Raw genomic sequence first — 353,204 nt, 5'->3', positions numbered from 1 at the left:
TGGCGTCCCCTAGGGGACTCGAACCCCTGTTACCGCCGTGAAAGGGCGGTGTCCTAGGCCACTAGACGAAGGGGACAAAACCTTCTGTACAGCTGACCAGCGCTGAGAGCTGATCGATTCAAGGACGGTGTGGCCAGACCTTGAACCTGTAGATTGGTGGAGCTAAACGGGATCGAACCGTTGACCTCTTGCATGCCATGCAAGCGCTCTCCCAGCTGAGCTATAGCCCCTCATCGGTGAGGACGGGGCGAATCTTAATGGCGGTTTGGAAAGGTGTCAAATTTATTTTCAACATTTTCCAAAATTTTTTGCCGGGATAACAATCACTTACCGACGAAACCCCGGAAAACCTGGGTTTCGTCGCTGCAACGGACTGCTTAAGCGATAGCGCCCAACAGCTTTTCCCACTCTTTGTTTTCTTTCTTCGATACACCACCAAGCAAATCAAGGGCTTGGCGCAGGCGGAAACGGGTCAGGTCCGGGCCGAGAATTTCCATCGCATCCAGCACCGACACCGAACTGGCCTGCCCGGTGATCGCGGCAAACATCAGCGGCATGGCATCGCGCAATTTCAACTCCAGGGATTCCACCACCGCCTGGATCGTCGCAGTGATCGCGTCCTTCTCCCACTGGCGCAGGCTTTCCAGCTTCCACAGGATCAGTTGCATCAACTGGCGAACCTGGTCACCAGAGAGTTTCTTCGATTCGAACAACTTGGCATCCGGGTTAACGCCACCGGCAAAGAAGAAGCTGGCCAACGGTGCGACCTGGCTGAACGTCTCCACCCTGCCCTGCACCAGCGGCGCGATCTTCATCATGTATTCAGGGTTCAGCGCCCATTGCTGCACGCGGCTGGCGAATTCTTCCACCGGCAGATCACGCAGCCACTGGCCATTGAGCCACGAGAGTTTCTCGATATCGAAGATCGGCCCGCCCAGGGACACGCGGGACAGGTCGAAGTTATCGACCATTTCCTGCAGGGAGAACTTCTCGCGCTCGTCCGGCATCGACCAGCCCATGCGCCCCAGGTAGTTGAGCATCGCTTCGGGCATGAAGCCCATGCGCTCGTAGAACGTCACCGAGGTCGGGTTCTTGCGCTTGGACAGCTTGCTCTTGTCCGGGTTACGCAGCAGCGGCATGTAGCACAACTGCGGCTGTTCCCAGCCGAAGTATTCGTAAAGCAGGATCAGCTTCGGCGCCGATGGCAGCCATTCTTCACCGCGCAGTACGTGGGTGATGCCCATCAGGTGGTCGTCGACCACGTTGGCCAGGAAGTACGTCGGCAGGCCGTCGGTCTTCATCAACACCTGCATGTCCATGCGGTCCCACGGGATCTCGACGTCACCGCGCAGCATGTCCGGCACCACGCACACGCCTTCGCTCGGCACCTTCATGCGGATAACGTGAGGTTCACCGGCGGCCAGGCGGGCAGCCACTTCCTCTTTCGACAGCAGCAATGCGCGGCCATCGTAGCGCGGGGTTTCGCCACGGGCCTGTTGCTCGGCGCGCATCTGGTCGAGTTCTTCAGCGGTGCAGAAACATGGGAACGCATGACCCATGTCCACCAATTGCTGGGTGTACTGCTTGTAGATGTCGCTGCGCTCGCTCTGGCGATACGGACCGTGCGGGCCGCCGACGTCCGGGCCTTCGGCCCAGGTAATGCCCAACCAGCGCAGGGCATCGAAAATCTGCTGTTCCGACTCGCGGGTGGAGCGCAGTTGGTCGGTGTCTTCGATCCGCAGGATGAATTCACCGCCGTGCTGCTTGGCAAAGCAGTAGTTGAACAAGGCGATGTAGGCAGTGCCGACGTGGGGATCCCCAGTAGGCGATGGCGCGATGCGCGTGCGGACGGTGGTCATGGCAGGTCTCGAATGGGCGATATAACTGAAATTGAAACAAGGGGCGAATGGTAACAGCCTGGGTGATTTCTGGAAAACCGAGGCGCAGCCATCGGGGGCAAGCCCCCGATGAGGCCGGTCAAGTCACCACCAATCAAACCGCCAGCAGGCGCTCGCGCAACTTGCCAATTTCATCGCGGGTCTGCGCCGCGGCCTCGAACTCCAGGTCCCGCGCCAACTGGTACATTTTCTCTTCCAACTGGCGAATCCGCTTGGTGATCTCACTCGGCGAGCGCAGTTCGTTTTCGTACTTGGCGCTTTCCTCGGCGGCCTTGGCCATGCCCTTGCGCTTCTTGCTGCGCGAGCCCGGCACGGTGGCGCCTTCCATGATGTCGGCAACGTCCTTGAACACGCCCTTGGGCGTAATGCCGTTTTCCAGGTTGAAGGCTATTTGCTTGTCACGACGGCGTTGCGTCTCGCCAATCGCCCGCTCCATGGAACCGGTGATGCGGTCCGCGTAGAGAATCGCCCGGCCATTGAGGTTACGCGCCGCGCGACCGATGGTCTGGATCAGCGAGCGTTCGGAACGCAGGAAGCCCTCCTTGTCTGCATCGAGGATCGCCACCAGCGACACTTCCGGCATGTCCAGGCCTTCGCGCAGCAGGTTGATGCCCACCAGCACATCAAAGGTGCCCAGGCGCAGGTCGCGGATGATTTCCACGCGCTCCACGGTGTCGATGTCCGAGTGCAGGTAACGCACGCGCACACCGTGGTCGGCGAGGTAGTCGGTCAAGTCTTCGGACATGCGCTTGGTCAGCGTGGTGACCAGCACACGCTCCTCCAGCGCCACGCGCTTGGTGATTTCCGAGAGCAAGTCGTCGACCTGGGTCAGCGCCGGGCGGATTTCGATCTCCGGGTCGACCAGGCCGGTGGGACGCACCAGTTGCTCGATCACACGGCCGGCATGCTCGGCCTCGTAGTTGCCCGGCGTGGCCGACACAAAGATGGTCTGCGGGCTGATGGCTTCCCACTCGTCAAAGCGCATCGGCCGGTTATCCAGTGCCGACGGCAGACGGAAGCCGTACTCCACCAGGGTTTCCTTGCGCGAACGGTCGCCCTTATACATGGCGCCCACTTGCGGCACGCTGACGTGGGATTCGTCGATCACCAGCAGTGCGTCGTCGGGCAGGTAGTCGTAAAGGGTCGGCGGCGGCGCGCCGGACTCACGGCCCGAGAGGTAGCGCGAGTAGTTTTCGATGCCGTTGCAGTAGCCCAGCTCGAGGATCATCTCCAGGTCAAAGCGCGTGCGCTGCTCCAAACGCTGGGCTTCCACCAACTTGTTGTTGGCGCGCAGGTACTCCAGGCGCTCGGCCAGCTCGACCTTGATGCCCTCGATGGCGCCCATCAGGGTTTCGCGCGGGGTCACGTAGTGGCTTTTCGGATAGAAGGTGAAGCGCGGCAGCTTGCGGATCACCTCGCCGGTCAGCGGGTCGAAGGCCGACAGGCTCTCGACTTCATCGTCAAACAGCTCGATGCGGATCGCCTCCAGGTCGGATTCGGCCGGGTAGATGTCGATCACATCGCCACGCACGCGGAAGGTGGCGCGGGCAAAATCCATGTCGTTGCGGGTGTACTGCAGGCTGGTCAGGCGGCGCAGCAGCTCGCGCTGGTCGAGTTTGTCGCCGCGGTCGACGTGCAGCACCATCTTCAAATAGGTTTCCGGGCTGCCCAGGCCATAGATGCACGACACCGTGGTGACGATGATCGCGTCCTTGCGCTCCAGCAGCGCCTTGGTCGCCGACAGCCGCATCTGCTCGATATGGTCGTTGATCGACGCATCCTTCTCGATAAAGGTATCGGAGGACGGTACATACGCTTCGGGCTGGTAGTAGTCGTAGTAGGAAACGAAGTATTCCACCGCGTTGTTCGGGAAGAACGCCTTGAACTCGCCGTACAACTGCGCGGCCAGGGTCTTGTTCGGAGCCAACACCAGCGTGGGGCGGTTGATCTGCGCAATCACGTTGGCGATGCTGAAGGTCTTGCCCGAACCGGTCACTCCGAGCAGCGTCTGGTGCGCCAGGCCGGCCTCGATGCCTTCGACCATCTGGCGAATGGCCTCGGGCTGGTCGCCGGCAGGTTCAAAGCGGGTGACTAGTTGGAAATCCGACATAACGTACCTCTTGAAGTCACCCCAGACTGTAAACCCGTCGGGGACGAAAAAGACCACAACCCGCGAAGTTTCAGAGCAGGTCGTAGGAAAAAACCATGATAGCTGTAGAAGTGGTGGCGAATGTGACGGGTTTCAAGGCAATCGTCCTGTCTGCCGTGGTTGATCAATGTTGCAATAAGACTAACGGTCGGCAAATAAACCGAAAAACTTGGCCGAAAAGCCGTTTCGGTTGTCGCCCTCAGCGGTGATGGCCTCTATACTAGCTCCCCGTTTGTGCACCGCTCTAGTGCATTCGGCTGGAGCGCGACACGTCCCTCCCTTCCCCCATAGAGCTGCCGCAAAATGAGCCTGTTCTCCGCTGTCGAAATGGCACCACGCGATCCAATCCTGGGCCTCAACGAAGCATTCAACGCCGATACACGAACCACCAAGGTCAACCTTGGCGTGGGCGTTTACTGCAACGAGGAGGGGAAGATTCCACTCTTGCGTGCCGTTGCCGAAGCGGAAGCCATTCGCGTGGCGCAACACGCCGCCCGTGGCTACTTGCCGATCGACGGCATCGCCGCCTACGACAAGGCCGTGCAGACCCTGCTGTTCGGCGCTGAATCGCCACTGCTGAACGCTGGCCGCGTCACCACCGTACAAGCGGTAGGCGGCACCGGCGCCCTGAAGCTGGGTGCAGACTTCCTCAAGCAATTGCTGCCAGGCGCTGTCGTTGCGATCAGCGACCCGAGCTGGGAAAACCACCGCGCCCTGTTCGAAACCGCCGGCTTCCCGGTGCAGAACTACCGCTACTACGACGCCGCCACCCACGACGTGAACCGTGCCGGCCTGCTCGAAGACCTCAACGCCCTGCCGCCCCAGTCCATCGTGGTGCTGCACGCCTGCTGCCATAACCCGACCGGCGTCGACCTGAGCCCGGCCGACTGGCAGAACGTGCTGGACGTGGTCAAGGCCCGGAACCTGGTGCCGTTCCTCGACATGGCCTACCAGGGCTTTGGCGACGGCATCCACGAAGACGCCGCCGCCGTGCGCCTGTTCGCCGAGTCAGGCCTGACCTTCTTTGTCTCCAGCTCGTTCTCCAAGTCGTTCTCCCTGTACGGCGAGCGTGTGGGCGCGCTGTCCATCGTCGGCGACTCCAAGGAAGAAAGCGCGCGCATCCTGTCCCAGGTCAAGCGCGTGATCCGCACCAACTACTCCAACCCGCCAACCCATGGCGCAGCGATTGTTGCCGCGGTGCTCAACAACCCTGAGCTGCGCGCCCAGTGGGAAGCCGAACTGGCCGAGATGCGCCTGCGCATCCGTGGCATGCGTGAGCAGATGGTTGCCGAGCTGGCCAAGGCTGCGCCGGGCCACGACTTCAGCTTCGTCGGTCGCCAGCGCGGGATGTTCTCCTACTCCGGCCTGACCGTTGAGCAAGTCACCCGCCTGCGCAGCGAGTTTGGTATCTACGCGCTGGATACCGGGCGTATCTGCGTGGCGGCGTTGAACCAGTCGAACATTGCTGCGGTAACAAAGGCGATTGTTCAGGTTCTATAAGCCTGACGGCGTCATACGAAGGGGGAAGCCGATGGCTTCCCCCTTTTTATTGGCGAACCCACTAGACTGAACCCTGATTGCCCCTTTGCTGTGAGAGCCCTATGAGAAACGACGACCTGGACCTGCGCGCCGACCGCGACGAACTGCACGACTACACCCCGCGCGCGCCCCAAGCCAAGCGCCAGAAAAGCCTGGTGTTGCAGGTGGCGCTCGGGGTGTTCCTGGGTGGATTGGCGTTGTGGCTGGTGCAATTGGGCGCGACGGCAATCATGGCCAAGCTGGCCATGGGCACCTTCCAGTTCGGCGGCTAGGCCGACGCCACACCCTGCTCTTCCAGCAACTTCACAAAACTGTTCAAACTCTGCGACACGGTGCCCCGGCGCCAGATCAGCCAGGTATGCAGGGTGCGAAAACTGTCCGTCAGCGGCCACACGCTCACCGTGGTAAACCCCGGCATGCTTTCCAGCATGCTGCGTGGCATCAGCGCCAGGCCGGCCCCGGCGCTGACACAGGCGAGCATGCCGTGGTAGGACTCCATCTCGAAGATCCTCCCCGGCACCGCGCCGTCCTGTGCGAACCAGCGCTCGAAATGGTGCCGGTAGGAACAGTTGGAGCGAAAGGTGTAGATGCTCTCCCCGTTCACATCCTGCCCTCGCGTGATCGGCGCGTGGTGCAGCGGCGCAATCACCACCATCTCCTCCTCGAACACCGCCACGCCTTCCAGGGTGGCATGCAATACCGGCCCATCGACGAACGCCGCCGCCAGCCGTCCCGACAATACGCCCTCGATCATCGTGCCTGAAGGCCCGGTGCTCAGGTCCAATTCAACCTTGGCGTGCTTCTGGTTGTAGGCCGCGAGCAGCGCCGGGATGCGCACCGCCGCCGTGCTTTCCAGGGAGCCGAGGGCAAATGCGCCCTGGGGCTCCTCCCCCGCCACCGTCGCGCGGGCTTCCTGCACCAGGTCGAGAATACGCCGCGCATAACCGAGGAAATTCCATCCGGCGGGCGACAGGCGCAGGCGACTCTTCTCGCGGATAAACAACTCCACGCCCAAATCCTGCTCCAGTTGCTTGATGCGCGTGGTCAGGTTCGACGGCACCCGATGAATCAACTGTGCGGCGGCGCTGATGCTGCCTTGCTCGGCAACGGCCTTGAAGATTTCCAGCTGCACCAAGTCCAAGTCATTCTCCAATCGTGAATGTATTACTTAATATTATTCAGTTTCCAGAAAACATGCATCCCCGTAGGCTGAACCCATTCCACTCTTTCAGCCGGACGGTGCCATGAACGCTATTTCCCACCAGACCCACGCCCTGTCGATCAACCCCGCCACCGGCGAAACCGTCGGCAGCTATCCCTACGAAAACGCCGCGCAACTGGACGCAGCCCTCGACCGCGCCACCGCAGCCTTCCGCACCTGGCGCCGCGAGCCGGTCAACCAGCGCGCCGAACTGCTGCTGGCCCTGGCCGGCGCACTGCGCGATCAAGCCGAAGAAATGGCGCAGATGATCACCCTGGAAATGGGCAAGCCCATCACCCAGGCCCGCGCCGAAATCGAAAAATGCGCCCAGCTCAGCGAGTGGTATGCCGCCCACGGCCCGGCCATGCTGGCCCCGGAACCCACCCTGGTGGACAACGGCAGCGCCCGGATCGAATACCGCCCGCTGGGCCCGATCCTCGCCGTGATGCCGTGGAACTTCCCGGTATGGCAAGTGCTGCGCGGCGCCGTGCCGACCCTGCTCGCCGGCAATACCTACGTGCTCAAACACGCGCCGAACGTGATGGGCAGCGCCTACCTGATGAAAGCAGCGTTGCAGAAAGCCGGTTTCGCCGAAGGCCTGTTCGAAGTGATCAACGTGACCCAGGACGGCGTCTCCACCGCCATCGCCGACCCGCGCATCGCCGCCGTCACCCTCACCGGCAGCGTACGCGCCGGCATGGCCATCGGCTCCCAGGCCGGCGCCGCGCTGAAGAAATGCGTGCTGGAACTGGGCGGCTCCGACCCGTTCATCGTGCTTAACGACGCCGACCTCGACGCCGCCGTGCAGGCCGCCGTGATCGGCCGCTTCCAGAACAGCGGCCAGGTCTGCGCCGCCGCCAAGCGCCTGATCATCGAAGCCGGCGTGGTGGACGCCTTCACCGCCAAGTTCGTCGAAGCCAGCCGCGCGCTGGTGATGGGCGACCCGACCTCGGCCAGCACCTACGTCGGCCCGATGGCGCGCTTCGACCTGCGCGACGAGCTGCACGGCCAGGTCCAGGCCACCCTGGAAGAAGGCGCCACCCTGCTGCTGGGCGGCCACAAAGTCGCCGGTGCCGCCAACTACTATGAGCCGACCGTACTGGCCGACGTCACCGACCAGATGACCTCGTTCAAGCAGGAACTGTTTGGCCCCGTGGCCTCGATCATCACCGCCCGCGATGTCGACCACGCCGTGGCCCTGGCCAATGACAGCGAGTTCGGCCTCACCGCCAGCCTCTTCACCACCGACCCGGCCAAGGCCCGCGACATCGCCAACCAGCTGGAAACCGGCGGGATCTTCGTCAATGCCTTCAGCGTGTCCGACCCTCGGGTGGCGTTTGGCGGCGTGAAGAAGAGCGGGTTCGGGCGCGAGTTGTCGCATTTTGGCCTGCGCGAATTCTGCAATGCGCAGACCGTATGGCTGGATCGCAAGTAGCAGCAGTGAACAAATGGCGTTAGCATTCTGTCCACTCGGCTTAACAGCATGTTTTTAGGGTCAGGATCGCACTGTGGAAAAGCTAAATCGCCTTCAAAGCGGAATCGAAGGGCTGGACGCTCTGCTCAAGGGAGGGCTGGTGTCTGGGGCGTCCTACATCATTCAGGGCCGCCCCGGCTCAGGTAAAACCATCCTTGCCAACCAGCTGGGGTTTCATCACGCGCGTAATGGCGGCCGAGTCCTGGTTGCCACGCTGTTGGCGGAATCCCACGACCGCCTTTTCCAGTTCCTCTCTACCCTGAGCTTTTTTGACGCCTCCCGTGTCGGCGCCGAAATCCAGTTTGTCAGCGCCTTCGACACCCTGGAAAACGAAGGCCTCGACGAAGTGGTCAAGCTGCTCAGGCGTGAGATCAGCAGGCAGAGGGCCACCGTCATGGTGGTGGACGGCTTGTTGAACGCGCGTTCCAAGGCCGACTCGCCGATCGACACGAAAAAATTCATTTCCGAACTGCAAGGGCATGCCGCCTTCGCCGGTTGCACGGTGTTGTTCCTCACCAGCTCACGCCTGGATGACGGCAGCCCCGAGCACACCATGGTCGATGGCGTGATCGAAATGGGCGAGGAACTGTTCGGCACCCGTTCCGTGCGCCGTATCCAGTTACGCAAGACCCGCGGCAGCGGCGCGCTCACCGGCCTGCACGAGTGTGAAATCAACGACGACGGCCTGGTGGTGTACCCGCGCCTGGAAAGCCTCTATGGCCGGCCGTCCGCGCCCGACAGCGCCGACCTGACGCGCATCGCCAGCGGTATCGACTCGTTGGACGGCATCCTCGGCGGCGGGCTGCACAGTTCCAGCGTGACCCTGGTCATGGGGCCGTCGGGCATCGGCAAGACCACCCTGGGCCTCAAGTTCCTCTCGGAATCGACGGTAGACGCCCCCGGCCTGCACTTCGGCTTCTACGAAAGCCCTCAGCGCCTGCGGCTCAAAGGCCAATCCCTGGGCATCGATATCCAGAAGATGGAAGACAGCGGCGCACTGACCATCGCCTGGCAGCCCACCACCGAAGGCCTGCTGGACGGGCTGGGGGCGCGATTGCTGCGCCTGGTCGAGGAAAAGGGCATCAAGCGCCTGTTCATCGACAGCTTGAGCGGCATGACCCGCGTCTCCAACAACCCGGCACGTATCACCGATTTCTACAGCGCACTGATGAACGAACTGCGCGCCAGGGGCGTCACGGTCTTCGCCACGTGGGAGATGCATGATCTGTTCGGCGCGGAGGTCACTTCCCCCGCGTCTGAACTGTCGAGCATTGCCGACAACCTCATGCTTATGCGTTTCTTCGAGATTCAGTCTGAACTTAGAAGGACGCTTTCCATTCTTAAGGTCAGAGACAGCTTTTATGACCCCTCATTATTGGAGGTGGTGATCCGTGACCAAGCCGTTGACTTAAGAAAGGTTTCAACAAATGCCCCCTCAGTTGCATCCAATTCAGCGCTGCCTGGTTCAGCTTTTTAAGTCTTTGGGTAGGTTGAATTGACATGGCCACTATCCTGGTCGTCGATGACGAGTACTTGATCGCCGATATCCTTGCCTACGCACTGGAAGATGAGGGGTTCATGGTCGTCACAGCTGGCAATGGGAAAAAGGCGCTGGAGGTGCTGGAGCGAGAACGGCCGTCGCTGATCATCACCGATTTCATGATGCCGGTGATGGACGGTGAGGAGTTCGCCGAAGCGGTGCGCGCACTGCCGGCCGTCAAGCACCTGCCGATTATCCTGATCAGCGGCGCGCAGGCCCATATCGGCATGCAGCGCTCGGACCTGTTCGATGCGGTGCTGGACAAGCCGTTCGACATCAACAAGCTCATTACCAAGGTGAAGGAACTGCTGGGGTGACCTCAACTGCGGATATGCCGGCGCACACACTGCACCAGCCCATCCAGCGCCTGCGACTTCACCGGCGCGAGCACGCACACCGTATGTTCCTGCTGGCCTTCCTTCACGGTCAGGGTGTAGTGCACCTGGCCCGGATTTCCGGGCTCTGGCGTGGTGCTCTGCGGCAACTGAAAGAAGTTTGAAGCCTCGATCAGTTGCCGCAACTCTTGCTGGTCCGGCTCGGGCAACGTGTTCAACTCCACCGTACGAGGCTTGGTCAAACCCGGAAAAAACGCCGGCCCGCCGTTTTCCTTGATCGAAATTTGCATGGCTGTTCCTCACGTCAGACGTTAATGCCAACCGCTTTCCAGCCCTCCTTGACCGCCTTGTGCTCATCCTTGTTCGCGCCGTAGAGACGACCGGCGATATCGTAGGTTATACGCGCAAAACGTAAAAACCCCGAGTTAGGCCGCAACCGCGCATCGCGCAGCGCGTCATACCAGATACGTCCTGCGCGCTCCCAGGCAAACCCGCCAATCCGGGTCGCCACCTGATAGAACGCATGGTTGGGAATGCCGGAATTGATATGCACCCCACCATTGTCCTCGTAGGTCTGGACAAAATCATCCATATGCCCTGGTTGGGGGTCCTTGCCCAGCAGCTTGTCATCGAACGCGGTGCCGGGGGCCTTCATCGAACGCAGGGCCACGCCTTTGATCTTCTTGGTGAACAACCCTTTGCCGATCAGCCAATCGGCGTCTTCGGCGGTTTGCTTCAACGCATACTGCTTGATCAGTGAGCCGAACACGTCCGAGAGCGACTCGTTCAGCGCGCCGGACTGATTGAAATACATCAGCTTGGCCTCGTCCTCGGTGACGCCGTGGGCCAATTCATGGCCAATCACATCGAGGGCCACCGTGAAGCGGTTGAACAACTGCCCATCGCCGTCGCCAAACACCATCTGGGTCGAGTTCCAGAACGCATTGTTATAGTTCTGGCCAAAGTGCACGGTGGCATCCAGCGCCATGCCGGCATCGTCGATGGAGTTGCGGTCGAACACCTCTTCGAAAAAATCGAACGTGGCACCCAAGCCGTCATAGGCTTCGTCCACGGCGGCGTCGCCACTGGCGGGCTGGCCTTCACCGCGGACCAGCTTGCCCGGCAGGCTGTCGGTGCCTTCGGCGCTGTAGATCGAGCGCCGTTTGCCGGCGCCCATGACCAGGGCCATGTGGGCCGGCCCCTTGGCGGGCACTGCGACCATGCGCAGCGAACGGAACGTGCTGTCCTTGGCGCGGGTGCGCAGCGCGATGTCGCGCTGGGCCTTATCACCGTGACGCGCGATCTGGTCGAGCATATACGGTGGGATCAGGCAGAAAATCGGGTTGCGGTGGTGGCGATCACACATTAGCTGGCTCCCTGTTGGCATATGGTGTAGCTCCGGTAACCGTTTGAGGATAGCCCCCCAGGGTTAACCCGTGTCATCAATTGTCATCAATCTATGTTGCAGTCGTGTTTATCCAAGGAGGACTTACCCATGCCAGCCCGCAAAGCCAAAATCGATCTTGCGCACCGCCCACGACTCACCGATCTGCGCCCGTTGATCGCGACCAATCCCACCCTGATGGAAGCCCGGGCGGCGACGCCCCGTGTCACCGCGGCCAAGGATCTACAGGACCGACAGGGCTACGCCGAGGACTTTCTCAGCAGCTTCGCAGTGCCCTGGCCCACCGCCGCTGAGGCATTGGCGGACGACGTCCAACCGCTGCGCCTGGACTACACGCATTTCTCGGTGACGATGTCCCGTTCCCGACGACTGGCGCTCTACGTGGGCGTCAATATCGATGGCGGGCAGCATGTGGAGATAGTCCGCAGCAACGACACCTGGGCCTACGATGGGCGCCTGCCGATCAGCGCCCAGGTGGGCGAAGAGCTCTATGCCAGCAATGGCCTGGATCGCGGCCACCTGGTACGGCGCCAGGATCCCAACTGGGGCGACGCGGCAAACACCGCCAACCTCGACACCTTCCACTTCACCAACTGCTCGCCGCAGATGAGCGGGTTCAACCAGAAGACCTGGCTGGAACTGGAGGACTACATCCTCAATAACACGCAGCGTTGGAAAGCCCGGGCAACGGTGTTCAGCGGCCCGGTGTTCGCCGACGACGACCGCCTTTACCGTGGCATCAGAATCCCCAAGGCGTTCTGGAAAGTGGTGGCCTACCTCAGCGATGACGGCAAGCCCTCCGCCAGCGCCTATATGATCGACCAAAGCCGCGAGCTGGGTCAGCTCGACCTGATGTTCGGCCAGGTCAGGACCTACCAGCGCAGCGTGATCCAGATCGAACAATTGACCGGCATCCGCTTCGCCAACCTGGCGGACTACGACGGCTTCAGCAACGAAGAGCGCGCCACGGGCACGCGAATTGAAGCGCTGATCCGAGGCCCCGAGGATATTCGTCTCTGACCGGGCCCCCTTCGGGCTGTATCGCCTGGCCCTAATCAACTACCATACCGCGCCGGTTCCCGAACGGGACTAATAGGGAATCCGAAGCGCGGTACACCGCGTCAATCGGAACTGCCCCCGCAACTGTAGGTGCCGAGCCTGCTCCCCACTGCCACTGGACCGCGTCCGGGAAGGCCGGAGCGTGGCGACGACGCATCAGTCAGGAGACCTGCCGGCCCAGTAATCACTAACCGGCGGGGTGTCCGGGAAGGGCATCCTTGCCTGCCCGTTCGGCAGCGGTCGAGGGCGTATTTCCGAACCGTACCTGCCCTGTTTCCACGTACGGTCCACACGGAGATCGCCTCATGCTGCCACGCGTTACCGCCCTGATCAGCGGCCTGGGTTTCTGCGCCCTGGCCCACGCCGCGCCAACTCAGTACCCGCTTACCCTGGAAAACTGCGGCAGCACCCTCACCTTCCCGCAGGCGCCCGCGCGCAGCGTGACCATCGGCCAGGCCGCCACCGAAATGCTCTATGCCCTCGGCGTGGCTGACCGCGTGGTGGGCACCTCGCTGTGGTTCAACAGCGTGTTGCCGCAGTTCAAGGCGCAGAACGACGGCATCGAGCGCCTGGCCAACAACGAGCCCAGCTTTGAAGCGGTGATCGCCAAGCGCCCGCAACTGGTGGCCGCCGAGCTGGAATGGGTGGTGGGCCCGCAAGGCGTGGTCGGCACTCGCGAGCAGTTTCACGACCTGAAGATCCCCACCTACCTGCTGCCCTCCGACTGCGAAGGCAAGGACAACCTGGTGGGCGCCGACGGCACGCGGCTGGAGCCGTTCCGTATCGAGACGATCTACAAGAGCATCCGCCAGCTGGCGCAGATTTTCGATGTACAGGATCGCGGCCAACAGTTGAACGATGAGCTCCAGGCGCGCCTGGCCCAATCCGTGGCCACCGTGCAGAGCAAAGGCCTCAAGCAGGCCAGCGCGCTGGTGTGGTTCTCCAGCGCCGAACTGGCCAGCGACCCCTACGTGGCCGGCCACAAGGGCATTCCGGAGTTCATGCTCGAAACCCTCGGTTTGCACAACGTGGTGCAATCCGATGAAGAATGGCCCGCCGTCGGCTGGGAAACCCTCGCCAAGGCCAACCCGACCTTCCTGGTAATCGCCCGCATGGACCGCCGCCGCTACCCCGCCGACGACCATGAAAAGAAACTCGCCTTCCTGCGCAGCGACCCGGTCACGCGCAACATGGACGCGGTGAAAAACAACCGCATCATCATCCTCGACGCTCTCGCGCTGCAGGCCAGCATCCGCATGTTCGACGGCCTTGAACACCTGGCCACGGCCATCGACGGCTACGACCTGCCGCAATGATCCGGACCTTACTCGCCCTGGCGCTATTGCTGATCGCCGTGCTCGCCGGCGTGGCCATCGGCGAAACCGCCATCTCGCCCCAGGTGGTGCTGCAGGTGCTCGCCAACAAACTGTGGGCGGCCGGTTACGTGCTGGACCCCATCGATGAAGGCGTGGTGTGGAACTACCGCCTCACCCGTGCCCTGGTGGCCGCCGCCTGCGGTGCGGGGCTGGCCACCTGCGGGGTGATTTTGCAGTCGTTGCTGCGCAACCCGTTGGCCGATCCGTACCTGCTGGGCATCAGCGCCGGGGCTTCGACCGGCGCGGTGCTGGTGGCGCTGATGGGCGTGGGCGGCGGGCTGATTTCACTGTCGGCCGGCGCCTTTGTCGGCGCGATGGCGGCGTTTGCCCTGGTGATCCTGCTGGCGCGGGCCAGCGGTTCGTCCAGCGGCACCGGGCAGATCATCCTCGCCGGCATCGCCGGCTCGCAGCTGTTCAATGCACTTACCGCGTTCCTGATCACCAAGTCCGCCAGCTCTGAACAGGCGCGCGGCATCATGTTCTGGCTGCTGGGCAACCTCAGCGGCGTGCGCTGGCCGTCGGTGTGGCTGGCGGTGCCGGTGGCGGTCACCGGCCTGGTGGTGTGCCTGTGGCATCGTCGCGCGTTGGATGCGTTCACCTTCGGCACGGATTCGGCCGCGTCCCTGGGCATCCCGGTACGCCGCGTGCAGGTGGTGCTGGTGGGGTGCGCGGCGCTGGTGACGGCGGTGATGGTGTCGATTGTCGGCTCCATCGGCTTTGTCGGCCTGGTGATCCCCCACGCGGTGCGCCTGCTGCTCGGCACCGGGCATTCGCGCCTGCTGCCCGCCAGTGCGCTGGGCGGCGCGTTATTTTTGATTGCGGCCGATGTGTTGTCGCGCACCTTGATCAAAGGCCAGGTGATCCCGGTCGGCGTGGTGACGGCGCTGGTGGGCGCGCCGGTGTTTGCGCTGATCCTGATTGGCCGGAGGAATGCGCGATGAGCGTACTGAGTTGCACCGGCCTGGGCTTCAAGGTGCGTGAGGCGGAATTGCTGCGCGATATCCACCTGGAGGTGCAACTGGGGGAAACCCTGGGGATTGTCGGGCCCAACGGCTCCGGCAAATCCACCCTGCTCAAACTGCTTGCCGGCCTGCGCACACCGGCCAGCGGCGACGTGCGCCTGGGCGGCCAGCGCCTGAGCGACCTGTCCCGCCGCGCCATCGCCCAACAGCTGGCGGTGGTAGAGCAACAGGCCGACACCGACGACGCCATCCGCGTGTTCGACGCCGTGGCGCTGGGCCGTACACCGTGGCTGTCGGCGCTGAGCCCGTGGTCCGGCGACGACGACGCCATCGTGCGCCAGGCCCTGCATGATGTGGACGCCACCCACCTGAGCCACCGCGCCTGGCGCAGCCTCTCCGGCGGCGAGCGCCAACGCGTGCACATCGCCCGCGCCCTGGCGCAACGGCCGCAGATCCTGTTGCTGGACGAGCCGACCAACCACCTGGATATCCAGCATCAACTGGCGATTTTGAAAGGCGTGCAAGGCTTGCCGGTGACCACCCTCATCGCCCTGCATGACCTGAACCAGGCGCTGACCTGCGATCGCCTGGCCGTGCTGGACCGTGGGCGCCTGGTCGCGCTGGGCAAGCCGCTGGAGGTGCTGACGCCACAGCGACTACAGGAGACATTCGGGGTGCAGGCGCATTACCTGACGGACCCGTTTGATGGGGCGCAAATACTGCGGTTGCGGTCTAACTGAACAGGACATGTCCACTACACCGGATCCTAATGTGGGAGGGGGCTTGCCCCCTCCCACATTAGGATCTACAGAGGCCTGCGCATATGGGCCGTCTGCCGGCTTAAGCCGGTACCCGATCTATCCGCCCTGAATAACACCCTTGCCTGGCGTTATGCACATGAATGTAGCTGACCTCGGGATTGGCCAACATCCGCTCAATCAAGGGCTCAATCACCAGCCCTTCCACGACATCTGCATCCACCATCATGCCTTCCTCGGAAAATGCCCGCAGGGACAGCAGCCGGATTCGCATCACCTCCGGCACCTGATTAACCGCGTCAAAAGCCTGCGTCGCCCCCTCGCGGATGAAAATCGCGTGCGACGCACGGTACGGCGAATGCGCCGGCTGGCTGACGTGATTGAGCAACAGCACGCTCTGCCCAACCTGCACGTCTTTCATCTCTATGCGGTCGGGAAAACCGGGGTGACGGTCGACTCGGTAACGCTTGATCCCTCGCGCGGCAAGCTCATCGTCGGGCAAACCAAACACACTGAGAAATGGATCGGGAGCAAGGCCCGTAATGCGGAAGTTCATGGTGGGCGCCTCTTAGGGTGAGCCCTATGAGACGAGCACCTGGACAGCGGGGGCTATCCGATTCTTGCGGTGATATTCACGGGCGGCTGGCTCGCTCGTAGCAAAGGTAGTCGTTCGAATCTGTGCCCACACAGACAAACCCGGCGCGCTCATACATCAGCCGGGCAGGGTTATCGGAACGTACGCTCAATCGCAACTTCAAGAAGTCATTCTGCCCAGCCGCCGCCACGTAAGCGTCCAGCAACGTCCGACCGATCCCCTGGCGTCGGTAAGCGTCACTGACGTTGATCGTACACAGCTCCGCAACCCCCTCCTCTGCCGTCCACAGCGAATAACCGGCGAACTGCCCGCCCACCATCGCGATCGTCAAGCGTTCGAAGTTATCGACCCAGCGCGTAAGGTGGCGCTCCAACTGGATCCGCCAGGCGGCTTCGTGGTCGGGCTCCCAGCGGCGGATGTAGTCCTGCTCTCCCCGATAGATCGACGTCAGATCAGTCACCGTCGCCGGCCTCAACGTCAGCGCGTTCACTCACGCAACTCACACACAGCGCTGCCCTTCATACCGGAGGCATGTACGCTCACGTGGCGCACGGAAAAACCGGGCTTGTCCACGAGCTTCCTCTCTTCCCAGGCCCCACCGCTGGCGACCTGATAACCAATGGCGCCGTCCGCCTGCCAGGTCAGGCGCAACGTATACACACCGCGTTGGTCGGGGGCCCGATGGAAGAAGGTGTCGATGACCGGCTTGGCTTTGTTGAAGGTGCGCAGTTGGAACAAGCGCTGGTCGCTGTCGGTGGGCGTGTAGCTGGAAAGAAACAGGGTGTCGTCCTCGGCAGCGTCCTCGGCCGCCGCAAGAATCACCGACGGCACCCACTTTTCGCCGCGGTCCTGGTTGTCGGTAGTGACCTTGCAGGTCAACTGGCCTGTTCCGGTGACGTTCTGGCGCAGAACGGTTTCATACATCCCATAGGGCACATCGAACGTCAGTGTTTTTTCGGTGACCTGGCCACAGCCTGCCAGCAGATACAGCGCCGATAGACCGATGGCTCCTTGGAGAATCTTCACGTGCTTTCCTTTGCTTGGGGGGAATGTTTGGAGAAAAGAGGGTACCCGGCCTGCTGATAAAAGATAAGGCGGTTGTGGTGAATCGGTCCTTTCTGTGGGAAGCGGGCTTACTCTGCACTGGCTGGTTTTGGGGCTGCTTCGCAGCCCAACGCGAGCAAGCTCGCTCACCACAGAGGAATGGGTGATCCTTAAAGAGGCGCCTATACAGTTATGCCTGTTCGCCATCAATGCACTGAGTGATCCACTGCCGGCTATAGGCCAACACCCCATCCGCCATCGCCACCGGAAAATGAATAAACCCATGGGCCGACTCCGGCAGCAGTTGTGCTTCAGCACTGGGCCACCGCTCGGCAATCAGCAGCGTGTCATCCTTAAGCGGGTCCAATTCCCCGACAAACATCAACGCCGGGGGCAGCCCTTCAAAATCGCCATACAACGGCGACAACGGCGGCTGTCGGCGCTCATCATCACTCAGCCCCGGCGTGAGCATCCGCAACGCCGCCACCATCCCCGGCCCGTCCAGCAGCAACGTTTCAGGCCCGGCCGCGCGTACGCTCGGTGTACCGGCCAGGTCATAAACGCCGTAGTACAGCACCGCGCCGCTTATGCGCTTGAGCAGTTCCGGCCATTGCTTGAGCGCCAGCAATGTCGCCGCCGCCAGATGCCCACCGGCCGATTCACCGACGACGATCACCGGCAGCCCGGCAAACTCATCATCCGTGAGCAACCAACGTGCGGCGTTCAGGCAGTCTTCCATCAAGCCTTCAACCGGCGTATCCACCGCCAACCGATAATCCACCGACACCACCGCCACGTCGCACGCCTGCAGCATGCCCAGGTTGAGGTCGTCATCCATCTGCGCATTGCCGATCACCCAGCCGCCGCCGTGGATATCCAGCACCACGCCCTTGGGCTTGCCGCTCGGCCGCAGGATGCGCACCGGGACGTGGTCGACAATCCGGCTTTCAGCCGGTATGGCACGCTTGAGCGTTTGACTGACGCGCAACAGCGCCTGGATCAAACGCGGCGTAACGCGATTGCGGATCTTGAAGCGCGGCAGCCAGGCGAGCTTCTGATTGAAGCGGCGCATCTGCGCCAGTTCCGCCTCGCTGACGGGCCACGGTTGGCGAGCCATCAGCGGTTATTACGCAGGATCGAGAAATTCAGCGCCGCCGCCACGCACAGCCACGCCAGGTACGGGAACAGGATCAACCCGGTGATCAGGTCCAGGCGCACGGCCAGTACCACCATCGCCGCCACGGTGATCCACACCAGCACGATGATCACCATCCCGGCCAGCAGGCGATGCGCGCCGAAAAACACCGGTGTCCACAAGGTATTCAGCGCAATTTGCGCGGCCCACAGCGCCAGCACCATTTGACTGCCGGGGATCAGGCTCAAGCGATAGCCGGCCCAGGCCAGCAGCAGGTAGATGATCGTCCAGGCCACCGGGAACAGCCAATTGGGTGGGGTGAAGCTGGGTTTGACGAGGGATTCATACCAGGCGCCGGGTTTGAAAATGACGCCGGTACTGGCGGCGGCGGCGCAGGCAAGCAGGAAGATAAAGAAGGTCATCGTCTGTCCTTGGCGGGAGTGATTTGAAGCTTGGACGTGCGACACCTACCTAAAAGTTCAGCGCCAATTCATTCCGGTATCTCCAACCCGACAATCCTCAGCCAGGGCCACCGCGCCTGATAACTGCGCGCCTTCTGCTCAAACAACGCCTGCTCCGGATGCAGTGGATTAATCCGCAAAATCCCCAGTTCCACATCCTCCAACCCATACGGCGCATACACCTGGCCCGTGGCAATCTCCAAGCCGATGCACGTACCGGCCACCAGATAACGGTCGACCCCGTCGCGCGCCGACTGCAACTGCGGGTAAGGCCGACCAAAGCGCTGAGCGTACCAAAGGTGCACCCGCGCCTGGTTCTTGACCTCGACATTCACGCCAAGGTCTTTGAACAGCTCATCCGCCGCACGAATTACCGCATCCTCCGCCTCGTAGGACAGGTCGGTGTCGAAGTAAAAAACGTCGTAATCCTTCACGCCCTGATCAGCCGGCAGATTCGCCTGATGATTCCACACCGCCTGGAACAGGCAGCCCGCCGTGAGCATGCACTGGTCCACACCAAGGTCAGGCAGGCGCGCAGTGATTTCGGCGTTGATGGGGTTGGCCATGGCCAGTTCGAGCAGGGTGTCGACGGTCAATGTCATGGGGGCTCCTTCATCATCGGTACGGTCCTGGGGAGCAACGGTACAACATTGAGCGCTGGCGCCGCTTCTTCACGTCATCAAAATTCGCTAAGGTGCCGCGATGCCCTGCCCTCACCGAGACCGCCCGCCTTGGCTGACTCCCCTGCAGATCGACGCGAAAGCCCCTGGTCAGTGTTCCTGATTTTCCTGCGCCTGGGCCTTACCTCCTTTGGCGGCCCGATTGCGCACCTGGGTTATTTCCGGGACGCGTTCGTGACCCGGCGACGCTGGCTGAGCGAGCGCAGTTACGCGGATTTGGTCGCACTGTGCCAATTCCTGCCCGGCCCCGCCAGCAGCCAGGTCGGCATCGCCCTCGGCCTGTCGCGCGCGGGGTACGGCGGCGCATTGGCGGCGTGGCTCGGGTTTACCTTGCCGTCCGCCGTGGTGCTGATCCTGTTGGCCTTGGGCATCACCCGGCACAGCACCGCCATCCCTCCCGGCGCGTTGCATGGCCTTAAAGTGGTGGCCGTCGCCGTGGTCGCCCAGGCCGTGTGGGGCATGGCGCGCAACCTGTGCACCAACGCCCCGCGCGTGGCCGTGATGCTGCTCGCCGCTTGCGTGGCCCTGCTGCAAACATCGGCGTGGGGCCAGGTCGGCGTGATCCTCATCGCGGGCATGGCCGGCCTGCTGCTGTTCAAGCCCGCACCGCCCACCGCACACGACGCCCTGCCCGTGACCATCAGCCGTCGCGCCGGGGCGCTATGGCTGTCGCTGTTTGGGCTGTTGCTGGCCAGTCTGCCGATTCTCGCCCAGTGGCTGCCCACCCCAACCCTGGCCGTGACCGACGCCTTCTACCGCACCGGCGCGCTGGTATTCGGCGGCGGCCACGTGGTGCTGCCCTTGCTGCAAGCCGAAGTCGTGCCCCGCCACTGGGAGAGCAACGATGTGTTCCTCGCCGGCTACGGCGCCGTCCAAGCCATGCCCGGCCCGTTGTTCACCTTCGCCGCCTTCCTCGGCGCCTCGATGACCCAAGCGCCGAACGGCTGGCTCGGTGGCCTGCTCTGCCTGCTGGCGATCTTCACACCGTCGTTTTTACTGGTGCTGGGCGCGCTGCCCTTCTGGGAAAGCCTGCGCCGCAGCCCGCGCACCCAAGCCGCGCTGGCGGGCGTGAACGCGGCGGTGGTCGGCCTGTTGCTGGCGGCGCTGTACCAGCCGGTGTGGACCAGCGCCATCTTCACCGCCCAGGACGTCGCCCTGGCGCTGATTGGCCTGGTGTCGCTGATGGTGTGGAAACTGCCACCGTGGCTGGTGGTTGTAGGAAGCGGCGCGGCGGGATGGTTATTAAGTCTTACGGTGTGAGCCGCCCAGCCACCGCGCCTTGCTCCCTTGCCTACGCTTGCGTCAGAATCCGCCGGCTTGTGCGCTGAGGTGGCCGTCTCTAAGGTGGCTCGGTCGCTGAATCTCTCGGTGATCGGGTTTAGTAGCCCACGGTTTAACCTAACAAGTGCACAAGCTTCATCTGTCAGACGTGCCTGTCTGTGCTCGATGGTGGCTGTGCGTAGGGCGCCCTCGGGCGCGCCGGTTTTGTTAGGTTCCACCGGTCTACTAACCTGCGTACAGCTACCGCCTTATCGTTTAGTAGCGATCAGGTAGTGGCCCAAGCAAGGAACTTAACAATGGCTACAGATTCAAGCGCTCTCTTCAGCGTCGCTCCCGACGCCAGCAACGAAACCCTCATCACCAACAGCTACGAAACCTTCGCCTCAGTCAGCACGCTGCTGCTCGACTTGTCCGAAGACCTATGCGGCAAACACCGCGACATCGCCCTCGCTATCCACCAACTGAGCGAGCTGGGCGTACTCCTCACGGCCAAATTGCTCGACCGCGAAGCGCCCTGCTCCGGTTAATGCCTAGCCCTTCAATTCACTAGAACGATTACTCGCCGCGTCGTCATAGGCCACATACAACGACTCGGCGATTTGGCTCTTGATGGCTTTGGTGGATTCAAGACCGAGCACAAAACCTTCAGCCTTGCCGCCAGCGCGGTTGAGTTCTTCATGGGTGGCGGCGCCGGTGATGGCGTCGAGGAGCTTGGCGGCGTGAGGGCCTACGCCTTTGGGGAGGGAGATTTGGTCGATGGACATTGCGATACCTTTAAAAGTTGAGTCGGTAGCGCGTGCAACCACTGCCGGGGGTGGCATGGTAGACCGGTTGGCTTAGAAAGGGGGGGCTTTCGACCAGAAGCGGATGCTCCCGAGAGCAACGGTCGCTAACCGGCCCAGAGTGTGTAAAAACACTCTGGGCTAAGTTGTCACTCGACGCGACTCGATAATTCGCACCCGACGGTGCATCATCGCGCTCGCCATGTTCCCGTTACGGTATAGAAGCCAACGGCGCAAAACCTACCCGCTCGCAAAAACGAGCCTTTTGAAATGGAAGTCATCCCATGTTCGAACGTAACAAACTGGTACCGGAGTTAATGGTCACCAACCTGGACAGCAGCTTGGCTTTTTGGGTTTCTCGTCTGGGCTTCAAAGTAGCTTATCAACGCCTGGAAGATGGATTTGCATACCTTGATTTGAAGGGTGCTCAAGTCATGCTTGAGCAGGTTGATTCAGGTGCGGGTCAATGGCTGACTGCGCCGTTGACCAAGCCGTAAGCTATCCTGCGCTGCGACATGCACCGCCTGTCACAGACTTTCGAGCAACCTTAAAAACGGCGCACCAGGAGAGCTGCATGTTGATAGGCCATCGCTTCGAGCGCACCGCCCAGGGTGACCTGCACATCCACTCGCGCAATCGGGTGCAAAGCGCATTCGTGCTGCTGACCGGCGCAATGGCCTTCATCCTGCCGCTGGCCTTCGTCGTGTTGGGGTTCAGCGCTGAAAATGCGTCGATGGCGGACCTGGACCCACTGTCCTCGCTGCTGATCGTGCTCGGCCTGCTGCTGATTCCTGCCCTTGGCCTGCTGCTGATGGTGTACACCGGCACCCGCGAAACCTTGCTGTTATCGCGGCACAACGGTGAAGGCACGCGCCGCACCCGTAACTTTTTCGGCGGCCGCGAACGGGTGCAGTCGGTGTTCAGCATCAATGCCCCCCATGCCCTCGAACTTCGCCGCCGCCCACAGGCCGAGCCGGTCTATACCCAGCTGTGGCTGGTGATGCGCGATGGCAGCGAGCAGCGTTTGACCACCGACAACGTGCCGGTGGTGCCGGGCAGTCAACGCACCGACAGGTGGCTGCGTGAGCTGGCCGGCTACCTGAACCTGCCGGTACCCACCGAGGTGGTGGTCGATCCGGCGGCCAGGGCGACCGCCTATAGGCCCGCCCCCGCCCACGACAGAGCGGCAAAGGGGATCAAGCTGAAGGGGAAAGAGCTCACCTCTTCACACGAATCGAGCGAGAAACTCGGCCTTCCCGCCCGCGCCCTGCTCACCCTGCTGGGAGCGTTCCTGGCGGTGCTGGAGTTGACTCACGTGATCGCATTGATGCGTGCGCTGTTGACCGGACGGCTGCGGGTCAGCGGGCTTCGAACGGGGTCGACAAGTTTTTACTGGGCTGAGCAACCGATGGTTTTTTCATTCAACCTGCTTGTCGGCATCACCGAGGTGCTGATTATCGGGTTGATCGCCTGGGGTTGCCTGCGCACGGCGATACTGGGCCGACTTAAAGCCAATCCCTGAGCGCCGCCCTACGACACAAGATCGCTCTTTTATGGTTTTGACTGCGGTTGCGCCATCTGCCGACCTGTCAACATTCACAGTATCCGCCACGGCTGTCAGCGTTCAGAGTAAAGACTACTCAGCCGAGGAGTTCGCCATGCACATCTCCAGCTCGAACCTGGTGTCCATCCGCGCAGCATCGATGATTTTGCTGTGGCCTGCGGTACTGTTCAACCTTGCAGCCTGTACATCGAGTTCCAATACCAACACGGCCGGCAGTATGTGCCCGGGTATCGGGAACATCCACCAGACCAAAGAGTTAAAAGGCTATAGTTACACCGCACTTTCACCCGGCAGCGGATGGAAAGGTGAGAACCCCTATGCACAAGAGCACTACCTCAAGGGAATGAAGTTTGAATCGGCCGCTATTCGCACTGCGCAGCAACGCGAAGGCCAGCCCGAATATTATTTCGTAGCCTGTGACTACGAGGGGCCGGAGCAGTTGGCGTTTTTGAGAATGTCCCAGCGTTTCCCTGTACGACCTCGCGCGGTCGGCCCAAATTGGACGGCAGACGACTTCTGCCGGGCTGGTTCGGTGGACGGTTGCCAATTCACGATATTCACCGAAGTGCCGTGATAGATCTTCGCCGTAAGCTGATGCCCTAAAGCATGCACGCTGCTAATCTCAGGCATTTGGCCCCTGCAGACTCTCCATGCCCCTGACCCATCGCGAAACCGCCCGCCTCGACCGCTGCCTCATCGCCGCCCTCACCGACGCCTGCGAAACCGCCAAGACTGAAATCCCCGGCTTCGATTGGCTGACCCACACCGTCGACTACAACGCCTTCCCCCAAAGCCTGCGGGTGATCTGGGTGTTCGACAGCCGCGCCAGCAAGGAGCACGCCCTCTCGACCGGGGCAGACACACGCATGCGAGAGCTGACTGCCGCCGCACTCAACGATGCGGACGTGCGCGGCGCGCCCATGGAGCGCTGCGTACACTTCGACTCCGAGGAAGAATGCCGCCTGCGCCATGACGGCGATTGGCGCGTGCGCCTGGCCAAGGTGCATACGGCCAAGGTGTGAGTGCGCGTCTTCCTGGCGCCGGTTGTACCAGTGGGCATGGCATCTGCGGGCTTTCGCGATGGTTGCTGCACGGCTGCATTTTTACCCCACCAGGCAGGTCACGCCTGCGTACTGAACCGCTGCACTCCACGCCGCTCATACATCGCCGCTTCCGTCGCTTGCGTCGCCCGCTCGCCTTTGTATTGCAGTTGTTGGATAAAAGTCCGGTCCTTGGCCCCCTTGATGTCCGACGGGTCGTGATCCGTGAGTAGAGGCGCCAGATCAAGGGTCTTGGCGAAGTTTTCGTTAGTCAGGCTGTAAAACCCCAGGCCCGACCAGACGGAATCGGCGTCCACCGTGTCGATGGCGGCATTCCGGTAGGCAATGGCTGCGCTTTTCAGGCCCAGGGATCGGTTGAGCAAATCCGTCAGCCGCTGGGTATCCGAGCGGCTGAGCTGGCTGGCCGAATCCAGCACTTTCAGACGGCCATCGGCTTCGACGGTGAAGCCGTATTTTTTGCCGGCCAAGTCGGGAGCGGTGGCCGACAGCGCTGACTCGAATGACTTGAAGGAAGCCTTCAGCGTACTGAACGCCCCGTTGAAGATTTCAGCGCGGCGAGGAAAGTCTCGCGACTGGGTACGACCGACCCAGGTGTCGACCACCTCCAGCGGTTCCAAGGGGGGGCTGGCTGATCCACTGGGATGGTAGACGGCTGCCGGGGCGGCGTTGGCCAACGCGTCTTTCGCGGCGTCCGTCAGGGGCTGGGCCGCGAGTTTCTGCTCGGAAGGTGCGAGGCTGACATTGGCCGGCGGGAGATAGGCAGCGCTGACGGAAAGAGCCATTTAATCGGTCCATGATTGGCGGGTTCATACAGGTTATCGACGGTAAAGGGTCGAGCTTTAGGCGGCCAACCTGCAGGATCGTACAAGCCAGGCGCTCCGCGGCCTCGATAGTCTGGCCGTCTTACCTACCAGAGGATGGATCATGGCTACGTCACAGCACTCGGCACAACCGGTAAACCTCGCGCAAAAGGCATCGCTCATCGACGCGCAGTGGAGCCCCAGGGTCGTCGCCGAAATGAACGACTACCAGTTCAAGGTGGTGCGCATCGAAGGGGAGTTCATCTGGCACTCGCACCCGGAAACCGACGAAGCGTTCCTGGTGCTCGAAGGGACGCTGCGTATCGATCTGCCGGAAGGCCCGGTGTACGTGGCGGCGGGCGAGCTGTATGTGGTCCCGCGTGGCGTTGAACATCGGACTGCCGCCGAGGGTGAGGCGAAGCTGATGATGATTGAGCCTCGAGGCATCTTGAATACCGGCCACGAAGGCGGCGAACGTACTGCAACAAACGATCTTTGGATCTGAAAAAATCGCGCGCCTCATGGGGCTCGATCATTGAGTCGAGCCTTTAGCGGGTAATTTCTGGATAATGCCCAGCTCCCGCCCCCGATACGGACATCCCGCTCGATGAAGTTGCCCACCGCCGCCGCCCTCCTCCTCGCCTCTGCGCTGCTGCCTTCCATCGCCCACGCCGACGACGCCGCGCTGACCGACACGCTCAAGGCCTTCACCCGCTGCGACGCGACGTTCTTCAGCCGCCTGAACAGCCACCGCGACGCCTGGCAGGCCTACGCACCGCTCAAGCAGGACAAAGACTTCGCGTGGATCGCGGTGGTCAACCGCGCGGACCGCAAGGCTAACGCGGTGCCGGTCAGCACGCCGCCCATCGCCGGCTTGAAGCTGTTGTCGTACGCCGACGAGGCCACCGACCTCGGCAACCTGGGGCTCTACTATTACTGGGGTTTTGTTGTGCAAGGCAACATCGACGAGGTTGCCCAACGCCTTGCCCCGCTGCTCGACCAACCGGCTCGCCTGCAAAAAGGCGACGGCGCCTACATCCGTAGCGAGCTCAAGGTCGGCGACCGCTGGCAGGCCATCAAGCCACGGCCCGGCACCGCGCCAGGCACCCGCGAAGTCGAGCGCGTACTGCTGGTAGAGCCCGAGGGCAGCGACGGCACGCAATCGCGCATCAGTTGTTCGTTGCAGGGTGGTGTCGATGCGGCGCTGCTGGCCTGGTCGCGTCCGGACATCCAACCGGTGGACTACCCGCGCACTATCGTGGAACCAAGCATCAACGACGTCGCCGTCCCCGCCAGCGTGCTCCAGCGCCTCGACTCGGCCCTGCTGCAGCCGAAGTTCAAGACGTTGAGCTACACGTACCTGTCGAAAAAAAGCGATGGCAGCAACGACAGCCCCACCTCGGTGACCTTTACGGCGGTGGGTGGCTTGCTGAACAAGAATGAGATCTACAGCGACACCTTCCATGTCGAGCGCCTGGTACAGGCGGACCTGATCCAGTTGAAGTCGAAGATGAACGGCGTGGGCGACGGCCAGGTGCTGCTGACCCGCGAAGCCGAGCTGAGTATTCCGAGCAGTTGGACACCTGGCCAGACGCTGAGCGCCAACCTGCACATGGCGAACGTGCCCGGCAAACCGACCGATACCCCACTCGATACCTTTGTGAGCTGCAAGGTCGGCCAGCGCTTCCCGGCCCGACAGGTGTTTGCCTCGTTGACCGGCGACGCCATCAAGCTGGAGTGCGAGCAAGGCGACTACAAGACCTCGCGCGCGTTTATCGAAGACCTGGGCATTGCCCTGACGCTGGCAACGACCTCGAGCAAAATGCGCTCGGCGTATGAATACACGGCGTTCGAGGTGGTGCGTTGATCGAAGGGACGTTTGCCAAGCAAACATCCCGCTGATTCAGGGCACTCTACGTTGCCGCAGCAGTCTGTTCCTACACACCCCATGCCCCGCGGAGTTCCCATGATCATTGTCCATCACCTCAACAACTCACGTTCGCAGCGCATTCTGTGGCTGCTGGAAGAGCTTGGCCTGCCGTACGAGATCAAGCGCTACCAGCGCGACCCGAAAACCAACCTTGCGCCGCCGGAACTCAAGGCGATCAATGCGCTGGGTAAATCCCCGGTGATCGAAGACGGCGCCAACGTGGTGATCGAGTCCGGCGCCATCGTCGACTACCTGATCCGCCGACATGGCGATGGCCGCCTGCAGCCGGACCCGGCCACGGCCGCCTACGACCAGTATGTGCAATGGCTGCACTTCGCCGAAGGCTCGGCCATGCTGCCGCTGATGCTTAACCTGTATGTGGGCCGCCTGGGTGAAGCCGGTGCGCCGCTGCACCCGCGGATCGAATCGGAAGTGGCCAATTACCTCGGTTACCTCAACGAGGCGCTGGCACACACGCCGTATCTGCTGGGGGATGACGTGAGCGGCGCGGACATCCAGATGAGCTTTATCGGCGAAATCGCCAAGGCCCAGGGCAAGCTGGCGGCGTACCCGCACCTGGCGGCGTGGGTACAGCGGTTCCAGGCACGCCCGGCTTATCGCCAGGCGCTGGAACAGGGTGGGGAGTATGCGTTTGCCAAGTGAGTAGCTTGCCCTCGACTGCGTGACAGAGGCTAAGGCGCCGCCATCTGCCACAGCGAAGCGCCCACGCCGGTGATGCTCTCTCCCGCAATCAACCCCGCCGCTGCGGTAATCGCAAACCGCTCGGTGAGGCTCGGCCAGCGGCAGCTCACCAGCCAGGTGAGCACCGCACCCAGGGCCATCATCAGCGACACCGAAGCTGGCAGCACAAACGCCAGCCCCAACGCGGCAGCACTGGGCAGGTAGCGGGCGCGATGGGCGGGTAACAGGCTGTCGAGTACGCCCAGCAACACCCCGGCCAGCCCTGCGATACCGATCGCCCAGCGAATGCTCGCCGACAATGAATCCAGCCCATGGGTGAGGGTTTGCGCCACGGCTTTCCAGGTCGCGACCGCCGGCGCCGGCCATTCCTCGGTGAGCAACATCGAATGCGGATCAGGAATCAGCGCCAGGTACGCGAACACCCCGACGATGCTGCCAATGAAAATCCCCAGGATCTGCGCGATCACTTGCTTGTGAGGCGTGGCACCAATGGCCTTGCCGACCTTGAAGTCGTTCATCAGGTCGGTGCACTGCCCGGCCGAGCCGCCAGCGGTGTTGGCGCTCATCAGGTTGATCGGCACCTGCCCCGGCGCGACGATACCGAAGCTCAGCTGGGACAACTGCCCGATGGCGCCAATCGGCGGAATACCGGTGGCGCCCACCACACGGGCAGCGACGGCCGCCAGGCAGATCGCCAGGGGGATGGTCAGCAACGCCATCCACAGGTTGATGCCGAACAACAGTGCCTGCAGGCTCACCACCAATACGATCGACAGCACAAAACCGGCGGCCGGCCCGGGTTTGGGTACGCTCCAGGCTTGCCCGCCGGCCGACTTGGTCGAGGTGTATAACGCCCACAGACGAATCGTCAGCGACGCCAAGGTCGAGCACACCATAAGGCTCACTCCCGGCCACAGCAACCACTCCACCAACGCCGCAAATTGCGGGCCGCTGCTGCCGGCCGGCAAGCTCACCAGGCCTTGCGCCAGCAACCACGGGCCCAGGCCGCCCCAAGCGAGCAAGGCGCCGAGCAGCAGGGTCAGGCCGACGCGAATGCCGATAATGCCGCCAAACCCCAGCAGCAACAGCGAGGGGTCGGCAGTGAAGGTCAGGCGCTCCAACTGGGCGGTTGGCGACCAACGCGGGAAGGCCCACACAAAGGTGTCCACCCACTTCATCAGCCCGGACAGCAACGCCGCACTGAGCAGCACCTTCAAGCGCGTCGCCGCTTCGCGCCCATGGTTGTAGATATGCAGCAGGGTTTCCAGGGTGGCCATGCCTTCGGGAAACTTCAGCGCCTTGTCATTGAGCAACGAAGGCCGCAGGTACCAGGCGATCCAGATGCCCAGGAAACTCACCGAGAACACCCAGGCGATCATCGGCAGCGCATCCAGCTGGTTGCCGGTCAGCAGGGTATAGGCCGGGATCGGCGCCACCAGCCCACCGGAAATGATCGAAGCAGCGGCCGAGGCGACGGTCTGGTTGATATTGCTCTCATGCAGCGTCCACGGCAGCTGCTCCGACGACCGCCTCGCCAGGCCCTGCCAGATCGCATACCCCACCAGCAGGGCAATGATCGACATGTTGAACGACCAACCGATCTTCAACCCGGCGTACACATTCGAAGGGGTCAGCAGGATACCGAGCAACGTGCCGGTGATGACCGCGCGCAGGCTCAGTTCGCGTTCGACGGGGGGATGAAGGGGGACCGTTGATGAGGTGGCATGCATGCGGATTCCTTTCGGCAGGGGAACAGGGCGACATAACAAGTGAGCCCCTCAAGGCCTGAAGGTTCCTACGCGGCAAGCGGGCACCGTTTTTTGATGAGCGGGCTTCAACCACTGCGCCATCAATTACTCAATCAGAGCCATGCAGCATCCCATAACGAATAATCCCCTACCTGCTCCACCAACCCGGCCCGCAAAGGGTTGGCAATGATGTAGCGAGCCATCTTGCGAACATCATCCTCCGCACGGACAGCCCTATCGTGATAACCGGGTTGCCAGACACGCTCCTTGCTTTGACGACGCCGGTTGATGGTCAGCGTGCTACGCGACTTCATACGCCGCACCACGTCGGGCAAGGTCTTCCGCTTCAGCTCAAACAACCAGTGAATATGGTCAGGCATGATGACCCAGGCCAGAGAGTCGACCAATCCCAGCTCATGAACCTGCCGGAATTCGGCCACCAACAGACGACCCAGATAAAGGTCGGTGAATAGCCGCTGACGGTGATGCACGACAATGGTAATGAGGTAACTGCGTCCGTATTCAGAGTAACGACCGTGACGCAGGCGATGGGATTGGGGTGTGGGGCGCATTCCGATGCTCCTGGGGACCGTCCTGAAAAGCATTAACACTAGCGCGCCGTAGCTGGCGAGCCAGTGTCATCGGGTGACTGAATGTATCCGCCCGGAGTGACCTGGCTTTTTTGTGGTGAGCGGGCTTGCCCCGCGCCGGGCTGCGAAGCGGCCCCAAAAGCTGTTATCCGGATTCACCTGGAAAAACGCAGTGTTCTTGATGGGGCCGCTTCGCGGCCCAGCGCGGGGCAAGCCCGCTCACCACAGAAGCCCGCTCATCACAAAAAAGCCCGCTCACCACAGAAGCCCGCTCACCACAAAAAGTCCGTTCACCACTACGCGGGCGTACAACCCGTTCCCCCGGCCACCTCGCCATCGGCTTGTGCCTTGTCCAACAGTTGCTGCACCCACGGCCCGTTCCGGGGATTGACCACGCCATAGCGGTCCGGGGGGAAAAACGCCCAATGATGGGCGATTGCAGTAAGGCGCTTGAGCTCATCGGCCGCCAGCCAATACCCGGTGTCCAGCAAGGGCAGCGGTTCGCCGTCGAAACGTCGCCCCAGCATCAGGTTGGTGCCGGGGGCGAAGGTAAAGGCCAGGTCCTGGCAGGGTTGCAGTTGTTTGTCCGGTGCAGGCATGCGGCCGACTCGGTTGTACGTGAAGTCACCGGGGTATTCGTCCTTGAATACCAGCCAGTGGCCCGCCGTGGTCTTGGCGACGATCCACTGCGACACCCCGCTGCTCTGGGTGCGTTCGAGCTGGCCGTTTTTCCATTGCATCAGGGCGTTGCAGTCGGGATCGTAGTCCGAGGCCCACAGGCTGGTGCCCGACACCAGCCTGTGGCGCTCCAGCTCGACCACGCCCTGGTCCGGCATGGCCTGCCAGTAGCGCTTGATGGGATCGCGGGTATCACGCAGGTAGTTGCGCAGCCCCCAGGCCGCCGTAAAGACCACCGCCGCCAATACCTGCCAGGCAAACGTGTCGCCGATGACACGGTCCACGTCCAGCCCTGGCGCGAACGCGGCCCCGTACAGCCACACGCCCAGCATGAACACCAGGCTGGGCAGGAACACACCAAAGCACAGCGGCGGCAGCAGCACTTCGATCCAACTGAAGTGATGCCCGGCTGCATGCTCCCGTGCCCAGGCCTGCTCCTGGGCGAGCATCGGTGCCTGTTCGCGCGGGCCGATGCCGGGATCGGGGGCCTTGAAGCGCCAGTAAAGTGCGATGGGATCGTTATGCATGCCGCGCATCATGCCCTTGGCGCGGGCAGAGATACAGCGCCCCGACCGCCGATAAAACAATCATTGCCGAGATCCGCCCACAGTCATACGATGACTGATCACACCCATAACAATAAAGGATCACCTGTGAACAAACCCCTGCTCCTGGCCGCCGCTGTGGTCTGCGGCCTCAGTGCCCACGCCCACGCCGCCACGTTTGCGTACATCTCCAGCCCGGTTGACGGGCTGATTTCCCAGTACCGCCTCGACGAAAGTAACGGCGCCCTGAGCCTGGTCGAGCAAGTGACGGCCGGCGACCAGGTCAACCCCATGGCCCTCAGCCCCGACGGCAAGACCTTGTTCGCGGCGTTACGGGTCAAGCCGTTTCAGGTCCAGGGCTTCAGCATCGACCCGACAACCGGCCGCCTGACGCCGCAGTCCAAGGCGCCGCTGGCCGAAAGCATGGCGTACCTGGCCACCGACCGCGCCGGGCGCTATTTGCTCGCGGCGTCCTACGGTGCCGATACCCTCAGCGTCCAGCCCATCGACAAGCCTGAACCTATCCACACCTACAAGACCGGCCTGCATGCCCACTCGCTGCGCACCGACCCCAGCAATCGCTTTGCCTACGCCGGCAATCTGGGCACGGACCATGTGCTGCAATACCGCTTCGATGCCAACACCGGCGCACTCACCCCGATCGGAAGCGGCTTCGTGAGCGTGCCGGCCAATACCGGGCCTCGGCACCTGGCGTTTTCGGCCAACGGCAAGTACCTGTATGTGGTCGGTGAAATGAGCGGCACTGTCACCGCGTTTGCCATCGATGACAGTACCGGCGCGCTGACCCAGATTGGCGTGGCCAATGGCATTCCCGAGCGTTTGAAACTGGCCCATGGTGAAGTGCGTGACGCGCGCAACAATGACCTGAAAGACGACCCGACGCCGCGCATCTGGGCGGCCGACCTGCGCCTGTCGCCGGACGGCAAGCTGTTGCTGATGAGCGAGCGCACCAGCAGTTCGGTGTCGGCGTTTGCGGTGGATACCGCCACCGGCGGCCTGCGCTATGTCGACAACTACCCGGTCGAGGAGAAGCAGCCGCGCAATATCGCGTTCTCCCCCAACGGGCATTGGCTGCTGGTGACCGGCGAGAAAAGCGACAAGGTCGGCACCTATGCAGTCAGCGCCAGCGGTGCGTTGAAGCGGGTGGGGGAAGCGGCGTCGGGCAAGGGGGCGCTGTGGATTGAGGTGCTGCATACCTCGGCCAACTGACCTGAACCTGTGGGAGGGGACTTGCCCCCACCACAGGGTTGGATCTTGAGGGTTTACAGGCCTCAGCTCAGGCGAAAGCGTGCGGTGTTATCACTCAACGCCTGGCTGCCCTTGCTCAAGGTGTCCGCCGCACGGTTTACCGCGCGGGCACCGTCCAGCAGGCGCCCGGCGGCCTGGTCGACTTGCTGGATATTGCCGCTCACTTCATCCGCCGTCGCTGCCTGCTCCTCCACGGCCGTGGCGATTTGCGCCAGGGTGTCGGTGACGTTCTGCACCGCGCCGGCAATCTCGCCCAGGCGCGTGCCCAGGCCGGTGACGGACTCGGCATCGGTCAAGGCCTGCTCGCACGCGGCGCCCATCAGCGTCACCGCCTGGCTCACGGTGGCGCGCAGGCTGTCGACGGTGCCGGCGATCTGCGCCGTCGAGGCCTGGGTGCGTTGCGACAGGCTGCGCACCTCATCGGCGACCACCGCAAAGCCCCGGCCCTGCTCGCCTGCGCGTGCAGCTTCAATGGCGGCGTTAAGCGCCAGCAGGTTGGTCTGCTCGGCGATGCCACGAATGGTGTCGACCACCGATTGAATCTGCTGGCCTTGCTGGCTGACCTGCTGCAAGGCGTCCGAGGTGTCGGTCAGGCGCTGGTTGAGCTGCTGGATGCTGGCGGTGGTACGCTGGCTGTCGCGGCTGCTGTCTTCGGCGATGCGCCGGGTCTGCTGGGCACTGCCCGAGGCCTGTTCGCAGCTGCGCGCGACGCCCATGGACGTGGCGGCCAACTGCGTGGCAGCGGCGGCGATCTGGCTGATCTGGTGCTGCTGGTCTTCGACTTCGCTGAGGGTGCTGCCCGATTGCGAGTTCAGGGTAAGCACCGCCGAGCCAAGCTGCTGGGTTTCGTGATTGACGCCGAGCAGGCTGGTGCGCAATTGCACCACCGCGACGTTCAGCGCGGTGCTGATCGCCGCGAGTTCGTCGCGCCCTTCTACCGTCACGGCCACGCACAGGTTGCCGTCGCGCAGGGACTCGGCCAGCGTAGTGATGCCGCTGGCGCTTCGACGGATGGACGCTTGCAGGCACATGAACAGGTACAGCGCCGCCAACGCCAACAGGCTGAACGTTGCCGCCATCGGTATGAATTGCGTGTTCGCGTGCTCGTGGTAGTAGTCCAGGCGCGCATCCATCGACGTCAGCGACTGAACACGCAACGCGCCAAGCGAGGTAAGCATGGCGTCGATACTGCGCTCGAAACCGGCCGTATCCAGCTTGATGCTGCCGCCGAACACGCCGTCGTCGAGCACTTTGAGTTCGTTATCCAACAACTGCAGGCTGGTGTCGTATTGCGCTGTCCACGGTTCCATCCCGGCGTATTGCTTGGCCTTGAGCGAAGCCGCAGCCTTGACCAGTTGATCCCGCGCATCGCCGATGCGGCTGCGCAAGTCGCGCATCTGCAAACGGCTCTGCAAGGTGAACTGCCCCGAGGAAATCGAGGACTGCCCGACACTGGCCATCCGCCCGATACGCTCGATCAGGTCGGGCGTTTGCTGGGTGCCCATCTGCATGAGCATGTAGGTTTCCAACCAGGGATCGAGGATCAGGCCGGCGTCGAGGGTGATCTGTTCGCGCAGGGCCTGCATCGCCGTCAGCGCGGCGGTGAAGCGGTCGTAGCCATCCGGCCACCAACCCACGGTGCGCAGGGACGCCGAGTCCATGCCCTTGACCGTGGCCTGCAAAGCCTCGAAGCGGGCCAGGACGTCAGCGCCGGCGTTCTGGGTTTTCAGGGCATCACCGAGGGCCTGCAGGCTTTGCAGGATCAGCGGGAAATTGGCATCCACCTTATCCATCGCCGCCTTCGCCGCTGGCGTCGGGGCATGCAGGATGTCCGCCGCTTTCCAGCGCGCAGCCAGGTTACGTTGGACGGTCAATTGGCCATCCAGCGCGTCCAGGGCCAACAGTTGACGAAGGCCGGACTGCTCAGCGGAAATCACGCCTAACTTGTCGCGATAGTCCTGGCCGATCATCCACAGGCTGCCCGCCAGGGGCAGCATGAACAGGAAGAACAGGATCTGGAACTTACGCGCGAAGCCGAAACGTCCGAGCAGGCGGATACCGGGTGATAAAAGGCTGTGCATGTCCACTCCCAAAAACAACCCACGCGTTAGACGGCAGGCGAAGCCTTGAAATGACTAACGGCAAAATGCCATGTCATTGATTAGGTTGGCACTAGCAAGATACGGGCCGCTGCTGCACAGCCCTGAAACAGGGCACGCCACGCGCCAATACGGCCCGAGGCGTGCTCGAAAATGGGGCGAAAGCACCCAGTTGCGACACAGGCATCGTCACCTGCGGAGACGACCACCCGAGGCGCGCACTGAAACGCCCTCAATCACCACAGCCTATCGGCCGCCCATGGGGAGAACTTGAAGGGAGTCCAGCGGCCTATTTACGCCAGCAGTCGGGTAATCCACTGGACCTGCTGGGCGATGGCTTGCGCCTTCGCGTGCGGCACCCGCTGCCGAGCCTGTTCAAAGCCCGCCAGGGTGCGTTTTTTCAGGCGCAACGCACGCTGCCACTTGGCGAGGAACGCCGGGCTGCGGGCCTGCAGGTGCATGGGGCCGAAGTACAGCTCCTCAGCGCTGTACACCACGGGTTCGGCGCGCTCGGCCATGATGATTTCATAGTAGAAGCGGTTTTCGTGCAGCAGCTCCTCACTGAGGATGCGGTAGCCGTTGCTCATCAACCAGTGGCGCAACGGCTGTTCGCCGCCGTTGGGTTGCAGGATCAGACGTTCGCGGCCGCTGAGGTGGGCCTTGCCACTGTCGAGGATGTCGCGGATCGTCTCGCCGCCCATGCCGCACACGCTGATCGCGGTGATCGCGTCCGCCGGCTCTATCGCCGCCAACCCATCGGCCAGGCGCACCGTGACGTGCTGCTCCAGGCCATTGTCGCGCACGGTGCGCTGCGCCGCGTGGAACGGCGTGCTCGCCACCTCGCCCGCCACCGCCGCCTCAATCACGCCACGGCGCATCAAGGCCACCGGCAGGTAGGCGTGGTCCGAGCCGATATCGGCCAGCCGCGCGCCCCTCGGCACCTGCGCGGCCACACGCTCCAGGCGCATGGACAAGGTGTGTTCGTTCAACCTGCGTTCCTTTTTATTCGCCGGAAAATCGATCCCGGCTGTTGGTCAGATGCAACACCATCGCCGCCCTTGCGGCATCCGGGTCCTGGCGCTTGATCGCGTTGAAGATCGCCTCATGCTCCAGGTTCGCCAGTTGCCCGAGCTTGGCAAAGTCCGCCCCGCCGCGCTCGGCGCCCTTCACCTGGGTACGCGGAATCATCGCATTGCCCAGGTGCTGCATGATCTCGGTGAAGAACGTGTTGCCGGTGGCTTCGGCGATCAACTGGTGAAAACGCCTGTCCTCTTCCACGCAGCTGTCGTTGTTGGCCAGCGAGGCCTGGTAGTCGTCGAGAGCGGCGCGCATGTGGGCCAGCTGCGCGTCGGACCTGCGCACGGCGGCCAGCGCCACCGCCTGCACTTCCAGGCCCAGGCGCAGCTCGAGCATGTTGCGCACGCTGGCGACGGTGTCCACATGCAGGCGCAAGCCTTGCTGGGCCTGTTGCGCCAGCACAAAGGTGCCGATGCCATGGCGCGTCTCCACCAGCCCCGAGGCTTGCAGCTTGGACAGGGCCTCGCGCACCACGGTCCGGCTCACCCCATGCTCGAGCACGATGGTGGATTCGGACGGCAGCTTTTCACCGGGCTTCAACTGCCCAAGCAGGATGCGCTGGGTCAGGGCGTCGAGCACGCCTTGGGCCAGGTTGTTGGAGCGTCTACGGACGGGAGGTCCACTATCAATGGGCATCGTTGCGGGTCCACGGGGTTGGGCTGGAGGGAGCTTAACATCCCGATCGGGCACGAGGCGGTGTTGATTCAAAAGCCAGTCAACTTGTATGACAACCAATCTGATGCCTGCCTTACCTCAATCATCGTCACCGTGAAGAACTCGCGACAACCAACCTTCTTTACCCCGCCAAAAACCCCAATAAACATTAATCAAATAACCAAAATACCCGATAACCGTACGGTCTTATAAGAACAAATCACTCACGACCGCATTGCGAATCTCAGAAGCTCACTTGTATGATGTCCATCAACAAAACACGCAAACCCGCATAAAAACAATCAGGGGGAGTTTTGAATTGTGAACAATTCAAGCCATGCATCTGCCGCACCAGAAAGTGATCCGGTCCTCGCGCGCGCCGTGAGCAAAGTGAAGGGCCATGTGCTCCCACTGTTCGTGATCATGTTCATCCTCAACTACATCGACCGGGTCAATATCGGCTTTGTGCGCACGCACATGGAACATGACCTGGGCATCGGCGCTGCCGCCTATGGCTTCGGTGCCGGGCTGTTCTTCATCGGCTACGCGCTCTTTGAAGTGCCCTCCAACATGCTGCTGCAAAAGGTCGGCGCGCGCATCTGGCTGACCCGCATCATGTTCACCTGGGGCATCGTCGCCACGCTGATGGCGTTCATCCAGAACGAAACCCACTTCTACATCCTGCGCTTCCTGCTGGGCGTGGCCGAAGCCGGGTTCTTCCCTGGGGTGATCTACTACTTCACGCGCTGGCTGCCGGGGGTTGAGCGCGGCAAGGCCATTGCGATTTTCCTCAGCGGCTCGGCGGTGGCCTCGTTGATCTCCGGCCCGCTGTCAGGCGCGCTGCTGCAGATCGAAGGGTTCGGCTTCCACGGCTGGCAATGGATGTTCGCCATCGAAGGCCTGGCCTCGGTGGTGATCGGTTTCTTTGTGTGGTTCTGGCTCGATTCCAAGCCCCACGACGCCAAATGGATGACCCGCGAAGAACAGGATGCGCTGGTCAACGCCATCGACCAGGAACAGCGCGAGCGTGAAGCCCTGACCAGCGTCAAGCCGACCCTCGGCAAGCTGCTCAGGGACCGCCAGATCCTGCTGTTCTGCGCCCTGTACTTCTGCATTCAACTGACGATCTACGCGGCGACGTTCTGGCTGCCGAGCATCATCAAGAAGATGGGTGACCTGAGCGATGTGCAGGTGGGTTTCTTCAACTCGATCCCGTGGCTGATCTCGATCATCGCCATGTACGCCTTCGCGACGCTGTCGGGCAAATTCAAGTTCCAGCAGGCCTGGGTTGCGGCTGCGCTGTTGATTGCCGCAGCAGGCATGTTCATGTCCACCACCGGCGGGCCGATCTTCGCGTTCGTGGCGATCTGCTTTGCGGCCATTGGGTTCAAGTCGGCGTCTTCGCTGTTCTGGCCCATCCCACAGGGCTACCTGGACGTGCGCATCGCCGCAGCCGTGATTGCCTTGATCAACTCCATCGGCAACCTGGGTGGCTTCGTTGCGCCGACCACCTTCGGCTTCCTGGAGCAGACCACCGGCTCGATCCAGGGCGGTCTCTACGGCCTGGCCGGCACCTCGGTGCTCGCCGCAATCCTGGTGTTCTTCGCCAAGACCTCGCCCGCTGCCGCATCGGCCTCGCCGGGCGCCGTGCCCACCGGCGCTGCCATCAGCAAATCTCTCTGAGCCTCTTTAGGAATTAGCCATGAATACTCCCGTCATCACCCACTTCCAAGTCATCCCGGTGGCCGGTCACGACAGCATGCTGCTCAACCTCAGCGGCGCCCACGGACCGTTTTTTACCCGCAACATCGTGATTCTCAAGGACAGCAGCGGCAACACCGGCGTCGGTGAAGTCCCCGGCGGCGAACGCATCCGCGAAACCCTGGAAGACGCGCGCAGCCTGGTGATCGGCCAACCCATCGGCCAGTACCAGCGCGTCCTCAACCAGATGCGCAGCACCTTTGCCTCACGGGATTCGGCGGGCCGTGGCCTGCAAACCTTTGACCTGCGCATCACCATCCATGCCGTCACCGCCATGGAAGCCGCCCTGCTCGACCTGCTGGGCCAGTTCCTCGAAGTGCCGGTGGCTGCCCTGCTCGGCGAAGGCCAGCAGCGTGATGCGGTGAAAATGCTCGGCTACCTGTTCTATGTCGGCGACCGCAGCGCCACCGACCTGGCTTACCGCAACGAGGCCGACAGCGACGATGCGTGGTTCCGCCTGCGCCATGAAACCGCCCTGACCAGCGAGGCCGTGGTGCGCCTGGCCGAAGCCGCCAACGCCAAATACGGCTTCAACGACTTCAAGCTCAAGGGCGGCGTATTGAGTGGCGACGCAGAGATCGAAGCCGTCACCGCCCTGGCTGAACGCTTCCCCGATGCGCGCATCACCCTCGACCCCAACGGCGCCTGGTCACTGAAAGAAGCCATCCGCCTGTGCCGCGACCAGCACCACGTGCTCGCCTATGCCGAAGACCCGTGCGGCGCCGAAAACGGTTACTCGGGGCGCGAAGTCATGGCCGAATTCCGCCGCGCCACCGGCCTGAAAACCGCCACCAACATGATCGCCACCGACTGGCGCGAAATGGGCCACGCGATCCAACTGCAATCGGTGGACATCCCCTTGGCCGACCCGCACTTCTGGACCCTGCAAGGCTCGGTGCGCGTGGCGCAGATGTGCCATGAGTGGGGCCTGACCTGGGGCTCGCACTCCAACAACCACTTCGATATTTCCCTGGCCATGTTCACCCAAGTGGCCGCCGCCGCCCCGGGCGACATCACCGCCATCGACACCCACTGGATCTGGCAGGACGGCCAACGCCTGACCCGCGAACCGCTGAAAATCGAAGGCGGCTATGTGAAAGTGCCGGCCAAGCCCGGCCTGGGCGTGGACATCGACATGGACGCCGTGGCCAAGGCCCACGAACTGTACAAAGGCATGGGCCTCGGCGCACGGGATGACAGCGTGGCGATGCAGTTCCTGATTCCGGGGTGGCGTTATAACAACAAGCAGCCTTGCCTGGTGCGCTGAAGCGCTGGGTTCTGGGGGCGGCTCGGTCTCCATAACACCATCAATCCCATGTGGGAGGGGGCTTGCTCCCGATGGCGGAGTGTCAGTCGATACATGGCTGGCTGACACACCGCAATCGGGAGCAAGCCCCCTCCCACATGGGTCCTCGGTGTTTTACAAGGGTTGTGGTCGCTCGCTAAACCGCGCGTCAGGGTTTACCGGCCAAAGCCCGCTTTGCTCTTGCAGCTTTCTTGACTGCCACCGCCGCAATCGGCTGCACCGTCAGTTCCACGCCTAACGCCAGCATCAACTTCTGAATCGTCTCATAGCGCGTTTTAGAACCGCCTTTCAGCGTCTTATACAGGCTCTCGCGATTAACCCCCGCAGACTCCGCCACCTTGTTCACGCCCTGGGCCTTGGCGACCTCGGCAAGCGCTTTCATGAGCACCTGCGGGTCTTGAGATTTCATGCTCTGCGCCAGATAAGCGCTGATGGTTTCCGGGCTATCGAGGAAGCGCGACGCTTCATAGACGCTGGTACCGAAGGTATCAAGATCGAGGATCGGCATGTCCTCTGGTTTGAATTTCGATTCGCTCATTTCATCTACCTCTCAGGGCATCAAGGATCTCTTTTGCCCGTTTGATTCCTCTGTTCTGGTCGGTTTTATCACTGCCCCAGAGCATCAGGTAAGCAGTGATGCCCGTACGCACAAAGTAAATTCTGTAGCCGGGCCCGACAAACACACGCATTTCACTCACCCCATCGCCTACGGGTGCACAATCGCCGAAATTGTTTTCCTCGGCTCGGTCTAACCGTGTGAGAACAGCGGTTTTTCCATAAATATCGCTCATGCCGTCGAGCCATGTATCGAACTCCGGCGTCCTGCCGATCAGATGGGTCACAGAGTTATTTGTAGCCTACTGGCTACTCCTTGTCGATGCCAGTGAATTTTGAGTCCGGAATACTCCGGAAGAAAAATCCTAGTCCAGCGCTCGCATAAGCAGCCGATCGATACTATTAGCGCCTGTGTCTAACCTTCACCACGCCTCAGCACCTGCGCATTCTCCCGCTATCACGGTGGCTGACACTCCGCCATCGGCGGCAAACTGAGGCGGCAGACGATAGAGATGAAGCCCAAAGAAAACGTCCTGCACAGCCGCTTCACTTTGCGTAAAATGCGAGCCGTTCTCGATCAGGAAAACTCAACCCAGGAAGGGTAACTCGATGCTTGCCTTGAAGTATTCCGAGACGCAGGAAGGCGTTTACTGCCCCAAGAAACGTATGTTCACCCCATTCCATCGGTGCGATTCAGAGCGGATCACGCTCGCCACACTGGATGGAGGCACACGCTTCACAGGCCCCTATTTCAAGCTGAAAGCGCTGTCAGCCATGCAACTTGCTGACGCGCCCGAAGCGCAAGAAACCGACCTCACGCCACCAACGGTGCACGTCTGATCAATTTCGCGGGTTCCTGCCTTGGTATTGGAACGCCCCACTGAGTCCGTGAGGCCGTCGCGCCGCCACTGCGGGCCTCAAACGCAAGGAAACCAGGGCATGGCAACAGCAAAAACCAAAAAGGCGTTTGTGTATTCGGCATGGGGGCTACTGTTTTTGAGCCTGGTCGGGGTTTTAGTCATACAGGCCTTCCAGGAACCCCCCCAGCCCAGTAAAACCACTTTCCTCAGCGACCTCATCATCGTGACCGCACGAACGACGCCCGGGAATCGAAAGATCGACGAGCATCTAACCTTCGTTCGCGCGGAAGCGGCCAACAGTCACGCCCTCAAGTTCTATTACACGTTGGTCGATTACGATACCCATCCCGAGGACGTTGACTTGGGCGTGATGAAATCCAGCATCACCCAGGCTGTCTGCGCCGCGCAAATGCCAAGGGACCAGTCCATCATTTCATTGGGTGGCACCTTCATTTACATATTCGGCAGCAAAAACGTAAAAGAGGTTGGACGGTTCGAAATCAACAAGCAGAGCTGTAATGGCTAATGAGCTGGCCCCCCTTCAACCGACTCGCTCAAACCGCCGCCGCTTCAGGAACAACCCCACCCCCAACGCCACCGCAAAGATCGACAGCAACCCCAGGTCAGCCCCCCATGGACGGACCTGGCTCGCCGCCACGCAGCCGACCGCCCCCGCCACCACCAGCAGCCCCCCCAGCCACGTGCGAAGCAGGTACGGTTTGACAAACCGATCGAGCAGAAAAAACAGCACCAGGGCCAGGACCAACTGGGTAATGTCAGACATGTGCTTCTCCCGTCAGGTCTTGATGATCAGTGTCGAGGCGCTGCGTTGCGGGCCGATGCCGCCGTTGACCTGCGCTTCGATGCTGACCAGTACGTCGCCGGCATGATAGGTGGGCAGGATTTCATTGGCATACATGCGCACACCCGCGCCAACAGGAACACCCACGTAAGGGGAAGCCACAGCAGAAGTGGCGCCAGCGAAGGCACTGGCGGCCAGGTTGGCGATCCTGGTGCGCTGGGCATTGAGGGTGTCGCCCTGTTGCCGCGTCAGTGGCTTGGAGATGCCGATCATCATCATGCACGGCAGGCTCTTGGCCAACATCTTGTCGTACACCTCGACGACCTTGCTGTTGACCTCGTAATGGGCGCTTTTCGCCTCGCCAAAATGCAGCTCGCGCAGGCGTCCGCGCTCGCTGTCGGTGAGGGTGATCTGCGAAACGTTGAACACGATCCCGTGATTGCCCATGTATTGGAACGTCCCTTCGAACTTCATCGCACGCATCCTTTCGAGCCAAAGGCGGGGATTCTCTAGAAGGCGGGCAGTGGATTCAAGGCAAAAGAAACGAAATGAGGAAATGGGGGGCAGGCCGACCTCCCCTGTCGCGACCTTTCCCCCGCCGCTACTCACACTCACGCCCGCTTGGGCAGCTTCCAGTTCGGCCGGATGAAGTGGCAGGTATAGCCGTTGGGTATCCGCTCCAGATAATCCTGATGCTCCGGCTCCGCCTGCCAAAACTCCCTGGCGGGTTCAATTTCCGTGACCACAGGCCCCGGCCACAGGTTGGAGGCATCCACGTCAGCCGCGGTATCTTCGGCAATCTCCCGTTGCTGCTCGCTCAGGTAGTAAATCGCCGAACGATAGCTTGGCCCCAGATCATTGCCCTGCCGATTCGGCGTGCTGGGGTCATGGATCTGGAAAAAGAACTCAAGGATCTGCCGGTAGGAAATCACCGCCGGGTCAAACACGATCTCAATCGCTTCAGCATGGTTACCATGGTTGCGGTAGGTGGCATTCGGCACATCGCCACCGGTATAGCCGACGCGCGTCTGCAGCACGCCGGGGTAGCGTCGCAACAGGTCCTGCATGCCCCAGAAGCAGCCGCCGGCGAGGATGGCGGTTTCGGTTGGGTTGGTCATGGTCTGTCCTTGCGGTTAATGGAGACAGGGATAGTTATGGGGCAATGCTGGGCAATACCAAGTTCAATCAAAGAAAACTGCCCGCCCCTATCGACTCAAGGTTTATTCCTGGAACGAAACGCCGCCACCTTCATCCGGTTGCCGCAGGTCGCCATGCTGCACCAGCGGCGGCGGTGTGATTTGCTCAGGTCATGGAACAACAGCACGCAATCGTGGGCCTCGCACTGCCGGACAAATTCAAACTTATCGTTCGTGGCCAAGCCCACCAGCGACTCGGCCACCGGCCCAAGCAGGCTGGCCGAGCGTCCCTCGACAACAACCTCCAGTGATCAACGCAACCCAATGTAGGAGCGAGCTTGCTCGCGAAAAACGTCAACGATAACGCAGCGACTCTGGTTTCACGCGGCGCTCCAAGATTCTTCGCACGCCAGCTCGCGCCTACCTTGTAGACATGTCCTACAGCAAGCTGCAGCGCCTTGCCCCGTTGCCTACAGTTGCGTCAGAATCCGCCGGCTTGTGCGCTTGAGTGGGCGTCTCTAAGGTGGCCCGGTCGCTGACAACTCAGTGATCGGGTTTAGTAGCCCGAGTGACAACATAAAGTGCATGAGCCTCATCGATCAGATGTTCTTGTCTGTACTTGATGGTGGCTGTGCGCAGGGCGCCCTCGGGCGCGCCGGCTTTGTGTGTTTCCCCGGTCTACTAACCTGCGTACAGCCGCCACCCTCTCGTTTAGTAGCGAAAAGGTGTTGGCCCTAAAACAGGTACAACACACATGTACAAAGTCACGCCTAACCCTCCGAACGGTCCCGACCTGAAACTGAATCAGGCAGCGCATCGTGCGATTGATCACTACCTCAACGCGGGCGCCGAACCGCCAGGGCCGCCTCCTTCACCTTCGACTACGCTGTTCACCGTTGCGGACGATGTCAGCAGTGAAGTGCTGATTGCCAATAGCTATGAGACTTTTTCTTCGGTGACTGCGTTGTTGCTGGACCTGTCGGATGAGCTGACGGGGAAGCAGCGGGATGTGGCGTTGGCGATTCATCAACTGAGTGAGTTGGGGGTTTTGTTGGTGGATAAGTTAATGGAGCGGGAGGCGCTCATTCGCTGACGGTTGTAATCCACAGCTCCTCGATATCATCGAGTCGTCGTAGCTCACCTATAACGACTCGTCTATCCTTCCAAAATACAAACCACAGGGCATTTTCTGGATGATTTTCAGCATAAGCGAAAAAATCTCCAAGTATTCAGGCATTATTTATTGCGTGGAATCGACCCGATGGCGTGTATCAGGGCAGGAGGGGGATGCTCCGATCGGGCCTGATCAAACACTACCGGAGAAAATATTAAAGATAATCGGCGACTACAGGGTCATATGCATAGCCCTCAGCTCGAAACTGAATCGGTCTGTCACGAAATTTTAGTCTCTACGAATACCAAACTGACATCCGTACTCCGTAATGGCTCGCTAACGCGACACAAGTAACTCCTAAAGAATGTTTAAAGCATCAGCCCGACATGATATCATTAAGCCACCAAAAACCCGGCCTAATTGATCCGCGCCTTCTACTGGAGATCACATGGAAGCGACGTTAAAAGCTCTAAAAGAATACACAGTTTGGAAAAATGGTCTAAAAAAGGTTTTGGATAAAAATCTAGACGAAATGATTGATTTAATAGTGGATGCTGGAGGATACAACACATTAATCCCTTTAAGCACTGCCGCCAAAAATGATTACCCCTCCCCCATATTTCCTCCTCTATCAAACCAATTTCTATCAAGCAGTTATCCTCCAATAGAGATTCTCAAACAAATCAGGCAAGGAGTAGTAATAAACGCTCTTCCCAACTCAGCTAAAAAGCTCTTATGGTATCTAGATCACCAGCGCTTTTTTTTAATCAACCCAGATAGTAGTACACCACTAAATATATCTCCAACCTACACCTCCCCTCCAGGCTACGCGCATGTATTTACAAACGGGCAATTTGTCTCATGCACGGATAACCAAATAGCTTTTTTATTATCACTAATGGATTGGCTGCCCGAACTCCAAACAATTTTGATGAAGAGAATGAACTCAATTAACCCAGAGGATATTGCCTCAAAAATTAAGTGCTTTTCTGCTGCCATAAAAGCTAATACAATCAATTTTAATAAAGCACATACGGAGTAGCAGTATTGACTTCAGACCACATCACGGTTATCGGCACCGTAGTTACTCTATTTGGAATGCTCATAACGATTTGGCAAGCTTCCCAAGCGCGAAGCTATAAAGATCAAATAAAATTCGATATTCGCAAAATTAACCTATCAAATGTAATCGACGGTTTGAAACGCGCACAGGACGAAATAAGACGTCTTCCAACATCGGTACAGTCGGTGACCCGAGGAGTAAAGCCCATCGAGCTAATTCATAAAGCACGTGAACAATTCGATATAGCACTCGGAACCTTAGACTCTGTGGGCCCTGACGCAGGCGTACGCACAATGCTCGTTGAAGCACAAGCCAAACTAAACGCATACGAAATTTCTTGGAATGCCGGCAATCCAAACCCTCAGAATGCACATGAGCTTCAGGCAAAGATGCAAGACGCCATATCTATTTTGAGCTCGACAATTTATCAGATGGAAGGAAAAGCATGAATCTTGAAGAACTGACAGAAAGTCTTGAAAAGCTAAAGTACCAAGTACACATACTAGGAAATACTATTGACTACCAGTCCTACCCAGTAGAATCATTAATTTTATCTATGGACTGGGGGGAGCAAGACATTAACCGAGCTCATGACATATTCGAAAAATACGACGACAAACTAATCGCAAAAGAAAAGGTAAACTGGGGAGAATTTGAGAGCGAACTTAAAACTGAATTCAACATTCATTATCAAACGGTCAAATCTATTATCCTAGCCTTCTACAAAAACCATCAATGGACAAATGTTTGCTATGGATACGCTATGAGTTTCGAACCATCTACACCTATCGAGTTTCACCAAATCACTCGTAGAAACAATCCGACGTAACAACCTAAATTAGGGTGAAAACGGAGGAAATCGAGGTGAGACCACAATTGAATTAATGGTGATCTCACCCCGATTACGTTTTTTACCCAAAACTACCTGAGCATTTTTCCTTTACTTGTAGCTACATCAATAGATCTAGATTGACTCATCCCGATTTTCACAGAAGCCGCTAATCTCTGCTTATCCTTGTCCTTAGTGTGAAACATATGTAGATGATAGAACACCAAGCTCTGCAATATCATAAAAGCGAAGTTATTCGAAATGGTATCTTTTGCGAGCTTTTCGATCGCCTCGAAAGGGATGTGTCCTGGATGAACTAAGCAAGACGCGATCTCTATCAAACGGTATGCATTACTTGATTTTGCACTTACAAGAGAGCTTATATCCTCGCGAATTTTTTCCGAACTTACTACTTGACCTACTCGAGATACGAACCCCGTACAGATCATCCCAAGAACTTGAAACGCCATCTTTTTTGCCGTTTCCTTAGACTCGCTGGCTGTTAAATCAGGCTTCCGCTCTTTTAACATCCTTTCAAGTTCAGAAACAAATGCGTCAGGCTGGTCAACGATTTCTTCAAAAATAGCTTTTAAGCTACGTAATGATCCATCAAAAATCTGCTCTAAATAACTGGCCTTACGAGAGCGTTCCAACGACCCATAATAATTTTTAGTTATATGGCCCAATATTTCTGACGTTTTTATCATTAAGTTAATATTAGAGCTAAAGCTAAGCACTGAGTCAGCCTCTCCAGAAGACAGAGTGCTCGACCTTAAAGGTTCTGGATCCTCTCTAGACTCCGATACATCAGCGGCTCGTCGAGAGTTTAGCTGATTTCGCTCAACATCTCGGTCATTAATGTCTTCAATAACTATTTGGGCAGTAGTATTGACCAATGCGCTTATAGAAGCGATATCACCATTAAACTCTATGGGTTTGTGGTGAAAAAAGCATCCATTAAGAACCTCAGATATTTGATCGATCACCCATGGATTATTACCATGATGGGTGAGAAACATAACGCAATTCGCATTTTCCTTGCGATATAGCTCTTTACAGTAACCACCAACTAGCTCTTTAATTGAATCTTTATACAAGTTAGCCGCAAGATATTTACCTACAAACAAAAAGTAAACATATGGATAACTAAAACTAAACAAATCGTCGTCTTGTTTCAGGATTTTTGCGCGCTGCAACAAAAGCAACCTAGAATCAAATTCAACAGTTGCGTACTCCTCACAAAACTTTTTGTTAAACTCTCGAATACTTTCCCGCCCAAGCTCAGTTGCATTTCTACCCTTAAAAAACCAAGCAAGATTGGATAAATAGTTGAACATTTCATTTAAATGATCCATCCTAAAGTCAGCTTCTTTCAAGCTTTTAACTATTAAATATTCATAATATTGAGAGAAACTACTATTCTGAAGTTCTGCTTGCTGCTCATGCGCGCAACTTTGCAGCAATATCAGTAAATATATAGGCTTTGAAGGAACAAGATTTTTCCCTAAAATCACCCCCAAAATTCTTTCAACATCATGCACCTTCTTGTCTAGCTCTGACTTAGTATTTAACCCTCCAAGCAGACACCATTTCCTTATTAAGTTATGTCGCATCAAATGTCCAAACGGACGTATTTTTAAATTATCAAAATCTGACAAAGCCTCAGATGCAGACGAGTCGATGTACTCATTAAGCTGATACCTTGAACTAGCAGTAATTATAACCGCCCCAAAAATCTCAATCAGATATTCTATTAATTTTGCCTGATTTTTTGACCCACCACTTACCCGATCAAGATCATCAACTAATGCAACTTTTTTAATCCGATCCGAATAAATTACCTCACTACCGTTTTCGTACTGACTATTTGCAATCTGTACAATCTTCCGGTCAAGTTCTCTTGTCCCAACTGAACTAAGCTCAGAAGCCTTAATATAAATCGGCAGACCACCTTGCGAATGTATATCAAAAAATGCCCGCTTCAATAAAAATGTTTTTCCGGACTCTTCATCGCCTAAAACAAGAGCTTTACCAAGAGCCTCCCAGTTATTTATCAACTGGTCGGCGTAAATGTATTTTTTATCCGGCTCTGCATTTACATCTTCTAATTCCGGGTAAAGAAATACATCTTCAGCAACGATTTTCTCCTTACTTTCATGAGTAAAATTCCCGCCAGCATCAGATAAAAACTCGATAAAAGCATGGGATATTTTTTGGCTATTCCTTGCGCATCCTCCCGATTTTTTTAGTGCATGTTGCAGTTCTTCAATTTCAATAGGATTAGTACTGCCAGCTTTAAATCTTTTCTCAAAAACTATATTCTCATCAGTGTCAAACAACAAACAACTAAATCTGGGATCAAAATCACTACCGTGCGGTTGAAGGGCCGCCCCTTCAAAAATCAGTACATTGCCAATCGATGTATCCACGACTTCTTCAGACGCTGATGAGTGCTCGTGACCAGAGAGAATCGCATTGCAATGGGTTCTTAAAGCTTTTTTTAGAGGGTGATAACTTGACTGGCAATACCAATTTAATGGGTGGTGAATTAGTGACACCCTTAGATTGCAGGGAGACTCAAGTAACTCGTAATAATTTCCAATAGGAAAAACCAATTGCCCTTGCGGCTCAGGAAGTCTTGACATCCAAGCGGCATTTAATGAAGACACTCGCACAACCGAACCACTTACATTTAGTTCGTATTCATTCCAAAGCTTGTCAGAATACACAGGAGCTAAAGTTGATATACGATCTTGAAATTTAAAAAACTCATTTTGCACCGAAGTACAGTCATCAACTAAACTCTTACTATTTGCCTTTGTTGGATCCTTTACGATCTGCTCGATTATAATTGTACGACCTTCGTTTTCAGGTTTTAGAGCGCAGTCATGGTTGCCCGGAGCTAGAAACACATCTATTTCTCGTCCGATCTCAGCCTCAATTTCTTTTTTTATTTTTCCAAAAAAATTCTCTGCCAGGGTGTATTCTTCTTTTCTGCAACTAAAAGCAATATCGCCTGTAACCATAATTACAAATGAATCACTTTGATGCGCCGTTGCATAGCACGCTTTTGCAATTGAAGATCCGACATTTAATACCTTGTCGGTTGAGTTTTTTATGTGAATGTCGCTTATGTGCAGTACGCCTAACTTCATTATGAACCTCTGCTAATCCCTGCAGTTCTTATCATATGGTTAAGAGAGCACCGGATGCTCTATAACTCGGCCAAGTACAGAACTATTTTTAGGACGATTTCAAGAAAATATAACATCATTTTGATATCACGCCTTCCGACTTTACGCAATCCAAATTTCGGCGCACGAAATAAATGAGCACACGGAGCCTATCCCTCAGTCAGGGGCACTCAGAACCTTATATTCCAGTGACGTCTCGCCATGAAGAACTCTTCGAGTCGCGTGCTGACGAGAGTAATCGTCCGCTTGTGTCCGGAAACCGTCTTACCAGTCAAAGCGAACTCTCACTGCACGTTCTATTAAATTGCACTCCTCCATTGACGGCAGCACCCAACCACCCGCGTCCATCCGTCGCATCCCCCACCCTCCCCCTCCAGCCCCCACCCAACCTGCCGATAACCCTACTAATCACATGCCTACCCCCGCATCCCCACTCGACCGAGCCCACCCCATGAATCCACTCTCCCTCCTGAAAAAATCCCGGCCCGCTCGCCAAGGCACCACCACCCTCACCAGCACCGCCAACAACCTGGACGCCGCACTCACGGCCCTGCGTATCACCCCCACCCTGATCACCGGTTTCATCTCCCCCCACCTGGACATCGACGCCATCGCCGCCAAGCTCAAGCGTCGTTTCCCCCAGTCCACCCTCAGCCTGTGCACCACCTCCGGCGAGCTGTGCAATGCGCCCGGTTCGCTGTATTGCGCCACCGGCGAGCGCTGGGACCGGGTGGTGTTGCAGTTGTTCGACGACAGTCTGATCGCCTCGGCCGAGGTGGTGATGGTGCCGCTGGAGTGTGAGGACATTCGCGGTGGCGGCACTCGCCTGGGGATGCAGGAGCGGATTGCCAAGTTGGTGGCGAATATCAAGCGGGTGCAGGTACGTACGTCGATCGATCATCGCGATACCTTGGCGTATGTGGTGTTCGATGGGTTGTCGGCGTCGGAGTCGTTTTTCATGGAGGCGCTGTATGAGTCGGGGCGGTTTCCGTGTTTGTTTGTAGGGGGATCGGCCGGGGGTAAGTCGGATTTCCAGAAGACGCTGATTCATGACGGCCAGCGCAGTTATCAGAACCATGCGCAGATTGTGTTCCTGAAGACGGCGGCCCATGTGCGGTTTGGGGTGTTCAAGAGCCAGAACTTTAAACCGGCGGATTTGACCTTCAGTGTGCTGACGGCGTCGGTGGAGGACCGCACGATTGACCAGGTGATCGACAGCAGCGGCAATATCAAGAGCATGGTGCAGGCGCTGTGTGATGCGTTCAGTTGCGCGCCCCAGGCGTTGGAGTCGAAGCTGGCGGATTATTCGTTTGCGATTCGGGTGGGCAGTGAGTTGTTTGTGCGGTCCATCGCGCGCATCGATTATGAGCAGCAGATCGTGCAGTTGTTTTGCGACGTGGCGCCGGGCGAGGAGTTGGTGATGGTGCGGCGGACGCCATTGCGGGAGGCGACGCGCCTGGATTATGAGCAGTTCCTGCGCGGCAAGGGTGGCCAGCCGGTGGCGGGGATTTTGAATGACTGCATTCTGCGCCGGCTGAATAACGGCGCCGAGCTGGGCAGCATGGCCGGCATTTTTGGGGATGTGCCGTTGGCGGGGTTTTCGACCTTCGGGGAGATTCTGGGCCTGAACCTGAACCAGACGCTGACGGCGATTTTCTTCTTTCGGGTGGCCAAGGGTGCGAGTTTCAGTGATGAGTACGTGGACAATTTCATCGCCCATTACGGCGAGTTCAAGGCGTTTTTCCTACGGCGTCAGGTGAAGAAGCTGGCGGGGTTGAACCATGTGGTGGTCAAGCAGATTACCGCATTCAAGAACAATGACTTCACCGACACCCTGAATACCCGAGGCCTGGACCGCAATATCCTGCCAGTCTTCGAGGGCCTGGCCGACTTGGGCCTGGTGTTGGCCCAGGCCGAGCGTCAGCAGGAGGACATCGCTTCGCAGCTCAAGCATTACTCCGGCGAGTTGCACGCCTCGATGGATGAACTGGTGGGCACGATTGGCCAGCAGAACAGCGTGTCTGCCCAGGCCGGGGCCACGGTCGAGGGGCTGTCGAGCCAGGCGGATGTCGCGGTGCAGGGGGCGCGCACGCTGGCGGGGTCGAGTTTGCGTATCCAGTCGATTGTGCAGGTGATCCAGCAGATCGCCGGGCAGACCAACTTGCTGGCGCTCAACGCCGCCATTGAAGCGGCGCGCGCGGGCGACCTGGGCCGGGGCTTTGCGGTGGTGGCGGACGAGGTGCGCAAGCTGGCGGAAATCACGCGCAAGAATGCGGCGGAAATTGGTGTGGATATCGACTTGTTGTCGAGTGAGATCCAGCGGGTGGCCCAGCAGATTGAAGACCAGTCCACCGGGGTGGGTGCGCTGCGGGAGATGCTGGATGTGCTGGAGGCGTCGAGCCGGGCGACGGAGGGTACGGCGCAACGGACCAAGACCATTGCGGATACGTTGACGGGGTTGACCCATGGGTAGGCGTTAACGGCAGGTAAAAATGGCGCGGGGCTCATGGCACTGAACGGGGGATTCAGTGCATGATGCGTCGCTCATATCAAGGACGATAACAACCGTGAAAAACGCCCTCGCCGCCCTGCTATTGCTGTGCCTGACCGCTCCTGCCTTCGCCGCCGAAAACCCCGTCGGGTTCAAGACCGTCACCCTGCCCGATGCGCAAGACAACCGACCACTCGAACTGGTCGTCTGGTACCCCGCCACCACCACCGCCAAACCCACCCTGATCGCCGACAACGCGGTGTTCATCGGTGCCCTCGCCGTACCCGACGCCCCGCCGGCTGCCGGTGAGCATCCGCTGGTGGTGCTCTCCCACGGTTATGGCGGTAACTGGGGCAAGCAGGTGTGGCTGGCCAGTGCGCTGGCGCATCAGGGCTACATCGTCGCGGCGGTCAACCACCCCGGCACCACCACCCAGGATCGCAACCCGCAAACCGCCGCGCAGTTATGGCTACGCCCGGCCGACCTGAGCCGCGTGATCGATGCGGTATTGGCCCAGCCAAAGCCATTTGGCGCGGTCGCGAAAGGCCAGATCGCCGCCGTGGGCCATTCCCTGGGCGGCTGGACCGTGCTGGAACTCGCCGGGGCGCGCTTCGATCCCGAGCTGTTCAGCCGCGACTGCAGCGTCCACCCCAAGCTCGGCGGTTGCATCGGCTACCAGGAGATGAACCCCGCCGGCACGCCAGAAGGTAAAGCGCGCTTGGCGGCGGATTTGAGCGACAAGCGCGTCACCGCCATCGTGTCCCTGGACCTGGGCCTGTCCCGCGGCTTCACCGACGCCAGCCTGGCTGCATTGCCGGTACCGGCGCTGGTGATTGCGGGGGGCGTGCCGTCGGAGGATATGGACCCGCAGCTGGAGTCCGCCGACATGGTCAAGCGGCTGCCTGAAGCAACGACGAAGTACGTGGAGATCGCCGACGCTACGCACTTCAGCTTTATGTCGATCTGCAAGCCGGGGGGCATGGCGCTGATCGAGGAGAGTTCACCGGGCGACGGCATGATTTGCCGCGATGGTGAGGGGGCTCGGCCACGGGCGGTGATTCAGCAGCAGGTGGTGGGGCTGATCAGTGAGTTTTTGGGGCGCAAAGCGCCTAACTAAAGAAAAGGCTATTCAAGAAAAAACGAATCAAATACGATGCATAAGTGTATTAACCCTCACAAATGCATTGTATAGGATGCAAACACTGTGGACGATTTAGGTTTCCTGATCAAAAACCTGCGAAAGGCGGCTGGCCTTTCCCAAAGCCAGCTCGCACTTCGGCACGGTATGAGTCGTGCAACCATCTCCGGAATCGAGAACAACACCATCCCCGAAGTGGGAATTCGCAAGGTGGCTGCGATCCTTGAAGGGTTAGGGTACGAGTTAACCGCGACACCTAAGCGTCGACGCAAAACGCTGGATGAACTGAAAGCAGAAAACGTCCATGACTAGACAAAGCGATCGGCTGCACATCGGCGCCAGCGGCGTGTATGCCGGAATACTCGGGCGCAGTGAAGAAAACCAGCGCGATTCGGTGTTTTCATATAACCAGGCAGTCACCGAAAAGAACGCGGTTTCGCTGACCATGCCCGTGCGCCTGGAGAGCTACATCTGGGCGTATGGCATCCATCCCCTGTTTGAGATGCATCTCCCCGAAGGCCACCTGAAAGCGGAGCTTGTGAGACGTTTCAGCAAGTCCGTGCGAGGTTTTGATGACTTCGCATTGCTGGGTATCGTCGGCCCCCATCAGTTGGGCCGAATCAGCGTCGCCCGAGCCACTGCGGATGAGTTACTACCTGAAATAAAACTCTCCGAGCTGCTCGTGTATGACGGGGCGAAAGATCTGTTCGACGACCTGATGAAAACCTACGCAGCCTACTCAGGCGTTTCTGGCGTTCAGCCGAAGGTACTGGTGCGCGACGCTGACGATACGAATCCTGACGTTGCGCGTCTCACCCATCGTGGCGCTACGCACTTGGTGAAGGCCTTCAATGATTCAGACTTCGCGCAACTGGCGGCCAATGAGTTTTTCTGCATGCGCGCGGCACTTCATACAGGCCTTGAAGTGCCTGAATGCCAGTTGAGTCAGCAGGGTAAGTTTCTGGTGGTCAAACGGTTCGATATCGGTGACAGCGCCTACCTTGGTTTTGAGGATATGTGCGTCTTATCCGGATGGGGGACAGATAAAAAGTACGACGGCAGCTACCAGGGCTGCGCGAAGTTGATCAAGACTTACGTCTCTCCTTCTCTTGTGACTAAGGCACTTGAGGACTTCTTTATGATGGTGGCGCTCTGCGCTGGCATACAAAATGGAGACGGGCACTTGAAAAACTTTGGCCTGCTCTATGAGAACTGCGCAGAAGATGCCGATATTTGGCTCGCGCCGGCTTACGACCTTGTGACGACCACGGTGTACCAAGTCAACGATATTATGGGTCTGTTGCTCGGTGGCTCAAAGGCTTGGCCAAAACGTAAGATGCTGGTCCAGTTCGGGCGCAGTTCGTGCAATTTGACAGAGGCTCGTTGCAATGAATTGCTCGCCAGAGTCCACAGCGGCATGAGCCGTGCAATGGTGGAGCTTTCGGACTATCGAAGCACCCACCCGGAATTTGATGTTGTTGGGGAAAAGATGACCGCTGCATGGGCGACAGGGCTGGCGAGGAGTATTGAGCCGCCGTGATTTTGCTTGCCTGGTATATGTCGTTCTTCAAGCCGGGGGGCATGGCCGAGGCCGGTGATTCAGCAGCACGGCTGACTATTTATCGTTTTAACGCTATTGAACTGCGGAGCGAACATGCAAGAAAGTAAACACCCGAAGGGACTTGGCGGTTGGTTGATCGTGGTTGGCTTGGGCCTGTTTATAGCCTTGGCGCGCCTGGGTTATGCCCTTATCGCGGTGTATTACCCAATATTCGCAGATGGCTCGTTCAGCATCCTCACCTCATCCGGCACGACGATGACTAACGCCCTGTGGGGCGCGATCCTGATTTCAGAAACCCTCGTCAATGCAGTCTTTATCGCGGCCTTTGGTTATTTGGTTTACCTGTTCTTCTGCGAACATTATTTATTCCCCAAGGTTTATATCGTCACGCTCATCGCCTCGGCTGTTTACGTTCCACTTGATGCATGGTTCAGCTCGCTTGTTCTGGTGGATGAACCCATATTCGACTACAACACGACCAAGGAAACCGTCCGCGGATTGGTGTCCACCTCGATCTGGGTCCCCTACATACTGTTCTCCAAAAGGGTCAAGGCAACGTTTGTCCAACACCGGCCGGTTGCGGCGCAAGCGCCGGGCATCGTCAGCCCTTGACGCGGTGAGCATCGAGCGCCTGCCGGATGACTGGCAGGCTGCCAAGGCGATGCCGCTGAACTACGCAGCCCCCTCACATCGATAGCACTGATGATTACTATCGAACCGCTCGCCTATAGGGTGGCCAGGCCCGATTCCTATAATCGCCTCCCAATTCTTCCCCTTCGCCTGGCCTCAGGCGACATCCCCCTTGGAACCCAGCATCATGCCAAGTGCCCTCCAGGCCCCCAGCGGCCGTCCCGAACATAATCAGCAAAGCGTCAAACAGCAGTGGCTGGCAATCCTCTCGGTCGCGGTGGGCGCTTTCGCCCTGGTGACCAGTGAATTCCTGCCGGTAGGTGTGCTCAACGACGTCGCCAGCGACCTCGGTATCAGCGCCGGCCACGCCGGACTGATGGTGACGTTGCCCGGCATCATGGCCGCCCTCGCTGCGCCGTTCCTGTCGGTGAGCATTGGCGCGATGGACCGGCGTTACCTGCTGATCGGCCTGACGTTGATCATGATCATCGCCAACTCGGTGGTGGCCTTTGCCAGTGACTTCAGCCTGCTGCTGTTCGGCCGTGTCTTGCTGGGCATCAGCATCGGCGGGTTCTGGGCCACGGCCATTGCCCTCAGTGGGCGCCTGGCGCCCAGGGGTGTGGACGTGGCGAAGGCCACCTCGATCATCATGATGGGCGTGACCCTGGCCACCGTGCTCGGCGTGCCGGTCGGCACCTGGCTCAGCGGCCTGATGGGCTGGCGCATGACGTTCCTGGTCACCGCACTGCTGGGCGTGCCGGTGCTGTTGGCGCAGGTGTTCCTGCTGCCGCGGCTCACCCCGGAGAAGGCCATTCGCGTCAGCGACCTGCCGGCGTTGTTTATCAACCCACAGGCGCGGATCGGGTTGATCGCGGTGCTGTTGATCGGCCTGGCGCACTTTGCGGCCTACACCTATGTCGCGCCGTTCTTCAAATACAGTTCCGGCTTCGACGGGCCGACGATTGGTTCGCTGTTGCTGCTCTTCGGCGTGGCCGGGGTGTTCGGCAATATCTTTGCCGGTTTCGCCGCCAACCGCAGCGTGCGTCACACCCTGTTGCTGGTGGCGCTGATGATCGGCACCAGCACCGCGCTGTTCCCCCACTTCGCCACCGGCATGACCGGCGCAGCGATGCTGATCGGGCTGTGGGGCTTCGCCTTCGGCGCCTTCCCGGCCTGTGCCAGTATCTGGATGTTTGTGGTGGCGCCCAAGGATGTCGAACGCGGCATGCCGCTGTTCGTGGCCTTGTTCCAGGTGATCATTGCCTTGGGTTCGTTCTTCGGCGGGCGCATCGTCGACCAACTGGGCAGCTCGGTGCTGTTGAGCCTGGCCACGGCACTGGTGGGCTGCGGTTTTGTTACAGTGCTGGTGCTGGGGCGCAACATCAGTAATAGCCTGGCGGCCCAGCCTGGCTAAACCGAGGGTCCATGGATACCGCCAACGACGCTTCTTTCGCCTATCAGGCGGTGTACCGCTACCTTGTCGAGTTGATCGAGGCGAGCCCTTCGGCAGGCGAACGCCAACTGCCGTCCCTGCGCCAGTTGGCCCGGCGCCTGGGCGTGTCGGTATCGACCACCAAGTACGCCTATGCGCTGCTGGAGGATGAGGGGCGTGTCCAGGCCAGGCCCAAGCGCGGCTATTTCACCCGGGCCGTGCCGGCGCCGCTGTTGAGCGAAGGTTCGCCTGATTTGCTCGACCAGGTATTCGCCAACGCCCGCCAGCCGGGCATGCTGGCCCTGAGCAGCGACGCCCCGGCGATGCTGCTGTCGTTGGAAAACCCCTTGTTGATGATGGAGCGCGAACTGGCCCGCCAGTACCCGCGCGCCCTCACGCCGCTGTACCTGCCATTCGGCGAGCCCGAGTTGCGTGCGGCACTGGCCGCGCGCTACACCCAATCCACCCAGCGCTATTGGCAGGCCGAACAGGTGTATATCGGTTCGGACCTGCACAGCGTGCTGGACCTGTCGCTCAGCGCCCTGGCGTTGCGTGGCACGCTGGCGCTGGTGGAGTCGCCGTGTTCGTGGGCGGTGCTGCGTCAGTTGCAGGCGGCGAATATCCGCGTGATTGAAATGCCCCTCGGCGCGGACGGGCGCTTCGACCTGCCCGCCTTCCAGGCACTGCTCGAGCGGGAGCCGATCCGCCTGGCGGTGCTGTCATCCAGCGTGAACGTGCCCCAGGGCGGCGTGATGCCGGCGCAGGATAAACAGCAGATCTGCCGCTGGCTGGCAGAGCGGGACATCTGGCTGTTCGAAAACGACACCTACGGCGAGCTGTATTTCGAGCCGCCCACCGCCCGCTATCGCGACTTTGCCGACCCACAGAAACTGCTGGTGTTCTCGACCTTCGACAAGGTGATCGGCGCGGAGGCACCCTACGCTTATGTGCTGTGTCGCGGGCAAGGGCCGCAGTTGCAGCGGGTGTTCCTGGAGCGGGGATTTCGCCTGTCGCCGACCCGTCAGAAAGCGATCGCGAAGCTGTTCACCTCCGGGCGCATCGATCAGCACCTGTTGATGCTGCGCGCGGCCTTGCGGGAACGGATGACGCGCATGAAAGCCCTGCTGGAAACGCACGGCGAGTGGCACGTGGTCGAACCCCATGGCGGCGCGAGTTTCTGGCTGGAGGCCAGGCGCCCGGTCGACATGGGGCACGTGTTCGAACGCCTGCTGGCCCAGCGCGTCGTGATCGCTCCGGGGCAGTTGTTCAGCCTGCACGGCAGCTGGGCGCAGCATGTGCGCCTGAGCTACACCCTCGACTGGAGCAAGGACATCACCCAGGCCGTGCAGCTGTTGGCCCAGGCGATCCGTCAAAGCCCGTAGCAGTGTTGCGCTTGGGGGAAGCGGCCCTGGCGCACGTCGTCGGCAAACCGCTCGCACGCATCGCGAATCACCGCGCCGACATCGGCGTACTGCTTGACGAAGCGCGGCAGATGCTCGCCGCCCAGGCCCAACAGGTCTTCGGTGACCAGCACCTGGCCGTCGCAGGCCGGTGAGGCGCCGATGCCGATGGTGGGCCTGTTCGAGTCCTGGGTAATCTGCCGCGCCACGCCTTCGGCCACACCCTCGAGCAGCAGGCTGAAGGCGCCCGCCTCCAGATTGGCGCGGGCGTCTTCGGTAATCACGGCGCCGGTTTCAGCCGTGAGGCCCTGGGCCTTGAACCCACCCATCACGTTGACGAACTGCGGCATCAGCCCCACGTGCGCCATCACCGGAATACCACGCGCCACCAGGAACGCCACGGTGCCCGCCAGCGCCTGGTTGGCTTCCAGCTTGACCGCGTCGCAGCCGGTGCGCGCCAACACCTGGGCGCAATTGCGGAACGCCTGTTCATGGGATTCCTGATAGCTGCCAAATGGCATGTCGGCAATCACACAGGCCAGGCGCGTACTGTCGACCACGGCGCGGGTGTGGCCGATGATTTCTTCGAGCTGCATGCTCAAGGTCGACGCCCGGCCATAGCCGACCATGGCCGTGGAGTCACCGACCAGAATGAAGTCCACCAGCGGATCGATCAGCCTGGCGATGGAACTGGTGTACGCCGTGAGGGAGACGATTTTCTGCTGGCCTTTCATGGCGACCAGTTGGGGCACGGTCATGCGTTTGGTGCGGGTGTGCAGGCTCATGGTGTGTTCCTTATCGCGTTCAATACTCGGGGAATGCGGGGCCCGAGTATTGGCGAAAGGCGCGGCGATTCAATGCACAGATCGGCGCTAAAAAGCGACCCAGGCAGACGTCGCGGTTTTTTAAGCTGGTATCATCCGCGCACGTACACGCCAGGTAACAACCCATGAATCGCCAGAAAAAACTGCAACAGCTGTTCAAGGCCAAAGCCAAAAAGGCCAGCGCCAAATTGGCACCGAAATCCAAGGACAAGTACATCAGCAAGGCCGAGCGGGAAAAGCTGGCGGCTGAGGCCGCCCAGGCGCCAGACATTTCCCCCGAGGATTAACTCAGCAACCGCTCAGCGCTTCGGGCCGGCGCTCACCGGCAAAGAAAAACGGCCGCAGGCGCACGCCCACGCCGTTGCCGATAAACGCCGCCACCAGCCACACCCAGCCATGCAGGCTGCCCGAGGCGATGCCGCTGAAGTACGCGCCGATGTTGCAGCCATAGGCCAGGCGCGAGCCGTAGCCGAGCAGCAGGCCGCCGATCACCGCGGCCAGCAGCGAGCGGGCCGGGATCTTCAGGCTGGGGGCAAAGCGCCCGGCCAGGCCGGCGGCCAACAGCGCACCGAGGACGATGCCGATGTCCATGACGCTGGTGATGTCTTCCCACACCGGCGCAGCCAGGGCCTTGGCGTTGCCCGGCAGTTGCCAGAACGCCCAGCTGGCCACGTCCACACCCAACCCGTTTGCCACCTTGGCGCCCCACAGCGCGAAGGCCGAGGTAATCCCCCACGGCCGCCCGGCCAGCGCCAGGGTGGCGTAGTTGAGCAACGCCAAACCCATCGCGCCCCATACCAACGGCCATGGCCCACGCAGGAAGCGGCGCAGGCCTTGGTGTTCGCTGGTCACGCCGGCTTCAAGCTGGCCGTGGCGGCGCTTTTCCAGGCGCACGGTGACGGCCGCGATGAGCGCAAACATGGTCAGGCTGGCGAGCAACGCCGGCACCACGCCGAAGCTCTTGACGATGGACACCGCCGGGAACGCCGGCAACGCAAACCACCAGTCCACATGGTGGGTGGCGATCAGCGAGCCGCAGATAAAGAACAACAGCGTCACCAGCATGCGCGCATTACCGCCGCCCACCGTGAACAGCGTGCCCGAGGCACACCCGCCGCCCAACTGCATGCCGATGCCGAAAATAAACGCACCGAACACCACCGACACCCCGGCCGGCGCCACCAGCCCGACCACCGGTTGCCCGAACAACGTGCCCGCCCCCAGCGCCGGAAAAAACAGCAGCACCGCCAGCGCGAGCATCACCATCTGCGCCCGCAGGCCAGCGCCACGGCGATCATTGATAAACACGCGCCAGGCGGAGGTGAAGCCGAATGCAGCGTGGTAAAGGGTCAAGCCCAGTGCGGCGCCGACCACCAGCAACAGCACCTGGCGCGAACCGACGCTGTTTTGCAGGAACAAGACGCCCAGCACCAGGATGACAAAGGCCACCAGCGGCGCGACAGGCTTGCGCGCAGGGGTGAGGGAAAGAGAGGTGCTCATGGAGATCTCGGTTTGATTTGAAGGGGTGATTGCGAAGGGGCGAGTATAACCTGTGGGCGTTGTCGATCTTCAGCGAGGCTGCGATAGCGGTGTGTCAGGCAACGTAGATGCAAGCGATGCCACCGCCAACGCAGCCTCGCCAGGGCTCGATAACTCTTATCAAATCAAAATAACCAATTGATTTTAAAGGGTTAAAATTTCGCCCTGAAGTCTTGAGTCTTACATAAGCAATTTCAGGCGACCGAATTCCTGTGGTGAGCGGGCTTGTCCCGCGCTGGGGTGCGAAGCGCCCCTGATCAAGATGAATGCGGTGTATCAGGTACTCCTCTGCGCCTGGTTTTGGGGCTGCTGCGCAGCCCAACGCGGGCGGTGCGACGATTCGACAAGCCCGCTCACCAAAGGGGTCCCAGCTGGCTACACAACAGCCTCTCGCTGCGGCCACCTTGTATAGGGGGGTGGGGTATGACACACTCCGCCGCAGTATAGGTAGGGGGGGTATACCGTGGGCCATATCGCAGCCAACAAAGACAGCCTGATAAAACGGGTCAAGCGCATCGCCGGGCAGATTCAGGCGGTGGAAAAAGCCCTGGCGTCGGACGCCGACTGCGCCAAGACCCTGCACCTGGTGGCCGCTACGCGCGGCGCCATCAACGGCTTGATGGAAGAAATCATCGAAGAACACGCCAGGGCGCACGTGGCCGATCCTTCCCTCAGCGAGGAGGAACGCAGCAAGGGCGTCGAAGAACTGCTCGAAGCCATCCGGCGCTACGCCAAATGACGCTCATGCCCCACCACGCCCACGACCATGTGTTCCTCGGCGCCGCCCACGACGAGAACGCCAGGCGCACCCTGTGGGTGGTGATGCTGACGGTGGTGATGATGGTGGCGGAAATTGCCGCCGGCTACCTCACCGGCTCCATGGCCCTGCTGGCCGACGGTTTTCATATGGCGACCCATGCCGGTGCCTTGGGCATTGCCGCCGCAGCCTATGCCTATGCCAAACGCCACGCGCGCAGCCCGCGCTACAGCTTCGGCACCGGCAAGGTGGGCGACCTCGGTGGCTTCGCCTCGGCGCTGATCCTGGCGCTGGTGGCCCTGGGCATTGGCGTCGAGTCGGTGGTCCGCCTGCTGGAACCCACCGAGGTGCAGTTCGGTACCGCCACCCTGATTGCCATCGTGGGCCTGGTGGTGAATATCGTCAGTGCGCTGTTGCTGGGCCACGGTCACAGCCATGAGCACGATCACGAGCACCACCACGGCAGCGACAACAACCTCAAATCCGCCTATGTGCATGTGCTCGCCGATGCGCTGACCTCGGTCCTCGCCATCACCGCCTTGCTGGCCGGGCGTTACCTGGGCTGGGTGTGGCTGGACCCGGTGATGGGTATCGTCGGTGCCATCGTGATCGCGCGCTGGGCCTGGAGCCTGATGGGGGTGACCGCCGGTGTGCTCTTGGATCAAACCGATGAGCACGTCGCCGCCGAGATCCGCGCGTTGGTCGAGCAACCCGGCGACGCCAGGATTACCGACCTGCACGTGTGGCGCGTGGGCCCCGACGCCCACGCAGCGATCGTGAGTGTGCTCGGCCAGGCGACCACGGATGCCGACACCCTTCGCGAGCGTCTCAAGGCGGTGCATGAAGTGAGCCACCTCACCATTGAGTTTCGTTCGGCGTAAGCCTTTACCCCCACCCAGGTGAACCCTTGGCTAAAGACATCGAAAACCCCTGCGTCTCCACCTGCCAGCTCAGCGGCGACCTGTGCGTCAGCTGTGGCCGCAGCAAGGACGAGATCCGCAAGTGGAAACGCATGAAGCGCCCCGAGAAAATGGCCGCCGTGCAACGTGCAACCCAACGCTTGAAAGCGTTGAAAAAAGCCAGGTAAGCCGCTTGATCAGGAGCGCCCCACCGACCCGGATACCGGAAGGTTACCCAGCAATTTGAGCCCGGTGCTTTTCACGAAGGTGTCGTAGTCCATCGGCTTCTGAATGCGCGTTTCGGCGTTGGGCAGCACGTAGGCCCAGGCGCGCTGGCTGGAGGCGTCGTACACCAGCTTGAACAGGCGCGTCGGCACCCACACCTTGTTGTCGCCGATGGTGCTGTAGCCCGGATCGAACAGCGGCCCGGTAAACACATACACGTCACCGCCCGCGCGCACCGCGAACTTGCGTACGTCGGCCTCGACCTTGCTCCAGATCTTGCGGTTGTTGGTGGGGTCCTGGGGGACCATGTTCGACAGCGCAAACGACTGGGCCATGGCCTTGGCATCGGGGGCATCGGCGGCCGGGGATTGATGGCCGCGATCCATGGCCGGTTGCTGGCCATGGTAATCGCTCAACTCGGCCCGCGCGCCCTTGGGAATGCGCGGGTCCGCGTAGAAATGGTTGGTCCGTTCCTCGCCTTTGGCGTCCTTGAGCTGGCGGGCGTTGAGGCGCTCGACCACCACCAGCGGCGTCTTGCTGGTTTGCGAATACAGCACGGCGAAATGGTCGGAGCACAGCGCCAGGGGTTTCATGCTGGCGGGGATGGTTGCGGTTTTGATCGGCGTCGCGCCAGGGAATACATCGGCACAGCTGTCGAACGACAACTGCCGTTCCTGAGTGGAATAAAGGTCTATCGCACCACGGGCATGCGCCCCGGCCGAAAACAGGATAAAGGCCGATAGCCCAACTGCAATGTTGCGTAGGTGCATGGATTGAATCTTCGATGGAAAATGAAGCGGCAGGCTCCGCGTACGGAGCCAAGTGAATGATATTTCGAGGATTATGGACTAGCAGATGTCAAATTAGTGCCCGAGCGACGCCGGTTTTCCCGCACCCCGCACGCCCGGCTTGAAGCCATGGGCGCTGGCCACCCAGGCAATGGCAAACGCCACGGCCACCAACAGCAGCATCGCCCACGCAAATGCGCCCACGCCCCAGGTGTCCAGCAGCACGCCACCGACCACGCCGCTGCCGGCAATCGCGCTGTTCCACGCCACCACGTTCAGCGACAGCGCCACATCCGCGCCCTCTCCCGCCGCATCCGCCAGGGCGGTTTGCAGCAAGGTCGCGGCGCCGCCGAAGCTCAGGCCCCAGACCGCCACGCCGAGGTAAATCACCTGCGGCATCGTTCCCAGTAAGCCGAACACCAGGCTGATGAGCGCAAAGCTCGCCAGGCTTGCCAGCACGGTGTTGCGCAATAACGGCTCAACCAGCCTGGCCGTGAGCCAAATCCCCGCCAACGCAGCGATCCCGAAGACCAGCAACACCAGGTCCACGCGCTCGGCCAAACCGGCCGGCGCCACGAACGGTGCGATGTAGGTGTACAGAATGTTGTGGGCCAGCATCCAACTGATCACCACCGCCAGCACAGGGCGCACCCCCGGCGTGGTCAGCACCTTGCCCAACGACAGGCGTTGATGGGCGGGCTGCGGCGCGTAGTCCGGGACTTTCACCAGCACCCAGGCGATCAGTATCAGGCTCACGGCCGACATCAGGCCGAAGGTGGTGCGCCAGCCCACCAGGCCACCGAGCCAGGTGCCCAGCGGCACCCCCAACGACAGCGCAATCGGCGTGCCGACCATCGCCAGCGCCAGTGCCTTGCCCTGTTGGTGGGGCGCAACCATGCGCCGGGCGTAACCGGCCAGCAGGCTCCAGGCCAACCCCGCCGCCACCCCGGCAAAGAAGCGCGCCACCAGCGTCACGCCATAGTGGGACGACAACGCAGTGATCGAGTTGAACAGCAGGAAACCGACGATGGTCAGCAGCAGCACATTGCGCCGACGCCAGCCGCGGGTGGCGATGGTCATGGGGATCACCGCCAGCACCGAGCCCAGCGCATACGCGGTGACCATCTGCCCGGCCATCGACGGCGAAATCGCCAGGCCATCGCTGATCAACGGCAACAGGCCGGCGGGCAGGGTTTCGGTGACGATACAGATGAAGCCAGTCATCGCCAGGGCGAGCAAGGCACCGATGGGCAGGCGCTCGGATGAGGCCGATAAGCTGAGTGAGGGGGTCACGGGAAACTCCTTGGGCAAGACTTAGATACTGATCGATATAAATGTTGCGGGCGACCACCCCGCGTTGTCAACGACTTATGTATCGACTAGTATTTATCTCGCTTTCCCACCGGAGACCTGACATGGCACAAATGGGCCGCCCCCGCACCTTCGACCGCGAACGCGCCGTGGAACAGGCCATGCACCTGTTCTGGCAGCATGGCTACGACGCCACCTCCCTGGCCCAGCTCAAGGCGGGTTTGGGCGGCGGGATCTCCGCGCCGAGTTTCTACGCGGCGTTCGGTTCCAAGGAGGCGTTGTTCGACGAGTGCGTAAAGCGCTACCTGGCGACCTACGCCCAGGTCACCGAATGCCTGTGGGACGAAACCCTGCCCCCGCGCCAGGCCGTCGAAACCGCGCTGCGCCAGTCGGCGCGCATGCAATGCGAAGACGGGCACCCCAAGGGCTGCATGGTGGCGCTGGGCGTGATGAGTGCGCCCAGCCCTGAGAATGCGCGGGTGGCCGACGGGTTGACCCAGTCGCGCCTGCGTACGCGGGCGGGGATTGTGGCGTGCGTGGAGCGCGCGGTTCGGTTGGGCCAGTTGCCGCAACAGACCCAGCCCGCCGTGATGGCGAGTGTGTTTGATAGTTTTTTGCAGGGGGTGTCGATCCTGGCGCGGGACAACGTGCCCCATGCCACCCTCGACGCGGCGATCAGCCAGTTGCTGGTGAGCTGGGATGTTGCCGCGTCTATCGCACCGCCCAGTCCTCACAGCCCTGCAGCAAAAAAACCATAACCTACGAGCCGACTAGAACAGCAACCGCGAAAAATCGCAGCACGCCTGCGCCATCCGCCCCACGTCCTGGTTCAGGCCGAATTGCCGGTCCAGCCGGTGCAATGCCACATACTGGATACTTGGCAACTGCGGCTGTGTAATCAGCGCACGCAACGCCCCCTGCTCGATCAAGTGCGACAGACACGCCTTGGGCAAATAACTCACGCCGATCCCCGACAGCGCCAACCCCACCTGCACCAGCAGGTTATGGCTGGTGAGGGTGCGCGGCATCTGCACATTGTGCGCGGCCAGCCAACGCTCGTAGATCAGGCCGGTGCCCGACTGCGAACCCTGGGTCAGCACGGTGTAATCGGCCAGCACTTCCAGGCTGACGGGGTCGGGGTGCGGGATCAGGCCAGGCGCGCAGATCCAGGCGTTTTCCACGCTTTGCAGGACGGTGCTGTGGAAGCGCGGGTCGCTGTAGACGTCCGGCACAATCACCAGGTCGAGTTGGTCGCTTTCCAGCTTGCGAAACAGTTCGCTGCTCAGTTCCACTGACGGTTCGATCTGCACCTTGGGGTAGGCCTGGCGCAACGCTTCCACCAGCGCCGGCAGCCAGGTCAAGGCGGTGAGTTCGGTGACGCCGAGGCGAAAACGGCGCACCAGCACCTCGCGGGCGCTGACCCGTTCGAGCAGTTGGTCGCGGCTGTTGAGCAGGTCGCGGGCATAGTCGAGCAGCTCACCGCCCTTCTCCGTCAGCCGGGCGTTGCGCTTGCTGCGGTCGAAAATCTCGACGTCGAAGGTGTCTTCCAGCTCCTGGATGCGCTTGGAGATGGCCGACTGAGACATGTTCAGCTTGTTTGCCGCCGCTTCGAAGCTGCCGAGTTCGGCGATCCAGTACAGCGCATCGATTTGCTTGAAGGTGATCATGGCGACCAACTCATGAGAAAAAGCGATGCTATCACATCATAAAATATCGCTAAAACTCTCGCGTCATCACTCCTAAGATCCGGCCATAGCCCATCGCTATCCAACAATTCTGGAGATTTGCCATGTCCTTGCCCGGTTCACGCATCCTTCCCAACGCGCCCATGGCGCCGGCCGAACTGGTCGAGGCGTTTGCCCATGTCGTCACCCCGCATATCAGCGACAACCTCGGCCGCCATATCGGCGCCCGTGGCCTGACCCGCTACAACCGCAGCGGCAAGCTGGTGGGCACGGCGATCACGGTCAAGACCCGCCCCGGTGACAACCTGCTGATCTACAAGGCCATGAGCCTGCTGCAACCCGGCCATGTGCTGGTGGTGGACGGCCAGGGCGACACCAACAACGCGGTGATCGGCGAGTTGATCAAGCTGTATGCCCAACAGCGCGGTTGCGTGGGGTTTGTGATCGACGGCGCGATTCGCGATGTCGCCAGCTTCGAGGACACCCCCTGCTACGCCCGCGCCGTGGTGCATACCGGCCCGTACAAGACCGGCCCCGGCGAAGTGAACGTGCCGGTGTCCATCGGCGGCATGGTGGTCAACCCCGGCGACCTGCTGGTGGGTGATGAAGACGGCCTGGTCGCGTTCTCCCAGGCCGACGCCGCCGAAGTGCTGCGCCGTGCCGCGCAACATGCCGAGCATGAAGAAGCGGTCAAGGCAGAGATCGCCAGCGGTGCGGTGCGCCAGAGCTGGATCGACAAGGCCCTTAGCAACGCCGGCCTGGCGTGAAGGAGTCCCAGATGAGCACTGCATTTTTGTCGGACCGCGTCCTGGGCATCGCCCCCTCCCCCAGCATCGCCGCCAACGCCCTGGTCACCGAGTTGCGCGCCCAGGGCCGCGACATCGTCAACTTCACCGTTGGCGAGCCGGACTTCGACACCCCGGCGCACATTCTCGAGGCCGCCAGCCTGGCGATGCACAGCGGTGACACCCATTACACCGCCACCACCGGCACCCTCGCGCTGCGCCAGGCCGTCTGCCTGAAACTGCAGCGCGACAATGATCTGGTGTATGGCCTGGACGAAGTCGTCGCCGGCTGCGGCGGCAAGCACATCATTTATCACGCCCTGGCCGCCACCTTGAATCGCGGCGATGAAGTCATCGTGCACACACCGTATTGGGTGTCGTACCCGGACATCGCACGGCTCAACGACGCCACGCCGGTGATCATTGCCGGCGATGAAAGCCTGGGTTTCAAGCTGTCGCCCGCCGCCCTCGAAGAGGCGATCACCCCACGCACCAAATGGGTGATCCTCAACAGCCCGAACAACCCCAGCGGCGCGGTGTACAGTGAAGCCGAACTCTTGGCCCTGGCGCAGGTGCTGCGCCGCCATCCCCATGTGCTGATCATGGCCGATGAGATCTACGAGCACTTCGTCTACGGCGACGCCCGGCATGTGCCGTTGACACGCCTGGCGCCCGACCTCAAGCCACGCACGCTGATCGTCAACGGCGCGTCCAAGGGCTATGCGATGACCGGTTGGCGCCTGGGTTTTGGTGCGGGGCCGGCGTGGCTGATCGCGGCCATCGCCAAGCTGCTGTCGCAGACCACCACCTGCCCCAGCTCAGTGAGCCAGGCCGCCGCCGTGGCTGCATTTGCCGGTGACCAGGCGCCTATTGCCGCGATGCGCGAAGAATACCGGCAGCGTCGTGCCCTGATGCTGGAGCGACTGGCGGGTATTCCCGGCCTGGGCCTCATCCCGCCCGATGGCGCGTTCTATGTGTTCGCCAACGTCAGCGGCCTGATGGGCAAGCTCACCCCCCAAGGTGATCGCCTCGACAGCGACACCCAACTGGTGGACTACCTGCTGCGCGACTACGGCCTGGCCACGGTCAGCGGCGCGGCCTACGGCATGTCGCCGTATGTGCGCCTGTCGTTCGCAAGCGCCCTGGACGTGATCGAAGAAGGGTGCCGTCGCCTCAAAGACGCATGCCACGACCTGCGCTGACGGCCACCCGCAACACCCGGCGACCAGCGGACGGTCGCCTTTTGACTGCCTAGAACAACAACTTAAAAATCATTGATCAAATGAGGCATTCCCATGCACACGCCCCGTATCGCGCTGGTCTGGCAAATCATGATCGGCTTGCTCGCCGGTATCGCCATTGGTGCCCTGCTGCACCGCTTTCCCGAGTCCCGGCCGTGGCTGGTGGACAATCTCCTGCAACCGGCGGGCGATATCTTTATCAAGCTGATGAAGATGATCGTGGTGCCTATCGTGTTTGCCTGCATGGTGGTGGGCATTGCCGGCCACGGTGACGGCAAATCCCTGGGCCGTATCGGGGTCAAATCCCTTAGCTATTTCTTCTGCATCACCACCCTGGCGATCATCATCGGCCTGGTCATGGGCAACCTGCTCAAGCCCGGTGCCGGCACTGAACTGTCCAGCCTGCATGCGGCGAATATCACCCTGCCCACCAGCAACGGCGCCGGTCATAGCCTGGGGCAGATCATCGTCGGCATCATCCCCGACAACGTGGTCAACGCCATGGCCCAGGGCAGCCTGTTGTCGGTGCTGTTTTTTGCGGTGATGTTCGGCCTGGGCGTGGCGCGCCTGCCCGCCGAACGCAAGGACCCGGTCATCGCACTGTTGCGCGGCGTCAGCGATGCCATGTTCAAGGTCACCTCGATGATCATGGCCTACTCGCCCATCGGCGTGTTCGGCATGATCGCCGTGACCGTGGCCAACTTCGGCTTCAGCTCATTGCTGCCTCTGGCCAAGCTGATCATGGTCAGCTATGTGGCCATCGCGTTCTTTGTGCTGGTGGTGCTCAACCTGGTGGCGCGCGTGTGCGGGATCAACCTGTTCGCGCTGATGCGCCATATCAAGGATGAGTTGGTGCTGGCCTTCTCCACCGCCAGCTCGGCGGCGGTGATGCCGCAACTGATGAAAAAACTCGAAACCTACGGCGTGCCTCCTTCGCTGGTGAGCTTTGTGGTGCCGGTGGGTTACTCGTTCAACCTCGACGGCGCTTCCCTGTTCCTCGGCATCGGCACCCTGTTCGTCGCGCAGTTGTACGGCATCGACCTGAGCCTGGGCGATCAGGCGTTGCTGGTGGTGACCATGGTGCTCACCTCCAAGGGGGCTGCCGGAGTACCGGGATTCATGTTCGTGATCCTATCGGCCACCCTGGCCAGCGCGGGTTTGCCGCTGGAAGGCATCGCGTTTATCGCCGGGGTGTATCGCTTGATGGAGATGCCGACCACAGCGCTGAATGTGCTGGGCAATGCCTTGGCGCCGTTGGTGATTGCCAAGTGGGAGAGGCGTGAGGGGCGGGCGGGGCATGAGTCGGGCGGCGACACTATTCCTTTGCACTGAAGAGAGGCCCAGTCGTTTCCTGATGATGTGTAGGATCTGCCTGATTCCCCCAATCCGGTTGGAACCAGCAGTATTTTTCCGCTAAATTCCCCCCAACGCATATGGGAAACCATGTGCCCACCTTCCGAGGCCCGTTGCGAGAAATCGCGCGGGCTTTCGTGTTTTTCACGGCTGGGGAAATCACATTTGGTGCAATACATTGCTTATCTGGATGAGTTTGGCCATGTAGGCCAGTACGTCTCACGAAAACACTCAATGTACAAAACCAGCCCTGTATTCGGGCTTGGCGGTATGCTGCTTCCCGCCAATGAAGTGCGTGAGTTCGCAATCTATTTCTACAAACTCAAATGTCAGTTACTTGCTTGGGATCTGGAGCACAAAAACCCTGAACACTTACCCGCCTATCATTGGGAAAAGAAAGGTTCTGCGCTTTTTACAGTGGCCAATGTAAGCATTACAGTGGCCAATGTAAGCAAATATAGGGAGCTGAGAAGGTCTTCGTTCCGTTTACTGAACCATATTCAGAAAATCGGTGGGTACGTTTTTTACACGGGAGAACACAAACCTACTGAGCACACGAAACACAACTCGACCGAAACATTCCAGCGGGTGTTGGTACAGTCCATCCGCAAGATTGATCGCTTCTGCACTTTAAACAACGCCTCTTTCATCGTTCTGCTGGATGAACAAAAAGCAGGAAATGAATGGCGTGAAAGAAACGTTGAAGCGTGCACGCTGGCAATGTTTGAAGACGCTTCGGAGAAATGCCGCACATTAATTGAGCCGCCGCTTCAAGGTGAAAGCTATCTTTTTCAAACGTTACAGTGCGCTGACTGGCTGTGTGGACTGATTGGTCGGTTGACGACCTATGCCGTCGCGCCAGAAGAGTTCGACGACTGGGAGCTATTTGACACCTATTTCGCAACGCGCATCGCCAACGTTGCCCTACCTTGCAGCGGTTTGGATCATAAGAAAGCAGCAAAGGTTACAAAAGTAGTCGCTCAGTTATCAGCAAATGACTGTTAATCATTGGGTCCAATAAAGGCGCTCCGAAGAGCGCCTTTATTCATTCCAGCCTTACTGCTCGCTGATGGATTTCACCTCGGCCTTGGCAGCACCGCCAATCGCAATGCGCTTAGGCTTGGCTTCCTCCGGTACCACCCTGAGCAGGTCGATGCTCAGCAACCCGTTGGCGAGTTGTGCGCCCTGCACTTCAATGTGGTCGACCAGGCGGAACGACAAACGGAACGCGCGCTGGGCGATGCCCTGGTGCAGGTAGGTGATGCCCTCATCGTGTTCGCGCTTGCCGCCGGCGACGGTCAACACGCCTTTTTCCACCTGGATCTCCAGATCATCCTCCACCAGGCCTGCCGCCGCGATGACGATCCGGTAGTGATCTTCACCGTGCTTTTCGACGTTGTGAGGTGGGTAGGTGGTACCGGCCTCGCTGCGAAGCGCCGATTCAAAAAGGTCGTTGAAGCGGTCAAAGCCGACGGAATGACGGAACAGTGGGGCCAACGAAAGAGTAGTAGCCATTGCAAAATCTCCTGAGTTTTCTCCAAGTGATTTGACACGCGACCCGTATTCGGCATCGCGTAAAACCTAAGTAGGTTCAGGGGAAAAAATTTCAAGCAGCGCCAGCAAAAAAATTTATCCGCTGCTGTGATTGCGTGCAGACAGGCTGACGCAATGAGCCTTCCCCTAGGTCGAACAACCACTCAACGCCACATAGCAAAACGACAATTGTTGACTAGACTCATGGGCGCACTGCACTGGCAATGGGAATCGCTGCATGAGTGAAACAAACGCGCGGGCAGGGATGTTTTCCAGCCCGTGGCGACACAGGGAGTTGTTGTTTTCCATGGTCCAGCGGGAAGTGATTGGGCGTTATCGAGGCTCCATCATGGGGCTGTTGTGGTCGTTCCTTAACCCGCTATTCATGTTGCTGGTCTACACCTTCGTGTTCAGCGTGATGTTCAAGCTGCGCTGGCCCGCGGGCGACGGTTCGCGCACCGAGTTCGCGCTGCTGGTGTTTGCCGGCCTGCTGGTGTTCAACGTGTTCGCCGAATGCGTGGGACGTGCGCCAGGCCTGATCATCGCCAATGCCAACTACGTCAAGAAAGTCGTGTTCCCCCTCGAGATCCTGCCGTGGGTGGTGCTGGGCGCCGTGTTGTTCCACACCCTGGCCAGCCTGGTGATCTGGCTGGTCTTCCACCTGGTGTTTTTCGGCTGGCCGCCCCTGACCAGTGTGTTGCTGCCCCTGGTGTTATTGCCGCTGGCGCTCTTCACACTGGGAGTCACCTGGCTATTGGCAGCGCTGGGGGTTTACCTGCGTGATGTCGGCCAGGTGGTGGGCGTGCTGACCACGGCATTGATGTTTGTCTCGGCGATTTTTTACCCGACCAGCGCATTTCCGCCAGCCTACCAGGGCATCCTTCACCTCAACCCGCTCACCCTGGTGGTCGAACAGGCCCGTGACCTGCTGTTCTGGGGGGTGGTACCAGACCCTTTCACCTGGGCCTGCGGCCTGCTGGTGGCTGGTGGTATCGCCTGGCTGGGGTTCACCTGGTTCCAGAAAACCCGCAAAGGATTTGCCGATGTGCTCTGACATCGCCGTACAAACGGCCCACCTGAGTAAGAGCTATCACATCTACGACACGCCCAGGGATCGCCTGTGGCAGCTGTTGTCGCGCGGGCAAAAGCAGTTCTATCGAGAATTCTGGGCACTGCGGGACGTGTCGCTGCAACTGTGCAAAGGTGAAACGGTAGGGATCATTGGCCGCAACGGCAGCGGCAAATCGACGCTGCTGCAACTGATCTGCGGCACCCTCAGTGCCACCTCCGGCAGCATTGAGAGCCATGGCCGCGTGGCGGCGTTGCTGGAGCTGGGCTCGGGGTTCAATCACGATTTCACCGGGCGTGAAAACGTCTATATGAACGGTGCCGTATTGGGGCTCAGCCGCGCGGAAATCGATGCCCGTTTTGCCCAGATCACTGACTTCGCCACTATCGGCGAGTTTATCGACCAGCCCACCAAGACCTACTCGAGCGGGATGCTGGTACGCCTGGCCTTTGCCGTCGCGGTGTGCGTGGACCCCGACATCCTGATCGTCGATGAAGCCCTGGCAGTGGGCGACGCGTCCTTCCAGTTCAAGTGCCTCAATCGGCTGGAAGCGCTCACCCAGCAAGGCACGACGCTGCTGTTCGTGTCCCATGACATGGCCATGGTCAAGCGCTTTTGCAATCGGGTGATTTACCTGCGCGAAGGCCAGGTGCGTGCCAGTGGCTCTCCCGAAGAAATGGCCGAACTCTACCTGCTGGAGATGCGTGACGAACAGCGTCGCTGGGCCAGCGGCGGCGCGGTGGCGGTCGCCCCCAAGGCGTTTCTTGCCCAACAGGCTGGCATCGCCTTTGGCACCGATGAGGGGCATATCGTTGCGGCCTGCTTTACCAACACGGACAGCCTGTATTCAAGCTTTGTGTATGGCGAGACCATCGAACTGCGCATCGAAACCCGGGTACGCGAAAGTATCGAGCTGCCGACCCTCAGCGTGACGATCCAGGAGGCCCGCTTGCTGGTGATCGGCGGTGCCAACCTGCCGCTGCACCTGGAGGCAGCGCACAACGGCTGGCGCAAGGCGACGCTCAACGTCCGCTTCCCCGCCAACCTTGCGGCGGGCAAGTACCACATCACGCTGAAACTGATGAACGGCCACCTCGAAGAAACCGCGCAGCTCATCGAGAAGCAGGTCGCGCTGCTGGCGTTCGACACCTTGCCGGGTACCCGGGAATTCCTTGGTTTCGTCGATCTGGGAATAGAGGCCGGTCCTGCCCCTCACACGAATGAACCGGGGGTGCTGCAATGAGCCGAGAGTGGCAGGTCGGGATCTTCGGCACATTCGATGTCGCCAATTATGGCGACTTGCTGTTTCCCATTCTCGCCGAGGCGGAATTGACCCGGCGCCTGGGCGCGATAACGCTGCACCGGTTTTCCTATCACGGGAAAACACCGCCCGAGTGGCCGTACGAGGTCACCTCGCTGACTCGTTTGCCGGACATCGCCGGTCAGTTGGATGGAGTATTGATCGGCGGTGGTTTCATTGTGCGTTTCGACAAGCTGGTGGCCAGCGGTTATTACCCCCCGGATGCCACCATTCACCACCCCACCGGCTACTGGCTGACGCCCGCGCTGATCGCGCTGCAACATGGCATCCCGTTGATCTGGAATGCGCCGGGCATGCATTGCAACGACATCCCGCCGTGGGCCGCGCCACTGGTGCAATTGACCCTCGAACACAGCCCGCACATCAGGGTACGCGATGCGCTGTCCCAAGCGGCCCTGGCCCAGCTGTCGCCGACGGCCCAGGTCGAGGTGCTTCCCGACACGGCCTTTGGCCTGCCACGGGTGCTCGACCCTCATGCGCCGTCTACCCGGTTCCTGGCGCTGCGCAGCAGCGCCGACCTGACCCTCCCTTATCTGGTGGTGCATGCGATAGGAGGCTTGGACAGCTTCCTGCAGCTGTGGCAAACCCATGCCGGGCAGTTCGAGGACGTGCAACTGCTGCTGCTGCCCATAGGGCCGGTACTGGGTGATCATGAATCCGTACTGGGCGACGGCCTTGCGCGCGCGCGGTGCCTGCCCTTCTGGCCGGAGCCCCTGCTGTTGGCAGAGCTGATCGCCCATGCCGAAGGGGTGATCGGGCACAGCTACCACCTGGCGATCAGTGCACTGGCCTTTGGTGTGCCGGTCTTCTGCTCGGCGGACCTGGGCACCGGCAAATACACTGCGCTGCCGAGCCATGGACGAATATTCCAATTACGCCGGGACCAGCCGATTGATCCGCAGTGGTTTCGCGCACAGCTGGGCAAGCAACCGGTGTCCCAGGTGACCGCCGACGCGATGGTACGGATCGACGCACATTGGGACCGCGTGGCCGAGTTGATCCGCGAAGGTCCCAGGCCCACGCAGCCCGCGCTCAACCGCTACTGGCAAGCCTTGCCCGGCGTTCTCGAAGACCTGCACTCACACCTCGAAAGCCAGGCCGCCGAGCGACAACACGAACACGAGCAACATCAACAGGCACTGGAAACGCTGTACCGCTCCAACTCGTTCAAGCTGACGGCGCCGTTGCGCCATCTGCGCCGAACCCTGAACAAATGGCTGGGAGCCCTTCGACATGATTGACCTGAGCAAACTGACGGCCCACCGCCTGCAGACCGTGCCTTTTTCCTGGGCGCAAATCGGTGCGCTCTACACCCCCGGCGATGCCAAGGTGCTGGCCGAAACCTACCCGCACGACCACTTCAAGACGGTCTCCGGCTACGGCGGGGCCAAGGACTACGAATACGAGGCGCGGCAATTGATCGCCATGGGCAGCCACAAAGTGGTCAATCCACAAGCCTTGAGCCCGCAATGGCTGGCACTGGCCCACAGCCTCTGTTCACCGCAGTACCGCCAGGCCCTCTCCGCGCTGACCGGGGTGGACGTGACCGACGTCCCCATGGAAGCCAATCTGTTCCACTACGGCCCCGGGGCCAACCTCGGGCCGCACCCGGACCTGGAAGACAAACTGGTCACGCACGTTTTGTACTTCAATCAGACCTGGGACCCCGCCGACGGCGGCTGCCTGCAGATCCTCGGCTCTGCCAGGCCCACCGATATCGTCGCGCAAGTGACGCCCGAGGTCGGCAACTCGGCGATTCTCGTGCGCGCCGACAACTCCTGGCACGCGGTTTCACGGGTGGTCGAGGGTTGTCGTTCTTCCAGGCGCAGCGTGACGGTGACGTTTTACCGCCCCGGCTCTACCAGCTCGATGTGGCCGGACAACGACCCGACACCTCTGCACGCTTACGGCGAACAGCACAACACAAGGTTTTCGTGAAGGACGGCACCATGGACAGGCACACGGACGACACGCGCAACTACCTGCGCTACCCGGGCTTCGCCGCCGCAAATAACCAGGGGCTGCGCCTGCAGTCCTTCAGGGTACTGCAGACGTTGTTCCACATCGAAGACGGGCCGGTCGAGTCGGGCACGTTGAAAAGCGACTTGCTTTGTGGTGGTCGCCGCATCGCCGAAAACGTCCGGATGAGGTCGTCCCGCCCATGATGATCGAGCGACGCCCATCTGGCCGGCAGCGCTGGCGCGCGGTGTATCACCGGCTGCCGTTGCCGGCCAGCGCGAAAAAACTCCTGGCAGTCATCTACCGACGTGCACTGCTGCCCGCTGTGCGCGTACTGCGCGGCGTACTGCAACCGATGAAAACCTTAGCCGACCCAGCGCCGGCGCCTCAGCCTGCGCCCCAGCCACAACAGGCCGGGCTGGCGGATTACATTATCTGGGGCGCTATCGACTGGGACTTGCGCCACCAGCGCCCGCAGCAACTGGCCCAGGTGCTGGCCGCCACCGGCCGGCGGGTCATCTACGTGTCGGCCTCATTGATACATGCGCCCCAAGCCGGCTTTGAACTCGACTCGCTGGACCAGACGCAGCGGTTGTTCCAGGTCAAGCTGTTCGCCCGTGGTGCACCGCTGATCTACACCGCAGCGCCTGACGCCGCGCAGGTTCGACAGTTGTGCTGCAGTATTGGCGAGGTACTCCTCTGGGCCGGCTCAGCCCGGGTCATTTCACTGGTGCAGCACCCTTTCTGGTGCGACATCGCCGGTGAATTACCCAACAGCCGATTGATCTACGATTGCATGGACCATCATCAAGGCTTCGGCGACAACGGCCCGAGCATCCTGCAGCTGGAGCAACGGCTGGTGCGCAACGCGGACGTTCGGCTGTTCACCTCCGACTGGTTGGCCGAGCAATGGCCGGCCCAGGCCAATGAAACTCGCGCCATCCTGCGCAATGCCGCCGACTTCACCCGGTTCTGCACCCCACCTGCCTCGATCTACCGGGATCGCTTGCAACGTAAGGTGATTGGCTACTACGGTGCCATTGCACACTGGTTCGACCAGGCGCTCGTCGCCCGCATCGCCGAGGCGTTTCCACAGCATGTGGTGCTGCTGATCGGCGCCGATACGGTGGGCGCGCGGGCGCAATTGAGTGGCTATGCGAACGTAGAATTCACCGGCGAAGTGCCCTATGCCACCCTGCCCTACTACCTGCATGGCTTCGATGTGGGCATCGTGCCGTTTCACATCACGGCCCTGACGCTCGCTACCAACCCGGTCAAGGTCTACGAGTACCTGAGTGCCGGGAAACCGGTGGTCTCGGTCGACCTGCCAGAAATGCAACAATTCGGCTCCCTGGTGCAGGTCGGCCGGGACGGCCCGGCGTTCATTACCGCGATCACGCGGGCATTGCTGCCAGCGACGACCGAACAGATTGCCCAGCGCCAGGCGTTCGCTGCCCGACAAACCTGGACACACCGCGCCGATGCGCTCATCACCCTGGCCGAGCGCCGCGACCACGCGGCACGCATCAGCGTGATCATCGTGACCTACAACAACCTGGCGCTGACGCGGGCGTGCCTGGACAGCCTCGAGCACGACAGCGAGGGGCCTGAACTGGAAATCATCGTGGTGGACAACGCGTCCAGTGACGGCACCGCTGAATTTCTCTCGCAATGGGCGGCCGACAGAGGCCAGACGATCGTACTCAACACCGACAACCGCGGTTTCGCCGCCGCGAACAACCAGGGCCTGGCGATCGCCAACGGTGAGTACCTGGTGCTGCTCAATAACGACACGCAGGTTACCAGCGGCTGGGCGAGTACCTTGCGCCGCCATTTACAACGCAATCCCGAGCTTGGCCTGATTGGCCCGGTGACCAACAACATCGGTAACCAGGCCAGGATCGACATCGGCTACACCGACCTCGCAGACATGCCACAAGCGGCTCGGCGCTTTACCTGCCGCCACCTTGGCGAGGTGGTCCGGCTGCCGACCCTGGCGTTCTTCTGCGTGATGATGCCGCGCAGTACCTACACGCGAATCGGCCCGCTCGACGAAGTCTATGGCCGTGGATTCTTCGAGGATGACGACTACTGCCGACGTGTCGAACATGCCGGCCTGGTGAATGCCTGCGCCCGCGATGTGTTTATCCATCACCAGCTTTCGGCATCGTTCGCGCTCATGAACCAGGATGAACGCCAAGCCCTGTTCGAGCGCAACAAGGCGATCTATGAAGCCAAGTGGGGCCCGTGGGTGCCCCATGAATATGAGTAACTAACGCAGGTCGTCCTGTGACAATAAAAATCCCCTGGGCGCGAAGCCAAGATCCCGGGCAGCCTCGGTATGCTCGAACACCAGGTCCTGGTTCATGCGCTGCGCCATCGCCGCCGACCAATGGCGGTAGCGTGGCAGTACTCGCAACAGCCACAACGTCATCCGGAACAGCCAGAGCGGCACCGTGAGAAAACGCGGGCGGCGCTTCTGCGCGGTGAACACGCGGGAGACCATCTCCCGATAGGGCAACGCTTCTGCGCCGCTGAGGTTGTAGGCATGGCGGCACACCTGGGGTGCCTGCAACGCACGCACACAGGCGCTCGCCACATCCTCGGCATGCACGGGTTGACGCAGCCCCATCGCGCCACCCAACAGCGGGAAAAAGCCGAAGCGCCGAATAAAGCGTGCGATCTCGGTGATGTTTTTGTCGCGGCCCTGGCCGTAGATCAAGGTCGGACGCAGGATGCCCCAGTGCACCCCGTGGTCCTGCGCCCACTGCTCAACACGCGCCTCGGCATCGCCCAACAGGTTGGCGAGGCGCCGCTCTGCGGAGTCGACGGAGTGGCTTTTGCTAAAGCGACTGGTGGAAGACAGGGCCACGACCTTGCGCGCTCCGCAGGCCTGCAGCAGCGCAAAATGCTGCGGCAGCGTCCAAATCGGTGCCACGCAGATCCAGTAGGGAATCGGCGCGGCATACGCGCTTACACCCGCCTCAGGAAGCCGTTGCCAACTGACCGTATCGCTGCCGTGCCGGGGCTGGCGGGAAAAAGCGACGACCTTGAACTGTTCGCGCACTAGCAACACAAGCAGGCATCGGCCTACCAGGCTACTGGCCCCCAGCACACCGACCGTGACCTCAGGCATGCCCACTCCGGGATCGTCCCAGCAACCAATTGAATCCATGGTAGAGGCAGACCAAACCGAAGCGCAGCCACACCCCCAGGACCACCCACCACCACAATCCCTTGGGGTAGTTGGCCCTGAAGAACTTTGCGTAGAACCGCACCATCCCTCGGTGTTTGTGCCACTCGACAAAAAACCGTCGATTCCGGCTACAGGCGCCCCGCCAGTGCATGACGCGCGCCTGTGGCACAAACACGACGCGCCACTGTTTGAGCTTGAAGCGCATGCACCAGTCCAGATCCTCGCAATGCAGAAAATAGCCTTCATCCCAGAGGCCCACAGACTTCAACGCTTCACGCTTGACCAGCATGCAGGCACCGGAAATGGCTTCCACCGCGGCGGGCTCGGTGGGCAGCGGCTCACGATGCAACAGGAAGTCGGCGCACAGCGTGGGAAACACTCCATCCAGGCGCGATAAGCCAAAAGCCCGGACGAATGCTCTCCTGGGGGTCGGAAACACCCGGCGCCCGCCCGGCTGTTCGGACCCATCGGGGTTGCATAGAAAGCCCCCCACCATGCCCGTGGCGGCATCCGCGTGCAGCGCTTCCATCATGCCCTGCAATGAGCCCGGCAGCAGGACACAATCCGGGTTCAGGAACAACAATGCGCCGGCACTCGACACCCCCACACCGGTATTACAGGCCGAGGCAAAGCCCATATTCCGCTGATTCCGGATGATGCTCAGGCCCGTATAGGCCGGGCACTCATCCAGGTACGCCAGGCTGCCGTCAGTCGAAGCGTTGTCCACCACAATCACCCGCCGCGCGCCTTCCCTGAAGGCCGACGCCACGCATTCGCCGAGCAGCGTGCCGACGTTGTAGTTGACGACGATCACGTCGCAGTCATGGATGAAGCGTGGCGGCATCAAAACGCGCTTCCCATGAGTGTTGTCGTGCAAATGCACGGGCTTCGTCCGCATTGCGCTCACACTCCAAGGCGGCCTCGGCCAGCCCGGCAATATCGCTGTGCGAGTGACTGATAAAAACACCCGGCAGCCCTGAACGGCCATGCATCTCGCCGAAGTCAGTCGAGATCACCGGCAATGCCAGGCCGCGGTATTCGTAGTACTTGATCGGATCGACCGACGCGGTGAGCAGGGTCTTTTTGAAAGGAATCAAGCCCACGTCGAACTCGGCCATGGCGGCCAACGCCGCGCCATGATTATCGGCAGGCAACACCGCTACGTTGCTCGGCAAATGCGCGGGCGCGGCGCCGAAGATCGGCCCCATCAAACGAATTTCATCGTTGGGCCTGGCTTCGGCCAAAGCCGCCACCCAGGCCCAGTCAAACCAGGTCGCCAGGGTGCCCACGTAGCCAAAAACCTTTCGACTCGATGACATCGGCGCCCGCTTTACGGCAGAGATCGCCGCCAAGTCCAGGCCGTTCAGCACCAGGCACACCTCGTTGCGATAACGCCGCCACTGTGCGTCGAGCACGGAACTCGACGTCCAGATGACGTCCACGTGCTGGGCGATCAGCCGCTCACGGCGCGCCAGGGCCGATCGCGAGAGGCCGGTATAAAACGCCGGGAAATCGTCCATTGCGTCATACAAGGACGCGCAGTGACGAAGCCGCTGCAACAACAGATGTGCCAGGACCGAGGGCTTGCCGACCACGAGCAAGGCTGGGGAGGCGTGGGTGAATTGATCGATCCTGCTCAATGCATGCCGCCAGCAAAAGCGGTTCACCCAGCCCGAGCACGGTAGAGGTTCTATCGGTAGACCGCCAGGCTTGATCAGCGTGAGCCATGGCGGCGTGCCACTGGATGGACTGGTTTGCGCGCAGGGCGCAGCCGCCTTGAGATCGCTCCACCTGGGCAGCCGCGTGGGATAAGGATCGACCCACAGCACCGACGCCCCTGTGCGGCTGTGCACCCAATCGACAAACTTGTGCGGCCGCTGGGCGAAGCTGTGCCAGGGCAACGGCGAGAGAAATACCAGGCGCTTCAAGAAAAGTGCTCGCGCAGGACCTTCACGATACGCCCGGCAGCCTGCCCATCGCCGTAGGGCGAAACACCTCGCACCATGCCACGGTAGGCCGATTCATCGTCAAGCAGGCGCTGCGCCTGCTCGATGATACGTTCATAGTTGGCCCCCACCAGCTTGACGCTGCCCTGCTCCACCGCTTCCGGGCGCTCGGTTTCATCCCGCATGACCAGCACCGGCTTACCCAGCGCCGGCGCCTCTTCCTGGACGCCTCCCGAGTCGGTCAGGATGAAATACGCCGCTTTCATGGCGGCGATGAACGCCGCGTAACCCAGCGGCGCGCACAGCCTGAAGTTCGGCATGCCTGCCAGGCACGCCTGGGCGACGTCCTGGATATTCGGGTTCGGGTGCACAGGGTAGAGAAACTGAACCCCAGGGTTGTTCTCGGCAAGGGTGCGCAGCGCTCGGCAGATGTCGAGAAACGGCGCGCCAAAATGCTCCCTGCGATGGGCCGTCACCAGCACCAGGCGCTTGCTCGGATCAAGATCAAGGCCGATCTCCACCTCACTGGCCGCGGTCATGATCAGGGCATCAATCACCGTGTTGCCCGTGACGAAAATGTCCCCACTGGCTACGCCTTCTTTCAGCAGGTTTTGCCGGGTGCCTTGCGTTGCCGCGAAGTGCCAGTGCGCTAATTTACCGGCAATGACCCGGTTGGCTTCCTCGGGGAACGGATGCTGCAGATCCCAGGTGCGTAGGCCGGCCTCAATATGCCCCACCGGTATGCGCCGATAAAAACAGGCCAGGGCACAGGCCATCACCGTGGTGGTATCGCCTTGCACCAGCACCGCATCGGGCCGTTCTTCGAGCAGGACAACATCCAGCTTGAGCAATAACTGCCCGGTCAGGGTGGCCAAGGTTTGATTGGGTCGCATGACGTCCAAGTCGATATCGGGCTCGATGCCGAAAAACGCCAGGACCTGATCCAGCATGTCGCGATGCTGTGCCGTGGCGACCACACGCACATCGACCCAGCCCTGCTGCTTCAAGGCCAGAATGACCGGGGTCATTTTGATCGCTTCGGGACGCGTTCCGACCACACAAAGAATTTTTTTTACCGACACATCAAGCCTATTTCCCTATTCGATAAGTGGCTGAATCGCTCAGGCGTTCAAGCTCATGCTCACGCACATTCCGCTGTGCTGTTTTGATGCTGTGATGGTGAAAATCCGGACTGCGGACAGCGAGAGTGCGGCGTCGAGACAGGTTCGTAGCGGGTCTCGACACCCATACTGCAGCATAGACACAGACTGCAATACCTGCACGGTGGATGGACTAAAGGACGGTCTGGTCCCGAGGAGTTCCCGCAAATCTACGCCAGGGAATGAGCGCACCGGTTCATGCCTGATGCGGTTGCCCTGGAAATGACGTGACCGACCTGTCGTTCGAGCCTGAAGACCGGCCAGATACAGTGCATAGCAGGCCAGCGCGGCTATCGTTTTTTTTGGGCCGCGTCTGTGAAAACGTCTGCTCAGGCCTGGCTGATATCCAGCAATCGAGGCATGGCGATCGCCAGATAGTCCTGCGTATCGAGCACCATCGACGCATCCAGCCGCCCCGCGTTAAAGGCTATTTCGGCGTAGCCTGTGGTCAAGGCCGGATCGACGATCAATTGAATCCGCTCATCGAAAACAAACGGAGGGATGGCGCCGATCCGGCACCCGGTCAGCTCCATGGCGGTTTCGGCCTTCACCAGCTCGGCTTTTTTCCCGCCCAGGGCCGCTCCGACTTTCTTCATGTCCAGCTTCTGGTCGCCCGGCAGTATCACCAGCGCATAGGGGCCGGCCTGGCCCTTGAGGGCGCAAAGCATGGCCTTCGCGCCTTGGCCGGGCTCGGTGCCACGGATTTCGGCGACGCGCGCCGACTGGCCCTCGGCATCGTGCATCAACACCCGGTAAGAGGCTGAGCGGGCATCGAGTAATGCCACGAGGCGATCGAACATGGGATGCATGGAGTTTTCCTCTGGTTTACAGGAACAGGTCGTAGGACAGCTTGCTGATCAGAATCACCAGTAACACCAGGAATAGAGCCCGGACAAAGGGCACGCCTTTATGAACCGCCAGCCAGGTGCCGGTGAGCGCGCCCAGGATGTTGAATGCCGCCATGGGGATTGCGATCAGGTAGAGCACGTTACCCGTCGGAATGAAGAATATCAGTGCCGCTACGTTGGTCGCGATGTTGACTAGCTTGGCCGATGCAGAGGCATGGAGAAAGTCGAAGGCGAAGCAGCGGATAAACAGGAAGATCAGGAAGCTGCCAGTGCCGGGACCGAACAGACCGTCGTAGAAACCGATGGCGCCGCCGATGACGATCGCCAGCAGTTTTTCCTTGGTACCGATGCGCATGGGTTTGTGCAGGGCGCCGAAATCTTTTTTCCAGAAGGTGTAGATCGCCATCAGCACAATCAACACCAGCACCGCCGGCCGGATCATCGACTGGGGTACGAACGACACCGTGGCGGCTCCGAAGAAGGCCATGACAAAGGCCGCGCAGGCGGCGGGGATCACAAGCCCCCAGTCGATCACCACCTTGCGCACGAAGGACCGGGCCGCGAATGCGGTGCCGCAGGCGGCCGCGACCTTATTGGTACCCAGCAGCGCCGCCGGTTGAGCGGTGGGTAGCACGTTGAATAGCGCGGGAATCTGGATCAGTCCGCCGCCGCCCACCGCCGCATCGATCAGGCCGGCGGCGAAGGCGAACACGCAAAGGATGACAATATCGACCATGAAATCAGGCTCTGACTATATAGGGTTGATGAGGGTCCAGCGGTACCACGCGTGCCGGATCATTGACCCCGAAGACACGCAACATCCAGCGATCACGGCCGTCGTAGCGGGGGGTAAAACCATCCCGGGCATGCAGGGTTTGCTGGTTCTTGAAGATCAGCATGTCCCCCGGTTGCAGCATGATGTGGTGCACGACATCGGGATGATTGGCGGCGGCGGCAAACAGCTGGAGAGCAAACTGCGCAGGGGCGCAGGTCGCTTCGACACTCGCTTTGTTGTAGCGGCAATACAGGCCATCGGTTGCGCTTCTGTAGAGCAAGGGGACGTTTTCCAGCACATTCCCCTGTTTGCCGAAGGAGGCTGGTCGGCGAACGGTGAAGTTCGGTCGTGACAGTTCTTCTTCGACGTAGGCCGGCAGAATGGCCAGCACCTCGTCAATGGCGACGATGCGCGTCGGCACGTCGAGCTCGCAGCGCAGGCCGGTCAGGGACAGGTACTCCGGACAGGCCGACAACTGCGAGATAGGTTCGCAGGTCAAAGGCAGGTGAGGGTTGTCGACATGCATGTCCAGATCCGCCCGCGAGCCATAGGAGCTCTTTTCGGTCTCCCGCTTGCGCTTGGGCGATACGTGACGGAACACGGAGTCGGTGCTTTCACCCTCGTACGCCAGCGGACGGGTTTGCAGAGTGTGCAGCACGGACAAAATAGCCCCGGCCAGAATCGACAGGTTCTCGATACCTGGCTCCAGGTCATAGGGCGTGGCGGGCAGTTGCGGGTCCAGCGGCAGCCCCCTGACGATCATCGCCACGTCACGGGCCTGTGGAAAATTGCGCAGCTGTTGGATTTTCTCGGTGCCCAGGACACTTTCCAGCAACCGCCCCAGGACCGGCATCTGGCGGATCCCCGAGGCGCTATCGGTCACGTCCAGCGATGCCAGCCCGGCCTGAAGTGTGCGTTGTTCTTCCAGCGACAGATGAATTTGCGGTATCTCCCGTCGGGTCAAAGTCACTGATTTTTTTTCCAGCCTTTCATGAATGACTTCATCAATACACGCTGCGGCTTTCCCGATTACTTCATCCAGCTTCGACACGTCCTTGCGCTCCTGTTTGCACCATCCTTGTGGGTTGAACGGGAAGGTTAACGGAAGGGCCTTTTTTGTGTTGCAATGCCGCGTTGTGAAAAATGCAATGAGGTGGAAAGTGGCACTGAATATGTTGGGGGAACTTGAAGCCTTCGCGACCGTGGCTCGCAAGCGCAGCTTCGTCGCCGCGGCACGGACGCTGGGGCGCTCCCCCAGCGCACTGACCCGTGCCGTTCAAGCCCTGGAGGAAAGTGTGGGGCTCAAGTTGTTCAATCGCTCGTCCAATGCCGTGAGCTTGACCGAAGCGGGCGAATGCTTATTGCCCCACGCGTACAAAATGCTCGATCTGCAACGTGAGGTGGATGAAGACCTGGCCGGCCTCAGCGGCCTGGCCTCCGGCTGGATCCGTTTTTCCGCCCCCGAGGTTCTCGGACACGGGGTATTGCCCCGGTTGATCGCGCAATACTGCGAGCGTTATCCAGACGTTAACATCGATGTGATTTTCACCGATGAGATCATCGACCCGGCCAAGAGCAAGCTGGACTTCTCGATTCGCGGTGCGTTTCCACAATCCAGCGACTTGATCGGCTTTGCGCTGTGGAGTTACTCACGTTACCTGTATGCCAGCCCCGGCTACCTGGAGCGCAACGGCATGCCCGACTCCATCGAGGCACTGGAGGCGCATTCGCTGATCCTGCATACGGCGCCGCGGATTCTCAAGGAGTGGAATTTTCGCAGTGAGGAGCAGGCCATCAGCTTTCGGGTTCATCCAAAATTTCGGTTCAGCTCCGGCCTGGCGGTATTCCAGGCAGCCCTGGCGGGCGTCGGGATCGCCCGCCTGGCGGATTGGATGGCGGAACCCGAAGTGGAAACGGGGCGCCTGCTCCGGGTGTGTCCTGAATACAAGCTCACCTCCAGCAGCGGTGAGAGCCCACAGATGCACGCGGTATACCCGGCCGGAAACTTGCCACTGCGGGTGAAGGCATTGATGGAGATGATCCGTGGCTTAGGTGAAAGCCTCGAATGTAAACGCGGCTCAGCACCTCTATGAAGACGGCCCTCACGTCGCTGTGAGGGGGATTCATTCAAGCATTCTGAATCGCCCCGGCACCGTAGACATCTCCAGCCTGCCAGGCTACGTTCATTAATGAGGCGTCATGGGAGGAAGGTAAAGGGTGTAGGCGCTGACCTTAGACTCCTTGTTCGAACGCTATATTGGGCTCCACTCTAAGTGCTCCCGCGGTCAAGCAAAGCGTGTGTTACTCGGCGATTCAGCCATCCAATTTGGTCATGCAAAATCACAATGGAAGTCACGGAGCAACTGAGTGACTGGCTCTCCCATCAAGCTCACACCAATGCAGTTGCAATCTTTCTGGAACGCCAGGCAAATCCCAGCACCATCAGCAGCCCTAGCCCCGCCACTGCCGCTCCAGCCAGGGAAATCGCCGGATAACCTAGCCCTGCATTGATCACCGCACCGCCCAGTGCCGCACCAATCGCATTGCCGAAGTTAAACGCACCGATGTTCACCGCCGAGGCCAGATTGGGCGCGTCCTTGGCAGCTTCCATGACGCGCATCTGTAGCGGCGGCACCAAGGCGAAACTGGCGATACCCCATATCAGGATGGCAACGGCCGCCGGCAGCGGCCAACGCATCAGTACCGTAAACGCCAGCAACACGAGAATCAGCACGCTCAGCGAAACGATCAGTGTGCGATCTATCGAGCGGTCGGCGGCCTTGCCGCCCCACATGTTGCCCAGTGTCAGGCCCACACCGAACAGAACCAGCATGGCGGTTATGTAGGCGGTGGACGCGTGAGTCTCGCTGCTAAGGATCGGCGCGATGTAGGTGAAGACGGTAAACATTGCGCCCGAACCGACTACCGTGAGGGCCAACGCGCCCAGCACCGGGCCACGGCCCAGTACCCGAATTTCGGCCATTACACCGACGCCTGGCGGCGCCTTCAGGTTGGGCAGGGCGAACCATAACGCGGCCATGGCGACCACGCCGAGGCCGGTAATGCCCCAGAATGCAGTGCGCCAACCGAACATTTCGCCAAACCAGGCGGCCAGCGGCACACCGCCAATGGTCGCCAGGGTGAGGCCCATAAACATTGCCGCGACCGCTCCGGCACGTTTCTCAGGGGCGACCACGCTGGCAGCAACGATAGAGCCAACGCCAAAGAACGCACCGTGGTTCAGTGAGGTCACCACCCTGGCGATCATGAGGCTGTAGTAATCGGTCGCCAGGGCTGACATCAGATTACCCAGGGTGAAAATCGCCATGAGTCCGATCAGTAGATAGCGCCGGGGGATCCTGCCGGTAGTCAGGGTCATCAGCGGCGCGCCGAGCAGTACACCCAGGGCGTAAGCACTGACCAACAGGCCCGCGGCGGGAATAGAAACGCCGAGATCCGCAGCGATGCCCGGCAACATGCCCATGGGGGCGAACTCGGTAACACCGATGCCAAAGGCACCTATGGCAAGTGCGACAAGTGGTGGATTGATACGCATGGAAGGCTCCTTATCTATGCCGCCAATGCTACGATCCAGCGTTTTAAGGCGGTAGATAGCATTTCTGGCAATCACCTATGCGTAAGGGGCACAAATGGACTTCAACGGCAGATCCGGTGACATGCTCGTGTTCGCCACCGTGGCGCAGGAAGGCAGCCTATCGGCTGCCGCGCGTGCATTAGGGCTCACACCCTCGGCGGTCAGTCGGATCATCGCGCGTACCGAACAGCGCCTTGGCACCCGGTTGCTGTTGCGCACCACCCGAGCGATCAGCTTCACTGCCGAGGGCGAGGCTTTCCTGCGCGGCGCCCGGCGTATCCTGGCCGACATGGCCGAGGTGGAAGAAGCCATCGCCGACCAGGGCGTACCCAGGGGCCGATTGCGGGTCAGTGCCGCCCTTGGCCACGGGCGGCTGGCCATCGTCCCCCTGGTGGCGGCATTCAGCGCCCGCCATCCGAACATCTTGGTCGACCTCACCCTCGGCGACGAAGTGGTCGATATTCTCGGCGGCCAGGCCGATGTGGCGGTACGTTTTGGCCATCTGCCCGACAGCCCGCTGACCGCGCGCAGGATCGGCGACACCGGCCAGGTAGTGGTGGCATCGCCCGAGTATCTGCAACGCCACGGCATCCCTCGCGAACCGGAAGACCTGCTACGGCATAACTGCCTGCGCTTCAACTTCCGGCGTGCCGAACCCAACTGGCCGTTCATCCGCGACGCAAGAGAGTTCTCCCTGAAGGTCTGCGGCAACATCGAATGCAGCAGTGGTGAAGCGCTGGCACAACTTGCGCGAGTAGGTGCGGGCATTGCGCGTATCGGCGAGTTCAGCGTGAGCGAGGATCTGCAGCGCGGTGACCTGATACCGCTGCTGGAAGCCTGGAACCCCGGCGACCGGGAACCGATTCATGCGGTGTTCGTAGGCGGCTCGGCAATGCCGGCGCGGGTGCGATTGTTCGTAGACTTCTTGCTGGAGCATCACCGGATGTAAGCGGTGGCGTCAGCTGATTGAACGGATCATTGGAATGGATCAGTGAGAGATTAGGAATGCAGGTGCGTGAAATGACCTGGTCGGCCCGGGTCTCGTTGTTCGCGATCAGTTGATAGGTTCCACCGGGCGCCTCGTGCGATAGCGCATAGAACGACGACAGCGACGGCTGATTAAAAGTCATTTGCTAGCTGTTAGTCGCAACGGTGCCACGGAAGAGCGTGGTGGAGAGATAGGGTTGCTGCATAGCGTGCGCTATATGAGCTCAGCACGCCACGAAAGTTAGTCGTGTTGGATTGGGTGGTTGTCAAAGCGTGGTAAAGCAATGACTTGTAGGAAAAGGAGGCGGCAGCAGTCAGCTACCGGGCTATCTTCAATGCGTGTCTGAGCGGTTCGACTTCCAGATGGCGTTACTTCAAAGTTGTGGCAATTCGTAGCTACAGCACTAAAGGACAGACTACATTTAAAATTACTAAACCACCAAAGAATGGAATCGTGAGCTGACCTCGTTTGCTGACGCCCTATCCAGCAGCCTTCCCTACCTACAATGACAGAAGAAAGTCCTTCCAACCGCGTAAAGCCCGTTCGAAGTCATCCAAACTTATAGTTATTGAGAAGTCCTCATCATAAAGTGAATAAATTTTAACTCCACTTTTCGAAATATGGGTTGCCCAGGCATCGCGGGCCCATTCAGTGGTGACCTCGTCCTCTCGCCTCACGGCTATCAATCTATTCAGACCCTCGTCTAGCCAAGGAATAGTTTCGACAAAAGGTCCCCCTCCATCGTCGATCAATAGGCAAGCAAGAATATCTAAATCATCAGGCCCCAACCCATCCGTGCTACACCAAGGTATTGCTACCCCAGTTGACTCTTCCAAAAAAAAACAAATATTCCCCTTACCTCGTACGGGCATACGGTCCACTTCGAGATCCCCCCACCTCATCTTGATTTCACTAAAACCGGCTATAACTCAAAAATCCATGATCATTTCCTTGAACTTTAATCACAGTAGGCCGCGTACCAGCTGCATACTGAAAGTAAATCTGCTTTCCTTAGCAAGTTTTTCAAAGCTCGTACTTACATATCAACTTTTGTAGATCACCAGCTCTTTCAGGGTATTTATTCCCAAGAGCAAGCATAGATTCCTTCATGGCCTCCTTAACAGCCTGAACACTATAAACACGAGAATCAGGAAAAATACCGCTCATGTTCTGATCAGCTGAGAAAACATAGTGCCCAGAACAGGCATCCGGTTCGTATTCAAACTCCCAACCCGGGTCACCAGAAAGCCCTTCGCAACGTATAAACATCCTCTGCAAAAGCCCTTCTAAGTCACCCTCTGAAAACGCACCGATAGCAAACCAAAGAATCCAATATAACAGATTCTCACTATTTCCGGACAACTCACCCCACTTCATTTATCAACTCCAATTGGAAATACAGTTGAAACATATATCCCAACATTTTTTATATTAATCGGGACCTGAAACCTCTACTTACCAACAACAACTTCCTGCAGTCTCTCACCCGTCGCCTGATACTGAATGAGCGCTCTACGCAAGAAAATAGAGGTCAGACCAACATTCTTATTTTTAAAGAGCAATTTTTCTGGTCTTTATAAAAACATGGTCTGACCCCGATTTCTATGGGCTCGCGAGCAGGCAAATCGTTTGGATCCTCTTCAGCAGGAACTGGGCGAGGTCACCGAGCTTGCGGTTGAGCTGGAGAGTTGGTTCAGCGAGTCAAGCTTTGGGCGTAAGGAAAAGGATTGGTGGGGATGAAGCACCATTCGAAGACATCTACCCCCAAGCCCTCCACCGTAGCAAAGCGAAACCAAAAGCCGTCCACACACATACAAGCACTACTTTCAAGCGGTGCTTACCCAACTAGGAGCAGCCGACCTCTCATATAAGAAAACATCGTTCACATCACACTCCGGGTACACCCATTTACTCCAGTTATCAATCAGCCACCTTGTCGAAATCCCGTGACCAGGAGCACGACTTTCGATAGGGAGCTGAATGAGCATCAACCCTGACTTATTTCCAGACGCAACGACCAAAGAGTGCCCAAATTTCTCATCCGGGAGATCAACAACCATGAAATCCACAACACTTTCATATGGCCAACTTGCTGGCAGTCTAAATATATAGCCGCGCGAAATCAGCTCACCTGCATACTCAACCAGCTTAACACATGCCATTACTTAACCCTCAGATCATGACCACCAGAAGAGTCTTTTGAGTTTTCTACAGGACTAAGATCGAAGTTAACCTCTCCCATATGCGCCCCGCCCCTACCATTTAACTGCTCGAATCTACCATGAAGGGTATCAACCGAGTAAATAAAACCATCACCACCGACATAACGTCTCGCGAATTCATACTACTGAGACGGCTATCTTCCTTCCACCCAAGCGAATCAGAAGAAAATAGAGGTCAGACCAACATTCCCATTTTTAAAGAGTAATTCTGCTGGGATTTATAAAAAAGTGGTCTGACCCCGATTTCTTGAGTTCCATCATCAACGGCTGATGATGCCTCATATATTGCTTCGGTCGCTGCCATAAGCGAATCCTCTCCACCAGCTAAGGACAGCGCCGATACAGCGCGAGCTTGGCTAAACAGCTGAAGGTCTTCTACATTTAAGCTTTGCTCTTCGTCCAGGCTGCCTTGCAAGTCAAAATACTTCTCATCTAACTGTGCAGCTGAAGCATCTAGCCCAAATACCTGATCAGTCGTGAGTTTATTACCAGATTGTAGACACCTAAGAGACTCGGCAAAATTAAAAACTTCTACTGGACAGTCCTGAAATCAAGTTCGCAAGCCAATTTTACAGCACCTCTTCGTTATTCCTCACTGACTACCTTAAGTTTTTCTACAAAGCTTTTCTCAACCTTTTCTAAACGCATAATTATTATTTAGTCTCTGGCAGTGGTTTTAATGGCGCGGACACATCCTGTGCGCTCTTTAAACTACGACTGCCAAAATGTCAGACAGACGCCATATTCATCGAGAAGATCGTCAGCAATTTCAAACTGAAATACCTTCTCTGGAAAGGCATCGGATAAAGCGCGCTTCCAATATCTAGTGATCTGTTCAGCAAATAAATGACAAAGACGATAATCTTCTTCCGACAGACCCACTTTAAATACGGGTCTGCCCGGTGCATCCTCCCACTTTGAAAAGAACTGATTTATTGAAAAAATATTTCTGTATCGTTCAACGTCTCTACGCGATGTACTTTGTTCCAACACACTAGATTCGGTTTCAACCAGCCCGTTCAAATGAAATTTTTGTGGATCGTATTGCTGAGCGTTAGGCAGCCAGAAAATGTGACCCTTGGCCTCAATAAATCAGGAGAGAGCAAACCCAGAACAGAAATTGCCTGTTCTAATGAAACCAAGTGCCCTACATATGAAAAAAACTCTCCGGAGCCAATATCTGAAACAAACAGACTCAACGACTCTTTAGAAATATCACCCTGATAAAACTTCATCATTTCAACCCCAAGCTATCAAGAACCGACTGAGGAACATTTCCCTCAAAAAATTTTTGTGTCACTTCCCTTCTTGGGGAAATATGTTCCATTCGGAGCTTGGTTCCATTCGACCACCTTAATCCGAGAGCTAGACACATCATATAGTGCACGCCCCTCAGGACCGTAGACAACAACATGCCCATTTCCAAGATTCGCATAAGAATCGGGAGTTTACCCTTGCAACGGATACTGAACACCACCACGCGTTCCCGTGACCGTCACATTCGTTTGCCTGAGCCCCTTGGTATAATCTAAATCAATAGAGGAAAATAGGGGTCAGACCACTATTCTCATTTTTTAAAGAGCAATTTTTCTGGCCTTTATAAAAACGTGGTCTGCCCCCGATTTCTGCAAATAAACAACGGTGGGTTTCCCACCAGAACTAGCTAATTCTCCTGTCGCTTTTGCACCAACTAATTACGGCGAAATCAAAACCACTGGAAAATTTAAAACTCTTCCTTCAACATAATCCCAAGATAGGGCATGCAACTTCTTTGACACGCGCGAATCTATTGGCATAAGTAACATCAAGAAAGTCTCCAGTTCGTCACTATACTCTATTCCTTTTATACCTAAATTATCGTGCAGCCTTCCAGAATACTCACTTTCAATTCCATCATTCGAAAAGACATAAATTATCTCAGAGGTAATATCTGAGTAAACAATTGACTGAACAAAAACCTTACTGTTTATAGACGGAATGACCATTCCACACATCCTTAAACTCTTCAACGCCCATTTTGTACTGCGTACCATTAAAAGGATCTTTAATCAACACCCTGCCAACGTCATCCACTCCATCAACCACGACCCAGTGCCCCACTTTATTTCCAGAATCCCACATCATTGCACTCCAAGAGCCAGTTTTATTGAGTGCATTGAAGCTAGATACATCGACTGCATTCCCAACCAAACCAGAATCAACTGTATTCAATTTTCTCGCCAAGGAGTTCATGGAAGTAAGCTCGGTTCCAAGGTCAACCTGAGAAGTAAGAACACCTCGATCCTTCAACAGCATCTCACCACAGGCAGCACCGCAAGCTGCAAAACAATGACGTATAGGAAAAGGAGGCAGCGGCAGTCAGCTACCGGTTCATCTCCGATACGTATCGAACGGGGTCCACTTCTAGATGGAGTACTCAAGATTGTGGCAATTCGTAGGGACAGCACTAAGGGACAGACCATATTCAAAATTACTAACTAAACCACCAAAGAATAGAATGGTGGGCTGCCCCTAAGGAATCCCCACAAAACTTCCTTGCAGGTCAGTGAGATAGCTTGAAGTGCCGTGCATGAGTCGGGCAGTTTGGTAGTCGCCAAACAAACCAATATCTGAGACTCATGCAGGCCGTACGATTCTTACACAAGGCATTTTCCCAAGCACTCCCACTCTGTACCGCAAGCGCCTGAGCGCCCTGATGAGTCGCGTCAGCGCCTTGCTGTACGGGCACCGTCTGACGCCGACCGATCTGGGCAAATCTATGCCCAGCAGAGCTTACGCCAAGCATTCGATCAAACGTGTGAATTGCCTGCTCGGTAACGTTCAGCTGCAACCTGAACGTCCGCTGTTTTACTGGAAAATGCTCACGGCACTGATTGGCTCCTTGCGCCATCCCTTGATTTTGGTGCATTGGTCGCCTGATCAATGCCGCTTCTGATCTTTACCTGCTGCGGGCGTCAATTCCGCTGGCTGGCCGAGCGTTCCCTATTTACGAGAGTGTGCATGATCGTGAAGGTTGCCCCAGGCAGCAGCGGCGGTTGCTCGATGCGCTTGAACTTATGCTTCCCGAGCAGTGCGTACCGATCCTGCTGACGGATGCCGGGTTTCGTCGTCCCTGGTTCCAGGCCGTCGAAGCCAAAGGCGGGTATTACGTGGGACGTGTGCGCGATCGTGATCTCTATCGTAACGAGCAAGGTCAATGGCGACCGATAAAGCAGCTCTATCGGCAGACAACATCGACCGCACGTTCGCTTGCACAAATTGAGATGACACGTAGCGCACCGTACCGCGTTGCGCTGTACGGCATTCACCAACCGCCCAAGGGGAGAAAACATCGGCGAGTGACGGGTAACATCGCGCGCAGCAAACTCAGCCGACAGAACGCTCGCCGTGAACAAGAACCCTGGCTGCTCGCCTGCAATTTGCCGCAACCGCAATGGATGGCTCGGAAAATTTTCGGTATCTACCGCAAGCGGATGCAGATTGAGGAAGGTTTTCGGGACATGAAGAGTCTGCGTTTCGGCTTTACCTTTGACCTGCATCGAACGCGCAGCCCACGGCGTATCGAGATCCTGCTGCTGATCGCCGCGTTGGCCTGTTATGCACTGCATCTGGCCGGTCTTCAGGCTCGAACGACAGGTCGGTCACGTCACTTCCAGAGCAACAGCATCAGGGATAAATCGGTGCTCTCACTCTGGCGTCTCGGCCTCGAATACTTCGAGATGCTCCACCACCGGTTTGTCCTGCTCGAAATTGGCGGATATGGAACTATTGCTGCGCGATGAAGTGCACCGGCAAGCTCAGAGACTGGAGTAGATTTGTGGGGACTCCTCAGGGTCTGCCCCCGTTTCCCACTCGCCTGAAGAAATCAAACTAGATCCAGCCAGTCTCCGGAGAAACTATTGCCCCCATTAAGAATATAAGCACCATACTTTCGCTTGCAAAGCTCTATATTTTTAGAATCTATATCAATAGAAATAAATCCAGTGGGCTTTTCATACACACACAAAGACTCTATCTCAATGGTAGAATCTTCTACGCTAACAAAACGCCCAATAGCTTCCACTCTATGAAACACAAAGCTCTTCCCCCCACCAAGAGGATAAATACGATCTCTCACAGCATAAACAATATCAGAGTTTAATATCCTGACTTTCTTACTAATCTCATAGGGGTCGGCATAGCTCTCTTCCAAAATAAAAAACTCATTACCAATGATAACTAACCACCCGGAGAGACTATAAACGGCGCCACCCTCAACAAGCTCAGAAAGATGATCGCCTTCGAAAAGCAGCCCTACGTCCATAATCACCTCCCCACAATAATTGTGTTAGCGCCACTCGATATTGCTCTATCTACAAATAATTGCATTACTCCACGAGGCCCCGCAAGTGGATCTCGAGTCATATAATATCCAACCCCATCTACAACTTTAACACTATCCACTATAATAAAACGATATCCATTACCACCAACAGGAACTTGTAGAATCACATTCCTACCGCCTTGCAATACTTGATTAAGTTCGCTCGGCAGCATCGTAGCTTTCACGGTGTTATATACACCTGCATTTGATAAAACCTCCGATAACTCCAGTGTATTCACACCTGACGATCTAATGCCGTTCGCAAACCCGCCAATTGCATCAACCAAACTAAGAGAGCGCCCCGTATTACCTGTTATTGTCATTGCCGCACATGCCGAACCGCACACAGGCGCATCTCCTTGCAAGACAACTGAGCCAGGAGGATCATATGAGATGGATGGTTTAAGACTACCACCAGCCCCCATCTTTAATAACGTTTTCACCGGCGACACTGCCAACCGCTGCCTTCAGCCCCACTATATTCAGAAGCGCTTGCGCAAACCAACCAATACGCTCGCCAGTGGTCGCCTTCGTCTCTGTAATCGGGTTGGTGGCTCCAAACCCCATCGAAAGCTTGCATACGATACCGATTCCTAGCGACCCACCGCAGCCTTCATTGAATGAATCAGCAGCAATCTGCTTAAGCGACGCTATCGTATCGCTCGTCATCTTCTCCTGATTCGCTCGTCCTTCCAATGCCTGTTCGACAGTCACCGGCTTCAGATACCACTCGTCACCGTCAGCGGTTTTCACAGATTGATCTGTAACGACACAGAACGAGGTATAAGATGTATGGCACATGACGATGTCGCAAGGCTTGTGATCCAACTTGGACGCCTGTGTTGCATCAAATCGGCCAAAAGCGGACCGCCGGCGCAGTTCTGGTTCAGACCGATAGTCGAGGCTCACAGCATGCGACTGCATATCTAAAGTCATTCTGGCTTATTGCTTACACCCATATCCCTATTGGCTCCCTCTCGCCGTCCAGTTTACTGGGGGGATTGAAGACCCTCTAAGCTCAGCGGGAGCATGCTCCCGCCACAGGGGAACATTAAAGTCATAAGACTTGTATTGGCCACTGGGTAATTGGCATAGTGCTGCCACTCCCCAACTGACCCGGCGCCAAGGACTAAATCAGCCAGAAGCTGACGGAAGTTCAGGGCCTTGCCAGGTTGCTTGTTCCAAGGATCTGGACATTTACCCCATGAAAACATACGCAGCGCTGGCCCTTGCGCTCACCACTCTGTGCAGCACCGTCCACGCGGCGAGCTGGCAGATTTGCCGGTTGGACGTACAGATCGTCAACGTATTGAAACAACCGTACCCACAACTGCATGGGCGGATCCTCAAGGCCGCCCCGATCTCCACCACCACGCAATGTCCCCAGCAAGGCTCGATGGTCACCTTCACCCCGGAAACCACCGATTACCAGAACACCCTTCCGCGTCGGCAATGGCCTCGAAAAGGCCAGTCGGTGCAGATTGACTACCGGTATCTGGATGGCATTTGCAAGGGCGACGGCCACCCGCATCCGTGTCGCATCGACCACTATCCACTCATGGGACGCTAATCGGGCGTCACTCGCTCACGCAACTTTCGCAGCAACCCATCGCATGGATATGCCCAGCACTCCTTCGCGCGAAATGCGTGGCGCTGTAGCATCATGAATTCTGCCAGCAATCCAGCCCTAAGGACGATTGATGGCTATTAACTTTGAACCCAAGATAGGCAGATCTTGGAGCGTAATTATGGCGGCTACCAGTACGATGAGAACGCCATGGCTATCATTAGAGGGACTCAAGCGCACTAGCTGCCTATCAGCCATTCCAGCTCGGCCTTTCCAATTAGAAAGTCAGTTATCGGCCAAAAGGGGCCTTTGATAGACAGTAGTTGATGACGAAATTATCACTGTGGCTCTAATTCTGACCATAAACCTTTGCAGCCCATGCCGGCCATTAATGTCCCGAAGTCTTCAAAGTTGCAGACATTCACCTCAATCTGGCTCGCCCACGTTGCCTCACACTCGTCGCACACCCACAGTAAAAGTTGTGTAGAGCAGACCCGCATTGCTCGAACGTCACCTTGACCGCATCTTTGGCATTTAATCAGCATGAAAATAATCTCTGACAGGACCCCGGCGTAGTCTAATCAGATCGGTCGACTGTCGTCCGCGGCGACAGGCAGAGGTTGTCCAAAAGCAGAAATCTAAAGTGTCCCCACTAGAGTGGGGACTATTCAGTTGAGTGCCTGATGGTCGGCACGCTCTCAATCACCTTGGCGTCGTTCCGAGCGCGTACGCCGGCACTCTGGTCTCGGTGCTATTGCACACCTCGGCGAAAGCCGTGAATATCTTGAGGGGCGTCGTGACAAGCCTGTGGCTGTTGAGCTGCGCTGCCTTCGACTCATGGTGGAAATAAAAAATAGAGCAATCAGGGAATGGAATATCCTTCATTTGAAAACGAGCCAAAGAAAAAAGCTTTCTGGGCGGCGACGTGCCTGATTTTGGTAGTGGGCTGGATTGTTTATATGCTTTGGGCTAGTCGCATTGGGACTCGAATCGTTTTAATGGCGTCGATTTCTGAGTGGACCACCTATATAGTCGTTGGCTGTTTGGTTGGACTCGTTTTTACCGGACGAGCAATTTACTATCGCCCTGACGGAAGAGACTTGAAGCGAGTTGCCGACTCTTTTGTGGGGGGCGTTTGTCTGGGTCTTGTATTGTCTTTAAATTGTTATAAGGTTTTTACTTATCTATTGCCTGGCGAGATTATTCATTATGAATCAGCTTATGAGCTACATATTCCGGGACCTTCCTTTGCAAGGTCTGGCCGGTGTGAGGCGGGCTTGCGGTTTAAGGATTTGAATACTGAGCGCTGGATTGAGCTGTGCACCACTGAGTTGGAGTTCAACGAGCGAAGGAAAAAAGGCATGGATTTCGTTTTGGTGACTGCACACTCCAATAAGATAGGCTCTTATATTGTTGGTTATCAGTTCATTTATAAATAAATTATAGTGGAGTCGCTTCCATAGACCTCAGCGCTTAATCAGCCTGTAAGAAACTCTGGCAGCACTTTGATGTAGCCTAGTACCGTCGTCCGCATCATCGCCGTTTCCTGTCATAGACGACAGGCAGAATCGACTCAAAAGCGGCTTCCGACACCGACAAAAATCCACAACTACAGATGCCACCAACGGCCGTAGCATCCGGGCGCCGAAAACAGATTTTCTAGAAGGCTAAAGGTCTATTTTCCTTCGGGTTGTGAGTCCAGGCGCCCAAGGCCGTAGTAATTCATGAATTCGCGCATAGTCGGTGAAAGCGTCTCTTGTGAAGCAATCTGCCAGAATTTTCTTTCCCCAAGAACCGGCTGTAACCGCTTGATGAGTTCCTGCGCCGTATTGTGATGGCCAGCACGCAGCCAATGCCTGAACATGTATTCGTTTTCTTGCCTCGGTAGCTGTGCTGCTTGGAGCAGTCTGAGTGAATACCGGAAGTTCAGTGGCCAAAGTTGCTTTAAAAAATCGAGCCTCTCAGCGATTGGAAGGCCCACTAACCATTGCCTCACATCTTTATCCACCTGAGCATTACCAGATCGCGACGCCATCTGCTGCGGGGTGAAACGAGAGTCGTCCATGAAGTGCAAGGCCTAAGAGTAAAAGGGAAGGTCACATTCTGTCGTATGCATAGGAATAACGGGCAGCTTATTTTTTGCCCTTTGCCTGCTATTGGCCGTTTTCTGCCTGTCCCGACCGACAGAAAACGACCCATTGCAGCCCATCGCGATCAGCGGCAGTTGGTCAGAACCAGCTGTTGACTGACTCTGCGACTCGACATCACGAGTCGAACGGTGAAGCTGAATAACGCTATTTTTTTTACAACCGGCCGAGTTGCCCGCTTGAAGTAATCAAAGCTCTGGGCCGCTGAATTTTCCTGATGCAATACATTCTAAAAAAATTCTTTGTTCTGGTTTAAGAAGTTTGCGTGGCGTATAGCCGTGCTCATCAGGCTCCTTTAGCCACCTCGCCAAAGCTCGGCTCGCGGATTCCTTGAGAGCTTGACGCTCTGCGTCAGTGAAATTATGTTCCATCTCATGAGACATAGACTCAATTTCTTTTACTACCCAATCTTCGTCAAACCCTAAATCATCGCTTGAAAAATTCAGCGTCCAAAGATAGTTCAAAGCTATGTCCGCGAGATTATTCATAAACGTTCCTAATGGTCTATTCAGGGGACAATTTTGGCCGACCCGGATGAGCTACGCGAACAATTTTAAGCAGCTGTGTAGGTAGCCTCGCTGACTCGACCAAATGCGCAAAAAAATTCGCGGGTACATTACTCGATTCGCACGAAACGTGTCGATGGGAGAGGGTTGAAGGCTCGTCTCCAACACTTTCGTCATACGGTAGACTCTATTTCATTGATGCTGACCAGCATTTACTTTTGGCCGACCTCTGCCGGATGCGAAGGGCTGCAATGGGTCGATTCTGTTGAAAAAGCCGGCTTCGAATTCCGCGCCAGAAAAGTACGCGCCTGAGATTGAAATCTGAATTTTTGGCAGAAGGTTCAGCACTCGGATTTCGCGTAGCCGCGTGCAACTGAGGTGTTTTCATCCCTCAATATTCGAGTGTTTCGGGAAAGCCGACTTTTTCAACACAATCGGTCGATTTCTGCCGGCGGCGACAGATAGAAAACGAGCCATTGCGGTCAATCGATCTGAGACGATGAGTTGGATGGCGTATACCAGTGAACTCTGGAGGCGACATAAACGTGTTTTTGCGTCTGAGGCGTGAAGGTGGTGTCGAGTGTGCCCAGTGCTATCGAAACCCAATCGGAAAATTCACCTTGAGAACGTGACCAGAACAAAGTCGAACCACACTGAGCACAGAATTCACGTTGCACAGATTCTGAAGAAGAATACTTAGTGATATACCTGGCGCCGTTGAGTATTCGTAACGCGCTTCGGGGCACGCTACCATACGAAGCGAATGCTGCACCGTGACCTTTACGGCATTGACTACAGTGACAATGACTCACTGTTTTTGGCGTAGTCAGTAGCTCATACCTGATTGCTGAGCATAGGCAGCTTCCCTTGTAGATCTCTGTCATGCCTTCGTCCCTGTCGCTGGAAGAGGCGCCAGCTTACTCACTTGAATCTGATCAGTCGAACGTCTGCTTCTGGCCGATTGTGTTGAAAAAGTCGGTTTTCTCAAACGGCCGAAAAATTGATCGGTGAAAGCGCCTTTTAGCACGCTGCTACGTGAAATCTCAGTCCGAATGCCTCTGAGAGAATTCTGGATTTCAATCTCAGGCGCTTACTTTTTGCCAAGGAAACTAAGGCCGACTTTTTCAACAGAATCGGCCGAAAGCAGGCGCTCGCGTGAGGCTGTTATCCGCCCCGCTTAAGAGTGAGTGATCTCACCGCACTGCAGACCGACGGTGCTGACTAGCAATTTAGCTTTTGCCCGACTACCACTCAGCTTTCGTCTCCCATGACGCTAGAAAGTCACCTCAACTGCACAATTTGAGAACCCCACTCAGGCTCTGGAGCCCCTCGTGCCCTCAATTCAGCGAAGACTTGCGCAGAACACTCACCGTAACCCGAATAGCCGAGTTTGATAGCAGACATACCATCTTCCTCCCGAACGTAGGTAGCGTCCGCTCCTGCTTGCAGAAGCAACATAGCGATCTCACTTCCCTTTTTCTTTCCGGCACTGCACGCGTGGAGCAAGGGCGTCAGCCCGTAGCGATCGACCTGGTCAATGGGTGCGCCGACCTCGATAAGAAATTTCACGAAGGCAATACGAAGCTTGTCCACTGCCGCCTCCATAGCGCCGTCCAGACTTGCGCCTGCATCCGCTAGCAACTTGGCTGCAGCAATCGTCCCGTTGTACACCGCCGATATCATTGCTGTACGGCCGAACTTATCTTTCAGGTCGACCTCTGCTCCGCGTTTGAGCAGCAACTTCGCAAGCTTTAAGTCACCCCTTCCGCAGACCGACGCCAGCGGCGTTGAGAGTTCACCCGTACCATTGGGGTTTCCTCCATGGTCGAGCGCATGCAGGAGTATTTCCTCCCTGCCGTAATAGGCGGCTTTGTCGAGCACGCTGTGGGGATCAGCTTCAAAGTCATATTCATGCCCAATGAAATCCAGAAGCTGCTGCAGGTCACAATCACGCATGAGGTTGCTGAGATCGTTTCTAAAACTCAATTCGCTCATTCAGACAAGTCCATTTGTTAGAGGTGAGTTTACGGGTGTTCAATGGATGGCAAAATAGTGGCAGACGATCTTGAGATATCGCTGAGTACGCACGCTCTCGATCAAAAAAATTGAAGGCTTGCATCAAGTAGGAGGGCTTGTTAACCCCATAGATTAAAGTTTACTGGGTTTTTATTGGCTTGCGCACCTAGTTCGGTAGACACCCGAAGGCCGCTTTTGGCCGGTTAGCGACGTTCTGATTTCGACCGTCACTATAAATGGTCAAACCTCAGTCTGTTCCGCCATCTCCAGGGCGTCATCGACCTCAATCCCCAGGTAAACAGTGCTCTCCAGCTTCGTATGGCCGAGCAGCAACTGAACCGCCCGCAGGTTCTTCGTCCTGCGATAGATCAGTGATGCCTTCGTACGTCTCATTGAGTGGGTACCATACATGGCTGGATCAGGGCCCACGGCTTTCACCCAGCCTTTGCGACAGCATGGACATCTCCGAATCCATTGACGTGCGCGACGCCTCCACACCCAGCGCCATCATTCCGATGGGCGCCGAACCTCAATCTCGACAATGTGGCGAGGACTCAGTCCACGCCGGGCATCGCCGTTGGCGATGGCGACTATAGCCGCGATGACCTTGGGCCAATCCTCATCCCGCAACTGACCGCGCATCAAATTCGCCAGGTTGAGCTCGCCCAGGATGGCAATCAAACGAAACATCAGGGCGTGAGCCGGCATCTCCTGGCTGTAGATCTGGACCGTGTTGGTTGGCTTCTGTTGAAGTGCCGCATCCACGACACTAAGTGCCAGGCTGGTTTTCCCCATAGAAGGACGCGCCGCAAGGACGATCAAGTCGGCATCTTGAAAACCACCCGTGACTTGGTCCATAGCATCCAAACCACTGGGAATGCCGGTAACGCTGTCGCCCTCATTGAAGTGGTAGTCGATCCTTTCAACCACCTCCATCAGTGTCTGCCTCACATCTACGAAATCACTCCGACTTCTATCCTGCCCCAGCAAGAAAAGTTTCTGTTCGATAAGGTCTTGGACCTCGGCGCTCTTGGCCTGGCTTGAAGAGGCCTCCCGACTGCACTCATAACCGAGCATCACCAAACGACGAAGGTGGGAGCGCTCACGGACGATCGCGGCGTAGGTCGAAATGTTGGCAACGGAGGGCGTGTTCTTTGCCAGCTCCGCCAGATAACTCAAGCCTCCAACTTCATCAGGTTCCTCGAGGGACTCAAGGACAGTGACAACGTCGATAGGTGAACAACGTGAAGCGAGCTGCTCAATTGCCTGGTAAATCAGGCGGTGATCACGTCTGAAGAAATCGTCCGCAGAGAGGACGTCCGCGATGAGGTCCCATGTGGAATTGTCGAGCATCAGGCCGCCGATTACGCCTTGCTCGGCCTCAACCGAATGAGGTGGGGCTAGATCAAGAAGACTCATACCGCAGCTCTCCCCAAGGCCACCCTATTCGATAACAACGATATGTTCTGACTCAGCCGCTCTTCGTTCAGCGCTTCAAATTTCGAGCGCCATTCGGGAAATAGCTCGATTGAGAGGTCTTTGATGACTTTGAATGCTGTGGGTGAACGGCGATGAGTCGGGAGGCGATACTCCAGGCGGTGCGCAGGAATGCCTTCTGTGGCAGCCCGACGAAAGCTCACTGCGGCCGGGATCGTGGTCTGGATCATCTGAACCTTCGGATGATCAGCAAAGGTTTCGGTCAGCGTGTGATAGATCAGGTTTGCATCATTGGTTGCATCAAGCTTGTTGATCACGACATTCAACATTGGCGTCTCTGCGCCCAACGCTGCCAACGGCTCAAGATCTCGATAGAGCTGGAGCATTCCACGCTGAAACTCTCGTGCTGTCAGCATATCCGGGGTGATGGGCGAAATAGCCATGTGTGCCCCAAGCAAGGCCATCTCCAGCACAATGGAGCGAGCGCCTTGGGTATCGATCAGAATCAGATCAAAGTCCTGCTCGAATGCCGGCAACAGATTCTTGAGACGAAGGCGCCCGTCAGCAGCATGGAGCAACAAATTTCCCAGCTGATTGAACGGATCATTGGAATGGATCAGTGAGAGATTAGGAATGCAGGTGCGTGAAATGACTTGGTCGGCCCGGGTCTCGTTGTTCGCGATCAGTTGATAGGTTCCACCGGGCGCCTCGTGCGATAGCGCATAGAACGACGACAGCGACGGTTGATTATCCAGATCGATGAGCAGGGTACGGATCCCTGCATCGGCGCAGAACGCGCCCAGATTGACGCCAACCGTGGTTTTACCCGGCCCGCCTTTGGTTGAAACGACCGCAGTGACTTTCATGATATTGACCTCGGAATCGTAGGATTTGAGATGCTTTCATGCAGGTCACGCTATGCGCTTTGATCACCCCGGAAAATCCAAGGCAAAAAAAAGCCTGCATCGCTGCAGGCTTTTCCCTATCTGGCTCCACGACCTGGACTCGAACCAGGGACCCAATGATTAACAGTCATTTGCTCTACCAACTGAGCTATCGCGGAATGCGCCGTATGTTACTGATTGAAAAGGAGAAGTCAAGCTTTCCCTGACGGCCTGGACGATTAATCCGGATGACCGGCTGAAAGCTGCTGCTCCTTGGCCAGGTCCAGCCAGGCGCGCACGGCGGGTGGCAGGTGGGCGCTGGCGCGCCAGGCCAGGGCGATGTGCCAGTCGGTGTGGGGTTCGTCGAGGGGGATCAGGGCGATGCCTGCGTGTTGATGCTTGTGCGCCAGCATGCGGGGCAGGAAGGCGACGCCGAGGCCGGCGGCGACCAGGTCGACGATGAAGTCGATCTGACCGCTGCGCGCCGCCACGCGGGGTATCACGCCTTTGCGCTCGCAGGCGGCGAGGATCTTGGCGTTCAGGGCGAAGCCGGCTTCGAACAGGATGAATGGCGAATCCGCCAGGTCGGCGAAGTCGATGCGTTGACGCTGGGCCAGGGCGTGGCTCCTGGGCAGTACGGCCATCAGCGGTTCGTTGCGCACGGGCTGATAATCGAAGCCCGCATCCACCGGCAGCAGCAACGCAGCGAGGTCGACCTCCCCCGCTTCCAGGCACTCGCGCAATCTCTTGCTGCCGTATTCGGTGAGTTCGATGTCGATGTCCGGGTAACGGCTGCGATAGGTGGCAAACATCGTCGCAAACAGCACCCCACACCCCACCGGTGGCAGGCCGATGCGCAACACGCCGCGCTTGAGGCCGCGCAGGTCGTTGATCTCGGCGACCAGGTCATGGTGTTCGGCGAGCAGTACCAGGGCGCGGCGGTAGGCGATCTCACCCGCGGCGGTGAGTTCGTTGCGGTGGCCGAGGCGGTCGAGCAGCGGCATGCCGAGTTCTTCCTCCAGGGTCTTGACCGCCTTGCTCACCGTGGATTGGGTCAAGGCCACCACGTCGGCGGCCTGGGAAAATCCGCCCTGGCGCACCACTTCGACGAACGTGCGCAACGTTCTCAAGTTCATGGGTATTCCTTTAGCGACTGGTATCTAGCGATAAAAGTTGTTTTTATCATGACAGATATTTGCCTATCCTGACCCGCCCAGCCTTGTGGAGACACGCTTAATGATCATCTCGTCCGCCTCCGACTACCGCGCAGCGGCCAAACGCAAGCTGCCGCGCTTCCTGTTCGACTACATCGACGGCGGTGCCTACGCCGAGCACACGATGCGCGCGAACAGTTCGGACCTGGCCGAGATCAGCCTGCGCCAACGGGTGCTGCGTAATGTCGACAACCTCAGCCTCAAGACCACGCTGTTCGGCCAGACCCTGGACATGCCGGTCATCCTCAGCCCTGTCGGCTTGACCGGCATGTATGCGCGGCGCGGCGAAGTGCAGGCGGCAAAGGCGGCGGCGAACAAGGGCATCCCCTTCTGCCTGTCGACGGTGTCGGTGTGTTCGATTGAAGAAGTGGCCTCGCAGAGCCCGCAGTCAATCTGGTTCCAGCTGTATGTGCTCAAGGACCGGGGCTTTATGCGCAATGCCCTGGAGCGGGCCCAGGCGGCGGGGGTCACCACCCTGGTGTTCACCGTGGACATGCCCACACCGGGCGCGCGCTACCGAGATGCCCACTCGGGCATGTCCGGGCCGTTCGCGACGCAGCGGCGCATGTTGCAGGCCGTCACCAAGCCGCAATGGGCGTTCGACGTAGGGCTCATGGGCCGCCCCCACGACCTGGGCAATATCTCCAGGTACCTCGGCAAACCCACTCACCTGGAAGATTACATCGGCTGGCTGGCCAATAACTTCGACCCTTCCATCAGTTGGAAAGACCTGGAGTGGATCCGCGACTTCTGGAAAGGCCCGATGATCATCAAGGGCATCCTCGACCCTCAGGACGCCAGGGACGCAGTCAGTTTCGGCGCCGATGGCATCGTGGTTTCCAACCATGGCGGCCGTCAACTGGACGGTGTGCTGTCCACCGCCAAGGCTCTGCCACCGATTGCGGATGTCGTGGGCGATGACCTGACGGTGCTGGTGGACTCCGGCATCCGTTCCGGGCTGGACGTGGTGCGCATGCTCGCCCTCGGCGCCAAGGCGTGCCTGCTCGGACGCGCCACCGCCTATGCACTGGCCGCCGACGGGCAGCACGGGGTAGAGAACCTGCTGGACATCTTCGCCAAGGAAATGCGTGTGGCCATGACGTTGACCGGTGTCACGTCCATCGACCAGATTGACCACAACACGCTGGTGCAATCAGCCAAATAACTGACGTCAGTGCTGAACGACCGTTTTTTTACTGTAAAAACGGTCTTTGATTTGTAAGGTTTTTTATTTATTTAAACGAAATGGCACGAATCTCGCTCTAACACCTTCCAAGCAGGTCAAGCGATGACAAGACGTGCGGCAGTGCCCAGGGGTTATAACCCCTGGTAAAGCGGTCTAAACTGTTTCCAATGTTTTACGGAACTGAAGGAACAGTAAGACGCCTGGCATTTGCCACTCTCATCCAGCCTGTAAGACAGCTAAGTGCTTAGAGGCCGTTTGCTTATGAAAACCCCCACCCAGACCAACGCAATTGACTTCGACAGTGCAAAATTGCAACGCCTGGGCTTTGGCCAACCCGCCCTCCTGCCACGTCGCCCCACCACCCTTGTCCAAACTCGCCAGCAACTGGGCATGCAACTGCAGACCAGCCTGGAACCGCAGCGCATCCTTGCCGTGTTCTTCCGTGAGGTCCAGCATCTGGTGCCCCTGGACGCCCTGCAGTACCGCCACGACGCCAGTGACCTGCGCCTGGAGTTCGGCCAACGTGGCCACCACTCGGTGAGCTACAGCCTGAGCCACGAAGGCGAGCACCTCGGCGAGCTGGTCTTTCGCCGCAACCAGCGTCTGCTGGAAGAGGAACTCGGCCAGCTCGAATCACTGCTGTCGACCCTGCTCTACCCGATGCGCAACGCCCTGCTCTACCGCGCCGCCACCCGCAGCGCCCTGCGCGACCCATTGACAGAAACGGGCAACCGCATTGCCATGGACCAGACCCTGCAACGGGAAATCGACATGGCGCGCCGGCACCTGAACCCGCTGTCCCTGCTGATGCTGGACATCGACCATTTCAAGACCATCAACGACACCCACGGCCATGCGGCCGGCGATAACGTATTGCGCGCCGTCGCCGGGGCAATCAAGAGCCAGTTGCGGAACGTGGACATGGTGTTTCGGTTTGGCGGGGAAGAGTTTCTGATCCTGCTGTCCAACACCGGCCGGGATGCGGCGGCCATGGTCGGTGAACGCCTGCGCCAGGCGGCACAGGCCCAGGACTATTGGGCGGATGGCACACGGATCGAATTGACGGTGAGCCTCGGTTGTTCGACCTTGCTGGCCGCCGAGTCGGCCGAAAGCCTGTTGCGTCGCGCCGACAGCGCCTTGTACGTGGCCAAGCGCGAAGGCCGCAATCGCCTGGCAATGGCGGGGTAAAACCCCGCCATCCCCGTTACATCACGCTTCGCTGGCGACCCGCAGCGGGCGCTCACGCACGGCAGCGCTCGCCGGTTTTTCTTTCTCCAGGCGCATGCAACTTTCCAGGAACAGATACATGTAGTCGTAGCTCTTGCATACGGCCTGGCGCAGCTCTGCCTGCAGTGCCCTGGTCGGGTTCATCCCGGCCAGGGTGCAGATGATTTCCAGGGCTTCCCAAGGATGGGCATCGTCGTACTGGGCGTGCATCTTCAACCACTTCATCGCACGCTTGCGGTCTTCCTCGGGAAAGGCTGCCGCATACACGCCGGTGGAGCACACCACCGCCGACCATTCCCCCGTCGCCCCCTCGATCGCATAGTTGGTCGCGGCAATGGCCACGATCAACGAATCGGCCGAGCTGGTGTGCCAGCACCAGTGGCTCAGCGCATGCAACTCCGGCGGCACGTCCTGGGCCTGCAGTTCTTCGAGGCTGACGCCATGGGCACGCGCCCAATGCACCCAATAGTCCGCGTGGTTCAGCTCCACGCGGATATTGCGCATCAACCAACGGCGCGCCATGTCTTCCCCCGGATGGCGGGCAAACTTGGTTTTGGTGAGGTTCTGTGCCATGTACAAGGCAAACTGTTCCACCACGGGCCAGCCACCGATCAGGTAGTGACGCATGGTCTTGGCGCTGAGCGTGTTGTCACGCATGCGTTGGTACAGTTCGTGTTCGACAACCCGGCGCTTGCTCTCGCTGCAGTCCTGGATCAATTGCTGAGCCCAGGCGGGGTAGCTTGAGGCTTCCATAAGCGGGCCGGTTCTGCTGAATGTGTCGATCACTATTAAGGCTCCTTTTTAAGTGTGATTTACAGACCGGCGAATGTTTCAGCGGAATGTGCCGGGCGCCCTGAATAACAGAGGCTGCGGCCGCACGGGTCGACACTGCAAGCTATCGAAGGTAAACAATTGCGGTCGTTCAATCAGGTAGCCCTGAGCGTAATCCACACCAATATCGAGCAGGGCCTGTTCGATTTGCGGTGTTTCAACAAACTCGGCAATTGTGCGCTTACCCATGACATGGCCGATGTGATTGATCACTTCAACCATCGCGCGGTTAATCGGGTCGTCCAGCATATCCTTTACGAAACTTCCATCGATCTTCAGGAAGTCTACAGGTAAATGTTTGAGATAAGCGAATGAGGACATTCCGGCGCAAAAGTCATCCAGCGAAAAATGGCAACCTAAGGCCTTGAGTTCATTAATAAAGCGGATGGCACTGCCCAAGTTCGCAATGGCGCTGGTTTCGGTAATTTCAAAACAGATCATGCCGGGCGGAATAGCGTAGGTATGAAATTTCTCTCGCAGGAATCCGAGAAAGTCATCATCGCCAATCGTTATACCTGACAGATTGATCGCACACAGGGCCATGGGACGGCCCGGACGCTCTTTAATGCAACGGGCAATAATCTCAAATACATTCTCCACCACCCAACGGTCCAGGGACGTCATCAAACCATAGCGTTCGGCGGCCGGGATAAAGCTGTCCGGCAGGATTACACGCCCTGCCTCATCGTGCAGACGCAGCAGTATTTCGATATGCCCATTGCCGCCGTCGGTATGCCCGAGGGGGGAAATTTCCTGGGAGTACAGGCAAAAGCGGTTCTCCTCAAGCGCCATGTGCAGGCGCTGCACCCAGGCCATCTCGCCAAAGCGCAGGGACAGTTCGGAGTCGTCGGCGTGGTACACCTGCACGCGGTTGCGGCCTTTTTCCTTGGCCATGTAGCACGCCATGTCGGCGGCACGCAGCGAGGCTTCCAGGGTGGTCGGGGTGCTGGCAATGTGTACCAGGCCGATACTCACGGTGGTCATGAACGGCCGCCCCTTCCATACGAAATGCAGACTCTGCACGGTATGGCGCAGGCTTTCGGCGATTTTTTCCGCCACCGCCACCGGGCAGTTCTCCAGCAGGATGCCGAATTCATCGCCGCCCAGGCGCGCCAGGGTGTCACCTTCGCGCAGGTCCGATTGCAACAGCGCGCAGATGTGCCGCAACAGTTCGTCGCCTGCCGCATGGCCGCAGGTGTCGTTGACCAGCTTGAACTGGTCCAGGTCCAGGAACATCAACGCATGCCGCCCGGCCTGCGCCTGCCCTGCCGGGTGCAGCACCTGCTCCAGGCGATACTCGAATTCGCGGCGGTTGGCCAGGCCGGTCAGCGCATCGTGGGTCGCCTGCCATGACAGATTGGCGATGTACTGGCGCTCCTGGGTCATGTCATGCAGCACCAGCACCGCGCCCGAGACCTTGCCGGCGCTGCGGATCGGCGCGCCCACCAGGGTGACCGAGACCGTGCTGCCATCCAGGCGCTGGATCGTCTTCGAATGCTCGCTGCCGCCGCTGAGCTGGCCCTTGACGATGTGTTCGATCAGGGTGAAGCCATCCGGCTGTGCGTGGTCTTCCAGCAACTTGAACAACGCTGCCAGGGGCTGGCCCTGGGCCTGCGCCGAGTGCCAGTGAGTCAGCGCCTCGGCCGCCGGGTTCATATAGGTAATGGCACCGTCGACGTCGGTGGTGATCACCCCGTCGCCAATCGACTCCAGGGTGATCTGCGCCCGCTCCTTTTCTTCCTGCAAGGCATCGGCGAAGGCATGGCGCTGGGCCAGCAGCTTATGGGTGCGCAACAGTGCCAATACGATCAGGCCCAGGGCCGTCGCCAGGTTCGTGATGACCAGCAGCCGCAGAATCATGCGCGAACCTTCGCCGAGAGCATCGCTGAAGGCCTTGGCGGCGGGTGTCACGCCTTCGTTGATGGCGATGATATGCGCCTTCCACTGGCGCACATCGTTGGCGCCGATCTGGTCGTGAATGATCGCCTGGTGCATCTCGCGGGCCAGGTCATCCAGTTGAAGCAGGTAACCATCGCCTACGGTCCACAGTTGGATGGCTTTTTCCAGGTAGCTGAAATGGCGAAAGTTGAGGTACAGCCAGATCAGGCTGGAGACATCATCCGGGTGGTTGCCCCCCTTGAGGATACCCAGGCGGGCTGCGGCAAGGTCGGGCACGGGACGGTCAAGGGCAATGCGCAGTTCGTGCCCGCCCTGGGGCACGGCAATGGCCTGCTGGTACTTGAGGTACGTGCCGGCGTCGTGATTATCGGCGTAGAGCGTCAGGTAATAGATGGCGTCCTTCTGGCCCTTGGACCACAGGCTCTCGCCGGCCACGTAACCACGCACGGCCGAAAGCACGTAGAGACTGACACAGCCCAATAATGCCTGGAACAGCACCACGGCGATAAATGGCCAGACAATGCCCAACAACCGGGGCGTTCCTAAAGTCCGCTTTTGCTTCATGAAGTCCCTTGCACATGCACTGCTGGATACGCACGCGAAAACCCGCTTCCGATAGCTCAGCCTAGGCTAAATCAACGTACCTGTTGCAAGTGTCCATACAGTTTGGCGTACAGCCCGCCATCGGCAATCAGCTGCTGATGGTCACCATCCTCGGCAATGTGACCGCCGTCGAACACCAAGACTCGATCCGCCTGCTTAACAGCCGACAGACGGTGGGCGATGATCAGTGTAGTACGCCCGCTGAGGAACCGTGCCAGCGCCTGGTGCAGGTTGTACTCGGTGGCGGCGTCCAGGGCTGAGGTTGCTTCGTCGAGTATCACCACCTTGGGTTCGGCCAGGACCATGCGCGCAATTGCCAGGCGCTGGCGCTGCCCACCGGAAAAACGCACCCCGGAACGCCCCACCACGCTGTCCAGGCCCAAGGGCAGTGCCTTGACGGTAGCATCCAACTGGGCGATTTCCAGTGCCTGCCAACAGGCCTGGTCGCTGCGCTCCCGGCCCATGGTCAAGTTGGCGCGCACGGTATCGTTGAACAGCGCCGGGTGTTGCAGCACCACCGCAACGTGCTCGCGAAGGGTCTCCAGGCCAATCTCCTGCTGGGTGGCACCGCCAAACCGGATACTGCCCGCCTGGGGTGTGTAGAGCCCGAGCAACAATTGCACCAGGGTGCTTTTGCCACCGCCACTGGCACCGACGATCGCCACCTTCTCACCGGGCGCGATGGCCAGGTTCAACTGGTCGAGTACCAGCTCTTCGCCGTAGCCGAAGTCCAGGCCGCGCACTTCGATGCCCACGGTGTCGTGCCCGGTGAACGGATCAGCACCACCGGCATATTGCGGCTCATCGGCACGCGCCAGCAGTTCGTTGATCCGCGTCAGCGCCCCGCCTGCCGCGTAGTAGGCGTATTGCAGGTTGAGCAGTTGCTCCACCGGGCCGATCATGAACCAGAGGTAGCTGAACACCGCGAGCATCTGGCCGATGGACAGGTCGGAAAACAGCACGGTAAGCATCGCCGCCGCACGGAAGATGTCGATACCGAACTGGAACAGCAACCCACTGGCGCGGCTCGAAGCGTCGGTTTTCCATTGCGAATGAATGGCGTAGTCACGCACTTCCTGGGCCCGCTGGCCGAGGCGCCCGAGGAAAAAGCCCTGGCGGTTGCCGGCGCGCACTTCCTGGATGGCATCCAGGGTTTCGGTCAGGGCCTGGGTAAAGCGCGAGGTGCTGTCGTTTTCCAGCTTCTTCAGGTGCTTGACGCGCTTGCCCAACTGCACCGTGGCGTAGATCACCAACGGGTTGAACAGCAGGATCAGCAGCGCCAGTTGCCAATGCATCCACACCAGGATCGCCGAGGTACCCACCAGGGTCAGCATGGCCACCAGGAAACGGCTGAGGGTTTCACCGACAAACTTGTCCAGCGTATCCAGGTCGGTGACCAGGTGGGTGGTGACGGTCCCGCTGCCCAGGCTTTCGTACTCGCCCAGGGAGATGCGCTTGAGCCGCTCGATCAGGCGCACGCGGATGCGGTACACGATGTCCTTGGCCAAGCGCGCAAACAACCGCGCCTGCACCACGTTGAACAGCAGCGCGCCACAACGCAGAAACAGCGTCACCAGCAGCATCAGGCCGATATAGCCGGCCGCCTTCTGCCAACCCAGGGGCAGTGCGTGGTTCATCACCTTGAGCGCGGCATCGCCGTGTCCCAACAGCACTTCATCCACCAGCAACGGCAACAGCAAGGGAATCGGCACGCTGCACAGGGTCGCCAGCACGGCGACGCCATTGGCGATCCACAGGGACTTCTTGTGCCGCAGGGCCAGGCGGCGAATTTCCGCCCAGGTCAGTCGGTCGGTACGGGGTGACTGATCATGCACAGGTCGCTCGCTCCAGCCATCGCCCCAACAACGGTGACAGCTCGGACAGCGGCTGGTAGCCGTTGGTCAGCAACGCCAACTGGCCATTACGCTCGGCAAGCAAGGTCGGAAACCCGGCGATCCCCAGGTCCTGGACCCAGGTGAAGTCAGCGGCGGTCGCGGCATGCTGCTCGGCACGGTCGAATGCGCCGGCAAACTCGATGCGCGGGATGCCTGCCTTTTCAGCCAGTTCCACCAGCACGCTGGCGAGGGTCACGTCGCGGCCCTCGACATAAAACGCGCGCTGAATCAGCCCCAACAGTGTCCAGGCGCAATCCGGCGCCAGGCTGCGCGCGGTGACGATGGCACGGCAGGCAGGCTCGGTGTCATAGACAAAGCCGTCGGGCAACGCGCCATCGCGCTTGAACGGCTGGCCGGTGGCGTCGGTGACCGCCTGCCAGTGCTCGAGGATGTAGCGCCGCGTGGTCGGTTCCAGTGCCGCGCCGCTGCCGGTGCGCAAGCCGCCCACCACCAGGTGCACGTCCACGCCGGCCGCCTGGGCCTGCTCGACCAGCGCCTGCGCCACCGGGGCAAAGCCCCAGCACCAGGAACACATCGGGTCCATCACATAGAGCAGGCGCGCGGGCATGGGTCAGGCCTCGGAAGGGGTTTGCTTGTAGTTGAAGCCAATCGGGTGCGGCATATTGCGGGCCTTGGCCAGCTCAATCTGCTTTTGCCGGTCGATCGCGCTGCGACGGGTTTTCTCCGGCAGCTTATCCCAGCAATGGGGGCAACTGATGCCAGCCACATAGTGTTCGGATGCGCGGTCGGAGGCGCTCACCGGTGTGCGGCAGGCATGACATTGATCGTAGTCGCCTTCGCTCAGGTCGTGGCGCACAGTGACGCGATTGTCGAACACAAAGCAGTCGCCCTGCCATTTGGTTTCTGCCTGCGGCACCTCTTCGAGGTACTTCAGGATGCCGCCCTTGAGGTGGTAGACCTCATCGAAACCTTCGCTGAGCATGTAGCTCGACGCCTTCTCGCAACGAATGCCGCCGGTGCAGAACATGGCGACCTTCTTGTGCCTGGCCGGGTCGAAGTTGGCTTTGATATAGGCGGGAAATTCGCGAAAACTGGTGGTTTTCGGGTCGATTGCGCCTTCGAAGGTGCCGATCGACACTTCGTAGTCGTTGCGGGTGTCGATCAACAGCACCTCGGGGTCGCTGATCAGCGCGTTCCAGTCCTGCGGGTCGACATAGGTGCCGACTTTCTTGTTCGGGTCGACGCCTTCGACGCCCAGGGTCACGATCTCTTTCTTGAGCTTGACCTTGGTGCGGTAGAACGGCTGCTCATCGCAGTACGACTCTTTATGGTCGATATCGTCCATGCGCGGGTCGTTCTTCAGCCAGGCCATCAGGCCATCAATGCCTTCGCGGCTGCCGGAAACGGTGCCGTTGATACCTTCTTCGGCGATCAGCAAGGTGCCTTTGATGCCGTTGTCGACCATCGCCTGCAGCAGTGGCTCGCGCAGGGCGACGTAATCTTCGAGGGTGACGAACTTATACAGTGCCGCCACGACAATCGGTTGAGTCATGGGTGTTCTCTCCAGGTGGCTACCCTCGTAAGGGGTGAACCGGATGCAAAAAAAACGCGCCGGCTGAGCGGCGCGCTGCGGATTCTAGCAAATGCGGGGTGTCAGAGACACCCGCGTATCAGCCATGCCCGCCGGCGCAGGTCGGCGAGGCCGGGGCTGCGTCGATTTTCGCCCATTCTTCGGGCGTGTAGGTATGCAGCGCCAGCGCATGAAATTCGCTCATCAGGTCACCCAGGGTGGCGTAGACCTTCTGGTGGCGCTTGACGCGGTTAAGCCCCTCGAACTGCTGGCTGACCAGCACGGCCTTGAAGTGGGTCTGCAACCCACGGCTGTGCATATGGCTTTCATCCAGCACGCTCAAATGCTCCGGGGCCAGGGCGGCGAGCGCCGTTTCGATACGCTGTTGCATGGTCATTCCTGCTTACTTCTTCTTCGCCGGTGCGGCAGCTTTTGGCGTCAGCTCGTTGGTCATGTCTTCCAACAGCTTGTTGACTACCGGCACGGCGCTTTCCAGCTTGGCCTGGGTCATCTGGGCCGATTGCTGGGTCAGTTGCGGCATTTTTTCCAGGACTTTCTTGCCCAGTGGCGACTGGTAGAAGGCAACCAGGTCCTTGAGCTCGGATTCGCTGAAGTTGGTGGTGTAGAGCTTGACCATGTCCGGCTTCAGCTTCGGCCAGCCGATGGCCTGGTCCAGGGCGGCGTTGGCCTTGGCCTGGTAGCTGTCCAGTACGGACTGCTTGGCGGCAGGCGCCTTGGTCTGTTCGAAACGCTGGGCGAACATTTGCTGCACTTGCATGTACACCGGGGTACCCAGCTTGTCGGCATGGGCCAGGGTAAGGAAGGCTTCGGCACTGGCGTTGTGGCTGGCGGTATCGGCAAAAACCTGGCCGCTGGCGCAAACCAGAGCAACCGCGGTACAGATGGCACGAAGACGAGTCATCGAGTTTCCTTTTCTAGCAGGCGAGGTAAGACCCCAAGGGCGCCCATTCTGCGCCTAAAAAACGCTGCGGCTCAACCCCGGGCCTTACCGGGCGCGGATTGCAGTGAATGAATCCGATGAAAAGTCTTTTAGGGAACCCCCCAGGCCGATCAGGGCCTAAACTGCGCAAACGAACCTGAAGGAGAGTGCCCGATGAGCCGTATCGAAACCGACAGCCTGGGAGACGTGGAAGTCCCGGATGACGCTTACTGGGGCGCCCAGACCCAACGTTCGCTGGTGAATTTCGCCATCGGCGAGCAGCGCATGCCCCTCGCGGTACTGCACGCACTGGCCCTGATCAAGAAGGCCGCCGCCCGGGTCAACGACCGCAACGGCGACCTGCCCGCCGACATCGCCCGCCTGATCGAACAGGCCGCCGACGAAGTGCTCGATGGCCAACATGATGACCAGTTCCCACTGGTCGTCTGGCAAACCGGCAGCGGCACCCAGAGCAACATGAACGCCAACGAGGTCATCGCCGGCCGCGCCAACGAGCTGTCGGGCAAGCCCCGTGGCGGCAAGAGCCCGGTACACCCCAACGATCATGTGAACCGCTCCCAAAGCTCCAACGACTGCTTCCCTACGGCCATGAGCATTGCGGCGGTGCAAGCGGTGCACCAGCAATTGTTGCCGGCGATCAATACGCTGTCCGGCGGCCTCGCGGAGTTGTCGGCGCGGCATGCAAAGCTGGTGAAGACGGGCCGCACCCACATGATGGACGCCACGCCGATCACCTTCGGCCAGGAACTCTCGGCGTTTATCGCCCAGCTCGACTACGCCGAACGGGCGATCCGCAGCGCCCTGCCCCAGGTATGCGAGCTGGCCCAAGGTGGCACGGCGGTGGGCACCGGGCTCAATGCCCCCCATGGCTTCAGCGAGGCGATTGCTTCGGAATTGGCCGCCTTGTCCGGCCTGCCCTTCGTCACCGCGCCGAACAAATTCGCCGCACTGGCCGGCCATGAACCGATCGTGACCCTGCACGGCGCCCTGAAAACCCTGGCCGTGGCCCTGATGAAAATCGCCAACGACCTGCGCCTGCTGGGCTCCGGCCCGCGTGCCGGCCTTGCCGAGGTGAAACTGCCGGCCAACGAGCCCGGCAGCTCGATCATGCCCGGCAAGGTCAACCCGACCCAGTGCGAGGCGCTGTCGATGCTGGCCTGCCAGGTGCTGGGCAATGACGTGACCATCGGCATCGCGGCGAGCCAGGGGCATTTGCAGTTGAACGTGTACAAGCCGGTGATCATCCACAACCTGCTGGAATCGATCCGCCTGCTGGCCGATGGCTGCAATAACTTCCAGGAGCACTGCATTGCCGGCCTCGAACCCGACGCCGGGAAAATGGCCGAGCACCTGGAGCGCGGGCTGATGCTGGTCACCGCGCTCAACCCGCACATCGGCTATGACAAGTCGGCAGAGATCGCCAAGAAGGCCTACGCCGAAGGCTTGACCCTTCGGGAAGCGGCGCTGGACCTGGGCTACCTCACCGACGCAGAGTTCGACCAGTGGGTACGCCCGGAAAACATGCTGGGTGCCTAGGACGCCATGCGTAGCCGCCGGGCCTTGAGCCCGGCGAGCAACGACGGCGCCAGCGCCACCGCCGCCGACCCCAGCACCACCACCAACGCGCCGAAATAGCCCAGGGCATTGATCTCTTCGGCCTGTACATAGTCCGGCCACAGTCATGCCGCCAACGCCACCGCGACAAAGGTCACCAATGGCGTCAGGGCCAGGGTCGCGCTCACCCGCGAGGCTTCCCAGTGGGCCAGGGCCTCGGCGAATGCACCATAAGCCACCAGTGTGTTCATGCAGCACGCCAGCAACAGCCAGCCTTGCAGCGGGCTCAGTTGCAGGGCCTCCAGCGGATGGGCCCACGGCGTCAGCAGCACGGCGCACGACAGGTAGATCACCATCATCACTTGCAGCGAATTCCACACGGTCAGCAACTGCTTCTGTCCCAGGGCATAGAACACCCAGACCGAAGTCGCCAGCAGGATAGTCAGCACGCCGGCGGTGTAGGCGCCAAGGGACGTCAGCAACTCTTCCAGGCGTTGGTTGAAGAACAGCCCGAAGCCGATGATCAGCACCACCAGGCCCACGCTCTGCCCGACGCTGAAACGTTCCTTGAACACAAACACGCTGGCGATCATCAGGAAGATCGGGCCCATCTGCACCACCAGTTGCGCGGTGCCGGGGCTGAGCAGTTTCAGGCCCACCAGGTACAACACGTAGTTACCCACCAGGCCGCACACCGCCATCGCCACCAGCCAGCCGCCCCTGGGGCCGAGTACTTTACGACTGGGCAGGCGCCTGGTCGCGGCGAGGTACACGAACAGGCAACTGCCGGCCACCACCAGGCGAAACCAGGTGACCGTGATCGGGTCCATGACCTGCAACACTTGCTTGAGCTTGATCGGCAGAATGCCCCAGAGCAGCGCGGTCAGCAGGGTCAGGAGAAAACCGTAGACCCAGCGGCCGGAAGAGATGTGCATGAGTGCCCCAGAAGCCAGAGGAAGTGGAGCGGGCATTCTAGGGGGAAGTGAGCGAATTGGGATACGCCGCCGTTCAAATGTGGGAGGGGCAAGTCGAATCGTCGCACTGCCCCTCCCACACTTATCAGCGCACGGCTTCGAACAGCCCCGTGGCGCCCATGCCGCCGCCCACGCACATGGTGACGATGCCATAACGCACATTGCGCCGTTGCAGCTCACGCACCAGGTGCCCCACCTGCCGCGAGCCGGTCATGCCGAACGGGTGGCCGATGGAAATCGAGCCGCCGTTGACGTTGTACCTGGCGTTATCGATGCCCAGGCGATTGCGCGCATACAGGCACTGCGACGCAAAGGCCTCGTTGAGTTCCCACAGGTCGATGTCCGCCACCTGCAAGCCCCGCGCCTTGAGCAGCTTGGGCACCGAGAACACCGGGCCGATGCCCATCTCATCCGGCTCGCAACCGGCCACGGTGAAACCGCGGAAAAACGCCTTGGGCTTGAGCCCCAGTGCCAGGGCTTTTTCCAGGCTCATCACCAGAGTCATCGAGGCACCGTCGGAGAGCTGCGAGGAGTTACCCGCCGTCACCGAGCCGTCTTCGGCAAATACGGGCTTCAACCCAGACAGGCTGGCCAACGTAGTGTCCGGACGGTTGCAGTCATCGCGATCAACCACGCCGTCGAGGATCTGCACGGCACCGGTGTTCTTGTCCTCGACCTTGTACTTGACCGCCATCGGCACGATTTCATCATCAAACAAGCCCTCCGCCTGGGCCTGGGCGGTGCGTTGCTGGCTTTGCAGGGCGTAGAGGTCCTGTTCTTCGCGGCTGACGTCATAGCGGCGGGCGACGATTTCCGCGGTCTGGCCCATGGGGAAGTAAATGCCCGGCACCTGCTCCTTGAGCAGCGGGTTGATCAGGTTATCGGTGTTGACGCTTTTCATGGTCAGGCTGATGGACTCGACGCCCCCGGCAACGATGATGTCGCTGCAACCCGACGCGATCTGGTTGGCCGCAATCGCAATCGCCTGCAAGCCCGACGAGCAGAACCGGTTGAGGGTCATGCCCGCCGTACCGGTGCCCAATTGCGACAGCACGGCCACGTTGCGCCCGATGTTGTAGCCCTGGGCGCCTTCGTTGGAACCCGCGCCGACGATGCAATCCTCGACGCTGGCCGGGTCGATGCCGTTGCGGGTCAGCAGTGCGTTGACGCAATGGGCCGCCATGTCATCCGGGCGGGTCTGGTTGAACTTGCCGCGAAAGGATTTGGCCAAGCCGGTTCGCACGCTGTCGACGATCACTACTTCACGCATGGGCTACCTCGATCTTGTCGTTGTGGGGAGATGGATCGAGGATAGATCCAGGCCTGCCCCACCGCGACGATCATTCACCCGGCGTATACAAAAGCATGGTGACGGACATAAACCTGTTGCGGGGCGGGCCTGTTGTGGCAAGCGGGCCGGTTGTGGTGAGCAGGCTTGTTGTAGTCAGCAGGCCTGTTGTGGTGAGGGGGCCTGTTGTGGTGAGCGGGCTTGTTGTGGTGAGCGGGCTTGCCCCGCGCTGGGCTGCGAAGCGGCCCTGACCAAGGCGCCGCGTTATTTCAGGCAGACCTTATTGGCTGGTTTTGGGGCCGCTTCGCGCTCCAGCGCGGGGCAAGCCCGCTCACCACAACAAGCCCCCTCACCACAACAAGCCCGTTTGCCACAACAGGCCTGCTCACCACCACAGCCCCGCTCGCCACAGAGGGCGGCACCCTGAACAACACCAGGCCAGTGGTTATTTCTTTTTCTTCTTGTCGTGCTTGTCGGACTTGGCGAACGCTTCCTCCAGGGCAAGGTTGATGGTGCGCAACACCTTGACCCGCGCCCAGCGCTTGTCGTTAGCCTCCACCAGCGTCCACGGCGAGACCTCGGTGCTGGTGCGGTCGACCATATCGCCCACGGCGGCGCGGTAGTCGTCCCATTTTTCGCGGTTGCGCCAGTCGTCTTCGGTGATCTTGAAGCGCTTGAAGGGGATTTCCTCGCGGGCCTGGAAGCGTTCCAGTTGGGTCTGCTTGTCGATGGCCAGCCAGAACTTGACCACGATCACACCGGCGTCGCGCAGTTGCTCTTCGAAGTCATTGATCTCGCCATAGGCGCGCATCCAGTCGGCCGTGGTACAGAAGCCCTCGATACGCTCCACCAGCACGCGGCCGTACCACGAGCGGTCGAACACGGTGAACTTGCCCCGCGCCGGGATCTTCTGCCAGAACCGCCACAGGTACGGCTGGGCGCGTTCATCCTCGGTGGGCGCGGCAATCGGCACGATGTGGTACTGGCGCGGGTCGAGCGCGGCCGCCACCCGACGGATCGCCCCGCCCTTGCCCGCCGCGTCGTTACCTTCGAAGACCGTCACCAGCGCGTGCTTGCGCATGCGCTTGTCGCGCATCAGGCCGGAGAAGCGCGCCTGCTCGGTAATCAGCTGTTCTTCGTAATCGTCCTTGTCCAGGCTCAAGGTCATGTCGAGGCTGTTGAGCAGGCTCATCTGGTCGACGGCCGAGGGCAAGGGTGCCGGGTTCATGCCGCTGGCCTTGCCCTTGGGCAGCTTCAGGGCGTTCTGCAGGCCTTCGAGCAGGATCTTGCCCACGGTGAGGCTGCGGTAGTTGGCGTCGACGCCTTCAATCACATGCCAGGGCGCGTAATCGCGGCTGGTACGGCGCAGGATGCGCTCGCCGAAATGCACGAACTTGTCGTAGGTCTCGGATTGCTGCCAGTCCAGCGGGCTGATGCGCCAACTGTGCAACGGGTCGTCGGCCAGGGCCTTGAGCCGTGCCTTCATTTGCTTCTTGGACAGGTGGAACCAGAACTTGAAGATCAGCGCGCCTTCATCGCAGAGCATCTTCTCCAGGCGCTCGGCGCCGGCGATGGCCTGGTCGAGCCGCGCATCCTTGATCTCGCCGTGCACCCGGCCTTGCAGCATCTGGCTGTACCAGTTGCCGAAAAAAATGCCCATGCGGCCTTTGGCGGGCAGTTGGCGCCAGTAGCGCCAGGCCGGGGGGCGGGCCAGTTCTTCGTCGGTCTGCTGGTCGAAGGTGCGCACCTCGATCAGGCGCGGGTCCATCCATTCATTCAGCAGTTTGACCGTCTCACCTTTACCGGCGCCTTCGATGCCGTTGATCAGGATGATCACCGGGAAGCGCTTTTGCTGTTGCAACTCGTACTGCACCTCCAGCAAAGCCTCGCGCAGGGCGGGCACTTCGGCCTCAAAGGTGTCTTTGTCGATGGCGTGACCGATTTCGGCAGATTCGAACATGGGCGGCTCCGTTCCAGAAGTGAGCAAGACTAGCGGATTGGGCAACAACGCGCGGGAGGAAATTCCACCTGGGCTTGCCGTGGGTCAATTCAAAGCCTGTTGATCGGCTAGAATGGCCGCCTTGCCTTTACCGAGCCGCCCATGAACCCCGTAACCCACGCCCAGCTCGACTGGGATGATCAAGGTCGCCCGCACTCGCGGGTGTTCGACGACGTGTATTTCTCCGACCAATCGGGCCTGGACGAAACCCGCTATGTGTTCCTGCAACAGAACCGCTTGCAGGAGCGCTTCGCCGCACTGCCGGCGGGCGGGCGGTTGGTGATTGGCGAAACCGGCTTCGGCACCGGCCTGAATTTCCTCTGCGCCTGGCAGTTGTTCGAGCAACACGCCGTAGCCGGTGCACGCCTGCATTTTGTCAGCGTGGAAAAATACCCCCTGAGCCACGCCGACCTGCAACGCGCCCTCGCCCTCTGGCCCGAGCTCGCGCCGTTCGCCGAGCAATTGCTGGCGCACTACATCGCCATTCACCAAGGCTTCCAGCGCCTGGTGCTGGATAACGGCCGCGTCACCCTCACGCTGCTGATCGGCGATGCCCTGGAACAGTTGCCGCAACTGGATGCGCAGATCGACGCGTGGTTTCTCGACGGCTTCGCCCCGGCAAAAAACCCCGAGATGTGGAGCGCCGAACTGTTTGCCGAGCTGGCACGCCTGGCGGCCCCGGGTTCGACCATCAGCACCTTCACCAGCACCGGCTGGGTGCGCCGGCTGATCAACGCCGCCGGTTTCAAGATGAAGCGTACGCCGGGCATCGGCCACAAGTGGGAAATCCTGCGCGGGGAGTTTCTCGGCTGGCCGGCCGAGACCCCGGCACCGGCCGCCGCCAAGCCCTGGTTCGCCCGCCCCTCCATGCCCAATGGCGAGCGCCGTGCCCTGGTGATCGGCGGCGGCCTGGCCGGCTGCGCCAGCGCGGCCAGCCTGGCGGCGCGGGGTTGGCAGGTCAGCCTGTTGGAGCGCCATGGCGGTCTCGCCCAGGAGGCCTCCGGCAATCCGCAAGGGGTGCTTTATCTCAAGCTGTCGGCACACGGCACGGCGTTGTCGCAGATGATCGTCAGCGGGTTCGGGTACACCCGGCGCCTGCTGGAGCACCTGCAACGCGGCGTGGAGTGGGACGGCTGCGGCGTGCTGCAACTGGCCTTCAATGCCAAGGAGGCCGAACGCCAGGCGCAACTGGCCCAGGCATTCGCCCCGCAGCTGCTGCATCTGCTGGATAAGGCTCAAGCCCAGGCTCGCGCCGGGGTGGGCCTGGAACAGGGCGGGCTGTTTTTCCCCGAAGGCGGCTGGGTGCATCCCCCCGCGCTGTGCCAATGGCAGGCGCGCCAGCCAGGTATCGGGGTGCTGGCCCATCATGAGGTGCTGGACCTGCGCAAAGTCGACGGCCACTGGCAGGCCTGGGACGGCGATCGGCTGCTGGCCAGCGCCCCCGTGGTGGTGCTGGCCGGGGCGGCTGAGGTCAAACGGTTTGCCGCCAGCGCCGAGTTGCCCCTCAAGCGGATTCGCGGGCAGATCACCCGCCTGCCCCAGACCACCGCCAGCCAGGCCCTGGCCACGGTGGTGTGTGCCGAGGGCTACGTGGCGCCGGCTCGCCTGGGCGAACACACCCTGGGGGCCAGCTTTGATTTCAACAACGATGACCTCACCCCTACCGCCGCCGAGCACGCCGGTAACCTTGAGCTGCTGCAAGAGATTTCCCCGGACCTGGCCCAGCGCCTGCACGCCGCCGACCTTGCCGCAGAGACCCTGGAAGGCCGCGCCGCCTTCCGCTGCACCAGCCCGGACTACTTGCCGATTGTCGGGCCCCTGGCCGACAGCCTGGCGTTCGCCCAGGCCTACGACGCGCTGCGCAAAGACGCCCGCTACACACCGCAGGCTGCCTGCCCGTGGCTGGACGGCCTGTACATCAACAGCGGCCACGGCTCCCGGGGCCTGATCACCGCGCCGCTGTCCGGCGAGTTGCTGGCGGCATGGCTGGACAACGAACCGCTGCCCCTGCCCCGCAGCGTGGCCGAGGCCTGTCACCCGAATCGCTTTGCAGTGCGCGGGTTGATTCGCAGCAACGCTGCAAAAACGACCCCGTAGGCCGCGCTTCAACCTGCCGGTGGCAATTGGCAGGTGCCCAGCTCATCGAGCCTCAACGCCTCCTGGGTCAGGCGTTTGAGCTCGACGAGTTCGGCGCTTTCCCGCGCGCTCTGGATCGCGCCCATCTGGGTGTGATAGTCAGCGTCACCCAAGGTTTCCCTTTGCGCCCACACCGCTTCCATGCGATCGCCAAAAGGCTGGGTCAGGGTGTCGAACGAACCGCCATGGGTGCGCCTCAGGTAACTGCTCCAGAATGGCAGCTTCACCATATAGTTCAGCAGTTGCGGGGAAAGCTCGGCCTCCTTCAACTGCGCTTCGGCAACCTCCAGCATGTGCTCGGTCACCCCGGCCAGGCTGGCAAAGCGCATATGCCGGGGCTGCCCGGGCAAATGAAAGCGCTCCACCAGCCCGGTGCGATAAGCCAGGCTGACCTCCAGCGGGTCGAGCATCGGATGCTCGGCGCTGTGTCGGCTGGCCATGGACTCCAGGCGGTCGAGACGAAACAAGCCCCTGGCCAACCTGAGCAGCGGCTTGGCCGTGACCCTGCCGCCCTCCACCCGCTGCGAGGCCTCGTGGATTTCAACCAGCACCTCCAGGTCGCTGAAGCTCACGGCAGCGGCGTCATCACAGTTCAACGGCGTGGCCGCGCGCTCGAAAATCTCGGCCCGCAGCCGGGTATCGGCAGCGGCCGCCTCCAACACGCGCCAGATGCGGCGGTTCATGTCCTCGCGCACGTGGCTGGTGTCGGCGGCGCCACCCAGGCCGGCCAGCAATTTGAACAGGCCGTCGGAGCCGGGCTCATCCTTAAGCCCCAGCCAGGTCTCGGCCTTTTCGGCGAAGTGTGTCGCGTATTCATCGCCCAGCCACAGCTCCCGGGCGGTCTGCTCGTTGAGTCGCGCAATGTCATCCTCAACGAAGCCCATGCCCACGCCGATGGTGTCCCGGTAACGGTTCAAGGCCTGACGAGTGCTGGCGTCCAGAGGGTTATGCCGCACGTTGATGACTTCGGTGTGCTCACGCGGCGCATTGAACAACCATGCCGGCAAACTGGCGATGTCATTGTCCCGCAGGTCGAGTTGCTCCAGGTACGGAACGCGGGTAAAGCCGGTGGGCAGACTGGTCAGCCGGCAGTTGCGCAGCATCAGGTTGCGCAATTCGAACATCTTGTTGACGACGGGCGGGTCCACCAGGGGATTGTTGCTCAGGTCGAGCACGACCAGGCTCTTCAGGTCCGCGAGTTTGGTGCGGGTGTACTCGGTCAGTTGCAGGTGGTTATCGGCCATGTACAGCTGCCTGAGCCACGGCATGTGCTGGAGCACTTCCGGCAGCCGCGTCAGCCGATTGCCGTTCAACGCCAGGCTGCGCAGCCCCTTGAAGTGCTTGAGGAAATACGCAACGTCATCGTTGAGCCCCATGCGTTTCAATGACAATTGCCGGACATGCTCGAACTGCACGTGCGCCGGCAAGGTCGGCAACGCCCCGATGGCCATGCCGTCCAGGGACAGGCTCGGCACGTTCTGATGGTGTTCATCCGGCGCCAGCGACGCATATTGCCAACAACGCTCGATGGCCCGAGCGGCCTGGTGTCGCGCCAGGCGGTAGTCTTGCAGCGCAATGTCCGAGTAGGGCTGCGCCGGTTTGTCCTTGGCCCACAGCCTCAACGCCCGCTGCAGTGCCTCATAGTGCTGCTCAAGGGTGCGCACGGCTTTGGCCCGGGACAGGTGATCGGTGCCCAAGTCCTGCAGGAAGGTCGACAGGCGCCGGTCATCGAATAACGGGAAGAGTTTGCGAGCCTTGCGCGTCAAGCCCGCAGGCTGTGGAGGCGGCGCAGGCGGCGAGCCTTGCACGCACGACAGGGCCGGCTCCTCGGGTACCGCGCGCTCGGGCCATAAGTAACGGCCGATGCGATTGCGTTCATCCTGCGCCTTGCCAATCAATGCATGCCGCAGCTGGCTGGCCCTGCCGCTCGCGGTCAGGCGCAGCGCGTCGCGTTGGGCGGCAGGCAAACTGTTGAGCAACGCCTCGTAGAAACCTTCCGACCCGCCGGCCAACGCGCCCAAGGCCTTACCTTGCCCATCGTGGGCGCGAAAGCCCTTGGCCGACTGCACCACGATGCGCCTCATATCAGCGTCTGCGTGGCCCACCTGGCCCAGGACAGTGCCCTGTACGCTTTCGCGGCGTACCTGCAAGAACAGATCCCCGGGCCAGCCTGGAACCCGTTGCAGCAACCCGGTGGCCACGCGCCGTGTCGCATCGGTGGCCAGCTCCGGCAAGTACAGGCCGGCCAGGGCGGCGTCTTCCTCCAGCGCTTCCAGGGCTTCCCGGGCCCATTGGCTGACCCGCAGCGGCACACGCCCGGTATGACGCAAGTGCCAGCGCTCCGCCGTGGAGGCCTGGGTCATGACCTCCCAGGCCACCCGGATCGGCAATTGCGGCAAGCGCTGCTTGAGCTGGCCGTGATCGGTCTGATCGATGAAATCGGCATCCATGCGCAGCCGCTCATAGACCGCCTGATGCGTGGTCTTGAGCGAGGCGGTGAGACGCCGCGCCAGGGCCGCTTGCGCTTCGTCGGCGTGGAAGGTGCCCCCGAGCAATTGCGCGGTTTCCTCGGGGTCGAGGGCGGCCAGCAAGGTGGGCAGGATCTGTCCGTTCCGCAGTTGTTGCGTGGTGAGGTGGATGCTCAAGTCCTCGTAATCGAACGGCGCGGTATCTGGATGGCGCTCAAGCAGGTAGCCCTCGTCGTCGAGCAGTTCGAAAAAACGCCCACGGGGCCACCCGTCCATCAGCGGCAGGGCCAGCATCTGTACACGGGTGGTGGCCGCATTAAGCGGGGCTTGATGCTCCATTTGCCAGATCAGGTCGCGAACCCCCTGGTTCAGCTTGAACCGCAGCGCACAATCGCGCAGCCGCTCCGGCAGCGGCAGGTTCTGCCTGGCCAGTTGCTGCAAACGCGGCAAGGTCGAGCCGGTGATAGCGGCGATATCCTTCAGGTGTCCGGCCGGGAAAACGCTGAGACTGGGGTCCAGCCGCCCCAGGATATAGTCAGGGCTGCGCCATTCATCCGCCTGCTCGAACGAGAACTGCCAGCCGCCCTGGTAGTTGTGGGTCAAGGGCGGCCGATAGGCCGAATCCCGCTGCGGATGCCGGGCTCGCCAGCGCCCGGTCCGGGCGTCAAAGACAATCGAATACAGCGCCCCGTCGACATTCACATAGGACTGGCCATTGAGCTGGTAGACCCCACGGGGGCTGGCCACTGTGCCTTCGAGCGAGACGGTGTGGCGATACGGCTCGGTACGACTGCGCCATAAGCGCGTGGACTTGTCGGGCAGCCGCACGGCTTCGAGGCTGTCGTAGAACCCCGCCGCCGACGGTGTGGTTCGCCACAGCCGGCCCACGACTTTTGTACCCGCGGCGAACAACGCCATGGCAGCGAGGTTTTCCGCGATGTTCGTCAGGTGCCTGAGGGCGCCGAGCTTGTCATGGTGCAGCCAGTCATCCACCCCCTCGAACACCTCGCCAAGCAACTGCCCAACGGCCACGCCGGTCATCAGTTGGCCCACCACCGGTACCACGAACCCGGCGACGTTGAGCACCGTCAAGCCGACATCCAGGTAATCCTGGATACGCTTGCGACGCGCGTCGTCATCGGCCTGGGCATTGGGAACCGCCAATACCTGCGCATCCAGCTGGATCTTGCCAACGCAGGCATTGAAAAAGAATGTCGACAACTTGCCTGTGACCGGGAGCGGCGTCACCCGCACGACGATTGCCTCCTGGTCAAAACGCTCGAAAAAACCGAAACGCTCGGACTCGTCCAGGTAACCCTTGAAGAAATCACGATAGGTACTGACGTGAAGCTTGAGGGTGAGGTAGAGCTTGAAATGCTCCAGTGATTCATAGCGGTACCACGGCCGCACGGGCTCGTTGGGCATATACACCACGATCGGGCCGCTGGAGAACCCTTCGGCCGATGCACTGGAAAACACCAATACCCCCCACAGGCAGGCGCCGTCGATGTTCAGGCCTTGCCAGGTCAGCGGCTGCTGGTTGAACCACAGTTGCCGGATGTCCCTGGCGGGCATATCCGCCTTGACCAGACCCAGCAGCAACGCGCGGGTCGGTGCATCGATATCGCCCTTGGCATGGGCCAGATGCAGGTCGATCTGCATGTCCACGCAGCGGGATTGGCCGACCTGCGCCACCGAAGGATTGAAGTCCTGGTCGGGTGCCACCAGGTTGAACACTTCGCGCACATGGGTCTGATAGGCCTCTCCCAGGTTCAGCTCGCGGCAGTAGCCGATAAAGGCCTGGGCGCTGAGGGTTTGCGCAACTTGGCGCATGGGGCCGATGCGCACCACGGCAGTGGTCGGCGAGCCGCCTGGCTCGGCAGCCGCCTGGGAGAAATTCTGCATGGCCGCTTGCAGCAGGCTGTGCTTCTCCAGATTGACGGTCTCAATCATCTGGCCGCCCAGGTCCTGGCTGACACCGCTGAACGAGCGCCGGGGGATTTCCAGGGTGTCGTTTTCGATGTCCAGGCCCCCATGCCCCTTGTCGTCCAGGAATGCCCTGAGCCGTCCGGCACAGAATTTATCCAGCGGTTGCAGACGGTTCAGCAATCGGTGCAGGGTTTCACGCGGGCGCTCGCTGTCGGCATACGCCTGCTCGATGGCCTGCAGTACATGGGAGTCGGCCTTGACCAACCAGGCCGGCAGCGTGTCGTGCAAGACCTGCGCTTTATCCAGGTCGCCGGTGATATTCAGCAGGGCCGCCATCAATTGGTCGTGGGGCACCGGCTCGAGCGCCTGGGTCAAATCAGTGGTTTGCGTCATTCGCAATGTTCCTTTATCGCGTTGAACAATGACGCCAGACGATAAGCGCTGCGATCGCGCAAAAGGGTTCAAATAGCTGCAGGATCAGCCCTCGTAACCGTCGATTTTTTGCATCTCACCTCGACTTAAGTACCGCCCCTTTCACTGACGCCGCACAGGCTGCTGGGGTGTTCCGAATGGGGGGCGGCGGTTTGCCATATAACTTATTGATCTAAAACTCCGCGTATAGCCTCGGGTCAGTCCCTAGGTACCCGCCCTTTTGGTGCGGGTCTTTCTATCCCTCCCCAACGGAAAAACCGGTAAGGAACCTATGTGCGGATTAGCTGGCGAGTTACGTTTCGATCACCAACCTGCGGACCTCGCAGCGGTGGAGCGAATTACCCATCATTTGGCCCCACGTGGCCCTGACGCGTGGGGCTTCCATGCCCAAGGGCCGATTGCCCTGGGTCATCGGCGCCTGAAAATCATGGACCTGTCGGACGGCTCCGCCCAACCGATGGTCGACGCCCAACTGGGCCTGTCCCTGGCGTTCAACGGCGCGATCTATAACTTTCCGGAATTGCGCCAGGAGCTTGAAGCCCTCGGCTACGCGTTCTATTCCGGCGGCGACACCGAAGTGCTGCTCAAGGGCTACCACGCCTGGGGCGAAGCGCTGCTGCCCAAGCTCAACGGCATGTTTGCCTTTGCCGTCTGGGAGCGCGATGCCCAGCGCCTGTTCATCGCCCGTGACCGTCTCGGCGTGAAGCCGTTGTACCTGTCGCGCACCGGCCAGCGCCTGCGCTTTGCCTCGGCCTTGCCGGCGCTGCTCAAGGGCGGTGATATCAACCCGATCCTAGATCCGGTGGCGCTCAATCACTACTTGAATTTCCATGCCGTCGTGCCTGCTCCGCGCACCTTGCTGGCGGGCATTGAAAAACTGCCGCCGGCCTCCTGGATGCGCATCGATGCCGAAGGCAACACCGAGCAGAAAACCTGGTGGACCCTGCCCTACGGCCCCCATGAAGATGAAAAAAACCTGAGCCTGGAAGACTGGACCGACCGCGTGTTGGACAGCACCCGCGAAGCCGTGGCCATCCGTCAACGGGCCGCAGTGGATGTCGGCGTACTGCTTTCCGGCGGCGTCGACTCGAGCATGCTCGTCGGCCTGCTGCGTGAAGTGGGCGTGCAGGATCTGTCGACCTTCTCCATCGGTTTTGAAGACGCCGGCGGCGAGCGTGGCGACGAGTTCCAGTATTCGGACCTGATCGCCAAGCACTACGGCACCCGTCATCACCAACTGCGCATTGCCGAACGCGAGATCATCGAACAACTGCCGGCGGCGTTCCGCGCCATGAGCGAGCCGATGGTCAGCCATGACTGCATCGCCTTCTACCTGCTGTCGCGGGAAGTGGCCAAGCATTGCAAGGTGGTGCAGAGCGGCCAGGGCGCCGATGAGCTGTTTGCCGGTTACCACTGGTACCCGCAGGTGGATGGCGCAAGCGACCCATATGCGGCTTATCGCGAGGCGTTCTTCGACCGCAGCTACGATGACTACGCCGCCACCGTCGCACCGAAATGGCTGACCGCCAACGACGCCGCCGGCGACTTCGTGCGCGAGCATTTCGCCATGCCCGGCGCGGACGCCGCCGTGGACAAGGCCCTGCGCCTGGACAGCACGGTGATGCTGGTGGATGACCCGGTCAAACGCGTCGACAACATGACCATGGCCTGGGGCCTGGAAGCGCGCACGCCCTTCCTCGACTACCGCCTGGTGGAACTGTCGGCCCGTGTACCGGGTAAATTCAAATTGCCCGACGGTGGCAAGCAGGTGTTGAAAGAGGCCGCGCGCCGGGTGATTCCGAGCGAAGTCATCGACCGCAAGAAAGGCTACTTCCCGGTGCCGGGCCTCAAGCATTTGCAGGGCGACACCCTGAATTGGGTGCGCGAACTGCTGCTGGACCCAAGCCAGGATCGCGGCCTGTTCAACCCGGCCATGCTCGACCGCCTGCTCACCGACCCGCAGGGTCAATTGACCCCGTTGCGCGGCTCGAAGCTGTGGCAACTGGCCGCGCTGAACCTGTGGCTCAGCGAACAAGGAATCTGATTGATGAAACCCCATGCAGCGGCTTACAGCCAACGCTTGTTGAAGGGCCAGGCGCCGACCTACGAGCGCCTGCAAGCGCGCCTGGCCGAAGATGGCAGCCCATTGGCCGCCGAGCCGATCGCCGTGCATTGCGGCTGGGGCCGGTTGTTGATCGGCCATACCTTCCCGGACCCGGCGAGCCTGGCCCAGGAACTGCTCAACGAACAGCCCGGCGAGCGCGATATCGCGCTGTATGTGGCCGCGCCCCAGCAGATCCTCGGCATAGATCCGCAGCAGTTGTTCCTCGACCCATCCGACACCCTGCGCCTGTGGTTCAGCGACTACCGCCCGGCCACCCGTGTGTTTCGCGGCTTTCGGATTCGCCGGGTGCAGAGCGAGGCCGATTGGCTGGCGGTCAACCAGTTGTATCAAGGCCGCGGCATGCTGCCGGTCGACGCCGAACGCCTGACACCGCGCCATGAAGGCGGCCCGGTGTACTGGCTGGCCGAGGACGAAGACAGTGGCGCGGTGATCGGCAGCGTGATGGGCCTCAATCACCAGAAAGCCTTCCACGACCCGGAAAACGGTTGCAGCCTGTGGTGCCTGGCGGTCGACCCGCTGTGCACACGCCCCGGTGTGGGCGAAGTGCTGGTGCGCCACCTGGTGGAGCACTTTATGAGCCGTGGCCTGAGCTATCTCGACCTGTCGGTGCTGCACGATAATCGCCAGGCCAAGAACCTCTACGCCAAGCTCGGCTTCCGTGCCCTGACCACCTTTGCGATCAAGCGCAAGAACGGTATCAACCAGCCGCTGTTCCTCGGCCCCGGACCCCAGGCGGGGTTCAACCCGTATGCGCGGATCATTGTCGAAGAGGCCCATCGACGCGGCATCGATGTGCAGGTGGATGACGCCGATGCCGGTTTGTTCACCCTCAGCCATGGTGGCCGCCGCGTGCGCTGCCGCGAGTCGCTGAGCGACCTGACCAGCGCGATCAGCATGACCCTGTGCCAGGACAAGAGCCTCACCCACAAGGTGTTGAAAGCCGCGGGTTTGAAACTGCCTGCGCAACAACTGGCGGGCAGCGCCGATGACAACCTGGAGTTCCTCGACGAACACCAGCGCGTCGTGGTCAAGCCGCTCGATGGCGAGCAAGGCCAGGGCGTGGCGGTGGATCTGCAGAGCATTGAAGAGGTGCAGCAGGCAATCGAAGCCGCGCGCCAGTTCGACAGCCGCGTGTTGCTGGAGAGCTTCCACCAAGGCCTGGACCTGCGCATCCTGGTGATCGGCTTCGAGGTGGTCGCCGCTGCGATTCGCCGCCCTGCCGAAGTGACCGGTGACGGCCAGCATTCCATTGGTGCGCTGATCGAGGCCCAGAGCCGACGCCGGCAGGCGGCCACCGACGGCGAAAGCAAAATCCCCGTGGATGCAGAAACCGAACGCACCCTGCACGCCGCCGGCTACGACTACAGCAGCATCCTGCCCCGTGGCCAGACCCTGGCCGTGCGCCGCACCGCCAACCTGCACACCGGCGGCTGCCTGGAGGACGTCACCGCGATCCTCCATCCGACCCTGGTGGACGCCGCCGTGCGCGCCGCCCGCGCCCTGGATATCCCCATGGTGGGCCTGGACCTGATGGTGGCTGCGGCCGATCAACCCGAGTACGTCTTTATCGAAGCCAACGAACGGGCCGGCCTGGCCAACCATGAACCGCAGCCGACGGCGGAGAAGTTTGTGGACCTGCTATTCCCCCATAGCCAGCCGACAGCTCAATAACCCTGTGGTGAGCGGGCTTGCCACAACAAGCCCCTTGGCCACAACAGCCCCACTGGCCAAAGAATTTCACTTATTTCATCAGGAGTCTTCATGAGCCGAACCATCCCCGAACCGGACCTCAACTACCTGCAAAAAGTCCTGCTGGAAATGCTCGCCATTCCCAGCCCCACCGGGTTTACCGACACCATCGTGCGCTACGTCGCCGAACGCCTGGAAGAGCTGGGCATCCCGTTTGAAATGACCCGGCGCGGGACCATTCGCGCCACCCTCAAGGGCCAGAAAAACAGCCCCGACCGTGCGGTGTCCGCGCACCTGGACACCATCGGCGCCGCCGTGCGCGCGATCAAGGACAACGGCCGCCTGACCCTCGCGCCCGTCGGCTGCTGGTCGAGCCGCTTTGCCGAGGGCAGCCGCGTCAGCCTGTTTACCGACAACGGTGTGATCCGTGGCAGCGTGTTGCCGTTGATGGCCTCCGGGCACGCGTTCAACACCGCCGTGGATGAAATGCCGGTGAGCTGGGACCATGTGGAATTGCGCCTGGATGCCTACTGCGCCACCCGCGCCGATTGCGATTCCCTGGGGATCGGCATCGGTGACTACGTGGCGTTCGACCCCTTGCCCGAGTTCACCGAGAGCGGGCATATCAGTGCCCGCCACCTGGACGATAAAGCTGGCGTCGCCGCGCTGTTGGCTGCGCTCAAGGCCATCGTCGACAGCGGCGAACCGTTGTTGATCGACTGCCACCCGCTGTTCACCATCACCGAGGAAACCGGCAGCGGCGCCGCGGCGGCTTTGCCCTGGGATGTGAGTGAGTTTGTCGGTATCGATATCGCCCCGGTCGCCCCCGGCCAGCACTCCAGCGAGCACGCGGTCAGTGTGGCCATGCAGGATTCCGGCGGGCCGTATGACTATCACCTCTCCCGCCACCTGCTGCGCCTGGCCTCGGATAACGACTTGCCCGTGCGCCGCGACCTGTTCCGCTATTACTTCAGCGATGCCCATTCGGCGGTGACGGCCGGCCACGACATCCGCACCGCGCTGCTGGCGTTCGGTTGCGATGCGACCCATGGTTATGAGCGCACCCATATCGACAGCCTGGCGGCGCTGAGCCGGCTGTTGGGCGCGTATATCCTCAGCCCGCCGGTGTTCGCCAGTGACGCACAACCGGCCCAGGGCTCACTGGACCGGTTCAGCCATCAGATCGAGCACGAAACGCAGATGGAGAGCGACACGCGCGTGCCATCGGTGGACAGCCTGGTCGGCCAGAAGTCCTGACGCTGGCAAGTGCGGTCCCGGCGCAGTAGGATCGCCGGGATCCATCATCTGAGGCTTGTATGCTGATTCCCTACGATGCACTTGAAGTCGACACCCTGACCCGCCTTATCGAAGACTTCGTGACCCGCGACGGCACCGACAATGGTGACGACACGCCCCTGGAAACCCGCGTGCTGCGGGTGCGCCAGGCGCTGACCAAGGGCCAGGCGCTGATTGTGTTCGACCCGGACAGCGAGCAGTGCCAGTTGATGCTCAAGCACGATGTGCCCAAGCATCTGTTCGACTGACTCAGGGGTTGATGGCGGTTTGGGATTGCGGGGTTTGACGCTTGAGGATCTTTTGGTGGACCTCGGCACGATGGACATGCACCCCGACGGGCGCAACAACACCAAATTTCACCTGATTACCATTCAGCTCGAGAATGCGCACGGTGATGTCATCACCGATAGCGATGATTTCGCCTACGGCGCGGCTTAAGACCAGCATGGCGGTTGTCCTTATTGAATGACAGGACCCCGACCATGCGCGCTGGGTGTGGGCGCAGCAATGCCTCGCGGCAAAATCAGGCAACGCCTACACATGCAGGTAAATTGCCTGACAGACTACCGCCTGATCAGCCTTTAACAGCCTGTGCCTTGGCGCGCATCCTGTCGGCCATGGTGGTCATTTCGTCATAGAGCAACTGCGGGTTCTTCTGCTTTAAGGCCCACGCCATCCGCCCCTGCTCATGGGGCAGGATCATGAATTCGCCCTGCGCCACACGCTGGTAGATGTAGTCGGCAATGTCCGCCGCCGAGATCGGCGAACTCTCCAACAACTTGCCTACCTGCGCCTTCATCGCCGGTGTGGGCCCACGGAAAGAATCCAACAGGTTGGTCTGGAAGAACGACGGGCACACCACGTGCACGCCGACTTCCTGCTGCTTGAGCTCCACCAGCAAACTCTCCGACAGCGCCACCACACCGGCCTTGGCCACGTTGTAGTTGCTCATGGCCGGCCCCTGCATCAGGGCCGCCATCGAGGCGATGTTGATGATGCGGCCCTTGCTCTTTTCCAGCAGCGGCAGGAACGCCTTGCAGCCCTTGACCACGCCCATCAGGTTGATTGCAATCTGCCAGTCCCAGTCCTCCAGCGACAACTCGGCAAAGAAGCCGCCCGAGGCCACGCCGGCGTTGTTGACGATCACATCGATGCCGCCCAGCTTCACTTCGCAGGCCTGGGCAAACGCCGTGAGCTGGCTGTAGTCGCGCACGTCGCAGCGCTGGATAAAGCCATCGCCACCGGCTTCACGCACGCGCTTCAGGGTGTCCTGCAAGCCTGGCTCGCTGACGTCCGACAAGGCCAACTGCCAACCCTCGCGGGCCCAGCGCAGAGCGATTTCACGACCCAGGCCGGACCCGGCGCCAGTGATCATCATGCGATTTTGCATAGGAAGTAGCCTTGTGGTTCACAGAAGAAGTGATCGGCAGTGTAGCGAAGGTTTTTCCTGCACCCACGCACCATCAGAGTGATGAATGCCCCAGGCAAACCGTGGGCCGGGTCGGATACCTGCCGTCCGCCTAAGTTCAATGTTTTTCAACTAATAAGTGCTGGATGAGCGCGAATTAAAAGAAATAAGCGACTGACCGAAATGCTTTAAAAAAACATGGAATTTTCTGCGAAGCACCAGAGTCGGAGTAGTTAAGGCGTCTGTAATTAACTCTGCAGGCCTATCGTTAAACAACCGGTCTTTGCAGAAAGACAATAAGGAAAAAACCATGAGCCTCATTCTGATCATTATCTTGATCCTCCTGCTGGTCGGCGGCCTGCCGGTATTCCCGCACTCGCGTAATTGGGGTTATGGCCCGTCGGGTATCCTCGGTGTGGTGCTGGTGGTGCTGCTGGTCCTGTTGTTACTGGGCCGGATATAACCGCTCCGCGGTAATAACGAAGCAAAAAAAAGAGGCCTTGAAAAAGGCCTCTTTTTTATTGCCGGTTAATTAGTCCGGCTTACCGTTTACAACGCCTGCGGTGTTATCCAGCAAACTCTTGGTCGCGGTTTGCAGGAACGCTTCGAGTTTCTGCTTGAGTGCAGCCTCGTCCGGCGATTCGGCAATCACTTTACCGCTCGGGTTGGCGCCCAGTTCGTATTGCCACAGCTTCGGTGGCATTTCCTTGGGCAGTACCAGAATGCGGTCTGCGGTGACCAGGGCCACGGTCTGGTCGCTGCCCGATGGCTTGATCACGCCAAAGCCCTTGTCGCCTTCCGGCAGGTTCAGCAAGTCGCGGCCCCAGCATTGGTGCAGGGTGTCACCACCCAGGCGGCCCATGATGGTCGGCACGATGTCGATCTGGGTGCCCACGGTGTGGTCACGCTCGCCGAACTTCTCCTGCACGCCCGGTGCAATCATCAGCATCGGTACGTTGAAGCGACCCAGGTCCATCTCGGTGATCTGCTGTTCGTTGCCGAAGCCATGGTCGCCCACGATCACGAACAGGGTTTCCTTGAAGTACGGCTCCTTGCGGGCCTTCTCAAAGAACTGGCCCAGGGCCCAGTCGGAGTAACGCATGGCCGTCAAATGCTCGTTGAGGCTGCCACGGTCGGTGACTTTCTCCACCGGCAATGGCGTCGGCAACGCGTACGGCGTGTGGTTGGACAGGGTTTGCAGGAGTGCGTAGAACGGCTTGCCGCCTTCACGGGCCTTCAACTCTTTCAGGCCACGGTTGAACATGTCCTGGTCGGACACGCCCCAGGTCGGGTCGGAGAACACCGGGTCGACGAAGTCGTTGCGGCCGATGAAGTTGGTCATGCCCTGGTTGCTGAAGAAGCCCGACTGGTTGTCCCAGGCGAAGTCGCCGTTGTAGACATACACGTCGTTGAAATCACGGGCGCTGAGCAACTGTGGCAGGCCCGACAGCTTATGGCTGCCTTCCGGGGTCTGCATCAGGTATTCAAAGCCTGGCAGGTTCGGGAAGCAGGCCATGGTGGCGAACATACCCTGGTGGGTATGGGTGCCGTTGGAGAAGAAACGGTCGAACAGCAGGCCTTCCTTGGACAGTTTGTCGAAGGATGGCGTGATGTTGCCGGGACGCCCCAAGGCGCCGACCGAGTGACCGGCGAAGCTTTCCATCAGGATCACGACCACGTTCTTGATCGGCAGGGTCTTCTCGGCCGGCGGCGTGTAGTCGCGGCGTACGGCGGCGATGTCGGTATCGACCAGTTTTTCCTGTGGCAGCACCAACATGTCACGCACGGTCTGGGTGGCCAGCGGCTGGTCCAGGGTCGCCTTCCAGATGTTGGAGCGGTCCTCACCGAACCGGGCCTTGGCCGCCGCGATCAGCGACAAGGTGCCATTGAGGCCCAACTGGTTGGCGAAGTTCGAATCGGTGGTGTACACATCGCCCCAACGCAGCGGCGGGCCCTGGCGCAGGGTGCCACGGGCGGCAACCACCGCGATCAGCAGGCACACGACGAACACCGCGATGCGGCTGTACCACGGCGCCACCTGGCGCGTGCCGATGCTGCCACCACTGAACGGGCCACGTGGGCGCGTGGCGCGGTCGGCGCCTTTGAACGCGATGCTCAGGATCAGCGTGCCCACGGCCCAGGCCAGCAGGTAGCGCACCACCGGGAAACCGTACCAGAGCATGCTCATCACGGTTTTCGGGTCTTCCTTCACATACTGGAAGACCAGGCCGTTGAGGCGCTGGTGGAACTCGCGGTAGAAGTCCATCTCCATCAAGCCCAGGAACAGGGCGATGCTGGACGCAAGGGTCAGCCAGAAGCGGAATAACCCACGCGCGGCCATGGCCCGTACGCTGAACAGTGCCAGCAGCAGCGGGATCAGCAGGTAGACCACCAGGCGGATGTCAAAACGCAGGCCGTTGGCGAACGCTTCAAGGAAGGTCGAGGCCGGCGTGTCGAGGATCATCTCGCGGTTGTAGACCAGCAGCGCCAGGCGCAGCAGGGAGAACATCACCATCATGACCAGTGCGCAGAGCAGCGTGTACGCCAGATGGGATTTGACGGTCGGTTGCAGCAGGCGATTAGAAGCTCGCTGCTGACTCAGGGCGTCCGGGTTTGCCATGTCGTTTCAGGACCCATTGGAAGTTTAAGTGACGAAGTAATGCAGTGGCGCGAATGGTGCCCGATCAATGCCATCAAGGCTATTAATTACTGAACGAGCACCGCTGCGCCGCCTTTAAAAGCACCTGAGGCAGGGCCTTGGCAGGGAGAGATAGAGCCGGCGGATTGTCTTGGATAAGATGTGAAAATTGTGTGCAGCGAATATTTCGATACACAAAATACAGCGAAGATACGAGCAAGTACCGTAGCAGCTGCCGAGCCTCGGCGAGGCAGCTGCTACAAGGAGGGAGCAGGGATCAGATCCGCACGTTACCGCGCGGCCCGGCGATAGCCCAGATGATCAGGCCCAGTACCGGCAGCAGCAGGATCAACAGGATCCACAACACCTTGGCCCCGGTGCTTGCGCCGCTTTTGAACACATTGATGATCGCCCAGATATCCAGCGCCAGGATGATCAAGCCGATCAGGCTGTTAAAAGTGGAACCCATGGTGTCGCTCCTAAGTGAGGGCATGCCCTTGTAGGATAGCCAGCCCTGGCCGGGGTTCCGTTTTATTTCAGACGTGCACGGCGACCTTCAGCGCTTCCAGGGATGGCTCGGCCTGGATGCCGACTTCGGCACACAACGCCAGCACGCGCGGCAGGTCATTGCCGAACACCAGCACCGCCTGGATCTCGTCGTCCAGCAACTGGCTGAAGTTGAGCAGCACATAACCGCCGTCTTCCGGGCTCAGGGCGCTCATCTGGATCTGGATACGGTTCAGGGCGGTGAGGCCGTCAGTCTTGGCCAGTTGCTTGGGTTTGAGGTTGAACGCCACACCCGGTCCGAACGACGCGACGATCTGCGCAAACAGGTCGCCATAGGTATCGGCCTGGAACAGCACGGTATCCGGCAGGCTGCCGACTACCACCCACTCCCCCAGCGGGATCGGAAAGCTGTCGTCGTAGTTGATATCCGGGTTGGCGGCCAGGAAGGCCGCCGGGTCGGCGTAGGCCTGGGCGGCCTCTTCGGCGATGCGCGCCACCTCGTCCGCGCCCATGACCCCGGCGCTGATTTTGCTGATAAGTTCGACGAGGGCGGTTTTCATGGGGTGATCCTGTAGCGGGCTGGTTTTTGAGGGCGCACAGCCTACACCAGTTTCTCCAACTGCGCCGCCGTGTCCTTCGCCCCCATGGTCTGCGCCGCCGCCAGCGCAGTCGCGCCCTGGGCATCGGTGGCCTTGGGGTTGGCGCCTTGGCTGAGCAGGTAGTCGACCATGTCGACGCGGTTGAACATGGCGGCCATCATCAACGCAGTACGCCCGTCGGACGAGGCGGCCTCGATCGGCGTGCCCCCTTCAATCAGCGCCTTGACCACCGGCAAGTGGCCCTTGAACGCCGCGCCGGCGATGGGCAACTGGTTCTTGTCATTGGCGATCAGCGGGTCGGCCTTGAACTCCAGCAGCACTTTTACCGCTTCGGCATGGCCGTGGTAGGCAGACAGCATCAGCAAGGTATCGCCGTTGTGGTTGCGAAAGTTGGCCGGCAAGCCTTTGGCCAGGAGCGCGGCGAGCATGGCGGCGTCGCCTTTGCGGGCGACGTCGAAGACCTGCTCGGCAAATTCGGCGGCTTCGTCTTCAGTCATTTGTTTGGCGTGGTCTGACATGTGGGGGCTCCTTGTCTGGTGCTTTATAGGCCGCCAGTGTCGCGAGGGAGTTCCCCACTGTCATGCCCTTTTTAGCAAAAGCGGCCATAGACAGAATCAATAGCGGAACTGGCCGCCCTGGATCTGCGCCAACAGTTGCCCGGTGACCGGCACATAGCAGTCCGACCCCGGCAACCAGGCATACACCGGGTCATTGCCGGCCTTGTCCGGATCAAAGGCTTCTTCCTTGAGCTTGACCTTCTGGTACTTGAAGGTACCGGTGGTTTCCATCTTGACCTTGATCCGCAGGAAGAGCGGCACCGCATAGTGGGGCAACTGGCCGTGGGCGAATTTCAGCAGCTCGCGCATGTCCAGCGAGGCCAGGGATTCACTCGGGGTGATGGCGACCATGCCCGCGCGGCCATTGGTGTTTTCGATCTCGACGCCATAAGCCACCACTTCGGCGATCTGCGGGTGTTGCAGCAGGACGTTCTCGACCTCGGTGGTGGACACGTTTTCACCTTTCCAGCGATAGGTGTCCCCCAGGCGATCCACAAATTGCGCATGGCCAAAGCCGATGCTGCGCAACAAATCGCCGGTATTGAAGTAGCGGTCACCTTTTTCAAACACGTCGGTGAGTACCACCCTGCGATTCTTTTCCGGGTCGGTGTAGCCGTCGAAGGGGGATTTTTCATCGATCCTCGCCAACAACAGGCCCTGCCCGCCCGTGGGGACTTTACGCATAAAGCCATCGCTGCCACGCAGCGGCTCGCCGCTGTCATGGGCGTAGTCCACCAGCGCCCAGTGCTGCAGGCAGAAACCGATGGTGTTGTCGAAATTCAGCACGTTGGTAAAACCGATATTGCCGTCACTGGCCGCGTACAGCTCGCAGATATGCTCCACGCCATAGCGTGCCTTGAACTGCGCCCACACACCGGGGCGCAAGCCATTGCCAACCATCTTGGTCACGCAGTTGTCACGGTCGTTTTCGCTGGGTGGCTGGTCGAGCAGGTAACGACACAACTCACCGACGTAGCCGAGGGTGGTCGCCTTGAATCGGCGCGCATCGTCCCAGAACTGGCTGGCGCTGAACTTGCGGCGAATGGCGAAGCCCGAGGCCCCGACAATCGCCGAGCCCCAACACACGCAAAGGCCGGTGGCGTGGTACAGCGGCAAGGTGCAATACAGGACGTCGTCAGGGCCCATGTCCAGCGCGATGCTGCCGAAGCTGACGGCAGTCTTGGTCCAGCGGCCGTGTTTCATGATGCCGGCCTTGGGCAGGCCGGTGGTGCCGGAGGTGTAGATATAGAAGCAAGGGTCGTTGAAGAAGATCTGCGCAGTGCTGGCCGGGTTGTCCACCGGGCACGCGGCGCTCGCCGCCAACAGGTCGATATACCCCTGCGGCACCAGGCTGGACGGCTGATCGGCGACGAACCAGGTTCGATCAGCCGCGATGGCCACCTGATCGCGCACCGCGTCATAGGGGGCCACCAGTTCCGCGCCGACAATAATGGCTGCCGGGCTCACCAGATTCAGGCTGTGCACCAGCGCCGCCTGGGTTTGCGCGGTATTGAGCATCGCGCAGATGCCACCCAGCTTGGCCACGGCCAGCACGTTCAAGAGCAATTCGGGGCGGTTTTCGATAAACAGCGCCACCACGTCCCCCTTGCCGATGCCCTCGACTTGCAGGTGGTGGGCAATACGGTTGGCGCGCTGGTTGGCGTCGGTGTAGCTGAGCACACGGTCGCCGTACAGCAATGCGTTGCCGTCGGGGTTGCGCAGGGTGGCTTGCTCAAAGTGCCAGCCCAGCCCGCAAGGCTGCGCGGGGTCGGTGACATTGGCGGCACGCATGCCGCGCACTACGCGCGGCAGGGCGCGAACGATGGCCGGCACCTTACTCAGCAGCTTGCCCCAGGTGATCATGTCGTTGTGCGGGTGGCTCATGGAGAAACGTCCTTTTTCTTATTCTTCGTCTGATCCCGAAGCACCGACACCTCCGTAAGAGGAAGGCCGAATGCATGGCAGGAAAATACGTCAGCCGTTCTTCGGCTGTACACGCGGGATTTGAAAAGTTTTGTATCCCGTCGGGTGGGTGCTCAAAAAAGGAATTTAGCTGCCCGCGAGTAGTCTTTATCCGTACAGGGGCGCAAACCCCATCCTATCGAGTAACGCAAAATGCAGGATGCATGATGGCCATTCATGCAAATTGCACGAAAGCGAAAATCTACTGTATTTTCAAGCCATTGATTTATAAGGATATTTTTTAAATCATAAGCTGGCACAATCACTGCACCTATCACTCCATGCTTGCCAACTTGAGCCAACGGAGCTGATAGACATGAGCCTGATCCAAGATAAATTCGCTTCAGTATTCTCCAACTACGACGTCACCACCCAGCCTCGTCCCGACGGCGGCATTCTGTTGACCCTGCGCAACAGTGACGGCAAGCAGGTCAAGCGTTCGATCTCTTACCAGCAGTTGCACACCGCCGATCAATTGACCTGGGTGATCAGCGCGATTCGTCGCGACCTGGCCGAACAAGCCAGTGAACTGCCGCAAATTTCGATGTTGCAAAGCCAGAACCGCTTTGCCCTGCCGACCTACCATTCGGCGTAAATACCGCAGTCATAACAAGGCCGCGACGCTCTTGAGCGTCGCGGCCTTTTTTGTTTGACGATGACTCCAGCCCGGCACTTCGCTGAACTGCGCCTGAGCCCGATACAGCTGTTTATACGCGAGTTCAACATCTGCCGGTGCCGTCTCGTCTTATAGAGTCGGCACCGGGGTGCCGCCGTTCAAGGCTGGAATCTTTGAAAACACCTCAGCCATGAAATCCATGAACACGATAGCCCGCGTGGGGAGCAATCTATTGGCGACATAAACCATCTGCACGGGGACAGGTGGAGCCCCATGGTTGGTGAGAATGAACTGTAATCTCCCGCTGTTCAGCCCGCCCTCAAACAGCCACGCGGGTCCATGCGCCACACCCAGGCCCGCCACGACCGCCGCACTCACAGCGTCGGGCGAGTTGACCCTGAGCCTGCCGGTAATCGGAATCTCCGCGTCCCGGAATCGCCAGGTCGCCCCGGACGACAGTAAGGTGTAGATGATGCAATCGTGGTCGCGTAGATCCTCCGGGGTCTGCGGAACGCCGCGTTTAGCCAAGTAGTCCGTGCTGGCGACGAAGACCCGGTCGTACCATCCAAGAGGCCGGGCGCGCAAGGTGCTGTCCTCCAGCAGTCCTATGCGAATGGCGAGTTCGGTGCCTTCATTGACCAGGTCTACGTATCGATCGTTGAGTTGGAGATCCAAGATCAATTGAGGGTAGCGCTCCAGAAAGGCCGGCACATGCGGCAGCACAAACGCGTGTGCGAGAGCTGTCGGACAGGCTACGCGCAAGAGTCCCGATGGATCGACGTTGTTTCTGAAGGACGATTCGGATTCATCCACCGCATCCAGGATGCGCCGGATGTCCGCATAGTAGCGTTCGCCCTCCGGTGTCAACGACAGCTTGCGCGTAGACCGGTGGAGCAAACGCGTCTGCAAATGATCCTCCAGAGCCGCTACATAGCGGCTTACATTCGGTTGCCCCAGCCCTAGATCACGCCCTGCCGCCGAAAAGCTCCCGGTTTCTACAGCACGCGCGAAGCACGTCATCAACAGAAATCGGTCCACTTCTCCACCTCAATTCATGCTCAATTTGCATGAATTATATGCGAATAAGCAGTCTTATATACCATGGGGCATGAGCGCATATTTCTCCCTGTCGACCGCGGTGGTCGTCATTCACCGGAGAATTCAAATGTCGCGCTTGCAAGGTAAACGTACGCTCATTACTGGCGGCACCAGTGGCATCGGGCTGGAAACGGCAAAGCAGTTCCTGGCGGAGGGTGCTCGCGTGATCGTAACGGGGGTCAACCCCGATTCGATTGCAAAGGCCCAGGCCGAATTAGGCCCGGAAGTGCCGGTGCTGCGCGCCGACTCGGCCAGCGTTGCGGCACAAAAGGAGCTGGCACACGTCATCAAGGAACACTACGGCCAACTCGACGTTGCCTTCCTCAATGCCGGCGTATCCGTCTGGCAGCCCATTGAGGAATGGACGGAAGATATGTTTGACCGCTCTTTCGACATCAACGTCAAAGGGCCGTACTTCCTGATGCAGGCGCTGTTGCCGGTCTTCGCCAATCCTGCTTCGGTCGTGTTGACGACTTCCGTAAGCGCCCATGCAGGCGCAGATCGCTCGTCCGTGTATGCCGCAACGAAAGCCGCATTGCTGAACATGTCGAAGACGCTCTCGACCGAATTGCTGGGCCGTGGCATCCGTGTCAACGCAGTGAGCCCTGGCCCCGTCGAGACGCCGCTTTACGACAAGCTGGGTATTCCGCAAGCTTATCGCGCGCAGCTTAACAAAGAGATCGCGGCAACCATTCCGCTTGGGCGCTTCGGTACCTCCGACGAGGTGGCCAAGGCAGTGCTGTATCTGGCATCCGACGAGTCGCGCTGGACGGTCGGCTCTGAAATCGTCCTTGACGGCGGCCGCCTGCTGAATGGCTAAGCGCGCAGCTCAAGAATTACGCGAATGCCACATCGCCCGGGCTGAGTTAATCAGGTACTGAACGCCGGCCCCAGCACTCAGGGACGAAACAGTCCAATCCAGACTGCGCACACAGCGGTACGCGGGAAACCTCTGCCGCTGTTTGCGCTTGATAAACCATCCAGGGCCACTAAAAGCAATGAACGCTCTTACGCTGATAAGCCACCCACTATGCCCATTCGTACAGCGCGCCGCGATTGTGCTGCTTGAAAAGGGTATCCAATTCGATCGGATAAATGTCGATTTATCAGCCAAGCCAGACTGGTTCCTGGCAGTTTCGCCAACCGGCAAGGTCCCGGTGCTCAAGGTGCGCCGGGACAATGCGGAAGACGCGATCCTATTCGAAAGCATGGTCATCTGCGAGTACCTCGACGAAACCCAAGGCGGCGCGCCGATGTACCCCGTCGATGCGTTAGCTCGCGCACGGAATCGCGCGTGGATCGAGTTCGCGTCGCAGGCGCAGGCTGAAGCCTGGCAGTTTCTCCACGCTCGTGACTCTGCGACCGCAGATGCCAAGCGCACCGCATTTCGCGAACGACTCGGCAAACTGGAGTCAGAAATAGGCGTGGGGCCGTTCTTCAATGGCTCCGCCTTTGGAATGGTTGATGCGGTTTATGCCCCGCTTTTCCGTTACTTCGAGAGTATCGACGCAACTGTCGCACACCAGACTTTCGACGGCCTTCCGCGCATTTCGGCTTGGCGTGAGGCGCTTGTGACACGCTCCAGCGTAAGGGATGCCGTTGTCGAAGACTATGCCGATCGTTTCCAGACGCATCTGCGCCAACGAGGAGCGCTGATCGCTGCCGCTTAGCCGACGCGATCAATCAAAAGACTGACGTCGAGCCTAGCGCCACCAATGCGACGTTAGGCATCGAGCCCCCCGAATGTGGGCGACACGATGAGGTCAATTAGGTGCAAGGTCGAGCTCATGGCATTACCGTTATTCCGCGTCAGGTACCGCCTCCGCTACGCCCGTTCATTGACACCCTCCGGAACTGGAGCCGAGTCGGTCGCCGAGGACATTCTGAAGGGGCATCCACGTAAGCACGACTTCGTTATGGCTGGACGATGACGCTTCAAACCGATTGCTTCGGTGGCCGAAAGCTGGGGTCAGCATAAACCTTGGCGTGCCGCCTCATTCATCGCCTGTACTCGGTTGGTCACGCCAAATTTGCCGTAGATATTGCGCAGGTGGAATTTCACCGTGGCTTCGGACGTGGCGCGAATCTGGCTGATCTCCCAGACGGTCTTGCCTTCGGAGGCCCAACGCAGGATTTCCAGTTCCGTAGGGGTCAGTGGTTTTCCGGACAAGCTCAAACGCCTCCTGGCGGCGTTGGGCACCGAATGTGGCACTGGAGACAATTCCCTGGGGCCTCTCATTAGTTTCACTCCCTTTTGCTGGCTATCGCCCTATCACCTTCGGATTCCTCCTATTGACAGGTGATATAAACGTTGTTGCCGCAAAGAGTTACATAACCAATGGCACTAAGGCGCAGGCCCCGCGATAAACAGCCGGGCCTTACAAGAATAAGAGTTTATTCCCACAACAACTTCCAACATGCGGGGGTTGAAGTTTTCGATATGTCGTAATCAGTCATCCAGCCCGGGAAAGCGTCGGGCGATATCGTCGCCCGTCAACTCCGGCACCGGGTTTTGCGCCTGATTGAAGAGTCGCAGCGTTATACAGTGGGGGTTCTCCCCCATATCAAACCAATGCGGCATACCGGCGGGTACCACCAGCAGATCGTTTTTTTCACAACGCACGGCATACACGTAGTCGCCAACATGCAGGTTGAACAAGCCCTGGCCGGCGATGAAAAAATGCACTTCGTCTTCGCTGCAGCGGCGTTCATCCAGGAACCGGGCACGCCATTCGGCTTTTTGCGGGTGGTCGCTGGTGACACTGAGCACCGCCACCGCACCGTAGCCGAGGGCATCGATCTGCGGCTGATAGGCGGCAATCATCTCAGCGTCGCTGGCGCCCCTCTCGATCAGGGCAGGCTGCCAGCGCTCGAACCGCACACCGTGCTCGGCCAGGGTAGCGGCGATGTCGTCGACATGGGTCAGGACCTTGTTCGGGGTATCCGGTGAAGCGACGGGGTAGACGGCGACATAACTCATTGAAGGGTTCCTTGGTTCTGCTCTTGCAATCGAAAACCGATGATAGCGGCGGCGGCCAGGGCGGCGACGCTGGCAATACTAAAGGTGAAGGTCGGCCCCAGCAGGTTCCAGCTGTAGCCGGAATACAGCGCACCCAGCGCACCGCCGGTGCCGGCCAGGGCGGCGTACAGCGCCTGGCCCTGGCCTTGTTGCTTATCGCCAAAGCTGCGCTGCACAAAGGCAATCGCTGCGGCGTGAAAACTGCCGAACGTGGCAGCGTGCATGACCTGCGCCAGCAACAGCACCCACAGCAGTTCGGCAAACGAGCCCAGCAACAGCCAGCGCAGGGCCGCCAGCAGGAAACTGGCCAGCAGCACCCGGCGTACCGAAAAACGTGTGAGGATGCGGCTCATGCCCAGGAACATCAGCACTTCCGCCAGCACCCCCAGGGCCCACAGCATGCCGATCATGCCACGGCTGTAGCCAAGGTGTTCCAGGTGCAGGGTCAGGAAGGTGTAATACGGGCCATGGCTCATTTGCATCAGCGCCACGCAGGCGTAAAACGCCAGTACGCCGGGACTGCGCAGCTGCTTGAGGAAACCATCAGCGGCCAGACGATTGCCGTGGCTGGCGGGCTGCGCATTCGGGACCCACAGGCTGGCACCGATGATGCCGGCCATGATCACCACGACCACCACCGGGTAGATATCCAGGCTCAGCCAGTCGAACAGGCGGCCCATGATCACCACGGTGAGGATAAAACCGATGGAGCCCCACAGGCGCACCTGGCTATAGCGCGCGGTCTGTTTTTGCAGGTGGGCCAGGGTGATCACTTCAAACTGCGGCAGCACCGCGTGCCAGAAGAACGCATGCAGGGCCATCACCAGGGCCAGCCAGGCGTAGGAGTGGCTGACGAAGATCAGGGAAAAACTCAGCAGGGTGCACACCGCGCCGAAGCGCACGATGGCCAGGCGTCGGCCGCTGTAGTCGCCCAGCCAGCCCCACAGGTTGGGGGCCACGCAGCGCATCAGCATGGGGATGGCCACCAGCTCGCCGATGCGCGCGCTGGAGAACCCCAGGTGGTCGAAGTACAGCGCCAGGAACGGCGCCGTCGCCCCAAGCAGAGCGAAGTAGAACAGGTAGAAGCTGGAGAGGCGCCAGTACGGGAGGGCTGTCACCGCCGCGCCGTCACAGCTGGCCCAGCACCGGGGTACTCACGCGCACATCGGCATTTTGCCCGCGATTGCGCAGCAGGTGGTCCATCAACACGATGGCCATCATCGCTTCGGCAATCGGCGTGGCCCGGATGCCCACGCACGGGTCGTGACGGCCCTTGGTGATCACGTCCACCGGGTTGCCGTGCACATCGATCGAACGGCCCGGGGTGGTGATGCTCGAGGTGGCCTTGAGTGCCAGGTGCGCAACAATCGGCTGGCCGGAGGAAATACCGCCGAGGATGCCGCCCGCGTTGTTGCTGAGGAAGCCTTCCGGCGTCAGTTCATCGCGGTGCTCGGTGCCACGCTGGGACACGCAGGCGAAACCGGCGCCAATCTCCACGCCTTTCACGGCATTGATGCTCATCAGCGCGTGGGCCAGTTCGGCGTCGAGGCGATCGAAAATCGGCTCGCCCAGGCCCGGCTTGACGCCTTCGGCGACCACGGTGATCTTGGCGCCGACCGAATCCTGGTCGCGGCGCAGCTGGTCCATGTAGGCTTCCAGCTCCGGTACTTTGTCCGGGTCAGGGCAGAAAAAGGCGTTGTCTTCCACACTGTCCCAGGTCTTGAACGGGATTTCAATCGGGCCCAACTGGCTCATGTAGCCACGGATGACGATGCCCTGGGTCGCCAGGTATTTCTTGGCGATGGCGCCGGCTGCCACCCTCATCGCGGTTTCACGGGCCGAGCTGCGACCGCCGCCACGGTAGTCGCGTTCGCCGTATTTATGGTGGTAGGTGTAGTCGGCATGGGCCGGGCGGAACAGATCCTTGATCGCCGAGTAGTCCTTGGACTTCTGGTCGGTATTGCGAATCAGCAGGCCGATGGCGCACCCGGTGGTACGACCTTCGAACACCCCGGAGAGGATCTCGACTTCGTCGGGCTCCTGGCGCTGGGTGGTGTGGCGGCTGGTGCCGGGCTTGCGACGGTCGAGGTCACGCTGCAGGTCTTCTAGGGACAGCTCGAGGCCGGGCGGGCAGCCGTCGACAATGGCGACCAACGCCGGGCCATGGCTTTCGCCCGCGGTGGTGACAGTGAACAGCTTGCCGAAGGTATTGCCGGACATGCAGGGCGCTCCGTGAAATCAGTTGAATCAAGTCAACCGTAATAACTTAAGGCGGCCAGTATACGCAGGCTAACCGACTAGTTCATCCTCGAAACCTTACCGGTAGACCTTGGTCCAACCGGCACCTTCCTCATGATGGCGCGATGATGCTGCGAGTTCTTCTGTTTACCCTGACCCTGTTTACCGCCGTGGCCCACGCCGCCTCCCCTGTCGTACTGCAACGCCCGATCAGCCTGGACACCGGCAGTGGCGAACTGTTTGGCTCGCTGCTGCTGCCCCAGTCCGACAAACCGGTACCGGTGGTGTTGATCATCGCCGGCTCCGGCCCCACCGACCGCAACGGCAACAGCGCCGACGGCGCACGCAATGACAGCCTCAAGCGCCTGGCCTGGGTGCTGGCCCGGCATAACATCGCCAGCGTGCGCTACGACAAGCGCGGTGTGGCCGCCAGCCTCGCCGCCACGCCCGACGAACGCAACCTGACCCTCGATGCCTACGTGGCCGACGCGGTGGCCTGGGGTAAATTGCTCAAGGCCGACACACGCATGGGCCCGCTGATTGTGCTGGGCCACAGCGAAGGCGCGCTGGTTGCCGCCCTCGCCGCCCCCCAACTCGACCCGGCTGGAGTCATTTCCCTGTCCGGCAGCGCCCGCCCGGTCGACCAGGTGATCCGCCAGCAACTGGCCGATCACCTGCCCCCTGCCCTGCTGCTGCGCAGCAATGAAATCCTTGATCACCTCAAGGCCGGTCAGGTGGACGCCGATGTGCCTGGCCCGTTGCAGGGCATTTTCCGACCCAGCGTGCAGCCTTATCTGATCAGCCTGTTTCGCGCCGACCCTTCAGCGGCCTTTGCGAAACTGCGCATGCCGGCGTTGATCATCCAGGGCAGCAACGATATTCAGGTCGGTGTGGGCGACGCCGAGCAACTCAAAAGGGCCAAGCCCGATGCCGAACTGGCGGTGATCGAAGGCATGAACCACGTGATGCGCATCGTGCCCAACGACGTAAAGCAACAATTGGCCTCCTACAATGACCCGCAATTGCCGCTCGCCGCTGAACTGGGCACCCGCTTGGCAGGCTTTATCGACGGACTTCAACCCCGTTAACCGACAATTTGCCTCCAGTCCTGCAAAAAGCGGCCGATAAGCCCAGAGTCGACAGCAAAAAGACTGTCGACTGGCAGGGCTTGGACAGGATCGCACCGCATGACAACCACTGAAGCAACACCGGAACCGACCGCCGACACCCCGGCTGAAAAAACCGAGGCCATCGACACGGCGGCTCCCCTGCCGTGGGCGGATGTTCAGGCCGAGCATTTCAAGATGCTGCGCCTGGCCCCGCTGGCCACCGACCGCGCCACCGGCCTGCGGCCGCTGCGGTTCGTACAGTTCGGCTATGCCGAGCGCCATGACAAACACCACAGCCTGTTGCGCATGGTGATCCAATTGCCGGGGCAGCGGGTGCGCCGTGAGCAGAACCATCTGGATATCTGGGTGGATCACGATAAACACCGCGTGCACTTCGGCCCGGGCAACAGCCTGGAAATCGAACCGGCCAACCGCGGCATCGGCCGCTTCCTGGTGGCCCAGGGCGCCGCGTGGGCGAAGAAAAAATGGTCAAGCTACCGCGTCGACGGCGTGGACCTGGCCAACAAGGACGCACTCAACGAAGCCACACGCCTGCGCCGCGATCACTTCCTGCGCGTCCAGGGTTTCGATGTGGCCTACGCCGATGTGCAGCACCTCAAAGGCAACGTGCAGCCGGGCAAGGTCAGCGACGTACTGGACAGTTGGAACACCGAGAAGGTGCAGTTCGTGGAGATCCTTGAAGCCGCGCAGATGCTGCAACAGGCCGAGCACAACCTGCTGGAGCAGGAAGTGAAGCTGCGCAAGGAAGAAGAAAAGGTCACCAAGTTCAAGCGTGAGGACAGCGGGTTGCGCTTTACCATCACCTGCCTGGTGGCATTTACCGTGTTTCAGGCGGGGCTGTTGATCTGGATTGCCACGCACCGATAGCCGGCTGGAAAGCCATCGAAAGGTGGGAGGGGGCGTGGCCCCTCCTACATTTCCTACCCTAAGGTTGGTTAAACCCGAGCGGCGAAGATTGCCTGGTGCTCTCGGCACTGTTCGGCCGTGAGCATGAACACCCCATGCCCACCCCGCTGGAAATCCAGCCAGGCGAAGTCCACTTCCGGGTACAGCGCGTCAACATGCACCTGGCTGTTGCCCACCTCGACAATCAGCAAACCCTTCTCGGTCAGGTGGTCCGCCGCCTCGGCCAGCATGCGCCGCACCAGGTTCAGGCCATCGTCGCCGCAGGCCAGGCCCAGCTCCGGCTCGTGCTGGTATTCGTCCGGCATGTCGGCAAAGTCTTCGGCATCCACATACGGCGGGTTCGACACTATCAGGTCAAAGCGCTGGCCCGGCAGGCCGTCGAAGCCGTCGCCCTGCACGGTGTACACACGCTCGTCGACACCATGGCGCTCGATATTCTGATTGGCCACTTCCAGGGCTTCGAAGGACAGGTCACCGAGTACCACTTCGGCGTCCTGGAACTCGTAGGCGCAGGCAATGCCGATGCAGCCGGAGCCGGTGCACAGGTCGAGGATGCGCGTCGGTGGTTGGGCCAGCCAAGGTTCGAAGCGGTTTTCGATCAACTCGCCGATAGGTGAGCGCGGGATCAGCACGCGCTCGTCAACGATAAACGACATGCCGCAGAACCACGCCTCTTTCAACAGGTAGGCCGTGGGCACCCGCTCATGGATACGGCGATGCAACAAACGCTGTACGTGAGAGATTTCCTCTTCTTCCAGGTTGCAATCGAGGTAGCTGTCGGCAATTTCCCATGGCAGGTGCAAGGCACCGAGCACCAACTGCCGGGCTTCGTCCCAGGCATTGTCGGTGCCATGGCCAAAAAACAGGTCTTCCCCATGGAAACGGCTGACGGCCCAACGGATGTGGTCGCGCAAGGTGCGCAGGCGGGATGTGATCACGGGGGGCAGACTCCTGGAAAAAACGACTGGCGATTCTAACAGTCTTCGCCTGTATCGACGATGTACGAAAACCTGTTGCCGTACGTCGGATTTCATCCAAATCGCCATCATTCGGTTAAACATCGCCACCACTTGACATGGCTGCACGCCAGCAACGGCGTACCTTACGATAGTAGCGATTCACAGAACCGCTCAGCCAGTGGACAATGACGCAAAAGCCCCCCTCACAGGAGCCCCAGAATGTCCGTTCCAAAGACGATGTTTCAACTCAGCGGTCGTGGTTACGCAGCTGCCAACCTTGCCCATGCGACCCTCGTGATCATCGACGCTCAAAAGGAATACCTCAGTGGCCCGCTCGCCCTCTCCGGCATGGACGCGGCGGTCGGCAATATCAAGCAACTGGTCGCCGCCGCGCGCAACGCCGGGCGCCCGATCGTGCACGTGCGCCACCTGGGTACCGTGGGCGGCCTGTTTGACCCCCAGGGCGAACGCGGTGAGTTCATCCCCGGCCTCGAACCTCAAGGTGACGAAACCATCATCGGCAAGCTGCTGCCCAGCGCCTTCCACGGCACCGGCCTGGAAAAACACCTGCAGGACCTCGGTTCCCTGGACCTGATCGTCTGCGGCTTCATGAGCCACTCCAGCGTCAGCACCACCGTGCGTGCCGCGAAGAACCTGGGGTTTCGCTGCACCCTGGTGGAAGACGCCTGTGCCACCCGCGACCTGCCTTACAAAGGTGGCATCCTGAGCGCCGAGCATGTGCAGCAGACCGAGATGGCCATCATGGCTGACAATTTTGCCACTCTCGCACTGACTAAAGACCTGATCTGATCGCCCTTCGGGTGAGCGGCGCGGCCTGTTGCAGGTCCCGCTCATCCGCAAAGCCCTCTCATTTGGCGCATTTACCTCGGGTACAGGAACAACCTGTGTATCTTCCGGTCGAAGGGCCGATACCCTGGAGGAAAGGTCGGAATGAAGATATCCGATGGTTTTGACGCTCGTCGCTTGCGCCCCAAGGGCCCGAGCAACTGGCGTCTGCGCCTGGTGGCCGGCATTGCCGCGCTGCTGGCGGTCGTAGGTTTGCTGTTGACCGGCGCTGGTGGCGCCGGTTTGTTTGGCCACTCGCCGGCCCTTGGCGAACTGAATGCCAGCCCTGGCGGCTCGGCGATTCTGCTGGGGATCGGGCTGCTGGTGCTGTGGCTGGGCGTGTGGCTGTGGCGCCGCAGCCGTCGGAAGATGCGCCAGCCGTTGTCACTGAACATCGCCTCGCACCTGATGAAAAAGCACGACTGATGGCGCTTGGATAGCGTTTCCTGCGCCCCGGCCGCCGCGATTTAGGTAAACTGCCCGCCCTTCGCGGAGGCTGACATGCAAGACGACGATTTTTCCCTGTTCAAAAACGAGCTGCGCGGCGTCAAGCCGATCAAGCACGACCGCGCCGACACCGGCAAACCCAAGGCCGACCGCGCACAGATCGCCAAGCTGCGCCAGGCTGCTACCGTACGCACCGATGCCACCACCGTGGATGGCCTGTCAGACCAGTTCGTGATCGATGTCGGCCCCGAAGACGAGCTGATGTGGGCCCGCGACGGCGTACAGGAAAGCCAGATGCGCAAGCTCAAGGCCGGTCAGATCCCGTTCGAAGGCAGCCTCGACCTGCACGGCATGAACGTGGAGAAAGCCCGGGAAACCCTGTGGGCCTTCCTCGCCGAAGCCACCAAGTTCGAAATCCGCTGCGTGCGCGTCACCCATGGCAAGGCGGTGCGCTTGGACGGCAAGCGGCCGATGATCAAGAGCCACGTCAACACCTGGCTGCGCCAGCATGCCCAGGTGCTCGGCTTTACCTCGTGCCAGGCCCGTCATGGGGGCGCGGGTGCGGTGTATGTGATGCTCAAGCGCACGATGATGGAAGGGCGCGACGAGTAACAAGTGCCATCGTCAGGCTTGCAGCGATGTGTCGGCCACCGTAACCTTGCGCTTTGCGAAAATCCCACAGGTAGTTTCATGTCCCTGGAACAGAATTACACCGCGATCCTCGGCCAACTCGGCGAGGACGTCTCCCGCGAGGGCCTGCTCGACACGCCCAAGCGTGCCGCCAAGGCGATGCAGTACCTTTGCCGCGGCTATGAACAGACACTCGAAGAAGTCACCAACGGTGCCTTGTTCAGCTCCGACAACAGCGAAATGGTGCTGGTCAAGGACATCGAGTTGTACTCGCTGTGCGAACACCACCTGCTGCCGTTTATCGGCAAGGCGCATGTGGCGTATATCCCGAGCGGCAAGGTGCTGGGCCTGTCGAAGGTCGCGCGGATTGTCGACATGTATGCGCGCCGCCTGCAGATCCAGGAAAACCTCAGCCGCCAGATCGCCGATGCGGTGATGCAAGTGACCGGTGCCCTGGGCGTGGCCGTGGTGATCGAAGCCAAGCACATGTGCATGATGATGCGCGGTGTGGAGAAACAGAATTCGTCGATGATCACCTCGGTGATGCTGGGTGAGTTCCGCGAAAACGCGGCCACCCGCAGTGAATTCCTCAGCCTGATCAAGTAACAGGCCGGGTAGGGAAAAACCGGCGTTCATCGCCGGTTTTTTTTCGCCTGCAAAATTGAGGTAAGCTGCGGCCCCTTCTTCATGGGCAAGAGGTTTCAGCCATGTTCGTCAAAGCACTTCGAGTGGGCCTCGGCCACGTCATCATCGCCGGCGACTTCCTTACCCGCCCGCGCAAAAAGCAGCGCCCTGCCGAACAACAGGCGCAGGTGAACGCAGCGGCCAAGGACCTGACCCTGTATCAATTCCACGCCTGCCCGTTCTGCGTGAAGACCCGCCGCACCCTGCACCGCCTGAATGTGCCGGTGGCGCTGAAGGATGCGAAGAACAACGAGCAGGACCGCCAGACCCTGCTGGAGCAAGGCGGCAAGATCAAGGTGCCGTGCCTGCGTATCGAAGAGAATGGCCAGACCACCTGGATGTATGACTCCAAGGTGATCATCGATTACCTGGACAAGCGTTTCGCCGCGATCTGACAGACCTGGGCAGATTCACTGTGGGAGGGGGCAAGTCCCTCCCAGAGTTAGTCCAGTAGTGCCAAATCGAGATCGAGCAGCGCCGAGCCGAGGCACTTGCCATGGGCATCCAGCGCCAGCGAGCGGGTTACGCCGCCGCGCAATATACCCGGCAGTACGAAGTTCAGCGCCTGCACATTCGGCAGTTCATAGCGCCGCACCGGGGCCGCGTCCGGCTCCAGCAGGCCGGCAAAAAAGTCGGCCACGCGCTCGGCGGTAAGCTGTTCACACAACAGCAGATAATCCTCGGCCCGGTAAGCAATGATCGAAATGTTCGAGGTATCGCCCTTGTCGCCGGTACGGGAATGGGCCAGCGTGTGCAGTTTCATGCTTCGATCCTCGGGTTGACCGCGTCACGGGGCAGCAGCAATGACGCCACCGCCACCACCTGCCGTACGCTCTTGCTGGCACCGCCGCCGCCGGACGGGCCGTTGGTGTAGAGGGTTTCCACTTCATTGCCGACCCGCACCGCTTCGCTGCGTTCTTCACAGCGGGCCGCCACGCGCAGGCGCACTTCCCAGGGCTCTACGCTGCTGCGCGGACCGTGCAGCGAGTCCATGCCGATCAGTTCGGCGCGTACGTCCTGCATCTTCACACCCATCAGTTGCAAACGCTTGAGTACGACATCCCGCGCCAGCTGCGCCCGTGCGACCGCGCCGGGACCGCCGTAGGACATTTGCCCTTCGCCAATCCAGCCATCCAGGTAACCGACGCTCACCTTCAACTGCTCGGGCCGTGCGCGGCCAGCAGCACCGTGGGCACGTACCCGATCAACGCCCTCCTCATCAAACCCCACCTGGGAAAAATCGGCAGTCACGTCCGGGGTGAGATACGCCGCAGGATCATGCACTTCGTAGATCAACTGCTCGGTGCAGGTGGCACGACTGACCCGCCCACCGGAGCCTGCCACCTTAGTGATCACGGCCTCACCCTCGGCATCGATTTCAGCCAACGGAAAGCCCAGGCGTGCGAGGTCATCCACATCCTTGAAACCGGGATCGGCAAAATAGCCGCCGCTGACCTGCCCGGCACACTCCAGCAGATGCCCGACCAACGTGCCGCGCCCCAGGCGCTGCCAATCATCCGCTGCCCAGCCGAACGCAAACATCTGCGGCGCCAGGAACAGCGACGGGTCGGCCACCCGCCCGGTGATCACCACATCGGCGTCGGCGCGCAGGGCCTGCAAAATGCCGTCGACGCCCAGGTAGGCATTCGCGGAAATCAGTCGCTTGCCGAGTGAACCCACGGTCCGGCCGTTATCCAGTACTTGCTCGGGGCGCAAGACGTCCAGCACGTCATCGCCGACCACCGCCACCACCTTGAGGGCCAGGCCCAGCTCATGGGCAATCCGCCGCACTTCAAGCGCCGCCGACACCGGGTTGGCCGCGCCCATATTGGTGATCACCCGCAGGCGGCGGCGCCCTTCATGGCGGCCGACGTAAGGCAACACACGCTGCATGCGCTCACTGAGCAGCGGGTCATACCCCCCCTGCGGGTCACTGATTCGCGCCTGTTGCGCCAAGGCGATGGTGCGCTCGGCCAGGCACTCGAACACCAGGTAATCCAGGTCGCCCAGCTCGGCCAGTTCCACGGCAGGTTCGATGCGGTCGCCGGAGTAGCCGGCGCCGGAACCGATGCGCAAGGTTTTCATTTCAAATCACTCCCAGGAGCAACGCCGTCAGGGTCATCAACACCGACGCGGCAAACAGAAAAGGGATGGTGAAGCGCTGGTGATCGGCCAATTCGATCTTGCACAGGCCCACCAACAGGAAGGTCGCCGGGGTCAGCGGACTGACCGGAAAACCGGTGGTGTGTACGCCCAGCAACGACGCCTGGGCCACTTGCAGTGGGTCGACGCCCAGGGCCTTGCCGACTTCGGCAATCACCGGCATCACGCCGAAATAGTAGGAGTCGGGGTCGAACAGCATGCTCAGCGGCATGGACATAAAGCCCACCACGGCCGGAATCAGCTTGCCGTGGCCGGCCGGAATCTGCGCTACCGCCACTTCGGCGATGGCCTTGAGCATGCCGGTGCCTTGCATGATGCCGGTGAACACCCCGGCGGCGAGCAGGATACTGGCCATGGTCAGGGCGGTTTTCGCATGGGCATCGATGCGGGCGCGTTGGGCGTCCACGTTCGGGTAGTTGATGCACAGCGCTACCACGGTGCCGAGCATGAACATCACCACCGGGTCGACCCAGCCGGCGATCATCACCACCATGACCAGCACGGTCAGGATCAGGTTGACCCAGAACAGGCGGGGGCGGCGCAGCTTGATGTCGTCGTCGCTGAGCACCCGTTGCGGCACGGCGTCCACGCTGGAGCCGGCGCCCAGGCCCAGGCGTTTTTCTTCTCGCCGGCCGAGCCACCAGGCGCAGGCGAAGACGAAGATCAGGCCGACGATCTGCACCGGGATCAGCGGCTGGAACAGGTCCGCCACCGGCACGTGCAAGGCCGCCGAAGAGCGCAGCACCGGGCCGGTCCACGGCAGGAAATTGACCCCGGCGGCCATCGCGCAGACACAGGCGAGGATGCGTTTATCGATGCCCAGCCGCGTATACAACGGCAGCATCGCCGGCACCGTCACCAGAAAGGTCACGGCACCGGAACCGTCCAGGTGCACCAACAGGGCCAGGGTCGCAGTCCCAACGACAATCCGTGTAGGACGTGTCCCTACCGTGCGCAGGATGCGATCAATGATGGGATCGAGCATACCGGCATCGGTCATGATCCCGAAAAACAGGATCGCGAACACGAACATGCCCACCACGGGGGCGACGTTCTTGATGCCGGTAATGATGAAGGCATTGGTTTGCAGGCCGAACCCACCGAGCAGCGCGGCGATGATCGGCAAGGCGATCAGGGCCACCAGTGGCGAAAGGCGTTTGCTCATGACGGCAGCGAGCAGGCACAGGATGGTAATGACACCCAGGGTTGCGAGCATGGGTTACTCCAGAGCGGCCTTGGTGGCCGGTTATTGTTTTCCCTGGAGTATTGGAAGCGCGTTACTCTTTGTAAATTGGAATGTTCAGCCAGTCATATTCGTAAAAACAAAACGCTCGAGAACAACAACAATGAAAAATTCGATCCAGCACATTCAGGCGTTCCTTGCGGTGGCCCGCACCGGCAGCTTTATCAAGGCCGCCCATGAGCTGCATCTTTCGCCTTCGGCACTCACCGTGCAGGTGCAACAACTGGAAGACTGGCTCGGCGTCGCCCTGCTCGACCGCAGCCCCCGGCATGTGAGCATCACCGCTGCCGGCCAGGACGCGCGCGGGCCGATGGAAAAACTGCTGCTGGACCTGGACAACATCGTCACCGGCTCCCGCGACCTCGCGGCCTTGCGCCGTGGCGTGGTCACCCTCGCGGCCCTGCCGTCGGTCTGCGCCGGCGCCCTGCCCCCGGCCCTGCGTCTGTTTCGCGAGCGTTTTGCCGGGATCGAAGTACGCCTGCAGGACCTGGTGGCCCATCGCATTCATGCCCAGGTGCGCGCAGGCGAAGTGGATTTCGGTATTGGCGTACGGGCGCGGCTAAGCCATGGCCTGGAGTTCACCCCGGTGCTGAATGATCGATTGTGTGCGTTCGTACCGCTGGATCACCCCCTCGCCCACCATCGCCAATTGACCCTGGAGCAACTGGCGGACCAGCCGATCATCCTTACCGGCCGCGACAGCAGCGTACGCGAGCAAGTGGATGGGCTGTTCGATGAGACGCGGTTGACGATGAACGCCGGGATGGAGGCCAACTACATGTCGACGGTGCTGGCGCTGGTGCGTCAGGGGCTGGGGATCAGCGTACTGCCGGAGTCGGCGGCGGACAGCCTGGAGGGGTTGAAGCGCATCCATATCGATCATCCCGGGGTGAACCGCGAGATCGGCTTGATCAGTCGTAGCGGGATGGGATTGAGCCCGGCGGCGCAGCGCTGTTTCGACCTGCTGAACGATGAATTATCTGGCACGGCATCGAGCTGAATGTGGGAGGGGCAAGTCGAATCGTCGCACCGCCCTCCCACCGTTTTTGACCGTGGTGATCAGTCGAGCATGGCCACATGCCTGGGATGGCTGGCCACGCGCTTCAACCAGGCCTGCACCGCCGGGTAAGGCGTCAGGTCAAACCCACCTTCATGGGCTACATGGGTGTAGGCATACAGCGCAATATCGGCAATCGAATACTGCTCGCCCACCAGGTATGGCGTGGTTTGCAGCTGACGCTCCATGACCTTCAGAGCCTTGTAACCGCGCTTGTGGGTGGTCTTGTATTCCTCCAGGCGATCTTCCGGCATGTTCAGGTAGAACTGGATAAACCGCGCCACCGCAATGTACGGCTCATGGCTGTACTGCTCGAAGAACTGCCATTGCAGCACTTGCGTGCGCAGACGCGGTTCGGTGGGCAGGAATTCGCTGCCATCGGCAAGGAAGTTGAGGATCGCGTTGGACTCCCACAGGCAGGTGCCATCTTCCAGCTCCAGCACCGGGATCTTGCCGTTGGGGTTCTTGGCCAGGAATTCAGGAGTCTCGGTATCGCCGTTGAGGATGTCGATATCCACCCATTGATACGGGATGCCCAGCAGGTTGAGCATCAATTTGACCTTGTAGCAGTTGCCCGACTTGTAATCGCCATAAACCTTGTACATGGGGCTCCCCTTATGCCGCTTGCGCGTGCTGTGCTTGACGGACCACCGCGGCCAGGCGTTTGAGCCCTTCGTCCAGGCGGGCCGGGTCGATATGGCTGAAATTGAGTCGCAGTGAGCCTAAATGCTGGTCCGGCTCGGAAAAGAACGGTTCACCGGGCATGAACGCGACGTCCTGATCGAGCGCAGGTGCCAACAAAGTGCGGGTATCGAGCGGCTGTTTCAAGGTCAGCCAGAAGAATAATCCGCCCTGGGGCACTTGCCAGTCGGCCAGTTCGCTGAAGTGGCGTTGTAATGCAGCCTGGAATGCGTCGCGGCGCTCACGGTAGAAACTGCGCAGCTCCACCAGGTGCTGCTGGTATTTCTGCGTGCCGATCCACTGCATGGCCTGCCACTGGCCGACGCGATTGGTGTGCAGGTCCGCCGATTGCTTGAGCTTGAGCAGGTGCGGGAACAGGTCCGGGCTGGCGATCAGGTACCCCACGCGCAGGCCGGGCAGCAAGGTCTTGGAGACCGTGCCGGTGTAGATCCAGCTGGCTTTTTTCAAGCGGCCGACGATGGGCTGCGCACTGCCGCCGTCGAAGGTCAGCTCGCGATAGGGTTCGTCTTCGATCAGGGTCACGCCGAACTCATCGAGCAAAGCGGCGACGGCCTCGCGCTTGGCTTCGCTGTAGCGCACGGCCGAAGGGTTCTGGAACGTCGGGATCAGGTAGATGAACGCCGGGCGATGGCGTTCGAGATTGGCGCGCAGGCTGGCCAGGTCGGGACCATCGGCTTCCAGTTGCACGCTGAGGCAATCGGCGCCGAACAGCTGGAAGATCTGCAGGGCGGCCAGGTAGGTGGGGCCTTCCAGCAGGATCCTGGTGCCTTTGTCGATATACAGCTTGGCCGCCAGGTCCAGGGTTTGCTGGGAACCGCTGACCACCAGCACCTGGCTGGCCTGGCACGGCACACCCAACCCACGCGCTTCGGCGGCGAGCAGTTCACGTAACTGCGGCTCGCCTTCGCTCATGCCGTATTGGCCGATGTTCAGCGGCATATCATCCCAGTCCAGCGCCGGCAGCATGGCTTCGGCCGGCAGGCCACCGGCGAACGACATCACTTCCGGGCGCTGGGCGGCCGCGAGGATTTCACGGATCAAGGAGCTTTTGAGGCGCGTAACACGTTCAGAGAAGGCCATAAGGTCACCGCTAGCGAAGCCTGTGGGAAATACGTCAAACTGGTTGACCGAAATTACGACAGCTTGAATGGATACGTCAACATGCTTGACCTTAAAAACCAAAGCAGCCAGCAACAAGCTATGGAAGCGTTCTTCTTCGGTTACCAGGCGTTCACTGCCAAGGCCGATGAAATGCTTGAACGCCGTGGCCTGAGCCGCGTGCACCAGCGCATCGTGTTTTTTATCGCGCGCTACCCGGCGCTGAGCGTCAAGCAACTGCTGGAACTGCTCGGAGTGAGCAAGCAGGCGCTGAACATGCCCCTGCGCCAATTGCAGGAAATGCACCTGGTGGACAGCGTTGCGTCGGAGACCGACAAGCGCAAACGCCTGCTGGAATTGACCGAGGAAGGCCTGCGTTTCGAGCAATCGCTGCGCCGTGAACAGGTGAAGCTGTTGCAGCGCGCCTTCGCCGAAGCGGGCGAAGAAGCGGTAAACGGTTGGCTCGCAGTCAACCAGGCACTTGCAGGCCAGCCTTGATCCTCGGTGGCGCCCTGGCTTTGCCTTTCATCCTTTTCATGCAGAAAATAGAAAACATTATTTGCTTTATTTGTATACAAAAGCATAATTCGCTTCGTGCGAGTTCCTGACCTATTGGTCAACAAAACCCGCCGGTACCTCACAGCGCCCCGCGCTGGACATAACAATAAAATGCTTGAGGAGTACTCGCTGTGGATAGCCGCAAATCCGAAGCCTCGCCGCTGGACCTTGCCCCCTCACAGAACGGCTGGCTCGAACGCCTGTTCAAACTGCGCCTGCATGGCACCACAGTGAAGACCGAGCTGATCGCCGGGCTCACCACCTTCATCACCATGGCCTACATCATCTTCGTCAACCCCAACATCATGGCCGATGCCGGCATCGATCACGGCGCTGCGTTCGTCGCCACCTGCATCGCCGCCGCGCTGGGTTGCCTGCTGATGGGCCTGTACGCCAACTGGCCGGTGGGCCTGGCGCCGGGCATGGGCCTGAATGCGTTTTTCACCTACACCGTGGTCGGCACCATGGGTTACCACTGGGAAACCGCGCTGGGTGCGGTGTTTATTTCCGGGGTGCTGTTCATGGGCCTGACCCTTTCCCGGGTGCGTGAATGGCTGCTCAACAGCATTCCGGTGAGCCTGCGCCACGCCATGGGTGCTGGTGTCGGGCTGTTCCTCGGGGTGATCGGCCTGAAAACCGCGGGCATCATCGTCGACAGCCCGGCCACCCTGATCAAGCTCGGTTCGCTGCACGAGCCGGCGCCGCTGCTGGCGGCGGTGTGTTTCCTGCTGATCGCGATCCTCAGCTACCACCGGGTGTTCGGCGCGATCCTCATCAGCATCATCGCCGTGACCCTGGCCGGCTGGGGCCTGGACCTGGTGCACTACAACGGCATTCTCTCCACGCCTCCGAGCCTGGCGCCGACCTGGATGGCCATGGACATAAAAGGTGTATTCAATGTCAGCATGATCAGCGTGGTATTTGCCTTCCTTTTTGTGCACATGTTTGACACTGCAGGTACACTGATGGGCGTTGCGCAACGCGCCGGGCTGGTCAACGCCGACGGCAGGATCGATAACCTGTCCCGCGCCCTCAAGGCCGACAGCGCTTCGAGTGTGTTCGGTGCCATGGTGGGGGTGCCGCCGGTGACCAGCTACGTGGAAAGCGCCGCCGGGGTGGCCGCAGGTGGCCGTACCGGGTTGACGGCGGTGACGGTCGGCGTGTTGTTTGTGGCGGCCATGTTCTTCGCACCGCTGGCGGGCATGATCCCGGCCTATGCCACCGCCGGTGCGCTGATCTACGTGGCGATGCTGATGATGGCGAGCATGGCCCACATCAATTGGGATGAGGCCACCGACAGCATCCCGGCCATCGTGACTGCGATCATGATGCCCCTGACCTTCTCGGTCGCCGACGGTATCGCCCTGGGCTTTATCACCTATGTGGCGCTCAAGGCGGGCACCGGCAAGTACCGCGAGATTTCCGTAAGCCTGTGGGTGTTGTGCGCGATCTTTATCGCCAAGTTCGTCTTTCTATAGAAAAGGAGCATGCAATGAGTCTGGAAACCTGGCTGCTGTTCAGCGGCGCTGCGCTGGTGGTGATCCTGATCCCGGGGCCGCTGTCGTTGCTGATGATCAGCAACAGCCTGAACTACGGCCTGCGCCGCTCGTACCCGGCATTTCTCGGTGGGGTGATTGCCTCGATCTGCCTGTTGAGCGCGTCGGCCCTGGGCCTGGGCGCCTTGCTGCTGGCTTCGGAACAACTCTTCAGCGCGTTGAAGATCGTCGGCGCGCTCTACCTGTTCTACCTCGCCTGGCAGAGCTGGCAGCAATCGCGCCAGCCGTCCCACGGCGCGACCGTCCCGGAGGCGGCGCCGGTGCCGCGTTTTCGCGCGCTGTTCGGCCGCGCCTTTGTGCTGGGGGCCAGCAACCCCAAGGACATCCTGTTTTTCGCCGCCTTCCTGCCGCAGTTCCTCAGCAGCCAGCAGCCGTTCCTGCCGCAATTACTGATCATGATCGCCACCTGGACGCTCCTCGACCTGCTGTGCAAACTCGCCTACGGCCTCGGCGCCCATGGTGCTGCGCGCTACCTGCGCAGCGGCAGCGGCCAACACTGGTTCAACCGCGTCAGCGCCGCGCTGTTCGGCTGCGCCGGCGTTGCCTCGCTGCTCAAGGCACGGGTGGGCTCAGTTTGACGAAGTAAACGCTGGGCGCCAGGTTCCCCAGCACCGGCCACTGGATGCCTGCGACGATCCGAACCAGGCGCTGTTCCTCCATCGCCCCGCTGACCGTGGCGGCGAGGACGGAATCCCGGTGCGAACGGATGGCTGCCTGGAGCCAGCGGTCAGTGAGCCGCTTGTTCAACGCCACCGAACCGCGTTCGAACCACTGATAGGTCACGTAGTACAGGTTGTTCGAATGGGGATGGGTGGCAACCAGCTCAGGCACGAGGATTTTGCCGCGCCGCACACGCCATTCGTGAAGGCGGAAGCCCTGCTGCTCCAGTACAGCCCTGACGGCCTCCCGCTGCAGGGTTTTGCGTGCTTCGGAGACCTGCGCACCACCGGCCTTGAGTCGCGGCGCCACGGCGACCGGCGAACTGAAATCGACACGGGTGAAACCCGGCGCCTTGCCTTCGTAGCCAATGAACAGATTGGCGCCCCGCGTTGGCGTGGGCCGCAGCAGGTTGAGCAAATCATCGGTCTGGCCCAACTTCACAGGGTTGGGGGTCAACCAGTTGTCCAGGGTGGCCCGCAGGTTGAGCAAATGGCTGGCCGTGACCGAGCGCGAGGAATCGGCCAACTCAATCACCCTGGCAATCGCAGACGCCTGGCTTTGCCGCGTAATGCCCGGGAACGCCCTGCCCACCTGTGGCTCCAGCGGCCCGTCGAACAACGGCGCGTGCAATTGCCACTCCCCCGATGGCAGGCGCGACACCGGAATCGGCTGCTCCTGCAGCGCGCCGCCGGTCCAGCGCTCGATATCCACCTGGGCCTTTGAAACCAGCGGCTCGTTCCTGGCAATAAACCCGAGTGTGCTTAACGGTGCGTGATCACCCTGGTGAAGCAACCGGTAATAACCAACGCCCGATTGCGTCGCGGTGTCATACCTGGAGCCGATGTAAATAGCGTCGTAGGGAAAACCGGGCGGTTCCAGATGCACGTGAAACACCCCGGAAGCCGGTGTACTCGTCGCCTGGGCTTCAGGCACCCGGGTACGCCAACTGAACCAGTAGTCCGCCGGCGCGGAGGACTGAAGAATACGGTTGTGGGTGGCCATCGGTGCCGTGGGCGGTCGCCAGCCTGGTGCTCGGGCAGGTGCCGGCCACGGGGTGAGCGTGGCCGAACTCGGCCCGGCCACGGGTGCATCCGCCCCCAGCAGCCATTCCCGGGGCTCATGGACCGTCAGGATCAACTCATCGGTGCCCGGCGCCTGCCGGTTCTTCAGGCGGAAATACGCTTCGTCGCCACGTCGGTAAACCGGGTAGTGGTGCGTGTCGTCCACCATGAAGTACTCGCCGTGTTTGACGTAGATGCCTTTTTCGCCCGGCCCCTTCAACGCCACGGCCTCCTGCGGCGCACCCTGGGTTTTGAAACGTTCCAGGGAATTGAAGCGCGCGCCCCTCGATGGCGACGGCTCCAATGGGGCGACCCGGCCCAACGTCGAGACGCTCGCGCGGTGGATACGATTCAAGCCGGCGCCCATGGAACGGACCGCCGGGTTCGCCACAGTGCCCGGCTTCAGCTTGGGGCCGGGGAAAAACGTCAGTAACAGGTCTATCGTCAAAAACACCGTGCCAAACGCCACATCCACCGCATCGCGCCCATCACCATAGCGGTGATAACGCCGCGAGGTGAGCAGCAACTCGTACAGCTGGTTACCCAAGCTGAAAAACGGCACCACCACCGACAGCAACGCCCGCCGACGCGTGTCACGTTGCGCCTCCAGGCGCTGTTCGCGGTAGCGCTGCAGCGCCTGGCCGGACTGACTGTGCGCCTGGGCCTGGCGGTGCAACTCAAGCACCCGCGCCCGGTACAACAGGGCCTGGGCATCGGCGTGGGACGTCGGGACCCAGGCCAGCCAGTTCAGCGGGTCACTGGCGATTTGCTCAAGCAGTTGCTGTTCAATCTCCTCGACACGCGCCGCGGGCACCAGGTGCTTGATATTGAATGAGCGAACGAAATCAGCCGCGCGCCAGAGCCCCTGCAGCATGATCGCGCCCGGCAGCAGATTACTCGGCTGAAAAAAGCCGGCTTGCGCGTGCACCGGGCCCGGGTGATGGGCGATGGCTTCAAACGCCCAGCCCGGCGCAACATGCCGGGCCAGGGCGCTGACGTAATCGGGCAACGCCCCGACACGATTGAAGTGCTCATGGGCCTCTTGCAGGCTGGCGTACTCATGAATGTGCCGCGCATCCGGCGCACTGGGCCAATAGACCACGCAGCGTTGCGACAACAGGTCGTGAATCAGCAGGATGCCGGCGATATAGCGATCGTGCTGCAGGGTATGGCCCACCAGATGCGCCACGTGCAGTTGCAACTGATCGCCGTGTGCAAGCAAATCCGCGGGCATACGGGCCGCCATTGCCGTGTTGAAAAAACGTTGGGCACTCGGGGTCAGCCCCTGCTGAATCGCCGAATGGAGATCCGCCTCGATACCCGCCTGCAAGGCCCGTCTGAGCAGCTCCGGGACACGTGCGTCGCTCAGCCGGTGCGCAGCGGCATCGGGGGGATAAAACGCACGATTGATCAAGGCTTCGTAGCGCCCGCCAATATCCAGCGAGGACACCATGCCGATCAGGTAACGCGGGCTCAGTTGCTGCCGCCAGGCCGGTTGCAGGTACTGGGCATAACGGAAGCGCCACCAGGTGGACATCATCTGCGGGTCGAGGTTGTGCAGTGCCAGTTGCAGCAGGCTCAAGCGCGAACGCTCAGTACTGGGCGCGAGGACTTCCTTGCGATCGCCGACCGTACAGCCGCTTTCCCAACCGCAGAAGCGGCCATCGACCCGGTCGGGCATTTCGATAAACGGAGTGTCGATGTCCAGTTGCGGCGGCAGGCCGTCCTCACGCAAGCGCGCAATCAAAAGGCGGCGGGCGAAGCTGTGCAGATCCGGCAAACGCTGCCCGAGGCGCTCTTCATAGGCTAGGACGCTGCCCAGGTAGCGGCTCTGCAGGTACTTGAAACGGTTGCGTTGCGCCACCGTCGCCTCGGCCAGCCAACTCGGCAATCTGTGTTTGGCACTCGCCGCCTTGCGCACCAGATCGACCTGGGCCCGTGCTTGAATAAGGGCATCGCTGACCGGCGCGTCGAGGTGCTTCTCCAACTCGACGGCCAACAGCGAGCGAGTCAATTGGACATCCCGGGTTTCACTGAAAATATTCGCGCTGCCATCAAACCCGCGCTGCTGGCGCAGGTACCCCTTCATCAGCCTTTTGAGCGCAAGCAACACAGGATTACCCTCGCTGACCTCATAGCGCACCGCCAGGGTTTGATTGGCCACCTGTTCACGTATGGCGTTGCGCTGCGGCCGCTCGATGTAGCGCCACAACACAGACCCATCACGGCTGTCGAGGCTGGCCTCGATGCCCAGGGACAAGGCTTCGAGGCTGGCAAACGTCGCCACGCCACCCTCGCGCCCCAACGCGCACAGCATCACCGGCACCCGTCGTTGCGGATCGTTGAGCGCCGTGGTGCGGGTCACCGCAAATACGCTGTGCAGAGGCTCAAAGGCGTCGGCGCTGCCCACCAGCACGGACAGCACGCGGGTATCGCTGCCGGCGCGCTTGCTGGCCAGCGGCGTATCCAGCACATCCACCAGCAGGTCGCGATGGACTGCGCGGATCAATTGCAGCCGATGCAGCAAGAGGATGTCGGCACGCAGCACAGCAGTCCACCCGTCGATGAGCGCGTTCAGGCGCCTGGCTTGACCGACGGGGCGCGCCTTCCAGAAGGCGGGGTCGAACAGCTGCAATTGCGCGCCGTGCAGCAGCGTGTGCAGGGTGCCCGCGTGCACCTTGCGCCGCTGCTCCAACACGACGAAATCGTCAAAGGCCTGGGTATCCGCCCCGACGTCCTGCGGGTCGAGCAATGCCATCAGGCCTTTTTCATACCGTTTGAGCTGTTGCAGCGCCGTGTTCACGGGCAGGTGCGCGGCGGTGCTGGCGAACAGGATGTCCTTGCGCCGCCGATGCTGATCCCAGTCCTGCAACGTCCGGCGAAGGCTGCCCAGGCGTGCCTTGCCCACCCAGTGTCGGCGCGCGCGTTCGATATAGGCGAGCAGTCGCGCGGCATTCATCTCCAGCGGCTCGCGCCTGGCGGAAAATACCTGCGCAAGGTTGATCGACATCCCACAGGCCAACTCGTTTTCCCATTGCCCCTCCAGCACCGCCTGCGCGCTGTATGCCAGCGCATCGCCCCTCAATGCCACACCGCGTCCGGGCGCCGCCGCCGCGTCTTCGGGCCGGCACACCTCATGCCGGCGCCGCAGCGGCAGGCACTGCCAGAGGTCGTCGAACGAGGCGCCATTGATCAGTGCCACCAGGCCACACCGCAAGTGGGCGAACGACGGATATTCGTAGTAGTTGCGGCGGGCACCCGGCAGGTACATCACGTGCGGCCGGCCCGCCGGGTCGCCCTCGCGATAAATATGCAGGGCGCCGGGGATCGGCATCAGCCGCGGCCCCACGCCCGGCCACATCAACTCACTGGCCTGGACGCTGGCCCATGGCTCACCGGCGCGTCGGCGCGCCTCGGCCGTCGGAGCGTCCGCCAGCGCCTGGACCATGCCCATCGCCCCCTCCGACAGCTCGTCCAACTGCCGCGCCACAAAGGCCTGGTCGGCGAACTGCTGCTTGTGCAAAGCCGCCCAGCGCTCCTGGCGCGTCAGCCAGGAACCCGGCACCAGCGCCTGCCAATAGGCGCTGTGCACCTGGGCAAGTCGAGCCGAAAGGTTGAGCGCAATCACCCGGCGCAACGCCTCCAGCGGCGTAAACGGCAGCCGGCGTGCCGGTTCGGTCTTGAGGCTGACAGCCGTGAACTGATTGAGGTTGATCGGCACCGCAGGCAGCACCATCAGCCGTAGCGCGCGGTCGGTCAGACTGTCGACCTGCTGCGCGGCTGCCGGCGGCTTGGGTTCGGTGAAGAGCAGGCCGTCCGGGTCCAGGTCAAAGGCCTTGCGCAGCTCGGCGCGAATCACCCGCAGCACCTTGGGCGCATGCAGGATCAGGCGGGACTGGTGTTTGGCCGACTGGGCGCAGCGCAGGTCGGCAATGGCCAGCCAATTGATCAACAGGCTGGGATGGGGGCTGCGGTTGATGGACCGGGTCAGTTGGCGACGTATGGCCTGCAACGCATCGTCGTCAGCCATATCGGGATCGGTAGGTGAAGTCACGGCGGTATCTTCGTCGAGGAAAACCCTAGCCTATGCAGCGCAAACGCCCAAGGGGCGCTAGATAATTGACGGGTGCCGCGCACAAAAAAAGCCCGCAGTGTGGGCGGGCGAAAAACCAACGAAGAGCTTGGGGGTGTAACCAGGTGACGACTCAGCTACCGCGATAGGTGGAGTAGCTGTAGGGCGAAATCAGCAGGGGCACATGGTAGTGATCCTGTTCGGCGCTGATGCCGAAGCGCAATACCACCACATCCAGGAAGGCCGGCTCCGGTAATTGCACACCGCGGGCGCGGTAGTAATCGCCGGCGCTGAATTGCAATTGGTAGACACCGCTGCGGTAGTCATCACCTTGCAGTAACGGCGCGTCGCAGCGGCCATCGCTGTTGGTCAGCGCAGTGGCGACCAGTTCCAGCTGCGTGCCGTCGACGCGGTACAGCTCAACCTGGATGGCGCTGCCGGGGCAGCCGTGGGCTGCGTCGAGTACGTGTGTCGTCAGTCGTCCCATGGGGCGGGCTCCCTTGCATGAAGTGAAATAGGCTGCACCTTTACGGGGCATCAAAAAGCCGCTGATGGGCCGATTAAGACACTTTTAATAAAAATTGTACACAATAAAAATTACAAAGTTTCGTACTTGCTCCGATGCCTCGATCCTCGGCGGGAATTCCCAGCAAGCCTTGCTTTTAAAAGACCTTTTGTCCCTTTACTGACCAATCGGGCAAGTTTCTTGCAGTGCTGAACGGCGGCAACTCCACGGAAAAAATGCGGAAATACAGGCTTACAAAGTGACCATTAAGTTGTATACAATCAGCCCATCGCTGTGACGCCACCCAGTCTTTCCGCTGGCCGCCACACACTTGCTACCACGAACAAGAAGGAAGACTGCAGTGAGCGCTGACTACCCACGCGACCTGATCGGTTACGGCAGTAACCCTCCTCACCCCCACTGGCCGGGCAAGGCACGCATCGCCTTGTCGTTCGTACTCAACTACGAAGAAGGCGGCGAGCGCAACATTCTGCATGGTGACAAAGAGTCCGAAGCCTTCCTTTCGGAAATGGTCTCGGCCCAGCCGCTGCAGGGCGAGCGCAACATGAGCATGGAGTCGCTGTACGAATACGGCAGCCGGGCCGGCGTGTGGCGCATCCTCAAGTTGTTCAAGGAATTCGACATTCCTCTGACCATCTTCGCCGTGGCCATGGCTGCCCAGCGTCACCCGGATGTGATCCGCGCCATGGTCGACGCCGGCCACGAGATCTGCAGCCACGGCTACCGCTGGATCGACTACCAATACATGGACGAGGCCCAGGAGCGCGAGCATATGCTCGAAGCCATCCGCATCCTCACCGAACTCACCGGCGAACGCCCGTTGGGCTGGTACACCGGGCGCACCGGCCCGAACACGCGGCGGCTGGTGATGGAGGAAGGCGGCTTCCTGTACGACTGCGACACCTACGACGACGACCTGCCCTACTGGGAACCCAACACCCCCACCGGCAAGCCGCACCTGGTGATCCCCTACACCCTGGACACCAACGATATGCGCTTCACCCAGGTGCAGGGTTTCAACAAGGGCGATGACTTTTTCGAGTACCTGAAAGACGCGTTCGACGTGCTGTATGCCGAAGGCGCCGAGGCACCGAAGATGCTGTCCATCGGCCTGCATTGCCGCCTGATCGGCCGCCCGGCGCGCCTGGCCTCGTTGAAGCGTTTTATCGAATACGCCAAGGGCCATGACCAGGTGTGGTTCACCCGCCGCGTCGACATCGCCCGCCACTGGCATGACGTACACCCGTTCCAGGGAGCGGCCAAATGAGCGCCTTCCAGACCTTGAAACCCTCGACCTTGAGCCGTGACGCCTTCGTCCAGGCCTTCGCCGACATCTACGAACACTCGCCATGGGTGGCCGAAAAGGCCTTCGACCTGGGCCAGGACGCCTCGATCGACCAGATCGAAACCCTGCACCAGCGCATGAGCGACATCCTGTTGAGCGCCGATCACGCCAGTCAGCTGGCGTTGATCAACGCTCACCCGGACCTGGCCGGCAAAGCGGCCGTCCAGGGCCAACTCACCCAAGCCAGCACCGATGAGCAAGCTGGCGCGGGGATTCACCACTGCACGGCCGAAGAGTTCTCACGCTTCACCGAGCTGAACGATGCCTACAAGGCCAAGTTCAAGTTTCCCTTCATCATGGCGGTAAAAGGCAGCAACCGGCACCAGATTCTCGCCGCGTTCGAAACCCGCATTCACAACTCGGTGGATGCCGAGTTCAAGTGCGCGCTGGACGAGATCAACAAGATCGCGTTGTTCCGTTTACTGACCCTCTAAACGACCATCCCCAGCCACTCAATTTAAGGCAGACAAGAAGAATGAAAGCTTACGCCGTACCTTTCGAAAAGTTCGTCAACCTGGCCGACGCCCGCCTGGGCACCAAGATCATCTCCGTGACAGATGACTGGTTCGCCGACGCCAACCGCCTGTTCCAGCCGACCCCGGCCGTGTGGAAGGAGGGCGTTTTCGATGACAACGGCAAGTGGATGGACGGCTGGGAGTCACGCCGCAAGCGCTTCGAAGGCTACGACAGCGCAGTGATCCGCCTGGGCGTACCGGGCTCGATCAAGGGCGTGGACATCGACACGTCATTCTTCACCGGCAACTACCCGCCGTCGGCCTCCCTGGAAGCCTGCTTCCTGGCCTCGGGCGAGCCTGACGACAACACCCAGTGGGTAGAAGTCCTGTCGGCCGTCGAGCTGCAAGGCAACAGCCACCACTACCACGAGATCAGCAACGACCAGGCGTTCAGCCACCTGCGTTTCAACATCTACCCGGATGGCGGCGTGGCCCGTCTGCGTGTGTACGGCGTGCCGTTCCGCGACTGGTCGGCAGTGGGCGACAACGAACAGATCGACCTGGCTGCCGCATTGAACGGTGGTCGCGCACTGGCGTGTTCCGATGAACACTTCGGGCGCATGAGCAACATTCTCAACCCAGGCCGTGGCGTCAACATGGGCGATGGCTGGGAAACTGCCCGTCGTCGCACGCCAGGCAATGACTGGGTGATCGTCGCCCTGGGCCACCCCGGCGAAATCGAGAAGATCATCGTCGACACCCTGCACTTCAAGGGCAACTACCCGGACACCTGCTCGATCCAGGGCGCCTTCGTGAAGGGCGGCACCGACAGCCAGATCGAAACCCAGTCGCTGTTCTGGCGCGAACTGCTGCCGGCGCAGAAACTGGAAATGCACGCCGAACACACCTTCGCCGAGCAGATCAAGGCGCTGGGGCCGATCACCCATATCCGCCTGAACGTGTTCCCGGATGGCGGTGTGAGTCGCCTGCGTGTGCTGGGTAAAGTCTCCAGGTAAACGCTGAATCCTGTGGCAAAAGAGCTTGTTGTGGTGAGCGGGCTTGTCGAATCGTCGCACCGCCCGCGTTGGGGCGCGAAGCGACCCTGGAAGCAGACACCGCGTTTTCACAGAAGAAACGCAATGATCTTGTTGGGGCCGCTTCGCAGCCCAGCGCGGGCAAGCCCGCTCACCACATAAGCTCATTGCCACACACAAAATAGTTTTAACAACACAGAACTCGGATAAGAAGACAGCCATGCGCACACTGATGATCGAACCCCTGACCAAAGAAGCCTTCGCCCCTTTCGGAGACGTTATCGAAACCGACGGCAGCGATCACTTCATGATCAACAACGGGTCGACCATGCGCTTTCACAAGCTGGCAACGGTAGAAACCGCACAGCCTGAAGACAACGCGATCATCAGCATCTTCCGCGCCGACGCGCTGGATATGCCGTTGACCGTGTGCATGCTGGAGAGACACCCGCTGGGCAGCCAGGCCTTCATTCCGCTGCTCGGCAACCCCTTTCTGATCGTGGTCGCGCCACTTGGCGATGCACCTGTATCAGGCTTGGTCCGCGCCTTCGTCACCAACGGCAGGCAGGGCATCAATTACCATCGCGGCGTCTGGCACCACCCGGTGCTGACGATCGAAAAGCGGGATGACTTCCTGGTGGTTGATCGCAGTGGCACAGGCAATAACTGCGATGAGCATTTTTTCAAAGAGGATGAGCGGTTGATCCTCGCCCCCCACCAATAAGAGAAGGCCGGATCACCCGACAACAAGGGTGACAGGCGAGAGGTAAAGACTGTGGAAGCACATCTGTTGGAATGGCTGAACCTCAGCGTGCGCTGGGTTCACATGATCACTGGCGTCGCCTGGATCGGCGCTTCGTTCTACTTCGTCTGGCTGGAAAACAACCTCAACCGCGTCAACCCCAAGGACGGCCTGTCCGGTGACTTGTGGGCGATCCACGGTGGCGGTATCTACCACCTGGAAAAATACAAACTGGCCCCGCCGACCATGCCGGACAACCTGCACTGGTTCAAATGGGAAGCCTATTTCACCTGGATGTCGGGCGTCGCGCTGCTGTGCGTGGTGTTCTACCTCAACCCGACGCTCTACCTGCTCGCCCCCGGCAGCAGCCTCAGTGGCGGCGAAGGCGTCTTGCTGGGCATCGGCTCACTGTTCGCCGGCTGGTTCATCTACTCCTTCCTCTGCGACTCGGCCCTGGGCAAACGCCCTGCCCTGCTCGGCTTGATCCTGTTCGTGCTGTTGATTGCCGCCGCGTACGGCTTCAGCAAAGTGTTCAGCGGCCGTGGTGCGTACCTGCACGTGGGCGCGGTGATCGGCACCATCATGGTCGGTAACGTGTTCCGCATCATCATGCCGGCGCAGCGCGCGTTGGTGGCGGCGATCGCCGAGCACCGCACGCCCGATCCGGCCCTGCCGGCCAAGGGTCTGCTGCGCTCACGGCACAACAACTACTTCACCCTGCCGGTGCTGTTCATCATGATCAGCAACCACTTCCCGAGCACCTACGGCAGCCAATACAACTGGCTGATCCTGGCCGGGATCGCGGTGGCGGCGGTGCTGGTGCGGCACTACTTCAACACGCGGCATAACAGCCAGAAGTATGCGTGGACCTTGCCCGTGGGTGCGTTGGCCATGATTTGCCTGGCGTATGTGACCGGGCCCAAGCCGGTGGCGGAAGTCGCCAAGGCACCGGCGGCCATTGAGTACCAACCGTTGCCGGAAACCGCATTGGGCGGTGGCTTGAAACCCGCCGCGCCGGCAGCTCCGGCCGCCGCACCTGCGCCTGCCCAGGCGACGATTGATTTCGACAAGGTCCACGGGGTGATCCAGGAGCGTTGCGCCGTGTGCCATTCGGCCAAACCCACCAGCCCGCTGTTCAGCACCGCCCCGGCCGGCGTGATGTTCGATACACCGGCGCAGATCCAGCAACAGGCGGCACGTATCCAGGCGCAGGCCGTGGCAAGCCAGATCATGCCGTTGGGCAACATCACCCAGATGACCCAGCAGGAGAGGGATTTGATTGGCACGTGGATCAATCAGGGGGCGCGTACCAACTAACAGATTCACATAGTTCCAATGTGGGAGGGGCTTGCCCCCTCCCACATTTGGACCTGCAGTGTTTTGAAGATTGCGTTCCACACAACACAAAAATAAAAAAGATCCGAGGTGTTGCATGACCGAGTTAGTCGAACCGCAGATTCCTGCCGCACCCGCCATGGTGCGGCTGCCCCTCTTGCAACTGATTCTGGTAGGCCTGCAACACGTCTTGCTGATGTACGGCGGCGCCGTCGCCGTCCCCCTGATCATTGGCCAGGCCGCCGGCCTGAGCCGTGAAGAAATCGCCTTTCTGATCAACGCCGACCTGCTGGTAGCCGGCATCGCCACCCTGGTGCAGTCATTCGGCATCGGCCCGGTGGGCATCCGTATGCCGGTGATGATGGGCGCCAGTTTCGCCGCTGTGGGCAGCATGGTCGCCATGGCCGGCATGCCCGGTATCGGCTTGCAGGGCATCTTCGGCGCTACCATCGCCGCCGGGTTCTTCGGCATGCTGATCGCACCGTTCATGTCCAAGGTCGTACGCTTTTTTCCGCCGCTGGTGACCGGCACCGTGATCACGGCCATCGGCCTGTCGCTGTTCCCCGTGGCCGTGAACTGGGCCGGTGGCGGCAGCGCAGCGGCCACCTTCGGCTCACCGATTTACCTGGCGATTGCCGCCCTGGTACTGGCGACCATCCTGCTGATCAACCGCTTCATGCGCGGCTTCTGGGTGAATATCTCGGTGCTGATCGGCATGGGCCTGGGTTACGCCCTGTGCGGGGCCATCGGCATGGTTGACCTCAGCGGCCTGGCCCAGGCGCCGTGGGTGCAAGTGGTGACGCCGCTGCACTTCGGCATGCCCAGGTTCGAACTGGCGCCGATCCTGTCGATGTGCCTGGTGGTGGTGATCATCTTCGTCGAATCCACCGGAATGTTCCTGGCGCTGGGCAAGATCACCGGCCAGGACGTCACGCCGAAAATGCTGCGCCGTGGCTTGCTGTGTGATGCCGGTGCGTCGTTCTTCGCCGGTTTCTTCAACACCTTCACCCATTCCTCCTTCGCGCAGAACATCGGCCTGGTGCAGATGACCGGCGTGCGTTGCCGCTCGGTGACGATCATGGCCGGTGCCTTCCTGATTGTGCTCAGCCTGTTGCCCAAGGCCGCGTACCTGGTGGCGTCGATTCCCCCGGCGGTACTCGGTGGGGCGGCGATCGCCATGTTCGGCATGGTGGCGGCCACCGGCATCAAGATCCTCCAGGAGGCCGATATCGCCGACCGTCGCAACCAGTTGCTGGTGGCGGTGAGCATCGGCATGGGCCTGATCCCCGTGGTGCGCCCGGAGTTCTTCGCACAGTTGCCCGTGTGGATGAGCCCGATCACCCACAGCGGCATCGCCATGGCCACCCTCAGCGCACTGTCGCTGAATATCCTGTTCAACATTCTCGGCGGGGCCGAACGCCCCGTAGTCGACCCCGCCCATACCTGACACGTGCCCCATTGTCGCCCTGTGCGCGCTGTAACGGCGCACTTGAGCCCTGACGTGGGAGCCAGTATTCTCCGCGCCCGCTTGAATCGACGGTTGTTTACCGCCTTGGCGCGGGTCTTGCTGTAGTAATAAAGCTGACCATTCAGACCACTTTTGTAACCACTAAAGGCGCCGCACCAGAGCGCTTGTGTAGAAGAAAAACCATAAAACTTTAACTCGGGAGCAACCGAATGAAACCTCTGTTCAAAGGCCTGATGCTGGCGGGATCCCTGCTGGCCGGCGGCCAGGCCGTGGCCGGTGACTTGTTGCAGTGGCAGAACAACAGCCTGACGTATCTGTGGGGCAAGAGCTTTACCGTCAACCCGCAGATCCAGCAAACCGTCACGTTCGAACATGCCGATGCCTGGAAGTACGGCGACAACTTCGTCTTCGTCGACCGCATCTTTTACAACGGCAAGGAAGACGGCAACGTCGGCCCAAGCACGTATTACGGTGAGATCAGCCCGCGACTGTCGTTCGGCAAGATTTTCGACCAGGACCTGTCCTTCGGCCCGATCAAGGATGTGTTGCTGGCCTTCACGTATGAGTTCGGCGAAGGCGACAACGAGTCGTACCTGCTCGGCCCTGGCTTCGACCTGAACATCCCGGGCTTCGACTACTTCCAGCTGAACTTCTACCAGCGCCAGACCGAAGGCAATCGCCCAGGCGACGGTGTATGGCAGATCACCCCGGTATGGTCGTACACCCTGCCGGTGGGCAACTCGAATATCCTGATCGACGGCTTCATGGATTGGGTGGTGGACAACGACAAGAACGCCCGTGGCACTTACCACGCCAACCTGCACTTCAACCCGCAGGTCAAATACGACTTGGGCAAGGCGCTGCATTGGGGCGACAAGCAGTTGTACGTGGGCTTTGAATACGACTACTGGAAGAACAAGTACGGGATCGAGGATTCCGGCGCGTTCAAGACGACCCAGGACACGGCGAGCTTCCTGGTCAAGTATCACTTCTAAAAGCTACTGCAAGACACATGTGGGAGGGACTTGCTCCCTCCCACATTCAGATAGGCGGCAGGCCCAGGAACCGCATGATCTCTTCACGCTTGGCCAGCGCATCCTTCCTGCCCAACTCAATCAACTCGCTGCAATACCCCGCCTCGAACAGCAAGTAACTCAGCACCCCTGCCCCGCTCGTCTTGGTCGCCCCCGGCCCACGCAGGAACAGACGCAATGCCGCCGGCAATTCCTGCCGATGCCTTGCGGCGATTTCGTCGATCGGCTGGCTTGGCGCAATGACCAGCACTTCCACCGGTGCCAGGCCACGGGCCGCGCTGTCGGCTGGCTGGTGATGGCTGAACTGGTTCAGACGCTCCAGCAGTTCGATATCGCTTTCCAGGCTGTCAATGAACGTGCTGTTGAGCATATGCCCGCCGATCTGGGCCAACGTCGGCTCCTGGCCGGTATAGGTGCGTTGCGCCATCGGTTCATTGCCCCGCGGGTTACCGCTGACACCCACCACCAGCACCCGGGTCGCCCCCAGGTGCAGCGCCGGGCTGATGGGGGCGGATTGGCGCACCGCGCCGTCACCGAAGTATTCCTGGTCGAGTTTCACCGGGGCAAACAGCAAGGGGATCGCCGAACTGGCCAGCAGGTGTTCAACGGTCAGTTGCGTCGGCACTCCGATACGCCGATGGCGCAACCAGGCGTCGATGGTGCCGCCGCCCTGATAGAAGGTCACCGCCTGCCCGGATTCATAGCCGAAGGCCGTGACGGCGACCGCATGCAGGTGCTGTTGGCGGATGGCCTCGTCGATACCTGCCAAATGCAGTTTGTCCTGCAACAAGTCCCGCAGCGGCGAGCTGTTGAGCAGCGCCACCGGCAACTGCCGGCCCAGCCCCAGCAAGCTGTGGGTAAAGAAGCGACTCGCCTGGCGCACCACCCCCGGCCAATCGCTGCGCAATACCAGGTGGCTGCGAAACCCCTGCCAGAACGCAGTCAGGCGCTGGATCGCCGCCGTGAAGTCCATCGCACCGCTGGCCAGGCTCACCGCATTGATCGCACCGGCCGACGTGCCGACGATCACCGGAAAAGGGTTGGGAGCCCCCGGCGGCAACAGCTCGGCAATCGCCGCCAATACCCCCACCTGATACGCCGCTCGCGCCCCGCCGCCGGAAAGAATCAAGCCTGTAACCGGTTCAGCTGCGCGCATTGCATCACTCCATGTGGGGGAAATTCGGTCTTAGCGACGGCGTTTTTCGTACAGCTTGGGTTCGCCCGGTGGCCGACTCTTGAAGCGGCGGTGGGTCCACAGGTATTGCTCGGGACATTCACGCACCGAGGCTTCCACCCACTGGTTGATGCGCAGGCAGTCGACTTCATCGCTTTCGCCGGGGAAGTCGGTCAACGGCGGGTGGATCACCAGGCGGTAACCGCTGCCGTCCGCCAGGCGCTGCTGGGTGAACGGCACCACCAGCGCCTTGCCCAGCTTGGCGAACTTGCTGGTGGCAGGCACGGTGGCGGCCTGGATGCCGAACAGCGGCACGAAGATACTTTGCTTGGCGCCGTAGTCCTGGTCCGGTGCATACCAGATGGCGCGGCCGGCACGCAGCAGCTTGAGCATGCCGCGCACGTCTTCGCGCTCGACCGCCAGGGAGTCGAGGTTATGCCGCTCGCGGCCACGGCGCTGGATATAGTCGAACAGCGGGTTGCCGTGCTCGCGGTACATGCCGTCGATGGTGTGCTTCTGCCCCAGCAGGGCCGCGCCGATTTCCAGGGTGGTGAAGTGCAGGGCCATGAGGATCACGCCCTTGCCATCCAGTTGGGCCTGCTTGAGGTGTTCCAGGCCTTCGACATGGGCCAGGCGCGCCAGGCGCTGGCGCGACCACCACCAGCTCATGGCCATTTCGAAGAAGGCAATGCCGGTGGAGGCGAAGTTTTCCTTGAGCAGCTTCTTGCGCTCTGCGGGGGATTTTTCCGGGAAACACAGTTCCAGGTTGCGTGCGGCGATGCGGCGACGTTCGCCGGCCACACGGTACATGCCTGCACCCAGCAGGCGACCAATGGTCAGCAGCGCACGGTACGGCAGTTGGGTCACCAGCCACAGCAGGCCGAGTCCCAGCCATAACAGCCAAAAGCGCGGGTGAAAAAATACAGCTCGAAAACGCGGGCGATCCATTACAGATTCCGGGAAAGACAGGGCCGCGCATTCTACAACGGTTCGACTCGGCTTGCGGCCAGTGAGTGTTCTCGTTATAAGTCTCGACACTTTTCGTGACAAGCCGCTTTTTGCCGACCATGAGCCAAACCGAACCGCTAGACCAAGATCCCGTGTTCCAGCTGAAAGGCAGCATGCTCGCCATCACCGTGCTGGAACTGGCCCGCAACGACCTCGACGCCCTGGACCGCCAGCTCGCCGCCAAGGTCGCCCTGGCGCCGAACTTCTTCAACAACGCCCCGCTGGTACTGGCCCTGGACAAACTGCCGGCCGGCCAGGGCAGCATCGACCTGCCCGGCCTGATGCGCGTGTGCCGCTCCCACGGCCTGCGAACCCTGGCGATTCGTGCCAGCCGCATCGAAGACATTGCCGCCGCCATCGCCATTGAACTGCCAGTACTGCCACCCTCCGGCGCGCGTGAGCGTCCACTGGAACCTTTGGTCGGCGAAGTGCAGAAAAAACCGGAAAAACCAGCGGAACCGACGATCAAGCCTACAAAGATAATCACCACGCCCGTACGCGGCGGACAGCAGATTTACGCCCAGGGCGGCGACCTGGTGGTGATCTCGTCGGTCAGTCCCGGCGCGGAACTTCTCGCCGATGGCAATATCCATGTATACGGCCCGATGCGCGGACGTGCCCTCGCCGGCATCAAGGGGGATACCAAGGCGCGCATTTTTTGCCAGCAATTGACCGCTGAGCTGGTGTCCATCGCGGGCCAGTACAAGGTTTCGGAAGATTTGCGCCGCGATCCGCTGTGGGGAGCCGCGGTGCAGGTCAGCCTGTCGGGCGATGTGTTGAACATCATCCGTCTTTAACGGATACTGCCGCATTTTCCAAGCATCTCTAGACTCTGATAGCACAGCGAAACTGGCATTACTTGCGTAGGAACATTTGAAGGTTGGCGTTTTTCCTGCGAAAACCCGTCTTTTTTCCTACAAAGGCTGTCCGCCTGCGGCGAGTTCCAAGAGATGTTTTTCAGGGGCTGAAAAGTCCTTTTTCCTTAGGGGTGAAACACCTTGGCCAAGATTCTCGTGGTTACATCCGGCAAGGGTGGTGTGGGTAAGACCACCACCAGCGCCGCTATCGGTACCGGCCTCGCTCTGCGCGGCCACAAGACAGTCATCGTCGACTTCGACGTCGGTTTGCGTAACCTCGACCTGATCATGGGCTGCGAACGCCGCGTGGTGTACGACTTCGTCAACGTGGTGAACGGCGAAGCCAACCTGCAACAGGCCCTGATCAAGGACAAGCGCCTTGAGAACCTGTATGTACTGGCCGCCAGCCAGACCCGCGACAAAGATGCGCTGACCAAGGAAGGCGTAGGCAAGGTCCTCGCTGAACTGAAGGAAACCTTCGAGTACGTGGTCTGCGACTCCCCGGCCGGTATCGAAACCGGTGCTCACCTGGCGATGTACTTCGCCGATGAAGCCATCGTGGTGACCAACCCGGAAGTGTCTTCGGTACGTGACTCGGACCGCATGCTCGGCCTGTTGGCCAGCAAGTCCAAGCGCGCCGAGGAAGGCCAGGACCCGATCAAGGAACACCTGCTGCTCACCCGCTACAACCCTGAGCGCGTCAGCAACGGCGAAATGCTCGGTGTTGAGGACGTCAAGGAAATCCTCGCCGTGACCCTGCTGGGTGTGATCCCGGAATCCCAGGCGGTGCTGAAGGCGTCCAACCAGGGCGTCCCGGTGATTCTCGACGACCAGAGCGACGCCGGCCAGGCGTACAGCGATGCGGTTGATCGCTTGCTGGGCAAGACCGTGGAACATCGCTTCCTCGATGTTAAGAAGAAGGGATTCTTCGAGCGTATCTTTGGAGGCAACTAAACAATGAAATTTCTCGACTTCTTTCGCGCCAACAAAAAGCCAAGCACCGCGTCGGTCGCGAAAGAGCGTCTACAGATCATCGTGGCGCACGAACGCGGCCAACGCAGTACCCCGGATTACCTGCCAGCCTTGCAGAAGGAGCTGGTGGAGGTGATCCGCAAGTACGTCAATATCGGCAACGATGACGTGCATGTCGCCCTGGAAAATGACGGCAGCTGCTCGATTCTGGAACTCAATATCACCCTGCCTGATCGTTGATCGAACAGGCGGCCGCCACGGCGGCTCGGTCACCTTGATCCCTTTGCGGGAACCGGGTGGTCGAGCCGCCGTTGGCGTTTGTTACGAGGCTGTTTAATGCCGCTGTCCACTATTCATATCCTGCATCAGGACGACGCTGTCCTGGTGGTGAACAAGCCGACCCTGTTGCTCTCGGTGCCCGGCCGCGCCGATGACAACAAGGACTGCCTGATCACCCGCCTGCAGGAAAACGGCTACCCCGAAGCCCGCATCGTCCATCGCCTGGACTGGGAAACCTCGGGGATCATCCTGCTGGCCCGGGACGCCGATACCCATCGCGAACTGTCCCGCCAGTTTCACGACCGCGAAACCGAAAAGGCCTACACCGCGTTGGCCTGGGGCCAGCCGGAACTGGACAGCGGCAGCATCGACCTGCCCCTGCGCTACGACCCGCCGACCAAACCCCGCCATGTGGTGGACCACGAGTTCGGCAAGCATGCGCTGACCTTCTGGAAAGTGCTGGAACGCTGTGGCGACTGGTGCCGCGTCGAGCTGACGCCGATTACCGGAAGGTCGCACCAGTTGCGCGTGCACATGCTGTCCATCGGGCATCCGTTGCTCGGTGACGGCCTGTATGCCCATGAACAGGCCCTGGCTGCCTGGCCGCGCCTGTGCCTGCACGCGAGCATGCTGAGCTTCACTCACCCGCAAAGCGGTGAGCGCTTGCGCTTTGAGTGCCCGGCGCCCTTCTAAAGCTTTAAATACAGTACATGTAGGAGGGGCGGTGCGACTTGCCCCCTCCCACATTTGTTCTGTGCACTTCTCGCCCTCGAACGGTAAACTCCGCGCATTGCTGTCTGGAGCTATTTATGCGCGAAGCGTTGAATCAAGGCCTGATCGACTTCCTCAAGGCCTCCCCTACTCCTTTTCATGCCACCGCCGCCCTGGCCCAGCGCCTGGAAGCGGCCGGTTTCCAGCGCCTCGACGAGCGCGAGACTTGGGCCACCGAAGCCAACGGTCGCTACTACGTGACCCGCAACGATTCCTCGATCATCGCCTTCAAGCTCGGCCGCCATTCGCCGTTGCAAGGCGGGATTCGCCTGGTCGGCGCCCATACCGACAGCCCGTGCCTGCGGGTCAAGCCCCAGCCTGAGCTGCAACGCCAGGGCTTCTGGCAACTCGGCGTGGAAGTCTACGGCGGCGCGCTGCTGGCGCCGTGGTTCGACCGCGACCTGTCCCTGGCCGGCCGCGTCACCTTCCGTCGCGACGGCAAGGTCGAAAGCCAGCTGATCGACTTCAAGCTGCCCATCGCTATCATCCCCAACCTGGCCATTCACCTGAACCGTGAAGCCAACCAGGGCTGGGCGATCAATGCCCAGACCGAATTGCCGCCGATCCTCGCGCAATTTGCCGGTGATGAACGCGTGGACTTCCGTGCCGTGCTCACCGAGCAGTTGGCACGGGAGCATGGACTGAACGCCGATGTGGTACTCGACTACGAGTTGAGCTTCTACGACACCCAGAGCGCCGCCGTCATCGGCCTGAACGGCGACTTCATCGCCGGCGCACGCCTCGACAACCTGCTGTCGTGCTACGCCGGCCTGCAAGCCTTGCTCACCAGCGAGAGCGACGAAACCTGCGTGCTGGTGTGCAACGACCACGAGGAAGTCGGTTCCTGCTCGGCCTGCGGTGCCGACGGCCCGATGCTGGAACAGACCCTGCGTCGCCTGTTGCCTGAAGGTGATGAATTCGTACGCACCATTCAGAAATCCCTGCTGGTGTCGGCCGACAATGCCCACGGCGTACACCCCAACTACGCCGATAAGCACGACGCCAACCACGGCCCCAAGCTCAATGCCGGCCCGGTGATCAAGGTCAACAGCAACCAGCGCTACGCCACCAACAGCGAAACCGCCGGGTTCTTCCGTCATCTGTGCATGGCCCAGGAAGTGCCGGTGCAGAGCTTCGTGGTGCGCAGCGACATGGGCTGCGGCTCGACCATCGGCCCGATCACCGCCAGCCACCTGGGTGTGCGTACGGTGGATATCGGTTTGCCGACGTTTGCCATGCACTCCATTCGTGAACTGTGCGGCAGCCATGACCTGGCGCATCTGGTGAAGGTGTTGGGCGCGTTCTACGCCAGCCACGACCTGCCCTAAGACCAGGACTGGATGTCGTCAACATGTGGGAGGGGCGGTGCGACGATTCGCACTTGCCCCCCACATTTGGTTTACGTCCACCTGATCTGCATCACCTGCATTTCCTGCAATCCGACCTAGACTTGTCAGTATTCCCACTCCGACAAGGCCGTCGCCCCATGATCTCCATGTCCTCCTTCCACGCCATGCTTATCCCTATCCTGATCGGCATGATCATGCTCGCCGTTGGCTTCAACTTCCGCGACAAGCCCCTCGGCGTGTTCGGCATGTGGGTCGGCATGCTGCTGATCCTGGGCACCGTGGTGTACAAGATCCTCGCCAAACTGGCCGAATGACGCTTGCACTCGTACACTCGCTCAACCCGTCGTTTCCAAGGTTGACCGCCTCGTGCTTTCCCGTCTGTTTGCCCTGCCCTGCTGTTTCCTGATCGCCCTGCTCACGCTGCTGCCGCTCTCGTCCGCCCAAGCGGTGGGCCTGCCCGGGCTGCTCGGCACCACCAAGGCCCAACCCCAGGCCGAAGTGCCGTTGGGGCAGTCGCTGGACGAGGTGATCAAGACCCTGGAAAACGACCAGCAACGCACCCAGTTACTGAGCGACTTGAAGAAGCTGCGCGCCGCTACCCAGAAGGCCCAGCCCGCCGCCGAGCAAGGCGTGCTCGGGCTGATCGGCAGTACGCTGTCGGGCCTGGAGCAGCAGTTCTCCGGCGCCGACAGCCCGCTGGGGCGCTGGTCGAATGAAATCGACCTGGCCAAGGACGAACTCAGCGCCCTGATGCTGCCGGCCAGCGAATGGCTGCCGATCATTTTCGGCTTTGCAGTGATTCTCGCGGTATGGAGCCTGCTGGCAGCCGCGTTGATCTGGCTGAGCCACCGGGTACGCGAGCGCTTCGGCCTGCCCGAGGAGCTGCCGCAACACCCGCGTACCTGGGACATGCTGCGCTTCGCCCTGCGCAAGCTGGGGCCCTGGCTGATCGCACTGGTGATCACCGTGTACCTGAGCTACGCCCTGCCCTCGTCCCTGGGCAAATCCCTGGCGATGGTGCTGGCGTATGCGCTGGTGGTCGGCACCTGTTTCTCGGCGATCTGCGTGATTGCCTTCTCCCTGCTCGACGGCCCGCACCGCCACCGCGCGCTGTATATCCTGCGCCACCAGGCGTTCCGCCCGCTGTGGTGGATCGGCAGCTTTGCCGCCTTCGGTGAAGCCTTGAGCGACCCGCGGCTGGTGGCTGCGCTCGGCCAGCACCTGGCCCACACGGCGGCCACGGTCGCCAATGTGATGGCCGCGCTGTCCACCGGCGTGTTCATCCTGCGTTTCCGACGGCCGATCGCCCACCTGATCCGCAACCAGCCCCTGTCGCGCCGCCTGACCCGCCGCGCCCTCAGCGACACCATCGAGATCGTCGGCACCTTCTGGTACATCCCCGCCTTGCTGTTGGTGGGCATCTCGCTGTTCGCCACCTTCGTCTCCGCCGGCGACACCAGCACCGCCCTGCGCCAGTCGCTGTTGTGCACGGTGTTGCTGGTGTTGTGCATGGTGATCAACGGCCTGGTGCGGCGCCACGCACTCAAGCCGCAACGGGGGCACAAGCGCCATGCGCTGTACTCCGAACGCCTGAAAAGCTTCGTCTACACCCTCGCCCACCTGGTGGTGTGGCTGGTGTTTATCGAACTCGGGCTGCGGGTCTGGGGCCTGTCGCTGATCCGCTTTACCGAAGGCGACGGCCATGAAATCAGCGTCAAGCTGTTCGGCCTGGGCGGCACGCTGCTATTTGCCTGGTTGATCTGGATCCTCAGCGACACCGCCATCCATCACGCCCTCACCCGCTCGCGCAAAGGCCTGGCCAATGCCCGCGCGCAGACCATGATGCCGCTGATCCGCAACGTGCTGTTCGTGACCATCTTCATCATCGCCGCCATCGTCGCCCTGGCGAACATGGGCATGAACGTCACGCCACTGCTGGCCGGTGCCGGTGTGATCGGCCTGGCCATCGGTTTTGGTGCGCAGTCACTGGTGGCCGACTTGATCACCGGCCTGTTCATCATCATCGAAGACTCCCTGGCCATCGATGACTACGTGGACGTCGGCGGCCACCTCGGCACCGTCGAAGGCCTGACCATCCGTACCGTGCGCCTGCGCGACATTGACGGCATCGTGCACACCATCCCGTTCAGCGAGATCAAGAGCATCAAGAACTACTCGCGGGAGTTCGGCTATGCGATCTTCCGGGTGGCGATCCCGTACAACATGGAAATCGACGATGCGATCAAGCTGATGCGCGATGTCGGCCAGAAAATGCGCAACGATCCGCTGCAACGCCGCAATATCTGGTCGCCGCTGGAGATCCAGGGGGTGGAAAGCTTCGAGTCAGGCAGTGCGATCCTGCGCGCGCGCTTCAAGACGGCGCCGATCAAGCAGTGGGAAGTGTCGCGGGCGTTCAACCTGTCGCTGAAGCGGCATCTGGATGAAGCCGGTCTGGACCTGGCCACGCCGCGCTTGAGTGTGCAGGTGGTGACGGGGGCTGCGGGGGGGTTGGAGAAGGACAAGAACGCGTAAGGTCAGGGCGAATGTGATGAGCTTATTGTGGTTTGTGGTGAACTTATTGTGGTGAGCTTTTTGTGGTGAGCGGGCTTGCCCCGCGCTGGGCTGCGAAGCAGCCCCAAAACCAGCCGCTGAGTTATGCCTGATACACCGAGTGCTTCTTGAGTGGGGCTGCTTCGCAGCCCAGCGCGGGGCAAGCCCGCTCACCACAACAAGCCCGCTTGCCACAAAAAGCCTGCTTGCCACAACAGGCCCGCCCACCATAACAGGCCGGCCTACTGAAGGTTTTGCGTCAGGCCAGCGTTGCGCCGTCCATCTTCTGGCGCAGGCTCAACGGACGCATATCGGTCCAGGTTTCTTCGATGTAGGCCAGGCACTCTTTCTTCAGGCCGCTCTTGCCCACGGTGCGCCAGCCTTCCGGCACGGCCTTGTAGTCGGGCCAGATGGAATACTGTTCTTCATGGTTGACCACTACCTGAAACAGGATGTCGTCGCGGTCAAATACTGAGGTCATTGCTGTTCTCCATCGCTCAAAGGCTGGCTGCGCACCACGCGCAGCGCTGATATCTGTAGAAACGTACCAACACGCCAAAAAATTAGAGGCTGGCGACGGCTGCCGCCAGGGCGCGCCCGAAGATCTCGGCCACGCGGTCGATCTCGGCGGCGCTGATCACCAGTGGCGGCAGGAAGCGCACCACGCTGCCATGCCGGCCGCCCAGCTCGAGGATCAGGCCGCGCTTGAGGCATTCGCGCTGTACCAGCGGTGCCAGCTGGCGATGCACCGGCGGGTGGCCCTGGATATCCAGGGTGCCGTCCGGGTCCACCAGTTCCACGCCGAGCATCAGCCCGCGCCCGCGAATATCCCCCAGGTGCGGGTAGTCACGCTGCAGGATGCGCAGGTGTTCGCCCAGGCGCTCGCCCATGGCGGTCGCGTGGCGGGCCAGGTCGTGCTCCTTGAGGTAGCGCATCACCGCCGAACCGGCCGCCATGGCCATCTGATTGCCACGGAATGTCCCGGCATGGGCGCCCGGCAGCCAGGTGTCGAGCCAGTCGCGATACACCACCACCGCCAACGGCAGGCTGCCGCCGATGGCCTTGGACATCACCACCACATCCGGAATGATGCCGGCGTGCTCGAAGGCAAACATCTTGCCGGTACGGCCGAAACCGCTCTGAATCTCATCGACAATCAACGCCACGCCGGCCTGTTCGGTGATGCGCCGCAGGCCGCGCAGCCAGTCGAGATCGGCCGGGATCACCCCGCCCTCGCCCTGCACCACTTCGACAATCACCGCCGCCGGCAGCAACACCCCGGCTTCAGGATCGTTGAGCAGGTTTTCCAGGTAATGCAGGTTGACCCGCACGCCTTCTGCGCCGCCGAGACCGAACGGGCAACGGTAGTCGTAAGGGAATGGCAAAAACTGCACGCCATTGCCGAGCAAGGCACCCAAGGGTTTTTTCGGCCCCAGGCTGCCCATCAGGCTCAACGCGCCCTGGCTCATGCCGTGATAACCGCCCTGGAACGACAGCACCGTGCTGCGCCCCGTGGCAGTGCGCACCAATTTCAACGCCGCTTCCACGGCATCGGTACCGGTGGGGCCGCAGAACTGGATCTTGGCTTCCCGCGCCAACTCCGCCGGCAGCAGGCCGAACAGGTCCTGCACGAACTGGTCCTTGACCGGCGTGGTCAGGTCCAGGGTGTGCAACGGCAGTTCGTCGCTCAGCACTTGCTGGATGGCCTGGATCACCACCGGGTGGTTGTGACCCAACGCCAGGGTGCCGGCGCCGGCCAGGCAGTCGATGAAACTGCGACCCTCCACGTCTTCCACGTAGATCCCCTTGGCGCGCTTGAGCGCCAGGGGAATGCGCCGTGGGTAACTGCGGGCGTTGGATTCCTGCTGGCGCTGGCGGGCCAGCAGCGGGCTTTCGTCGAACTGATAAAGCGTTTCATGCACCTGGGTATCTTCGATACGGCTGGTAGCGACTGACATCTCTCGATCCCTCAATACGCGGATGATGGTGACCAAACTGCCGATCCGTTGGCGTCTGGCCCAAGGGCATGCGCACGGATTTCCTGTTCTGGAGACGCACCAGCGAGAAAAGGATTTAGGGGACAGTGATGGTTGACTGATGGATGAGATCAAAGTCCGCGGTATTTTTCGTTCAAGGCATACAGGATCGCGCAGGTCTCGGCATCCAACACACCACCATAATCCCGCGCCCGAAAGTGCATCTGAAACGCCCGGGTGCGCTGCTCGAACGCCTGGCGATTCTGCGCCGGCTTATAGCCATAGCGCTGAAATGCCCGCTCCACCTCCACTTCAGGCGGCAGCCCGACACAAAACCGGCGCTGGTACATGGCCCGCGTCGACTCGTCGAACCACGCCCCGACTCCCGCCTCGAACAAACCGCGCCACGGCAGGCGCGGTCCCGGATCGCTCTTGCGCCAGTACGCCACGTCCGAATGCCCAAGAATGTCGGCCAGTCCGATCTGCGGGTAACGCCCAAGGATGTCGCGAAGCAATGCGATCAACACCGCCACCTGCTCCTGGCCGTACGCGGGAAAGGTGAATACGCCGCCGTCATCCCGGGCCAGGTTGACGATTTCGATGCCGATCGCCCGACTGTTGAGGTTATCGCGCCCACCCCAGTGGCTCGCCCCGGCATGCCAGGCGCGCTGGTTTTCGTGCACCAGGCGAAACACGCGCAACTCGTCATACCCGGCGGCGCGGTAGCCGGGCTCATGGGGATCCGGCAGCAGGTAATGCGCGCTGACCCCGTTACGGGTGAGGGTGCGCAAGGAGGAGGCGAACGGGGCCGCGGTGTAATGCAGGATCACCTGCCGCACGGGTTCGCCGTGACGTTCGTTGAAATCCCTGGCGGGGAAACTGGTATCGATGACCAACATAAGAACCGTCCTTTTCAATACAGGCCGAGTCTTTCGGCCCGTTCAAGCGCAAAAAAATTACCGCCATCCTGAAGGCTTGCACCTCAAGCGGGCGGTAACTATTTGGCACGTGAAAGAACGCGGTCAGCGCCGCAACGGCATGCCCAGGTCAACGCGCAGGCCATCCACCTGGCTGTCGAACTTCAATGAGCAGGAACAGCGCTGCACGATCGCCTGCACGATCGCCAGGCCCAGGCCACAGCCCTCGCTGTTGCCATTGCGCCAGAAGCGTTGGGTGAGGTATTGCAGGTCTTCGGGGGAGATCTGCTTGCCGTGGTCGCGCACGCGGAAGATCACGTGGTCGGCGGCGGTGAACACGCTGAGCTCCACCCGTGTGTCTGCGGGTGTATGGCGCAGGGCGTTGTCCAGCAGGTTGCGCAGGGCGGCGACTGCCAGGCCCACCGGCATGTCCACCGGGGTTTCGCTGAGGTTATCCGCCAGGTTCAGGTCGATACGCCCATTATCGCCGGCATTCGCATCCTGGATCGCCAGCCGTGCGACTTCCTCGGCGCTGGACTGCACGCCATCGTCGAATGACAGGCTGCCTTCCACCCGCGCCAACAGCAGCAATTGCTCCAGGGTGCGATGCAAGCGGTCGGCGCCCTCCTCGGCATGGGCCAGGGACTGGTCGCGGGCCGCGCCTTCGGTCATGCGCGCCACTTGCAGGTGGGTCTTGATCGCCGTCAGCGGGCTGCGCAGCTCGTGGGCGGCGTCGCCGGTGAGGCGGCGTTCGCGCTCGATGGTCTTGGCGATGCGTTGCAGCAGTTGGTTCTGGGTGTCGAGCAGCGGCTTGAGCTCGCTGGGCAGCGGGTGGATCTGCAACGGCTCGAGGGAATCGGCACTGCGGCGCATCAGCGCGTCACGCATGCGGTTGAGCGGCAGCAGGCTCTGGCCGATACCCAGCCACAACAGGCACAGGCAACCGAGCATCGCCACGCCCACCGGCACCGAGGCGGCTAGCAGGATCGACAGGTTCAGCGCCTCGCGCTCCACCTGGCGGTCGGCGGTGGTGATCAACAGGTCGCCACGGGACAGGGTAAAACTGCGCCAGCCCACGCCATCGATGACCTGGTCACGAAAGCCGCTCTTGCGCGACTCCAGGCCCTCATCCGGCGTGGTATGGCTGCGGGCGAGGATTTCCCCGCGCAAGGAGCTGACCTGGCACGCCATGCCCCCCGGCACATTCAGTTGCTCGGCGCTGAAATGCGCGCCGCCGCTGACACTGGCCAGGCCCGGCATCTGCTCGGTCAGGCCCGCCACCATGCGCGCCGACGCCACCAGGCGCTGGTCGAGGGAGAACATCATCTGGTTGCGCAGGTCGTTGAGCATCCAGGCCGCCGCCAGTGCCCAGATCAGCACAAACGCGGCGCCGAGCTTGAACGTCAGGCGCAGGCGCAGGCTTTTCACGAAACGTTCTCGCCATCGTCTGCCGGGCCGAGGCGATAACCCAGGCCGCGTACGGTCTCGACGATGCCATTGCCCAACTTGCGCCGCAGGTGATGGATATGCACGTTGAGGGCGTTGCTTTCCAGTTCATCGTTGAAGCCGTAGACGCTGTCCTTGAGTTGCTCGCTGGACAGCACCCGGCCTTTGTTGTGCAGCAGCGCCTGCAAGAGCGCCTGTTCACGTCGGGACAGGTCCACCGGCTGGCCGCCCAACAGGGTTTCGCGGCTGCTCGGGTCGTAGGTCAGTCGGCCGTGCTCGATCAGGTTGACGCTGCGCCCCGCCATCCGGCGCAGCAGGGTTTGCAGGCGTGCGGCCAATTCGCGCAGGTCGAAGGGTTTGAGCAGGTAGTCATCGGCACCGGCTTGCAGGCCGTCGACACGGTTGGTCACCGAATCCCGCGCGGTGAGGATCAGCACCGGAATCTCCAGGCCCTGGCTGCGCAGCTGTTGCAGCAGCTTGAGGCCGTCTTCGTCGGGCAGGCCGAGGTCAAGCACCATGATGTCGAAGGTCGCCGCCTTGAGCATCGCGCGCGCAGCGGCGGCCGTGGCCACGCGCTCGACTGTAAAGCCCTGGGCTCCGAGGCCGGCCACGATGCCGCTGGCGATCAGTTCGTCGTCTTCACAGACCAGTACGTGCATGCTGAACCCTTCATGAAAGATGGGGGGATTAAAAGTGCAGCGGATTAAGCGCAGATTATGCCGTGAAAAGATGCAAGCTCAGATAATCCCTACACTTTAGAATAGCGCCCGGTTAATCATCGGTTAATCAACGCCACACATTGTGTGCCTCACTTGCATCGAACTAAGGCTTGACCATGCGGCATCTGTTTACCTTTCTGCTGGTGTTATTCGCGGGGTTCGCCCAGGCCGCGCCGGGCAATCCGTTTGAGACCAAACCTGATTTCCTCCCGGTGGGCAAGGCTTTCACCTTTACCTCCGAACGTCTTGAAAGTGGCGAGACCCAGCTGTATTGGCAGATTGCCGACGGTTATTACCTGTACAAGCAGCGCATGAAGTTCGATGGCCTGGCCGAAAAGCCCGTGTTGCCACAAGGCGAAGCCCATAGCGACGAGTTCTTTGGCGAGCAGGAAGTGTATCGCCAGGGCCTGGAGGTGAAGATTCCCGCCGGTGTCACCGGCCAGGTCAAGCTCGGCTGGCAGGGCTGCGCCGACGCAGGGCTGTGCTATCCGCCGCAGTCGATCAGCGTGGACCTGGGCGGCAACCCCGCCGTTGCGGCCACTGCCGAAGCCCAGGACCAGAGCCTGGCCAGCGGCCTGCAACAACGCAGCCTGGGCTGGAGCCTGCTGGTGTTCTTCGGCCTGGGCCTGCTGCTGGCGTTTGCCCCGTGTTCGTTGCCGATGCTGCCGATCCTCGCCGGCCTGGTGGTGGGCAGTGGCGCCAGCCCGCGTCGCGGCTTTGCCCTGGCCGGCAGCTACGTGGTGTGCATGGCGCTGGTGTACGCGGCGCTCGGCGTGCTCGCCGCCCTGCTCGGCGCCAACCTCGCCGCGCTGTTGCAAACCCCGTGGATCCTCGGCAGCTTCGCCGCCTTGTTCGTGATCCTCGCCCTGCCGATGTTCGGCTTCTTCGAACTGCAACTGCCCGTGGCCTTGCGCGATCGCCTGGATAACGTCAGCCGCAACCAGAGCGGCGGCAGCCTGGTCGGCGCCGGGGTGCTCGGCGCGCTGTCCGGCCTGCTGGTGGGGCCGTGCATGACCGCGCCCCTGGCCGGTGCATTGCTGTACATCGCCCAGAGCGGCAATGCCCTGCATGGCGGCCTGATCCTGTTCGCCATGGGCATCGGCATTGGCGTGCCGTTGCTGTTGCTGGTGACCGTGGGCAACCGTTTCCTGCCCAAGCCGGGCACCTGGATGAATGTGCTCAAGGGCATCTTCGGCTTCCTGTTCCTGGCCACCGCCGTGCTGATGATTCGCCCGGTGATCGACGAAAGCCTGTGGCTCGGCCTGTGGGGCGTGCTGGCCATGTCCATGGCCTACTGCGGCTGGCGCCTGGCCCAGGATTTCGGGCGGGTCGCCATGCTGTTCGGCGCCGGTTCCGTGGTCGTGGGGGTGTGGGGCGGCCTGCTGCTGGTGGGTGCTGCGGGTGGCAGCGATGACCTGTGGCAACCGTTGAAGGTCTACAGCGGCTCGCGGTCCACTGCCGCACCCAGCGCCCACGAAGCCTTCATGACCATCAATGACCCCGCTGTGCTGCAAGGCCAGCTCGACAGCGCCAAGGCCCAGGGCCAATGGGTGCTGGTGGACTACTACGCCGACTGGTGCGTGTCGTGCAAGATCATGGAAAAACAGGTGTTCGGCAAACCCGAAGTGCTCGATGCGCTGAAGGACGTACGTCTGCTGCGCCTTGACGTCACCGCCGACAATGCCGCCAGCCGCGCACTGCTGGGCCGCTACAAGGTACCGGGGCCGCCCAGCTTCGTGTGGATCGGCCCTGACGGTGAGGAACGCCGCGCCCAGCGCATCACCGGCGAAGTGGATGCCGCCGCCTTCCTGCAACGCTGGACTCACGCCCGGGACGCCCTCTGATGCTGACCCTGACCATCGGCACCTTCGCCATCGCCCTGAATCACATCCTGCTGATCAGCGCGTTGATTCTCGCCACCCTGGTGGGTTGGCGCGTGGCCAAGCGTGGCGGTGAAAATCCGGAATCGGTGCTGTTCAGCCTGTTCCTGCTGGGCATGCTGGCGGCCCGCGTCAGCTTCGTGCTGATGTACTGGAGTTACTACAGCAACGACTGGCTGCAGATGGTCGACCTGCGCGACGGCGGTTTTCTCGCCTGGCCCGGTATCGTCGCCCTGATCCTCGGTGCACTGCTCTATGGCTGGCGTCGCCCGGCGCTGCGCAAGCCCCTGAGCGCCGGGGTCATCACCGGGCTGGTGTTCTGGGGCATGACCAGCCTGTCCTTGAGCGTGTATGAAAAAGGCACACGCCTGCCGGACATCACCTTGCGCAACGCCAATGGCGAAGTGGTGCAACTGGCCGATTACCAGGGCGGTCCGCTGGTGATCAACCTGTGGGCCACCTGGTGCCCGCCGTGCCGCCGCGAAATGCCGGTGCTGGAAAACGCCCAGCGCATGCGCCCCGACGTGACCTTTCTGTTCGTCAACCAGGCCGAAAGCATGCAAAGCGTCAGCACCTTCCTCGCCACCCAGGGCCTGACCCTCGACAACGTGTTGTTCGACGCCAGCGGCCGCCTCGGCCAGGCCGTGGGCTCCATGGCCCTGCCCACCACGCTGTTCTACCAAGCCGACGGGCGCCTGATCAACAGCCACCTGGGCGAGTTGTCCCAGGCCAGCCTGGCCCGTGCCATGGAACCCTTCGACACCGCCCCTGCCGCCACAAGGAAACCGACATGCCTCGCCTACGCCACCTGCTGACCCTGCTGCCGCTGACGCTGGCGGCCACCCTGGCCCAGGCCGAAGACTGGCCGGCACCGATCAAACAGATCGAAGCCAAAGGCGCCAAAATCCTCGGCAAGTTCGACGCCCCCAGCGGCCTCACCGGCTACGCCGCGCAATACCAGAACCGCGGTATGGCGCTGTACCTGACCGCCGACGGCAAGAGCGTGATCGCCGGCAACCTGTACGACGCCCAGGGCAATGACCTGAGCAGCGCGCCCCTGGAAAAACTGGTGTACGCGCCGATGGCCAAGGAAGTCTGGGCCAAAATGGAAAAAAGCAGCTGGATCCAGGACGGCGACAAAAACGCCCCGCGCATCGTCTACCTGTTCAGCGACCCCAACTGCCCGTACTGCAACATGTTCTGGGAACAGGCGCGGCCATGGGTAAAAGCCGGCAAGGTCCAACTGCGCCACATCATGGTCGGCATCATCCGCGAAGACAGCGCCGCCAAGTCGGCCGCCCTGTTCGCCGCCAAGGACCCGCAAAAGGCCCTGGAAGAACATGAAGCCGCCGGCAAGGGCAGCAAATTGCAGGCGCTGGCCAAGATCCCGGCGGACATCGAAGCCAGGCTCGATGCCAATATGAAGTTGATGGACGAGCTGGAACTCTCGGCGACGCCGGCGATTTTCTACCTGGATGACAAGGGCGGCTTGCAGCAACAGCAAGGGGCGCCGTCGCCGGAGAAGTTGGCGAAGATTATGGGGCCGAAGTAAGCGGCGCCTGGTCTGACGCCATCGGGGGCAAGCCCCCGATGGCGTCCTGACAGACAGCGAAGATCAGAGCCCCTCCAACTCCGCCATCAAATCACTCAACCGATCCACCTTCTCCGCACTGATCTCATTGGCCGCCAGCCCCTCGATGTACTCGGCCAACTCCGCCACCGTACTGCATTCGAACATCGCCCGCAGCGGCACATCCCGCTGCAGGGTCTTCTGCACGCGCGAGGCAATCTGCGTGGCCAGCAACGAGTGGCCGCCCAGTTCGAAGAAGTTGTCCTGCACGCCGACCCTGTCGACTTTCAGCACCTCGGCCCAGATCGCGGCCAAGGTGTTTTCCAGTTCGTTGCGTGGCGCCAGGTAGTCCTGGCTGTGCAACTGGCCGATCTCCAGTTCCGGCAGGGCCTTGCGGTCGAGTTTGCCGTTGGCGTTGAGCGGCAGGCGCTCGAGCCATAGCCAGTGCAGCGGCACCATATACTCCGGCAGTTCGGCGCGCAGGCGTTGCTTGATGCGGTCCAGGCGTTCGCCCGGATTCAGCCTCTCATCGGCGGCCACCAGGTAACCCACCAGATGCTTGCCGTTGACGCCTTCCTGCACGCCCACTGCCGCGTCGCGCACTAGCGGTTGTTCGTGCAGGCGAGCTTCGATTTCACCCAGCTCGATGCGGTAACCGCGAATCTTCACCTGATGGTCGATACGCCCGACGTACTCCAGCACGCCATCGCTGCGCCGCCGTGCCAGGTCGCCGGTGCGGTACAGGCGCTCGCCCGGTGCACCGAACGGGTTCGGCACAAACACCTGGGCGGTGCGCAGCGGATCGCTGACATACCCGCGGCCCACCCCGGTGCCGGCCACGCACAGCTCACCGACCGCCCCTTGGGGCACCAATTCCAGCGCACCATCCACCACGTACAAACGGTTATTGTCCGTCGGCGTACCAATCGGCAGGTAAGTGCCACGGGTGGACGCCAGGTCGACGCGGAAGAACGCCACATCGTCCGAACATTCCGCCGGGCCGTAGGCGTTGACCAGGCCGATCTCCGGGTAACGCAACAACCACTGGTGCGCCAGCTCCGGCGGCATCGCTTCACCGGTCGGCAGCATCCAGCGCAAACCGTCCAGGCTGATGCGATCCTGGGCCAGCATGCCCTGGATCAGCGACGGCACGCTTTCCAACACGGTGATGCCGTGTGCCTGCACATGGGCCAGCAAGCCCTGCGGATCGTGGGCGATGCTGTTCGGCACGATATCCACCCGTGCACCGAACAGCGGCGCGGCGAGGAATTGCCATACGGAAATATCGAAGCTTTGCGAGGCGGTCTGGGCGATCACATCCGCTGGCGTCAGGTCCATATACGGCACCTTGCTCAATTGGTTATTGAGCATGCCGCGCTGTTCGACCATCACGCCTTTGGGCAAGCCGGTGGAGCCCGAGGTGTAGATCACGTAGGCAAGGTTATCCGGGCCGCTGTAGATGCCCGGATTTTCCCCACGGGCAGGCACGTCCTCCCACACCAGCAACTGGCAGTCGACGCCGTCCAGCAGCTCGATGGCCTGCTCGCGGCACGCTTCGGTGCAGACCAGCAACGGTGTGCGACTCAGGTCGATGATGCGACTCAGGCGCTGGCTCGGCAGGCCCGGGTCCAACGGCAGGTAACCGGCACCGGCCTTGAAGCTGCCGATGATCATGCCCAGCAGGTCGAGGTTACGCTCGGCCAGCAACGCCACCGGTTGGTCCAGGCCGACGCCCGCCGCAATCAGTGCATGACCCAGGCCGTTACTGCGCCGGTTCAGCTCGTCATAGGTCCATTGCCGGTCCAGGCAACGGGCGGCGATGCGCTGCGGATGCGCGCTCACCTGGGCTTCGAACAGCTCGATATAGCTGCGTTCCAGCGGGTAGGCGTGTTCGCTCTGGTTGCAGCCGTCCAACAGGAACGCGCGCTCCTGTTCGCCCATCAGTGGCAGGTCGGCCATGTCGCCATGGAAGCCCTGCACCAGCGCCAGCAGCAGGCGCTTGAACTCGCCGAGCATGCCTTGCACGGTGGTTTCGTCGAAGTAACGCTGGTCGTAGGACAGGTGCAGGCCGAGGTCATCCCCCGGGTAGCACACGGCGGTCAGCGGGAAATTGGTGTGGGTGCGGCCGGAGTCCGAGGTGGCATTCAGGCTGTGGGCGCGGTCCAGCACCGAGACTTCCACCGGGGCGTTTTCGAACACGAACAGGCTGTCGAACAGCGGCTGGCCCTTGGGCAGTTCGCTGTGTTCCTGGATCGTCACCAGCGGCAGGTATTCGTACTCGCGCAGTTGCATATTGCTGTCGAGCAACGCGTTCAACCACTGGCGTACGCTGCAACGCTGGTCGTCCTCGGGCAGCTTCACCCGCAGCGCAATGCTGTTGATAAACAGGCCGACGGTGCGTTGCATCTCGGGCATTTCCACCGGGCGCCCGGCCACGGTGACGCCGAACAGTACGTCACGCTCGCCGCTCAAGCGTCGCAGCACCAAGGCCCAGGCCGCCTGGGCAAAGGTGTTGACGGTAAGTTGATGGGCCTGGGCCAGTTCGCGCAGTTGCGCACCGTCACGGGGGTCGAGGCGGGTGTAGCAGTCACCCACCACCATGCCGCCACTGTGGCCGGCATGTTCGCGCAGGAACGGCCGGTCGCTCGGGATCGGCGTGGTGCGCTCGAACCCTTGCAGGTTCTGCTGCCACCACTGGCGTGCTTCGGCCAGGTTCTGGCGTTGCAGCCAGGCGATGTAGTCGCGGTAGCGCGGCGGCGTGGCCAGCTGCGCTTCACGACCTTCGCCGAGGGCCATGTAGATATCGAAGAAGTCATTCATCAACAGCGAGCGGCACCAGGCATCGATCAGGATGTGGTGGTTGCTCATCATGAACCAGTAGCGCGCTTCACCGACGCGGATCAGGCGCAGGTGGAACGGCGCCTGGTTGAGCAGATCGAAACCGGCTTCGCGCTCGGCCTTGAGCAGCGCTTGCAGGCGCGGTTCCTGTTCACTTTCCTGGTCGGCACTCCAATCCAGGTACTCGATCGGCGTGCTGCCCGGCTTGTGGATCACTTGCAGCATGTCTTCGCCGACGTTCCAGCAGAACGAGGCGCGCAAGGCTTCGTGGCGGGCGATCACCGCTTGCCAGGCCTGGGCGAAACGCTCGGGGTCCAGAGCGCTGTTGATGCGGTAGCGGTCCTGCATGTAGTAGAGGCCGGTGCCCGGCTCGAGCAGGGTGTGCAGCAGCAGGCCCTCTTGCATCGGGGTCAGCGGGTACACGTCTTCGATGGCGCCGGCCGGTACCGGCAAGCTGTCGAGTTGCGACTGGCTCAAGTGCGCCAGGGGGAAGTCGGACGGCGTGAGGCCGCCGGCGTTGTCCTCCAGGCAATGGGCGACCAACGCTTGCAGTTCGGCCAGGTAGGCCTGCGCCAGGTCCTGGATGGCCTGTGGGTCGTGGCGTTCGCGGCTGAAGGTCCAGCGCAGCACCAGTTCGCCGCCGTACACCTGGCTGTCCACACTCAGTTCGTTGGGCAGCGGCGCATCCGGGTCATGGGCCAGGCCCGCCGATTCGTCCAATGGGTGGAACAGTGCATCGGCGCCGAAGCTTTGGTCGAACTGGCCAAGGTAGTTAAAGGTGATCTGCGCACTCGGCAAGGCGGCCATGCTCTGTTTGCACAGGTCATCGGCGAGGTAACGCAGCACGCCATAGCCCAACCCTTTATGGGGCACCGCACGCAGCTGTTCCTTGATCGCCTTGATCGAGTCGCCCTGCCCGGTTTGCGGGGTCAGGCGCAGTGGATAAGCGCTGGTGAACCAGCCGACGCTGCGGGTCAGGTCGATGTCGTCGAACAGGCTTTCGCGGCCATGGCCTTCGAGCTGGATCAGCGCCGACCCGTGCCCGCTCCAGCGGCACAGCACACGGGCCAGGGCGGTCAGCAGCAGGTCGTTGACCTGGGTGCGGTAGGCGCTCGGCGCCTGTTGCAGCAACTGGCGCGTGTGTTCGGCATCCAGGCGCACGCTGACGGTGTCGGCATCGCGGTTGCGCCGCGAACCGTGCGGGTGGGCCACAGGCAATACCGCGTCAGGGCCGGCCAATCGGTCCTGCCACAGGCTCAGCTCTTCACGCAGGGATTCGCTGCCGGCATACGCCTGCAAGCGCGCGGCCCAATCGCGCAGGGCGCTGGTCTTGGCCGGCAGGCTGACGGACTGGCCGTCGCTGAGCTGGCGGTAAACGTTTTGCAGGTCTTCGAGCAACACGCGCCACGACACACCGTCCACCACCAGGTGATGGATCGCGATCAGCAAGCGTTGCTGGCCTTGAGGGCCATCCACCAGCAAGGCGCGCACCAGCGGGCCGTGCTCCAGGTCGAGGCTGCGCTGGGTGTCGGTGAACAGCGCGGTGCACTGTTGCATGTCGCGCACTTGCGCCTGCATCAGCACGCCGCCTTTCGGCACGGCCAAGTGTTCGGCATGCCATTGCGCATCGCGCCGGGTGAAACTCAGGCGCAGGGCGTCGTGGTGCTCGAGTACCGCCAGCAACGCTTGCTCCAGTCGATGAGGCTCGAGCAGTTGCAGCGGCTTGAGCACCAACGCCTGATTCCAGTGCTGGCGCGCGGGAATATCGGTGTCGAAGAACCAGTGCTGGATCGGTGTAAGGCCCGAAGCGCCGGTGAGCACGCCTTGCTCGGCGCTGACCTGCTCGGAGCGCGTGGCCACCCCGGCCAGGGTTTGCACGGTCTGGTGCTGGAACAGGTCGCGGGGGCTGAAGTGAATCCCCGCCTGACGCGCGCGACTGACCACCTGGATCGACAGGATCGAATCGCCGCCCAGTTCAAAGAAGTTATCGTCGAGGCCGACCTGCTGCACGTTCAACACCGCGCACCAGATCGCCGCCAAGGTGCTTTCCAGCTCGTTGCGCGGCGCCACGTACTGTTGCCGATTGGCCTCGGGATCGGGTTGCGGCAGGGCGCGGCGGTCGAGCTTGCCGTTGGCGGTCAGCGGCATGCTGTCGAGTACGATCAGGTGCGCGGGTACCATGTAGTCCGGCAGTTGCGCCTTGAGATGGGCCTTGAGCGCCTCACGCAAGGTGCCGTGGTCGGCGTCGCTGACCAGGTACGCCACCAGTTGCCTGCCACTCGGCGAATCCAGCGCCAGCACCACCGCTTCGCGCACAGCTGCGTGTTCCAGCAGGCGGGTTTCGATCTCGCCCAGTTCGATCCGGAAACCGCGAATCTTCACCTGGTGGTCGATACGCCCCAGGTATTCCACCAGGCCATCGGCACGCTGGCGCACCAGGTCGCCGGTGCGATACAGGCGACCGCCCTGGCGGGCAAACGGGTCGGCGACAAACCGTTCGGCCGTCATCCCCGGACGTTCGTGGTAACCCTGGGCCAGACCGGCGGCGCCCACATACAACTCGCCGGTCGCGCCTTGCGGTACCAACGCCAGGTCGGCGTCGAGAATATAAGCCACGCGGTCGCCGATGATGCTACCGATCGGCACGCTGGCGGCGCCCTCTTCCAACTGCTGCGGCGCCAGGCTGGCCAGGGGCATCACCACGGTTTCGGTGGGCCCATAGGCATTGAAAAACACCTCGGGCTGGAACGCCGCACGGATACGCTGCAGGTGTTCGCCGGTCAGCGCTTCGCCGCCGGTGATGCACATGCGCACCGGCAAGGTCTGGTGCTGGGTTGCCAGCCACTGCGCCAACTGGCTGCCGTAGCTCGGGGTAAAACCGAGGATGTTGATGCGATGGGTACGGATCAGCCCGCAGATTTCCTCGGCATCCCACTGGCCCTGGGCGCGCAGGACCACCTGGGCACCGCTGAGCAGCGGCACCAGCAGACGCTCGGTGGCGGCGTCGAAGTTGATCGAATAGAAATGCAGCTCGCAATCGTCCGGGCGCATGCCGAAGCGCTCGATCACGGCCTGGCAATGCATGGCGATTTCACCGTGGGACACCACCACGCCCTTGGGTTTACCGGTGGAGCCGGAGGTGTAGATCAGGTAGGCCTGATGTTGCGGCAAACTGATAAACGGCAGCTCGCCGGCCGGGTAATTGGCCAGCACCGGCAAGTCATCTTCCAGGCACCAGCAGGCCACGCTCGCCGGCAATTCGCCGAGGGCGTCGAACATCGCCGCATCGCTGAGCAGCAGGCCGATGCCGCTGTCTTCGATCATGTAGTGCAGGCGGTCCAGCGGGTATTCCGGGTCCAGCGGCACATAGGCGCCACCGGCCTTGAGGATCGCCAGCAGGCCGATGACCATTTCCAGCGAGCGCGGCAGCGCCAGGCCGACCCGCACCTGCGGGCCGACGCCGCGCTCGCGCAGCATCCAGGCCAGGCGGTTGGCGCGGGCGTCGAGTTCAGCGTAGGTGAGGGTCACACCGGCAAAGGTCAGCGCCGGGGCATCGCCACGCTTGAGCGCCTGCTGGCTGAACAGTTGCTGGAGGCACTGGTCGAGGCGATGCTCGCCCGCCTCCACGCCCAGGCTGTCCTGCAACGCGCGTTGCTCGGTGGCGCTCAGCAATGGCAATTCGCTGAGGCGTTGTTGCGGGTTGGCGATCAACGCTTCGAGCAGGTTGCGCCAATGCTCGGCCATGCGCGCGATGCGCGGTTCATCGAACAAATCGGTGCTGTAGGTCAGGCAGCAACCCAGGCGGTGGTCGAGGTCGGTGACTTCCAGGTTGAGGTCGAACTTGGTCGCGCGGGCATCGTTGGCCAGGTATTCGACGGTCATGCCGGCCAGTTGGCGGCTCTGCTGGAATTCCCAGCGCTGCACGTTGCACATCACCTGGAACAACGGGTTGTACGCCGCGCTGCGCGGCGGTTGCAGGGCTTCCACCAGGTGGTCGAACGGCAGGTCCTGATGGGACTGGCCTTCGATCACCGTGTGACGGACCTGCTCGAACAGCCCGGCGACACTCATCTGCCCCGTGAGCTGGCAACGCAGCACCTGGGTGTTGAGGAACGCGCCGATCAGCCCTTCGCTTTCCGGGCGAATGCGGTTGGCCACCGGCGCGCCGATACGCAGGTCGGTCTGGCCGCTGTAGCGATAGAGCAACACGGCCAGGGTGGCGGTCATGGTCATGAACAGGGTCAGGCCACGTTCGGCGTTGAAGGCACGCACACGGGCGGCCAGATCGTCGCTGAGGTCGAAGCGGTACAGCTCGCCCCGGTGACTTTGCACCGGTGGCCGTGGGCGGTCGCCGGGCAATTCGAGCAGTGGGTGTTCGTTGCCCAGTTGCGCGGTCCAGTAGTCCAATTGGCGTTGGCGTTCGCCGGACTCCAGCCACTGACGTTGCCACACGCTGTAGTCCAGGTACTGCACCGGCAACGGTGCCAGCGGCGACAGGCGCTCATCGATAAAGGCTTCGTACAGCGCGCTGAGTTCACGGGCAAAGATGTCCATGGCCCAGCCTTCGGTGACGATATGGTGCAGGGTCAGCACCAGGTAGTGCTCCCGCTCACCGGCCTTGACCAGGCACGCACGCAGCAGCGGCCCGGTTTCCAGGTTGAACGGGGTGTGCGCCTCGTGGTCGGCCAGTCGCTGCAAACGCTGCTCGCGCTCGCCTTCGTTCAACGCCGACATATCCTGCCAGTCCATGCGCAGGCCGGTCTGCGCCGACACCTTTTGATAGGCCACGCCGTCGACGCTCGGGAAGGTGGTGCGCAGGGTTTCGTGGCGCATGACCAAGGCCTGCAACGCCGCCTCGAAACGCCCCACATCCAGCACGCCACGCAGGCGTGCCATGCCGCCGACGTTGTAGGCCGGGCTGTCCGGTTCCATCTGCCAGAGGAACCACATGCGCTGCTGGGAATACGACAACGGCACCGGCAGGCTGCGGTCGACGGTGGCGATTGCGGTTTGCTGGTTGCGTTGGCCGCTGGCCTGGATCAGGCCGACTTGCTCGGCAAACGCCCCCAGCTCGCTGGCCTCGAACAAGGTGCGCAACGGCAACTCGACGTCGCACGCCTGGCGGGTGCGGGAGATGATTTGCGTGGCCAGCAGCGAGTGGCCGCCGAGGGCGAAAAAGTCATCGCGCAGGCCGATTGCTGCCAAGCCGAGCACTTCGCGCCAGATCGCTGCAATCTGCTGCTGCAAGGGTGTTTCGGGCTCGATGTGTTCGCGGGTTTGCCACACCGGCGCCGGTAATGCGCGACGGTCGAGCTTGCCGCTGGGGCTCAGGGGCATCGCGTCCAGGCGCATCAGTTGCGCGGGCACCATGTACTCCGGCAGCTCGGCGGCCAGGGCGGCTTTGACGTCCTGTTCGTCCAAGGCGGCATGGGCGGTGTAGTAACCGATCAACTGCGCATCGCGCACCAGCACCACGGCCTGGGCGACACCGTCCAGGGCCAGCAGGCGCGCTTCGATTTCTTCCGGTTCCACCCGGAAACCGCGCAGCTTGACCTGCTGGTCGAGACGGCCGAGGTATTCGAGCACGCCATCCGCACTCCAGCGTGCACGGTCACCGCTGCGATACAGGCGCGCGCCCGCCTCGCCCAGCGGGTCGGCGACAAAGCGCTCGGCGGTCAAGCCGGCACGCCCAAGGTAACCACGGGCCAGGCCGATACCGCCGATGCACAGTTCACCCGGCACACCGGCCGGCAACGGGTTGAGCTGCTCGTCCAGCACGCGGCAGATCACATTGCCCAGTGGTCGGCCAATCGGCGAACGCTCGCCATCGTCAGCAGTGCAATGCCAGTGGGTGACGTTGATCGCGGTCTCGGTCGGGCCATAGCGGTTGTGCAATTGCACCGCCGGCAACTGCGCCAATACGCGATTGCGCAACTCGGCAGGCAAGGCTTCGCCACCGGAGAACAGGCGACGCAGGCTGGTGCACTCGGGCACCAACGGTTCGTCGATAAACAGCTGCAACAGCGGCGGGACGAAGTGCAGCGTGGTCACGCCATACGCCTGCACCAACTGCGCGATGCGGTGCGGATCGCGGTGCTCGCCAGGACCGGCCAGCACCAGGCGGCAGCCGGTGATCAGCGGCCAGAAGCATTCCCACACCGACACGTCGAAACTGATCGGCGCCTTTTGCATCAGCACGTCGCTGTCATTGAGTTGATAGGTGGCCTGCATCCACTGCAAGCGCTCGGCCAGGGCCGCATGGGTATTGCCCACGCCCTTGGGCTGGCCGGTGGAGCCGGAGGTGTAGATCACATAGGCGAGGTTGTCGCCATCGAGGTGCAGGCCGGGCGGCTGGGTCGGCCAGCTGTCGAGGTGCAGGCTGTCCATGGCAATCACGCACACGCCTTCGGCACTCGGCACACGGTCCAGCAATGCGGTCTGGGTCAACAGCAGGTGCACGCCGCTGTCCTTGAGCATGTAGGCCAGGCGCTCGGCGGGGTAATCCGGGTCCAGCGGCACATAGGCGCCACCGGCCTTGATGATCGCCAGCAGGCCCACCAGCAACTGCGGCGAACGTTCGGCGGCGATGGCTACGCACACGTCCGGGCCGACGCCTTTGTCGCGCAGGTAATGGGCCAGGCGGTTGGCCTGGGTGTGCAGTTGGGCGAAGGTCAGGCTGCCGTCCTGCCAGACCAGCGCGGTGTTGTCCGAGGTGTGTTGATTGAGCAGTTCGGGCAACCATTGTTGAGCCGGTGCGCACGGCGCCTGGCTCCACGCTTGCTGTTCGTCCTGCGGCATCAGCTGGAGGTCACCGATGGCCTGTTGCGGCTGTTCGCACACGGCCTGCAGCAGGTGGATGAAGTGCGCGGCCAGGCGCTGGATGGTCGCGCTGTCGAACAGTTCGTCGGCGTAGTCGAAGGACAGGCTCAGGCGCCCGTTGCGGTCTTCTTCGCTGTGCAGCTGCAGGTCGAACTTGGCTTCGCGGCTGTGCCAGGGCAGCTCATCGGCGAGCATCCCCGGCAGGCGGCGCAAGGCGCTGAGGTCGCGCTGCTGGTGGTTGAACATGACCTGGAACAGGCCCTGTTCGCGGGCTTGCGGGAAGGCTTCCAACAGTTGCTCGAACGGCAGGTCCTGATGGGCCTGGGCGCCCAACGCAGTGTGGCGGGTGGCGGCCAGCAGCTCATTGAAAGGCCGGCGCCCGTCCAGCTCGGCACGCAGCACCAGGGTGTTGATAAAGAAGCCGATCAGGCCTTGGGTTTCCTGGCGCGGGCGGTTGGCGTTGGGCACGCCGATGCGGATATCGCGCTGGCCGCTGTAGCGGTAGAGCAAGGTCTGGAACGCCGCCAGCAACAGCATGAACGGCGTTGACTCGTGGGCCTGGGCGGTCTGGCGAATCGCCTCGCTGAGGCTGACACTCAGGCGCACACTATGGCGCGATGCGCTGTGGCGTTGCCGGGCCGCACGCGGGTGGTCGGTGGCCAGGCTCAGGGTCGGGTGCTCGTCGCCCAACTGCGCTTTCCAGTACGCCAGTTGGCGCTGGCCTTCACCGTCGGCCAGCCATTGGCGCTGCCAGCTGCCGTAGTCGGCGTACTGCAAGGCCAGTGGCGGCAACGCCAGGGCCTGGCCCTGGCTTGCGGCGGCGTACAGGCGCGAGAACTCGTCGATGAGGATATTCAACGACCAGCCATCGGCGATGATGTGATGCAGGGTCACCAGCAACTGGTGATCGTCCTCGTCCAGGCGCACCAGGGTCACCCACAGCAGCGGGCCTTGTTCCAGGTCGAACAGGGTTCGGGCTTCGTCCTCACGGATCTGTTGCGTGCGGGCTTCACGCTCGGCGACGGGCAAGTCGCTGAGATCGATGACCTGCAGGTCGAAATCACTGTTGGCCTCCACACGCTGGAAGCCCTGCCCATCGCGCTCATAGAAGCGGGTGCGCAGGGCTTCGTGGCGCTGGATCAGGTACTGGAAGCTCGAGCGCAGCGCGTCTTCATCCAGTTCGCCACGCAAACGCAAGGCGCCAGGGATGGTGTAGGCGCTGCTTTGCGGGTCCAGTTGCCAGGTGATCCACAGGCGGTTCTGGGCCAGGGATTGGGGCAGTTCGTCCTGGCGCGACAACGGGCGGATCGCACCTTGGGCAATGCCGCCGTCCTGTTGCAGTTGCGCCACGCCGGCGGCGAACCCGGACAACGTCGGCGCCTCGAACAGCAGGCGCAGGTTCAGCTCCAGGCCGAGGGTTTCCCGCAGGCGCGCCACCACCTGGGTGGCGGTGATGGAGTTGCCGCCGAGCAGGAAGAAGTGGTCGTCGGCCGCCACCGTGGCGACCTGCAACTGCTCGCGCCAGATAGCGGCGATCCGGCTTTGCAATTCGGATTCCAGTGCAACAGTGCTCGCCTGGGCATGCAGATCGGGGAACTGCGCGTAGCAGTCGAGGCTGCCGTCGGCCTGCCGAAGCGCGCACGCCGCACGCTGCACCTTGCCGCTGGAGGTCTTGGGCAAGCCGCCGGGGTTGAGTAATACCACCGCGCACGGCGCCTCTTGGTAGGCCTCGGCCACGGCTTGGCGGATGGCTTTGATCAGCGCTTCAGGCGGCAGGATCTTCTGCACGCTGCGGCTGATCTCTGCGGCGATGCCGATGCCTTCCAGGCCGTTGTCATTCACCGCAAACGCCGCGACCCGGCCCTTGCGCACCACTTCCACTTCGCGCTCGATGGTCTGTTCGATGTCCTGGGGGTAGAGGTTATGGCCGCGCACGATCAGCAGGTCTTTCAGGCGACCGGTGATGTACACCTCGCCCTCGCGGATAAAGCCCAGGTCACCGGTGCGCAGCCAGGTACGGCCGGCATGCTGCACGAAGGTCTTGGCGCTGGCCTCCGGGTTGCGCCAGTAGCCGTGGGCGATGCTCGGGCCGCTGGCCCAGAGTTCGCCGACGCAGTTGTCGGCCAGCTCGCTCAGTGTGTGCGGGTCGGCGATCAGCACCGCGTGTTCCGGCTGGGAGGTGCCGCAACTCATGATCGCACTGCCCTGCCCCGGCTCGGCGCGGTTGGCGGCCAGGGCCTGCTCGTCGACACGCAGTGCCGGGATGCCGTGGCCACGCCGGCCGCCGGCGACAAACAGGGTGGCTTCGGCCAGGCCGTAGGAGGCGAAGAAATTATTCGCGGTAAACCCGCAGGCAGCGAACTTCTCGGCGAAGCGCTCGAGGGTGTCGAGGCGGATCGGTTCGGAGCCGGAATAGGCCACGCGCCAGTTGCTCAAGTCCAGGCGCTCCAGGGCCGTCTCACTGACCCGCTCGCTGCACAGGCGGTAGGCGAAATCCGGTCCGCCGCTGATGGTGCCACGGTATTCGCTGATCGCTTCGAGCCAGCGCAACGGCCGGCCGAGGAAGTAGGCCGGCGACATCAACACGCACGGCACGCCGCTGAAGATCGGTTGCAGCAGGCCGCCGATCAGGCCCATGTCGTGGTACAGCGGCAGCCAGCTGACGATCACGTCGTCGGGGTTCAGGTCGATGCCAAAGCCGCGTCGGATCAGCACTTCGTTGGCCACCAGGTTGCCGTGGCTGACTTGCACGCCCTTGGGCAGCGCGGTGGAGCCGGAGGTGTATTGCAGGAAGGCAATGTCGTCGGGTTGCAGGTCGGGGGCGCTCCAGGCGCTGTCGATCTGCGCGTCGAGGGTGTCGACACTCAGCACCGGCGGCGCGTTTTCGATCTGCGCGAGGCCCTCGGCCAGGCTGGCGATGGTCAGCAACAGGCGCGGTTCGGCGTCACCGATAATCGACAGCAAGCGCTCCTGGTGATGACGGCGGGTGGACTCCGGCGGGTAGGCCGGCACCGCGATCACCCCGGCGTACAGGCAGCCGAAGAACGCCGCGACGTAGTCCGGGCCACTGGGGAACAGCAGCACCGCACGGTCGCCCTGTGCCGCATTGGCCTGGAGGGCGGCGGCGATGGTGCGGGCGCGTTGGTCCAGGTCACGGTAACTGAGTACCACGTTGTGCTCGGCCGACTCGGCGAGGAAGCGCAGGGCGACCTGGTCCGGGGCCTGGGCGGCGCGACGTTGAAGGGACTCGACCAGGGTGCGGGGAAGTTCGAAGGCGTCCATCATGGGGTTCCTGCCTGAAATCGGCTTGCGGGAAATTCGGGAATGGGAGAGCGATCAGCCGGCGGCCAGTTGCCGCGCCGCGCCATTGCGCCAGCGGGCCAGGTGTTCGTCGGCATAGCGCCGCACGCAGCGCAATACGGCGCTTTCGTGCTGGATAAGGAAGAAGTGGTGGCCGTCGAACATGTCCAGGGAAAAACCGCTGGCGGCATCGAGCTGCCAGTCGAGCAACTGGTCGGCGCGCACGCTGTCCTGCTTGCCGCCGAACACATGGATCGGCAGGTCCAGCGGCTTGCGCTCGCCGTAGGTGAAGCTGCCGCACAGCAGGAAGTCGGCGCGCAGGATCGGCAGCATCAACTGCATCAGCTCGGGATTGGCCAGGGCTTCTTCGGCAGTGCCTTGCAGTTCGCGCAGGCGGGCGATCAGTTGCGCGTCGGTCTTTTCGATGGCGTATTCGCTGACATCGCGGCGGGCCGGGCCGGCCGTGCCGGAGGCGAACAGCGCCAGCGGCGCAGGGACATTCCGTGCGTTTAACGCGTGGGCCAATTCAAAGGCCAGCAGGCCGCCGAGGCTATGCCCGAACAACGCATAAGGGCCGCTCAAGTCGCGACTGATTTCCTCCGCGAGCTGCGCCGCCAAGGCCTTGATATCGCGCTGCAGGGGCTCGTCCATGCGCATGCCCCGCCCAGGCAATTCCAGCGGGCACACCTGCAGCCACTCCGGCAACGTGCGGCGCCAACGCGCGTAAACCATGGCGCTGGCGCCCGAATAGGGCAGGCAGAACAGGCGCAGTCGAGTCGGCGTAGTCATCCCGCGGCGACTCCAAACTGAAACACGCTGTGTGCACGATAAAAACCCATGTCGTCCTCCTGCGGGTGCTGATCCTTGGCCGCTTGACTAACGGCCCTGTCACCCAGAAGAACGGACGGCACCGGCAAATAATTAGTCGCCGGGTACCTGCGAGACGTGGTTCACACCTAACAAGAAAGCATAAGATTAGTTCGCCTTCTCATTTGACAATCATTATCATTCAGCATAATTTGTTGCCCGATGTGTAGGAGGCCTCAGCAAGGACGCCCTCCCCTAACCTCTTTTGCGACAAGGTGATTTCCATGACGGAACAAGTATCCACAGGCAGGTGCGACTCACCGCTTCTCCAGGCATTTGTCGACAATCGACTGATTCTGGTGAAGATTGCGGCACGTATTACCGGGTGCCGCTCCCGTGCCGAAGATGTAGTGCAGGACGCCTACTTCCGCCTGCAATCGGCGCCGACGATCACGTCATCGTTCAAGGCCCAACTGAGTTATCTGTTCCAGATCGTGCGCAACCTGGCGATCGATCACTACCGCAAGCAGGCCCTGGAACTCAAATATTCCGGGACGGAAGAGGAAGGCTTGAATGTGGTCATTCACGGCGCTTCACCGGAAACCTCCCACATCAATTTCAACACCCTGGAAAACATCGCCGACGCCCTGACGGAGTTGCCCCAGCGCACCCGCTACGCGTTCGAGATGTACCGCCTGCACGGTGTGCCGCAAAAGGACATTGCCAAGGAACTCGGGGTTTCACCGACGTTGGTGAACTTCATGATTCGCGATGCGCTGGTGCACTGCCGCAAGGTGTCCGGCAACCATAGCGATACGTTTGCACGGCGCGTGTGACCTCAGGGTACCGCCATCACATCGATGCGGTACGGCTCGAAAATCTTCAGCATCTCGCCGCTGTCGCGCAAGCGCTTGAGCAACGCCGAAAACGCCTCGCCCGTGATCGGCGCCTTGGGCCGCAGCAACGCGTAGTGGTGATAGACCTGGTCGATGCGCTCCGAGACCAGGAACTGCCCGGCCATATCCGCATTGCGCACCATGAAGTCACTCAAGTACGAACGGGTTACCAAGGCGATGTCCGCACGCCCGCGCGCAACCATCAGCAGGTTGCTGTCATGGGAATAGGTCAAGGTGGCGTTGAAGTGCTCGGCCAAGTACTTGGGGTCGGGGTTGAAGTTGGCAAAGGCGTAGTGATAGCCGCTGAACACGGCCAGGCGTTTTCCGGCAAGGTCGGCGAAATAGTCCTGGCCTCGACCGGGCTCACGCTGGGCGACGAAGATTTCCGCATCTTCCAGGCCCATGTCGATGCTGGTGTGGGCAACCTTCTGCCAGCCCCAATCGGGATTTTCGAAGATGGCCATGTCGATACGGCCTTGTTCGAAATCACGAAAACGCCGAGGGATGGAGGTCGGTACCAGCACAAACTGGTAGTCGGTTTGCGAGGCGTTCAGGGCCTCCACCAATTGAGGCAACAGACCGGTGTCGGCGCCTTGCTCCGGGCGCACGGTGTAGGGCGGAAAATGCGCCGCGCCGATACGCACCAGTTGCGCAGCCGAAGCCGGCAACCACGCTGCGGTGCCGAGTGCCCATAAAGTAAGTCCTGCAGCCAACCGCCATGGCGATAACATCAAGGCACACACCGTTCAATACATCGATGTCGATAAGCTAGGCGTTTTTGTCCAGCTAGACAACTTTCCACCGGAAAATTAATAGCTTGCGCCTCAATCGGCCTTCAAAACCATCAACAAGGCTTCTTCGGCCAATTGCTCCAGGGTCAGGTTGCCCTCGGCGCGAAACCAGGTGGTGGTCCAGGACAAGGCTCCGGTGAGGAAGCGTCGCGCAATAAACACATCGCCCTTGATGTAACCCGCCGCCTTGGCCTCGCCCAACACCTGCAGCCAAATGTCTTCGTACACATCGCGCAGCGCCAGCACCTGGGCCTGGGCGTCGGTCGACAGCGAACGCCATTCATACACCAGCACCGCCATGGCCTCGCCGCTGCCACCCATGATCGACTGCAATTCGCAGCGAATCAGCGCCAGCACACGTTCGCGTACGGTGCTCGCCTCCTCGAGCGAGGCACGCATCAAGGCGGTGTTGTAGTGGATGGTTTCCTCCATCACCGCGCGCAGGATCTCGTCCTTGCTCTTGAAGTGATGAAAGATACTGCCGGACTGGATGCCCACGGCACTGGCCAGGTCGCGCACGGTGGTGCGTTCAAAGCCCTTGTTGCGAAACAGGTGCGCCGCGGTTTGCAGCAACTTGCCCCGGGCACTGTCGGGGTCGGTCAATTGGCCGCCGTCGACCATGGTGCGCATCACCCGCAGGGCTTTGTGCTCATCCATGCTGCTCTCCTCTACTTCTACTGACGTCTTGGCCGGCAATTTAGGCCGTGCCAGTCACCCAAGCAAGCGCTTGGGCAAAACTTGTGACCGGAGTTTACAAACCAAGCGCTTGCTTGGTAGTCTCGTTACCAGCCATTCGAGGAAGGATTTCTCATGAGCAAGACGGTTCGTATCGGCTGCGCCAGCGCCTTCTGGGGTGACACCTGCAGCGCGGCCGCGCAGTTGGTGCACGGCGGCAAGCTGGACTACCTGGTGTTCGACTACCTGGCGGAAGTCACGATGTCGATCCTCGCCGGTGCACGGATGAAAGATCCCCAGGCCGGCTACGCCACGGATTTCGTCGAGGTGCTCACACCGCTGCTGGCCGAGATCCAGCGCCAGGGCATCCGCGTGATCAGCAATGCCGGCGGCATCCACCCCCAGGCCTGCGCCGCCGCCCTGCAAGCTGCCTGCGATACAGCCCAGGTGCCGTTGAAAATCGCCGTGCTGCTGGGCGATGACCTGCAACCCCGGCTCAAGCACCTGCACGGCATCACCGACATGTTCAACGGCGCGCCTCTGCCGCCCCTGTGCGTATCGGCCAATGCCTACCTCGGCGCACCGGGCATTGCCCAGGCGCTGCAGTTGGGCGCGGACATCGTCATCACCGGCCGGGTGGTCGACAGCGCGGTGGTCAGCGCGGCACTGGTGCATGAATTCGGTTGGTCGTGGCAGGACTACGACCGCCTGGCCCAGGCCGCGTTGGCCGGGCATATCATCGAATGCGGCGCACAGTGTACCGGCGGCAACTTCACCGACTGGCGCGACGTGCCCGACTACGAGCACATCGGCTTTCCCATCGTCGAAGTCAATGCCGATGGCCAGTTCACGGTCAATAAAGTCGAGGGCAGCGGTGGCCTGATCAGCGAACTGAGCGTGGCCGAACAACTGCTGTATGAAATCGGCGACCCACACGCGTATCTGCTGCCCGATGTGATCTGCGATTTCAGCCAGGTGAAGTTGCAGCAGCAAGGCAAAAACTGCGTACGCCTGCACGGCGCCAAGGGGTTGCCGCCAACGCACCAGTACAAGGTCAGCGCCACGTACCCGGAAGGCTTTCGCTGCACCGCCAGTTGCCTGATCGCCGGGATAGACGCGGTGGCCAAGGCCGAGCGGGTCAGCCAGGCGATCATCAACAAGACCTCGGAACTGTTCAGCCAGCGCGGCTGGGCGCCCTACACCGACGTGAATATCGAACTGCTGGGCAGCGAAGCGACGTATGGCCCCCGCGCCCTGCGCCACGACTGCCGCGAGGTGGTGGTCAAGCTGGCGGTGCGCCACCCGAGCAAACCGGCCCTGGTGCTGTTCGCCCGCGAGATCGCCCAGGCGGCCACGGGCATGGCGCCGGGGCTGACCGGGATTGTCGGCGGGCGGCCGACGGTGTACCCGCTGATCCGCTTGTTCTCGTTCCTGATCGATAAGGCCGCCTGTGAGGTGGTAGTCGACTTCCAGGGCCAACGCCACGTCTGCACGCTGCCCATCGCCGACGCGCCGATCCTGCCTGCCGCGCCGATGGATCCGCCCCAGCCCCAAGGCCGCGCCGACGCCAGCGTGGCGTTGGTGAAACTCGCCGTGGCACGCTCCGGCGACAAGGGCAACCACAGCAATATCGGGGTCATCGCCCGCGCCCCCGAGTACCTGCCGTGGATTGCCGAAGCGCTGACGCCAGAGGTGCTCGTCGACTGGATGGGTCATGTGCTCGACCCCGTGCACGGCCGCGTTGAACGCTGGTATTTGCCCGGCAGCCACAGCCTCAATTTCCTGCTGGAAAACGCCCTGGGCGGCGGCGGTATCGCCAGCCTGCGCATCGACCCCCAGGGCAAGGCCTTCGCCCAGCAGCTGTTGGAAATCCCCATCGCTGTGCCGCAACACATTGCCGATCAACTCACGTAAAGGAGCATTGCCGTGGCCTTCGACTCGATCTTCAAAGCCCGCCTGTTCCAGGGCTACACCGTGATCGTCAGCGGCCGCGACACAAGGCGGAGCAATAAACCATGCCGCTGATTGACAGCCTGATCGATCCCCACAGCCCGCAGTTCGCCCAGAACCGCGCCGCCATGCTGGAAGGCATCCAACACCTGCGCCAGTTGGAACAGACCCTGCTGGGCAAGGCCGAGGAGGCCAGGCCCAAGTTCGAAAAACGCGGCCAACTGCTGCCCCGCGAGCGCCTCAACCTGCTGCTGGACCCGGGCGCGCCGTTCCTGGAACTGGCGAGCCTGGCCGGCTACAAGCTGCATGATGACAAGGACGGCAGCGCCGCCGGCGGGGGGTTGATCGCCGGCATCGGCTACGTCAGCGGCGTGCGCATGCTGGTGGTGGCCAATAACAGCGCGATCAAGGGCGGCACCGTTTCGCCCTCCGGCCTGAAAAAATCCCTGCGCCTGCAACAGATCGCCATGGACAACAAACTACCGGTGGTGACCCTCGCCGAAAGCGGCGGCGCCAACCTCAACTATGCCGCGGAGATTTTCATCGAAGGCGCGCGCAGCTTTGCCAACCAGGCGCGCATGTCGGCCATGGGCTTGCCGCAGATCACCGTGGTGCACGGCTCGGCCACGGCGGGGGGCGCGTACCAGCCAGGGCTGTCGGATTACGTGGTGGTGGTGCGCGGCAAGGCCAAGCTGTTCCTTGCCGGCCCGCCGCTGCTCAAGGCGGCGACCGGTGAAGTCGCCACCGATGAAGAATTGGGCGGCGCCGAAATGCATGCACAGATCGCCGGCACTGCTGAATACCTGGCGGAAAACGACGCCGATGGAGTGCGCATCGTCCGTGAAATCGTCAGCCTGTTGCCCTGGGATGAGCGCCTGCCGTTGGCGCCCAAACGCACTTACGCCGAGCCGCTGTACCCCATCGACGACCTGCTGGGGCTGATCCCCGCTGACCCGAAAAAGCCCTACGACGTGCGCGAGATCCTCGCGCGCCTGGCCGACGGTTCGCAGTTCCTCGAGTTCAAGGCAGCGTTCGACGCCCATACCGTCTGCGGCCATCTGCACATCCAGGGCCGCGCGGTCGGCGTGATCGGCAACAACGGCCCGATCACGCCCAAGGGCGCGAGCAAGGCGGCGCAGTTTATCCAGCTGTGTGACCAGAGCCGCACACCGCTGCTGTTCCTGCACAACACCACCGGCTTCATGGTGGGTACCGAAGCGGAGCAGCAAGGGGTGATCAAGCATGGCGCGAAGATGATCCAGGCGGTGGCCAACGCACGGGTGCCTAAACTCACGGTGGTGGTCGGTGGCTCCTACGGCGCCGGCAACTATGCAATGTGCGGTCGCGGCCTGGACCCACGTTTTATCTTCGCCTGGCCCAACAGCCGCACGGCGGTGATGGGCGGTGCCCAGGCGGGCAAGGTGCTGCGGATCGTCACCGAGGCCAAGCAGTTGAAAGACGGCCTGGTGCCGGATCCCAAGGTGCTGGACATGCTCGAACAGGTCACCGCGCAAAAACTCGACAGTCAGTCCACTGCCCTCTATGGCAGCGCGAACCTGTGGGATGACGGGCTGATAGACCCACGGGATACCCGTACCTTACTCGGCTTTCTGCTGGATATCTGTCACGAGGCCGACGTCCGCGAGTTGCAGCCCAACAGCTTCGGCATCGCGCGCTTCTAACCGGAGAACAAGAACAATGATCTTCACCCAGGAACATCAGGAACTGCGCCGCACCGTCCGTGCCTTCGTCGACCGCGATATCAACCCCCATGTGGACGCATGGGAAAAAGCCGGGCGCTTCCCCATCCACGACATCTTCCGCAAGGCCGGCGACCTCGGCTTGCTGGGGATCTCCAAACCGGAACAATTCGGCGGCATGGGCCTGGACTACAGCTACTCGATCGTCGCCGCCGAAGAGTTCGGCACCATCCGCTGCGGCGGCATCCCCATGTCCATCGGCGTGCAGACCGATATGTGCACCCCCGCCCTCGCCCGCTTCGGTTCCGATGAATTGCGCGACGAATTCCTGCGCCCGGCTATCAGCGGCGAGCAGGTCGGTTGCATCGGCGTCTCGGAAACCGGCGCCGGCTCCGATGTGGCCGGGTTGAAAACCCATGCGCGCAAGGACGGCAGCGACTATGTGATCAACGGCAGCAAAATGTGGATCACCAACTCGCCCAGCGCCGACTTTATCTGCCTGTTGGCCAACACCTCCGACGACAAGCCGCATATCAACAAGTCGCTGATCATGGTGCCGATGAACACCCCAGGGATCAGCGTCAGCCCGCCCCTGGAAAAACTCGGCATGCACAGCTCCGAGACCGCCCAGGTGTTCTTCGACGGCGTGCGCGTGCCCCAGCGCAATCGCATCGGCCATGAAGGCGCGGGTTTCATGATGCAGATGCTGCAGTTCCAGGAAGAACGCCTGTTTGGCGCGGCCAATATGATCAAGGGCCTGGAGTACTGCATCGACAGCACCGTCGAGTACTGCAAGGAGCGCCAGACCTTCGGCAAGGCGCTGATCGACAACCAGGTGATTCACTTCCGCCTGGCCGAACTGGCCACCGAAATCGAATGCCTGCGCGCACTGGTCTACCAGGCCACCGAGCAGTACATCAAGGGCCAGGACGTGACTCGCCTGGCCTCCATGGCCAAGCTCAAGGCCGGGCGCCTCGGCCGCGAAGTCAGCGACAGTTGCCTGCAATACTGGGGCGGCATGGGCTTCATGTGGGACAACCCGGTGGCCCGCGCCTATCGCGACGTGCGCCTGGTGTCGATTGGCGGCGGTGCCGATGAAATCATGCTGGGCATCATCTGCAAGTTGATGGGCACTTTGCCGGGGAAAAAGCCATGAATACCCTGCTGCTCGAACCCCACAACGGCGTGTTGCACATCACCCTCAACCGGCCCGAATGCCGCAATGCCATGAGCCTGGAAATGGTCAACGAACTGCGCGCGGTGCTGGCCGGGTTGGACAGCCAGGTGCGCGCCGTGGTGATCAGCGGCGCAGGCGGGCATTTTTGCGCCGGTGCCGATGTGAAGGACCTGGTCAGCGCCGGCGATCAATTGCAGGCCCTGAACCGGGCCTTCGGCACGTTGCTGCAAGCGGTGGAAGCCGTGTCGCCAGTGGTCATCGTGGTGCTGCAAGGCGCGGTGCTGGGCGGCGGGTTTGGCCTGGCCTGCGTGAGTGACATCGCGATTGCCGATCACAAGGCGCAGTTCGGTTTACCGGAGACCAGCCTGGGGTTGCTGCCGGCACAGATCGCACCGTTTGTGGTCAAGCGTATCGGCCTGACCCAGGCGCGGCGACTGGCGCTGACGGCGGCGCGGTTCGATGGGTTGGAAGCTCAACGGCTGGGGCTGGTGCACTTCACCGAGACCGATCCGCAGGCGTTGGCGGAGCGTCTGGATGAGGTGCTGGGGCAGGTGCTGCGCTGCGCCCCCGGCGCCAATGCGCGTACCAAGGCGCTGTTGCTGGCCAGCGTGGAGCAGCCCGTGGGGCCGCTGCTGGACCAGGCGGCGCAGTGGTTTGCCGAGGCGGTGACCAGCGCGGAAGGGATCGAGGGGACGCAGGCGTTTGTGCAGAAGCGCAAGCCTGGGTGGTGCAAATGACGCCCGCTGAGCATGGGTATCTACACAATTTTCTGTGGTCTGTGGCGAGGGCGCTTGCTGCCGTGGCGGCCTTCGGGCCGACCATGTCGTTGGGTTTGACCGAGTACATATCCGTTGCTGCGGTAACGGCTGCCTATGGTTCCGCTCTTACAGCGGGTCACTTTGGAAAAGCCCCAAAGTAACCAAAGGGCTCTTGCCCCACCACTCGGTACCTCGCCTAGGCTCGGTATGCCCGAACGCAGGCTTGAATCCGTGGGCCGCCGTCATGGGCCATCCCTGGCCCAGGACGGCTAACCCGGCGTCCTGCCGGGTTACCCACGGATTCAAGCCTGCGTTCGGCCAGCGTGGTTAACGGGGCGCCTAAGATCAAAATCAAAAGCAGATCAAGAGCCAGAGCAGATCAAAAGATTGCTGACTTCGTCAGCGGTTAAGGAAGTAGAAGCCACACCGCGTACGCTTCAAAGATCAGGTCGGCTTTAAGGCCGCCTCGCTTTGTTTTTGATGTGGGATCGCCCCGTCAAACACGCTGGCCGAACGCAGGCTTTGGAGCGTGGGTAACCCGGCAGGACGCCGGATTAGCCGCACTGGGCCAGGGATGGCCCATTGCGGCGGCCCACGCTCCAAAGCCGGAGTGAGGGCACACCGAGCCTAGGCGAGGTGCCGAGTGTTGGGGCGAGGACCTTTTGGTTACTTTTGGGTCCTTCCAAAAGTGACCCGCTGTAAGAGCGGAACCCTAAGTGGCCGTTACCTAAATAACGGATATACACACGGAGCAAAAAATGCCGCAGTTCACAAAAATCCTGATCGCCAACCGCGGCGAAATCGCCTGCCGCATCCAGCGCACGGCCCAGGCATTGGGCTACCGCACCGTCGCCGTCTACAGCGACGCCGACGCCCAAGCCCGGCACATACAAATGGCCGACGAAGCCGTCCACATCGGCCCCGCCCCGGTACAGCAGTCGTACCTGAACATAGAAGCCATCCTCAATGCAGCCAAACTGACCGGCGCCGACGCCATCCACCCCGGCTACGGCTTCCTCTCGGAAAACCCCGGTTTCGCCCGCGCGTGCCAGGACGCCGGCCTGACCTTCATCGGCCCCAGCGCCGAGGCCATCGAATTGATGGGCAGCAAGCGCCGGTCCAAACTCGCCATGCTCGAGGCCGGCGTGCCTTGCATCGCCGGCTACCAGGGCAGCGCCCAGGATGACACCTGCCTGCAACGTGAAGCCGAGCGCATCGGCTACCCGCTGATGATAAAGGCCAGCGCCGGCGGCGGTGGCCGTGGCATGCGTCTGGTCCACCAGCCGGAGGCGCTGCTGGAAAGCCTGCACAGCGCCCGCTCGGAGGCCAGGCATGCGTTCGGCAGTGACGAACTGATCCTCGAACAGGCGCTGATCGAGCCGCGCCACGTCGAGATCCAACTGTTCGGCGACCGCCACGGCAACCTGATTTACCTCGGCGAACGCGACTGCTCGATCCAGCGCCGCCATCAAAAAGTCATCGAGGAAGCGCCCTGCCCGGTGATGACGCCCGAACTGCGCCAGGCCATGGGCGAGGCCGCGCTCAAGGCCGGGCGCGCAGTGAATTACCTCGGCGCCGGTACCGTGGAATTCCTGCTCGACCGCAACGGCCGGTTCTACTTCCTGGAAATGAACACCCGCCTGCAAGTGGAGCACCCGATCACCGAGCTGATCACCGGCCTCGACCTGGTGGCCTGGCAACTGCAGATCGCCGCCGGCCAGCCGCTGCCGCTCGAGCAGGCGCAGGTGAGCCTGAGCGGCCACGCCATGGAAGTGCGCCTCTATGCTGAGGACCCGGCCCAGGGCTTCCTGCCGCAAACCGGTGAGGTGCTGCGCTGGGAACCGGCCGTGGGCGTACGGGTTGACCATGGGCTGTGCGAAGGCGAAACCATCAGCCCGTTCTATGACCCGATGCTCGGCAAGCTCATCGCCCATGGCGCCACCCGCGAAGAAGCCCGGCGCAAACTGCTGCGGGCGGTGGAAGACACGTTGTTGCTGGGGGTGACGACCAATCAGCGCTTGTTGGCTGAACTGCTCAAGCACCCAGGGTTTATCGAGGGTGATTTCAGCACCGGGTTTATCGCCGAGCACTTCAGCGAAATACCGCGCCCGGCCGCGACAAGTGATCAACTCGCCCTGGCCGCCGCGCTGTTTTACCAACACAGCGCCGACCAGCATCCCCACGGCCTCGCGGGATGGCGCAACAACGCGCGGGTTCCCTGCACCTTTCGCCTGGAGGTCGACGGCGAAACCCACACCGTCACCGCCGCCCCCCTGCCACTCAGCACCGATGGCCGTCACGCCACCGTGGTGCTCAACGGCATTCGCCGGCGTATCGCCTATCACCTGGAGGGCTCTCGGCTGTGGTTGCCAGGCCTTATCGTCACCAACCGCACCCAGCAGGTTGCCGGGCGCCAGGCCGACGCAGGCAGCGGCACGGTCAAGGCACCGATGGACGGTGCCATCGTCGACGTCCGCGTCAGCACCGGTGAACAGGTGACTAAAGGCCAACTGCTGCTGGTGCTCGAAGCCATGAAAATGGAGCATCCACTCAAGGCCGACAGGGACGGCGTGGTCAAGGCCGTGCAGGTGATGGCGGGCGATCAGGTACGCAATCGCCAGGTTCTGCTGGAGATCGAATAACCCCCTAGTCGGAACTACAAGGCCGGTCTACGCTCTATCCCCAACAGGAAAGGACGAGTACGGGAACCTGCGCGATGCCTCATTGGCTGATTATTGACCTTGAAGCCACAACGGATGAAGGCGGCTGGCCCGTGACGGAGATGGAAGTCATCGAGATCGGCGCTAGCCTGGTAAACCGCCAGGGCCGCGAGCTGGACCACTTCCAGCGCTTTGTGCGGCCGCTGCGCCGCCCCTTGCTCACGCCCTTTTGTCGCCAGCTGACCCATATCACCCAGGCAAATATCGACGGCGCTGCACCGTTCATCGAGGTGTGGCCGCTGTTCGAGCGCTGGCTGGGCCAGCATCAGGCGCGCCTGGAAGGCTGGGCCAGTTGGGGTGACTACGACCGCGTGCAGCTGGAGCTCGAATGGCAGCGCCATGGCCTGGCCAGCGCCATGGCCCCCACGCCCCATGTCAACCTCAAGCAACGCTTCGCCAAGGCCCGGCGCCTGGACAAGCCCCTGGGGCTCAATGGCGCCCTGCAATTGGCGGGGATGCAGTTCCAGGGCCAGCAACATCGCGCGCTGGAAGATGCACGCAACACCGCGCGCCTGCTGCCGCTGATTTTGCCGGTCTAGGCAGCTTCCCTGGCCTTGGGCATACTGGCCGACCTTTCCAGACCCTTTTTCCGAGGATTCGCCCATGTTCAAAGTCAACGAGTACTTCGACGGCACCGTCAAGTCGATCGCTTTCGGCACCGCAGAAGGTCCGGCGACCATCGGCGTGATGGCCCCGGGTGAATACGAATTCGGCACCGCCCAGCGCGAAATCATGCACGTGGTGTCCGGCGCCCTGAGCGTCAAGCTGCCCGACGCCAATGACTGGGAAACCTTCGCCGCCGGCAGCCAGTTCAACGTACCGGCCAACAGCAAGTTCCAGCTGAAGGTCGCGGTAGACACCGCTTACCTGTGCGAATACCGCGGCTGATCGCTGCGCCGCAAAAAAAATGCCCGTCTCCCAGGAGACTGGCATTTTTTATGGGCCCATGGCTTATTCGAGGATGATCACCGGCATGCCCACTTCCAGGCGGCCCACGCCATCGTTGACCAGGTTCTGGCCAAAAATCGCGCCGTCCTCGGTCTTGCGGTAGGCCTCCAGCGTCACAAAAGGCTCACGGTCGGGACTGCGCTCGCCGGTGTGCGGATCGATGGTGGTGAGAATGCAGCGTGAGCAGGGCTTGACTGCACGAAACTCCACATCCCCGATGCGCAGGCGCTTCCAGCCATCCTCGGCGAAGGCGTCGCTGCCTTCGATCACCAGGTTGGGGCGAAAGCGCAGCATGTCCATGGGACGGCCGACTTTTTGCGAGAGGTCGTCGAGGGACGCTTGCCCGATCACCAGTAACGGATAACCGTCGGCGAACGCGACCTGGTCATCATCGCGGCCGTAACCTGCCTGGGTAGTGCGCGCCCGCTCCAGAGGAATCTGCACCAGCCGTGTCGGTTTGCCGATAAAGGCGCTGACCCAGGCGGCGGCTTCGTCGCCGGCGTCCGGCACACGCAAGGTGTCGCGCCAGATGGTCACGCCACGTAACTCAGCCGCGCTGCCGGGCAACGCCACGTCCAGCGGCGCGTAGCCAGGCGAACTCAGGGTCAGGCCGCCGCTGCTGTTCCACAGCGCCGACAGTTGGCTCATCTTCGCCACGGCGCGCTGGGTGAGGAAACGCCCGCTGGCCTCATCCACCAGCATCCAGCGTCGATCGCCGTCCAACCCCAGTTTATCCAGGCCGATCTGTTGCAGGGTTTCGGCCTTGCCGGACTTCAAGGGGTAACGGTACAACGCGCTGAGACGAAGCATGGGCCAACATTCCTGAGGGGCAAAGCCGTCACCCTAAGGTCAAGCGGACGCTTCGTCCAGCATCAGGCGCTGACGCACCACATCCACCAGCTTGTCCGGCTGGAACTTGGACAGGAAGTTGTCGCAGCCGACCTTCTTCACCATCGAGTCGTTGAAACTGCCCGACAGCGAGGTGTGCAGCACCACGTAGAGCTTGCGCAGTCGTGGGTCGTTGCGGATTTCGGTGGTGAGGCGGTAGCCGTCCATCTCGGGCATTTCTGCGTCGGTGAAGATCATCAGCAGCTTGTCGGTCATCACATGGCCGGCGTCGGCCCAGGCCTTGAGCATGTTCAGCGCCTTGAGACCGTCGCTGGCGATGTGCATCTTCACGCCCAGTTGGCCGAGGGTGTCGCGCAATTGCGACAGGGCCACGTTGGAGTCGTCCACCAGCAGCACTTCGCGGCCACGGGCGCGTTCCAGCACCGGGTCGTCGAGTTTTTCGCGGGAGACCTTGGCGTTGTACGGCACGATCTCGGCGAGGACTTTTTCCACGTCGATGATCTCCACCAACTGGTCGTCGACCTTGCTGATGGCGGTGAGGTAATGCTGGCGCCCGGCGCTGGTCGGCGGCGGCAGGATGGCCTCCCAGTTCATGTTGACGATGCGGTCCACGCCACCCACCAGGAACGCCTGCACCGAGCGGTTGTACTCGGTGACGATGATGGTGCTGTTGGGGCCCGGCACCAGCGGACGCATGCCGATGGCCTGGGACAAGTCGATCACCGGCAGGGTCTGGCCCCGCAGGTTGACCACGCCGCACACGAAGGGGTGGCGCTGGGGCATCAGGGTCAGCTTGGGCAGTTGCAGGACTTCCTGCACCTTGAACACGTTGATGGCGAACAGCTGCCGCCCGGCCAGGCGGAACATGAGGATCTCCAGGCGATTCTCACCCACCAGTTGCGTGCGTTGGTCTACCGTGTCGAGAATGCCGGCCATTAAGAGCTCCTGGTGTGCGCTGGAAAGTAATGCGCGAAGTGTTTGTGCAGTTAGCTTGTTATCGGCGGCAAACGCCGGACCTTGACCCCGGTAAAATGCCACGTAAATTCATTGATGTCACACTGACATCATGCTTTACTGCTGAGGCCTGTTCATATGGCGGTGCAGCGACGTTGCGCGACATTCAAATCGACGCAAGGTTCCGCCATGTAAGGGATTCCCCTATACACAATCAGGCCCAACCTGATGTTCGCAATATCTAATAGCCATTAATGTGATGCCATTCTCATTGCATGAATGGAGTCAGGCTTTTGTTTGCCATCCCCAGCCCTCGTCTTATGGGTTTTCCAGACGCTCACGTCGCGGCAACTGAAGGTGTGCAATCGAGCCCGCTCACGGGGGCCACGCACAGCCTTCGCCGTCATTCAAATAAACGTCCTACTGAAAACTCAGAAGCAACCTACAGATTCCCGTTCTCTTTCAGCGGTAGTTTTACGCCATTCACCCGGTGCGACCTCTCATCACCCGACCTTATGTTGTGGAGACTTGCATGATGAACGACGGTAACGAGTGGCAACTTGCACTTCCTGAGTTCCTGCGCGAGGCTGAAAAGCTGCTGACCAAGTCGGAAGAATGCCTGAGCCACCTGCATTTGATCCGCAACGACAGTGACGCCATCGACTGCATGAAAATCAGCCTGATCAAGCTCGCCGAAAAGGCCGATTGCCTGGCCCTGCAAGCGATCAGCGAGTTCTCGCGGCATATCCAGGACGTGATCGCCAACGCCGAAAACCCGTTGCAGTTACATGATCAAGCCCTGGACGCCCTGCATGACTGCCTGACATTGCTGGCCTGGCAGTTGGAATTGATCGATGCAAAAACAGGCCAACTGCCCCTGGATGAAGAAGAACAGACCAAGTTGATTGACACGGTCACCCTGCACATTCCGCAAAAGGGTTTCAGTTACAATCCGCAACAACGTATGCACCATTTGTCTTGAAGCGTTATCAGGTCGCATTCAAGCACGGGGTTATCTAAAAACGACGACTCCAACTAATCTGCTGGAGAAAAATGGCTATTCAATATCAATTAGCCATTAACGATACAAACCCTTTGAAATAATACAACCTCACTTCATTAACTCTGGGATTATCATTCCTCGAGTTGTTGCGCGTTTAAATAGGCCCGCCAGGCACGGCACCTGGCGACCAACGGTAAGAGTGGTGGTACTATGCACCCGCTTGAAGTGACTCAACTTCAGCCTGCTTGAGAACGATTCAAGAACGTATTCCAAACAGAGCCCGGTCAGCCGCGACCGGTCTTCCCGCAGCGAACCTTCATTGGCTCCATCCGCTATGCATGCCAGCCTCAAGACATTCATCGCAAGGTCCGCGTCCCGCAGTAACGCACGCCGTTTGATCCTCGCCCTGTGCCTCGGCTCGCTGCTGCTGAGCCTGTGGGCCTACAGCCGCTCCGCGCCGCTGCCACTGCTGGTGCTGCTGCTCAACCTGGCCATCTTGGTGGTGGTTGGCCTGCAACAGTGGCGCTCGCGTAAATCCATCAAGTTCCAGCCCCAGGAGTTGGCCGATCGCCTGTTGCAAGTGCAGGAAAACGAACGTCATCGCCTCAGCCGTGAACTGCATGACGATATCGGCCAGTTGCTGACCGCCGCCAAGCTGCAAAGCGAATGGCTCAAGCGCCGCCTGCCGGAGGAGCTGCAAAGCCAGTGCACCGTGCTGTGCAACACCTTGAACGAGACCCTGGCCAAGGTGCGCGACGTGTCCGCCATCCTCAACCCCCGGCAGCTCGCCAGCCTGGGCCTGGAAGCCAGCCTGCGCGCGCACCTGCTCAAGACCCTGGAAAACACCCCGGTGCACTGGAGCCTCGAATGCCAGCAACGACTGACCGGCATCCCTGAAGAAATGGCCGTGGCGGCCTTTCGCATTACCCAGGAAGCCGTGACCAACATGCTGCGCCACGCCCAGGCGCGCAATCTGCTGGTGCGCCTGCAACGCTTGCCCGAGGGCCTGTCGTTGACCATCTGTGATGACGGCCAGGGCTTTTCGCCCGCCATCAACCCCGGCCTGGAAGGTCAACGGGGCATGGCTGGCATGTCCGAGCGCATTGACCAGCTTGGCGGTTCATTGTCCGTCAGCAGCCAACCAGGCCACGGCACACGGATCGACGCGCTTTTCCCCTGGGCGCCTCGCTCCCTCGAACGGGCCAGCGCCCCTAAGGTTATCGAGTGACCTGCACATTACTCCTGGTGGATGACCATGCACTGATCAGGGCCGGCGTACGTGCGCTGGTACAGGATATTCCCGGCTACACGGTGACCGGCGAAGCCAGCGATGGCGCACAATTGCTGGAGCAGTTCAATACCCTGCTGCCGGATATCGTGCTGTTGGACTTGTCCATGAAACACACCACTGGCCTCGACGCGCTGCAGCAACTCAAGCGTGTGCACCCCAGGAGCAAGGTGCTGATCCTGTCGATGCACACCGATCCGGAGCTGATCATGTGCGCGCTGGAAGCGGGCGCCCACGGCTACCTGCTCAAGGACACCACTGCCAACGAGCTGGAACACGCGTTGCTGGCCTTGCGCAACAACGAGCGCTACCTGAGCCCGGCGATCGCCCATACCGTGATCAACCAGGCGCTGGTGCGCAGCCAGGGGCCGGCCACGCCCGCCAGCCACAGCCATAACCTCACGGCCCGCCAACTGGAAATCCTGCGCCTGATCGTGCGCGGCAAATCCACCCGCGAGATCGCCCACGGCCTGGGCCTGAGCATCAAGACCGTAGAAGCCCACCGCTCGCAAATCATGAAGCGCCTGCAGATATTCGATGTGGCGGGCCTGGTGTTATTTGCCGTGCGCGAGCAGATCATCAGCCTGGACGACTAGGGGCGAACCCACCGGCAGATGCACGCGCAGGGCCTTGGGCAAGGCCTCGAAGTGCAGGTCGTCACCTTCCAGCGGCTCGCCATCGAGGTTGATGTACAAGCCCTGTGCGACCTTGATGTTGACCCACGGCAGGCGTGCCCGCACGAACATCGCGTCCAGCTCCCAACCGTTACCCATCAGCTCGCGCAAGGTGCCGACCACTTCCTGGGGCGCCGGCAGGATACTGATGTCGAGCAAGCCATCGTCGGCCAATGCGCCAGGGCACAGCACATGCCCACCGCCCGCCTGGCGACCGTTGCCGATGCCCAGCGCGAGCAGCTCGCCCTTCCAGTGGAAATCCGGCCCGTCCAGCTCCGCATAGGCGGCCTTCAACTCGCTGAAGCGCGTCAGGCCGGTGAACAGGTAGGCGGCGCCACCCAGGACTTTCTTCAGGTCTTCGGAGGTATTGGCGGTGACCTGGCTGCCGAAGCCGCCGGTGGCCATATTCAGGAAGATTTGCCCGCCGACCTGGCCGAGGTCGATCGCACGGGGCGGCACATCCAGCAACGCCAGGGCCCGGGCGGGCTCCAAGGGCACGCCGGCAGCCTTGGCGAAATCGTTGGCGGTCCCCAAGGGCATCAGCACCAGGCTGGCCTCACCCTTGGCCTGCGCCATGGCCTCGGCCACATCGCGCAAGGTGCCATCGCCGCCGCCGGCAATGATGTGGGTATAGCCGCCCTCCAGTGCCTCCTTGACCAGGCGCTTTGCGTCACCACCCTCCCAGGTCACCCGTACCGCCAGCTCCCAACCCTGCTCGCGCCGGGCCAGCACGGCGCTGCGCACGTCCTCGTTGAGGGCCTGCTTGCCGTGGAGGATCAACAGTGCCTTGGGGGTGGTCATGGGTGGCTTACTCCTGGATTCAAAGGTGCTTGAAGGATGTGGACCCTGGGCGACCGAAAAAAAGCCATGGGCGTTGAAAATTAATCCCGCGACTCACTAGAAGTTATCCATCGCGTTGCACATCGACAGCTTGCCCTTGGGCACAGGCTCCACAGCGACCCATTGCTTGGCGCCCGCCGGCAGTTCATGCAACTGGATCGAACAATTGGCATACATGGACGCCTGCACCATGTAATCCACCCCGGGCCGAGGCACGAAGGCCATGCTGGCGGAGCATTGCCGGGAATACTGCAATTGCCCCAAGTAATGAAAGGCGATCGGCGTGTTCGCCGGCACCACCAATTCCGACGACACCGCAGCCGCCCACGAATAAATAGGCCCAGGCATGCCCAGGCTTTCACCGTTGTGATCGGGGAAGCCCGCTTTCGTCGACGCCATCACCCCGGCGCCCGGCACGTTCCAGTCCAGGCAATCACGCCCCGGCACCGCGCGCACCAGACCATCGGTGATCAACCGCACGCGGGCGGTCTCGCCGGTCTGCGGTGCAACGTAGCCGGTGGACAGGGAGCGGATGTTCGCCACTTGGCCGCAGCCGGTCAGCAGCACCAGCAACGCCACGGGAACCACACGTAAAAGGCTCATCAGCAGTCAACTCGCAGAGGAATAAAGGGCCGCTTACGGCTGACGGCAATTCTGCTTGACCGACAGCTCTGGCGCCGGTTCGTACTTCACCTGCTGCAAGCCATCAGCGCCCTGGAAGATGAAGTACTTGATCCGGCAGTCCTTGAACATCGGCGAATAACCCTCAGCCCGGAAGCCTTGGCCATCGACCTGCTTGGTCACAGCGTTGTTTCGGCTGACCACCGCGAGCACCTGGGCGTAACTCTGGCCCATCTTCACCCCCGGCTCGCCGGTGACCGTCATCGACGAGGCGCAACCGCCCAGCCCTGCCACCGCCAATGCCAGCGCGACGCCGTACAGTCCATTGCGTAGATCGTTCATTCCTTGCTTCCTTTTAGTGATGGATCAGCGGCGGCCATCGCACACTGGAGATTCGCCAACGCGGCCAAGCTTGCACAGGTCCAGATTATCCTTGCGGGTAAAGCCAGCGTCCTTCATGCAATAGAAGTGCTTCAGTCTCTCATCGATTGAGCCGCCGCCCGTGCCCGCCACATTCTCGTACCCGCACGCGAGCATGCTGCTCTTGACGCCCTCTACAGAGACCCCGCTCTTTTGCCAATCGGTAAAATCCGGCGGCGGCGGTTGGAAGCCCCTGCCCGTGCACCCAATCAATAACACCGCGTAAACACTCAACAGCAGCCCGCTCCTCAACATCGCGTTCCTCCTCATGGTTTGCGTAGACCGCTCACCCGCCAACGCGTCCCTGGCATGGCCCGTGGCTCAACGTGAGGTCAATGCCGCTGGCACCGATGCAACGTCCCTGCAACGGATCATCGACAGGGTTGACTGGACATCTTCAGCCTGATCGCCACTGAGCACGACGCGGTCGATCTTGAAGCACGGCATTTGATTGCGCGGTAAGCGCGGAGGTGGCAACCCAAGACGGCAGCCAAACAGAGGGTTTTGCTCGAGAGGGGATCAACAGGCATTTCGCATCCTTGTGAGTGAAACGTCCTACATGCGTAGCTTGGTCATCACAAACAAGTAAAAGTGCCACGGAAAAACATGGCACGGTGACGCATCCGACACAATCAGCCGCAGGCGGCATTCAAGGCATAGCGAGAAGCGCACGGTATACACGGCACAATCAGCTTTTGTGTAATTTACTCATCAACTGCGCCTCAGCCTGGGTCAAGCCACACGACTGGGTCAGTTCATCCACGGTAGCGCCCATGCCCACCAGCTTCGCCGCCTGGGCAAATGACAGGCTGGAAGGGTCACGCTGCTCGATCTGCGCCAGCTTGTCCGGCAGCGGCGCGAGAATGGCGCGCAGTTCATGCACCTCGTCCCCGACCCTCACCGCACTCTGCTGGAAGTGATCAACCCGCTTGACCAGCTCCAGCACCCGTCGATCACGCACCGCATCGCGCTCGGCCTGCTGCATCGCCAACTCGCGCTGCTGGCGTATGTAGCGCAGCAGAAAACCCAAGGTCCCGACCCACAACAGGGCCAGGACAATCACCGCGACCTCAAGGAACAATCAGATGCTCTCCAGTTCCGACCATTCTTCTTCGCTCATCATTTTGTCCAGCTCAACCAGAATCAACAGTTCGTTGTTCTTGTTGCATACGCCCTGGATGAACTTGGCCGATTCCTCGTTGCCCACGTTCGGCGCGGTTTCCACTTCCGATTGGCGCAGGTAGACCACTTCCGCGACGCTGTCGACCATGATCCCGACCACTTGCTTGTCGGCCTCGATGATGACGATACGCGTGTTATCGCTGACTTCGACCGTGTCCAGGCCAAAACGCTGGCGGGTGTCGATCACCGTCACCACGTTGCCGCGCAGGTTGATGATGCCCAGCACATAGCTTGGCGCACCGGGAACCGGAGCGATCTCGGTGTAGCGCAGCACTTCCTGCACGCGCATCACGTTGATACCGTAGGTTTCGTTGTCCAGTTTGAAGGTAACCCATTGCAGGATCGGATCATCCAAACCTTGTGCGGACGCTGACTTGTTCATATCTCTGACCCCTTCAAATGCCGATGTAGGCGGCGTGTGTACTTCTTTTGGCCGCACGTTCGCGCGGCCCTTGTTGTCCCATCAACTGCGTTTGTTCACCGGCATCGCCTTAACCGCACCGCTGGCGATCAACTCGGCCAGTTCGGCAACGTCCAGCAACGCGCACATGTGTTCGATCACGGTGCCTGCCAGCCAGGGCCGCTGGCCCCGATGGCTGCGCCATTTGATTTCATTCGGGTCCAGGCGCAGCGAGCGGCTGACTTGATGCACCGCCAGCCCCCATTCGTAGCCCTGCACCGAGATCACGTATTGCAAGCCTTGGCGGAAGTCATCGCGGTAGCGGTCGGGCATCACCCAGCGTGCGGTGTCCAGCACCTTGAGGTTACCGGCCTGGCTCGGCAGGATGCCCAGGAACCACTCCGGCTGCCCGAACAACGGCGTCAGTTCCTGGCCCTCCAACGAGTAGATCGAGCCCAGGCACACCAACGGCACCGCCAGGGTCAACCCGGCGACGTCGAACAGCAGACATTCAAATGGCTCGGCCGCCCAGGCCGGCCGATCATCGCCACTCACCGGCGGTGGCGTGATGCTCGGTGGCAGGTGCACTTCCACGACCGGCTCGACCACCGCAGGTACGACGGGCGCGACCACCGGGACGCTGACCGGGACGACGAGTGCATCGCGGGCCTGCTCTTCCAATACAGCCAACTGGAACTCGTCCAGGCTGCTCGAGGACGGCACTTCGACCGCCGGCTCCAGCACCAGGATAGGCTCCTGTAATTCTTCTGCGGTCGCGTCCTGCAGCAAGGCATCCAGGTAGGATTCCAGTGCCAGTTGCGGCCGGGTCTTGACCTTGAGTTCGACGGGACGGTTCATCATCAGGCCACCTGCGCCACAAGCTGCTGGGACAGCAGGTGCTTGAGCAACGCCCGGTAGGCCAGCACACCGCGGCTTTTGCCGTCGAACTGCGACGGCGTGAGCCCGGCACGGCTGGCATCACGCAGGCGGGTGTCCACCGGAATGTAGCCGTTCCAGATAGTCTCCGGGTAGGCATCGCGCAGGACGCGCAAGGTGCCCAGGGACGCCTGGGTGCGGCGGTCGAACAGGGTGGGCACGATGCTGTAGGGCAACGCCTGTTTGCGCGAACGGTTGATCATCGCCAGGGTGCTGACCATGCGCTCCAGGCCCTTGACCGCCAGGTGCTCGGTCTGCACCGGGATCACCAGTTGCTGGCTGGCCGCCAAAGCGTTGACCATCAGCACCCCGAGCAACGGCGGGCTGTCGATGATCGCGTAGTCGAAGTCCTGCCACAGTTGCGCCAGGGTCTTGGCGATCACCAGGCCCAGGCCGCTCTGCCCCGGCGACTGGCGCTCCAGGGTGGCCAGCGCGGTACTCGACGGCAGCAGGAAAATGCTTTCGTTACTGGTGGGCAGCAGCAATTGCCCGGGCAGGTCGGCCGGTACGTTGCCTTTGTGCAGGAACAGGTCGTAGTTGCTGTGCTCCAGCGCATCCGGGTCGTAGCCGAAATAGCTGGTCATCGAGCCGTGGGGGTCGAGGTCGACCACGACCACACGCTTGCCCGCCTCGGCCAGCAAGCCGGCTAAAGCGATGGAGGTGGTGGTCTTGCCGACTCCACCTTTTTGATTGGCAACTGCCCAGACTCTCATTCGGATGGTTCCTCCCGGTGGGCACACGCGCGACCGAGACATTGCATAAGGTTATTGAGCCGGCGACGGAGAATTGACGGCACTCTGCTGAACCGGCGGCTTTGCAGGGGCCGGTGCAGTTTGTGTGCCAGCGCGCTTCAAGGCCGCATCCGGTGTTGCATTGGCGGTACCAGTGCCGGTCAGGCTACGGCGCACCTCCAGGTTTCGGGACACCACCAGCACCACCCGACGGTTGCGTGCGCGGCCTTCGAGCGTGGCGTTATTGGCCACCGGCTGGAACTCGCCATACCCCACCGACGCCAGGCGTCCAGGGTTCACGCCCTGCATCGCGAGCATGCGCACGATGCTTGCGGCACGGGCCGATGACAGCTCCCAGTTGGTCGGGTACTGCGCGGTACTGATCGGCACATTGTCGGTAAAGCCTTCAACGTGGATCGGGTTTTCAAACGGTTTGAGGATCGCCGCCACCTTGTCGATGATGGTGAACGCCTGGTCGCTGGGCAATGCATCGGCACTGGCGAACAGCAGGCTGGAATTGAGCTCGATCTCCACCCACAACTCATTGCCGCGCACGGTCATCTGGTTGGAGCTGATCAGGTCGCCAAACGCGGCACTGATGTCGTCGGCGATGCTTTTCAGCGGATCACTGGTGCCGCCCACGCCGGCAGCGGTTTCGTCGCTGTCGTTGACCAGCGGCTTGGCCGGGGTCACGGTCCTGGGCCGCTCTTCGCCAATCGGGATCGGCTTGAGCGAACGGTCGGCGTCGTTGAACACACCGATCAACGCCTGGGAAATGACCTTGTACTTGCCTTCGTTGATCGACGAGATGGAGTACATCACCACGAAAAAGGCGAACAGCAAGGTGATGAAGTCCGCATAGGACACCAGCCACCGCTCGTGGTTGACGTGTTCTTCAGGCTCGCGACGGCGACGGCTCATTGGCAATACTCCCCATCAATCCATGAAGCCCTGGAGCTTCAATTCGATGGAGCGCGGGTTCTCGCCCTCGGCAATCGACAGGATGCCTTCGAGCAGCATCTCGCGATAGCGCGACTGGCGCATGGCAATCGACTTGAGCTTGCTGGCCACCGGCAACAGCACCAGGTTGGCACTGGCCACCCCGTAGATGGTGGCAACGAACGCCACGGCAATGCCGCTGCCCAACTGCGACGGATCGGCCAGGTTGCCCATCACGTGGATCAGGCCCATCACCGCGCCGATGATGCCGATGGTCGGCGCGTAGCCGCCCATGCTTTCAAACACTTTGGCGGCGTTGATGTCGCGGCTTTCCTGGGTGTAGAAATCCACCTCGAGGATGCTGCGGATCGCTTCCGGCTCGGCGCCGTCCACCAGCAATTGCAGGCCTTTGCGCGAATAGCTGTCGGGTTCGGCATCGGCCACGCCTTCGAGGCCCAGCAGGCCTTCCTTGCGTGCGGTGAGGCTCCAGTTGACCACACGATCGATGCCACCGGCCAGGTCGACACGCGGCGGAAAAATGATCCAGATGAGGATCTGCATCGCGCGCTTGAACGAACTCATCGGTGACTGCAGCAACGCGGCGCCCACCGTGCCGCCAATCACGATCAGCGCCGCCGGGCCGTTGGCCAGGGCGCCCAGGTGACCGCCTTCGAGGTAGTTGCCGCCAATAATGGCGACAAACGCCAGGATGATGCCGATCAGGCTCAATACATCCATCAGAGGCAGGCCTCCACCAGATGCCTGCCGATGTCGTCCAGGCTGTAGACGGCGTCGGCCAGGTCAGCCTTGACGATGGCCATGGGCATGCCATAGATCACGCAGCTGGCTTCGTCCTGGGCCCAGATCGCACTGCCGCCCTGCTTGAGCAGGCGCGCGCCTTCACGGCCGTCGGCGCCCATGCCGGTGAGCACCACCGCCAGAACTTTGTCGCCGTAGGACTTGGCCGCCGAACCGAAGGTGATGTCCACGCACGGCTTGTAGTTGAGGCGCTCATCGCCCGGCAGGATTTTGATCGCGCCACGGCCGTCGACCATCATCTGCTTGCCGCCCGGGGCCAGCAACGCCAGGCCAGGACGCAGGATGTCGCCATCCTCGGCTTCCTTGACGCTGATGCGGCACAGCTTGTCCAGGCGCTCGGCGAAGGCCTTGGTGAACGCGGCGGGCATATGCTGGATCAACACGATCGGCGCCGGGAAGTTGGCCGGCAATTGGGTCAACACGCGCTGCAAGGCGACCGGGCCGCCGGTGGAGGTGCCGATGGCGACCAGCTTATAGGCCTTGCGCTTGGGCGCAGGCGAATGGGCCGCCGCCGGTGCCGACGTTCGTACCGGCGGCGCGGCAGGCCGTGCAACCGGCGCAGGTGCCGGGCGGCCAAACGTGGAACCGGCAGGCGCCGCCGGCGCAGCAACCGGTACCGGCGCAGGGGCTGGCGCGCTGAACAGGCTGCGGCGGTTGCTGCGGGAAATACTGTGGACTTTCTCGCACAGCAGTTGCTTGACCTTCTCGGGGTTGCGCGAGATGTCTTCGAAATTCTTCGGCAGGAAGTCCACCGCCCCCGCATCCAACGCATCGAGGGTCACTCGGGCGCCTTCGTGGGTCAGCGAGGAGAACATCAATACCGGGGTCGGGCAGCGTTGCATGATGTGCCGGACTGCCGTGATGCCATCCATCATCGGCATCTCGTAGTCCATGGTGATCACGTCCGGCTTCAACGCAATGGCTTGATCAATCGCCTCTTTGCCGTTGGTGGCCGTGCCGACCACCTGGATGCTTGGATCGGCGGAAAGAATTTCCGAGACGCGGCGGCGGAAGAAACCCGAATCGTCCACCACCAGGACCTTGACTGCCATAAACACTCCGTTAGGTGGGGCGGGCAATACCGCCCTGCCCCACCAGAATCAAATACGCCGAGCGGCGTAACGCTTGAGCATGCTCGGAACATCGAGAATCAGCGCGATCCGACCGTCACCGGTGATGGTCGCGCCCGACATGCCCGGGGTTCCCTGCAGCATTTTGCCCAAAGGCTTGATGACCACTTCTTCCTGGCCAACCAGTTGATCGACGACAAAGCCGATACGCTGGGTGCCCACGGAGAGGATCACCACGTGGCCTTCGCGCTGCTCTTCATGGGCGGCCGATGCAACCAGCCAGCGCTTGAGGTAGAACAGGGGCAACGCCTTGTCCCGCACGATCACCACTTCCTGGCCGTCGACCACGTTGGTGCGCGACAGGTCGAGGTGGAAGATCTCGTTGACGTTGACCAGCGGGAAGGCGAACGCCTGGTTGCCCAGCATCACCATCAGGGTCGGCATGATCGCCAGGGTCAACGGCACCTTGATGACGATCTTGGAGCCCTGGCCCTTGGTCGAGTAGATGTTGATCGAGCCGTTGAGCTGGCTGATCTTGGTCTTCACCACGTCCATGCCCACGCCACGGCCCGACACGTCGGAAATCTCGGTCTTGGTCGAGAAGCCGGGGGCGAAGATCAGGTTGTAGCACTCGGTGTCGGTCAGGCGGTCGGCGGCGTCCTTGTCCATCACGCCACGCTTGACCGCGATATTGCGCAGGATGGTCGGGTCCATGCCCTTGCCGTCATCGGTGATCGACAGCAGGATGTGGTCGCCTTCCTGCTCCGCCGCCAGGATCACCTTGCCGCCACGGGACTTGCCCGAGGCTTCGCGTTCTTCCGGGGTTTCGACACCGTGGTCGACAGCGTTGCGCACCAAGTGGACCAGCGGGTCGGCCAGGGCCTCGACAAGGTTCTTGTCGAGGTCGGTTTCTTCACCCACCAGTTCCAGGTTGATCTCTTTCTTCAGCTGGCGCGCGAGGTCGCGGACCAGGCGCGGGAAGCGGCCGAAGACTTTCTTGATCGGCTGCATGCGCGTTTTCATCACGGCGGTCTGCAGGTCGGCGGTGACCACGTCGAGGTTCGACACGGCCTTCTGCATGGCTTCATCGCCACTGCTCAAGCCCAGGCGCACCAGGCGGTTACGCACCAGTACCAGCTCGCCGACCATGTTCATGATGTCGTCCAGCCGTGCGGTATCGACCCGCACGGTGGTTTCGGCTTCACTGGCCGGTTTTTCCGCGACCGGTGCCGCAGCGGCACGCGCTGGCGCCGGGGCAGCAGCCGGCGCAGGCGCAGGCTTGGCGGCGGGCGCGGCGGCTTTGGCGGCAACCGGTGCCGCCGTGGCTGCAGCAGCGGCCGGGGCGACTTCGGTGAACTTGCCCTTGCCGTGCAGATCGTCCAGCAGTGCTTCGAACTCGTGATCGGAGATCAACCCATCGTCCGCAGGCTTGGCGCCTGCAGCGGGTGCTGCCGGGGCCGCGGCCGTAGCGGCGACTGCCGGCAAGGCATCGGCCGCGAAGGTGCCCTTGCCATGCAACTGGTCGAGCAACGCTTCGAATTCATCGTCAGTGATGTCGGTGCTGGCAGAAGCGGCGGGCACCTCCGCAGCACCGGCGGCGGCACCGGCAGGCGCCACGGCGTCGGCAGCGAACTGGCCCTTGCCGTGCAATTGATCGAGCAGGGACTCGAACTCAGCGTCGGTAATGTCCTCGCTGGTCGGCGCGGCAGCCGGGGCAGCCGGGGCAACCGCAGCCGGCGCTTCGGCTTCGGCCTTGACGGCACTGAGGGAACTGAGCAGTTGCTCGAACTCGCTGTCCGTCACATCCGCTTCAGGCTCCGCCACTGGTTCCGGTACGACTTCGACCACCGGCGCTGCCGTGGTGTCGGCCGGCTCGGCATAGCGCGCCAGGGCGGCCAGCAGTTCCGGAGTGGCTGCGGTGATCGGGGCACGCTCGCGCACTTCGCTGAACATGCCGTTGACCGCATCCAGTGCTTCGAGAATCACGTCCATCAACTCCGAATCAACGTGACGCTCACCCTTGCGCAGGATGTCGAACACGTTCTCGGCGATGTGGCAGCACTCCACCAGCTCATGGAGCTGGAGGAAGCCGGCGCCCCCTTTTACAGTATGAAAACCGCGAAAAATTGCATTGAGCAGGTTCGCATCATCCGGGCGGCTTTCCAGCTCGACCAGTTGTTCGGACAGTTGCTCTAAAATTTCGCCGGCCTCTACAAGGAAATCCTGAAGGATCTCTTCATCGGCGCCGAAGCTCATGTGGGTGCTCCTTAGAAGCCTAAACTGGATAACAGGTCATCTACGTCATCCTGACCTGACACAACGTCTTCACGTTTATCGGCATGAATCTGCGGACCTTCACCCTTGGCGAGATGTTTTTGTGGATCTTTTTCAGAGAGGATCGCTTCGCGGTCATGTTCGATGCCGGCAAAACGGTCGACCTGGCCGGCCATGAGTACCAATTTGAGCAGGTTGCTTTCCACTTCGGTGACCAACTGGGTCACACGCTTGATCACCTGACCGGTCAGGTCCTGGTAATCCTGGGCGAGCAGAATGTCATTGAGGTTGCTGGAAACCATGCGGTTTTCCTGCTCGCTGCGTGACAAAAACCCTTCGACCCGACGGGCCAGCTCACGAAACTCTTCCGCACCGACTTCACGGCGCATGAAGCGGCCCCAGTCAACGCTCAGGGCGTGGGCTTCCGTGGCCATGCCGTTGACCAGGGGCGTGGCGTTTTCCACCAGGTCCATGGTGCGGTTGGCCGCCGCCTCGGTCAGCCTGACCACATAGGACAGGCGTTCGGTGGCGTCGGTGATCTGCGAAATCTCTTCGGCCTGGGGCATGTGCGGGTCAATCTGGAAATTGACGATCGCGCTGTGCAGCTCGCGTGTGAGCTTGCCCACTTCCTGGTACAGGCCTCGGTCACGGGTCTGGTTGAGCTCATGGATCAACTGCACCGCATCGCCGAACTGGCCTTTTTCAAGGCTGTCAACCAACTGGTGAGCATGCTTTTTCAGGGTCGACTCAAAGTCTCCCTGTGACGTTTCTTTATGCTCCATAGCTCCCCCGCGATGGCATCAGCCGTGGATGCGTTCGAAGATCTTTTCGATCTTCTCTTTCAAGGCCTGTGCAGTGAATGGTTTGACCACGTAACCGTTGACCCCGGCCTGGGCGGCTTCGATGATCTGTTCACGCTTGGCTTCGGCGGTCACCATCAACACGGGAAGGCTGCGCAATTTTTCGTCGGCACGCACGTGGCGCAACAAGTCGATACCGGTCATCCCCGGCATGTTCCAGTCCGTTACCAGAAAGTCGATGCTCCCGCTGTTGAGGATCGGAATCGCCGTCAGGCCGTCATCCGCCTCGACCGTGTTTGTGAACCCAAGGTCACGCAACAGGTTTTTTATGATCCGCCGCATCGTTGAGAAGTCATCAACGATGAGGATTTTCATGTTCTTGTCCAATTCGACCTCCAAGCAGTCTTAAACGCGCCCAGCACCTGGACGCGCCATTTCAATCAACAGGCATTACACAAAAAGGACTGCCAAGGGCACCACGGCCCGAGCCCGCGAAGGCCTATCACCTTCGCGGTATCGCTTTGCAATGCTCCCCACACTGCCTGTCAGCGCGCTCGCCACTCTCCCAGACGCCCCCGCAAGCGGGCCGCGCACTGGCTATGCAACTGGCTGACACGGGATTCGCTGACCCCCAGGACCTCACCGATTTCCTTGAGGTTCAGCTCTTCGTCGTAGTACAGCGCCAATACCAACCGCTCACGCTCCGGCAAGTTGGCAATGGCGTCCGCCAACGCACCCTGGAAACGCTCATCTTCCAGGTCACGGGACGGCTCCATATGCGCGCTCGCGCCGTCCTCGTGCAGCCCTTCGTGTTCGCCGTCCTGCAACAGGTCGTCGAAACTGAACAGGCGGCTGCCCAAGGTATCGTTCAAAATCCCGTAATAATCGTCGAGACTCAATTGGAGTTCGGCCGCAACTTCGTGATCTTTAGCGTCGCGACCGGTTTTTGCTTCAATTGCACGAATTGCGTCACTGACCATGCGTGTATTGCGGTGCACCGAACGCGGCGCCCAGTCACCCTTGCGCACTTCGTCGAGCATCGCGCCACGGATGCGGATCCCCGCATACGTCTCGAAGCTCGCGCCCTTGCTCGCGTCGTACTTGGTCGACACTTCGAGCAGGCCGATCATGCCCGCCTGGATCAGGTCTTCGACCTGGACGCTGGCGGGCAGGCGTGCCAGCAGGTGATAGGCGATGCGCTTGACCAGTGGCGCATAGCGCTCGATCAACTCGCCCTGGCTGTCACGGGCAGATTTCTTGTAAGCGTTATAGCCGTTCGCTGTCATAGCACCGGTCCTGCACTCGTCTGATGCACCAATCGCTCGACGAAAAACTCCAGATGCCCCCGAGGGTTGGCAGGCAACGGCCAGGTATCGACCTTCTGGGCAATAGCCTTGAACGCCAATGCGCACTTGGAACGAGGGAATGCTTCGTAGACTGCACGCTGCTTTTGCACAGCCTTGCGCACACACTCGTCATAGGGAACTGCACCGACGTATTGTAAGGCGACATCGAGAAAGCGATCCGTGACCTTGGTCAACTTGGCGAACAGGTTGCGGCCTTCCTGCGGGCTCTGGGCCATGTTGGCCAGGACGCGGAAGCGGTTCATGCCGTAGTCACGGTTAAGCAGTTTGATCAGGGCGTAGGCGTCGGTGATCGAGGTGGGTTCATCGCAGACCACCAGCAAGACTTCCTGCGCCGCGCGCACGAAGCTGACCACGGACTCGCCGATTCCGGCGGCGGTGTCGATCACCAGCACGTCGAGGTTGTCGCCGATGTCACTGAATGCCTGGATCAGGCCGGCATGCTGCGCCGGGCTCAGGTGCACCATGCTCTGGGTACCGGAGGCGGCCGGCACGATGCGGATCCCGCCAGGGCCCTGGAGCAGCACGTCGCGCAGCTCACAGCGCCCCTCGATCACATCGGCCAGGGTATGTTTGGGCGTCAGTCCCAGCAGAACGTCGACGTTCGCCAGCCCCAGGTCAGCATCCAGCAGCATGACGCGACGGCCAAGCTCTGCCAGGGCCAGGGACAAATTCACTGACACGTTAGTTTTCCCGACGCCACCTTTGCCGCCGGTCACCGCGATCACCTGTACGGGATGCATGCTGCCCATTTTATTTCTTTACCTTGTCTTGCTTAGACGCAGGCTACATGGCTTGGCCGCGTGAGTCGCTTGCAGACCATCGATGTAGGTACATTTCACGGTGTTCATCGCACCTCAACCCACCCGTTTTGCAGGCTTGTGGTAAAGGTCGGCGAACATATCGGCCATCGCTTCCTCGCTAGGCTCTTCTTGCATTTGCACGCTGACGGCGCGGCTGACCAGTTGATGACGGCGCGGCAGATGCAAATCATCCGGGATCCGCGGCCCGTCGGTCAGGTAGGCAACCGGTAGTTCATGGCTGATAGCCAGGCTCAACACTTCGCCCAGGCTGGCGGTTTCATCCAGTTTAGTCAGGATGCAGCCGGCCAGACCGCAACGCTTGTAGCTATGGTACGCAGCGGTAAGAACCTGTTTCTGGCTGGTGGTTGCAAGCACCAGGTAATTTTTCGACTTGATGCCACGCCCCGCCAGGCTTTCCAGTTGCAGGCGCAACGCCGGATCGCTGGCCTGCAGGCCGGCGGTGTCGATCAGCACCACGCGCTTGCGCAGCAATGGATCGAGCGCGTTGGCCAGGGACTGGCCCGGGTCGACGTGGGTGACCGGTACATTGAGGATACGGCCCAGGGTCTTGAGCTGTTCCTGGGCGCCGATGCGATAGCTGTCCATGCTCACCAGCGCGATGTTGTTCGCGCCGTACTTGAGCACATAGCGCGCCGCCAGCTTGGCCAGGGTGGTGGTCTTGCCCATGCCGGCAGGGCCGACCATGGCGATCACACCGCCCTCTTCCAGGGGTTCGATTTCCGGGGTGGCGATCATCCGCGCCAGGTGGGCCAGCAACATGCGCCAGGCCTGGCGAGGCTCTTCGATTTCGGTGGTCAGGGCCAGCAGGTCGCGGGACAACGGGCCGGACAGGCCGATGCGTTGCAGGCGGCGCCACAGGTTGGCCTGGTGCGGTTTGCTGCCTTGCAGTTGGGTCCAGGCCAGCGAACCCAGTTGCACTTCCAGCAATTCGCGCAGGCCGTTGAGTTCAAAACGCATCGAGTCGAAGACGCGCTGGTCGACTGCGGCGGCCGGGGCTGGCGCGGCAGGACGCGGCGGTTCGATGAATGTTGGCTCAACCAGCGGCTCGGCGGCGGTCAGCGGCAGGCCGGCGAACAACTGGCGATTGGTGGAGGCATCGCTGTCGCCACGCATGCTCAGCTCAGCCTGGGCCGAGACGATGCGCGAAGCGGTCTTGCGCAGCTCGTCTTCGAGTTCCATGTTCGGCACACGCGGCGCCAATGCCGAGGGGGTGTAGTCCAGGGCAGCCGTCAGCTCGACACCGCCGGCAATACGACGATTACCGATAATCGCGGCATCGGCGCCCAGCTCATCGCGGACCAGTTTCATGGCCTGACGCATATCGGCGGCGAAAAAACGCTTAACTTGCATAACCCACTACCCTCAGCCGTTGGGCCCTACTGTCGCGACGATAGTCACTTGCTTGTTGTCAGGAATTTCCTGATAAGCCAAAACGTGCAAATTCGGTACTGCCAGACGTCCAAACCGCGACAACATCGCCCGGACCGGACCCGCCACCAGCAGAATCACCGGTTGGCCCTGCATTTCCTGGCGCTGTGCGGCGTCGATCAACGAACGCTGCAGTTTCTCAGCCATGCTTGGCTCCAGCAGAACGCCCTCTTCCTGGCCTTGTCCTGCCTTCTGAATACTATTGAGCAATATCTGTTCCAACCTTGGCTCCAAGGTGATCACAGGCAGCTCGGAGTCAAGCCCTACAATGCTTTGCACGATTGCGCGGGACAATCCGACACGCACCGCCGCCACCAGCGCGGCGGTATCTTGACTCTTGGCGGCATTGTTGGCGATAGCCTCGGCAATGCTGCGAATGTCGCGTACCGGCACCTGTTCGGCCAGCAGCGCCTGCAGCACCTTGAGCAGTTGCGACAACGACAGCACGCCCGGCACCAGCTCTTCTGCCAGTTTTGGCGAGGCCTTGCCCAGCAAGCCCATCAATTGCTGGACTTCTTCGTGGCCGATCAGCTCGTGGGAGTGCTTGTACAGGATCTGGTTGAGGTGGGTGGCGACCACGGTGCTGGCGTCCACCACGGTGTAGCCCAGGGACTGCGCCTGGCTGCGCTGGCTGATTTCGATCCACACCGCCTCCAGGCCAAAAGCCGGATCTTTGGCGGTAATGCCGTTGAGGCTGCCGAATACCTGGCCGGGGTTGATTGCCAGCTCGCGGTCCGGGTAGATCTCGGCTTCAGCCAGAATCACGCCCATCAGGGTCAGGCGGTAGGCACTCGGGGCCAGGTCGAGGTTGTCGCGGATATGCACGGTGGGCATCAGGAAGCCCAGGTCCTGGGACAGCTTCTTGCGCACGCCCTTGATCCGCGCGAGCAACTGGCCGCCCTGGTTGCGGTCCACCAGCGGAATCAAGCGGTAGCCGACTTCCAGGCCGATCATGTCGATCGGGGTCACGTCGTCCCAGCCCAACTCCTTGGTTTCCTGGGCGCGGGCCGGGGACGGCAGCAGTTCCTGCTGGCGGGCGATCTCTTGCTGGGCCTGGACCTTGACCGCATTCTGCTTTTTCCAGAACAGGTAGGCCGCGCCGCCGGCCAGGGCCGCCATGCTCAGGAACGACACATGGGGCATGCCCGGCACGATCCCCATGATCGCCATGATGCCGGCCGCCACGGCCAGGGCCTTGGGCGAGGCAAACATCTGGCGGCTGATCTGCTTGCCCATGTCTTCGGAGCCCGAAGCACGGGTCACCATGATGGCGGCAGCTGTAGATAACAACAGTGATGGCAATTGCGCCACTAAACCGTCACCGATGGTCAGCAGGGCGTACACCTTGCCCGCATCGCCGAAGGTCATGCCGTGCTGGAAGATCCCGACCGCCATGCCGCCGATCAGGTTGATGAACAGGATCAGCAGGCCGGCGATGGCGTCACCGCGCACGAATTTGCTGGCACCGTCCATGGAACCGTAGAACTCGGCTTCCTGGGCGACTTCCAAGCGGCGGGTCTTGGCCTGGTTCTGGTCGATCAGGCCGGCGTTGAGGTCGGCGTCGATGGCCATCTGCTTGCCGGGCATGGCGTCGAGGGTAAAGCGTGCGCTCACCTCGGAAATCCGTCCGGCACCCTTGGTCACCACCACGAAGTTGATGATCATGAGGATCGCGAACACCACGATACCGACCACGTAGTTACCGCCGATCACCACCTCACCGAAGGCCTGGATCACCTTACCGGCAGCGGCGTGGCCGTCCTGGCCGTGGAGCATGACCACACGGGTGGACGCCACGTTCAGCGCCAGGCGCAACAGGGTTGCCACCAGCAGGATCGTCGGGAACACCGCGAAATCCAGCGGCCGCAAGGCGTAGACGCACACCAGCAGGACGACGACGGACAGGGCGATGTTGAAGGTGAAGAACACGTCCAGCAGGAACGGCGGCATCGGCAACATCATCATTGCCAGCATGACCAGCAGCAACAACGGCACACCCAGATTGCCCCGCGAGAGGTCAGTCAGGGTGCCACGGGCCGTGCTGAACATTTGAGAGCGATCCACCACCGGTATTCCTCGTTTCCTTGAAGCAAACTTTTGACGCCGGGAGGCGTCCTGGAGGCGGTATTGCAAGAAGCCTTCCAACTTTGCTTTTGAGGAGGTGGATCGCTACAGGCGCCCGAGTTCTATCGGATGTAAACACTCCAACTGTGGGAGGGGACAAGTCCCCTCCCACAGTCGACTCTTTTTGTACATCCATTGCCGACAGCGAAACTAGCGCCCGCGGGCTAGCTCACAGTTTTAACTTCAGTTGCCTGCAGCCCCTTGGGACCGTTGGCAAGCACGTATTCGACCTTTTGGTTTTCATCCAGGCTTTTGAAACCGCCGGAAACGATCCCCGAGTAATGCACAAATACATCTTCAGAACCATCGTCCGGCTTGATGAAACCAAACCCCTTTTCTGCGTTGAACCACTTTACGATGCCGGTTGCCATTAACCTTCTCCACCCTGCTTGTTTTAAGACCTGAGCCTTATCAAACGCGCTGGAAATAAGATTGACTACTGTCAAAGTTGACAGGTAGACGGCAGTTAGTGACGAGTGGTAGGAGGTCAAGAATCGCGACGCAACTCCGGTGGAATCGGCAGATCCTTGAGCGGATCCGGGCGCTTGCCCTTGCCCGCGCGGTATTGGCGAATCTGATAGACATACGCCAACACCTGGGCCACGGCCAGGTACAACCCCGCCGGGATTTCCTGGTCAAGGTCGGTGGAGTAGAAGATCGACCGCGCCAGCTCCGGCGACTCCAGCAGCAGGATGTCGTGGGCCACGGCGATTTCGCGGATTTTCAACGCGGTAAAGTCGCTGCCCTTGGCCAGCAGCATCGGCGCGCCGCCCTTCTCCGGGTCGTACTTGAGGGCCACGGCGTAGTGGGTCGGGTTGGTGATGACCACGTCGGCGTCGGGCACCGAGGCCATCATCTTGCGCTGGGACATTTCCCGCTGCAGCTGGCGGATGCGTTGCTTGACCTCGGGGCGGCCTTCCTGGTCCTTGTGCTCGTCGCGCACTTCCTGCTTGGTCATCAGCAGTTTCTTGTGGCTTTCCCACAACTGGATCGGCGCATCCACCGCCGCGATGATGATCAGCCCGGCAGCCATCCACAGCGCACTCCAGCCCACCACCTGCACGCTGTGGATGATCGCCGACTCCAGCGGCTCATGGGCGATGCGCAGCAGGTCATCGATGTCGGACGACAACACCATCAGCGCCACGAACAGAATCAGGATGAACTTGGCCAGGGCCTTGAGCAGCTCCACCAGGGCCTTGGCGGAAAACATGCGCTTGAGACCGGCCGCAGGGTTCATGCGACTGAACTTGGGCGCCATGCTGCCGGCGGCGAACAGCCAGCCACCGAGGGCGACCGGGCCGATCAGTGCGGCCAGCAGCAAGGTGATCAGGATCGGCTGCACCGCCAATATCGCGATCTTGCCCGAGTGCAGCAGGTATTGGCCCATGGAGCCGGGGTTGAGCAGCACATCGCGGGGCAAGGTGAAGTTGTGCTTCATCAGCTCCATCAGGTCCAGCGCCAGGCCGCCGCCATAGATCAGCAAGGCACCGGCTCCGGCCATCATGGTCGCAACGGTATTGAGTTCCTTGGAACGGGCAATCTCGCCCTTTTCCCTGGAGTCCTTTTTACGTTTCTCCGTGGGGTCTTCTGTCTTGTCCTGACCACTCTCGCTCTCGGCCATGGCTCAGCGCGCCCGTGCCAGATCACGTAGGAACTGCAAGGCGTCGGTCGCCAGCGGTTGATACTGATTGAGAATGTCAGCCAGGCCGACCCAGAAAATCCCCATGCCCAGCACCAGGGTCAAGGGGAAACCAATGGAGAAAATGTTCAGCTGTGGCGCCGCGCGGGTCATGACGCCAAACGCGATGTTGACCACCAGCAAGGCCGTGATCGCCGGCAGTACCAGCAACAGCGAGGCACCGAGCACCCAACTGAGACGCCCCACCAGCTCCCAGAAGTGATTGACCACCAACCCGGAGCCTACCGGCAAGGTGGTGAAGCTTTCGGTCAACACCTCGAACACCACCAGGTGGCCGTTCATGGCCAGGAACAACAAGGTCACCAGCATGGTCAGGAACTGCCCGATCACCGCCGCCGATACGCCGTTGGTGGGGTCGACCATGGACGCGAAGCCCATGCCCATCTGGATCGAGATGATCTGCCCGGCGATCACGAACGCCTGGAAGAACAGTTGCAGCGAAAAGCCCAGCAGCGAGCCGATCAGGATCTGCTCGGCAATCAGCATCAAGGCACTGAGGTCGAGTGCGTTGACCGGGGGCATCGGCGGCAGGCCCGGCACCAGCACCACGGTGATCGCCACGGCGAAATACAGGCGGATGCGGCGCGGCACCAGGGTAGTACCGAACACCGGCATGCTCATCAGCACCGCCGTCACCCGGAACAACGGCAGGATGAACGAGGCCACCCACGTGCTGATCTGGGTGTCGGTCAATGCCAGCAAGGACTGCATCGGGTCAGCCGATCAACTGCGGAATACTGCCGTACAGCTGCAGGATGTATTCCATGAAGGTTTGCACCAGCCACGGGCCGGCGACAATCAGGGTGATCAGCATCACCAGCAGGCGCGGCAGGAAACTCAAGGTCTGTTCGTTGATCTGGGTCGCGGCCTGGAACATCGCCACCAGCAGGCCCACCAACAGGCTCGGCACCACCAGCACAGCAACCATCACGGTGGTCAGCCACAGCGCTTCACGGAACAGGTCGACGGCGACTTCTGGGGTCATGCTGATTCACCTAACACATCACACCCCTCCGAAACTGCCGGCCAACGTGCCGATAATCAGCGCCCAGCCGTCCACCAGCACAAACAGCATGATCTTGAACGGCAATGAAATAATCAGCGGCGACAGCATCATCATCCCCATGGCCATCAGCACGCTCGCCACCACCAGGTCGATGATCAGGAACGGGATAAAGATCATGAAGCCGATCTGGAACGCGGTCTTCAGTTCCGAGGTGACGAACGCCGGCACCAGGATGGTCAGCGGCGCCTGGTCCGGGGTCGCGATGTCGGTACGCTTGGACAGGCGCATGAACAACTCAAGGTCGCTGGAACGGGTCTGCGACAGCATGAAATCCTTGATCGGGCCCTGGGCCTTGTCGATCGCATCCTGGGCAGTCATTTTTTCGGCCAGGTACGGCTGCAGGGCTTGCTGGTTCACCTTGTCGAACACCGGCGCCATGATGAACATCGTCAAGAACAACGCCATGCCGGTGAGGATCTGGTTCGACGGCGTCTGCTGCAGGCCCAGGGCCTGACGCAGGATCGAGAACACAATGATGATCCGCGTAAAGCTGGTCATCAGCATGACAAACGCCGGGATAAAGCTCAGCGCAGTCATGATCAGCAGGATCTGCAGGCTGACCGAATACTCCTGGGCCCCCGCCGCGTTGGTACCCAGCGTAATCGCCGGGATCGACAACGGGTCGGCGGCCAGCGCCAATGGCGTGGCCAGCAACAGCATGAGCGTCAATAAAACGCGCATTACTTCTTATCCTTCTGATCCTTGCCCAGCAATTCCATCAGGCGCTGGGCGAATTCTGGCGTGGCGGGCTGGGATTGGGTGGTTGGCACCGGGGTCTTGAGCACATGCAGCGGCGTGATTCGGCCGGGGGTAATGCCCAGCAGGATCTGTTCCTCGCCCACTTGCACCAGCACCAGCCGGTCACGCGGACCGAGGGAGCGCGAGCCGATCATTTCGATGACCTGGGCATTGCCCGGACCGATGCTCTGCACGCGCCGCATCAGCCAGGCCAACACGAAGATCAAGCCGACCACCAGCAACAGGCCCAGCACCAACTGCGTCAGTTGCCCGCCAACGCTGCCGCCGACGGGCGCAGCGGCAACCTGGGCTACCGGCTCCGCCGCCCACGCCGCCAATGGCAGCGCGGCGAACAGTCCCACCATCAGCCGTTTCATATCAGCGCAACTTCTTGATGCGTTCGCTTGGGCTGATCACGTCGGTCAGGCGGATGCCGAACTTTTCGTTGACCACCACCACTTCGCCGTGGGCGATCAGGGTGCCGTTGACCAGCACGTCCAGCGGCTCACCGGCCAGGCGATCCAGCTCGATCACCGAGCCCTGGTTGAGTTGCAGCAGGTTGCGGATGTTGATGTCGGTGCTGCCCACTTCCATGGAGATCGACACCGGGATGTCGAGGATCACGTCCAGGTTCGGCCCATCGAGGGTCACCGGGTCGTTGTTCTTCGGCACGCTGCCGAACTCTTCCATGGGCAGGCGATTACCCGCTGGTGCTGTGGCGGCATCAGCGGCCAGCAGTGCGTCGATATCGTCCTGGCCGACATCGCCGGTTTCTTCCAGGGCCGCAGCCCACTCGTCAGCCAGGGCCTGGTCTTCGGCGGAAGTGTTTTCGTGTTCGGTAGCCATTACATGTCCTCGGCGGAGCAAACATTCATAAATAGGGATCAGCGACGGTTGATCGGCTCAACCACTTGCAAAGCGAGGTTGCCCTTGTGGGACCCCAGCTTGACCTTGAACGACGGCACGCCGTTGGCGCGCATGATCATTTCGTCCGGCAATTCGACCGGGATAATGTCCCCCGGCTGCATGTGCAAAATATCCCGCAGGCGCAACTGGCGCCGGGCCACGGTAGCGCTCAGCGGCACGTCGACATCCAGCAGGTCTTCGCGCAGGGCCTTGACCCAGCGTTCGTCCTGGTCGTCCAGGTCGGACTGGAAGCCGGCGTCGAGCATTTCGCGCACCGGCTCGATCATCGAATACGGCATGGTCACGTGCAGGTCGCCGCCACCGCCATCGAGCTCGATGTGGAACGTGGACACCACAATGGCCTCGCTCGGCCCGACGATGTTGGCCATGGCCGGGTTCACTTCCGAGTTGATGTACTCGAAATTGACTTCCATGATCGCCTGCCAGGCTTCCTTCAAGTCAATGAAGGCCTGCTCCAGCACCATGCGCACCACGCGCAATTCGGTAGGGGTGAATTCACGGCCTTCGATCTTGGCGTGACGGCCGTCACCGCCGAAGAAGTTGTCCACCAGCTTGAACACCAGCTTGGCGTCGAGGATGAACAGCGCGGTACCGCGCAATGGCTTGATCTTGACCAGGTTGAGGCTGGTGGGCACGTACAGCGAGTGCACGTACTCGCCGAACTTCATCACTTGCACGCCGCCCACCGCCACGTCCGCCGAGCGGCGCAGCATGTTGAACATGCTGATCCGGGTGTAACGGGCGAAACGTTCGTTGATCATCTCAAGGGTCGGCATGCGTCCACGGACGATGCGATCCTGGCTGGTCAGGTCATAACTTTTGACGCTGCCGGGCTCGGCAGCCATTTCAGTCTGTACCAGACCGTCGTCGACGCCATGCAACAGCGCGTCGATTTCATCCTGGGACAGCAGGTCCTGCACGGCCATGGGGTGATCCTACTGCAATACGAAATTAGTGAAGAGCGCCTGCTCGATCACGACTTTGCCGAGCTCCTTCTGGGCCACTTCCTGCACGCTGGCAGTGACCTTCTGGCGCAGCATTTCCTGGCCCACCGGGGTGGCCAGGGTGTCGAAACTCTGCCCGGAGAACAGCATCACCAGGTTGTTGCGGATCACCGGCATATGCACCTTGAGGGCATCCAGGTCCGACTGGTTACGCGCCAGCAAAGTGATGCTCACCTGCAGGTAGCGTTGACGACCGTTCTGGTTGAAGTTGGCGACAAAGGCCGGAAGCATCGGCTCGAAGATTGCCGGTTGCTTGGCGTTAGTGGCGGTTTCGGCGGCAGGTGCCGGCTTGCTGGCACTGCTGTGCATGATGTACCAGGTGCCGCCCACCGAGGCGCCGATGGCCAGGAGCAGGCCCACGACAATCATCAGGATAAGCTTGAGCTTGCCTTTGCCTGCGGGTGCTTTTGCTGCGTCGTCGCTCTTCGCCATGCCAATAATCCGTCACTATTCGGGGATTCATAGATCTACGGAAAGGCAAGAGCAAGTGTTATGCCAGAGTTGTCTGGCTGAACGCAGACAGAGGAACGCCATAAAAAAATGTGGAAAGGGGGGGCTGTGGTGGGTGGGCTTGTTCACCGACAATGGGACTGCTGCGCAGTCCAGCGCGGGGCAAGCCCGCTCACCACAGCAAGCCCGCTCACCACAGCAAGCCAGCTCACCACAGCAAGCCTACCCACCACAGCAAGTCCGCTCCCACATTTTGTCCTATGCCAGACTCACATCAGGCGTAGTAGTCGACGGCGCTGGAGCCGATCACCGTCGAAGTCACGGGCGCCACGGCTTCGGCCACTTCAATGTGGCTGCCGCTGTCGCCGCTGTCGCCACCCCGCCCGCTGCGACTAACGCCCCCCGTCTGCGCCTGCTGTTGCTGCTGCTCCTGGCCACGGGACTGGTCGGACACGTTCACATCCACCTGGCCCATGCCCTGCTGGGCGAACATCTCGCGCAAGCGACCGGACTGGCTTTCCAGGGCTTCACGCACCACCGGGTGGGCGCTCATGAAGTTGACCTGGGCCTGCTGGTCGGCGGTCATGTTGACCTTGATGTCCAGGCGCCCGAGCTCAGCCGGTTGCAACTGGATCTCCGCCGACTTGAGGTTGGCGCTGGAGAGGTACATCACACGGTTGACGATCTCGTCGGTCCAGCCGCTCTGGTGCATGGCCAGCGGCGCATTCGTCACCGGCGGCAAGGCATTCGCGGTTTTCGGCGTGGCCGCCTGGGTCAATGCGGCCAGGCGGTTGGCGAAGTCATCGACGCGGGTGTCGCTGCTGGCCTCTTTCAAGTCCTTGAGGCCGCCTTCGATCAAGCCGCTGAAGGCCTTGTCGCCACCCTGGTCCGTACTGTCCTTGGTGGCTTGCTGGTCGACCATAGTGGCCAGGCCGGCGGCAAAGTTCTGGGCGGCGGTTGGCTGGTCCTGGGTGGTCGTCGGGGCGGTTTTGGCCGGTGCCTGGCTGCTGGCCGACACGTGCCCGCCCTGCTCCATTGCCAGGCGTACGGCCGGCATGGCGTCCAGGGGATCGGCCTCAGGGTCGAAGGCCGGCGTGGCGTCCTCGGTCGCTGCGATTGGCGCCGCAACCACGGGTGCGGCCTTGTCATCCTTGGCAGCGGCTGCGGGGACCGGGGTTTCCACCGGCACCGGCACCACCACTGGGGTGACCGTGGCAATCAATGCCGGGTCGACCACCGGGTCCACGGGAGGCTGCTGCGCCAGGGCCGGATCCACAGGTGCAGCGTCATCCTTGCTGGCAGTGTCGTCGGACGATGCCGCAGGCTTGGCAGGCAAGGTATTGCCGCTATCGGCAACCGCTGGCGTGGCGGCGGCAGGTTTGTCGTTGCCCGCCGCAGGCTTGGCGCTGGCATCGACAGGCTTGTCCCGCGTGGGCTTGGCCGAGTTGTCATCAGCCTTGACCGTGGGTTTGGAACCCTGGCTGGCGAACACCTGAGCGAAGCCTGGGCCCTTGTCCCGTGGGTCCGCAGCCACTGCCGGTGGATTGACGGCAGGCGCTTGAGGCTTGGCCGCAGGGGCAGCCTGGAGAAGCGAATTCGGGGCGACTGGCATAGGTAAAGGTCTCCACTGCATGGGGATCGGGGATGCAGTATCAGGAGGTAGAGCAAGAGTCGGGCCAGGTTTTCACACGGATGGAATCAAATCTGGAACCGCTGCCGCTCCGACTCATACATCGGCTTCACCAAGGCAAACTCATGATCGATCTGGTCCACCAGCGCCCCCAGGTCCGCCGCGGCCTCAGCGGACTCCGCCTCCAAGCGCTGGCACAGGTGCGCCAACCGCACTGCCCCGAGGTTGCCACTGCTGCCTTTGAAGCTATGGGCGATACGCCCCAGTGCCTTGGCGTCGTCCCGCGCCTTGCGCAACGCTTCGACGCGTTTCTGGGAGTCATCGAGGAAGGTATCGAGCAGCTTGGGATACTCGCCTTCCATGACCTCCTGCAAACCCGACAACACGTCCGTGTCCATATGAATCTCAGCCACTTGCTCGCTCCTTGATCAAGAATCGGCGGATTATGCCAGAACCCCCCAGCAAAACTCTACGCAGACACTGCGTCCGCCGTCGGACCAGCGCACCTGGCTGCTGAGTTGACGCACCAGGCTCAGGCCTCGACCGGACAGGCCGTCGATGTCCAGCGGCCGGGCCAGCACCTGCTCCACGTCAAACCCTGGCCCACTGTCTTCAAGGCGCAGGGTCATCTTGCCGCCCGCCTCGGTGGGCACCACCTGCACATGCACGCGCACATAGCCACTGCTCAACTGCGCCAGGCGGTCATTGCGCTGGCGGTAATACTCGGCAAAACCCTGGGCATCGCGCTTGAGCCGCGAGTCCAGGCCCAGCACGCCATGTTCCAGCGCATTGGAATACAACTCGGCCATGACGCTGTAGAGCGCCCCGCTCTGCTCGCGCAGCCCCTGGATCTCCAGCAGCAGTTGCAGCAGGTAGGGCAAGGGGTTGTAACGCTTGAGGGTTTCGGCCCGAAATTCGAAACTCACCGACCAATCGAGCGGGCATGTCTGGCCGCTGTCGGCATACAGCAGCCCGGTCGCACGCAGCGGCTGCCCGGGTTGCAGGATGATTTCCACCAGACTGACATCGTCCCGCGCCTCCCCGCGAAAAGCCGCCAGGGCGCGCTCGATGTCGTCGAAGAGCCGGTCGGGCTCACGGTTGGCGGCAAACACCTGCTGCAAGCGCTCGACGCCAAACAGCTGGTCATTGGCGTCGGCGGTGTCCAGCACACCATCGGAGAGCAGGAACACGCGGTCACCCAGCGCCATGGGCCAGACCTCGGTGCGATCATCAAACGCCTCCGCCGACAGCACCCCCAACGGCAAATGCCGCGGCTGCAGCGGCGTGCGCCTGCCGCTGGCGACTTCATGCACATAGCCTTCGGGCATGCCGCCGTTCCACACCTCCACCACCCGCCGCTGCGTGCTCAGGCACAGCAGGGTGGCGCAGCAGAACATGTCCACCGGCAGGATGCGCTTGAGCTTGGCATTCATCTCCCGCAGGATCTGCGCCAGGCCGTAGCCCTTGGCAGTCATGCCGTAGAACACTTCCGCCAGGGGCATGGCGCCCACCGCCGCCGGCAGGCCATGGCCGGTGAAATCGCCGAGCAGCACGTGCATGTCGCCCGACGGCGTATACGCCGCCAGCAGCAGGTCGCCGTTGAACAGCGCATAGGGCGATTGCAGGTAGCGGATATTCGGCGCCGCGTTAATGCAGCCGGAATGGGCGACTTTATCGAACACCGCCTTGGCCACCCGCTGCTCATGCAGCAAGTGGTCATGGTGCCGGGCGATCTGGTCGCGCTGCTGCAGCATCGTCGCCTGCAGCCGGCGCAGGCGGTCCATGGCGTTGATCTTGGCCGCCAGGATCAACTGGTTATAGGGCTTGGGCAGGAAATCATCGCCGCCGGCATCCAGGCACTCGGCCAGGGCGGCACTCTCGCGCAGGGACGTGAGGAAGATGATCGGCACCAGCTCCTCCCCCGCCAACTGCTTGATCCACCGCGCGGCGGTCAGGCCATCCATCACGGGCATGATCGCGTCCATCAACACCAGTTGCGGACGCTCGCGCGCGAATAGCTCAACGGCCTCCTCGCCATTGGTTGCAGTGAGCACCTGGTGCCCCTGGCGTCGCACAATGGTCGACAGCAACAGCAGGTCGGCGGCACTGTCTTCGGCGATCAGGATCGTCAGCGGCTCAACCGCGGGGGCCAGGGCGCTCAATTGATGTCGAACAATTTGTCGAAGTTGGAGATGGCGAGGATCTTGCGCACATCGGAGTTGGTGTTGATCACCTGGACCTCCGACTCCTCGCCGCCGGCATGGTCCCTCAACAGCAGGAGCATGCCCAGGGCCGAACTGTCCATGTAAGTGGTTTCCTTCAGGTCGACCACATACGACTCAGGCACCTTGTAGAAACGCTCGTAAGCCTCACGAAACGCCTGGTGGCTGCTGAAATCGAACCGACCCTTGATTGCGATCGTCAACTTCTTCCCGTCCAGGGATACTTCTGACTCAATTGACATGCGACTGCTTCCTTGTCATAGGCATAGACACAAGGTGTAGCAGGCGAATGGGATACCAGCAACACAGCAGATCAAATGTGGCAGGCGGGCAACCGTCAGTATTGTGATTGGCGCGGCAGGCGCTGGGACAATTCGTCGAGCAATTTCTGCTCGCGCTTGTCTTCCAATGCCCGCGCTTCGTCGATGTAGCGCTGCACCAGTTTGCGCAGGCCCTCGACGCGGGCGAAGGCTTGCTGCCAGCTCTCGCGGGCCTTGTCGAGGTTGTTCTGGTGCCAGGCCAGGCTTTGGCGCTGCTGGCCGACGGCCGTCTCGAGCTGATTGAGAAAGCCCTGGTAACCCATCAGCCATTGCCCCGACACACCTTGGGTGCCGCGTTCGATCCATTGCTGCTGGTACTCGCCACGAAAACGCTCCAGGTCGCCCAGCTTGCTTTCCGCCAAGCGCACCTGGCCCTGGAAATACCCCAGGCGCTGGACCGCGGTTTTCTCGGCCTTTTCGGCCATGTCGACCACCGGGGCCAGGCGCGCAGCGCGGCTGTTGGCCATGGCTTAGCCGCCCGGCGCAGGAGCGAAGATCGAACCCAGGTGCGCTTCGCTTTCACCCATGCTGATCTTGTCGTTGAGGCCCTGGCGCAAGTAGGTCACCAACTGCGGTTGCAGGGCGATCGCCAGGTCGGTGTCGCGGTCGCCGCCGGCCACGTAGGCACCGACGCTGATCAAGTCGCGGCTCTGTTGATAACGCGACCACAGCTGCTTGAACTGCTGCGCGCGGGCCATATGCTCCGGCGTGACCACCGCCGGCATGACCCGGCTGATGGACGCTTCGATGTCGATGGCCGGGTAGTGCCCCTCCTCCGCCAGACGCCGCGACAGCACGATGTGGCCGTCGAGCACACCCCGCGCCGAGTCGGCGATGGGATCCTGCTGGTCATCGCCTTCGGACAATACGGTGTAGAACGCGGTGATCGAGCCGCCACCGGCCTCGGCATTACCGGCGCGCTCCACCAGTTTGGGCAGCTTGGCGAACACCGACGGCGGATAGCCCTTGGTGGCCGGGGGCTCGCCGATGGCCAGGGCGATTTCCCGCTGGGCCTGGGCGAAACGGGTGAGCGAGTCCATCAGCAACAGGACGTTCTTGCCCTTGTCGCGAAAATATTCGGCGATGCGTGTGCAGTACATGGCCGCGCGCAGACGCATCAGCGGTGCATCGTCCGCCGGCGACGCAACGACGACCGAACGCTTGAGGCCTTCTTCGCCGAGGCTGTGTTCGATGAACTCCTTCACCTCGCGGCCCCGCTCGCCGATCAGGCCCACCACGATGATGTCGGCCTCGGTAAAGCGCGTCATCATGCCGAGCAACACCGACTTACCCACCCCCGTACCCGCGAACAGGCCCAGACGCTGGCCGCGGCCGACCGTCAATAAACCGTTGATGCTGCGAATCCCCACGTCCAGCGGCACACTGATGGGGTTGCGGTTGAGCGGGTTGATGGTGGGGCCGTCCATCGGCACCCAGTCTTCGGCTTTCATGCCGCCCTTGCCGTCCAGTGCGCGACCGGCGCCGTCCAGCACCCGGCCGAGCATGCTCATGCCCATGGGCAGGCGGCCGGTGTCGGCCAGGGGCACCACACGGGCGCCGGGGGCGATGCCGGCCAGGCTGCCGACGGGCATGAGGAAAATCTTGTTGCCGGAAAAACCCATCACTTCGGCTTCGACCTGCACCGGATGGTAGCTGTCGTCGTTGATCACCATGCAGCGGCTGCCCATGGCGGCCCGCAGGCCCTCGGCTTCGAGGGTCAGGCCGACCATGCGCAACAGGCGCCCTTCGAGGATTGGCTGGCCGGGCAATTCGGTGGCCTCGGCATAGCCGCCCAGGCGCTTGGCGAAGCTGGTGCGATCAAGGCGCATCGGGGGCGTCCAGGTCCACGCTCAGGTCCGGTTCGGCCGGGTTCAGCGCCTGCTCGTGTTGTTGATCAAGCAGCTTGGCCATGATCTGGCTGATGCGGGTTTCCACCGTGGCATCGATGCGGCTGTGCTCGGTCTCGACCCGGCAACCGCCGGGCTGCAGCGCCGCATCTTCGACGATGCGCCAGGTTTCTTCATGGCGCTCGCGCATCGCTTTGACCTGTTCGAAGTCCTGCGGGTTGATGTACAGCCGCACATTACCGACGCCCAGGGGCAGCAACTTGAGGGCTTCGCGCATCACGCTTTCGATCTGGCTGGAATCCAGCACCAGTTCGCGCTGGATCACCTGGCGGGTGATGTGCTGTACCAGGCCGACCATGGATTTTTCGATCTGCGAATCCTGCTCGGCGATGGGCGCGAACAGGTTGCCCATCAGGCGCTCCAGGCTGGCCAGCTTGACGCTCAGCGCCGCCTCGGCCTCCTGGCGCACCTTGAGGGTAGTGCTGCGAAAACCGTCTTTCTCGCCAGCGGCGAAGCCTTCGTTGTAGGCCTCCTGACGGATGCTTTCCAACTCTTCCAGGGTCAGTGGCTGGACTTCCTCCAGCGGCACTTCTTCCATTTCCACCGGCGGCTCTTCGACCGGTTCCGGCTCGGGCTCGGGCACATGCGGATCGAAGCTGGGCAACGACCAGATGTCGAACCCACCGACGTCCCGTGCGCGAATCAGATCGCTGGGCGCCTCATCTTTGTTCGACATGGGGAGCGCCTTAGATCATTTCTTCGCCGCCCTTCCCACCGAGAACGATTTCTCCGGCTTCGGCCATACGGCGGGCAATGGTGAGGATTTCTTTCTGCGCGGTTTCCACGTCGCTGACGCGCACCGGACCCTTGGCTTCCAGGTCGTCGCGCAACAGCTCGGAGGCACGCTTGGACATGTTCTTGAAGATCTTCTCCTTGACGCCTTCGTCCGAGCCCTTGAGGGCCAGTACCAGCACGTCGGAGGACACTTCGCGCAGCAACGCCTGGATGCCACGGTCGTCGACATCGGAGAGGTTGTTGAACACGAACATGAGGTCTTCGATCTGGCCGGACAGGGTGTCGTCGATCTCGCGGATCGAGTCCATCAACTGGCCTTCGACCGAGCTGTCGAGGAAGTTCATGATGTCGGCCGCGCGCTTGATACCACCCAGGGTGGTGCGCGAGGCGTTCGAGTTGCCCGAGAACTGTTTCTCGAGAATCGTGTTGAGTTCCTTCAGGGCCGCCGGCTGCACGGTGTTCAGCGACGACACGCGCAGGATGATGTCCAGGCGCACCTTATGGTCGAAGTGGCCGAGGACTTCACCGGCCTGGTCCGGGTCGAGGTAGGCCACCACGATTGCCTGGATCTGCGGGTGCTCGTAGCGGATCACGTCGGCGACCGCGCGCGGTTCCATCCACTTGAGGCTGTCCAGGCCACTGGTGTTGCCGCCCAGCAGGATGCGGTCGATCAGGCCGTTGGCCTTGTCTTCGCCCAGGGCCGAGGTGAGCATCTTGCGGATGTAGCTGTCGGAGCCGACGCCCAGGCTGGTCTGGTCGCCGACGATCTCGACGAACTCGCTCATCACCTGTTCGACTTGCTCGCGGTGCACATTGCGCATTTGCGCCATGGCCACGCCCACCCGCTGGACCTCTTTGGGGCCCATGTGGCGCAGCACTTGGGCGGCGTCGGTTTCCCCCAGGGACAGCAGCAGGACTGCGGCTTTGTCGACCCGGGAGAGCTTGGCAACAGCGGCTCGATCACTCATCTGCGTTAATCCACTCTTTCACGACCTGGGCCACACGGCCCGGGTCTTCTGCTACCAGACTTTTGATTGCGTTCAACTGCGCGTCATAGCCTTCGCTCGGGCTCGGCAACAGGATGCTTTGCGGGCCGCCGAGGCTGACGCGGTCGTTGGCCAGTTCGCCGTCCAGGCCGCCCATTCCACCCAACTCGACATCGCTGCCACCGAAGGCCGCCAGTTGTTTCTTGCCGTTGCCGGTGATGTTGTTGAGCACCGGGCGCAGCACGCCGAACACCAGCACCAGGATGAACAACACACCCAGCACTTGCTTGACGATGTCCCAGAACCACGGCTGGGTGTAGAACGCCGCTTCGGCGATCACTTCGCCACGCTCGGCGGAGAACGGCATGTTGATCACGCTGACGCTGTCACCCCGACTGGCGTCAAAACCAACGGCGTCCTGCACCAGGCGTGTGAAGCGCGCCAATTCGTCGGCGCTCCACGGTGCACGCGTTACAGCACCGTCAGCGGCGTTGACCTTGACCTGGTCATCCACCACCACCGACACCGACAGGCGATTGACGCGACCCTGCTGCTGCTTGGTGTGGCTGATGGAACGGTCGAGTTCGAAGTTCTTGGTGGACTGGTTACGCTTGTCCGCCGGGTACGGCGCGAGCATCGGCTGGCCGGTGGCCGGGTCCATGATCTGCTGGCCGTTGGCATCCAACAATGGCTGGCCAGGCTGGATCGCGCCCGCGGTGGCTGCGGCGCCACCGGTGGTTTGCGGCGCCGAAGCCGGGGCCGGCGGCTGGTTGCTCAGGGCACCGGGCACACCTTGCGGGCCATTGCTGGCGGTACGTTGTTCGCTGGTCGATTGCTCACTGCGCAGGGCCGGCTGGTCCGGGTTGAACTGCTCGGAGGTCGACTCGACGGCGCTGAAGTCCACGTCGGCAGACACTTCCGCCTTGTAGCGGTCATTGCCCAGCACCGGTTGCAGGATGTTGTGCACACGCTGGGTGAGCATGCTTTCCATGCGGCGGCTGTAGTCGAACTGCTTGCCGGCCTGGGTCAGCGCGGAGTTTTCGGCCATGTCGGAGAGCAGGTTGCCCTTCTGGTCGACCACGGTGATCTGCGACTTGCTCAGTTCGGGAACGCTGGTGGCCACCAGGTTGATGATCGCCATGACCTGGCCAGGCTCCAGGGAGCGGCCGGAAAACAGTTCGACCAATACCGACGCACTTGGCTTGCGCTCATCGCGCACAAACACCGAGCTTTTCGGAATCGCCAGGTGCACGCGGGCACCCTTGACGTTGTTCAGGCTGGAAATGGTGCGCGCCAGCTCGCCTTCAAGGCCACGACGGTAGCGGGTGGCTTCCATGAACTGGCTGGTCCCCAGGCCCTGGTCCTTGTCGAGGATCTCGAAACCGATATTGCTGTCGGACGGGGTCACGCCGGCGGCAGCCAGCTTCATGCGCGCACGGGCCACATCGTCGGCCTTGACCAGCAGGGCGCCGGAGTTGGGCTCCACGGTGTAGGCAATGTCGGCGGCGGCGAGGGTTTCCATGATCTGCTTGGAATCCATGCCCGCCAGGCTGCCGTACAACGGCCGGTAATCGGGTTGCTGCGACCACAACACCACGGCGAAACCAATCGCCACGCTGGCAGCCAGGCCGACCATCAGGCCCACCTGACGCAGCATGGTCATTTCCGAGAGGTTTTCCAGGAACGACAGGCCAAACAGCGGCGGCTTGCCGTCTGTCTTGGCGGGTACGTTGTCGGAGACTGCTTCTGCCATGACTTAAATCTCGCCCTTAAACCGGCATCTGCATGATGTCTTGATAGGCCTGAACCAGCTTGTTACGCACTTGGGTCAGGGCCTGGAAGGAAACGCTGGCCTTTTGCGAGGCGACCATCACATCGGTGAGGTCCACGCCGCTTTTGCCGATCTCGAACGCATTGGCCAACTGGCTGGAAGCTTGCTGGGTATCACTGACTTTGTTGATGGCCTGGCCGAGCATGTCGGCAAAGCTGCTTTGGCCCAATTCCGGCGCTGGCGCGACGGATTTCGGTTGAGCCATGGCATCCATCTGCATGGCGCGCATATCCAACATCAACCGATTGAACTCAATACCCTGGCTCATGACCTTCTCTCTCCAACCTGCAATTTTTTGACACTACGCAGCGATTACTAGGGGAGGTAGCAACAAGGGTGCCAGATCCGCATCAGCTCGTAAGAAAAGGCGACAAACATTGTCGACCTTCTTACCGGTTACGTGGCGAATAGATACGCTTCCACATCCATTCCGGCGTCACGCATCTGCGCCAGCTTGTAGCGCAGGGTGCGCGGGCTGATGCCCAGGCGCTCGGCGGCCTCTTTGCGCCGACCGCGCTCGGCGCGCAGGGTGTCGATGATCATCTGGAATTCGCGGCGACGCAGGTCGTCGCCCAGGGCACCGGCAGACTCAGCCTCTGCAACCACCGGCGCGGGCGCCAACGAGGGCAATGGCGCCGCACCAGTGCCCATGGCCAGGCAGAAATCCTGGGGCTGGATCAGGCCGCCCTGCTGCAGGATCAGCGCGCGCTGGATGGCGTTATCCAATTCCCGCACGTTGCCGGGCCATGGATAACTGATCAGGCAGGCCTGGGCTTGCGCCGACAGCCGCGCCTGGGCGTGCTTCATTTTTTTGACGTGGTTGTTCAGCAGGCGCTCGGCCAGCGGAATGATATCTGCCGGGCGTTCACGCAGCGGGCGCCAGGCCAGGGGGAACACCGAAAGCCGATAGAACAGGTCTTCCCGGAAGCGCCCCGCCGCCACTTCGCCGGCGAGGTCACGATTGGTGGTGGCGACCACACGGATGTCCAACTGGATCGGCTTGCGCGCACCCACCCGCTCCACTTCGCGCTCTTGCAGCACCCGCAGCAACTTGGCTTGCAGGCCCAGGGGCATTTCCGAGATCTCATCCAGCAAAATCGTGCCGCCATCGGCCTGTTCGAACTTGCCCGCCTGGGCCGCGATGGCCCCGGTGAACGAACCTTTTTCATGACCGAACAGGGTGGCTTCAAGCATGTTGTCGGGGATCGCCGCGCAGTTGATGGCGATAAACGGTTGCTGGGCGCGGGTCGACTGCTGGTGGATATAACGGGCCAGCACCTCTTTACCGGTGCCGGACTCGCCGGAGATCAGCACGGTGGAGTCACTGCGCGCCACACGGGCTGCCAACTCGAGCAATTGTGCACTGGCCGGCTCGAAGGCGATCGGGCCCTCGCCTTCGTTGGCCGGGATTACCCCCAGGGCGTGACGGGCCACCAGTTCGATCAGGGCTTTAGGCTCGAAGGGCTTGACCAGGTAATCCGCGGCGCCCTGACGCATCGCGTCCACGGCACGTTCCACCGCACCGTGGGCGGTCATCAGCAACACCGGCAGCTGCGGCTGGCGCGCACGCAGCAGGCCGAGCAACTGGTGGCCGTCCATGCCGGGCATGTTCACGTCGCTGACCACCAGGCTGAAGGCTTCCTGCTCCACCGCGTCCAAGGCGTCCTCGGCAGAACCGACCGCCCGGTAGTCATGGCCCGCCAACAACAGCGTGTCAGCCAATGCTTCACGCAGGGCGCGATCGTCTTCCACCAACAGAACCTTGATAGCCATATCCTTACTCCGCGCTTGCCGCGCATGAAAACAGCGGCAAGGTCATCAATGCACAGGTGCCACGCCCAACGCGGGAATGCAGCTGCAATTCTCCCTGATGGGCACGCGCCACCGCCTTGACCACGGTCAGGCCCAGGCCCGTACCGTTGGCCTTGGTGGTGAAAAAGGGTTCACCCAGGCGCTTGAGCACCACCGGGTCGATGCCGCTGCCGCTGTCGCTGATGCACAGGCGCAGGGTTTGTCCGCGGTTGTACAGGTGCACCTTGAGCCGCGCGCCGGGGCCGCTGGCCTGGGTGGCGTTTTCGATCAGGTTGAGCAGCGAGCCCACCAGGGTATCGCGGTTGCAGAGCAGCTCGCCGAGGTGACTGTCGCACTGCCAGCGCACGTGCACGTCCTGGATATGGGCAGCGGCCGCCGCTTGCAGGGCCTGCATCAGCTGGGCCGGCGTCACGCGGTCGGTCAGCGGCAATTCGCCGCGGGCAAATACCAGCATGTCGCGGACCTGGTGCTCCAATTCATGCAGGCGCTCCTTCAGGCGCCCGGCAAAGCGCTGGTGCGTGGCGGCGGGCAATTGCTCATCAGTCAAATGACTGGCGTAGATCAACGCAGCCGACAACGGCGTACGGATCTGATGCGCCAACGAAGCGACCATCCGCCCCAACGAGGACAAACGCTCATGGCGCGCCAACTGGTCTTGCAGATGACGGGTTTCAGTCAGGTCGTTAAGCAGCACCAACTGGCCCGGCTCCGCATCCAGGGAACGGGTGGCGATGGACAGGCGGCGCCCGTCCTTCAGGGAGATTTCGTGGCCATCGTCCTCACGCGGCGCAAAGCAGCGGGTGATGACATGGCGCCACAGCTCGCCTTCCAGCGGCAGACCGAGCATGTCGCAGGCCGCCGGGTTGGCTTCACGCACGCGGCCTTCTTCATCGATGACGATCACGCCACCGGGCAACAGCGACAACAGGTTTTGCAGACGATTGGCCAGGCGCTCTTTCTCGGCCAACTCTTCCATGCGCTGGGCGCTGACCACGGCCAGTTCGCCTTTCAGCTCGGAGACCCGGGCTTCCAGCAGGCTGTAGGAGTCGGTCAGCTGGCTCGACATCTGGCTGAACTGCGAGAACGCCTGTTCAAGACCCTCGCGGGTCGGCGGCTCGACAGGCGGAACCAGCCCCTGGATGGCAGGGGCCGAAGATAGTTGGGCGGCGTGGGGCATGATGCTCTCTCGCTTGGCTGACCGTCAGTTAAACGGAACGTTGCGAGGGCTGTAGCAATAGTTGTGCCGAAAAAAAACCGCTGAAATATCAGCGGTTTGGAAAACAGGCGTCAATCATCTGCCTGTTCATCACCTTCTTTGCGGCTCATTCCGTACTTGCGCATCTTCTCCACCAGGGTGGTTCGACGGATGCGCAGGCGCTCGGCGGCACGGGCGACGATGCCGTTGGCGTCGTCCAAGGCCTGCTGGATCAACCCCTGCTCGAGGTTGCCGAGGTAGTCTTTCAAGTCCAGGCCTTCGGGCGGCAGCATGGCGGTGGAGCCGAAGTCCGGGGTGTGGCCGTTGATGGCAACCCGTTCTTCCATGTCGCTGCGCAGGCTGTCGACCAGTTGCTCATCTTCGTCGTCGACGTAGCGGAATTTCTTCGGCAGCTCGACCACGCCGATCACACCGTAGGGATGCATGATCGCCATGCGCTCCACCAGGTTGGCCAGCTCCCGGACGTTGCCCGGCCAGCCATGGCGGCACAGGGACATGATCGCGGCCGAGTTGAAGCGGATCGAACCGCGCTTTTCGTGCTCCATGCGCGAGATCAGTTCGTTCATCAGCAGCGGGATATCTTCCACGCGCTCACGCAGCGGGGCCATCTCGATCGGGAATACGTTGAGGCGGTAGTACAGGTCTTCGCGGAAGCTGCCGACCTCGATCATGCTTTCGAGGTTCTTGTGGGTCGCGGCGATGATGCGCACGTCGACGCTCTGGGTCTTGTTACTGCCCACGCGCTCGAAGGTGCGCTCCTGCAAGACGCGCAGCAGCTTGACCTGCATCGGCAACGGCATGTCGCCGATTTCGTCGAGGAACAGGGTGCCGCCGTTGGCCAGCTCGAAACGCCCGGCACGGCTGGTGATCGCCCCGGTAAAGGCGCCCTTCTCGTGGCCGAACAATTCGCTTTCGAGCAGCTCTGCCGGGATCGCTCCGCAGTTGACCGGCACAAAAGGCCCGTCGCGGCGCTTGGAGTGGTAGTGCAGGTTGCGCGCGACCACTTCCTTGCCGGTGCCCGACTCGCCGAGGATCAGCACGCTGGCGTCGGTATCGGCCACCTGCTGCATCATCTGGCGCACGTGCTGGATGGCACGGCTGGTGCCGACCAGGCTGCGGAACAGGTTGGGTTCGCGGTGGCGACCGCGCTCGCGGGCCTGGTCGTACATCTCGCGATAGACCTGGGCACGGTGCAGGGAATCGAGCAGTTTGCTGTAGCTGGGGGGCATTTCCAGGGTGGAAAGCACACGACGGCGCTGGTCTTCGGGCAGGTCGACAGAAGAAATATCGCCTATTAGCAACACCGGAAGGAACTCATCCCAGGTTGACAGTGTCTTTAACAAGCCCAAAACAGCGCCAGGAGCGTTTACCGTCCCGATCAGCACACAGATGACTTCACGGCTCGATGACAATGAGCTGACTACCTGCTGCCAGTCATGGCTGCCGCAGGGCAGATTTTCTTCGCCAAGAAAATTCAAAATCACCGCTAAATCGCGGCGGCGGACGCTATCGTCATCGATCAGCAGAATTTTGGTTTCACGCCACATGCAATAGCAACTTCCCTAGTAAAACGCTCTGCCCAGTGTAGGGGCAATCGAGACGGCCGTAAGACTTCTTACTTTATAGACGTCTGAAATCTGAAAACAGCACTAGTTAAGTCAAAAAAGCTGGCACGGTCAAATTTATGACGCGCCGTTCGGATTAACTGCGCCTGTTCAGCCGAACAAATGGTAAACCTTTGACGCGTTCTTCGCTTGGTTGATCTGCGACATCTCTTCAAAAATCGCCTGGCGCTCGCCCGTCGTCACCTCAAGCAACTGCTGGTATACCGCCAACAGGCTCTCAAGCTTTTCACGCAACGCATCCTCATCCACCGGCGCTTCGCTGAGCACCTCGTCGATCACGTTGCGACAGCCCATGTCCAGCTCGCCAATGGCGTCCCAGTTACGGTCTGCCAGCGCGCCGATCAGCGCTTCACGGGTTTCATCAATGCGTTGCAATGCTTGGCTCATGACGTATTCCTCAAGGCCCTCAGGCCCTTCTCTGCTGCGCCTTACTCGGTTGCAGCCTGTGGCACAGCGATGGCATCCCAGCCTTCTTTCACGGTAATCAGCAAACGGGCGACTTCGTCGATCATGTCGGCATCGTTATGCAGGTTCGCTTCCATCAGACGGTTGGTCATGTACGCATACAGACTTTCCAACTGCTGGACGTAAGCCGGGTTGTCACTCTTTTCAGCATTCAGGCCGTCGCGCAGGCCGATCACGATATCGATGGCCTTGCCCAGCATCAGGCCCTTCTGGGCGATGTCGCCACGCGCCAGCGCCCCCTTGGCCTGGGCCATACGGTCCAGCCCGCCTTCCATCAGCATCTGCACCAGGCGATGTGGGCTGGCTTCGGAGATCTGAGCATGGGAATTGACCTTCTGGTATTGGCGAAGGGCTCTCATGGGATTCATGTTTCTACCTCGTGACAGGCGACAGCGAAAAGGATTCTAGTAACCAATATGTCGACTGACCCGCAAAAAGCTTTAGGGCCAGTCGTACCCCGATAAAAAAAGCCAGGCAGTTTGCCTGGCCTTTTTGCATCAGCAGGGGATCAAGAATTGGTTTTGACGTTGTTCAACGCATTGAGTGTGGTCATGACACTGGTGCTTTGCTGACGCAATTGGGCGACCAGGGTGTCCATGGCGTTGTATTTGGCCGACAGGCTGCTGGTGAGCAGGGTCATGCGCTCGTCGAGCGTGGCTTGATCCTTGGTCAGATCCTTCAACGTGTTCGACAAGGAGGTAGAGCGCGTCGCCAGGATCCCGGTGCTTGCCTTGGCAAAGTCATCCGTGGCGCTTTTCATCCGCGCCAGCATGCCGTCTTTGCCACTGAACATACTGTTGATGTCGGCCCCGTTGGTTTTAACCGCCGCGTCCCACTTTTTGTCATCAATCGCCAGCAGACCAGTGGTCGAACTGGTGGTCACGCCGAACTGAGCCAGGGACTTGAAGGCCCCGTTGCCCGACAGCGCGTTGAACTCATTGCGGATCGTGCTCTGCAACGAACGCATGGTCGAGTCACCCGTCAACGCTGCCGCAGTGGTGCTGCCGTCCAGGTTCGTGGTGACCTTGGTTTCGGCGTTCATCGCTGTGATCAGGGCGTTGTAGGTGTCAATGAACCCCTTGACCCCGGACTTGAGCGCGGTGTTGTTGGTGCTGACGGTGATGAGCGTGGCGTTCTTTTCACCCTCACTGCCCGTTTTGTAAGTCGACGTAGCTACCAGCTTGATATCCACGCCACTAAGAGCACCAGTGATGGTGTTGGACTTGGACACAGACGCAACCCCATCAATGCTGTATTGCGCATCCTTGGGAGGATCAACGACCGTGGCGCCCACATCCAGCCCCGAGGTGCCAGACAGCGTGAGGTCCGAGCCCGTCCCCATATTGGTAGAGGTCAGGATCAATCGAGAACCGTTGGAATCGGTCTGGATGTTGGCACTCAGCCCCGACGTGCCAAACTGCGTATTGATCGAGTCACGTACCTGCTGCAGGGTCGCGCCGGCTGGAACGCTGAGGTCGTAAGCCTTGCCGGACTGACTGATGGTCAACGTGGTCGGCTTATCCGTCGCGTTGACAACCGTCGAAGTGCCACCGCTGAAGATCTTGCTCGACAGCTTGGACGCCTGGGCCAACTGGTCGACGATCAACCGGAAGCTGCCGTTCGAGGCCGTATTGCTGGCCGTCATGGTCGCGGTCTTTTCATCCGACGACGAACCGCTCAAACCGGTGAAGCTGCTGTCCTTGGACATGGTGTCCAGGGCGTTACGAAACGCATCCAGCGCTGCCTGAACCTTGCCGATCGAAGACAGCGTGGTGGTCGCTTTCGCGGACGCGGTATTGATCTGCGTCTGCTTGGGCACCTTTTCGGCGTTAACCAAGGATGTCACGATCGCTTGCGTATCGATATTCGAACCGATACCACTTACCGTTGAACCCGCCATCATCTATCTCCTGTTCGGTGGCTGCCGTTATCTTGACTTATTACGCCTCAAGCCACGACAGCAACAAGTTTCATGCCAGCTCAGACTTTGTCGTCAAACAACAGGTTGCTTGCGCTGGAAAGGTTCTGTGCCAGCTTCAATGCCGTTTCCGACGGGATCTGGCGAATCACTTCACCACTGTCGGTGGCGATGACCTTGACCACCACACGGTGGGTGGAGTCATCAATGGAAAAGTCCAGTTTGCGCTGGGCCGCTTGTACGAATTCGCGAATATCAGTGACTGCTTTTTCCAGGTCGGCACGCTCAGGCTCTTTGCCTGTGGCCGGTGTTTCCTGGACTTTGGTGACGCTTTTGTCAGTTGCTGCTATCGGTGCAGGCGCGCTTTTAGGTGCAACCGGCGGATAAGACTGGTTCAGCTTTACACTCATGTCCATGTCCAATCTCCTCTAAACCGAAAAAACGGAAGGGCACGTAGACGCGCCCTTCCGTTAGTTACCAAGCGCTGGAATTACTGAAGCAGCTTCAGTACAGCGGATGGCAGCTGGTTAGCCTGCGACAGGATCGCGGTGGAGGCCGATTGCAGGGTTTGTTGCTTGGTCAGTTCGGCGGTTTCGGAAGCGAAGTCGACGTCCTGAACGGTGGAACGTGCAGCGGTGGAGTTCTTCTGAATGTTCTGCAGGTTGTCTGCAGTGGTAGTCAGACGGTTCTGAGTAGCACCCAGGCCCGAACGAACGCCGTCAATGGTGCCGATGGCCTTGTCGATAACAGCCAGCGCGTTTTGAGCGTTGGTAGCATCGGTCACGTCGGTGTTAGAGATAGTGGTCTTGGTCGACGAAACGGTAGCAGCCGAGAACAAGTCCGATACACCAGTACCAGCGTCGCTCAGGGAGTAGCCTTTAGCCGAATCCAGGGAAACCTGACCGGTCACAACGATTGCAGCAGCACCCAGAGCAGCCGGGGTGGCGAATGCGCCAGCGCCGTCTTTAGCGCCAACCAGGATGTTGGTCTGGGCGTTGGCATCAGCACCCGAGAACGACAGGTTTTCGCCGGAGTCCGACTTAACCGACAGGGTTTTGTTGGATTCGTCGTAGTTAACGCTGATGCCCAGTTTGGCAGCGTTCGATTTCAGCTGGTCAGCCAGGCCGGCCAGGTCCTTCACGCCGACGAAATCAACAGCATTACCGCTACCTACAGCCAGTTTGAAGTTCGACGGAGTGGCAGCGCCTACTTCCAGTTTGACTTCAGTGCTGGCGGTAGCGGTCAGGCCACCGATCGAACCGTTCAGGCCCGCAGCGATGTCTTTAGCCGAAGCGCCTGCAGCGTAAGTTACGGTTTTGGTCTGACCGTTGCCGGTAACAGTGATGTCGCCGCCAGCCAGGCCAGTTGCGCTAGGCACGATGGCCTTGGTTTTGATCTGCTGCGAACCAATGTTGTTGGCTGCAACGTTTTCCAGGCTCAGGTTGATGGTTTCGTTAGCGTTAGCGCCAACCTGGATGGCTTTGGTACCGTACGAACCGTCCAGCAGCTTCTGGCCACCGAAAGTAGTGGTTTGCGAGATACGGGTCAGTTCCGAAGTCAGGGCCTGGTATTCGTCGTTGTTCGACTTACGGTCGTCAGCGCTGAGGGAGCCAGTCGCGGAAGACAGAGCCAGGGTACGCATTTTTTGCAGGATGTCGGTCGAAGCCTGCATCGCGCCTTCAGCGGTCTGAGCGATGGAGATACCGTCGTTCACGTTTTTTACTGCTTGGCCCAGGCCGTTGATTTGGCTGGTCAGGCGGTTAGCGATCTGCAGGCCGGCTGCGTCGTCTTTAGCGCTGTTGATACGCAGGCCGGAAGACAGGCGCTGCATGGAGGTGGCCAGGGCGCCGCCGGCTTTGTTCAGGTTGCCCTGAGTAGTGATCGAAGCAATGTTGGTGTTTACTGTTAAAGCCATGACGAAATCCTCGTTGGATGGATACTGCGGCTTCCGGCCCTGGCAACCGCCGGGTGTGGCCTGAGAACCTACGTAATAGTTATCGTCGTGGTAGCCGGTTGCTTGAGGATTTTTTTTGATTTTTTTAATGGCGCCGTGCCACCCCTTGTAATTCAAGGGCTTACGACGGCCAAAAACCCATATTTCATTGGGTTTTCTGGCGCCAAATAAAAAACGCCGATGCTCTTTCGAGCATCGGCGTTTGCTTTTACGCAGAAAGCAGTCTATCGAAGCGTCACGGACGATAGAGAATCGCCGACCCCCACGACAGGCCCACGCCAAAACCGCTGATTGCTACGCGCTTCCAGGTGGCGTCCATCACATGCTTTTCCAGCAGCAACGGAATGCTCGAAGACACGGTGTTGCCGGTCTCGACCATGTCCTTGATGAACTTCTCCACCGGCGCATCTTCGAAACGCCGGGCCACGGCGTCGACAATCGCCGCACTGCCCTGGTGAATGCAGAACGCATCTATGTCATCGGCCGCAAGGTCCGACTCGTCGAGCAGCTCGTGCAAATGCGCGGGCACCTTGAGCAAGGCGAAGTTGAACACCTGGCGACCGTTCATGAAGAACACGCCATCGCTGACCTTGAGATGCGGTGCGCCGGAACCGTCGGTGCCGAACTTGGACTTGCCCAGCAACCACGGCGCGTCTTCGCCCATCCAGGTGGCGGTGGCGGCATCGCCGAACAGCATGGTGGTGTTGCGGTCTTCCGGGTCGACGATCTTCGAATACGGGTCGGCGGTGACCAACAGGCCGTTTTTCAGGCCGGTGGCTTCCATGAAGCCCTTCATCGCGTAGATGCCGTAGACGTAGCCGGAGCAGCCCAGGGAAATATCAAACGCCGCCACGTGGGTGGGCAGGCCGAGTTTGTCCTGGACGATCGCGGCCGTGTGGGGCAAACCCTCTTCATCGCCGTTCTGGGTGACGACGATCAGGGCATCGATGGACTCGCGCTTCAAATCCGGGTTGTTGGCAAACAAAGCGTTGACCGCCTCGACACACAGGTCGGAGGTTTCCTGCGCGACTTCCTTGCGCGGCAGGAACGCCGAACCGATCTTGCCGATGATGAATTCTTCATCCTTGGCGAACTTGGCACCCTGGGCGTAGTTATCGATCCCGTCTGCCGGCACGTAACTGGCGATGCTTTTTATGCCAATCATTGTGGCTTCCCAATACTAAATAGCTGGAGAACACCCCAGACGTGGCCTGGAGTGCTGACAATAAAGGGGATAACCCCATAAAAATCTCGCTGAAAGCCGCCCCGCAAGGACCCTGTGACGACTTATCCTTTTCACACGATACAGTGAAGATGCGCTTTATGACTCACAGGTCACTCAATTGTGTGTGCTTTGTGCAAAACCTTCAAACAATTAAGTCCCAGAAACGGCAGCGGCCCGCCCTGTTTCCAGAGCGGGCCGCTTGACTTGACGCCACTTACATCTTGTTGAACAGGCTCAACTGCGAGACTTTCACGAAAGCCAGCTGCGAGGCCTCCAGCATGGTTTGCTGCAGGGTCAGGTTGATCGCTGCCTCGCCCATGTCAATGTTGGCCAGGTCACTCATCGTGGTCTTGTTGGCCAGGCCGACACTGGTGTTTTCACTGGACTGCACCGTGAGTGCATTCTGTCGCGCACCGATGGAGCCACGCACGTTGTCCACCTGGTCGGCCGAGTTGGTCAGGTTACTGACCGCGGCGTTCAGGGCGTCCTGAAGCTTGACCCGCGCACCGGGAATACCATCCGCCGGCTGTTCCAGGGCCTGGCGCAGCTGGCTCAGGGTGTCGAGGGCATTCTGGGTTTTCTGGGTGGTGTTGCCGACCGAAAACTGATCGCCGGTGTTCGGCGTACCGCTCAACTCGAAGGTGACACCCGCGGCGGTGATCGTGTCCTTGGCTGGCGGCGTACCGCTGACGATCACGCCATTATCGACAATCGGCTTGCTGTCGGGGGTATACGGCTGGGCATACACCTTATAAGCAGTCGGGTCGACATCGTCGAACTTGATCAGTACGCCGCTGTTGGGAAACGTACTGGAGTAGTCGGCTGCACTGCTGACGCGGGCATTGGTCAGTTGCGCCGCCGAAGTGTTGCTTGCGGTGCGAGAGACATTGAACGCGTCCGGCTTGGCGGCCAGGGTGAACTCACGCCCTGCGACCAACGCATCGGCATCCGGCCCGGTGGCCACGCCGGTGAGGTCCGCGGTGATATCGAATTTGACCCCGCGCACATTGATACTGGCGCTGCCTTCCTTGGTGGAGTCGAACGTACCATTACCTGGAAGCTGCGAAGTAATGTCGTTGTTGTCCTTGTCGGTCACAACGTACTGCGTGCTACTGGTAAAGGTCACCTTATAGGGCTGGCCGTCGGCAAACTGCTTGGTGTAATCGATGCCCGACGTTACCAGGCCTGCCGAGATCGCGACCTTGTGGTCATCCACCGTTGCAGGCGTCGTGTAGGTGGCTTGGGTGCGGCTGGTGTTGACCGCGCCTTCCAGGATGGTCTTGCCCGTATCGCTGGTGCGCACCTTCAGCGTCTCGGAAACCTGCAGGCTCAGCTCGTTTTCGTCGCCTTGATAGCTATAAGTACCATCATTGTTGCGCGAATACGGCGGCGTATCGGTCTTGGAACCGGAGAACAGATAGTTGCCCGCCGCATCCTTGCTGTTAAGCAAACCCAACAGCTGATTTTCAAGCGCGCCCACCTCGACCGAGATGGACTTGCGGTCAGCATCACTGGTCACGCCACCCGCACGCAGCGCCAACTGGCTGCCGGCCTGGATCGTTGTATTGATCGCCTCCAGCACGCTTTCTTCGTTCGTCAGGGTATTTTGAATGCTGGTGATATTGCCGCTGTACTGGGCGAGCATGTCTTTTTGCTGTTGCAGCATCAGCAAGCGCTGGGCGGCAACCGGATCATCCGAAGCGGTCTGTACACGCACGCCGGAGCTCGCCTGTTCCTGGGCCTTCACAACGCTGGAATAGTTGTTCTGATACTTGACGGCACTGGTGTCGTAATACTGCTGTGTAGAAATGCGCATCGTCCCAGACTCCCTTAAAGACTATTGATCAGCGTGCTGAAGGTTTCTTGCGCAGCCTTGATGATCTGCGACGACGCCGTGTAGTACTGCTGGAACTTGATCATGTCGCCCGCCTCCTCATCCAGGTTCACCTGGGATACGGAGTTGCGCGCGTTCTTGTTGGCGGCCAGCAGCGCACCGGTAGCGGTGTTGTCAGTGCCGGCCGAAGCGGCCTTGGCGCCGACGGTGGAGACCAGCTTGCTGTTGGCGCCCACCAGGCTGGTGCCGCCGCTGCCATCGGCCGCCAGGCCCACGGTTGCCTTGGTCTGCAGGTCGAGCAGTGCCTGGGCGTTGCGATTGTCGGACTTGCCGGTGGCATTGAACGAGAACGAGGTGCCGTCGCCGTTGGCCGGCGAACCGCCCACCGTGGTGTCGAAACTGAAGCTCTTGGCTGGCGACACCAAGGCACCGCTGGCATCACGCATCGGCACGCTGATGCTGATCTTATTGGCCTGTCCCGGAATGATGGTGCCGGAACCGATGGGATCGCCCTGGGCGTTACTCAGCGTATAAGGCTGGGTGCCATCGGCCGCCGGTTTACCGAAAACCATCTTCACCGGCATCGAGTATTCGATGCCGGTACGCAGTTGTGCCGTATCGGCACCACCCTGTATGTCCAGGGGCACGGTGAGCGTCGGCGGCGTGAAGGTGCCGGTGCCCTGGTTGGTCTTGCTGGCCTCGCCCTGCAACGGCGCGGCAAAGGCAATCTTGCTGGGGTCGCTGAGGACCGTGCCGATTTCCTTGGCGCCGTTGGCGGTGGGGCTGACCTTGAAGCTGTCACCGGCCTGCACCGTACCGCTCTTGACCGCCAGGGTGAACCCATCGATGACCGGAGGCGGCGTGGCACTGAGGTCATAGGTGCCCATGGCCTTGCCGTCGGAACGCAGTACCGTGATCTTGTTGAGGTCGGTGCCGTCGTTGAAGCTGACCTTGTAATCGAAGTTGGTCAGCTGAGTGGTGTCCTTGATCGTCACGCCCAGGGCGCCGTCGCCCAGGTTGCCTTGGGCAGCCAGGCTACGCAGGGCAACCGAGGCAGCGTTGTTGATGTCGGTGAACATCGAGGCGCCGAACTCGCCATTGAGGTCCAGGCCCTGGCCCAACTGGCTGTTGACCGTATCGGCGGTGGCAATCGCGATGCGCCCCAGGTCATTGATCGCAGGAATCAACGCGTCGCTGCGATAGCGCAACAGGCCGCCGATGCTGCCGCCGCTGATCACGTTGCCCAGGTCCATCGTCGTACCGCCGGCCGCATTGAGCTGGATCGTGTACTGGCTGGTGTCGCTCTTGCTCGGTACGGCGGAAATGGTATTGGACTTATCACCCAGCACCAGGGATTGGCCGCTACCGGTGCTGACGCTGAACACACCGTTCTTCTCAGTGGCGGTCACACCGATCAGCTCATTGAGCGAGCGCACGGCTTCGGCGCGGGAGTCCAGCAGGTTGGCCGGGGTGGTGTTCGAAGAACCCTGCACCTGGGCGATCTGCTTGTTGAGAGAGGCAATCGACGAAGTCAGTTGGTTGACCTGATCGCTCATCGAGGACAACTGGCTGTTAATGGTCTCTTTCTGCTGGCTCAACTGGCTGGAAATGGAGTTGAACCGATTGCTCAGCGTCTGGGCGTTCGTGAGCAGGATCTGGCGGGCCGAGGTATCGTTGGGGTTCGCCGAGGCGGTCTGCACAGCAGCGAAGAACGAACTGAGTACCGCCGACATGCCAGTGGTCTTGTCCGACAGGGTCTTGTCGACGGCACTGACCTGATCCAGGTAAGCCTTGGCATCGCTGTTGAGCGAGGTGCTGTTCTGGTAGGCGGTGTCCAGGTATTCGTTGTACACCCGACGCACGTCGGCCAGGGTGGTACCGCTGCCGATGAACACGCCGCCATACTGGTTCGACGCATTTGCGCTCTGGGTGGTCTGCTGACGCGAATAGCCCGCGGTATTGGCGTTGGCGATGTTGTTACTCAAGACCGACAACGATCCTTGAGCGGCGTTAAGCCCCGACATCCCGATATTGAGCAAACTCATGGTTCAGACCTTATAAATGAGTGGTCGCGCCCGCGGCAGCGTAATTCTGGTAACTGTTCATGGTTTTTGCGATCTGCGAAATCTTGCTGGCGTAGGCCGGGTCCGTGGCGTACCCGGCTTTTTGCAACTCGCGTACAAACTGTTCGGGGTTATCGGCCGATTTCACAACTTCTTTATAGCGATCATTGCTTTGCAGCAATGTCACGAGATCATGGAAGCTGTCCTGATAGGAGGCGTAGGAACGGAACTGCGCCGTTTCCTTGACCATCGCCCCATCACGAAACTCGCTGGTGATCGCACGGGCCTGGCCGCCCTGCCAGCTCTGGCCGGCCTTGATGCCGAACAGGTTGTGGCTGCTGCTGCCATCTTCGGCGCGCATCACCGACTTGCCCCAACCGGTTTCCAGGGCGGCCTGGGCCACCAGGTACTTCGGATCGACGCCGATACGCGCGGCCGCCGCCTTGGCCATCGGCAACATGGTCGCGACAAACTCATCCTGGGAGCTGAACGCCTTCTTCACCGGTGCCAATGGCGGCTGGGCCACGGCGCGGCCGTAGACCTGCATGCGCCCGCTCGGCACGGCAAACGTGCGCGCGGTGCTGTTGACCACATTGTCGGCGGCCGCGCTGTTACGCAGCGGCGCCGCCTGGGCAACGGTGGTGGTGTCGGTGCTCGGCACGATACCGGCGAGCAGGCGATCGGTCAGCTTGCTCGGCAAGGCGATACGGCGCTGGTTCATCAGTGCGATGTCGTTGCTGTGGGCCGCTGCAGCGCCCGCCTGGGGCTCCGCCACGCGATAGGCCCACAGTGGACGCTGGCCATTGGAACGCCCCAGTGGGCCCTCGGCCTGGGTGCCGGCGGCAATTTGCGTCGGCACATCGACTTTCTTGACCGCCTCGGCCGCCGCCGGGCCCTGCAAGGTGGCCGCCTGGGCGTCCACCGGCTTGTTCTTCTGCATCTGGCGCATCAGCACATCGGCCAGGCCGATGCCGCCGCCTTCGCGGGACATGGAAACCGCCAGTTGCTGGTCGTACATTTCCTGGTACTGCTTGGCGGCCGGGGTGTTCATCGGGTTGTCCTTGCCCAGGGCCTCGGTGGCCGAGCGCATGGACTTGAGCATCTCGCTCAAGAACAGCGACTCGAATTCCTGCGCCACCTTGCGCATGTTGCCTTCGCTGTTCTTGTCGCCGACCTTCAGTTGGTTCAGGCGATTCAAGTCGGAATACGAACCCGAATCCGCCGTGCTGGTCAGGCCGCTGTTACGCATGTCCATGGCCATGGCCTTAAATCACGATCAGGTCGGCTTGCAACGCGCCGGCCTGCTTCAACGCTTCGAGGATCGCCATCAAGTCGCCTGGCGCTGCGCCCACCTGGTTCACCGCACGTACAATCTCATCCAGGGTCGTGCCCGGGCCGAACTTGAACATTGGCTTGGCTTCTTGCTGGGCATTCACTCGCGAGCGTGGCACCACCGCCGTCTGGCCATTGGACAACGGCCCAGGCTGGCTGACGATCGGGTCTTCGGTGATGGTCACGGTCAGGCTGCCGTGGGTCACCGCCGCCGGCGAGACCTTGACGTTCTGGCCGATCACGATGGTACCGGTACGCGAATTGATGATGACCTTGGCCACCGCCTGGCCCGGATCGACCTCCAGGTTTTCCAGGATCGACAGGTAGTCCACGCGCTGGCTGGGGTCCAGCGGCGCGGTGACGCGGATCGAGCCGCCGTCGATGGCCTGGGCCACGCCAGGGCCGAGCATGTCGTTGATCTTGTCGACTACACGCTTGGCGGTGGTGAAGTCCGAACGGTTGAGGTTCAAGGTCAGGCTGTTGCCCTGGTTGAAACCGCTCGGCACCGTACGTTCAACCGTAGCGCCACCCGGGATACGCCCGGCCGACGGCACGTTGACGGTGATCTTCGAACCGTCGCGACCTTCAGCATCAAACCCGCCCACCACCAGGTTGCCCTGGGCGATGGCGTAGACGTTGCCGTCGATACCTTTCAGCGGGGTCATCAGCAGGGTGCCGCCCCGCAGGCTTTTGGAGTTACCGATGGACGACACGGTGATGTCGACCACCTGGCCCGGCTTGGAAAACGCCGGCAAGTCGGCACTGATCGACACCGCCGCGACGTTCTTCAACTGCACGTTGCCCGAACCCGCCGGCACCTTGATGCCGAACTGCGACAGCATGTTGTTGAAGGTCTGCAGGGTGAACGGGGTCTGGGTGGTCTGGTCGCCCGTACCGTTGAGCCCCACCACTAGGCCGTAGCCGATCAACTGGTTGGAACGCACGCCAGAGATGCTGGCGATGTCTTTCAGGCGTTCGGCCTGGGCGACTGCGCTCAGACTCAGCAGGAGTGCCGCCGCCATCAGCTGTTTGAGTTTCAAAGTGGCCACCTAGAAAGGGAACAGCGGGCTAAGGAAGAAACGGTCGAACCAGCCCGGCTGACTCGCATCAGCGAACGAACCCGTACCCGAGTAGGTAATGCGTGCATCGGCAATGCGCGTCGAGGGCACAGTGTTGTCAGTCGCAATGTCATCGGCCCGCACCATCCCGGCAATACGCACCAACTCATCACCGGTATTGAGGGTCATCCACTTTTCACCGCGTACGGCGATGATGCCGTTGGGCAACACATCCGCGACGGTCACGGTGATCGAGCCGGTGAGGCTATTGCCCTGCCCTGCGGCGCTCTTGCCGTTGGTGGCACGGTTGCCGCTGTACCCTGCGTTGAGGCTCAAGTCGCCGCTGCCCAGCGGGTTATTGGTATTCGGTACGGCACCAAACAACGAGCTCAGCCCAATGCTGTTGGTGCTGGTCTTGTCCACCTGGGAGTTGGCGTTCTTGCTGGCCGTCGTTCTCTCGTTCAGGGTGATGGTGATGATGTCACCCACGCGGAACGCCTTGCGGTCGCTGTACAGGTTCTGTTCGAAACCGGCCTGGTAGATCGAGCCATTGTTGGCCGCCGCCGGCAACGGCGTGCGCGGCAACACCGGCGCGTAGTACGGGTCATTGGGTTTTGGCGTCGGGGCGACACAGCCCGCGAGCACGGCAATCCCACTCAATGCCAGAACGGAAACATAGCGATTCATGACCCTTACCTCACGGTGTTGCAGGCGCTCTCAGGAGCACCCCATAGACTTGATTACAGATTCTGCGTTACGAACGAAAGCATCTGGTCGGCGGTGGAAATCACCTTGGAGTTCATCTCGTAGGCGCGTTGAGTGGTGATCATGTTGACCATCTCTTCAACGGTGCTGACGTTGGAGGTTTCCAGGGTGCTTTGCAGCGTGGTGCCGAAACCGTTCAGGCCAGGGGTGCCGATTTGCGGCGCGCCGCTGGAAGCGGTTTCCAGGAACAGGTTGTTACCCATCGCCTGCAGGCCGGCCGGGTTGATGAAGTCGGCGGTTTGCAGGTTGCCGATCACTTGCGACGCCGGGTTACCGGCCACGGTGATCGACACGGTGCCGTCGTTGCCGACGGTGAAGGTCTGGGCGTTGTTCGGCACGACGATAGCCGGTTCCAGGGCGAAACCGTTGGCCGTCACGATCTGGCCATTGGAGTCCAGGTGGAAGGTACCGTCACGGGTGTAGGACGTGGTCCCATCCGGCTGCAGGATCTGGAAGAAACCTTTACCGTTGATGGCCATGTCCAGCGGCTGCCCGGTCTGCTGCAGGTTACCGGCGTTGAAGTTCTTCTGGGTGCCGACGATCTTCACACCGGTACCCAGTTGCAGACCCGACGGCAATTCGCTGTCCTGGGTCGACTGGGCGCCTGGCTGGCGCTTGATCTGATAGAGCAAGTCCTGGAACTCGGCGCGATCGCGTTTGAAACCCGTGGTCGACACGTTGGCCAAGTTGTTGGAAATGGTGGTCAGGTTGGTGTCCTGGGCGGACAGGCCTGTTTTGGCAACCCATAGAGCCGGAAGCATGCTGTTCTCCTTCGTGCGCCTGTTTGTTGGCGCTGCGCTGCAAAAATTGGTGGTCGGTCAATAACGGGGCTATCAGCTCATCGCCATTACGCGGGTCATGGCCTGGTCGTCTTCCTTGGCGCTGTTCATCATCTTGATGTGCAACTCGAACTGCTTGGAAAGCGCCAGGACCGCGGTCATTTCTTCCACGGCGTTGACGTTGCTCGCCTGCAGGAAACCCGAGGTCAGCGTGACGTTCGCATCGGCGACGGCCGGCTGGCCATCCTTGGTATGGATGGTGCCATCCAGGCCTTTATTCATATTCTTGAAATCGGGCTGGACCAGCTTGATGCGGTCCACTTCAGCCATCACCCGCGGGCCTTCGCCCATGGCGCGGATGCTGATAGTGCCGTCGGCGCCCACTTCGACTTTCTGCTGCGGCGGTACGGCGATCGGGCCACCGTTGCCCATGATCGGCATGCCGTTGCCGGCGCGCAGCACACCCAGCGCATCGACGTTCATGCTGGCACTGCGCACGTAGGCTTCACCGCCATCGGGGGTTTGCACCGCCATCCAGCCATTGCCGTTCACCGCCACATCCAGGTCGCGACCGGTCTCGATCATGGCGCCAGGGCTGAAGTCGGTCGCGGGACGTTCGGTCATGGCAAACGCACGCGCCGGAAAGCTGTCACCGAACACCGGCATCGAACGCGCCTGTTCCAGGTCGCGTTGGAAACCGTTGGTGGAAATGTTCGCCAAGTTGTTGGCATGGGCCTTCTGCGCCAGTGCATTCTGGCTGGCGCCGGTCATTGCCACATAAAGGTACTTGTCCACGCTCTTTCCTCTTTCTGACGCAGGCTTGCCGCCCACCGCTGTACTGATGAGGCTTAAGCAATTTGCGAACCAACTTTTAAAAACAGGGGAAAGTCCAGGCGGGCTGGGGTTTTCGGGCAGGCAGCAGGATTTGAAGGACTGGAGATAGTCGAAAAAACGGCGGACTTATGCCGCTTACGGCAAGTACCCGTCTTACGGGTGACAGAGAACCAATGCGGGGGGGCGCAGTTGGTTATTTGTCCGCCTTGAGGATTTCGTAATCGCGCAACTTATTGGCGATGGTGGTGTGCGACACCCCCAGGCGTTTCCCCAACTGCCGGCTGCTGGGATGCTCGGCATACAGGCTCTCCAGCACCGCCTTCTCGAAGCGCCCGACGATCGCCTCCAAACCGCCCTCCAGGGAAAAGTCGCCAAGGGGTTGGCGCACGCCGTAGTCCGGCAGGCGGATGTGTTCGACCTTGACCGTCCCGCCGTCACACAGCGACACCGCCTGGAACAGCACGTTTTCCAGCTGCCGCACATTCCCCGGCCAGTGGTAGTGGCTGAGCTTGTCCATGGCGGCAGGCGCCAGCCTGGGCAACGGGCAGCCGATCTGCCGGCTGGCCTGGTCGAGAAAGTGCTCGACCAGGGGCGCAAGGCCGTCGAGGCATTCGCGCAGGGGCGGGATATGCAAGGACAGCACGTTGAGGCGGTGATAGAGGTCCTGGCGGAATTCGCCACGGGCGCAGAGTTCGGAGAGGTCCACCTGGGTGGCGCAGATCACCCGTACATCCAGGTACACCTCTTCGTCACTGCCCACGCGCCGAAAGCAGCCGTCCTGCAGGAAGCGCAGCAATTTCACCTGCAAGCGCGCGCTCATTTCCCCAACGCCATCGAGAAATAACGTACCGCCGGCCGTCAGCTCCAGCAGCCCGAGCTTGCCTTCGGCCCGCGCGCCTTCAAACGCGCCGGGGCCGTAGCCGAACAATTCGGTCTCGGCCATCGACTCGGGCAACCCGGCGCAGTTCAGCGCCATCAACGGCGATTGCCCGCGCGGGCTGGCCAGGTGGCACGCGCGCGCCAACAACTCTTTGCCGGTGCCGGTTTCGCCTTCTATTAATAGAGGCGCATCCAACGGCGCCATGCGCCGGGCTTCACGCACCACGGCGGCCATGACCTTGGAGCTTTGGAAAATACTGTCGAAACCGCGCAGCTCCTGTTTGCGCACATTGTAGATACGCTCACCCACGCGGTCGGCACGGTGCAGGGTCAACACGGCACCGGCCATGGCTTCGCTGTCGTCATGCTCGGAGGATTGCAGCGGTGCGATATCCGCCAGGAACACGTCACCCTTGACCTTGACCCGCAGGCCATTGATCCGCGATTTACTCGCGCGCACCAGTTCCGGCAAGTCGAAATCCTCGGCATAGCGCGACAGCGGAATGCCCGGCACCTCGTCCACCCGCACCCCGAGCAACTGCGCGGCCGCACGGTTGGCGGCGACGATGGAGCCGCCCATGTCGATGGACAGCACCGGAAACTCCAGGGCACCGAGCAGCGCATTGAGCTCCATATGCCGACGCTCACTGGGCATCAGCCCTACCCTTTTGACGCCAAACACCCCGGCAATCGCCTCGAACTGCGGGCGCAGCGCCTGGAATTGCATGTTCACCAGGTTCGGGCAGAACAGGTAAATGGCGTTGCCATGCTCGCCGCCCACCTCACCCTTGGCGACGTTGACGCCGTACTCCACCACCAGGTTGAGGATGTCCCGCAGGATGCCGATGCGGTTCTGGCAGTGCACTTTGATACGCATGAAAAGGCTCGAAAAGTGGGTAGGCGCCGCGTCTTTTTGTCGCTGGGCGCAGATAGTCGTCAAGATTATGTGACAGCCTGGGGGCTTTTCCCAGCCCAATACGCCAACCAGTCGCACTTCCGTAACGAATACTTTACGAAAACCAGTAATTTTTCCTACACAGCCGATGCTGAAGCCGATGGAATCTTGCCCCGCACGGCGTATCAATAGGCTCATCCCAGGACATAACAAGAACGAATGCCTAGCAGGAGAGCCGTATGAAGCAGACGCACTACGTGGCCCGCGAGCCCGATGCGCAAGGTTTTATCCACTACCCGGCGGAAGAGCACGCGGTGTGGAACACCCTGATCACCCGCCAATTGAAAGTGATCGAGGGCCGCGCGTGCCAGGAATACCTGGACGGCATCGACAAGCTCGGCCTGCCCCTGGATCGCATCCCGCAACTGGGTGAAATCAACCAGGTGCTGGCCTCGACCACCGGCTGGCAAGTCGCCCGCGTGCCGGCGCTGATCCCCTTCCAGACCTTCTTCGAATTGCTCGCCAACAAGCAGTTTCCGGTGGCGACCTTTATTCGTACCCGCGAAGAACTGGACTACCTGCAAGAGCCGGATATTTTCCACGAGATCTTTGGCCATTGCCCGCTGCTGACCAACCCCTGGTTCGCCGAGTTCACCCACACCTACGGCAAGCTCGGCCTCGCGGCCAGCAAGGAGCAACGGGTATACCTGGCGCGCCTGTACTGGATGACCATCGAGTTCGGCCTGGTGGACACCCCCGACGGTCGGCGTATCTACGGTGGCGGGATTTTGTCGTCGCCCAAGGAAAGTGTTTACTGCCTGTCCGACCAGCCTGAACATCAAGCCTTCGACCCGCTGGAAGCGATGCGCACGCCGTATCGCATCGACATCCTGCAACCGCTGTATTTCGTGCTGCCCAACCTCAAGCGCCTGTTCGAAGTGGCGCAGGAAGACATCATGGGCATGGTCGAGCGCGGCATGCAGCTTGGGTTGCATGCGCCGAAATTCCCGCCAAAACCCAAGGCCGCGTGAACCGTGGCTTTTAAGGCCAGGTGAGTCTGTTCCCCGGCCCCGCGTTGCTTTAGGGTGACGCCACTGACGACCGTTTTTAAACACTCGAATTCAGGACACCATCACATGACCACCTTGAACCAAGCCCACTGCGAAGCCTGCCGCGCCGATGCCCCGCAAGTCAGCGATGAAGAACTGCCGGTGCTGCTCAAGCAGATCCCCGACTGGAACATCGAAGTGCGCGATGGCGTGATGCAGCTGGAAAAGGTTTTCCTGTTCAAGAACTTCAAGTTCGCCCTGGCCTTTACCAACGCCATGGGTGAAATCTCCGAAGCCGAAGGCCATCACCCAGGCCTGCTCACCGAATGGGGCAAGGTCACCGTGACCTGGTGGAGCCACTCCATCAAGGGCCTGCACCGCAACGACTTCATCATGGCCGCGCGCACCGACGAAGTGGCCAAGGACGCCGAGGGCCGCAAGTAATGCATTTCGATGCCATAGGCCGGGTACCCGGCGACCCGATCCTCGGCTTGATGGACCTGTATGCCCAGGACGCCAACCCGAACAAGTTCGACCTTGGCGTGGGCGTCTATAAGGACGACCAGGGCCTGACGCCGATTCCCGCTTCGGTAAAGCGCGCCGAGCAGCGCCTGGTCGACACCCAGGCCACCAAGACCTATATCGGCGGCCACGGCGATGCAGCGTTCGGCAGCCTGATCAGCGAACTGGTGCTGGGCGCCGACTCCGCCCTGCTGCGCGAACACCGTGCCGGCGCCACTCAAACCCCAGGCGGCACCGGCGCCCTGCGCCTGAGCGCCGACTTTATCGCCCACAACCTGCCCGGCCGTGGCGTGTGGTTGAGCGACCCGACCTGGCCGATCCACGAAACCATCTTTGCCAAGGCCGGGCTCAAGGTCAGCCATTACCCCTACGTGGGCGCGGATAACCGCCTGGATGTGGCGGCGATGCTGGCAACCCTCTCCACCGTGCCCAAGGGCGACGTGGTCTTGCTGCACGCCTGCTGCCATAACCCGACCGGCTTCGACCTGTCCCAGGATGACTGGCGCCAGGTGCTGCACATCGTGCGTGAGCGCCAGTTGCTGCCGCTGATCGACTTCGCCTACCAGGGCTTTGGCGACGGCCTGGAGCAGGACGCCTGGGCGGTGCGCTTGTTTGCAGCTGAACTGCCGGAAGTATTGATCACCAGTTCGTGCTCGAAGAACTTCGGCCTGTACCGCGACCGTGTCGGCGCGCTGATCGTGGGTGCGGCGGATGCCGAGAAGCTGATGGATGTACGCAGCCAGCTGGCAAACACTGCGCGCAACCTGTGGTCGACGCCGCCGGACCATGGTGCGGCAGTGGTCGCGACCATCCTGGGGGATGCCGAGCTGAAACAGCAGTGGAGCGAGGAAGTCGAAGCCATGCGTGCGCGAATCGCGCAGTTGCGTTCCGGACTGGTGGAGGCGTTGGCGCCCCATGGTCTATCGGAACGGTTTGCGCACATTGGGGCGCAACGCGGGATGTTTTCCTACACCGGTTTGAGTGCCGAACAGGTCAAGCAACTGCGCGAGAAGCACAGCGTGTATATGGTCAGTTCGGGACGGGCCAACGTGGCGGGGATCGATGCGACACGCCTGACGCTCCTGGCAGAAGCCATCGCCGACGTCTCCCACTGACGAAACCGGGACTGAAAATGTGGGAGGGGGCTTGCTCCCTCCCACATTTTGACCGAGCACACCCCTCAGCTGGCGACCATCTCGGCTTTCAGCAGCGCTTCTTTCGCCTGCGCATCCGCCAAGCGATACAACTCGATGCTCCCATCCCAGTGCTCGATCAACGCCGTGCACGACTCCACCCAATCCCCGCAGTTGAGGTAATCCACCTCGCCCACCTTGCGAATCTCCGCATGGTGGATATGCCCGCACACCACGCCATGCAACTCGCGCCGGGTCACTTCGTGGGCGATGGCTTCTTCAAAATCGCTGATAAAGCTCACGGCGGTTTTGACCTTGTGTTTCAGGTACGCCGACAAAGACCAGTAGCCATAGCCGTAGCGGGCGCGCCAGTGGTTCAACCAGCGGTTCAAGGTGAGGGTGAACTCGTAGGCCGAGTCGCCCAGGAACGCCAGCCAACGGTGGTAGCGGGTGATCACATCGAACTGGTCGCCGTGGATCACCAGCAGATGGCGACCGTCGGCCGTCACGTGCACCGCCTCATCCACCAACTGGATATTGCCCAGGATCAGCTTGGAGTAGCGGCGCAGGAACTCGTCGTGGTTGCCGGTCACGTAGATCACCTCGGTCCCGCGCTTGGCCATGGTCAGCAGGCGACGGATCACGTTGGTGTGGGCCTGGGGCCAATACATGCCGCCGCGCATTTTCCAGCCGTCGATGATATCGCCCACCAGGTAGACCTTATCGGCGTGGTAGCCCTTGAGGAACTGCGACAGGTGTTCGGCTTGGCAATCCCGGGTGCCCAGGTGCACGTCGGAAATCCACAGGGTACGAACCCGCTGCTTGCGGCTGGGCTTGGTGAACTCGGCACTGGTCATGGGCATCCCTCGACGCTGTTTTCGCGAGCTTGCGCCCTGGCGATTAATAGCCCATGACAGTCGTGCGTCAGTCCGATGACAGCGCCCGCCGGCCGCGAAGCGTTGTAGACTGGCGGCCTGCCGCCCAGGAGACCGCGATGAGACCGTCGCTCACGCTACGCCACTACCTCGAAGCGCCCATCGCCCACAGCCATGACCATGCACAGTTGGTGTTCGGCCTGTCCGGCCACCTGGACCTGGAAGTCGACGGCCGTGGCAGCCAGGTGCGCGAAAGCAGCGTGATGGTGCTGCCCTTCTCCGCCCACCACGCCTGTGGCAGTCGCGATGGCAGCCGCTGCCTGGTGCTGGATGTGCCCACGGAGCATTGGCTCCTGCAATCCCTGGGCGAACACGCCGACGCCAGCCGCCGCCTGCTCGATCAACCGGCACGCCTGGCCCTGGATCCCCGGCAACACCAACTGGTGCAATGGCTGGCGCACGGCCCCGTGGATGATCCACTGATCGTCCAACAGGGTGCGGTGCTGTTGCTGGCCAGCCTCAATCATCCGCAGGCCCCGCAGGTGCCGGGCCGCCGCCTGCCGTATGCGGCATTCAATGCGCATATCGAGCGACACGTCGCCCATCCGTTGCAGGTCGCCGACCTGGCGCGTATCGCCGGCCTGTCGGTGGCGCGCCTGCATGCGCGCTTCATCGCCGAATGCGGGCAGACGCCCATGGATTACATCCGCAGCCGGCGCCTGCAACTGGCCCTGAACCTGCTGCGCGAGACGCCGCTGCCCATCGGTGAAATCGCCGAGCGGGTGGGCTACACCTCACAAAGTGCCTTTGCCGCCGCTATGCTGCGTGAATTCGGCGCCTCTCCCGGCGCGTTGCGGCGCGCCCCATAGGGCGAGCCTTGCGCTAAAAATCGCGAGTCCCACGACAGACGCACACACCTGCACCCTCTAGACTGCGAACCTGTCACTCCCGTTGGTTCAAGGATCGCAATGACTCCCCGCTCAGCCCTCGGCGCCTTGCATATCGGCGCATTGATGTTTGGCCTCACCGGCGTATTCGGCAAGCTGGCGGCCGCCTCCCCGGCCATCATCGTCTTCGGTCGTGCCGCATTTGCCGTGATTGCCCTGGCAGTGTTTGCGCGCTTCGCCAGCAACGCCCCCTGGAAAACCCTGGCGCCGCAGGACTGGCGTCGCCTGCTGGTCAGCGGCGTGTTGCTGGCGGCGCATTGGGTGACGTTCTTCATTGCCGTCAAGGTCGCCGGCGTGGCCGTCGCCACGCTGGGGTTCACCGCATTCCCGGCGTTTACCGTGATCCTCGAAGGGCTGATCTTCCGCGAGCGTATTCGCGCCAATGAGATCGTGCTGGTGGCCCTGGTCACCGTTGGCCTGGTGCTGGTGACGCCGGACTTCAATCTCGCCAGCGAAGCCACGGGCGGCCTGCTTTGGGGAATTGTCTCGGGCTTGCTGTTCTCATTGTTGTCGCTGAACAACCGCGCCAGCTCCGGACGGATTCCCGCCGTGCAGGCAGCGCTGTGCCAGAACGTGGTGGTCGCGGTGTGCCTGCTGCCCGTGGCCGCGCCGGGGCTGGCGGACGTTCGCGCGCTGGATTGGTTGTGGATCGGCCTGCTTGGGGTGTTCTGCACCGGCCTGGCCCACAGCCTGTTTGTCGCCAGCCTCGCGGTGATCAAGGCACGCACCGCCTCGGTGGTGTTCGCCATGGAGCCGGTCTATGGCATCACGGTAGCCTGGCTGCTGTTTGCCGAAACCCCGACCCTGCGCATGCTGTTGGGCGGCGCGTTGATCATCGTCGCCATCGTGCTTTCCGGGCTGATGGGCAGCGCCAGCCAGGCCAAGCAGCCCGCTGCAACGGCCTGATCTATACTTTAAACATCCGCAACAGTCAGCCGTCGTTCAACGGATACAGACTCCTCGACGACAGCCATGGTGTTTTCTGCAGTTGCTGCACGCGAGTGGTCACTCCATCAACGCGATGCAGGGGTTTCATCATGGAAATGTTCATCAGCTTGTTGGTTCAGATCATCAGCGGTGCCGTCGGTGGCAATTTGGCCGGCATGACCAAACAAAGCCTGGGCACCGGGCTCAATACCATGCTGGGGGGTGTCGGCGGGCTCGTGCTGGGCCAGGTCGTAGCCGCGCTGACCGGCACATCGGGCGGCGAGGCGCTGGATGTGGCAGCAGTCGGCAGCAATATCGTCGGCGGCGGCGTGGGCGGCCTGGTGCTGACCTGGGTCGTGGGCTTCATCAAAAGCAAGATGGCCGCCAAATAGCGGCGCACTGAGGGGTCACCGCCCTGATGTAGCGGTGACCTTCATGGCGTACGGTCGTTGTGGCCCAGGTCGCGGTGTGGGTCGATCTGGTCGCGCACCCGTTGCTTGAGCACCTTGGCTTCAGGGAAGCCACCATCCGCCTTGCGCTCCCAGATCTGCACACCGTCGCAGGTGATCCGAAACGCACCGCCGGTGGCCGGCTCCAGCGCCACCCGGCCGAGGTCATCGGCAAACGTACTCAACAACTCCTGCGCCAGCCACGCGGCGCGCAGCAGCCACTGGCACTGGGTGCAATAGGTGATGACAATCTCGGGTTTGCTCAACGACATAATTTGAGAGGCTCCTGGCGTAACGGGCTCGGTGGATCGGATGGCTATAATACCGGCCTTTATCGCCCAGCCTCGAGATTCATGATGCGCCGCCTGTTGTCCTGCCTGTTCCTGTGCCTGCTCCCGCTTCTTGCCGACGCCGTTGAGACGCCCCGCCCCAAAATCGGCCTGGTGCTGTCCGGCGGTGCCGCCCGAGGCCTGGCCCATATCGGCGTGCTCAAGGCCCTGGAGGAACAGGGTATTCATATCGACGCGATTGCCGGCACCAGCATGGGCGCGGTGATTGGCGGGCTGTATGCGTCGGGCTACAAGATCGATGAGCTGGAAAAACTGGCCCTGGGCATCGACTGGCAACAGGCGCTGTCCGACGCACCGCCACGGGAAGACGTGCCGTTTCGACGCAAGCAGGATGACCGGGATTTCCTGGTCAAGCAGAAACTCAGCTTCCGCGATGACGGCAGCCTCGGCCTGCCCCTTGGCGTGATCCAGGGCCAGAACCTGGCGCTGTTGCTGGAAAGCATGTTCGCCCATACCAGCAACACGCGTAATTTCGACAAGCTGCCGATCCCCTTTCGCGCCGTGGCCACCGACATCACCACCGGCGAGAAAGTGGTATTCAGCAAGGGCCACCTGCCCCAGGTGATCCGCGCCAGCATGTCGATCCCGGCCGTATTCGCGCCGGTGGAGCTGGATGGCCGTCTGCTGGTGGATGGCGGCATGACCGATAACATCCCACTGGATGTGGCGCGTGAGATGGGCGTGGACATCGCCATCGTGGTCGACATCGGCACCCCGCTGCGTTCACGCAAGCAACTGGCAACGGTGGTGGACGTGCTCAACCAGTCCATCACCCTGATGACCCGGCGCAACTCCGAAGAACAACTCAAGGCCCTGCAGCCCAGGGACGTCCTGATCCAGCCGCCCCTGGCCGCCTATGGCGTGACGGATTTCGGCCGCGCCAAGGACATGATCGACGCCGGCTACCGCGCCACCCGCGCCCTTGACGTTCGCCTGGCCCATTTGCGCCCCGCCGAGCCGATCGACCCGCAACTGGTAGCCGCGCGTACCCCGGGCGAACGCACCCCGGTGATCACCGCGATCAAGGTGGAGAACGACTCGAAGGTCAGCGACGACGTGATCCGCTACTACATCCGCCAACCGTTGGGCCAACCGCTGGAACTTGGCCGCCTGCAGACCGACATGGGCACCCTGTATGGCCTGGATTACTTCGAGCAGGTGCAATACCGCGTGGTGAAAAAGGGCCAGGACAACACCCTGGTGATCAGCGCGCGCGGCAAACGCAGCGGCACCGACTACCTGCGCCTGGGCCTGAACCTGTCGGACGATATGCGCGGCGACAGCGCCTTCAACCTCGGCGCCAGCTACCGCATGAACGGCATCAATCGCCTGGGCGCCGAGTGGCTGACGCGGGTGCAGATCGGTGATCGGCAGGAGCTTTACAGCGAGTTCTACCAGCCGATGGATACCGGTTCGCGCTACTTTGTCGCGCCGTATATCAGCGCCCAGGCACAGAACGTCGAGCTGATCCTGGACAACGACCCCATCTCCGAATACCGCCTGGAACGCTACGGTTTCGGCCTCAACGTGGGGCGGCAGATCGGCAACAGCGGCGAGATCCGCTTCGGTGTCGGCGAGGCCTGGGGCAAGGCGGATGTGCGCATCGGCGACCGCGACCTGCCAAGTGTGAGCTTCAGCGAAGGCTTCTATGAACTGAAGTATTCCTTCGACTCCCTGGATAACGTGTACTTCCCCCACAGCGGCGAGGACATTGGCCTGGCGTTTCGCGAATTCGAACCGGGGCTGGGCTCGGACCAGCGCTATCGACAATGGGAGTTCAAGCTGGACAAGGCCATGAGCCACGGTCCGGACACGCTGGTGCTGGGCGGGCGCTACGGGCGCACCCTGGATGATTCGGACGTGGTGATTTCCAGCTTCCTGCTGGGCGGTGCGCGGCAGTTATCGGGCTTCCGCCAGGATGCGATTTCCGGGCAGAACATCAGCTTGATGCGCGCGGTGTACTACCGCCGGCTGACACCGCGCTCCTATCTGCCGCTGGATTTCCCGCTGTACCTGGGCGCGTCCCTGGAACGCGGCCGGGCGTGGAACAACGACAATGAGTTCGACAGCGGCTATATCAACGCCGCGAGTATTTTTCTCGGGTTTGATACGCCGCTGGGGCCGCTGAATTTCAGCTATGGGTTCAACGATGATAATCAGAAGGCGGTGTACCTGAACCTCGGGCAAACCTTCTAACCCTTGCTACAGGGCTCGGATCAGGATTTTTCCAGGTTTGCCAGGATGTGCCCATGCACCCGCATGCAGACACGCATATCTTCTTCGTCAATGCCCACAAACAGCTCGTGACGCAATGCCGTGGCGATAGTCTCGATCTGCTCGATCAACGGCTTGGCGGTGTCACACAGCAGGATGCGCTTGGCGCGACGGTCCTCCACCACGGCCTGGCGTTGCACCAGGCCCTGGCCTTCGAGGCTGTCGAGCAACCGGGCCAGGGTCGGCCCTTCTACGCCGACGCTTTGCGCCAACTCACGCTGGGTGGGGGCCTCTTCAAAACGGGCCAGGTGCAGCAGCACCAGCCAGCGCGCCTGGGACAGGCCCAACCCGGCCAAACGGCGGTCGAGCTCGGCGCGCCAACCTCGGGACATTTGCGCCAGCTGCATGCCAAAACGGTGTTGATCGGTTAACGGCATAAAAAACTCATGGTTTAGACTGAAAATAAAGTATGGCTAATTATTAGTCAGCTAAGCATGAGCCATGTCACTAGGCAAGAGTTGCTATGTACTGATTCGTTACATTGTCGTAATTGGCACACTAAATTTCGAATTCAGACTGCAAAGCGGCCCGCACGCAGTACAAAACCCCTTCAGGAACACGCCCGGTAAACAGCGGTGTAATCTCCGCAACTGGTGGCAATTCGCCTTCTCCGTCCAGGAATGCATCCTGGATTTCGCCGAGCAAATCTTCCGGCAAATCAAGGGCCTGCTCCAATGACAACTGCTGCTTGCCGATGGCTTCGGCCAGCAAGGTATAGACGTTTTTCTCCGTGCATTGCAGCTGGCCGGCGATCTGGATCGGGGTCATGCCGGCGCGGGCCAGGCTGATCAGCTCATGGCGAATATCGGCGATTTCCTTCGGCGCTTCGGCCTGGCCACCGAGCACTTCGAGGAACGCCTGGCCGTAGCGCTCCAGCTTGCGCGCACCGACGCCGCTGACCCGCGCCATTTCGGCCATGGTGGTGGGCTGCTCGCGCAGCATTTCCAGCAAGGTGGAGTCGGGGAAAATAACGTACGGCGGCACGCTGTGTTCCTGGGCCAGTTTGCGTCGCAGGGTACGCAGGGCTTCCCACTGTTCGCGCTCCTCGCCTCGTACAAGCTGGCTGGCCTGGCTGGTGCTGGTCTTGGCGGTGGTTTGCGGCTTGAGGTCGCGGCGCAGCTCCAGGCTCACCTCGCCCTTGAGCAGCGGCCGGCAGCTGTCGTTCAGGCGCAGGCCGCCGTACCCTTCGATATCGATGTCCACCAGGCCACGCGCGACCATCTGCCGGAACAGCGAACGCCACTCGCCCTCGGCACGGGCCTTGCCGACGCCGTAGACCGAGAGTTTCTCGTGGCCGAAGCTGCGCACTTTTTCGTTGTCCTTGCCCAGCAATACATCCACCAGATGACCGACGCCATAACGCTGGCCGGTGCGGTAGATCGTCGACAGTGCCTGGCGCGCGGGCTCGGTGGCGTCCCAGGTCTGCACCCCATCGATGCAGTTATCGCAGTGACCGCACGGTTGCGGCATGTCCTCGTCGAAGTAGGCCAGCAAGGTCTGGCGGCGGCAGCGGGTCTCTTCACACAACGAGAGCATCGCGTCGAGCTTGTGCTGCTCCAGGCGCTTGTGGCGCTCATCGCCTTCGGAGTTCTGCAGCATCTGCTTGAGCATCACCACATCTTGCAGGCCGTAGACCATCCAGGCATCCGCCGGCAGGCCATCACGGCCGGCACGCCCGGTCTCCTGATAATAGGCCTCGAGGGACTTGGGCAGGTCCATATGGGCGACGAAGCGCACGTTGGATTTGTCGATGCCCATGCCGAACGCGATGGTGGCCACCATGATCAGGCCTTCCTCGTTGAGGAAGCGCTTCTGGTGGGCAGCGCGCGTTTCGTTGGGCAGGCCGGCGTGGTACGGCAGCGCCGGGTAACCCTGTTCGCAGAGGAACGCGGCCACTTCATCGACCTTCTTGCGCGACAGGCAATAGACAATGCCCGCATCGCTGCGCCGCTCGGAGAGAAACGCCAGCAACTGCTTGCGCGGCTGCTCCTTGGGCACGATGCGGTAGAAAATATTCGGCCGGTCGAAGCTCGACAGGAACCGCTCGGCGTTCTGCAGGTGCAGGCGCTCGACGATTTCTTCACGGGTGCGCTTGTCGGCCGTGGCGGTCAGGGCGATGCGCGGGACGTCCGGGAACAGCTCCGCCAGTTGACCGAGCTGCAAATATTCGCGGCGGAAATCATGCCCCCATTGCGATACGCAGTGGGCTTCGTCGATGGCGAACAGGGCAATTTCCAGGCTCTGCAAAAACGCCAGCATGCGCGGCTGCACCAGGCGCTCAGGTGCCAGGTAAAGCATCTTCACTTCACCGCGCTTGATCCGCGCGGCCAGGTCGCGTTGCTGCTCGGCACTGAGGGTGGAGTTCAAGGCGGCGGCGGCAACGCCGAGTTCTTCCAGGGTCGCAACCTGGTCGTCCATCAACGCGATCAGGGGCGACACCACCACTGCCAGCCCGTTGCGCAACAACGCCGGCACCTGGAAGCACAACGACTTGCCACCACCGGTAGGCATCAGGACCAGGGCATCACCGCCCTTGGCCACGCGCTCAATGATCGCACCCTGGCGGCCACGAAAACTGTCGTAGCCGAAGATGTCCTTGAGGACGCGTTGAGCCTGATCGAGCATGTATAACTCCAACAAAATAGTGCCGAAATCCCTCTGTACAGGCTGGTCGAAAAAATGCGGGCTCACGGAAAATAATCCGTAAGCGAAGTTTTCTCGACCTGGCGCTTGGCCTGCAAGGGCATCACAAAACGCGGCAGTATACCCGAGCGTCATCCGGCAAAGGGTGCCGCTGACGAATTGCAGCCCGTCTCTAAAACCTGGCAAATATGCATGCCGACTGGCTTGGGCGCGCAAGAAAGCCTAGAATTCAGCATCGTTTATTCCCAAGGTAGTCCTTCAATGTCCTTCGCTGAGCAACTAACCCGCCTGCAAGCCTTCCTCGACGCCGATGAGCTGCATGACGAGGCGCTGGACTACGTGGCCGCCCACGGCTACCTGACCGCCCTGTCGATCTGCTCCGAGGTCGTTCCCGACCGTGAATGGATCGACGCACTGTTCGCCGAAGAGCCCCACTACGCCGACGCCGCCCAGCGCGAAGAAATCGAATCCACCCTGCTGGCCCTCAAGGCCCACATCTCTCGCCAACTGGCCTCCGATGAAGAGTTCGAGTTGCCGTGCGAGCTGGACCTGGGCGAGGAGCCGGACGACTCCGACCTGCGCGGCTGGTGCATCGGCTTCATGGAAGGTGTGTTCCTGCGTGAAGCCGCCTGGTTCGAAACCGCCGAGGAAGAAGTCAGTGAAATGCTCTTGCCGATCATGGTCGGTTCGGGGCTGTTCGAGGAAGAAGCTGAATTTTCCGACATCGCCGCCGACGCCAACCTGATGGACGACATGATCGTACAGATCCCGGAAGCCCTGACCGCCCTGTACCTGCTGTGCAACGCCCCTGACGAAAAACCGGCGATCCTCAAGCCACGCCACCACTGAGTCGCTTGCCCGTGACACCCATGGGCAATCGCTCGCTGCTCCTGCGCTACGTGCTGCTGGCCATCGGCTGGCTGAGCGTAGCGTTGGGAGTGATCGGTATTTTCCTGCCGGTATTGCCGACCACCCCCTTCCTCCTGCTCGCCGCCGCCTGCTTCGCTCGCAGCTCCCCGCGCTTCTACCAGTGGCTGGTGGAACACCCGCGCCTGGGCCCCTGGATTCGTGACTACCTGGACGGCAACGGCATCCCGCTCAAGGGCAAGGTCTACGCCATCGGCCTGATGTGGCTGAGTATCGGTTTTTCCTGCTACCTGGTGCCGTTGCCATGGGCACGTGGCTTCATGCTGACCAGCGCCGTGCTGGTGACAATCTACATCCTGCGCCAGAAAACCCTGCCACCGCGCTGAACGCCCACTGCGACATTAGATCCCACACGACCTTGGTCGACACTGACTAACCCCAGGCATCATGCGAGACTGTCCAACCGGGCCTGGAATGCCTGGGTGTTCTCATGCTCGGAGTTACCATGACGCTGTCCAGCGGGCTGATCGCCGCCGTTGCCCTGGCCTATATGGCCATTATGTTTGCCATCGCCTTCTACGGTGACCGCCGCCGTGCGCCGCTGCCGCCGCGCATGCGTGCCTGGGTCTATAGCCTGTCGCTGGCCGTCTACTGCACCAGCTGGACCTTCTTCGGCGCCGTAGGCCAGGCCGCCGAACAACTGTGGGCGTTCTTACCGATCTACCTGGGACCGGTGCTGTTGCTGGTGTTGGCACCCTGGGTCCTGCAGAAGATGATCCTGATCAGCAAGCAGGAAAACATCACCTCCATCGCCGACTTCATCGCCGCACGCTATGGCAAATCCCAGTCCCTGGCGGTGGTGGTCGCGCTGATCTGCCTGGTGGGCGTGCTGCCTTATATCGCCCTGCAACTCAAAGGCATCGTGCTGGGGGTCAACCTGCTGATTGGCGCAGGTGCCGACACCACCGGCACCCGCGCGCAAGACACCGCCTTGATCGTGTCCCTGGTGCTGGCGTTGTTCACCATTGTGTTCGGTACCCGCAACCTCGACGCCACCGAACACCACCGCGGCATGGTGCTGGCGATTGCGTTTGAATCGTTGGTGAAGCTGTTCGCCTTTCTCGCGGTCGGGGCGTTCGTGACCTACGGCCTGTACGACGGTTTCGGCGACCTGTTCAGCCAGGCGATGCTCGCGCCACGCCTGGAGGAATACTGGAAGGAAACCATCAACTGGCCGTCGATGGTGGTGCAGACCGGCGTCGCCATGATGGCGATCATCTGCTTGCCCCGGCAGTTCCATGTGACGGTCGTCGAGAACATCGACCCCCAGGATCTGCGCCTGGCCAAGTGGGTGTTTCCGGCCTACCTGATCCTCGCCGCGCTGTTTGTCGTGCCGATCGCCTTGGGCGGCAAAATGATGCTGCCCGGCTCGGTGCTGCCGGATTCCTACGTGATCAGCCTGCCCATGGCCGAAGCCCATCCGGCCCTCGCCGTGCTGGCGTTTATCGGCGGTGCGTCGGCGGCCACCGGCATGGTGATCGTGGCGAGCATCGCCTTGTCGACCATGGTCTCCAACGACATGCTGCTGCCCTGGCTGCTGCGCCGCTCCAGCGCCGAGCGACCGTTCGAAGTGTTCCGCCACTGGATGCTGTCGGTGCGCCGGGTCAGCATCGTGATCATCCTGCTGCTGGCGTATGTCAGCTACCGCCTGCTGGGCTCCACCGCGAGCCTGGCGACCATCGGCCAGATCGCGTTTGCCGCGGTGACTCAACTGGCCCCGGCCATGCTTGGCGCACTGTATTGGAAGCAAGCCAACCGACGCGGTGTATTTGCGGGGCTGGCGGCGGGTACGTTCCTGTGGTTCTACACCTTGGTCCTGCCGGTTACCGCGAAAAGCCTGGGTTGGTCCCTCGCCATTTTCCCGGGGCTGACGTGGATGCATTCGCACCCGCTCGGTTTGTCCGTCACCTCACTGACCCTGGGCACCGTGTTCTCCCTGACAGGTAACTTCACGCTGTTCGTGTGGGTGTCGATGCTGTCGCGCACGCGCGTGTCGGAACACTGGCAAGCCGGGCGCTTTATCGGCCAGGAAATCAGCCCGCGCGCCAATGCCCGCTCGATGCTGTCGGTACAGATCAGCGACCTGCTCAGCCTGGCCGCGCGGTTTGTCGGCGAAGAACGGGCCCAGCAGAGTTTTATCCGCTTCGCCTATCGCCAGGGCAAAGGCTTTAACCCCAACCAGAATGCCGACAACGACTGGATCGCCCACACCGAGCGATTGCTGGCCGGTGTGCTCGGTGCATCCTCGACCCGGGCCGTGGTGAAAGCGGCGATCGAAGGGCGGGAAATGCAGCTGGAAGACGTGGTACGCATCGCCGACGAAGCCTCGGAAGTGCTGCAATTCAATCGCGCCTTGCTGCAGGGTGCTATCGAGAACATCACCCAGGGCATCAGTGTGGTGGACCAGTCCCTCAAGCTGGTGGCCTGGAACCGGCGTTACCTGGAGTTGTTCAATTACCCGGACGGGCTGATCAGCGTAGGCCGACCGATTGCCGACATCATCCGCTACAACGCCGAGCGCGGCCTGTGCGGACCGGGCGAAGCCGAGGTCCACGTGGCACGCCGCCTGCACTGGATGCGCCAGGGCCGCGCGCATACCTCAGAGCGGCTGTTCCCGAATGGGCGGGTGATCGAGCTGATCGGCAACCCGATGCCCGGCGGCGGCTTCGTCATGAGCTTCACCGACATTACCGCGTTCCGCGAGGCCGAGCAGGCACTTACCGAGGCCAACGAAGGCCTCGAGCAACGGGTGACCGAGCGCACCCACGAACTGTCGCAGCTCAATGTGGCGCTCACCGATGCCAAGGGCGTTGCCGAGTCCGCCAGCCAGTCAAAGACCCGCTTCCTCGCGGCCGTCAGCCATGACCTGATGCAACCGCTGAACGCCGCCCGGCTGTTCTCCGCCGCCCTTTCCCACCAGAACGACGGCCTGTCCAGCGAAGCCCGGCAACTGGTACAGCACTTGGACAGCTCGCTGCGTTCGGCCGAAGACCTGATCAGCGACCTGCTGGATATCTCGCGCCTGGAAAACGGCAAGATCAACCCGCAGCGCCAGCCCTTTGTGCTCAACGAACTGTTCGACACCCTCGGCGCGGAATTCAAGGCCCTGGCCCAGGAACAAGGCCTGCGTTTTCGCCTGCGCGGCAGCCGCTTGCGCGTGGACAGTGACATCAAGTTGCTGCGGCGGATCCTGCAGAATTTCCTGACTAACGCTTTCCGGTATGCCGACGGCCCGGTGCTGCTGGGCGTACGTAGGCGCAAGGGCGAGCTGTGCCTGGAAGTCTGGGACCGAGGCCCTGGCATCCCGTTGGATAAACAGAAGGTGATCTTCGAAGAGTTCAAGCGCCTGGACAGCCACCAGACCCGCGCCGAGAAAGGCCTGGGCCTGGGCCTGGCGATTGCCGACGGCCTGTGCCGGGTGCTGGGCCATCGCTTGAGCGTACGCTCCTGGCCGGGCAAGGGCAGCGTGTTCAGCGTGCGTGTGCCGCTGGCACGCAACCAGGCCAGCCCGCAGGCCAAGCCTGCCCAGGAGAACGGCCTGCCGTTAAGCGGCGCGCAAGTGCTCTGCGTGGATAACGAAGAGAGCATCCTGATCGGTATGCGCAGCCTGCTGACACGCTGGGGCTGTGAAGTGTGGACCGCCACCGACCAGGCGCAATGTGCGGCGCTGCTGGAGCAAGGCGTACGCCCGCAACTGGCGCTGGTGGATTACCACCTCGACCACGGCGAGACTGGCACCGAGCTCATGGGCTGGCTGCGGGCGCAAATGGCGGAGCCGATTCCCGGCGTGGTCATCAGTGCCGACGGCCGCCCGGAGATGGTGGCAGAGGTGCACGCGGCAGGGCTGGATTACCTCGCCAAACCGGTGAAGCCCGCCGCGCTGCGGGCGTTGCTGAGTCGACACTTACCGCTGTAAACCGGATGTACTCAGTCAAAATTGGGGAGGGGGCTTGGCCCCTTCCACCTTTCGGATTGTGTTTATTCGGGAAGGTGCGCCACGCCGTCGGCGTCGGTCATCGCCCGCTCCAGCAAATCCGCCGGCAGGCTCTTGCTGGCACGCGCACCGAGCAACCTTAATTGCTCGGTGCGACTGACCAGGTTTCCGCGCCCATCTGTCAGCTTGTTCCGCGCCGCGCTGTAAGCCTTGTCCAATTGCTGTAGACGATTGCCCACTTCGTCCAGGTCCTGGATAAACAGCACGAACTTGTCGTACAGCCACCCGGCGCGTTCGGCGATTTCGCGGGCGTTCTGGCTTTGACGCTCTTGCTTCCAGAGACTGTCGATCACCCGCAGGGTGGCGAGCAGCGTCGTTGGGCTGACGATCACGATATGCCGGTCGAAGGCCTCTTGGAACAGATTCGGTTCGGCCTGCAAGGCCGCGGAAAAAGCGGCTTCGATCGGTACGAACAACAACACGAAATCCAGGCTGTGCAGGCCTTCCAGGCGTTTGTAATCCTTGCCGGCCAAGCCTTTGACGTGATTGCGCAGCGACAGTACGTGCTGCTTCAAGGCTGCCTGGCCGATCACCTCATCATCCGCCGCGACATACTGCTGGTACGCGGTCAGGCTGACCTTGGAATCCACCACCACCTGCTTGTCGCCGGGCAGCATGATCAGCACATCCGGTTGGAAGCGCTCACCGTCCGGGCCCTTCAAGCTGACCTGGGTCTGGTACTCGCGGCCCTTCTCCAGGCCGGCGTGTTCCAGCACCCGTTCGAGGATCAACTCACCCCAGTTGCCCTGGGTTTTCTGGCCCTTGAGGGCGCGGGTCAGGTTGGTGGCTTCGTCTGACAGACGCAGGTTCAGCTGCTGCAGGCGTTCAAGCTCCTTGGCCAGGGAAAAGCGCTCGCGAGCCTCGTTCTGATAGCTCTCTTCCACGCGTTTTTCGAAGGACTGGATGCGTTCCTTCAAGGGATCGAGCAACTGGCCAAGGCGCTCCTGGCTGGTCTCGGCAAAGCGCTGCTCACGCTCATCGAAGATCTTGCCGGCCAGCTCAGCGAATTGCGCACGCAACTCGTCCCGCGAGCCCTGCAGGTCGGCGAGGCGCTGCTGATGGCTTTCCTGCTGCTCGCGCAGTTCGGCGCGCAAGGCGGCCGACAATGCGTCGAGGCGGCGTAATTCGGTTTCCTTGGCGCTGCGGTCAAGGTTCCAGGCGTGGGCGGCGTCGCGGGCGTTGTCGCGGTCGATCTGCAACAGCTCGACCTCGCGGCGCACTGCAGCCAGGTCCGCTTGCTTGGCGGCGTTGGCCTGGCTCAGATCGCTGATTTCATCGCGACTGGCATCCAGTTGAGCGGCGAGGCCCTCCTGGGCCAGTTGCGCAGTGGCCAGGCGCTCTTCGAGCAGTTCCCAACCGGTGGTCCGCGCGGTCAACCGCCGCTGAATCTGCCAGCACACCGCCAATAAAGGCACTGCGGCGCCAGCCAGGCCCAGGGCAACACTGGTCCAGTCAAAAACCATAGCCATTTCTGCCATCACCGAAAAGGAGCAAGGTTAACCAAGCGTAGAGCGTGAGGACAGCTCAGTCTTCGACCTGACCCAGTTCCCGTTGGGCACGGCGGTCACCGGCACGGGCGGCCAGGCGCAGCAGATCGTGGCCGATGCGGCGGTCGCGGGCGTTGCCGCACTCGCGGCACATCAATTGGCCCAGACGGCTTTGCGCAGCCACTACGCCCTCACGGGCCGGCTGCTTGAGCAAGCGCCCGGCGAAGTGTTTGACGTTGGTGCTATGCCCCAGGCGGGGGCTGTCGAGCAACCACAGGGCGACTTTCAAGGAAAAACGCTTGGGTGCGGTAACAGTCTGGGGGGTGTCGGTAACAGAAGGTGATACTGAGCGAAACTTCATAAAGCACTGTGGGACAGAACGGAAGGCGCGCCACTCTACTCTTTTTTTCGCACAGGTAAAGCTGAAAAAACCCGGCACGCCCGTTCTAGAGCAAGCGCTCGGGACAATCCACAGAAGCTGTGGATAACTCAGTGGACAACCAGCCTTTAACTCGCGCAAAGGCCCATGGAACGGGGCCCGCAGTCAAACTGACGATTTTTTCACCAATAAAAAAAAGCCAGATTTTTCATTGACTTAAATTTCCATTGCAGGCAAATGGCAGCCCTGTCCAGCGATTGACAGCCTGGTTACACACGCCGCAACTAATGTGCACAAGTACCGACCCGATGGTTATATCCCCGGCTTTTTTTGAAGCGATAGCCCTCAAAAATGTTACCGCCGAGGCAAAACAGGGACTTTTCAAATCTTTGCCAGCTCGCCACACTGCCCGACGGACAACACAACGCTGAGTGGGCCGATGAAAGGAATGCTGTTATTCGCCGTGTTGTTACTCGCCATCTGTGCCATTTCATTAGGGATCAATGTCGTGCTGCCATCCCCGGATGGGGCATTGTTTGCCATTGCCATCCTGCTATCGGCCGCGTTCACCGCCGTGAGCCTGTGCATCGAGCTGGGTGAAGGGCGTATCGATGACATGGGCGATGTGATGAGGATGGTCGAGACCGGCCAATCCTTGCGCCTGACCCTGGCCGCCTATGGGTTGGGTTGTTCCCTGGCCGCCGCCGTCACGGTGCTGGTGTATCGCGGCCTGCTGGGCGGCTGATTGAAGTTTTTTGATTAACGCGCTTCCATTGCCTGTTTCAATCCGTTACTATCCGCAGCGTTAGTACCAAGCTGAAAGTCAATTCTGGTCGAACAACTCCCCTGAACAACACGGGATCGACCACCTCGATGGTTTCCAGGTATCACTTGCGACGACACTGCCTTTGAACAAGCAAAGGGTGCCGCGAAGTTTTCATACTCTGACCGAACCAACCTGCAAATTGATCAGGATCTTCACCCCGGGCCCAGAACCTTTGCCCTTGTTGTGTTGCCTGCCCTCCTAAGTACCTACCTGCCAGCCCAAGCGCGCCTAACTTAATCAGCGCTTCAAACTGGCTGCTTTGTTCCAGTCGGGTTCTTCGTTTGATCAATGGTGATCAACGTTACTGGAACGTTTTAACGTTGCACGGTTCTTATCCGTGTCATTTGTAGGAACACCAATAATATGTCCGCTATCCACACTCAGGATGCCATTCGCACCCTCACCAACGCTTTTGCCCCAATGAACTGCCTGATCATGGCCGCTCGCAAAGGCTGCTTCAGCTTCACCCTGGTCAACGAACATGGCATCGCCCGTCACAGCGAACGCCTGTACCCCGATCAATACTCCAGCGCTGAACCGCTGCAGGCGGTGATCGAGCGTACCCGTCAGGCACTGGTTGCCTGATCGACCCGAGTCGCTGAAACACAAAAAACCCTGTTTAAAACACAGGGTTTTTTATTGCCCGTCATTCTTGCCTCGAGTATTTGCACTAAGTTCAAATCGATATAAACGTTATAACTGGTTGAAGAAGATGTTTTAAAAACAGTCCTTTACCTCATGAATATGACACTACACTTCAACTCAAGCGGCATGATCCGCTTCCGACGAGCCTGAGAGCCGATCCACTGCTGCCAAGCCCCCTTTCTCAGGGCTCGTCGACCCTTTTCACGGATTGAGGCATGTATGGGTATCGCAGCCAGTGAATTGTGTCGTTATGTGATCCGGCCGACGCTGACGTACCTCGGCCAGCAGAGCCCCACGGCTGAGTCACTGCTGCTGGGTATCGCCGCCAGCCAGTCGGAATTGGGTTCTGCCCTGCATGATCGACGCGGCCACGGCCTGTACAGCATCACCGAACCTCGCCATCGCGCCTTGTGGGATAACTACCTGGCGCTCGACCCCGAGCGTGCCAGCCTGGTACGCGGGCTCGCCAGCCAACACGCCTTTCTCAGTGCGCCCCAACTGGAGCTCACCGTAAACCTGCGTTATGCCACGGCCATCGCCTGGCTCCTGGTCGAACAACACAGCCCCGCCCTGCCACCAGCCGGTGATGTTTTAGCCATGGCGCGTATCTGGAAAGAAATATTTCATCCTCAAGGAAGGCTGCGGGATTTCGCCCAGGCCTGGCAAACCTGTGTTTCGCCCTTGAATCACGCGACCTGCTGACCGGGCAATTTGCAAGATTCGGCAAAAAAGCCGAATTTTGGTCGGATTGTCCTACAAAACCGCTCTATCTCCTGCATTACAGCCTATAGCGCGATGTTAATTTTATTGATACTTTCCGCTGCGGTGATCACCACGGAGTTCTAATAATGAAAAAAGTAATGCTCAAGACCACACTTAGCCTCGCCGTTGCCATGGCATCCTCCCAACTGTTCGCAAGCGGTTTCGCACTGAACGAACAGAGTGTCAGCGGGATGGGTACGGGTTTCGCAGGCCGCTCTTCTTCTGCCGATGATGCAAGCACTGTCTACGGTAACCCTGCCGGTATGTCGCGCCTGAATGGCCAGCAAATCACCGGCGGTGTTGCTGCCATTGATGCGTCGACCGATATCAAGGACGCAAGTGGCCGCCCAAGCGGCTCAAACAAAGGTGATATGGTTCCGTTCACCGCGGTGCCATTCGGCTTCTACACCAATAAACTCAACGATCAGTGGGCCATCGGCTTCGGCGTCTATGCACCGTTCGGTCTGGTGACCGACTATGAAAACGGCTTCCAGGGTCGTGGCTTCGGCAGCAAGAGCGAAGTGAAGGTCATGACCTTCCAGCCGACTGTCAGCTATGCCTTCAACGACAAGGTTTCCATCGGTTTTGGTCCGACCATCAACCGCATCTCCGGGGTGTTGGAGTCGGACAAGACGCTGGTAATCGGCGCACCTTTCTCTGACACCAACGTCAAGATCAAGGGTGATGACACCGCACTGGGCTTCAATGTCGGTGTACTTGTACAAGCAACCGATACTACCCGAGTCGGCCTGACCTACCACTCCAAGGTCAACTACAAGCTTGAGGGGCACACCACCGTCAGTGGTCCGGCCCAGACTCAAGGCGCATTGCGCAACAATCGTTACGACGCCTCCTTGAAAATCGAGACTCCGGAATCCTACGACCTGTCTGTCACTCAAGACCTGACCGATGCCTGGAAACTGTACGGCGGCGCAACCTGGACACGCTGGAGCCGCCTGAAAGAGATCACCGTCAACAACGAAGGTGTGACCGCGACAAACGGTGGCGCCCTGGCCCCTAGCCGAATCGCCAACATCACCGAAGAACAAAACTGGCACGACACCTGGGCCTATGCCGTGGGTACCTCCTACCAGTTGACCAAGCAGGTGGTACTGCGTACCGGCCTGACCTTCGACCAGTCGCCAACCAACAACAAAGATCGTTCGCCACGTATTCCTACTGGCGACCGGACGATCTTCAGTGTGGGCCTGGGCTACAAGGTCATGGATAACATGACGGTCGACCTGGCGTACTCCTACCTCAAGGAAGAAGACGTCAAGGTCAATAACACCTCGCTGCCGTCCAACTACAGCGCCAAATACGAAAACAGTGCCAACGGTTTCGGCCTGGGCATGACCTACACCTTCTGATCCGGATGGGTGTAAAAAAGCCCCGCTCTCCCGCAAGGGAGGCGGGGCTTTTCAGTGCCCGATAATCAGGGTTTGGACGCTATGGCCTGCTCCACCGCCTTGATCAGGTCGGGGCTGTCCGGCTTGGTCAGGCTGGAGAAATCGGCAATCACCTTGCCCTGGCGGTCGACCACGTACTTGTAGAAATTCCACTTCGGCGCATTGCTCTGCTGCGCCAATACCTTGAACAGGTGCACCGCGTCCGGACCCTTGACCTTCTGCGGCTCGGTCATGGTGAAGGTCACGCCGTAGTTCACGTAGCAGACCTTGGCGGTTTCTTCGCCGGTCTTGGCTTCCTGCTTGAAGTCATCGGATGGCACGCCGATCACCTCCAACCCTTCATCCTTGTAGCGCTGATACAGCGCTTCGAGGCCTTTGAATTGCGGCGCGAACCCGCAAAAGCTTGCCGTGTTGACGATCACCAGGGGCTTGCCGGCAAAACGTTGGCACAGGTCGATGGATTCCTTGGCGCGCAACTTGGGCAGTTGCCCCTCCAGCAACGGCGGGCAATCGGCAGCCAACGCCACACCGCCAAAAGCAGCCATCAGCACAGGTACAGCCAGCCAGCGCATCTGCATGTCGAAAAGTCCTTTAAAAAGTTCAGGCACCGAACTTAACAGATCGACATACCCAGTTGCATCAACGCCAGGCCACCGCGCTGCCAGCCCCACCAGGCCAGGGCCAGCAACAGCGCGGTCGCGGCGGCCCCGCCACACCAATACCAGGTCGAACTCATGCCGCCTCCATCTGCGCCTGCAATCGCGCCACCGGCCGCTCACGCACCGGCCAATTCAGGGCTGCGGCGAGCACGCTCAACAGGATCGCGACTTGCCAGATCAAATCGTAGTTACCGGTTCGATCATAGACCACTCCGCCCAACCAGCCGCCAAGGAACGAGCCAAGCTGGTGGAAAAGGAACACGATCCCACCGAGCATGGAAAGGTTTCGCACCCCGAACAACGTGGCGACCGTGCCGTTGGTCAGCGGCACCGTGGACAGCCACAAAAAGCCCATGGCCATGCCGAACAGGTAGGCCGTGACTTCGGTCACCGGTGCCCACAGGAACAGGATGATCACCACCGCGCGCAGCAGGTACAACCCGGTCAACAGGCGCGGCTTGGACATGCGCCCGCCGAGCCAGCCGGCGGTGTAGGTACCGAAGATATTGAACAGCCCGATCAACGCCAACACCGTGGTACCGACGGTGGCCGGCAAGTGCTGGTCCACCAGGTAGGCCGGCAGGTGCACACCAATAAACACCACCTGGAAACCGCAGACGAAAAAGCCGAAGGCCAGCAGCCAGAACCCGGAGTGGGAGCAGGCTTCCTTCAAGGCTTCACCCAGGGTCTGCTGGCCGGCCATGACCGGCAGCGGGCGGTCCTTGAGCATGCTCACCAGCGGCAGGATCAGCGCCACCATCAAGCCCAGCGCCAGCAAGGCGGCCGACCAGCCCAGCCAACTGATCAAGCCCAACGTGCCCGGCACCATGGCGAACTGGCCAAACGAACCGGCGGCGCTGGCAATGCCCATGGCCATGCTGCGCTTTTCCGGCGCCACGGCGCGGCCGACCACACCCAGAATCACCGAAAACGATGTACCCGACAGGCCAATCCCGATCAGCAGGCCGGCACTCAAGGACAATGACCACGCCGAATCCGACAGGCCCATCAACACCAGGCCTGCGGCGTACAACACCCCGCCGACAAACACCGCCCTGGTGGCGCCGAACCGGTCGGCCAGGGCACCGGTAAACGGCTGCGCCAGGCCCCAGATCAGGTTCTGCAAGGCGATGGCAAAGGCAAAGGTCTCACGGCCCCAGCCGAATTCGCTGCTCATCGGCGCCAGGAACAGGCCGAACCCGTGCCGCACGCCCAAGGACAACGCCAGGATCAGCGCACTCCCCACAAGGATCCAACCACTGGTGCGCCACATCGACGTCATTTCTTATTCTCCGTTCGCGGGTATATACCCGCTTGTATTCGAACAAACCCGCGTTCAGGCGAGTTCATCCAGCAAGGCCAACAGGGTTTCGCGTTTTTCCGCGCCGAGTTGATCGATCAATTTCTGTTGCGCCGCCTCCCAGGCGGGTAACGCTGCCGCCAGGCGCTCTTCACCGGCGGCGGTCAACAGCACCAGGCGGTTGCGCAGGTCATCGCCCTCTACCATCCGCACCAGGCCCTCACCTTCCAACACCCGCAGGTTGCGCCCCAAGGTGCTGCGATCCAGGCCCATGGCGTCGGCCAGGCTGGAAATGCTCGGTTGATCGAGGCGCTGCAGGTTGCACAGCAAGGAATACTGGGCGACGTTGATCCCGAAGCCGTCGAGGGCGCCGTCGTAGTGCCTGCTGACGCCACGGGCGGCACGTCGCAGGTTGGTGCATAAACATTGGGAGGCAAGCATGGAACGTGTATATACCCGCGATTAAGGAAATGCAAGAAAGTGTTACAACGCCAAACCGACCAGAACAGCCACTTCCAGCAGCTCCAGCAGCGCGCCAGCGGTATCGCCTGTGGTGCCGCCGAGGCGATTGACCATCAGTTGGCGCAGGCCGATAAAACACACGGCCGCGAGCAGCACGGCGAGCCCCCCGCTGAAACCACCGATCAGGATGCAGGCCAGGCCACTGAGGATCAGCACCTGTTGCCCGACGACGCGCGGTAGATGATCCGACAACGCCTGGCCCAAGCCACCCGCTCGCACATAACGGGTGGTGAGAAACAACCCCAGCATCGACGCCCGGCCGATCAACGGCGCGAGAATCAACGCCACACCGTTGCGCTGTTCGATCAAGGCCACCAGTGCGGTGAACTTGAGCAGCAACACCAGGCCCAGGGTGACCACGGCAATCGGTCCGCTGCGCGGGTCTTTCATGATGCTGAGGGTGCGCTCGCGGTCGCCGAAGCCACCCAGCCAGGCGTCGGCGCTGTCCGCCAGGCCATCGAGATGCAGGCCGCCACTGAGCAACACCCAGGCCGTCAGCAGCAGCGCGGCGTGCAACAACAGCGGTGATCCGGTCAACAGCGTATTGAGGCCCCACAGCAGCACGCCGAACAGCAACCCGACCACGGGATAAAACAGCAACGAGCGCCCCAGTTCCTGCGGCTGCGGCATACCCGGCAGGCGAATCGGCAAACTGCTCAGGAACTGCACGGCGATCCAGAACGGCAGCATGCTCAGATTCCTTCCTTCAACACGCCATCGGCGCCGACCTGCAGGTTGAACAACCCACCATGAGCGACTTCGACATTCAGCAACTGCTCACGGGGCAGCCCCCGAGCCTGGGCCAACAGCAAACGCATTACCCCGCCGTGACTGATCAACAGCACACGCTCACCGGCATACGCCTTATGCAGGCGCAGGACGGCGCCCAAAACCCGCTGGGAAAACGCGCTGACCGGTTCGCCCTGGGGCGGCGTGAAGCTATAGGGATCGGCCCAGAACCGGCCCAGGCCTTCGGCGTCGGTCTCCATCAGCGCCGCCGCACTCTGCCCTTCCCAGGCACCGAAGTGCAGTTCCTGCAGGTCCTTTTCCAGGCTCACCGGCACATTCAACCGCGCGCCCAGTTCCTCCGCGAACCGCGCGCAGCGTTGCAGCGGCGAGCTGATCAGCCGATCCCAGGGCCCCTGCGCCAGCACGGCGGCGCGCATCTGTTCCCAGCCCTTGGCGGTCAATGCATCGTCAAGGCTGCCGCGCAGGCCGCCACCCAGTTCGGTTTCGCCATGGCGCAACAGGTCCAGGTGCAAAGTCATGCCGGACGATCTGCCACGGCCGCTTCGGCAAACGTCGCCATCTGCCCGTGCAGCGCACACGCCAGGCGCAGCAACGGTACCGCCAACGCCGCGCCACTGCCCTCGCCCAGGCGCAGGCCGAGTTCCAGCAACGGTTGTGCATCGAGGCTCTGCAAGACATGGCGATGGCCAGGCTCGGCACCGCGATGGCCGAACAGCAGCCAGTCGCGGCACGCCGGGTTCAAGCGCGTGGCGACCAGCGCCGCGACGGTGCAGATAAACCCATCCACCAACACCACGATGCCTTCCTGGGCACAGGCCAGGTAAGCCCCCACCAGGGCAGCGATTTCAAAGCCGCCGAGATTGCACAGGGTGTGCAGCGCATCCCCACGCTGCGCGGCATGCAGCGCCAGCGCGCGCTCGATCACCGCCACCTTGTGACTGACGCCTTGGGCATTCAATCCGGTGCCCGGGCCCGTCAGCTCGGCAACCTGGCAATCGAGCAAGGCGCAGGCCAGCGCACTGGCGGCGGTGGTGTTGCCGATGCCCATCTCACCGCCGACAAACAACTGCGCACCGCTTTCACGGGCGCGCAGCACACTGTCGCGACCCGCCTGCAATGCCAATCGGCCCTGGGCGCCGGTCATTGCCGGGCCCTTGACGAAATTGGCGGTGCCCGCGCCGATATTCAGGTGACGGACGCCGGGCAGGTTCAGCGAAGGGGTCACCGTACCGAGGTCGACCACTTCCAACTGCGCATCCAGTTGCCGCGCCAATACACTGATGGCCGCGCCACCGGTGACAAAGTTATGCAGCATCTGCCCGGTCACTTCCTGGGGAAACGCCGATACACCCTCGGCAACCACACCATGGTCACCGGCAAAGATGGCGATCCACAGCCGGTCCACCGACGGTTTGACCTGGCCCTGCAAGCCGGCCAATTGCACGGCCAGCGCTTCCAGCTGGCCCAGGGAACCGGCCGGCTTGGTCAATTGCTGCTGGCGCGCCAGGGCTTGTTCGTACGCCGAGGCGTCAATGGCCTTACAAGGGTTGAGCCACCAGGTGTCAGTCATAACGCAGTACCTTTCAACGTCAGGGGCAGGCCGGCAACCGTCAGGACAACACGCTGACAGCGCTCGGCCAAGGCTTGATGCAGCCAACCGGCTTCATCCACATAGCGGCGAGTCAATTCGCCCAGCGGCACGACACCCAGACCGGTCTCGTTGCTGACAAAAATAATTTCACCCGGCAGCACGGCCAGGCTTTCCAGCAATTGATCGCGCTCGAACGCCAGGCGCTGCGCGTCTTCGAGCATCAGCAGGTTGGTCAACCACAGGGTCAGGCAATCCACCAGCAGGCAACGACCGGGCGCGGCGTTTTCGCGTAGCACACACGCCAGCTCGACAGGTTCTTCGATCAAACCCCAGTGATCAGGGCGACGCTCGCGATGCAAGGCAACGCGGGCATTCATCTCGCCGTCAAGCGGTTGGCTGGTGGCGATATAGATGACGGGCAAAGCGCTGTCGCTGGCGAGCTTTTCGGCCAAGCGGCTTTTACCGGAACGGGCGCCGCCTAAAATCAGTTGAAGCATGAGACACCCCCTACCCACCCACCCATCCACGATGCGCAGCGAGTCGTTTTTGATCTGGCTTTTGATCTGAGGTCGCCCCGTAAACCACGCTGGCCGAACGCAGGCTTGAATCCGTGGGTAACCCGGCAGGACGCCGGGTTAGCCGCACCGGGCCAGGGATGGCCCATTGCGGCGGCCCACGGATTCAAGCCGGAGTGAGGGCACACCGAGCCCAAGCGAGGTGCCGAGTGGTGGGGCGAAGGCCTTTTGCTTACTTTTGGGCCTTTCCAAAAGTGAGCCGCTGTAAGAGCGGAACCATAAGTGGCCGTTACCGCAGGAATGGATATGTACTCGGTATACCCGAACAATTCAGCACCTGATACACCGCTATCGGGGGCAAGTCGAATCGTCGCACCGCTCCTCCCACATTTGAACCGTGTGTACACCCTTAAACCCCACACAGTTTGCGCAACAAATCGGTATCCAAGTGGTTCTCCACCAGATCCGCCAGGCGCTCGATATCGCGCTCGCGCAGGGCGTGATAATCCACCGCCTGCACATCCTGCAACCCGGCCCAACGCAGCAACGCACCGCAGGCCGCCGGGGTCTCGAACACGCCATGCAGATACGTGCCAAGAATCTGCCCATCAGCACTGTGCGCGCCGTCACGGCGACCGTCCTCCAGCAGCACGGCGGCGTTCTCCAGGGCAACGCCGCATGTCACGCCGGCATGGATCTCATAGCCACTGACCTCGGCGTCCTCCAGCAACAAGCGCCCGCGGACATTACGCAACTGTTTCTCGGCTTCCAGGGTGGTACTGAACGCCAGCAGCCCCAAGCCGTCGCTGGAACCGGCCGGCCCTTCCAGGCCCAACGGGTCGTGTACCTGCTCACCGAGCATCTGCAAGCCGCCGCAAATCCCCAGCACCTTGCCGCCGTAGCGCAAGTGCCGCGCCACGGCGGTGTCCCAGCCATGGGCACGCAGGTACGCGAGGTCGCTGCGCACGCTTTTCGAGCCCGGCAGGATGACCAGGTCGGCGGCCGGAATCGGCTGGCCCGGCCCGATGAACTGCAAATCCACTTGGGGATGCAGGCGCAGCGGATCGAAATCCGTGTGGTTGCTGATGCGCGGCAACACCGGCACCACCACCTTGAGCACCTGCGCCGCCTTGTCGATCTGACGTTGGTCGATGCCGTCCTCGGCTTCCAGGTGCAGGTCCATCACGTAGGGCAATACGCCCACCACCGGTTTGCCGGTGCGTGCCTCCAACCAGTCCAGGCCCGGTTGCAGCAGTGCGATGTCGCCGCGAAAACGGTTGATGATGAAGCCCTTGACCCGCGCCTGTTCGCTGGGAGAGAGCAGTTCCAGGGTGCCGACCAGATGGGCGAACACCCCGCCGCGATTGATGTCGGCAATCAGCAGCACCGGGCAATCCACCGCTTCGGCGAAGCCCATGTTGGCGATGTCATTGGCGCGCAGGTTGATCTCCGCCGGGGAGCCTGCGCCTTCCACCATCACCACCGGGTAGGCTTCGCTCAACCGCGCGTGGGAGGCCAGCACCGCCTGCATCGCGATGGCTTTGTAGTCGTGATAGGCCACCGCGTTCATGCTGGTCACGGCGCGGCCATGGATGATCACCTGGGAGCCGGTGTCGCTGTTGGGCTTGAGCAGCACCGGGTTCATGTCGGTGTGGGGCGCCAGGTTGGCCGCCTGGGCCTGCACCGCCTGGGCGCGGCCGATCTCGCCGCCTTCGGCTGTCACGGCGCTGTTGAGCGCCATGTTCTGCGGCTTGAACGGCACCACGGCAATGCCCTGGCGTACCAGCCAGCGGCACAACGCCGTCACCAGGGTACTTTTACCGGCATCGGAGGTGGTGCCTTGCACCATCAGCGTCGTCATGAGGCGTCCTTGTAGGCCGCCAGCGCTTCGTCAAGGCGCAGCCAGTCGGCCTCGGTGTCGGGCAGGCCAAACCGTACGCTGCTGTTGTGCACAAACAGGCGCAGCAAGATACCGCGCTGGGCCATGAATTCGTGCATGCGTTCGGCGTGCGGGGTGATCAGCCATTGGAACAACGCGCAGCCGCCCTGGGGTTGAAAGCCACGGCGTTCGAGCAGTTCAAACAAACGCTGGCCGGCCTCGATGCAGCGTGCCCGCTGCCGCGCATGGCCGGCGGTATCGCGCAGGCACACTTGCCCCAGCACCCGCGTCGGCCCGCTGACGGCCCAGGGCCCGACCTGTTCGGCCAGCAACTTGAGCAGCCTGCGCTCGGCCAGCACAAAGCCCAGGCGCACCCCGGCCAGGCCGAAAAACTTGCCGAACGAACGCAGCACAATCAGGCCGACCTGATGGGCCTGGCTCGCCAGGCTCAACTGCGGGGTGACATCCATGAACGCTTCGTCCACCACCAGCCAGCCGCCGCGCTGGGCCAGCCTTGTGTGCCAATCCAGCAGGCGTTGCGGGGCCAGGCTCAGTCCGGTGGGGTTATTGGGATTGACCACCACCAGCACGTCGAGGACGTCGAGGAAGAAGTCGACTTCCTGCTCCTGCACTTCACGCACCACGTAGCCGGCACGCCGCCAGGCCTCGGCATGTTCGGCGTAGCACGGCGACAGCACGCCGACCTTGCCGGCACGGCGCAGGCGCGGCAGCAACTGAATCGCCGCCTGGGAGCCGGGCACCGGCAGGACATGCGCAGCGCCGAAATACTCGCTGGCCGCCTGTTCCAGGCCGTCGTCCGATTCCGGCAAGCGCGCCCAGGCCCGCAGCGGAATCTCCGGGATCGGCCATGGCCAGGGTGCGAGGCCGCTGGACAGGTCCAGCCAATCGTCCTCGGCAATCCCGTACTGAATCGCTGCCTTGCGCAGCCGGCCACCGTGCTCAAGCATAAAATTGCCCCCCCACGCAGAGAATCAGCAACCACAACCATACGCCGCGCTGCACCAGTTGCCAGCCGCGGTCGATAGAGTCGGCATCCGCCGCCGGGCCTTCGCCCAGTGGCGGACGCTGGTGCACCTGGCCGTGGTAAATCGCGGCACCGCCCAGCTCAACACCCAACGCGCCCGCGCCGGATGCCATCACCGGCCCGGCATTGGGGCTGTCCCAGGTCGGCCCCTGGGTGCGCCAGCATTTGAGGGCCAGGCGGGTTTTGCCCAGCACGGCGTAGGTCAAGGCCACCAGGCGTGCAGGCACATAGTTGAGTACATCGTCGATCTTGGCCGCGGCCCAACCGAAACGCTCGAAGCGTTCGTTGCGATAGCCCCACATCGCGTCGAGCGTATTGCTCAGGCGGTAGAGCACCACGCCCGGCACGCCGGCGACGACAAACCAGAACAACGCGGCAAACACCGCATCGCTGCCGTTTTCCAGCACCGATTCGGTGGCGGCGCGGGCGACTTCGGTGCGGTCCAGTTCACTGGTCTGGCGGCTGACCAGGTAGCTCACCCGTGTGCGGGCCGCGTCGAGGTCATCGCTGCGTAGGGCCTGGGCCACCGGGATCACGTGCTCGCCGAGGCTGCGCATGCCGAGGGCGCAGTACAACGCGAGGATCTCCAGGACCCAGCCGATATACGGCGCCCACGACAACGCGGTGGCCAGCAGGGTCAACGGCACCACGGCGATAACCCATGCGGTCACGCCATGGCTGCGCCAGCCCCGGCCACCGCTGTTGAAACGCTGCTCGATGCGCCCGGCAAAATTGCCGAACGCCACCAGCGGATGCCAGCGCCTGGGCTCGCCCAGCAGCGCATCCAGCGCCACTGCTGCGACACACAGCAAGGCCACACTCATTGACTCACTCCCCACGCGTTTTCATACACCATGTCACTCAACGGCCGAGGCTCGGTCCAGCCTTCGAGCTGCAACATCGGTGCCGGGTAAAACTCCGTCACCGGCCCCAGGCACAAGACCGCCAGGGGTTTCGCGCCGGGCGGCAGGCCCAGCAGGTCGGCCAGGGCCTGGGGGTCGAACAGCGAGACCCAGCCCATGCCCAACCCCTCGACCCGCGCCGCCAGCCACAGGTTCTGGATCGCACAGGACAGCGACGCCAGGTCCATCTCCGGCAAGGTGCGCCGCCCGAAGATGTGGCGCTCGCGATCATCCATCAACGCCGCCACCAGCACTTCGGCGCAGTCGTGGATGCCTTCGACCTTGAGCTTCATGAACGCATCGGAGCGCTCGCCCAACGCCACGGCGGTGCGCACGCGTTCTTCTTCCACCAACTGTTGAATCCGGCTGCGCAATGCGCGGTCGCTGATGCGGATAAACCGCCAGGGCTGCATCAGGCCGACACTGGGGGCCTGGTGCGCGGCCTGGAGCAGGCGATGCAGCAATTCGGGCGCAACACTGCCACCGCTGAAGTGGCGCATGTCGCGGCGTTCGGCGATGGCGCGGTAGACGGCGTCGCGGTCGGCCTGGGGGAAAGCGTTGTCGGTCATGGCCCTATCGGGGGCAAGCCCCCTCCCACAGTGGATGGGGTTTCAGCTCGGTCCGGGGCAAACAACGCGGCTACCGCCGTCGGATTCGACGGGAAATAGAAGTGCACGTAAGAGGCCGTCATCCGCCCCTGCCGGAACACCGCTTCGGCACCGCGCCCACCGTTCGGGCTCAGGCCACGGGCAATCGGCTGGCACTCGGTGCTGGTCAGGGAATGGTGATACGTGTGCCCGCGCAGCACGCCTTCCGGCAATTCGACGCTTTGCAGGGCGAGGGCCGCGAGTTTCTTTTGCATCACCGCATCGCCTTGCAGCAGGCCGACCAGTTCGGCGCGGGTGCCGTCGACATCGGTGAGCGAATCCAGCAGGTAGAGCATGCCGCCACACTCGGCGAGCAAGGGTTTGCCGGCGGCATGGTGGTTACGAATGGCGTCAAGCATCGGCGTGTTTTGCGACAGCGCCTGGTGGTGCAATTCCGGGTAACCGCCGGGCAAGTACAGGCTGTCAGCCTCGGGCAGTTGGCAATCATGGATCGGCGAGAAAAACGTCAGTTCGGCCCCCATCGCCCGCAGCAGGTCGAGGCTGGCGCCATAGGTGAAGGCGAAGGCTTCGTCACGGGCCACCGCAATGCGCACACCGGCCAGCAACGGCTCGGCCTCGATCACTTCCGGCGCGGCGAAGGTCACCGGTGGCGGCAATGCGACTTCGCAGCTGCTGCCCAGGGCCTGGGCGGCGGCGTCCAGGCGCACGTCGAGGTCATTCAGCTCGCTGGCCTGCACCAGGCCCAAATGGCGGCTGGGCAGTTCGATCCCGGTTTCGCGGGACAGGGCGCCATACCAGCGCAAGCCTTCGGTGAGGCTGCCTTCCAGCAACTGCGCATGGCGCAGGGTACCGACGCGGTTGGCCAGTACCCCGGCAAACGGCAGGTCCGGCTGATAACGCGCCAGGCCCAGGGCCAGGGCGCCAAAGGTCTGGGCCATGGCGGTGCCGTCGATCACACCGAGCACCGGCACGCCGAAATGCCGCGCCAGGTCGGCGCTGGACGGTGTGCCATCGAACAGGCCCATCACGCCTTCAATCAGGATCAGGTCGGCCTCACCCGCCGCTTCCCACAGCAGCCGACGACTTTCCTGCTCGCCCACCATCCACATGTCCAATTGATACACCGGCGCACCGCTGGCGCGCTCGTGGATCATCGGGTCCAGGAAATCCGGGCCGCATTTGAACACGCGTACCCTGCGCCCCAGGTTGCGGTGCAAACGGGCCAGCGCGGCGGTGACGGTGGTTTTGCCCTGGCCGGACGCCGGTGCGGCGATCAGGACGGCCGGGCAATGACGGGGCTGATTCAAAGTTCGACGCCCTTCTGTGCCTTGATCCCGGCCTGGAACGCGTGCTTGAGCATGCCCATTTCAGTGACGGTGTCGCCCATTTCGATCAGTTCAGGCTTGGCGCCACGGCCGGTGACGACCACGTGCTGCATCGGCGGACGCGCTTGCAGGTCGCTGAGGACCTGGTCCAAGTCGAGGTAACCATGCTTGAGGGCGATGTTCAGCTCATCCAGCACCACCAGGCCGATGGTGGGGTCTTGCAGCAGCTCACGGGACACGGCCCAGGCGGCTTCGGCGGCGGCGATATCGCGCTGGCGGTCCTGGGTCTCCCAGGTGAAGCCTTCGCCCATCACGTGGAAACGCACTTGCTCGGGGAAGCGGCGGAAGAACAACTCCTCACCGGTGCTGTTGCGCCCCTTGATGAACTGCACCACACCGCACTGCATGCCGTGGCCCATGGCGCGCGCAAGCATGCCGAATGCCGAGCTGCTCTTGCCTTTGCCGTTGCCGGTCAGCACCAGCAGCAAGCCGCACTCATTGGGGGAATTGGCGATGCGCTCGTCGATCACGGCTTTTTTGCGCAGCATGCGCGCCAGGTGGCGTTCGTCGCGGTCGGGGGTATCGGTCATGGCAGCTCTCCATTGGGGCTGGACAAAAACGGCAGGCAGGAAAAAACAGACAGCCAAGCATCGCCCACCGTGATGCTGTTGGATGATCCAGGCCGGTCTCCGGGCTCATGAGTGGTGCGCTGGCTCATCGACAGAGCGAACACGCCGACGGCGCGCCTTCCCATATCGCGGGCGATACAGTGGCAAAAGGCACCGTCTTGACTCATTTACCGTTGCGGGGGCAGCGCCGGAATCGCGGCAGCACTGTGTACAAGTGCGCTCGCTCACCGGCTTCCCTGTTTCACTCGGTCGACCCATGGGTCACAGAGCACCTGGAACAAGCCGCGAAGGTTAGTGGGTTGGGGGTGGAGCGTCAATTAAAGCTGGCCTTGCACTTGAACCATCGCACCAGCGCCCTCCTCTACCCTTACAGGTATCAAGGAGAACACCATGCATAAAACCAGACTCGCCCTGCTCATCATGCTCGCCGGCACCCTCGCCGCCTGCGGTGAAAGCTCCACCCTGCAGGTGTCCGACGGCACCGGGCCGTCGCCGCAGCTACCGGAGCCGAACAAAACCCTGATTCCCACGGTGAACATTGCCCCGGCTATCGGCTGGCCGGAGGGCGTGAAGCCAACGGCAGCGGCCGGCACCCAAGTGGCGGCGTTCGCCGAAGGCCTGGATCACCCGCGCTGGCTGTATGTATTGCCCAATGGCGATGTGCTGGTGGCAGAAACCAATGCGCCGCCCAAGCCGGATGATTCCAAGGGCATTCGCGGCTGGGTCATGGAGAAGGTCATGGGCCGCGCCGGTGCCGGTGTACCGAGCCCCAATCGCATTACCCTGCTGCGCGACGCCGATCACGATGGTGTTGCCGAGACCCGTACGGTGTTCCTGGAAAACCTCAACTCGCCCTTCGGTATGACACTGGTCGGCAATGACCTGTACGTCGCCGATTCGGACAAGCTGCTGCGCTTCCCCTATCAAGCGGGCGAAACCGCGATCAAGGCAGCTGGCACCAAGGTGGTCGACCTGCCTGGCGGCCCCCTGAATCATCACTGGACCAAGAACGTGATCGCCAGCAAGGACGGCAGCAAGCTGTACGTGAGTGTCGGCTCCAACAGCAACGTCGGTGAGAACGGTCTAGAGGCGGAACAGGGCCGGGCGGCTATCTGGGAAGTGGATCGCGCCAGCGGCCAGCAGCGCATTTTCGCTTCCGGCCTGCGCAACCCTAACGGCATGGCCTGGGAACCCCAGAGCGGCAAGCTATGGACGGCGGTGAACGAGCGCGACGAGATCGGCAGCGACCTGGTGCCCGACTACATCACCTCGGTCAAGGATGGCGGGTTCTATGGCTGGCCCTTCAGCTATTACGGCCAGCATGTGGATGTGCGCGTCACGCCGCAGAACCTGGACCTGGTGGCCAAGGCAATCGTGCCGGACTATGCGGTAGGGCCGCACACCGCGTCTTTGGGCCTGACGTTCGCCGAGGGCAGCAAACTACCGGCACCGTTCAGCAACGGCGCGTTCATCGGCCAGCATGGCTCGTGGAACCGCAAGCCCCACAGTGGCTACAAGGTGATCTTCGTGCCGTTCGAGGCAGGCCAGCCTAAAGGGCAGCCGGTGGATGTGCTGACCGGGTTTCTCGATAAAGATGAGAACGCCATGGGCCGGCCGGTGGGCGTGGTGATTGATCAACAGGGGGATTTGCTGGTGGCGGATGATGTGGGGAATAAGGTGTGGCGGGTGTCGGCCGCTAAATAAACGCCCCCAGAAGCATCACAAAACCAATGTGGGAGGGGGCTTGCTCCCGATAGCAGTGGGTCAGGCACAGATACTGTGACTGATACTTCGCTATCGGGGGCAAGCCCCCTCCCACATTTGGTTCAGGGATTACGTGCCAGGTTTGCTGGCAACACACGCTTGGCGCTCAGATAGGCATTCTGCCAATACGCCTTGGACAAGGTGTCCAGCTTGACCGTACCGCCGGTCTGCGGCGCGTGCACAAAGCGGCCTTCGCCCACATAGATGCCGGCGTGGCTGACCTGGGAACCGCCACCGGTGGCGAAGAACAGCAGGTCGCCGGTCTGCAGGTTCTGCTCGCTGACGTCCTGGGCGCGCATCACGATCAGTTCGCGGGTGGTGCGCGGCAGGGAGATGCCGGCGGCGTCGCGGAAGACGAAGCCGATCAGGCCACTGCAATCAAAACCCGAATCCGGCGTGTTGCCGCCCCAACGGTAAGGCGTGCCGACCAGGCCCAGTGCACGAAAGAGTACGTCTTCGGCCGCAGGCGAGAAATTCTGGGTGGAATAGTTGAATACCGGCTTGGGCTTGACCGCAACGGGAGCGGGCGGCGGCCGGCTGGCGCAGGCGCTGATAAGCGCGGCGCAGAGAATAAGGAGCAGGCGGGCTGAGGTCGACATGTGCAGAACAATCCTGATCTGGATGCGGCTATCGCTGCCGAACGCTGAAAACCAGAACGCGCAAGCAAAGCTCGCGCGAACGGATTACAACAATGTCCAGGGATTCTAGCGCTTACACGTCAAACTTCAAGTATCACTTTAAGTTTACTTACTGGCGGTAACCGTAGTCGGGGCCATGGCGAGTGCGCGCTTGGCTTCGATGAAGGTTTTGCTCCAGTAGCTGTCACCCAGGCTGTCGACTCGAACACCGCCACTGCGACGGCTGCTGGAGTGGATAAACTGGTTATCGCCCAGGTAGATACCGGCATGGCTGACGCGACCACGGCCCGCAGTACTGAAGAAAAGCAGATCACCGGGCTTGAGGTTGTTGCGCGCGACCAACGGTGCTTTCACGTTGATCATTTCGCGAGTGGAGCGTGGCAGGTTCATGCCAGCTTCTTCACGAAACAGGTAGCCGATGAAACCGCTGCAGTCGAAACCGGCTTCAGAGGTACCGCCGAAACGGTAACGGGTACCGATCAGGGACATGCCGCGTTCGAGGATGCTGTCGGCCAGGACTGGAAGCTGGTAAGGCTTGTTGCCGGAGAAATCGGCCAGTTCCTTTTCGGTTGCGACCTCTTCTTCATAGACAGAAGCAGACTGTGCAGCAACGAATTTTGCCTGGGACTGTTGTTGAGGTTTTTGCTGCTCAACCACCTGTTGAGGGTGGGAGGCGCAACCAAACAACAGGGTAACGAGTGCGAGGGGCACGAGGGGTGCGAAGCGATTTAGCATGGGCACGACCGTGGCTGGTATGTAAAGAAGTCGAGACTATGCCTTCTATCACATCGATTTGCAAATTCAATCGTGATCTATGTGACTTCGCGATTGGACTATGACATCTAAGCCGTAATTCCATTTATCGGTTCACATGCGTAGCCAACGTGGCTTAAACGCAGGATTTCTGGCGCCTGGAAATTGCCGAACCCCGTAGATTCAACCGGTTACCAGCCCAACGTTTCCTTGAGAAAAGGGATCGTCAATTTTCGTTGAGCCTGCAAAGAGGCCTGATCGAGTTGCTCGAGCAAATCGAACAACGCGCTCATGCTGCGGGTGCCACGGGTGAGGATAAAGTGCCCGACTTCATCGGTGAGGTGCAGGCCGCGACGGGATGCGCGCAATTGCAGGGCCCGCAGTTTGTCTTCGTCGGAGAGTGGGCGCATCTGGAAGATCAGCGCCAGGGTCAGGCGCGACTTGAGGTCGGCCAGCTTCACCGGCAACTCCCGTGGCGAGGTGGAGGCCGCAATCAACAAGCGCCGGCCGCTGTCCCGCAGGCGGTTGAACAGATGGAACAGCGCCTCTTCCCAATCCGCCTTGCCGGCCACTGCCTGCAGATCGTCCAGGCACACCAGTTCGTATTGCTCAAGGTTGTCGAAGATCCCGATGCCGCGATCCATCAACTCGGCCAGGGGCAGGTAAACCGCCGGCTCGCCCATCTGCTCGAAACGCAGGCAAGCGGCCTGCAACAGGTGGGTACGCCCTACGCCGTGTTTACCCCACAGATAGATCAGGCTTTCGGTCCACCCGGCGTCGGCTTCGCAGAGCCGCTCGACATAGCCGAGTGCAGCGGCATTGGCGCCTGGGTAGTAATTGATAAAGGTAGCGTCATCACGCAGACGCACACCTAAGGGCAGCTGAATCGGTTTCATGCTGACTGAACGGCTCCCATCGAACCGTTAGTGGCCTCTGTGTAAAGTTTGCAAAGTTTATACCCGTGACGCCGGGCGCACAATGCAGCAGACCACAAGCAAAATCAAAGGTTTGCGTTAACTTGCCGGTTTTGAGCGGATTGTTTGACGCCATACCCCCATAAACAACAAACCCGGCCGAAGCCGGGTTTATGACGCAGCGGTTACAGGTCGGGGTCTTCGACCCCCGTATAGGCGTCGGAATCCTTGTACAGATCGTGCATATGACGCACCAGCACCATGATCACCGCCGCCACCGGCAGTGCCAGCAGAATGCCGGTAAAGCCGAACAGCTCGCCGCCCGCCAGGATCGCAAAGATCACCGCCACCGGGTGCAGGCCAATCCGGTCCCCCACCAGCAACGGCGTGAGCACCATGCCTTCCAGGGCCTGGCCAACCATGAACACCGCGACAATCCCCAGCATCGGATACAGGTCGCCGCCAAACTGGAACAGGCCAGCCACCAACGCCGCGCCGATCCCGATCACAAAGCCCATATACGGCACGATAGCGGCAAGGCCGGCGATCAGGCCGATCAACAGGCCCAGCTCCAGGCCGATGGCCATCAAGCCCGCCGCGTAGATGATCCCCAGTGCCAGCATCACCAGCAGCTGCCCGCGCACAAAGGCACCAAGCACCTCATGGCACTCGCCGGCCAGGGCCACGATGCGCTCTTCACGGTTGCGCGGCAACAGGCTGCGGATCTTGGCCATCATGATGTCCCAATCGCGCAGCAGGTAGAACGCCACCACCGGAATCAGCACCAGGTTGGTCAGCCAGCCGATCAGCGCCAGGCTGGACGCGGTCGCCTGGCTGAGGATCACCCCCACAATATCGGTGGTCTGGCCCATGTGCTCGCTGATCGCCGCCTTGACCTTGTCGAACTTCCAGAAGCCATCCGACAGGCCCAACTTGGCCTGGGCCCACGGCATCGCCGTGTGCTGCAGCCAGTCGAGCATCTGCGGCGCCAGCTCATAGAGACGAAACAGTTGCTTGGCCAGCATCGGCACCAGCACCAGCACCAGCGCGGTGATGATCAACGTGAACAGTGCAAACACCGCAACCACGCCCAAGGTCCGCGACAGACCGGCTTTTTCCAGGCGATCCACCACGGGATCGAACAGATAGGCGAGCAGCAACGCAACCAGGAACGGCGTCAGGATCGAATGCAGCAGGAACACAAAAACGCACAGCAGGACGATCCCGCCAAGCCACACCCAACGACGCGTATCCGCCATAAACCACTCCATTATTTGCTTCTATCTATATAGGAAGAACTTTTACCAACGAAAATGCAGTTGCGCCTGGGGCGCAGGTGCCGCCGGCGGTTGTGTGCCATCGACCGCAGGCTGCTGCACCGAGGCCTCACCGGCAGGCACTTCCTGCAACCTGGCCAGGCTCAACTGGGTACGCAACTGATCGGCACTGCCGTTGACCCGATACACAATACGATTGCCATCCACCCATTGCGGCTGACCGCCAAACGGCTCAAGCAGGTGCCCCAGGGCCGCGTACCGCTCCAGGTTCATGCCCTGCACTTCCAGCAGTTGCTCGGTGCTCACACCGGGCTTGACCGCAAAGCGCGGCGCCAGTTTTTGGCTGACCGCCAGCATGACTGCATCGGCCAGCGCGCCCGTGTCGGCGCCTTGCGCGGTGCCCTGCTCGCTCTTGTCACCCAGCCACAGGCGCCATTTGGCCTGCCATTGATTGCCTTCCTGGCGTGCATGCACGGCCAGCAAGGCGTCGGCACCGTAGCGCTCGGACGCGGCGCGCAATGGCGTGGCATCGGCGCTTTCAAGATTCGGCGCGGTGGCGACCACCTGTTCATCCAGGTCCCCCAGGGGCAGGCGCAATGGCAAGCCACGGTGCTGTGCCGCACGGCGCAGCGCCTGGGCAGCGGCCTGGCCATCGCCGACCAGGCTGCTGCCTTCGGTGGAGTCGTTCAGCCACCAGCCGAGGATCGAGGGCCGATTGCTGCCCCAGATCGACAGGCCGGCGTCACGCAAGGCGCGATCGGTGCTGACCGGGTCGAAGTCCACTTGCAGGCTCTCGGGCGGGCCGGCGTCGTAACCGTATTGAGTGATGATTTGCTGCGGATCCTTGCGAATCGCCGCCAGGCCCGGGCCTTGTGCGGCCTTGGCGTCGCCGGTGAGGCGGATCACCAGGGTCTCCACCGCACGCTGGGTCGCCTGGTCGCGCTCTTGCGGCGATTGGCTGCTGACGGGTTCGAGTACCTGGTACAGGCCATTGAGGGTTTCGGCATGACTCGCCAGGCTGATCAACGACAAGCAGCCTACAAAAAAGACATTACACAGACGCATGGAAGATTCCCGAACGACAAATTTAGCGGCTGGAACAGACCGCGTGAAATCGGTGTAGCCAGGCTGTGACCACAGCGACAACTAAAACATTCACGGGGTCCCGGTAAGTTTTCGCCATGTCATTAACGACAGCGGTTTAAAGGCTATACCTTAATACGTGCCTGAACAGACCCGATCAGCATTTTTTTAACCGGCTTTTTTAAATCTATCTGCCCTGCCCGTCGGCCCGAGGATGGCCGCTGCCCCTCAAGCCTGATAAAATCGCGCGCCTTCGCAGACCGTCAACGGCTGGGCCTTTTACCAAAAGCGCCTGCCCGCTCGGTCGTTACCCCTGAATCCCCCCTAAAGGCCTGGATCATGAGCAAGCAACCCTCCCTGAGCTACAAGGACGCCGGTGTAGACATCGACGCCGGTGAAGCATTGGTCGAACGCATCAAGAGCGTTGCCAAGCGCACTGCGCGCCCCGAAGTCATGGGCGGCCTGGGCGGTTTTGGCGCCCTCTGCGAGATCCCGGCCGGCTACAAGCAGCCCGTATTGGTTTCCGGTACCGACGGTGTGGGCACCAAGCTGCGCCTGGCACTGAACCTGAACAAGCACGACAGCATCGGCATCGACCTGGTGGCCATGTGCGTCAACGACCTGGTGGTATGCGGTGCCGAGCCGTTGTTCTTCCTCGACTACTATGCCACCGGCAAGCTGAACGTCGAGACCGCCACCCAGGTGGTGACCGGCATCGGCGCCGGCTGCGAACTGTCGGGTTGCTCCCTGGTCGGCGGCGAAACCGCTGAAATGCCAGGCATGTACGAAGGCGAAGACTACGACCTGGCCGGCTTCTGCGTCGGCGTGGTGGAAAAAGCCGAGATCATCGACGGCTCCAAAGTGGCTGCCGGCGACGCCCTGCTCGCCCTGCCATCCTCCGGCCCGCACTCCAACGGCTACTCCCTGATCCGCAAGATCATCGAAGTGTCCGGTGCCGACATCGAGAACATCCAGCTCGACGGCAAGCCGCTGACCGACCTGCTGATGGCCCCGACCCGCATCTACGTCAAGCCACTGCTCAAGCTGATCAAGGACACCGGCGCGGTCAAGGCCATGGCCCACATCACCGGCGGCGGCCTGCTGGACAACATCCCGCGCGTACTGCCAAAAGGCGCCCAGGCGATCGTCGACGTGGCCAGTTGGCAGCGTCCTGCGGTATTCGACTGGCTGCAGGAAAAAGGCAACGTCAATGAAACCGAAATGCACCGCGTGCTGAACTGCGGCGTGGGCATGGTGATCTGCGTCGCGCAGGAACACGTTGAAACCGCGCTGAACGTATTGCGTGAAGCCGGCGAGCAGCCTTGGGTCATCGGCCAGATCGCCACCGCTGCCGAAGGCGCGGCTCAGGTTGAACTGAAGAACCTCAAGGCTCACTGATGCCTCGGACCTGTGATGTCGTGGTGCTGCTTTCCGGCACCGGCAGTAACTTGCAGGCCCTGATCGACAGCACGCGCACCGGCGACAGCCCGGTGCGCATCGCTGCGGTGATCTCCAACCGCAGCGACGCCTACGGCCTGCAACGCGCCAGGGACGCGGGTATCGAAACCCGCTCGCTGGATCACAAGGCTTTCGAAGGCCGCGAGGCCTTCGACAGCGCCCTGGTCGAACTGATCGACGCCTTCAACCCCCAACTCGTGGTGCTGGCCGGTTTCATGCGCATTCTCAGCGCAGGTTTCGTGCGGCACTACGAAGGGCGCCTGCTGAATATCCACCCTTCCCTGCTGCCCAAATACAAAGGCATGCACACGCACCAGCGCGCCCTCGATGCCGGTGACAACGAGCATGGCTGCAGCGTGCACTTCGTCACCGAGGAACTCGATGGCGGGCCTCTGGTCGTACAGGCAGTGGTTCCGGTAGAGTCTGACGACTCGGCGCAGACCCTTGCGCAACGGGTGCATACCCAGGAACACAGGATTTACCCGCTGGCTGTGCGCTGGTTTGCCGAGGGGCGGTTGATTCTTGGTGACCAGGGTGCATTATTGGACGGTCAGTTACTTGCGGCCAGCGGCCACTTGATTCGAACCTAGGAGATTTTATGCGTCGCGCCTTGCTCTTCGCTTTTGCGCTGTTCGCCTTGCCTGCCGTGCAAGCGGCAGATCTACACCCGTTCTCCGCCAGCTACACCGCCGACTGGAAACAGTTGCCCATGAGTGGTTCGGCAGAACGCAGCCTGACCAAGAACGGTGACGGCACCTGGACCTTGAACTTCAAGGCTTCCATGATGATCGCCAGCCTGACCGAAACCAGCGTGATCCTGTTCGACAAGGACACCCTGCAACCGAAGAGCTATGCCTTCGAACGCGGCGGCCTGGGCAAGACCAAGAAGATCAATCTGGACTTCGACCCGTCGACCAAGAAAGTCACGGGCTTTGAAAACAAAGACCCGGTCAATGTGCCCCTGCAAAGCGGCATGCTCGACAAGTCGACCTACCAGTTGGCCTTGCAGCGCGACGTGGCAGCCGGCAAGAAAAGCATGAGCTACAACGTGGTTGAAGGCACCGACGTCGACACCTACGACTTCCGCGTGATCGGCCCGGAAAAGGTCCAGACCAAGGTCGGCAGCATTGACGCGATCAAGGTCGAGCGCGTACGCGACCCGACTCAAAGCAAGCGCATCACCCAGATGTGGTTCGCCAAGGACCTGGGTGGCATCCTGGTAGCCCTGCGTCAGGTGGAAACCGACGGCAAGGAATACAACATCATGTTGCAAGACGGTACCGTTGACGGCAAAGCCATCAAGGGCAGCTGATTGGATTGATGAGCAGAGAAGAGCCTCGCTGAATGCGGGGCTTTTTTTCGTCTGGGGGTTTTGGGTTCAAGTGTCTGCCGTCATCGGGAGCCCAACATGAAACTTCTGTCATAAACCTCTAAAGCGGTTTACTTAGCAAGCTAACAAACCGTATAAAAAGACCTGCGACGACTTGCCGCATACCCACCAGAAATTGGAGCAAGCAGATGACTGTAAAAGTAACTGAACGCGACGACGAACATATGTCCCACGAAGCGCTGGGCCATGGGATTCACATCTGGGATGTCCACCAACAGGACCTGCTGGTCGGCATGTTTCATAACGAGAGCGACGCTCATAATTATAAAAACGAGCTCGAAGCCCTTGAGATGAAACGCCAGACGCAAAGCGCCTGAAACTTCGAAATCCTGTAGGCCCCCCAGCCCCACGCAGCTGGGGGGCCTATAAAACACAAACCCCGCCTTCTGAGCGGGGTTTGTGTGTTCTGGGGCTGCTTCGCAGCCCAACGCAGGGCACGCCTGCTCACCACAATTCGTTGCTACAGCCTTACCACATCAAATCATCCGGGATCTGGTAAGCGGCGTACGGATCATCCTCATCCGGCACCTGGCTTTCGGTGAGGATATTGAGCTGCACGATACGCTCCGGGGCGCGCTCCTGGATCTTCAGCGCGGCTTCACGGGGGATCACCTCGTAGCCGCCACCGTGATGCACGATGGCCAGGGAGCCGTTGCTCAGCTTGTTGCGCATCAAGGTGTTGACCGACAGGCGCTTGACCTTCTTGTCATCCACGAAGTTGTAGTAGTCCTCGGTCGTGAGCTTAGGCAGGCGCGAGGTCTCGATCAGTTGCTTGACCTGGGCCGTACGGGCCTTGGCCTCGGCTTTTTCCTGCTGCTGGCGGTTCAGCTCCTGGTCACGCTTGACCTTCTCGGCCTGCGCTTCGGCGGCCAGGCGAGCCTGGGTGTCATCGGCCTCGATCTGGCCCTTGTGGACCAGGCGCTGCTGCTTCTGTTTCTCTTTGCCGACCTGCTTGGCCTGCTTTTGGTTGACCAGACCTGCTTTGAGCAACTGGTCGCGAAGGGAAAGGCTCATGGTGCTTACTCACTTAGGCAACTGCTCAACCGCAGCTGGACACGTTCTTTTCCTGACGTTTGGCTTCGCCCCACAGGGCGTCCAACTCTTCGAGGGTGCAATCTTCTATGGGTTGGTGGGTATCGCGCAATGCCTGTTCGATAAATCGGAAGCGTCGCTCGAACTTGGCATTGGCGCCACGCAGCGCGGTTTCCGGGTCGATCTTGAGGTGACGGGCCAGGTTGACCGCCGCGAACAGCAGGTCACCGACTTCATCGGCGATGGCCTCCGGGTCGTTGTCGGCCATGGCTTCGAGCACTTCGTCCAGCTCTTCGCGCACGTTATCCACCACCGGCAACGCCGATGGCCAGTCGAAGCCGACCTGGCTGGCGCGCTTCTGCAATTTGGCGGCCCGGGACAGGGACGGCAAGGCGCTGGGCACATCGTCCAGCAGGGACAGCTGCTCCGGCGCGTCGGATTTTTCCGCACGCTCCTCGGCCTTGATCTGCTCCCAACGCTCCTTGACCTGTTCTTCACTCAGTTGAGGAATATCCAGCGGCGCATACAGATCGCCGGTCGGGAACACATGGGGATGGCGGCGAATCAGCTTGCGGGTGATGCTGTCGATCACCCCGGCAAATTCGAAACGTCCCTCTTCCCGCGCCAGCTGGCTGTAATACACCACTTGGAACAACAGATCGCCCAACTCCCCCTGCAGATGATCAAAGTCGCCGCGCTCGATGGCGTCGGCCACTTCGTAGGCCTCTTCCAGGGTGTGCGGGACAATGGTCGCGTAGGTTTGCTTGATGTCCCACGGGCACCCGTATTGCGGGTCCCGCAGGCGACTCATCAGGTGCAGCAGGTCTTCAAGTGAATACATCTTTCTGTGTCCGATCAGTGTGGGAGCAAGCCCCCTCCCACATTTAGCCTGCATTCATTGCGCGAATCATGGGGTACGGTTGCGCCGCGTCTCAATGATGTTCGGCAGCTGGGAAATCCGCCCCAGCAACCGCCCCAGTGCGTCCAGCCCCGGAATCTCGATGGTCAGGGACATCAACGCGGTGTTGTCCTCTTTATTCGAGCGGGTGTTGACCGCCAGCACGTTGATGCGCTCATTGAGCAGCACTTGCGAGACGTCGCGCAGCAGGCCGGAACGGTCGTAGGCACGGATGATGATGTCCACCGGGTAGGTGAGCACCGGCACCGGGCCCCAGCTGACCTGGATAATCCGCTCCGGCTCGCGCCCGCCCAGTTGCAGCACCGAGGCGCAGTCCTGGCGGTGAATGCTGACGCCACGGCCCTGGGTGATGTAGCCGACGATGGCATCCCCCGGCAACGGCTGGCAGCAACCGGCGATTTGCGTCAGCAGGTTGCCGACGCCCTGGATCTGGATATCGCCGCGCTTGCCGGGCTTGTAGCCGGTGGCCTTGCGTGGGATCAGCTCCAGTTGTTCGTTGCCGCGCTCCGGCTCGACCAGTTGCTGGGCCAGGTTGACCAGCTGCGCCAGGCGCAGGTCGCCGGCACCGAGGGCGGCGAACATGTCTTCGGCGATCTTCATGTTGGCCTTTTCGGCCAGCTTGTCGAAGTCCACCTGCGGCAGGCCCAGGCGGCCCAGCTCGCGTTCGAGCAGGGTCTTGCCGGCGGCGACGTTCTGGTCGCGGGCCTGCAGCTTGAACCAATGGACGATCTTCGCCCGCGCCCGCGATGTGGTGATGTAGCCCAGGTTCGGGTTCAGCCAGTCGCGGCTCGGCGTGCCGTGCTTGCTGGTGATGATCTCGACCTGTTCGCCGGTTTGCAGGCTGTAGTTGAGCGGCACGATGCGCCCGTTGATCTTGGCGCCTCGGCAGTTATGGCCGATCTCGGTGTGCACGCGGTAGGCGAAGTCCAGCGGCGTCGCGCCCTTGGGCAAGTCGATGGCATGGCCGTCGGGGGTAAAGATGTAGACCCGGTCCGGCTCGATATCCACGCGCAACTGTTCGGCCAGGCCGCCGATGTCGCCGAGTTCTTCGTGCCATTCCAGCACTTGGCGCAGCCAGGAGATTTTCTCCTCGTACTGGTTGGACCCGGCCTTGACGTCGGTGCCCTTGTAGCGCCAGTGCGCGCACACGCCCAGCTCTGCCTCTTCGTGCATGGCGTGGGTGCGGATCTGCACTTCCAGCACCTTGCCCTCGGGGCCGATCACCGCAGTATGCAGCGAGCGATAGCCATTTTCCTTGGGGTTGGCGATGTAGTCGTCGAACTCCTTGGGAATGTGCCGCCACAGCGTATGGACGATCCCCAGCGCGGTGTAGCAGTCGCGCATTTCCGGCACCAGCACGCGCACGGCGCGCACGTCGTAGATCTGGCTGAAGGCCAGGCCCTTGCGCTGCATTTTGCGCCAGATCGAGTAGATGTGTTTGGCGCGGCCGCTGATGTCGGCATCGACCCCGGTGGCCTGCAGCTCGGCGCGCAACTGGCCCATCACGTCGCTGATAAAGCGCTCGCGGTCGAGCCGCCGCTCGTGCAGCAGCGTGGCGATCTGTTTGTATTGATCAGGTTCGAGGTAGCGGAAGGACAAGTCCTCCAGCTCCCACTTGATATGGCCGATACCCAGGCGGTGGGCCAGCGGTGCGTAGATGTCGAAGACTTCGCGGGCGACGCGGTTGCGCTTTTCATCGTCGGCGGTCTTCACCGCACGGATCGCGCAGGTGCGTTCGGCCAGCTTGATCAGGGCGACACGTACGTCGTCGACCATCGCCACCAGCATCTTGCGCAGGTTTTCCACCTGGCCCTGGGTGCCCAGCACCATGGACTGGCGCGGGCTGAGGCTGGCGCTGATGGCGGCCATGCGCAGCACGCCGTCGATCAGCTTGGCCACCACCGCGCCAAAACGCTGGCTGACGGTCGGCAACTGGATGTGCCCTTCGCGCACGCCGCGATAGAGCACGGCGGCGATCAGCGAGTCCTGGTCCAGCTTGAGATCGGCAAGGATCTCGGCGATTTCCAACCCGGTGCGAAAGCTGGAAGTGCCTTCGGCCCACAGGTTCTTGGCTGCATTGTCTTGTTGCTCAGACTCACGAGCGAACTCGCAGGCTGCTTTCAAGGCTTCACGGTCCAGTGCCGGGTCGACACTGATGGCATGATCCAGCCATGCCTCGAGATTGATACTGCCGTCGGTGTTGATCGGCTGGTGTGCTCTCACCTGTACCATCTTGCTTACCTTCCCTATGACGCACCTTGGATGCGCCAAAATCATCGCCGACCTTTTTACTGCGAGCTCCGTGGCAGATCATAGGCCTTGGAGAACGCAGGCCAGTCGGATTAAACGGGCATCCTAGCCCGCTTCAAATAACGCCATGGCCTCGACATGCGCTGTCTGCGGAAACATGTCGAGGATCCCGGCACGTTTTAGCCGGTAGCCTTGCTTGACCAGCTCAACCGTGTCCCGCGCCAGCGTCGCCGGGTTACAGGACACATACACCAGGCGCTTGGCCCCCAGGGTGGCGAGCTTACGCACAACCTCTTGGGCACCATCGCGGGGTGGGTCCAAGAGTACCGCAGAAAAGCCCTGTTTGGCCCATTCCGCGTCAGTCAACGGCTGGGACAAATCGGCCTGAAAAAACTGCGCATTATGCAAATTGTGGCTGATGGCGTTCTGCGCAGCCCGGTCCACCATGGTCTGCACACCTTCCACCGCCACCACGTCGCGCACCCGTTTCGCCAGCGGCAAGGCAAAGTTGCCCAGGCCGCAGAACAGGTCCAGCACCCGCTCATCAGGCTGTGGCGCCAGCCAGTCCAGGGCCTGGGCCACCATCGCCTCGTTGACCCCGGCGTTGACCTGGACAAAATCCCCCGGTCGGTACGCCAACTCCAGGTCCCATGGGCCCAATCGGAAACCTAGTGACTGATCAGGCTCAATCGGTTCCGGCTGGCCTTCACCCTGCAGCCACAGCTGGGCGTCATGGAAGCTGCAGAATTCTTTCAGGATCAGCAGGTCCGCCTCTGACAACGGCGCCATATGCCGCAGCAACACGGCGACGGACGAGCCACTGAACAACTCCACATGCCCCAGGGCCTGAGGTTTGCTCAGGCGGCGCAGCATGTTCGGCAGGCGCTGCATGATCGGTTGCAAGGCCTGTACCAGCACCGGGCAATCATCGATGGCGACGATGTCCTGGCTGGCCACGGCGCGGAAACCCACCTCAAGCTTCTTCGCCTTGGCATCCCAGCGCACGGCCACCCGGGCGCGGCGCCGGTAAGCGAATTCCGGCCCACTCAATGGTGCGGCCCACTCCTGCGGTTCGACACCGGCCACGCGGGACAGTTGCTCGGCGAGCATGCGCTGTTTCAGGGCAAGTTGTTCGGCATGGGGCAAGTGCTGCACGCTGCAACCGCCACAGCGACCGAAGTGCGCGCACGGTGCCGGGCGACGCAGCTCGCTGGCCGTGAACACGCGCTCGGTGCGGGCCTCGACCACCTTGCCGTGGGTGCCCAACACCCGCGCTTCAACCTCTTCGCCGGCCAGCGCACCGTTGACAAACCAGGTGCGACCTTCAAAGAACACGATGCCGCGGCCGTCGTTGGCCAGGCGCTCGATGGCCAGGCGTTGCTTCTTGCCCACGGGAATCTGTGGGGCCCGGCTGCCGCCCGTCGGTTGGAAGCGCAGGCCTCTCTCGTGCTTGGCCATCAGTTGGGTTCGTCGAAAATGCCGGTCGACAAGTAACGGTCGCCTCGGTCACAGATGATCGCGACGATCACCGCGTTTTCCACTTCCTTGGACAAGCGCAACATACCCGCCACGGCGCCGCCGGACGACACGCCGCAGAAGATGCCTTCTTCACGCGCCAGGCGGCGGGTGGTGTCTTCGGCTTCACGCTGGGCCATGTCGATGATGCGGTCCACGCGGGTCGCGTTGTAGATCTTCGGCAAGTACTCTTCGGGCCAGCGACGAATGCCTGGGATCGCCGCGCCTTCCATCGGTTGCAGGCCGACGATCTGGATCGCCGGGTTCTGCTCCTTGAGGTAGCGCGAGTTGCCCATGATGGTGCCGGTGGTGCCCATGGAACTGACGAAATGGGTGATGGTGCCCTGGGTCTGGCGCCAGATTTCCGGACCGGTGGTGGTGTAGTGCGCTTCGGGGTTGTCCCCATTGGCGAACTGGTCCAGCACCTGGCCACGGCCTTCGGCGGCCATGCGCTCGGCGAGGTCGCGGGCGCCTTCCATGCCTTCTTCCTGGGTGACCAGCACCAACTCGGCGCCATAGGCGGTCATCGCCGCCTTGCGCTCGGCGCTGCCGTTGTCGGGCATGATCAGCACCATCTTGTAGCCCTTGATCGCGGCGGCCATGGCCAGGGCGATCCCGGTATTACCCGAGGTGGCTTCGATCAGGGTGTCGCCGGGCTTGATCTGCCCGCGCAGTTCGGCGCGGGTGATCATCGACAGCGCCGGGCGGTCTTTCACCGAGCCGGCCGGGTTGTTGCCTTCGAGCTTGAGCAACAGGGTATTGCTGGTTTCACCCGCCATGCGTTGCAAGCGGACCAGGGGCGTGTTGCCGACGCAATCGGCGATTGTAGGGTACTGCAAGGTCATGGCGTATTCGCAATCCAGACTGCGGGGGCGAACATCATACCGGGAAAGGTCGGCGGGCCATATCACGCAAAGTGCGGTGCTTATGGCTTAAAGGAATAAGCGAGGCGGTGGTGGCTGAGCGGGCGCCATCGGGAGCAAGCCCCCTCCCACACTGGACCGCATTCTCATGCTGGAACTCGATCGAATGTGGGAGGGGGCTTGCTCCCGATGGCCGCGCCTCGATATCCCGCCTAGCGCAAATGCCCATCGCCATGATTTCTCCGAAAGACCTCCTCCCCCATCGCCGCAATCTGCCCTTCGATCAATGCATCAAACGGCTTGAGCAACGGCTCGAACGACACTGGCGCCTCCAGCACCTGCAACGCCTGCACAATCGCCTCCACCGTCGACAACGCCCCCGGTCCGGGCGCCTTGCGCAGTCGATAGCGAGACACGGCGCCCTCGACCAGCGTGCCCCGTGGCAACGCCGCCAACACAGGATTGAGGTGCAGCAGTTTGCGCGCCTTGCGCCAGGTGCCGTCGGGCACTACCAGCAACAGCGGCTGATCGCCGGGTGCATAGGCTTGCAGCGGCTGTGCATCGTCAGCCGGAAACAACAGCCGCGCCTGATAGCCGGGCGGGTTCAACAGGGTCGGCAAGTCATCAAAGACCTCGCCCACCACCAACTGCGCATTGTTCAATCCCAACGCCGCCAGCCGCGCGGTATTGAGCGCATGGTTGACCTCACTCGGGTGCTGCAAAACAAGCACACGTGTGCGGCTGTCGAGGCTGGGAATCAGCGCGCACAGGCAATGGGCGGCGGGCCTGAGGCAGCGGGAACAGTGGGGTCGGGACATGGTTTTCAGGCCTGGTTGAGCTGCGCTTTGAGTAGATCGCGGAAGGTCTGGATCAGCGGTTCGCGGCTGCGGCCCCGGCGCATGATCATCGAGAACGGCGCCTGGTAGCCGAAGGTCGCCGGCAGCAATACGCGCAGGTCGCCCTTGTCGGCCCAGGCCTGGGCGTAGTGCTCGGGCAGGTAGCCGATGTAGGCACCGGAGAGCACCAGGATCAACTGCGCCTCCATACTTTCCACCGTCGCGGCGCTGTGCTTGAAGCCGTGGCGCGCCAGTTCGGCCTGGCTCCAGTAGCCGCGCCCGACCATGCGCTGCTGGGTGATCACCTGCTCGGGGATGCGTCGTTCGCTGAACAACGGATGGCGGGTGCTGCAATACAACCAGTGTTGCTCGCGGTACAGCGGCATGTAGATCAGCCCGCTCATGCGGTTGGAGAAGGCACCGATGGCCAGGTCCAGGCGGTTGTCCTGCACGCCGAGTTGCAGTTCGTAGGGGCTCATCACCGATAGATTCAGGTGCACCGCCGGGTGCTCCAGGCTGTAGGCGCCGATAACCTCGGCGAACGGCAAGGCCTTGTCGCTCACCGTGGAGTCGAGCACGCCGAGCTTGAGCGTCCCGCGCAGCTCGCCCTTGAGCGCGGCGGCATATTGTTCGAAGCCTTCCAGTTCGCCGAGCAGGCGCAAGGTTTCCTGGTGGAACAGCTCGCCTTTGCTGGTCAGGCTGAACCCACCCCGGCCGCGATGACACAGCACCAGGCCCAACGCACTTTCCAACTGGCTCATGTAGGTGCTGATGGCCGAGGTGGACAGGTTGAGTTCGTGCTGGGCATTGGCGAACCCCTGGTGGCGCACGACGCTGACGAAGATGCGCAGGAGTTTCAGGTCGGGCAAGGCGTTGGCCATGGTCGGCTCCGGGTGTAGATGTGGGCAGTCTACCCGCCCGCATTAGTTTAGAAAAACCTGAACTAAGTATTTGCCCCTGCCGATTCTTCCCCTCCTGCGCTTTTCGCAGAATCGGCCCCTGATAAACACAACAACGATGAGGCAATCCCGTGGACAAGATTTTCCACCAACCACTGGGCGGCAACGAAATGCCGCGCTTCGCCGGTATCGCCACCATGATGCGTCTTCCCCACCTGCAATCGGCCAAGGGCCTGGATGCGGCCTTTATCGGCGTACCCCTGGACATCGGCACCTCGCTGCGTGCCGGCACACGCTTCGGGCCCCGTGAAATCCGCGCCGAGTCGGTGATGATCCGCCCTTACAACATGGCCACCGGTGCCGCGCCGTTCGACTCGCTGTCGGTGGCGGACATTGGCGACGTGGCGATCAACACCTTCAACCTGCTGGACGCCGTGCGCATCATCGAAGAGGCCTACGATGAGATTCTCGAGCACAACGTGATCCCGATGACGTTGGGCGGCGACCACACCATCACCCTGCCGATCCTGCGGGCGATCCACAAGAAACACGGCAAGGTCGGGCTGGTGCACATCGATGCCCACGCCGACGTCAACGACCATATGTTCGGCGAGAAAATCGCCCACGGCACCACCTTCCGCCGCGCCGTGGAAGAAGGCCTGCTCGATTGCGACCGCGTGGTGCAGATCGGCCTGCGCGCCCAGGGCTATACCGCCGAAGACTTCAACTGGAGCCGCAAACAGGGCTTTCGCGTAGTACAGGCCGAAGAATGCTGGCACCACTCCCTCGCGCCACTGATGGCCGAGGTGCGGGAAAAAGTCGGCGGCGGCCCGGTGTACCTGAGCTTCGACATCGACGGCATCGACCCGGCCTGGGCGCCCGGCACCGGCACCCCGGAAATCGGCGGCCTGACCACCATCCAGGCAATCGAAATCATCCGTGGCTGCCAGGGCCTCGACCTGGTCGGTTGCGATCTGGTAGAAGTTTCGCCGCCCTACGACACCACCGGCAACACCTCGCTGCTGGGCGCCAACCTGCTGTACGAGATGCTCTGCGTACTGCCTGGCGTGGCGCACCGTTGATGAGCGTGCCGCAGGTATTGAAAGCCGCCGCCGACCTGGTGTCGGCCTTTGCACGCAACGACCGCGCCGCCTACTTCGGCGCGTTCACGGCCGATGCCAGCTTTGTGTTCTACACCCTCCCCCAGCCGCTGCTCAGTCGCGATGCCTACCAGGCGTTGTGGGACAGCTGGCGCCGGGATGAAGGATTTGAGGTGCTGTCCTGCACCTCAAGTAACGCCGTGGTCAGCCTGCAGGGTGACGTGGCGATATTTATCCATGACGTGGCCACCGAGCTGCGCATGAACGGGGAGCAATTCTTTAGCCAGGAACGCGAGACCATTGTCTTCAAACGCCAAGGATCTCGCACAGAACAACAAGAAGGCCCGTGGCTGGCCTGTCACGAACATTTGTCCGCTATGCCGGAAGGGCTGCCGCCCCCTTAGCCAATGTGATCGGAGCTGATCATGAATAATAAAAACAACGATAAAAGTATTCGCACAATAGAAACCAACGGGGTCGAACAGATCCCGGACAACGAACGTACCGCCACCCCCAAGGATCTGTTCCGCCTGATCTTCGGCGGCGCCAATACCTTTGCCACCGCCGTGCTCGGTTCCTTTCCCGTGTTGTTCGGCCTGTCGTTCCAGGCCGGCGTCTGGGCGATTGTGCTGGGCGTGCTGGTGGGTGCGTTGATCCTGGCGCCGATGGGTCTGTTCGGGCCGATCAATGGCACCAACAACGCGGTGTCTTCCGGTGCGCACTTCGGCGTGCACGGGCGGATTGTCGGCTCGTTTCTGTCATTACTGACGGCAATTGCCTTCTTCTCACTGTCGGTGTGGAGTTCAGGCGATGCGCTGGTCGGCGGTGCGAAACGGCTGATCGGCCTGCCGGAAACCGACCTGACCCTGGGCCTGGCCTACGGCGTATTCGCCATGCTTGTCCTGACGGTGTGCATCTACGGCTTTCGCTTCATGCTGTGGGTCAACCGCATTGCGGTCTGGGCGGCAAGCCTGCTGTTTCTGTTGGGCATCTTCGCGTTCGCGCCGACCTTCGACAGCCACTTCGCCGGCAGCGTAGCCCTGGGCCAGACCGGCTTCTGGGCGGCCTTTATCGGCGCGGCGCTGGTGGCCATGAGCAACCCGATTTCCTTCGGGGCGTTCCTGGGTGACTGGTCACGCTATATCCCACGTGAGACGCCGAAAATGCGCATCATGCTGGCGGTAGTCCTGGCACAGATCGCCACCTTGATCCCGTTCCTGTTCGGCCTGGCCACCGCCACCATCGTGGCGGTCAAGGCGCCGGACTACATCGCGGCCAACAACTACGTCGGCGGTCTGCTGGCGGTGGCACCGACCTGGTTCTTCCTGCCGGTGTGCCTGATCGCGGTAATTGGCGGCATGTCCACCGGCACCACTTCGCTGTATGGCACCGGGCTGGACATGTCCAGCGTGTTCCCGCGCCTGCTGTCGCGGGTCAAGGCCACGCTGCTGATCGGGGTGATGTCGATTGCCTTCATCTTTATCGGACGTTTCGCCGCCAACCTGGTGCAGAGCGTATCGACCTTCGCCGTGCTGATCATCACCTGCACCACGCCATGGATGGTGATGATGATCATCGGCCTGATCGTGCGTCGCGGCTTCTACTGTCCGGATGACCTGCAGGTGTTTACCCGGGGTGAAACCGGCGGCCGCTACTGGTTCAGCCATGGCTGGAACTGGCGCGGGCTGGGGGCCTGGATTCCGAGTGCGCTGGTGGGCCTGTGCTTCGTCAACTTGCCGGGGCAGTTTGTCGGGCCGCTGGGCAACCTGGCCGATGGCATCGATATCAGCCTGCCGGTGACGCTGGGGTTGGCGTCGGTGGTGTACCTGACGTTGTTGCGTGTGTTTCCGGAGCCGGCTTCGGTGTATGGCCCCAAGGGTCCGCTTCGCAGCCCTGCGGGAGCAAGCTCCGCTCCCACAACAAGTTCGCCTGTTACCTAAAACAATAATCGGAGACCCGCCGTCATGGCTTTGGATTTATTCGTCGTACTCATCTACGCCGCCGGCATGCTCGTGCTCGGCTATTACGGCATGCGCCGCGCCAGGACCCACGAAGACTACCTGGTAGCCGGTCGCAACCTGGGCCCGTCGCTGTACATGGGCACCATGGCCGCCACTGTACTGGGCGGTGCATCCACCGTCGGTACCGTGCGCCTGGGTTATGTGCATGGCATCTCCGGCTTCTGGCTGTGTGCGGCGTTGGGCATGGGGATCATCGCGCTGAACCTGTTCCTGGCCAAGCCGCTGCTCAAGCTGAAAATCTTCACCGTCACCCAGGTACTGGAAAAACGCTACAACCCCATGGCCCGCCAGGCGAGTGCGGTGATCATGCTGGCCTACGCGCTGATGATCGGCGTGACCTCGATCCTGGCCATCGGCACGGTGCTGCAAGTGCTGTTCGGCCTGCCGTTCTGGATTTCGGTGTTGCTGGGCGGTGGTGTGGTGGTGGTCTACTCGACCATCGGCGGCATGTGGTCCCTGACCCTCACCGACATCGTGCAGTTCGTGATCAAGACCGTCGGCCTGATGTTTATCCTGCTGCCGATCTGCCTGTACCGCGTCGGCGGTTGGGACGAACTCGTGGCCAAGCTGCCGGCATCGAGCTTCAGCTTCACCGCGATCGGCTGGGACACGATCATCACCTACTTCATGATCTACTTCTTCGGCATCCTGATCGGCCAGGACATCTGGCAGCGGGTGTTCACCGCCCGTGACGAAAAGGTCGCCAAGTACGCAGGCACTTTCGCGGGTTTCTACTGCATCCTTTACGGCCTCGCCTGTGCGCTGATCGGCATGGCGGCCCATGTGCTGATTCCGGACCTGGACAACGTCAACAACGCGTTCGCGGCCATCGTCAAAGTCTCGCTGCCGGACGGCATCCGCGGCCTGGTGATCGCGGCGGCACTGGCGGCGATGATGTCGACGGCCAGCGCCGGCTTGCTCGCCGCCTCCACCGTATTGACCGAAGACCTGCTGCCACGCCTGCGCCGCGGCAGACAATCGAGCCTGGCAATCAACCGCCTGTTCACGATGCTGACCGGTATCGTCGTGCTGGGCATCGCACTGGTGGTCAATGACGTAATCAGCGCCCTGACCCTGGCCTACAACCTGCTGGTGGGTGGCATGCTGATCCCGCTGATCGGCGCGATCTTCTGGAAGCGCGCGACCACGTCGGGGGCAATCACCTCCATGAGCCTGGGTTTTGTAACGGCGCTGGTGTTCATGTTCAAGGATGGCCTGGATGCGAACACGCCGATCTACTACAGCCTGGCAGTGGCGCTGGTGAGTTTTGTGCTGGTGAGTGTGTTGTCACGCCGGCCAGAGGCGGGGGTGGTTCGGGCGGTGTAAGCAATAACGAGGGTTGGAGCGGTTTCTTCAGCGGGTGCGACGTCGGATGTCGCACCCGTTTTTTATCATGAGTACATTGTGGAAACTGCGGGCGCCTTTGCCTGGATGATTTCCTCGACCAAGGAGGCCCACACCAATCCCTGGGTGGTGCCCCCGGCATACGTCCCGCCGGCGGCAATGCGGTTGTAGGCGGAGCAATAAACTATCGACAGTCCATCCGGAGTGCCAGGCCTGGCACATTCGATAATTTGCAAGTCGCCACTTTCGATCGCCCGGCGGTAAGACTTTGGAAAGTGACGAGAAACGGCTGCTTGACATGCCGTCAGTATCTGCTCCTTGTACGCAGGCGTGGAATCGGGAGGAACCTGCCCACCGGAGACAAGAATATAGTCCCCGTCCAGGCGGCAATTCATGACACCAATGGGCAGATCGTACTGCAGTTTGAGTCCGCGCATTCCGACAGCTTCACTACCAACAGCACGCATCTTAAAAAACCAGCCAATGATCGCGATGACTTCTTCTTCCTCTACCCCCATGGCAGTGACGACGACGTGTTCTCTGCTCAACTCAGCAATTTGGACAGGACTTAGATGCTGGGGTAGGAACTGAACCCCCGAGCGCGCCAAAAGCGCCACTATCTCATCCCTTAGCTGGACAAATTCCACATCGTAACCCGATACTTCAATAGCCCGAGCGATCCCTGGGACCCCATAACTTTTCTGGAATTGAAGGCGACTGATCTCTACAAGTTCACGTCCTGGCTTGCCACTCGGCCAAGGCCTTTTTTCAATATCGCGTTGCTCGTGGATCGCGGCTTCTACGCCACTAGCGTCGTCCATAAACGCTCGTACAATCCGCGACCGTGCAAACCGTGCTAACGATGGATTGTCGGCCAGAAACTTTTCAAACAGCTCAATGCCTGCACGATTGCACTCCACGGCCAGGTACTGGTTTCCAGGCATCAGATAAGCGTTGTCCAGCGGCTTTGCAGTCGTCTCCGTGGCTGAAAGGTGGCGCATGTTCACCTGCTTATGACTGGCGCCATCGCTCTGCTGATGTCCTCCGTAGACCGAGACCTGATAATTGGCCAGGCGGAACATCACGGCTTGGAGCAGGCCGTTGATGCCTCGACCGATGATCGATACGCGCGGCGCGCGGGCATCTGCCTGTTGCGCGGGGATCATCAATGAGTGGGCAAGTTTGCGCCGGACCAGGCAGCGCAAGGCGGTCAGGCTCAGTTGAATCGAGACGGCGTAGTCAAGGTCGCCGTGGCAGGCTTCAGTCATTGCCGCCTGGGTTGTCAGGGTCGCCGGCTTGCGCCACTTGGAGACACTGCAGCCGAGTGCCTGCGCGCGCACCCGAAATGCATCCAGTGTCCCAGGCCCGTAGTCCAATACAAGCTGGATAGCTTCAGCCGTTGCCAGGGCCCGTAAAGCGTCATCGCTGAAGACATCGGGCTTGGCGACGCAGACCAGGCGAGCCTGCCTGTGCAGGCACTGAATAAGGGCCCGATCAATGCGATGGGTGGACTCATCATTCAGGGATAAACAGATAGCGACGGCACGGGCCCCCTCCAGCACCTCGTGCCAGTCCACGCCAAAGGACACTCGGCTGTCGGAACAGGCTTTGCCGAGAGTGTCCGGCCTCTGACCATGTCGATCCAATACCTTGATCCGAACCTCCGGATCTCGATCAAGCAACAACTTGACCAGCTCCCTGCCCACGTTGCCGTATCCCAGCACACAGATGTCGCGCGGCAGGGAGCCATCAGCCAGTGTCAGCCAGCGCGCCATATAGGCGGCGACATGGGGCGCGTTGACCCCCGGCGTATTGACTACGCGGATGTCGTTGGAACCGCAAAGGTCCAGTCGCACCTTATCCAGGCTCGTACCTCTGCGGATCAAATGGAGGTCGCCAAACGGGTGGGATATGCGCCATTGGGCGATAACGTCTGCATCGATCGCCTGGTCCCCGACAATGATCGCCGATGGACTCAGGAGACCGATCTGAATGAGCAGATCGTGTTTGGTCAATGTCGGGGGGAAGAACACTACGTTGCTGGGTGCGTGAGCCTTCCAGGCTCTCGACACCGGTGCGAGATGCAGGATATTTCCGGTTATGGCGATGAGTGACGCGGCGACTGGCGGAATGGAAGAGAGCCTCATAGCTGTTTCTCCAACACTTCTGACGGACTGATGCCTCGCAGAGAGCCCTTCAATAAAGGGGGGGCGTTATTGGAAGGCCATTGAGAAACTCAACCTACGCTCATGGTTTGAATTGAATAAGCCAGCCACTTCTGATGAACAAGTAGCCTGATTCCGACACGTGAAGGTCAGAGGCCTGACTGACCTGCATGGATTCGGACTACTCGCCCAAGCTATCGAGGGACGACAGGGGTTCCTGAAAGCAGACGCTCGCATCCGAACGATTGTTCAGATCACTGGGGCGAGTGAGTGTTATGGCGTGAGGGTGCTATCGCGCAGGCCCGGGGCAAGGGTGACTGGGACGGCGAGAGGTATGACTGACGCTGGAAACGCTGTATGGACGCTGAGACGTAGGATGTCACGCCCGCTGGTTTTGCCTGGCGCAAAATAAACGGTGGGAGCGGGCTTACTCGCCCCCACCTTCAATCCTGCTTCAGCCAGAGATTATCTGCGGCGCGGACGACGCTGCTCGTCATCGGTACGAATCGGCACCGGTTGCAGGGGGGGCTCGATCAAGCCCAATGCAACGCCAAGGTCGTGGAGCCAGTTCTGGATTTTCTCTTTCATGGTTTGCCCCCTTTGAGGGAAATGCTGGTCGGCGCAAGTTCTGTCGCCTTTTCCTACATTGATAGTAGCCCTAAGTCCTACGTATTGCTTGAATGAAACCACAACGAACTGTTACTGAATTGATGCAAATCCTGACGGATCGCTCAAGCAATCGCACGTGCGTCTTGCAGGACCTCGGCCCTGCCCTCTTGCTGCAGGTCGATCCATGCGTTGAGGTTAGCGCCGAGCATACCCTTTCGCCACATCAGCCAGGTCGTCGCAGTGGCAAATTGCCCTGTCAGCGGATGAACGGACACGCTGTCCTTGCCCGGCAGGCTGTCGAGCATGGATTCGGACATCAGCGCCACACCTGAACCGGCGATGACACAGGCGAGCATGCCTTGATAAGACTCGATCTCAATCGCCCGCCCCATGGCGACGTGCTCGTGGGAAAACCAGGTTTCCAGGCGCGTGCGGTAGGCGCAACTGCGGCGAAAAGTGAACACCGAACGGCCGGCAACATCCTGCGGCCCGCGCACCGGTGGGTGGTCGGCTTCGCATATCAGCACCAGGCGTTCTTCGCACAGGGCCACACCGTCCAGGGAGGCAATCGTGATGGGCCCGTCCACAAATGCGGCGTCCAGGCGACCGGTGATCAACCCTTCGAGCAGTTCACCGCTGGGCGCCGACAGCACCTGGAGGTTCACCATCGGATACGCCTTGTGATAGCGCGCCAGCAGCTTCGGCAAATGCACTGCCGCCGTGCTGTACATGCTGCCCAGCACAAAATTGCCGGCCGGTTGCCCACCTTGCACGGCGCCATGGGCTTCATCATGCAGCGCCAGCAGACGAGTGCTGTAGTCCAGCAACACCTTGCCCGCCGGAGAAAGCTGCAAGCGCTGGCGTTCGCGCACGAACAATTCCACGCCAAGCTGTTCTTCCATCTGCTTGAGCCGGGTCGACAAGTTCGACGGCACTCGATGCAGGCGCTCGGCAGCGCGGGTAATGGAGCCCTCTTCCGCCACGGCCTGGAAGATGCGCAATTGACTGAACTCCATGACTTTCTCCAAAACTGAACAAGTTGCTCACTATTATTCATTTTTACAGAAAGTCAATCCGCTCTAGCCTGACGGTATTCGCTTACCCGCAGGACACCCGACCATGTCACCCCTCACCCGCTTACTCGCCAGCTTTATCGCCCTGATGATGGCCATGGGCATTGGCCGCTTCGCCCTTACCCCGCAAATGCCCCACTTGCTCAGTGAAGGCCAGATCGACCTGACCGGCGCCGGACTGATCGCAGCGGCCAATTACCTGGGCTACTTCGTGGGCGCGGTGGATTCGATTTTTGCGCGCAGCCATCACCATGTGCGGGGTCGCCTGTATGGCGGGCTCTGGTTGTGCGTGTTGCTGACCCTGGCGTCGTACTGGGCCCAGGGTTTCTGGCCTCACATGCTGTTGCGCTTCGGTACCGGCGTTGCAAGTGCCTGGGCATTGGTGATGATCACCAGCCTGAGCCAGCCGCTGGCGATTGCCGCCGGGCGTGCACGCCTCGGCGCCCTGGTGTTCGCCGGGCCGGGGCTGGGGATTGTGTTGACCGGGTTGCTGGCGCTGGGCTCCAACCTGTTGGGCCAGAGCTCAGCAACCTTGTGGCTGATCTATGCGGTAGTGGCGCTGGTGATGCTGCTGGCAATCTTGCCCTTCCTGCCACAGCCGTCCGCCGTCACTGCGCCTGTTGCAAGCCACGCCGACACGGCCAGCAACGGCAGCATTACTCACCTGTGCTGGATCTACGTGTTGTTCGGCCTGGGCTACATCATTCCGGCGACCTTCCTGTCACAGATGGCCAGCGCGCAATTCAACGGCGCCTGGCAGGCTGATCTGTTCTGGCCCTGCTTTGGTTTGGCCGCAGCGATTGGGGTAGTGGTCGCAAGCCTGCGTCCCAAGGACCCGGACACCACCCGCCGCTGGCTGATGACCACGTTGTGGCTGCAGGCGGCCGGGGTATTCGCCTGCCTGCTGGGTAACGGTTGGGGCCTGGCGCTGGGGGTGTTGCTGTGCGGCGGGCCGTTCCTGGCCTGCATGCAGTTGGTGATGGCGCGCCTGCGGGACGTTGCGCCCCACGGCTATCAGCGCAACACCGGGCTGCTGACCGCCAGCTTTGCCATCGGCCAATTGAGCGGGCCGTTGCTGGCGTCGGTGAGCAGTCACCTGAGCGGAGGCCTGCAACCGGCGTTGGTGATTGCCGGTGCAGGCCTGTCAGTGGCGGGAGGGGTGTTGGTCAGCCGGCGACCAACGGTGCCGGCGCACGAACCTGCTCACGCCGCGCCAACACCAGGAAAAACAGCCCACCCAGGAAGCAGCCGGTGAACCAGGCAAAGTTAGCCATGCCCTGCAACGCCGGCGTGAAGGTGATCGCAACACCTGCCAGGGTCGCGGGCACCAGCGCCTTGACCGCCGTCCAGTTCACACCGCCGTCGAAGTAATAGCGCCCGCTCGGGCTGTCATCGAACAGCGCGTCCACGTCGATCTTCTGCTTTTTGATCAGGTAGAAGTCCACCAGCAGAATCCCGAACAGCGGGCCGATAAAGGCCGCGAGGATATCCAGGGTGTAGTGGATCATCAGCGGGTTATTGAACAGGTTCCACGGGGTGATGAAAATCGACGCCACCGCGGCGATCATGCCGCCGGCGCGCCAGCTGATTTTGCTCGGTGCGACGTTGGCGAAGTCGAACGCCGGGGACACGAAGTTGGCGACGATGTTGATGCCGATGGTGGCAGTCACAAATGCAAAAGCGCCCAGCAGCACTGCCATGCTGTTATCAATGCGCGAGACGGTAGCGATCGGGTCATGGAGCATTTCGCCAAACACCGGCAAGGTGCCCGAGACGATCACCACGGTCACCAGGGAAAACGCCAGGAAGTTCACCGGCAGGCCCCAGAAATTGCCACGCCGCACGTCCTGCATGCTGCGGCAGTAACGGCTGAAATCACCGAAATTCAGGGTTGGCCCGGAAAAGTACGACACCACCAGCGCCGTCGCCACGATCACTTGCCCGAACGCCTGCCAGCCCGACAGGGATTTTTCCGCCAGGGTAAAGCTGATATTCGCCCACCCTGCCTTCCACACGATCCAGCCGGCCAGGGCAAACATCACCGCATAGACCACCGGCCCCGCCCAATCGATAAAGCGGCGGATGGACTCCATGCCGGCCCAGAACACGGCCGCCTGCAACACCCATAAACTGAGGAAACCAAACCAGCCCAGGTAAGACAGGCCGGCAAAATGCGGCTCTGCAAACACCGCCATCTGTGGGAAAAAGCGCAATACCACAATGATCAGGGCACTCGACGCCAGGTAGGTCTGAATCCCGTACCAGGCCACCGCAATCAAGCCGCGAATCACGGCGGGAATGTTCGCACCGAACACGCCAAACGCCAGCCGGCAGATTACTGGATAGGGCACGGCGGCCTGCTGGCTGGGCTTGGCCACCAGGTTGGCAATCAATTGCACAATGCAAATGCCTGCCAGCAAGGCAATCAACACCTGCCAACTGGCCAGCCCCAGGGCAAACAGACTGGCGGCGAACACATAGCCGCCCACGCTGTGCACGTCACTCATCCAGAAGGCAAAGATGTTGTACCAGGTCCACTTTTGCGGCAGCGGCCCCAGGTCCTGGTTGTACAGGCGGGGGCTGTAGCCTTTGGGCAATTGTTCGGTCATCGCGGGCTCCTCGTCATACCGGCCTGCGCTTCCGTCACGGGGGTGCATACGGAAGGCGGCACGGTTTGTATACGAGATAGTCAGCAGAATACGTGCCAATAGCACACAATCCCTCTGAAACCGCGTTCCAAAGGGCTACACAGAGCCTCAGTGACGGGGACTGCGCTCAGCAACGGTGCAGATTAATCCTGTACACAATCACTGGTGCACCCGATGTGCACACACGTACCCGACCGTGCAGCAGGCCGCTGTGAGGAAGGCGCCCCAGGCCATGTCCATCACCGCCAACCCGCCGGACCAGCCTTGCAGCGTGGCCCAGTTGCTCAGGTCATAGGTGCCGTAGGCCACCACGCCCAGCAACGCACCCAGTCGCGCCGCGCGTTGCCAGCTGGCACTGGGCAAGACCACGAACACCACGCAACCGAGGACATACAAGAGATAGAACAGCGCGGCGGGCAACAGGCGAGGCTGATCGAGCATCAGCGGGCCCAGCAGGGATTTGTAGGTCGGGCCCATAAGGACGCCAAGCCAGAGGCCGTCGAGGACCAGGAAGGCAAGCAAGGTGCCGAGGTAGGCAAAGACAGACTTCTTGGACATTCATGCAGCCTCTGTAGGAGCGAGCTTGCTCGCGAAAATATTCCAGGCGCATCACGGTGTCGGATGGACCTTTTTCGCGAGCACGCTCGCTCCTACAGAAGAGCAAACCGCACTCAGCTTAGTTCAATGCGATCCGCGTGAATCACGATCTGGCCCTGCTTGTAGAGTGCACCAATGGCTTTCTTGAAGTTGCCCTTGCTCACGCCAAACAAGTTGCTGATCACCGCCGGGTCGCTCTTGTCGCTGACCGGCAAACTGCCGTTGTTTTCACGCAACTTGGCGAGGATCTTCGAGTTGAGGCTGGACGCCGCTTCCTGGCCGACCGGTTGCAGGCTCAGGCTGATGTTGCCATCGGCGCGGATCTCTTTGATAAAGCCTTTCTCTTCCTTGCCCGGGCGCAGGAACTTGAACACTTCGTTCTTGTGGATCAGGCCCCAGTGCTTGTTGTTGATGATCGCCTTGAAGCCCATGTCGGTGGCTTCGGCGACCAGCAGGTCGACTTCCTGGCCCACGACGTAGTTGGCCGGCGTCTTGTCCAGGTAGCGGTCGAGGCGTGCGGTCGCGGTAATACGCTTGGTGTGTTTGTCGAGGTAGACATGCACCACGCAGTATTCACCGGCGGTCAGCTGACGTTTCTCTTCCGAATACGGCAGCAACAGATCCTTTGGCAAACCCCAGTCGAGGAACACGCCAATACTGTTGACTTCCACGACTTTCAAACTGGCAAATTCGCCGACTTGAACTTTCGGTTTTTCGGTAGTGGCGATAAGTTTGTCATCGCTGTCCAGATAAATGAAAACGTTAAGCCAGTCTTCATCTTCACTGGGAATATCTTTGGGGATATACCGATTAGGCAAGAGGATTTCGCCATCTTGCGCCCCATCGAGGTACAAACCAAAGTTAGTGTGTTTAACCACTTGCAAGCTGTTGTAGCGCCCGACTAAAGCCATTTCCAATACCCTCATTGCGTGGGCGGCATTCTACCCGAGTTGCCCTCGCCGCGCGCGCGCGCCTGAAAAATCGCGGGTTTGCCTGGCGTTCCAGTGGCAGCGCCCCGCTCGTCCGATCATTCGGCTGAATTTTTCCACGCCACCGTTGCCGGCTCAGCCCGTGGTTTCGAGTTAAAACAGTAAGTTAGGGGTTTATTTCAAAGATGAACTTTGGCTGTTTTCCGCCGCCGCGCTTATTCCCGGGGGATATTTACCAAGCAATTGTCAAGTATTTCCTGTACGATGCCTGGCCAAGTTAATTTTCTACAGGTTAGTGGCCGCCATGCGTGTAAAAGCATCCAACAGCAAAGCAAAGCCAGCTCCCGCCGTTGAAACCAGCGAATCGATCAACAGCCAGATTGCTGCTTTCCTCAAGTCCGGTGGCGAAATCCAGCAAATTGCCAAGGGCGTGAGCGGCCAGACTTTCGGCCCGTCCAAGCAGATCAGCCTGGGTAAAAAGTAATACCGCGCAGCACATCTGGTCCCTAAGCGTCTTGCCTTCAAGGCGCTAGGACTAGAGCCCGAAATACCCTCTCGCGTCATCTTCAGAACGTGCAAATCGACGAACGGGCCTCACCTCCTGGCATTCGCCGGTATGCTTGCACACGTCTAGCACGGGCATCTGCCCTATTTTTCCGTTACTGCTCCTCGCTTTTCATGGAGTGAAGCATGCTTAAACGCTGCATTTTCGTGGCCAGTATCCTGGCGGCCAGCCCTCTCGCCGAAGCGCAGATTTTCCAGCGTGAACTGGGTGACTTCGACCTGAAACTGGGCACCACCCCCAGCCGCAGCATGGCCCAGGGCCTGGTCAAGCCGACCTCGCCGGGCAGTGACTCGTTCCATGGCGGGCTGGACCTGAGCCATGACAGCGGCCTGTACTTCGGCCAGTTTTCGCCGAACATGGGCCTGTCCTCGGCCAGCACCCTCGAAGTCGACTCCTACATGGGGTTCAAACACCCCTTCGACCAGACCCTGGGCTACGAAGTCGGCCTGATCCACTACAGCTACCCCAAGCTCAGCCCCCTCGACAGCCAGGAGTTCTACGGCGGTCTGAATCTACTCGGCAATCGTTTCGGCGCTTCCTTCAGCAACGACCCGGACCGCCAGGACAGCACGCTGTTCGCCGACCTCGGCGGTACCCAGCCCTTCGGCATCGGCGTCAGCATGAAATACACCACCCATCAGCTGGGCACGCCGGCTTCGGTAGAGGGCGGCACCATCAGCAGCTTCAGCGACTGGTCGGTACAGTTCTCCCGCGCCTGGAAAGGCATCGACCTGGACCTGATCTACAGCGACTCCAGCCTCAGCGGTGGCGATTGTTCGGCCTACTCCGGACACAATTCGCAATGCGATGGCCTGTTGACCCTGAAGGCGGTGCGGTCGTTTTATTGATGGGCTGAACTGTCGCGTGCGCCGCGGGTTCACATGCATTGACTCCCCTCTGCGCAAGGACACGCCCATGCTGCGTCGGCTCAAACTGCTGGTGGTATTCCTGACCCTGAGCCTGGTGCTCGCCGGCTGCAACCGCGTGGGCCTGGCCTACCGCAACCTGGACGTGATCATCCCCTGGACCCTCAACGACTACCTGGACATGAACGCCGGGCAGAAGAGCTGGTTCAACGACAAGCTCAAGGACCACCTGGCCTGGCACTGCACCACACAATTGCCGGGTTACCTCGACTGGCTCGACCGCCTGCAAGCAATGGTCGAGAGCAACCAGGTCACCGATGCAGCGCTGCAAACCCGCACGGTTGAGGCCAAGCAGGCGATTGCCGAGGTGGCGCGGGAAATCACCCCGTCGGCGATTGAATTGTTACAAGGGCTGGATGACCAGCAGGTCAACGACATGAACGACGCCCTGGCCAAGGACCTGCGCAAACGCCAGGACGAATACCTCAAGCCGCCGCTGGCCAAGCAGATCCAGGACCGCGCCGAGCGTATGAGCAAGCGTCTGGATGCGTGGATGGGGCCACTGAGCGATAGCCAGAAGAACCGGGTAATGGCCTGGTCCATCAGCCTGGGCGAGCAGAACGAGCAGTGGATCGGCAACCGTGCCCACTGGCAGGCACAATTCATCGACGCCGTGCAGCAACGCCACAGCGCCGATTTCCCGCAGAAAATCCAGCAACTGCTGGTGGACCGCGAAAGCCTGTGGACACCGGAGTATCGCGCGGCGTATGCCCAGACCGAAGCCGCTGCACGCAGCTTGATCGTCGACGTCATGGCCGACAGCAGCGTGCCGCAACGGCTGAAACTCACCCAGAAAATCGACAAGGTCCGCAGTGACTTCCAGGCGCTCAAATGCCTGAAAAGCGCGCAGTCCTAATTGGGCGCCAGGGTGCCCAACCAGGCCACCAGCGCGAGGACCAGGACCCCGGCCCCCATCTCCAGCACCATGCTGCGCCGTAGCGCAGCCATGGCAGCGACATAATCACCGGCCGCCACGGAGCGTTGCAGAAGCGGCGTCAGGTGGAAACGATTGAGCGCCGCCAGCCCCAGCATCAGGCCAAACAGTCCCAGTTTCAGGCACAACAGGATCGCGTAGACACCGCCGGTAAGGCCGTCCAGATTCAGCCCGACCACCAACAGATAGTTGGCCACCCCGGTGCCGATCAGCACCGCTACAAATCCCGCCCCCACATGCTCGAACCCCTTCAGCGCCCTTGCCAGCACCCGAACGTGATAAGCGTCGTGCATAGACGTGCGCCTCGACAACAACCCGAACGCCGCCAACGCCCCGACCCAGCCACCCGCTGCCAACAGATGCGCGCCGTCGCTGAGGATGTGCCACACACCCTGCGTGCCTTCATGCATCACGCCGTGCCCGGTCCACGCCAGCGTCACCAACGCGGCGGCACCCGACAAAGTGGCCAATGGCAGGCGGGGGCCAAGCGCAGCCACCACCAGCGCCCCCATCCGTAGCCACCACGTCACGCCCAGGTCGGTCTGCCAGAGCATCATGTGCAGATGCGGCCACAGCGTCTGCCAATCCGTCGCGCCACTCATGGCCTGGGTCAGCGTCAACAGCGACGCCATCGACAGCACTATCCCGACGCCAGCCGTCAGCCGCAGCAGGCCCCTCAAATTCAGCAGCACGCGCTCCGGCGCCTTGAGCCCGTAAAGACCAAAGAGCCCCAGGCCAAACAACAGCATCAGGTCAAGATAGAGCGCGAAACGCAGTGTGACTTGGGTCAGTTCGCTCATGGCTGGACGCTGAACACCACGTTACCGGTAATCGGGTGCGTGTCGGATGACACTGCGCGCCAATCGACCCGGTAGGTGCCGGTAGCCAGTGCAGAAGCCGGCTTGATCAGCATCACCCTGGGGTCGGTGCTCGCCGCGACACTGGCCTTGATGGGCATCGGCGAATTGGGCATGCCGGGCATATCGGTCATGGTCAGCCTGGCTCCGGAAAACTGCGTCAGCAGGTTCTCCGAAAAGCGCAGTTCAATGACGGCCGGCGCGGCACCTTGGGCCCCGGCTGGAGGGAGGGAGGACAACAGTTTCGGATGGGCCGAGGCCGGCAGGCTGATCATCAATCCGACCCACAGCGCCCCCCCCGTTAACGCGGTTTTCAACATCGACATGCAAGGCTCCAGGCCGCTCAAGGCGGCGAGTTATAGGAATAAGAAACCGGTTAAAACCAAAGGCGCACACCGACCACCCAGCGCAGTTGGCTGATGTCCTCGTCTTCGTCGCGAGCGTATTGCGCCGTCCGCCCATAGCTGCGGTTCCAACTCACACCCACGTAAGGCGCCAACTCCCGGCGCACCTCGTAGCGCAAGCGCAGGCCCAGCTCGCTTTCCGACAGGCCTGCGCCCACCCGGCGTTGCGGATCGTTCTGCGCATAAAAATTGAGTTCGGCCGTCGGCTGAAGGATCAGGCGATTGGTCAGCAGGATGTCGTAGTCACCTTCCAGGCGTGCCGCGGTGTGGCCCGACTCGCCCACAAACAGCGTCGCCTCGGCCTCGAAGTTGTAGAGCGCCATGCCCTGCAGGCCGAACGCGGCCCAGGTCTGGCTGTCCCCGGGCTTGAAGTCCTGGCGCACGCCGCCAACCAGGTCCCACCAAGGGCTGATGGCGTGCCCCCACAACGCCTGGGCTTCGGCGCTGTCAGTGCGACCGGCGCTGCGCTCGCCTTCGCTGCGCAGCCACAGACGGTCGATGTCACCACCGACCCAACCCTTGATGTCCCAGTTCAGCGCACCACCGCCACCGCCGCCTTGCCATTCCAGCTGGTTGACCAGCAGCATTGAGTTGATGCCGCTGTCATGCACCACATGCCCGCCCGGCGCGTTATACACAGCGGCGCGATCAGCGTCGGTGAGCAGCGGGATCGGCGTACGGCTTTCGCTCAGCGCCGGAACCGCCGGGCTCATGCCTTGAAACTCCTCGGCCTGCGCCAGCGAGCCGAATGCCCACCCGGCCAGCGCGATACACACCGATAAAACCCGACGGCTCATGCTCGCGTCCTCATTCATGTACGCGCACTTCACGGAACATGCCCATTTCCATGTGGTACAGCAGGTGGCAGTGATAGGCCCAACGCCCCAGGGCATCGGCGGTCACGCGGTAACTGCGGCGCGAGCCCGGCGGCATGTCGATGGTGTGCTTGCGGACCTGGAACTGGCCGTTTTCATCCTCCAGGTCGCTCCACAGGCCGTGCAGGTGAATCGGGTGGCTCATCATCGTGTCGTTGACCAGCACCAGCCGGACGCGCTCGCCATAGGTCAGTTGCAAGGGCTCGGCATCGGAGAACTTCACGCCATTGAATGACCAGGCGAACTTCTCCATATGCCCGGTGAGGTGCAATTCAAGGGTGCGCGCGGGGTCGCGGCCATCGGGGTCCTCAAAGGTGCTGTGCAGGTCGGCGTAGGTCAGCACTCGCCGACCGTTGTTGCGCAGGCCGATACCGGGATCGTCGAGCTTGGGCACCGGGCTCATCGCCTGCATGTCCACCAAAGGGTTGTTCTGCTCTCTGGCCGGGTGGCTCTGCATCGACATCGCGCCCATCCCACTGTGATCCATGCCCGCCATATCCGGCATGTCCGCCATGGCGCCGTGATCCATCCCACCCATGCCCATGTCGTCCATGGTGAGCCAGGGGCGCGGCTCAAGTGCCGGTACGGGGGCCGTCGCCCCCGCCTGGCGGGCAAGCGTGCCACGGGCATAACCCGTGCGGTCCATGGACTGGGCAAACAGCGTGTAGGCCGCTGCCGTGGGCTCCACCAGCACATCGAAGGTTTCGGCGACCGCAATGCGGAACTCATCGACGCTGACCGACTTGACCGGCTGGCCATCGGCGGCGATGACGGTCATCTTCAGCCCCGGGATGCGCACATCGAAATAGGTCATCGCCGAACCGTTGATAAAGCGCAGGCGTATTTTCTCCCCGGCTTCAAACACCCCGGTCCAGTTGAGGCCGGGGGGCTGGCCGTTGAGCAGGTAGGTGTAGGTCTGGCCGCTGACGTCCGCGAGGTCGGTAGGGTTCATCTTCATCTGCGCCCACATCAGCCGGTCGCTGACGGTGGCCGACCAGCCCTGCTTGCCCACATCCCGTGCGAAATCGCCCACGGTGGGCTTATGCAGGTTGTAGTAATCGGACTGCTTCTTGAGGGTCTTCATCAGGGCGACGGGGTCTTCGTCGGTCCAGTCCGAGAGCATCACCACGTAGTCGCGCTGGCAGGTGAAGGGCTCGGGCTCCAACGGCTCGATGACCAGCGGGCCGTACACCCCCTGCTGCTCCTGGAACCCGGAGTGGCTGTGGTACCAGTAAGTGCCGTGCTGTCTGACCTTGAACTGATAGACAAACACGCCACCCGCCTCGATGCCCTTGAAACTCAGGCCGGGCACGCCGTCCATGGTCGACGGCAACAAGATGCCGTGCCAGTGGATCGACGTCGGCTCGCTGAGGCGGTTGTGCACGCGCAGGGTCACGGTGTCGCCCTCACGCCAGCGCAGCAACGGGCCGGGCAGGCTGCCATTGATGGTCAACGCGGTGCGCTGTTGACCCGTGAGATTGACCGGCGTCTGCTCGATAAACAGAGCGAATTCGCTGCCCGCCAGCACCGTGGGCTCGCCCGCACTTGTCAGCGCCCATACCGGCGTGCGCCATAGCCCGAGCCCGCCCAGCAGGCCGCCGGCGGCCAGGCCTTTGACGAAGGTTCGTCTGGAGGTAGTAGAGTGCATGCCGATTCAAGTCCGTCAGTTGAATGGCAGCAGATTAGGGGTCGCCGGCTGTCAGCAACCTTAGCGGCAGATTACCGATCCGACAGTTTCGGCGTGCCCGGCACCGCCTGGGTGCCGGGGCATGGAGGGGTCAGGCAATCTGTGCCTTGGACGCCACCTCAGCGAAGGTCGCCGGATCCAACGCATCGGCCTGCTCATCCAGCACCTGGCGCGGGTGATCGTTGCCCGGGATGGAGCTGTCGATCAGCGCCAACAGCTGCGCGCCCAGGGCGGTCAGAATGAAATTCTCTCCGTTACCGCCTTCTTCCTCAGGCCGCGACTCGATAAACCCACGCTTGAACAACAGCGCTTCATAGTCCGCGGCGGTCTTTTTAAGCGCATCCAGGTTACCGGTGGACTCGCCCGCAGTGGCCTTCTCGGCCGCTTCCTGCTCGGCGTATTTGCGTGGGGCAAAGCTGCCCTCGCCGTTCTGCACTTCATGCAGCAGACGTTCGATCAGATCCCAGTTGTAAGTCGTCATCCTGATTCCTCCTGCAGGCCTAAGGAAAGTAGCCCGTCTGTAGGAGTGACCCTGTGGGTCTGTGGCCGTTCATACCAACCGACGGGCGTCATTTCTCTGAACTTTCCAGACGTTCGCCCCCTCAACTGAGCATCACCGCCAAGGAGGTCCGACCATGAAAACCCTGATGAACCTGGCCATCGCCGCCACGTTGCTCACCGCCCTGCCTGCCTGGGCCTGCACGCCGGAGGAGGCCACGGCCAAGCGCGAGCAACTGGCCCAGGAAGTGGCCAAACTCACCGAGCAGAACCCGACCAAGGCCAAGGAGATGAATGACGAGCTGCAGAAGATGGACCTGGATACTGAAAGCGCGGAGTTCCCCGACAAGTGCCAGTTGATCGACGCCCGGCTCAAGGAATTGAAAGAAGCGGCGGCCAAGGCGAACAACTGAGGTTAAAAAAAACCGGACAACGTCCGGTTTTTTCACATCCCCCACGCCTTACTCGGCAGCGGGTGCTTCTGGCTTGCGACGCTTGAGCGGCGCCATGCCATCCTTGCTGACGAGCGACAGGTTGTCGGTCTTCGGCCGGTTGGCGATCTTGCGCTTGGTCGGCGACTTGGCACCGGCCTTTTTCTTCTCGCCCTTGGCGTCGGTTTTTTTCTTCTTCACGCCAACGGCCTTGCCCGACGCCTTGACCTTCTTCGGCCCGGTGTAGGTGCCTTTGACTTCCTTGATGGTGCGGCGCTCGAACGACTGCTTGAGGTAGCGCTCGATGCTCGACATCAGGTTCCAGTCGCCGTGGCAGATCAGCGAGATCGCCAGGCCATCGTTGCCCGCACGCCCGGTACGGCCGATACGGTGCACGTATTCGTCGCCGCTGCGGGGCATGTCGAAGTTGATGACCATGTCCAGGCCGTCCACGTCCAGGCCGCGCGCGGCGACGTCGGTGGCGACCAGGATCTTCACGCCGCCGGCCTTGAGGCGGTCGATCGCCAGTTTGCGGTCCTTCTGGTCTTTCTCGCCGTGCAGCACGAACGCCTTGTAGTCCTGGGCCACCAGGCGGCCGTAGATGCGGTCGGCGGCAGCGCGGGTGTTGGTGAACACGATGGCCTTCTGATAGGTCTCGTTGGCCAGCAACCAGTTGAGGATCTGTTCCTTGTGCACGTTGTGGTCAGCGGTGACGATCTGCTGGCGCGTGGTGGCGTTCAGGTCGCTGACGTTGTTGACCTGCAGGTGCTCAGGGTTGTTCAGGACCTTGGCGACCATCTCGCGCAGGGTCGAACCACCGGTGGTGGCGGAGAACAGCATGGTCTGCTGGCGGTTCACGCATTCAGCCACCAGGCGCTGCACGTCGTCGGCAAAGCCCATGTCGAGCATGCGGTCGGCTTCGTCGAGCACCAGCACCTCGACTTCCTTGAGGTCAAGGTTACCGGCGTTGAGTTGCTCGATCATGCGCCCAGGCGTGCCGATCAGGATGTCCGGCACCTTGCGCAGCATGGCGGCCTGGACCTTGAAGTCTTCGCCACCGGTGATCAGGCCGGACTTGATGAAGGTGAACTGCGAGAAGCGCTCGACTTCCTTCAAGGTCTGCTGGGCCAGCTCGCGGGTCGGCAGCAGGATCAGGGTCTTGATGCTGACGCGGACCTTGGCCGGGCCGATCAGGCGGTTAAGAATCGGCAGCACGAAAGCGGCGGTCTTGCCACTCCCGGTTTGAGCCGTCACCCGCAGGTCACGCCCTTCGAGCGCGAGCGGGATGGCCGCTGCCTGCACAGGCGTAGGCTCGACAAATTTAAGCTCGGCCACGGCTTTGAGCAGGCGTTCGTGCAGGGCGAATTGGGAAAACACGGGTGCTACCTCGAAGAAATACAAAAAATCAGCTGCATAGGGTACCGGTTTCGGGCGTCCAAACCGAGTGTCTTTACGCGAACGGCGCTAATCAGTTGCTTTTTTGTCAGAGCATTTGTCCACGGCATCAACTTTGTTGCACTTAAATGCTCTAATCGCGCCGTCTTGTCTTACAGAAGAATCGGTTTCATCCATGGATATCAAACAGCTCTGGCTCAACGTCCAAGACCTCTGGGGCACCCTCGACGAACACCCGCTGCTGCATGCCAGCCTCGGTTTCCTGGTGTTGCTGGTGGTGGCCCTGCTGCTCGGACGGGTGGCGCGTTACCTCATCCTGCACGCCGTCAAATTGCTCGGCCGGCAACCGGCGCTGCACTGGCTCAACGACCTGCGGCACAACAAAGTCTTCCACCGCCTGGCGCAGATGACGCCTTCGCTGGTGATCCAGTTCGGCCTGTACCTGGTGCCGGACCTGAGCAAGACCGCCATCCTGTTTATCGGCAACGTGGCCCTGGCCCTGACCATCCTGTTCCTGATGCTGGCCATGAGCGCCCTGCTCAACGCCCTGCTGGACATCTATGCGCGCACCGAACACGCGCGTACCCGCTCGATCAAGGGCTACGTGCAGTTGGCGAAGATGGTGCTGTACGTGTTTGGCGCGATCATCATCGTCGCGACCCTGATTGACCGTTCGCCACTGTTACTGCTGTCGGGCCTGGGTGCGATGTCGGCGGTGATCCTGTTGGTCTACAAGGACACGCTGTTGTCGTTCGTCGCCAGCGTGCAATTGACCAGCAACGACATGCTGCGTGTCGGCGACTGGATCGAAATGCCCCAGGTCGGCGCCGACGGCGATGTGGTGGACATCACCCTGCACACGGTCAAGGTGCAGAACTTCGACAAGACCATCGTCTCCATCCCGACCTGGCGCCTGATGTCCGAATCGTTCAAGAACTGGCGCGGCATGCAGGCCTCGGGTGGGCGACGCATCAAGCGCAGCCTGTTTATCGATGCCAGCGGCGTGCGCTTTTTGCGTGACGATGAAGAAGTACGCATGACTCAGGTGCACCTGCTCACCGACTACATCGGGCGCAAGCAGGCCGAACTCAAGGCCTGGAACGAAACCCAGGGCAATGTGGCGGCGATGTCGGCCAACCGTCGACGGATGACCAACCTCGGCACCTTCCGCGCGTATGCCCTGGCCTACCTCAAAAGCCATCCGGACATCCAGCCGAACATGACCTGCATGGTGCGCCAGATGCAAACCACCGCCGAGGGCGTGCCGCTGGAGATCTACTGCTTTACCCGCACCACCGCGTGGGCCGATTACGAGCGGATCCAGGGGGATATTTTCGACTACCTGCTGGCCGTGTTGCCGGAGTTCGGATTGAACCTGTACCAGCAACCCAGTGGCACCGACTTGCGCACCGGGATACTGGCCCTGGCAGGCACTGCCCGAACCTTGGAAACCCCGGAGTAGTGACAACGATATCGACGAGGGGCTGGGAAGCGCCTCGTCGCTATCTATATAGGACGATGGGCGCAACCGTATTCATCTAAACACGACCGATAAAAGCCAGCATCTATCTATAGCCGCTGCTGCCGATTATTCAACGGGCCCACCCCATAAAGAAAATTTCTCCTACGCCTTTAGTGAATTTCACTACTTGCGCGCACTATTTCTAATCTGTTTTAAAAAAAATCCACGCCTTAGCATCTGGCCATCAAACAACGCCAGCAAAAGGCCTCCCTCATGTTATGGACAACTCAGCTTTCCGATAATGCAGCAGACTTTGTATTAAGTTCGAATGCCGAAGCATTGACCCACTATTGTGGTGCTGGCGCCTTTGCTCAACCCCACGATTTTTATACCCAAAACCCCTACCAGCGCCCTTCGCGGCCGCAGGACGTCACCGATTCAATCATCACCACCTGCCTGACCAGCGACCAGCTTTCAAACAGCCAGCATCTATTGGCACAGCGGTTGTTATTGAATATCTACGAACAAGACCTGGTCTTCTTGCCCAAGCCGCCATTGGAACTCGACTTCAAGGCGTTCAAGCGTTTCTATGATCCCCAGCACGCGGCCAGTGGCAAAAAGATCCGCCCGTTGCTGGAACACTACTTGTACAACTGGCTCAAGGAAGAAGTACATATCAATGGCCCTTGGTGCCTGGACTCTTTTATCGCCCACACCGATAAAGTATTGGATGACGTCGCCCGATCCGAGTCCAAACTCCATGAAGTACTGACCACCAGCCGCCACCCCGAGCGAGCCGCCAGGTTTTTCATGACGCAGTGTGCGGGAGACTTCCTCAGTGAAGCATCGGCCATGGCCCGCAACGTACTGGGTAACAGCGGTGTGTACACCAGCGAATTGTTCAAGATCCTGATCGACGAGTACGGCTACGGCGTCGACAAAAAGAAGCACAGCACCATTTTTGAAGACATGCTCCAGGACATGGGCATGTCCCATCACGTGCACCACTACTGGCAGTTCTATACGCCGGCGTCGCTGTCGCTCACCAACTACTTCCACTATGTATCGGCCAACCATGGCGAGCTGTTCCGCTATATCGGCGCCATGTACTACACCGAAGCCACGTTGGCGCTGACCACCAAGCACCAGTCACGCGCGATCAAGACCATCTTCAACGGCAGCGTCTCCACGGACTATTTCGATGAGCATGCCCACATCGATGTGCACCACGGAAGAATGGCCCTCCAGCGCCTGATCATTCCCATGATCAAGCAGTTCGGCACCCAGATCATCCCCGACCTTATTCGCGGCTTTGAAGAGTTCAGGCTGCTTCAGGACATCGCCGACGAAGAGTTGTATGCCCATATCAACTGGCATGACGCGTTCGATGAGCATCGCGCACAGGCAGCGGCGCTCCAGGGCCACAAACCCGTGGACCTGAGGATTACCGAGACCGAACACGAGCTGTCGGTGCTGCATACCCACCCGAATGACGAACTGTTCTGGGTCGAATCAGGCGAGCTGGAGTTCGTCGCCAGCCCCGAACTGACGGTGCGCCTCAAGGCCGGCGAAGGCGTGGTGATTCCCAAGGGAATGCTGCACGGCACCCGCATCACCAGCCCGTCCTGCACGTACACCGTCACCGCCATCTGAGTAGGCAACCCAATGAAAGCCATCAGCCTGAATCTCGACCACGCCAACTTTGTGGCCGTGGGGGAAAGAACCTACTTTCTCAAGCGTCACGCCTATTCGACGCAATTGCTGCCCACCGCATGCCCCCACCGTGGCGGCCCGCTGCACATGGGCGAAGTGACAGGCGACGGCCAAAGCGTGATCTGTCCCTGGCACGACAATGCCTACAAGGTCTGCAACCTGGAAAAAAAGGCGCTGCCCACCGTGCGCGTCATGAACCAGATCAGCACCGTCGTCGGCGACACCGAGCGCTGTGTGCCGCTGCTTAAAATCTCCCGTTACGACTGATGAAGCCCATGAATACTAAATCGACATTGACCGCGTTCTATTCAATCGTGACCCTCTTCACCGGCCTCGACATGGCGATTGTCATCGCGATGGTCTGGTTCGGCCTGGAGACTACCGGTTCGACATTCCTGGTCGGCGCCACCTTGTGCGTGGCCACCGTGGTGCCCTATTTGTGCGAACAGTACATCGGCAAGTTCTTTACCATTGAACTCAGCCTGAAACGGCTGCTGTACATTCGCCTGGCGGCCTTCGCCGCAGTACTGGGGCTGTCGTTTACCCAGGCCGCCTTGCTGCCCATCGGCTTCCTGGCCATCGCGTTCGTGGTGGGCGTCACCGACTACTTCACCATCAGCACCCTGGAATCGAAAAATACCAAGCTGGTTCTGGCCGGCCTCACCGACAGCGATACCTGCGCGCGGTTGATGCAAACCTCCATCCAGATCGGTGCCTTCGGCGGTGCGCTGCTGGGCGGGTTGATCGTGGATGTGTTCTCGGTCAACCAGACGCTGCAGATCATCAGCCTGGCGGCGATCCTCTCGCTCGCGGCCATCCTCCTGGTGGCCGACAACCCCAACGAACACACCGCCGAACAGGCCACAGGGCCCTCCACTGCGCGGCCGCTGGACCTGCCGCGCAACCTCTACATCCTGATCATCGTGTTGAGCATGATCGGGTTCCATATCGGCGCGTTCAACAGCCTGGTGCCCATCGTTTTTCAAAAGCTCAATGAGTGGAATGCCACCCTGTTCGGCGTCGCCAGTGGCCTGGCCGGCCTGGGCGCCTTCAGCGCCGCGGTATTGCCGCGCATCAAGCTCAACAGCTACGGGGCCATCTCGCTGGTGATACTGGCGGACGTGGCAATCGTCTACTTCCAGAACCTCTACGTGATGATGGCCGCGGCCTTCCTGCTGGGTTTTTGCATCAACAGCCTGCGGATCCAATTGCGTAAAACCCTGATCGAGTCGGCGCCCAACGCCCGGGTAGCCGATGTGATCGCGGCCAAGAGTTCGCTCTACTACCTGCTGGTCAGTGGCTCGGCACCGATGATCCTGACGTTCTTCACCACCTCGGGATTTCTCGGACTCGAAGGCGCCCGCCTGTTGATGATCGTCTCCGCCGGCCTGTTGGCCACCGCCGTACTGGCATGGAAACTGACCCCGGCCGCCGCGCCCACGGCCACCACGGAATAAGGAATGCACGACGTGAAAACCGTACTCATCGTTGACCCGTTCTCCACGGGCAAACTCTACGCGCCCTTGCTCAACGCACAGGGCATACGGTGCATCGCCGTGATCTCCACGCGCGCCTTGCCTGAACACTTCACCAACGACCTGATCACCGAGAACTTCCATGAGGTGTATGCCTGGGAAGAGAGCCTGTTGATTACCCTGGAAGCCCTGTCACCGAGCGCCGTGATCGCCGGTTGCGAAACCGCGATCTACCTCACGGACTACCTGACGGAGCTGCTCGACATCCCGGGCAACAGCCGTATCACCAGCGACCTGCGACGCAACAAATTCTCCATGCAGCAGGCGCTGAAAAAATACCAGTTGGCCCACATCGATTCGCACTTGCTGAGCTCACCGAGCCGTATCGGCGAAGTGCTGGGCAAACTCGACGAGGCGGCCACCTATGTGGTCAAGCCGCTGAACTCGGCCGCCACCGAAGGCGTGGTGTTTGCCCAGGGCAAACGCGAAGTGGAGACCGCCTTGAAAAACGCGGCCTGGCAGCAGAAAAACGACCTGGGCGAAGTCAATCTCGGTTTTATCGTGCAGTCGTTCATAGCGGGACCGGAGTACGTGGTGGACATGGTCGCCTTTGACGGCACCTACGTCGTTGCCAGCGTCTGCAAGTACACCAAGATCCAGAAGAACGGCAGCATGTTTGTCTACGAAAGCCTCGACACCCTCGACCCGCGGGCTGAAGAACTGCAACCGCTGACCGATTACGCGCGCCAGGCGGCAGCGGCCCTGGGCGTGCGGGTCGGGCCGATTCATATGGAAATCATCTGGTCTGAGGCCGGGCCGGTGATGATCGAGGCCGGCGGTCGCTTGCACGGCGGCATCGCGCCCCTGCTGTTCCAGCAGGTGTATCACCCCGACTTGCTGTCACTGTCGATCGACAGCTACCTCGGCCACCCACGCCCCCAGGCCGATGCGGTCAGCCAGATCAGCCATGGCCGGATCGGTTTCTTCTGTTCCGATGAACGCCATGCCTTCGCTCCGCCCTCACCCCAGGCCATACAAAGCGCCCAGGCGGACGAGGCCTATTGCGGGCACCGTTATTTCATCGGCGCCGGCGATACCACGCCGGTCACGATCGACTTCGCCACCTGTCCAGGGCTGTTCTGGCTGCAAAGCCCTTCGGCGCAGCAACTGGACGCCAGTACCGCCAACCTGCGAAAAAAACTGTGGGGCTAAGGTTATGAAAAGTCGCTTGATCATCAGAAAGTCAGCCTGTGAGCTGGGCATCAATAATGCGTGCGCCGCCGTGATCGAAGACATCACCGTCTCGGATGACCAGAGCTTCGTCGGGGTACTGCAAAGTAACCTGAACCACGTGGCCTCGCGCCTTAACGAGCTGGACTCGAACGTCGTATACGAGGGGTTTGCCAAACAGCTCAAGAAACTCGGCTACGAAAATACCGTGAGCGCCAACGAAAAGCTGCTGCGCCGCTTCATCGCCAAAGGCGTGTACCCCATCAACAACATCGTCGACGCCTATAACGCGGTCGCGATCCGACATGGGGTCAGCATCGGCGTGCACACCTATCATCAGAAGGATGACATCTACGTGATGCGGTCGGAAAAACCGAGGGTGCTACGCCCCCTGTTCGCCAAGAAGGCCATCACCATTCCCGTCGGCGATATCGTCTATACCTGCGGTGATGTGCCGTTGGCGAGCATCGGCAAGGTGGATGCCGATGCCCATGACTTCCGGCTGACAAAAGACTCGTCGAGGTTGTTGGTGGTGATCCTGGGGCACGACGACACATCGTTCCAATTCAACCAGGCGGTCATCGAAGAACTCGTGGACACC

At 61.2% G+C, this 353,204-nt stretch carries 333 protein-coding genes, 3 tRNA genes, 7 pseudogenes and 2 riboswitches (1 of these 345 only partly in view); of the genes and pseudogenes, 141 read left to right on the top strand and 202 right to left on the bottom strand.

Annotation, left to right across the window (positions count from 1 at the left end; translation table 11 throughout):
• The 4 genes from B9N88_RS07605 to uvrB form a co-directional block, all read right to left on the bottom strand.
• A tRNA-Glu gene (locus B9N88_RS07605) sits at positions 1-76 on the bottom strand.
• Positions 77-154: 78 nt separating this feature from the next.
• Positions 155-230 (bottom strand) — tRNA-Ala (locus tag B9N88_RS07600).
• 147 nt (positions 231-377) lie between these two features.
• Positions 378-1,859, bottom strand: coding sequence for a glutamate--tRNA ligase (gltX, locus tag B9N88_RS07595; RefSeq protein ID WP_005789780.1), 1,482 nt, complete (start codon positions 1,857-1,859; stop codon positions 378-380).
• Positions 1,860-1,992: 133 nt separating this feature from the next.
• Positions 1,993-4,008, bottom strand: a complete 2,016-nt coding sequence (gene uvrB, locus B9N88_RS07590; protein ID WP_027604059.1) for an excinuclease ABC subunit UvrB — start codon at positions 4,006-4,008, stop codon at positions 1,993-1,995.
• 342 nt (positions 4,009-4,350) lie between these two features.
• Between uvrB and B9N88_RS07585 the strand changes: the two genes are divergently transcribed.
• Both B9N88_RS07585 and B9N88_RS07580 read left to right on the top strand, forming a co-directional pair.
• Positions 4,351-5,547 carry an amino acid aminotransferase gene (locus tag B9N88_RS07585; RefSeq protein ID WP_027604058.1) on the top strand — a complete coding sequence of 399 codons (1,197 nt, stop codon included), beginning with the start codon at positions 4,351-4,353 and terminating at the stop codon, positions 5,545-5,547.
• Positions 5,548-5,648: 101 nt separating this feature from the next.
• Positions 5,649-5,858 carry a hypothetical protein gene (locus B9N88_RS07580; RefSeq protein ID WP_016970937.1) on the top strand — a complete coding sequence of 70 codons (210 nt, stop codon included), beginning with the start codon at positions 5,649-5,651 and terminating at the stop codon, positions 5,856-5,858.
• On the opposite strand, the gene B9N88_RS07575 is transcribed toward B9N88_RS07580, so the two are convergent.
• The gene (locus B9N88_RS07575; protein WP_027604057.1) at positions 5,855-6,727 is read right to left on the bottom strand and encodes a putrescine utilization regulator PtrR; all 873 of its coding nucleotides are present in this window, start codon (positions 6,725-6,727) and stop codon (positions 5,855-5,857) included. The genes B9N88_RS07580 and B9N88_RS07575 overlap by 4 nt on opposite strands.
• 103 nt (positions 6,728-6,830) lie before the next feature.
• Between B9N88_RS07575 and B9N88_RS07570 the strand changes: the two genes are divergently transcribed.
• The 3 genes from B9N88_RS07570 to B9N88_RS07560 all read left to right on the top strand — a co-directional run bounded on the left by B9N88_RS07570 (position 6,831) and on the right by B9N88_RS07560 (position 10,118).
• On the top strand, positions 6,831-8,222 hold the full coding sequence (locus B9N88_RS07570) for an aldehyde dehydrogenase family protein (protein ID WP_027604056.1): 1,392 nt from the start codon (positions 6,831-6,833) through the stop codon (positions 8,220-8,222).
• A 73-nt stretch (positions 8,223-8,295) separates the two neighbouring features.
• Complete coding sequence (locus tag B9N88_RS07565) at positions 8,296-9,738, top strand: ATPase domain-containing protein (protein WP_027604055.1); 1,443 nt, start codon at positions 8,296-8,298, stop codon at positions 9,736-9,738.
• A gap of 23 nt (positions 9,739-9,761) precedes the next feature.
• Positions 9,762-10,118, top strand: coding sequence for a response regulator (locus tag B9N88_RS07560; RefSeq protein ID WP_027604054.1), 357 nt, complete (start codon positions 9,762-9,764; stop codon positions 10,116-10,118).
• A gap of 2 nt (positions 10,119-10,120) precedes the next feature.
• Here the strand turns inward: B9N88_RS07560 and B9N88_RS07555 are convergent, their stop codons facing one another.
• On the bottom strand, positions 10,121-10,426 hold the full coding sequence (locus B9N88_RS07555) for a protealysin inhibitor emfourin (protein WP_027604053.1): 306 nt from the start codon (positions 10,424-10,426) through the stop codon (positions 10,121-10,123).
• Between the two features lie 14 nt (positions 10,427-10,440).
• Positions 10,441-11,502, bottom strand: coding sequence for a M4 family metallopeptidase (locus B9N88_RS07550; RefSeq protein WP_027604052.1), 1,062 nt, complete (start codon positions 11,500-11,502; stop codon positions 10,441-10,443).
• Between the two features lie 129 nt (positions 11,503-11,631).
• Between B9N88_RS07550 and B9N88_RS07545 the strand changes: the two genes are divergently transcribed.
• The 4 genes from B9N88_RS07545 (at position 11,632) to B9N88_RS07530 (ending at position 15,678) form a co-directional block, all read left to right on the top strand.
• Entirely contained in the window at positions 11,632-12,561 is a 930-nt protein-coding gene (locus B9N88_RS07545) for a DNA/RNA non-specific endonuclease (RefSeq protein ID WP_027604051.1), read from the top strand.
• A 36-nt stretch (positions 12,562-12,597) separates the two neighbouring features.
• A riboswitch (cobalamin riboswitch) is annotated at positions 12,598-12,792 on the top strand.
• A 113-nt stretch (positions 12,793-12,905) separates the two neighbouring features.
• Positions 12,906-13,916 (top strand): ABC transporter substrate-binding protein, encoded by a 1,011-nt coding sequence (locus B9N88_RS07540; protein WP_027604050.1) that lies wholly within the window; start codon positions 12,906-12,908, stop codon positions 13,914-13,916.
• The gene (locus tag B9N88_RS07535; RefSeq protein ID WP_027604049.1) at positions 13,913-14,917 is read left to right on the top strand and encodes a FecCD family ABC transporter permease; all 1,005 of its coding nucleotides are present in this window, start codon (positions 13,913-13,915) and stop codon (positions 14,915-14,917) included. Before B9N88_RS07540 ends, B9N88_RS07535 begins: the two co-directional genes overlap by 4 nt.
• Positions 14,914-15,678 carry an ABC transporter ATP-binding protein gene (locus B9N88_RS07530; RefSeq protein ID WP_027604048.1) on the top strand — a complete coding sequence of 255 codons (765 nt, stop codon included), beginning with the start codon at positions 14,914-14,916 and terminating at the stop codon, positions 15,676-15,678. The genes B9N88_RS07535 and B9N88_RS07530 overlap by 4 nt, the downstream gene beginning before the upstream one ends.
• A gap of 100 nt (positions 15,679-15,778) precedes the next feature.
• Here the strand turns inward: B9N88_RS07530 and B9N88_RS07525 are convergent, their stop codons facing one another.
• The 6 genes from B9N88_RS07525 to B9N88_RS07500 all read right to left on the bottom strand — a co-directional run bounded on the left by B9N88_RS07525 (position 15,779) and on the right by B9N88_RS07500 (position 19,533).
• Complete coding sequence (locus tag B9N88_RS07525) at positions 15,779-16,252, bottom strand: DUF1203 domain-containing protein (RefSeq protein WP_027604047.1); 474 nt, start codon at positions 16,250-16,252, stop codon at positions 15,779-15,781.
• A gap of 76 nt (positions 16,253-16,328) precedes the next feature.
• Positions 16,329-16,781, bottom strand: a complete 453-nt coding sequence (locus tag B9N88_RS07520; protein WP_027604046.1) for a GNAT family N-acetyltransferase — start codon at positions 16,779-16,781, stop codon at positions 16,329-16,331.
• Positions 16,778-17,317: a hypothetical protein gene (locus B9N88_RS07515; protein WP_223841618.1), complete on the bottom strand. Its 540-nt coding sequence runs from the start codon at positions 17,315-17,317 to the stop codon at positions 16,778-16,780. The genes B9N88_RS07520 and B9N88_RS07515 overlap by 4 nt, the downstream gene beginning before the upstream one ends.
• A 208-nt stretch (positions 17,318-17,525) precedes the next feature.
• A complete protein-coding gene (locus tag B9N88_RS07510; RefSeq protein WP_027604044.1) occupies positions 17,526-18,452 on the bottom strand; it encodes an alpha/beta hydrolase fold domain-containing protein in 927 nt (308 codons plus the stop codon).
• The gene (locus B9N88_RS07505; protein WP_027604043.1) at positions 18,452-18,892 is read right to left on the bottom strand and encodes a tryptophan-rich sensory protein TspO; all 441 of its coding nucleotides are present in this window, start codon (positions 18,890-18,892) and stop codon (positions 18,452-18,454) included. The genes B9N88_RS07510 and B9N88_RS07505 overlap by 1 nt, the downstream gene beginning before the upstream one ends.
• Before the next feature lie 68 nt (positions 18,893-18,960).
• Positions 18,961-19,533 (bottom strand): nucleotidyltransferase family protein, encoded by a 573-nt coding sequence (locus B9N88_RS07500; protein ID WP_027604042.1) that lies wholly within the window; start codon positions 19,531-19,533, stop codon positions 18,961-18,963.
• Positions 19,534-19,662: 129 nt separating this feature from the next.
• Between B9N88_RS07500 and chrA the strand changes: the two genes are divergently transcribed.
• Positions 19,663-20,871 carry a chromate efflux transporter gene (chrA, locus tag B9N88_RS07495; protein ID WP_027604041.1) on the top strand — a complete coding sequence of 403 codons (1,209 nt, stop codon included), beginning with the start codon at positions 19,663-19,665 and terminating at the stop codon, positions 20,869-20,871.
• A 317-nt stretch (positions 20,872-21,188) separates the two neighbouring features.
• Positions 21,189-21,419 (top strand): DUF6124 family protein, encoded by a 231-nt coding sequence (locus B9N88_RS07490; RefSeq protein ID WP_027604040.1) that lies wholly within the window; start codon positions 21,189-21,191, stop codon positions 21,417-21,419.
• 3 nt (positions 21,420-21,422) lie between these two features.
• Here the strand turns inward: B9N88_RS07490 and B9N88_RS07485 are convergent, their stop codons facing one another.
• Positions 21,423-21,656 carry a hypothetical protein gene (locus B9N88_RS07485; protein ID WP_027604039.1) on the bottom strand — a complete coding sequence of 78 codons (234 nt, stop codon included), beginning with the start codon at positions 21,654-21,656 and terminating at the stop codon, positions 21,423-21,425.
• A gap of 302 nt (positions 21,657-21,958) precedes the next feature.
• Between B9N88_RS07485 and B9N88_RS07480 the strand changes: the two are divergent.
• From B9N88_RS07480 to B9N88_RS07465, 4 genes and pseudogenes are all read left to right on the top strand, one after another.
• Positions 21,959-22,168 (top strand): annotated as a pseudogene (locus B9N88_RS07480) (VOC family protein); the annotation flags it as partial.
• A gap of 80 nt (positions 22,169-22,248) precedes the next feature.
• On the top strand, positions 22,249-23,196 hold the full coding sequence (locus B9N88_RS07475) for a hypothetical protein (protein WP_027604038.1): 948 nt from the start codon (positions 22,249-22,251) through the stop codon (positions 23,194-23,196).
• A 136-nt stretch (positions 23,197-23,332) separates the two neighbouring features.
• Entirely contained in the window at positions 23,333-23,812 is a 480-nt protein-coding gene (locus B9N88_RS07470) for a DUF3757 domain-containing protein (RefSeq protein WP_158277077.1), read from the top strand.
• A gap of 76 nt (positions 23,813-23,888) precedes the next feature.
• Positions 23,889-24,260 (top strand): hypothetical protein, encoded by a 372-nt coding sequence (locus B9N88_RS07465; protein WP_027604037.1) that lies wholly within the window; start codon positions 23,889-23,891, stop codon positions 24,258-24,260.
• Between the two features lie 98 nt (positions 24,261-24,358).
• Here B9N88_RS07465 and B9N88_RS07460 read toward each other — a convergent pair whose 3' ends face one another.
• A complete protein-coding gene (locus tag B9N88_RS07460) occupies positions 24,359-25,081 on the bottom strand; it encodes a hypothetical protein (protein WP_027604036.1) in 723 nt (240 codons plus the stop codon).
• Positions 25,082-25,223: 142 nt separating this feature from the next.
• Here B9N88_RS07460 and B9N88_RS07455 point away from each other — a divergent pair, with 142 nt between their 5' ends.
• The 3 genes from B9N88_RS07455 (at position 25,224) to B9N88_RS07445 (ending at position 27,692) form a co-directional block, all read left to right on the top strand.
• A complete protein-coding gene (locus B9N88_RS07455) occupies positions 25,224-25,604 on the top strand; it encodes a cupin domain-containing protein (protein ID WP_027604035.1) in 381 nt (126 codons plus the stop codon).
• A 102-nt stretch (positions 25,605-25,706) separates the two neighbouring features.
• A complete protein-coding gene (locus B9N88_RS07450) occupies positions 25,707-26,966 on the top strand; it encodes a hypothetical protein (protein WP_027604034.1) in 1,260 nt (419 codons plus the stop codon).
• A 99-nt stretch (positions 26,967-27,065) separates the two neighbouring features.
• Positions 27,066-27,692, top strand: a complete 627-nt coding sequence (locus tag B9N88_RS07445; RefSeq protein WP_027604033.1) for a glutathione S-transferase family protein — start codon at positions 27,066-27,068, stop codon at positions 27,690-27,692.
• A gap of 29 nt (positions 27,693-27,721) precedes the next feature.
• Here the strand turns inward: B9N88_RS07445 and B9N88_RS07440 are convergent, their stop codons facing one another.
• The 3 genes from B9N88_RS07440 to B9N88_RS07430 all read right to left on the bottom strand — a co-directional run bounded on the left by B9N88_RS07440 (position 27,722) and on the right by B9N88_RS07430 (position 31,274).
• Complete coding sequence (locus B9N88_RS07440) at positions 27,722-29,461, bottom strand: OPT family oligopeptide transporter (RefSeq protein WP_027604032.1); 1,740 nt, start codon at positions 29,459-29,461, stop codon at positions 27,722-27,724.
• 131 nt (positions 29,462-29,592) lie between these two features.
• Positions 29,593-30,051 (bottom strand): REP-associated tyrosine transposase, encoded by a 459-nt coding sequence (locus B9N88_RS07435; protein ID WP_027604031.1) that lies wholly within the window; start codon positions 30,049-30,051, stop codon positions 29,593-29,595.
• A 314-nt stretch (positions 30,052-30,365) separates the two neighbouring features.
• On the bottom strand, positions 30,366-31,274 hold the full coding sequence (locus B9N88_RS07430; protein ID WP_256221100.1) for a hypothetical protein: 909 nt from the start codon (positions 31,272-31,274) through the stop codon (positions 30,366-30,368).
• A 126-nt stretch (positions 31,275-31,400) separates the two neighbouring features.
• On the opposite strand from B9N88_RS07430, the gene B9N88_RS07425 reads away from it, so the two are divergent.
• On the top strand, positions 31,401-32,522 hold the full coding sequence (locus B9N88_RS07425) for a lactonase family protein (protein WP_027604030.1): 1,122 nt from the start codon (positions 31,401-31,403) through the stop codon (positions 32,520-32,522).
• Between the two features lie 62 nt (positions 32,523-32,584).
• On the opposite strand, the gene B9N88_RS33230 is transcribed toward B9N88_RS07425, so the two are convergent.
• The 3 genes from B9N88_RS33230 to B9N88_RS07410 form a co-directional block, all read right to left on the bottom strand.
• On the bottom strand, positions 32,585-33,277 hold the full coding sequence (locus tag B9N88_RS33230) for a methyl-accepting chemotaxis protein (RefSeq protein WP_370671250.1): 693 nt from the start codon (positions 33,275-33,277) through the stop codon (positions 32,585-32,587).
• 1,676 nt (positions 33,278-34,953) lie between these two features.
• Positions 34,954-35,649, bottom strand: a complete 696-nt coding sequence (locus tag B9N88_RS07415) for a tRNA (adenine(22)-N(1))-methyltransferase (RefSeq protein ID WP_027604028.1) — start codon at positions 35,647-35,649, stop codon at positions 34,954-34,956.
• 13 nt (positions 35,650-35,662) lie between these two features.
• Positions 35,663-36,373 (bottom strand): FadR/GntR family transcriptional regulator, encoded by a 711-nt coding sequence (locus B9N88_RS07410; protein WP_027604027.1) that lies wholly within the window; start codon positions 36,371-36,373, stop codon positions 35,663-35,665.
• Positions 36,374-36,712: 339 nt separating this feature from the next.
• Here B9N88_RS07410 and B9N88_RS07405 point away from each other — a divergent pair, with 339 nt between their 5' ends.
• Complete coding sequence (locus B9N88_RS07405) at positions 36,713-38,074, top strand: MFS transporter (protein ID WP_027604026.1); 1,362 nt, start codon at positions 36,713-36,715, stop codon at positions 38,072-38,074.
• Between the two features lie 19 nt (positions 38,075-38,093).
• Entirely contained in the window at positions 38,094-39,419 is a 1,326-nt protein-coding gene (gene gudD, locus B9N88_RS07400) for a glucarate dehydratase (protein WP_027604025.1), read from the top strand.
• Between the two features lie 187 nt (positions 39,420-39,606).
• Here the strand turns inward: gudD and B9N88_RS07395 are convergent, their stop codons facing one another.
• Together B9N88_RS07395 and B9N88_RS07390 are read right to left on the bottom strand one after the other, a co-directional pair.
• Complete coding sequence (locus B9N88_RS07395) at positions 39,607-39,996, bottom strand: addiction module antidote protein (protein WP_027604024.1); 390 nt, start codon at positions 39,994-39,996, stop codon at positions 39,607-39,609.
• A 1-nt stretch (position 39,997) separates the two neighbouring features.
• On the bottom strand, positions 39,998-40,300 hold the full coding sequence (locus B9N88_RS07390) for a type II toxin-antitoxin system RelE/ParE family toxin (RefSeq protein ID WP_027604023.1): 303 nt from the start codon (positions 40,298-40,300) through the stop codon (positions 39,998-40,000).
• A 322-nt stretch (positions 40,301-40,622) separates the two neighbouring features.
• On the opposite strand from B9N88_RS07390, the gene B9N88_RS07385 reads away from it, so the two are divergent.
• Together B9N88_RS07385 and B9N88_RS32875 are read left to right on the top strand one after the other, a co-directional pair.
• Positions 40,623-40,853 (top strand): hypothetical protein, encoded by a 231-nt coding sequence (locus tag B9N88_RS07385; RefSeq protein ID WP_027604022.1) that lies wholly within the window; start codon positions 40,623-40,625, stop codon positions 40,851-40,853.
• A 99-nt stretch (positions 40,854-40,952) separates the two neighbouring features.
• On the top strand, positions 40,953-41,399 hold the full coding sequence (locus tag B9N88_RS32875) for a hypothetical protein (RefSeq protein WP_027604021.1): 447 nt from the start codon (positions 40,953-40,955) through the stop codon (positions 41,397-41,399).
• Positions 41,400-41,414: 15 nt separating this feature from the next.
• Here B9N88_RS32875 and B9N88_RS07375 read toward each other — a convergent pair whose 3' ends face one another.
• The 4 genes from B9N88_RS07375 to B9N88_RS07360 all read right to left on the bottom strand — a co-directional run bounded on the left by B9N88_RS07375 (position 41,415) and on the right by B9N88_RS07360 (position 43,059).
• Complete coding sequence (locus B9N88_RS07375; RefSeq protein WP_027604020.1) at positions 41,415-41,657, bottom strand: hypothetical protein; 243 nt, start codon at positions 41,655-41,657, stop codon at positions 41,415-41,417.
• 12 nt (positions 41,658-41,669) lie between these two features.
• Positions 41,670-42,149, bottom strand: coding sequence for a hypothetical protein (locus tag B9N88_RS07370; RefSeq protein ID WP_027604019.1), 480 nt, complete (start codon positions 42,147-42,149; stop codon positions 41,670-41,672).
• Between the two features lie 137 nt (positions 42,150-42,286).
• Entirely contained in the window at positions 42,287-42,793 is a 507-nt protein-coding gene (gene msrA / locus B9N88_RS07365; protein WP_027604018.1) for a peptide-methionine (S)-S-oxide reductase MsrA, read from the bottom strand.
• 95 nt (positions 42,794-42,888) lie between these two features.
• Positions 42,889-43,059, bottom strand: a complete 171-nt coding sequence (locus tag B9N88_RS07360; protein WP_371263350.1) for a CGNR zinc finger domain-containing protein — start codon at positions 43,057-43,059, stop codon at positions 42,889-42,891.
• A 506-nt stretch (positions 43,060-43,565) separates the two neighbouring features.
• Between B9N88_RS07360 and B9N88_RS07355 the strand changes: the two genes are divergently transcribed.
• The 4 genes from B9N88_RS07355 to B9N88_RS07350 all read left to right on the top strand — a co-directional run bounded on the left by B9N88_RS07355 (position 43,566) and on the right by B9N88_RS07350 (position 45,817).
• Positions 43,566-43,904 (top strand): DUF6124 family protein, encoded by a 339-nt coding sequence (locus B9N88_RS07355; RefSeq protein ID WP_027604016.1) that lies wholly within the window; start codon positions 43,566-43,568, stop codon positions 43,902-43,904.
• A 469-nt stretch (positions 43,905-44,373) separates the two neighbouring features.
• Complete coding sequence (locus B9N88_RS32290) at positions 44,374-44,967, top strand: hypothetical protein (protein ID WP_143491246.1); 594 nt, start codon at positions 44,374-44,376, stop codon at positions 44,965-44,967.
• Between the two features lie 5 nt (positions 44,968-44,972).
• Complete coding sequence (locus B9N88_RS32285; protein WP_143491245.1) at positions 44,973-45,437, top strand: BAR domain-containing protein; 465 nt, start codon at positions 44,973-44,975, stop codon at positions 45,435-45,437.
• Complete coding sequence (locus B9N88_RS07350) at positions 45,434-45,817, top strand: hypothetical protein (RefSeq protein WP_027604015.1); 384 nt, start codon at positions 45,434-45,436, stop codon at positions 45,815-45,817. Before B9N88_RS32285 ends, B9N88_RS07350 begins: the two co-directional genes overlap by 4 nt.
• 92 nt (positions 45,818-45,909) lie before the next feature.
• Here B9N88_RS07350 and B9N88_RS07345 read toward each other — a convergent pair whose 3' ends face one another.
• Positions 45,910-48,972 carry an STAND family AAA ATPase gene (locus B9N88_RS07345; protein WP_081744379.1) on the bottom strand — a complete coding sequence of 1,021 codons (3,063 nt, stop codon included), beginning with the start codon at positions 48,970-48,972 and terminating at the stop codon, positions 45,910-45,912.
• Between the two features lie 451 nt (positions 48,973-49,423).
• Between B9N88_RS07345 and B9N88_RS33225 the strand changes: the two are divergent.
• The 8 genes and pseudogenes from B9N88_RS33225 to B9N88_RS07310 form a co-directional block, all read left to right on the top strand.
• Positions 49,424-50,617 (top strand): annotated as a pseudogene (locus B9N88_RS33225) (FIST signal transduction protein); the annotation flags it as partial.
• Between the two features lie 372 nt (positions 50,618-50,989).
• Positions 50,990-51,484: a methyl-accepting chemotaxis protein gene (locus tag B9N88_RS33220; RefSeq protein ID WP_371263349.1), complete on the top strand. Its 495-nt coding sequence runs from the start codon at positions 50,990-50,992 to the stop codon at positions 51,482-51,484.
• Positions 51,485-51,578: 94 nt separating this feature from the next.
• A complete protein-coding gene (locus B9N88_RS07335) occupies positions 51,579-52,619 on the top strand; it encodes an alpha/beta hydrolase family protein (RefSeq protein ID WP_027604012.1) in 1,041 nt (346 codons plus the stop codon).
• A gap of 87 nt (positions 52,620-52,706) precedes the next feature.
• Positions 52,707-52,952, top strand: coding sequence for a helix-turn-helix domain-containing protein (locus tag B9N88_RS07330; protein ID WP_027604011.1), 246 nt, complete (start codon positions 52,707-52,709; stop codon positions 52,950-52,952).
• Positions 52,945-54,180, top strand: coding sequence for a type II toxin-antitoxin system HipA family toxin (locus B9N88_RS07325; protein WP_027604010.1), 1,236 nt, complete (start codon positions 52,945-52,947; stop codon positions 54,178-54,180). The genes B9N88_RS07330 and B9N88_RS07325 overlap by 8 nt, the downstream gene beginning before the upstream one ends.
• A gap of 114 nt (positions 54,181-54,294) precedes the next feature.
• Positions 54,295-54,813, top strand: a complete 519-nt coding sequence (locus tag B9N88_RS07320; protein WP_027604009.1) for a DUF2569 domain-containing protein — start codon at positions 54,295-54,297, stop codon at positions 54,811-54,813.
• Positions 54,814-55,018: 205 nt separating this feature from the next.
• Positions 55,019-56,245, top strand: coding sequence for an MFS transporter (locus B9N88_RS07315; RefSeq protein ID WP_027604008.1), 1,227 nt, complete (start codon positions 55,019-55,021; stop codon positions 56,243-56,245).
• Between the two features lie 11 nt (positions 56,246-56,256).
• A complete protein-coding gene (locus tag B9N88_RS07310) occupies positions 56,257-57,645 on the top strand; it encodes an aminotransferase-like domain-containing protein (protein WP_027604007.1) in 1,389 nt (462 codons plus the stop codon).
• On the opposite strand, the gene panB is transcribed toward B9N88_RS07310, so the two are convergent.
• Positions 57,633-58,448: a 3-methyl-2-oxobutanoate hydroxymethyltransferase gene (panB, locus tag B9N88_RS07305; RefSeq protein WP_027604006.1), complete on the bottom strand. Its 816-nt coding sequence runs from the start codon at positions 58,446-58,448 to the stop codon at positions 57,633-57,635. The genes B9N88_RS07310 and panB overlap by 13 nt on opposite strands.
• Before the next feature lie 164 nt (positions 58,449-58,612).
• On the opposite strand from panB, the gene B9N88_RS07300 reads away from it, so the two are divergent.
• Positions 58,613-58,774, top strand: coding sequence for a DUF2986 domain-containing protein (locus B9N88_RS07300; protein ID WP_081744378.1), 162 nt, complete (start codon positions 58,613-58,615; stop codon positions 58,772-58,774).
• A 1-nt stretch (position 58,775) separates the two neighbouring features.
• Here B9N88_RS07300 and B9N88_RS07295 read toward each other — a convergent pair whose 3' ends face one another.
• Positions 58,776-59,987 carry a YeeE/YedE family protein gene (locus tag B9N88_RS07295; RefSeq protein ID WP_027604005.1) on the bottom strand — a complete coding sequence of 404 codons (1,212 nt, stop codon included), beginning with the start codon at positions 59,985-59,987 and terminating at the stop codon, positions 58,776-58,778.
• Positions 59,988-60,489: 502 nt separating this feature from the next.
• Here B9N88_RS07295 and B9N88_RS07290 point away from each other — a divergent pair.
• The 3 genes from B9N88_RS07290 to B9N88_RS07280 are packed head-to-tail and all read left to right on the top strand — an operon-like array spanning position 60,490 to position 61,870.
• The gene (locus tag B9N88_RS07290; RefSeq protein ID WP_027604004.1) at positions 60,490-60,765 is read left to right on the top strand and encodes a metal/formaldehyde-sensitive transcriptional repressor; all 276 of its coding nucleotides are present in this window, start codon (positions 60,490-60,492) and stop codon (positions 60,763-60,765) included.
• Positions 60,762-61,664, top strand: coding sequence for a CDF family Co(II)/Ni(II) efflux transporter DmeF (dmeF, locus tag B9N88_RS07285; protein ID WP_027604003.1), 903 nt, complete (start codon positions 60,762-60,764; stop codon positions 61,662-61,664). The genes B9N88_RS07290 and dmeF overlap by 4 nt, the downstream gene beginning before the upstream one ends.
• Positions 61,665-61,690: 26 nt before the next feature.
• Positions 61,691-61,870, top strand: coding sequence for a DUF1289 domain-containing protein (locus B9N88_RS07280; protein WP_027604002.1), 180 nt, complete (start codon positions 61,691-61,693; stop codon positions 61,868-61,870).
• Between the two features lie 9 nt (positions 61,871-61,879).
• Here B9N88_RS07280 and B9N88_RS07275 read toward each other — a convergent pair whose 3' ends face one another.
• Positions 61,880-62,677, bottom strand: coding sequence for a DNA/RNA non-specific endonuclease (locus B9N88_RS07275; protein ID WP_027604001.1), 798 nt, complete (start codon positions 62,675-62,677; stop codon positions 61,880-61,882).
• A gap of 93 nt (positions 62,678-62,770) precedes the next feature.
• Entirely contained in the window at positions 62,771-63,988 is a 1,218-nt protein-coding gene (locus B9N88_RS07270; protein ID WP_027604000.1) for an MFS transporter, read from the bottom strand.
• Positions 63,989-64,110: 122 nt separating this feature from the next.
• Here B9N88_RS07270 and B9N88_RS07265 point away from each other — a divergent pair, with 122 nt between their 5' ends.
• Entirely contained in the window at positions 64,111-64,764 is a 654-nt protein-coding gene (locus B9N88_RS07265; RefSeq protein WP_027603999.1) for a TetR/AcrR family transcriptional regulator, read from the top strand.
• Positions 64,765-64,776: 12 nt separating this feature from the next.
• Here the strand turns inward: B9N88_RS07265 and B9N88_RS07260 are convergent, their stop codons facing one another.
• On the bottom strand, positions 64,777-65,673 hold the full coding sequence (locus B9N88_RS07260) for a LysR family transcriptional regulator (RefSeq protein ID WP_027603998.1): 897 nt from the start codon (positions 65,671-65,673) through the stop codon (positions 64,777-64,779).
• Between the two features lie 122 nt (positions 65,674-65,795).
• Between B9N88_RS07260 and B9N88_RS07255 the strand changes: the two genes are divergently transcribed.
• From B9N88_RS07255 to B9N88_RS07240, 4 genes are all read left to right on the top strand, one after another.
• Complete coding sequence (locus B9N88_RS07255; protein WP_027603997.1) at positions 65,796-66,458, top strand: RraA family protein; 663 nt, start codon at positions 65,796-65,798, stop codon at positions 66,456-66,458.
• Between the two features lie 11 nt (positions 66,459-66,469).
• The gene (locus B9N88_RS07250) at positions 66,470-67,678 is read left to right on the top strand and encodes a pyridoxal phosphate-dependent aminotransferase (RefSeq protein WP_027603996.1); all 1,209 of its coding nucleotides are present in this window, start codon (positions 66,470-66,472) and stop codon (positions 67,676-67,678) included.
• Between the two features lie 93 nt (positions 67,679-67,771).
• A complete protein-coding gene (locus tag B9N88_RS07245; protein ID WP_027603995.1) occupies positions 67,772-69,049 on the top strand; it encodes a cation:dicarboxylate symporter family transporter in 1,278 nt (425 codons plus the stop codon).
• A gap of 189 nt (positions 69,050-69,238) precedes the next feature.
• The gene (locus B9N88_RS07240; RefSeq protein ID WP_043293350.1) at positions 69,239-70,075 is read left to right on the top strand and encodes a DUF3800 domain-containing protein; all 837 of its coding nucleotides are present in this window, start codon (positions 69,239-69,241) and stop codon (positions 70,073-70,075) included.
• Between the two features lie 51 nt (positions 70,076-70,126).
• Here the strand turns inward: B9N88_RS07240 and B9N88_RS07235 are convergent, their stop codons facing one another.
• Positions 70,127-70,585, bottom strand: coding sequence for an Hsp20 family protein (locus B9N88_RS07235; protein WP_027603994.1), 459 nt, complete (start codon positions 70,583-70,585; stop codon positions 70,127-70,129).
• Positions 70,586-70,841: 256 nt separating this feature from the next.
• Here B9N88_RS07235 and B9N88_RS07230 point away from each other — a divergent pair, with 256 nt between their 5' ends.
• The 6 genes from B9N88_RS07230 to B9N88_RS07205 are packed head-to-tail and all read left to right on the top strand — an operon-like array spanning position 70,842 to position 77,224.
• Positions 70,842-71,657: an ABC transporter permease gene (locus tag B9N88_RS07230; protein WP_051429305.1), complete on the top strand. Its 816-nt coding sequence runs from the start codon at positions 70,842-70,844 to the stop codon at positions 71,655-71,657.
• The gene (locus B9N88_RS07225) at positions 71,647-72,915 is read left to right on the top strand and encodes an ABC transporter ATP-binding protein (protein ID WP_027603992.1); all 1,269 of its coding nucleotides are present in this window, start codon (positions 71,647-71,649) and stop codon (positions 72,913-72,915) included. The genes B9N88_RS07230 and B9N88_RS07225 overlap by 11 nt, the downstream gene beginning before the upstream one ends.
• Complete coding sequence (locus B9N88_RS07220) at positions 72,912-74,234, top strand: polysaccharide pyruvyl transferase family protein (protein WP_027603991.1); 1,323 nt, start codon at positions 72,912-72,914, stop codon at positions 74,232-74,234. Before B9N88_RS07225 ends, B9N88_RS07220 begins: the two co-directional genes overlap by 4 nt.
• On the top strand, positions 74,227-74,931 hold the full coding sequence (locus tag B9N88_RS07215; RefSeq protein ID WP_027603990.1) for a 2OG-Fe(II) oxygenase family protein: 705 nt from the start codon (positions 74,227-74,229) through the stop codon (positions 74,929-74,931). Before B9N88_RS07220 ends, B9N88_RS07215 begins: the two co-directional genes overlap by 8 nt.
• A gap of 11 nt (positions 74,932-74,942) precedes the next feature.
• Positions 74,943-75,158, top strand: a complete 216-nt coding sequence (locus B9N88_RS07210; RefSeq protein WP_027603989.1) for a hypothetical protein — start codon at positions 74,943-74,945, stop codon at positions 75,156-75,158.
• The gene (locus tag B9N88_RS07205) at positions 75,155-77,224 is read left to right on the top strand and encodes a glycosyltransferase (protein ID WP_027603988.1); all 2,070 of its coding nucleotides are present in this window, start codon (positions 75,155-75,157) and stop codon (positions 77,222-77,224) included. The genes B9N88_RS07210 and B9N88_RS07205 overlap by 4 nt, the downstream gene beginning before the upstream one ends.
• Here B9N88_RS07205 and B9N88_RS07200 read toward each other — a convergent pair whose 3' ends face one another.
• The 7 genes from B9N88_RS07200 to B9N88_RS07170 all read right to left on the bottom strand — a co-directional run bounded on the left by B9N88_RS07200 (position 77,225) and on the right by B9N88_RS07170 (position 83,847).
• Positions 77,225-78,088, bottom strand: a complete 864-nt coding sequence (locus B9N88_RS07200; protein ID WP_043293327.1) for an SDR family oxidoreductase — start codon at positions 78,086-78,088, stop codon at positions 77,225-77,227. It lies immediately after the preceding gene.
• Positions 78,081-78,992, bottom strand: coding sequence for a glycosyltransferase family 2 protein (locus B9N88_RS07195; RefSeq protein ID WP_027603986.1), 912 nt, complete (start codon positions 78,990-78,992; stop codon positions 78,081-78,083). The genes B9N88_RS07200 and B9N88_RS07195 overlap by 8 nt, the downstream gene beginning before the upstream one ends.
• Positions 78,970-80,076 (bottom strand): glycosyltransferase family protein, encoded by a 1,107-nt coding sequence (locus B9N88_RS07190; protein ID WP_027603985.1) that lies wholly within the window; start codon positions 80,074-80,076, stop codon positions 78,970-78,972. The genes B9N88_RS07195 and B9N88_RS07190 overlap by 23 nt, the downstream gene beginning before the upstream one ends.
• Positions 80,073-81,176: a non-hydrolyzing UDP-N-acetylglucosamine 2-epimerase gene (gene wecB / locus B9N88_RS07185; RefSeq protein WP_043293325.1), complete on the bottom strand. Its 1,104-nt coding sequence runs from the start codon at positions 81,174-81,176 to the stop codon at positions 80,073-80,075. The genes B9N88_RS07190 and wecB overlap by 4 nt, the downstream gene beginning before the upstream one ends.
• A gap of 407 nt (positions 81,177-81,583) precedes the next feature.
• The gene (locus B9N88_RS07180; protein WP_027603983.1) at positions 81,584-82,063 is read right to left on the bottom strand and encodes a YbaK/prolyl-tRNA synthetase associated domain-containing protein; all 480 of its coding nucleotides are present in this window, start codon (positions 82,061-82,063) and stop codon (positions 81,584-81,586) included.
• Positions 82,064-82,079: 16 nt separating this feature from the next.
• Positions 82,080-82,838 carry a sulfite exporter TauE/SafE family protein gene (locus B9N88_RS07175; RefSeq protein ID WP_027603982.1) on the bottom strand — a complete coding sequence of 253 codons (759 nt, stop codon included), beginning with the start codon at positions 82,836-82,838 and terminating at the stop codon, positions 82,080-82,082.
• Between the two features lie 4 nt (positions 82,839-82,842).
• Complete coding sequence (locus B9N88_RS07170) at positions 82,843-83,847, bottom strand: TauD/TfdA family dioxygenase (protein ID WP_256221098.1); 1,005 nt, start codon at positions 83,845-83,847, stop codon at positions 82,843-82,845.
• Positions 83,848-84,037: 190 nt separating this feature from the next.
• On the opposite strand from B9N88_RS07170, the gene B9N88_RS07165 reads away from it, so the two are divergent.
• Entirely contained in the window at positions 84,038-84,970 is a 933-nt protein-coding gene (locus B9N88_RS07165) for a LysR family transcriptional regulator (RefSeq protein WP_027603980.1), read from the top strand.
• 296 nt (positions 84,971-85,266) lie between these two features.
• On the opposite strand, the gene B9N88_RS07160 is transcribed toward B9N88_RS07165, so the two are convergent.
• The gene (locus B9N88_RS07160; protein WP_027603979.1) at positions 85,267-86,433 is read right to left on the bottom strand and encodes an MFS transporter; all 1,167 of its coding nucleotides are present in this window, start codon (positions 86,431-86,433) and stop codon (positions 85,267-85,269) included.
• 94 nt (positions 86,434-86,527) lie between these two features.
• On the opposite strand from B9N88_RS07160, the gene B9N88_RS07155 reads away from it, so the two are divergent.
• Complete coding sequence (locus B9N88_RS07155; protein ID WP_027603978.1) at positions 86,528-87,421, top strand: LysR family transcriptional regulator; 894 nt, start codon at positions 86,528-86,530, stop codon at positions 87,419-87,421.
• Positions 87,422-87,431: 10 nt separating this feature from the next.
• Here the strand turns inward: B9N88_RS07155 and B9N88_RS32870 are convergent.
• From B9N88_RS32870 to B9N88_RS07125, 6 genes and pseudogenes are all read right to left on the bottom strand, one after another.
• Positions 87,432-87,590 (bottom strand): annotated as a pseudogene (locus B9N88_RS32870) (ParA family protein); the annotation flags it as partial.
• Positions 87,591-88,483: 893 nt separating this feature from the next.
• The gene (locus tag B9N88_RS07140; RefSeq protein WP_027603976.1) at positions 88,484-88,837 is read right to left on the bottom strand and encodes a hypothetical protein; all 354 of its coding nucleotides are present in this window, start codon (positions 88,835-88,837) and stop codon (positions 88,484-88,486) included.
• Between the two features lie 449 nt (positions 88,838-89,286).
• Positions 89,287-89,622, bottom strand: coding sequence for an Imm45 family immunity protein (imm45, locus tag B9N88_RS33215; RefSeq protein WP_081744377.1), 336 nt, complete (start codon positions 89,620-89,622; stop codon positions 89,287-89,289).
• A gap of 235 nt (positions 89,623-89,857) precedes the next feature.
• A complete protein-coding gene (locus tag B9N88_RS32275; protein ID WP_133822117.1) occupies positions 89,858-90,097 on the bottom strand; it encodes a hypothetical protein in 240 nt (79 codons plus the stop codon).
• A 1,279-nt stretch (positions 90,098-91,376) separates the two neighbouring features.
• A complete protein-coding gene (locus B9N88_RS32640) occupies positions 91,377-91,667 on the bottom strand; it encodes a hypothetical protein (protein ID WP_139202093.1) in 291 nt (96 codons plus the stop codon).
• Entirely contained in the window at positions 91,642-91,977 is a 336-nt protein-coding gene (locus tag B9N88_RS07125) for a cysteine peptidase family C39 domain-containing protein (RefSeq protein ID WP_081744376.1), read from the bottom strand. Before B9N88_RS07125 ends, B9N88_RS32640 begins: the two co-directional genes overlap by 26 nt.
• Positions 91,978-92,300: 323 nt before the next feature.
• Between B9N88_RS07125 and B9N88_RS07120 the strand changes: the two are divergent.
• Positions 92,301-93,495: pseudogene (locus B9N88_RS07120) on the top strand (IS4 family transposase).
• 52 nt (positions 93,496-93,547) lie between these two features.
• Here the strand turns inward: B9N88_RS07120 and B9N88_RS07115 are convergent.
• Genes B9N88_RS07115 through B9N88_RS07110 form a run of 3 tightly spaced genes read right to left on the bottom strand, consistent with a single transcriptional unit; the run spans position 93,548 to position 94,981 of the window.
• Positions 93,548-93,985: a hypothetical protein gene (locus B9N88_RS07115; protein WP_027603974.1), complete on the bottom strand. Its 438-nt coding sequence runs from the start codon at positions 93,983-93,985 to the stop codon at positions 93,548-93,550.
• A 2-nt stretch (positions 93,986-93,987) separates the two neighbouring features.
• Positions 93,988-94,488 (bottom strand): hypothetical protein, encoded by a 501-nt coding sequence (locus tag B9N88_RS32270; RefSeq protein WP_143491244.1) that lies wholly within the window; start codon positions 94,486-94,488, stop codon positions 93,988-93,990.
• A complete protein-coding gene (locus B9N88_RS07110; RefSeq protein ID WP_143491243.1) occupies positions 94,454-94,981 on the bottom strand; it encodes a hypothetical protein in 528 nt (175 codons plus the stop codon). Before B9N88_RS07110 ends, B9N88_RS32270 begins: the two co-directional genes overlap by 35 nt.
• Before the next feature lie 268 nt (positions 94,982-95,249).
• On the opposite strand from B9N88_RS07110, the gene B9N88_RS07105 reads away from it, so the two are divergent.
• Positions 95,250-95,615: a hypothetical protein gene (locus B9N88_RS07105; protein ID WP_027603972.1), complete on the top strand. Its 366-nt coding sequence runs from the start codon at positions 95,250-95,252 to the stop codon at positions 95,613-95,615.
• Positions 95,616-96,481: 866 nt separating this feature from the next.
• Positions 96,482-97,051, top strand: coding sequence for a hypothetical protein (locus tag B9N88_RS07095; RefSeq protein WP_027603971.1), 570 nt, complete (start codon positions 96,482-96,484; stop codon positions 97,049-97,051).
• Between the two features lie 236 nt (positions 97,052-97,287).
• Here the strand turns inward: B9N88_RS07095 and B9N88_RS07090 are convergent, their stop codons facing one another.
• The 9 genes and pseudogenes from B9N88_RS07090 to B9N88_RS07040 form a co-directional block, all read right to left on the bottom strand.
• Positions 97,288-97,677 carry a hypothetical protein gene (locus B9N88_RS07090; RefSeq protein WP_027603970.1) on the bottom strand — a complete coding sequence of 130 codons (390 nt, stop codon included), beginning with the start codon at positions 97,675-97,677 and terminating at the stop codon, positions 97,288-97,290.
• Positions 97,678-97,947: 270 nt separating this feature from the next.
• Positions 97,948-98,247 (bottom strand): hypothetical protein, encoded by a 300-nt coding sequence (locus tag B9N88_RS07085; protein WP_027603969.1) that lies wholly within the window; start codon positions 98,245-98,247, stop codon positions 97,948-97,950.
• A 500-nt stretch (positions 98,248-98,747) separates the two neighbouring features.
• The gene (locus tag B9N88_RS07075; protein WP_081744374.1) at positions 98,748-99,149 is read right to left on the bottom strand and encodes a GFA family protein; all 402 of its coding nucleotides are present in this window, start codon (positions 99,147-99,149) and stop codon (positions 98,748-98,750) included.
• A gap of 397 nt (positions 99,150-99,546) precedes the next feature.
• Positions 99,547-100,260 (bottom strand): ankyrin repeat domain-containing protein, encoded by a 714-nt coding sequence (locus tag B9N88_RS07065; protein WP_027603968.1) that lies wholly within the window; start codon positions 100,258-100,260, stop codon positions 99,547-99,549.
• A 261-nt stretch (positions 100,261-100,521) separates the two neighbouring features.
• Positions 100,522-100,728, bottom strand: a pseudogene (locus tag B9N88_RS07060) (integrase); the annotation flags it as partial.
• 135 nt (positions 100,729-100,863) lie between these two features.
• Positions 100,864-101,700, bottom strand: a pseudogene (locus B9N88_RS07055) (replicative DNA helicase); the annotation flags it as partial.
• Positions 101,697-102,584 (bottom strand): ParA family protein, encoded by an 888-nt coding sequence (locus B9N88_RS07050; RefSeq protein ID WP_027603967.1) that lies wholly within the window; start codon positions 102,582-102,584, stop codon positions 101,697-101,699. The pseudogene B9N88_RS07055 and the gene B9N88_RS07050, both read right to left, overlap by 4 nt.
• A gap of 121 nt (positions 102,585-102,705) precedes the next feature.
• A tRNA-Asn gene (locus tag B9N88_RS07045) sits at positions 102,706-102,781 on the bottom strand.
• A gap of 60 nt (positions 102,782-102,841) precedes the next feature.
• Positions 102,842-103,738, bottom strand: coding sequence for a LysR family transcriptional regulator (locus B9N88_RS07040; RefSeq protein WP_027603966.1), 897 nt, complete (start codon positions 103,736-103,738; stop codon positions 102,842-102,844).
• Positions 103,739-103,838: 100 nt separating this feature from the next.
• Here B9N88_RS07040 and lldD point away from each other — a divergent pair, with 100 nt between their 5' ends.
• Both lldD and B9N88_RS07030 read left to right on the top strand, forming a co-directional pair.
• Positions 103,839-104,981, top strand: coding sequence for an FMN-dependent L-lactate dehydrogenase LldD (gene lldD, locus B9N88_RS07035; RefSeq protein ID WP_027603965.1), 1,143 nt, complete (start codon positions 103,839-103,841; stop codon positions 104,979-104,981).
• Between the two features lie 282 nt (positions 104,982-105,263).
• Positions 105,264-106,190, top strand: coding sequence for a GGDEF domain-containing protein (locus B9N88_RS07030; protein WP_027603964.1), 927 nt, complete (start codon positions 105,264-105,266; stop codon positions 106,188-106,190).
• 21 nt (positions 106,191-106,211) lie between these two features.
• Here the strand turns inward: B9N88_RS07030 and B9N88_RS07025 are convergent, their stop codons facing one another.
• The 7 genes from B9N88_RS07025 to B9N88_RS06995 all read right to left on the bottom strand — a co-directional run bounded on the left by B9N88_RS07025 (position 106,212) and on the right by B9N88_RS06995 (position 113,910).
• Positions 106,212-106,982 carry a TenA family transcriptional regulator gene (locus B9N88_RS07025; RefSeq protein ID WP_222935384.1) on the bottom strand — a complete coding sequence of 257 codons (771 nt, stop codon included), beginning with the start codon at positions 106,980-106,982 and terminating at the stop codon, positions 106,212-106,214.
• 78 nt (positions 106,983-107,060) lie between these two features.
• Positions 107,061-109,523, bottom strand: a complete 2,463-nt coding sequence (locus B9N88_RS07020) for an EAL domain-containing protein (protein ID WP_027603962.1) — start codon at positions 109,521-109,523, stop codon at positions 107,061-107,063.
• Positions 109,524-109,594: 71 nt separating this feature from the next.
• A complete protein-coding gene (locus B9N88_RS07015; protein WP_027603961.1) occupies positions 109,595-111,397 on the bottom strand; it encodes an ABC transporter ATP-binding protein in 1,803 nt (600 codons plus the stop codon).
• On the bottom strand, positions 111,390-111,992 hold the full coding sequence (locus B9N88_RS07010) for a DsbA family protein (RefSeq protein WP_169898031.1): 603 nt from the start codon (positions 111,990-111,992) through the stop codon (positions 111,390-111,392). Before B9N88_RS07010 ends, B9N88_RS07015 begins: the two co-directional genes overlap by 8 nt.
• A gap of 36 nt (positions 111,993-112,028) precedes the next feature.
• A complete protein-coding gene (locus B9N88_RS07005; protein WP_027603959.1) occupies positions 112,029-112,970 on the bottom strand; it encodes an oxygen-dependent tRNA uridine(34) hydroxylase TrhO in 942 nt (313 codons plus the stop codon).
• A 118-nt stretch (positions 112,971-113,088) separates the two neighbouring features.
• The gene (locus B9N88_RS07000; protein WP_027603958.1) at positions 113,089-113,385 is read right to left on the bottom strand and encodes a BolA family protein; all 297 of its coding nucleotides are present in this window, start codon (positions 113,383-113,385) and stop codon (positions 113,089-113,091) included.
• A gap of 6 nt (positions 113,386-113,391) precedes the next feature.
• Complete coding sequence (locus tag B9N88_RS06995) at positions 113,392-113,910, bottom strand: DUF2059 domain-containing protein (RefSeq protein WP_003236690.1); 519 nt, start codon at positions 113,908-113,910, stop codon at positions 113,392-113,394.
• A 192-nt stretch (positions 113,911-114,102) separates the two neighbouring features.
• Here B9N88_RS06995 and B9N88_RS06990 point away from each other — a divergent pair, with 192 nt between their 5' ends.
• Positions 114,103-115,485, top strand: a complete 1,383-nt coding sequence (locus B9N88_RS06990) for a class II fumarate hydratase (protein ID WP_027603957.1) — start codon at positions 114,103-114,105, stop codon at positions 115,483-115,485.
• Here B9N88_RS06990 and B9N88_RS06985 read toward each other — a convergent pair.
• The 3 genes and pseudogenes from B9N88_RS06985 to pap all read right to left on the bottom strand — a co-directional run bounded on the left by B9N88_RS06985 (position 115,482) and on the right by pap (position 119,725).
• A pseudogene (locus B9N88_RS06985) lies at positions 115,482-116,438 on the bottom strand (DMT family transporter). The gene B9N88_RS06990 and the pseudogene B9N88_RS06985 overlap by 4 nt on opposite strands.
• 124 nt (positions 116,439-116,562) lie before the next feature.
• Positions 116,563-117,747, bottom strand: coding sequence for a thiolase family protein (locus B9N88_RS06980; protein WP_027603956.1), 1,185 nt, complete (start codon positions 117,745-117,747; stop codon positions 116,563-116,565).
• A gap of 463 nt (positions 117,748-118,210) precedes the next feature.
• Positions 118,211-119,725, bottom strand: coding sequence for a polyphosphate:AMP phosphotransferase (gene pap / locus B9N88_RS06975; RefSeq protein ID WP_027603955.1), 1,515 nt, complete (start codon positions 119,723-119,725; stop codon positions 118,211-118,213).
• 141 nt (positions 119,726-119,866) lie between these two features.
• Here pap and mnmC point away from each other — a divergent pair, with 141 nt between their 5' ends.
• On the top strand, positions 119,867-121,861 hold the full coding sequence (mnmC, locus tag B9N88_RS06970) for a bifunctional tRNA (5-methylaminomethyl-2-thiouridine)(34)-methyltransferase MnmC2/FAD-dependent 5-carboxymethylaminomethyl-2-thiouridine(34) oxidoreductase MnmC1 (RefSeq protein ID WP_027603954.1): 1,995 nt from the start codon (positions 119,867-119,869) through the stop codon (positions 121,859-121,861).
• Positions 121,862-121,869: 8 nt separating this feature from the next.
• Here the strand turns inward: mnmC and B9N88_RS06965 are convergent, their stop codons facing one another.
• Entirely contained in the window at positions 121,870-126,690 is a 4,821-nt protein-coding gene (locus B9N88_RS06965; protein ID WP_051429303.1) for an NEL-type E3 ubiquitin ligase domain-containing protein, read from the bottom strand.
• A 310-nt stretch (positions 126,691-127,000) separates the two neighbouring features.
• On the opposite strand from B9N88_RS06965, the gene B9N88_RS06960 reads away from it, so the two are divergent.
• The 4 genes from B9N88_RS06960 (at position 127,001) to B9N88_RS06945 (ending at position 132,087) form a co-directional block, all read left to right on the top strand.
• Positions 127,001-128,773: an N-acetylglutaminylglutamine amidotransferase gene (locus B9N88_RS06960; protein WP_027603952.1), complete on the top strand. Its 1,773-nt coding sequence runs from the start codon at positions 127,001-127,003 to the stop codon at positions 128,771-128,773.
• Positions 128,774-128,776: 3 nt separating this feature from the next.
• Positions 128,777-130,525 carry an N-acetylglutaminylglutamine synthetase gene (ngg, locus tag B9N88_RS06955; protein WP_027603951.1) on the top strand — a complete coding sequence of 583 codons (1,749 nt, stop codon included), beginning with the start codon at positions 128,777-128,779 and terminating at the stop codon, positions 130,523-130,525.
• 90 nt (positions 130,526-130,615) lie between these two features.
• Positions 130,616-131,800, top strand: a complete 1,185-nt coding sequence (locus tag B9N88_RS06950; RefSeq protein WP_027603950.1) for an osmoprotectant NAGGN system M42 family peptidase — start codon at positions 130,616-130,618, stop codon at positions 131,798-131,800.
• 59 nt (positions 131,801-131,859) lie between these two features.
• Positions 131,860-132,087, top strand: a complete 228-nt coding sequence (locus B9N88_RS06945; RefSeq protein ID WP_003236706.1) for a YheU family protein — start codon at positions 131,860-131,862, stop codon at positions 132,085-132,087.
• 1 nt (position 132,088) lies between these two features.
• On the opposite strand, the gene csrA is transcribed toward B9N88_RS06945, so the two are convergent.
• Together csrA and B9N88_RS06935 are read right to left on the bottom strand one after the other, a co-directional pair.
• Complete coding sequence (csrA, locus tag B9N88_RS06940) at positions 132,089-132,286, bottom strand: carbon storage regulator CsrA (protein WP_027603949.1); 198 nt, start codon at positions 132,284-132,286, stop codon at positions 132,089-132,091.
• Between the two features lie 127 nt (positions 132,287-132,413).
• Positions 132,414-133,229, bottom strand: coding sequence for an SDR family oxidoreductase (locus B9N88_RS06935; protein WP_027603948.1), 816 nt, complete (start codon positions 133,227-133,229; stop codon positions 132,414-132,416).
• A gap of 328 nt (positions 133,230-133,557) precedes the next feature.
• Here B9N88_RS06935 and B9N88_RS06930 point away from each other — a divergent pair, with 328 nt between their 5' ends.
• Positions 133,558-133,710 carry a DUF3309 family protein gene (locus tag B9N88_RS06930; RefSeq protein ID WP_015885095.1) on the top strand — a complete coding sequence of 51 codons (153 nt, stop codon included), beginning with the start codon at positions 133,558-133,560 and terminating at the stop codon, positions 133,708-133,710.
• Between the two features lie 69 nt (positions 133,711-133,779).
• On the opposite strand, the gene B9N88_RS06925 is transcribed toward B9N88_RS06930, so the two are convergent.
• The 5 genes from B9N88_RS06925 to B9N88_RS06905 all read right to left on the bottom strand — a co-directional run bounded on the left by B9N88_RS06925 (position 133,780) and on the right by B9N88_RS06905 (position 139,432).
• Positions 133,780-135,867, bottom strand: coding sequence for an LTA synthase family protein (locus B9N88_RS06925; RefSeq protein ID WP_027603947.1), 2,088 nt, complete (start codon positions 135,865-135,867; stop codon positions 133,780-133,782).
• Between the two features lie 295 nt (positions 135,868-136,162).
• A complete protein-coding gene (locus B9N88_RS06920) occupies positions 136,163-136,354 on the bottom strand; it encodes a PLDc N-terminal domain-containing protein (RefSeq protein ID WP_003192770.1) in 192 nt (63 codons plus the stop codon).
• A gap of 67 nt (positions 136,355-136,421) precedes the next feature.
• The gene (locus tag B9N88_RS06915; RefSeq protein ID WP_027603946.1) at positions 136,422-136,952 is read right to left on the bottom strand and encodes a hypothetical protein; all 531 of its coding nucleotides are present in this window, start codon (positions 136,950-136,952) and stop codon (positions 136,422-136,424) included.
• Between the two features lie 41 nt (positions 136,953-136,993).
• Positions 136,994-137,509: an ankyrin repeat domain-containing protein gene (locus B9N88_RS06910; RefSeq protein ID WP_027603945.1), complete on the bottom strand. Its 516-nt coding sequence runs from the start codon at positions 137,507-137,509 to the stop codon at positions 136,994-136,996.
• Positions 137,510-137,605: 96 nt separating this feature from the next.
• Positions 137,606-139,432 carry a long-chain-acyl-CoA synthetase gene (locus B9N88_RS06905; RefSeq protein WP_027603944.1) on the bottom strand — a complete coding sequence of 609 codons (1,827 nt, stop codon included), beginning with the start codon at positions 139,430-139,432 and terminating at the stop codon, positions 137,606-137,608.
• Positions 139,433-139,826: 394 nt separating this feature from the next.
• On the opposite strand from B9N88_RS06905, the gene B9N88_RS06900 reads away from it, so the two are divergent.
• Positions 139,827-140,105 (top strand): DUF3509 domain-containing protein, encoded by a 279-nt coding sequence (locus B9N88_RS06900; RefSeq protein ID WP_027603943.1) that lies wholly within the window; start codon positions 139,827-139,829, stop codon positions 140,103-140,105.
• Positions 140,106-140,255: 150 nt separating this feature from the next.
• On the opposite strand, the gene B9N88_RS06895 is transcribed toward B9N88_RS06900, so the two are convergent.
• A complete protein-coding gene (locus B9N88_RS06895; RefSeq protein WP_027603942.1) occupies positions 140,256-141,164 on the bottom strand; it encodes a LysR family transcriptional regulator in 909 nt (302 codons plus the stop codon).
• A 127-nt stretch (positions 141,165-141,291) separates the two neighbouring features.
• On the opposite strand from B9N88_RS06895, the gene B9N88_RS06890 reads away from it, so the two are divergent.
• Both B9N88_RS06890 and B9N88_RS06885 read left to right on the top strand, forming a co-directional pair.
• Positions 141,292-142,044, top strand: coding sequence for an SDR family oxidoreductase (locus B9N88_RS06890; protein WP_027603941.1), 753 nt, complete (start codon positions 141,292-141,294; stop codon positions 142,042-142,044).
• Positions 142,045-142,222: 178 nt separating this feature from the next.
• A complete protein-coding gene (locus B9N88_RS06885) occupies positions 142,223-142,894 on the top strand; it encodes a glutathione S-transferase family protein (RefSeq protein ID WP_027603940.1) in 672 nt (223 codons plus the stop codon).
• 299 nt (positions 142,895-143,193) lie between these two features.
• Here B9N88_RS06885 and B9N88_RS06880 read toward each other — a convergent pair whose 3' ends face one another.
• From B9N88_RS06880 to aroC, 4 genes are all read right to left on the bottom strand, one after another.
• On the bottom strand, positions 143,194-143,463 hold the full coding sequence (locus tag B9N88_RS06880; protein ID WP_027603939.1) for a response regulator transcription factor: 270 nt from the start codon (positions 143,461-143,463) through the stop codon (positions 143,194-143,196).
• A 210-nt stretch (positions 143,464-143,673) separates the two neighbouring features.
• Positions 143,674-144,204, bottom strand: a complete 531-nt coding sequence (locus B9N88_RS06875; protein ID WP_027603938.1) for a 1,2-dihydroxy-3-keto-5-methylthiopentene dioxygenase — start codon at positions 144,202-144,204, stop codon at positions 143,674-143,676.
• Entirely contained in the window at positions 144,201-145,361 is a 1,161-nt protein-coding gene (locus B9N88_RS06870; protein WP_027603937.1) for an MFS transporter, read from the bottom strand. The genes B9N88_RS06875 and B9N88_RS06870 overlap by 4 nt, the downstream gene beginning before the upstream one ends.
• 10 nt (positions 145,362-145,371) lie before the next feature.
• The gene (aroC, locus tag B9N88_RS06865; protein WP_027603936.1) at positions 145,372-146,463 is read right to left on the bottom strand and encodes a chorismate synthase; all 1,092 of its coding nucleotides are present in this window, start codon (positions 146,461-146,463) and stop codon (positions 145,372-145,374) included.
• Positions 146,464-146,606: 143 nt separating this feature from the next.
• On the opposite strand from aroC, the gene B9N88_RS06860 reads away from it, so the two are divergent.
• The gene (locus B9N88_RS06860; RefSeq protein WP_027603935.1) at positions 146,607-147,569 is read left to right on the top strand and encodes an alpha/beta hydrolase; all 963 of its coding nucleotides are present in this window, start codon (positions 146,607-146,609) and stop codon (positions 147,567-147,569) included.
• A gap of 99 nt (positions 147,570-147,668) precedes the next feature.
• Entirely contained in the window at positions 147,669-148,478 is an 810-nt protein-coding gene (locus B9N88_RS06855) for a hypothetical protein (protein WP_027603934.1), read from the top strand.
• A gap of 68 nt (positions 148,479-148,546) precedes the next feature.
• Here the strand turns inward: B9N88_RS06855 and prmB are convergent, their stop codons facing one another.
• Positions 148,547-149,455 (bottom strand): 50S ribosomal protein L3 N(5)-glutamine methyltransferase, encoded by a 909-nt coding sequence (gene prmB / locus B9N88_RS06850; protein ID WP_027603933.1) that lies wholly within the window; start codon positions 149,453-149,455, stop codon positions 148,547-148,549.
• 240 nt (positions 149,456-149,695) lie between these two features.
• Between prmB and B9N88_RS06845 the strand changes: the two genes are divergently transcribed.
• The 5 genes from B9N88_RS06845 to B9N88_RS06825 all read left to right on the top strand — a co-directional run bounded on the left by B9N88_RS06845 (position 149,696) and on the right by B9N88_RS06825 (position 152,478).
• Complete coding sequence (locus tag B9N88_RS06845; protein WP_027603932.1) at positions 149,696-150,286, top strand: cysteine hydrolase family protein; 591 nt, start codon at positions 149,696-149,698, stop codon at positions 150,284-150,286.
• Between the two features lie 141 nt (positions 150,287-150,427).
• Entirely contained in the window at positions 150,428-150,748 is a 321-nt protein-coding gene (locus B9N88_RS06840; RefSeq protein WP_027603931.1) for a hypothetical protein, read from the top strand.
• Positions 150,749-150,823: 75 nt separating this feature from the next.
• Positions 150,824-151,381: a Smr/MutS family protein gene (locus tag B9N88_RS06835; protein ID WP_016976371.1), complete on the top strand. Its 558-nt coding sequence runs from the start codon at positions 150,824-150,826 to the stop codon at positions 151,379-151,381.
• Positions 151,382-151,459: 78 nt separating this feature from the next.
• The gene (gene folE / locus B9N88_RS06830) at positions 151,460-152,005 is read left to right on the top strand and encodes a GTP cyclohydrolase I FolE (RefSeq protein WP_003442011.1); all 546 of its coding nucleotides are present in this window, start codon (positions 151,460-151,462) and stop codon (positions 152,003-152,005) included.
• A 101-nt stretch (positions 152,006-152,106) separates the two neighbouring features.
• On the top strand, positions 152,107-152,478 hold the full coding sequence (locus B9N88_RS06825) for a glutathione S-transferase N-terminal domain-containing protein (RefSeq protein ID WP_027603930.1): 372 nt from the start codon (positions 152,107-152,109) through the stop codon (positions 152,476-152,478).
• Positions 152,479-152,525: 47 nt separating this feature from the next.
• On the opposite strand, the gene B9N88_RS06820 is transcribed toward B9N88_RS06825, so the two are convergent.
• From B9N88_RS06820 to B9N88_RS06810, 3 genes are read right to left on the bottom strand one after another with little or no spacing between them, the layout of a single operon-like run.
• On the bottom strand, positions 152,526-152,846 hold the full coding sequence (locus B9N88_RS06820) for an AtuA-related protein (protein ID WP_027603929.1): 321 nt from the start codon (positions 152,844-152,846) through the stop codon (positions 152,526-152,528).
• Complete coding sequence (locus B9N88_RS06815) at positions 152,843-154,168, bottom strand: acyclic terpene utilization AtuA family protein (RefSeq protein ID WP_027603928.1); 1,326 nt, start codon at positions 154,166-154,168, stop codon at positions 152,843-152,845. Before B9N88_RS06815 ends, B9N88_RS06820 begins: the two co-directional genes overlap by 4 nt.
• A 1-nt stretch (position 154,169) precedes the next feature.
• A complete protein-coding gene (locus tag B9N88_RS06810; protein WP_027603927.1) occupies positions 154,170-155,462 on the bottom strand; it encodes a CitMHS family transporter in 1,293 nt (430 codons plus the stop codon).
• 130 nt (positions 155,463-155,592) lie between these two features.
• Between B9N88_RS06810 and B9N88_RS06805 the strand changes: the two genes are divergently transcribed.
• Complete coding sequence (locus B9N88_RS06805; RefSeq protein ID WP_027603926.1) at positions 155,593-156,489, top strand: LysR family transcriptional regulator; 897 nt, start codon at positions 155,593-155,595, stop codon at positions 156,487-156,489.
• Between the two features lie 59 nt (positions 156,490-156,548).
• On the opposite strand, the gene B9N88_RS06800 is transcribed toward B9N88_RS06805, so the two are convergent.
• Both B9N88_RS06800 and B9N88_RS06795 read right to left on the bottom strand, forming a co-directional pair.
• A complete protein-coding gene (locus B9N88_RS06800; RefSeq protein ID WP_027603925.1) occupies positions 156,549-157,151 on the bottom strand; it encodes a glutathione S-transferase family protein in 603 nt (200 codons plus the stop codon).
• A 10-nt stretch (positions 157,152-157,161) separates the two neighbouring features.
• Positions 157,162-158,328 (bottom strand): aminotransferase-like domain-containing protein, encoded by a 1,167-nt coding sequence (locus B9N88_RS06795; RefSeq protein WP_027603924.1) that lies wholly within the window; start codon positions 158,326-158,328, stop codon positions 157,162-157,164.
• 81 nt (positions 158,329-158,409) lie between these two features.
• On the opposite strand from B9N88_RS06795, the gene B9N88_RS06790 reads away from it, so the two are divergent.
• The 3 genes from B9N88_RS06790 (at position 158,410) to B9N88_RS06780 (ending at position 161,038) form a co-directional block, all read left to right on the top strand.
• The gene (locus B9N88_RS06790) at positions 158,410-158,844 is read left to right on the top strand and encodes a MarR family winged helix-turn-helix transcriptional regulator (protein WP_027603923.1); all 435 of its coding nucleotides are present in this window, start codon (positions 158,410-158,412) and stop codon (positions 158,842-158,844) included.
• 191 nt (positions 158,845-159,035) lie between these two features.
• Positions 159,036-160,382, top strand: coding sequence for an NCS2 family permease (locus B9N88_RS06785; protein ID WP_027603922.1), 1,347 nt, complete (start codon positions 159,036-159,038; stop codon positions 160,380-160,382).
• A gap of 14 nt (positions 160,383-160,396) precedes the next feature.
• A complete protein-coding gene (locus tag B9N88_RS06780) occupies positions 160,397-161,038 on the top strand; it encodes a LysE family translocator (protein WP_027603921.1) in 642 nt (213 codons plus the stop codon).
• Here the strand turns inward: B9N88_RS06780 and B9N88_RS06775 are convergent.
• Entirely contained in the window at positions 161,013-166,235 is a 5,223-nt protein-coding gene (locus tag B9N88_RS06775; protein WP_027603920.1) for a dermonecrotic toxin domain-containing protein, read from the bottom strand. The genes B9N88_RS06780 and B9N88_RS06775 overlap by 26 nt on opposite strands.
• 151 nt (positions 166,236-166,386) lie before the next feature.
• Positions 166,387-166,740, bottom strand: coding sequence for a hydroxyisourate hydrolase (gene uraH / locus B9N88_RS06770; RefSeq protein WP_027603919.1), 354 nt, complete (start codon positions 166,738-166,740; stop codon positions 166,387-166,389).
• Positions 166,741-167,119: 379 nt separating this feature from the next.
• Between uraH and puuE the strand changes: the two genes are divergently transcribed.
• The 7 genes from puuE (at position 167,120) to B9N88_RS06730 (ending at position 174,153) form a co-directional block, all read left to right on the top strand.
• The gene (gene puuE, locus B9N88_RS06760; protein WP_027603918.1) at positions 167,120-168,046 is read left to right on the top strand and encodes an allantoinase PuuE; all 927 of its coding nucleotides are present in this window, start codon (positions 167,120-167,122) and stop codon (positions 168,044-168,046) included.
• Positions 168,043-168,558, top strand: a complete 516-nt coding sequence (gene uraD / locus B9N88_RS06755) for a 2-oxo-4-hydroxy-4-carboxy-5-ureidoimidazoline decarboxylase (RefSeq protein ID WP_027603917.1) — start codon at positions 168,043-168,045, stop codon at positions 168,556-168,558. The genes puuE and uraD overlap by 4 nt, the downstream gene beginning before the upstream one ends.
• A 41-nt stretch (positions 168,559-168,599) precedes the next feature.
• Positions 168,600-169,595 (top strand): allantoicase, encoded by a 996-nt coding sequence (gene alc, locus B9N88_RS06750; RefSeq protein WP_027603916.1) that lies wholly within the window; start codon positions 168,600-168,602, stop codon positions 169,593-169,595.
• A gap of 238 nt (positions 169,596-169,833) precedes the next feature.
• Entirely contained in the window at positions 169,834-170,337 is a 504-nt protein-coding gene (locus B9N88_RS06745; protein WP_027603915.1) for an ureidoglycolate lyase, read from the top strand.
• A 51-nt stretch (positions 170,338-170,388) separates the two neighbouring features.
• On the top strand, positions 170,389-171,672 hold the full coding sequence (locus B9N88_RS06740) for a urate hydroxylase PuuD (protein WP_027603914.1): 1,284 nt from the start codon (positions 170,389-170,391) through the stop codon (positions 171,670-171,672).
• A gap of 115 nt (positions 171,673-171,787) precedes the next feature.
• A complete protein-coding gene (locus B9N88_RS06735) occupies positions 171,788-173,137 on the top strand; it encodes a nucleobase:cation symporter-2 family protein (protein WP_027603913.1) in 1,350 nt (449 codons plus the stop codon).
• Between the two features lie 230 nt (positions 173,138-173,367).
• Positions 173,368-174,153: an outer membrane protein OmpK gene (locus tag B9N88_RS06730; protein WP_027603912.1), complete on the top strand. Its 786-nt coding sequence runs from the start codon at positions 173,368-173,370 to the stop codon at positions 174,151-174,153.
• A 46-nt stretch (positions 174,154-174,199) separates the two neighbouring features.
• On the opposite strand, the gene B9N88_RS06725 is transcribed toward B9N88_RS06730, so the two are convergent.
• Complete coding sequence (locus B9N88_RS06725; RefSeq protein ID WP_027603911.1) at positions 174,200-175,348, bottom strand: patatin-like phospholipase family protein; 1,149 nt, start codon at positions 175,346-175,348, stop codon at positions 174,200-174,202.
• A gap of 30 nt (positions 175,349-175,378) precedes the next feature.
• The gene (locus tag B9N88_RS06720; protein ID WP_027603910.1) at positions 175,379-176,314 is read right to left on the bottom strand and encodes a lipid A biosynthesis lauroyl acyltransferase; all 936 of its coding nucleotides are present in this window, start codon (positions 176,312-176,314) and stop codon (positions 175,379-175,381) included.
• 119 nt (positions 176,315-176,433) lie between these two features.
• On the opposite strand from B9N88_RS06720, the gene minC reads away from it, so the two are divergent.
• The 7 genes from minC (at position 176,434) to B9N88_RS06690 (ending at position 183,134) form a co-directional block, all read left to right on the top strand.
• Entirely contained in the window at positions 176,434-177,171 is a 738-nt protein-coding gene (minC, locus tag B9N88_RS06715) for a septum site-determining protein MinC (RefSeq protein ID WP_027603909.1), read from the top strand.
• A 201-nt stretch (positions 177,172-177,372) separates the two neighbouring features.
• Entirely contained in the window at positions 177,373-178,185 is an 813-nt protein-coding gene (gene minD / locus B9N88_RS06710) for a septum site-determining protein MinD (RefSeq protein WP_003175251.1), read from the top strand.
• Positions 178,186-178,188: 3 nt separating this feature from the next.
• A complete protein-coding gene (gene minE, locus B9N88_RS06705) occupies positions 178,189-178,443 on the top strand; it encodes a cell division topological specificity factor MinE (protein WP_003175252.1) in 255 nt (84 codons plus the stop codon).
• A 96-nt stretch (positions 178,444-178,539) separates the two neighbouring features.
• Entirely contained in the window at positions 178,540-179,175 is a 636-nt protein-coding gene (locus B9N88_RS06700; RefSeq protein WP_027603908.1) for an RluA family pseudouridine synthase, read from the top strand.
• Between the two features lie 116 nt (positions 179,176-179,291).
• Positions 179,292-180,581 (top strand): M18 family aminopeptidase, encoded by a 1,290-nt coding sequence (locus B9N88_RS06695; protein ID WP_027603907.1) that lies wholly within the window; start codon positions 179,292-179,294, stop codon positions 180,579-180,581.
• A 158-nt stretch (positions 180,582-180,739) separates the two neighbouring features.
• Positions 180,740-180,916 (top strand): hypothetical protein, encoded by a 177-nt coding sequence (locus B9N88_RS32635; protein WP_016970148.1) that lies wholly within the window; start codon positions 180,740-180,742, stop codon positions 180,914-180,916.
• Between the two features lie 52 nt (positions 180,917-180,968).
• Positions 180,969-183,134, top strand: coding sequence for a mechanosensitive ion channel family protein (locus tag B9N88_RS06690; protein WP_027603906.1), 2,166 nt, complete (start codon positions 180,969-180,971; stop codon positions 183,132-183,134).
• 277 nt (positions 183,135-183,411) lie between these two features.
• Here the strand turns inward: B9N88_RS06690 and B9N88_RS06685 are convergent, their stop codons facing one another.
• The 5 genes from B9N88_RS06685 to B9N88_RS06665 all read right to left on the bottom strand — a co-directional run bounded on the left by B9N88_RS06685 (position 183,412) and on the right by B9N88_RS06665 (position 188,150).
• A complete protein-coding gene (locus B9N88_RS06685) occupies positions 183,412-183,633 on the bottom strand; it encodes an MbtH family protein (RefSeq protein ID WP_027603905.1) in 222 nt (73 codons plus the stop codon).
• 82 nt (positions 183,634-183,715) lie between these two features.
• Positions 183,716-185,110, bottom strand: coding sequence for an aspartate aminotransferase family protein (locus B9N88_RS06680; protein WP_027603904.1), 1,395 nt, complete (start codon positions 185,108-185,110; stop codon positions 183,716-183,718).
• 149 nt (positions 185,111-185,259) lie between these two features.
• Positions 185,260-186,027, bottom strand: coding sequence for an N-acetylmuramoyl-L-alanine amidase (locus tag B9N88_RS06675; protein WP_027603903.1), 768 nt, complete (start codon positions 186,025-186,027; stop codon positions 185,260-185,262).
• Positions 186,028-186,150: 123 nt separating this feature from the next.
• On the bottom strand, positions 186,151-187,473 hold the full coding sequence (locus tag B9N88_RS06670; RefSeq protein ID WP_027603902.1) for an ATP-binding protein: 1,323 nt from the start codon (positions 187,471-187,473) through the stop codon (positions 186,151-186,153).
• Complete coding sequence (locus tag B9N88_RS06665) at positions 187,470-188,150, bottom strand: response regulator (RefSeq protein ID WP_027603901.1); 681 nt, start codon at positions 188,148-188,150, stop codon at positions 187,470-187,472. The genes B9N88_RS06670 and B9N88_RS06665 overlap by 4 nt, the downstream gene beginning before the upstream one ends.
• Before the next feature lie 176 nt (positions 188,151-188,326).
• Between B9N88_RS06665 and dsbD the strand changes: the two genes are divergently transcribed.
• Genes dsbD through dsbG form a run of 3 tightly spaced genes read left to right on the top strand, consistent with a single transcriptional unit; the run spans position 188,327 to position 191,642 of the window.
• A complete protein-coding gene (gene dsbD, locus B9N88_RS06660) occupies positions 188,327-190,054 on the top strand; it encodes a protein-disulfide reductase DsbD (RefSeq protein WP_027603900.1) in 1,728 nt (575 codons plus the stop codon).
• Positions 190,054-190,905, top strand: coding sequence for a TlpA disulfide reductase family protein (locus tag B9N88_RS06655; protein ID WP_027603899.1), 852 nt, complete (start codon positions 190,054-190,056; stop codon positions 190,903-190,905). The genes dsbD and B9N88_RS06655 overlap by 1 nt, the downstream gene beginning before the upstream one ends.
• Positions 190,881-191,642, top strand: coding sequence for a thiol:disulfide interchange protein DsbG (gene dsbG / locus B9N88_RS06650; RefSeq protein WP_027603898.1), 762 nt, complete (start codon positions 190,881-190,883; stop codon positions 191,640-191,642). Before B9N88_RS06655 ends, dsbG begins: the two co-directional genes overlap by 25 nt.
• A 63-nt stretch (positions 191,643-191,705) precedes the next feature.
• On the opposite strand, the gene B9N88_RS06645 is transcribed toward dsbG, so the two are convergent.
• Both B9N88_RS06645 and B9N88_RS06640 read right to left on the bottom strand, forming a co-directional pair.
• Positions 191,706-204,602, bottom strand: a complete 12,897-nt coding sequence (locus B9N88_RS06645) for a non-ribosomal peptide synthetase (RefSeq protein WP_027603897.1) — start codon at positions 204,600-204,602, stop codon at positions 191,706-191,708.
• Positions 204,603-204,653: 51 nt separating this feature from the next.
• The gene (locus B9N88_RS06640) at positions 204,654-205,406 is read right to left on the bottom strand and encodes a thioesterase II family protein (protein ID WP_027603896.1); all 753 of its coding nucleotides are present in this window, start codon (positions 205,404-205,406) and stop codon (positions 204,654-204,656) included.
• A gap of 302 nt (positions 205,407-205,708) precedes the next feature.
• Between B9N88_RS06640 and B9N88_RS06635 the strand changes: the two genes are divergently transcribed.
• Positions 205,709-206,260 (top strand): RNA polymerase factor sigma-70, encoded by a 552-nt coding sequence (locus B9N88_RS06635; RefSeq protein WP_027603895.1) that lies wholly within the window; start codon positions 205,709-205,711, stop codon positions 206,258-206,260.
• Between the two features lie 2 nt (positions 206,261-206,262).
• Here the strand turns inward: B9N88_RS06635 and B9N88_RS06630 are convergent, their stop codons facing one another.
• Positions 206,263-207,051 carry a substrate-binding periplasmic protein gene (locus B9N88_RS06630; RefSeq protein WP_051429302.1) on the bottom strand — a complete coding sequence of 263 codons (789 nt, stop codon included), beginning with the start codon at positions 207,049-207,051 and terminating at the stop codon, positions 206,263-206,265.
• A gap of 93 nt (positions 207,052-207,144) precedes the next feature.
• Positions 207,145-207,768: a TetR/AcrR family transcriptional regulator gene (locus B9N88_RS06625; RefSeq protein WP_027603893.1), complete on the bottom strand. Its 624-nt coding sequence runs from the start codon at positions 207,766-207,768 to the stop codon at positions 207,145-207,147.
• Positions 207,769-207,921: 153 nt separating this feature from the next.
• Here B9N88_RS06625 and B9N88_RS06620 point away from each other — a divergent pair, with 153 nt between their 5' ends.
• The 7 genes from B9N88_RS06620 (at position 207,922) to B9N88_RS06575 (ending at position 216,979) form a co-directional block, all read left to right on the top strand.
• The gene (locus tag B9N88_RS06620; protein WP_027603892.1) at positions 207,922-209,700 is read left to right on the top strand and encodes an acyclic terpene utilization AtuA family protein; all 1,779 of its coding nucleotides are present in this window, start codon (positions 207,922-207,924) and stop codon (positions 209,698-209,700) included.
• 101 nt (positions 209,701-209,801) lie between these two features.
• The gene (locus B9N88_RS06615; protein WP_027603891.1) at positions 209,802-211,418 is read left to right on the top strand and encodes an acyl-CoA carboxylase subunit beta; all 1,617 of its coding nucleotides are present in this window, start codon (positions 209,802-209,804) and stop codon (positions 211,416-211,418) included.
• A gap of 16 nt (positions 211,419-211,434) precedes the next feature.
• Positions 211,435-212,592 carry a citronellyl-CoA dehydrogenase gene (atuD, locus tag B9N88_RS06610; RefSeq protein WP_027603890.1) on the top strand — a complete coding sequence of 386 codons (1,158 nt, stop codon included), beginning with the start codon at positions 211,435-211,437 and terminating at the stop codon, positions 212,590-212,592.
• Positions 212,589-213,350, top strand: a complete 762-nt coding sequence (locus B9N88_RS06605; RefSeq protein WP_027603889.1) for an enoyl-CoA hydratase/isomerase family protein — start codon at positions 212,589-212,591, stop codon at positions 213,348-213,350. The genes atuD and B9N88_RS06605 overlap by 4 nt, the downstream gene beginning before the upstream one ends.
• A 779-nt stretch (positions 213,351-214,129) precedes the next feature.
• The gene (locus tag B9N88_RS06585) at positions 214,130-216,013 is read left to right on the top strand and encodes an acetyl-CoA carboxylase biotin carboxylase subunit (protein WP_027603888.1); all 1,884 of its coding nucleotides are present in this window, start codon (positions 214,130-214,132) and stop codon (positions 216,011-216,013) included.
• Positions 216,014-216,087: 74 nt separating this feature from the next.
• Positions 216,088-216,630, top strand: coding sequence for a 3'-5' exonuclease (locus B9N88_RS06580; RefSeq protein WP_027603887.1), 543 nt, complete (start codon positions 216,088-216,090; stop codon positions 216,628-216,630).
• A gap of 64 nt (positions 216,631-216,694) precedes the next feature.
• On the top strand, positions 216,695-216,979 hold the full coding sequence (locus B9N88_RS06575; RefSeq protein WP_027603886.1) for a pyrimidine/purine nucleoside phosphorylase: 285 nt from the start codon (positions 216,695-216,697) through the stop codon (positions 216,977-216,979).
• Positions 216,980-217,042: 63 nt separating this feature from the next.
• Here the strand turns inward: B9N88_RS06575 and B9N88_RS06570 are convergent, their stop codons facing one another.
• Positions 217,043-217,849 (bottom strand): MOSC domain-containing protein, encoded by an 807-nt coding sequence (locus tag B9N88_RS06570; protein WP_027603885.1) that lies wholly within the window; start codon positions 217,847-217,849, stop codon positions 217,043-217,045.
• Between the two features lie 39 nt (positions 217,850-217,888).
• On the bottom strand, positions 217,889-218,824 hold the full coding sequence (locus B9N88_RS06565) for a chemotaxis protein CheV (protein WP_027603884.1): 936 nt from the start codon (positions 218,822-218,824) through the stop codon (positions 217,889-217,891).
• A 29-nt stretch (positions 218,825-218,853) separates the two neighbouring features.
• Here B9N88_RS06565 and B9N88_RS32265 point away from each other — a divergent pair, with 29 nt between their 5' ends.
• From B9N88_RS32265 to B9N88_RS06550, 4 genes are all read left to right on the top strand, one after another.
• On the top strand, positions 218,854-219,087 hold the full coding sequence (locus B9N88_RS32265; protein WP_133822115.1) for a hypothetical protein: 234 nt from the start codon (positions 218,854-218,856) through the stop codon (positions 219,085-219,087).
• 287 nt (positions 219,088-219,374) lie between these two features.
• Positions 219,375-219,824, top strand: a complete 450-nt coding sequence (locus B9N88_RS06560) for a hypothetical protein (RefSeq protein ID WP_027603883.1) — start codon at positions 219,375-219,377, stop codon at positions 219,822-219,824.
• 355 nt (positions 219,825-220,179) lie between these two features.
• Positions 220,180-221,073: a sensor histidine kinase gene (locus B9N88_RS06555; RefSeq protein WP_027603882.1), complete on the top strand. Its 894-nt coding sequence runs from the start codon at positions 220,180-220,182 to the stop codon at positions 221,071-221,073.
• Positions 221,070-221,729: a response regulator transcription factor gene (locus tag B9N88_RS06550; protein ID WP_027603881.1), complete on the top strand. Its 660-nt coding sequence runs from the start codon at positions 221,070-221,072 to the stop codon at positions 221,727-221,729. The genes B9N88_RS06555 and B9N88_RS06550 overlap by 4 nt, the downstream gene beginning before the upstream one ends.
• Here the strand turns inward: B9N88_RS06550 and yegS are convergent.
• The 54 genes from yegS to B9N88_RS06280 all read right to left on the bottom strand — a co-directional run bounded on the left by yegS (position 221,688) and on the right by B9N88_RS06280 (position 274,733).
• Positions 221,688-222,608: a lipid kinase YegS gene (gene yegS / locus B9N88_RS06545; protein ID WP_027603880.1), complete on the bottom strand. Its 921-nt coding sequence runs from the start codon at positions 222,606-222,608 to the stop codon at positions 221,688-221,690. The two genes, B9N88_RS06550 and yegS, sit on opposite strands and share 42 nt — an antisense overlap.
• Positions 222,609-222,704: 96 nt before the next feature.
• The gene (locus B9N88_RS06540; protein ID WP_027603879.1) at positions 222,705-223,250 is read right to left on the bottom strand and encodes a hypothetical protein; all 546 of its coding nucleotides are present in this window, start codon (positions 223,248-223,250) and stop codon (positions 222,705-222,707) included.
• Positions 223,251-223,283: 33 nt separating this feature from the next.
• A complete protein-coding gene (locus B9N88_RS06535; RefSeq protein ID WP_027603878.1) occupies positions 223,284-223,610 on the bottom strand; it encodes a hypothetical protein in 327 nt (108 codons plus the stop codon).
• A gap of 24 nt (positions 223,611-223,634) precedes the next feature.
• Positions 223,635-223,943 carry a hypothetical protein gene (locus B9N88_RS06530; protein WP_027603877.1) on the bottom strand — a complete coding sequence of 103 codons (309 nt, stop codon included), beginning with the start codon at positions 223,941-223,943 and terminating at the stop codon, positions 223,635-223,637.
• Between the two features lie 433 nt (positions 223,944-224,376).
• Positions 224,377-224,769: a DUF2802 domain-containing protein gene (locus tag B9N88_RS06525; protein ID WP_027603876.1), complete on the bottom strand. Its 393-nt coding sequence runs from the start codon at positions 224,767-224,769 to the stop codon at positions 224,377-224,379.
• On the bottom strand, positions 224,770-225,252 hold the full coding sequence (locus B9N88_RS06520; RefSeq protein ID WP_005790025.1) for a chemotaxis protein CheW: 483 nt from the start codon (positions 225,250-225,252) through the stop codon (positions 224,770-224,772).
• Positions 225,253-225,333: 81 nt separating this feature from the next.
• Positions 225,334-226,128 (bottom strand): CheW domain-containing protein, encoded by a 795-nt coding sequence (locus B9N88_RS06515; protein ID WP_027603875.1) that lies wholly within the window; start codon positions 226,126-226,128, stop codon positions 225,334-225,336.
• A gap of 2 nt (positions 226,129-226,130) precedes the next feature.
• On the bottom strand, positions 226,131-226,919 hold the full coding sequence (locus B9N88_RS06510) for a ParA family protein (protein ID WP_027603874.1): 789 nt from the start codon (positions 226,917-226,919) through the stop codon (positions 226,131-226,133).
• Positions 226,920-226,970: 51 nt separating this feature from the next.
• Entirely contained in the window at positions 226,971-227,858 is an 888-nt protein-coding gene (motD, locus tag B9N88_RS06505; protein ID WP_027603873.1) for a flagellar motor protein MotD, read from the bottom strand.
• A gap of 15 nt (positions 227,859-227,873) precedes the next feature.
• A complete protein-coding gene (locus tag B9N88_RS06500) occupies positions 227,874-228,614 on the bottom strand; it encodes a flagellar motor protein (protein WP_027603872.1) in 741 nt (246 codons plus the stop codon).
• Positions 228,614-229,747, bottom strand: a complete 1,134-nt coding sequence (locus tag B9N88_RS06495; protein WP_027603871.1) for a protein-glutamate methylesterase/protein-glutamine glutaminase — start codon at positions 229,745-229,747, stop codon at positions 228,614-228,616. The genes B9N88_RS06500 and B9N88_RS06495 overlap by 1 nt, the downstream gene beginning before the upstream one ends.
• A gap of 48 nt (positions 229,748-229,795) precedes the next feature.
• Complete coding sequence (locus tag B9N88_RS06490) at positions 229,796-232,021, bottom strand: chemotaxis protein CheA (protein WP_027603870.1); 2,226 nt, start codon at positions 232,019-232,021, stop codon at positions 229,796-229,798.
• A gap of 11 nt (positions 232,022-232,032) precedes the next feature.
• Positions 232,033-232,821 carry a protein phosphatase CheZ gene (locus B9N88_RS06485; RefSeq protein WP_027603869.1) on the bottom strand — a complete coding sequence of 263 codons (789 nt, stop codon included), beginning with the start codon at positions 232,819-232,821 and terminating at the stop codon, positions 232,033-232,035.
• Between the two features lie 18 nt (positions 232,822-232,839).
• Positions 232,840-233,214, bottom strand: a complete 375-nt coding sequence (locus tag B9N88_RS06480) for a chemotaxis response regulator CheY (RefSeq protein ID WP_160385018.1) — start codon at positions 233,212-233,214, stop codon at positions 232,840-232,842.
• Between the two features lie 170 nt (positions 233,215-233,384).
• On the bottom strand, positions 233,385-234,125 hold the full coding sequence (fliA, locus tag B9N88_RS06475; protein ID WP_015885174.1) for an RNA polymerase sigma factor FliA: 741 nt from the start codon (positions 234,123-234,125) through the stop codon (positions 233,385-233,387).
• Positions 234,122-234,955 (bottom strand): flagellar synthesis regulator FleN, encoded by an 834-nt coding sequence (gene fleN / locus B9N88_RS06470; protein ID WP_003192912.1) that lies wholly within the window; start codon positions 234,953-234,955, stop codon positions 234,122-234,124. The genes fliA and fleN overlap by 4 nt, the downstream gene beginning before the upstream one ends.
• Before the next feature lie 105 nt (positions 234,956-235,060).
• The gene (gene flhF / locus B9N88_RS06465; protein ID WP_027603868.1) at positions 235,061-236,377 is read right to left on the bottom strand and encodes a flagellar biosynthesis protein FlhF; all 1,317 of its coding nucleotides are present in this window, start codon (positions 236,375-236,377) and stop codon (positions 235,061-235,063) included.
• Positions 236,378-236,389: 12 nt separating this feature from the next.
• A complete protein-coding gene (gene flhA / locus B9N88_RS06460) occupies positions 236,390-238,504 on the bottom strand; it encodes a flagellar biosynthesis protein FlhA (protein ID WP_222935394.1) in 2,115 nt (704 codons plus the stop codon).
• A 239-nt stretch (positions 238,505-238,743) separates the two neighbouring features.
• Positions 238,744-238,950 carry a cold-shock protein gene (locus B9N88_RS06455; RefSeq protein ID WP_027603866.1) on the bottom strand — a complete coding sequence of 69 codons (207 nt, stop codon included), beginning with the start codon at positions 238,948-238,950 and terminating at the stop codon, positions 238,744-238,746.
• A 116-nt stretch (positions 238,951-239,066) separates the two neighbouring features.
• On the bottom strand, positions 239,067-240,203 hold the full coding sequence (flhB, locus tag B9N88_RS06450; protein WP_027603865.1) for a flagellar biosynthesis protein FlhB: 1,137 nt from the start codon (positions 240,201-240,203) through the stop codon (positions 239,067-239,069).
• Between the two features lie 3 nt (positions 240,204-240,206).
• Positions 240,207-240,992: a flagellar biosynthetic protein FliR gene (gene fliR, locus B9N88_RS06445; protein ID WP_027603864.1), complete on the bottom strand. Its 786-nt coding sequence runs from the start codon at positions 240,990-240,992 to the stop codon at positions 240,207-240,209.
• Positions 240,993-240,996: 4 nt separating this feature from the next.
• Positions 240,997-241,266: a flagellar biosynthesis protein FliQ gene (gene fliQ / locus B9N88_RS06440; RefSeq protein ID WP_027603863.1), complete on the bottom strand. Its 270-nt coding sequence runs from the start codon at positions 241,264-241,266 to the stop codon at positions 240,997-240,999.
• A gap of 18 nt (positions 241,267-241,284) precedes the next feature.
• Complete coding sequence (gene fliP, locus B9N88_RS06435) at positions 241,285-242,028, bottom strand: flagellar type III secretion system pore protein FliP (protein WP_027603862.1); 744 nt, start codon at positions 242,026-242,028, stop codon at positions 241,285-241,287.
• On the bottom strand, positions 242,028-242,462 hold the full coding sequence (gene fliO, locus B9N88_RS06430) for a flagellar biosynthetic protein FliO (protein ID WP_027603861.1): 435 nt from the start codon (positions 242,460-242,462) through the stop codon (positions 242,028-242,030). Before fliO ends, fliP begins: the two co-directional genes overlap by 1 nt.
• A 1-nt stretch (position 242,463) precedes the next feature.
• Positions 242,464-242,931: a flagellar motor switch protein FliN gene (gene fliN / locus B9N88_RS06425; RefSeq protein ID WP_027603860.1), complete on the bottom strand. Its 468-nt coding sequence runs from the start codon at positions 242,929-242,931 to the stop codon at positions 242,464-242,466.
• Positions 242,932-242,969: 38 nt separating this feature from the next.
• On the bottom strand, positions 242,970-243,938 hold the full coding sequence (gene fliM, locus B9N88_RS06420) for a flagellar motor switch protein FliM (RefSeq protein WP_027603859.1): 969 nt from the start codon (positions 243,936-243,938) through the stop codon (positions 242,970-242,972).
• A gap of 9 nt (positions 243,939-243,947) precedes the next feature.
• Entirely contained in the window at positions 243,948-244,448 is a 501-nt protein-coding gene (gene fliL / locus B9N88_RS06415) for a flagellar basal body-associated protein FliL (RefSeq protein WP_027603858.1), read from the bottom strand.
• Positions 244,449-244,740: 292 nt separating this feature from the next.
• A complete protein-coding gene (locus B9N88_RS06410) occupies positions 244,741-246,078 on the bottom strand; it encodes a flagellar hook-length control protein FliK (RefSeq protein WP_027603857.1) in 1,338 nt (445 codons plus the stop codon).
• Between the two features lie 86 nt (positions 246,079-246,164).
• Entirely contained in the window at positions 246,165-246,509 is a 345-nt protein-coding gene (locus B9N88_RS06405) for an Hpt domain-containing protein (RefSeq protein WP_027603856.1), read from the bottom strand.
• A gap of 30 nt (positions 246,510-246,539) precedes the next feature.
• Entirely contained in the window at positions 246,540-248,258 is a 1,719-nt protein-coding gene (locus B9N88_RS06400) for an ATP-binding SpoIIE family protein phosphatase (RefSeq protein WP_027603855.1), read from the bottom strand.
• Positions 248,255-248,560 carry an STAS domain-containing protein gene (locus tag B9N88_RS06395; RefSeq protein ID WP_027603854.1) on the bottom strand — a complete coding sequence of 102 codons (306 nt, stop codon included), beginning with the start codon at positions 248,558-248,560 and terminating at the stop codon, positions 248,255-248,257. The genes B9N88_RS06400 and B9N88_RS06395 overlap by 4 nt, the downstream gene beginning before the upstream one ends.
• Positions 248,561-248,655: 95 nt before the next feature.
• The gene (fliJ, locus tag B9N88_RS06390) at positions 248,656-249,105 is read right to left on the bottom strand and encodes a flagellar export protein FliJ (RefSeq protein ID WP_027603853.1); all 450 of its coding nucleotides are present in this window, start codon (positions 249,103-249,105) and stop codon (positions 248,656-248,658) included.
• Between the two features lie 3 nt (positions 249,106-249,108).
• Positions 249,109-250,467 carry a flagellar protein export ATPase FliI gene (gene fliI, locus B9N88_RS06385; RefSeq protein ID WP_027603852.1) on the bottom strand — a complete coding sequence of 453 codons (1,359 nt, stop codon included), beginning with the start codon at positions 250,465-250,467 and terminating at the stop codon, positions 249,109-249,111.
• Entirely contained in the window at positions 250,457-251,221 is a 765-nt protein-coding gene (gene fliH, locus B9N88_RS06380; RefSeq protein WP_027603851.1) for a flagellar assembly protein FliH, read from the bottom strand. Before fliH ends, fliI begins: the two co-directional genes overlap by 11 nt.
• A 10-nt stretch (positions 251,222-251,231) precedes the next feature.
• Entirely contained in the window at positions 251,232-252,248 is a 1,017-nt protein-coding gene (gene fliG / locus B9N88_RS06375) for a flagellar motor switch protein FliG (RefSeq protein ID WP_017527617.1), read from the bottom strand.
• Positions 252,241-254,019 (bottom strand): flagellar basal-body MS-ring/collar protein FliF, encoded by a 1,779-nt coding sequence (gene fliF / locus B9N88_RS06370; RefSeq protein ID WP_027603850.1) that lies wholly within the window; start codon positions 254,017-254,019, stop codon positions 252,241-252,243. The genes fliG and fliF overlap by 8 nt, the downstream gene beginning before the upstream one ends.
• Positions 254,020-254,035: 16 nt before the next feature.
• Positions 254,036-254,365, bottom strand: coding sequence for a flagellar hook-basal body complex protein FliE (gene fliE / locus B9N88_RS06365; protein WP_010208741.1), 330 nt, complete (start codon positions 254,363-254,365; stop codon positions 254,036-254,038).
• A 128-nt stretch (positions 254,366-254,493) separates the two neighbouring features.
• Positions 254,494-255,870, bottom strand: coding sequence for a sigma-54-dependent transcriptional regulator (locus B9N88_RS06360; RefSeq protein ID WP_027603849.1), 1,377 nt, complete (start codon positions 255,868-255,870; stop codon positions 254,494-254,496).
• A 4-nt stretch (positions 255,871-255,874) separates the two neighbouring features.
• Positions 255,875-257,086, bottom strand: coding sequence for a sensor histidine kinase (locus B9N88_RS06355; RefSeq protein ID WP_027603848.1), 1,212 nt, complete (start codon positions 257,084-257,086; stop codon positions 255,875-255,877).
• A gap of 110 nt (positions 257,087-257,196) precedes the next feature.
• Positions 257,197-258,672 carry a sigma-54 dependent transcriptional regulator gene (locus B9N88_RS06350; protein ID WP_027603847.1) on the bottom strand — a complete coding sequence of 492 codons (1,476 nt, stop codon included), beginning with the start codon at positions 258,670-258,672 and terminating at the stop codon, positions 257,197-257,199.
• Between the two features lie 168 nt (positions 258,673-258,840).
• Positions 258,841-259,137, bottom strand: coding sequence for a flagellar protein FliT (gene fliT / locus B9N88_RS06345; protein ID WP_027603846.1), 297 nt, complete (start codon positions 259,135-259,137; stop codon positions 258,841-258,843).
• A 41-nt stretch (positions 259,138-259,178) separates the two neighbouring features.
• Positions 259,179-259,583, bottom strand: coding sequence for a flagellar export chaperone FliS (gene fliS / locus B9N88_RS06340; protein WP_027603845.1), 405 nt, complete (start codon positions 259,581-259,583; stop codon positions 259,179-259,181).
• 140 nt (positions 259,584-259,723) lie between these two features.
• Positions 259,724-261,115 carry a flagellar filament capping protein FliD gene (fliD, locus tag B9N88_RS06335; protein WP_027603844.1) on the bottom strand — a complete coding sequence of 464 codons (1,392 nt, stop codon included), beginning with the start codon at positions 261,113-261,115 and terminating at the stop codon, positions 259,724-259,726.
• Positions 261,116-261,195: 80 nt separating this feature from the next.
• Complete coding sequence (locus B9N88_RS06330) at positions 261,196-261,549, bottom strand: flagellar protein FlaG (RefSeq protein ID WP_027603843.1); 354 nt, start codon at positions 261,547-261,549, stop codon at positions 261,196-261,198.
• Positions 261,550-261,623: 74 nt separating this feature from the next.
• Positions 261,624-263,048 carry a flagellin N-terminal helical domain-containing protein gene (locus B9N88_RS06325; RefSeq protein ID WP_027603842.1) on the bottom strand — a complete coding sequence of 475 codons (1,425 nt, stop codon included), beginning with the start codon at positions 263,046-263,048 and terminating at the stop codon, positions 261,624-261,626.
• A 274-nt stretch (positions 263,049-263,322) separates the two neighbouring features.
• Positions 263,323-264,252, bottom strand: a complete 930-nt coding sequence (locus B9N88_RS06320) for a ketoacyl-ACP synthase III (RefSeq protein ID WP_027603841.1) — start codon at positions 264,250-264,252, stop codon at positions 263,323-263,325.
• A 274-nt stretch (positions 264,253-264,526) separates the two neighbouring features.
• A complete protein-coding gene (locus tag B9N88_RS06315; RefSeq protein WP_027603840.1) occupies positions 264,527-266,128 on the bottom strand; it encodes a flagellar hook-associated protein 3 in 1,602 nt (533 codons plus the stop codon).
• A 14-nt stretch (positions 266,129-266,142) separates the two neighbouring features.
• Positions 266,143-268,191, bottom strand: coding sequence for a flagellar hook-associated protein FlgK (flgK, locus tag B9N88_RS06310; RefSeq protein WP_027603839.1), 2,049 nt, complete (start codon positions 268,189-268,191; stop codon positions 266,143-266,145).
• 10 nt (positions 268,192-268,201) lie between these two features.
• Complete coding sequence (gene flgJ, locus B9N88_RS06305; protein WP_027603838.1) at positions 268,202-269,470, bottom strand: flagellar assembly peptidoglycan hydrolase FlgJ; 1,269 nt, start codon at positions 269,468-269,470, stop codon at positions 268,202-268,204.
• A gap of 4 nt (positions 269,471-269,474) precedes the next feature.
• Positions 269,475-270,563: a flagellar basal body P-ring protein FlgI gene (locus B9N88_RS06300; protein ID WP_033901075.1), complete on the bottom strand. Its 1,089-nt coding sequence runs from the start codon at positions 270,561-270,563 to the stop codon at positions 269,475-269,477.
• A gap of 27 nt (positions 270,564-270,590) precedes the next feature.
• On the bottom strand, positions 270,591-271,286 hold the full coding sequence (gene flgH / locus B9N88_RS06295) for a flagellar basal body L-ring protein FlgH (protein WP_027603836.1): 696 nt from the start codon (positions 271,284-271,286) through the stop codon (positions 270,591-270,593).
• A gap of 53 nt (positions 271,287-271,339) precedes the next feature.
• Entirely contained in the window at positions 271,340-272,125 is a 786-nt protein-coding gene (gene flgG, locus B9N88_RS06290) for a flagellar basal-body rod protein FlgG (RefSeq protein WP_027603835.1), read from the bottom strand.
• A 72-nt stretch (positions 272,126-272,197) separates the two neighbouring features.
• Positions 272,198-272,938, bottom strand: a complete 741-nt coding sequence (locus B9N88_RS06285) for a flagellar basal body rod protein FlgF (RefSeq protein ID WP_027603834.1) — start codon at positions 272,936-272,938, stop codon at positions 272,198-272,200.
• Positions 272,939-273,170: 232 nt separating this feature from the next.
• Positions 273,171-274,733: a sigma-54-dependent phenylalanine hydroxylase transcriptional regulator PhhR gene (locus B9N88_RS06280; protein ID WP_027603833.1), complete on the bottom strand. Its 1,563-nt coding sequence runs from the start codon at positions 274,731-274,733 to the stop codon at positions 273,171-273,173.
• Positions 274,734-274,990: 257 nt separating this feature from the next.
• Here B9N88_RS06280 and phhA point away from each other — a divergent pair, with 257 nt between their 5' ends.
• The 3 genes from phhA (at position 274,991) to B9N88_RS06265 (ending at position 277,437) form a co-directional block, all read left to right on the top strand.
• Positions 274,991-275,782, top strand: coding sequence for a phenylalanine 4-monooxygenase (phhA, locus tag B9N88_RS06275; RefSeq protein WP_027603832.1), 792 nt, complete (start codon positions 274,991-274,993; stop codon positions 275,780-275,782).
• A 105-nt stretch (positions 275,783-275,887) separates the two neighbouring features.
• Positions 275,888-276,244 carry a 4a-hydroxytetrahydrobiopterin dehydratase gene (locus tag B9N88_RS06270; RefSeq protein ID WP_010208721.1) on the top strand — a complete coding sequence of 119 codons (357 nt, stop codon included), beginning with the start codon at positions 275,888-275,890 and terminating at the stop codon, positions 276,242-276,244.
• Positions 276,244-277,437 (top strand): amino acid aminotransferase, encoded by a 1,194-nt coding sequence (locus B9N88_RS06265; protein ID WP_027603831.1) that lies wholly within the window; start codon positions 276,244-276,246, stop codon positions 277,435-277,437. Before B9N88_RS06270 ends, B9N88_RS06265 begins: the two co-directional genes overlap by 1 nt.
• 65 nt (positions 277,438-277,502) lie before the next feature.
• Here the strand turns inward: B9N88_RS06265 and B9N88_RS06260 are convergent, their stop codons facing one another.
• A complete protein-coding gene (locus B9N88_RS06260) occupies positions 277,503-278,312 on the bottom strand; it encodes a UDP-2,3-diacylglucosamine diphosphatase (RefSeq protein ID WP_027603830.1) in 810 nt (269 codons plus the stop codon).
• A 137-nt stretch (positions 278,313-278,449) separates the two neighbouring features.
• Here B9N88_RS06260 and B9N88_RS06255 point away from each other — a divergent pair, with 137 nt between their 5' ends.
• The 3 genes from B9N88_RS06255 (at position 278,450) to B9N88_RS06245 (ending at position 280,596) form a co-directional block, all read left to right on the top strand.
• A complete protein-coding gene (locus B9N88_RS06255; protein ID WP_027603829.1) occupies positions 278,450-279,199 on the top strand; it encodes a helix-turn-helix transcriptional regulator in 750 nt (249 codons plus the stop codon).
• A 99-nt stretch (positions 279,200-279,298) separates the two neighbouring features.
• Entirely contained in the window at positions 279,299-280,183 is an 885-nt protein-coding gene (locus B9N88_RS06250; protein ID WP_027603828.1) for a DMT family transporter, read from the top strand.
• Between the two features lie 131 nt (positions 280,184-280,314).
• Positions 280,315-280,596, top strand: coding sequence for a hypothetical protein (locus tag B9N88_RS06245; RefSeq protein ID WP_027603827.1), 282 nt, complete (start codon positions 280,315-280,317; stop codon positions 280,594-280,596).
• 41 nt (positions 280,597-280,637) lie between these two features.
• Here the strand turns inward: B9N88_RS06245 and B9N88_RS06240 are convergent, their stop codons facing one another.
• The gene (locus tag B9N88_RS06240; RefSeq protein ID WP_027603826.1) at positions 280,638-280,925 is read right to left on the bottom strand and encodes an Rdx family protein; all 288 of its coding nucleotides are present in this window, start codon (positions 280,923-280,925) and stop codon (positions 280,638-280,640) included.
• 84 nt (positions 280,926-281,009) lie between these two features.
• On the opposite strand from B9N88_RS06240, the gene B9N88_RS06235 reads away from it, so the two are divergent.
• Positions 281,010-283,199, top strand: coding sequence for a patatin-like phospholipase family protein (locus tag B9N88_RS06235; protein WP_027603825.1), 2,190 nt, complete (start codon positions 281,010-281,012; stop codon positions 283,197-283,199).
• Positions 283,200-283,219: 20 nt separating this feature from the next.
• Here the strand turns inward: B9N88_RS06235 and B9N88_RS06230 are convergent, their stop codons facing one another.
• Positions 283,220-283,654: a MarR family transcriptional regulator gene (locus tag B9N88_RS06230; protein ID WP_027603824.1), complete on the bottom strand. Its 435-nt coding sequence runs from the start codon at positions 283,652-283,654 to the stop codon at positions 283,220-283,222.
• Between the two features lie 121 nt (positions 283,655-283,775).
• Positions 283,776-285,902 carry a DNA helicase RecQ gene (gene recQ, locus B9N88_RS06225; RefSeq protein WP_027603823.1) on the bottom strand — a complete coding sequence of 709 codons (2,127 nt, stop codon included), beginning with the start codon at positions 285,900-285,902 and terminating at the stop codon, positions 283,776-283,778.
• A gap of 279 nt (positions 285,903-286,181) precedes the next feature.
• Between recQ and B9N88_RS06220 the strand changes: the two genes are divergently transcribed.
• From B9N88_RS06220 to B9N88_RS06210, 3 genes are all read left to right on the top strand, one after another.
• The gene (locus B9N88_RS06220; RefSeq protein WP_027603822.1) at positions 286,182-286,769 is read left to right on the top strand and encodes a UPF0149 family protein; all 588 of its coding nucleotides are present in this window, start codon (positions 286,182-286,184) and stop codon (positions 286,767-286,769) included.
• A gap of 20 nt (positions 286,770-286,789) precedes the next feature.
• Entirely contained in the window at positions 286,790-287,173 is a 384-nt protein-coding gene (locus tag B9N88_RS06215) for a YbaN family protein (protein ID WP_027603821.1), read from the top strand.
• 119 nt (positions 287,174-287,292) lie between these two features.
• Entirely contained in the window at positions 287,293-290,763 is a 3,471-nt protein-coding gene (locus tag B9N88_RS06210) for a hybrid sensor histidine kinase/response regulator (protein ID WP_027603820.1), read from the top strand.
• 62 nt (positions 290,764-290,825) lie between these two features.
• Here the strand turns inward: B9N88_RS06210 and rmuC are convergent, their stop codons facing one another.
• Together rmuC and B9N88_RS06200 are read right to left on the bottom strand one after the other, a co-directional pair.
• Positions 290,826-292,190, bottom strand: coding sequence for a DNA recombination protein RmuC (rmuC, locus tag B9N88_RS06205; protein ID WP_174562748.1), 1,365 nt, complete (start codon positions 292,188-292,190; stop codon positions 290,826-290,828).
• Positions 292,191-292,365: 175 nt separating this feature from the next.
• Positions 292,366-292,689 carry an SEL1-like repeat protein gene (locus tag B9N88_RS06200; RefSeq protein WP_043293316.1) on the bottom strand — a complete coding sequence of 108 codons (324 nt, stop codon included), beginning with the start codon at positions 292,687-292,689 and terminating at the stop codon, positions 292,366-292,368.
• A 457-nt stretch (positions 292,690-293,146) separates the two neighbouring features.
• Between B9N88_RS06200 and B9N88_RS06195 the strand changes: the two genes are divergently transcribed.
• The 4 genes from B9N88_RS06195 (at position 293,147) to B9N88_RS06175 (ending at position 296,310) form a co-directional block, all read left to right on the top strand.
• Positions 293,147-293,452: a hypothetical protein gene (locus tag B9N88_RS06195; RefSeq protein WP_027603817.1), complete on the top strand. Its 306-nt coding sequence runs from the start codon at positions 293,147-293,149 to the stop codon at positions 293,450-293,452.
• Between the two features lie 444 nt (positions 293,453-293,896).
• A complete protein-coding gene (locus B9N88_RS06185) occupies positions 293,897-294,118 on the top strand; it encodes a hypothetical protein (protein WP_010563939.1) in 222 nt (73 codons plus the stop codon).
• Between the two features lie 279 nt (positions 294,119-294,397).
• Positions 294,398-294,880, top strand: a complete 483-nt coding sequence (locus B9N88_RS06180; protein WP_027603816.1) for a hypothetical protein — start codon at positions 294,398-294,400, stop codon at positions 294,878-294,880.
• A 146-nt stretch (positions 294,881-295,026) separates the two neighbouring features.
• Positions 295,027-296,310, top strand: a complete 1,284-nt coding sequence (locus tag B9N88_RS06175; RefSeq protein WP_027603815.1) for an OmpP1/FadL family transporter — start codon at positions 295,027-295,029, stop codon at positions 296,308-296,310.
• Positions 296,311-296,375: 65 nt separating this feature from the next.
• Here the strand turns inward: B9N88_RS06175 and B9N88_RS06170 are convergent, their stop codons facing one another.
• The 14 genes from B9N88_RS06170 to cobO all read right to left on the bottom strand — a co-directional run bounded on the left by B9N88_RS06170 (position 296,376) and on the right by cobO (position 308,035).
• Positions 296,376-296,927: a glutathione peroxidase gene (locus B9N88_RS06170; RefSeq protein WP_027603814.1), complete on the bottom strand. Its 552-nt coding sequence runs from the start codon at positions 296,925-296,927 to the stop codon at positions 296,376-296,378.
• Positions 296,928-296,962: 35 nt separating this feature from the next.
• Positions 296,963-297,085: a hypothetical protein gene (locus B9N88_RS32865; RefSeq protein WP_256221084.1), complete on the bottom strand. Its 123-nt coding sequence runs from the start codon at positions 297,083-297,085 to the stop codon at positions 296,963-296,965.
• Positions 297,082-298,281 carry an MFS transporter gene (locus B9N88_RS06165; protein ID WP_166655305.1) on the bottom strand — a complete coding sequence of 400 codons (1,200 nt, stop codon included), beginning with the start codon at positions 298,279-298,281 and terminating at the stop codon, positions 297,082-297,084. The genes B9N88_RS32865 and B9N88_RS06165 overlap by 4 nt, the downstream gene beginning before the upstream one ends.
• Positions 298,282-298,344: 63 nt before the next feature.
• Positions 298,345-298,749 (bottom strand): MarR family winged helix-turn-helix transcriptional regulator, encoded by a 405-nt coding sequence (locus B9N88_RS06160; RefSeq protein ID WP_027603812.1) that lies wholly within the window; start codon positions 298,747-298,749, stop codon positions 298,345-298,347.
• Between the two features lie 42 nt (positions 298,750-298,791).
• Positions 298,792-299,520 carry an adenosylcobinamide-GDP ribazoletransferase gene (locus B9N88_RS06155; protein ID WP_027603811.1) on the bottom strand — a complete coding sequence of 243 codons (729 nt, stop codon included), beginning with the start codon at positions 299,518-299,520 and terminating at the stop codon, positions 298,792-298,794.
• 2 nt (positions 299,521-299,522) lie between these two features.
• Positions 299,523-300,098 carry an alpha-ribazole phosphatase family protein gene (gene cobC, locus B9N88_RS06150; protein ID WP_027603810.1) on the bottom strand — a complete coding sequence of 192 codons (576 nt, stop codon included), beginning with the start codon at positions 300,096-300,098 and terminating at the stop codon, positions 299,523-299,525.
• Complete coding sequence (gene cobT, locus B9N88_RS06145) at positions 300,095-301,150, bottom strand: nicotinate-nucleotide--dimethylbenzimidazole phosphoribosyltransferase (RefSeq protein WP_027603809.1); 1,056 nt, start codon at positions 301,148-301,150, stop codon at positions 300,095-300,097. Before cobT ends, cobC begins: the two co-directional genes overlap by 4 nt.
• A complete protein-coding gene (cobU, locus tag B9N88_RS06140; protein ID WP_027603808.1) occupies positions 301,147-301,668 on the bottom strand; it encodes a bifunctional adenosylcobinamide kinase/adenosylcobinamide-phosphate guanylyltransferase in 522 nt (173 codons plus the stop codon). The genes cobT and cobU overlap by 4 nt, the downstream gene beginning before the upstream one ends.
• Before the next feature lie 427 nt (positions 301,669-302,095).
• Positions 302,096-303,547, bottom strand: a complete 1,452-nt coding sequence (locus B9N88_RS06130; protein WP_027603807.1) for a cobyric acid synthase — start codon at positions 303,545-303,547, stop codon at positions 302,096-302,098.
• Positions 303,544-304,533, bottom strand: a complete 990-nt coding sequence (gene cobD, locus B9N88_RS06125; protein WP_027603806.1) for a threonine-phosphate decarboxylase CobD — start codon at positions 304,531-304,533, stop codon at positions 303,544-303,546. The genes B9N88_RS06130 and cobD overlap by 4 nt, the downstream gene beginning before the upstream one ends.
• Entirely contained in the window at positions 304,526-305,434 is a 909-nt protein-coding gene (gene cbiB, locus B9N88_RS06120; RefSeq protein ID WP_027603805.1) for an adenosylcobinamide-phosphate synthase CbiB, read from the bottom strand. Before cbiB ends, cobD begins: the two co-directional genes overlap by 8 nt.
• Positions 305,431-306,081 carry a 5,6-dimethylbenzimidazole synthase gene (bluB, locus tag B9N88_RS06115; RefSeq protein ID WP_027603804.1) on the bottom strand — a complete coding sequence of 217 codons (651 nt, stop codon included), beginning with the start codon at positions 306,079-306,081 and terminating at the stop codon, positions 305,431-305,433. The genes cbiB and bluB overlap by 4 nt, the downstream gene beginning before the upstream one ends.
• Positions 306,078-307,427 carry a cobyrinate a,c-diamide synthase gene (locus tag B9N88_RS06110; RefSeq protein ID WP_027603803.1) on the bottom strand — a complete coding sequence of 450 codons (1,350 nt, stop codon included), beginning with the start codon at positions 307,425-307,427 and terminating at the stop codon, positions 306,078-306,080. Before B9N88_RS06110 ends, bluB begins: the two co-directional genes overlap by 4 nt.
• The gene (cobO, locus tag B9N88_RS06105; RefSeq protein ID WP_027603802.1) at positions 307,424-308,035 is read right to left on the bottom strand and encodes a cob(I)yrinic acid a,c-diamide adenosyltransferase; all 612 of its coding nucleotides are present in this window, start codon (positions 308,033-308,035) and stop codon (positions 307,424-307,426) included. The genes B9N88_RS06110 and cobO overlap by 4 nt, the downstream gene beginning before the upstream one ends.
• A 72-nt stretch (positions 308,036-308,107) precedes the next feature.
• Positions 308,108-308,365: riboswitch (cobalamin riboswitch) on the bottom strand.
• A 99-nt stretch (positions 308,366-308,464) separates the two neighbouring features.
• Between cobO and B9N88_RS06100 the strand changes: the two genes are divergently transcribed.
• Positions 308,465-309,778: a PQQ-dependent sugar dehydrogenase gene (locus B9N88_RS06100; RefSeq protein WP_027603801.1), complete on the top strand. Its 1,314-nt coding sequence runs from the start codon at positions 308,465-308,467 to the stop codon at positions 309,776-309,778.
• 122 nt (positions 309,779-309,900) lie between these two features.
• Here the strand turns inward: B9N88_RS06100 and B9N88_RS06095 are convergent, their stop codons facing one another.
• The 5 genes from B9N88_RS06095 to B9N88_RS06075 form a co-directional block, all read right to left on the bottom strand.
• Positions 309,901-310,437, bottom strand: a complete 537-nt coding sequence (locus B9N88_RS06095; protein ID WP_027603800.1) for a C40 family peptidase — start codon at positions 310,435-310,437, stop codon at positions 309,901-309,903.
• Positions 310,438-310,581: 144 nt separating this feature from the next.
• Positions 310,582-311,211, bottom strand: coding sequence for a C40 family peptidase (locus B9N88_RS06090; RefSeq protein WP_027603799.1), 630 nt, complete (start codon positions 311,209-311,211; stop codon positions 310,582-310,584).
• A gap of 209 nt (positions 311,212-311,420) precedes the next feature.
• Entirely contained in the window at positions 311,421-312,125 is a 705-nt protein-coding gene (gene hda, locus B9N88_RS06085; protein ID WP_027603798.1) for a DnaA regulatory inactivator Hda, read from the bottom strand.
• Positions 312,126-312,328: 203 nt separating this feature from the next.
• Positions 312,329-313,402, bottom strand: a complete 1,074-nt coding sequence (locus B9N88_RS06080) for an AI-2E family transporter (RefSeq protein ID WP_027603797.1) — start codon at positions 313,400-313,402, stop codon at positions 312,329-312,331.
• Positions 313,403-313,444: 42 nt separating this feature from the next.
• The gene (locus tag B9N88_RS06075; protein WP_027603796.1) at positions 313,445-314,485 is read right to left on the bottom strand and encodes a DUF2066 domain-containing protein; all 1,041 of its coding nucleotides are present in this window, start codon (positions 314,483-314,485) and stop codon (positions 313,445-313,447) included.
• A 357-nt stretch (positions 314,486-314,842) separates the two neighbouring features.
• Between B9N88_RS06075 and purM the strand changes: the two genes are divergently transcribed.
• The 4 genes from purM (at position 314,843) to B9N88_RS06055 (ending at position 317,668) form a co-directional block, all read left to right on the top strand.
• Complete coding sequence (gene purM / locus B9N88_RS06070) at positions 314,843-315,901, top strand: phosphoribosylformylglycinamidine cyclo-ligase (protein WP_014719398.1); 1,059 nt, start codon at positions 314,843-314,845, stop codon at positions 315,899-315,901.
• Complete coding sequence (gene purN, locus B9N88_RS06065; RefSeq protein WP_027603795.1) at positions 315,901-316,551, top strand: phosphoribosylglycinamide formyltransferase; 651 nt, start codon at positions 315,901-315,903, stop codon at positions 316,549-316,551. Before purM ends, purN begins: the two co-directional genes overlap by 1 nt.
• A gap of 8 nt (positions 316,552-316,559) precedes the next feature.
• Positions 316,560-317,273, top strand: coding sequence for a DUF3108 domain-containing protein (locus B9N88_RS06060; RefSeq protein ID WP_027603794.1), 714 nt, complete (start codon positions 316,560-316,562; stop codon positions 317,271-317,273).
• A 206-nt stretch (positions 317,274-317,479) separates the two neighbouring features.
• The gene (locus B9N88_RS06055; RefSeq protein WP_027603793.1) at positions 317,480-317,668 is read left to right on the top strand and encodes a hypothetical protein; all 189 of its coding nucleotides are present in this window, start codon (positions 317,480-317,482) and stop codon (positions 317,666-317,668) included.
• 151 nt (positions 317,669-317,819) lie between these two features.
• On the opposite strand, the gene B9N88_RS06050 is transcribed toward B9N88_RS06055, so the two are convergent.
• From B9N88_RS06050 to B9N88_RS06020, 7 genes are all read right to left on the bottom strand, one after another.
• Positions 317,820-318,365 (bottom strand): DUF2058 domain-containing protein, encoded by a 546-nt coding sequence (locus B9N88_RS06050; protein ID WP_010208656.1) that lies wholly within the window; start codon positions 318,363-318,365, stop codon positions 317,820-317,822.
• 25 nt (positions 318,366-318,390) lie between these two features.
• Positions 318,391-319,224, bottom strand: coding sequence for a nucleoside triphosphate pyrophosphohydrolase (gene mazG, locus B9N88_RS06045; protein WP_027603792.1), 834 nt, complete (start codon positions 319,222-319,224; stop codon positions 318,391-318,393).
• Positions 319,225-319,290: 66 nt separating this feature from the next.
• Positions 319,291-321,534, bottom strand: coding sequence for a GTP diphosphokinase (gene relA / locus B9N88_RS06040; protein ID WP_027603791.1), 2,244 nt, complete (start codon positions 321,532-321,534; stop codon positions 319,291-319,293).
• 123 nt (positions 321,535-321,657) lie between these two features.
• Positions 321,658-323,010: a 23S rRNA (uracil(1939)-C(5))-methyltransferase RlmD gene (gene rlmD / locus B9N88_RS06035; protein ID WP_027603790.1), complete on the bottom strand. Its 1,353-nt coding sequence runs from the start codon at positions 323,008-323,010 to the stop codon at positions 321,658-321,660.
• Positions 323,010-323,912 (bottom strand): cysteine synthase CysM, encoded by a 903-nt coding sequence (gene cysM, locus B9N88_RS06030; RefSeq protein WP_015885254.1) that lies wholly within the window; start codon positions 323,910-323,912, stop codon positions 323,010-323,012. The genes rlmD and cysM overlap by 1 nt, the downstream gene beginning before the upstream one ends.
• A 230-nt stretch (positions 323,913-324,142) precedes the next feature.
• The gene (locus B9N88_RS06025) at positions 324,143-324,748 is read right to left on the bottom strand and encodes a tRNA-uridine aminocarboxypropyltransferase (protein ID WP_027603789.1); all 606 of its coding nucleotides are present in this window, start codon (positions 324,746-324,748) and stop codon (positions 324,143-324,145) included.
• Between the two features lie 5 nt (positions 324,749-324,753).
• Positions 324,754-325,647 (bottom strand): LysR family transcriptional regulator, encoded by an 894-nt coding sequence (locus B9N88_RS06020; protein ID WP_027603788.1) that lies wholly within the window; start codon positions 325,645-325,647, stop codon positions 324,754-324,756.
• A gap of 149 nt (positions 325,648-325,796) precedes the next feature.
• Here B9N88_RS06020 and speB point away from each other — a divergent pair, with 149 nt between their 5' ends.
• The 4 genes from speB to B9N88_RS06000 are packed head-to-tail and all read left to right on the top strand — an operon-like array spanning position 325,797 to position 330,112.
• A complete protein-coding gene (gene speB, locus B9N88_RS06015; protein WP_027603787.1) occupies positions 325,797-326,747 on the top strand; it encodes an agmatinase in 951 nt (316 codons plus the stop codon).
• Complete coding sequence (locus tag B9N88_RS06010) at positions 326,747-327,169, top strand: YybH family protein (protein WP_027603786.1); 423 nt, start codon at positions 326,747-326,749, stop codon at positions 327,167-327,169. Before speB ends, B9N88_RS06010 begins: the two co-directional genes overlap by 1 nt.
• Before the next feature lie 21 nt (positions 327,170-327,190).
• Entirely contained in the window at positions 327,191-328,705 is a 1,515-nt protein-coding gene (locus B9N88_RS06005) for a purine-cytosine permease family protein (protein WP_027603785.1), read from the top strand.
• 24 nt (positions 328,706-328,729) lie between these two features.
• Entirely contained in the window at positions 328,730-330,112 is a 1,383-nt protein-coding gene (locus tag B9N88_RS06000) for a sodium:solute symporter family protein (protein ID WP_027603784.1), read from the top strand.
• 65 nt (positions 330,113-330,177) lie between these two features.
• On the opposite strand, the gene B9N88_RS05995 is transcribed toward B9N88_RS06000, so the two are convergent.
• The 3 genes from B9N88_RS05995 to B9N88_RS05990 form a co-directional block, all read right to left on the bottom strand.
• Positions 330,178-332,277 carry an NAD(P)-dependent oxidoreductase gene (locus B9N88_RS05995; RefSeq protein WP_027603783.1) on the bottom strand — a complete coding sequence of 700 codons (2,100 nt, stop codon included), beginning with the start codon at positions 332,275-332,277 and terminating at the stop codon, positions 330,178-330,180.
• 483 nt (positions 332,278-332,760) lie between these two features.
• The gene (locus tag B9N88_RS32860) at positions 332,761-332,883 is read right to left on the bottom strand and encodes a PA1414 family protein (RefSeq protein WP_003193089.1); all 123 of its coding nucleotides are present in this window, start codon (positions 332,881-332,883) and stop codon (positions 332,761-332,763) included.
• A 143-nt stretch (positions 332,884-333,026) separates the two neighbouring features.
• Positions 333,027-333,920, bottom strand: coding sequence for a putrescine utilization regulator PtrR (locus B9N88_RS05990; RefSeq protein WP_027603782.1), 894 nt, complete (start codon positions 333,918-333,920; stop codon positions 333,027-333,029).
• 103 nt (positions 333,921-334,023) lie between these two features.
• Between B9N88_RS05990 and B9N88_RS05985 the strand changes: the two genes are divergently transcribed.
• The gene (locus B9N88_RS05985; protein WP_027603781.1) at positions 334,024-335,232 is read left to right on the top strand and encodes an MFS transporter; all 1,209 of its coding nucleotides are present in this window, start codon (positions 334,024-334,026) and stop codon (positions 335,230-335,232) included.
• On the opposite strand, the gene B9N88_RS05980 is transcribed toward B9N88_RS05985, so the two are convergent.
• The 3 genes from B9N88_RS05980 to B9N88_RS05970 form a co-directional block, all read right to left on the bottom strand.
• Positions 335,144-336,586, bottom strand: coding sequence for an NCS1 family nucleobase:cation symporter-1 (locus B9N88_RS05980; protein WP_027603780.1), 1,443 nt, complete (start codon positions 336,584-336,586; stop codon positions 335,144-335,146). The genes B9N88_RS05985 and B9N88_RS05980 overlap by 89 nt on opposite strands.
• A gap of 198 nt (positions 336,587-336,784) precedes the next feature.
• The gene (locus tag B9N88_RS05975) at positions 336,785-337,183 is read right to left on the bottom strand and encodes a DUF2177 family protein (protein ID WP_027603779.1); all 399 of its coding nucleotides are present in this window, start codon (positions 337,181-337,183) and stop codon (positions 336,785-336,787) included.
• 113 nt (positions 337,184-337,296) lie between these two features.
• Positions 337,297-338,133, bottom strand: a complete 837-nt coding sequence (locus tag B9N88_RS05970) for a CvfB family protein (protein WP_027603778.1) — start codon at positions 338,131-338,133, stop codon at positions 337,297-337,299.
• Between the two features lie 322 nt (positions 338,134-338,455).
• Between B9N88_RS05970 and B9N88_RS05965 the strand changes: the two genes are divergently transcribed.
• The 3 genes from B9N88_RS05965 (at position 338,456) to B9N88_RS05955 (ending at position 340,498) form a co-directional block, all read left to right on the top strand.
• On the top strand, positions 338,456-338,635 hold the full coding sequence (locus B9N88_RS05965) for a hypothetical protein (RefSeq protein WP_003193095.1): 180 nt from the start codon (positions 338,456-338,458) through the stop codon (positions 338,633-338,635).
• Between the two features lie 206 nt (positions 338,636-338,841).
• Entirely contained in the window at positions 338,842-339,564 is a 723-nt protein-coding gene (locus B9N88_RS05960) for a TorF family putative porin (protein WP_027603777.1), read from the top strand.
• A gap of 67 nt (positions 339,565-339,631) precedes the next feature.
• Positions 339,632-340,498: a DUF6279 family lipoprotein gene (locus tag B9N88_RS05955; RefSeq protein ID WP_027603776.1), complete on the top strand. Its 867-nt coding sequence runs from the start codon at positions 339,632-339,634 to the stop codon at positions 340,496-340,498.
• Here B9N88_RS05955 and copD read toward each other — a convergent pair.
• The 5 genes from copD to B9N88_RS05930 all read right to left on the bottom strand — a co-directional run bounded on the left by copD (position 340,495) and on the right by B9N88_RS05930 (position 344,880).
• Positions 340,495-341,376: a copper homeostasis membrane protein CopD gene (gene copD / locus B9N88_RS05950; protein ID WP_027603775.1), complete on the bottom strand. Its 882-nt coding sequence runs from the start codon at positions 341,374-341,376 to the stop codon at positions 340,495-340,497. The two genes, B9N88_RS05955 and copD, sit on opposite strands and share 4 nt — an antisense overlap.
• The gene (gene copC, locus B9N88_RS05945) at positions 341,373-341,759 is read right to left on the bottom strand and encodes a copper homeostasis periplasmic binding protein CopC (RefSeq protein WP_027603774.1); all 387 of its coding nucleotides are present in this window, start codon (positions 341,757-341,759) and stop codon (positions 341,373-341,375) included. Before copC ends, copD begins: the two co-directional genes overlap by 4 nt.
• Before the next feature lie 50 nt (positions 341,760-341,809).
• Positions 341,810-342,634, bottom strand: coding sequence for a copper resistance protein B (locus B9N88_RS05940; protein WP_027603773.1), 825 nt, complete (start codon positions 342,632-342,634; stop codon positions 341,810-341,812).
• A 10-nt stretch (positions 342,635-342,644) separates the two neighbouring features.
• On the bottom strand, positions 342,645-344,360 hold the full coding sequence (locus tag B9N88_RS05935; RefSeq protein ID WP_027603772.1) for a copper resistance system multicopper oxidase: 1,716 nt from the start codon (positions 344,358-344,360) through the stop codon (positions 342,645-342,647).
• Between the two features lie 130 nt (positions 344,361-344,490).
• Positions 344,491-344,880, bottom strand: coding sequence for a hypothetical protein (locus tag B9N88_RS05930; RefSeq protein ID WP_017134854.1), 390 nt, complete (start codon positions 344,878-344,880; stop codon positions 344,491-344,493).
• A 154-nt stretch (positions 344,881-345,034) separates the two neighbouring features.
• Between B9N88_RS05930 and B9N88_RS05925 the strand changes: the two genes are divergently transcribed.
• Positions 345,035-345,310 (top strand): hypothetical protein, encoded by a 276-nt coding sequence (locus tag B9N88_RS05925; RefSeq protein ID WP_027603771.1) that lies wholly within the window; start codon positions 345,035-345,037, stop codon positions 345,308-345,310.
• 48 nt (positions 345,311-345,358) lie between these two features.
• Here the strand turns inward: B9N88_RS05925 and B9N88_RS05920 are convergent, their stop codons facing one another.
• Positions 345,359-346,705 (bottom strand): DEAD/DEAH box helicase, encoded by a 1,347-nt coding sequence (locus tag B9N88_RS05920; RefSeq protein WP_027603770.1) that lies wholly within the window; start codon positions 346,703-346,705, stop codon positions 345,359-345,361.
• A 193-nt stretch (positions 346,706-346,898) separates the two neighbouring features.
• Here B9N88_RS05920 and B9N88_RS05915 point away from each other — a divergent pair, with 193 nt between their 5' ends.
• The 6 genes from B9N88_RS05915 to B9N88_RS05890 form a co-directional block, all read left to right on the top strand.
• On the top strand, positions 346,899-348,185 hold the full coding sequence (locus tag B9N88_RS05915) for a mechanosensitive ion channel family protein (protein WP_027603769.1): 1,287 nt from the start codon (positions 346,899-346,901) through the stop codon (positions 348,183-348,185).
• Positions 348,186-348,458: 273 nt separating this feature from the next.
• Complete coding sequence (locus B9N88_RS05910) at positions 348,459-349,838, top strand: iron-containing redox enzyme family protein (protein WP_051429301.1); 1,380 nt, start codon at positions 348,459-348,461, stop codon at positions 349,836-349,838.
• A gap of 12 nt (positions 349,839-349,850) precedes the next feature.
• Positions 349,851-350,165, top strand: coding sequence for a Rieske 2Fe-2S domain-containing protein (locus B9N88_RS05905; protein ID WP_027603767.1), 315 nt, complete (start codon positions 349,851-349,853; stop codon positions 350,163-350,165).
• A gap of 8 nt (positions 350,166-350,173) precedes the next feature.
• Positions 350,174-351,355 carry an MFS transporter gene (locus tag B9N88_RS05900; RefSeq protein WP_027603766.1) on the top strand — a complete coding sequence of 394 codons (1,182 nt, stop codon included), beginning with the start codon at positions 350,174-350,176 and terminating at the stop codon, positions 351,353-351,355.
• Between the two features lie 3 nt (positions 351,356-351,358).
• Positions 351,359-352,585: an ATP-grasp domain-containing protein gene (locus B9N88_RS05895; protein ID WP_043293302.1), complete on the top strand. Its 1,227-nt coding sequence runs from the start codon at positions 351,359-351,361 to the stop codon at positions 352,583-352,585.
• Between the two features lie 4 nt (positions 352,586-352,589).
• Positions 352,590-353,204 carry the 5' portion of a phenylalanine--tRNA ligase beta subunit-related protein gene (locus B9N88_RS05890; RefSeq protein WP_027603764.1) on the top strand. The gene runs 63 nt beyond the window's last position, so 615 of the gene's 678 nt are visible here — the first part of the coding sequence; its start codon is at positions 352,590-352,592; its stop codon lies off the right edge, out of view.

This window comes from Pseudomonas sp. LAMO17WK12:I1, assembly GCF_900177315.1.
Classification (GTDB): domain Bacteria; phylum Pseudomonadota; class Gammaproteobacteria; order Pseudomonadales; family Pseudomonadaceae; genus Aquipseudomonas; species Aquipseudomonas marginalis.
This window is presented reverse-complemented; position numbering and strand designations above follow the sequence as displayed.

Bases quoted from the DNA above. Each gene is read 5' to 3' on its own strand.
- B9N88_RS06490 (WP_027603870.1), bottom strand. From the start codon at position 232,021: ATGAGCTTCGGCGCCGATGAAGAGATCCTTCAGGATTTCCTTGTAGAG.
- B9N88_RS07445 (WP_027604033.1), top strand. From the start codon at position 27,066: ATGATCATTGTCCATCACCTCAACAACTCACGTTCGCAGCGCATTCTG.
- B9N88_RS07470 (WP_158277077.1), top strand. From the start codon at position 23,333: ATGCACATCTCCAGCTCGAACCTGGTGTCCATCCGCGCAGCATCGATG.
- fliF (WP_027603850.1), bottom strand. From the start codon at position 254,019: ATGGCAGAAGCAGTCTCCGACAACGTACCCGCCAAGACAGACGGCAAG.
- B9N88_RS07325 (WP_027604010.1), top strand. From the start codon at position 52,945: ATGACTAGACAAAGCGATCGGCTGCACATCGGCGCCAGCGGCGTGTAT.
- B9N88_RS07215 (WP_027603990.1), top strand. From the start codon at position 74,227: ATGATTGACCTGAGCAAACTGACGGCCCACCGCCTGCAGACCGTGCCT.
- B9N88_RS06160 (WP_027603812.1), bottom strand. From the start codon at position 298,749: ATGCTTGCCTCCCAATGTTTATGCACCAACCTGCGACGTGCCGCCCGT.
- B9N88_RS06875 (WP_027603938.1), bottom strand. From the start codon at position 144,204: ATGAGTTATGTCGCCGTCTACCCCGTCGCTTCACCGGATACCCCGAAC.
- uraD (WP_027603917.1), top strand. From the start codon at position 168,043: ATGAGCGCCTTCCAGACCTTGAAACCCTCGACCTTGAGCCGTGACGCC.
- csrA (WP_027603949.1), bottom strand. From the start codon at position 132,286: ATGCTGGTCTTAAGCCGCGCCGTAGGCGAAATCATCGCTATCGGTGAT.
- B9N88_RS06935 (WP_027603948.1), bottom strand. From the start codon at position 133,229: ATGCAAAATCGCATGATGATCACTGGCGCCGGGTCCGGCCTGGGTCGT.
- B9N88_RS07095 (WP_027603971.1), top strand. From the start codon at position 96,482: ATGGAATATCCTTCATTTGAAAACGAGCCAAAGAAAAAAGCTTTCTGG.
- B9N88_RS06640 (WP_027603896.1), bottom strand. From the start codon at position 205,406: ATGACTACGCCGACTCGACTGCGCCTGTTCTGCCTGCCCTATTCGGGC.
- B9N88_RS06255 (WP_027603829.1), top strand. From the start codon at position 278,450: ATGAGACCGTCGCTCACGCTACGCCACTACCTCGAAGCGCCCATCGCC.
- B9N88_RS07500 (WP_027604042.1), bottom strand. From the start codon at position 19,533: ATGACATTGACCGTCGACACCCTGCTCGAACTGGCCATGGCCAACCCC.
- B9N88_RS06485 (WP_027603869.1), bottom strand. From the start codon at position 232,821: ATGGAGCATAAAGAAACGTCACAGGGAGACTTTGAGTCGACCCTGAAA.
- gudD (WP_027604025.1), top strand. From the start codon at position 38,094: ATGAATACTCCCGTCATCACCCACTTCCAAGTCATCCCGGTGGCCGGT.
- B9N88_RS06900 (WP_027603943.1), top strand. From the start codon at position 139,827: ATGAGCCTGATCCAAGATAAATTCGCTTCAGTATTCTCCAACTACGAC.
- B9N88_RS06300 (WP_033901075.1), bottom strand. From the start codon at position 270,563: ATGGCGGCGGCACTCCTGCTGAGTCTGAGCGCAGTCGCCCAGGCCGAA.
- B9N88_RS07535 (WP_027604049.1), top strand. From the start codon at position 13,913: ATGATCCGGACCTTACTCGCCCTGGCGCTATTGCTGATCGCCGTGCTC.
- fliQ (WP_027603863.1), bottom strand. From the start codon at position 241,266: ATGACCCCAGAAGTCGCCGTCGACCTGTTCCGTGAAGCGCTGTGGCTG.
- B9N88_RS06790 (WP_027603923.1), top strand. From the start codon at position 158,410: ATGCTTGACCTTAAAAACCAAAGCAGCCAGCAACAAGCTATGGAAGCG.
- B9N88_RS07300 (WP_081744378.1), top strand. From the start codon at position 58,613: ATGAATCGCCAGAAAAAACTGCAACAGCTGTTCAAGGCCAAAGCCAAA.
- B9N88_RS05895 (WP_043293302.1), top strand. From the start codon at position 351,359: ATGCACGACGTGAAAACCGTACTCATCGTTGACCCGTTCTCCACGGGC.
- B9N88_RS07435 (WP_027604031.1), bottom strand. From the start codon at position 30,051: ATGCGCCCCACACCCCAATCCCATCGCCTGCGTCACGGTCGTTACTCT.
- B9N88_RS06745 (WP_027603915.1), top strand. From the start codon at position 169,834: ATGCGCACACTGATGATCGAACCCCTGACCAAAGAAGCCTTCGCCCCT.
- hda (WP_027603798.1), bottom strand. From the start codon at position 312,125: ATGAAACCGATTCAGCTGCCCTTAGGTGTGCGTCTGCGTGATGACGCT.
- B9N88_RS06280 (WP_027603833.1), bottom strand. From the start codon at position 274,733: ATGCGTATCAAAGTGCACTGCCAGAACCGCATCGGCATCCTGCGGGAC.
- B9N88_RS06700 (WP_027603908.1), top strand. From the start codon at position 178,540: ATGCCGCTGTCCACTATTCATATCCTGCATCAGGACGACGCTGTCCTG.
- B9N88_RS06815 (WP_027603928.1), bottom strand. From the start codon at position 154,168: ATGAAAACCTTGCGCATCGGTTCCGGCGCCGGCTACTCCGGCGACCGC.
- B9N88_RS06330 (WP_027603843.1), bottom strand. From the start codon at position 261,549: ATGGACATGAGTGTAAAGCTGAACCAGTCTTATCCGCCGGTTGCACCT.
- B9N88_RS06845 (WP_027603932.1), top strand. From the start codon at position 149,696: ATGTCCGTTCCAAAGACGATGTTTCAACTCAGCGGTCGTGGTTACGCA.
- B9N88_RS06315 (WP_027603840.1), bottom strand. From the start codon at position 266,128: ATGCGCATTTCTACACAGCAGTATTACGACACCAGTGCCGTCAAGTAT.
- B9N88_RS05935 (WP_027603772.1), bottom strand. From the start codon at position 344,360: ATGCACTCTACTACCTCCAGACGAACCTTCGTCAAAGGCCTGGCCGCC.
- B9N88_RS07020 (WP_027603962.1), bottom strand. From the start codon at position 109,523: ATGAAGCAAAAGCGGACTTTAGGAACGCCCCGGTTGTTGGGCATTGTC.
- B9N88_RS07140 (WP_027603976.1), bottom strand. From the start codon at position 88,837: ATGAAGTGGGGTGAGTTGTCCGGAAATAGTGAGAATCTGTTATATTGG.
- B9N88_RS06410 (WP_027603857.1), bottom strand. From the start codon at position 246,078: ATGCCAGTCGCCCCGAATTCGCTTCTCCAGGCTGCCCCTGCGGCCAAG.
- B9N88_RS07220 (WP_027603991.1), top strand. From the start codon at position 72,912: ATGAGCCGAGAGTGGCAGGTCGGGATCTTCGGCACATTCGATGTCGCC.
- B9N88_RS05955 (WP_027603776.1), top strand. From the start codon at position 339,632: ATGCTGCGTCGGCTCAAACTGCTGGTGGTATTCCTGACCCTGAGCCTG.
- B9N88_RS06095 (WP_027603800.1), bottom strand. From the start codon at position 310,437: ATGTCGACCTCAGCCCGCCTGCTCCTTATTCTCTGCGCCGCGCTTATC.
- B9N88_RS07570 (WP_027604056.1), top strand. From the start codon at position 6,831: ATGAACGCTATTTCCCACCAGACCCACGCCCTGTCGATCAACCCCGCC.
- B9N88_RS06930 (WP_015885095.1), top strand. From the start codon at position 133,558: ATGAGCCTCATTCTGATCATTATCTTGATCCTCCTGCTGGTCGGCGGC.
- B9N88_RS05915 (WP_027603769.1), top strand. From the start codon at position 346,899: ATGGATATCAAACAGCTCTGGCTCAACGTCCAAGACCTCTGGGGCACC.
- B9N88_RS06625 (WP_027603893.1), bottom strand. From the start codon at position 207,768: ATGGATGAGCACAAAGCCCTGCGGGTGATGCGCACCATGGTCGACGGC.
- B9N88_RS06605 (WP_027603889.1), top strand. From the start codon at position 212,589: ATGAATACCCTGCTGCTCGAACCCCACAACGGCGTGTTGCACATCACC.
- B9N88_RS06080 (WP_027603797.1), bottom strand. From the start codon at position 313,402: ATGGCGGATACGCGTCGTTGGGTGTGGCTTGGCGGGATCGTCCTGCTG.
- gltX (WP_005789780.1), bottom strand. From the start codon at position 1,859: ATGACCACCGTCCGCACGCGCATCGCGCCATCGCCTACTGGGGATCCC.
- B9N88_RS07085 (WP_027603969.1), bottom strand. From the start codon at position 98,247: ATGAATAATCTCGCGGACATAGCTTTGAACTATCTTTGGACGCTGAAT.
- phhA (WP_027603832.1), top strand. From the start codon at position 274,991: ATGAAGCAGACGCACTACGTGGCCCGCGAGCCCGATGCGCAAGGTTTT.
- B9N88_RS06645 (WP_027603897.1), bottom strand. From the start codon at position 204,602: ATGATGGACGCCTTCGAACTTCCCCGCACCCTGGTCGAGTCCCTTCAA.
- B9N88_RS06240 (WP_027603826.1), bottom strand. From the start codon at position 280,925: ATGTCGTTGAGCAAACCCGAGATTGTCATCACCTATTGCACCCAGTGC.
- B9N88_RS07225 (WP_027603992.1), top strand. From the start codon at position 71,647: ATGTGCTCTGACATCGCCGTACAAACGGCCCACCTGAGTAAGAGCTAT.
- B9N88_RS05995 (WP_027603783.1), bottom strand. From the start codon at position 332,277: ATGAGGCTCTCTTCCATTCCGCCAGTCGCCGCGTCACTCATCGCCATA.
- B9N88_RS06665 (WP_027603901.1), bottom strand. From the start codon at position 188,150: ATGCACGTACTGGTCTGTGAAGACGACGAACTGATCGCCAGCGGCATC.
- flgK (WP_027603839.1), bottom strand. From the start codon at position 268,191: ATGAGTTTGCTCAATATCGGGATGTCGGGGCTTAACGCCGCTCAAGGA.
- B9N88_RS06455 (WP_027603866.1), bottom strand. From the start codon at position 238,950: ATGGCAACCGGCATCGTAAAGTGGTTCAACGCAGAAAAGGGGTTTGGT.
- B9N88_RS07245 (WP_027603995.1), top strand. From the start codon at position 67,772: ATGCACACGCCCCGTATCGCGCTGGTCTGGCAAATCATGATCGGCTTG.
- B9N88_RS06230 (WP_027603824.1), bottom strand. From the start codon at position 283,654: ATGCCGTTAACCGATCAACACCGTTTTGGCATGCAGCTGGCGCAAATG.
- fliS (WP_027603845.1), bottom strand. From the start codon at position 259,583: ATGAATCCCATGAGAGCCCTTCGCCAATACCAGAAGGTCAATTCCCAT.
- B9N88_RS06925 (WP_027603947.1), bottom strand. From the start codon at position 135,867: ATGGCAAACCCGGACGCCCTGAGTCAGCAGCGAGCTTCTAATCGCCTG.
- fleN (WP_003192912.1), bottom strand. From the start codon at position 234,955: ATGGGCAGCATGCATCCCGTACAGGTGATCGCGGTGACCGGCGGCAAA.
- B9N88_RS06025 (WP_027603789.1), bottom strand. From the start codon at position 324,748: ATGTCCCGACCCCACTGTTCCCGCTGCCTCAGGCCCGCCGCCCATTGC.
- B9N88_RS06990 (WP_027603957.1), top strand. From the start codon at position 114,103: ATGAGCCGTATCGAAACCGACAGCCTGGGAGACGTGGAAGTCCCGGAT.
- B9N88_RS07250 (WP_027603996.1), top strand. From the start codon at position 66,470: ATGAGCACTGCATTTTTGTCGGACCGCGTCCTGGGCATCGCCCCCTCC.
- cobD (WP_027603806.1), bottom strand. From the start codon at position 304,533: ATGCTTGAGCACGGTGGCCGGCTGCGCAAGGCAGCGATTCAGTACGGG.
- B9N88_RS07315 (WP_027604008.1), top strand. From the start codon at position 55,019: ATGCCAAGTGCCCTCCAGGCCCCCAGCGGCCGTCCCGAACATAATCAG.
- B9N88_RS05990 (WP_027603782.1), bottom strand. From the start codon at position 333,920: ATGGAGTTCAGTCAATTGCGCATCTTCCAGGCCGTGGCGGAAGAGGGC.
- B9N88_RS06395 (WP_027603854.1), bottom strand. From the start codon at position 248,560: ATGTCAATTGAGTCAGAAGTATCCCTGGACGGGAAGAAGTTGACGATC.
- cysM (WP_015885254.1), bottom strand. From the start codon at position 323,912: ATGACCTTGCAGTACCCTACAATCGCCGATTGCGTCGGCAACACGCCC.
- B9N88_RS07545 (WP_027604051.1), top strand. From the start codon at position 11,632: ATGCCAGCCCGCAAAGCCAAAATCGATCTTGCGCACCGCCCACGACTC.
- B9N88_RS06195 (WP_027603817.1), top strand. From the start codon at position 293,147: ATGAAAGGAATGCTGTTATTCGCCGTGTTGTTACTCGCCATCTGTGCC.
- B9N88_RS06685 (WP_027603905.1), bottom strand. From the start codon at position 183,633: ATGACCTCAGTATTTGACCGCGACGACATCCTGTTTCAGGTAGTGGTC.
- pap (WP_027603955.1), bottom strand. From the start codon at position 119,725: ATGTTCGAATCTGCCGAAATCGGTCACGCCATCGACAAAGACACCTTT.
- B9N88_RS07115 (WP_027603974.1), bottom strand. From the start codon at position 93,985: ATGGACGTAGGGCTGCTTTTCGAAGGCGATCATCTTTCTGAGCTTGTT.
- B9N88_RS06565 (WP_027603884.1), bottom strand. From the start codon at position 218,824: ATGGCCGGCATTCTCGACACGGTAGACCAACGCACGCAACTGGTGGGT.
- B9N88_RS07490 (WP_027604040.1), top strand. From the start codon at position 21,189: ATGGCTACAGATTCAAGCGCTCTCTTCAGCGTCGCTCCCGACGCCAGC.
- B9N88_RS07175 (WP_027603982.1), bottom strand. From the start codon at position 82,838: ATGGTCGATATTGTCATCCTTTGCGTGTTCGCCTTCGCCGCCGGCCTG.
- B9N88_RS07230 (WP_051429305.1), top strand. From the start codon at position 70,842: ATGAGTGAAACAAACGCGCGGGCAGGGATGTTTTCCAGCCCGTGGCGA.
- B9N88_RS06580 (WP_027603887.1), top strand. From the start codon at position 216,088: ATGCCTCATTGGCTGATTATTGACCTTGAAGCCACAACGGATGAAGGC.
- B9N88_RS07450 (WP_027604034.1), top strand. From the start codon at position 25,707: ATGAAGTTGCCCACCGCCGCCGCCCTCCTCCTCGCCTCTGCGCTGCTG.
- B9N88_RS06200 (WP_043293316.1), bottom strand. From the start codon at position 292,689: ATGAAGTTTCGCTCAGTATCACCTTCTGTTACCGACACCCCCCAGACT.
- yegS (WP_027603880.1), bottom strand. From the start codon at position 222,608: ATGACCACCCCCAAGGCACTGTTGATCCTCCACGGCAAGCAGGCCCTC.
- atuD (WP_027603890.1), top strand. From the start codon at position 211,435: ATGATCTTCACCCAGGAACATCAGGAACTGCGCCGCACCGTCCGTGCC.
- B9N88_RS06245 (WP_027603827.1), top strand. From the start codon at position 280,315: ATGGAAATGTTCATCAGCTTGTTGGTTCAGATCATCAGCGGTGCCGTC.
- B9N88_RS06530 (WP_027603877.1), bottom strand. From the start codon at position 223,943: ATGTTGAGGAGCGGGCTGCTGTTGAGTGTTTACGCGGTGTTATTGATT.
- B9N88_RS07580 (WP_016970937.1), top strand. From the start codon at position 5,649: ATGAGAAACGACGACCTGGACCTGCGCGCCGACCGCGACGAACTGCAC.
- B9N88_RS06540 (WP_027603879.1), bottom strand. From the start codon at position 223,250: ATGAGCCTTTTACGTGTGGTTCCCGTGGCGTTGCTGGTGCTGCTGACC.
- B9N88_RS06000 (WP_027603784.1), top strand. From the start codon at position 328,730: ATGGCTTTGGATTTATTCGTCGTACTCATCTACGCCGCCGGCATGCTC.
- cobU (WP_027603808.1), bottom strand. From the start codon at position 301,668: ATGCTTCAACTGATTTTAGGCGGCGCCCGTTCCGGTAAAAGCCGCTTG.
- dmeF (WP_027604003.1), top strand. From the start codon at position 60,762: ATGACGCTCATGCCCCACCACGCCCACGACCATGTGTTCCTCGGCGCC.
- dsbD (WP_027603900.1), top strand. From the start codon at position 188,327: ATGCGGCATCTGTTTACCTTTCTGCTGGTGTTATTCGCGGGGTTCGCC.
- B9N88_RS05980 (WP_027603780.1), bottom strand. From the start codon at position 336,586: ATGACCGAACAATTGCCCAAAGGCTACAGCCCCCGCCTGTACAACCAG.
- B9N88_RS06825 (WP_027603930.1), top strand. From the start codon at position 152,107: ATGTTCGTCAAAGCACTTCGAGTGGGCCTCGGCCACGTCATCATCGCC.
- fliD (WP_027603844.1), bottom strand. From the start codon at position 261,115: ATGGCGGGTTCAACGGTAAGTGGTATCGGTTCGAATATCGATACGCAA.
- B9N88_RS07455 (WP_027604035.1), top strand. From the start codon at position 25,224: ATGGCTACGTCACAGCACTCGGCACAACCGGTAAACCTCGCGCAAAAG.
- B9N88_RS06820 (WP_027603929.1), bottom strand. From the start codon at position 152,846: ATGAAACTGCACACGCTGGCCCATTCCCGTACCGGCGACAAGGGCGAT.
- B9N88_RS06265 (WP_027603831.1), top strand. From the start codon at position 276,244: ATGCATTTCGATGCCATAGGCCGGGTACCCGGCGACCCGATCCTCGGC.
- B9N88_RS06920 (WP_003192770.1), bottom strand. From the start codon at position 136,354: ATGGGTTCCACTTTTAACAGCCTGATCGGCTTGATCATCCTGGCGCTG.
- cobO (WP_027603802.1), bottom strand. From the start codon at position 308,035: ATGACCGATACCCCCGACCGCGACGAACGCCACCTGGCGCGCATGCTG.
- B9N88_RS06050 (WP_010208656.1), bottom strand. From the start codon at position 318,365: ATGAGCCTTTCCCTTCGCGACCAGTTGCTCAAAGCAGGTCTGGTCAAC.
- B9N88_RS06155 (WP_027603811.1), bottom strand. From the start codon at position 299,520: ATGCTGCCGTTCTGGATCGCCGTGCAGTTCCTGAGCAGTTTGCCGATT.
- B9N88_RS07005 (WP_027603959.1), bottom strand. From the start codon at position 112,970: ATGACTCAACCGATTGTCGTGGCGGCACTGTATAAGTTCGTCACCCTC.
- B9N88_RS06535 (WP_027603878.1), bottom strand. From the start codon at position 223,610: ATGAACGATCTACGCAATGGACTGTACGGCGTCGCGCTGGCATTGGCG.
- B9N88_RS07555 (WP_027604053.1), bottom strand. From the start codon at position 10,426: ATGCAAATTTCGATCAAGGAAAACGGCGGGCCGGCGTTTTTTCCGGGT.
- B9N88_RS07475 (WP_027604038.1), top strand. From the start codon at position 22,249: ATGTTGATAGGCCATCGCTTCGAGCGCACCGCCCAGGGTGACCTGCAC.
- aroC (WP_027603936.1), bottom strand. From the start codon at position 146,463: ATGTCCGGCAATACCTTCGGCAAGCTGTTCACTGTCACCACCGCGGGC.
- msrA (WP_027604018.1), bottom strand. From the start codon at position 42,793: ATGACCAACCCAACCGAAACCGCCATCCTCGCCGGCGGCTGCTTCTGG.
- B9N88_RS06510 (WP_027603874.1), bottom strand. From the start codon at position 226,919: ATGAGAGTCTGGGCAGTTGCCAATCAAAAAGGTGGAGTCGGCAAGACC.
- B9N88_RS06680 (WP_027603904.1), bottom strand. From the start codon at position 185,110: ATGTCAGTCGCTACCAGCCGTATCGAAGATACCCAGGTGCATGAAACG.
- purM (WP_014719398.1), top strand. From the start codon at position 314,843: ATGAGCAAGCAACCCTCCCTGAGCTACAAGGACGCCGGTGTAGACATC.
- B9N88_RS06090 (WP_027603799.1), bottom strand. From the start codon at position 311,211: ATGCTAAATCGCTTCGCACCCCTCGTGCCCCTCGCACTCGTTACCCTG.
- B9N88_RS06170 (WP_027603814.1), bottom strand. From the start codon at position 296,927: ATGCAGATGCGCTGGCTGGCTGTACCTGTGCTGATGGCTGCTTTTGGC.
- B9N88_RS06055 (WP_027603793.1), top strand. From the start codon at position 317,480: ATGACTGTAAAAGTAACTGAACGCGACGACGAACATATGTCCCACGAA.
- cobT (WP_027603809.1), bottom strand. From the start codon at position 301,150: ATGACTGACACCTGGTGGCTCAACCCTTGTAAGGCCATTGACGCCTCG.
- fliR (WP_027603864.1), bottom strand. From the start codon at position 240,992: ATGCAGTCCTTGCTGGCATTGACCGACACCCAGATCAGCACGTGGGTG.
- B9N88_RS06735 (WP_027603913.1), top strand. From the start codon at position 171,788: ATGACCGAGTTAGTCGAACCGCAGATTCCTGCCGCACCCGCCATGGTG.
- B9N88_RS07010 (WP_169898031.1), bottom strand. From the start codon at position 111,992: ATGTGTTCCTGGTGCTGGGGCTTTGCCCCGGTGGCGCAGGCGCTGGTC.
- B9N88_RS06885 (WP_027603940.1), top strand. From the start codon at position 142,223: ATGAACGCTCTTACGCTGATAAGCCACCCACTATGCCCATTCGTACAG.
- B9N88_RS06005 (WP_027603785.1), top strand. From the start codon at position 327,191: ATGAATAATAAAAACAACGATAAAAGTATTCGCACAATAGAAACCAAC.
- B9N88_RS05965 (WP_003193095.1), top strand. From the start codon at position 338,456: ATGCGTGTAAAAGCATCCAACAGCAAAGCAAAGCCAGCTCCCGCCGTT.
- B9N88_RS06910 (WP_027603945.1), bottom strand. From the start codon at position 137,509: ATGTCAGACCACGCCAAACAAATGACTGAAGACGAAGCCGCCGAATTT.
- B9N88_RS06630 (WP_051429302.1), bottom strand. From the start codon at position 207,051: ATGTTATCGCCATGGCGGTTGGCTGCAGGACTTACTTTATGGGCACTC.
- fliJ (WP_027603853.1), bottom strand. From the start codon at position 249,105: ATGGCCAACAGCCGCGCTGCGCGCCTGGCCCCGGTGGTCGACATGGCC.
- B9N88_RS07040 (WP_027603966.1), bottom strand. From the start codon at position 103,738: ATGAACTTGAGAACGTTGCGCACGTTCGTCGAAGTGGTGCGCCAGGGC.
- flgH (WP_027603836.1), bottom strand. From the start codon at position 271,286: ATGAATCGCTATGTTTCCGTTCTGGCATTGAGTGGGATTGCCGTGCTC.
- B9N88_RS07530 (WP_027604048.1), top strand. From the start codon at position 14,914: ATGAGCGTACTGAGTTGCACCGGCCTGGGCTTCAAGGTGCGTGAGGCG.
- B9N88_RS07295 (WP_027604005.1), bottom strand. From the start codon at position 59,987: ATGAGCACCTCTCTTTCCCTCACCCCTGCGCGCAAGCCTGTCGCGCCG.
- B9N88_RS06800 (WP_027603925.1), bottom strand. From the start codon at position 157,151: ATGTACAAGGTTTATGGCGATTACAAGTCGGGCAACTGCTACAAGGTC.
- B9N88_RS06520 (WP_005790025.1), bottom strand. From the start codon at position 225,252: ATGAACAAGTCAGCGTCCGCACAAGGTTTGGATGATCCGATCCTGCAA.
- B9N88_RS06100 (WP_027603801.1), top strand. From the start codon at position 308,465: ATGCATAAAACCAGACTCGCCCTGCTCATCATGCTCGCCGGCACCCTC.
- B9N88_RS07125 (WP_081744376.1), bottom strand. From the start codon at position 91,977: ATGCTGTTGAAGGATCGAGGTGTTCTTACTTCTCAGGTTGACCTTGGA.
- B9N88_RS06995 (WP_003236690.1), bottom strand. From the start codon at position 113,910: ATGACTCGTCTTCGTGCCATCTGTACCGCGGTTGCTCTGGTTTGCGCC.
- B9N88_RS07255 (WP_027603997.1), top strand. From the start codon at position 65,796: ATGTCCTTGCCCGGTTCACGCATCCTTCCCAACGCGCCCATGGCGCCG.
- B9N88_RS05930 (WP_017134854.1), bottom strand. From the start codon at position 344,880: ATGACGACTTACAACTGGGATCTGATCGAACGTCTGCTGCATGAAGTG.
- B9N88_RS06270 (WP_010208721.1), top strand. From the start codon at position 275,888: ATGACCACCTTGAACCAAGCCCACTGCGAAGCCTGCCGCGCCGATGCC.
- B9N88_RS06675 (WP_027603903.1), bottom strand. From the start codon at position 186,027: ATGTTGGTCATCGATACCAGTTTCCCCGCCAGGGATTTCAACGAACGT.
- B9N88_RS07385 (WP_027604022.1), top strand. From the start codon at position 40,623: ATGCTTGCCTTGAAGTATTCCGAGACGCAGGAAGGCGTTTACTGCCCC.
- fliP (WP_027603862.1), bottom strand. From the start codon at position 242,028: ATGCGCGTTTTATTGACGCTCATGCTGTTGCTGGCCACGCCATTGGCG.
- imm45 (WP_081744377.1), bottom strand. From the start codon at position 89,622: ATGGCATGTGTTAAGCTGGTTGAGTATGCAGGTGAGCTGATTTCGCGC.
- B9N88_RS06480 (WP_160385018.1), bottom strand. From the start codon at position 233,214: ATGAAAATCCTCATCGTTGATGACTTCTCAACGATGCGGCGGATCATA.
- B9N88_RS05925 (WP_027603771.1), top strand. From the start codon at position 345,035: ATGAAAACCCTGATGAACCTGGCCATCGCCGCCACGTTGCTCACCGCC.
- B9N88_RS07025 (WP_222935384.1), bottom strand. From the start codon at position 106,982: ATGGAAGCCTCAAGCTACCCCGCCTGGGCTCAGCAATTGATCCAGGAC.
- B9N88_RS07155 (WP_027603978.1), top strand. From the start codon at position 86,528: ATGGACTTCAACGGCAGATCCGGTGACATGCTCGTGTTCGCCACCGTG.
- B9N88_RS07205 (WP_027603988.1), top strand. From the start codon at position 75,155: ATGATGATCGAGCGACGCCCATCTGGCCGGCAGCGCTGGCGCGCGGTG.
- B9N88_RS06860 (WP_027603935.1), top strand. From the start codon at position 146,607: ATGATGCTGCGAGTTCTTCTGTTTACCCTGACCCTGTTTACCGCCGTG.
- copC (WP_027603774.1), bottom strand. From the start codon at position 341,759: ATGTCGATGTTGAAAACCGCGTTAACGGGGGGGGCGCTGTGGGTCGGA.
- B9N88_RS06500 (WP_027603872.1), bottom strand. From the start codon at position 228,614: ATGGATGTATTGAGCCTGATCGGCATCATCCTGGCGTTTGTCGCCATT.
- B9N88_RS06355 (WP_027603848.1), bottom strand. From the start codon at position 257,086: ATGCCCCACGCCGCCCAACTATCTTCGGCCCCTGCCATCCAGGGGCTG.
- relA (WP_027603791.1), bottom strand. From the start codon at position 321,534: ATGGTACAGGTGAGAGCACACCAGCCGATCAACACCGACGGCAGTATC.
- fliT (WP_027603846.1), bottom strand. From the start codon at position 259,137: ATGAGCCAAGCATTGCAACGCATTGATGAAACCCGTGAAGCGCTGATC.
- B9N88_RS07485 (WP_027604039.1), bottom strand. From the start codon at position 21,656: ATGTCCATCGACCAAATCTCCCTCCCCAAAGGCGTAGGCCCTCACGCC.
- B9N88_RS06855 (WP_027603934.1), top strand. From the start codon at position 147,669: ATGACAACCACTGAAGCAACACCGGAACCGACCGCCGACACCCCGGCT.
- B9N88_RS06960 (WP_027603952.1), top strand. From the start codon at position 127,001: ATGTGCGGATTAGCTGGCGAGTTACGTTTCGATCACCAACCTGCGGAC.
- B9N88_RS07560 (WP_027604054.1), top strand. From the start codon at position 9,762: ATGGCCACTATCCTGGTCGTCGATGACGAGTACTTGATCGCCGATATC.
- B9N88_RS06585 (WP_027603888.1), top strand. From the start codon at position 214,130: ATGCCGCAGTTCACAAAAATCCTGATCGCCAACCGCGGCGAAATCGCC.
- B9N88_RS06575 (WP_027603886.1), top strand. From the start codon at position 216,695: ATGTTCAAAGTCAACGAGTACTTCGACGGCACCGTCAAGTCGATCGCT.
- B9N88_RS07065 (WP_027603968.1), bottom strand. From the start codon at position 100,260: ATGAGCGAATTGAGTTTTAGAAACGATCTCAGCAACCTCATGCGTGAT.
- B9N88_RS07430 (WP_256221100.1), bottom strand. From the start codon at position 31,274: ATGCATAACGATCCCATCGCACTTTACTGGCGCTTCAAGGCCCCCGAT.
- B9N88_RS05985 (WP_027603781.1), top strand. From the start codon at position 334,024: ATGTCACCCCTCACCCGCTTACTCGCCAGCTTTATCGCCCTGATGATG.
- B9N88_RS06950 (WP_027603950.1), top strand. From the start codon at position 130,616: ATGAGCCGAACCATCCCCGAACCGGACCTCAACTACCTGCAAAAAGTC.
- B9N88_RS07260 (WP_027603998.1), bottom strand. From the start codon at position 65,673: ATGATCACCTTCAAGCAAATCGATGCGCTGTACTGGATCGCCGAACTC.
- panB (WP_027604006.1), bottom strand. From the start codon at position 58,448: ATGAGCCTGCACACCCGCACCAAACGCATGACCGTGCCCCAACTGGTC.
- B9N88_RS05975 (WP_027603779.1), bottom strand. From the start codon at position 337,183: ATGTCCAAGAAGTCTGTCTTTGCCTACCTCGGCACCTTGCTTGCCTTC.
- uraH (WP_027603919.1), bottom strand. From the start codon at position 166,740: ATGGGACGACTGACGACACACGTACTCGACGCAGCCCACGGCTGCCCC.
- flgG (WP_027603835.1), bottom strand. From the start codon at position 272,125: ATGCTTCCGGCTCTATGGGTTGCCAAAACAGGCCTGTCCGCCCAGGAC.
- fliM (WP_027603859.1), bottom strand. From the start codon at position 243,938: ATGGCCGTGCAGGACCTGCTGTCCCAGGATGAAATCGACGCGCTGTTG.
- B9N88_RS06615 (WP_027603891.1), top strand. From the start codon at position 209,802: ATGCCGCTGATTGACAGCCTGATCGATCCCCACAGCCCGCAGTTCGCC.
- B9N88_RS05940 (WP_027603773.1), bottom strand. From the start codon at position 342,634: ATGAGCCGTCGGGTTTTATCGGTGTGTATCGCGCTGGCCGGGTGGGCA.
- ngg (WP_027603951.1), top strand. From the start codon at position 128,777: ATGAAACCCCATGCAGCGGCTTACAGCCAACGCTTGTTGAAGGGCCAG.
- B9N88_RS07310 (WP_027604007.1), top strand. From the start codon at position 56,257: ATGGATACCGCCAACGACGCTTCTTTCGCCTATCAGGCGGTGTACCGC.
- B9N88_RS07510 (WP_027604044.1), bottom strand. From the start codon at position 18,452: ATGGCTCGCCAACCGTGGCCCGTCAGCGAGGCGGAACTGGCGCAGATG.
- cbiB (WP_027603805.1), bottom strand. From the start codon at position 305,434: ATGAGTGTGGCCTTGCTGTGTGTCGCAGCAGTGGCGCTGGATGCGCTG.
- B9N88_RS06730 (WP_027603912.1), top strand. From the start codon at position 173,368: ATGAAACCTCTGTTCAAAGGCCTGATGCTGGCGGGATCCCTGCTGGCC.
- motD (WP_027603873.1), bottom strand. From the start codon at position 227,858: ATGAGCCGTCGCCGTCGCGAGCCTGAAGAACACGTCAACCACGAGCGG.
- fliO (WP_027603861.1), bottom strand. From the start codon at position 242,462: ATGAAACGGCTGATGGTGGGACTGTTCGCCGCGCTGCCATTGGCGGCG.
- B9N88_RS07350 (WP_027604015.1), top strand. From the start codon at position 45,434: ATGAATCTTGAAGAACTGACAGAAAGTCTTGAAAAGCTAAAGTACCAA.
- B9N88_RS33220 (WP_371263349.1), top strand. From the start codon at position 50,990: ATGGATGAACTGGTGGGCACGATTGGCCAGCAGAACAGCGTGTCTGCC.
- B9N88_RS07505 (WP_027604043.1), bottom strand. From the start codon at position 18,892: ATGACCTTCTTTATCTTCCTGCTTGCCTGCGCCGCCGCCGCCAGTACC.
- B9N88_RS06185 (WP_010563939.1), top strand. From the start codon at position 293,897: ATGTCCGCTATCCACACTCAGGATGCCATTCGCACCCTCACCAACGCT.
- B9N88_RS07210 (WP_027603989.1), top strand. From the start codon at position 74,943: ATGGACAGGCACACGGACGACACGCGCAACTACCTGCGCTACCCGGGC.
- B9N88_RS06360 (WP_027603849.1), bottom strand. From the start codon at position 255,870: ATGGCTATCAAGGTTCTGTTGGTGGAAGACGATCGCGCCCTGCGTGAA.
- cobC (WP_027603810.1), bottom strand. From the start codon at position 300,098: ATGACTTTGCACCTGGACCTGTTGCGCCATGGCGAAACCGAACTGGGT.
- B9N88_RS07000 (WP_027603958.1), bottom strand. From the start codon at position 113,385: ATGACCATGCAACAGCGTATCGAAACGGCGCTCGCCGCCCTGGCCCCG.
- B9N88_RS06905 (WP_027603944.1), bottom strand. From the start codon at position 139,432: ATGAGCCACCCGCACAACGACATGATCACCTGGGGCAAGCTGCTGAGT.
- B9N88_RS06725 (WP_027603911.1), bottom strand. From the start codon at position 175,348: ATGCGCGCAGCTGAACCGGTTACAGGCTTGATTCTTTCCGGCGGCGGG.
- B9N88_RS06215 (WP_027603821.1), top strand. From the start codon at position 286,790: ATGGGCAATCGCTCGCTGCTCCTGCGCTACGTGCTGCTGGCCATCGGC.
- B9N88_RS32265 (WP_133822115.1), top strand. From the start codon at position 218,854: ATGCGCGAAGTGTTTGTGCAGTTAGCTTGTTATCGGCGGCAAACGCCG.
- B9N88_RS06655 (WP_027603899.1), top strand. From the start codon at position 190,054: ATGCTGACCCTGACCATCGGCACCTTCGCCATCGCCCTGAATCACATC.
- B9N88_RS06250 (WP_027603828.1), top strand. From the start codon at position 279,299: ATGACTCCCCGCTCAGCCCTCGGCGCCTTGCATATCGGCGCATTGATG.
- B9N88_RS06620 (WP_027603892.1), top strand. From the start codon at position 207,922: ATGAGCAAGACGGTTCGTATCGGCTGCGCCAGCGCCTTCTGGGGTGAC.
- B9N88_RS07160 (WP_027603979.1), bottom strand. From the start codon at position 86,433: ATGCGTATCAATCCACCACTTGTCGCACTTGCCATAGGTGCCTTTGGC.
- lldD (WP_027603965.1), top strand. From the start codon at position 103,839: ATGATCATCTCGTCCGCCTCCGACTACCGCGCAGCGGCCAAACGCAAG.
- uvrB (WP_027604059.1), bottom strand. From the start codon at position 4,008: ATGTCGGATTTCCAACTAGTCACCCGCTTTGAACCTGCCGGCGACCAG.
- B9N88_RS05900 (WP_027603766.1), top strand. From the start codon at position 350,174: ATGAATACTAAATCGACATTGACCGCGTTCTATTCAATCGTGACCCTC.
- B9N88_RS07355 (WP_027604016.1), top strand. From the start codon at position 43,566: ATGTACAAAGTCACGCCTAACCCTCCGAACGGTCCCGACCTGAAACTG.
- B9N88_RS07440 (WP_027604032.1), bottom strand. From the start codon at position 29,461: ATGCATGCCACCTCATCAACGGTCCCCCTTCATCCCCCCGTCGAACGC.
- alc (WP_027603916.1), top strand. From the start codon at position 168,600: ATGAAAGCTTACGCCGTACCTTTCGAAAAGTTCGTCAACCTGGCCGAC.
- fliN (WP_027603860.1), bottom strand. From the start codon at position 242,931: ATGGCTACCGAACACGAAAACACTTCCGCCGAAGACCAGGCCCTGGCT.
- fliA (WP_015885174.1), bottom strand. From the start codon at position 234,125: ATGACAGCGAACGGCTATAACGCTTACAAGAAATCTGCCCGTGACAGC.
- B9N88_RS07105 (WP_027603972.1), top strand. From the start codon at position 95,250: ATGAAAACATACGCAGCGCTGGCCCTTGCGCTCACCACTCTGTGCAGC.
- fliE (WP_010208741.1), bottom strand. From the start codon at position 254,365: ATGAGCCAGGGTATTGAGTTCAATCGGTTGATGTTGGATATGCGCGCC.
- B9N88_RS07050 (WP_027603967.1), bottom strand. From the start codon at position 102,584: ATGAAAGTCACTGCGGTCGTTTCAACCAAAGGCGGGCCGGGTAAAACC.
- B9N88_RS06020 (WP_027603788.1), bottom strand. From the start codon at position 325,647: ATGGCCAACGCCTTGCCCGACCTGAAACTCCTGCGCATCTTCGTCAGC.
- B9N88_RS07460 (WP_027604036.1), bottom strand. From the start codon at position 25,081: ATGGCTCTTTCCGTCAGCGCTGCCTATCTCCCGCCGGCCAATGTCAGC.
- B9N88_RS07395 (WP_027604024.1), bottom strand. From the start codon at position 39,996: ATGAGCGAATCGAAATTCAAACCAGAGGACATGCCGATCCTCGATCTT.
- B9N88_RS05905 (WP_027603767.1), top strand. From the start codon at position 349,851: ATGAAAGCCATCAGCCTGAATCTCGACCACGCCAACTTTGTGGCCGTG.
- mazG (WP_027603792.1), bottom strand. From the start codon at position 319,224: ATGTATTCACTTGAAGACCTGCTGCACCTGATGAGTCGCCTGCGGGAC.
- B9N88_RS07465 (WP_027604037.1), top strand. From the start codon at position 23,889: ATGCCCCTGACCCATCGCGAAACCGCCCGCCTCGACCGCTGCCTCATC.
- B9N88_RS07540 (WP_027604050.1), top strand. From the start codon at position 12,906: ATGCTGCCACGCGTTACCGCCCTGATCAGCGGCCTGGGTTTCTGCGCC.
- B9N88_RS07110 (WP_143491243.1), bottom strand. From the start codon at position 94,981: ATGACTTTAGATATGCAGTCGCATGCTGTGAGCCTCGACTATCGGTCT.
- B9N88_RS06840 (WP_027603931.1), top strand. From the start codon at position 150,428: ATGAAGATATCCGATGGTTTTGACGCTCGTCGCTTGCGCCCCAAGGGC.
- B9N88_RS06515 (WP_027603875.1), bottom strand. From the start codon at position 226,128: ATGAACCGTCCCGTCGAACTCAAGGTCAAGACCCGGCCGCAACTGGCA.
- fliI (WP_027603852.1), bottom strand. From the start codon at position 250,467: ATGCGCCTTGATCGCACCAGCTTCGCCAAGCGCCTGGGCGGCTATGCC.
- B9N88_RS06795 (WP_027603924.1), bottom strand. From the start codon at position 158,328: ATGGCCTTCTCTGAACGTGTTACGCGCCTCAAAAGCTCCTTGATCCGT.
- B9N88_RS06010 (WP_027603786.1), top strand. From the start codon at position 326,747: ATGAGCGTGCCGCAGGTATTGAAAGCCGCCGCCGACCTGGTGTCGGCC.
- B9N88_RS07585 (WP_027604058.1), top strand. From the start codon at position 4,351: ATGAGCCTGTTCTCCGCTGTCGAAATGGCACCACGCGATCCAATCCTG.
- B9N88_RS32860 (WP_003193089.1), bottom strand. From the start codon at position 332,883: ATGAAAGAGAAAATCCAGAACTGGCTCCACGACCTTGGCGTTGCATTG.
- B9N88_RS05960 (WP_027603777.1), top strand. From the start codon at position 338,842: ATGCTTAAACGCTGCATTTTCGTGGCCAGTATCCTGGCGGCCAGCCCT.
- mnmC (WP_027603954.1), top strand. From the start codon at position 119,867: ATGAACCCCGTAACCCACGCCCAGCTCGACTGGGATGATCAAGGTCGC.
- flhA (WP_222935394.1), bottom strand. From the start codon at position 238,504: ATGTTCAGCACGGCCCGTGGCACCCTGACTGACCTCTCGCGGGGCAAT.
- B9N88_RS06915 (WP_027603946.1), bottom strand. From the start codon at position 136,952: ATGAAAACCGCCCTCGTCGAACTTATCAGCAAAATCAGCGCCGGGGTC.
- B9N88_RS07550 (WP_027604052.1), bottom strand. From the start codon at position 11,502: ATGTGTGATCGCCACCACCGCAACCCGATTTTCTGCCTGATCCCACCG.
- B9N88_RS07525 (WP_027604047.1), bottom strand. From the start codon at position 16,252: ATGAACTTCCGCATTACGGGCCTTGCTCCCGATCCATTTCTCAGTGTG.
- B9N88_RS07265 (WP_027603999.1), top strand. From the start codon at position 64,111: ATGGCACAAATGGGCCGCCCCCGCACCTTCGACCGCGAACGCGCCGTG.
- B9N88_RS06835 (WP_016976371.1), top strand. From the start codon at position 150,824: ATGCAAGACGACGATTTTTCCCTGTTCAAAAACGAGCTGCGCGGCGTC.
- minC (WP_027603909.1), top strand. From the start codon at position 176,434: ATGAGCCAAACCGAACCGCTAGACCAAGATCCCGTGTTCCAGCTGAAA.
- B9N88_RS06130 (WP_027603807.1), bottom strand. From the start codon at position 303,547: ATGACGACGCTGATGGTGCAAGGCACCACCTCCGATGCCGGTAAAAGT.
- B9N88_RS06965 (WP_051429303.1), bottom strand. From the start codon at position 126,690: ATGACGCAAACCACTGATTTGACCCAGGCGCTCGAGCCGGTGCCCCAC.
- B9N88_RS06175 (WP_027603815.1), top strand. From the start codon at position 295,027: ATGAAAAAAGTAATGCTCAAGACCACACTTAGCCTCGCCGTTGCCATG.
- B9N88_RS32290 (WP_143491246.1), top strand. From the start codon at position 44,374: ATGGAAGCGACGTTAAAAGCTCTAAAAGAATACACAGTTTGGAAAAAT.
- flhB (WP_027603865.1), bottom strand. From the start codon at position 240,203: ATGGCCGAGAGCGAGAGTGGTCAGGACAAGACAGAAGACCCCACGGAG.
- B9N88_RS06235 (WP_027603825.1), top strand. From the start codon at position 281,010: ATGCGCCGCCTGTTGTCCTGCCTGTTCCTGTGCCTGCTCCCGCTTCTT.
- B9N88_RS33230 (WP_370671250.1), bottom strand. From the start codon at position 33,277: ATGGGCGTCGCGCGCAGCTGCGAACAGGCCTCGGGCAGTGCCCAGCAG.
- B9N88_RS06495 (WP_027603871.1), bottom strand. From the start codon at position 229,747: ATGGCAGTCAAGGTCCTGGTGGTGGACGATTCGGGTTTCTTCCGCCGC.
- B9N88_RS06780 (WP_027603921.1), top strand. From the start codon at position 160,397: ATGAGTCTGGAAACCTGGCTGCTGTTCAGCGGCGCTGCGCTGGTGGTG.
- B9N88_RS07410 (WP_027604027.1), bottom strand. From the start codon at position 36,373: ATGCCCATTGATAGTGGACCTCCCGTCCGTAGACGCTCCAACAACCTG.
- B9N88_RS06805 (WP_027603926.1), top strand. From the start codon at position 155,593: ATGAAAAATTCGATCCAGCACATTCAGGCGTTCCTTGCGGTGGCCCGC.
- B9N88_RS07235 (WP_027603994.1), bottom strand. From the start codon at position 70,585: ATGGCTACTACTCTTTCGTTGGCCCCACTGTTCCGTCATTCCGTCGGC.
- B9N88_RS07370 (WP_027604019.1), bottom strand. From the start codon at position 42,149: ATGAAGTTCGAAGGGACGTTCCAATACATGGGCAATCACGGGATCGTG.
- dsbG (WP_027603898.1), top strand. From the start codon at position 190,881: ATGCCTCGCCTACGCCACCTGCTGACCCTGCTGCCGCTGACGCTGGCG.
- B9N88_RS06220 (WP_027603822.1), top strand. From the start codon at position 286,182: ATGTCCTTCGCTGAGCAACTAACCCGCCTGCAAGCCTTCCTCGACGCC.
- B9N88_RS32635 (WP_016970148.1), top strand. From the start codon at position 180,740: ATGATCTCCATGTCCTCCTTCCACGCCATGCTTATCCCTATCCTGATC.
- B9N88_RS06350 (WP_027603847.1), bottom strand. From the start codon at position 258,672: ATGTGGCGTGAAACCAAAATTCTGCTGATCGATGACGATAGCGTCCGC.
- B9N88_RS06060 (WP_027603794.1), top strand. From the start codon at position 316,560: ATGCGTCGCGCCTTGCTCTTCGCTTTTGCGCTGTTCGCCTTGCCTGCC.
- flgJ (WP_027603838.1), bottom strand. From the start codon at position 269,470: ATGGCCATGGACATGCGTAACAGCGGCCTGACCAGCACGGCGGATTCG.
- minE (WP_003175252.1), top strand. From the start codon at position 178,189: ATGAAATTTCTCGACTTCTTTCGCGCCAACAAAAAGCCAAGCACCGCG.
- B9N88_RS32875 (WP_027604021.1), top strand. From the start codon at position 40,953: ATGGCAACAGCAAAAACCAAAAAGGCGTTTGTGTATTCGGCATGGGGG.
- folE (WP_003442011.1), top strand. From the start codon at position 151,460: ATGTCCCTGGAACAGAATTACACCGCGATCCTCGGCCAACTCGGCGAG.
- B9N88_RS06555 (WP_027603882.1), top strand. From the start codon at position 220,180: ATGCATGCCAGCCTCAAGACATTCATCGCAAGGTCCGCGTCCCGCAGT.
- B9N88_RS06325 (WP_027603842.1), bottom strand. From the start codon at position 263,048: ATGGCTTTAACAGTAAACACCAACATTGCTTCGATCACTACTCAGGGC.
- B9N88_RS06570 (WP_027603885.1), bottom strand. From the start codon at position 217,849: ATGCTTCGTCTCAGCGCGTTGTACCGTTACCCCTTGAAGTCCGGCAAG.
- B9N88_RS07030 (WP_027603964.1), top strand. From the start codon at position 105,264: ATGAAAACCCCCACCCAGACCAACGCAATTGACTTCGACAGTGCAAAA.
- B9N88_RS06165 (WP_166655305.1), bottom strand. From the start codon at position 298,281: ATGTGGCGCACCAGTGGTTGGATCCTTGTGGGGAGTGCGCTGATCCTG.
- B9N88_RS07275 (WP_027604001.1), bottom strand. From the start codon at position 62,677: ATGCACCTACGCAACATTGCAGTTGGGCTATCGGCCTTTATCCTGTTT.
- fliH (WP_027603851.1), bottom strand. From the start codon at position 251,221: ATGTCGAACAAAGATGAGGCGCCCAGCGATCTGATTCGCGCACGGGAC.
- B9N88_RS07320 (WP_027604009.1), top strand. From the start codon at position 54,295: ATGCAAGAAAGTAAACACCCGAAGGGACTTGGCGGTTGGTTGATCGTG.
- B9N88_RS07180 (WP_027603983.1), bottom strand. From the start codon at position 82,063: ATGCATCCCATGTTCGATCGCCTCGTGGCATTACTCGATGCCCGCTCA.
- fliG (WP_017527617.1), bottom strand. From the start codon at position 252,248: ATGAGTGATCGAGCCGCTGTTGCCAAGCTCTCCCGGGTCGACAAAGCC.
- B9N88_RS06695 (WP_027603907.1), top strand. From the start codon at position 179,292: ATGCGCGAAGCGTTGAATCAAGGCCTGATCGACTTCCTCAAGGCCTCC.
- B9N88_RS06980 (WP_027603956.1), bottom strand. From the start codon at position 117,747: ATGCGTGAAGTAGTGATCGTCGACAGCGTGCGAACCGGCTTGGCCAAA.
- recQ (WP_027603823.1), bottom strand. From the start codon at position 285,902: ATGCTCGATCAGGCTCAACGCGTCCTCAAGGACATCTTCGGCTACGAC.
- B9N88_RS07375 (WP_027604020.1), bottom strand. From the start codon at position 41,657: ATGTCTGACATTACCCAGTTGGTCCTGGCCCTGGTGCTGTTTTTTCTG.
- B9N88_RS06880 (WP_027603939.1), bottom strand. From the start codon at position 143,463: ATGAGAGGCCCCAGGGAATTGTCTCCAGTGCCACATTCGGTGCCCAAC.
- B9N88_RS07195 (WP_027603986.1), bottom strand. From the start codon at position 78,992: ATGCCGCCACGCTTCATCCATGACTGCGACGTGATCGTCGTCAACTAC.
- B9N88_RS07200 (WP_043293327.1), bottom strand. From the start codon at position 78,088: ATGCCTGAGGTCACGGTCGGTGTGCTGGGGGCCAGTAGCCTGGTAGGC.
- B9N88_RS07075 (WP_081744374.1), bottom strand. From the start codon at position 99,149: ATGACAGAGATCTACAAGGGAAGCTGCCTATGCTCAGCAATCAGGTAT.
- B9N88_RS07090 (WP_027603970.1), bottom strand. From the start codon at position 97,677: ATGGACGACTCTCGTTTCACCCCGCAGCAGATGGCGTCGCGATCTGGT.
- B9N88_RS05970 (WP_027603778.1), bottom strand. From the start codon at position 338,133: ATGGCTTTAGTCGGGCGCTACAACAGCTTGCAAGTGGTTAAACACACT.
- B9N88_RS06945 (WP_003236706.1), top strand. From the start codon at position 131,860: ATGCTGATTCCCTACGATGCACTTGAAGTCGACACCCTGACCCGCCTT.
- flhF (WP_027603868.1), bottom strand. From the start codon at position 236,377: ATGCAAGTTAAGCGTTTTTTCGCCGCCGATATGCGTCAGGCCATGAAA.
- B9N88_RS32640 (WP_139202093.1), bottom strand. From the start codon at position 91,667: ATGGTCATTCCGTCTATAAACAGTAAGGTTTTTGTTCAGTCAATTGTT.
- B9N88_RS32865 (WP_256221084.1), bottom strand. From the start codon at position 297,085: ATGAGTTCGACCTGGTATTGGTGTGGCGGGGCCGCCGCGACCGCGCTG.
- rlmD (WP_027603790.1), bottom strand. From the start codon at position 323,010: ATGGCCAAGCACGAGAGAGGCCTGCGCTTCCAACCGACGGGCGGCAGC.
- fliL (WP_027603858.1), bottom strand. From the start codon at position 244,448: ATGGCGAAGAGCGACGACGCAGCAAAAGCACCCGCAGGCAAAGGCAAG.
- B9N88_RS05910 (WP_051429301.1), top strand. From the start codon at position 348,459: ATGTTATGGACAACTCAGCTTTCCGATAATGCAGCAGACTTTGTATTA.
- B9N88_RS06560 (WP_027603883.1), top strand. From the start codon at position 219,375: ATGATGAACGACGGTAACGAGTGGCAACTTGCACTTCCTGAGTTCCTG.
- B9N88_RS06075 (WP_027603796.1), bottom strand. From the start codon at position 314,485: ATGCGTCTGTGTAATGTCTTTTTTGTAGGCTGCTTGTCGTTGATCAGC.
- B9N88_RS06180 (WP_027603816.1), top strand. From the start codon at position 294,398: ATGGGTATCGCAGCCAGTGAATTGTGTCGTTATGTGATCCGGCCGACG.
- B9N88_RS06320 (WP_027603841.1), bottom strand. From the start codon at position 264,252: ATGATTGGCATAAAAAGCATCGCCAGTTACGTGCCGGCAGACGGGATC.
- B9N88_RS07345 (WP_081744379.1), bottom strand. From the start codon at position 48,972: ATGAAGTTAGGCGTACTGCACATAAGCGACATTCACATAAAAAACTCA.
- B9N88_RS06635 (WP_027603895.1), top strand. From the start codon at position 205,709: ATGACGGAACAAGTATCCACAGGCAGGTGCGACTCACCGCTTCTCCAG.
- B9N88_RS06890 (WP_027603941.1), top strand. From the start codon at position 141,292: ATGTCGCGCTTGCAAGGTAAACGTACGCTCATTACTGGCGGCACCAGT.
- purN (WP_027603795.1), top strand. From the start codon at position 315,901: ATGCCTCGGACCTGTGATGTCGTGGTGCTGCTTTCCGGCACCGGCAGT.
- B9N88_RS06210 (WP_027603820.1), top strand. From the start codon at position 287,293: ATGACGCTGTCCAGCGGGCTGATCGCCGCCGTTGCCCTGGCCTATATG.
- B9N88_RS06260 (WP_027603830.1), bottom strand. From the start codon at position 278,312: ATGACCAGTGCCGAGTTCACCAAGCCCAGCCGCAAGCAGCGGGTTCGT.
- B9N88_RS06810 (WP_027603927.1), bottom strand. From the start codon at position 155,462: ATGCTCGCAACCCTGGGTGTCATTACCATCCTGTGCCTGCTCGCTGCC.
- copD (WP_027603775.1), bottom strand. From the start codon at position 341,376: ATGAGCGAACTGACCCAAGTCACACTGCGTTTCGCGCTCTATCTTGAC.
- B9N88_RS06720 (WP_027603910.1), bottom strand. From the start codon at position 176,314: ATGGATCGCCCGCGTTTTCGAGCTGTATTTTTTCACCCGCGCTTTTGG.
- bluB (WP_027603804.1), bottom strand. From the start codon at position 306,081: ATGACCGACAACGCTTTCCCCCAGGCCGACCGCGACGCCGTCTACCGC.